General features: G+C 59.1%; 406 protein-coding genes, 5 tRNA genes, 8 pseudogenes and 2 riboswitches (2 of these 421 only partly in view). Of the genes and pseudogenes, 219 read left to right on the forward strand and 200 right to left on the reverse strand.

Features of this window, described 5'->3' with window-relative positions:
- Together LCH65_RS02985 and LCH65_RS02990 are read left to right on the forward strand one after the other, a co-directional pair.
- Positions 1 to 116, forward strand: partial view of a TPM domain-containing protein gene (locus LCH65_RS02985; RefSeq protein ID WP_060708216.1) — the 3' end only. Its footprint begins 577 nt before the window's first position; the window shows 116 of its 693 coding nt (coding positions 578–693); the start codon falls outside the window, past its left edge; it ends in the stop codon at positions 114 to 116.
- 26 nt (positions 117 to 142) lie between these two features.
- Positions 143 to 760 (forward strand): TPM domain-containing protein, encoded by a 618-nt coding sequence (locus tag LCH65_RS02990; RefSeq protein WP_226439129.1) that lies wholly within the window; start codon positions 143 to 145, stop codon positions 758 to 760.
- Positions 761 to 816: 56 nt separating this feature from the next.
- Here the strand turns inward: LCH65_RS02990 and LCH65_RS02995 are convergent, their stop codons facing one another.
- Entirely contained in the window at positions 817 to 1833 is a 1017-nt protein-coding gene (locus LCH65_RS02995; RefSeq protein WP_060708215.1) for an alpha-xenorhabdolysin family binary toxin subunit B, read from the reverse strand.
- Positions 1830 to 3053: an alpha-xenorhabdolysin family binary toxin subunit A gene (locus LCH65_RS03000; protein ID WP_226439130.1), complete on the reverse strand. Its 1224-nt coding sequence runs from the start codon at positions 3051 to 3053 to the stop codon at positions 1830 to 1832. The genes LCH65_RS02995 and LCH65_RS03000 overlap by 4 nt, the downstream gene beginning before the upstream one ends.
- 296 nt (positions 3054 to 3349) lie before the next feature.
- Here LCH65_RS03000 and LCH65_RS03005 point away from each other — a divergent pair, with 296 nt between their 5' ends.
- The 4 genes from LCH65_RS03005 (at position 3350) to LCH65_RS03020 (ending at position 7716) form a co-directional block, all read left to right on the forward strand.
- A complete protein-coding gene (locus LCH65_RS03005) occupies positions 3350 to 4570 on the forward strand; it encodes an SAM-dependent methyltransferase (protein ID WP_226439131.1) in 1221 nt (406 codons plus the stop codon).
- A gap of 141 nt (positions 4571 to 4711) precedes the next feature.
- Positions 4712 to 5860: an L-threonine dehydrogenase gene (gene yiaY / locus LCH65_RS03010; RefSeq protein ID WP_226439132.1), complete on the forward strand. Its 1149-nt coding sequence runs from the start codon at positions 4712 to 4714 to the stop codon at positions 5858 to 5860.
- Between the two features lie 23 nt (positions 5861 to 5883).
- Positions 5884 to 6345, forward strand: coding sequence for a GNAT family N-acetyltransferase (locus LCH65_RS03015; protein WP_003431350.1), 462 nt, complete (start codon positions 5884 to 5886; stop codon positions 6343 to 6345).
- Between the two features lie 105 nt (positions 6346 to 6450).
- Positions 6451 to 7716, forward strand: a complete 1266-nt coding sequence (locus LCH65_RS03020; protein WP_226439133.1) for a right-handed parallel beta-helix repeat-containing protein — start codon at positions 6451 to 6453, stop codon at positions 7714 to 7716.
- A gap of 267 nt (positions 7717 to 7983) precedes the next feature.
- Here the strand turns inward: LCH65_RS03020 and LCH65_RS03025 are convergent.
- Positions 7984 to 8100, reverse strand: a pseudogene (locus LCH65_RS03025) (drug/metabolite exporter YedA); the annotation flags it as partial.
- Between the two features lie 357 nt (positions 8101 to 8457).
- On the opposite strand from LCH65_RS03025, the gene LCH65_RS03030 reads away from it, so the two are divergent.
- Positions 8458 to 10812 (forward strand): DUF4214 domain-containing protein, encoded by a 2355-nt coding sequence (locus LCH65_RS03030; protein ID WP_096136528.1) that lies wholly within the window; start codon positions 8458 to 8460, stop codon positions 10810 to 10812.
- A gap of 360 nt (positions 10813 to 11172) precedes the next feature.
- Here the strand turns inward: LCH65_RS03030 and LCH65_RS03035 are convergent.
- The 12 genes from LCH65_RS03035 to LCH65_RS03090 form a co-directional block, all read right to left on the reverse strand.
- Positions 11173 to 11246: transfer RNA gene (locus tag LCH65_RS03035), tRNA-Gly, on the reverse strand.
- A 158-nt stretch (positions 11247 to 11404) separates the two neighbouring features.
- Entirely contained in the window at positions 11405 to 12286 is an 882-nt protein-coding gene (locus tag LCH65_RS03040) for an alpha/beta hydrolase (RefSeq protein WP_226439134.1), read from the reverse strand.
- 126 nt (positions 12287 to 12412) lie between these two features.
- Entirely contained in the window at positions 12413 to 13105 is a 693-nt protein-coding gene (locus tag LCH65_RS03045) for a pseudouridine synthase (protein ID WP_226439135.1), read from the reverse strand.
- 35 nt (positions 13106 to 13140) lie between these two features.
- The gene (locus LCH65_RS03050; protein ID WP_226439136.1) at positions 13141 to 13377 is read right to left on the reverse strand and encodes a cysteine-rich CWC family protein; all 237 of its coding nucleotides are present in this window, start codon (positions 13375 to 13377) and stop codon (positions 13141 to 13143) included.
- A 41-nt stretch (positions 13378 to 13418) separates the two neighbouring features.
- Entirely contained in the window at positions 13419 to 16754 is a 3336-nt protein-coding gene (locus LCH65_RS03055; protein ID WP_226439137.1) for a DUF6543 domain-containing protein, read from the reverse strand.
- 130 nt (positions 16755 to 16884) lie between these two features.
- A complete protein-coding gene (gene atzF / locus LCH65_RS03060; protein ID WP_226439138.1) occupies positions 16885 to 18702 on the reverse strand; it encodes an allophanate hydrolase in 1818 nt (605 codons plus the stop codon).
- 35 nt (positions 18703 to 18737) lie between these two features.
- A complete protein-coding gene (locus LCH65_RS03065; protein ID WP_226439139.1) occupies positions 18738 to 23087 on the reverse strand; it encodes a 5-oxoprolinase/urea amidolyase family protein in 4350 nt (1449 codons plus the stop codon).
- A 109-nt stretch (positions 23088 to 23196) separates the two neighbouring features.
- The gene (locus tag LCH65_RS03070; protein ID WP_002554928.1) at positions 23197 to 23814 is read right to left on the reverse strand and encodes an urea amidolyase associated protein UAAP2; all 618 of its coding nucleotides are present in this window, start codon (positions 23812 to 23814) and stop codon (positions 23197 to 23199) included.
- Between the two features lie 11 nt (positions 23815 to 23825).
- Positions 23826 to 24551: an urea amidolyase associated protein UAAP1 gene (locus tag LCH65_RS03075; protein WP_003363757.1), complete on the reverse strand. Its 726-nt coding sequence runs from the start codon at positions 24549 to 24551 to the stop codon at positions 23826 to 23828.
- Positions 24548 to 25330 carry an ABC transporter ATP-binding protein gene (locus tag LCH65_RS03080; RefSeq protein WP_003431337.1) on the reverse strand — a complete coding sequence of 261 codons (783 nt, stop codon included), beginning with the start codon at positions 25328 to 25330 and terminating at the stop codon, positions 24548 to 24550. The genes LCH65_RS03075 and LCH65_RS03080 overlap by 4 nt, the downstream gene beginning before the upstream one ends.
- Positions 25327 to 26142, reverse strand: a complete 816-nt coding sequence (locus LCH65_RS03085) for an ABC transporter permease (protein WP_003431335.1) — start codon at positions 26140 to 26142, stop codon at positions 25327 to 25329. Before LCH65_RS03085 ends, LCH65_RS03080 begins: the two co-directional genes overlap by 4 nt.
- Positions 26143 to 26169: 27 nt before the next feature.
- Entirely contained in the window at positions 26170 to 27237 is a 1068-nt protein-coding gene (locus tag LCH65_RS03090; protein ID WP_226439140.1) for a putative urea ABC transporter substrate-binding protein, read from the reverse strand.
- 63 nt (positions 27238 to 27300) lie between these two features.
- Positions 27301 to 27403, reverse strand: a riboswitch (guanidine-I (ykkC/yxkD leader).
- Positions 27404 to 27797: 394 nt separating this feature from the next.
- Between LCH65_RS03090 and LCH65_RS03095 the strand changes: the two genes are divergently transcribed.
- Positions 27798 to 28259: a hypothetical protein gene (locus tag LCH65_RS03095; protein WP_072366732.1), complete on the forward strand. Its 462-nt coding sequence runs from the start codon at positions 27798 to 27800 to the stop codon at positions 28257 to 28259.
- Between the two features lie 194 nt (positions 28260 to 28453).
- Positions 28454 to 29146, forward strand: a complete 693-nt coding sequence (gene ung / locus LCH65_RS03100; protein WP_003405314.1) for a uracil-DNA glycosylase — start codon at positions 28454 to 28456, stop codon at positions 29144 to 29146.
- Positions 29147 to 29170: 24 nt separating this feature from the next.
- On the opposite strand, the gene LCH65_RS03105 is transcribed toward ung, so the two are convergent.
- The 4 genes from LCH65_RS03105 to LCH65_RS03120 all read right to left on the reverse strand — a co-directional run bounded on the left by LCH65_RS03105 (position 29171) and on the right by LCH65_RS03120 (position 33218).
- Positions 29171 to 30205, reverse strand: coding sequence for an AbrB family transcriptional regulator (locus LCH65_RS03105; RefSeq protein WP_003363748.1), 1035 nt, complete (start codon positions 30203 to 30205; stop codon positions 29171 to 29173).
- Positions 30198 to 31712 carry a tripartite tricarboxylate transporter permease gene (locus LCH65_RS03110; RefSeq protein ID WP_003363746.1) on the reverse strand — a complete coding sequence of 505 codons (1515 nt, stop codon included), beginning with the start codon at positions 31710 to 31712 and terminating at the stop codon, positions 30198 to 30200. The genes LCH65_RS03105 and LCH65_RS03110 overlap by 8 nt, the downstream gene beginning before the upstream one ends.
- 1 nt (position 31713) lies before the next feature.
- Positions 31714 to 32172 carry a tripartite tricarboxylate transporter TctB family protein gene (locus LCH65_RS03115; RefSeq protein WP_122241360.1) on the reverse strand — a complete coding sequence of 153 codons (459 nt, stop codon included), beginning with the start codon at positions 32170 to 32172 and terminating at the stop codon, positions 31714 to 31716.
- 62 nt (positions 32173 to 32234) lie between these two features.
- The gene (locus LCH65_RS03120) at positions 32235 to 33218 is read right to left on the reverse strand and encodes a tripartite tricarboxylate transporter substrate binding protein (protein WP_170846027.1); all 984 of its coding nucleotides are present in this window, start codon (positions 33216 to 33218) and stop codon (positions 32235 to 32237) included.
- Between the two features lie 462 nt (positions 33219 to 33680).
- Here LCH65_RS03120 and LCH65_RS03125 point away from each other — a divergent pair, with 462 nt between their 5' ends.
- Together LCH65_RS03125 and LCH65_RS03130 are read left to right on the forward strand one after the other, a co-directional pair.
- The gene (locus LCH65_RS03125) at positions 33681 to 34352 is read left to right on the forward strand and encodes a response regulator (RefSeq protein ID WP_003363740.1); all 672 of its coding nucleotides are present in this window, start codon (positions 33681 to 33683) and stop codon (positions 34350 to 34352) included.
- Entirely contained in the window at positions 34345 to 35727 is a 1383-nt protein-coding gene (locus LCH65_RS03130) for a sensor histidine kinase (protein WP_003431327.1), read from the forward strand. The genes LCH65_RS03125 and LCH65_RS03130 overlap by 8 nt, the downstream gene beginning before the upstream one ends.
- Positions 35728 to 35881: 154 nt before the next feature.
- On the opposite strand, the gene LCH65_RS03135 is transcribed toward LCH65_RS03130, so the two are convergent.
- The gene (locus tag LCH65_RS03135) at positions 35882 to 36703 is read right to left on the reverse strand and encodes an HDOD domain-containing protein (protein ID WP_003431326.1); all 822 of its coding nucleotides are present in this window, start codon (positions 36701 to 36703) and stop codon (positions 35882 to 35884) included.
- Between the two features lie 110 nt (positions 36704 to 36813).
- A complete protein-coding gene (locus tag LCH65_RS03140) occupies positions 36814 to 37755 on the reverse strand; it encodes a folate-binding protein YgfZ (protein ID WP_032609198.1) in 942 nt (313 codons plus the stop codon).
- A gap of 152 nt (positions 37756 to 37907) precedes the next feature.
- Here LCH65_RS03140 and LCH65_RS03145 point away from each other — a divergent pair, with 152 nt between their 5' ends.
- A complete protein-coding gene (locus tag LCH65_RS03145) occupies positions 37908 to 38162 on the forward strand; it encodes a succinate dehydrogenase assembly factor 2 (RefSeq protein ID WP_226439141.1) in 255 nt (84 codons plus the stop codon).
- The gene (locus LCH65_RS03150) at positions 38146 to 38610 is read left to right on the forward strand and encodes a protein YgfX (RefSeq protein WP_072366741.1); all 465 of its coding nucleotides are present in this window, start codon (positions 38146 to 38148) and stop codon (positions 38608 to 38610) included. The genes LCH65_RS03145 and LCH65_RS03150 overlap by 17 nt, the downstream gene beginning before the upstream one ends.
- Here the strand turns inward: LCH65_RS03150 and nadB are convergent.
- On the reverse strand, positions 38579 to 40195 hold the full coding sequence (gene nadB / locus LCH65_RS03155; protein WP_226439142.1) for an L-aspartate oxidase: 1617 nt from the start codon (positions 40193 to 40195) through the stop codon (positions 38579 to 38581). The two genes, LCH65_RS03150 and nadB, sit on opposite strands and share 32 nt — an antisense overlap.
- Before the next feature lie 497 nt (positions 40196 to 40692).
- Here nadB and rpoE point away from each other — a divergent pair, with 497 nt between their 5' ends.
- From rpoE to pdxJ, 11 genes are all read left to right on the forward strand, one after another.
- Entirely contained in the window at positions 40693 to 41274 is a 582-nt protein-coding gene (gene rpoE / locus LCH65_RS03160) for an RNA polymerase sigma factor RpoE (RefSeq protein WP_002554912.1), read from the forward strand.
- Positions 41275 to 41307: 33 nt separating this feature from the next.
- The gene (locus tag LCH65_RS03165) at positions 41308 to 41898 is read left to right on the forward strand and encodes an anti sigma-E factor RseA C-terminal domain-containing protein (protein ID WP_003395810.1); all 591 of its coding nucleotides are present in this window, start codon (positions 41308 to 41310) and stop codon (positions 41896 to 41898) included.
- Positions 41899 to 41906: 8 nt separating this feature from the next.
- The gene (locus tag LCH65_RS03170; protein ID WP_226439143.1) at positions 41907 to 42866 is read left to right on the forward strand and encodes a MucB/RseB C-terminal domain-containing protein; all 960 of its coding nucleotides are present in this window, start codon (positions 41907 to 41909) and stop codon (positions 42864 to 42866) included.
- Positions 42867 to 43165: 299 nt separating this feature from the next.
- Positions 43166 to 44596 carry a DegQ family serine endoprotease gene (locus LCH65_RS03175; RefSeq protein ID WP_223272533.1) on the forward strand — a complete coding sequence of 477 codons (1431 nt, stop codon included), beginning with the start codon at positions 43166 to 43168 and terminating at the stop codon, positions 44594 to 44596.
- Positions 44597 to 44767: 171 nt separating this feature from the next.
- Positions 44768 to 46564 carry a translation elongation factor 4 gene (gene lepA / locus LCH65_RS03180; protein ID WP_024660706.1) on the forward strand — a complete coding sequence of 599 codons (1797 nt, stop codon included), beginning with the start codon at positions 44768 to 44770 and terminating at the stop codon, positions 46562 to 46564.
- A gap of 9 nt (positions 46565 to 46573) precedes the next feature.
- Positions 46574 to 47428 carry a signal peptidase I gene (gene lepB, locus LCH65_RS03185; protein WP_003363711.1) on the forward strand — a complete coding sequence of 285 codons (855 nt, stop codon included), beginning with the start codon at positions 46574 to 46576 and terminating at the stop codon, positions 47426 to 47428.
- A 114-nt stretch (positions 47429 to 47542) separates the two neighbouring features.
- Positions 47543 to 47920, forward strand: coding sequence for a DUF4845 domain-containing protein (locus tag LCH65_RS03190; RefSeq protein WP_003384196.1), 378 nt, complete (start codon positions 47543 to 47545; stop codon positions 47918 to 47920).
- A complete protein-coding gene (rnc, locus tag LCH65_RS03195) occupies positions 47917 to 48606 on the forward strand; it encodes a ribonuclease III (RefSeq protein WP_002554906.1) in 690 nt (229 codons plus the stop codon). The genes LCH65_RS03190 and rnc overlap by 4 nt, the downstream gene beginning before the upstream one ends.
- Complete coding sequence (gene era / locus LCH65_RS03200; protein ID WP_003363707.1) at positions 48599 to 49501, forward strand: GTPase Era; 903 nt, start codon at positions 48599 to 48601, stop codon at positions 49499 to 49501. The genes rnc and era overlap by 8 nt, the downstream gene beginning before the upstream one ends.
- 60 nt (positions 49502 to 49561) lie before the next feature.
- A complete protein-coding gene (recO, locus tag LCH65_RS03205; protein WP_226439144.1) occupies positions 49562 to 50245 on the forward strand; it encodes a DNA repair protein RecO in 684 nt (227 codons plus the stop codon).
- Positions 50246 to 50304: 59 nt separating this feature from the next.
- On the forward strand, positions 50305 to 51045 hold the full coding sequence (gene pdxJ, locus LCH65_RS03210) for a pyridoxine 5'-phosphate synthase (RefSeq protein WP_003431309.1): 741 nt from the start codon (positions 50305 to 50307) through the stop codon (positions 51043 to 51045).
- An 8-nt stretch (positions 51046 to 51053) separates the two neighbouring features.
- On the opposite strand, the gene cmoB is transcribed toward pdxJ, so the two are convergent.
- The 4 genes from cmoB to lon form a co-directional block, all read right to left on the reverse strand.
- On the reverse strand, positions 51054 to 52013 hold the full coding sequence (gene cmoB, locus LCH65_RS03215; RefSeq protein ID WP_054082104.1) for a tRNA 5-methoxyuridine(34)/uridine 5-oxyacetic acid(34) synthase CmoB: 960 nt from the start codon (positions 52011 to 52013) through the stop codon (positions 51054 to 51056).
- Positions 52010 to 52753, reverse strand: coding sequence for a carboxy-S-adenosyl-L-methionine synthase CmoA (gene cmoA, locus LCH65_RS03220; RefSeq protein WP_003363698.1), 744 nt, complete (start codon positions 52751 to 52753; stop codon positions 52010 to 52012). Before cmoA ends, cmoB begins: the two co-directional genes overlap by 4 nt.
- Before the next feature lie 100 nt (positions 52754 to 52853).
- Positions 52854 to 53246, reverse strand: a complete 393-nt coding sequence (locus LCH65_RS03225; RefSeq protein WP_003363696.1) for a protease inhibitor I42 family protein — start codon at positions 53244 to 53246, stop codon at positions 52854 to 52856.
- A gap of 198 nt (positions 53247 to 53444) precedes the next feature.
- A complete protein-coding gene (lon, locus tag LCH65_RS03230) occupies positions 53445 to 55862 on the reverse strand; it encodes an endopeptidase La (RefSeq protein WP_003363694.1) in 2418 nt (805 codons plus the stop codon).
- Positions 55863 to 56040: 178 nt separating this feature from the next.
- On the opposite strand from lon, the gene LCH65_RS03235 reads away from it, so the two are divergent.
- Genes LCH65_RS03235 through LCH65_RS03250 form a run of 4 tightly spaced genes read left to right on the forward strand, consistent with a single transcriptional unit; the run spans position 56041 to position 60373 of the window.
- Entirely contained in the window at positions 56041 to 56715 is a 675-nt protein-coding gene (locus LCH65_RS03235) for a methylamine utilization protein (protein WP_044308864.1), read from the forward strand.
- Positions 56712 to 59066 (forward strand): EAL domain-containing protein, encoded by a 2355-nt coding sequence (locus tag LCH65_RS03240; protein WP_044308863.1) that lies wholly within the window; start codon positions 56712 to 56714, stop codon positions 59064 to 59066. The genes LCH65_RS03235 and LCH65_RS03240 overlap by 4 nt, the downstream gene beginning before the upstream one ends.
- Before the next feature lie 3 nt (positions 59067 to 59069).
- Complete coding sequence (locus tag LCH65_RS03245; RefSeq protein WP_226439145.1) at positions 59070 to 59945, forward strand: DUF3034 family protein; 876 nt, start codon at positions 59070 to 59072, stop codon at positions 59943 to 59945.
- On the forward strand, positions 59945 to 60373 hold the full coding sequence (locus tag LCH65_RS03250; protein WP_003363688.1) for a group 1 truncated hemoglobin: 429 nt from the start codon (positions 59945 to 59947) through the stop codon (positions 60371 to 60373). The genes LCH65_RS03245 and LCH65_RS03250 overlap by 1 nt, the downstream gene beginning before the upstream one ends.
- A gap of 304 nt (positions 60374 to 60677) precedes the next feature.
- Here LCH65_RS03250 and LCH65_RS03255 read toward each other — a convergent pair whose 3' ends face one another.
- A complete protein-coding gene (locus tag LCH65_RS03255; RefSeq protein ID WP_003363686.1) occupies positions 60678 to 61679 on the reverse strand; it encodes a GntR family transcriptional regulator in 1002 nt (333 codons plus the stop codon).
- A gap of 338 nt (positions 61680 to 62017) precedes the next feature.
- On the opposite strand from LCH65_RS03255, the gene LCH65_RS03260 reads away from it, so the two are divergent.
- The 8 genes from LCH65_RS03260 to LCH65_RS03295 all read left to right on the forward strand — a co-directional run bounded on the left by LCH65_RS03260 (position 62018) and on the right by LCH65_RS03295 (position 69885).
- A complete protein-coding gene (locus tag LCH65_RS03260; protein WP_058416669.1) occupies positions 62018 to 63391 on the forward strand; it encodes an amidase in 1374 nt (457 codons plus the stop codon).
- A 76-nt stretch (positions 63392 to 63467) separates the two neighbouring features.
- On the forward strand, positions 63468 to 64349 hold the full coding sequence (locus tag LCH65_RS03265; RefSeq protein WP_002554892.1) for a polysaccharide deacetylase: 882 nt from the start codon (positions 63468 to 63470) through the stop codon (positions 64347 to 64349).
- Positions 64350 to 64376: 27 nt separating this feature from the next.
- Complete coding sequence (locus tag LCH65_RS03270; protein ID WP_003363677.1) at positions 64377 to 65717, forward strand: MFS transporter; 1341 nt, start codon at positions 64377 to 64379, stop codon at positions 65715 to 65717.
- A 10-nt stretch (positions 65718 to 65727) separates the two neighbouring features.
- Positions 65728 to 66489: an SDR family NAD(P)-dependent oxidoreductase gene (locus LCH65_RS03275; RefSeq protein WP_024662649.1), complete on the forward strand. Its 762-nt coding sequence runs from the start codon at positions 65728 to 65730 to the stop codon at positions 66487 to 66489.
- A 127-nt stretch (positions 66490 to 66616) separates the two neighbouring features.
- Positions 66617 to 67366, forward strand: a complete 750-nt coding sequence (locus LCH65_RS03280) for an SDR family NAD(P)-dependent oxidoreductase (protein ID WP_003363672.1) — start codon at positions 66617 to 66619, stop codon at positions 67364 to 67366.
- 22 nt (positions 67367 to 67388) lie between these two features.
- Positions 67389 to 67688, forward strand: a complete 300-nt coding sequence (locus LCH65_RS03285; RefSeq protein WP_003431302.1) for a hypothetical protein — start codon at positions 67389 to 67391, stop codon at positions 67686 to 67688.
- Positions 67685 to 68692, forward strand: a complete 1008-nt coding sequence (locus LCH65_RS03290; RefSeq protein ID WP_226439146.1) for a GTP-binding protein — start codon at positions 67685 to 67687, stop codon at positions 68690 to 68692. The genes LCH65_RS03285 and LCH65_RS03290 overlap by 4 nt, the downstream gene beginning before the upstream one ends.
- On the forward strand, positions 68689 to 69885 hold the full coding sequence (locus tag LCH65_RS03295; protein ID WP_046719058.1) for an extracellular solute-binding protein: 1197 nt from the start codon (positions 68689 to 68691) through the stop codon (positions 69883 to 69885). The genes LCH65_RS03290 and LCH65_RS03295 overlap by 4 nt, the downstream gene beginning before the upstream one ends.
- 196 nt (positions 69886 to 70081) lie before the next feature.
- Here the strand turns inward: LCH65_RS03295 and LCH65_RS03300 are convergent, their stop codons facing one another.
- Positions 70082 to 72505: a glucose/quinate/shikimate family membrane-bound PQQ-dependent dehydrogenase gene (locus tag LCH65_RS03300; protein WP_024662567.1), complete on the reverse strand. Its 2424-nt coding sequence runs from the start codon at positions 72503 to 72505 to the stop codon at positions 70082 to 70084.
- A gap of 443 nt (positions 72506 to 72948) precedes the next feature.
- Here LCH65_RS03300 and LCH65_RS03305 point away from each other — a divergent pair, with 443 nt between their 5' ends.
- On the forward strand, positions 72949 to 73176 hold the full coding sequence (locus LCH65_RS03305; protein ID WP_003363662.1) for a VF530 family protein: 228 nt from the start codon (positions 72949 to 72951) through the stop codon (positions 73174 to 73176).
- 52 nt (positions 73177 to 73228) lie between these two features.
- The gene (locus tag LCH65_RS03310; RefSeq protein WP_003363659.1) at positions 73229 to 73888 is read left to right on the forward strand and encodes a Pr6Pr family membrane protein; all 660 of its coding nucleotides are present in this window, start codon (positions 73229 to 73231) and stop codon (positions 73886 to 73888) included.
- Positions 73889 to 73903: 15 nt separating this feature from the next.
- Here LCH65_RS03310 and LCH65_RS03315 read toward each other — a convergent pair whose 3' ends face one another.
- From LCH65_RS03315 to LCH65_RS03330, 4 genes are all read right to left on the reverse strand, one after another.
- A complete protein-coding gene (locus tag LCH65_RS03315; RefSeq protein ID WP_096106707.1) occupies positions 73904 to 74671 on the reverse strand; it encodes a siderophore-interacting protein in 768 nt (255 codons plus the stop codon).
- Positions 74668 to 75258: a PadR family transcriptional regulator gene (locus LCH65_RS03320; protein ID WP_003431287.1), complete on the reverse strand. Its 591-nt coding sequence runs from the start codon at positions 75256 to 75258 to the stop codon at positions 74668 to 74670. The genes LCH65_RS03315 and LCH65_RS03320 overlap by 4 nt, the downstream gene beginning before the upstream one ends.
- An 87-nt stretch (positions 75259 to 75345) precedes the next feature.
- Positions 75346 to 78465 carry a transglycosylase domain-containing protein gene (locus LCH65_RS03325; protein WP_042930189.1) on the reverse strand — a complete coding sequence of 1040 codons (3120 nt, stop codon included), beginning with the start codon at positions 78463 to 78465 and terminating at the stop codon, positions 75346 to 75348.
- 172 nt (positions 78466 to 78637) lie between these two features.
- Positions 78638 to 79351: a hypothetical protein gene (locus tag LCH65_RS03330; RefSeq protein ID WP_072366757.1), complete on the reverse strand. Its 714-nt coding sequence runs from the start codon at positions 79349 to 79351 to the stop codon at positions 78638 to 78640.
- A gap of 403 nt (positions 79352 to 79754) precedes the next feature.
- Here LCH65_RS03330 and LCH65_RS03335 point away from each other — a divergent pair.
- Positions 79755 to 80504 (forward strand): annotated as a pseudogene (locus LCH65_RS03335) (hypothetical protein).
- 331 nt (positions 80505 to 80835) lie between these two features.
- Here LCH65_RS03335 and LCH65_RS03340 read toward each other — a convergent pair.
- Positions 80836 to 81966 (reverse strand): OpgC domain-containing protein, encoded by a 1131-nt coding sequence (locus LCH65_RS03340; protein ID WP_226439147.1) that lies wholly within the window; start codon positions 81964 to 81966, stop codon positions 80836 to 80838.
- 294 nt (positions 81967 to 82260) lie between these two features.
- Here LCH65_RS03340 and LCH65_RS03345 point away from each other — a divergent pair, with 294 nt between their 5' ends.
- The 3 genes from LCH65_RS03345 to LCH65_RS03355 all read left to right on the forward strand — a co-directional run bounded on the left by LCH65_RS03345 (position 82261) and on the right by LCH65_RS03355 (position 84192).
- Positions 82261 to 82542 (forward strand): type B 50S ribosomal protein L31, encoded by a 282-nt coding sequence (locus LCH65_RS03345; RefSeq protein ID WP_003363645.1) that lies wholly within the window; start codon positions 82261 to 82263, stop codon positions 82540 to 82542.
- A 151-nt stretch (positions 82543 to 82693) separates the two neighbouring features.
- Positions 82694 to 83785, forward strand: coding sequence for a D-alanine--D-alanine ligase (gene ddlA, locus LCH65_RS03350; protein ID WP_003431276.1), 1092 nt, complete (start codon positions 82694 to 82696; stop codon positions 83783 to 83785).
- A complete protein-coding gene (locus LCH65_RS03355) occupies positions 83782 to 84192 on the forward strand; it encodes an NUDIX domain-containing protein (RefSeq protein WP_003363642.1) in 411 nt (136 codons plus the stop codon). The genes ddlA and LCH65_RS03355 overlap by 4 nt, the downstream gene beginning before the upstream one ends.
- A gap of 70 nt (positions 84193 to 84262) precedes the next feature.
- On the opposite strand, the gene metR is transcribed toward LCH65_RS03355, so the two are convergent.
- Positions 84263 to 85180, reverse strand: coding sequence for a transcriptional regulator MetR (metR, locus tag LCH65_RS03360; protein ID WP_003431263.1), 918 nt, complete (start codon positions 85178 to 85180; stop codon positions 84263 to 84265).
- Positions 85181 to 85286: 106 nt separating this feature from the next.
- Between metR and LCH65_RS03365 the strand changes: the two genes are divergently transcribed.
- The 3 genes from LCH65_RS03365 (at position 85287) to LCH65_RS03375 (ending at position 87852) form a co-directional block, all read left to right on the forward strand.
- A complete protein-coding gene (locus LCH65_RS03365; protein WP_054082111.1) occupies positions 85287 to 86021 on the forward strand; it encodes a 5-methyltetrahydropteroyltriglutamate--homocysteine methyltransferase in 735 nt (244 codons plus the stop codon).
- 123 nt (positions 86022 to 86144) lie between these two features.
- The gene (locus LCH65_RS03370; RefSeq protein WP_054082112.1) at positions 86145 to 87137 is read left to right on the forward strand and encodes an alpha/beta hydrolase; all 993 of its coding nucleotides are present in this window, start codon (positions 86145 to 86147) and stop codon (positions 87135 to 87137) included.
- Positions 87138 to 87204: 67 nt separating this feature from the next.
- On the forward strand, positions 87205 to 87852 hold the full coding sequence (locus LCH65_RS03375; protein ID WP_072366761.1) for a DsbA family oxidoreductase: 648 nt from the start codon (positions 87205 to 87207) through the stop codon (positions 87850 to 87852).
- A gap of 179 nt (positions 87853 to 88031) precedes the next feature.
- Here the strand turns inward: LCH65_RS03375 and LCH65_RS03380 are convergent, their stop codons facing one another.
- From LCH65_RS03380 to LCH65_RS03425, 10 genes are all read right to left on the reverse strand, one after another.
- On the reverse strand, positions 88032 to 89360 hold the full coding sequence (locus tag LCH65_RS03380; RefSeq protein WP_058396671.1) for a sigma-54 dependent transcriptional regulator: 1329 nt from the start codon (positions 89358 to 89360) through the stop codon (positions 88032 to 88034).
- A 10-nt stretch (positions 89361 to 89370) separates the two neighbouring features.
- Positions 89371 to 91278 (reverse strand): ATP-binding protein, encoded by a 1908-nt coding sequence (locus LCH65_RS03385; protein WP_044308848.1) that lies wholly within the window; start codon positions 91276 to 91278, stop codon positions 89371 to 89373.
- A gap of 60 nt (positions 91279 to 91338) precedes the next feature.
- Positions 91339 to 92073, reverse strand: a complete 735-nt coding sequence (locus LCH65_RS03390; RefSeq protein ID WP_003363626.1) for an amino acid ABC transporter ATP-binding protein — start codon at positions 92071 to 92073, stop codon at positions 91339 to 91341.
- Positions 92070 to 92738: an ABC transporter permease subunit gene (locus tag LCH65_RS03395; protein ID WP_170947361.1), complete on the reverse strand. Its 669-nt coding sequence runs from the start codon at positions 92736 to 92738 to the stop codon at positions 92070 to 92072. The genes LCH65_RS03390 and LCH65_RS03395 overlap by 4 nt, the downstream gene beginning before the upstream one ends.
- Entirely contained in the window at positions 92735 to 93481 is a 747-nt protein-coding gene (locus tag LCH65_RS03400; RefSeq protein ID WP_003363624.1) for an amino acid ABC transporter permease, read from the reverse strand. Before LCH65_RS03400 ends, LCH65_RS03395 begins: the two co-directional genes overlap by 4 nt.
- 128 nt (positions 93482 to 93609) lie before the next feature.
- The gene (locus LCH65_RS03405; RefSeq protein ID WP_003363622.1) at positions 93610 to 94524 is read right to left on the reverse strand and encodes a glutamate/aspartate ABC transporter substrate-binding protein; all 915 of its coding nucleotides are present in this window, start codon (positions 94522 to 94524) and stop codon (positions 93610 to 93612) included.
- Between the two features lie 345 nt (positions 94525 to 94869).
- Positions 94870 to 96408: a glycerol-3-phosphate dehydrogenase gene (gene glpD / locus LCH65_RS03410; protein WP_054082114.1), complete on the reverse strand. Its 1539-nt coding sequence runs from the start codon at positions 96406 to 96408 to the stop codon at positions 94870 to 94872.
- A 520-nt stretch (positions 96409 to 96928) separates the two neighbouring features.
- Positions 96929 to 97684 (reverse strand): DeoR/GlpR family transcriptional regulator, encoded by a 756-nt coding sequence (locus LCH65_RS03415; protein WP_003363617.1) that lies wholly within the window; start codon positions 97682 to 97684, stop codon positions 96929 to 96931.
- 99 nt (positions 97685 to 97783) lie between these two features.
- A complete protein-coding gene (glpK, locus tag LCH65_RS03420; RefSeq protein ID WP_003363615.1) occupies positions 97784 to 99289 on the reverse strand; it encodes a glycerol kinase GlpK in 1506 nt (501 codons plus the stop codon).
- Positions 99290 to 99350: 61 nt separating this feature from the next.
- Complete coding sequence (locus tag LCH65_RS03425) at positions 99351 to 100208, reverse strand: MIP/aquaporin family protein (RefSeq protein ID WP_003363613.1); 858 nt, start codon at positions 100206 to 100208, stop codon at positions 99351 to 99353.
- Positions 100209 to 100560: 352 nt separating this feature from the next.
- Between LCH65_RS03425 and ybaK the strand changes: the two genes are divergently transcribed.
- Positions 100561 to 101031 (forward strand): Cys-tRNA(Pro) deacylase, encoded by a 471-nt coding sequence (gene ybaK, locus LCH65_RS03430; protein ID WP_003363610.1) that lies wholly within the window; start codon positions 100561 to 100563, stop codon positions 101029 to 101031.
- 8 nt (positions 101032 to 101039) lie between these two features.
- Here ybaK and LCH65_RS03435 read toward each other — a convergent pair whose 3' ends face one another.
- Together LCH65_RS03435 and argF are read right to left on the reverse strand one after the other, a co-directional pair.
- Positions 101040 to 102113, reverse strand: a complete 1074-nt coding sequence (locus LCH65_RS03435) for an ABC transporter ATP-binding protein (protein ID WP_058396667.1) — start codon at positions 102111 to 102113, stop codon at positions 101040 to 101042.
- Positions 102110 to 103030 carry an ornithine carbamoyltransferase gene (argF, locus tag LCH65_RS03440; RefSeq protein WP_003363607.1) on the reverse strand — a complete coding sequence of 307 codons (921 nt, stop codon included), beginning with the start codon at positions 103028 to 103030 and terminating at the stop codon, positions 102110 to 102112. The genes LCH65_RS03435 and argF overlap by 4 nt, the downstream gene beginning before the upstream one ends.
- Positions 103031 to 103483: 453 nt before the next feature.
- Between argF and LCH65_RS03445 the strand changes: the two genes are divergently transcribed.
- From LCH65_RS03445 to grxD, 3 genes are all read left to right on the forward strand, one after another.
- Positions 103484 to 103777, forward strand: coding sequence for a hypothetical protein (locus LCH65_RS03445; protein WP_032609138.1), 294 nt, complete (start codon positions 103484 to 103486; stop codon positions 103775 to 103777).
- 132 nt (positions 103778 to 103909) lie between these two features.
- Positions 103910 to 106018 carry a molybdopterin oxidoreductase family protein gene (locus LCH65_RS03450; RefSeq protein ID WP_226439148.1) on the forward strand — a complete coding sequence of 703 codons (2109 nt, stop codon included), beginning with the start codon at positions 103910 to 103912 and terminating at the stop codon, positions 106016 to 106018.
- Between the two features lie 88 nt (positions 106019 to 106106).
- Positions 106107 to 106433: a Grx4 family monothiol glutaredoxin gene (grxD, locus tag LCH65_RS03455; RefSeq protein WP_002554852.1), complete on the forward strand. Its 327-nt coding sequence runs from the start codon at positions 106107 to 106109 to the stop codon at positions 106431 to 106433.
- Between the two features lie 126 nt (positions 106434 to 106559).
- Here grxD and bfr read toward each other — a convergent pair whose 3' ends face one another.
- The 4 genes from bfr to pyrC form a co-directional block, all read right to left on the reverse strand.
- Complete coding sequence (gene bfr, locus LCH65_RS03460; RefSeq protein WP_002554851.1) at positions 106560 to 107030, reverse strand: bacterioferritin; 471 nt, start codon at positions 107028 to 107030, stop codon at positions 106560 to 106562.
- A 200-nt stretch (positions 107031 to 107230) separates the two neighbouring features.
- On the reverse strand, positions 107231 to 107449 hold the full coding sequence (locus LCH65_RS03465) for a bacterioferritin-associated ferredoxin (protein ID WP_003350768.1): 219 nt from the start codon (positions 107447 to 107449) through the stop codon (positions 107231 to 107233).
- Positions 107450 to 107657: 208 nt separating this feature from the next.
- Entirely contained in the window at positions 107658 to 108335 is a 678-nt protein-coding gene (gene rnt / locus LCH65_RS03470; RefSeq protein WP_003363600.1) for a ribonuclease T, read from the reverse strand.
- Positions 108332 to 109375 carry a dihydroorotase gene (gene pyrC / locus LCH65_RS03475; RefSeq protein WP_226439149.1) on the reverse strand — a complete coding sequence of 348 codons (1044 nt, stop codon included), beginning with the start codon at positions 109373 to 109375 and terminating at the stop codon, positions 108332 to 108334. Before pyrC ends, rnt begins: the two co-directional genes overlap by 4 nt.
- A gap of 149 nt (positions 109376 to 109524) precedes the next feature.
- Here pyrC and LCH65_RS03480 point away from each other — a divergent pair, with 149 nt between their 5' ends.
- The gene (locus LCH65_RS03480) at positions 109525 to 110427 is read left to right on the forward strand and encodes an OmpA family protein (protein WP_226439150.1); all 903 of its coding nucleotides are present in this window, start codon (positions 109525 to 109527) and stop codon (positions 110425 to 110427) included.
- A 120-nt stretch (positions 110428 to 110547) separates the two neighbouring features.
- A complete protein-coding gene (locus LCH65_RS03485; RefSeq protein ID WP_003363593.1) occupies positions 110548 to 111765 on the forward strand; it encodes an argininosuccinate synthase in 1218 nt (405 codons plus the stop codon).
- A gap of 355 nt (positions 111766 to 112120) precedes the next feature.
- Here the strand turns inward: LCH65_RS03485 and LCH65_RS03490 are convergent, their stop codons facing one another.
- Positions 112121 to 112648 (reverse strand): hypothetical protein, encoded by a 528-nt coding sequence (locus tag LCH65_RS03490; RefSeq protein ID WP_058397258.1) that lies wholly within the window; start codon positions 112646 to 112648, stop codon positions 112121 to 112123.
- A gap of 1277 nt (positions 112649 to 113925) precedes the next feature.
- On the opposite strand from LCH65_RS03490, the gene LCH65_RS03495 reads away from it, so the two are divergent.
- The gene (locus LCH65_RS03495) at positions 113926 to 114552 is read left to right on the forward strand and encodes a response regulator transcription factor (RefSeq protein WP_002554843.1); all 627 of its coding nucleotides are present in this window, start codon (positions 113926 to 113928) and stop codon (positions 114550 to 114552) included.
- Positions 114553 to 114707: 155 nt separating this feature from the next.
- Here the strand turns inward: LCH65_RS03495 and LCH65_RS03500 are convergent, their stop codons facing one another.
- The 4 genes from LCH65_RS03500 to metG form a co-directional block, all read right to left on the reverse strand.
- Positions 114708 to 114890, reverse strand: coding sequence for a hypothetical protein (locus tag LCH65_RS03500; protein WP_003363588.1), 183 nt, complete (start codon positions 114888 to 114890; stop codon positions 114708 to 114710).
- Positions 114891 to 114996: 106 nt separating this feature from the next.
- On the reverse strand, positions 114997 to 115635 hold the full coding sequence (nth, locus tag LCH65_RS03505) for an endonuclease III (RefSeq protein WP_226439151.1): 639 nt from the start codon (positions 115633 to 115635) through the stop codon (positions 114997 to 114999).
- A complete protein-coding gene (gene rsxB / locus LCH65_RS03510) occupies positions 115632 to 116507 on the reverse strand; it encodes an electron transport complex subunit RsxB (protein WP_226439152.1) in 876 nt (291 codons plus the stop codon). Before rsxB ends, nth begins: the two co-directional genes overlap by 4 nt.
- A 131-nt stretch (positions 116508 to 116638) precedes the next feature.
- Entirely contained in the window at positions 116639 to 118687 is a 2049-nt protein-coding gene (gene metG / locus LCH65_RS03515; RefSeq protein WP_003431226.1) for a methionine--tRNA ligase, read from the reverse strand.
- A gap of 185 nt (positions 118688 to 118872) precedes the next feature.
- On the opposite strand from metG, the gene apbC reads away from it, so the two are divergent.
- Positions 118873 to 119967, forward strand: coding sequence for an iron-sulfur cluster carrier protein ApbC (gene apbC, locus LCH65_RS03520; protein ID WP_003431222.1), 1095 nt, complete (start codon positions 118873 to 118875; stop codon positions 119965 to 119967).
- A gap of 148 nt (positions 119968 to 120115) precedes the next feature.
- On the opposite strand, the gene LCH65_RS03525 is transcribed toward apbC, so the two are convergent.
- Entirely contained in the window at positions 120116 to 120325 is a 210-nt protein-coding gene (locus LCH65_RS03525; RefSeq protein WP_002554837.1) for a cold-shock protein, read from the reverse strand.
- A gap of 319 nt (positions 120326 to 120644) precedes the next feature.
- On the opposite strand from LCH65_RS03525, the gene dcd reads away from it, so the two are divergent.
- Positions 120645 to 121211 (forward strand): dCTP deaminase, encoded by a 567-nt coding sequence (gene dcd / locus LCH65_RS03530; RefSeq protein ID WP_002554836.1) that lies wholly within the window; start codon positions 120645 to 120647, stop codon positions 121209 to 121211.
- A 113-nt stretch (positions 121212 to 121324) separates the two neighbouring features.
- Positions 121325 to 121543, forward strand: coding sequence for a hypothetical protein (locus tag LCH65_RS03535; RefSeq protein WP_003363577.1), 219 nt, complete (start codon positions 121325 to 121327; stop codon positions 121541 to 121543).
- Between the two features lie 65 nt (positions 121544 to 121608).
- Here LCH65_RS03535 and pdeM read toward each other — a convergent pair whose 3' ends face one another.
- The 11 genes from pdeM to LCH65_RS03590 form a co-directional block, all read right to left on the reverse strand.
- Positions 121609 to 122265: a ligase-associated DNA damage response endonuclease PdeM gene (pdeM, locus tag LCH65_RS03540; RefSeq protein WP_003363575.1), complete on the reverse strand. Its 657-nt coding sequence runs from the start codon at positions 122263 to 122265 to the stop codon at positions 121609 to 121611.
- Positions 122262 to 124754 carry a ligase-associated DNA damage response DEXH box helicase gene (locus LCH65_RS03545; RefSeq protein WP_042930180.1) on the reverse strand — a complete coding sequence of 831 codons (2493 nt, stop codon included), beginning with the start codon at positions 124752 to 124754 and terminating at the stop codon, positions 122262 to 122264. Before LCH65_RS03545 ends, pdeM begins: the two co-directional genes overlap by 4 nt.
- 241 nt (positions 124755 to 124995) lie before the next feature.
- Positions 124996 to 125760 carry an ATP-binding cassette domain-containing protein gene (locus LCH65_RS03550; RefSeq protein WP_003431202.1) on the reverse strand — a complete coding sequence of 255 codons (765 nt, stop codon included), beginning with the start codon at positions 125758 to 125760 and terminating at the stop codon, positions 124996 to 124998.
- A gap of 9 nt (positions 125761 to 125769) precedes the next feature.
- A complete protein-coding gene (locus LCH65_RS03555) occupies positions 125770 to 126888 on the reverse strand; it encodes a succinylglutamate desuccinylase/aspartoacylase family protein (protein WP_003431200.1) in 1119 nt (372 codons plus the stop codon).
- 12 nt (positions 126889 to 126900) lie between these two features.
- The gene (locus tag LCH65_RS03560) at positions 126901 to 127611 is read right to left on the reverse strand and encodes an ABC transporter permease (protein WP_003363569.1); all 711 of its coding nucleotides are present in this window, start codon (positions 127609 to 127611) and stop codon (positions 126901 to 126903) included.
- Positions 127608 to 128336 (reverse strand): ABC transporter permease, encoded by a 729-nt coding sequence (locus LCH65_RS03565; protein ID WP_003363567.1) that lies wholly within the window; start codon positions 128334 to 128336, stop codon positions 127608 to 127610. The genes LCH65_RS03560 and LCH65_RS03565 overlap by 4 nt, the downstream gene beginning before the upstream one ends.
- A gap of 77 nt (positions 128337 to 128413) precedes the next feature.
- Positions 128414 to 129196 (reverse strand): transporter substrate-binding domain-containing protein, encoded by a 783-nt coding sequence (locus LCH65_RS03570; protein ID WP_003363566.1) that lies wholly within the window; start codon positions 129194 to 129196, stop codon positions 128414 to 128416.
- A 343-nt stretch (positions 129197 to 129539) separates the two neighbouring features.
- Positions 129540 to 131243 carry an ATP-dependent DNA ligase gene (locus LCH65_RS03575; protein WP_226439153.1) on the reverse strand — a complete coding sequence of 568 codons (1704 nt, stop codon included), beginning with the start codon at positions 131241 to 131243 and terminating at the stop codon, positions 129540 to 129542.
- Positions 131240 to 132286, reverse strand: a complete 1047-nt coding sequence (locus tag LCH65_RS03580) for a ligase-associated DNA damage response exonuclease (RefSeq protein ID WP_010436866.1) — start codon at positions 132284 to 132286, stop codon at positions 131240 to 131242. The genes LCH65_RS03575 and LCH65_RS03580 overlap by 4 nt, the downstream gene beginning before the upstream one ends.
- Positions 132287 to 132702: 416 nt before the next feature.
- On the reverse strand, positions 132703 to 135177 hold the full coding sequence (locus tag LCH65_RS03585; protein WP_226439154.1) for a penicillin acylase family protein: 2475 nt from the start codon (positions 135175 to 135177) through the stop codon (positions 132703 to 132705).
- Positions 135178 to 135422: 245 nt separating this feature from the next.
- Positions 135423 to 135623, reverse strand: coding sequence for an SEC-C metal-binding domain-containing protein (locus LCH65_RS03590; RefSeq protein ID WP_003431196.1), 201 nt, complete (start codon positions 135621 to 135623; stop codon positions 135423 to 135425).
- Between the two features lie 158 nt (positions 135624 to 135781).
- On the opposite strand from LCH65_RS03590, the gene LCH65_RS03595 reads away from it, so the two are divergent.
- From LCH65_RS03595 to LCH65_RS03605, 3 genes are all read left to right on the forward strand, one after another.
- A complete protein-coding gene (locus tag LCH65_RS03595; protein ID WP_003431195.1) occupies positions 135782 to 136438 on the forward strand; it encodes an XRE family transcriptional regulator in 657 nt (218 codons plus the stop codon).
- A gap of 128 nt (positions 136439 to 136566) precedes the next feature.
- Positions 136567 to 136815, forward strand: coding sequence for a DUF1654 domain-containing protein (locus tag LCH65_RS03600; RefSeq protein ID WP_096105354.1), 249 nt, complete (start codon positions 136567 to 136569; stop codon positions 136813 to 136815).
- 189 nt (positions 136816 to 137004) lie between these two features.
- Positions 137005 to 137334: a hypothetical protein gene (locus LCH65_RS03605; RefSeq protein WP_003314406.1), complete on the forward strand. Its 330-nt coding sequence runs from the start codon at positions 137005 to 137007 to the stop codon at positions 137332 to 137334.
- Positions 137335 to 137343: 9 nt separating this feature from the next.
- Here LCH65_RS03605 and LCH65_RS03610 read toward each other — a convergent pair whose 3' ends face one another.
- Positions 137344 to 137835: an LEA type 2 family protein gene (locus LCH65_RS03610; protein ID WP_122266552.1), complete on the reverse strand. Its 492-nt coding sequence runs from the start codon at positions 137833 to 137835 to the stop codon at positions 137344 to 137346.
- Between the two features lie 117 nt (positions 137836 to 137952).
- Here LCH65_RS03610 and LCH65_RS03615 point away from each other — a divergent pair, with 117 nt between their 5' ends.
- The gene (locus LCH65_RS03615) at positions 137953 to 138504 is read left to right on the forward strand and encodes a hypothetical protein (protein WP_122266553.1); all 552 of its coding nucleotides are present in this window, start codon (positions 137953 to 137955) and stop codon (positions 138502 to 138504) included.
- A 111-nt stretch (positions 138505 to 138615) separates the two neighbouring features.
- Complete coding sequence (locus LCH65_RS03620; protein ID WP_226439155.1) at positions 138616 to 141051, forward strand: TonB-dependent receptor; 2436 nt, start codon at positions 138616 to 138618, stop codon at positions 141049 to 141051.
- A gap of 129 nt (positions 141052 to 141180) precedes the next feature.
- Here the strand turns inward: LCH65_RS03620 and LCH65_RS03625 are convergent, their stop codons facing one another.
- The 3 genes from LCH65_RS03625 to LCH65_RS03635 all read right to left on the reverse strand — a co-directional run bounded on the left by LCH65_RS03625 (position 141181) and on the right by LCH65_RS03635 (position 142749).
- Entirely contained in the window at positions 141181 to 141654 is a 474-nt protein-coding gene (locus LCH65_RS03625) for a YchJ family protein (RefSeq protein ID WP_003431189.1), read from the reverse strand.
- Between the two features lie 3 nt (positions 141655 to 141657).
- A complete protein-coding gene (locus LCH65_RS03630) occupies positions 141658 to 142155 on the reverse strand; it encodes a DUF6231 family protein (RefSeq protein ID WP_003363541.1) in 498 nt (165 codons plus the stop codon).
- A gap of 264 nt (positions 142156 to 142419) precedes the next feature.
- Complete coding sequence (locus LCH65_RS03635; protein ID WP_146050547.1) at positions 142420 to 142749, reverse strand: hypothetical protein; 330 nt, start codon at positions 142747 to 142749, stop codon at positions 142420 to 142422.
- A gap of 46 nt (positions 142750 to 142795) precedes the next feature.
- Here LCH65_RS03635 and LCH65_RS03640 point away from each other — a divergent pair, with 46 nt between their 5' ends.
- From LCH65_RS03640 to LCH65_RS03675, 8 genes are all read left to right on the forward strand, one after another.
- Positions 142796 to 143473 (forward strand): iron-containing redox enzyme family protein, encoded by a 678-nt coding sequence (locus LCH65_RS03640; RefSeq protein ID WP_003363540.1) that lies wholly within the window; start codon positions 142796 to 142798, stop codon positions 143471 to 143473.
- Positions 143474 to 143497: 24 nt separating this feature from the next.
- Positions 143498 to 144385, forward strand: coding sequence for a 2Fe-2S iron-sulfur cluster-binding protein (locus LCH65_RS03645; protein ID WP_226439156.1), 888 nt, complete (start codon positions 143498 to 143500; stop codon positions 144383 to 144385).
- Positions 144386 to 144399: 14 nt separating this feature from the next.
- Positions 144400 to 145611, forward strand: coding sequence for an ATP-grasp domain-containing protein (locus LCH65_RS03650; protein WP_058397245.1), 1212 nt, complete (start codon positions 144400 to 144402; stop codon positions 145609 to 145611).
- The gene (locus LCH65_RS03655; RefSeq protein WP_096136718.1) at positions 145608 to 146771 is read left to right on the forward strand and encodes an ATP-grasp domain-containing protein; all 1164 of its coding nucleotides are present in this window, start codon (positions 145608 to 145610) and stop codon (positions 146769 to 146771) included. The genes LCH65_RS03650 and LCH65_RS03655 overlap by 4 nt, the downstream gene beginning before the upstream one ends.
- A gap of 15 nt (positions 146772 to 146786) precedes the next feature.
- Positions 146787 to 147884, forward strand: coding sequence for an arginine deiminase family protein (locus LCH65_RS03660; protein ID WP_226439157.1), 1098 nt, complete (start codon positions 146787 to 146789; stop codon positions 147882 to 147884).
- Positions 147885 to 147899: 15 nt separating this feature from the next.
- The gene (locus tag LCH65_RS03665) at positions 147900 to 148847 is read left to right on the forward strand and encodes an EamA family transporter (protein WP_226439158.1); all 948 of its coding nucleotides are present in this window, start codon (positions 147900 to 147902) and stop codon (positions 148845 to 148847) included.
- 244 nt (positions 148848 to 149091) lie between these two features.
- Entirely contained in the window at positions 149092 to 149367 is a 276-nt protein-coding gene (locus LCH65_RS03670; protein WP_003363526.1) for a DUF1145 domain-containing protein, read from the forward strand.
- Positions 149360 to 150118 (forward strand): hypothetical protein, encoded by a 759-nt coding sequence (locus LCH65_RS03675; RefSeq protein ID WP_003363522.1) that lies wholly within the window; start codon positions 149360 to 149362, stop codon positions 150116 to 150118. The genes LCH65_RS03670 and LCH65_RS03675 overlap by 8 nt, the downstream gene beginning before the upstream one ends.
- A 69-nt stretch (positions 150119 to 150187) precedes the next feature.
- Here the strand turns inward: LCH65_RS03675 and LCH65_RS03680 are convergent, their stop codons facing one another.
- The 3 genes from LCH65_RS03680 to LCH65_RS03690 form a co-directional block, all read right to left on the reverse strand.
- Positions 150188 to 151219 carry a purine nucleoside permease gene (locus LCH65_RS03680; protein ID WP_096121166.1) on the reverse strand — a complete coding sequence of 344 codons (1032 nt, stop codon included), beginning with the start codon at positions 151217 to 151219 and terminating at the stop codon, positions 150188 to 150190.
- Positions 151220 to 151245: 26 nt separating this feature from the next.
- Complete coding sequence (locus LCH65_RS03685; protein ID WP_054082128.1) at positions 151246 to 152205, reverse strand: nucleoside-specific channel-forming protein Tsx; 960 nt, start codon at positions 152203 to 152205, stop codon at positions 151246 to 151248.
- A gap of 180 nt (positions 152206 to 152385) precedes the next feature.
- A complete protein-coding gene (locus tag LCH65_RS03690) occupies positions 152386 to 152850 on the reverse strand; it encodes a CopD family protein (RefSeq protein ID WP_003363517.1) in 465 nt (154 codons plus the stop codon).
- A 107-nt stretch (positions 152851 to 152957) separates the two neighbouring features.
- On the opposite strand from LCH65_RS03690, the gene dinG reads away from it, so the two are divergent.
- The 5 genes from dinG to LCH65_RS03715 all read left to right on the forward strand — a co-directional run bounded on the left by dinG (position 152958) and on the right by LCH65_RS03715 (position 159008).
- Positions 152958 to 155102, forward strand: coding sequence for an ATP-dependent DNA helicase DinG (gene dinG / locus LCH65_RS03695; protein WP_003402334.1), 2145 nt, complete (start codon positions 152958 to 152960; stop codon positions 155100 to 155102).
- Between the two features lie 109 nt (positions 155103 to 155211).
- Complete coding sequence (locus tag LCH65_RS03700) at positions 155212 to 156360, forward strand: serine hydrolase domain-containing protein (protein WP_096105349.1); 1149 nt, start codon at positions 155212 to 155214, stop codon at positions 156358 to 156360.
- A gap of 153 nt (positions 156361 to 156513) precedes the next feature.
- Complete coding sequence (locus LCH65_RS03705; RefSeq protein ID WP_226439159.1) at positions 156514 to 157674, forward strand: OmpA family protein; 1161 nt, start codon at positions 156514 to 156516, stop codon at positions 157672 to 157674.
- Positions 157675 to 157748: 74 nt separating this feature from the next.
- Positions 157749 to 158396: a pyridoxamine 5'-phosphate oxidase gene (pdxH, locus tag LCH65_RS03710; RefSeq protein ID WP_003363512.1), complete on the forward strand. Its 648-nt coding sequence runs from the start codon at positions 157749 to 157751 to the stop codon at positions 158394 to 158396.
- Between the two features lie 147 nt (positions 158397 to 158543).
- On the forward strand, positions 158544 to 159008 hold the full coding sequence (locus LCH65_RS03715; RefSeq protein ID WP_003363510.1) for a glycine zipper 2TM domain-containing protein: 465 nt from the start codon (positions 158544 to 158546) through the stop codon (positions 159006 to 159008).
- 128 nt (positions 159009 to 159136) lie between these two features.
- Here the strand turns inward: LCH65_RS03715 and LCH65_RS03720 are convergent, their stop codons facing one another.
- The 8 genes and pseudogenes from LCH65_RS03720 to LCH65_RS03755 all read right to left on the reverse strand — a co-directional run.
- Positions 159137 to 160750 (reverse strand): NAD(P)/FAD-dependent oxidoreductase, encoded by a 1614-nt coding sequence (locus tag LCH65_RS03720; RefSeq protein ID WP_226439160.1) that lies wholly within the window; start codon positions 160748 to 160750, stop codon positions 159137 to 159139.
- Between the two features lie 97 nt (positions 160751 to 160847).
- Positions 160848 to 161528: a membrane protein gene (locus LCH65_RS03725; protein ID WP_003363504.1), complete on the reverse strand. Its 681-nt coding sequence runs from the start codon at positions 161526 to 161528 to the stop codon at positions 160848 to 160850.
- 256 nt (positions 161529 to 161784) lie between these two features.
- Positions 161785 to 162486, reverse strand: coding sequence for an ABC transporter ATP-binding protein (locus LCH65_RS03730; RefSeq protein ID WP_002554807.1), 702 nt, complete (start codon positions 162484 to 162486; stop codon positions 161785 to 161787).
- Entirely contained in the window at positions 162487 to 163254 is a 768-nt protein-coding gene (livG, locus tag LCH65_RS03735) for a high-affinity branched-chain amino acid ABC transporter ATP-binding protein LivG (RefSeq protein WP_003314434.1), read from the reverse strand.
- Positions 163251 to 164516 (reverse strand): high-affinity branched-chain amino acid ABC transporter permease LivM, encoded by a 1266-nt coding sequence (locus LCH65_RS03740; RefSeq protein WP_003363501.1) that lies wholly within the window; start codon positions 164514 to 164516, stop codon positions 163251 to 163253. Before LCH65_RS03740 ends, livG begins: the two co-directional genes overlap by 4 nt.
- A complete protein-coding gene (gene livH, locus LCH65_RS03745; protein ID WP_003314436.1) occupies positions 164513 to 165436 on the reverse strand; it encodes a high-affinity branched-chain amino acid ABC transporter permease LivH in 924 nt (307 codons plus the stop codon). Before livH ends, LCH65_RS03740 begins: the two co-directional genes overlap by 4 nt.
- 227 nt (positions 165437 to 165663) lie before the next feature.
- Positions 165664 to 166788 carry a branched-chain amino acid ABC transporter substrate-binding protein gene (locus LCH65_RS03750; protein WP_003431160.1) on the reverse strand — a complete coding sequence of 375 codons (1125 nt, stop codon included), beginning with the start codon at positions 166786 to 166788 and terminating at the stop codon, positions 165664 to 165666.
- A 75-nt stretch (positions 166789 to 166863) separates the two neighbouring features.
- A pseudogene (locus tag LCH65_RS03755) lies at positions 166864 to 167115 on the reverse strand (hypothetical protein); the annotation flags it as partial.
- On the opposite strand from LCH65_RS03755, the gene LCH65_RS03760 reads away from it, so the two are divergent.
- Positions 167114 to 167419, forward strand: coding sequence for a DUF2288 domain-containing protein (locus LCH65_RS03760; RefSeq protein ID WP_096105347.1), 306 nt, complete (start codon positions 167114 to 167116; stop codon positions 167417 to 167419). The pseudogene LCH65_RS03755 and the gene LCH65_RS03760 sit on opposite strands and share 2 nt — an antisense overlap.
- A 150-nt stretch (positions 167420 to 167569) precedes the next feature.
- Here the strand turns inward: LCH65_RS03760 and LCH65_RS03765 are convergent, their stop codons facing one another.
- Complete coding sequence (locus LCH65_RS03765; protein ID WP_129485302.1) at positions 167570 to 169861, reverse strand: bifunctional diguanylate cyclase/phosphodiesterase; 2292 nt, start codon at positions 169859 to 169861, stop codon at positions 167570 to 167572.
- 361 nt (positions 169862 to 170222) lie between these two features.
- A complete protein-coding gene (gene rapA, locus LCH65_RS03770; protein WP_003363488.1) occupies positions 170223 to 173069 on the reverse strand; it encodes an RNA polymerase-associated protein RapA in 2847 nt (948 codons plus the stop codon).
- Positions 173070 to 173302: 233 nt separating this feature from the next.
- On the opposite strand from rapA, the gene LCH65_RS03775 reads away from it, so the two are divergent.
- Complete coding sequence (locus tag LCH65_RS03775; protein WP_003363486.1) at positions 173303 to 173644, forward strand: hypothetical protein; 342 nt, start codon at positions 173303 to 173305, stop codon at positions 173642 to 173644.
- Positions 173645 to 173744: 100 nt separating this feature from the next.
- Complete coding sequence (locus LCH65_RS03780; protein ID WP_002554798.1) at positions 173745 to 173900, forward strand: hypothetical protein; 156 nt, start codon at positions 173745 to 173747, stop codon at positions 173898 to 173900.
- A 218-nt stretch (positions 173901 to 174118) separates the two neighbouring features.
- On the opposite strand, the gene LCH65_RS03785 is transcribed toward LCH65_RS03780, so the two are convergent.
- Together LCH65_RS03785 and LCH65_RS03790 are read right to left on the reverse strand one after the other, a co-directional pair.
- Positions 174119 to 175693, reverse strand: a complete 1575-nt coding sequence (locus tag LCH65_RS03785; RefSeq protein ID WP_226439161.1) for a type III helper protein HopAK1 — start codon at positions 175691 to 175693, stop codon at positions 174119 to 174121.
- 167 nt (positions 175694 to 175860) lie between these two features.
- Positions 175861 to 176331 carry a MaoC family dehydratase gene (locus LCH65_RS03790; protein ID WP_003363482.1) on the reverse strand — a complete coding sequence of 157 codons (471 nt, stop codon included), beginning with the start codon at positions 176329 to 176331 and terminating at the stop codon, positions 175861 to 175863.
- Between the two features lie 368 nt (positions 176332 to 176699).
- Between LCH65_RS03790 and fadD2 the strand changes: the two genes are divergently transcribed.
- The 6 genes from fadD2 (at position 176700) to LCH65_RS03820 (ending at position 192393) form a co-directional block, all read left to right on the forward strand.
- Entirely contained in the window at positions 176700 to 178388 is a 1689-nt protein-coding gene (gene fadD2 / locus LCH65_RS03795) for a long-chain-fatty-acid--CoA ligase FadD2 (protein ID WP_226439162.1), read from the forward strand.
- Between the two features lie 353 nt (positions 178389 to 178741).
- A complete protein-coding gene (gene fadD1, locus LCH65_RS03800) occupies positions 178742 to 180433 on the forward strand; it encodes a long-chain-fatty-acid--CoA ligase FadD1 (protein ID WP_003431149.1) in 1692 nt (563 codons plus the stop codon).
- A 503-nt stretch (positions 180434 to 180936) separates the two neighbouring features.
- A complete protein-coding gene (gene hrpA / locus LCH65_RS03805) occupies positions 180937 to 184848 on the forward strand; it encodes an ATP-dependent RNA helicase HrpA (RefSeq protein WP_226439163.1) in 3912 nt (1303 codons plus the stop codon).
- A gap of 240 nt (positions 184849 to 185088) precedes the next feature.
- Entirely contained in the window at positions 185089 to 186210 is a 1122-nt protein-coding gene (locus LCH65_RS03810) for a beta-ketoacyl-ACP synthase III (RefSeq protein ID WP_226439164.1), read from the forward strand.
- 120 nt (positions 186211 to 186330) lie between these two features.
- A complete protein-coding gene (locus LCH65_RS03815) occupies positions 186331 to 191226 on the forward strand; it encodes an NEL-type E3 ubiquitin ligase domain-containing protein (RefSeq protein WP_226439165.1) in 4896 nt (1631 codons plus the stop codon).
- Positions 191227 to 191265: 39 nt separating this feature from the next.
- Positions 191266 to 192393 (forward strand): GNAT family N-acetyltransferase, encoded by a 1128-nt coding sequence (locus LCH65_RS03820; RefSeq protein WP_074804854.1) that lies wholly within the window; start codon positions 191266 to 191268, stop codon positions 192391 to 192393.
- Between the two features lie 262 nt (positions 192394 to 192655).
- Here LCH65_RS03820 and LCH65_RS03825 read toward each other — a convergent pair.
- The 4 genes and pseudogenes from LCH65_RS03825 to LCH65_RS03840 all read right to left on the reverse strand — a co-directional run.
- Positions 192656 to 192805, reverse strand: a pseudogene (locus LCH65_RS03825) (hypothetical protein); the annotation flags it as partial.
- Between the two features lie 104 nt (positions 192806 to 192909).
- A complete protein-coding gene (locus LCH65_RS03830; protein WP_226439166.1) occupies positions 192910 to 194742 on the reverse strand; it encodes an ABC transporter ATP-binding protein in 1833 nt (610 codons plus the stop codon).
- 102 nt (positions 194743 to 194844) lie between these two features.
- Complete coding sequence (locus LCH65_RS03835) at positions 194845 to 195408, reverse strand: peptidylprolyl isomerase A (protein WP_003363466.1); 564 nt, start codon at positions 195406 to 195408, stop codon at positions 194845 to 194847.
- 222 nt (positions 195409 to 195630) lie between these two features.
- Positions 195631 to 196554, reverse strand: coding sequence for a LysR family transcriptional regulator (locus LCH65_RS03840; RefSeq protein WP_003363464.1), 924 nt, complete (start codon positions 196552 to 196554; stop codon positions 195631 to 195633).
- A gap of 67 nt (positions 196555 to 196621) precedes the next feature.
- Between LCH65_RS03840 and LCH65_RS03845 the strand changes: the two genes are divergently transcribed.
- The gene (locus LCH65_RS03845) at positions 196622 to 196936 is read left to right on the forward strand and encodes a hypothetical protein (protein WP_003363462.1); all 315 of its coding nucleotides are present in this window, start codon (positions 196622 to 196624) and stop codon (positions 196934 to 196936) included.
- A gap of 186 nt (positions 196937 to 197122) precedes the next feature.
- Here LCH65_RS03845 and LCH65_RS26305 read toward each other — a convergent pair whose 3' ends face one another.
- The 3 genes and pseudogenes from LCH65_RS26305 to LCH65_RS26190 form a co-directional block, all read right to left on the reverse strand.
- Positions 197123 to 200695 carry a putative Ig domain-containing protein gene (locus LCH65_RS26305; RefSeq protein WP_308456416.1) on the reverse strand — a complete coding sequence of 1191 codons (3573 nt, stop codon included), beginning with the start codon at positions 200693 to 200695 and terminating at the stop codon, positions 197123 to 197125.
- 10 nt (positions 200696 to 200705) lie between these two features.
- A pseudogene (locus tag LCH65_RS26185) lies at positions 200706 to 200768 on the reverse strand (hypothetical protein); the annotation flags it as partial.
- Between the two features lie 137 nt (positions 200769 to 200905).
- A pseudogene (locus LCH65_RS26190) lies at positions 200906 to 201955 on the reverse strand (glycosyl hydrolase family 28-related protein); the annotation flags it as partial.
- 266 nt (positions 201956 to 202221) lie between these two features.
- On the opposite strand from LCH65_RS26190, the gene LCH65_RS03855 reads away from it, so the two are divergent.
- Complete coding sequence (locus tag LCH65_RS03855; RefSeq protein WP_024693215.1) at positions 202222 to 203100, forward strand: carboxylate/amino acid/amine transporter; 879 nt, start codon at positions 202222 to 202224, stop codon at positions 203098 to 203100.
- A 1-nt stretch (position 203101) separates the two neighbouring features.
- Here LCH65_RS03855 and LCH65_RS03860 read toward each other — a convergent pair whose 3' ends face one another.
- Both LCH65_RS03860 and LCH65_RS03865 read right to left on the reverse strand, forming a co-directional pair.
- Positions 203102 to 203836: an SDR family oxidoreductase gene (locus LCH65_RS03860; protein ID WP_003314465.1), complete on the reverse strand. Its 735-nt coding sequence runs from the start codon at positions 203834 to 203836 to the stop codon at positions 203102 to 203104.
- Positions 203837 to 203914: 78 nt separating this feature from the next.
- Complete coding sequence (locus tag LCH65_RS03865; protein WP_226439168.1) at positions 203915 to 204460, reverse strand: Bro-N domain-containing protein; 546 nt, start codon at positions 204458 to 204460, stop codon at positions 203915 to 203917.
- A gap of 532 nt (positions 204461 to 204992) precedes the next feature.
- Here LCH65_RS03865 and LCH65_RS03870 point away from each other — a divergent pair.
- From LCH65_RS03870 to LCH65_RS03885, 4 genes and pseudogenes are all read left to right on the forward strand, one after another.
- Complete coding sequence (locus tag LCH65_RS03870; RefSeq protein WP_226439169.1) at positions 204993 to 209189, forward strand: RHS repeat-associated core domain-containing protein; 4197 nt, start codon at positions 204993 to 204995, stop codon at positions 209187 to 209189.
- The gene (locus LCH65_RS03875) at positions 209182 to 209751 is read left to right on the forward strand and encodes a DUF1629 domain-containing protein (protein WP_057401714.1); all 570 of its coding nucleotides are present in this window, start codon (positions 209182 to 209184) and stop codon (positions 209749 to 209751) included. Before LCH65_RS03870 ends, LCH65_RS03875 begins: the two co-directional genes overlap by 8 nt.
- Positions 209752 to 209892: 141 nt before the next feature.
- A pseudogene (locus LCH65_RS03880) lies at positions 209893 to 210414 on the forward strand (sugar-binding protein); the annotation flags it as partial.
- Positions 210415 to 210653: 239 nt separating this feature from the next.
- On the forward strand, positions 210654 to 211229 hold the full coding sequence (locus LCH65_RS03885; RefSeq protein ID WP_226439170.1) for a DUF1349 domain-containing protein: 576 nt from the start codon (positions 210654 to 210656) through the stop codon (positions 211227 to 211229).
- Positions 211230 to 211285: 56 nt separating this feature from the next.
- On the opposite strand, the gene LCH65_RS03890 is transcribed toward LCH65_RS03885, so the two are convergent.
- The 10 genes from LCH65_RS03890 to LCH65_RS03930 form a co-directional block, all read right to left on the reverse strand.
- Positions 211286 to 211723 carry a DUF3757 domain-containing protein gene (locus LCH65_RS03890; RefSeq protein WP_226439171.1) on the reverse strand — a complete coding sequence of 146 codons (438 nt, stop codon included), beginning with the start codon at positions 211721 to 211723 and terminating at the stop codon, positions 211286 to 211288.
- A gap of 1114 nt (positions 211724 to 212837) precedes the next feature.
- Complete coding sequence (locus LCH65_RS03895) at positions 212838 to 213968, reverse strand: SEL1-like repeat protein (RefSeq protein ID WP_226439172.1); 1131 nt, start codon at positions 213966 to 213968, stop codon at positions 212838 to 212840.
- A gap of 374 nt (positions 213969 to 214342) precedes the next feature.
- Positions 214343 to 215737 carry a hypothetical protein gene (locus LCH65_RS03900; RefSeq protein ID WP_226439173.1) on the reverse strand — a complete coding sequence of 465 codons (1395 nt, stop codon included), beginning with the start codon at positions 215735 to 215737 and terminating at the stop codon, positions 214343 to 214345.
- Positions 215738 to 215739: 2 nt separating this feature from the next.
- A complete protein-coding gene (locus LCH65_RS03905; RefSeq protein ID WP_057436902.1) occupies positions 215740 to 216897 on the reverse strand; it encodes a UvrD-helicase domain-containing protein in 1158 nt (385 codons plus the stop codon).
- Positions 216887 to 218317, reverse strand: a complete 1431-nt coding sequence (locus LCH65_RS03910) for a protein kinase (RefSeq protein ID WP_226439174.1) — start codon at positions 218315 to 218317, stop codon at positions 216887 to 216889. The genes LCH65_RS03905 and LCH65_RS03910 overlap by 11 nt, the downstream gene beginning before the upstream one ends.
- A gap of 221 nt (positions 218318 to 218538) precedes the next feature.
- Positions 218539 to 218949, reverse strand: a complete 411-nt coding sequence (locus tag LCH65_RS03915; RefSeq protein WP_057436376.1) for a hypothetical protein — start codon at positions 218947 to 218949, stop codon at positions 218539 to 218541.
- 218 nt (positions 218950 to 219167) lie between these two features.
- Entirely contained in the window at positions 219168 to 219419 is a 252-nt protein-coding gene (locus LCH65_RS26310; protein ID WP_345945903.1) for a hypothetical protein, read from the reverse strand.
- Positions 219420 to 219457: 38 nt separating this feature from the next.
- Positions 219458 to 221578, reverse strand: a complete 2121-nt coding sequence (locus LCH65_RS03920; protein ID WP_226439175.1) for an alpha/beta hydrolase domain-containing protein — start codon at positions 221576 to 221578, stop codon at positions 219458 to 219460.
- 357 nt (positions 221579 to 221935) lie between these two features.
- Positions 221936 to 222733 carry a hypothetical protein gene (locus LCH65_RS03925; RefSeq protein ID WP_226439176.1) on the reverse strand — a complete coding sequence of 266 codons (798 nt, stop codon included), beginning with the start codon at positions 222731 to 222733 and terminating at the stop codon, positions 221936 to 221938.
- Positions 222734 to 223097: 364 nt separating this feature from the next.
- Positions 223098 to 224390, reverse strand: a complete 1293-nt coding sequence (locus LCH65_RS03930) for a mechanosensitive ion channel family protein (protein WP_096107281.1) — start codon at positions 224388 to 224390, stop codon at positions 223098 to 223100.
- 158 nt (positions 224391 to 224548) lie between these two features.
- Here LCH65_RS03930 and LCH65_RS03935 point away from each other — a divergent pair, with 158 nt between their 5' ends.
- Positions 224549 to 225661, forward strand: coding sequence for a hypothetical protein (locus LCH65_RS03935; RefSeq protein ID WP_226439177.1), 1113 nt, complete (start codon positions 224549 to 224551; stop codon positions 225659 to 225661).
- A gap of 15 nt (positions 225662 to 225676) precedes the next feature.
- Here the strand turns inward: LCH65_RS03935 and LCH65_RS03940 are convergent, their stop codons facing one another.
- Positions 225677 to 226570, reverse strand: a complete 894-nt coding sequence (locus LCH65_RS03940; RefSeq protein WP_003363413.1) for a LysR family transcriptional regulator — start codon at positions 226568 to 226570, stop codon at positions 225677 to 225679.
- Positions 226571 to 226676: 106 nt separating this feature from the next.
- Between LCH65_RS03940 and LCH65_RS03945 the strand changes: the two genes are divergently transcribed.
- Positions 226677 to 227939, forward strand: a complete 1263-nt coding sequence (locus LCH65_RS03945; RefSeq protein WP_122266569.1) for an MFS transporter — start codon at positions 226677 to 226679, stop codon at positions 227937 to 227939.
- Positions 227936 to 228964 carry an alpha/beta hydrolase gene (locus tag LCH65_RS03950; RefSeq protein WP_096121198.1) on the forward strand — a complete coding sequence of 343 codons (1029 nt, stop codon included), beginning with the start codon at positions 227936 to 227938 and terminating at the stop codon, positions 228962 to 228964. The genes LCH65_RS03945 and LCH65_RS03950 overlap by 4 nt, the downstream gene beginning before the upstream one ends.
- Before the next feature lie 82 nt (positions 228965 to 229046).
- Here the strand turns inward: LCH65_RS03950 and LCH65_RS03955 are convergent, their stop codons facing one another.
- A complete protein-coding gene (locus LCH65_RS03955; RefSeq protein WP_044309759.1) occupies positions 229047 to 229847 on the reverse strand; it encodes an NAD(P)H-dependent oxidoreductase in 801 nt (266 codons plus the stop codon).
- 88 nt (positions 229848 to 229935) lie between these two features.
- Between LCH65_RS03955 and LCH65_RS03960 the strand changes: the two genes are divergently transcribed.
- A complete protein-coding gene (locus tag LCH65_RS03960; protein WP_122266571.1) occupies positions 229936 to 230835 on the forward strand; it encodes a LysR family transcriptional regulator in 900 nt (299 codons plus the stop codon).
- 19 nt (positions 230836 to 230854) lie between these two features.
- Here the strand turns inward: LCH65_RS03960 and LCH65_RS03965 are convergent, their stop codons facing one another.
- Both LCH65_RS03965 and bamA read right to left on the reverse strand, forming a co-directional pair.
- Complete coding sequence (locus LCH65_RS03965; protein ID WP_003431083.1) at positions 230855 to 231268, reverse strand: hypothetical protein; 414 nt, start codon at positions 231266 to 231268, stop codon at positions 230855 to 230857.
- A 119-nt stretch (positions 231269 to 231387) separates the two neighbouring features.
- On the reverse strand, positions 231388 to 233760 hold the full coding sequence (gene bamA / locus LCH65_RS03970; RefSeq protein WP_226439178.1) for an outer membrane protein assembly factor BamA: 2373 nt from the start codon (positions 233758 to 233760) through the stop codon (positions 231388 to 231390).
- Positions 233761 to 233976: 216 nt separating this feature from the next.
- On the opposite strand from bamA, the gene LCH65_RS03975 reads away from it, so the two are divergent.
- Both LCH65_RS03975 and LCH65_RS03980 read left to right on the forward strand, forming a co-directional pair.
- Positions 233977 to 234666, forward strand: coding sequence for a response regulator transcription factor (locus LCH65_RS03975; RefSeq protein ID WP_003363397.1), 690 nt, complete (start codon positions 233977 to 233979; stop codon positions 234664 to 234666).
- A gap of 11 nt (positions 234667 to 234677) precedes the next feature.
- Entirely contained in the window at positions 234678 to 235913 is a 1236-nt protein-coding gene (locus LCH65_RS03980; protein ID WP_032609191.1) for an ATP-binding protein, read from the forward strand.
- A 39-nt stretch (positions 235914 to 235952) separates the two neighbouring features.
- On the opposite strand, the gene LCH65_RS03985 is transcribed toward LCH65_RS03980, so the two are convergent.
- From LCH65_RS03985 to LCH65_RS04015, 7 genes are read right to left on the reverse strand one after another with little or no spacing between them, the layout of a single operon-like run.
- Entirely contained in the window at positions 235953 to 237320 is a 1368-nt protein-coding gene (locus tag LCH65_RS03985) for an ATP-binding protein (RefSeq protein WP_003431077.1), read from the reverse strand.
- Positions 237317 to 237979: a response regulator gene (locus tag LCH65_RS03990; RefSeq protein WP_003393295.1), complete on the reverse strand. Its 663-nt coding sequence runs from the start codon at positions 237977 to 237979 to the stop codon at positions 237317 to 237319. Before LCH65_RS03990 ends, LCH65_RS03985 begins: the two co-directional genes overlap by 4 nt.
- Positions 237980 to 237989: 10 nt before the next feature.
- On the reverse strand, positions 237990 to 238631 hold the full coding sequence (locus LCH65_RS03995; RefSeq protein WP_054082148.1) for a tetratricopeptide repeat protein: 642 nt from the start codon (positions 238629 to 238631) through the stop codon (positions 237990 to 237992).
- Positions 238628 to 239437, reverse strand: a complete 810-nt coding sequence (locus LCH65_RS04000; protein WP_058416707.1) for an SDR family oxidoreductase — start codon at positions 239435 to 239437, stop codon at positions 238628 to 238630. Before LCH65_RS04000 ends, LCH65_RS03995 begins: the two co-directional genes overlap by 4 nt.
- Complete coding sequence (locus LCH65_RS04005) at positions 239424 to 240113, reverse strand: iron-containing redox enzyme family protein (RefSeq protein WP_044309765.1); 690 nt, start codon at positions 240111 to 240113, stop codon at positions 239424 to 239426. Before LCH65_RS04005 ends, LCH65_RS04000 begins: the two co-directional genes overlap by 14 nt.
- On the reverse strand, positions 240110 to 241591 hold the full coding sequence (locus tag LCH65_RS04010) for an AMP-binding protein (RefSeq protein WP_226439179.1): 1482 nt from the start codon (positions 241589 to 241591) through the stop codon (positions 240110 to 240112). Before LCH65_RS04010 ends, LCH65_RS04005 begins: the two co-directional genes overlap by 4 nt.
- Complete coding sequence (locus tag LCH65_RS04015; RefSeq protein ID WP_054082152.1) at positions 241581 to 242258, reverse strand: thermostable hemolysin; 678 nt, start codon at positions 242256 to 242258, stop codon at positions 241581 to 241583. The genes LCH65_RS04010 and LCH65_RS04015 overlap by 11 nt, the downstream gene beginning before the upstream one ends.
- Positions 242259 to 242546: 288 nt before the next feature.
- On the opposite strand from LCH65_RS04015, the gene LCH65_RS04020 reads away from it, so the two are divergent.
- Together LCH65_RS04020 and LCH65_RS04025 are read left to right on the forward strand one after the other, a co-directional pair.
- Positions 242547 to 243884, forward strand: coding sequence for a DEAD/DEAH box helicase (locus LCH65_RS04020; RefSeq protein ID WP_003431067.1), 1338 nt, complete (start codon positions 242547 to 242549; stop codon positions 243882 to 243884).
- Between the two features lie 184 nt (positions 243885 to 244068).
- On the forward strand, positions 244069 to 244371 hold the full coding sequence (locus LCH65_RS04025) for a hypothetical protein (RefSeq protein WP_003349651.1): 303 nt from the start codon (positions 244069 to 244071) through the stop codon (positions 244369 to 244371).
- A 254-nt stretch (positions 244372 to 244625) separates the two neighbouring features.
- Here LCH65_RS04025 and LCH65_RS04030 read toward each other — a convergent pair whose 3' ends face one another.
- The 4 genes from LCH65_RS04030 to LCH65_RS04045 all read right to left on the reverse strand — a co-directional run bounded on the left by LCH65_RS04030 (position 244626) and on the right by LCH65_RS04045 (position 247300).
- The gene (locus LCH65_RS04030) at positions 244626 to 245489 is read right to left on the reverse strand and encodes a DUF6279 family lipoprotein (RefSeq protein ID WP_003363382.1); all 864 of its coding nucleotides are present in this window, start codon (positions 245487 to 245489) and stop codon (positions 244626 to 244628) included.
- 69 nt (positions 245490 to 245558) lie between these two features.
- On the reverse strand, positions 245559 to 246287 hold the full coding sequence (locus tag LCH65_RS04035) for a TorF family putative porin (protein ID WP_003363380.1): 729 nt from the start codon (positions 246285 to 246287) through the stop codon (positions 245559 to 245561).
- Positions 246288 to 246431: 144 nt separating this feature from the next.
- Positions 246432 to 246944 carry a hypothetical protein gene (locus LCH65_RS04040; RefSeq protein ID WP_226439180.1) on the reverse strand — a complete coding sequence of 171 codons (513 nt, stop codon included), beginning with the start codon at positions 246942 to 246944 and terminating at the stop codon, positions 246432 to 246434.
- Between the two features lie 167 nt (positions 246945 to 247111).
- On the reverse strand, positions 247112 to 247300 hold the full coding sequence (locus LCH65_RS04045) for a hypothetical protein (RefSeq protein WP_002554403.1): 189 nt from the start codon (positions 247298 to 247300) through the stop codon (positions 247112 to 247114).
- 306 nt (positions 247301 to 247606) lie between these two features.
- On the opposite strand from LCH65_RS04045, the gene LCH65_RS04050 reads away from it, so the two are divergent.
- Positions 247607 to 248443, forward strand: coding sequence for a S1-like domain-containing RNA-binding protein (locus LCH65_RS04050; protein WP_226439181.1), 837 nt, complete (start codon positions 247607 to 247609; stop codon positions 248441 to 248443).
- Between the two features lie 69 nt (positions 248444 to 248512).
- On the opposite strand, the gene LCH65_RS04055 is transcribed toward LCH65_RS04050, so the two are convergent.
- The gene (locus LCH65_RS04055; protein ID WP_024663706.1) at positions 248513 to 249145 is read right to left on the reverse strand and encodes a DsbA family oxidoreductase; all 633 of its coding nucleotides are present in this window, start codon (positions 249143 to 249145) and stop codon (positions 248513 to 248515) included.
- A 144-nt stretch (positions 249146 to 249289) separates the two neighbouring features.
- On the opposite strand from LCH65_RS04055, the gene LCH65_RS04060 reads away from it, so the two are divergent.
- On the forward strand, positions 249290 to 249691 hold the full coding sequence (locus LCH65_RS04060) for a DUF2177 family protein (protein WP_003363373.1): 402 nt from the start codon (positions 249290 to 249292) through the stop codon (positions 249689 to 249691).
- A gap of 93 nt (positions 249692 to 249784) precedes the next feature.
- On the opposite strand, the gene LCH65_RS04065 is transcribed toward LCH65_RS04060, so the two are convergent.
- Positions 249785 to 250165, reverse strand: a complete 381-nt coding sequence (locus LCH65_RS04065; RefSeq protein WP_003363371.1) for a hypothetical protein — start codon at positions 250163 to 250165, stop codon at positions 249785 to 249787.
- Between the two features lie 220 nt (positions 250166 to 250385).
- On the opposite strand from LCH65_RS04065, the gene LCH65_RS04070 reads away from it, so the two are divergent.
- From LCH65_RS04070 to def, 3 genes are all read left to right on the forward strand, one after another.
- Entirely contained in the window at positions 250386 to 250577 is a 192-nt protein-coding gene (locus LCH65_RS04070) for a CsbD family protein (RefSeq protein ID WP_003363370.1), read from the forward strand.
- A 226-nt stretch (positions 250578 to 250803) separates the two neighbouring features.
- On the forward strand, positions 250804 to 251772 hold the full coding sequence (locus LCH65_RS04075) for a YihY/virulence factor BrkB family protein (RefSeq protein WP_003363368.1): 969 nt from the start codon (positions 250804 to 250806) through the stop codon (positions 251770 to 251772).
- A 50-nt stretch (positions 251773 to 251822) separates the two neighbouring features.
- Complete coding sequence (gene def, locus LCH65_RS04080) at positions 251823 to 252362, forward strand: peptide deformylase (protein WP_226439182.1); 540 nt, start codon at positions 251823 to 251825, stop codon at positions 252360 to 252362.
- 24 nt (positions 252363 to 252386) lie between these two features.
- Here def and LCH65_RS04085 read toward each other — a convergent pair whose 3' ends face one another.
- Positions 252387 to 252797 carry a GNAT family N-acetyltransferase gene (locus LCH65_RS04085; RefSeq protein ID WP_003363364.1) on the reverse strand — a complete coding sequence of 137 codons (411 nt, stop codon included), beginning with the start codon at positions 252795 to 252797 and terminating at the stop codon, positions 252387 to 252389.
- 120 nt (positions 252798 to 252917) lie between these two features.
- On the opposite strand from LCH65_RS04085, the gene LCH65_RS04090 reads away from it, so the two are divergent.
- From LCH65_RS04090 to LCH65_RS04125, 8 genes are all read left to right on the forward strand, one after another.
- A complete protein-coding gene (locus LCH65_RS04090; RefSeq protein ID WP_044309771.1) occupies positions 252918 to 253931 on the forward strand; it encodes an ABC transporter substrate-binding protein in 1014 nt (337 codons plus the stop codon).
- 133 nt (positions 253932 to 254064) lie between these two features.
- Complete coding sequence (locus LCH65_RS04095; RefSeq protein ID WP_003349900.1) at positions 254065 to 254565, forward strand: hypothetical protein; 501 nt, start codon at positions 254065 to 254067, stop codon at positions 254563 to 254565.
- A gap of 31 nt (positions 254566 to 254596) precedes the next feature.
- On the forward strand, positions 254597 to 255034 hold the full coding sequence (locus LCH65_RS04100) for a nucleoside deaminase (RefSeq protein ID WP_044309772.1): 438 nt from the start codon (positions 254597 to 254599) through the stop codon (positions 255032 to 255034).
- A gap of 289 nt (positions 255035 to 255323) precedes the next feature.
- Entirely contained in the window at positions 255324 to 256145 is an 822-nt protein-coding gene (locus LCH65_RS04105) for an alpha/beta hydrolase (protein WP_129484847.1), read from the forward strand.
- Positions 256135 to 257322, forward strand: coding sequence for a PAS domain-containing sensor histidine kinase (locus LCH65_RS04110; protein ID WP_003363358.1), 1188 nt, complete (start codon positions 256135 to 256137; stop codon positions 257320 to 257322). Before LCH65_RS04105 ends, LCH65_RS04110 begins: the two co-directional genes overlap by 11 nt.
- 113 nt (positions 257323 to 257435) lie before the next feature.
- Positions 257436 to 258620 (forward strand): ATP-binding protein, encoded by a 1185-nt coding sequence (locus tag LCH65_RS04115; protein WP_060708108.1) that lies wholly within the window; start codon positions 257436 to 257438, stop codon positions 258618 to 258620.
- A 230-nt stretch (positions 258621 to 258850) separates the two neighbouring features.
- Positions 258851 to 259171 carry a hypothetical protein gene (locus LCH65_RS04120; RefSeq protein ID WP_024663710.1) on the forward strand — a complete coding sequence of 107 codons (321 nt, stop codon included), beginning with the start codon at positions 258851 to 258853 and terminating at the stop codon, positions 259169 to 259171.
- 55 nt (positions 259172 to 259226) lie between these two features.
- Positions 259227 to 260390, forward strand: a complete 1164-nt coding sequence (locus LCH65_RS04125) for a PQQ-dependent sugar dehydrogenase (RefSeq protein ID WP_003431049.1) — start codon at positions 259227 to 259229, stop codon at positions 260388 to 260390.
- A 93-nt stretch (positions 260391 to 260483) separates the two neighbouring features.
- Here the strand turns inward: LCH65_RS04125 and LCH65_RS04130 are convergent, their stop codons facing one another.
- A complete protein-coding gene (locus LCH65_RS04130; RefSeq protein ID WP_003363351.1) occupies positions 260484 to 260792 on the reverse strand; it encodes a PepSY domain-containing protein in 309 nt (102 codons plus the stop codon).
- A 303-nt stretch (positions 260793 to 261095) separates the two neighbouring features.
- On the opposite strand from LCH65_RS04130, the gene LCH65_RS04135 reads away from it, so the two are divergent.
- The 5 genes from LCH65_RS04135 (at position 261096) to LCH65_RS04155 (ending at position 268774) form a co-directional block, all read left to right on the forward strand.
- Entirely contained in the window at positions 261096 to 263270 is a 2175-nt protein-coding gene (locus LCH65_RS04135; protein WP_226439183.1) for a TonB-dependent siderophore receptor, read from the forward strand.
- A gap of 952 nt (positions 263271 to 264222) precedes the next feature.
- A complete protein-coding gene (locus LCH65_RS04140; RefSeq protein WP_003363347.1) occupies positions 264223 to 265539 on the forward strand; it encodes an MFS transporter in 1317 nt (438 codons plus the stop codon).
- 487 nt (positions 265540 to 266026) lie between these two features.
- On the forward strand, positions 266027 to 266296 hold the full coding sequence (locus LCH65_RS04145) for a LuxR C-terminal-related transcriptional regulator (protein WP_003363345.1): 270 nt from the start codon (positions 266027 to 266029) through the stop codon (positions 266294 to 266296).
- Between the two features lie 182 nt (positions 266297 to 266478).
- Positions 266479 to 267210 carry a hypothetical protein gene (locus LCH65_RS04150; RefSeq protein WP_099266575.1) on the forward strand — a complete coding sequence of 244 codons (732 nt, stop codon included), beginning with the start codon at positions 266479 to 266481 and terminating at the stop codon, positions 267208 to 267210.
- 694 nt (positions 267211 to 267904) lie between these two features.
- Positions 267905 to 268774: a hypothetical protein gene (locus LCH65_RS04155; RefSeq protein ID WP_072366851.1), complete on the forward strand. Its 870-nt coding sequence runs from the start codon at positions 267905 to 267907 to the stop codon at positions 268772 to 268774.
- Positions 268775 to 268778: 4 nt separating this feature from the next.
- Here the strand turns inward: LCH65_RS04155 and LCH65_RS04160 are convergent, their stop codons facing one another.
- Together LCH65_RS04160 and LCH65_RS04165 are read right to left on the reverse strand one after the other, a co-directional pair.
- Positions 268779 to 269855: a diguanylate cyclase gene (locus tag LCH65_RS04160; protein ID WP_003434306.1), complete on the reverse strand. Its 1077-nt coding sequence runs from the start codon at positions 269853 to 269855 to the stop codon at positions 268779 to 268781.
- A gap of 297 nt (positions 269856 to 270152) precedes the next feature.
- Positions 270153 to 271355, reverse strand: a complete 1203-nt coding sequence (locus LCH65_RS04165) for an MFS transporter (protein ID WP_003363337.1) — start codon at positions 271353 to 271355, stop codon at positions 270153 to 270155.
- A gap of 110 nt (positions 271356 to 271465) precedes the next feature.
- Here LCH65_RS04165 and LCH65_RS04170 point away from each other — a divergent pair, with 110 nt between their 5' ends.
- A complete protein-coding gene (locus LCH65_RS04170; protein ID WP_003434308.1) occupies positions 271466 to 272374 on the forward strand; it encodes a LysR family transcriptional regulator in 909 nt (302 codons plus the stop codon).
- Positions 272375 to 272407: 33 nt separating this feature from the next.
- On the opposite strand, the gene LCH65_RS04175 is transcribed toward LCH65_RS04170, so the two are convergent.
- The 3 genes from LCH65_RS04175 to LCH65_RS04185 form a co-directional block, all read right to left on the reverse strand.
- On the reverse strand, positions 272408 to 272998 hold the full coding sequence (locus tag LCH65_RS04175) for a hypothetical protein (RefSeq protein ID WP_058397172.1): 591 nt from the start codon (positions 272996 to 272998) through the stop codon (positions 272408 to 272410).
- 135 nt (positions 272999 to 273133) lie between these two features.
- Entirely contained in the window at positions 273134 to 273946 is an 813-nt protein-coding gene (locus LCH65_RS04180) for a VacJ family lipoprotein (RefSeq protein ID WP_003363329.1), read from the reverse strand.
- A complete protein-coding gene (locus LCH65_RS04185) occupies positions 273939 to 275237 on the reverse strand; it encodes a hypothetical protein (RefSeq protein WP_003363327.1) in 1299 nt (432 codons plus the stop codon). The genes LCH65_RS04180 and LCH65_RS04185 overlap by 8 nt, the downstream gene beginning before the upstream one ends.
- Before the next feature lie 1180 nt (positions 275238 to 276417).
- Here LCH65_RS04185 and LCH65_RS04190 point away from each other — a divergent pair.
- The 3 genes from LCH65_RS04190 (at position 276418) to LCH65_RS04200 (ending at position 279473) form a co-directional block, all read left to right on the forward strand.
- Entirely contained in the window at positions 276418 to 277272 is an 855-nt protein-coding gene (locus LCH65_RS04190; RefSeq protein WP_003434310.1) for a glycine betaine ABC transporter substrate-binding protein, read from the forward strand.
- A 234-nt stretch (positions 277273 to 277506) separates the two neighbouring features.
- A complete protein-coding gene (locus LCH65_RS04195) occupies positions 277507 to 277818 on the forward strand; it encodes a DUF485 domain-containing protein (protein ID WP_003314526.1) in 312 nt (103 codons plus the stop codon).
- A complete protein-coding gene (locus LCH65_RS04200; RefSeq protein ID WP_003363323.1) occupies positions 277815 to 279473 on the forward strand; it encodes a cation acetate symporter in 1659 nt (552 codons plus the stop codon). The genes LCH65_RS04195 and LCH65_RS04200 overlap by 4 nt, the downstream gene beginning before the upstream one ends.
- A gap of 117 nt (positions 279474 to 279590) precedes the next feature.
- Here LCH65_RS04200 and LCH65_RS04205 read toward each other — a convergent pair whose 3' ends face one another.
- Positions 279591 to 279749 (reverse strand): DUF3309 family protein, encoded by a 159-nt coding sequence (locus LCH65_RS04205; RefSeq protein ID WP_002552554.1) that lies wholly within the window; start codon positions 279747 to 279749, stop codon positions 279591 to 279593.
- 316 nt (positions 279750 to 280065) lie between these two features.
- Here LCH65_RS04205 and LCH65_RS04210 point away from each other — a divergent pair, with 316 nt between their 5' ends.
- The 4 genes from LCH65_RS04210 (at position 280066) to csrA (ending at position 282365) form a co-directional block, all read left to right on the forward strand.
- Positions 280066 to 280443, forward strand: a complete 378-nt coding sequence (locus LCH65_RS04210) for a DUF2784 domain-containing protein (RefSeq protein ID WP_058397170.1) — start codon at positions 280066 to 280068, stop codon at positions 280441 to 280443.
- A gap of 103 nt (positions 280444 to 280546) precedes the next feature.
- Positions 280547 to 281362, forward strand: a complete 816-nt coding sequence (locus LCH65_RS04215; protein ID WP_003363320.1) for an SDR family oxidoreductase — start codon at positions 280547 to 280549, stop codon at positions 281360 to 281362.
- Positions 281363 to 281667: 305 nt separating this feature from the next.
- Positions 281668 to 282000, forward strand: a complete 333-nt coding sequence (locus LCH65_RS04220; protein ID WP_096104943.1) for a YnfA family protein — start codon at positions 281668 to 281670, stop codon at positions 281998 to 282000.
- Between the two features lie 170 nt (positions 282001 to 282170).
- Complete coding sequence (gene csrA, locus LCH65_RS04225; RefSeq protein ID WP_003363316.1) at positions 282171 to 282365, forward strand: carbon storage regulator CsrA; 195 nt, start codon at positions 282171 to 282173, stop codon at positions 282363 to 282365.
- A gap of 79 nt (positions 282366 to 282444) precedes the next feature.
- Here the strand turns inward: csrA and LCH65_RS04230 are convergent, their stop codons facing one another.
- The 4 genes from LCH65_RS04230 to LCH65_RS04245 all read right to left on the reverse strand — a co-directional run bounded on the left by LCH65_RS04230 (position 282445) and on the right by LCH65_RS04245 (position 287540).
- Positions 282445 to 282672, reverse strand: coding sequence for a YheU family protein (locus LCH65_RS04230; protein WP_003314533.1), 228 nt, complete (start codon positions 282670 to 282672; stop codon positions 282445 to 282447).
- A gap of 67 nt (positions 282673 to 282739) precedes the next feature.
- The gene (locus tag LCH65_RS04235; RefSeq protein WP_003412697.1) at positions 282740 to 283936 is read right to left on the reverse strand and encodes an osmoprotectant NAGGN system M42 family peptidase; all 1197 of its coding nucleotides are present in this window, start codon (positions 283934 to 283936) and stop codon (positions 282740 to 282742) included.
- 79 nt (positions 283937 to 284015) lie between these two features.
- The gene (gene ngg / locus LCH65_RS04240; RefSeq protein WP_054082162.1) at positions 284016 to 285764 is read right to left on the reverse strand and encodes an N-acetylglutaminylglutamine synthetase; all 1749 of its coding nucleotides are present in this window, start codon (positions 285762 to 285764) and stop codon (positions 284016 to 284018) included.
- Positions 285765 to 285767: 3 nt separating this feature from the next.
- Entirely contained in the window at positions 285768 to 287540 is a 1773-nt protein-coding gene (locus LCH65_RS04245) for an N-acetylglutaminylglutamine amidotransferase (RefSeq protein WP_024661722.1), read from the reverse strand.
- 284 nt (positions 287541 to 287824) lie between these two features.
- On the opposite strand from LCH65_RS04245, the gene LCH65_RS04250 reads away from it, so the two are divergent.
- Together LCH65_RS04250 and LCH65_RS04255 are read left to right on the forward strand one after the other, a co-directional pair.
- On the forward strand, positions 287825 to 288007 hold the full coding sequence (locus LCH65_RS04250; RefSeq protein ID WP_003434313.1) for a type II toxin-antitoxin system HicA family toxin: 183 nt from the start codon (positions 287825 to 287827) through the stop codon (positions 288005 to 288007).
- 35 nt (positions 288008 to 288042) lie between these two features.
- Entirely contained in the window at positions 288043 to 288447 is a 405-nt protein-coding gene (locus tag LCH65_RS04255) for a type II toxin-antitoxin system HicB family antitoxin (RefSeq protein WP_058397167.1), read from the forward strand.
- Positions 288448 to 288463: 16 nt separating this feature from the next.
- Here the strand turns inward: LCH65_RS04255 and LCH65_RS04260 are convergent.
- The 4 genes and pseudogenes from LCH65_RS04260 to mnmC form a co-directional block, all read right to left on the reverse strand.
- Positions 288464 to 289543: pseudogene (locus LCH65_RS04260) on the reverse strand (lipocalin-like domain-containing protein).
- Positions 289533 to 292013, reverse strand: a complete 2481-nt coding sequence (locus tag LCH65_RS04265) for an ABC transporter permease (protein ID WP_226439184.1) — start codon at positions 292011 to 292013, stop codon at positions 289533 to 289535. Before LCH65_RS04265 ends, LCH65_RS04260 begins: the two are co-directional and overlap by 11 nt.
- A complete protein-coding gene (locus LCH65_RS04270) occupies positions 292013 to 292681 on the reverse strand; it encodes an ABC transporter ATP-binding protein (protein WP_003363300.1) in 669 nt (222 codons plus the stop codon). Before LCH65_RS04270 ends, LCH65_RS04265 begins: the two co-directional genes overlap by 1 nt.
- Before the next feature lie 174 nt (positions 292682 to 292855).
- Positions 292856 to 294838, reverse strand: a complete 1983-nt coding sequence (gene mnmC / locus LCH65_RS04275; RefSeq protein ID WP_096137177.1) for a bifunctional tRNA (5-methylaminomethyl-2-thiouridine)(34)-methyltransferase MnmD/FAD-dependent 5-carboxymethylaminomethyl-2-thiouridine(34) oxidoreductase MnmC — start codon at positions 294836 to 294838, stop codon at positions 292856 to 292858.
- A gap of 148 nt (positions 294839 to 294986) precedes the next feature.
- On the opposite strand from mnmC, the gene pap reads away from it, so the two are divergent.
- Positions 294987 to 296483, forward strand: coding sequence for a polyphosphate:AMP phosphotransferase (gene pap, locus LCH65_RS04280; RefSeq protein ID WP_003434319.1), 1497 nt, complete (start codon positions 294987 to 294989; stop codon positions 296481 to 296483).
- 38 nt (positions 296484 to 296521) lie between these two features.
- On the opposite strand, the gene LCH65_RS04285 is transcribed toward pap, so the two are convergent.
- On the reverse strand, positions 296522 to 296935 hold the full coding sequence (locus LCH65_RS04285; RefSeq protein ID WP_060708097.1) for a YbaN family protein: 414 nt from the start codon (positions 296933 to 296935) through the stop codon (positions 296522 to 296524).
- 10 nt (positions 296936 to 296945) lie between these two features.
- The gene (locus LCH65_RS04290; protein ID WP_003314545.1) at positions 296946 to 297533 is read right to left on the reverse strand and encodes a YecA family protein; all 588 of its coding nucleotides are present in this window, start codon (positions 297531 to 297533) and stop codon (positions 296946 to 296948) included.
- A gap of 177 nt (positions 297534 to 297710) precedes the next feature.
- On the opposite strand from LCH65_RS04290, the gene recQ reads away from it, so the two are divergent.
- The 3 genes from recQ (at position 297711) to LCH65_RS04305 (ending at position 302674) form a co-directional block, all read left to right on the forward strand.
- On the forward strand, positions 297711 to 299840 hold the full coding sequence (recQ, locus tag LCH65_RS04295; protein WP_003363290.1) for a DNA helicase RecQ: 2130 nt from the start codon (positions 297711 to 297713) through the stop codon (positions 299838 to 299840).
- 93 nt (positions 299841 to 299933) lie between these two features.
- Positions 299934 to 300368, forward strand: a complete 435-nt coding sequence (locus LCH65_RS04300) for a MarR family transcriptional regulator (RefSeq protein WP_003363288.1) — start codon at positions 299934 to 299936, stop codon at positions 300366 to 300368.
- 95 nt (positions 300369 to 300463) lie between these two features.
- Positions 300464 to 302674, forward strand: coding sequence for a FimV/HubP family polar landmark protein (locus tag LCH65_RS04305; protein WP_226439185.1), 2211 nt, complete (start codon positions 300464 to 300466; stop codon positions 302672 to 302674).
- Between the two features lie 32 nt (positions 302675 to 302706).
- On the opposite strand, the gene LCH65_RS04310 is transcribed toward LCH65_RS04305, so the two are convergent.
- The gene (locus tag LCH65_RS04310) at positions 302707 to 303054 is read right to left on the reverse strand and encodes a topoisomerase DNA-binding C4 zinc finger domain-containing protein (RefSeq protein WP_003363282.1); all 348 of its coding nucleotides are present in this window, start codon (positions 303052 to 303054) and stop codon (positions 302707 to 302709) included.
- 243 nt (positions 303055 to 303297) lie between these two features.
- On the opposite strand from LCH65_RS04310, the gene LCH65_RS04315 reads away from it, so the two are divergent.
- The 4 genes from LCH65_RS04315 to LCH65_RS04330 all read left to right on the forward strand — a co-directional run bounded on the left by LCH65_RS04315 (position 303298) and on the right by LCH65_RS04330 (position 312387).
- Entirely contained in the window at positions 303298 to 304863 is a 1566-nt protein-coding gene (locus LCH65_RS04315) for a PAS domain-containing methyl-accepting chemotaxis protein (RefSeq protein WP_054082172.1), read from the forward strand.
- A gap of 647 nt (positions 304864 to 305510) precedes the next feature.
- Positions 305511 to 308516 carry an autotransporter serine protease gene (locus LCH65_RS04320; RefSeq protein WP_188056798.1) on the forward strand — a complete coding sequence of 1002 codons (3006 nt, stop codon included), beginning with the start codon at positions 305511 to 305513 and terminating at the stop codon, positions 308514 to 308516.
- Positions 308517 to 308606: 90 nt separating this feature from the next.
- Complete coding sequence (locus LCH65_RS04325; protein WP_226439186.1) at positions 308607 to 311723, forward strand: autotransporter serine protease; 3117 nt, start codon at positions 308607 to 308609, stop codon at positions 311721 to 311723.
- A gap of 373 nt (positions 311724 to 312096) precedes the next feature.
- Positions 312097 to 312387, forward strand: a complete 291-nt coding sequence (locus LCH65_RS04330) for a hypothetical protein (protein ID WP_057430714.1) — start codon at positions 312097 to 312099, stop codon at positions 312385 to 312387.
- Positions 312388 to 312427: 40 nt separating this feature from the next.
- On the opposite strand, the gene LCH65_RS04335 is transcribed toward LCH65_RS04330, so the two are convergent.
- The 3 genes from LCH65_RS04335 to LCH65_RS04345 form a co-directional block, all read right to left on the reverse strand.
- Positions 312428 to 312958, reverse strand: a complete 531-nt coding sequence (locus LCH65_RS04335) for a Bro-N domain-containing protein (RefSeq protein WP_226439187.1) — start codon at positions 312956 to 312958, stop codon at positions 312428 to 312430.
- Between the two features lie 343 nt (positions 312959 to 313301).
- Positions 313302 to 313742 (reverse strand): very short patch repair endonuclease, encoded by a 441-nt coding sequence (locus LCH65_RS04340; RefSeq protein ID WP_065350348.1) that lies wholly within the window; start codon positions 313740 to 313742, stop codon positions 313302 to 313304.
- A gap of 6 nt (positions 313743 to 313748) precedes the next feature.
- Positions 313749 to 314930, reverse strand: coding sequence for a restriction endonuclease (locus tag LCH65_RS04345; RefSeq protein WP_226439188.1), 1182 nt, complete (start codon positions 314928 to 314930; stop codon positions 313749 to 313751).
- 80 nt (positions 314931 to 315010) lie between these two features.
- Here LCH65_RS04345 and LCH65_RS04350 point away from each other — a divergent pair, with 80 nt between their 5' ends.
- From LCH65_RS04350 to LCH65_RS04360, 3 genes are read left to right on the forward strand one after another with little or no spacing between them, the layout of a single operon-like run.
- Positions 315011 to 315994: a DNA cytosine methyltransferase gene (locus LCH65_RS04350; RefSeq protein ID WP_260523791.1), complete on the forward strand. Its 984-nt coding sequence runs from the start codon at positions 315011 to 315013 to the stop codon at positions 315992 to 315994.
- A 51-nt stretch (positions 315995 to 316045) separates the two neighbouring features.
- A complete protein-coding gene (locus LCH65_RS04355; RefSeq protein WP_161429144.1) occupies positions 316046 to 318217 on the forward strand; it encodes an ATP-binding protein in 2172 nt (723 codons plus the stop codon).
- 2 nt (positions 318218 to 318219) lie between these two features.
- Positions 318220 to 319317: a response regulator gene (locus tag LCH65_RS04360; protein ID WP_161429143.1), complete on the forward strand. Its 1098-nt coding sequence runs from the start codon at positions 318220 to 318222 to the stop codon at positions 319315 to 319317.
- 738 nt (positions 319318 to 320055) lie between these two features.
- On the opposite strand, the gene LCH65_RS04370 is transcribed toward LCH65_RS04360, so the two are convergent.
- The 3 genes from LCH65_RS04370 to LCH65_RS04380 form a co-directional block, all read right to left on the reverse strand.
- A complete protein-coding gene (locus LCH65_RS04370) occupies positions 320056 to 321303 on the reverse strand; it encodes a ribonucleotide-diphosphate reductase subunit beta (protein ID WP_002554639.1) in 1248 nt (415 codons plus the stop codon).
- Positions 321304 to 322082: 779 nt separating this feature from the next.
- Positions 322083 to 322256 carry a YhfG family protein gene (locus tag LCH65_RS04375; protein ID WP_153000176.1) on the reverse strand — a complete coding sequence of 58 codons (174 nt, stop codon included), beginning with the start codon at positions 322254 to 322256 and terminating at the stop codon, positions 322083 to 322085.
- Between the two features lie 234 nt (positions 322257 to 322490).
- Positions 322491 to 325403, reverse strand: a complete 2913-nt coding sequence (locus tag LCH65_RS04380) for a ribonucleoside-diphosphate reductase subunit alpha (RefSeq protein ID WP_003363268.1) — start codon at positions 325401 to 325403, stop codon at positions 322491 to 322493.
- A 714-nt stretch (positions 325404 to 326117) separates the two neighbouring features.
- On the opposite strand from LCH65_RS04380, the gene LCH65_RS04385 reads away from it, so the two are divergent.
- From LCH65_RS04385 to fhuF, 3 genes are read left to right on the forward strand one after another with little or no spacing between them, the layout of a single operon-like run.
- Complete coding sequence (locus LCH65_RS04385) at positions 326118 to 326855, forward strand: response regulator (protein WP_003434350.1); 738 nt, start codon at positions 326118 to 326120, stop codon at positions 326853 to 326855.
- 4 nt (positions 326856 to 326859) lie between these two features.
- Positions 326860 to 328470 carry an ATP-binding protein gene (locus LCH65_RS04390; protein WP_122241499.1) on the forward strand — a complete coding sequence of 537 codons (1611 nt, stop codon included), beginning with the start codon at positions 326860 to 326862 and terminating at the stop codon, positions 328468 to 328470.
- Entirely contained in the window at positions 328428 to 329174 is a 747-nt protein-coding gene (gene fhuF, locus LCH65_RS04395) for a siderophore-iron reductase FhuF (protein ID WP_226439189.1), read from the forward strand. The genes LCH65_RS04390 and fhuF overlap by 43 nt, the downstream gene beginning before the upstream one ends.
- Here the strand turns inward: fhuF and LCH65_RS04400 are convergent, their stop codons facing one another.
- Entirely contained in the window at positions 329175 to 329900 is a 726-nt protein-coding gene (locus LCH65_RS04400) for a 4'-phosphopantetheinyl transferase superfamily protein (RefSeq protein ID WP_204912394.1), read from the reverse strand. It abuts the gene before it with no gap.
- A 727-nt stretch (positions 329901 to 330627) separates the two neighbouring features.
- Here LCH65_RS04400 and LCH65_RS04405 point away from each other — a divergent pair.
- A complete protein-coding gene (locus LCH65_RS04405) occupies positions 330628 to 331161 on the forward strand; it encodes a hypothetical protein (protein ID WP_058417403.1) in 534 nt (177 codons plus the stop codon).
- Between the two features lie 114 nt (positions 331162 to 331275).
- On the opposite strand, the gene LCH65_RS04410 is transcribed toward LCH65_RS04405, so the two are convergent.
- Entirely contained in the window at positions 331276 to 332064 is a 789-nt protein-coding gene (locus LCH65_RS04410) for a dienelactone hydrolase family protein (protein ID WP_003363262.1), read from the reverse strand.
- A gap of 173 nt (positions 332065 to 332237) precedes the next feature.
- Here LCH65_RS04410 and LCH65_RS04415 point away from each other — a divergent pair, with 173 nt between their 5' ends.
- Genes LCH65_RS04415 through LCH65_RS04425 form a run of 3 tightly spaced genes read left to right on the forward strand, consistent with a single transcriptional unit; the run spans position 332238 to position 334636 of the window.
- Positions 332238 to 332588: a hypothetical protein gene (locus tag LCH65_RS04415; RefSeq protein ID WP_058397147.1), complete on the forward strand. Its 351-nt coding sequence runs from the start codon at positions 332238 to 332240 to the stop codon at positions 332586 to 332588.
- A gap of 27 nt (positions 332589 to 332615) precedes the next feature.
- On the forward strand, positions 332616 to 333293 hold the full coding sequence (locus LCH65_RS04420) for a response regulator (protein ID WP_003407750.1): 678 nt from the start codon (positions 332616 to 332618) through the stop codon (positions 333291 to 333293).
- Positions 333290 to 334636: an ATP-binding protein gene (locus LCH65_RS04425; protein WP_003434355.1), complete on the forward strand. Its 1347-nt coding sequence runs from the start codon at positions 333290 to 333292 to the stop codon at positions 334634 to 334636. Before LCH65_RS04420 ends, LCH65_RS04425 begins: the two co-directional genes overlap by 4 nt.
- An 80-nt stretch (positions 334637 to 334716) precedes the next feature.
- Here the strand turns inward: LCH65_RS04425 and LCH65_RS26195 are convergent, their stop codons facing one another.
- Entirely contained in the window at positions 334717 to 334848 is a 132-nt protein-coding gene (locus LCH65_RS26195) for a hypothetical protein (RefSeq protein ID WP_256573027.1), read from the reverse strand.
- A gap of 249 nt (positions 334849 to 335097) precedes the next feature.
- On the opposite strand from LCH65_RS26195, the gene LCH65_RS04430 reads away from it, so the two are divergent.
- On the forward strand, positions 335098 to 336450 hold the full coding sequence (locus LCH65_RS04430) for a dicarboxylate/amino acid:cation symporter (RefSeq protein WP_003363255.1): 1353 nt from the start codon (positions 335098 to 335100) through the stop codon (positions 336448 to 336450).
- Positions 336451 to 336516: 66 nt separating this feature from the next.
- Here the strand turns inward: LCH65_RS04430 and LCH65_RS04435 are convergent, their stop codons facing one another.
- Positions 336517 to 337011, reverse strand: coding sequence for a SprT family zinc-dependent metalloprotease (locus LCH65_RS04435; protein ID WP_003434357.1), 495 nt, complete (start codon positions 337009 to 337011; stop codon positions 336517 to 336519).
- A gap of 194 nt (positions 337012 to 337205) precedes the next feature.
- Here LCH65_RS04435 and ttcA point away from each other — a divergent pair, with 194 nt between their 5' ends.
- Positions 337206 to 338030, forward strand: a complete 825-nt coding sequence (gene ttcA, locus LCH65_RS04440; RefSeq protein WP_003363253.1) for a tRNA 2-thiocytidine(32) synthetase TtcA — start codon at positions 337206 to 337208, stop codon at positions 338028 to 338030.
- Between the two features lie 6 nt (positions 338031 to 338036).
- Here the strand turns inward: ttcA and LCH65_RS04445 are convergent, their stop codons facing one another.
- From LCH65_RS04445 to arsC, 3 genes are all read right to left on the reverse strand, one after another.
- Positions 338037 to 338708, reverse strand: coding sequence for a DNA-3-methyladenine glycosylase I (locus LCH65_RS04445; protein WP_003363252.1), 672 nt, complete (start codon positions 338706 to 338708; stop codon positions 338037 to 338039).
- 99 nt (positions 338709 to 338807) lie between these two features.
- Complete coding sequence (gene wrbA / locus LCH65_RS04450) at positions 338808 to 339413, reverse strand: NAD(P)H:quinone oxidoreductase (protein WP_003363251.1); 606 nt, start codon at positions 339411 to 339413, stop codon at positions 338808 to 338810.
- On the reverse strand, positions 339410 to 339763 hold the full coding sequence (arsC, locus tag LCH65_RS04455; RefSeq protein WP_003314592.1) for an arsenate reductase (glutaredoxin): 354 nt from the start codon (positions 339761 to 339763) through the stop codon (positions 339410 to 339412). Before arsC ends, wrbA begins: the two co-directional genes overlap by 4 nt.
- 129 nt (positions 339764 to 339892) lie before the next feature.
- On the opposite strand from arsC, the gene LCH65_RS04460 reads away from it, so the two are divergent.
- Positions 339893 to 340360: a TlpA disulfide reductase family protein gene (locus LCH65_RS04460; protein WP_058397146.1), complete on the forward strand. Its 468-nt coding sequence runs from the start codon at positions 339893 to 339895 to the stop codon at positions 340358 to 340360.
- 168 nt (positions 340361 to 340528) lie between these two features.
- On the opposite strand, the gene LCH65_RS04465 is transcribed toward LCH65_RS04460, so the two are convergent.
- From LCH65_RS04465 to LCH65_RS04475, 3 genes are all read right to left on the reverse strand, one after another.
- A complete protein-coding gene (locus LCH65_RS04465; RefSeq protein ID WP_003363249.1) occupies positions 340529 to 340936 on the reverse strand; it encodes an META domain-containing protein in 408 nt (135 codons plus the stop codon).
- Positions 340933 to 341370 (reverse strand): hypothetical protein, encoded by a 438-nt coding sequence (locus LCH65_RS04470; RefSeq protein WP_003363248.1) that lies wholly within the window; start codon positions 341368 to 341370, stop codon positions 340933 to 340935. The genes LCH65_RS04465 and LCH65_RS04470 overlap by 4 nt, the downstream gene beginning before the upstream one ends.
- A gap of 80 nt (positions 341371 to 341450) precedes the next feature.
- The gene (locus LCH65_RS04475; RefSeq protein WP_226439190.1) at positions 341451 to 344204 is read right to left on the reverse strand and encodes a response regulator; all 2754 of its coding nucleotides are present in this window, start codon (positions 344202 to 344204) and stop codon (positions 341451 to 341453) included.
- 250 nt (positions 344205 to 344454) lie between these two features.
- Between LCH65_RS04475 and cysM the strand changes: the two genes are divergently transcribed.
- From cysM to LCH65_RS04500, 5 genes are all read left to right on the forward strand, one after another.
- On the forward strand, positions 344455 to 345357 hold the full coding sequence (gene cysM, locus LCH65_RS04480) for a cysteine synthase CysM (RefSeq protein WP_003434369.1): 903 nt from the start codon (positions 344455 to 344457) through the stop codon (positions 345355 to 345357).
- Positions 345357 to 346712, forward strand: coding sequence for a 23S rRNA (uracil(1939)-C(5))-methyltransferase RlmD (rlmD, locus tag LCH65_RS04485; protein ID WP_054080840.1), 1356 nt, complete (start codon positions 345357 to 345359; stop codon positions 346710 to 346712). The genes cysM and rlmD overlap by 1 nt, the downstream gene beginning before the upstream one ends.
- Before the next feature lie 156 nt (positions 346713 to 346868).
- Entirely contained in the window at positions 346869 to 349112 is a 2244-nt protein-coding gene (relA, locus tag LCH65_RS04490) for a GTP diphosphokinase (RefSeq protein WP_003434372.1), read from the forward strand.
- A gap of 27 nt (positions 349113 to 349139) precedes the next feature.
- Entirely contained in the window at positions 349140 to 349973 is an 834-nt protein-coding gene (gene mazG, locus LCH65_RS04495; RefSeq protein ID WP_128774967.1) for a nucleoside triphosphate pyrophosphohydrolase, read from the forward strand.
- Between the two features lie 30 nt (positions 349974 to 350003).
- A complete protein-coding gene (locus tag LCH65_RS04500; RefSeq protein ID WP_003349677.1) occupies positions 350004 to 350543 on the forward strand; it encodes a DUF2058 domain-containing protein in 540 nt (179 codons plus the stop codon).
- Positions 350544 to 350621: 78 nt separating this feature from the next.
- Here the strand turns inward: LCH65_RS04500 and LCH65_RS04505 are convergent, their stop codons facing one another.
- The 4 genes from LCH65_RS04505 to purM form a co-directional block, all read right to left on the reverse strand.
- The gene (locus tag LCH65_RS04505) at positions 350622 to 350801 is read right to left on the reverse strand and encodes a hypothetical protein (RefSeq protein WP_002554613.1); all 180 of its coding nucleotides are present in this window, start codon (positions 350799 to 350801) and stop codon (positions 350622 to 350624) included.
- Positions 350802 to 351851: 1050 nt separating this feature from the next.
- Positions 351852 to 352565: a DUF3108 domain-containing protein gene (locus LCH65_RS04510; RefSeq protein WP_003369623.1), complete on the reverse strand. Its 714-nt coding sequence runs from the start codon at positions 352563 to 352565 to the stop codon at positions 351852 to 351854.
- An 8-nt stretch (positions 352566 to 352573) separates the two neighbouring features.
- Positions 352574 to 353224 (reverse strand): phosphoribosylglycinamide formyltransferase, encoded by a 651-nt coding sequence (gene purN / locus LCH65_RS04515; RefSeq protein ID WP_226439191.1) that lies wholly within the window; start codon positions 353222 to 353224, stop codon positions 352574 to 352576.
- A complete protein-coding gene (gene purM / locus LCH65_RS04520; RefSeq protein WP_003344863.1) occupies positions 353224 to 354282 on the reverse strand; it encodes a phosphoribosylformylglycinamidine cyclo-ligase in 1059 nt (352 codons plus the stop codon). Before purM ends, purN begins: the two co-directional genes overlap by 1 nt.
- Positions 354283 to 354623: 341 nt before the next feature.
- Here purM and LCH65_RS04525 point away from each other — a divergent pair, with 341 nt between their 5' ends.
- The 6 genes from LCH65_RS04525 (at position 354624) to LCH65_RS04550 (ending at position 360129) form a co-directional block, all read left to right on the forward strand.
- Positions 354624 to 355727, forward strand: a complete 1104-nt coding sequence (locus LCH65_RS04525) for a DUF2066 domain-containing protein (protein ID WP_226439192.1) — start codon at positions 354624 to 354626, stop codon at positions 355725 to 355727.
- Between the two features lie 39 nt (positions 355728 to 355766).
- Positions 355767 to 356840, forward strand: a complete 1074-nt coding sequence (locus LCH65_RS04530; protein WP_003434374.1) for an AI-2E family transporter — start codon at positions 355767 to 355769, stop codon at positions 356838 to 356840.
- A gap of 387 nt (positions 356841 to 357227) precedes the next feature.
- Positions 357228 to 357932 carry a DnaA regulatory inactivator Hda gene (gene hda / locus LCH65_RS04535; RefSeq protein ID WP_003369632.1) on the forward strand — a complete coding sequence of 235 codons (705 nt, stop codon included), beginning with the start codon at positions 357228 to 357230 and terminating at the stop codon, positions 357930 to 357932.
- Positions 357926 to 358690, forward strand: a complete 765-nt coding sequence (locus LCH65_RS04540; RefSeq protein WP_226439193.1) for an NAD-dependent deacylase — start codon at positions 357926 to 357928, stop codon at positions 358688 to 358690. Before hda ends, LCH65_RS04540 begins: the two co-directional genes overlap by 7 nt.
- A 75-nt stretch (positions 358691 to 358765) precedes the next feature.
- Positions 358766 to 359494: a C40 family peptidase gene (locus tag LCH65_RS04545; RefSeq protein WP_003369635.1), complete on the forward strand. Its 729-nt coding sequence runs from the start codon at positions 358766 to 358768 to the stop codon at positions 359492 to 359494.
- Between the two features lie 89 nt (positions 359495 to 359583).
- Positions 359584 to 360129, forward strand: coding sequence for a C40 family peptidase (locus LCH65_RS04550; protein ID WP_065349360.1), 546 nt, complete (start codon positions 359584 to 359586; stop codon positions 360127 to 360129).
- A gap of 164 nt (positions 360130 to 360293) precedes the next feature.
- Here the strand turns inward: LCH65_RS04550 and LCH65_RS04555 are convergent, their stop codons facing one another.
- Positions 360294 to 361622 carry a sorbosone dehydrogenase family protein gene (locus tag LCH65_RS04555; protein WP_044309726.1) on the reverse strand — a complete coding sequence of 443 codons (1329 nt, stop codon included), beginning with the start codon at positions 361620 to 361622 and terminating at the stop codon, positions 360294 to 360296.
- Positions 361623 to 361741: 119 nt separating this feature from the next.
- Positions 361742 to 361956, forward strand: a riboswitch (cobalamin riboswitch).
- A gap of 90 nt (positions 361957 to 362046) precedes the next feature.
- On the opposite strand from LCH65_RS04555, the gene cobO reads away from it, so the two are divergent.
- The 13 genes from cobO to LCH65_RS04615 all read left to right on the forward strand — a co-directional run bounded on the left by cobO (position 362047) and on the right by LCH65_RS04615 (position 372897).
- Positions 362047 to 362658: a cob(I)yrinic acid a,c-diamide adenosyltransferase gene (gene cobO, locus LCH65_RS04560; RefSeq protein WP_003369640.1), complete on the forward strand. Its 612-nt coding sequence runs from the start codon at positions 362047 to 362049 to the stop codon at positions 362656 to 362658.
- A gap of 25 nt (positions 362659 to 362683) precedes the next feature.
- Positions 362684 to 363979 (forward strand): cobyrinate a,c-diamide synthase, encoded by a 1296-nt coding sequence (locus LCH65_RS04565; protein WP_226439194.1) that lies wholly within the window; start codon positions 362684 to 362686, stop codon positions 363977 to 363979.
- Complete coding sequence (bluB, locus tag LCH65_RS04570) at positions 363976 to 364626, forward strand: 5,6-dimethylbenzimidazole synthase (protein ID WP_058397285.1); 651 nt, start codon at positions 363976 to 363978, stop codon at positions 364624 to 364626. Before LCH65_RS04565 ends, bluB begins: the two co-directional genes overlap by 4 nt.
- Positions 364623 to 365531: an adenosylcobinamide-phosphate synthase CbiB gene (cbiB, locus tag LCH65_RS04575; protein ID WP_003369648.1), complete on the forward strand. Its 909-nt coding sequence runs from the start codon at positions 364623 to 364625 to the stop codon at positions 365529 to 365531. The genes bluB and cbiB overlap by 4 nt, the downstream gene beginning before the upstream one ends.
- Positions 365524 to 366528: a threonine-phosphate decarboxylase CobD gene (gene cobD, locus LCH65_RS04580; protein ID WP_058397284.1), complete on the forward strand. Its 1005-nt coding sequence runs from the start codon at positions 365524 to 365526 to the stop codon at positions 366526 to 366528. Before cbiB ends, cobD begins: the two co-directional genes overlap by 8 nt.
- Positions 366525 to 367985, forward strand: coding sequence for a cobyric acid synthase (locus LCH65_RS04585; protein ID WP_096128217.1), 1461 nt, complete (start codon positions 366525 to 366527; stop codon positions 367983 to 367985). The genes cobD and LCH65_RS04585 overlap by 4 nt, the downstream gene beginning before the upstream one ends.
- Positions 367986 to 368507 carry a bifunctional adenosylcobinamide kinase/adenosylcobinamide-phosphate guanylyltransferase gene (gene cobU, locus LCH65_RS04590; RefSeq protein WP_226439195.1) on the forward strand — a complete coding sequence of 174 codons (522 nt, stop codon included), beginning with the start codon at positions 367986 to 367988 and terminating at the stop codon, positions 368505 to 368507. It begins immediately after the preceding gene.
- Positions 368504 to 369556, forward strand: coding sequence for a nicotinate-nucleotide--dimethylbenzimidazole phosphoribosyltransferase (gene cobT, locus LCH65_RS04595; protein WP_058397281.1), 1053 nt, complete (start codon positions 368504 to 368506; stop codon positions 369554 to 369556). The genes cobU and cobT overlap by 4 nt, the downstream gene beginning before the upstream one ends.
- The gene (gene cobC, locus LCH65_RS04600; RefSeq protein ID WP_074808936.1) at positions 369553 to 370125 is read left to right on the forward strand and encodes an alpha-ribazole phosphatase family protein; all 573 of its coding nucleotides are present in this window, start codon (positions 369553 to 369555) and stop codon (positions 370123 to 370125) included. The genes cobT and cobC overlap by 4 nt, the downstream gene beginning before the upstream one ends.
- 1 nt (position 370126) lies before the next feature.
- Positions 370127 to 370858, forward strand: a complete 732-nt coding sequence (locus tag LCH65_RS04605; RefSeq protein ID WP_044309731.1) for an adenosylcobinamide-GDP ribazoletransferase — start codon at positions 370127 to 370129, stop codon at positions 370856 to 370858.
- A 107-nt stretch (positions 370859 to 370965) separates the two neighbouring features.
- Positions 370966 to 372165, forward strand: a complete 1200-nt coding sequence (locus LCH65_RS04610) for an MFS transporter (protein WP_161420714.1) — start codon at positions 370966 to 370968, stop codon at positions 372163 to 372165.
- A complete protein-coding gene (locus LCH65_RS26200; RefSeq protein ID WP_003369667.1) occupies positions 372162 to 372284 on the forward strand; it encodes a hypothetical protein in 123 nt (40 codons plus the stop codon). Before LCH65_RS04610 ends, LCH65_RS26200 begins: the two co-directional genes overlap by 4 nt.
- Positions 372285 to 372345: 61 nt before the next feature.
- Positions 372346 to 372897: a glutathione peroxidase gene (locus LCH65_RS04615; protein ID WP_003369669.1), complete on the forward strand. Its 552-nt coding sequence runs from the start codon at positions 372346 to 372348 to the stop codon at positions 372895 to 372897.
- A gap of 213 nt (positions 372898 to 373110) precedes the next feature.
- Here the strand turns inward: LCH65_RS04615 and LCH65_RS04620 are convergent, their stop codons facing one another.
- The 3 genes from LCH65_RS04620 to LCH65_RS04630 all read right to left on the reverse strand — a co-directional run bounded on the left by LCH65_RS04620 (position 373111) and on the right by LCH65_RS04630 (position 375641).
- Positions 373111 to 374385, reverse strand: a complete 1275-nt coding sequence (locus tag LCH65_RS04620) for an outer membrane protein transport protein (protein ID WP_164989759.1) — start codon at positions 374383 to 374385, stop codon at positions 373111 to 373113.
- 250 nt (positions 374386 to 374635) lie between these two features.
- On the reverse strand, positions 374636 to 374854 hold the full coding sequence (locus tag LCH65_RS04625) for a hypothetical protein (RefSeq protein ID WP_002554588.1): 219 nt from the start codon (positions 374852 to 374854) through the stop codon (positions 374636 to 374638).
- Positions 374855 to 375335: 481 nt separating this feature from the next.
- Entirely contained in the window at positions 375336 to 375641 is a 306-nt protein-coding gene (locus LCH65_RS04630; protein ID WP_003369674.1) for a hypothetical protein, read from the reverse strand.
- A gap of 752 nt (positions 375642 to 376393) precedes the next feature.
- On the opposite strand from LCH65_RS04630, the gene rmuC reads away from it, so the two are divergent.
- Positions 376394 to 377758 (forward strand): DNA recombination protein RmuC, encoded by a 1365-nt coding sequence (gene rmuC / locus LCH65_RS04635; RefSeq protein ID WP_161429162.1) that lies wholly within the window; start codon positions 376394 to 376396, stop codon positions 377756 to 377758.
- A gap of 199 nt (positions 377759 to 377957) precedes the next feature.
- Positions 377958 to 378080 carry a PA1414 family protein gene (locus LCH65_RS26205; protein WP_003418154.1) on the forward strand — a complete coding sequence of 41 codons (123 nt, stop codon included), beginning with the start codon at positions 377958 to 377960 and terminating at the stop codon, positions 378078 to 378080.
- Between the two features lie 85 nt (positions 378081 to 378165).
- Here the strand turns inward: LCH65_RS26205 and LCH65_RS04640 are convergent, their stop codons facing one another.
- Positions 378166 to 378465, reverse strand: a complete 300-nt coding sequence (locus LCH65_RS04640; RefSeq protein ID WP_003369678.1) for a hypothetical protein — start codon at positions 378463 to 378465, stop codon at positions 378166 to 378168.
- 225 nt (positions 378466 to 378690) lie between these two features.
- Between LCH65_RS04640 and LCH65_RS04645 the strand changes: the two genes are divergently transcribed.
- Both LCH65_RS04645 and LCH65_RS04650 read left to right on the forward strand, forming a co-directional pair.
- A complete protein-coding gene (locus LCH65_RS04645; protein ID WP_003369680.1) occupies positions 378691 to 379290 on the forward strand; it encodes a DTW domain-containing protein in 600 nt (199 codons plus the stop codon).
- A gap of 100 nt (positions 379291 to 379390) precedes the next feature.
- Positions 379391 to 380350, forward strand: a complete 960-nt coding sequence (locus LCH65_RS04650) for a DMT family transporter (RefSeq protein ID WP_003434388.1) — start codon at positions 379391 to 379393, stop codon at positions 380348 to 380350.
- Between the two features lie 20 nt (positions 380351 to 380370).
- Here LCH65_RS04650 and LCH65_RS04655 read toward each other — a convergent pair whose 3' ends face one another.
- Both LCH65_RS04655 and LCH65_RS04660 read right to left on the reverse strand, forming a co-directional pair.
- Positions 380371 to 380985: an NAD(P)H-dependent oxidoreductase gene (locus LCH65_RS04655; RefSeq protein WP_003369682.1), complete on the reverse strand. Its 615-nt coding sequence runs from the start codon at positions 380983 to 380985 to the stop codon at positions 380371 to 380373.
- Positions 380978 to 382372 carry a class II fumarate hydratase gene (locus LCH65_RS04660; protein WP_003434389.1) on the reverse strand — a complete coding sequence of 465 codons (1395 nt, stop codon included), beginning with the start codon at positions 382370 to 382372 and terminating at the stop codon, positions 380978 to 380980. Before LCH65_RS04660 ends, LCH65_RS04655 begins: the two co-directional genes overlap by 8 nt.
- 169 nt (positions 382373 to 382541) lie before the next feature.
- Between LCH65_RS04660 and LCH65_RS04665 the strand changes: the two genes are divergently transcribed.
- The 7 genes from LCH65_RS04665 to LCH65_RS04695 all read left to right on the forward strand — a co-directional run bounded on the left by LCH65_RS04665 (position 382542) and on the right by LCH65_RS04695 (position 390359).
- Positions 382542 to 383069 (forward strand): DUF2059 domain-containing protein, encoded by a 528-nt coding sequence (locus tag LCH65_RS04665; protein WP_003314637.1) that lies wholly within the window; start codon positions 382542 to 382544, stop codon positions 383067 to 383069.
- A gap of 15 nt (positions 383070 to 383084) precedes the next feature.
- Complete coding sequence (locus LCH65_RS04670) at positions 383085 to 383378, forward strand: BolA family protein (RefSeq protein WP_003369688.1); 294 nt, start codon at positions 383085 to 383087, stop codon at positions 383376 to 383378.
- A gap of 188 nt (positions 383379 to 383566) precedes the next feature.
- Positions 383567 to 384505, forward strand: coding sequence for a rhodanese-related sulfurtransferase (locus tag LCH65_RS04675; RefSeq protein WP_003434391.1), 939 nt, complete (start codon positions 383567 to 383569; stop codon positions 384503 to 384505).
- Between the two features lie 3 nt (positions 384506 to 384508).
- Complete coding sequence (locus LCH65_RS04680; RefSeq protein WP_003434392.1) at positions 384509 to 385141, forward strand: DsbA family protein; 633 nt, start codon at positions 384509 to 384511, stop codon at positions 385139 to 385141.
- Positions 385134 to 386960 (forward strand): ABC transporter ATP-binding protein, encoded by a 1827-nt coding sequence (locus tag LCH65_RS04685; RefSeq protein WP_003369696.1) that lies wholly within the window; start codon positions 385134 to 385136, stop codon positions 386958 to 386960. Before LCH65_RS04680 ends, LCH65_RS04685 begins: the two co-directional genes overlap by 8 nt.
- A gap of 123 nt (positions 386961 to 387083) precedes the next feature.
- Positions 387084 to 389546: an EAL domain-containing protein gene (locus tag LCH65_RS04690; protein WP_003369698.1), complete on the forward strand. Its 2463-nt coding sequence runs from the start codon at positions 387084 to 387086 to the stop codon at positions 389544 to 389546.
- 30 nt (positions 389547 to 389576) lie between these two features.
- Positions 389577 to 390359 carry an iron-containing redox enzyme family protein gene (locus LCH65_RS04695; RefSeq protein ID WP_003369700.1) on the forward strand — a complete coding sequence of 261 codons (783 nt, stop codon included), beginning with the start codon at positions 389577 to 389579 and terminating at the stop codon, positions 390357 to 390359.
- Positions 390360 to 390385: 26 nt separating this feature from the next.
- On the opposite strand, the gene LCH65_RS04700 is transcribed toward LCH65_RS04695, so the two are convergent.
- From LCH65_RS04700 to LCH65_RS04720, 5 genes are all read right to left on the reverse strand, one after another.
- Positions 390386 to 391312, reverse strand: coding sequence for a GGDEF domain-containing protein (locus LCH65_RS04700; RefSeq protein WP_003369702.1), 927 nt, complete (start codon positions 391310 to 391312; stop codon positions 390386 to 390388).
- Positions 391313 to 391519: 207 nt separating this feature from the next.
- Entirely contained in the window at positions 391520 to 392260 is a 741-nt protein-coding gene (locus tag LCH65_RS04705; RefSeq protein ID WP_226439196.1) for a YciK family oxidoreductase, read from the reverse strand.
- Positions 392261 to 392272: 12 nt separating this feature from the next.
- On the reverse strand, positions 392273 to 392944 hold the full coding sequence (gene mupP, locus LCH65_RS04710; protein ID WP_003434396.1) for an N-acetylmuramic acid 6-phosphate phosphatase MupP: 672 nt from the start codon (positions 392942 to 392944) through the stop codon (positions 392273 to 392275).
- Between the two features lie 3 nt (positions 392945 to 392947).
- Positions 392948 to 393646: a bifunctional 2-polyprenyl-6-hydroxyphenol methylase/3-demethylubiquinol 3-O-methyltransferase UbiG gene (gene ubiG, locus LCH65_RS04715; protein ID WP_003434397.1), complete on the reverse strand. Its 699-nt coding sequence runs from the start codon at positions 393644 to 393646 to the stop codon at positions 392948 to 392950.
- An 85-nt stretch (positions 393647 to 393731) separates the two neighbouring features.
- Complete coding sequence (locus tag LCH65_RS04720) at positions 393732 to 395063, reverse strand: TRZ/ATZ family hydrolase (RefSeq protein WP_003434399.1); 1332 nt, start codon at positions 395061 to 395063, stop codon at positions 393732 to 393734.
- A 120-nt stretch (positions 395064 to 395183) separates the two neighbouring features.
- On the opposite strand from LCH65_RS04720, the gene mtnA reads away from it, so the two are divergent.
- The 14 genes from mtnA (at position 395184) to LCH65_RS04790 (ending at position 413430) form a co-directional block, all read left to right on the forward strand.
- Positions 395184 to 396260, forward strand: a complete 1077-nt coding sequence (mtnA, locus tag LCH65_RS04725; protein ID WP_003434400.1) for an S-methyl-5-thioribose-1-phosphate isomerase — start codon at positions 395184 to 395186, stop codon at positions 396258 to 396260.
- A gap of 304 nt (positions 396261 to 396564) precedes the next feature.
- Entirely contained in the window at positions 396565 to 399351 is a 2787-nt protein-coding gene (gene gyrA, locus LCH65_RS04730; protein WP_058417419.1) for a DNA gyrase subunit A, read from the forward strand.
- Between the two features lie 204 nt (positions 399352 to 399555).
- Positions 399556 to 400641, forward strand: a complete 1086-nt coding sequence (serC, locus tag LCH65_RS04735) for a 3-phosphoserine/phosphohydroxythreonine transaminase (protein ID WP_003369720.1) — start codon at positions 399556 to 399558, stop codon at positions 400639 to 400641.
- Entirely contained in the window at positions 400641 to 401735 is a 1095-nt protein-coding gene (pheA, locus tag LCH65_RS04740) for a prephenate dehydratase (RefSeq protein ID WP_003369723.1), read from the forward strand. The genes serC and pheA overlap by 1 nt, the downstream gene beginning before the upstream one ends.
- 57 nt (positions 401736 to 401792) lie before the next feature.
- A complete protein-coding gene (locus LCH65_RS04745; protein ID WP_054080852.1) occupies positions 401793 to 403397 on the forward strand; it encodes a prephenate dehydrogenase/arogenate dehydrogenase family protein in 1605 nt (534 codons plus the stop codon).
- The gene (gene cmk / locus LCH65_RS04750; protein WP_002554563.1) at positions 403394 to 404083 is read left to right on the forward strand and encodes a (d)CMP kinase; all 690 of its coding nucleotides are present in this window, start codon (positions 403394 to 403396) and stop codon (positions 404081 to 404083) included. The genes LCH65_RS04745 and cmk overlap by 4 nt, the downstream gene beginning before the upstream one ends.
- A 121-nt stretch (positions 404084 to 404204) precedes the next feature.
- Entirely contained in the window at positions 404205 to 405896 is a 1692-nt protein-coding gene (gene rpsA / locus LCH65_RS04755) for a 30S ribosomal protein S1 (RefSeq protein ID WP_002554562.1), read from the forward strand.
- Between the two features lie 321 nt (positions 405897 to 406217).
- Positions 406218 to 406514 (forward strand): integration host factor subunit beta, encoded by a 297-nt coding sequence (gene ihfB, locus LCH65_RS04760; protein WP_003369729.1) that lies wholly within the window; start codon positions 406218 to 406220, stop codon positions 406512 to 406514.
- A gap of 24 nt (positions 406515 to 406538) precedes the next feature.
- Positions 406539 to 406781, forward strand: coding sequence for a lipopolysaccharide assembly protein LapA domain-containing protein (locus LCH65_RS04765; protein ID WP_003369732.1), 243 nt, complete (start codon positions 406539 to 406541; stop codon positions 406779 to 406781).
- 413 nt (positions 406782 to 407194) lie between these two features.
- On the forward strand, positions 407195 to 408628 hold the full coding sequence (locus tag LCH65_RS04770; protein WP_226439197.1) for an MBL fold metallo-hydrolase: 1434 nt from the start codon (positions 407195 to 407197) through the stop codon (positions 408626 to 408628).
- Positions 408629 to 408826: 198 nt separating this feature from the next.
- Positions 408827 to 409807, forward strand: coding sequence for an SDR family oxidoreductase (locus LCH65_RS04775; protein ID WP_226439198.1), 981 nt, complete (start codon positions 408827 to 408829; stop codon positions 409805 to 409807).
- Positions 409800 to 410810 (forward strand): glycosyltransferase family 4 protein, encoded by a 1011-nt coding sequence (locus LCH65_RS04780; RefSeq protein WP_003369738.1) that lies wholly within the window; start codon positions 409800 to 409802, stop codon positions 410808 to 410810. The genes LCH65_RS04775 and LCH65_RS04780 overlap by 8 nt, the downstream gene beginning before the upstream one ends.
- A 104-nt stretch (positions 410811 to 410914) precedes the next feature.
- Entirely contained in the window at positions 410915 to 412909 is a 1995-nt protein-coding gene (locus tag LCH65_RS04785) for a nucleoside-diphosphate sugar epimerase/dehydratase (RefSeq protein WP_003434424.1), read from the forward strand.
- A 158-nt stretch (positions 412910 to 413067) separates the two neighbouring features.
- Positions 413068 to 413430, forward strand: a complete 363-nt coding sequence (locus LCH65_RS04790; RefSeq protein WP_003369742.1) for a helix-hairpin-helix domain-containing protein — start codon at positions 413068 to 413070, stop codon at positions 413428 to 413430.
- Between the two features lie 102 nt (positions 413431 to 413532).
- Here the strand turns inward: LCH65_RS04790 and LCH65_RS04795 are convergent, their stop codons facing one another.
- Together LCH65_RS04795 and LCH65_RS04800 are read right to left on the reverse strand one after the other, a co-directional pair.
- The gene (locus LCH65_RS04795) at positions 413533 to 414102 is read right to left on the reverse strand and encodes a TetR/AcrR family transcriptional regulator (RefSeq protein ID WP_003369744.1); all 570 of its coding nucleotides are present in this window, start codon (positions 414100 to 414102) and stop codon (positions 413533 to 413535) included.
- Between the two features lie 120 nt (positions 414103 to 414222).
- Positions 414223 to 415011, reverse strand: a complete 789-nt coding sequence (locus LCH65_RS04800) for a TlpA disulfide reductase family protein (RefSeq protein WP_226439199.1) — start codon at positions 415009 to 415011, stop codon at positions 414223 to 414225.
- A gap of 415 nt (positions 415012 to 415426) precedes the next feature.
- On the opposite strand from LCH65_RS04800, the gene LCH65_RS04805 reads away from it, so the two are divergent.
- Complete coding sequence (locus LCH65_RS04805; protein ID WP_003369750.1) at positions 415427 to 416704, forward strand: aromatic amino acid transport family protein; 1278 nt, start codon at positions 415427 to 415429, stop codon at positions 416702 to 416704.
- Between the two features lie 72 nt (positions 416705 to 416776).
- Here the strand turns inward: LCH65_RS04805 and LCH65_RS04810 are convergent, their stop codons facing one another.
- From LCH65_RS04810 to LCH65_RS04820, 3 genes are all read right to left on the reverse strand, one after another.
- The gene (locus LCH65_RS04810) at positions 416777 to 416983 is read right to left on the reverse strand and encodes a hypothetical protein (RefSeq protein WP_002554553.1); all 207 of its coding nucleotides are present in this window, start codon (positions 416981 to 416983) and stop codon (positions 416777 to 416779) included.
- A 123-nt stretch (positions 416984 to 417106) separates the two neighbouring features.
- Entirely contained in the window at positions 417107 to 417589 is a 483-nt protein-coding gene (locus LCH65_RS04815; RefSeq protein ID WP_003369752.1) for a hypothetical protein, read from the reverse strand.
- A 3-nt stretch (positions 417590 to 417592) separates the two neighbouring features.
- Positions 417593 to 418003, reverse strand: a complete 411-nt coding sequence (locus tag LCH65_RS04820; RefSeq protein ID WP_072364839.1) for a hypothetical protein — start codon at positions 418001 to 418003, stop codon at positions 417593 to 417595.
- 159 nt (positions 418004 to 418162) lie between these two features.
- On the opposite strand from LCH65_RS04820, the gene earP reads away from it, so the two are divergent.
- A complete protein-coding gene (gene earP / locus LCH65_RS04825) occupies positions 418163 to 419299 on the forward strand; it encodes an elongation factor P maturation arginine rhamnosyltransferase EarP (RefSeq protein ID WP_054080858.1) in 1137 nt (378 codons plus the stop codon).
- A gap of 99 nt (positions 419300 to 419398) precedes the next feature.
- Positions 419399 to 419968: an elongation factor P gene (locus LCH65_RS04830; protein WP_002554550.1), complete on the forward strand. Its 570-nt coding sequence runs from the start codon at positions 419399 to 419401 to the stop codon at positions 419966 to 419968.
- 102 nt (positions 419969 to 420070) lie between these two features.
- Here the strand turns inward: LCH65_RS04830 and LCH65_RS04835 are convergent, their stop codons facing one another.
- A complete protein-coding gene (locus LCH65_RS04835; RefSeq protein WP_003434440.1) occupies positions 420071 to 420490 on the reverse strand; it encodes an organic hydroperoxide resistance protein in 420 nt (139 codons plus the stop codon).
- Positions 420491 to 420702: 212 nt separating this feature from the next.
- On the reverse strand, positions 420703 to 421176 hold the full coding sequence (locus LCH65_RS04840) for a MarR family transcriptional regulator (protein ID WP_003369762.1): 474 nt from the start codon (positions 421174 to 421176) through the stop codon (positions 420703 to 420705).
- Positions 421177 to 421364: 188 nt separating this feature from the next.
- Here LCH65_RS04840 and LCH65_RS04845 point away from each other — a divergent pair, with 188 nt between their 5' ends.
- Positions 421365 to 422111 (forward strand): sulfite exporter TauE/SafE family protein, encoded by a 747-nt coding sequence (locus LCH65_RS04845; RefSeq protein WP_032703082.1) that lies wholly within the window; start codon positions 421365 to 421367, stop codon positions 422109 to 422111.
- Here LCH65_RS04845 and LCH65_RS04850 read toward each other — a convergent pair.
- The 3 genes from LCH65_RS04850 to LCH65_RS04860 form a co-directional block, all read right to left on the reverse strand.
- Entirely contained in the window at positions 422101 to 422955 is an 855-nt protein-coding gene (locus LCH65_RS04850) for a LysR substrate-binding domain-containing protein (protein WP_003434445.1), read from the reverse strand. The genes LCH65_RS04845 and LCH65_RS04850 overlap by 11 nt on opposite strands.
- Positions 422956 to 423040: 85 nt before the next feature.
- Complete coding sequence (locus LCH65_RS04855; RefSeq protein ID WP_003369768.1) at positions 423041 to 424078, reverse strand: glycosyltransferase family 4 protein; 1038 nt, start codon at positions 424076 to 424078, stop codon at positions 423041 to 423043.
- A complete protein-coding gene (locus LCH65_RS04860; protein WP_003369770.1) occupies positions 424075 to 425205 on the reverse strand; it encodes a hypothetical protein in 1131 nt (376 codons plus the stop codon). The genes LCH65_RS04855 and LCH65_RS04860 overlap by 4 nt, the downstream gene beginning before the upstream one ends.
- Positions 425206 to 425665: 460 nt before the next feature.
- Between LCH65_RS04860 and LCH65_RS04865 the strand changes: the two genes are divergently transcribed.
- Positions 425666 to 425899: a DUF1127 domain-containing protein gene (locus LCH65_RS04865; protein WP_003369772.1), complete on the forward strand. Its 234-nt coding sequence runs from the start codon at positions 425666 to 425668 to the stop codon at positions 425897 to 425899.
- Between the two features lie 27 nt (positions 425900 to 425926).
- On the opposite strand, the gene LCH65_RS04870 is transcribed toward LCH65_RS04865, so the two are convergent.
- Positions 425927 to 427273, reverse strand: a complete 1347-nt coding sequence (locus LCH65_RS04870) for a 3-deoxy-7-phosphoheptulonate synthase class II (protein ID WP_003418074.1) — start codon at positions 427271 to 427273, stop codon at positions 425927 to 425929.
- Between the two features lie 169 nt (positions 427274 to 427442).
- On the opposite strand from LCH65_RS04870, the gene LCH65_RS04875 reads away from it, so the two are divergent.
- Positions 427443 to 428204: a spermidine synthase gene (locus LCH65_RS04875; protein ID WP_003369776.1), complete on the forward strand. Its 762-nt coding sequence runs from the start codon at positions 427443 to 427445 to the stop codon at positions 428202 to 428204.
- A 420-nt stretch (positions 428205 to 428624) separates the two neighbouring features.
- A complete protein-coding gene (locus tag LCH65_RS04880; RefSeq protein ID WP_170846046.1) occupies positions 428625 to 430331 on the forward strand; it encodes a DEAD/DEAH box helicase in 1707 nt (568 codons plus the stop codon).
- Between the two features lie 90 nt (positions 430332 to 430421).
- Here the strand turns inward: LCH65_RS04880 and LCH65_RS04885 are convergent, their stop codons facing one another.
- On the reverse strand, positions 430422 to 431189 hold the full coding sequence (locus tag LCH65_RS04885; protein ID WP_072364847.1) for a class III extradiol ring-cleavage dioxygenase: 768 nt from the start codon (positions 431187 to 431189) through the stop codon (positions 430422 to 430424).
- 101 nt (positions 431190 to 431290) lie between these two features.
- Here LCH65_RS04885 and LCH65_RS04890 point away from each other — a divergent pair, with 101 nt between their 5' ends.
- Positions 431291 to 431947 carry a thiopurine S-methyltransferase gene (locus LCH65_RS04890; RefSeq protein ID WP_226439200.1) on the forward strand — a complete coding sequence of 219 codons (657 nt, stop codon included), beginning with the start codon at positions 431291 to 431293 and terminating at the stop codon, positions 431945 to 431947.
- A gap of 430 nt (positions 431948 to 432377) precedes the next feature.
- Here the strand turns inward: LCH65_RS04890 and htpX are convergent, their stop codons facing one another.
- Positions 432378 to 433265 carry a protease HtpX gene (gene htpX, locus LCH65_RS04895; protein WP_003369784.1) on the reverse strand — a complete coding sequence of 296 codons (888 nt, stop codon included), beginning with the start codon at positions 433263 to 433265 and terminating at the stop codon, positions 432378 to 432380.
- Positions 433266 to 433530: 265 nt separating this feature from the next.
- A complete protein-coding gene (locus tag LCH65_RS04900; protein ID WP_003314686.1) occupies positions 433531 to 434742 on the reverse strand; it encodes a pyridoxal phosphate-dependent aminotransferase in 1212 nt (403 codons plus the stop codon).
- A 188-nt stretch (positions 434743 to 434930) separates the two neighbouring features.
- On the opposite strand from LCH65_RS04900, the gene msrB reads away from it, so the two are divergent.
- Positions 434931 to 435326, forward strand: coding sequence for a peptide-methionine (R)-S-oxide reductase MsrB (gene msrB / locus LCH65_RS04905; protein ID WP_003434456.1), 396 nt, complete (start codon positions 434931 to 434933; stop codon positions 435324 to 435326).
- 57 nt (positions 435327 to 435383) lie between these two features.
- Positions 435384 to 435869 (forward strand): glutathione peroxidase, encoded by a 486-nt coding sequence (locus LCH65_RS04910; RefSeq protein ID WP_003369788.1) that lies wholly within the window; start codon positions 435384 to 435386, stop codon positions 435867 to 435869.
- Positions 435870 to 435873: 4 nt separating this feature from the next.
- Here LCH65_RS04910 and LCH65_RS04915 read toward each other — a convergent pair whose 3' ends face one another.
- A complete protein-coding gene (locus LCH65_RS04915; RefSeq protein WP_003369790.1) occupies positions 435874 to 438225 on the reverse strand; it encodes an ATP-binding protein in 2352 nt (783 codons plus the stop codon).
- Positions 438226 to 438310: 85 nt separating this feature from the next.
- Between LCH65_RS04915 and LCH65_RS04920 the strand changes: the two genes are divergently transcribed.
- Positions 438311 to 439201 (forward strand): ATP-binding protein, encoded by an 891-nt coding sequence (locus LCH65_RS04920; protein ID WP_003418057.1) that lies wholly within the window; start codon positions 438311 to 438313, stop codon positions 439199 to 439201.
- Positions 439198 to 439680 carry a GAF domain-containing protein gene (locus LCH65_RS04925; RefSeq protein ID WP_003369796.1) on the forward strand — a complete coding sequence of 161 codons (483 nt, stop codon included), beginning with the start codon at positions 439198 to 439200 and terminating at the stop codon, positions 439678 to 439680. Before LCH65_RS04920 ends, LCH65_RS04925 begins: the two co-directional genes overlap by 4 nt.
- Before the next feature lie 55 nt (positions 439681 to 439735).
- On the opposite strand, the gene LCH65_RS04930 is transcribed toward LCH65_RS04925, so the two are convergent.
- Positions 439736 to 440494, reverse strand: a complete 759-nt coding sequence (locus LCH65_RS04930; protein WP_054081671.1) for a hypothetical protein — start codon at positions 440492 to 440494, stop codon at positions 439736 to 439738.
- 304 nt (positions 440495 to 440798) lie between these two features.
- Between LCH65_RS04930 and LCH65_RS04935 the strand changes: the two genes are divergently transcribed.
- The 4 genes from LCH65_RS04935 to LCH65_RS04950 all read left to right on the forward strand — a co-directional run bounded on the left by LCH65_RS04935 (position 440799) and on the right by LCH65_RS04950 (position 441208).
- Positions 440799 to 440874 (forward strand) — tRNA-Glu (locus LCH65_RS04935).
- 2 nt (positions 440875 to 440876) lie between these two features.
- Positions 440877 to 440952: transfer RNA gene (locus LCH65_RS04940), tRNA-Gly, on the forward strand.
- 100 nt (positions 440953 to 441052) lie between these two features.
- Positions 441053 to 441128: transfer RNA gene (locus tag LCH65_RS04945), tRNA-Glu, on the forward strand.
- A gap of 4 nt (positions 441129 to 441132) precedes the next feature.
- Positions 441133 to 441208 (forward strand) — tRNA-Gly (locus LCH65_RS04950).
- 110 nt (positions 441209 to 441318) lie between these two features.
- Here LCH65_RS04950 and LCH65_RS04955 read toward each other — a convergent pair.
- Positions 441319 to 442047 (reverse strand): pirin family protein, encoded by a 729-nt coding sequence (locus LCH65_RS04955; protein ID WP_003369800.1) that lies wholly within the window; start codon positions 442045 to 442047, stop codon positions 441319 to 441321.
- Positions 442048 to 442230: 183 nt separating this feature from the next.
- Here LCH65_RS04955 and LCH65_RS04960 point away from each other — a divergent pair, with 183 nt between their 5' ends.
- From LCH65_RS04960 to LCH65_RS04970, 3 genes are all read left to right on the forward strand, one after another.
- Positions 442231 to 443139 carry a LysR family transcriptional regulator gene (locus LCH65_RS04960; RefSeq protein ID WP_226439201.1) on the forward strand — a complete coding sequence of 303 codons (909 nt, stop codon included), beginning with the start codon at positions 442231 to 442233 and terminating at the stop codon, positions 443137 to 443139.
- Between the two features lie 117 nt (positions 443140 to 443256).
- The gene (locus LCH65_RS04965) at positions 443257 to 444249 is read left to right on the forward strand and encodes an ABC transporter substrate-binding protein (RefSeq protein ID WP_226439202.1); all 993 of its coding nucleotides are present in this window, start codon (positions 443257 to 443259) and stop codon (positions 444247 to 444249) included.
- Between the two features lie 39 nt (positions 444250 to 444288).
- The gene (locus LCH65_RS04970; RefSeq protein ID WP_226439203.1) at positions 444289 to 446559 is read left to right on the forward strand and encodes a molybdopterin guanine dinucleotide-containing S/N-oxide reductase; all 2271 of its coding nucleotides are present in this window, start codon (positions 444289 to 444291) and stop codon (positions 446557 to 446559) included.
- A gap of 7 nt (positions 446560 to 446566) precedes the next feature.
- Here the strand turns inward: LCH65_RS04970 and LCH65_RS04975 are convergent, their stop codons facing one another.
- The 4 genes from LCH65_RS04975 to LCH65_RS04990 all read right to left on the reverse strand — a co-directional run bounded on the left by LCH65_RS04975 (position 446567) and on the right by LCH65_RS04990 (position 451046).
- Positions 446567 to 447760, reverse strand: coding sequence for an acyl-CoA dehydrogenase family protein (locus tag LCH65_RS04975; protein WP_187599645.1), 1194 nt, complete (start codon positions 447758 to 447760; stop codon positions 446567 to 446569).
- Between the two features lie 21 nt (positions 447761 to 447781).
- The gene (locus LCH65_RS04980; protein ID WP_003434486.1) at positions 447782 to 448771 is read right to left on the reverse strand and encodes an ABC transporter substrate-binding protein; all 990 of its coding nucleotides are present in this window, start codon (positions 448769 to 448771) and stop codon (positions 447782 to 447784) included.
- An 86-nt stretch (positions 448772 to 448857) separates the two neighbouring features.
- Positions 448858 to 450441 (reverse strand): rhodanese homology domain-containing protein, encoded by a 1584-nt coding sequence (locus LCH65_RS04985; RefSeq protein WP_054080865.1) that lies wholly within the window; start codon positions 450439 to 450441, stop codon positions 448858 to 448860.
- The gene (locus LCH65_RS04990) at positions 450438 to 451046 is read right to left on the reverse strand and encodes a cysteine dioxygenase (RefSeq protein WP_187599647.1); all 609 of its coding nucleotides are present in this window, start codon (positions 451044 to 451046) and stop codon (positions 450438 to 450440) included. The genes LCH65_RS04985 and LCH65_RS04990 overlap by 4 nt, the downstream gene beginning before the upstream one ends.
- A gap of 207 nt (positions 451047 to 451253) precedes the next feature.
- Here LCH65_RS04990 and LCH65_RS04995 point away from each other — a divergent pair, with 207 nt between their 5' ends.
- Positions 451254 to 452159 (forward strand): LysR family transcriptional regulator, encoded by a 906-nt coding sequence (locus tag LCH65_RS04995; protein ID WP_044309947.1) that lies wholly within the window; start codon positions 451254 to 451256, stop codon positions 452157 to 452159.
- A gap of 65 nt (positions 452160 to 452224) precedes the next feature.
- On the opposite strand, the gene LCH65_RS05000 is transcribed toward LCH65_RS04995, so the two are convergent.
- Positions 452225 to 453313: an LLM class flavin-dependent oxidoreductase gene (locus LCH65_RS05000; RefSeq protein ID WP_003434496.1), complete on the reverse strand. Its 1089-nt coding sequence runs from the start codon at positions 453311 to 453313 to the stop codon at positions 452225 to 452227.
- 257 nt (positions 453314 to 453570) lie between these two features.
- Between LCH65_RS05000 and LCH65_RS05005 the strand changes: the two genes are divergently transcribed.
- The 4 genes from LCH65_RS05005 (at position 453571) to LCH65_RS05020 (ending at position 456525) form a co-directional block, all read left to right on the forward strand.
- Positions 453571 to 454428, forward strand: coding sequence for an ABC transporter permease subunit (locus tag LCH65_RS05005; RefSeq protein ID WP_046719155.1), 858 nt, complete (start codon positions 453571 to 453573; stop codon positions 454426 to 454428).
- Positions 454429 to 454432: 4 nt separating this feature from the next.
- Positions 454433 to 455257, forward strand: a complete 825-nt coding sequence (locus tag LCH65_RS05010; RefSeq protein WP_096128093.1) for an ABC transporter ATP-binding protein — start codon at positions 454433 to 454435, stop codon at positions 455255 to 455257.
- Positions 455258 to 455308: 51 nt separating this feature from the next.
- A complete protein-coding gene (locus LCH65_RS05015) occupies positions 455309 to 455611 on the forward strand; it encodes a SelT/SelW/SelH family protein (RefSeq protein WP_226439204.1) in 303 nt (100 codons plus the stop codon).
- Between the two features lie 92 nt (positions 455612 to 455703).
- Positions 455704 to 456525: a UDP-2,3-diacylglucosamine diphosphatase gene (locus LCH65_RS05020; protein ID WP_003342638.1), complete on the forward strand. Its 822-nt coding sequence runs from the start codon at positions 455704 to 455706 to the stop codon at positions 456523 to 456525.
- 10 nt (positions 456526 to 456535) lie between these two features.
- On the opposite strand, the gene LCH65_RS05025 is transcribed toward LCH65_RS05020, so the two are convergent.
- Together LCH65_RS05025 and LCH65_RS05030 are read right to left on the reverse strand one after the other, a co-directional pair.
- Positions 456536 to 456847, reverse strand: a complete 312-nt coding sequence (locus tag LCH65_RS05025) for a DUF962 domain-containing protein (protein ID WP_003393857.1) — start codon at positions 456845 to 456847, stop codon at positions 456536 to 456538.
- 191 nt (positions 456848 to 457038) lie between these two features.
- Positions 457039 to 458493 (reverse strand): TrkH family potassium uptake protein, encoded by a 1455-nt coding sequence (locus LCH65_RS05030; RefSeq protein ID WP_003369828.1) that lies wholly within the window; start codon positions 458491 to 458493, stop codon positions 457039 to 457041.
- Positions 458494 to 458666: 173 nt separating this feature from the next.
- Here LCH65_RS05030 and LCH65_RS05035 point away from each other — a divergent pair, with 173 nt between their 5' ends.
- On the forward strand, positions 458667 to 459227 hold the full coding sequence (locus tag LCH65_RS05035) for a nitroreductase family protein (RefSeq protein ID WP_003369830.1): 561 nt from the start codon (positions 458667 to 458669) through the stop codon (positions 459225 to 459227).
- Here LCH65_RS05035 and LCH65_RS05040 read toward each other — a convergent pair whose 3' ends face one another.
- The 3 genes from LCH65_RS05040 to LCH65_RS05050 all read right to left on the reverse strand — a co-directional run.
- Entirely contained in the window at positions 459228 to 460577 is a 1350-nt protein-coding gene (locus LCH65_RS05040; RefSeq protein ID WP_074808898.1) for a HAMP domain-containing sensor histidine kinase, read from the reverse strand.
- 86 nt (positions 460578 to 460663) lie between these two features.
- Positions 460664 to 461143 carry an LTXXQ domain-containing protein gene (locus tag LCH65_RS05045; RefSeq protein ID WP_074808896.1) on the reverse strand — a complete coding sequence of 160 codons (480 nt, stop codon included), beginning with the start codon at positions 461141 to 461143 and terminating at the stop codon, positions 460664 to 460666.
- A 186-nt stretch (positions 461144 to 461329) separates the two neighbouring features.
- Positions 461330 to 461373, reverse strand: partial view of a response regulator transcription factor gene (locus tag LCH65_RS05050; protein WP_003434516.1) — the 3' portion only. 634 nt of this gene lie beyond the right edge of the window; the window shows 44 of its 678 coding nt (coding positions 635–678); the start codon falls outside the window, past its right edge; it ends in the stop codon at positions 461330 to 461332.

Here is a 461373-nt window from a genome sequence, read left to right on the forward strand (position 1 = left end):
TGGGGATTGTAATCATCAGCGTCAGAAGGAGCGGCGTCACCCGCCCCTCACGTGAAAGAGCCGCTGATCGCAGTGGTGGACGTTTCGGCGGTGGCGGTGCTTCCGGTAACTGGTAGTTGATTGATTCGGGAATGAGGGAACCATGGCTTTACTGAACAAAGACGAGCAGCGGCAGGTTGCCGAAGCGATCGACCGCGTCGAACAGCGCACTGACGCCGAGCTGGTCACGGTGCTGGCCTCACGTGCCGACGACTACGCCTACATGCCGCTGATCTGGGCCGGGCTGATCGGCCTGCTGCTGCCGGGTACGGTCAATTACTGCTTTCAATGGCTGAGCGCTGACGAGTTGATGCTGGCGCAGATGAGCACGTTCATTATCGTGGCGCTGGCGTGCCGCACCCCGAAAGTATCCGCCTTGCTGGTGCCGGTCTCGGTCAGACGCTGGCGTGCCGGCAACCTCGCGCGTCGGCAGTTCCTCGAACAGAACCTGCACAAGACCCATGACGGCACCGGCATTCTGGTATTTGTCAGCGAGGCCGAGCGTTATGTCGAAATTCTGGTCGACCATGGCATCGCCAGTCGTCTGCACGACGACACCTGGAAGGCGATGGTTGATGTGTTTACTCAGCAGGTTCGGGACGGGCAGATTCTGCAGGGATTTCTGGGTTGTATTCACGCCTGTGGCGAGTTGCTTGCCGATCACGTTCCTGTGACTCATGGCAGGAATGAGCTGCCCAATCGGCTGGTGGTGCTGGGGTAAGGCCAAAAGGCAGGTGTCGAGTTTATCGACACCTGCCTTTCTTGAACCCGTGCGGGTCAGACGATACGCTTTACGTCGTAAAACGATTTTATGTAAGTCTGCAGTTGTTCGACCTGCTGGCTGATCAGCGTCGAAGTATCAACGGGCGACGTTATCTGATCCAGAAAATGGTAGAGCGATTGATAAACCTTTTTCGCCTCTTGTACCCAAAGCGCTTTGCTCTGCGCAACGCCTGCGAGCGCTGTCAACTCATCGAGTTTTTCTTTGATTGCCTTTGCTTCCCGGGTAGCCGTGCGGGAATCGTCGAGCAGAGCGTTATAGCGCGACCTCAGTCGGTCGCGTTCTTCAATGAGGTCAAGGTATTTCAAGGCGCTGCTGACCTTGTCGAGTAGTTTTCCGAGTCTGGCAATCCCGGCGTTGACCAACTCAAGTTCCGGCGATGTCATGTTGACCAGCTTGAGCTCCTCCGGAGTAGGCAGCATTTCCTTGAACACATCGGCAAGGTTGTATTTTTCAAATGTCGTGATCGTTGTATCAAGCAGGCGTCGGTCTGCAGCGATTAAAGCCATTGCGCTTTCCAGCGTGGCTGAGCGCTGGGTTATGCTGTCGATCTGTTGCTGGAGTGTTTCCAGCAAACGATTATTTTCCAGCGTCAGGTTGATCTGCGCCATATCATCGCTGTGTCCGGCAATCGCTTGAGCGCTGCGGCGCACCACGGCGGTGAGATTCGATACCTGCCGAATGCGCTGCCCGTTCAGCTGGCTGATCGCTTGTTGTTTCTGTTTGTCGCTGAGCCTTGTGTCGGCTTCAATCAGTTGTTGTTTCTGATCGATCGACTTCAGGTATACGTTATTCAGCTGTACGGTGACAGTGGCCAGTGCCTGGCTATAGACCTTGTCTGCACTTATCAAGGCGTCCTGAAGCGGCCGCATTTTTTCTTTCATGACCGGCAGAAAGTCCAGCTTCAGCGCGGTCACGTGCGCAAGAATATTCTGGCGGGCGGTTTTCATGACTTCAGTGTCAGGCGGGGTGAGGATCAACAGCTCACCCAGGGTTTCAGTGCTCATGATTATCGTCCTATTACAATGACGGGTTGCTGTTCGCGTTTAAACTGATCCAGCGCACTATTAAATATCTTCAATAGCTCAGTCGTTTTGCCTTTTATTTCCAGCCACGGCATGACAACGCCGTGAAACTGCATGGCGAAAATCAGCAGTGCCTGATCGTCTCTGATCGCCGCCAGTTCGTTTGCGGAACTGTCTATGTAGGCGGCCAACAGGGCCCAGAGGTCTTTCAGGTGAGTGGCGCCCTTATGAGCGTCCAACATGCGAATATACATATCATCAAACAGCAGTTGCAGGCTGCGCACGGCGGCTGCCAAGGGGATTTTTTCCTTGAGTATTTGAACTTTCTGGCTCTTGGACGCTACCATTCGATTTTTTTCCTTTCGGATTTTTTCCGCGTTGGCGCCAAAAATACCTCCGGTTATAGCGACCCCGATGGGGCCGCCGAAAACACCCCAGGCAATATTATTCAGTGTGTTTTTATACTCTTTGTTTTTCTGCTCGATTTCTCTCGTCAGCTGTTCGATATCTTGTTCCAGCTCCTTGATTTGCTGGTCCAGGTCCGAGCGCGTTGCCAGTTTTACCTTGTCATTGATGCCGGGAATGAGCTGGACGCTCAGGACGGTGCTGAACGTTTCGATGTGTTGCGCCAGCGTTTGCGCAGCGTGCTGATGGTTTTTTATTTGTGACGCGGTGTTCTTCAGAAATTCGGCCAGCGTGACACAGACCCTCTGATCAGTTTCACCCAGAGGTACCGGAGGCGTGTTGCGGACCTCTTCAATGGATAAATCGGCAACGGTCAGATCCAGCTGCCTGGCAAAATCCATCTTTTCAATGTAGTTGATGATCTGCTGACCCTGCCCCGAGAACTGTGCGGCAAACAGGTCAATGTTGGTTCCGGTGCGCTTGATGCCATTCTCGATCCCCGACCAGCTTTTGCCGTGACTGTTAATGGCCTTGTAGGTCTTCAGCATGTCTTTAGGCTCAAGCCCGGGAATGCCACTTTTGGTAAAACCCAATTGCTGTTCGACGCGAGCGAGTGACGTGGGGATATTAAGGGCGTGTCGTTCGTAACGCTTCAGGCTAAGAATGTCTTCCTTGGTTAGAACAAGGCCGGCGCTTCGGCCACCACTTTTTTCATCATCAAAGACAGCGTTCAGATACTCTAGGGGTTTCAAGGTAATCCGAGCGATGTTTTCGTTTTCCAACAGTGCTGCTTGACTCAACATAATGCACGTTCCTTGTGCGAGTTATTCCAGTAGAACAAAGGACTCTAGAAGTGTGTTCTGATTGTCTGTAATCAGCCAAGGCGACTATAAAGATGTTTGTATGCCGTGCAAGTAATGGCGCGTCGTTTTTGACAAGGATTACTTTACCATTTATGTGCGTTTCTTCAGGGCGTGTACGACCGCGCGAACAGTGTGTGTAGTCCCTGAAAAATAGGGGTGCCCATGACGCGCTGACGCGCCTAAAATGCCGGTCTGATTTTTCGAGTCCCGGACGGGACGCTTGAGGCACATTTTCAATGTCAGTCATTACCTCCACGTTACCCATCGCTGCGACTGATCATCGCGCGCAGTTCCTTGGCCTGCTGGAGACCAGTCTGTCGCAGAACTCGTTGATCAAGCTGGTCCTGGCCAAATACGTGGGCAGCGAGGCCGATCTGCAGCGCGTTATCATCAAGCCGCTGACCGTCAAGGAACAACCGTGCCTGAGCTTCGTGTATCGCTACAAGACTCGTGACATCACCAAGAATTTTTCGCTTGCTGAAGCAGTAGCTGTTATTGCCAGCCTGATCCCTGAATCGTTCAAGAACGCGCACCTGTTGTCGCTGACCGACGAGGTGCAGCTGGAATACAGCAAGAAGGGCAAGACCACGCTGTTCAAAAGCAAGGCGCAGCAGGAGCGTCAGGCCCCTTCAGCCGGGCATGACCGCGAGAAGAAGCGCTACCTGGAACTGACCCGGCCGTTCCTGACCGACTTGGGTGTGACCAATCGCCAGCATGAGCTGATTCCGGCCATGTCGCGCAAGTGGAAGCAGATCAACAAGTTCATCGAAGTGTTTTCCCATGCCTTGAGCTCATCGCCACTCAAGCTCGATCAGCCGATCAAGGTCGCGGACTTTGGCTCAGGCAAGGGCTATCTGACCTTCGCCATTCACGATTACCTGTGCAATACCTTGCAGGCGCAAGGGCAAGTGACCGGTGTCGAGTTACGTGAGGACATGGTTACCTTGTGCAACAACGCTGCGGCGGGCCTTGAACATCCCGGCCTGACGTTCCAGCACGGTGATGTGCGTACTGTCGCGCCCAGCGCGCTGGATGTGATGATCGCGCTGCACGCCTGTGACATCGCGACCGATTACGCCATTCATATGGGCATTCGTTCCGGTGCCTCGATCATCATGTGCTCGCCGTGCTGCCACAAACAGATTCGTCTGCAGATCCAGAGTCCTGCCTTGTTGAAACCGATGCTGCAATACGGTCTGCACATGGGCCAGCAGGCAGAGATGGTCACCGACAGCCTGCGCGCGCTGTTGCTGGAGGCATGCGGTTACGAAACCAAAGTGTTCGAGTTCATCTCGCTGGAGCACACCAACAAGAACAAGATGATCCTCGCGGTCAAGCGTGCCGAGCCAGTCGATCCGGCCCAGTTGCTGGCACGCATTCAGGAGCTCAAGACGTTCTATGGCATCAGCGAGCAGTGCCTTGAAACGCTCCTTGAGGCGGACGGTTTCATCGGCTGAAACAGCCACCCTGCGCCAGCAGACCGAAGAGTCTTCGACCAACGGTCTGCCAGTGGGCTGCTTCGTTGCTCCAGGTCAATGGTTGTACCTCGCGCAAGGCGGATGCTTGAGCTATCTCCAGGCATCCCACGAGGGTCCGTCATGATCAGCACTTTTTTCATCCCCGCTGTGAACATCATCGGCACTGGCTGCATTGATGAAGCCATGCTCGCCATACGCAACTACGGATTTCGCAAGGCCCTGATCGTCACGGATGTGGGCCTCGCCAAGGCAGGAGTGGCCAGTCAGATCGCCGGGCTGCTGGTGGAGCAGGGCATCGACTCGGTCGTGTACGACGGTGCCCGCCCCAACCCGACCATCGCCAATGTCGAGAACGGCCTTGCCTTGTTGCAGGAGCGCCAGTGCGATTTCGTCATCTCGCTGGGCGGCGGCTCGCCCCACGACTGCGCAAAAGGCATTGCCCTGTGCGCGAGCAATGGAGGGCATATCAGCGACTATGAAGGCGTCGACCGTTCGGCAAAACCGCAGTTGCCGCTGATTGCCATCAATACCACCGCCGGAACCGCAAGTGAAATGACCCGCTTCTGCATCATCACCGACGAAGCCCGGCACGTAAAAATGGCGATCATCGACCGCAACGTCACGCCGCTGCTGTCGGTGAATGACCCCGACATGATGGTCGCCATGCCCAAATCGCTGACCGCCGCCACCGGTATGGATGCTTTGACTCACGCAATCGAAGCCTATGTCTCCACGGCTGCCAACCCGATCACTGATGCCTGCGCGTTGCAGGCCATGGCGCTGATCGCCAACAATTTGCGCGACGCATTCAACAACGGGGCAAACATCACTGCTCGCGAGAACATGGCCTATGCCCAGTTCCTGGCCGGCATGGCGTTCAATAACGCCTCACTGGGTTACGTGCATGCCATGGCGCACCAGCTGGGCGGCTTTTATGATTTGCCTCACGGTGTGTGCAACGCGGTACTGCTGCCACATGTGCAGTGCTTCAACGCCAGCGTCAGCGCAGCACGCCTGACCGACGTTGCACACGCCATGGGCAGCAATATCCGTGGGCTCTCTCCGGAAGAAGGCGCCCAGGCGGCCATCGACGCCATTCGTGCATTGTCAGCTGCCGTGGAAATCCCGGCAGGCCTTGCTACGCTGGGCGTCAAGGAAGAAGACTTCCCGATGCTGGCCACCAATGCCCTGAAAGATGCCTGTGGCCTGACCAATCCGCGTCCTGCCGATCTTGAGCAGATTCAGGATATATTTCGCCAGGCACTTTAATTCTTTCTGCAAAAAGGCTCGCAATGGACATGCTTCGGCCCTACACCCTCGCAGATCGTGAGCGTTGTCTGGATATCTTCGACACCAACGTCCCACGCTACTTTGATCCAGTGGAGCGCAAGCAATTTGCCAGTTTTCTGATGGCTCCGCTGGGCCAGTACTTTGTCGCCGAGCGTGACGGCGAGGTTGTTGCCTGTGGTGGCTATCTGGTGTTATCAGACCCGGAAGTGGCAGAGCTGACCTGGGGCATGGTCATCAGCGATCGCCACGGCAGCGGCCTTGGCCGATTTCTGACCGAGGCCCGGCTGCAGCGCATGCGGTCTTTACCGGGCGTCACCCGAGCCTTTATCGATACCAGTCAGCATGTTCAGGGGTTCTACTCGAACCTGGGCTTTGCTGTTGTCTCGGTCGATGTCGACGGGCATGGGCGCGGGATTGACAGCGTCAGGATGGAGCGAGAGGTTTTCGTGAGCGAGGGTGCCTGAACGGCGGCTGACCAGCACCATGGAAGCGGAGCAGGCCAGGCCGAAGTCCGTTTAGCATTCAGATTGTCCTCGCGATTCCCGCGAGCATGACGGGAAGCTCAACCGATGACGCCCCTGCGTTCTCTTTTGCAAAGCGGCTATCTGAAGATCGCTGCCACTCTGGTTCTGCTCCTGTCAGGAGCGCAATGCTTGCGCGCAGCAGACATACCTGATGGCTTTGCCAAGGGCGTGACCGGCGGAGGCTCCGCTGCTGCCGTGCATCCCTCCACGCTGGATGAACTTCGATCAGCGCTCTGCTCGTCTCATGACTCACACGGGGTCTGCACCGATGACACACCGCGAGTGATTGTACTGGACCGCACGTTCGACTTCCGCACGAGCGTGATTGCCAACGGCAATACAACAACCACTGAGCCTGGCTGCGTCGTGAAACCTTGCCCGCAGGGGGGTGAGCAGCTTGCACTGAATGGTGCGAACAACTTCTGCCAATCAAGGCCGCCCGTTATGGTGACCTACGATAACGCGGGGCTGAAACCACTGAAAGTCGGCTCGAACAAGACATTGATCGGGCTTGGCGACAAGGCAGGCATTCAGGGCGCTGGGCTGTTCATTGGCGACGGCGCGCATAACGTGATCGTTCGCAACCTGACGCTTTCGGATATCAATCCACGTGTCGTATGGGGCGGCGATGCGCTGACCCTGAACAAGGCTGATGGCGTCTGGATCGATCACAATACCTTCGCGCGGATCGGTAGACAGATGATTGTTACGGGCTGGGGCTCTGCGTCACACATCACCCTTTCCAGCAATGAGTTCGACGGCCGAACGCCTTACTCGTCTACCTGCGATGGCCATCATTACTGGGTATGGCTGTTCCTCGGCAGTCAGGACACGCTGACGCTGTCGAGAAACTACGTACACGATACCTCCGGCAGAGCACCGCATTCAGGCGGTATGAACAATGCGCTGGTTCGTGCCCAACTGGTCAACAACGTCTTTCAGCGTATGACCTACCAAGGCGCAATCATGTCGCGGACCTCATCTTCACAGTTGCTGGTTGAAGGGAACGACTTCGAGAACGTAGCCCACCCACTGTTCAACGATACGGATCAGCCAGGTACGGCATTCGCCTTGTTCGATCCGATTTCAGCGGCTGCAAACAACGAGTGCATGAGCGTGATCGGCAGGCCTTGTGTGGCGAATCGGCAACAGGATAGCGGCGACGACTATCGCCCGCAGGACGCCTCTGCCTTGCAGGCGTTCCGCGAGTATCGGCAGTACTTGGTGGTGCCGGTTTCTGCGCAAGAAGCCAAGGCGCGGGTGCCGGGAGAGGCGGGGGTGGGTAAGGCCAGTGCCGGTCTACTGCAATGACTTCGATGTTTGAGTTGCATTGACGTGTTTCTGGGTTTTGCTATCTGAGAGTGGAGGCGGGGAGAGGGAATCGAACTCTTATCGGACAGAATTATTCGGATCTGTGTATGTGTGTAGGTATTGCTCCGAGGCAGTGCTGGGAAAAGCGTGTAGTTGTGTGTTCTGAGGTGGCTGCTTTGCTGGGGCTCGTCTCTACGGTAGTTGTCCCCCATGGTTGGCTAAAAGGGACAAGTTTCTATAGCGATTTCTCCTGCATCGTGAAAGGGCCTGCGGGTTCGAGCCCGTGTTGAGCAAGGAGGTGCCGACGAGGCTCAGCAAAATGCCAGCCCATTCCAGCCCGGTATTGCGATGGCCCCAGATCAGGCCGAACAACAACGTGAACAGCTGCGCCACAGCCTCATCCAGCCCAGCCAATTTTTGTACACAGCCAGCGATGCAGCCTAGCCAGAATGCTTCCTCCAGCCTCTTCCGGCTGTATTTCATCGACCTCAAGGAAAAACCGCCTTAAGTCGCAAGAAAGCATGCCGACAACCTCATCAGCAATAAGTTGACGGCCTTCGACCGCGTCCTGGCGTACCTTCTCGAAGAGCAACACGATCGTCAAGATCAAGGCGGAGCAAACGCGTGAAGGTCATGACGCCAGTTTTCAAAACCGGCTCGGCGGCTTGAACTTGTCACCGATCTATACCCGATTCTTGCGTCATTGACTTGGCCAGGCATGCCTTGCCCCGGAGTTTCTACATGTGTTCAATGTGTGACGCGCTCACCCAACTTTGGGCCGAAGGAGCGACCGGCCAGGGTGCGGCCAAACAGACAGTCACCAGCCAAGCGATGCTTGAGCACCTGACGCTTGACCAGCAAGCCAACTACCTTACTGATGGCTATTGGCACGACGCTTATGGCGATTCCCAGCACCATTTTGACGTGCACGCCGGAGGGTCGCTCACTGTCAACCTGGCAAGTTTGAGCGCAAGCGCTCAGGCTGTTGCTCGATATGCGCTGCAAACCTGGACTAATGCCAGCGGCCTAAACTTTGTGGAAACCACTGCTGCCGCTGCGATCAATTTCAGCGAACAAAAAAGCGGTGCGTACAGCAACTCCAATTATGCAGGCAGCATCATCTCGAACAGCAGCGTCAACATCGCTTCCGATTGGGTGAAATACGGTTTGTATTATCAGCAAACCTACATTCATGAAATCGGCCACGCGCTGGGGTTGGGCCATGCTGGCAATTACAACGGGAGCGCGACCTTCCCCAACAATGCCTTCTATCAAGAGGACAGCTGGAAATACTCGGTGATGTCCTACTTCAGTCAGGACGAGAATACGTATTCCAACGCCTCTTTCGGCTATGTCGCTACCCCCATGCTGGCAGACATCGTAGCCATCCAGTCACTGTACGGCACCGCCGTTACCCGCACAGGTGACAATACCTACAGTTTCAACAAGACTTCCATCAACACCGGAACCGACTTCGTGCCCGGCCTGGTGGCCACGATCTATGATTCGGGCGGCAACGACACGATCAACGTCAGCACCTATGTCGGTGCTCAGACAGTCGATCTGAGAAGTGAAGCTTTTTCCAGCCTATACGGCGGTCTATCGAATATTGCAATCGCGCGCGGTACGGTTATCGAGAACGCCATAACTGGTGCGGGCGCAGATACGCTGATAGGCAACGCCAGTGACAACTTTCTAAATGCAAACGCGGGCAATGACCAGTTGCAAGGCGGCGATGGCAATGATCGGCTGATGGGGGGGGCGGGTTCGGACGTGCTCAATGGTGGCAACGGCATCGACACCGCCTTGTATACCGAGGCAGGTGCTCGCTACTTTGCAACCTACGATGCTGCGCTGGTGAGGAATGCCACCCTCAGCGTTCATGATGCGCAAACGTCCGACGTGGACACACTTTCAAGCGTCGAAAAGCTGGCTTTCAGCGACCGCAATGCCAATCTTGACGAACTGCTCATGGCTTTTCGCAGCCGGTATGGCGCCTTCAACGCCGATAGTGACGCCACTGTTTCGTTGAGTTTTAGCATGGATATTCATCACATCGCGCTCACCGAGGACCAGGCTGACGTTGCCAGGCTCTACTCACTGTTCGGTCGGACGCCCGATTATCAGGGTTTGAATCACTGGCTGACGCAGCAGGCGATGGGCAGTTCGGATGTAGAGATTCGCGATGCCTTTCTGAATTCCACTGAAGCGATGCAGCACTACAGCGGGCTTGGTGATCGGGACTTTGTCCTTGATCTCTATCAGACCGTATTGCATCGCACAGGCGAAGAATCCGGTGTGTCGTTCTGGAGTACTCTGCTGCAGGCGGGTGGGAGTCGAGCAACGGTCGCTGATGGCTTCCTGAATTCGCGCGAGAGCCGTGACCTCTCGGAAGGCGAGACGGGGTTCATCAGGATCGTGGCTCATAACGCCTGGAACAATCTGGATGTGGTAGTGGGCAAGGGCGTGGCCACCGGCACGGCTGGTGATGATCAGATCAGTGAGCAGGAAGTCCGCCTTGACAGCAATGCGGTTTCGCATATGGCCGGCAAGGCCGGTATAGACACCTTTATTTTCAACGACGCTGCATCCTCCTACACGATCAGCGCGCTCGATACCGACACTCTATCAGTCAGTCGTTCCACGGGAGCTGCGGCGAAATTCGAACTGAGTGGCTTCAATGTGCTCGATTTCGCAGATCGCGAACTGTTCGTTCTCGACTCGGCGCAGGCAAGCATTGGTCGTCTGTATACCATTTTGGGTCGTGCTCCCGATATCGAAGGCCTGAAGTCCTGGCTGTCCCAGGGCGCCGCAGGCGAAACCGGTGCCCAGGTTGCGGGTGGTTTTGTGCAATCTGTCGAATTTTCCCAAAGCCTGCCCGACGCCAGCAATGCAGTCTTTGTCGAAAAGCTGTATCACAATGTCCTGGGCAGAGGCAGCGACGCTGGCGGCCTTGCCCATTGGGTCCACTCGCTGGACGTAGGCACAAGCCGTGGACAGGTCGCATTCAATATCGCCAACTCCGCGGAGTCTGCTGCACTAACTCAAGGCGATGCCGGCTTCATTCACTTGGTAGGGCATGCTGACTGGGTTTGACTTCGCGATGCCTGCAAACCTTCCGTACGCCGGGATTGCAGACCACTTGGGGATTTCTCTCTCCGCTTCTAAACGCGTCGGGCTGAGCGAGGCATTGGAGAAGGAGATTTCGTCGATTGAGTTGTACCCTGACGTTGTCCGGGCGATCGTTGAGCTTCAAAACTCAGACATCCTGGCAGGGGGGTATTGAGTGATCGAAGGGGACGCGCGGGTCAGACAGGACGCCGTCTCGAGGGAGTCGACGGTGCATCAAATTTTGGGGATTCCGGAAGAACTAATGGTGGGGCGGCGAGAAGGTATTGATTGCCTTAGGCGCTAGGGCGAAATTGCTTGGGATACCCGTAATCATTGGCTGAAAGGTGGAGCGGGTAGAGGGAATCGAACCCTCAACTAAAGCTTGGGAAGCTTTCGTTTTACCACTAAACTATACCCGCTCTGAGAGCTGCTCTGAGCGGCTGACTTTGTACCAGAACCCTGCCCTGATTTGAAGCGCTAATTTCACTGCGCAGCGCTTTGCCTCCTGATACTCACCCCGAAAACCAACCGCCAGATGATACTGCTGCGCAGCTGACGGTGGCTTCGTGTGCGGTTTTCAGAAGGTCAGGGACGGGTAGTCCTGAGCGCGGTTATGGGCGCTGCGTGGCGTCTGTGCCGGTTGCAGGAAGTTCATCAGCACCTGTTTCGAGTCACGGCAGGCGGCCTTGTGTTCCATGTCCAGAAAGTGGCCGGTAGCGTCGATGGTGCTGAAGCAGCAGTCGCGCAGGTATCTGGAGAAGTGGGCGGCGTCGTTTGCGCAGGTGTATTCGTCCAGGGCTCCGTTGATGAACAGCACGGGGACGGTGATGTTCTTGCCTGCGGTCAGGTAATTGTCCGGGTCGAGCTCCAGGACCTGGCTGAAGTGGTAATGCATCTGGTCATACTCGTGAGCATCCAGGCTGCTGATATGACGGAAATTGAAGCGCTTGAACAACGCAGGCAGATGCTTGCCGACGGTGTTGTTGATCAAGTGGCCCATGTCATAACGGCTATGCGCGCCCAGGTGCGTGATGCCGTGACACAGGTAGTCATGCATCTTCTCGTTGATCACTGGGGAGAACGAACTGATTACCGCGCTTTCGATGCGTTTTGGCCGATGCGCCAGGGCAACCAGCGTGGCCGCGCCGCCCCATGAGAACGACAGCACGTGCTCGGCGTTGAAGTGATCGATCAGTTCCAGCAACAACTGGCCTTCTTCTTCCCGGGTCAGTGGCGCGCCATGCAGGTTGTGCGGTTTGGATTTGCCTGAATAGGGCTGGTCGTAAAGCACCACGTTGAAGGTCGGGTAGAGGTTGCGGACGGTCTGGGTAAATGAAGCGGTGGTGGCCAATGAGCCGTTGACCAGAATGATGGTCTTGGCGGCGGTATCGGTGCGATAGAGTTCGGTATAAACCCGAAACTGTCCTTGTATGTCGAGCACTGCTTTTTCTGGCGACATAGGTGTCACTCCTGGCGTAGACAGGTATGCGTACCTATGACGTTGCACAAGTTTCGTGACAGACAGGCGATAGTCGATCAAAAGCCTGTGCCGATCCGACCAGCGTTTGTCAGGCGGCCATGACGTTCAAAACAGGTCGATTTCCCCGACGTTAAGCGCGCGGTAGCTGCCGGGGGGCAGGTCGTGGTCCAGCGCCAGCGCGCCGATGTTTTCCCGATGCAGGCGCAACACTTTGTTGTCGAAGTGGCCGAACATTCGTTTCACCTGATGATAGCGGCCTTCGACAATGCTCAGGCGCGCACTGCGCGGCCCCAACAAGGTCAATTGCGCCGGCTGTGTGGTGATGTTCTCGAATGCGAAATACAGGCCTTCGGCAAACTTCGCGGCGTAGCGCTCGTCGATCGGTTGCTCGGTCTCGACGTAATACACCTTGGGCATTTTGGTCTGTGGCTGAGTCAGTCGTCGCGACCATTGACCATCGTTGGTTATCAGCATCAGGCCGGTGGTGTTGAAGTCAAGCCGTCCGGCGATGTGCAGTTCGTGCTTGTCAGGCTCGTCCAGCAAGTCGAGCACGGTCGGATGCTGCGCATCGCTCGTCGCGCTGACACAGCCTTCGGGTTTGTGCAGCATGAAGTAGCGGGCAGCTTTGCCTGCCTGGAGGATTTCTTCTTCAAGCGCCACACAACTGAATTCGCGTACTTCGTGATGCGGGTCGCGGGTTGCCTGGCCGTCTACCTGCACTCGTCCGCTGGCCAGCGCTAGGCGCACTTGTTGACGATTGAAGCGTGGCAGGTTGCTGAGGAAACGATCAAGGCGCATGGCGATAACAGCGAGCGGAGTATGGGGTGCGCATCTTACTCTGTGGCCCGGCATGCCTGTGGACCTGGCGCTGCATCTTCGATCCCGGCGCAGCGCGGGCACAGACAGGCCTTGTCGCGAAGGTTATCCGGCAGCGCTGCCAGCAATGCAGGGTCGATGCTTTGCGAAAAGCACCAGCAGGGCTGGTCCACGGTGCGCGGATCGGCCAGGCTGCATTGGTTGCTGAAGCCGCACAAGGGGCACAGCGCGGTGTCAGGGGAGGCCGTTGTCATGTCGGAGGTAAGCGCCGTGCTGGATGATCGGGGTGTTTGGTTCAGGCCATATTAGCAATCACCGAGCTCGCTGTCGGGGCATGATAGACGGGTGAGCGGTTCATCAGCGCCGATATCGCCGCACACCGGCAGTGCACCAGCAATATTCTGTCGTAATGGATGCCTTGAATGGATAGGCTTTCGAACAGGTCGGCCAGCGATGGTGGGGGCATGCCAAAGCGATTGCGTACTGTCAGAACATCCATCGGCGTCGGCGGCAACCAGCCGCGCAAGGGCGACGCCCGCGAGTTGCCCACCACGCTTGCGATCTCGTCATAACTCTCGCTGGTCGTCGTCTGAAACTTGGACAGGCTGTAGTTCTTCAGTCTGCCGGGCAGCGAAGTGCCTGCTATCAGCTTGTTGGTGAGAAGCAGGGGTTCAAGCGGCGTGGGCTGCATCACGCTGTGCACTGCCGTGTTGGAACGTGCGAATGGCCGGGCATCCTTGTTGACGACCCGATGCAGTTTCGGGTCCACCAGTTCGTAGCCATGCGGCGCGTAGGTGCGAATCTCGGTGCCATTGGGGATCTTCACGGTTCGGGACCACGGCGTGTAGTACCCGTGGCTGCTGACCACCAGAGTGCGCGCCTGACCTCTGTCCGACGTCCATAAAAGGAACCTTCTTCCCAGCTTCCAGGCATGGACCTGCAACAGGTTTGACGAGACGGCAGTGCTGACAGTCCAGCGTTTGAGCAGGGCGTCGGTGTGAAAGAACTTCTCCAGCCGGGTCTGGCGCGGTGTGACAAACTGCCTGCGCAACGGTCGTGTGCCGAACGCCCGGTCGAGCGTAATCGCTACGGTTTGGGAACTGCTCACGGCAGGTTTTACGATTCGGCTCAGTGAGCGCAGCATTCTTGGCGTGTGCGGAGCCAGTTGCAGCAAGCCCAGCGTTAGCGTGGCCAGCAGCGCCTGGTTTTTCTCTGCGTAACGGCTGCCCGGCAGATGCGTTGCGGTAATAGCCAGCGAGGTGATGCCAATCTCTGTCGCCAGGGAGGCGACAAGCGCAGGTGTCAACAACAATGACATCGGCACCAGCAGCCGCTGTAATTGCTGAAGCCGGTCGGTCCAGTCCGCCAGTGTTACCTGCGCCGACGTGACGATCTGATCCTCTGCGTCATCCAGTGCGTTCTGCTTGAGCAGTTGGTGCAGAAAAGCGAATGGCGTGTCTTCCAGCCTTTTTTCACACAACGACTGGCTCATGGCCTGGCGCGTGTCAGGGTTGTAAAGCGCATCGGTCCAGGGGCGAAGGATGGAAACGGGCGGGTTGGGCGCCTGTGTCCCGGCCCATAATTTGAGCAGGTAGTCCAGGCGCTGGTGATGGCGGCGGGGAACATAGCGCATGACCGTCTCACGCCATTCTGGATTGGCTGCTGCCCGGTTCAGATGCAGCTTCAGCGTCGTGTCATCTGCAAACTCGATGAACGCATCGGCATGTCCTGCCTGATAAAGCACGTTCGGCAAGCCCGGCTGCTCAAGTACCAGCAGGCCGGTGTATTGCTCCTGCATGCCGTCGGTCAACGCGCCTTGAACGAAAAAACCGAGTGACCGCCATTGATCGGGCGCAGCCGGCGCAAGGGTTTCCACGAGCAGATCGAAGGTGCCGCGCGTGAGGCTGCCGCGCTTCAGGCTGATCAGCGCCTGGCTGATGAACGTGGTTCTGAACGCCTGTTCTATGGGGGCTCTCTGCTGATCCCAGAAGTCGTGGATGCGCTGAGTCATCCAGGTCAGAAAGTCGAAAGCTCTGATGTAGTCCTCGAGCGCCTGCGGGCTGATCTCCAGTACCTGACCCTGCTCACTGTCGCCCTGTCCGGTGGGGTCGAAAAAGACCACAGTACCGCCACCGTGATCGTTGTAGCCAGCAGGGTGATCGACTCGATAATTGCTCATCAGCGCCTCGCTCAGGCTGATCGGCCTCGGGTCGGGCGTGTGCACATACATAGGCGGCAACCGGGGGGTGCCTAAGGGGTTGCTCGAATAGCCAGGTTGATAAGCAATGAACACCTGCTCGGGGTTGAGCGTCAGCGCGTGGTTTTCCTGCAGATAGTTCGCCATGACCTGGCCGGCCATTTTCGACGCAACCGGGATCTGCTCCAAAATGCTCGGCTGTGTCTGCCACAGGTCGGCTGCACCTGCCAGCGCCAGGCCACGAGCGACTGGCCTGAGCAGGTCGAGCGTGCTGCGCGCGTGGCTGTCGGCAAGAAGCCCGGCGAACGAAGCCTGGGTCAGTGCGCTGAACAGGTCGCCTTCGATCAGTGGCGCCTCGACAACGATGCCGGCGTGCTGCTCAAGCGAAAGAAATACCTGGCCGTAGAGCCCTGAGGCGTTCATGGCCGTCAACAGCCGCTTGCTCATCTGGCGTGGATCATCGCTGATGTATTCGATGACGTTGCCCTTGGCACCCAGAATGTGAATGAAACAGTGCGACGTGGTTTTCGAGCTGATCTGAAATATCCCCGGCACCTGTTTGCCATTCAGCGTCAGGACCCGGACCTCGGATTTTTCACCTCGTCCGCTCATGCTGATCGTGTCGGTGTCGACGGGAGACCGGTCAAGTCCCATGGCGTCCCGCGCCAGCCAATAACCGTCCCGGCTGATGTGCCTGTGGTTGAGCTGCCGAGCCAGGTTGTCAAGGAACGCCAGCCGCGCCAAGGTGCGCCAGGTCGCTTCGTGGCGGGCTCTGAACGCCTCCAGTACGGCGTTGTAATTGCGTTTGAGCGGCAGCTCGCCGATCAGCTTGAACATTCGCGCCGTGGTCAGCGCTGGCGTGTCTTCGCACAGTGAAAAGTCGGCAAGGGTGCTACGAGACAGCGCCTGGAAATACGCAGGGTCGAAGCTGGCCAGCGCTACATCGGTCAGCGACAGGCTGACGCTGTAATGCTCGTGTCCATTGTCGTCCACAGCAGGTCGGTCATCATCGCTGAAGGTGATTTGCAGTACGTCCGGGTCGAGTGCCTTGCCGCTCTGCTGCCTGAGCAGCGTGGTCAGGTGCTGGCGAACGTAATCCTGTCGGGTCGGTGGAAAGTCCATGTCCAGTTGGCAGGCTTTCAGGAGCAATGTCGAGTCGGCAATCAGCCGGAAACCTGCGCTGCTACGCATGGCTCTGAGTTGACGTTCGATGTGTGGCGCGGCGTCTTCCGGCACGCTTTCTTCGGCTATCGCAGGCAACGGCGTCGGTTCGGGCGCTGAAAAGCCGTCTGGCAGGATAAACGGCGCCGACGCGTTCAACGTGTCGTGCCTGCTATTGCTGTGCTCGGGGCGCAGAATGCTGGTTTGTTCCAGCAGCAAAGAGGACGGGTGAAACAGTGTGTCCTGACGAAGCGGACTCCAGATGGGATTCATGACGTGCGGTCAAAATGAGTGAATGCCCATTATTTCGGGAAGCGCGATGTGGAAGGTCATAACTATGTAGTGCGACTGCTCATCGCGTTGAAAGAGCAAGGCGGCACGTCTGAGCATGCCGCCTTTATGCTTAATGCTGTTGCTGCACGTGCGCGCGCCAGCCACCGAGAGGGCTGATGTCGCGGGCACCCTCCAGACCATAGGCTTCGCAGATGAAACCGGTCTCCCAGCGACCGTCGGCCAATTGCACTTTGCCCAGCCCGAGCGGTGCTGGAATGCCGGTCAGAAACGACCCCAACTCGATACTTGGCAACTCCCAGACCTCCACGTCGATGGCTACGCCGTGTTCGGCCACCCGCACCATGCCAGGCCGGAAGGGCGGACCACCGGCCAGCGCATACAACCGATAGTCGGCCGAGCTTTGCGTGGTTTCCAGCAGGCGGGCCCCGCGTTGCCTGAGCTGCCAGTTCAAGGCCAGCCCGTCCAGATGGGCACCGCAGACCACCAGCCGCGCCATATCGTTGCGCGCAGTGGTCTGCGGCACAGTCAGCCGAGGTGATTCGCCGCCAATCAAGGGCAGGGCGGTTTGCCGCTGCAAGGCGTCGGCCAGACTGAGCAGGTACTGATCGGTGAATGCCCGTCCGAACAACGTCACGCCCCACGGCAGACCGTTGCCCATGAAAGCGCTGGGCACGGCGACGGCTGCGTAATCGAGCAGGTTGACGAAGTTCGTGTAGTAACCCAGCTCCGAATTGCGCAACACCGGCTCGGCCGCCAGCTCTGCCAATGTCACCGGGCGGCCGATGCTTGGCGTCACCACGCACTCCAGCCCTTCAAGTGCCCGATCGCACGCTGCCTTGAGCACTTGCAGGCGGTATTGCGCGCGAAACGTATCGACTCCACTGACCTGGGGAGCCTTGGCCAGCACGTCGCGGATCACCGGCAATACCGCGTCAGGGTGTTCTTCCATTAACTGCCCGGCGACGCTGTAGCGTTCGGCCACCCACGGCCCCTCGTACAACAACCGCGCCGCTTCGAGAAACGGTGACAGGTCCACCGTGACCGCTTCGCCACCCAGCGCGGTAAGGTGGTCGATGGCAGCCTTGAACAGCCTCGGCCCTTCGGTACAGCCGAAGAACTGCAGGTCCTCGGCGCGGGGTACTCCGAAGCGAAACGGGCGAGGTGCGCCAAAAGCCGAGGCGTCGTTCCACAGCGGGTTGCGACGACTGTACTCGTCGCGCGGATCAAATGTGGCGATCAGCGCCAATAGCTCGCTGGCTTCCCGTGCTGTGGCGGTGAAGGTCGAGACACAATCCTGCGTGCGGCATGCGGGCACCACGCCTGCCGTGGAAATCAGCCCCTTGCTGGCTTTCATCCCCACCAGGTTGTTCAGGGCCGCAGGCACCCGGCCCGAGCCCGCCGTATCGGTGCCCAGCGAGAAACTGCTGACGCCCAGCGCCACGGCCAGCGACGAGCCGGCGCTCGAGCCGCCGGACGGGTACTCGTTCAACACGCTGTTGGGGCAGGCGCCATAGGGCGAGCGGCTGCCGTTCAAGCCCGTGGCGAACTGGTCCAGATTGGTCTTGCCCATGGGCACTGCGCCCAGCGCGATCAGTTGCGTGACGACGCTTGCCGAGTGTTCGGGTGTGTAGGCGTAGTCCGGGCAGGCCGCGGTGGTTGGAATGGCCGCCAGATCAATATTGTCCTTGATCGCGAAGGGCACGCCGAACAGCGGCAGGTCTCTGGGATCACGATCGTCCAGCGCGGCCAGGTAAGGCTCGAGTTCAGCTGCGCTGAGCAGGTGGATGAACAGGTGATAATCGCTGTTCAGCCGTGCGGCCTTTTCGCGCAGCGCCAGGATCAGCTGGCGCGGTGATATCCGGCCGGACTGGTAGGCCGCGCGGACGGTGTCCAGGCGCAGGTCATTGAGCAGTGCTGTGTCGTTCATGACGGGATTCCCTCGAAAGTAAAAAGTCGGTCGATTCAGTCTGCGGCCAGCACCACGACCCGTTGCCCTGCGCGTATTGCCGAGCCGGGTTGCACCCTGACGTCCTGCACCACGCCGGCGATCGGGGCGAGCAGGGGGATTTCCATTTTCATCGACTCCAGAATCACCAGCACATCGCCCGCTTCCACGCGGTCGCCCGGTTGCACCTGGACTTGCCAGAGATTGCCGGCGATGTGGCTGTCGACGCCTTGCTGACCGGGTTGCAGAGGCTGTGCTTCAGTGTTCGGCGCCACGCCTTCATCGCTCTCAAAATCGGCCTGCCCGTTGGCGATCCAGCGTTCGCGCTCGGCGTTGAAGGCGGCGTTTTGCTGGGCGCGGAATGCCGTAATACCTTCGGCTTCGCGGCTCAGGAAGGCCTGGTAGTCAGTCAGATTCAGGGTGCTGTGTTCGATGTTCAGGGCGAAGCGACCCAGCGGGAAGTCGCGGCGGATACGCAACAGTTCGTCGGCGCTGACCGGGTAGAAACGGATCTGATCGAAGAAGCGCAACAGCCATGGTTTGCCCTCGAAGGCGGCGACGTCGCGATAGCGATTCCACATCTGCAGCGTGCGGCCGACGAACTGATAACCGCCGGGGCCTTCCATGCCGTACACGCACATGTAGGCGCCGCCGATGCCCACCGAATTCTCGGCGGTCCAGGTGCGTGCCGGGTTGTACTTGGTAGTGACCAGCCGGTGCCGCGGATCCAGTGGCGTGGCCACCGGTGCGCCGAGGTACACATCGCCCAGCCCCATGACCAGATAACTGGCGTCGAACACCGTGCGCTGTACTTCATCGAGGTTGGGCAGATCATTGATGCGGCGGATGAACTCCAGATTGCTCGGGCACCAGGGGGCGTCCTTGCGCACGGTGGTCATGTATTTTTCGATGGCCAGTTGGCAGGCCGGGTCATCCCAGGACAGTGGCAGATGGACGATGCGCGAGGCCACTTGCAGGTCTTTCGCGGCGCACACGGCATCCCATTCTCCGGCGACGATGTCGAGCAGTTGCCGAAGCGGCAGTTGTTCGGGGCGGTAATGGACTTGCAGTGAGCGAATGCCCGGCGTCAGATCGATCACCCCCGCCAGCGCCTTGGCCTCCAGCGCAAGCATCAAGGCATGGCCGCGCAGACGCAGCACCAGATCCAGCTCCGGCGCCCCGATTTCCAGGAGCAGATGGGTATCGCCGGACAGGCGCGCAACCAGGCGTTTATCGTCCTGACCGATGTCGAGAATGATCGGGGAGGGCAGATCCTCTATGCGGACAACTTCGCTCCCACAGGAGTTTGCGGTGCCTTGTGGGAGCGAGCTTGCTCGTGAAGAAGGCGTTGCAGTCGATGGATTTTCTGGGTCAGGAATATAGCCTTCGCGAACAAGTTCGCTCCTACGGGAGTTTGCGATGCCTTGTGGGAGCGAGCTTGCTCGCGAAGAGGGCGTTGCAGTCGATGGATTTACTGCGTCTGGAATATAGCCTTCGCGAACAAGTTCGCTCCTACGGGAGTTTGCGGTGCCTTGTGGGAGCGAGCTTACTCGCGAAGAGGTCGGTACAGCCGATGTATTTTCTGGGTCAGGAATATAGCCTTCGCGAACAAGTTCGCTCCTACGGGAGTTTGTGGTGCTCTGTGGGAGCGAGCTTGCTCGCGAAGAGGGCGTTGCAGTCGATGGATTTACTGCGTCTGGAATATAGCCTTCGCGAACAAGTTCGCTCCTACGGGAGTTTGCGGTGCCTTGTGGGAGCGAGCTTGCTCGCGAAGAGGGCGTTGCAGTCGATGGATTTACTGCGTCTGGAATATAGCCTTCGCGAACAAGCTCGCTCCTACGGGAGTTTGTGGTGCCTTGTGGGAGCGAGCTTGCTCGCGAAGAGGGCGGTACAGTCGATGGGTTTTCTGTGTGTGGAATATAGCCTTCGCGAACAAGCTCGCTTCTACGGGAGTTTGTGGTGCCTTGTGGGAGCGAGCTTGCTCGCGAAGAGGTCGGTACAGTCGATGGGTTTTCTGTGTATGGAATATAGCTTTCGCGAGCAAGCTCGCTCCCACGGGTGTTTTTCCAGTGAGATGTTGAGTTCATCGCTGCATGACACGCCTCGACACTCACCGGATGAAACCGGACCTTGTCGCCAGCCTTCAATTGCCCTAGCTGCCACAGGTCCGCTTCGATGATGGTCACCGGGCATACGAATCCGCCCAGGCTGGGTCCATCCGGGCCCAGGATTACCGGCATGTCGCCGGTGAAATCCACCGCGCCGATCGCATAGGGGTTGTCGTGAATGTTGGACGGGTGCAACCCCGCCTCGCCACCATCTGCACGCACCCATTCGGGTTTGGGGCCGATCAGACGTACGCCGGTGCGGCTGGAGTTGAAATGCACTTCCCAGTCGGTCGCAAAAAACCTCTCGATGTATGCTTCGGTGAAGTATTCCGGGGCCGCATGCGGGCCGTAAATGACCCTCATCCGGCGGATATCTGTCAGCGCTTCAAGGGCTTCATCGGCAATCTGCTGTCCCGCACTGCGTTCCACCAGAGGCGCGATGTGCAGCACATCGCCGGCCCTCAGCGCGCGGCCTCCGTGACCTCCGAACTGGCCGAGGGTAAAGGTACTTTTGCTGCCCAGATAATCCGGCACGTCGAGCCCACCGCGCACGCACAGATAGCTGCGTACACCGGCACCTGCGATGGTGCCCAGCGACAACGTCGACCCGGCGTGCACCAGAAGCGCGGTATTCATGGCACAGGATTGGCCATCGACGGTGATCGGGATATGCGCACCGGTCACTGCGACCACCGCATCGGTGTTGAAGCGCAGTAGCGGCCCACTCATGGTGATTTCCAGCGCAGCGCATCCTTCGGCATTGCCCAGCAGGCCATTGCCCTGGCGCAACGCGCGGCTGTCCATCGGACCGGATGGCGGTACGCCGACCGCCCAGTAGCCCAGTCGTCCCGGATAATCCTGAACGCTGGTCTGCGTACCGCCGCTCAACACCTCGAAGGTGTCAGCGTGATACACCAGATCTTCCAGGCAGCGGGTCCACGGCTGGCCACTGGCGAACGGCGCGTCGGCAATGATCTGGCGCAGATAGTCGCGATTGGTTTCCACACCGTACAGACGCGTTTCGTTCAGCGCATCGATCAGTCCGGCGCTGGCGTCCTCGCGGGTCGGTGCCCAACGGATCAGCTTGGCGATCATTGGGTCGAAGTACGGCGGTATCTCGCAGCCGGCCTCGACCCAAGTGTCGATACGTAGCGTCCGGCCATCGGCAGGCGGGAAATCAGCCGCAGTCAGCAAGCCAGGGCAGGGCTGAAAGTCACGCCCCGGATCTTCCGCGTACAGCCGCGCCTGAATCGCATGGCCAACCGGTTTCAGGCCGGCCTGCAACTGATCCAGCGGCGGTAGATCACCGGCAGCCAGTTGCACCATCCAGCTGACCAGATCCACGCCCCAGACCTGCTCGGTGACGCCGTGCTCGACCTGCAAGCGTGTGTTTACTTCCAGAAAATAGAAGCGCTGATCGTCACTGTCGAAGACGAACTCGACCGTCCCGGCGCTGCGATAATTGACTGCCCTGGCGAGTTTGACAGCCGCTGCGCAGAGTTCTTCGGCCATGCCGTGCGGCAGGTTCGGGGCCGGGGTTTCTTCCAGTACTTTCTGATTGCGCCGCTGTACCGAGCAGTCGCGAACCCCGAGCGCCAGCACCTCGCCCTGGCCGTCACCGAACACCTGTACTTCCAGATGGCGCGCGCGCTGGATGTATTTCTCGATGAACACACCCGCGTCGCTGAAATTGTTCTGGCCAAGGCGCTTCACCGCCTCGAACGAGTCGGCCAGTTCTTCAGCGCTGCGGCACACTCGCATGCCGATCCCGCCACCGCCTGCCGTGCTCTTGAGCATGACCGGATAGCCGATGGTACGGGCCGCCGCGATGGCTGATTCAAGGCTGTCGAGCAGTTCGGTGCCTTCGAGCATGGGCACGCCATGCTGTCTGGCCAGTGCGCGAGCAGTGTGCTTGAGGCCGAATACGCGCAGTTGCTCGGGCGTTGGCCCGACGAAGGCGATACCGGCGTCTTCGCAGGCTTGAGCGAACGCGGCGTTTTCGGAGAGGAACCCGTAGCCGGGATGAATGGCTTTGGCGCCGCTGGCTTTGGCAATGGCGAGGATCTTGTCCACCGCCAGATAGGTTCCGGCTGCGCCACCTTCGCCCAGGCTGTGGGCTTCGTCGGCCTGCATCAGGTGCAGGCTGGCAGCGTCGGCTTCGGAATACACCGCCACGCCCTTGACCTGCAAGGTACGCAGGGTCCGCAGGATGCGGCAGGCAATGGCGCCACGGTTGGCGATCAGCAGTTTGTCGAACATGGCATAACCCCGGAAACCCAGTCGCGCTCGGTTTCGTGATGGGAAGCGGGCCGTCCCGCTATTGATCAATCTACGCAACGGTCGTCCGTTGCTGAGGGCAGGTGCCGGGTCAGTCGCGAATCAACAGCTGCGCAGGCGTCGGGTTGTAGCCATTGCAGGGGTTGTTGAGCTGCGGACAGTTGGAAATCAGCACGATCACGTCCATTTCAGCGCGCAACTCGACGTATTTGCCGGGCGCGGAAATACCGTCTTCGAAGGTCAGGCCGCCTTCGGCTGTCACCGGTACGTTCATGAAAAAATTGATGTTCGGACCGATGTCGGCCTTGCTCAGGCGGCCGTCATGCACACAGGCGCGCAGGTAGTTGTCGCGGCAGCTGTGCATGTAGCGCTTTTCCAGGGCGTAGCGCACGGTGTTGCTCTCTTGCGCGCACGCGCCACCGAGTGTGTCGTGGCGACCGCAGGTGTCATCGACAATGGTCAGCATCGGCTGGCCGAGGTTGGAAAACAGCACGCTGCCGGTGGTCAGGTACACGCTGTTCTGGCGGCGCAGGGTGCGCTGCACATCGTAGCGCTCACGCGGGTTGCTCAGGCTGAAAAACAGCGTGTCGACGGCCTGGTTGCCTTGCAGATCGAGGATGCGCACGGTCTGCCCGGCCTTGACTTCGGCCAGGAACGGCTCGCCTGCCGGTATGGTTGCGTCGCAGCAAAGGTGAGTGTGTGAATTCATGACAGGGCTCCTCAGGCGAACAGGCGGTCGGTGTTGATGAAGCCGCGCTCGTTTTCCGGGCGCGATGTACGGCAGTGCTCGGCAACGCTGGCGTCGGCCTTCATCCAGCTGAGCTTGAGCGGTTGCGGGGCATATTCCGGGTTGGGGTCCATCGGGTGCTGCAGCGCGGTCAGTACCACCAGCGTGTCCATTGGTGCGTAGAGTTCGATGTAGTCACCGGCCTTGGAGTTGTTCGGCGCGAAATGCAGGGTTCCTGTCTCGTCGACATCGACACGGCTGAACAGGTTGAGGGTCATCAACAGGTCGGACAGCCCCAGCCCCCATTTGCCCAGCTCGACCAGCAGGTTGTCGACGCCGTTTCGAAAGAAGCCGTTGCGCAATTCCTGATAACGGCCCTGGCCGTATTTTTCAGCGACTTCCTGCGCATTGAGCACGCCGCCGATGCTGTCGCTCCAGCCGCAGGTGTCAGTGACGATGGCCGCCAGCACTCGGCCCATGTCCGAATACAGGCAATGACCGTTGCTCAGGCGAGCGGTGTGCTGGCATTTGAGGCTGTCGGGCAGGTTCAGCCGCTCGGTTTTTTCGTGGGCGTTGAGCAGGGTCAGGCTGACGTTGGCGTTGCCGTGCAGGTCGGTCAGGCGCAGCAATTCACCGCGCTTGAGGACGAACGAACGATGGCCGCCACCGGGCAGCAGTTCTTCGGCGAAAACCGGATAAAGCGTGGTTGAGTCAGTCATTGAACGGGCTCCTCTGAAACGTTGAGCAGCGAATCGATGGCGGCGCGCTCGGCGCGGCGTTCGCTGTTGAGGGGGATGTCGTAAGTGATGCGCGCGCCATAGGCTCCGGGCGCGTGCGGGTCGTGGCGCACCTTGTCGAATACCAGCAGGCGGGTGCCGAGGTTGAAGCCTTCGGACAGGTCGTGGGTGACCATGAACACGGTCAGTTTGGTTTCGCGCCACAGGTCCAGCAGCAGGTGATGCATGTCCTTGCGGATACCGGGGTCGAGCGCGCCGAACGGCTCGTCCAGCAGCAGGACGCGGGGTTTCATGATCAGCGCCTGGGCAATCGCCAGTCGCTGTTGCATGCCGCCGGACAATTGCGTCGGGTACTTGTCCAGCGCATGCCCCAGGCCGACCTTGCCGAGCAACTGTGCGGCGTGCTCGCGCGCCTCGTTTTTTGCCTGGCCGAACAGACGGCCGAGCCAGGGCGAGCGGGGCAGCTCCAGACCCAGTGCCACGTTGTCGAGCACCGACAGGTGCGGGAATACCGAATAGCGCTGAAACACCACGCCTCGGCTGGCATCCGGCTCATTGCGCAGCGCCGTCCCGTCCAGCGTGATCAGACCGCGACTGGGGGTTTCCTGACCCAGCAACAGGCGCAGAAAGGTCGATTTACCACAGCCCGACGCACCGACCAGCGTGCAGAACTCGCCTTCGGCCACGTCCAGGTTGAGGCCCTCGAGCACCACCTGGTCGGCGTATTGCTGCCAGACATTGCGCACACTGATAAAGCTCATGCCCGCGCTCCTTCGTACCAGGGAAAGGCACGTCGGGTCAGGGCCTTCAGACCCCAGTCCATCAGCCAGGCGAGCAGGGTGATCCACACCACATAGGGCAGAATCACGTCCATCGCCAGATAGCGCCGCACCAGGAAGATCCGGTAGCCCAGACCGTCAGTCGAGGCAATCGCCTCGGCGGCGATCAGGAACAGCCACGCCGAACCCAGCACCAGGCGCAAAGCGATCAACAGGCGTGGCAGCAATTGCGGCAGGATCACCCGCAGGATCAGTGTCCAGGTCGAGGCGCCGAGGGTTTGCGCCTTGATCAGCAGTTCGACCGGGATTTCACGGGCTCGCTGTTCCAGATCACGGGCCAGAATCGGTGTGATACCGATCACGATCAGCACCACCTTCGACAACTCGCCCAGACCGAACACGATGAACAGAATCGGCAGAATGGCCAGCGGCGGCACCATCGACAGTACCGTCAGCAAGGGCGACAGCGTTGCGCCGCACAACGGCAGGATGCCCGCTGCGATGCCCAGACACAGACCCAACAGCGCGCTGATCCCCAAGCCGATGGCCAGGCGTTGCAGGCTCGATGCGCTGTCCTGCCACAGCAGGTAGTCACCGCTGCGCGGGTCGGCAACGAACGCCATGCGCTTGACCGCATCGGCCATCTGTACCGCGCTGGGCAGCAGTTTGTCGCTGGGGTTTTCCGCAAGCCGGGTGGCCGAGCCCATGAAATAGGCGAACAGCAACAGGGCGAACGGCAGGATCACCAGTATCAGGCGACCGGCACGATCCGGATGGCGGTTTATCAAACGCATGGCAATGACCTTTCTACTGAACGTGATTTACAGCTTGCCGTCGACGGCCATCTGCACGTAGCTGGGGTCAAAGTGCAGCTTGAGATTGCCCTTGTCGCCGAGCATCACGCCATTGGCGAACGACATGCCGACCGCATCGGCATCGCGTGCGCCTTCGCCGAGCAAACCGTGGGCGAACGAGAAGTCAGCCACCTTGCGCTGGGTGTCCGGCAGCTGTTTGCTGGTCGCGAATTCAAGGGCTTCCTTGGGCGTGGCAAACAGCTTGGTGGTGTCCAGTTGCGCCTGGAAGCCGGCCAGATCGGTCCCCGATGCCTTGGCCATGTGTTCCAGCGCAGCCTTGCTCTGAGCGTTTTTGGCGTTCATCAGCGCGACCACTTCAAACCAGGCGCCAGTCAGGGCCTTGCCCAGAGCCGGGTTGTCTTTCAAGGTCTGAGTGTTGACGACCATCATGTCCATGATCTCGCCAGGAATCTGGCTGGAGTTGAACACTTCGGTGAAGCCGGGCCTGGCCTTGATGTCCGAAAGCATCGGGTTCCAGGTGGTGACCGCCTGTACATCGTCAATATTGAAGGCTGCCGAGATATCGGCATCCGAGGTATTGACCACCTTGAGGTCTTTTTCACTGAGCTTGACGCTGTCCAGCGCTCGGGCCAGCAGGTAGTGGGAGACCGACAGTTCGACCAGATTGACGTCCATGCCTTTCAGATCGGCGACTTTCTTGCCTTCGCCCTTGAGCACGATGCCGTCATTGCCATTGGAGAAGTCGCTGACGATCAGTGCCGTGCTTTCCACGCCACCTGCGGCCGGGATGGTCAGGGCGTCCATGTTGGTCATGGTGCAGCCATCGAACTGGCCGGCGGTATACTGATTGATGGATTCGACGTAGTCGTTGAGCTGGGTGACATCGATCTTGATGCCGTACTTTTTCGCCCACTTGTCGACGATGCCCTGGCTACCTGCGTATTCCCACGGCATCCAGCCTGCGTAGATGGTCCAGCAGACGTTGAAGTGATCTTTCTGGGCGGCATTCGCCGAGAGGCTCAACGCAGCAAGCAGGCCTGCCGTCAGCAGGCCGAAGAGACGAGACTTTTGCATGTTGAGAAATCTCCAGTAGTGAAAAAAGGCGGCCAGGAGCAACGTGACACCACTGGTGTCCCTGTCTCCCGGGCTTTTGTCCCGCCGTGTAACCTCTACTGGAGGTCGCCAACTCTCGGACCAGCCACTTGCCTGACGGCAAGCCGGAACCCTAGTCGGCTATTGCAAATTGTGGTGCCGCGAACCTGTGTTGACTCCTGCACACCCATCATCAAGCGAGAGTTGTGCCAACTTGTGCCGCGCCTTGTTTTTCAAGGGCCGGGCGAGTCGTCTTCGGTCATCTGTCGCAGGAGTCGCCTTGTGCTGGTGCGAGGGCGCACCGTGATGAGGCAATGGTGGGTGAAATGTTTTGTAGCATCTTTGTAGAACGTTGAAATACGCCTGCAGGCCTTGGTTGCAGAGCCTTTGCGAGACGGTGAAGGGCCATTCATAGCCAGGCCTCGGCGCTGCCCCAAGGCACTAGAGTGCCTTTTCGATGTCAGATAATTCGTCCGCCAACCGCTTTGACGGACGCCGACCAGCGTCGCTGGATTGGCCCAATCGCGGTCCAGGAGGCCGCCATGTATCGAAGACCCTTGCTTATCACGTTGCTGACCCTTTTCCTTTCCGGTTGCTACGCAGGTCCCGGTTACTACGAATCCGATGTGTACACGCAGCCGACTGTCGTTGGCGGCGCCTACGCGTATGACAATGGCTACCGCTCTACCTACTACCAGGAGCGACGCATCTATGTGGCGCCTCAACCGCGCTATTACACCCAGCCTCGTTACTACGCCCCGGCACCCCGCTATTACGCGCCACCGCCCCCGCCGCGCTACTACCAGCCGGGACGTCCACCGGGTTATGGCTGGAGAAACGATGGCTTTCGCGGCAATGGCGGTTTCGGCCGCAATGACGGCTTCGGACGCAACGACGGCTTCCGCGGCGACCGAGGCTGGGACGATCATGGTGGGCGTGGCGGACGAGATGGCCGTGATCATGGAAGAGGCGGGCGCGGCGATGGTCGTGGTGGGCATCGATAGCTGAAGTCTGCGCGCTCACTGCCATGCCAACGCAGCAAACTGACTGCTGTGAACTGACCAGCATGCCGATGCCGCGCGTCGGCACGCTCTTCTTTAGGCTCTGCGTCCGATCTTGAGGGCGTATGTCGCAACCGGCATTGACTTTGCGGCCCGGCTTTCCTAGTGTCCGCGCATTGTTTTTACCGGATGTAACCATGACTAGCGACGACCGCATCAAGCTTGAGCCCAGCTGGAAAAACGCCCTGCGTGACGAATTCGAACAACCCTACATGGCTCAATTGCGCGAGTTTCTGCGTCAGGAGCACGCGGCCGGCAAGGAAATCTATCCGCCCGGGCCACTGATTTTCAATGCGTTGAACTCCACGCCGCTGGATAACGTGAAAGTGGTCATCCTTGGCCAGGACCCGTATCACGGACCGAATCAGGCGCATGGCCTGTGCTTCTCGGTGCAGCCGGGTGTGCCGACGCCGCCATCGCTGGTCAACATCTACAAAGAGCTGAAACGCGACCTGAACATCGATATTCCGAACCACGGTTGCCTCCAATCCTGGGCTGATCAGGGCGTTTTGTTGCTGAATACCACCCTCACTGTCGAGCGCGCCAACGCGGCTTCCCATGCAGGAAAAGGCTGGCAGCACTTCACCGACCGGATCATTCAAGTGGTCAGCGAGCACCAGCCGCATCTGGTGTTCCTGCTGTGGGGCGCTCATGCGCAGAGCAAGCAGAAACTGGTCGATGCGACCAAGCATCTGGTGCTGACCTCCGTCCATCCGTCGCCGTTGTCAGCCTACAAAGGCTTCCTGGGCAATGGACACTTCGGACGGGCCAACAAGTACCTTGAGCAAAACGGCATCGCGCCGATCGACTGGCGCTTGCCTGCGCTTTGATTTGAGAGGATTCCAGCAACCTGTTCAGTCAGCGAGCCGTTTGCTCCAGCGCCGGTACAACGGCTCGGCAAGAAACAGCACGAACAGCAGGCGCATGACCTGCATGGCCGTGACCAGCGGCACCGACAGTTGCAGCACTTCGGCGGTCAGGCTCATCTCTGCGATGCCGCCGGGCATCATGCCCAGCGTCAGTGAACGCAGGTCCAGGTGGGTGAGGGCGCTCAGCGCCAGTGCCGCCAGCGCGGCGATCAGCATGGTCAGGGCAGTGCCCAGCAGCGTGCGTGCGAGGAACGATGGCGCACGCCGAAAGAACTCCCGATTGAAATGACAACCCAGCCCGCTGCCGATCAGTAACTGACCGAGCTGACTGGCACCGTTGGGTAGGCCGATCTTCAGATCCCAGACCACGCTCGCCATGGCACTGAGCAACAGCGGGCCGAACAGCCAGGGATTGGGCTGTTTGAGGCGTTGCCACAGCCAGGCCAGCGCAGCCCCAAGCGGCAGCAGAACGGCCAGCCAGCGCCAGTCCACGATGCTGGCATGCAAGGCGGGTGCGCCATCACCCAGCAGGTATTTGAAGATCGCCGGCACGCACAGTACTACGGCAAGTACCCGCAGACTTTGCGCGGCAGCGACACTGCTCAGCGTTGCACCGTTACGTGCGCCAAGGTTGACCATCTCCCCGGAACCGCCCGGCATGCTGGAGAAGAACGCGGTAGGGCGATCCTCTCCGGTACGCAGCATCAGCCACACGCCGACCAGGCACGACAGACTGGTGACCAGAGCTCCGATGAAAATCAGCCCGAAATGCGCCAGTACCTGTTCGATGACCACCGGCGTGAAGTGCAGGCCGATGCCGATACCGATGATCAACTGACCGAACTTGCGACCGCCGGGAATCTGCGCCAGTTGCCAGCGTGTCAGGCAGCGCACCAGGATGATTGCCAGCAACGAGCCCACCATCCACGGCAACGGCCAGCCGACCTGGCTGGCGAGGTAGCCGCCCAGCAGGCCGACCAGCGGCGTTGCCCACCATTGGCGCAGAGACGAATCAGCCATGCGCCGCAGCGGCCTGCTGTCTGGCGCGCTTGCGCCAGATGCGCAGCAGCGGGAACAGCAGCATGAACACGGTCACCACCCAGACCCCGAGAGTGATCGGGCTGGACCAGAGGATCCCCAGTTCGCCGTTGGAGATCGACAGGGCGCGACGCAGGTTCTGCTCCATCAGACCGCCAAGGATGAACCCGAGCAGGATCGGCGACAGCGGGAAGTCCAGCTTGCGCAGGATGTAGCCGAAGATACCGATACCGACCATCAGGAACAGGTCGAACGTGGTGGCGTGCACCGCATACACACCGATGCCGGTGATGATCGCAATTACCGGGACCAGCGCCCAGTTCGGTACGGCAAGGATGCGCGTGAAGAGGCGAATCATCGGGATGTTGAGGATCACCAGCATGATGTTGGCGATGAACAACGACGCGATAAGGCCCCAGACGATGTCCGGCTGCTGTTGAAACAGCATCGGGCCAGGCGTGATGTTGTACAGCGACAAGGCGCCGATCATTACCGCCGTGGTGCCTGAACCCGGCACGCCCAGCGTCAGCATCGGCACCAGGGCGCCGCAGGCCGTTGCGCCGATGGCCGTCTCGGGTGCGGCCAGGCCACGCATGTCGCCCTGGCCGAACTTGCCGCTGGCGCCGGCGATGCGTTTTTCCGTCATGTAAGCGACCGCGCTGGCCAGCGTCGCACCGGCGCCAGGCAATACGCCAAGGATGAACCCCAGCAGACCGCAGCGAATGTTCACCACGAACACGGCAGCGGCTTCCTTGACGTTGAACATCATTCGCCCGGTGGCCTTGACAGCCTCCTGACCGCGATGGGTCTTCTCCAGCAGCAAAAGGATTTCGCTGATCGAAAACAGGCCCAGCACCAGCACCACGAACTGAATGCCATCGGTGAGGTGAATATTGTCGCCCGTGAAACGGTATACCCCGCTGTTGGCATCGATACCTACTGCAGACAGGAACAGCCCGATCAGCGCGGCAATGAACGTCTTCAACGGCCGGTCACCGGCCATCCCGCCCAGACAGACGATCGCGAAGACCATCAGCACGAAGTATTCCGCCGGGCCGAAGGCAATCGCCCATTTGGCGAGCAGGGGCGCGAACAGCACCATGCCGCAGGTGGCGATGAACGCGCCGATGAACGAACTCCATGCCGACAGCGACAGTGCAACGCCAGCCAGGCCCTGGCGGGCCATCGGGTAACCGTCCAGGGTGGTCATCACGGTGGACGCTTCACCCGGGATGTTCAGCAGGATCGAGCTGATACGCCCGCCGTATTCGCAGCCCAGGTAGACGGCTGCCAGCAGAATCAGCGCCGATTCGGGCGGCAGGCCCAGTGCGAAAGCGATAGGGATCAGCAGCGCCACACCGTTGATCGGTCCAAGCCCCGGCAGCAGGCCGACGACAGTACCGATCAGTGTTCCGCACAGCGCTGTGATCAGGTTGTAAGGCGTCAGGGCGACACCGAAGCCCTGGCCCAGATAACCGAAAGTATCCATTTTAATTCTCCAGAACGCTGAGCAGGCCTAAAGGCAAGGGGACGTCCATGGCCTTGTCGAACAGCAGGTACAGGCCGACGCTCATCAGAGTCACCACCACCACGCTCGGCAGCCAGCGGCCGCCATACAGGCGCGCCATGGGAATGCCGATCAGAATGCTGCTGAGGATGAAGCCCAGCGGTTCGAACAGCCCCGCGAATATCAGCAGCAGGACGATGCACACGCCGATCTTGATCAGGGTCTCGCGATCCAGCTCCGGGTCTTCCTCGGTGTGCACGATGGGTGTGGGTCTGATCAGCAGGTACAGCAGGGCGACGCTCATCAGCCCGAGCATCAGCAGCGGGAAGGCGCGTGGTCCGACCGGTTCATAGGAAAAAGGTGCCTGATAAGGCCAGGCCATGAGGGCCAGGCCTGCGCATGCCAGTAACAGCAGGCCAGCGAAGATACGTTGTATGACCATGAGAAGCTCCTGAGTCGCGCCCCTGCAGCGGGTGCAACTGAATGTCAGTCAATTGAGTTCAATTACTGAATCAGGCCGAATTCCTTGGCCATCAACTTGTAGTCGGCGACCTGCTTCTTGACGTAGGTGTCCAGTTCCGCGCCGGTCATGGCAAACGGGAACAGCTCGCGCTGGTCGCGCAGTTTGGCGAAGTCCTCGGAAGCCAGGATCTTGTCGAACGAGGCTTTCCACCAGTTGTAGTCTTCGTCGCTGACCTTCGGCCCGAGGTAGAAGCCACGTACCACCGGCCAGACGATGTCGTAGCCCTGCTCCTTGGCGGTGGGGATGTCTTTCATTTCAGGTTCGTCGATACGCTTTTCGGCGAACACCGCTAGCAGGCGCATATCGCCGCTCAGAATGTGCGGCATGGAGTCGGAAATATCGGTACTGCCCACCTGGATGTGGCCGCCGAGCAACGCGGTGGCGATTTCACCGCCGCCTTCGAGTGCCACGTAGCGCAGTGCGCGCGGGTTGATGCCGGCGGCCTTGGCGATCAATGCGGTCTGCATCCAGTCCTGGCTGCCCACGGTGCCGCCTGAGCCGATAACGACTTTGCTCGGGTCGGCTTTCAGCGCCTGGACCAGATCGTCGAGATTCTTGTAGGGCGAGTCGCTCTTCACTGCGATGGCGCCATAGCTGGTGCCCACGGCGGCGAGCCAGCGCACTGCGTTCTCATCGAAACGACCGAATTTGCCCTGCGCCAGATTGAGCAGCGAACCGCTGGACCACGCGACCAGTGTGCCGGCATCGGCGGGGCGCTGCGCAACGACGGCGTTGTAGGCCACCGCGCCGACACCGCCTGGCATGTAGGTGACGCGCATCGGCGAGGTCAGAATCTTCTCGTTGATCAGCGCGCTCTGCACCAGTTTGCAGGTCAGGTCGAATCCGCCACCTGGCGAGGCAGGGGCAATGCATTCCGGACGTTTGGGTTCGGCAAGCAACTGGCTGGCAATCAGCATGCACCCAGCGGTAGCGGCTATGTGGCGCAGGGAAAATTTCATGTTCAGTCTCCAGGGATATTGTTGTTTTTGGCAGAGAGAAGCTGTTCACCATGCGCTTTTGTCACGCGCACGGGAAAACCTGTGTGCTGTGTCACAGGGGTGGGCGTTTGCGCTGAAGTGGTGTTTTGAAGCAGGTGGCGTGAGGAGCGCGCAGAGCAGTCCTCGACGGGAGGTGCTCCATGGGCTGGCAAGCCTGGACGGGCGTAGACATGACGTGACTCCGTTTAGCAATTTATTGTTTTTATTGTTCAGACGCATCCGGGCGCCTGTTTTTACGTACCCTTTTATCGGGTCGTCTCGCGATGCTAAACGACAAACCTTTCGTAAACCTTTCAGTTGCCTTTCACGTCTTGATTAGCGAGCCGCGAATCGTTTCTGCCCTTCACAGACGGCGGCCGGCCTGTAAACTCCACCGCCACGAGCCTCGATACCCAGATCGATAACAACAGTGACAATCAGGAGACGGCGATGCGTGTTCTTCTTGTGGAAGATCATCTGCAATTGGCTGAAAGTGTCGCGCAGGCGCTCAAAAGCGCGGGTTTGACCGTTGATGTGCTGCATGATGGCGTGGCTGCCGACCTGGCATTGAACAGCGAGGAGTACGCGGTCGCCATTCTCGATGTCGGGTTGCCGCGCATGGACGGCTTTGAAGTGCTGGCGCGTCTGCGAGCGCGCAGCAAAAACCTGCCGGTGCTGATGCTGACGGCGCGCAGTGACGTCAAGGACCGTGTCCACGGCCTGAATCTGGGTGCCGACGACTACCTGGCCAAGCCTTTCGAACTCTCCGAGCTGGAGGCCAGGGTCAAGGCTTTGCTGCGGCGCAGCGTGCTGGGTGGCGAGCGGCAACAGCGCTGCGGCGTGCTGGCCTACGATCTGGATACGCGACGTTTCACACTTGGCGAAGAGCTGCTGACCCTGACCTCTCGCGAACAGGCAGTGCTGGAAGCGCTTATCGCCCGGCCGGGTCGGGTGATGAGCAAGGAGCAACTGGCGGCGCAGGTGTTCGGGCTCGATGAAGAAGCCAGCCCCGACGCCATCGAGATCTATGTCCATCGTCTGCGCAAAAAGCTCGACGGGCATTCCGTGGCGATCGTGACCTTTCGCGGTCTGGGGTATCTGCTGGAAAGCCGCGATGATTAACGACAGCCTGCGCTGGCGGTTGTTGTGGAACCTGGCCCTGCTGCTGGTGGTGTTGATGCTGGCCAGCGGCATGAGCGCTTACTGGAATGGCCGCGAAGTGGCCGACACCGCCTATGACCGTACGTTGCTGGCTTCCGCGCGAACCATCGCTGCCGGCCTGACCCAGCGTGATGGCACGCTGAGCGCCGACATTCCCTACGTGGCGCTGGATACCTTCGCCTACGACAGCGAAGGGCGCATCTACTATCAGGTCAATGACATTCATCAGAAGCTGATTTCCGGTTATGAAAACCTGCCTTCGCCGCCGCCCGGTACCTTGCGTACCGACGATTACCCGGCCCTGGCGAAATTTTATAACGGGATCTATCAGGGCCAGGATGTGCGGGTTGTCAGTCTGCTCAAACCGGTGACCGACCCGGGCATGAACGGCACCGCTGAAATCCGCGTCGCCGAAACCCAGGAGGCGCGCAAGGGCATGGCGCGCAGCCTGATGGCCGACACATTGCTGCGCCTGGGCATGCTCGGAGGGGGCGCGCTGCTGCTGGTCTGGTTCACGGTCAGCGCGGCATTGCGACCGCTGGAGCGCCTGCGCACCGCCGTCGAGGAGCGTCAGCCGGATGATCTGCGCGCCTTGCCGATGGTTGAAGTGCAGCACGAGCTGCGTCCGTTGGTGGGGGCGCTGAACCACTTCACCGAACGATTGCGCGTGCAGTTCGAGCGCCAGGCGCAATTCATCGCCGATGCCGCCCACGAACTGCGCACGCCGCTGGCCGCCTTGAAGGCGCGGGTCGAGCTGGGGCTGCGCGAACACGACCCGGAGCATTGGCGCAGCACGCTGGAGTCGGCGGCGCTCGGCACCGATCGACTCACGCATCTGGCCAACCAGCTGCTGTCCCTGGCACGCATCGAAAACGGCGCCAGGGCCATCGCCGAGGGCGGGGCGCAACAGCTGGACCTCAGTCAATTGGCCAGAGAGCTGGGCATGGCCATGGCACCGTTGGCTCATTCCCGGGGCGTTGCGCTGGCGCTGGAGGCTGACGAGCCGGTCTGGCTGCGCGGCGAGCCGACCTTGCTGAACGAGTTGCTGAGCAATCTGATCGACAACGCGCTGGCCCATACCTCGCCGGGCGGCAACGTCGTGTTGCGCGTCTATGCGCCGGGCGTCCTGGAGGTCGAGGATGATGGTCCCGGCATTCCGCCCGATGAGCGTGAGCGAGTCTTCGAGCGTTTTTATCGCCGCAGCCAGCAGGGCAGTGGTGCCGGGCTCGGGCTGGCGATTGTGGGCGAAATCTGCCGGGCACATCTGGCCAGGATCACCTTGCACGAGGGGGCTGAGCGTGGCTTGAAGGTAAGGGTCAGTTTCAGCGCCACCTGATCCAGACTGTGTAAAAACTACTGCGCTTGGCAATACTGCGTTAAAAACAGGCGAAAAATGCTCATTTAGAACACCTAGACTCCGCTTTTTCGCCTGTTTTTGCCTTGTCTTGCCTTCGCTCGTGACGTTTTTACACACCCTGGACCAGCCGAGGCTAGTAGAGCATGCTCTTGGCTTCGTCCATCTGGGCGCTGAGCACGCCTTCGCCTCTGGCGAGCCTCAGCTGGCTGTAGGCAGGCAGGTCGACCATTTCGATGAGGCTGAAGGGATGGTCAGTATTCCTATGGATATGCACCGTGGCGATCTGTACCAGGTCGGTGTAGTCAGGGCTTTTCGAGACGCGCGCGAAGTTCTGGAACTGGCCCGGCACACAGGCCAGCGGCTCGGGGAAATCCCATGAGCGCAGCAGGCGCTCGCCGATGACCGGGTGGATGCTGTCGATTACGTGGTTGAGGCTGATCGGGTCGGACAGCAGCTCGTAATGGTCTTCGGCATAGGTCAGGATCGGCAGGATCCCGATCAGGTGGATCAGCCCGGCGAGCGTGGCCTGATCGGGTTTCAGACTGGTGTAGTGCTGACACAGGGTGTAGCTGATACCGGCCACCTGCAGGCTTTGCTTCCAGATATCGCGCATCTTCTGCTCGATGACCGGCGACTTGGCGTGGAACATCTGCTCGACCACCAGGCCGATGGCCAGGTTGCAGGTGTAGTTGACGCCCAGGCGTCGAATCGCGGTATTGACGTCGCTGACTTCAAAATTCGGGCGCAGCAGGGGGCTGTTCGCAACCTTGATAAGGCGCGCGGAAAGGGCTGTATCGCTACCGATGACCTTGCTCAGGGCCGAAATACTGATCTCGGTGTCCTCTGCAGCCAGGCGAATCCTCAGTGCCACTTCCGGCAGGGTGGGGAGAAACAAGGCATCTCTGTCGATGGCCTTGATCAAGTTTCTCTGCACCTCGTCAGCCATCTTGCTCATGTTGCATCTCGCAGCTGTTGGGGGTGTCCAGAGTTATCCGCGCGCTCTTCAGAGCGCCAGGCTGTACTGGATCGCTCTAAAGACACTAGGAAGCTGAATGTGTTCGTCTGCTAGCGCTGAGTTTCGAGTTTGCTGTCCAGTGTGTAGGGCAGTTCACTCATTTGCAGCGCCGCGCCTTCTGGCGAACCAAGATTGATACGACCGTCTTCTGCCGCATCACCCTGCAATACCGCGAGCAGCTCGATGTTCTGCCCATCCTGTGCCGCAATGACGACGTTGCCCACGGCGCTGGCATGCACCGGTGAGAACAGTGCCGTACCGGGCTGCGGGATCTCTTCGCCGCTCAGGGTCAGGCGGTAAAGCCTGCGCTTTAGTTTGCCAAGATATTGCATTCTGGCAACGATTTCCTGGCCGGTGTAGCAGCCTTTCTTGAAGCTGACGCCGCCAACCGCTTGCAGATTGATCATCTGCGGAATGAATTCTTCGCGGGTGTTGCCGAACACCTGGCCGATACCGACACGGATCTGGCCCAGCAGCCAGTCGTTCAGCGGGGCTTCGCTCAACTGCGATGCCAGACGCGCTTTGATGCTGTCTACCTGTGCGCTGCGCACCCAGAGCTCGGCCCGACCTGGCGAGACGCGGATCGCGATCAGATCATCGGCGCGCACCACGCTATCGGTTTCCTGTGGCAGATCCAGCCCCAGGCTGACCAGCGCAGCGTCCCCGTCCTGCAGACCGAAGCGCACCCAGTCTGCGCTTTCATCCGTGAGCTTCGATTTGGAGAACACTGCGTATTTGCGCAGGTCGAGCAATTGCGCCTCGATCAGTTCGCCAGCCATCGCCAACAGGCAACCGTCGCCCTCGAACACGATGCGAAAACTCGACTGCATCCGGCCTTTCTGCGTGCAACGGGCACCCAGGCTGGATTTGTCTTCATTCAGATAATTGAGGTTGCACGTCAGCTGACCCTGAAGAAACTTGCTGGCATCCACGCCGCGAACGGCGAGAACGCCCTCATGGGTTAGCGTGCAGAAAAAAGCTGTGTGGGCCATGGTCATCGCAGATTGGGAAAAAAGTCCGGGGGCACATCATAGTGCCGAGTCGAGGTTATGCATACGGGTACATGAAAACTGCTGCGACCATTGCGAGATTCGCGCGCCCGGCTCACGGCTGTATACTTGCCGCCTACTTTGAGGAGCGCTCCATGGTCGAAGACGTTGAACTCAACCGCCTTTACTGGCACAGCCGCCGCGGCATGCTTGAACTGGACGTGCTGCTGGTGCCGTTTGTCCGTGAGGTCTATCCACATCTGAATGACGTAGACCGCGATTTGTACCGCCGTCTGCTGACCTGTGAGGATCAGGATATGTTCGGCTGGATCATGCAGCGCGCCGAATCCGAAGACGCTGAATTGCAGCGTATGGTTCGCATGATTCTGGATCGTGTCCAGCCCCAGTGATCGCTTTGAATGTCACTGGCAGGCTTCGCGTCTGCTGGTGACGGCGTATCTTGCGGTTCAGTCGCTGGCACTGGTCGCGTTGTACTGGCTTGACATCGCCGCGTGGGCTGCGGCGCTGTGTGCGCTGATGTGCCTGGTGCACGCTGTCCGCGTGATTCCACGCTCCATCCTGCTGACGCATCCGGCGGCATTCACTGCACTCAAGCGCGATCATCAAGGCTGGCAGCTGTGGAATGCATGTGACGGCTGGCAGCCTGTGCAGTTATGCCCCGACAGCCTTGCCTTGCCGTGGGTGGTCATTCTGCGTTTTCGCCCGATTATCGCCGGTCGGCCAGCACGATCAATAAACAGTTGTTGTATCCCGCATGACGCATTGACGCCGGACATTCATCGACGTCTGCGTGTACGTTTGAAATTCAGTCGGCATAGGTGGGCGGCACCAGAATAGTGTCCAGCGCCTCCGGCAACATATCGGGATAGTCCAGCGTGTAATGCAGGCCGCGGCTTTCCTTGCGCTGCATGGCCGAGCGGATCATCAGTTCCGCGACCTGCGCCAGATTGCGCAACTCGATCAGGTCACGGCTGACCTTGTAGTTGCTGTAGAACTCGTCGATCTCATCCAGCAGCAGGCGTACGCGGTGTTGAGCGCGCTGCAGGCGTTTGTTGGTGCGCACAATGCCGACGTAGTCCCACATGAACCGCCTCAGCTCGTCCCAGTTGTGCGCGATGATCACGTCCTCGTCCGAGTCGGTGACCTGGCTGGCGTCCCAGGCAGGCAGGTCGGCGGGCATCTGCACGTCAGCCAATTGCTTTTCGATGTCTGCGGCGGCCGATCGGGCATAGACGAAGCACTCCAGCAGCGAGTTGCTGGCCATGCGGTTGGCGCCGTGCAGGCCCGTGAAGCTGGTCTCGCCGATGGCGTACAGGCCCGGCACATCGGTATGCCCCTTGCTGTCCACCATCACGCCGCCACAGGTGTAATGCGCGGCCGGAACCACCGGTATCGGCTCGCGTGTGATGTCGATGGAAAACTCCAGGCAGCGCTCGTAGACGGTTGGAAAGTGCGTCTTGATGAAGGCTTCCGGCTTGTGGCTGATGTCCAGATACACACAGTCGATGCCCAGTCGCTTCATTTCATGGTCTATCGCGCGGGCCACGATATCGCGCGGGGCCAGTTCTGCCCGCTCGTCGAAGCGCTGCATGAAGCGCTCGCCGTTGGGCAGTTTGAGGTAGGCCCCTTCGCCACGAAGTGCTTCGGTGACCAGAAAACTCTTGGCCTGCGGGTGATACAGGCAAGTGGGGTGAAACTGGTTGAACTCGAGGTTCGCCACCCGGCAGCCGGAACGCCAGGCCATGGCGATGCCGTCGCCACAGGCGCCGTCAGGGTTGCTGGTGTACAGATAGACCTTGGCGGCGCCACCCGACGCCAGGATTGTGAAGCGCGCGCTGTAAGTATCCACTTCGCCACTGTGGCGGTTGAGCACATAGGCACCGAGGCAGCGCTGGCCGTCCAGGCCGAGGCGGCGTTCAGTGATCAGGTCGATGGCAGCGCGCTGATCGAGCAGTTCAATGTTGGGTCGCTTGATCGCCTGTTCCAGCAGGGTGCGAAAAATCGCTGCGCCCGTGGCATCTGCAGCATGAATGATCCGCCGATGGCTATGGCCGCCTTCACGCGTCAGGTGAAATTCAAATCCGCTTTCGTCGGTGTCTGCGTCATCGCCACGGGTAAAAGGTACGCCTTGATCGATCAGCCATTGAATCGCCTCGCGGCTGTGCTCGACGGTGAAGCGCACAGCGTCTTCGTCGCAAAGGCCGCCGCCTGCGTTCAGCGTGTCCTCAACATGAGATTGCACGGTGTCGGTGTCATCCAGTACTGCCGCAACGCCGCCCTGTGCCCAGAAGGTCGAGCCATTGGCGAGATCGCCCTTGCTCAGGACTGCAATCCGCAGGTGGTCGGGAAGGGTCAGTGCCAGGCTCAACCCGGCCGCGCCGCTGCCGATTACCAGTACGTCATGCTGAAAATGTTGACTCATCTGCGAATTCTGCCCTTGGCGACCACTAGTATAAGTATTGGGGTAACGGCACAATAGCCTCGCCTACATGGCAATGTGAGACCACAGCGGGTCTGGATTGTGCTCCAGTCCCTGACGTCATGCCTATTGATTTCCTTTTGTTGAGTTGCTGGAAATGCTCCAGTGTATTGATTTAAGGGAGTTTTATGCAGTTTGCGGCTCACGCCAGCGGTTGTGCCAATGGAACTTTTCTTAAAGAACCATGCTCAATAGCAGGTTGCCTACACAGGAACAGCGTCGATTTCGCAGGGTTAGATAAGTGATCATCAACTGCGAAACCGGCGACAAGACTATTCGCGCAGCCGACCGTGTCGAGCTGCGTTTTTCGTGCAGGCTTTACGATGGCTTGCAGGAAACTTGCTTGAAGGGGGAGAACTTTTGCGAAAAGCCCGAGTCTATGTTTGCGAGCCTGAACAATATCAGTTGCAACACTCCTTCATGCTTAACGAGGAGTGTTCATGCTAACCCAGGAAGAGGATCAGCAGCTTGTCGAACGCGTACAGCGTGGCGATACGCGAGCATTTGATCTGTTGGTGCTGAAGTATCAGCACAAAATTCTAGGGTTGATCGTGCGATTCGTGCACGACACCCATGAGGCTCAAGACGTTGCACAGGAAGCCTTTATCAAGGCTTATCGTGCTCTCGGAAATTTTCGCGGCGACAGTGCTTTCTACACCTGGCTGTACCGCATCGCCATTAACACGGCGAAGAACTATCTGGTTTCGCGAGGTCGGCGGCCACCGGATAGCGATGTAAGGTCTGAAGACGCGGAGTTCTACGACGGCGACCACGGCCTCAAGGACATCGAGTCGCCGGAGCGTGCATTGTTGAGGGATGAGATCGAGGGCACCGTCCATCGGACCATCCAGCTTCTCCCGGAAGATTTACGTACGGCACTAACTTTACGTGAATTCGATGGTCTGAGTTATGAAGACATTGCGAGCGTCATGCAGTGTCCTGTTGGTACCGTGCGCTCTCGGATCTTCCGCGCTCGGGAAGCCATCGATAAAGCCCTGCAGCCGTTGTTGCAGGAATCCTGAGACAGCGGCGATAGCCCAAGAGAGGAACCCGCCATGAGTCGTGAAGCCCTGCAGGAATCGCTGTCCGCGGTACTTGATAATGAAGCGGACGAACTGGAATTACGTCGGGTATTGAATGCCATTGACGATGCCGATACTCGCGCCACCTGGTCGCGTTACCAAGTTGCTCGTGCAGCGATGCACAAAGAGCTGCTGATCCCTCATCTGGATATCTCGGCTGCTGTATCTGCCGCGATCGCCGATGAAGTCAGCCCGCTCAAGGCAGCTCGCGGTCCTTGGCGTACGCTGGGTCGCCTGGCCGTTGCAGCGTCGGTTACCGTAGCCGTTCTGGCTGGTGTCCGCCTGTACAATCAGGACGACATTGCCGGTGCGCAACTGGCACAGCAGACCCAACAGCCTGCAAACCTGACTGTTCCGCAAGTGAAAGGCCCGGCCGTACTGGCTGGCTACACTGAAAGCGCCGAGCAAGCGCCTGGTCCTATGGCCAATGGTGTATTGCAGGGCGGTGGTCAAGGTGACCAGCGTCTGCCGGGCTATCTGCGTCAGCATGCCCAGGAAGCAGCGTTGAAAGGCACTGAAAGCGCGTTGCCATACGCTCGTGCTGCGAGTCTGGAAAACCGTTAAGGAGGATCATGCGAGCCGTCCCTCTACTGCCGCTACTGCTTGGTGGATGGCTTGCCCTCCCGGTACAGGCTGATGATGCGCAAGACGCAATCAATCGTCTTGCCAAGGTTGATCAGCAGCAGAGCTATCAGGGTACTTTTGTATACGAGCGCAACGGTAGTTTTTCTACCCACCGAATCTGGCACCGCATAGCGGACGGTCATGTTCAGGAGCGCTTGCTGCAACTTGATGGTTCTGCTCAGGAAGTGTTGCGTGTTGACGGGCTTACCCAGTGCGTCAGCGGCACACTCGAAGCGGGTATGGCCAATCCGGCCGACTCATCTGCCCGCGCCTTCGATGTCAAAAGACTCTCCGCCTGGTACGACATAAAAGTTGTCGGCAAATCCAGAGTGGCCGGTCGCCAGGCAACCATCGTTGCGCTGTCCCCCAAGGACCAGCATCGATACGGCCTCGAACTTCACCTGGATAACGAAACCGGTCTTGTGCTCAAGTCGCTTCTATTGAGCGAGAAGGGGCAGTTGCTCGAACGTTTCCAGTTTACCGATCTCGACACCGCCGGTGTTCTGTCCGAGCAAGCGCTCAAGACCAGTGCCGATTGCAAACCCGTGTCTGTGGTGAAGACCAAGCCCGAAGCGTCCATAAGTCCTGTGGCCTGGCATTCGGACTGGCTGCCGCCGGGTTTCGAAGTCAGCAGCAGTGGCGTGCGCAAGGACGCCTCCACGCAATCCTCCGTTACCCATCTGATGTATGGTGACGGTCTGGCGCGTTTTTCGGTGTTCATCGAGTCGGTGAAAGGCGGATCTTCCTCGGATATTCGCACCCAGCTAGGCCCTACAGTGGCTGTTTCGCGCCGTCTCACCACGCCGCAGGGCGACATGATGGTAACGGTCGTCGGAGAAGTTCCGATGGGCACTGCGGAGCGCATAGCATTGTCGATGCGTAACGACGAACCTCCAGCCAATAAATAAACATTTGAAGTCACGGATCCCAGGATGTAAAAATTTTCATCCTGGGTTACAGAAGCCGCCAGGCCGCACTCAACCTGGCTCGGGCACAGGCGCTGAAATGTTTGGTGAGGTTTGCAGATTGCAAAAGCTCTGTTTTTTTTCTATAGGTCACAGCCTCGCAGCTCTGGCCTTTTGTCGTTTCCAGAGGCCATGTCGCTGATCCAGAGATGAGCATCGCTGCTTGAGGTCTTTGAGTCGGTTGCTTCGGACTGCTTAATTTTTTCCTCGTTACGAACGGGAGCCATATGTCGATACCACGCATGAAATCCTACTTTTCATTGATTGCCGCTGTGCTGATGCTCGGTCAGGTTGCTACGGCTCAAGCCGAAAACCTGCCGGACTTCACCGGGCTGGTCGAGCAGGCGTCGCCCGCAGTGGTGAATATCAGTACGCGCCAGAAGTTGCCGGACCGTGCCGTCGCCAATCAGCAAATGCCTGATCTGGAAGGCTTGCCGCCGATGCTTCGCGAGTTTCTCGAGCGCAGCATGCCGCCGGGTTCGCGTCCGCCAGGTTCGGGTGCTGGCAAGGGTGATCGCCAGCGTGAGGCCCAGTCCCTCGGCTCGGGTTTCATCATCTCTCCTGACGGCTACGTGCTGACCAATAATCACGTGATCGACGGCGCTGACGAAATTCTCGTACGCCTGTCCGACCGCAGCGAGTTGAAGGCCAAGCTGGTGGGTACCGATCCGCGTACCGACGTTGCCGTCCTGAAAATTGAAGGCAAGGACCTGCCAACTGCCAAGCTGGGTAATTCCAATACGCTCAAGGTCGGCGAATGGGTCCTGGCGATCGGCTCGCCGTTCGGTTTCGACCATTCTGTGACCAAGGGTATCGTCAGTGCCAAGGGGCGCAGCCTGCCTAACGATACCTATGTGCCGTTCATTCAGACCGACGTGGCCATCAATCCGGGTAACTCGGGTGGCCCGCTGTTCAACATGGCGGGCGAGGTCGTCGGGATCAACTCGCAGATCTTCACGCGCTCCGGTGGTTTCATGGGGCTGTCGTTCGCGATTCCGATCGACGTCGCCATGGATGTGGCCAATCAGCTCAAGGCCAATGGCAAAGTCAGCCGCGGCTGGCTGGGTGTGGTCATCCAGGAAGTGAACAAGGACCTCGCCGAGTCGTTTGGCCTGGACAAGCCTGCCGGCGCGCTGGTTGCGCAAGTGCTTGAAGACGGCCCGGCTGCCAAGGGTGGTGTGCAGGTGGGTGACGTGATTCTGAGCGCCAACGGTCAGCCAATCGTCATGTCGGCTGACCTGCCGCACCTGATCGGCAACCTCAAGGACGGCAGCAAGGCCGAACTTGAAGTGATTCGCGACGGCAAGCGTCAGAAGCTGACGGTCACCGTCGGTGCACTGCCTGATGAAGGTCAGGAAATGGGCGATGTTGGCGGTACGGGTGCCGAGCGCAGCAGTAATCGTCTGGGCGTATCGGTGATCGAGCTGACCGCCGAGCAGAAGAAATCCCTGGATCTCAAAGGTGGTGTGGCGATCAAGGAAGTCACAGGCGGCCCGGCTTCGCTGATCGGTCTGCAGGCGGGTGATGTGATCACTCACCTGAACAATCAGGCGATCACGTCCAGCAAGCAGTTCACCGAGGTGGCGAAAAGCCTGCCCAAGGATCGCTCTGTCTCGATGCGTGTTCTGCGTCAGGGCCGTGCGACCTTCATTACCTTCAAGCTGTCCGAGTAACCGGTCGGTTTAAGAGGAAAGGGTGGCCATGGCCACCCTTTTTTGTACCCGTTTGTTTACCGTGCGCCGATCCAGGTGCCTGTAAGCGTGACGCCTCTTGCTTAGTTCAGGTACAATTCCCGGCTATTTTTCGGCGGGCAATCTGCCTGCAACCTTTTTGAGTGTTGATCCGTGAGTGATTTGAGTCATATCCGCAATTTCTCCATCATCGCCCACATTGACCATGGCAAGTCGACGCTGGCCGACCGCTTCATTCAAATGTGCGGCGGCCTGACCGAGCGCGAAATGGAAGCGCAGGTGCTCGATTCCATGGATCTTGAGCGCGAGCGCGGGATCACCATCAAGGCCCATAGCGTTACCCTGTATTACAAGGCCAAAGACGGTATTACCTACCAGCTGAACTTCATCGACACCCCCGGGCACGTCGACTTCACCTACGAAGTCAGCCGTTCTCTGGCCGCGTGCGAAGGTGCGTTGCTGGTGGTCGATGCAGGGCAGGGCGTCGAGGCGCAATCGGTCGCCAACTGCTATACCGCCATCGAGCAGGGCCTTGAGGTCATGCCGGTACTGAACAAGATGGACTTGCCGCAGGCCGATCCGGACCGCGTCAAGGAAGAGATCGAGAAGATCATCGGCATCGACGCCACCGATGCCGTGGCGTGCAGCGCCAAGAGCGGCATGGGCGTGGATGAGGTCCTCGAGCGTCTGGTCGCAACCATTCCGGCACCGACCGGCAATATCGAAGATCCGCTGCAGGCGTTGATCATCGACTCCTGGTTCGACAACTACCTGGGCGTCGTGTCCCTGGTGCGTGTGCGCCACGGCCGCGTCAAGAAGGGCGACAAGATTCTCGTCAAGTCGACCGGCAAGCTGCATCTGGTCGACAGCGTGGGCGTGTTCAACCCCAAGCACACGGCAACCGTCGATCTGAAAGCGGGCGAGGTAGGCTTCATCATCGCCGGCATCAAGGACATTCACGGTGCGCCGGTCGGTGACACCCTGACCCTGAGCACCACGCCCGACGTCGACGTGCTGCCCGGCTTCAAGCGTATTCAGCCACAAGTCTATGCAGGCCTGTTCCCGGTCAGCTCGGACGACTTCGAAGACTTCCGTGAAGCGCTGCAGAAGCTGACCCTGAACGACTCTTCACTGCAATACCTGCCCGAGAGCTCCGATGCGCTGGGCTTCGGCTTCCGCTGTGGCTTCCTCGGCATGCTGCACATGGAGATCATCCAGGAACGCCTGGAGCGTGAATACAATCTCGACCTGATCACCACCGCGCCAACCGTAATCTTCGAGCTGTTGTTGAAGACCGGCGAAACGATTTACGTCGATAACCCATCCAAGCTGCCTGACCTCTCGGCCATCGAAGACATGCGCGAGCCCATCGTTCGCGCAAATATTCTTGTGCCGCAGGAGCACCTGGGCAACGTCATTACGTTGTGCATCGAAAAACGTGGCGTACAGCACGACATGCTGTTCCTCGGCACGCAGGTCCAGGTGAGCTACGATTTGCCGATGAACGAAGTGGTTCTGGATTTCTTTGATCGTCTCAAGTCTGTCAGCCGCGGTTATGCTTCGCTGGATTATCATTTTGATCGTTACCAGTCGGCCAACCTGGTCAAGCTCGACGTTCTGATCAACGCCGAGAAGGTCGACGCCCTGGCCCTGATCGTTCACCGCGACAACGCACACTACAAAGGGCGTGCGTTGACCGAGAAGATGAAAGAGCTGATCCCTCGACAGATGTTCGACGTGGCAATTCAGGCGGCTATCGGCGGTCAGATTGTGGCCCGGACAACCGTCAAGGCGCTTAGAAAGAACGTATTGGCCAAATGCTACGGCGGTGACGTCAGCCGCAAGCGTAAATTGCTGGAGAAGCAAAAGGCCGGTAAGAAACGCATGAAGCAGGTCGGCAACGTGGAAATTCCACAGGAAGCCTTCCTTGCAGTGCTCAGGTTGGAATAGTCAGGTCCTATGTCACTAAATTTCCCGCTGTTGTTGGTCATCGCTGTCTTCGTCTGTGGCGTGCTTGCACTGATTGATCTGGTCATCCTGGCGCCTCGCCGCCGTGCTGCCATTTCCAACTATCAGGGCAGCGTGGGCGAACCTGACATTGCTGTCGTGGAGCGCTTGAACAAGGAGCCTTTGCTGGTCGAGTACGGCAAATCGTTCTTCCCGGTGTTGTTCATCGTGCTGGTGCTTCGTTCGTTTCTGGTCGAGCCGTTCCAGATTCCTTCGGGCTCCATGAAGCCGACACTGGATGTGGGTGATTTCATTCTGGTCAACAAGTTCGCGTACGGCATTCGCCTGCCGGTACTGGACCAGAAGGTGATTCAGATCGGTGATCCGCAGCGTGGCGACGTGATGGTGTTCCGTTATCCGAGCGACCCAAGCGTCAATTACATCAAGCGTGTCGTCGGTCTGCCGGGTGATCGTATCCGCTACACCAGCGACAAGCGGCTGTTCATCAATGGCGAGCTGGTCGCCAAGAAGCTGATCGGCACCGAGCCCGGTACACTGGGCAGCGCGGAACTCTATGAAGAGCAGCTGGGCGAAGTCGAACATCAGATCCGTCAGGAAATGAGCCGCTACCGCGCGCCGCCTGACAGTGAGTGGACAGTGCCTGCCGCGCACTACTTCATGATGGGCGACAACCGTGACAACTCCAACGACAGCCGTTACTGGGATGATCCCAACATTCCCAAGGACGAGCTGGGCATGGTCCCGGACAAGAACATCGTAGGCAAGGCGTTCGCGGTGTGGATGAGCTGGCCCGAGCCGAAACTGAGCCACTTCCCCAATTTTGCGCGCGTAGGGCTGATCAAGTAATCGATGCGGCGCTGCCTGAGCAGCGCCGCATGTCATTTGGGCTGACTGGAAACGCCTCTGAAGCATGAGTCGACCCGGTCAGGAGGCGTTGCACTCTTGAGGTCGAAGTCGAACATGACGTTCTCTACTTCTCAAAAAGGCTTTTCTTTCGTGGGCTGGCTGTTGGTGCTGGCGCTGGTCGCGTTTGCGACGAGCACGGCCTTCAAGCTGGTTCCGCACTACCTCGACTACATGACGATGAAGAAAATCATCGAAGCGGTCGACACCAACAAGACCCTGGACATCACCACGGTCGACGATTTTTACGGTTATGTCGGTAAGAACATGCAGGTCAACAGCATTCGGGATATAGATTTGAACAAGGCGTTGAAAGTGACGGTGGAGAACAATGCGTTCCAGGCTCATTTGAACTATGAGCAGCGTGAACCGTGGTTCCAGAACATCGATCTGGTGTTGAAGTTCGACAAGCAATTCAGTGTGGGTAAACCGTGAGCGTATCCTTGAGCCGCCTTGAGCGTCAGCTCGGCTACACCTTCAAGGATCAGGAACTGATGGTCCTGGCCCTGACCCATCGCAGTTTTGCCGGTCGCAACAATGAGCGTCTGGAGTTTCTCGGTGATGCCATTCTCAACTTCGTGGCGGGCGAGGCGCTGTTCGAGCGTTTCCCCCAGGCTCGCGAAGGCCAGTTGTCCCGCTTGCGGGCGCGGCTGGTGAAGGGCGAGACCCTGGCGTTGCTGGCCCGTGGTTTCGATCTGGGCGAGTACCTGCGCCTTGGTTCGGGCGAGTTGAAAAGCGGTGGTTTCCGTCGTGAGTCGATTCTCGCCGACGCGCTCGAGGCGCTGATCGGGGCGATCTATCTGGATGCAGGCATGGAGGCGGCGCGCGAGCGCGTCCTGGCCTGGCTGACAACCGAGTTTGACAGCCTGACGCTGGTGGACACCAACAAGGACCCCAAGACCCGACTGCAGGAATTTCTCCAGTCGCGGGCCTGCGAACTGCCACGTTACGAGGTGGTGGATATCCAGGGCGAGCCGCATTGCCGGACGTTTTTCGTCGAATGCGAGATCAACCTATTGAATGAAAAAAGCCGAGGACAGGGTGTCAGCCGCCGGATCGCCGAACAGGTAGCCGCCGCAGCAGCACTCATCGCCCTGGGCGTGGAGAACGGTCATGAATGATACAACCGCAACACGCTGTGGCTATGTTGCCATTGTCGGCCGTCCCAACGTAGGCAAGTCCACGCTGCTCAACCACATTCTCGGTCAGAAGCTCGCGATCACCTCGCGCAAGCCGCAGACCACGCGCCACAACATGCTGGGCATCAAGACTGAAGGCGCCGTGCAGGCAATCTATGTCGATACTCCCGGCATGCACAAGAATGGCGAGAAAGCGCTCAACCGTTACATGAACAAGACCGCTTCGGCGGCGCTGAAGGACGTCGACGTGGTCATCTTCGTCGTCGATCGCACCCGCTGGACGGACGAAGACCAGATGGTTCTGGAGCGCGTTCAGTATGTCCAGGGGCCGGTCATCCTGGCGATCAACAAGACCGATCGCATCGAAGACAAAAGCGATCTGATGCCGCATCTGGAGTGGCTGCAGGGTCAGTTGCCGAATGCGTCCATCGTGCCGATCTCCGCGCAGCATGGTCACAACCTCGAAGCGCTGGAAAGCCTGATTGCCTCGCACCTGCCCGAGAATGACCACTTCTTCCCGGAAGACCAGATCACCGATCGCAGCAGCCGCTTTCTGGCTGCCGAACTGGTCCGCGAGAAAATCATGCGCCAGTTGGGTGCCGAGCTTCCGTACCAGATCACCGTCGAGATCGAAGAATTCAAGCAGCAGGGCCGCACCCTGCATATCCATGCGCTGATTCTTGTCGAGCGCGATGGACAGAAGAAGATCATCATTGGCGACAAGGGCGATCGCATCAAGCGCATCGGCAGTGATGCGCGTCGTGACATGGAACTGCTGTTCGACTCCAAGGTGATGCTCAACCTGTGGGTCAAGGTCAAAGGTGGCTGGTCCGATGACGAGCGCGCACTGCGTTCCCTTGGCTACGGCGACCTCTAAGCTGTCCTTTCGCCCGACCTTGCTATGGTCGGGCGAACACTTCCCTTTCGAGCCAGCCTGATGAGCACGCCTACCGGCCAACCTGCTTATGTGCTCCACAGCCGTGCGTATCGCGAAAACAGCGCGCTGGTCGACTTCCTCACGCCTAAGGGCCGTCTGCGTGCCGTGCTGCGCAGTGCCAAGGGCAAGGCGGGTTCGCTGGCACGCCCATTCGTGCCCCTCGAGGTCGAGTTTCGAGGGCGGGGCGAGCTGAAGAATGTCGGCCGCATGGAAAGCGCGGGCGTCGCTACCTGGATGACCGGCGAGGCGTTATTCAGCGGCATGTACCTCAACGAGCTGCTGATTCGCCTGTTGCCTGCCGAAGATCCTCATCCTGCCGTGTTCGAACATTACGCTGGCACGCTGCTGGCCCTTTCTCTGGGGCGTCCGCTGGAGCCGTTGCTGCGTTCGTTCGAATGGCGGTTGCTGGATGACCTGGGCTATGGCTTCGCGATGGACGCCGACATCAATGGCGAACCGCTGGCCATTGATGGCATGTATCGCTTGCAGGTCGATGCCGGGCTCGAGCGTGTCTACCTGCTTCAGCCCGGTCTGTTTCAGGGCGCGGAATTACTGGCCATGTCCGAAGCGGACTGGAGCGTCCCCGGTGCGTTGTCCGCTGCCAAGCGTCTGATGCGTCAGGCGCTGGCGGTACACTTGGGCGGTCGCCCGTTAGTCAGTCGTGAACTGTTTCGCAAGCCTTGATCAGGCTTTATTCTCTACAGCCTGCTTCGACCAGCTCGCCCATTTTTCTGGAGACCACCGTGACCCAAAGCACTCGCATCCTTCTCGGCGTAAACATCGACCACGTAGCCACCTTGCGTCAGGCTCGTGGCACGCGCTACCCGGACCCGGTCAAGGCTGCCCTGGACGCCGAAGAGGCAGGCGCCGACGGCATCACCGTTCACTTGCGCGAAGACCGCCGCCATATTCAGGAGCGCGATGTCCTGCTGCTCAAGGATGTCTTGCAGACCCGCATGAATTTCGAAATGGGCGTGACCGAAGAAATGCTCGCCTTCGCCGAACGCCTTCGCCCGGCGCACATCTGTCTGGTGCCTGAGACACGGCAGGAGCTGACCACCGAAGGCGGTCTGGACGTGGCAGGGCAGGAAGCGCGGATCAAGGCAGCGGTCGAGCGACTGGCGAAGATTGGCTGCGAGGTTTCACTGTTCATCGACGCCGACGAGCGTCAGATCGCCGCTTCAAAACGCGTCGGCGCCCCCGCCATCGAACTGCATACCGGTCGCTATGCCGATGCTCAGACCCCGACTGAAGTTGCCGAAGAACTGCAGCGGGTCGCCGACGGCGTCGCGTTTGGTCTCGCCCAAGGGCTGATCGTCAATGCCGGTCACGGCCTGCATTATCACAACGTCGAAGCCGTCGCCGCGATCAAGGGCATCAACGAACTGAACATCGGCCACGCGCTGGTGGCTCATGCTCTGTTCGTCGGCTTCAAGGCGGCAGTGGCCGAGATGAAAGCGTTGATCGTGGCGGCGGCCAGATAACTAATCCCTCAGGGTTTGCGCCCCACGATCACCGCACGCATGGGGGCAGGCAGGCCCTCGATAGTCTTGCTGTGATCGGTGGGGTCCAGATAGTCGCTCAGGGACTGGAAGCGCATCCACTCGGTGCTGCGCTGTTCGTCGACCGTTGTGTGGCTGACGTCGACGCAACGCACATCGGTGAAGCCGGCACGGCGCATCCACAACTCCAGCGCGGGGACTGAAGGCAGGAACCAGACGTTGCGCATCTGCGCATAACGATCTTCCGGGACCAGCACTTGATGGACATCGCCCGGCACTACCAGGGTTTCCATCACCAGCTCGCCGCCTTTTACCAGGCAGTCTTTCAAGGCCAGCAGGTGGTCGATGGGGGATTTGCGGTGATACAGCACGCCCATCGAGAACACTGTGTCGAAGCCTTCAAGATTGGCGGGCAAATCTTCCAGCGCGAACGGCAGGTGCCAGGCGGGCAGGTCAGGCAGATAGCGCTGCATGGCCTGAAACTGACAGAAAAACAGCCAGTTGGGGTCGACCCCGATCACGCTGTCGGCCCCGGCGCCAAGCATGCGCCATTGGTAATAACCGTTGCCGCAGCCGACATCCAGAACGCGTTTGCCCTTCAGGTCCAGGTGTGGCGAAACCCTCGACCACTTCCAGTCCGAGCGCCATTCAGTGTCGATGTGCACGCCGAACACATTGAACGGCCCCTTGCGCCACGGTGACAGGCCCAGCAATGCCTTGCGCAGGACGGTGCGGGTCTCGCCGTTGCACTCGGCTTCCAGGGTAAAACTGTCGAGCAGATCGATTCGCTCGGGCTGCAGGTCGGGCAAGGCATCCAGCGCACTTTGCCAGCGCTGCAGGTCACCGTGACCCTTGGCCATCTTGGTGTCGAGCTGGGCCTGCAGGCCATTGGCCCAATCGGCCAGAGGGGTTCCCGCCAGACGACGGACGAGGGGAGCGAGATCAATCATGGCAGGGCAATCAACGAGGTGAAGTTAAGGCATTGAAACCAGGGCACTACCTTGGAAAAACCTGCGGCAAGCAGGCGTTGGCGGTGTTCTTCGAGGCTGTCGGGTTTCATGACGTTTTCGATGGCGCTGCGCTTCTGGGCAATTTCCAGGTCGCTGTAGCCGTTGGCGCGTTTGAAGGCGATGTGCAGGTCGGTCAGCAGAGCCTGTTCCTGCTGGTCGTCGAAGCGCAGTTTTTCCGAGAGGATCAGCGCACCGCCGGGCACCAGCGCATCACGAATGCGGCCGAGCAATGCCAGACGCTGTTCGGGGGCAATGAATTGCAGGGTGAAGTTCAGCGCCACCACCGAGGCGGGTTTGAACGCCAGCGCGAGGATGTCGCCTTCGAGGACCTGCACCGGCAGCAACTCCTGAAACATGGAGTTCTGCGCGTTGAGGTATTCACGGCAACGCTCGACCATGGCACTGGAGTTGTCTATCGCAATGACTTCGCAGCCCTCACCGCGCACATGGCGGCGCAGGGCCTGGGTGACAGCGCCCAGAGAACTGCCCAGGTCATAGAGCACAGTATTTGGCTGCGCAAATTGCGCGGCCAGCACACCGAGGTTTTCGACAATCGTCGGATAACCGGGCACCGAGCGTTTGATCATGTCCGGGAATACCCGCACCACGTCCTCGTTGAAGGCGAAGTCAGGCACCTGGGCCAGCGGCTGGGCGAAAATGCGGTCGGTTTCTTTGCTCACGGCGGTTCCGGCGAAGGCTTTGAAAAGCCGGCATTCTAGCCAAGTTGCTGCCGGGATGCATGGTGCAGTACGTGCTGTCGGACAAGCCGTGCGCAAAGCCTCACTTCACGCTGATGGCGCACTCGAAGGTCTGCTCCGGGACGACTTCGGGTGCCCAGGGTTGCTGATAGACCATCATCAGCCGGCCGGTTCCGGCATCGGTGGCCTTGAAGCGCCAGACCGATTGCCCGCCGTCGCCGACCATCTCCTTGCTCTCGGCGCTGGCATACACCTCAGGCCCCAGGCTGCGCAGAATATTCTGGGCCGGGTTCTGGGTCAGCCAGCGAAAGCCGGTGGTGGGGTTGCTGGGCAGGGTCAGGATCAGCGTCTGCCCGGACGTGAGTGTCAGCGGGCAGTCGCTTTGCGTGTCGATGGAAACAATGTTTTTCGGCGTCTGAGCGCACGCCGTCAGCAGCGCAAGGCTCAGCGGGGCAATGAAACGGGCAGGGGTCATGGCAAGTTCCGGTATCGCGATACGAGGCGCAAGGATAACTGATCGGAGTTTTGTGAGGGAGTACGACCGGTGTCGCGCTCTGGATCGGACGCAGAGCGTCCAGAACTGCATTCCCATGCTGAAGCGTGCCGGAACGAGAGGTGCCCGATAGAACACCTCTCGTGCCCGTTCAGCGTAGGACCTGCGCAGTATCAATCTTTAGAACAACACCTTCACCACGTCCGCAAAGCGTTTGGCGAAGTGCACGGTAATGCCTTCCTTGAGGTAGTCCGGCAGTTCCTCGAAGTTGCCACGGTTAGGTTCCGGCAGGATCAGTTCGTGGATCTTCTGGCGTCGCGCGGCAATGACTTTTTCCCGCACGCCGCCGATCGGCAGCACATGCCCGGTCAGGGTCAGTTCGCCGGTCATGGCGACACCTTTTTTCGGCGGCTGGTTGCGGGCCAGGGACAGCAAGGCGCTGGCCATGGTCACACCCGCACTCGGACCGTCTTTCGGGGTGGCACCTTCGGGAACATGTACGTGCACGAACGCCTCATCGAAGAACTTCGCATCGCCACCAAACTTCGACAGATTGGCGCTGACGTAGCTGTAGGCAATTTCAGCCGACTCTTTCATCACGTCGCCCAATTGCCCGGTCAGCTTGAAGCCACGGTTGAGCGTATGAATGCGCGTCGCCTCGATGGGCAGGGTAGCGCCGCCCATGCTGGTCCACGCCAGGCCGGTGATCACGCCGGTGCCGGACAGTACTTGTTCGCTGCGGAATACGGGCATGCCCAGCGACGCTTCGAGGTCTTTTGGTCCGATCTTGATCACTGAATCGGGCTCGTCCAGCAGTTTGACCACTGCCTTGCGCACCAGCTTGCCAAGTTGCTTCTCCAGATGCCGCACACCGGCTTCGCGGGCGTAGCCCTCGATGACGGCGCGCAGGGCGCTGTCGCTGATGCTCAGCTTGCTTTTGGCAACGCCTGCTTTCTCCAGTTGTTTGGGCCACAAGTGGCGTTTGGCAATCGCCAGCTTCTCTTCAGTGATATAGCCGGACAGGCGAATCACTTCCATCCGGTCGAGCAGCGGGCCGGGGATCGAGTCCAGCGTGTTGGCCGTGCACACGAACAGAACCTTGGAGAGGTCCAGACGCAGGTCCAGGTAGTGATCGAGAAACTCGACGTTCTGTTCCGGGTCCAGGGTTTCCAGCAGCGCGGATGCAGGATCGCCCTGATAGCTCTGGCCCATCTTGTCGATTTCATCGAGCATGATGACCGGGTTCATGACTTCAACGTCTTTCAGCGCCTGCACCAGCTTGCCCGGTTGCGCACCGATATAGGTACGGCGGTGACCCTTGATTTCGGCCTCGTCGCGCATGCCGCCCACGCTCAGGCGATAGAACGGCCGCCCCAGCGACTCGGCAATCGAGCGCCCGACGCTGGTCTTGCCCACCCCTGGCGGGCCGACCAGCAGCACGATCGAGCCGCTGATTTCACCCTTGTAGGCACCGACGGCGAGGAATTCCAGAATCCGCGCCTTGATGTCGTCAAGCCCGGCATGGTGCTGATCGAGCACCTTGCGCGCGTGTTTGAGGTCCAGCTTGTCGGCACCATAGATGCCCCATGGCAGCGAGCTGGTCCAATCCAGGTAATTGCGCGTCACGGCGTATTCGGGCGAGCCGGTTTCCAGCACCTTGAGCTTGCCGATTTCTTCGTCGAACTTCTTGCGCGCCTGTGGCGGCAAGGTCTTGCCTTCGAGGCGCTGCTCAAACTGTTCAATGTCGGCGCTGCGATCATCCTTGCTCAGGCCCAGCTCCTGCTGAATGACCTTGAGCTGTTCCTTGAGGAAGAACTGCCGCTGATGCTCGCCGATCTTGCGGTTCACTTCGGCAGAGATTTCCTTCTGCAGGCGTGCAACCTCGACTTCCTTGCGCAGCATCGGCAGGACTTTCTCCATGCGCCTGAGCATCGGCACGCAGTCGAGCACCTCCTGCAGTTCGACGCCGGTGGCCGAGGTCAGCGCGGCGGCGAAGTCAGTGAGCGGCGAGGGGTCGTTGGGGCTGAAACGGTTGAGGTAATTCTTCAGCTCTTCGCTGTACAGCGGGTTGAGCGGCAGCAGTTCCTTGATCGCATTGATCAGGGCCATGCCGTAGGCCTTCACTTCATCGGTCGGCTCATTGGGCTGCTGCGGGTATTCGACTTCTACCAGGTACGGTGGGCGGTGGTGTTTGAGCCAGGTACGGATACGCACACGGCTCAACCCCTGCGCGACGAACTGTAAACGACCATTTTCGCGACTGGCGTGGTGAACCTTGACCAGAGTGCCATACTCGGGGAGTGCGTCGGTCTTGAAGTGGCGCGGATCTTCCTGCGGGGTGTCCATGAAGAACAGCGCCAGCGAATGATGCTCGGACTTGCTGACCAGCTCCAGCGTTTCGGCCCACGGCTCTTCATTGACGATGACAGGCAGGACCTGCGCCGGGAAGAACGGACGGTTGTGGATCGGGATGATGTAAACCTTGTCGGGCAGGTTCTGGCCGGGCAAGGCCAGCGAGGTGCTGTCGGAACTCAGAGACACGTCGTGCTCGTCTGCGTCGTTGGGCAAGTCTGGCGAGTCTGTCTGCTGGTCGCTCATGGGGCACCTGAGAAGTTGAACATGGTTCTTAGATGGGGCAGCGGCTCTCAGGTTTCAATAGTCTTGGTCGATAGTCTGTAAAGCGGTTGGAAAACCGTTATTTATTAGCGGGCCTGTCAGGGCTGACAAGGACGGGCTTACTTCATTTACGGCACTGCCGGTATGGGTTGAATCAGGCATGACCAACGTATTTATTTCTGCATTAGTGGCAGGACTGTGGATAGCATCGGCTGCAAACGCATCGGCTTCCAGCTTTACCGCCCAGGTAACGGACAAGGAAGGCAAGCCCCTTGCAGATGCGGTGGTAACGCTCAAAGGGCCGCCCGATCCTTCACCTGTTGTGTTGAAGGCGTCAATGGACCAGCGTGATCAGGAGTTTGCGCCACATGTACTGGCCATCCACGCCGGCACTCAGGTCAAGTTCCCCAACAGCGACAACATCCGCCATCAGGTCTACTCCTTTTCTCCGGCCAAGCGCTTCGAGTTGCGGCTTTACGAGGGCACACCCTCGGATCCGCTGTTGTTCGACAAGCCTGGCGTGGTCGTACTGGGCTGCAACATCCATGACTGGATGGTCGGTTACATCTACGTCACCGACGATTCATGGTTCGGCGTGACCGACAGCAACGGCCAGCTCAAGCTGGATCAGCTTCCGGCCGGGCATTATGCCGCGACCCTCTGGCATCCGCGTATCGCGGATATGCAGCCTGTGTCGGGCGGCGAGCTCGAGTTGCCGGCAGCAGGCCTCACTCAGCGTTTCAACCTCGCGGTCGAAGCGGAAGCCGATGACAAACCCGGCAAGCCCGCACCCGGCGGTTTCGGTGACGCCTTTCACAAGGCCGCACATGAATGAAATTTAGAGCCAGCTTTCAGGCGCGCATTGCCGGGGTTCTGATTGTCCTGTTGCTGATTGTCGTGAGTGCGGTCTATCTCGCCGTCAAGGTTGCAACAGGCGAGGCGGTGCGCACTCAGGCCCAGGCGCAGCTGGAGGTGGGTAGCCGCGTCTTCGAGCGTCTGATCGATCTGCGCGGCAAGCGTCTGCGTGACACCGTGCAACTGGTGGCAGCCGATTTCGGCTTTCGTGACGCGGTGGCCAGTTCCGACGCCTCGACCATTCGCTCGGTGTTGCTCAACCATGGCAAACGCATCAATGCCAGCGACATGTTTCTGCTGGGCATGGATGGCGTAGTGATTGCCAGCACCGTGCCGAAAGTCCCCGAAGGTTCCAGGTTTGTCTATGACCAAGCCCTGCGCAATGCCAAACGTGCCGGTCAGTCAGTGCTCATTGTGCCCGGCGGCGGAGACCCTCATTTGCTGGTGGAGAGCACCGTTCTCGCGCCATTGCCGATCGGCCGCGTGGTCATGGGCTTTACCATCGACAGCGGTATTGCCGAAGAACTGCGTTCGCTCAGCGGTCTGGAAGTGTCTTTTCTCACCGTAGAAGACGGTAAGAACGGTGAACTGATCAGTACCCAGCCAGAGGCCCTGCACGCGGGCCTGATTGAGCTGATGCGCAGCTCCTCGGAAGGCCAGATGCTGCTTACCGAGCAATCGAACCTTAACTTTCTCAGCCAGACCCTGATGCTCGCCAACACCAGTATTGGCGGCGACGGGCAGGTTATCGCGCTATTACAGAGCCCTCTGGACAAGGCCTATCAGGCATTCGCGCCGCTGAATGAGAAGATCTTCTGGATTTCCATGGCCGCTTTGGTGGCGTCGCTGATCGGCACACTGGCACTGGCGCGAAGCGTGTCGCTACCGGTACAGGCCCTGGCCACGGCGGCCAAACGTATTGGTGATGGCGACTATAAAACGCCGGTCACCCTGGTTCGCAGCGATGAGCTGGGCATGCTCGCCGAAGCGATCAACACCATGCAGCAGGGCATCGCGGTGCGCGAGGGGCAATTGGCGCACAACGCGCTGCACGACAATCTGACCGGGCTGCCCAACCGGGCGCTGGTTATGGAGCGTCTGGGTAGCTCGATTGCTGCAGAACGTGCGTTGGCTCTGTTGTCTCTGAGTATCGAAAACCTCGCCACGATCGGCGAAAGCGTGAGCGTTGAAGGCGTGGAGCAGTTGTTGCGCCATGTGGGCCAGCGCCTGCAAGGTAATCTGCGTGCCGGCGATACCGTGGCACGTCTGGGGACCAACGAGTTTCTGCTGTTGCTGGACAACACGTCCAGCGCGGGTGCAGTGGGCATGGCAGACGCCCTACAGCGTCTGCTCAGTGAGCCGCAGCGTATCGACAATCACGAGCTGGAGCTTGAGTGCTGCATTGGCATCACGGTGTATCCGGAACACGGTGATTCCGCCCAGGAATTGCTCAACCGTGCGGCAATTGCCCGCAAGGACGCCGCGTTCATTCCTGGTCGCCTGCAGATTTATCAGGATGGACGTGATCTGGCCCACCAGCGGCAGATCACGCTGATTCGTGACCTGCGCAAGGCCGCGCAAAATGGCGAATTCACGCTGCATTACCAGCCCAAGCTGGATATCCGTCAGGGCTATGTGCGTCAGGCCGAAGCGCTGTTGCGCTGGGCTCATCCGCAGTTCGGCAATGTCTCGCCTGCCGAATTCATCGTCCTCGCCGAGCGTACCGGGAGCATTTACCTGCTGACCAACTGGGTGATCGAAGAGGCGATTCGCCAACTGGCCGAATGGCGTCAGCGCGGTCTGGTCCTGCAGGTGTCGGTGAACATTTCCGCTGATGACCTGCTGGGTGATGATCTGGTCGGTTATGTCATGAAATTGCTCAAGCAATACGCTCTGCCTGCCGAACAACTGGTATTCGAGATCACCGAAAGCGCAGTCATGAGCGAACCGGAAAAAGCACTGATCGTCCTGCATCGCCTGCGTGATTGCGGCATCAGTCTGTCAGTCGACGATTTCGGTACTGGCTACTCGTCATTGGCTCACTTGAAACGTCTGCCCGTGCAGGAGCTGAAAATCGACCAGTCTTTCGTGCGCAATCTGGATGAAACCAGTGAAGACGCAGTAATCGTGCGGTCGACCATTGAAATGAGCCACAACCTCGGACTGAAGGTGGTGGCAGAAGGTGTCGAGTATCAACACAGCCTAGACCTGCTCCGGCGTTGGCACTGCGATACGGCCCAGGGTTACCTGATCAGTCGACCGCTGACCGCGTCGGCGTTCGAGGCATGGATTGCCACGTATCAGGCCTCACCCGGTCTTATGGTGAATTAATCCATGTTGCACAAAACATCGCTGCTGTTGGGGTCTTTGCTGGTGGGTATGGCGGGGGTTGCTTCGACGCCCGCCCTGGGCGACAACGGCCGGTTGATCGCCACGGGTGGCGCTACCAGCATTGAAGGCAGCGCCGGCGGCGGCATAACCCCGTGGGCGGTGATTACCGGCTACAGCGAGCAAGGCGAGTGGGGCGCTACCGCCTTCGCCACGCATGTGGATCTGCCGGACTACAACCTTGATGTGGCAGGCCTGGCGGTCGCCTATGGCAACCGCGTGGAGTTTTCCTACGCGCATCAGCGTTTCGATATCAGCAACCTGCAGCACGGGCTCAGCCTGCCGGACGATAACCTCAGTCAGGACGTGTTCGGCGTCAAGGTGCGGCTCTTCGGCGACCTGATCTACGAAAGCCTGCCGCAGGTTTCTCTGGGGGTGCAGTACAAGCATCAGAACGATTTCCTGATTCCCAGCCTGGTCGGCGCCCGACGTGACTCGGATGTCGAAGGCTACCTGACGGCCAGCCGCTTGTTCATGGGCGCGGCGTTTGGCTACAACGTTGTGGTCAACGGCGGCGTGCGTTACAGCCGCGCCAACGAAACCGGACTGTTGGGGTTCGGCGGCGATCGGCGCGACAGCCGCAGCCTGCTCAAGGAGAGCTCGGTAGCCGTGCTGTTCAATCCGCGCTGGGCACTCGGTGTCGAATATCGCGAGAAGCCAGACAACCTGTCGTTTGCGGGCGAAAGTGACTGGGCCGATGTGTTTCTCGGCTATTTCCCCAACAAGCACGTGTCCGTGGTCCTGGCTTACGCCCGTTTGGGCGAAATCGCCACGCTGGACAACCAGAACGGCACCTATCTGTCTGTGCAGGGGAGTTTCTGATGAGGCGTATGCTGATAGCCATGATGCTGACGCTACTGGCCGGTTGCGCGCAGCAGCAACAGCCACCCAAGGATGACAGCCTCTACCAGGACCTTGGCCAGCGTGCCGGTATCCAGCGCATCGTCGAAGGTATGCTGATAAACGTGGCCAGGGATGAGCGGATCGTCGAGCATTTCAAGAAAGTCGACATCGTGCGTCTGCGCGACAAACTGGTCGAGCAACTCTGCGTCGAGTCCGGCGGCCCGTGTCGCTATACCGGCGACAGCATGGCCGAGGCGCACAAGGGCCAGCACCTGACGCCCAGCGATTTCAACGCGCTGGTCGAAGACCTGATCGCCGCGATGGACACCGAAAAGGTCCCGGTCCCCGTACAAAACCGCCTCATCGCCCGGCTGGCACCGATGCGCGGCGAAGTGATCGGCAAGTGATGGGTAGCCCTGAAACACACACTGACTATCGTGCCAATGCTCCCCGTCCAAGATCGGACGCAGAGCGTCCAGAACAGCATTCCCACGCTGGAGCGTACGGAACGATAATCTTCAGGGAGGGCACTTGCGCGAGAACACTATCGTGCCAATGCTCCGCGTTGGCATGCCGTTCGTGACGCTCCGCGTCACAAATCGACGCCGCGCTGCGTGTTCAGGATCGGACACAGAGCGTCCAGAACTGCGTTGCCACGCTGGAGCGTGGTGACGATAGTCTCTGTCGCGTTAACTCCAACTTTGCCCCATCTCAACTCAACCGCGTCAGATACCCCGGCACTTCCTGCTCCGGCAATACCGACAACACTTTCAGGCGTTGCAGCATGCGCTGGCGGGCGCGTAACAGGTGTTCCTTGAGGTTCAGTGCGGCGGCGTCGAAGGCACCGTGCAGCAGCAATTCAATGATCAGCCGGTGTTCGGCGAGCATCGCTTCATCGGCGCCAATGCTCAGCAGGCGGTAGAAAATCCGGTTGATGATCATCGGGCTCTGCGCCTGGCTGATCAGCATGGCGATCTTGCGGTTTTGCAGACCGCCCAGGCATTGCTGATGCAGGTCGTCCTCAAGGCGCTCGATCTCCTCAAGGCTGCACTGTTCGGCGTTTTGCGCCTCGATGACCCTGGCCAGCATTGCCTCCAGGGTTTCGCGGCTCAGCTGCGGCGCCGTCTGGCGCAAGGCTTCGGGCTCGAGGCAGGCGCGCAATTCGTAGTCTTCGGTGATTTCCCGGGCCGTCAGCGGCCCCGCCAGCCATTGCGAGTAAGGCTCTTTTTCCACCAGGCCGCGATCCCGCAGACGCATCAGCGCCTCACGAACCACTGCGCGGCTCACTCCGTAATGCTGCGCGGCGCTTTGTTCATCCAGCCGGTAGTGACCAAAGGCGATACAGGCCGACAGTGCCGCACCGATCTCATCGTGAATACGTTCGCCGAGCGGGCGGGTATCGACCAGTTCTTCGCTGCTGTCCAGCCCGAACTGCTTGTGGCTCAGGCTCAGACGCAGCGGCTCGACTTCCTGCGCGTCAGGATTGACCAGATAACCGCGGCCGTCGAAGCGGCTGATCAAGCCTTCTTCATGCAGCAGGTTGAGCGCCTTGCGCACCGGCACCCGGCTGGTGCCGAACAGTTCTGCCAGCGGTGCTTCAAGCAGCACCAGTCCATTGGCGGCCGCGCCCGAGACGATGGCGTTACGCAACACCTCGCGGATCATGGCGTAGCGCGACGCGGTGCGCGGGTCCTCTTCTGACATCGGTTTCATACACTTCTGGCGGTTGACGGACGATTCTCGCACAGAAGCGCTGTTGTCACCTTGGCACACGTCCTTATGCTCGCTCATGGGGCCACCGTTACTTTTTTGCACTGAAATGTATCTTTTGTAAAAGATACATTATTTCTTTATGACGATCCTGTTCGCCTACGACGCCTTATCGCAACTGATTGATGCCTTTGCAAAAAGGTTTCTAGTACGGCGTTTCCAGCGCGAAAGGGTCGTCAGCTCGATCGGGTCAGGACGTCGCGACATGCAGATTGGCATGGAACCTGCCTTTGTTAAATGTACATTTTATTAATAAGTACATTTTTAAAGGTGTGATGTCGATGACCGATACCGGGAGTCACAGCGTTACCGGTGATGCCTGCGCACTGGCCGAGGATTTTGCCCAGGGGCGCAGTGACCCTGTGCAGGCTCTGGACAAGGCCCTGCAACAGGCGGCACGCGCCGATCATGTGTTCATTTCCATGAGTATCGAACGGGCACGCAGGGAAGCCGAAGCGTCTGCGGCCCGCTGGCAGCAAGGGCAGCCATTGAGCCCCTTCGACGGCGTGCCCATCGCCTGGAAGGATCTTTTCGACGTGGCAGGCAGCGTCACAACCGCCGGCGCCGCGGTGCGCAACAACCTGTCCCCCGCGCTGCTGGATGCGCCGAGTGTCGGGCTGCTGGCACGGTCCGGGATGGTCAGCCTGGGCAAGACCAATCTCAGTGAATTCGCTTATTCAGGGCTGGGCCTGAACCCGCATTTCGGTACGCCGATCAACCCCAACAGCGACGGCTCGCCACGCATTCCTGGCGGTTCGTCTTCGGGTTCGGCAGTCGCCGTCGCCAACGGAACCGTACCGATCGCCATGGGCACCGATACCGCCGGTTCTATTCGTGTGCCGGCAGCGCTCAACGGTCTGGTGGGGTTTCGCAGCACCAGCCGCCGCTATAGCCGCGACGGTGTTTTCCCGCTGGCGCTGACGCTGGACAGCGTCGGGCCACTGACCCGCAGTGTGCGCGACGCTCTGGTGATCGACGATCTGCTCTGTGCGCGCAGCAAACCTTCATCGTTGATACCACGCAGCCTGGCCGGTCAACGTTTCCTGCTCGATCAGGCGGTGCTGGAAGACGAACGCGTCACGCCGGCCGTTCGCGACAACCTGTTGCGTGCTGTTGAAGCCTTGCGTGCAAGCGGTGCGCTGATCGAGGTCAAGCCTTGCCAGGCATTTCAGGCCACGTTGCTGTTAACCCAGCAACACGGCTGGCTTGGTGCAGCCGAGGCGTTCGCGCTGCATCAGGCGTTGCTCGACAGCGACGCCGCCAGCCAGCTTGATCCCAGGGTTCGCAAGCGCCTGGAGGCAGCCCGTTCCATGCCGGCCAGCCTGCTGGTCAATCTGTACGCTGCGCGCGAGCGGCTGCAGGAGCAGTTGACCCTCGAACTGGACGGCGCGCTGCTGATTACTCCGACCGTGGCCCATGTGGCGCCGCCGCTCGCACCGCTGCTGAAGGACGACGACCTGTTCGTTCAAACCAACCTCGCCACGCTGCGCCTGACCATGCCCGGCAGCCTGCTGAACATGCCCGGCGTGTCACTGCCCAGCGGCCGCGATGCCTCGGGCTTGCCCACCGGGCTGTTGCTCAGCGCACCGGCAGGCGAAGACGCACGGCTGCTGCGTGCGGCGCTGACGGTGGAGTCATTGATCGCAGCCCCTTGAATACGTTTTGCAGTGCAAACCGGCCCGCGTGCCGTACAGCGCGAAGCCGATCTGATTAACCCGTGGGAGAACAACGATGGCCAAAGAAATTCTGTGTGCGTTTGGTGTGGATGTGGATGCCGTTGCTGGCTGGCTGGGCTCCTATGGCGGCGAGGATTCGCCGGACGACATTTCCCGCGGCCTGTTCGCCGGTGAAGTCGGCGCTCCGCGTCTGCTCAAGCTGTTCGAGCGTTACGGTCTGCGCACCACCTGGTTCATTCCGGGGCACTCCATGGAGACCTTCCCCGAGCAGATGAAAGCCGTGGCGGATGCCGGGCATGAAATCGGTGTGCATGGTTACAGCCATGAAAACCCGATTGCGATGACCCCGGAGCAAGAGGAGATCGTCCTCGACAAGTCCATCGACCTGATCACGCAAATGACCGGCAAACGCCCGACCGGCTATGTCGCGCCATGGTGGGAGTTCAGCAACGTCACCAACGAGCTGCTGCTCAAGAAAGGCATCAAGTACGACCACAGCCTGATGCACAACGACTTCCACCCTTACTACGTTCGGGTGGGCGACAAGTGGACCAAAATCGATTACAGCCAGCATCCGGATACCTGGATGAAGCCGCTGGTACGTGGCGAAGAAACCGATCTGGTGGAAATTCCGGCCAACTGGTACCTCGACGATCTGCCGCCAATGATGTTCATCAAGAAGGCACCGAACAGCCACGGTTTCGTCAACCCTCGGCACCTGGAAGAAATGTGGCGCGACCAGTTCGACTGGGTCTATCGCGAACACGAACACGCTGTATTCACCATGACCATTCACCCGGACGTGTCTGGTCGCCCGCAAGTGCTGCTGATGCTGGAGCGCTTGATCGAGCACATTCAGAGCCATGCTGGCGTCAAGTTCGTCACTTTCGACGAGATTGCCGACGATTTCGTGCGTCGCAATCCCCGTACCCGCTGATTCATTGCCCTGTCCGAGGCGTCACTCATGTCCATTTACAATAAGCTCGACCTGACCGGCTGGAAACCTGAGCAACTGACTCCGGAGCAAGTACGGTTCGCCACATGGATTGCGTTTTTCGCGTGGGTGTTTGCGGTATATGACTTCATTTTGTTTGGCACGCTGTTACCGGAAATCGGTCGGCATTTCAGCTGGAGTGAGGTCGAACAGGCCGAAATCGCGACCTGGGTCGCGGTCGGCACCGCGGTGGTGGCTCTGGCCATCGGCCCGCTGGTAGATCGCCTGGGACGGCGCGTGGGTATCATTTTCACCGTGAGTGGCTCGGCGATCTGCTCGGCGCTCACGGCCATCGGCGGAGCATGGGGCAAGTCGCCCCTGATCCTCATTCGTTCGCTGGGCGGTCTGGGTTATGCAGAGGAAACGGTCAACGCGACCTATCTGAGTGAGATCTACGCCGCATCCGACGACCCGCGACTCACCAAGCGCCGTGGCTTCATCTACAGCCTGGTGCAGGGCGGCTGGCCGGTCGGTGCGCTGATCGCGGCTGGTCTGACGGCGGTGCTGTTGCCGGTCATCGGCTGGCAGGGTTGCTTCGTGTTTGCGGCTATTCCGGCCATCGTCATCGCTATCCTGGCGCGCAAGCTCAAGGAAAGCCCGCAGTTTCAGATCCATCAACGCATCACCCAATTGCGCAAGAAGGGCGACCTCAGTCAGGCGCAGGCCGTGGCGCAGACCTACGGGGTGGATTACGAAGAGCACAGCAAGGCCGGTATCGGCGCGGCCTTTCGCGGTTCTTCGCGCCGCGCGACCCTGGTGATCGGTGCTGCGATCCTGCTCAACTGGGCGGCCATTCAGGTATTCAGTGTGCTGGGTACGACGGTGATCGTCAGTGTCCACCATATCTCGTTCGAGAACTCGCTGATCATTCTGGTGCTGTCCAACCTGGTGGGCTATTGCGGCTACCTGTGTCACGGCTGGATGGGTGACCGGATCGGTCGCCGCAATGTCATCGGCCTTGGCTGGATGCTCGGCGGCCTGGCGTTTGCCGGCATGCTTTACGGGCCAAGCAACATGGTGACGGTGGTCGGCTTGTACAGCCTGGGGCTGTTCTTCCTGATCGGCCCGTACTCGGCGGCCTTGTTCTTCATCAGCGAAAGCTTCCCGACCAGCATTCGTGCCACGGGTGGCGCAATCATCCATGCCATGGGCCCGCTCGGTGCTGTGGTCGCAGGCTTCGGCGCCACATCGGTACTGAGCGCAGGCGGCGACTGGCAGACCTCGGCGTTGTACTTCGGCGCAGTGCCTTGCTTCCTGTCGGGTGCACTGATGTTCGCCGCTAAACACGTGCGACCTGAAACGGTGAAATGAGGAGCAGCACATGACGCGTAAAGTTGCAGTGATAACCGGTGCCGCCAGCGGCATCGGTCAGGCGCTGGCAGTGGCGTTTGCCCGCCAGGGTGTGGCGGTGGCAGGCGGGTTCTATCCGGCTGACCCGCATGATCCGGACGAAACCCGCAGGCTGGTGGCGGAGGCGGGCGGCGAATGCCTGATGCTGCCGCTGGATGTGACCTTCACCGAATCGGTCGATGATCTGGCCGCGCAGGCAGTCAAGGCGTTTGGCCGCATCGACTACGCGGTCGCCAATGCCGGGCTGTTGCGCCGCGCGCCGTTGTTGGAAATGACCGACGAGCGCTGGAACGAGATGCTCGACGTGGACCTGACCGGCGTGATGCGTACCTTCCGCGCCGCCGTCCGGCACATGGGTGAGGGCGGGGCACTGGTGGCGATTTCCTCGATTGCCGGTGGTGTGTATGGCTGGCAGGACCATGCCCATTACGCAGCGGCCAAGGCCGGCGTGCCAGGGCTGTGCCGGTCACTGGCGGTGGAGCTCGCCCCGAAGGGCATCCGTTGCAACGCGGTGATTCCCGGCTTGATCGAGACGCCGCAATCGCTGGACAGCAAGAACTCGCTGGGGCCGGAAGGTCTGGCGCAGGCGGCCAAAGCCATCCCGCTGGGCCGTGTCGGTAGAGCGGATGAAGTCGCTGCGCTGGTGCGTTTTCTGTGCAGCGATGAAGCCAGTTACCTGACCGGGCAAAGCATCGTGATCGACGGTGGCCTGACCGTGCGCTGGCCCGAGTAGAGCGATTCGGATCGGCAGCGAGCCTGCTCGCGAAGCGTTCAGTACAGACGCTGGGAATGGCGTGTCAGTGACTGAGCGTTCGCGAGCAATACGCAGTGATCCCCAAACCAACCGAGGAACCCGACCCATGCAGCAACTCAAACAAAAGCGGGCAGTGATCACCGGAGCAGGCAGTGGCATCGGCGCAGCCATCGCTCGCGCCTATGCGGCTGAAGGCGCGCGTCTGGTGCTGGGCGATCGAGACGCCCACAGCCTGGCGAAGATCGCTGCAGAGTGCCGTCAGCTGGGCGCTCAGGTTCAGGAGTGCGTGGCCGATGTCGGCAGCACCGACGGCGCGCAAGCCAGCGTCGATGCCTGTGTCGAGCAGTTCGGAGGTATCGACATTCTGGTCAACAACGCGGGCATGCTGACCCAGGCGCGTTGCGTCGACCTGACCCTCGATATGTGGAACGACATGCTGCGCATCGACCTGACCAGCGTCTTTGTGGCCAGTCAGCGTGCATTGCCGCACATGATTGCCCAGCGCTGGGGGCGCATCATCAATGTTGCTTCGCAACTGGGCATCAAGGGCGGTGCCGAACTGACCCATTACGCCGCCGCCAAGGCCGGGGTGATCGGTTTCAGCAAATCCCTGGCGCTGGAAGTCGCCAAGGACAACGTGCTGGTCAACGCCATTGCACCCGGCCCTATCGAAACCCCACTGGTCGCCGGGATCAGCAGCGCCTGGAAAACCGCCAAGGCCGCCGAGTTGCCATTGGGCCGCTTCGGTCTGGCCGAGGAGGTCGCCCCGGTGGCGGTGCTGCTGGCCAGCGAGCCAGGTGGCAATCTGTTCGTCGGTCAGACCCTGGGCCCCAATTCCGGCGACGTCATGCCATGAGCAAACAGCTGGAGAACACCTGATGTGTGGATTGTGCGGGCTATTGGGTGAAGACGTGCACTGGAGCGATCCGCTGGCTGCAGAACTGCCCCGGCGGCGTGAGCGCTTGCGGCGTATTGCTGCAATCAACAAGGTGGTCGCGCCGTTTCGCCTGAAGGTCGAAGATTTTCAAGGCGTTTCCTATCTCCTGCTCGGGGCCACAGGCAAGCAGGAACTGGCGACCGGGCTGGAACAGCTCTGGCAGAAAGCCGAGTTGCTGATCGGCCGGCCGCTGGACCCGCTTGATTCACGTCTGCTCGATCATCTGCAGAGGTCATCATGAGTATTGCCCTGAACGTGATTACCGGCTTCCTCGGCAGCGGCAAGACCACGTTGCTCAAACGCCTGCTGGCCGATGAAAACATGGGTGACACCGCGCTGCTGATCAACGAATTCGGCGATGTGGGTATCGATCATCTGCTGGTTGAAGAGGTCGCACCGGATACCGTGCTGTTGCCCAGCGGCTGTGTCTGCTGCACCGTCCGCGGTGAATTGAAAGACGCGCTGCTCGGTCTGCTGGAGCGGCGTAATCGAGGTGAAATTCCTGCATTTCGCCGGGTGATTCTGGAGACCACCGGCCTGGCCGATCCGGCCCCGATTCTCACCACGCTGAGCAACGACCCGCAATTGCGCGGGCGTTTTCACATCGGTCTGATTGTCACGCTGGTGGACGCTTGTCACGCGACGCTGCAAGAGCGTCTGCATCCGGAATGGCTGGCGCAGGTCGCGGCGGCGGATCGTCTGCTGTTGAGCAAAACCGATCTGGTCGATGAGTCGGTACTGGATGGCCTGCGCGAGCATCTGCAAGCGCTGAATTTTTCTGCGCCATTGCTTGATACGGCGGAGGTCCACAGCGGCGATCAGTTGCTGCTGGGCGAGGGCATGCGCAGCGACGAACCGGCCGCTGAAGTGACCCGCTGGCAACTGCATCGGGTGCTGTCGACTTCCGCGCGGCATGGTGATGCGCAGGTCTGTTGCCTGACGTTCGAGCGCCCTCTGGACTGGGTCGGCTTCGGGGTGTGGCTGTCGATGCTGTTAAGATGCCACGGTGAACGAATCCTCCGCGTCAAAGGGCTGCTCAACGTGAACGACAATCAGGCTCCCATCGTGATTCATGGTGTGCAGCATTGCCTGCATGCGCCGGTGCATCTTGCCGCCTGGCCGGGCGAGGATCGCACCTCGCGGCTGGTGTTCATCCTGCGCGGTCTCGATCCCGATCTGCTGCGTCGTTCGTTCGAAGTCTTCTCTGGCAGTTTCGCGCCGCCGCTCAACGAGTCGGCAGCATGACCATCACCTTGCGCGTGCTGGGCACCTCCGTGACCCTGCTGGAGTCTTTGCGTGAGCGGGCCGAGCAGGAACTGGGGATCAAACTGATCTACCAGATTCATGACGTGCAAACCGCGCAACGTATCGCGGTCATGCAGCCAGACAGCTACGACCTCTACGATCAGTGGTTTCATAACGTTGATTTCGTCTGGCCAGCCCGGGCGATTCAACCCATCGACACGCGGCGCATCGCGCTGTGGCACGAAATCAACGACTTGCCCAAGCAGGGCCGTCTGCGGCCTACCGACCAGCCAGGCAGCGGCAGTGTGCCCAGCGAGCGTTTGTTCGTGCAGCACGACGGCAGTCTGGGCAGCGCGGTGACCGAGCGCATCAGCATGTTGCCGCTGACCCATAACGCCGACAGCTTCGCCTATCGCCCCGAGCGCTTGCCGGAGGGCTTGAGCTCTGCGGACGAAAGCTGGGGCTGGCTGCTCGACCCGGTGTGGGGCGGGCGCATCGCCTTGCAGAGTGACGCGGCCATCGGCGCATTGGATGCCGCGCTGGCGGTGCAGGGGGCGGGGCTGGCGAGCTTCAAGGACATCGGCAACATGAGCATCGAAGAAATCGATCGGCTCGCTGATGTGCTGGTGCGCAAACAGCAGCAAGGGCATTTTGGTGCGTTCTGGTCAGGCGACGAAGAAGCCGCCGAACTGATGCTCAGCCCGAACATCGATATTCAGAGCCTCTGGTCACCGACCCTGGTCAGGCTGCACCGTGCGGGGGTCAAGTACCGTGTGGCGGTGCCCAAAGAAGGTTATCGCGGCTGGTTTGGCGGGCTTTCCCTGTCACGCCACGCCAAGGGGCCGGTGCTGGATGCGGCGTACGCGTATCTCAACTGGTGGTTGTCGGGCTGGCCCGGCGCAGTGATGGCGCGGCAGGGCTACTACATCGGCAATCCGGCACGCAGCCGCGATCACCTCAGCGCTGCCGAATGGGATTACTGGTACGCCGGCCTGCCTGCGCGCGAACAACTGCTCGGCAGCGACGGCTTGCCGCTCATCGACGCCGGAGAAGTCCGCGACGGCGGGTCCTACGAAGAGCGCATGGGCCATATTGCCGTGTGGAATTCGGTCATGAACGAGCACAACTACCTGGTCCGCCGCTGGAGCGACATCCTGCGCGCCAGTGACAAAAGCAGCGCCAAGGCACGCTAGTCAGTCGCACTGGAGAGGACGCAGAGCGTCCAGAACGGCATTCCCACGCTGGAGCGTGAGGAGCGATAGTCGTCTGGTAGAGCTCACAGATCCGCAACCCTGCCCGGTAGCTGGATCAACCGGGATCCGGCTTCAGTGGCGACAAAAAAAAGCGGCTACCTCTCGGTAGCCGCCGTTCATTGACCTCAGCAACGCATCACTTCGGCAGTTTGAACGCCATCACGTAGTCACCCTGTTTGGTGCCCAGTGAGCCGTGACCGCCCGCAACGACCAGCACGTATTGCTGACCGTCCTTGCCGGTGTAGGTCATCGGCGTGGTTTGCGCACCTGCGGGCAGGCGGGCTTCCCACAACTGCTTGCCGTTACGCACGTCGTAAGCACGCAGGTACTGGTCAAGCGTAGCGCTCATGAACGCCAGGCCGCTGGCGGTGGTGAACGTACCACCCAGGCTTGGAACGCCCATGGTCAGCGGGAGCGGGATCGGCGAGCTGTCGCGCACGGTACCGTTCTTGTGCATCCAGATGGTCTTGTGGTTGGTCAGGTCGACCGCCGCCACGTATCCCCACGCGGGTGCCTGGCAAGGCAGGCCCATCGGCGACAGCAGTGCTTCCAGGATCACACCATAAGGCGCGCCCTTGTTCGGCTGTACGCCTTCGGTTTCGCTCTTGCGGCCCGGGCCGCCTTCAACTTCGGCAGACGGTACCAGCTTCGAACGGAAAGCCATGTAGTTAGGATTGACGAAGGCGATCTGACGCACCGGGTCGACGGAAATACCGCCCCAGTCGAACACGCCGAAGTTACCCGGATAAACGATCGAACCCTGCAACGACGGTGGCGTGAACGGACCATCGTAGCGCAGCGACTTGAAGTCGATCCGGCACATCATCTGGTCAAACGGCGTCACGCCCCACATGTCGCGCTCCTTGAGCGGCGGCGGCATGAAGTTCAGGTCGGACTTGGGCTGGGTCGGCGAGGTATGATCGCCCGCGACAGCGCCTTGCGGGACCGGCACTTCATTGATCGGCACGATCGGTTTGCCGGTGCTGCGATCCAGCACGTAGATGCTGCCCTGCTTGGTCGACGCCAGCACTGCGGGTTTGACGCCGTCAGCGGTTTTCATGTCCAGCAGCGTCGGCTGACCGCCCACGTCCATGTCCCACAGGTCATGGTGAGTGAACTGGTAGTCCCAGCGCACGCGGCCGGTAGCGATGTCCAGTGCAACCAGGCCCGCGCTGTACTTCTCGGACTCTGGCGTACGGTCGCCGCCCCACTGGTCAGGGGTCTGGTTACCCATCGGCAGGTAGATCATGCCGAGCTTTTCATCGACGCTGAACATGGACCACATGTTCGGCGAGTTGCGGGTGTAGATCTTGCCTTCGGCAATCGGTGCAGTTTCTTCCGGATTGCCGCTGTCCCAGTTCCACACCAGACGGCCGGTGTGCACGTCATAGGCGCGGATCACGCCGGACGGCTCGTCCATGGAGACGTTGTCGGTGACGTGGCCACCGATAATCACCAGGTCCTTGGTGACCGCGGGTGGCGACGTGGAGTAGTAGCCGCCCGGAGCGAAGGTGCCCATGTTGGCGGTCAGGTCAACCGAACCCTTGTTGCCGAAGTCTTCACACATCTTGCCAGTATCGGCGTTCAGCGCGATCAGACGGGTGTCGGCAGTCGGCAGGAAGATTCTGCGCGGGCAGGCAGCACTGGCAGTGGCCGTGCCGTCAGCAGCCGGGACCGTCGGGCTTTGCGCCGGGGCGCTGGCGGCGTAGGCAGCGTCGTCATGATAGGTGACGCCACGGCAGGTCATGTGCGCCCAGCCCTTGAAGTTGGCAGCGTTCTGAGTGCTGAGCTTCGGATCGAAGCGCCAGATTTCCTTGCCCGAATCCGGGTCAAGCGCGATCACCTGGCTGTGCGGCGTGCACACATAAAGCATGCCGTTGACCTTGAGTGGGGTGTTCTCGGCAGTCGTTTCCCCCGGATCGTTCGGCCCCGGAATGTCACCCGTGCGATAGGTCCAGGCCGGCTCCAGCTTGTTGACGTTTTCCGGCGTGATCTGCGCCAGCGGCGAGTAACGGTCACCGAAGGCGGTGCGGCCGTAGGACTGCCAGTCGCCGTCAGGCATGGCTGGGGCGGTGTTGGTCGTGCCAGCCGTCTCGCGGTCCAGCTGGCCTTCGATACGGCCCGGGTTGGTGAACTGGCTCGCCAGCGCGGTCAGGCCGGCCAGCACCACAGCGATGCTCAATGCACCGGTGCCCATGCGTGCCGGACCGTTGCGCAACAACGGTCTGCGGAACCATGGCAGCAGCAATACGATACCCAGTGCGAACCACAGCGCCAGGCGTGGCACCAGTTGCCACCAATCGAGGCCGACTTCCCACAACGACCATACAGTGCTCGCGAACAGCAGCAGTGCATAAAGGCCCAGCGCAGCCGCGCGACCCGTGATCAGCAACACGCCGGTCACGGCGAAGCCGATACCGGCCAACAGGTAATACAACGAGCCATCCAGTTGCAGCAGTCGGGCACCACCGACCAGCAAGGCCAGCCCCATCAACAGGATCACCAGCCCGAGCAGGGTCGGCAACAGGCGATTTCTATTTGAAGCACCGTCAGTGCTCATAATGCGAATCTCCGCGAGAAGTAAGTAATTGAAATCTTGTTTTTAAGCATCGCCTGCCCTGGCGCCATTCCTTGAAGCTGCTTGTTGAGACGAATCGCCGGCGGTGGAATTAAACCGTCAGGCAGAGCGCGGCTGCACGTTCGGCTGGCGCGGTCGTTGAGTCGTAGACCATTACCGCCCGAATTCGTGCATAGGCTTTTTGTCCGAAGGAACATCTGCAGAAGGGGGAATCTTCAATCCTTAACCCGGCAATGATAGGGCGCTAACGATTTTTCTAAAAGCGAAAAACCTGACATGGATCATTGCAACGCCGGCAACAGTGCTGCAGGTCGACGGTGTTTTATGAAAGCGCGGCGCTTACAATGGCAGACTTTCGGGAAGCACCTGCGTACTCCAGAGATCCGTTCAGGTTCGTCTCTTCTTATTTCGTTGCAAGGCTCATCATGACAACACCCAATTCCGACCCGTTGCACGGCGTCACGCTGGAGCAGATCCTCAGGGCGCTGGTCGAACATTACGAATGGTCCGGCCTCGCCGAACGCATCGATATTCGCTGCTTCAAGAGCGATCCGAGCATCAAGTCCAGCCTGACCTTCCTGCGCAAGACACCCTGGGCGCGGGAAAAGGTCGAAGCGCTGTATGTGAAATTGCATCGCAGCAAGGGCTGGTAACAGGCCCGCCAGACAGTCCGGCATGGACGCCGGCACGCAAGGATACCGATTGATGCTCAGTGAACATCCACAACCTGCGCAGGGACAGCGCTATTACGCCCTTGTGGCCGCTTGTCTCGGCTGGTCGGGATTGGTGATTCAGCTTTACCTGATCCTGATTGGCCGTTATGCCGATCACGCCAGTCTGCTGGGTGGGCTGGTGCGCTTTTCAAGTTTTTTCACCGTACTGACCAATACGCTGGTAGCGGTCGCCCTGAGTTGTGCGCTGACGACACGGCAGTCGGCAGGCCACCGGTTTTTCCGGCATCCGGTGGTGTGTGGTGGCATTGCGGTGAGTATTGCGCTGGTGGGCATCGCCTACAACATTCTGCTGCGCCACTTGTGGCACCCGGAAGGCTGGCAGTGGGTGGCCGACGAACTGCTGCACGACATAATGCCGCTGGCGTTTGTGCTCTATTGGTGGCTGTACGTGCCCAAGGGCACGCTGCGTCTGAGCCATGTAGTGCTCTGGGCGATCTATCCGATCGTCTACTTCGCCTATGTCCTGCTGCGTGGCCACATGTTCGGTGATTACCTGTACCCGTTCATCGATGTCGGCACGCTCGGTTTCCCGGCGGCATTCATCAACGCGCTGGGCGTGTTGCTCGGTTTCGTGCTGATCGCATTGGTGCTGCTGGCAGTTGATAAACGGGCGTCTCGTCGTACGCGGTGAGTCGCCCGGTCCTGCTCATTCTTCAGTGCTGTCCAGCTTCCAGTAACCGGCGGCCTTGACGAAGTCCTCTTCCAGGCCGAACTCGTCGAGCAGCACACGACGTAACTTGCGTGACAGCGCGGATTCGGTCGCGACCCACGCGTACAGCTTGCCCTCGGGCATCTCCAGACGACGCGTGACGTCCAGCAGACTCTGTTCGCCGCGTACGATCCAGATCACGTCGACCTGTGCGGCACTGTCGAACACCTGCTGTTCCTGCGGGGTGGCGACTTCGACCACCACCAGCGCAGCACGATTGGCGGGCAGCGATTCAAGGCGTCGGGCGATGGCCGGAATGGCTGTTTCGTCGCCGATCAGCAGGTAGCTGTCGAACATGTCCGGCACCACCATCGACCCCTTTGGCCCGGCGATGTGCAGAAATTGCCCGGGCGCTGCCTGCGCGGCCCAGGTGGCCGCCGGGCCTTCGCCATGCAGAACGAAATCGATATCCAGTTCCCCGGTTTCTTCGTCGTAGCGACGCGGTGTGTAATCGCGCATCGGCGGGCGCGGCGTGTCCTTGTCGCCGGCAGGGTTCAGGTTTTCCAGCGCGGCCTGCTCTTCTGCCGTTTGCGGGAAGAACAGTTTGACGTGGTCGTCGGTACCCAGGCTGATGAAACCCGCCAACTCCGGCCCCTGCAAGGTAATGCGGCGCATCAGGGGTGTCAGTTCCGTGACCCGCACCACCTGCAGCTTGCGACGCTTGATTTCATGCATGACGCGATGGATTGACTGGGGCGAATTCATGCCGACTCCTCCGAGGCAGGTTGAGGCCCATCGACGACAGCCTTGGCCGTGCTGTTGAGCAGTTCGCTGACGCGCAAAATCTCTTCCGGGCTCCAGCGGCCATGGTGCATCTGCAGCGCGTGGCGCAGGTTGTGCACCGCTTCGTGGATTTCCGGCGGACGATCGTGGCCGCGCAGTGAGCGCTTGCTGACATCGATGCGCATGCGCACACCTTCCAGCGCCACGGCCTGATCTTCCAGGGATTGGCGACCCGCATCGGTGATGGTGTAGAGCTTCTTGCCGGCCTGGGCATCGCCGACCACCATTTCGCTTTCTTCAAGAAACGTCAGGGTGGGGTAGATAACGCCGGGGCTGGGGCAGTACGCACCTTCGAACAGACCTTCGATCTTGCGGATCAGGTCATAGCCGTGGGCGGGCTGTTCGGCGATCAACGCCAACAGCAGTAATTTCAGATCGCCAGGGGCGAAAACCCGAGGGCCACGTCCACCGCGTTCACGGCCCGGGCGTTTTTCAAAGCCGTCGCGATCTTCACCTGGTTCACGAAGATGCGGCGGACGGTGGTGGGGAGGGTGTTTATCTTCACGCATGTTTTTGCTCTCTGGTTACAAGTTAGATATACCTTAAGATATATCTTATTGTAATCACAGAGCTGGCAGACGAGCGGTCATTGCCGGTCAGACACCCTTGGGCGGATCGGCAAGCGGGGCGTTGCACATCGCCTGTCCGTGGTTCTCCAGGTACGGCGTCAGGATCGGTGCCATGCCTTTGAGCACCTGCACCGGCAACGCCGAGGTGAAGCGAAAGCCCTCGGCAGCACGTCCCGGCACAAACGCCGTCAGCGCGCCAAAGTGGTTGTCGCCGATATAAAACACAAAAGTCGCCGTGCGGTTGATTGCCCTTGAGCTGAGAATACGCCCGCCCGCACCGACGCTTTCGATCCTGTTGTCGCCGGTGCCGGTCTTGCCACCCATCGCCAGCACACTGCCGTCCTGCATCTTGAACGTGCCTTGCACGCGTTTGGCCGTGCCGCCATCCACCACTTGCGACAAGGCCTCGCGCATTGCCGCTGCGACCTCCGATGGCAACACACGCTTGCCCAGTTCCGGGTTGATGCTCAGTTGGGTGTCGTAAGGCGTATCGGCAGCAAAGTGCAGACTGTCGATGCGCACCGCAGGCAGGCGGATACCATCGTTCTGGATGATGCCGATCAGCTCGGCAAGCGCCGCCGGACGGTCTCCCGAACTGCCGATAGCCGTCGCCAGCGAAGGCACCAGATGGTCGAACGGATAACCCACGCGCTGCCAGCGTTGCTCGATGTCCAGAAACGCTTCGACCTCCATCATGGTCCGCACACGGCTGTCGCGAGCGCCTTTGTGGCGACTCTTGAACAGCCAGCCATAGACTTCCTGACGCTCGAAACGACTGGCGGCCACTGCGTCCTTGAACTGCGCGTCCGGGTGTTTGAGCAGGTAGCCTACCAGCCACAGTTCCAGCGGATGGACGCGGGCGATGTAGCCTTGATCGGGCAGATCATAAGTGCCCGGTCCGTAACTCTTGTACAGCTCGGCAAGACGTTTGTCGGTGAGTTTCGAGCTCGCCCTGGGCTCGTCCAGGTGGGCGCGGATGAACGCGTTGAATGTGCCCTGATCAGCGCCCGGCAGCAGATAACGGTGCACCGCAGCCAGACGGATCGCCGTCGGGTGAATGCCGTCGAGGAAGGTGTCGAGTCGCTCCTGCGTGGTCTTTTCCTTGTAGCGTTTCCAGAAGCGCAGCAGGAATACCGTGCCTTCGCGGTCGGCAAACTGCGCCAGGTATTCCTGGCGGCGCGGGTTGTCATCATCCTTGAGCAGCTCGGCGCTGTTGTTGGGCGCCTGATAGGTGCTGTAGCGAACGACATCGCGCATCAGGCGGATGAACGGCAGGTTGATCGACTCACGCAGCGATTCGCGCAGGGTTGGAATCCGCTCGTTGTCTTCGCGCCGGAAATTATTGAAACGGTGCATGCCGCCACCGGTGAAGAACGCTTCTGCTGGGCTGGCCGAATAGGTGCGGTCGAGTGCGGCCGAGAGCATCTTCGCCAGGTCATGGTCCTTGTTCAGCAGCAGATAATCCACCGCCCAGCGGGTCAGCCGATCCGGTTCCTCGACAGGGACTTTGCGCAATTGCGCAGGGTTCAGGCCCGCATAGCGCCCATGCAGTTCGGCGATGATCTCCAGATACGTCGTCAGCACGCGCATCTTCGCCGTCGAGCCCAGCTCCAGCTTGCTGCCTTCGTTGATATCGAACGGCTGATCAGTGCTGTCGGTCTGGACCCTGACCCGCGAGCCGTCCACGCCGCGTTCAAACAGCGTGAAGCTGTAGCGCACCTGTGTTGTGCTGGCCGGAGTCAACAGGCGCTCGCCCATCAACCCGATCCTTGCGGCAAATTCAGGGTTGGCCAGGTCGCGCAGGTACTGGCTGACGCTGCGCTGCAATTCGCCATGCAGGGTGCTGGTGGCGGACAGGTCAAGACGGTCCAGATCGTAGAGCGGGCGATTGAGCAGATTCGACAGGCGAGTGCGCGCGACACTGATGCCCTTGTTGGTTTCGATGGGCTGCAGGGTCGGTTGCTGCGCCCAGTCGCGGTAGATGACCTGGGCTGCCAGCGCGGCATCGGCCAGCGGTCGGTCGATGACGTTAGCCTGGGCCAGCAACCGAATGTGGCTGTCGGTCAGCTCTGCCAATTCCTGGCGGCCCTTGGCTAGATAGTGCGACGGACGACGCTGGGCGATTACCAGTGAGAGCACTTCACGCAGCGCCAGCGCCTTGTCGGCCAGTGCCTGTTTATCGCCGGGATTAGAAGCCAGTATCTCGTTGGTTTTGCCGAAGTCTGCGCCGAACCACACCCGCAGTCCTTCAGCCAGACCATGCACTTCGCCATGCCCTGGCACCGCAGACAGCGGCACGCTGTTCAGGTAGTCACGCACCACCCGCTGGCGCACGGCGAGTGTCTCGGTCCCCGGCTGATAGGCGCGAACGCTGGCGGAAATCATCTGCCGCAGCTTTTCAGAACCCGACAGCGTCAGCCCGTCTGGGGAGTGACGGTATTTTTCCAGCTGAGTGGCCAGCGTGCTGCCCCCAGCCGACTGGCCGGGGAGGGCAAACATCTTCGCCAGTTGCGACCAGGCGGCTTTGACAAAACGTGGCCAGTCCACCGCAGGGTTGGCCATGGGCTGCTGCGGATCGAGCAGGTCACGGTTTTCGATGAACAGCAGGCTGTTCACCAGCAATGACGGAATGGCGGCAAAGGTCGGGTAAAACTGCTGTGGGTATCTGAATTCGTACAGCGGCTCGTTTCGGCAATCGGTGATCGACAGCCCGGCCTGGGTCTTTTCCTCGTAAGGCACGAAAAATCCATGCCGGACGTAACGCAACAGTTCCGGGGAAAAGCGGGTCTGGCGCGTGATCACGTAGTCGCGTTTGAGCAGGCGCGACAGGAATTCATCCATGGATGAATAGCCCAGGCGCCGGTCGAACGGCCCGTCACCGGGATACACCACGTCATGACTAGGTCCGGGCTGCATCGAGTAACCCAGGCTCGCGGCAAAGCGGCTGAATTCGCGCGCCTGAAGCCTGGAGGTTCTGCTCTCCACGGCCACCGCAACGCCCAATGCAACCCCGGCCAACACCACCACGACCCAGAACACCCGCCATCCGTATCGCTTGCGACGCGGATATTTGGGCGTACGAGGATCATCCTCACGATCAGCGGATAGCGTCTCTTGCTTGCTATCGGAATGCCGAAATGCGCCCATAGTCGATTGTCCGGTCATCCTGTCAAAGCACCTGACCCAAGCTTAGACGCTGGATGGGATTGTGGGAGGGAATTGTCTGGTGGTTTTCGAGGGAGGATGGCGCGCAGCGGGGATGAGCGTCATGAACTAATCCCACTGCAGCCACACATGAACTGCAGTGGCGCTGGCTTGATCAGACGTGAAGATCAACCAACGGTTTGCGCTCTTCTTCACGCTTCGGCGCATTGCGCTCGATCTGGTAAATGATCGTGTCCATGAAGTTGCCAATGTGGTTGCGGCTGAAGACCTGCCCGTAGTCGATAACCTTGCTGTAATTCTCAAGGTTGAGTGTGTGCTGGTTGCCGAATTTCTCCGTGTAGTGATCGAGTAACGTCATCACAATTTTTGCGTGCGCACGCAGATCCTCCTTCAGTTGTTGACGTTCGTTCAGCTTCTCGGTCAGGTACGCGAACTCTGCCGGGGTGAGCACATCGTCTGGGTCGGTCACTTGGATTTCCTGATTAAAACCCAGCGTGAAGCCGAAGTGCTTATTTGACAGCTCCGTATTAAGGTAAAAAAGCTGCTGCTTGAAATCGTGAAAATTGTCGTACATACGGCATAGGGTCTTGTCAAAATCTTTAGTTAAGTCACCCAGGTATGTACTTCGGAGTAGGTTCGATATCTCTTCAGACATACTTTCCAGCATAACCCGTCCTGCCGCCGACGTTTTGTAGTCGGATAACCAGGGTGTTTCCTCGGTGGTATAGAACTCAGCGTTCGGATCACGCACGTTATCACGCGCCTGAGGAATGTTGATTGGCGGAGCAGCAGGTGAGGTGAGGGAACTTGAGCCCGAGAGAGTGCGCTGTTGATTTTGTGATGCAGAAGCTAAAGGGTTGATATGCATGCTAAGCGCTCTTTGGTGTCAATGATAACTAGCTAGCGGCAGACCTTCGCAAAACTTTGCCTGATAAGTGTGTAGGATTTTTCCTAGACTGCAGTGGTGATTATTTTTTGTAGGAAGTTTCCTTGATTTTAATGTGAGGGTTGACCAGGTGCCTAACTTTCTATTGCGTTAATTTTGTCAGTGGCAACCTGCCTCTGCATAATCTGCGAGAATACCTATGAATACTTATGGAAGAAAATGTGTTGGTTTTTGCTTGTTGTCCATTTTCGTGATAATGGCATCGGCCTCCGACGCTCATGCCAATAAAGGTGCCGAGGACCCGGTCGGTGCATCAAGTCATGAAACCAACGAGGCCGTTGCGGCTGAAGCTGTGCAAGAAATTTCCGAGCCAAGATTTACCGTCATGCTGGATAAACTACACTCGGTGGCAGATGTGTTGACAGATAAACACCCCGTCCACTAATACGGCTTTGTCTCGCACCGTGGGCAAGATGTATTGCTCTATACACCTGTCGGTGATCCGGTCACTAACGAGTGGAAGACCGAGTATTACGAAAATGGTGAATGGGTTGCTCAGACACTTGAGACCAAGGTTTTTAAAGATCTGGCTCCTGGGGCTGAAGTGATCATCAGGGTCACGCCAAGAAACTCACTGGTAGGTGGCAGGCTTCCATACACTGTCAGATTTGGGTCCTATCCTGTTCTAAAAAGCTATGAGCTGCTCGACAAACCGGGAGTGATAAGAATTCCAAGTGGATATACTAACCCTGGTTGGTTGGCAACGCAGATTTATAAAGAAGCTCTGCTTGAGGTGAGGTTTAGCGATACTAAAGGTACGCCATTGGAAGGCGGTATGGCTATTTTGGATCTGAGCTTTGGTGAAAAAGACGCCTCGATCAGGCATATTCTGGTTAGCGGTGCTGATGGGTTCGCCTCTGAGCGCATTGAGTTCGGACGTTGCTATGGAGGTACGGAGGCCCAAGATTTTGTCCACACGCAAAGGGGGTTCAACACTTGGAGAAGTAACTATAGAGTGGCTCGCTACTTCGTAAGTAATTTCTCTTTAGGGCCCATCACGGCGACCCCTCATATTTTTTACATGGGACACATCTGCACACAAACCGTTGTGCGAACTGTTGCTCCTCGCGGTTAACGCCTAACTCAGCCTGGCGAATCATTTGTCTCGCCAGGCTGATGTCTCATACTGCCAGGGAAATAGACGAGGAATCTGGTTTTTCAGCATTGCTTCAGACTCGCTGTATCCATTCGTCATGCCTTTTGTACGATACTATTCATGAATTTGCTGTAGCCGATCATGTCATGAGAATTACTGATGTCCAGATTTATATTAGCCGACAAATATTTTATGAATTCGGTGTGGGTATCTTGTTGATCTCATACCGAATAGCGGCCAGTTCCTGAAAAACTTGGCCTGATAAACCAGTAGGACATTTCCGAGAGGGCGTGCAAATGTGACGTTGTTCTCAAGTAGTTAACAGGCGGGGCGATTTCCCCAGCCGCTTATTCAACTCCAGCCCATTGGCCATCAGCATCATTAACCCCAGGCCGACAATCGCGGTCGTCACTTGCATGGGCCATGTATCGCCTGCCAGTGCATTGGCCATGTCTGCCAGTGGCGCCAGCAATACGCCCAGACAGAAGACTTCCAGCGAATAGCGGCCCATGCGGCAAGTCTGGCGGGCGGGCCAGTTTTCGAGCCAGGTGTTTGAGGTTGGCAGCAGTCGGGCGACGACGTAGACCAGTGCAAGGAAGTGCAGCAGGCGCGCGGGTGCCAGGTCGGTTTTGCTGATGGGGTACAAGGCGTCGAGGTGCAGGGTCGAGACTAGCGCGCTGTGCAGGCCGGGCCATTTTTCACTGAAGGTCAACATTCCGGCAATCACCACGTAAACGGCGGCCACCATGAACAAGGGCTGTTTGCGTAACGGAGGGGGCTCAACAGTTTTGGCTGTTTCGCTGCGCAACGCGCACGCACCGCCGAGCACGAACAGCAGCTGCCAGGCGACCGGGTTGAAGTACCAGACACCGCCGCCTTCGTAGGCGCGCAGGTTCCAGCCGAATAACGGCACCATCAGGTACAGCGCAATCGACAGGCCGACGGCCACTTCGAGTTTGCGCAGCATCAATGGCAAGGTCAGCGGCAAGGTCAGCAACAGCACGATATACAGCGGCAACGGGTCGGTCAGGTTCGGCTTGAAGCGCAGCAGCAGTTCATCAGCCAATGCCTGTTGCGGGTTGCCGACGAAGTATTCAAGGCCCATCTGCTGGACCATGTCGCGCGTCTCGACATGATTGTTGGCGACGAAGACGATGCCCATCAGCAGGGTCAGCAGAAAGATATGCACCACATACAGCACCCAGGTCCGGCGCAGGATTCGCACACCAGCCACCAGCATGCCGTCACGTCGAGCGATCCGCCCGTAGGCCAGGATCGAGGCGTACCCGGCGAGGAAAACGAAGATTTCCGCTGCGTCGCTGAAGCCGAAGTTGCGTACGGTCAGTTGCGCCAGGGGATTATCCGGCACGTGATCCCAGAAGATGAAGATCAGCGCCAGGCCGCGAAAGAAGTCGATTCGATGATCGCGTCCGTTAGTCATAACGGTGGACTCTTGAAAGTGCTGATGAGTAAAGATAGGCCACAGAGGCTCAGGTTCCAGACCGGCGACCAGTGACGTTCGGCGGCGCGGCAGGGTGCCGCTAATCGAGGGCAATTGCAAAGGCGCGCTATTACAGAATGTCTCTGGCTCAGGCGTTCCGATGGCTTCACGCCGACCGCTGCACCGTGTGCGTGTTCGATCAACCTCACCAATGATGCCAATCAACAGCAATCATTCTCATCTTCCGTTATGTTACTGTATAACTATTGCAGTCAACTCACTGGAGAGATCACTATGAAACCCGATATCCATCCTCAATACCGCACCGTGCTGTTCCACGATACCGCTGCCGACGTTTACTTCCTGATCGGCTCCACCGTAGACACAGACCGCACGCAACAGCACACCGACGGCACTACCTATCCTTACGTTGCACTCGACGTTTCCAGCGCCTCGCACCCGATGTACACCGGGCAGCAGCGCAAGACCACCACCGAAGGCCGGATCGCGGGCTTCAACAAGCGTTTCGCCACCTTTGGCTCGACTGGCAAGAAAGAAACCGCAGCCGCTCAATGAGCGGTCTGACCTCCCGGTCGTGGGCATTTCGTATGGATTGCCCACGACCGGGATTTTTTTGTCTGAATTTCAGGCCTGCGACCAATCATCTACTGGACTAACAGCCGACATTGCTTTTATCTTCGCGGCCTGAAAAACAGGAGTAACCGCTTTGAAAAAGTCAGTCGCCATCGTTTTCGGTGGGCAATCCAGCGAGCATGAGGTTTCGTTGCAGTCGGCACGCAACGTGATCAATGCGATTGATCGTGAACGCTATGCGCTGACCCTGATCGGCGTCGACAAGCTGGGCCGCTGGCTGCATTTCGACGAAGCCGATTACCTGCTCAACGCCACTGATCCTGCACGGATCAAACTGAGCGCATCAGGCAAGCCGTTGTCCTTGCTGCCGGGCAGCATCGGCGGGCAGTTTGTCGACGTCGAGTCAGGTCAGCCACTGGCTGCCATTGATGTGGTATTCCCGCTGATCCACGGCGCGTTTGGCGAAGACGGTGCGTTGCAGGGTGTGCTGCGCATGCTGGCCGTGCCCTTTGTCGGCGCCGATGTGCTGTCCTCTGCGGCCTGCATGGACAAGGATGTGACCAAGCGTCTGCTGCGCGATGCGGGCATAGCCGTCGCGCCGTTCAGGGTCCTGTCGCGTGGAGAGAGCCTTTCTTTCACCGAAGCTGCCGACCAATTGGGGCTGCCAATGTTCGTCAAGCCGGCCAACCAGGGTTCATCGGTGGGCGTCAGCAAGGTGTCCGACGAGGCTGGTTTTGCGGCGGCACTGGCGCTGGGTTTCGAGTTCGATCATAAGCTGCTGATCGAGCAGGGCATCGTCGGCCGGGAAGTGGAGTGCGCCGTATTGGGTAACTTCGATGCGCAGGTCAGCGTCTGTGGAGAAGTGATTGCCAACGATGAATTCTATGCCTACGACACCAAGTACCTGAACGGCGATCAGGCGCGCATCGCTATCCCCGCCGAGCTGCCCGCCGATCTGAGTGATCAGGTGCGTGACGTCGCGTTGCAGGCTTACAAGGTGCTGGGCTGCGCAGGGCTCTCGCGGGTCGATTTTTTCGTCACCGAAGGGCGCGACATCATCATCAACGAGGTCAACACGCTGCCGGGCTTCACCTCGATCAGCATGTACCCCAAGCTCTGGCAGGCCAGCGGTCTGTCGTATGCCGAGCTGATCCATCGCCTGATCGTTCTGGCGCTGGAACGGGCTGATCAGGCGCGGCTGCTGAAAACGGAGATCTTCGCATGAAGATCATCCGCATCGCGGCGGCGCTGCTGATCGGCGCAGACGGCCGGACCCTGCTGGTGCGCAAGCGCGGTACCCGGGCCTTCATGCAGCCGGGCGGCAAGATCGAGCCCGGTGAACCGGCACCGCAGGCGCTGGCCAGAGAACTCGAAGAAGAGCTCGGGCTGATCGTCGATCCGGCGCAGGCAGTGTTTCTCGGTGAGTTCACGGCACCCGCCGCCAACGAGCCTGGTTTCGAGGTCAACTGTCAGTTGTATGAGGTCAGGACCGACGCCCAGGCAGTGCCTGCCGCCGAGATCGAAGAAGTGCTGTGGGTTGACGCGGACAGTCATGCGCGTTTGCAACTGGCTCCGTTGACCCGCGATCTGATCTTGCCGCTGTATCTTCAGCGGCAGGCTGCACGCAGCTGAACGGCGCAGTCGTCCTGCATCGCGGTGCAGGACGGCACTGTCAGCGAACCCTATTTCAGCGAATCAGGTGTCAGCGAACCACACTCACCCCGTCGAGCGTCGAAAACGAGGTGTCCTTGGCTGTCAGCAGGAAGTCACGCATGTACGGTGCGTCGAGCATGTCGGCGCGGATACCGGCGTAGAGCGTCGCGAACAGTCCTTTCTCGCCCAGCCGCTTGGCCTTCACATAGCCGCGTGAGCTGTATTCATGCAGCGCCCAGTGCGGCATGCCGCAGACCCCGCGCCCGCTGGCGACCAGTTGCATCATCATCACCGTCAGTTCTGATGTTCGTACCTGTGCCGGTTCGATGTCGGCGGGTTCCAGAAAGCGCGTGAAGATATCCAGCCGGTCGCGTTCCACCGGGTAAGTGATCAGCGTTTCAGTCAGCAAGTCTTCCGGGACGATGTAAGGCCTGCTTGCCAGCGCGTGTTGATTGGCCACCGCCAGCATCGCTTCATAGGTGAATAGCGGCACATAGGTGATGCCGGGCAATTCCAGCGGGTCGGAGGTCACCACCAGGTCCAGATCGCCACGCGCCAGGGCAGGCAAGGGTGCGAACGAGAAGCCGGAAGACAGGTCCAGTTCCACCTCGGGCCAGGCATCGCGGAACTGGTCGATGGTCGGCATCAGCCACTGAAAACAACTGTGGCACTCGATTGCCATGTGCAGCCGTCCCGCCGTACCACCCGCCAGTCGAGCGATGTCGCGCTCGGCACTGCGCAGTTGCGGCAGCATGGAGTCGGCCAGTTGCAGCAGGCGCAAACCGGCGCTGGTAAAGCGCACCGGTTTGGTCTTGCGCACGAACAGCGGCATGCCCATGCGCTCTTCCAGCTCTTTGAACTGATGGGACAGCGCCGACTGCGTCAAATGCAGGCGCTCGGCTGCTTCCACAAGGCTGTCGGCCTCGCGCAGGGCATGCAGGGTTTTGAGGTGGCGTATTTCAAGCACGTTCAGTGCTCCATGAGCAGTATTTGTGATCAACACGAAAAAAATGAGTTTGTCTCATGTTGTGTCAGCTGTCGACAATAGGCCCATCTTTTATGGAGGACGCATCGTGGCCCTGACTCAACACCCTGACTATTTTCACATTGGCGCAGACCGTGAATTGCAGCACGCTCTGCAGGCTTTCTGGAAACAGGATCAGGGTGTTGCGACAACTGATGCCGAACTGCGCAACTGGCTGATGGCGCGTTACCCGCAGCAGGTGCCACACCTGAAACGCGACCAGCGTTTTCAGCCCGCTTGGGCACCGCTGCTGGCGAGCGTCGCCGAAGCGTGCGAGCAAGGCCGCAAACCTGCGTTGATCGGTCCTCTGACACTGCTCTGGCTAAGTGACGTTCAGGGTGAAGAAGTGGATCGCCTCGACCTGCTGGAGCATCTGCTGCCGGTGTATGGCGAGATCTTCGGGCGTCTGGCGGCGCGCGGTGTCGAGTGGATTCAGATCGACGAACCGATCCTGGCGCTCGACCTGCCGCTGGCATGGAGCAACGCCTTCGAACGTGCCTATCACATTCTTCAGTATTCGCCGTTGAAGAAGCTTATTGGCCTCTATCACGGCGACCTGCGGCCCAACCTGGGTGTCGCGGCCTTGCTGCCGGTTGCAGGGTTGCATCTGGACAGCGTGACCGAACCGGAGCTGCTGGCCCCGGTGTTTGATCGTCTGCCGGTTTACAAGGTTCTGTCCCTGGGCGAGTGCGATACGCATTCGAACTGGCATCAGGAATCGCTCCTCGAAGCGCGCGCCCGTTTTGGGGAAAATCTGATGGTGGCGGACCAGGTCGCTGCGTAACGCAACACCCGATTAACGACCGCTCAGCGCCATTCATCAAACTGTCACGCAAGTGTGGCAGCGCGCTTGGGGAAACATCATCAGACTCGCGGCCTACTGGGGATCTGTTTTTTGGTGTTTTTCATGCGGGTTTTAATTTTTCTGGCCGCGCTTCTGTGCGGCTTGCCGTCTTTTGCGGCCGATCGTTGTGATACCGATGTTCCTGTACAGATGGCTGACCTCAAGGAAGTGCGGATTGCGTACCAGAGTATTGGTAGCGAGTCCGATCCTGCCTTGCTGTTGGTGATGGGGCTGGGCGGGCAGTTGATTCATTGGCCGGACGAGGTCGTGGTCGCGTTGTGTCAGCAGGGCTATCGGGTCATTCGCTACGACAATCGCGATGTGGGTCTGTCTTCTTGGGTACAACAGCCAGCGGATGCCAATCTGACGTTCGAAGTGCTGCGTTATAAACTTGGCCTGCCTGTCTCGGCACCCTATTCGTTGACTGATATGGCCGACGATGCGCTGGGGTTGATGGATGCATTGCAGATTCGTCAGTTTCACGTGTTGGGCGCGAGCATGGGCGGCATGATCGCTCAGCATCTGGCTGATCTGGCGCCGTCGCGGGTCGAAAGCCTGACACTGATCATGACCAGTTCCGGTGCGCAGGGTCTGCCCATGCCCAGTGCCGCGTTGATGCAACTGCTGGCGCGGCGCGGCGCGCCCAATCGGGAAGTGGCGATCGAGCAGCAGGCCGATTTGCTTGCGGCGCTGGGCAGCCCGCAGGTCAAGGATGATCGCCAGCAACTGCTGCATCAGGCGGCCGTTTCCTATGACCGGGCGTTCAATCCCGAGGGCGTGAAACGCCAGATCATGGCGATTCTGGCCGAGCCCAGTCGCGTGGAACTGCTGAACCGTCTGCGTCTGCCGGTACTGGTGGTTCATGGTACGGCTGACCCGCTGTTGCCGGTCATGCATGGCGTGCATGTGGCCGCGCACATTCAGGGCAGCCAACTGCGCCTGATTCCGGGTCTGGCACACCGTTTTCAGGAGGCCTTCAAGGCGCCGTTGCTTGGTGCAGTGCTGCCGTACCTGAAAGCCCAGCATGAAGACGGTCGCAACCTGGCTCAGTTGTAAGTCTGCCTGGTTGTCAGGCATGGGCAGAGGTGTATCGTGTGGCCTTTGCTTACCGAAAAGGGCCGACATGACAACTGCACTGAAGATCGACTTCATCTCCGATGTTTCCTGCCCCTGGTGCGTCATTGGTCTGCGCGCGCTGGATCAGGCGCTGGAGGCACTGGGGGATGAGGTGCAAGCGCACATTCACTTCCAGCCTTTCGAGCTGAACCCGAACATGCCTGCCGAAGGGCAGGACATCAAAGAGCACATTGCCGAAAAGTACGGCTCCACGCCGGAACAGATCGAAGGTATTCACCAGACCATCCGTGAACGCGGTGCTGAACTCGGCTTCACTTTTGCCAGCGGCGAGCGGCGTATCTACAACACGTTCGATGCCCATCGACTGTTGCACTGGGCCGAACAGCAAGGCAAGCAGCACGCGTTGAAGCAGGCGTTGTTCGAGGCCTATTTCAGTGACCTGAAAGACCCGTCCAGTCACCAGACTCTGGCGGATGTGGCGCAGAAGGTCGGCCTGGACCGTCTGCGTGCTCAAGCCATCCTGGACAGTGACGAGTACACCTCCGAGGTTCGCGAGGCCGAGCAGCTCTGGACGTCTCGCGGTATCACCTCCGTGCCGACCATGGTCTTCAACGACCAGTACGCCGTCTCGGGCGGTCAGCCGGTCGAGGTATTCGTCAGCGCAATCCGCCAGATTATCGGTGAATCGCAGTAACGTACTGCCCGTGCGGGATCGGACGCAGCGCGTCCGGAAGGCATGCCCACGCGGAGAATGGGCACGACAGGTGTCTTGAGGACGCCTATCGTTCCGCACGCTCCAGCGTGGTAATGAGTGGGTCACGCTCTGCGTCACAGATCTGCGCTACGCCGCACGTTCAGGATCGGGCGCAGTGCTCAAAGCCCGTATTTCTTGACCTTGTCAAACAGTGTGGTCTTGGCCATGCCCAGTTCCTGACTGGCCTGGCTGAGGTTGCCGCCGCTGCGTTGCAAGGCGTCGCCGAGCAACGAGCGCTCGAAGGCTTCGACCGCTTCGGCAAACCCCAGGCTCTGGTTTTCACTGACCGTGCCTGACTGCTTGAACGCTGGCAGGCCAAGGGCAAAGCGTTCAGCCACGTTGCGCAGTTCGCGTACATTGCCCGGCCAGTCGTGGCTCATCAGGTTCGAACTGGTCTGTTGATCCAGCACGGGCGGTTCGCGGTCGAAGCGTAACGACGACAACTGCAGGAAGTGTTCGAACAGCTGCAGAATGTCTTCGCGGCGCTCACGCAAGGGTGGCAGTTCAAGCGTGACGACGTTCAGGCGGTAATACAGGTCGCTGCGGAACTGATTGGTCTTGCCCAAGGCATTCAAGTCGGATTTGGTTGCCGCTATGACCCGGCAATCCACGGCAACGCTCTGGTTGGAACCCAGCCGCTCGAGGGTTCGCTCCTGCAGGACGCGCAACAGCTTGATCTGCAGATTGACCGGCATGCTTTCCACTTCATCGAGAAACAGCGTGCCGTTGTGCGCGTGTTCGATCTTGCCGATGCGCCGTTTGCCCGCGCCGGTGAAGGCGTTGGCTTCATGGCCGAATATTTCCGACTCGAACAGGCTTTCCGCCAGCCCGCCACAGTTGAGCGCCACGAACTGGCTGTCCTTGCGCCGACTGAAATCGTGCAGGCAGCGCGCGACCAGTTCCTTGCCCGTGCCGGTTTCGCCTTCGATCAGTACGTTGGCCGAGGTGTCGGCGACGTTGGCAATCAACGCACGCAGGTTTTGCATGGCCGGGGAGCGGCCGATGATCCGGCCCTCCAGCGAATCGCGCTCGGCCAGTTGCTTGCGCAACGCCCACACTTCACGGGCCAGGCCGCGTTGTTCCAGTGCGCGTCGGGTGACGTCCACCAGACGCTCTGGAGAAAAGGGTTTCTCCATGAAATCGTAAGCGCCATCGCGCATAGCGTTGACGGCCATGGTGATATCGCCATGGCCGGTGATCAGCACCACCGGCAGGCTGCTGTCACGTGCCTTGAGACGGCCCAGCAACGCCAGGCCGTCGATGCCCGGCAAGCGAATGTCGCTGATGACGATACCGGCGAAGTTGTCACCGATGCGCTTTAGCGCCTCTTCAGCGCTGGCAACGCCTTCGCTGGCGATGTCCTCCAGCGCCAGGGCCTGCTGGCAACCGAGCAATACATGCGGATCGTCTTCAACGATCAGGACAGTCAGGTCGCTGTTTATGCTCATGGGTGTCGTCTCATGTCGGGCTGTCCGGGTGGCGGGCATCGGGGATAAACGGCAGGCTCAGGACAAACGTCGTACCGCCGTCCTGCGGATGCTCTGCGCTCAGGCTGCCTCCGGCTGCGGCGGCAAGGCTCGCCGACAGCGTCAGGCCCAGCCCCAGGCCTTGTTCGCCCGGTTTGGTGGTGAAGAAAGGTTCAAACAGATGCTTGCGCGCCTCGGCGTCGACGCCGCGCCCGTTATCACGTACCCGCAGACGGTATCGGCCGTCGACAACCGATCCGCTGAGCCATAACTCCGGTTGCGGCAGGTCGAACATGGCATCCAGTGCGTTGCCGATCAGGTTGACCAGAATCTGTTCCAGGCGGGTCTGGTCGATGGTCAGGGTGGCGTCGACGAAGTCTCGATGCACTATCAGGCCGGACTGCTCCAGACGCACGCTCAGTAACTGCGCCGCCGCATCGACAGCCTTGCTCAGTTGCGCCTGGCCCTGATCGTCGCCGCGTCTGGCGAATGCGCGCAGGCTGGCGGTGATGCGGCCCATGCGGTCGACCAGGTCATTGATGGTACGCAGGTTGGTACTGGCGGTATCCAGCGCACCTCGTTCCAGAAAGCGCACGGTGTTGCCGGACAAGGTGCGCAGTGCGGCCAGAGGCTGGTTCAGCTCATGCGCAATGCTGGTCGACATCTGGCCGATGGCTGCCAGCTTGCCGGCCTGTACCAGCTCGTCCTGCGCCTTGCGCAAAGTGTCTTCGGCCTGCCTTCGTTCACGAATCTGCGCCTTGAGGCGTTCGTTGCTGGCCCGTAGGTGTTCGGTGCGCTCGGTGATCTTGCGTTCCAGCTCGTTGTTGGCCGCCTGCAGCGCTTCCCTGGCAGCAAGCCGGGTCGAGATCACTTTGCGCCGCTCGTTCCAGGCAATCAGCAGAAAGGTCACCAGCGCGCAGGCCACGGCGACCAGCATGCCCTGGTTGGCCGCTTCACGGCGCAGATCCTCCAGCGGAGTAAGCAGTGTCAGGTGCCAGGCGGTGTCATTCAGCGGGCGGCTCTGGGCCAGATAACTGACCTTTTTGTGTTCGCGGTCGACACTGATGTTGGCGGGGAAAACCAGTGTTTCGACGCCTTCAGACAAGGTTTCCCGTTCCAGTGGCACCAGTTCGTTGAGCGGCCACCAGTAATATTGCAGGCTGCGAGCCAGACGCTCCTTGATCTCGGCAGTGAGCGGACGTACTGATTTCAGACGCCGAGCCGGGTCGCTGGAGAGGATGATGATGCCATTCTCGTCGCTGACAAATGCCTCCAGGCGCGCCCGCTGCCAGCGTTCTTCAAGTGCTTCGAGGCGTACCTTGATCACCGCAACGCCGATGATGCGGCCTTTGTCTTCCAGCCCATGCGCCAAGTAATAGCCCGACTCACCGGTGGTGGTGCCGATGCCGTAAAAGCGCCCGGGCAGGCCGCGCACGGCATCCTGAAAGTAGGCACGGAAAGACAGGTCTTCGCCCTGATAACTGTCGGCGTCACGCCAGTTGCTGGTGGCCAGCACACGTCCGGTGGTGTCCATTACGTAAATGGCACGGCTGCGGCTGCGTCGATTCAGCCCTTCGAGGTAGCGGTTGACCTGCTGCTGAAGCTCGGGTCCCGGTTCGTTCAGCAACTGCGACACGCTGGATTCCAGTTCCAGCACGCTGGGCAGGTAGGTGTATTTGCTGATTTCGCTCTCGACCGTGCGGGCGTGCAGCTCCAGCTGGCGTTCGCCGGTTTCGCGCAGTCCCTTGATGGCGCTGTGTTCACTGACCAGATAGGCGATATAGCCCAGCCCGATCATTAGCATGAGGATCAGCGGCGGTAGGAACAGTTGGCGGATCAGACGGGGTTTCACGGCGAGTGATGGCGGGGCGGCGCGATAAAGAGTGGGGTCGCATTTCATCACAGTCGTCCTGGACCGAACAGCTGCCCGCGGATGAGCGGGCAGCCGTTAAAGTACTGCCTAGTGCTGCAGAATCTTGGCGAGGAATTGTTGGGCACGCTCCGAGCGTGCGCTGACGTCACCGAAAAATTCTTCCTTTGCACAGTCTTCGACAATCTGTCCCTTGTCCATGAAAATCACCCGGTTGGCGACTTTGCGCGCGAAGCCCATCTCGTGGGTCACGCACATCATGGTCATGCCTTCCTGAGCCAGTTGCACCATCACATCGAGCACTTCATTGACCATTTCCGGGTCGAGCGCGGACGTGGGTTCGTCGAACAGCATGACCACCGGGTCCATCGCCAGCGCGCGGGCGATGGCGACACGCTGTTGTTGCCCGCCGGAAAGCTGGCCGGGGTGCTTGTGCGCATGCTCGGAAAGGCCGACGCGCTCCAGCAGCTTCAGTCCCTTCTCGGTGGCTTCGGCCTTGCTGCGGCCCAGCACCTTGATCTGCGCGATGGTCAGGTTTTCGACAATGCTCAGGTGCGGAAACAGTTCGAAGTGCTGAAACACCATACCGACCCGCGAGCGCAGTTTCGGCAGGTTGGTCTTCGAATCGGAGATCGATGTGCCGTCGACAACGATATCGCCTTTCTGAAACGGTTCCAGCGCGTTGACACATTTGATCAGGGTCGATTTGCCGGAGCCGGACGGGCCGCACACCACAACCACTTCGCCCTTGCTGACCTCGGTGCTGCAATCGGTCAGTACCTGGAAGTCCCCATACCACTTGTTGACGTTTTTGATGGAAATCATACGGCAAACCTTTTTTGCAGGCGCTTCACCAGCAGCGAGGCGGCAAAGCTGATCGTGAAATACACCAGACCGGCAATGATCAGGAACTCGTTGGCGCGCCCGATGATGTCGCCACTGGAGCGCGATGCGTTGAGAAAGTCGACGAGGCCGACGGTGTACACCAGAGAGGTGTCCTGAAACAGAATGATGCTCTGTTGCAGCAGCAGCGGGGTCATTTTGCGAAAGGCCTGGGGCAGGATGATCAGTCGCATCATCTGCGAGTAATTCATGCCCAGCGCCTGAGCAGCGCCCATTTGCCCCTTGGAGATCGACTGCACGCCGGCACGGACGATTTCGCAGAAGTACGCGGCTTCGAACATCATGAAGGCCACGACGCAGGAGGCGAACGCACCGATGGGCGTGTCTTCACCGGTAATCCAGCGCAGCACGAACGGCACGGCCAGGTAGAACCAGGTGATCACCAGCAGCAGCGGGATCGAACGAAAGTAGTTCACGTAGGCGCCGGCCACATTGGCCAGCAGCTTGTTCGATGACAGGCGCATCAACGCCAGCAGCGTGCCAAGTACCAGGCCTCCGACGACACCCATTGCCATCAGCTTGAGGGTCATGACCATGCCGTTCCACAGGCCGGGAATGGCCGGAACGATTCCAGTGAAGTCCATTATTTGCCCCCCAGTGAGATGAGTCCCGGTACGGCGACTTTCTTCTCGATCACACGCATCAGCAGCATCAGGCTCATGTTCAGCGTGAAGTAGATGAGGGTCGCGAGGGTGAAGGCCTCGAACAGGTTGGCGGAGAATTCGGCGGTCTGTTTGGTCTGCGCAAGCAGCTCCATCAGGCCGATCAGCGACGCGACCGAAGAGTTCTTGAACACGTTCAGGAATTCGGAGGTGAGCGGCGGAATGATGATCCGGTAAGCCTGCGGCAACAGCACGTTCCAGTAGATCTGTGGCAGCTTGAAGCCCATGGCGCGTGCGGCCGATTCCTGGCCCTTCGGCAGTGCTTCAATGCCGGTACGCACCTGTTCGCAGACCCGGGCAGCGGTGAACAGGCCAAGGCAGACCACTACGCTGAGGAACGCGGAGGTGGTCGGGTTAAGGTCCTGCTTGTACCACTCCTGCAGGTTTTCCGGCAGCAGGTCGGGCACCAGGAAGTACCAGATGAACAGTTGCACCAGCAGTGGCACATTACGGAAGATTTCCACGTATACCGTGGCGATACCTGACACCAGACGGTTTGGCACGGTGCGCATGACGCCCAGCACCGAACCCAGTATCAGGGCAATGATCCAGGCAATGACAGCGATGGCGATGGTCCAGCCCAGGCCGGAGATGAACCAGTCCAGATAGGTCTCGCTGCCGACGCCGGTGGACTTGAAGAATACGCCCCAGTCCCAGTTGTAATTCATCAGGGTCTCCCCCTCTTTTTATTGCTATCGAAATGCACGCACTGTCGTCTGTCGAGAATGACGAGGCGATCCCGGACGAGCGCTGCCCGCCCGGGATGCCGTCAGTTCAGACTGGCTGAACCGGTCTCTCAGGCTTTCTTGTCGTCAGCTGGCTTATCGGTCGGGTTCTGAATCAGTTCCTTGAGCTTGTCGCTCATCGGGAAATTCAGGTTCAGACCTTTCGGAGGGACAGGGGACATGAACCACTTGCTGTAGATGGCGTTGATGTCGCCGGACTTGTAGGTAGCGACAATGGCGTCATCCACGGCCTTCTTGAACGGGGCATCGCCCTTGCGGACCATGCAGCCGTAGATCTCGTAGGATTGCGCTGTACCGGTCACTGCCCAGTCGTCCGGCTTCTTGGCCTTGGCCATTTCGCCTGCCAGCAGCGCGTCGTCCATCATGAAGGCGACTGCACGGCCGGACTCGAGCATCTGGAAGGATTCACCGTGGTCTTTGGCGGAGATCACGTTCATGCCCATCTGCTTGTCAGCGTTCATCGCCTTGAGGATGCGCTCGGACGTGGTGCCCGCCGTGGTGACGACGTTCTTGCCTTTCAGGTCGTCGAAATCCTTATAGCTGGAATCCTTTTTCGACAGCAGGCGCGTGCCGACTTCGAAGATGCCGATGGAGAAATCGACTTGCTGCTGGCGCTCGACATTGTTGGTTGTCGAGCCACATTCCACATCGACGGTGCCGTTCTGAACCAGCGGGATACGGGTCTGCGAAGTCACCAGGTTGTACTTGACCTTGAGGTCAGGCATGTCCAGGTCTTTTTTGATGGCTTCGACGATTTTCAGCTGGATGTCATGGGAGTAGCCCATCGGCACGCCAGAGGCATCAGCGATGTAGGAAAACGGGATGGAGGCGTCACGATGGCCCAGCGTAATGGTGCCGGATTCCTTGATCTTCTTCAGAGTGCCAGTGAGTTCGGCGGCGAAAACCGGCGTGCTGATCAGAGCGGCAGCGATGGCTGCGCCCAACAGGTGGGGAACGATGCGCATGGGTGAGTCCTTGATGTCATTTTTTATTGATGGGGCCGCAATCAGAGTCGGCCCGCTTGTTGGCGAATGCTTCAACGGCGTCCACATCCAGACACACGCTCTTGTCGAAACGCTCGGTTCAGAATGTAGAGCATGAGTCGTGCCAGACCGTTTGTAGAATTCAACGCGCTGAATTTAAAAGGGTTTTTTTAGATCGGCTCTGATGCTACGGACAAATGCGTCCGGGAAGCCGAATAAAGCGGGGGCGATTGTTCGGAAAACCGAATGGAAAGGGGGGCGGGAGGATGGCAGTAAGGAGGGAAACCTGTTCACCGCACGATGGGTGAACAGGTTGCAAGCAGATTATCAGGCGGCTTCGAAAGAGGTTTTGTTGCGCACGACGGTTTCCAGGTAGCTGCTCACGGCGGCCTGTTCCTCAGGCGTCATGAACAGGCCCAGCTTGGTGCGGCGCCACAGGATGTCTTCGATGCTGGTGGCCCATTCCTGATCGCACAGGTAATCGACCTCGCGGGTATACAGGCCTGCACCCAAATGCTGACCAAGGTCTTCCAGACTTTGCGCGCCCTCCAGCAAGCGCCAGCTGCGGCTGCCGTAAGTGATCGACCAGCGCTTGGCGATAGGCGCGGGCAGCCAGCTGAAGCGGCGGGTCATTTCTGTCGCCAGCGCTTCGGCGGTGGTCATGTCTTCGCCGCCAGGCAGGGCAGCGTTGGCCGTCCAGCTCGGTTTCATCTGTTTGAAGAACGGTGCCAACTGCGCCATCGCCGATTCTGCCAGTTTGCGGTAGGTGGTCAGCTTGCCGCCGAACACCGACAGAATTGGTGCCTCGTCCGCGCCGCCTGACAACGAAAGCGTGTAATCACGGGTAATGGCAGAAGGATTATCGGACTCGTCGTTGCACAGCGGGCGCACGCCAGAGAATGTGTGGAGCACGTCTGCGCGACTCAACTGTTTCTTGAAGTGGTCGTTGGCCACTTTCAGCACGTAATCCATCTCGCCTTCGGTGATGTCCACCTTGTTCGGATCGCCCTGATACTCACGGTCAGTGGTGCCGACGATGGTGAAGTGCTCCAGGTACGGAATCGTGAACACGATGCGCTTGTCTTCGTTCTGCAGAATAAACGCGTGCTCACCCTCGTAGAGTTTCGGCACGATCAGGTGGCTGCCTTGAATCAGGCGGATGCCGTAAGCCGAATCGAGCTTGAGGTCTTCACGGATGAACTTGGCTACCCACGGGCCTGCCGCATTGACCAACGCCTTGGCGTGGATCGAGAACAGGCTGCCGTCGCTGCGCTCAAGATGCAGATGCCACATGCCCTTGATACGGCGGGCGCTGACACAGCGGGTCTGAGTATGAATGTGCGCACCGTTTTCACGAGCGGACATGGCGTTGAGCACTACCAGGCGCGCGTCGTCGACCCAGCAGTCGGAATATTCGAAACCGCGGGTGATGCTCGAGTTGAGCGGGCTGTCCGCACCGAAATGAATGGTCCGCGATGCGGGGAGTTTTTCGCGCTTGCCAAGGTTGTCATAAAGGAACATCCCGGCACGAATCATCCAGGCCGGACGCAGGTGTGGGCGGTGAGGCAGCACGAAGCGCATTGGCTTTACGATGTGCGGCGCTTTAGCAAGGAGCACTTCACGTTCTGCCAGTGCTTCACGCACCAGGCGGAATTCGTAGTGCTCCAGATAGCGCAGGCCACCATGAATCAGCTTGCTGCTGGCCGAAGACGTATGGCTGGCCAGGTCGTCCTTTTCGCAGAGAAAAACCGAGAGGCCGCGACCGGAGGCATCCGCTGCGATACCGACACCGTTGATGCCACCGCCAATAACGGCAATGTCGTAGACCTCTGAGAGGGGCGGGGTTGGCACGTTGGTGTGGGGCATTGGTGGCCTCCTGGACAATTCGTGAGCAGTGCTCGAAAGGCGAATCTGAACATTAATGTTCATTTTCGAAAATCATAGCTCAATAAAATGACCCTTGCCAGCACGTATCGATTGAAAATACTGATGATGGTGTCAGGAAAAGAACAAATATGAACATTGTAGGGCGGGAATTGTTACCGGGAGGATCGGTGCACTGCCTGCACTGAATTGCTCTGGATCAACGATCTGCGCTGCATCGCTTGAACCGGGGAGGACGCAGAGCGTCCGGAACGGCATACCTACGCAGAGCATGGGTACGATAGTGTTCTTCAAGACACCTATCGTTCCTCACGCTCCGGCATGGGACTGCCTTGGGTGACGCTCTGCGTCACAGATGCGTGCTGCGCCATATGTACACAAGTCTTGTGGGAGCGAGCTTGCTCGCGAAGAGGCCGGTACAGACTCCAGAAAATAGGGCGCTCGACGCACCGTCTTCATGAGCAATGCGGACCGCCGCGCGAGCACCGCTCGCGCCTGACAATCACACCACTTCCAGACGAATCTTGTGCTGATTCAGCAACTGCTGCAGTGCGGGCACGGGTGGCTGGTCGGTGACCAGGCAATCGATGAGGGTGATCGGCCCCAGGCGGACCATGGCGTTGCGTCCGAACTTGCTGGAGTCAGCCGCCAGCAGCACTTTGCGTGCGTTGGCGATGATCGCCTGGGACACCCGTACTTCCTGATAATCGAAATCCAGCAGGCTGCCGTCTTCGTCGATGCCGCTGATGCCCACCAGGGCAAAGTCCACTTTGAACTGGGTGATGAAGTCGATGCTGCCCTGGCCCACCACGCCACCGTCACGTCGCACATTGCCGCCTGCTATCAACACCTCGAAATCATCCTTGGTGCTGAGGATCGACGCCACATGCAGGTTATTGGTGATGATCTTCAGGTTGTTGTGGTTGAGCAACGCACGGGCGATGGATTCGGTGGTGGTACCGATATTGATGAACAACGAGGCGTTGTCCGGGATCTGCGCGGCGATGGCCTCGGCGATCCGTTGTTTTTCATCGCGCATCTGGTCCGCACGCATGGCGTAGGCAGTATTTTCGATGCTGGAGTCATAGGCCGCGCCGCCGTGGTAGCGGCGCAACAGGTTCATTTCCGCCAATTGATTGATATCACGGCGAATGGTTTGTGGGGTCACGACGAACAGCGTCGCCATCTCCTCGATGCTGACATAACCACGGTCACGGACCAGTTCGAGGATCTGTTGTTGGCGGGGAGGCAGGTTCATTGTTTTTCCTTGGACGCCCTCTACAAATGGCGCCCATCATGCCGCAGGAAAGTGCAACCTGTCAGCCGGAATCCTGCTCCCCTCCTTACAACAGCGCTGTCACTCTTCGTTTTCGTGCGGTTCCCAGTCACGAGTACGCGCGACTGCTTTCTGCCAGCCAGCGTAAAGTTTTTCGCGATGCGCCTCTTCACACGATGGCTCGAACACACGCTCGATCACCGCCTTGTTACGCAACTCGTCCAGGCTGCTCCAGAAGCCAATCGCCAGACCGGCCAGGAAGGCTGCACCCAGTGCCGTGGTTTCACGCATTTGCGGACGCTCGACGTGGGTGCCGAGGATGTCTGCCTGGAACTGCATCAGGAAGTTGTTGGCCACGGCACCGCCGTCCACGCGCAGCGACTTGAGGCGTTCGCCGGAGTCCTGTTGCATGGCATCGAGCACGTCGCGGGTTTGATAGGCGATGGATTCCAGCGCTGCACGGATGATGTGATCGACTTTCACACCGCGGGTCAGGCCGAACAATGCGCCTCGTGCGTACGGGTCCCAGTAAGGTGCGCCCAGGCCCGTGAACGCCGGCACCAGGTACACGCCGTTGCTGTCCTTGACCTTGCCAGCGAAGTATTCGGTGTCCAGCGCGTCGTTGATGAGCTTGAGTTCGTCGCGCAGCCACTGCACGGTCGAGCCACCGTTGAAGACCGCGCCTTCCAGTGCATAGGCCACTTCACCACGCGGGCCGCAGCCGATGGTGGTCAGCATGCCGTGCGCCGACTTCACGGCTTTCTTGCCGGTGTTCATCAGCAGGAAGCAGCCGGTGCCGTAGGTATTCTTGGCCTGGCCGGGTTCGACACACATCTGGCCGAACAACGCCGCCTGTTGGTCGCCTGCGATACCGGCAATCGGGATGCCGCTTTTGCTGTGACCGTAGACCTCGGAGGAGGCTTTGACCTCTGGCAGTATCTCGCGCGGGATGTCCAGCACGTCGAGCATGCGCTGATCCCATTCCAGCGTATGGATATTGAACAGCATGGTCCGCGAGGCGTTGGTGTAGTCGGTGACGTGAACCTTGCCGCCGGTGAATTTCCAGATCAGCCAGGTATCGATGGTGCCGAACATCAGCTCGCCTTTGCGGGCGCGCTCGCGGCTGCCTTCGACGTTGTCCAGAATCCACTTGACCTTGGAGCCGGAGAAGTACGGGTCAATCACCAGACCTGTGGTGTCCTTGATGTACTCCTCAAGACCGTCGCGCTTGAGCTGCTGGCAGATCTCGGTGCTGCGGCGGCACTGCCAGACGATTGCGTTGTAGATCGGGCGGCCGGTGTCGCGCTCCCAGATGACCGTGGTTTCACGCTGGTTGGTGATACCGATGGCGGCGATCTGGTTGTGGTGCAGATCGGCCTGCGCCAGCGCCTTGGTCATGCAGGCCGTCTGGGTGGCGAAGATTTCCATCGGGTCGTGTTCGACCCAGCCTGCCTGCGGGTAATGCTGGACGAATTCGCTTTGGGCAGTGCTCACCACGTTGGCGTCGCGGTCGAAGATGATGGCGCGCGAGCTGGTGGTGCCCTGGTCAAGAGCAATGATGTAGTTCTTGTTCTGTGTGTCAGTCATGTCGATTGCCTTGCATTTATTGGGTGGGATTCAGTTGAGTGAGATTCAAATTGAGGGGTGCTCAAGATGAAGCCTGAACTTTGCCGCGAACCACAGGAGCCTCTTTTTCATTTTCAACAGGAGCGGCGCTGGGCAGATGACGCGCAATCAGCGCGCGGTAGCCAGCAGCACCAAGGCAGGCACCCAGAATGGGCGCAAAAATCGGAACCAGGAAGTAAGGAATGTCACGACCGCCGGTGAAGGCCATTTCACCCCAGCCAGCGAAGAACGTCATCAGCTTCGGACCGAAGTCGCGCGCCGGGTTCATGGCAAAACCGGTCAGTGGGCCCATCGAGCTGCCTATCACGGCTACCAGCAGGCCGATCAGCAAGGGCGCCAGCGGGCCGCGCGGCAAACCATTGCTGTCATCGCCCAGAGCCATGATCACACCCATCAGAATGGTGGTGATGACCACTTCGACCAGAAAGGCCTGACCGACCGAAATGGCCGGGTTTGGGTATGTCGAGAATACCGACGCCAGTTCAAGACTCTGCTCGCTGCCGCGAATGATGTGGTGAGCATGTTCGAAGTCGAAAAAAAGGCTGATGTACATCAGGTACACCAGACCCGCTCCGCAGAACGCGCCTGCGATTTGCGCCGAGATATAAAAGGGCAATTTACGTTTTTCAAAACCGGCGAACAGACTCAGCGCGATGCTGACGGCCGGGTTGAGGTGGGCACCTGAAATGCCGGCGCTGAGGTAGATCCCCATGCTGACAGCCATGCCCCAGATGATGCAGATTTCCCAAAGACCGAAAGTGGCTCCCGCGACCTTGAGCGCTGCAACGCATCCTGTGCCGAAAAAAATCATCAGGGCGGTGCCAAGAAATTCAGCCACACATTGCCCGGTGAGCGTCGGTTGTTTTAGTGCGATGGACATGGATACCTCATTTTTGTTTTTGTCTCGGCACCCTGAGACAGGCGTGGGTGCTCGTTATTCGTGCGTCTCAGAAAAAACCCCATTTCTGATCGCCGGTGCGAGTTATACCGAAAAACCGCTTTCGATAATATTCGTAAACGAAAAAATATAGACAAGAAACAACGCTGTCAAAGGTCGGAACCGAACGGTCAGTAAATCGCCAGGACCCCGCGAGGACCCGGCAAGACCGCTTTACACCGGGGAATTCAGGCTGTTGCCAAAAGGCCATCAGTGTCGCAGGTGGCGTGAATCAAGGCATGTTCACTTTACTTCGCTTAAAGTGATGGGCATTCGGAACCTTTTGGAGCGCTGCATGACACCCGCACTGGATTTGCTGAAAAAACATCGCGCCGAACATCGCATTCACAGTTATGAACATGATCCGAAAGCGCCTTCATATGGGCTGGAGGCGGCGGAAAAGCTGGGTCTGGAGCCTGCACAGGTGTTCAAGACGCTGCTCGCCAGTACCGAAAAAGGCGAATTGCTGGTCGCCGTCGTGCCGGTCGTCGGAACACTTGATCTAAAGGCTTTGGCGCAGGCTGCCGGGGCAAAAAAAACCGAAATGGCCGACCCTGCGGCGGCGCAACGCTCGACGGGTTACCTGTTGGGTGGCATCAGCCCTTTGGGCCAGAAGAAGCGTCTGCGCACCTTTATCGACGAAACTGCGCAGCGCTTTGACAGCATTTACGTCAGTGCCGGGAGGAGGGGACTTGAGGTCGAGCTTTCACCAGCGGTACTGGCTGAATATACCCAGGCCAGATTTGCCCCGATCGGCAGGGAATGATCTGCGTCTCAGTGGTTGAGCGTATGCACAGCCACGCTGCCGGGTGCCGGGAACAGCACCAGATGGTCTGCTGCCACACGAATGCCGACTTCCTCACCCTGGCCGTGATCGGCGTGGCTGGGGAAAATGGCTTCCAGCTGACTGCCGGTCGACAGTTGCAGGCGATACAGCGTCGAGGCGCCTTGAAAGGTTCGACCGATGACCCGTGCTTTCAGGTCGCTGTGCGGCGCGTAGACGATGTCGTCAGGGCGTAGCAAGACATCCACAGCGGCACCGCTTACGCCCGGGTATGCCCGGTTGCCGCGCAGAATGCCCAGTTCGGTATGCACCGATTCCGGATTCATCATCTGCCCGCGAATGAAATAGCCCTGGCCGATGAAGCTGGCAACGAACGGCGTGCGCGGTTCGTGGTAGAGATTGTAAGGTGTGTCCCACTGCTCCAGGCGCCCCTCCTTGAATACGCCTACGTGATCGCTCACGGCAAAAGCCTCTTCCTGGTCATGAGTCACCAGAATCGCGCTGGTGCCCCGTGCCTTGAGGATATCGCGCACCTCATGGCTCAGGCGCCGGCGCAACTCGCCGTCCAGGTTGGAGAAGGGCTCATCGAGCAGCAGGAGTTGCGGCTCGGGCGCCAGTGCTCTGGCCAGCGCCACTCGCTGTTGCTGGCCACCGGACAGCTCGTGTGGATAGCGCTTGCCCAGTGCGCCGAGGTTGACCAGTTCAAGCAAGTCGGCGATCACTTTATCCAGGCGCGGGTGGTTGCGAATGCCGAATGCGATGTTTTCGGCGACACTCAAGTGCGGGAACAGCGCGTAATCCTGAAACACCATGCCGATACGGCGTTTCTCCGGCGGCAGGGTCCAGCCCGGACGGGAGATCACTTCGCCCGCCAGAGTGATCTCACCCGCATGGATCGGTTCGAAGCCGGCAATGGCGCGCAGTGTCGTGGTCTTGCCGCAGCCCGACGAGCCGAGCAGGCAGCCTATGTCACCCGCGTTGAGGTGCAGGTTCAGATCCTGCACCACGCGCTGGTTCTGATAGCCGCAAGCGAGGTTGCGCAGGTTCAGCAGCAACGGGTTCATGCGGGTTTGCAGGCCGGCGCGACGAGAAACTCCAGCAGCGCTTTCTGCGCGTGCAAGCGATTTTCTGCCTGATCCCAGGCGACCGAGCGTGAATCATCCAGCAGGTCGACACTGATTTCTTCGCCACGATGGGCAGGCAGGCAATGCATGAACAGCACATCCTTGTCAGCCAGGTCGAGCAGGGCACGCGTGACCTGAAACGGCGCGAACAGCTTTTTGCGCCGCGCGGTTTCCTCTTCCTGGCCCATGGAGGTCCACACATCGGTGCTGACCAGATGTGCGCCGGCAACTGCGGCTTTCGGATCGCGGACCACGGTGACGCGCTCGCCAGCCAGTGCCAGGAACTCGGCGTTTGGCTCGTAGCCGGCAGGGCAGGCCACACGCAACTGGAAGTCGAATTGAATCGCCGCTTCTATATAGCTGTTGCACATGTTGTTGCCATCGCCGATCCAGGCAACGGTCTTGCCCTGGATCGAGCCGCGATGCTCCAGGAAGGTCTGCATGTCGGCGAGCAACTGGCACGGGTGCAGGTCATCGGACAGGCCGTTGATGACCGGCACACGGGAATTGGCGGCGAATTCGGTCAGATTGCTGTGCGCATAAGTACGGATCATGACCGCATCCAGCATGCGCGACATCACTTTCGCGCTGTCGGCAATCGGCTCGCCGCGGCCCAATTGGGTGTCTCGATGGGACAAAAAGATGGCCTGGCCACCGAGCTGAATCATCCCTGCTTCAAAAGAAAGACGGGTACGTGTCGATGATTTCTCGAAAATCATCCCCAATACCCGGTTCTTCAGCGGTTCAAAAAGTACACCGCGATTTCGCAGGTCTTTAAGCTCTACGCCACGACGGATCAAGCCCGAGAGTTCATCCGGGGTGTAATCCATCATCGAGAGAAAGTGCCTGGCGTTCATGATTAACTACCTTTTCTGCAACAGACCGCAGGTTATCAAAGCCGGTTTTTATCGATAAAACGGGCGAGACCTGCGGCGGAAGCCGCACGGGGCGACGAATAAGAAAGGCGCGATGGTATAAAAAAATGTCGCGTCTTACCAATAGCATGCGTTTTTCTGAAACATGGACACTACTGGCGTCCCGGATAGAAGGGACGCCGTTATTCTGTATTGACGGGGCAAAAACTGGCTACGCTGAGAAGGTTGGCAGCCATCTGCACTTTTTCAGAAGGCAGCATTTGTACACTGCTCAAATAGCGCTTGGCAATTAGTACCAATCCTGTAACAGTCCATGTTTGCGCGGGCGTTGCCTAATGGGATGCGCTTCACGGGCTTGAAACAAGGACCGTTTCTTTAATCCCGGACGTGGGTTATAAATCGTTGCCGATACATTACTGATCGAGGGGTGGGGGAATGGACTCAAAAGAGCATCAATTAACGGAGTTGCTCGGGCTCACCGCCCGCACGCTTACCCATCTGACAGCCTCGATGACCTCAATGTCTTTCGAACTGCTGCGCAGCGAGGACGAAGTCACGCGTACGGCGGGGCGGCGCATGATTGATCGCATGGCCACTATCAGCTCCGGTCTCGACGAGCATTGGCGCCTGATCGGTGATCTGACCGGCGTCCACCTGGCGCAGGAACAGATCGAAACCGTGGCCGAAATGCAGCAACAGCGCAAGGTCGTCACGCCTATCGGCGGTTGATTCGGCCACCTCATCCGCGCGCCTGATGCCCCTCGATTCACGGGCCGAACATCAGTGGCGCGGGGCATGGCAAGGCAGCATAGTGAGTGTTCGGCAATCAACCGGATTGCCATGACAAGATCTGAGGCTGTGATGACCCGGACTGAACACTACCGAGCCTGCCACCTGTGCGAGGCCATTTGCGGTCTTGTGATCGAGACCGTCGTGGAGGCGGATTCTGCGCCGCGCATTGCCTCGATCAAGGGCGACCCGCTGGACACGTTCAGCCGCGGTCATATCTGCCCCAAGGCGGTTGCGCTGCAGGACATCCAGAACGACCCTGATCGCTTGCGACAACCGATGCTGCGCACCGGTGATCAGTGGCAGCCGATTACCTGGCAGCAGGCGTTCGATCTGGTCGCGGAGCGGCTTTACGCCATTCAGCAGCGCCATGGGCAGAACGCGGTAGCGGTCTATCAGGGCAACCCCAGCGTGCATAACTACGGGTTGATGACCCACAGCAATTACTTTCTCGGTCTGCTCAAGACCCGCAATCGTTTTTCGGCGACGTCGGTTGATCAGTTGCCGCACCACCTCACCAGTTTCCTGATGTACGGCCACGGCATGCTGTTGCCGATTCCGGATATCGATCACACCGACTTCATGCTGATTCTCGGCGGTAATCCGTTGGCGTCCAATGGCAGCATCATGACGGTACCGGACGTTGAAAAGCGTCTGAAAGCAGTCCAGCAGCGCGGCGGTAAACTGGTGGTCATTGACCCGCGCCGCAGTGAGACGGCTGCCATCGCTGACCAGCATCTGTTCGTACGTCCGGGCGGTGATGCGGCGTTGCTGTTCGGGCTGCTCAATACGCTGTTCGAGGAGGGGCTGACCCGCGAGAGCCATTTGCCTGTCGACGGCCTGGAGCAGGTTCGCCACGCCATTGCCGGTTTCACCGCAGAGGCCATGAGCCCGCGCTGCGGTATTGCTGCCGAACAGATCCGGCAACTGGCGCGGGACTTCGCGGCCGCTGACAAGGCGGTGTGTTATGGGCGAATGGGCGTGTCGACTCAGACCTTCGGCACGCTGTGCCATTGGCTGGCACAACTGATCAATCTGGTGACTGGCAACCTGGACCGCGTGGGTGGCGCGCTGTGCACAGAGCCGGCCGTCGACCTCGTCAGCTCGACATCCGGTGGTCATTTCAATCTGTGGCAAAGCAGGGTGTCCGGCCTGCCGGAGTATGGCGGCGAGTTGCCGGTTTCGGCGCTGGCCGAGGAAATGCTCGTAGCGGGGGAGGGGCAGGTTCGCGCGCTGGTGACCGTTGCGGGTAACCCGGTTCTGTCGACGCCCAACGGCCGTCAGCTGGAGCAGGCGCTCGAAGGGCTTGAGTTCATGCTCAGCATCGATCTTTACATCAACGAGACCACTCGCCACGCCGACTTGATTCTGCCGTCCACCTCGACGCTGGAGAATGATCACTACGACACCACCTTCAACACCCTGGCCGTGCGTAACGTCACGCGCTTCAATCGGGCCATTTTCGACAAGCCCGAAGGTGCGCTGCACGACTGGGAGATCTTCGTCGGGCTGGCCAGCGCTTTTGCTGCCAAGGCCGAGCGAGCGCTGAAACCCACGTTGCCGCCTGCGCAGATGATTGATCGCGGGCTGCGTGCAGGTCTCTATGGCGATGCATCACCCCATAAGCTGTCACTGGAAACCCTGGACAGTCATCCGCACGGTCTTGATCTGGGGGCGTTGAAGGCCAATCTTGCAGAGCGCTTGAAGACCGCCAATGGGCGCATTCAGGCCGCGCCTGAGGTGATCATGGCCGACCTGGCGCGCTTTGCTGCCGAGCCTGCTCCCCAGACCGGCGAGTTGCTGCTGATTGGCCGCCGGCATGTGCGCAGTAACAATTCCTGGATGCACAACTACCATCGGCTGGTGAAGGGCAAACCCCGGCATCAGCTGTTGATGCATCCTGACGATCTCGCGTGCCGTGGTCTGAGCGACGGCCAGCAGGTTCGCGTCAGCTCCCGGGTCGGGATGATCGAGGTTCAGGTGCTGGGCAGTCTGGACATGATGCCCGGGGTGGTCAGCCTGCCGCACGGTTGGGGGCATTCACGTGCGGGAGTAAAGATGGCGATCGCACAGAGCCTGCCTGGCATCAGTGCCAATGACCTGACCGACGAACGGCAACTCGACGTGCTGTCCGGCAACGCGGCGTTGAACGGCGTACCGGTGCAGGTCGTGGCGTGTTAAGCCTCAAGACAGAGCGTCATGCTCGGGATTTCGTTACAATGCGCCACCGTGCCGACAACTGAGTCGGATATTTCAGCCGAGGTGCTCCATGGATATCATCGAAACGATCAAAGAGCAGATTGCCAACAACACCATTCTGCTTTACATGAAAGGCGCTCCGAACGCTCCGCAATGCGGCTTTTCGGCCAAGGCTTCCCAGGCATTGATGGCGTGTGGCGAAAAGTTTGCCTATGTCGACATTCTGCAAAACCCTGAAATCCGCGCCAACCTGCCAAAGTACGCCAACTGGCCGACTTTCCCGCAACTGTGGGTTGCCGGTGAGCTGGTCGGTGGTAGCGACATCATCACCGAGATGATGGCTGACGGTTCGTTGCAGACGTTGGTCAAGGAAGCATCCGCCGCCAAGGCCGAGTAAAGCCTCGCGCAGAGCGTCGCACGATAGTCGCGATTATCGCTTCGTACGCTCCAGCCTGGTTTTACGCACAAGAAAAAGCCCGCTCTCGATTGAGGCGGGCTTTTTCATTGCGGCGCTATGGGGGAATCAGTCACCCATCTGCGACTGCAGGTAGTTCTCGATACCGACTTTTACGATCAGACCCAGCTGAGTCTCCAGCCAGTCGATTTGCTCTTCCTTGGGCTCAAGGATGTCTTCCAGCAGCTCACGGCTGCCGAAGTCACCGACGGTCTCGAAGTGAGCGATCGCGGCTTTCAGATCGGCCAGACCTTTTTGCTCGATCTTCAGGTCGCACTCCAGCATTTCCTTGGTGTGCTCACCGATGAGGATCTTGCCCAGGTCCTGCAGGTTTGGCAGCCCTTCCAGAAACAGCGTGCGCTTGATCAGCTTGTCAGCGTACTTCATCGCATGGATGGACTCTTTATATTCGTGGCCACCCAGCTTTTTCAGACCCCAGTCTTCGTACATGCGCGCATGCAGGAAATACTGATTGATAGCGACCAGCTCGTTCCCGAGGATCTTGTTGAGATGCTGGATGACGGTAATGTCGCCTTTCATGTTCGAGGTCCTGCCGGTGGCTTGTGTATATAAGTGCCGAGTGTGAGCTGAGCTTAAACGCCTGTCAAACCTAAGTTGTTGAATAATAAGTGAAATTAAATAGGAATAAGAATGTTTGAGTTCCGCATCTTGACGCTAAGCGCTTGAATTACAGGCATAAAAAAACCGGACGCGGTGTCCGGTTCTTTAAAAGAGGGGATTCAGGCAGCTGAAAATTTTGCCGGATAGGCCAGCAAGGCATGGCTGGTTTGCAGCTCGGTCAGCGTATCACGCACCACTTCCTTTGCCAGGCAGGCGCATTTTCCACATTTACTCGCAACGCCCAGTGTTTCACGGACTTCACGATAACTGCAGCAGCCTTCCAGAATTGCATCCCGGATTTGACCGTCGGTGACACCTTGGCAGAGGCAAACATACATAAGCTATGGACCGTCGCTGGTTTATTGCTTGGTGCCGAGGAGCTTAATGTTAATGAGAATGCTTGTCAAAACTGTTTTGGGTTGTATTCAGGTCGAGCGATGAGCGGTTGTTTTCGCAGGAATCGCATTACCGATCGGCCTCGGGATGGTCGAGTTCCGGACATGAAAAAACCGGCACAAGGCCGGTCCATTCACAGACGTGACGACCTCAGTCGTCGAAATCTTCCCAGCCGCCCATTTCTTTCCAGCGATTGACGATGCCGCAGAACAGCTCGGCCGTCTTCTCGGTGTCGTAACGGGCCGAGTGCGCCTCGCGTCCGTCGAAGTCGATGCCGGCAGCCTGACAGGCCTTTGCCAGCACAGTCTGACCATAGGCCAGGCCGGCGAGGGTAGCGGTGTCGAAGCTGGAGAACGGGTGAAACGGGTTGCGCTTCATGTCCATCCGCGCGACCGCGGCATTGACGAAGCCGAGGTCGAAGCTGGCGTTGTGGCCTACCAGCACCGCACGTTTACAGCCATTTGCCTTGAGGGCCTTGCGCACGCCGCGGAAGATGTCGTTCATCGCGGTTTCTTCGCTGACGGCCATGCGCAGCGGGTGGTCGAGCTTGATGCCGGTGAATTCCAGCGCCGCCGCTTCGATGTTGGCACCCTCGAACGGTTCTACGCGGAAGAAATAGGTGTGTTCCGGGAATACGAAGCCTTTTTCATCCATGCCGATCGTCACCGCAGCGATTTCCAGCAAGGCATCGGTGGCTGAATTGAAACCGCCGGTTTCTACGTCGACGACCACGGGCAGGTAGCCGCGAAAGCGCGCCGCCATCGGGTGACGGGAACCGCCGCCACCGCCGTGGCCTTCGTGTTCGTCGTCAAAATGATCTTCACTCACGCGTGTTCCTCCAGACGCCAGCGCAGCTTTTCACCAGCGCGCAGCGGGATAACAGTCAACTCGCCAAACGGCAGGCTGGCAGGGGCGGTCCACTCGTCACGCACCAGCGTGATGGTGTCCTGATTGGCGGGCAAGCCGTAGAACGCCGGACCGTGGAGGCTGGCGAAGCCTTCCAGCTTGTCCAGAGCGTTACGCTGCTCGAAAGCTTCGGCATACAACTCGATGGCTGCGTAGGCGGTGTAGCACCCGGCGCAACCGCAGGCGTTTTCCTTGGCACGCTGGGCATGCGGCGCCGAGTCGGTGCCCAGGAAGAACTTGCCGCTGCCGCTGGTGGCCGCGTCGAGCAGGGCCGTCTGATGCGTATTGCGCTTGAGGATCGGCAGGCAATAGAAGTGCGGACGAATCCCGCCGACCAGCATGTGGTTGCGGTTGTACAGCAAGTGATGCGCGGTGATGGTCGCCGCGACATTGGCTGAAGCCTCATTGACGAACTGCACCGCTTCACCGGTGGTGATGTGTTCGAACACCACTTTGAGGTTCGGGAAGCGCTCGACTACACGACGCAGGTGCTCATCGATGAAGACCTTCTCGCGATCGAACACGTCGATTTCGCCACGCGTCACTTCCCCGTGCACCAGCAACAGCATGCCGACTTCGGCCATGGCTTCGAGAGCAGGAAAGATCTTGTCGATGCTGGTGACACCGGAATCGGAGTTGGTGGTCGCGCCAGCCGGATACAGCTTGGCCGCATACACGAAACCACTGGCCTTGGCGGTGCGGATGTCGTCGGGCGTGGTCTGGTCGGTGAGGTACAGCACCATCAACGGCTCGAAGCGGCTGCTGGCCGGGCGTGCAGCCAGAATGCGCTGGCGATAGGCATCGGCTTGCTGCGCATTGCGCACCGGAGGCACGAGGTTGGGCATGATGATTGCGCGGCCAAAAGTTCGCGCTACGTCAGCAACGGTATGAGGCAAGACAGCTCCGTCACGGAGGTGAATATGCCAGTCGTCGGGACGCAGGAGGGTCAGGCGGTCAGACATTGGGGATTCCAGGCGGGTCAAACTCGCTGGGAATGCTACCGGAAAAGACTCTCTCAGGCATCCGCTATCAAGTTTTGCATGAAGTTACCGATAGCTCCCTTGTCAGTCGGTAATTTTCTGTTTCGCGTTCATTTCCAGTGGAGCCTCCCGTGCGCCAGCGATATTTAGCCCTGCTCAGCCTGTTTGCCAGCCTCCCGGCGATGGCTATCAGTTTCCAGACGCGTCTGGAGAGCATCGAGTGGAAGGTCGAAGGCGATCAGTTCGAGTGCCGTCTGACTCAACCGATCACCGACTTCGGTGCCGGTGAGTTCGTGCGCCGCGCGGGCGAGCAGGCGACGTTTCGCCTCAAGGCTTCGTACAACATGCTCGGTAACGGCTCCGCGACATTGCTGGCCGCTGCGGCACCGTGGCAACCGGGTCGCGGCGATATCAACCTGGGATCGGTGCGCGTCAGCAATGGCGACATTCCCTTCAATACCTCCCAAGCCCAGGCCGGACGTCTGATCAGCGGTCTGATGGACGGTCGCAGTCCGCTCATTCGCCATTACACGCGAGACGGCGGCCAGATGGAAGTGCGTCTGCTGCCGGTCAAGTTCAGCAAGGCATTCAGCGATTACCAGGCATGCACTGCCAAGCTGTTGCCGATGAACTTCGATCAGATCAAACAGGCCGAAGTGGGTTTCCCGGGCGGCGGTATCGAGCTGGATGCGCGTGCCAAAGCGCGTCTGGACAACATGGTGGCTTATTTGAAGGCCGACCCGACCGTGAATCGTATCGAACTGGACGGCCATTCGGATAACAGTGGCAATCGCCTCACCAACCGTGACCTGTCCCGCCGTCGCGCGCTGGCGGTCATGGATTATTTCAAGGCTCAAGGCATACCCGAGCAGCAAATCACCCTGCGCTTTCATGGCGAGCGCTACCCGCTGGCGCCCAACACCAATGAAGCCAATCGTGCGCGCAACCGTCGGGTGAACGTGCACCTTGAGCGCCTCGCGCCCGATGAGCGCCCGGTGCCGGTTGCGTCTGCCAGCGCAGCACACACTTCTTAAGACCTGTAAAAGGTTCCTGCCAGACGTCGCCTTGTCGTCACAAGCTGTCGCGCCCCTGTAAATTTGCCGGTTTGAACGGTAGAATCAGCGGTTTTCCGTACAACCCGGTGGAGTGATGGCATGGCGGACGTAAACAAGGTAGTTCTCGCGTATTCCGGTGGCCTGGATACTTCGGTAATCCTCAAGTGGCTGCAAGATACGTACAACTGCGAAGTGGTGACCTTTACCGCTGACCTGGGTCAGGGTGAAGAAGTCGAGCCGGCACGCGCCAAGGCGCAGGCCATGGGCGTGAAAGAAATCTACATCGATGACCTGCGCGAAGAGTTCGTGCGTGATTTCGTCTTCCCGATGTTCCGTGCCAACACCGTCTATGAAGGCGAGTACCTGCTGGGTACCTCCATCGCCCGTCCGTTGATCGCCAAGCGTCTGATCGAGATCGCCAACGAAACCGGCGCTGACGCCATTTCCCACGGCGCGACCGGCAAGGGTAACGATCAGGTGCGTTTCGAGCTGGGTGCCTACGCGCTCAAGCCAGGCGTGAAGGTCATTGCTCCATGGCGCGAATGGGATCTGCTGTCGCGTGAAAAACTGATGGACTACGCCGAGAAGCACAACATTCCCATCGAGCGTCACGGCAAGAAGAAATCCCCTTACTCCATGGATGCCAACCTGCTGCACATTTCTTATGAAGGCGGCGTGCTGGAAGACACCTGGACCGAGCACGAAGAAGACATGTGGCGCTGGACCAAGTCCCCTGAGGACGCGCCAAACGTTGCGACCTACCTTGAGCTGACCTATCGCAATGGTGACATCGTTGCGCTGGATGGCGTCGAAATGACCCCGGCCACTGTGCTGGCGACCCTGAACCGCATCGGTGGCGAAAACGGTATCGGCCGTCTGGATATCGTTGAGAACCGTTATGTGGGCATGAAGTCCCGTGGCTGCTACGAGACGCCTGGTGGCACCATCATGCTGCGTGCTCACCGCGCCATCGAATCCATTACCCTGGACCGCGAAGTCGCCCACCTCAAGGACGAACTCATGGCCAAATACGCCAGCCTGATCTACACAGGCTACTGGTGGAGCCCTGAGCGTCTGATGCTGCAGCAGATGATCGACGCGTCTCAGGTTCACGTGAACGGCGTTGTGCGTCTGAAATTGTACAAGGGCAATGTGATCGTCACCGGTCGCAAGTCGGATGATTCGCTGTTCGACGCCAACATTGCCACGTTTGAAGATGACGCAGGCGCCTACGATCAGGCCGATGCAGCGGGCTTCATCAAGCTCAACGCACTGCGCATGCGGATTGCAGCCAACAAGGGCCGCAAGCTGTTCTGATGCCGCAAGTTGTTCGACACGTGCAGCCCGTACAGGGCTGCACTTCAAATACTATCGAAAGGGGCATTCCTTCCGGGCGTCATGTAAAAAGACGTTGAGCCAGTGAAACCGGTGGTTGATATACAGGGTACATGTACTATGCAAGATAGCAGCGTGTAGCCGACTGCAGAAATATCATGTGTCACGGGTATTCAGTCGTTGAATATCTTCTTACCGTTAGCGTCGAAAAAGTGCTTATTTGTTTTAGTGTTTTCCTACAACAGTTGTAGACGTTCAGGGCAGGGAATAACAGAGTTTTCCATCGGCTCCCTGAAAGGTATCGCACGCTGTCTCTTTTTTGCCTCGTTATTCAGCGTCAGTCGCTCTCCCGTCGCTGGCTGAACTCAAACCGGTACGCCTTGCCGATGCCGAGTACCTGGCGAAGGCTCAGATCGAGTATCCCGGCAATCTCGGACGCGGTGTAGCCCAATGCCGAGTAATGCATGGCGTGACCTGCAACGACGTCATCGATGTCCGTAACGTCATCAAGGGCCTCCCTGCGGGGGGTAAGCAAGGGCTGGCTGAGGTTAACGGTCACGCCATTTTCTGTCGCCAGGCGGCGCACATCCCTTTTACTCATTCGCAATGAATACTGTAACGCGGTAAAACCGGCACCCTTGGCCGCCAGGTATTTCAGTTGCTGCACTTTGCCCGCGTGTTCAAGTCCGTGTTCTACGGCAGGTTGTGTACGAGTGGATGAGGGGGCGGCTAATCCTGCGGCCTCTCCTTCGGGTATGACGGCTATGACGCCACCGCTGGCAACAAAGGCTTCCACTGCGGTGATGAGATCAGAGGCGGTGGGGGTGGAGGTGGGTGGCCGCGTACGAGCGTATTTAGTGTTCATGGTACATCCCTTTTTGAACATGGTTATACACAGGGCCCATTCAAAAGAGTTGCCAGGCGCCCCGAGAGTTTTCAGAAGGCAGCGATGCCGGATTGGTGATATACCCAGTGCCGGAATTAATCCGACCGCGCGATACATGGAGCCTGCTTAAACACATCGCATAGGCACGTGCGCAAGTACAGTGCGCAGCAACAGGGTTTCTTATAGTGGCGCGTGTTCAAGGGCAGTAAGTAATAAAGTTGCTGTTAAAAAAGTAACGACTGGTAATAAATTTTGCAAGGGAAAAATGGCAAGTTATAAGAATTGACCGAGCGGTTTTTATAATGTCTTACGAGTTGTAATGTCACGTCTGCTAATCGTGTAGTCCGTTTCCTATTCGAAAGAATACGTCTGGCTTTGAAATGAAAAATGGTATTTGCTACGTGTCGAAAGAGCTACTTATGGTCTTGAATGATGTAGGGTTATGCTAGGGTGTATGTAAGATTTTGCGACAGTAAGAGAATGGAGCTTGTTGAGTAGAGGCATGTCAATGAGCAGTTCATAGAGGTATGGCACGTTGATGCTATGTATTTGTTTGTAGGATTTTTCTTGCTGTTTTGTGAGGATTCTCCTTAAATAAATATTTGTACGAAATTTTGTAAATAATGTGTAATTTTTAAACCTTATTTACGTATTTAGTGTGTGGGGTGTGTCCAATGGTCTTCGATCATAGGTGTGCAGGTTAGGGCATCCGCATGCAGAAACTTTTCAGTCACCCTGCTAAGGGGCGTTATGGGCAGATGTCGCCTTCCACGCCGCAGATCGTTAGCAATAGGCTTTAACAGCAGATGTGCTCAATCGGGAACGCAGGGAACGACCTGTTTTTTAAATGATTCAGCTAAAGGGAATTGGTTTTAAATTGCTGGCGATAAGCCATGTGTCGGGTCGATTTGTGACGCTGATGCAGGAATGCTCTGGCGATACTGTTAACAGGTGCAACAGGGCCGCATTTTGAATGTAAGAGTTCGGCGATCGTCTGCTGTACGCATTTATCTACTGATGCTGCGATGCTTGTGCTGCAGCGATCAGCAACAAAATTCACCAGGTTCCGGAAAGGAAGGCTTTGTGAGAATTAATAAAAAATGTACGTTCCTGCCAAGTATTGTAGGAAGTTTCTGCTGTAATTGTAGGAATGGTCTTTGGCTGTCAGTCCACAAGGGTGAGCGCCATGCAAAGCAGTAAACGACTAAGTTATTGTGCTGGCTCTGAAAATTCGAATAGCGAAAAATGGACTGCCCATGAATAAAGTGCTGATCGTGGATGATCATCCCGTCATTCGCCTTGCTGTACGCATGCTGATGGAGCGTCATGGCTATGAGGTCATCGCGGAGACTGACAACGGTGTGGATGCGCTGCAACTGGCGCGTGAGCACCTCCCGGATATCGTCATTCTCGATATCGGTATCCCCAAGCTCGACGGGCTGGAGGTAATCGCCCGTCTGTCAGCCATGACGTTGCCATTCAAGGTTCTGATCCTCACCTCCCAGGCGCCGGGCCACTTCTCCATGCGCTGCATGCAGGCCGGGGCCGCCGGCTATGTCTGCAAGCAGCAGGATCTGACCGAGCTTCTCAGTGCCATCAAGGCGGTACTGTCAGGGTACAGCTACTTTCCCAACCAGGCGTTGCACACTGTTCGCTCCAGTATGGGCAACGCGAGTGAGTCGGATATGGTCGACCGGCTTTCCGGCAGGGAGATGATGGTTCTGCAGCAGTTGGCCCGAGGCAAGACCAACAAGGAAATTGCAGATGGCATGTTTTTGAGCAACAAGACCGTCAGTACCTACAAAACGCGTTTATTGCTCAAGCTCAACGCGCATTCGCTGGTCGATCTGATCGAGCTTGCGCAGCGTAACGGGCTTGTCTGAGTAAGGAATTGTCTAAAAGGAGCTGTGGCTGATGCCCGGTTGTGCAGGTCGGCTATCGAGCCTTCATCTTTCGTAGTGATCACGTATTGAAGCCTCTTCTGCGAGAGGCTTCAAATGCCTTGATCGAGCAAGTCAGTGCGAGGTTTCAGGGCTGTCTAGAAATCGAAGTCGTAATCAGCCAACTGCTTCTGCAAACGCCGTTCTTCAAGCAGGTTGTCGATGGTGCGTCGTTTGCTCAGGTTGGTCTTCGCCGGCTCGACAGTCACTGGTTCTGTGTCGTCCGTGTCGACGGAGACAAGGTCGTCGTCTACGTCCAGCTGTTCGTTATCAGTGCTCATGAAGTCGACTCCAGGGCTTGGGCTCTCTGGCGCTTCTTATATCGACAATCCACAGGTGGGTAAAAAAGATTTTTTCAATCGACAAGGCAGCAATGAGCTGTCTGGCTCAATCGTCGGACGTTTTTGCCTTGTAATCGCATAGATCCTCTATACGGCAACTGCCGCACCGCGGTTTACGGGCCTGGCAAACATAGCGCCCGTGCAGAATCAACCAGTGATGGGCGTCGAGCAGGTAGTTTTTCGGCACAAATTTCATCAGTTGCCTTTCCACTTCCACCACATTTTTCCCTGGCGCGATGCCTGTGCGGTTGCTGACGCGAAAGATATGCGTGTCTACCGCTATCGCGATCTGGCGGAAAGCGGTGTTGAGCACCACGTTAGCGGTTTTGCGCCCGACGCCCGGCAGCGCCTCGAGTGCTTCTCGGGTTTGCGGTACCTCACCGTTGTGCAGCTCCACCAGCATGCGGCAGGTTTCAATCACGTTTTTGGCTTTGCTGTTGTAGAGGCCGATTGTCTTGATGTATTCGGAAAGCCCCTCTACACCCAGTTCGTAGATGGCCTGTGGTGTATTGGCGACCGGGTAAAGCCTGGCAGTCGCCTTGTTGACGCTTACGTCGGTGGCCTGGGCGGAAAGGATGACGGCTATCAACAGTTCAAACGGCGTGGTGTAGGCCAATTCGGTTTTCGGGTCCGGATTGTCCTCATGCAGCCTGCGAAAGATTTCCTGGCGTTTTGCGGCATTCATGAGCGGAGCTTTTCCTCGGAATCAGCCTGTGCGGGGGGTGGCAGAAGTGCTGCAAGTGTTTGCTCGGCAGCTTCGTATTCGCGCTGCAATTCCACAAGCCTGGCAGCCTGCTCCGCAATGGGAGGGTGACCAAACGCCTTGAGCGACTTGTTGAGCTGCGCGCGGCTCATGGCCAGCGCAATTCGGGCTTTTTTCACCGCTTCATCCGGTCCGGCAGGCTTGTCGTTGCGGGCGAGAGCGACGGCGGATTGAGGCAGCACACTACGAGCGGATTCAATGCGCTGTGACCGCGCAAGGCGCTCTGCCAGCCGCTTTTGCTGTTCACGGTGCAGGCGCGCATTTCGTGCTTCGAAACGCATCCGGGCATGGCTACGCTTGCGCTGCCGCGCCTCCTGCAGCTCGGCGGTAGGGGCCAGACCACCCACGATGGGCGTGACCGTGGCCAGTGGCAGCGGATGCATTTCAATGCAATCCACCGGGCACGGCGCAACGCACAGGTCACAACCTGTGCATTCGTCGATAATCACGGTGTGCATCAGCTTGGATGCGCCAAGAATGGCATCCACGGGGCAGGCCTGAATGCATTTGGTACAACCGATGCACTCTGCTTCGCGAATGAAGGTAACCTGCGCAGGTGCAGTGCCGCGTTGCATATCCAGTGTCAGGACCGGAACAGACAGCAGTTCGGCCAGCTGGACTATCGTTTCGTCGCCGCCCGGTGGGCATTTGTTGATGGCTTCACCGCCAGCGATGCCTTCGGCGTAGGGCTTGCAGCCGGGATGGCCGCACTTGCCGCACTGAGTCTGCGGCAGAAGGGCGTCGATACTGCGGATGAGGTCCACGTCGGGAAGCAGGCGAATCAATTCAGTCATGGTCTTGCCAGGTGACCAACAGGTGTTCTGTCTATCGAGAGAGCAGCATTATCGGACAGATCAGGGAGCTTGCGAATGCGTAAAGGCCCGGTATCCGCCTGATGGCAGGATACCGGGCCCTGCGTCGTTTTTTACTTGATGCGCTGGCCTGGCTTGGCGCCACTGTCGGGGCTGAGCAGATAGATCTCCTCACCGCCGGGGCCTGCCGCCATCACCATGCCCTGCGAAATGCCGAAGCGCATTTTTCGCGGCTTGAGGTTGGCGATCATCATGGTCAGACGGCCTTCGAGTTCGGACGGGTTCGGGTAGGCGCTCTTGATGCCGGAAAAGACATTGCGCTGCTCGTCGCCGATGTCCAGGGTCAGGCGCAGCAACTTGTCGGCACCCTCCACGTGTTCGGCCTTGAGAATCAGTGCAACACGCAGATCGATGGCGGCAAAAGCGTCAAAGTCGATTTCCGCCGACAGTGGGTCTTTGGTGAGTTCGCCATTACCGGCAGGTGCGGTGTCCGCCGACGAGTCGGTAGCGGTCAGGTCTTCCTTGGAGGCAGTGGCCATGGCCTCGACCTTGACCGGGTCGATACGGGTCATCAGTGCCGAGAACGGGTTGAGCTGATGATTGGCCAGCAAGGTCTTGTGGTCTGCCCAGGTCAGAGGTTCGACATTGAGGAATTTTTCCGCATCGGCGGCCAGATTCGGCAGGACCGGCTTGAGGAAAATCACCAGCTGGCGGAACAGGTTGATGCCCAGCGCGCATACAGCCTGGACTTCATCCTGTTTGCCTTCCTGCTTGGCCAGCGCCCATGGCGCTTTTTCCGCGATGTAGGCATTGGCACGGTCCGCCAGGGCCATGGTCTCGCGCATGGCGCGGGCGAAGTCGCGGGCTTCGTAAGCGTCGGCAATGCTGGGTGCAGCCGCCATAAACGCGTCGGTCAGTTCGGGCGCCGCGTTGGCTTCGACCATCACGCCGGCGTTGCCCTTGTGAATGAACCCGGCGCAACGGCTGGCAATGTTGACGACCTTGCCGATCAGGTCGGAGTTGACCTTCTGCACGAAGTCTTCGAGGTTCAGGTCGAGGTCGTCAACGCCACGGCCCAGCTTCGACGCGTAGTAATAGCGCAGGTACTCGGGCGGCAGGTGGTCGAGGTAGGTGCGTGCCTTGATAAAAGTGCCGCGCGATTTCGACATCTTCTGACCATTGACGGTCAGGTAGCCGTGTACGTTGATGCCGGTCGGCGTGCGCAAGGCCGCACCTTCCAGCATGGCTGGCCAGAACAGCGCGTGGAAATTGACGATGTCCTTGCCGATGAAGTGATAGAGCTCGGTGGTCGCGCCCTTTCCCCAGTACGCATCGAAGTCCAGGTCCGGACGACGCGCACACAGGTTCTTGAAGCTGGCCATGTAACCGATCGGCGCATCGAGCCACACGTAGAAGTATTTACCTGGCTCGTCGGGAATTTCAAAGCCGAAATAGGGCGCATCGCGGGAGATGTCCCACTGCTGCAGGCCACTGTCCAGCCATTCGGCGATCTTGTTGGCAACGGCGTCCTGCAGGGTGCCGCTGCGTGTCCAGCTCTTGAGCATGGCGTCGAACGCAGGCAGGTCGAAGAAGAAGTGCTTCGAGTCCTTGAGCACCGGCGTGGCACCGGAAATCGCCGACTTGGGGTCTTTCAGGTCCGTCGGGGCGTAGGTGGCGCCGCACTTTTCACAGTTGTCGCCGTACTGGTCTTCGGCCGCACATTTCGGGCAGGTGCCCTTGATGAAACGGTCGGCCAGGAACATTTTCTTTTCCGGGTCGAAGTACTGGGTAACCGAGCGCGTCGCGATATGACCCGCATCGCGCAGACGCTTGTAGATCATGCTCGACAGCTCGCGGTTCTCGTCCGAGTGCGTCGAGTGGAAATTATCGAAATCCACCAGGAAGTCGGCAAAGTCGGCGCTGTGTTCGGCCTTGACGTTGGCGATCAGTTGCTCTGGCGTGATGCCTTCCTTTTCGGCGCGCAGCATGATCGCCGAGCCATGGGCGTCGTCCGCGCAGACATAAATGCATTGATTGCCGCGGTGCTTCTGAAAACGCACCCACATGTCGGTCTGGATGTACTCGAGCATGTGGCCAAGGTGGATGGAACCATTGGCATAGGGCAGGGCGCTGGTAACGAGAATCTTGCGTGGCTCGGACATGGGGCTCGGCTACTTGAAGTGAAACGGAGACCGGCCACTATAAAGGTCTGAACGATTTTTTTCACCCGTGCGGTTGTGGGAATGCTCCTGAAAGGTGGGCTGCGGTTCAGTGAAATCATGTGGGCTGTTGGCAGAACAGGTACGATAGTCGGCTGTTTCAGTCAGTCTTTTTACGGAGTAAGCCCATGAGCGCAGTCAATCGCGCAGCGGTGGAGACGATTCTTCGCCAGTACACCGACCCCTATATGAATCAGGATCCGGTCACTGCCGGTTGCGTCCGGTCCATCGATATTCAGGGGGCACAGGTCAGCGTGCAACTCGAATTGGGCTATGCCGCCGACCTGTTCAGGAACGGCTGGGCGCAAGTGTTGAAAACTGCCATCGAGAACCTGGAAGGCGTCAGTTCGGCCACGGTCGCCATCAGCAGCGTGATCAGCGCGCACAAGGCCCAGAGCCAGATCCCGGGGCTTGCCAATGTGAAAAACATTGTTGCCGTCGCGTCCGGCAAGGGCGGTGTCGGCAAGTCCACGACCGCCGCCAACCTGGCCTTGGCACTGTCTCGCGAGGGCGCACGTGTCGGCATTCTCGATGCCGATATCTATGGGCCTAGCCAAGGGGTGATGTTCGGTATTCCCGAAGGCACGCGGCCGAAGATCAAGGACCAGAAGTGGTTCGTGCCGGTCGAGGCGCATGGCATCGAGGTGATGTCGATGGCCTTTCTGACCGACGACAACACGCCGATGGTCTGGCGCGGACCGATGGTGTCGGGGGCGTTGCTGCAACTGGTCACGCAGACTGCCTGGAATGATCTGGATTATCTGGTTATCGACATGCCGCCCGGCACTGGTGATATCCAGTTGACGCTCGCGCAGAAAGTCCCGGTGGCGGGTGCCGTGATTGTTACCACGCCACAGGATCTGGCCCTGCTGGATGCGAAAAAGGGTGTCGAGATGTTCCGCAAGGTCAACATTCCGGTACTGGGCGTTGTGGAAAACATGGCGGTGCACATCTGCTCCAACTGCGGCCATGCCGAGCATCTGTTCGGTGAGGGTGGCGGCGAGAAGCTGGCGACGCAGTACGATGTCGAGCTGCTGGCGTCGCTGCCGCTGTCGATGCTGATTCGCGAGCAGGCAGATGGCGGCAAGCCTACGGCGATTGCCGAGCCGGAGAGTCAGATTGCGATGGTGTATCAGGAGCTGGCACGTCATGTCGGTGCACGGATCGTGTTGCAGGAAGCTGCAAGTCCAGCCATGCCGACCATTTCGGTAAGCGACGACTGATTGGATAGCGATGATCGGGCGGGGGAGGTGCTTTGCTTCTCTCGTCCCGGTCAGCTGTACAGCAGGTGCTCAGCCGGCGAGAGGTCAAAAGACGGGCAATAAAAAACCCCGCTTTTAAGGGCGGGGTTTTTAAGCGAATCAGTACAAGTTAGATAACTTGAACTTCTTCAGCTTGCATGCCTTTCTGACCGCGGGTAGCGATGAAAGAAACCTGTTGGCCTTCTTTCAGGCTTTTGAAGCCGTCGGATTGGATAGCTTTGAAGTGCACGAACAGGTCGTCACCGGATTGTGGAGTGATGAAGCCGAAGCCTTTTTCATCGTTGAACCACTTAACGGTACCAGTTTGGCGATTGGACATAGTATATCTCCTTGGACAAAGTTAACTGCGGCGTAGGAAGAGCCCTGGCCGAGACTGAGTGCAAAGAGCTGGAAAATTCATGGAGATGGTTGGATCGAAATTCAACATCGTGTAGAGATTCTCAGTGACACAAGCAACACAGTGACGCCACCTTAACCCTTTTTTCCGAACGTGCCAATGGTCTGTTGATGATTATTTCCATTCACGGCGAAACAGCCCGGCCAGTCACGCAAACTCGCGATCTGTTGCCTTTGAACCGTCGGCCTCAGCCCGGTAAGATGCCGGATATCTTTTTCACCTCGCTATTCAGGACACCGCCATGAGCATCAAATCGGACAAGTGGATTCGCCGCATGGCGCAGGAACACGGGATGATCGAGCCCTTCGTAGAGCGCCAGGTACGTGGCGAAGGCGCCGATCGGGTGATCTCTTTCGGGGTGTCCAGTTACGGCTACGACGTGCGTTGCGCCGACGAATTCAAGGTGTTCACCAACATCAATTCGGCCACGGTCGATCCGAAAAACTTCGATGAAAAAAGCTTCGTCGATATCAAGAGCGACGTGTGCATCATCCCTCCCAACTCGTTTGCGCTGGCGCGCACGGTGGAATATTTCCGTATTCCGCGTAACGTTCTGACGATCTGCCTGGGCAAGAGCACCTATGCGCGCTGCGGCATCATCGTCAATGTCACGCCGCTCGAGCCAGAGTGGGAAGGCCATGTAACGCTGGAGTTTTCCAACACCACGACACTGCCGGCCAAGATCTACGCCAACGAAGGCGTGGCGCAGATGCTGTTCCTGGAGTCCGATGAGGAGTGTGAAGTGTCCTACAAGGATCGGGGTGGCAAGTACCAGGGCCAGCGTGGCGTCACCCTGCCACGCACCTGATTTGCGCTTCAGGTGACTAGTGGAATTGAATTAATACTCTATTCCGCACTCTATCTGCTCACATGCTTTCGCATCATTCATTACGTGCGAAGGCCTTTGATCTGGAGTGCCCTATGAAGACTACTTTCAAAATCTCTGAACAGGTTCAATCTCCGCTTAACGAGATCGGGCTGCTCGCCTGGTCATTGATGGCTCATTCCGATCTCAGCCCGGAGCTGAACATGGTCGGTGGCGGGATCCCGGGCGATCCAGGCCCCGACACTCCGTTTCAGCCTACCGAGCCAGGCGGGCCTACTGTTCCGGACGAGCCGCCACCTGCACCTGTGGCCTGATTATCACAAGACTGCCTGCTGCTCTCGCGAGCAGTGGGCAGTTTTTTATAGGGCGACCGGCTACGTTATGCCACTCGCCACACCGCATCACCGCCGGTCACATAGACCGTGCTGTCCTGCGCGGGACGAATCTGAAAACCACCGGTGAATTCGCCGAAGGCTGGCAGCAGGCTGACTTGCCGGCCCAGGTAAAAACACGCCAGCCGCAAGCTTTGCCGACCGCGCCCGTGTAGCCGATACACCGGATGAACGTGCCCGGCCAGTACGTGCAGGTCAGGGTGCGGATCGGGCTCGTGCTGCAGTGCAAATGGCCCGAGTGCCAGGGGCTCGGGGACCACATCAATGCCCAGATAAGCGGGTGGATCGCCAGCCCGTTTGTCATGGTTGCCGCGGATCAGTGTGATGCGCAGTGTCGAGCGTTCTGCCCGCCAGTGTTCCAGCGCCGCCAGCGTGCCGACCGCGTGAGATTCCGGCGCGTGCAGGAAATCGCCCAGAAAGATCAGATGATCGCAGGGATAGGCCTTCAAAAGGCTGTCCAGGCGGCGCAGATTCTCCTGTGTAGTGCCGTGCGGCACCGGCTGGCCGAGCTTGCGATAGGCGGCCGCCTTGCCAAAGTGCGCATCGGCAATCAGCAAGGATCGTTCGGCGGGGTAGTAGATGGCCTTGTCGGCCAGCAACCACAGCTCTTCTCCTGCCAGCGTGACAGCCAGATACGGGTTCATTGTTCAGTCTCCGGGCCGGCGGCTTTCTCCAGGTCGCGGACCATTCGCGCGATGCGGTCGGCAAGTTTCTCCGAACTGAGGCTTTCGCGAAAGCGTTCGACCAGCAATGGAAAGGCCAGCGGAGTCGCGCGCTTTATTGCGTGCAGGTCCAGCGTGCGGCTGTTGATCTGGCGCAACGTCAGTTCCAGACGCTGCAGGTCCAGTTCCTGACGCAGGACTTCCTGTTCGGCCTGGGTCAGCAGCATGTTGTCCGCGTCGTACTGCTTGAACACCTCGAAGAACAGTCCGCTGGATGCCTGAAGCTGACGATTGCTCTTGGCCGCGCCAGGGTAGCCGGAAAACACCAGGCCAGAGATGCGCGCGATTTCCCGAAAGCGTCGCAGGGCCAGCTCGCCAGCGTTCAGGCTGGCGATAATATCGGCTAACAGATCCGTTTCGCTGAACAGGTCAGCCTGCAACGCTTGCGCCCAGTCGATCTCGCTGGCACTGAGCAACTCCAGCCCGTAGTCGTTGACGGCAATGGAAAAGGTCAGCGGCCGATGCCGGCTCAGGCGCCAGGCCAGCAGGCTGCCCAGTCCCAGGTGCACGTGTCGGCCGGCGAACGGGTAGAGGAACAGGTGCCAGCCTTCGCGGGATTTGAGTGTTTCGGCCAGCAATGTGTCGCGTCGTGGCAGCCCTGACCACTGCTGCTGCACTTCCAGCAGGGGTTTGATGGCACGCATTTCCGGGCTGTTGAATTCGCCTCGTGCAGCGGCATCGAACTTCTCCACCACGGCATCCGCCAGTTCGCTGGACAGCGGCATTCGACCGCCATTCCAGCGTGGCACGGCGGCTTTTTTGCCGGTCGCGCGCTTGACGTAGGCCGTCATGTTTTCCACTCGAACCAACTCCAGCAAGCGTCCGCCGAACAGAAAGCCGTCACCGGGTTTGAGTCTGGCGATGAAGCCTTCTTCGACGCTGCCCAGCGAGCCACCGCCGCCACCTTTTTTCCAGTATTTCAGGTTGACGGTGGCCTCACTGACGATGGTCCCCACGCTCATGCGGTGACGTCTGGCAAGACGCGCATCGGGGACGCGCCAGACGCCGTCCTCGTCAGGTTCGGCACGGCGATAATCAGGGTAGGCGGTCAGCGAGTGGCCACCGTTGCGGACAAACGCCAGCGCCCATTGCCATTGCTCGTCGCTGAGGTCCCGGTAAGCCCAGGCGCTGCGTACCTCGGCGAGCAGCTCATCAGGCAGGAAACCACCGCCCAGAGCGATGCTGACCAGGTGTTGGACCAGCACGTCCAACGGCTGGAGCGGTGATTCGCGGGGTTCGATCATCCGTGCTTCGACGGCGTCGTGAGCGGCAGCGGCTTCGACCAGCTCCAGGCTGTGGGTCGGCACCAGCGTCACGCGCGAGGGGCGACCCGGCGCGTGGCCTGAGCGCCCGGCGCGCTGCATCAGGCGCGCGACACCTTTGGGTGAGCCGATTTGCAACACGCGCTCCACCGGTAGAAAGTCCACGCCCAGGTCCAGACTGGAGGTGCACACCACAGCCTTGAGTGCGCCTTCTTTCAACGCGCGCTCGACCCAGTCTCGGACCTCTCGCGCCAGCGACCCGTGATGCAGGGCAATCAACCCGGCCCAGTCGGGGCGGGCTTCCAGCAGCGCCTGATACCAGATTTCCGATTGTGCCCGAGTGTTGGTGAACACCAGACAGCTCGCGCTGCTTTCCACCTCGGCGACGACCTGCGGCAACATGCGCAAGCCCATATGCCCGGCCCACGGGAAGCGTTCGATGGACGGCGGCAACAGCGTATCGACCTGTAAGTCCTTGACGATCTTGCCTTGCACGGTCACGCCGCCGTCGCCGATCAGCACCTGCTGCGCGTGTTGCTGATTGCCCAGCGTCGCGGAAATGCCCCACACGATCAGTTGCGGATTCCAGCGCCTCAGGCGCGCCAGGGCCAGTTGCAACTGCACGCCGCGCTTGTTGCCGATCAGCTCGTGCCATTCGTCCACCACCACCATCTTCAGTGTCGACAGGGCGACATGAGCGTCGGCACGGGTCAGCAGCAGCGTCAGGCTTTCAGGGGTGGTGATCAGGGCAGAGGGCAGCCGCCGGCTCTGCCGGGCCCGTTCGCTGCCGCTGGTATCGCCGGTGCGCAAGCCGACCGACCACGGGATATCCAGTTCAGCCAACGGGGCCTCAAGGGCTCTGGCGGTATCGGCGGCCAAGGCGCGCATGGGCGTGATCCACAGCACACTCAGCGGTTCAGCGGGCGGTTTGCGTTTGCGGGGTTTGTTGTCAGCGGTGAGCGTATTGGCTTTGGCGAAGCGGTTGAGCGCAGCGAACCACACGGCGTAGGTCTTGCCCGAGCCGGTGCTGGCATGCAGCAATCCGGACTCACCGTTTTTTACCGCTGCCCAAACTTCCTTCTGAAACGCAAAGGGCTTCCAGCCCCGGGCGAGAAACCATCGTCGAGCGAAATCGGTGGGTCTGCTCATCCGTTTGAGTGTGCTCTGAGTGGCGTTAAGTCAGAGACAGCAGAGAAAGGGTAATAGTTTTAAATGGTTATGTGGCTGATCGCTCCTGGATTACCCATCGTGCCGATGCTCCGCGTCGACATGCCGTTCTGGACGCTCTGCGTCCTGTTTATGACTCGCAGCGTCATGAAGGCCATTCCCACGCTGGAGCGTGGGAACGAGATTTGAGGGTGGTCCAAACGTGTGTACGCAGCAATCGGTGCTACTTCAGATTGCCGCTCAAGAACTGCTGCAAACGCTCGCTTTTCGGATTGTTGAGTACTTCGTCCGGGTGGCCGGACTCTTCGATCTGGCCCTGGTGCAGGAACACCACCTGGCTCGCCACCTTGCGTGCGAAACCCATTTCGTGGGTCACCAGAATCATCGTCCGGCCTTCTTCAGCCAGGCCTTGAATGACTTTCAGCACCTCACCGACCAGCTCCGGGTCCAGCGCGGAGGTAGGTTCGTCGAAGAGCATGATTTCCGGCTCCATCGCCAGCGCACGGGCAATGGCCACGCGCTGCTGCTGACCACCCGAAAGAAACGCGGGGTACTGATCGGCAACACGCTCCGGCAGACCGACCTTTTCCAGGTATTTGCGCGCGCGCGCCTCGGCTTCGGCCTTGGGCACGCCCAGGACCCGGCGCGGCGCCATGGTGATGTTTTCCAGCACGGTCATGTGCGCCCACAGGTTGAAGTGCTGAAACACCATCGCCAGCCGCGTGCGGATACGCTGCAGCTCATCCGGGTCGGCAACGCGCATGCCGTCCTTGTCGCTGACCATGCGCACTTGCTTGCCATCCAGGCTCATCGCCCCGTCACTGGGCTGTTCGAGAAAATTGATACAGCGCAAAAAAGTGCTCTTGCCGGAGCCGCTGGCCCCGATCAGGCAGATGACGTCACCGCTGCTGGCCTTGAGCGATACGCCTTTGAGCACGTGATTGTCGCCATAGCTTTTGTGCAGGCCATCGATGGTCAGTTTTTGCATGACAGGTCCTCAAGGAGAAAGTAGATAGCCGCTGCGATAGGCCTGGGTGCCGGCGATGTGCGCAATGACCATGCCGGCAGTCGCCATGCGGCGCAGCGAACGCGCATACAGCAGGCCTGCGTTGAGGGCATGGATGCAGGTCACGGTGTCGCTGATCGGGTCGATGACCTCGGCAATCAGCTGGCCGGCCTCGACGTGTTCGCCAGGCATCGCACAGAACACCAGCAGGCCGCCGACCGGCGTAGCCACCGGTTCGACCGCTGCTAGTGGCGTAGCGGGGTAGAGCAGTTCGGGCAGCGGCTGCAGATCGCCGTCGATGATGCCAGCGTCGATCAGGTAATGGATGATCGCCTGACAGTCGCGGCTGGCCAGCGCATGGTTCACATCGCCTTGTCCGCGCAGCTCCAGAGTCACTGAAAAGCTGCCCATGGGAATCGGAAAACGCTCGCCAAAGCGTTGCTGCAATTGCCACCAGACCAGCGTAAAGCACTCATCGAACGACTGCCCGCCTGAGTCGGTTGCCAGCAGGCTGGCTTGCGCGCCCAGGTAGCGTGATAGCGGTTCGACTTTTGGCCAGGCCTCGGGCGTGGTGTACAGGTGCTCGACCGACTCGAAATCACAATGCAGGTCCAGCACCATGTCGGCGTCGCAGGCCAGGCGCTGCAGGGTCAGGCGCAGCGATTGCAACTGGGTGGTCGCCGACAGGGCATTCAGCGCCGCCAGCAGGCTGTCCCTGACCAGTGCGCGGTTATGCTCTGCGTCGGCAGTCAGTCGGGCTGCAATGTCATCACCGACCTGAGTGCCGAGATCGCTGAACCAGCGATTGAAATTCTGGCCGCTTTCCAGCTCGTAGCGGCCCAGTGGGGTGTCCATCAGCACCTGTTCCAGACCGATCGGGTTGGCGACGGGCACCACAACGATTTCGCCCAGCAGGCGCCCGGCATTTTCCAGTTCGGCCAGACGCTGCTTCAGGTACCAGGCCACCAGCATTCCTGGCAGCTCATCGGCATGCAGCGACGCCTGGACATAGACTTTGCCGGTGCCGTTTTGCGGACCGTAATGGAAGCTGTGGATCTGCCGGCCAGTGCCGGGCACTGGCGACAGCAAGTCATGGGTGTGGTGGCGCATGTTCAGTCCTGATTAATGGGCCGGGCCGAGAAAGGCCAGCCAGCGGCGTTCGGCAAGGCGGAACAGCCCGACCAGAATGAACGTCACGGTCAGGTACATGACGGCGGCGATACCGAAGGACTGGAAGGTCATGAAAGTGGCAGAGTTGGCGTCCCGCGCCACTTTCAGGATGTCCGGCACCGTGGCGGTAAAGGCCACGGTGGTCGAGTGCAGCATCAGGATCACTTCGTTGCTGTAATACGGCAGCGAACGGCGCAGCACCGACGGCATGATCACGTAGGCGTAAAGCTTCCAGCCGGTCAGGCCGTAGGCCTTGGCCGCTTCGACTTCGCCGTGGGCCATGCTGCGGATCGCCCCGGCAAAGATCTCCGTGGTGTAGGCGCAGGTGTTCAGAGTGAAGGCCAGGATCGTGCAGTTCATCGCATCGCGAAAGAACGCATCAAGCATCGGCTGTTCACGCACCGCAGCAATGCTGTAAATGCCGGTGTAGCAGATCAGCAACTGTATATAGAGGGGCGTGCCGCGAAACAGGTAGGTGTAGAACTGCACCGGCCAGCGCACCCAGCGGTTTTTCGACACCCGCGCAATCGACAGCGGGATCGACACGCAGAAGCCGATGGCGATGGAGGCGCTGAGCAGCCACATGGTCATCGCCAGGCCGGTGACGTTGACGCCATCTGTATAAAGGAAGGGCTTCCAGTATTCCTGCAGCAATTCGATCATCGCTGTGCCTCCCGGCTGCCTGCGGCGTAATACCGCTCAGCCCAACGCAGGGCGAAGTTCGAGGCGCTGGTGATCAGCAGGTAGATCAATGCCGCCAGCACCAGAAAGTAGAACAGCTGATAGGTGCTCTTGCCCGCGTCCTGTGACGCCTTGACCAGATCGGCCAGGCCGATGATCGACACCAGCGCAGTCGCCTTGAGCAGCACCTGCCAGTTGTTGCCGATGCCCGGCAGCGCATAACGCATCATCTGCGGGAACACGACGTAACGAAAGCGCTGGCCGCGTTTCAGTCCATAGGCTGTCGCTGCTTCCACCTGACCGCGAGGTACGGACAGGATCGCGCCGCGAAACGTCTCAGTGAAATACGCACCATAGATGAAGCCCAGGGTGATGACGCCTGCGCCGAACGGGTTGATCTCGATGTATTCCCATTCCATCGCGTCGGTCAGCATGGTGAGCCAGGTTTGCAGGCTGTAGAAAATCAGCAGCATCAACACCAGGTCCGGAACACCACGGATCAGTGTCGTGTAAATTTGCGCCGGCACGCGCAGCAGCGCCGAGCTCGACAGTTTGGCGCTGGCCCCGATCAGTCCGAGCAGAATGCTCAGAGCAAGCGACAGCACAGCCAGTTTGACGGTCATCCAGGTGCCTTCCAGCAACAGCGGGCCAAAGCCCTTCAGGCTGAATGCCGAGAGTCCCAGGTTTTGCATGAGTGCATCGAGCATGGATAGGCCTTGTTACCAACAAAAACGCCCACCGATCGGGCGACGAATCATCGCCGAAATCGATGGGCGTCGGGGTGTTATTTACCGCTATAGAGATTCAGGTCGCCAAAGTGTTTTTTCTGGATTTCAGCGTAGGTGCCGTCGTCGTGCATCGCCTTGATGCCTTTATCCAGCAGCGCTTTGAGTTCCTTGTTGCCCTTGGCAATGCCGATGGCGGTTTTGGCCGGCAGCAGTTCGCTGTCGACAGGCTTGCTGACTTCGTAGTCGGCACCGGCTGGCGATTTGAGGAAGCCCAGTTCGGCCTGCAGCATGTCCTGGATAGAGGCGTCCAGACGGCCCGAAGTCAGGTCGGCGTAAACCTGGTCCTGGTTGGCATAGGCCTTGGTGGATACACCAGCCTTGTCCAGTACGGCCTTGGCGTAGGCTTCCTGGATGGTGCCTTGCTCATAGCCCACGGTCTTGCCTTTCAGGCTGGCCGGGTCGGCGGTCAGGCCTGCACCTTTCTTGAACACCAGCGAGGTCGGGCCGGAGAACAGTTCGTTGGAGAAGTCGATGACTTTTTCGCGAGCCGGGGTCACGGTCATCGAGGAAATGACGCCGTCGAATTTGCGTGCCTTGAGGCCAGGGATCATGCCGTCGAAGTCGCTTTCGACCCATTTGCAGGTGACTTTCAGCTCTTTGCAGATCGCGTTGCCCAGATCGATATCGAAACCGACCAGGCTGCCGTCGGCCGCTTTGGACTCGAACGGTGCGTAAGATGGATCGACGCCGAAGCGCAGTTCCTTGTATTCCTTGGCCATGGTGTTACCGGCGGCGATGCACAGAGCCAGTGCAGAAAGAGTCAGCCATGCTTTTTTCATTGTTCAGTCCTTAAAACCTTAAATGGGGCGTTGGGAATACGCGAAGCGTGCTACCGGCAAGTGCCAGACAGGCATTGGTTAGCAATTTCCGAACCAGAGGAACGAACGTGCGTTTGAAATATAAGGGGTTGTCGCTATTTCATATAAACGGCTGGCAATAGGCCGCCCATGCGCGCTTACAGGGCTGGTGTTCATCGTCCGGTCCGACACAAGATGCTTTTTCAGGTAAGAAAGAGCGGAAGATTGGTAACGAATCGGGAAGTTTCCTGCGTGGAGACGGGATGATTCGTTCGTCGGTGTTTCAAAAAGGTGCGCGGTATTTATCGTGCGCCTTTTTGGTGCTCTAGTTCAGCAGGTCCTGCAGCGTCGCCAGACTGTCGGCTTCGGCGACCGGCTTGTCCTGCCGCCAGCGCAGCATGCGCGGAAAACGCACCGCGATGCCGCTCTTGTGGCGCTTCGACAGCGCGATACCTTCAAAGCCGAGCTCGAACACCAGCGTCGGGGTGACGCTGCTGACCGGCCCGAATTTCTCCACCGTCGTCTTGCGAACGATGGCGTCGACCTTGCGCATTTCTTCATCGGTCAGCCCCGAGTAGGCTTTGGCGAACGGCACCAGGGTGCGTTCACTGGCGTCGGGCGGGCCGTCCCACACTGCAAAGGTGTAGTCGCTGTACAGGCTGGCGCGTCGTCCGTGACCGCGTTGCGCGTAAATCAGCACGGCGTCGACACTGAACGGATCGATTTTCCATTTCCACCACACCCCCATGTCTTTGGTGCGACCGACCCCATACAACGAGTCGCGAGCCTTGAGCATCATGCCCTCGACGCCCAGGCTGCGAGAGGCCTCGCGCTGGGTGGCCAGATCGAGCCAATCCTTCCCGCTGAGCACCGGGGAGGGCATCAGCACCTCGCTCTGGCAGGTTTCGATCAGCGCTTCCAGTTGCGCACGGCGCTCATGTTGCGGGCGACTGCGCCAGTCATCGCCTTGCCACTCCAGCAGGTCATAGGCGAGCACCACGACCGGAACGTCGGCAAGAATCTTTTTGCCGAGGGTCTTTCGGCCTATGCGCTGTTGCAGCAGGGCGAACGGTTGAACCGAGGGCGCAGCCGCAGGCGCATCGCTGTTCAAGGCAAACTCCGCATCGGCATCGGGGGTCGCATCGGGGGCTTTCCAGACCACGATTTCGCCATCGATCACCGTGCCGTCCGGCAGGCACTGCACCAGGCTGTGCAACTCTGGAAAACGGTCGGTCACCAGTTCCTCGCCGCGCGACCAGATCCACAAGCGCCCGTCACGTTTGACCAGTTGCGCGCGAATACCGTCCCACTTCCATTCCACCTGCCAGTTCTGCGCCGGACCGAGCAACTCCTCGAACTGATCGGCGGGCTGTTGCAGCGAGTGGGCGAGAAAAAACGGGTAGGGCTGCCCGCCGCGTTGCGCGTGCTCATCTTCGGATTCAGGCGCGATCAGCTTCAAATAGCGTGCGGCGCTGGGCCGGTGCGACAGGTCGGTGTAGCCCACCAGTCGTTGTGCGACACGCTTGCTGTCGATGTCTGCCAGCGCTGCCAGCGCACGGGTGACCAGCAGCTTGGACACGCCGACGCGGAAGCTGCCGGTGATCAGCTTGATACAGACCATCAGGCTGCTGCGGTCCAGCTGCGACCAGAACAGCGGCAACCGCTCGGCGAGTTCTTCAGGCGGCAGGCCGCGCAATGGCAACAGCTTGTCTTCCATCCAGGTGGCCAGACCTTCGTCATTACTGTGGTCGGCCTGGGGCAGTAACAGCGACAGGGTTTCCGCCAGGTCGCCGACCGCCTGATAGCTTTCTTCGAACAGCCATTCCGGCAGATTTGCCAGGGTCATTGCCTGCTCGCGCAGCACACGAGTAGGCACCAGTTGCCGTGGACGTCCGCCTGACAGAAAGTACACCGCCCAGGCGGCGTCCTCTGCAACCGCCTTTTCGAAGTAGTCGCGCATGGCGGCAAGTTTGGCGTTGCTTGACGTAGTCGCGTCCAGTTGTGCGTAGAGTTCAGCGAAAGCTTTCATGACTGAGCCTCACCCGTGCCTGCCGCCTCGGGTTCGCTGGTTGCCGGGTTGCTGTCTTCTTCATCGCCGTATTCGGTGCTGAAGCCTTGCGCATCCAGGCCCAGTTCACGCAGGTAGCGCACCAGTATGCCGACCGAACCGTGGGTCACCATGACGCGTTCGGCGCCGGTCTGTTCGACAGCCCATAGCAGGCCCGGCCAGTCGGCGTGATCGGACAGCACAAAACCACGATCCACACCGCGCCGGCGTCGTGTGCCGCGCAGCATCATCCAGCCGCTGGCAAACGCATCGCTGTATTCCCCGAAGCGCTTCATCCAGCTGCTGCCGCCTGCCGAAGGCGGGGCGAGAATCAACGCCTGGCGCAGTGCGGGATCGGTCTTTTTGAAATCGCCAGCGTATTGGGTTTCGGGGATGTAGATGCCGCCCTCGCGATACACACGGTTCAGCGGTTCAACGGCGCCGTGGACCAGAATCGGCCCGATCTGCGCATCGATGCCATGCAGAATGCGCTGGGCCTTGCCGAACGAATAGGCGAACAACACGCTGGCCTTGCCCTGGGCTGCATTGGCACGCCACCACTGGTTGATGCCTTCGAAGATCTGCGCCTGCGGTGCCCAGCGATAGATCGGCAGGCCGAAGGTCGATTCGGTGATAAAGGTATGACAGCGCACCGGTTCGAAGGCCGCACACGTGCCGTCCGGCTCGACTTTGTAATCGCCGGAAGCAACCCAGACCTCGCCTTGGTACTCCAGTCGCACTTGCGCCGACCCCAACACATGCCCGGCCGGATGCAGGCTGAGTTTCACGCCGTGATGGGTGATGGTTTCGCCGTATTCCAGGGTCTGCAGATTAATGTCCTGCCCGAGGCGCGAACGCAGAATGCCCTCGCCACTGGCCGCCGACAGGTAATGCTCGTTGCCGGTACGGGCGTGGTCGCCATGCGCGTGAGTGATGACTGCCCGTTCGACAGGACGCCATGGATCGATGTAGAAATCACCGGGTGGGCAGTACAAACCTTCGGGGCGTGCAACGACAAGATCCATGGGGCAACCGTATGGATGGGCTTGTTAGCTATGAGCCGGTAAGGATCTGGAAGTTCGGGGAGTTTGCGTGAGGGCTGCGGAGCGTGAGGTGCGATAAATGTCCAAAAGAACACTATCGTGCATAAAAGCGCTTTTTTGTCGCGATGGCACAGACGACGCCGAGTGCGACGTAAGTGACAGGGCGAAGGAACCCGACGAAGTCGGGCCGGAAACCGGAGCGAAAGGCGTAGGCTACTTTGGCCTCATCAAAGTAACTCGCCGAGGGGCGAAAAGGTGACTTGAGTCGAGCCTAAATCCACCTGACACCACAGAACCGCTGTGTGACGCGGAGCGTCACGAAAGGCATTACCACGCTGGAGCGTGGGAACGATAGGTGTCCTGGAGAACACCCTCGTGCCCATGCTCACTTTCGGCGCTTACTTGCCCGGCGTCAGCGTCAGGCGCTGTTTGCCGTAGCCCTTTTCGTAGTTCTGTTGTTGCACCGGAATCGACTGGTACTGGCCTTTCTGCCACGGCTCGATGCTGTTGGCGTAATACGGGCTGGCCGGGTTGCCGGATTGGCCGGTACTGATCAGGCCGGTCATCGGTTCGACCAGGCTGAAGTCGACAATCATGCGCAGACCGGGTGCCATGCGGGCGTCGAAGCCCTTGCCCCACTCGAAGCCGGACACGTTCAGCGTCGTGTGATCACCCCCCGCTGCTGTGGCGCCACGGTTGAACTCGCCGCCACCCAACTGTTTGGCCAGCGGGCTGGTCGAGGCCCAGTTGTCGCGGTGCAGTTTGCCCCATTGCCAGGCCTTGTGATCGCTGCCCAACAGGCTGTCGCCGCTGGTGATGGCGGCCGCCAGACTGCGCGCAAGGATGGTCGGTTTATCTTCCTTCTGCGCGGTTTTGACGTCATCCCAAAATGGACTGTCATCGCGACCCAGCAAGTGGTCGGCCTGTGGCGAGTAGGATGAACTGGCGTTGGCCACCAGTGCCTGCCAGGCAGAGCTGGTTTCCGGGCCCAACTCATCAAGGAAAATCTGCTTGGCACTTTCCTGCAGAAACAGCTCGTACAGCGCCGCATCAGCCGAAGTCGCACTGAGCTTGCCATCGAACGCCATCAGGCGCGTGAGCGCTTCGCGGGCCTTGTTGCGCTCAGCTTCGGGCAGAGCATCAATGGCCTGTTTGAGCGGCTTGCTCATGCCCGGCGCCTGGAACATGGTCTTGAGCTTGGCGGCGAACGTCGTGGTCTGGTCGTATTGCATGGCGATGGTGCTGCGCAGGTCCTGCTTGCCGCCGTTGGCGAGTTCGGCAATCCGCTCGGCGCGCTCCGGGTAGCCCCACGAGTTGGAGAGCTGCATGCCGTAGCCTTTCGGAATCGTGCGCTGGTTGGCCGCTGCAAGCCAGCCCTGGCGCGGATCCTGATCATAGGGGTGGAGCATCGAGTCGGCGAAGCCGTCCCAATCGTACTTGCCATCCCAACCCGGCGAAGGCAGCAGGCCCTGGCCTTCACGGCGGTTCGGGAAGCGGCCGGTGACCTGCCAGCCAATGTTCGAGGCGTCGGCAAAGATCATGTTCAGGGTGATCGCCCGGATCTCGCGGCTGGTATCGAAGGCTTTCTCGACGTTAGGCGCACGGGACAGGTCGAAGAACGCATCCAGGCTCTTGTCGTCCTTGAAGTTCGGAACCTGCAGCGCCAGGCTCAAACCGTTGCCGGGCGGGGTTGCAGAGGCGTTGAGCAGCGCGCCGTGGCGGGTTTCGTACACGGTTTCACGCAGCGGGCTGCCGCCCTTGACCAGAAAGGTTTCCTGATGAGCCGCCGCTGGCAGCCATTTGCCGTCAGCCATATAGGAGACGCGGTTGCCTTCGCGCTTGATCTTCTCCAGAAACAGGTCCTGGTTGTCGCCCTTGACGTTGCTCATGCTCCACGCCAGTTTGCCGTTGAAACCGCTGAGCACCAGCGGCATACCGGCGATGGTGACACCGGACACCTGGTATTTCGGTGCGCGGATCTGCACGAAGCTCCAGGCAGAATTGAGCCCGGCAGGCAGCTGCATGTCACTGGCCAGCAGGCTCTTGCCGTTTCGGCTGCGTTGTGGCGCGATGGCCCAGTTGCTGGAGGCCGCGACGCCGAGCATGTTCAGGTCCGAGAGCTGCAGGGCGATCCTGTTCAGATCGCTCAGGCCAGTGACCTGATTGTTCAGGTTCAGGCCCTTGAGCTTGTCGGCTTCGGCAAATGGCAATTCTTCGTCAGGGTAGGTTGGCAGCAGCCAGGCGAGCTTGTCCGCGCTGACTTTCTGCGCCAGAACCAGCGCCGACAGCTCTTCCTGCAGGTTGACCGACAGGCTGAAGTTGAGCAGGCTGAAGATCAGCGCCGAGTCTTCCGGCTTCCAGTATTCCGGCTTATAGCCCGAACTGGCGATATCGGCAGGCAGCTTGTCGCGATAACGGAACAGGTAGGCGTTCACGCCGCGCGCATAGACATCGAAGAAGCGTTTCAAGCGTGGCGATGCGGCGTTGTACAGGTCGCTGGCATTCTGCTTGAGGTTGACCGAGCGCATCAGGCGGTCGACGTCCAGCGCATCTGCGCCGGCCATTTCCGACAAACGGCCCTGCGCCAGCAGGCGCATGCCGAGCATCTGACCGATTCGATCACCGGCATGGACGTAGCCGAGCGTGAACAGCGCATCGTGGTAGCTGCTGCTTTCTATCAGCGGCATACCCATCGTGTTGCGGCGCACCGAAACGTTCTGCGCCAGCCCTTTGAGCGGGAACGTCCCGGAAACAGGCAGCACGGTCTCGGGATCGCCGCCGCCCAACTGGCAGCCGGCAAGGCTCAGGAAGCTCGCCGCAGCGGCGGCAGCGCCGAATCGGGGTAGAAAATGACGAAGGGCTGGCGAGGCCATGGGCAAGCTCCTGGAGGGGTAACGTACAAAAGCCGCTACGTTAGAGAGCAGGCAAGCCGCACGCAAGCGGCACTGACTAGTTTATTTCAGGATTTTGCATAGGCTGACCAGACGCCTTTAGTTCGCAACGCTCTGCGCTACATGGCAGCCAGTGGCTACATGCCTTAGGTCCCTAACTGAAGGCATGCAGCACACTCAAATGAAAACGGCCTGCAATGCAGGCCGTCGTCAGAATGCTCCGCGCCTTACGCGCCGTGGCATTTCTTGAATTTCTTGTCGCTGCCGCATGGGCAGGGATCGTTACGACCGACATCCTTGAGGGTATTGCGCACTGGCTCCTGATGGGCGTGACCGCAGTTCGGACCGTGTACATGGCCGTGCTGGTGGTCGTGGTGATCGTGATCATGGTCGCAATCGGGGCCATGCACATGGGCTTGCTGGTTCATCGGTTTTACTCCGCAATTAAAACTGGCGCGCATTATCCCGCAAATCATGGCAAAGCAGTATCGCCATATCAGGATTCGCATAGCATCGATTTTTAAGTATGCTTAGTTTTAGTCGAGCGTTTTTCAGCGTTCTTTATTCCATGTGCAGAGCCAACTCCATGACCCGACAGGAACGCATCGCCAGGGCAATCGCCGCCAGTGGCCTGAAGAAAGGTGAGATTGCCGCACTTTGCGGCGTGGCCAACTCTGCCGTCACCCAGTGGATCAGCGGAGAAAGCAAGAGCCTGAGGCCGGAAAACCTTTACGCACTGGCTCGTGCCACGGGCTTTCGTGCCGAGTGGCTGGCGATTGGCGAGGGGCCGGAAAAGGCGCCTGCCTTCGACGCCAACGTTGCGCTGATCGATCAGCCGAAAATGTCCTTCCGTTATCCGGTGATCAGCTGGGTCTCGGCAGGCTCGTGGGAAGAGGCGGTTCAGCCTTACCCCGACGGTTTTTCCGACCGCTATGAAATCTCCGACTACGACTCCAAGGGGCCGGCGTTCTGGCTGGAGGTCAAGGGCGATTCGATGACCGCACCCACCGGCGTCAGCGTGCCGGAAGGGATGCTGATTCTGGTGGACACGGAGGCCGACGTGCAGCCTGGCAGGCTGGTCATCGCCAAGCTGCCCGCCAGCAACGAGGCGACGTTCAAGAAGTTGGTCGAGGATGGTGGCACACGCTACCTGAAGCCCTTGAACCCGGCGTACAAAATGATCGAGTGCGGTGCCGACTGTCGCATTATCGGCGTGGCCGTGAGGATGACCGGCAGGCTGTAAGCCTTGCGTGGCAGGGCGTGCGGGCATTTTTGTCAAAGATGCTCGGCAGGACACGTCCTACGAAATGCTTGCGAGGTTCATGCAGCTGGAATACTGTATTTGTATACAGTTATGCCTCGGAGGCTATCATGGCTGGCAGTGATAATGGATCGACAGGCAGGTCTTCCTACGAACAGATCGGCAAGCGCATTCAACGGCTGGTCTCCGCGCCGAATGTTCAAAAGACCCAGTGGGTCATCGTCGTCCGTCGTGATGATGAGCCCTTGGACAGCTGGAACGTGGTGCTGCAGGAAATCGAAGAGACCGAAGGCATCGAGATTGACCGTCAGCCAGACGGTTCGATAAGGATCGGCTGGCAGCGCTACATCGACAATTGACCTCAAGCCTCTGATGCTCGCCCGGTAGCGCGGTGGGTTGATGGCATATGTTTGCCTGTTTTTTTAAGCATGCTTAATTTTCTGATTTTTGAACGGTGCCGACGCCGCAGCAATTCCCGGCAGGTCCCCCAATGTCTGAATTTTTCTGTGTTCGTGAACGGCTGTATTTCTTGAACGGAGTCAGAAGCGATGGATATCTTGAATGGTTTGGCAGACCGAGGCGAATGGCTGGTAGCCGGTCTGGTGGGTGCGATCATTTCTGGCTGGTGGCATAAGGCAGGTCTGCTTGACTGGCGTGCCTGGCTGGTTTTTCTGGTGACCGGTGTGGCTTGTGCTGTGTTTCTCACCGGCATTGCCAGTGATTACCTTGGCGTGGCAGACCCGCGCAACACCACGGGCGTGGGGTTTCTGCTGGGATCGTTCGGCGGTGCGCTGATCAGTGCCGTCAATCGGGCATTGTGGGCTGCGGACATCTGGAAGTTTCTTCTGGAACTGATCAAGGGCAAGCTGGGCGGATAGCCGGAATGATCATCGGCGCTGGATCAGGTCGTGCGGCAGCACATCGCCTGATGTGCCGATGCGGACGTTGTGCCTGAATACGATGCCGGTCTTGAGCTTGCCGTCCAGCCGATAATGGATCAGCTCATCAGGCTTTTTCAGCAGTTGAGCGATGTACCGTGCGTAGCGCCAGAGGTTGGTGCGAATCGGCACCACAAAGGTTTTGCGGCTATTACCGTCGACGACAAACCAGTCGCTGAACGTGTCATCGACGAGGACCACGTCATTGAGTGTGATCTTGTACTTCAGGCCACGCACCAGCAAGCTGTCTTCGTTGGGGTTTTCAACTTCGAAGTACAGCTTGAAATCCTGCTGTGTCAGCCTTGCCTTGACCACCTGGACCTTCAGCAAATGCACTTCCGGTTCCTGAGTGCGGTCAAAACTCAGGAGTGAGCATCCGCCGAGCCCGAACAGGATCAACGCAAGGCTTATGATTCTTGTAATGTGCGCCTGAAAAAACATGGATGTGCTCCCTTTGACGCCTGAGTCTACCAACTCGACGTTCAACGGCAACGCGCTTATTGCGCTGTATCACGCTACGCCATACTTTTACTGACGTGCATATCGGTGTCTTCTTCCATGAATCTCTACGAAATTGTCTTCAGCGCTGAACTCGTCGCCGGAGCACAACCCGAGAAGGTAAGGGCTAACCTTGGCAAGCTGTTCAATGCGGATGCTGAACGTCTGGACCTCCTGTTCTCGGGGCGCCGACTGGTTCTGAAAAACAATCTCGACGCCGCAACCGCGGAAAAATACCGCGCCACCCTGGAGCGCGCAGGTGCTCTGGTGCGTGTGCTGGAAATGAATACGCCACCGCCCATGGAAGAAGTCGAACTGGCGCCGCCGCCCGACGCACCGACCTGGTTGCGCAAGACCTCGGTCAGTCCGGGGCGTTTGCAGATCAAACCGCGCGACGCTTACATGGCGGCTTTTGTGGACGTCGATGCGCCGGACTACTCGGTTGCAGAAGCGGGCGTCGAGTTGCTGCCCGGCAAGCCTCAGCCTGTTGCGCCGCTGCTGGATCTCTCGCGTTTGAGCCTGGCCCCGGTGGGCAGCCACATGGGACAGGTGGAAAAGGCCGAGTCGCAGGAGGCGCCCGATACGTCGCATCTGAACATCATCCCGGAGTGATGCTGCGAGCCCGCTGAATCCTGAAACGGAATTATTTTCAATCAGCCCTGTTACTTTCGAGCGTTCGTCCGGCTAACAGGCATTGAGAAGTATTCCATCAGGAGTTGCCCGATGTCCCGTTCGTTAGACACCCTTCTGCGTCCCAGTCTGCTGGCCGTGGCGATCGCCCTGTGCACGCCTCTGACCAGCCCGCTGTCGATGGCGGCGCAGCAGGCCAGCGTGGTTGCCTATGATCTGCCCGCAGGCCCGATGGCGACCACGCTGAATCGGATCTCCAGCCAGGGTGGTCTGGCACTGAGTCTTGACCCGGCGTTGGTCGCCGGCAAAACCAGCTCGGCGGTGAAAGGCAATTTCGATGCGGCGACGGCCTTGCGCGAGGCCCTGCGTGGCAGCGGTCTGCAACTGGTGCAGAGCAGCGCTGGCACCTACACGCTGATGGTCATGGAACAGAACGCCTTGAACCTGTCGGACGTCAACATCAAAGCCAATAGCACGCCCCTCGAAGGTTCGGAAGCAGCGGGTTATCGCAGCGAGACCGTCAGCAGCGTCGGCGCGCTGGGTGGCATGAGGCTGCAGGACACGCCTTATTCCATCAGCGTCACGCCTCAGGCATTGCTGAAAAACATCCAGGCCACCTCGCTGGACGATGTCATCAAGCACAACCCGTTCACCCAGATGTACTCGCCGACCAGCGCCGGCTACGCCAGTGCCGTCAACATTCGCGGTTTCAGCAGCGCGGGCAGCCTGAACATCGCCAATGATGGGCTGCGTTTCACCAACGGTGCCGACGGCAGCAACTACATGGAAGAGATGGAACAGCTGGAAGTCATTACCGGGCTGACCGGCTTTCTGTATGGTCCGGCCTCGCCGGGCGGGCTGGTCAATTACGTGCTCAAGCGCCCGACCTATCAACGCTACAACAGCGTCACCCTGGGCAATGCCGGGGGTGAGAATTACTACCTGCACGGTGATTTCGGCGGGCCGATCGACAGCGAGGGCAAATTCGCCTATCGCCTCAATGTGCTGACCCAGGATGGCGAAACGGCCGTCGATCTGAACAAGCGGCGTCGCGAGATGATTTCCCTGGCGCTGGACTGGAACGTGTCCGACGACCTGCTGGTGCAGTTCGACGCCTCGCACAAGAAGACCGAGATTCGCGGCCTGACCAGCTACTGGTATTTCGGTGACCAGTCCCTGCGTCCCAGCGCGGCATCACTGGACAACGACAAGCTCTACAGCCAGAAGTGGTCGTTTTCCGATTATGAGTCCGACAAGGCCGGTGTTCGCGCCAAATGGCGCTTGAACGATACGTTCACCTTGCGCGCAGCCTTCGCTGCCCAGCAGTACACCTCGGAGAACACCTACACCGGGCCGACGGTCTACAGCGCGGGCCTTTACTCGCAGCCGCTGTATGCCTTCGCCCCGATTGAAACCGAAGAAAAGACCGGCTCGTTGTTTCTCGATGCGGCGTTCGATACCGGTTTCATCGGTCACAAGGTCACCGTGGGCTATCAAGGCAATACCTCGCGCCAGAAACAGTACGAGGATCACATCCCGTACACGCCCGATCAGCCAGGCCCGCAATACACCTCGCCGGTGGGCACAATACCGCTGGACCAGACGCCTCAGGTCGGTAAACCGTCGTACTCGATCGGGCATGGCGACCAGCGCCTGGCCAACAGTTCGGAAAGCAACAATGTCCTGATCGGTGACGTCATCACCTTCAACGAACAATGGTCAACGATCCTGGGGGTGACCAACACGCAGATCAAAACCTACGCCAACGAGTTCGTCTATGCCAAGGCGTTCGGCTCGGCGGAAACCGAGACGAAATACAATGAAAGCAAGACCTCGCCAAACATCTCACTGGTCTATAAACCACTGCCGTGGCTGACCACCTATGCGACGTATATAGAAGGCCTGCAATCGGGTGGCGTCGCGCCTAGCGGTACGCTCAATGCCGGCCAGGCGTTTGCGCCTGAAATCAGCGAGCAATACGAAATTGGTGCCAAGGCGACGCTGGGCGAAACCCTGCTGACCCTGGCGCTGTTCAACATCGAAAAGCCCAACGGCTACACCACGGGTGGCAACATTTACGTGGTTGACGGACGTCAGGAAAACAACGGCCTGGAATTCAGCGTCACCGGCAAGGTCATTCCGGAACTGACTGTGGTTGGCGGCTTCACCTTACTGGACCCGAAAATCAAGAAAACCGGCGTCGCCGCGGATGAAGGCAACGTGCCGACCAACGTCGCCAAACAACTGGCCAAGGTCTATGCCGAGTACGACATCAACCCGGTACCAGGCCTGGCCATGACAGGCGGGGCGTTCTACACCGGCAAGCAATACACCGACCAAAGCAACGAAAACGACCTGCCGTCCTTCACCACCTTCGACGCCGGAGCCCGCTACCGCCTGCGCCTCTCAGAAAACGACCTGACCCTGCGCGTCAACGTCAGCAACCTGACCAACAAGGAATACTGGCTCAACAGCAGCTACCTGGGCGACCCACGCACCGTCGCGTTCTCGGCGCAATTGGAGTTTTAAGGTGAGCCCAATCCACCTGATAAGGCAGACCGCTGTGTGACGTAGAGCGTCACGAACTGCATTCCCACGCGGAGCGTGGGAACGATGGTCAACCGCAGAGTTCTCGACGCTCAAGCAAAGAGACGCAACTCAGTCCACATAAGCCGAGCAGCACTTCTTGAACTTCTGCTCACTGCCACACGGACACGCATCATTACGCCCAGCCCTCAACGGCACGGTAGAGTCGATAAAATACCAGCGCCCCTGATTCTGCACGAACGACGAACGCTCCTTATGACTGTGCTCACCATTGCCGTCATGCCAGCGAGCGGTAAAGGTCACGAACGCATGCTCCGGCTTACCGCCGAACACCTCCGAGCTTTCCACCTCCAGCCCCAGCCAAGTGCTCTGCGCACTCCACTGCGCGATAGCCTCACGGTCCAGCCCGTCTTGCTGCACCGGCAAAGTGGTCTGTACCAGATAGTCGGTCAGCCCCAACACATAGGCGCTATAACGCGAGCGCATCAGCTTTTCCGCGCCGGGTGCAGGCTGACCTGCGTGATAGCGACCGCAGCAGGCCAGCAACAGATCGCCGCTGCCGCAAGGGCAAATGGCACTACTCATAGGTCACCACCAATACTTCCCAAAATTCTCCGGGTTGGCCCAGTACTTCGCGTTCAGCCAGTCGGGCACCTGTTTGTACTCACGCAAGTCGTACGTAAACAGGTTCAGTACCTGCTCGTTGCGGGCGAAGCGTTCGCTGGACTGCAGCGCCAGCGAGAAAAAATCCGTCTCCTGCCAGCCGCAGGCCTGCAAATCGGCGAGCACCGCGATGCGGCTGGCGTTGAGGTTGCGGATGCCACCCAACAGTTCCAGGCCGGTACGCTTGGGGATGTGCTCAAGGCAATCGACCACCAGCGCCAGATCGAAACGTTGCGCAGCCAGATGGGCAGGCAGCGCACCGGGTTCGGCCAGCGCGACCTCGGTCTGCGGATGGGCCTCCTGAAAGGCCTGCAACGCCGGGAACGCCTGAGCGCCGATCAACAGCAGGCGCTGCGGCGCATAGCGATCGAGCAAGGCAGCCAGCGCTTGTTGGGGCGTACGGTTCGAGTAGCCGACGGTCATTGAAAGTCCTCTGGTTGGCTGACAAGACTAGCCTGCCCGGCGAGGTCTGGAAAGCGTCGTTCACGGGCCTTCAGGTGCAGCGACTGGTTCATTAAGCCATTTGGCAGATACTTAGATTATAAAGTTACTTGCAAGCTGTTTTAAGAGGTATTAGGATCCCCGGCACAAATTGGATCCCAAGAGTGACTGCATGGACGCGACGCCTAAACACCCCCAATGTAACTCAATTGTATTTTCTGCGATGCCTTGATAAAGGCGTGGCACTCACTGTGTGTCCGGCGGGCATGCAGAATATTCTGACCACGGGCTATTAGGCGTGCGGCGTTCATTATGATGAACCGCTTTTCTGTGCGCGTTGAATACGCAAAGCAATGATATTGCCCGGGTCATTCGGGTGCGTGCCGGTGCAGCTATTAAAAACGCTGGTTGTTCAGCTGCCGCATCTGGCAATAGGCTGGGGCGCCTGTTTGACGTCATTTTTTGTTTTACGCAATCGCTGTTTGACCACTCGATCAGCTTTTGCTCTCGGTTCAGGCCGTCGGTCATTTGTTTTGTTGTGATACGGATAACACGGTTCAGCATGGCGCTGAACATTAAATGTCATTAAGCCATTAATGATTAACATGGAGAGAAGCAAACGATGATATCCACCGCTGAGATGCTAAAGACGCTTGAAAGCACCGTTGACGCCTGCCTGGAAGCAGAATTCAAAAAAGACACTGTCATGGGCGAGTTCCATAAAGGCGACTGGTTCAATGAGTCTTATTACAAGCGTCATATCCTGGAGTGCGTGATCCGCATTCACATGAACAACGAACTGGACGCACGGGCTGTACAGGTTGCGGCGGTCGATAACATTTCCGCGGCCAAACAATTGTCCTACTATTTGTATGATGAGTTCGGCCACGACGAAATGTTCGGTCAGGACCTCGCTACGTACGGCTATTCCCCTTCCGATATTCAGGCGCAGTTCGCCTTTCCGGAAACCTGGAAACTCATGGGTTACCTGAACTTCTGCGTCAGCAAGTTCGGGCCATTGTCCTCGATCACCTGGGACTGGTTCCTCGAATACTACGGCGACAAGTACAGCTCGTTCATCACTCAGAAGGCCAGCGCCAGCATGGGCCAGCCAGCGGTCAGCGGAGCGGCTTCGCACGTGGCTTTCGACGAAGCCGAGGACCACAGCGGCATGATGAACAACATGCTGGCGTCGGTTATCAAGGACGAGAAGGATCTGCAAAAGGCTGTCGTTCATATCAAGGCATTCGTGCCGATGGTCGGTGAGTACTTCCAGGCCCTGCGTGCAGCAACGCTTTAATACACCTTACTCAAGGTCGGTGTAATGGCAATCTACAGTGTTCGTATTGGAGACCAGACTTACACCGCCGAGAGTCAGCACCCCCTTACCGATGCCCTTTCTCATGAAGCGTTGGTAAGGGGGTGTCTCAAAGGGGTGTGCAGAGTGTGCAAGTGCACACTTGTTTCGGGTCGCGTTCTGGAACAGGGAAAAGTCGTTGCCTTGAATGAAGCCTTTTTGCCATGCGTCAGTCGTGCTGAAACGGATATTGATATCCGCGTTGCGATCAGCACTTTTCATAAGGCCAGGCTGAAAAGCAAACGGATTCTGTCCGGGCAAATCATGGAAGTCGTGCTTGAGGTCAAAAAGGTTTTTTATAACGCCAAGTCGGTCATCAGCTTGAAATACCCCGAGGGTTCAGCGGTACGAAGTTATTCCGTGGTCACCTTGGGTGGCAAGGATTACGACAGCCTGACCTGCCATGTGAAGTTGCGTGAGGGTGGCCTGTTCTCGGGCTTATTGGTGCAGTGGCCAATTGGCGAACCGTTGGAGTATTCAATTGCAAGTCCTGCCTTGCCGGTCTATGAACAGTCCCTGAGTCGTTTGAATGTCGTGAGCGGTGGAAGTGGAATGGGGGCGGCACTGAGCCGTGCGCAGGAACTGGTGGCGAAGTACGGAATTAGTGAAGTTGCCATTTACGCCGTCAATCGTGCAGGCCTAAGCGATTATCACGCGGGGTGTATAGAGGTCTTCCGCAAGACGGTTGGATGCGACGTTCAGGTCACCAACTTTCCATTTTCCGAATGGACCCACCCTGACTTCGCCATTGGCGAACACTTGATGAACGACACGCTCACCATCGGCGTCGGGTCGGATGGGGTGATCGGCAAGTTAAAGAACCTTCCCTTGTGTGAACTTGAAAGTTTTGGATAGTCGGAGACTGAGCCATGTCCATCGTTGTCATTGATCCTGTTTCATCCGGCATTAACTATATCAATGCGGCGCAGCAACTGGGCGTCGATGTCTATGTGTTTTCCTGTGACGGTGGCGAGCAGGAGCTCAACGCTGAGTTGCGGGCCAAGGTGCGTCAGGTCATCAAGATCGACACCGGTGATTTCGATGCACAGCTAGAGAAAATCAATGAGTTGGGAAACATCCGCGCCGTTCTTCCCGGTGTGGAGTACGCCGTGCCCATGGCCGCGCGCCTGGGGGCAGCGTCAGGCACAACGCATCTGCACGACAGTGCAGTACAGAAAGTGCGCAACAAATTCAATTTCCGCAGTCGGCTGACTGACGCGGGGCTGAGCACTATCGGCTTTTTCCTTCTGGATGCCCACGCCCCGGTATCGGTGCCGGAGGGCTTCAGCTTTCCGGCGGTGGTCAAGCCGATCGATATGGCGGGCAGCATCGGTGTGCGCAAGCTCTACAGCCATGAAGAGTTGATCGAAGCGGTGGAGACATTCCGTCAATCATTGCCCGACGACATCGGCTTTACTGCCAGTGGCCGGCTGATTGTCGAAGCGTACATTCCCGGCACGGAATACAGTGTCGAAGGCATCGTGCGCAGCGATGGCAGCGTCACCCTTGCGTCCATCACGGAAAAACTGCTCGGCTCGGAGCCGTACTTCGTCGAAGTCGGTCACATTGTGGGCCAGGGCTATGACGAAGGGTTTCGCAAGGTGCTGACCGAATACTCGCTGGCGGTGCTTGAGGCCATAAAGCTCAACGTCGGGCCGTTCCATCTGGAGTTGCGTGTAACGCCACAAGGCCAGCCGGTGGCGGTTGAACTGGCGGCCCGCCTTCCAGGCGACAATATCGTCGAGTTGATCAGGCGTGCCAGCGGCATTGACCTGGCCAAAGAGACGCTGTGTGAGTACCTGGACATCGACAGTCGCACCGTGCCATGTGCGAACGGCGTCAGTGCCATCGCCTTCATTCCGCGAGGCGAAAAGAGCGAATTTACCGAACTGCAGGGGCTCTCCGACATTTTCGACAGTCCGTATTACCTCTCGCATCAGGTGTATTACCGGGCCGGAGATGCTCTGGGCTCCGATCAGGACTGGACCTCAAGAATTGGCTACGTCATGTTCGGCGGCGCCGACGAGGCGCTTGTAAGAAGCCTCGTCGGGCGGGTACACACAGAGGTTGGAATCGTATGAAGCATGTCCTGATCATCAACCGCTATGACGACGAGCTTTCGGACTACCGCAACTACATCGATCACTCGCAGGTCGATGTCTCCTACATATCACTGGCAGGGCACTCGCGACTGATTGATCCGCAGGTCAGCGCCAATGTGGTCGAAGTCAGCGTACTGGACGCCGATCTGATACTTCATGAAGCGCGGGCCATTCATCGTCGTCAGCCCGTCGATTTCGTGATCGCCTTTTCGGAATACGATCTGGATGCCGCTGCGCTGGTGCGTACCGAATTCAACATACCCGGTGCCAAGGTCGCCGATAACCTGCTGTGCCGTAACAAGGCGAGCATGAAGGAAGCCTTGACCGGTTCTTCGGTTCGTTATCCTCAGTACCGGAATGTAGCGTCGCGCAGCGGCGTCGAAGCCTTCTGTCGCGAGCACGGCTTTCCGGTCATCCTGAAACCCCAGGTGGGCGCCGCCTCGGACGGCGTGGTGAAGATCGAACGCCTGGAAGACATACCCGACCTGCCGGATTTCAATGGCTACGAAGTCGAAGAATATATAGAAGGCGATATTTATCATGTCGACGCGATACTGGCGGCCGACAGCATGCCGTACTTCAAGGTGTCCAAGTACCTGAACACCTGCCTGGACTTTCGCAACGGCCTGCCGCTCGGCTCGGTCACAGTCGATGACCGGGCATTCATCGCGCGGGTTCGCGCGTTCACCGAAGAAGTCTGCCTGCGTCTCAACCTGCACAACCAGGCCATTCACCTGGAAATCATCGAGCGTCGTGGCGAGCTGGTGTTTCTGGAGATCGGCGGTCGCGTCGGTGGCGGCGAGATTCCGTTTGTCGCGTTGCGCAGCGAGGGGATCGACCTGTATGAGCTCTGGACCCGCGCCGCGCTCGAAGTGGCCATCGCTCCGCTAGACACCCGAATCACCGGTTTTCTGATGATGCCCAATCCGTTCCCCGGCGGGTTCACCTTCGATCCGCAGATGGAGCTCTCCCATCCGCTGCTGACGTATAGCAGCGTGCAGTCTCAGGGCGATTCAAGTGCGTTCAGCTACGAGGATATCCCCGCCAGACTGCACTTCGCCGCCGACAGCCAGGCTGCGATAGAGCAGGCCATTGTGCAGTGCATGAATATTTTGCAGACGTCGATTCGCGCAACCTGATTTCTGGAACCCTGGATGAAAGTGCTCCTGCAGCTTCCCTCTGTCGTGCAGCCTGTTTCCATGTCGGTATTCATGGAATCGCAGCAGCCGTATTCGCTTCGGCAGGCAGATGCCGATGTCATGGCTATGGCCAGTTCGTTCAATGCAGCGGGTTTCCCGACCGTCTTCCTGTCCGATGCGCTGTTCAGTGAGGACGGTCCGCATGTCGCCATCGAGGATATGCGGCGGTTGGCAAGGCATGCATTGCGCTTTGCCGACAACGTCGAACACGGGCGCCAGCAGCTTGCTCACCAGCAATTGTTCCGCTGCAGTCGGCAGGAGTTGGCCGAGATCATCATCAACCAGCCCGAGCTACGGCTGCATGACGATGACGAGTTGGGCCGGATCAGTCCGGACGCTACCTACGAGAGTTACCGGATTCAACCGCTGTACGGACTTCTGTTTCCGCGGGACCACTTCATGAACGTAGGTGGACAGCCGGTTTTCGGGCGTCTGAAGCGTCAGGACAGGGCGCGTGAGGTTGATGTGGTGAAGCAGGTGGTCGCTGCACATGGTCACGTTCCCGTCGAACTCGATCAGGTGCTCGAGGGCGGCGACTATCTGGAAAATGAACGCGTATCCGTGATCAACATCGGCTTTCGTACCGAGCTTCCAGTGCTGGAGTTCTTGCTGGCTTCAAACCTGCTCAAGGGTGAAGTTGTGCTGGCGGTGCAGGACGTATGGCGCAATCCGGAACAGTTTCACCTGGATCACTACGCCTGCCTGCTGCGCAGCGCCCTGCTGGTCGACGCGAAAAGAGCGGACGCAGCCGACCGATCCCTGGTCAACGTTTATCGGCGCGTGTCATCGGGCTGGCAACTGACTGACAAGGACCTGACGCTTCGCCAGGCAGCACAGGTCGCGGGTATCGGGCTGATACCGCTGGACGAAGAAATGATGGCTGCATGGTGCGCAAATGCATTGTCATTGGGCAACCATGTCTGGATCGATCAGAACGCACCGGTGCGCCTGCTTGATCAGTTGGCTGAGCATGACTGTCATGTTCATCTGATCGCCTGTACAGAGCATCAAAAGCAGTTCGGCGGCATTCATTGCGCCACTCAACTCCTATAACTTCGAGGGACCGTCATGAAGCTGGGTAATAAGGCGTTTCTGCCCGTTCTGGCACTGATCATAAGTACCATCGGTGTGGCCTCCGCCATTGCGTTCGTCAAACTCAGTGAAGTGGATGCCACGTCTACCCTGATGCTGCGAATGTTCATGGCGGGCGGTATGGCCTCTGCGCTGGCTGCCTGGCCAGCAGGTAAAAACACTGAGACCGGGACCGTCGGTACGGCGCGCAGCCGGCGGGCGATGCTCTGGTTGCTGGTGCTGTCGGGCGTGGTGTCGTGTGTGGATCTGCTGTCCAATCACTGGGCGGTCAAGCTGACCAGCATGGCCAACACGTCGGTCCTGATGAACCTGTCCCCGGTGTTCGTGGCGCTGCTGTCCTATCTGTTCATGAAGGAAAAAATCGGCGTCTATCAAGTGTTGGCGCTGGCCCTGAGTATCGGCGGGGCGTGTCTGCTGGTGTTTGACGGCAGTGCCAGCGTGGCATTTTCCAGTCAGAGCGTGACCGGCGACCTGCTGGCCCTCAACTCGGCGCTTTTCTATGCGATCTACCTGATCATGATCAAGTCGTTGCGCGACTGCTTCACGTCTCGCAAGATTATTATCTGGAACAGCTTTACCTGTGCAGTGCTGTTACTGCCCATCGCTTTGCTCACCAGTCCGAAGGTTCTGCCGGACACCGTGTACGGCTGGGTGGTCATTGCGTTGCTCGCGCTGATCAGCCAGCTTCTCGGCCATGGCCTGATGGCATATGCACTCAGGCACGTCGATGTGGTACTGGCCTCTGTTTCTGCACTGGCCCGTCCGGTGGTGGCGATTTTGATCGGTTTCTTCTTTTTCGATGAGCAGCTCACGTTCGTGCAATGGGTTGGCGTTGCTGCAGTATTGGCAGGTGTCTGGTGGTACAAGCGCCCGGTGCCGGTGGTACGTCCAGTCGTCCAGGCCAAGACTCCCAGCGAGGCCTGACAGGCTCGATACACATCAGAGGTCCTGCAAAAAGCCCTGCATCCTTTGTGACAGGGCTTTTTGGTGTCCGCTATCCTTGATTGCAGTATTGCCGAACACAAACATTGTTTTGCGTCGAGATCATTGCGGATCTTTTTCAACACACCGCTGGCATATTCGGCGTACAGCACGTCTACTGTGCGGCGACGAAAAGCATGCGAAGACTGCAATTTCGTAATGGATCATGACAAGGGGTGGGCAGGCAATGAAGGTGTTTTGGGGGCTGGGAAAGATATTGATGCTGGGCTTCTGGCTGGTGGTGCTGGTCAACGCGGCGATTGAGGCGCCCAGCCCGTTTGGCGTGATGATCGACATGGCAGGCGCGGTGCTGTTGTTGACTCATTTGCTGGAGCTGATTCTGTTCAACGGCAGCCTGCGCGGTCGCCGGCATCCGTGGCGCGACCGGGGCAAAATCATTCTTTTCGGCATCTTTCACGTTCAATCCATCGGCCGTTCGGTCAGGGGGCACACTCATGCGTAAGCTCGTTCTGCTGGCGGCACTGTTCAGCCCTCTGGCCATGGCCCAGGCAATTATCGTTGCGCCACACTCGCTGATGCGTCTGCCTGGCAACAGCAGCGTTCTGCAGGTCGAGCGCCTTGAAGTGGCCGACTACGGCACTCTGCTGATCCCGGCCGGGATCGATGATGTGAAGATTGGCGAGCTGGTGCTGGGGCACGAAGCGCGAATCGCCATCGTCCCTGGTGTGCAGGCGTTCAATATGGTCGTGCTGCACGGTGAGTTCGGCACCGGCAGCCAGATCACCGCACGGGGCGCGCCGGGTACTTTCGAGAAACCGGCACGGCCAGGGCGCAACCTGACCCTGCGCCTGCAGAGCCTGAATGCCGAAGAACTGTCGATTGACGCCCGTGGTGGCGCAGGCAGCCCAGGCTATGCCGGGCTGGACGGCGGCACGGGCGAAGACCCGGGCTGTACCTGGGGCCAGGCCGGGCGTGGTTACAACGGCGACAGCGGCGGTAATGGTCACGATGGCGCTGCGGGCGCACAGGTGCGTCTTGAACTGCCACAGAGCTATCCGGCCGAGCGCATCAAGGTGAATGTCGCGGGTGGTGCGGCGGGCAAGGGGGGCGAGGGCGGCAAGGCAGGCAAGGGCGGTGCGTCCAAAGGCTGTATCGTCTACCGCGCTGAAGGCGGCAAGGCTGGCAGACAGGGTGAGCCCGGTCTGCCAGGTGCTCCGGGACCGGCAGGCGCGTTGATCCTGCAACGTCTGTAATCTGCGAGAGCCTGTCCGGATCAGGTGCAAGGCCATGATCCGGACAGTCGCGACCCGCTTCACATCACATTATTGCGGTACGCCTTTCTCCCAATTCTTCCAGTCGCCGACAATCGCCTGCACCAGCGGGTTGCCGGTGCGGTAGAGGTTTTCCAGCGCCGGGACGAAGGCACCCTGATCGGCGTACTTGAGCAGGTTGTCCACCTCGCTGTAACCCGGATACGGACGATCGAAGTCGGAACCCGCGCGCACGACAGCCAGGCGATTGACATCGACCTTGCCGGCCTTGCTCGCTCGCAACAGAGCCTCGTAGGTGGAGTTATCCTCCTGCTGGGTGGTGCAATACACGCCCTTGCCGTCGGTCAGCAGCTTGGTCCAGACTTCCGCACGCTCGCTCAGACGCGTGCCGGAAAACCAGGTATTGCCTGCCAGCGTGTCGCACTGCGTGACCTGCGGCGGCTGGTTGGCAGGCGCATAAGGGTATTTGACGCGCCAGGCTGCTGATTCCTTGCTCTCGCTGAGGATCACTTTGTGCGACAGGGCAAACGCCTTGGCCTGCAGCTTGGGGTTGAGCTCGAAGACTTCGGTCTTGTAATCCAGTGGCGGCTTCTCGTTCGGACCCTTGGTGTTGATGCCCAGATAACCGGTCGGCCATTCCTTGGGCACATCGCGGGAGTCGATTTCCCACTGCGTGCCGAATTCCACCAGATAATGTGCCCAGGCCGTGGTGCCGAGTGTGCCGTGGTGCGGGTTGATGCCGGCAATGCCCGCGACGATGAAGTAAGTCTTGCGCAGGTCGAATTGCGGCGACAGGGCCAGGGCCAGAGTCGATGCTGCGGCATTGGTCTGACCCATGCCGGTGACCAGCAGGCAGACGTCCTGATCATTGCAGCGGATGGCCGGGTACTCGGCGGCAAGGCCGGGCACCTGGATCTCCTTGGTCAGATGCAGCCGGTCGATCCAGTTCTGTGCTTCGGGCGCAAACATGGCGACCAGCATGACCTTGGGCGTGACCGGTGCCACCGGCGCGGTAGCCGCCCAGACAGCCGGGCTAAGCAGTGCCAGCGTGGCGCAGAGGGTATTGCGAGTTGTGTGTTTCATGAAAACTCCTGTCGTCATAATCAGGTTCAGAACTGGTAACCCACGCCTGCGTAATAGCCCCAGCCGTCGGAGCGCGCGCGGAAGTTGCCATCGCCGAAGTTCAGCTCGCTGCCGTCCTGCCAGTTGCCGCCGTTGTGGAAGTAGCGGCCAACCAGGGTGAAGCGCAGATGCGTGAAGGCGTAAAGCAGCACATTGGTGGCGACCGTGGAGTTGCCGGTGCGTGCCGGATCGTTTTTGAGGTCCGAGCCGAAATCGAAGTTGGTGAAGCCGATATAGGTCAGCGAGGCGCCGTTGTCGAACGTGCTGATCGGTACGATGTATTTGAGCTGGGCGCGATAGCCGTCCCACGAATATTCGTTGCTGGCACCGTAGTTCTCCCACTGGTAGCGGCCATAGAAGTTGGCCGACAGATTGACCCGCGAGTGGGTATCGATGTCAGTGCCCAGGCCGCTGTACAGGGTGTTGGCCCGGTTCGCCGTATTGCTGCCGTGGTCATAGATCCAGTCGAAGGCGACGTACCATTCCTTGAACGGACCAATGGCCAGACTGCGCCCGGCGAGGTAGTCGATCGAGACGCGTGGCTCGTGCTCCATGAACAGCGGCGAGCCATGGTCCCAGACGCCTTTGTCATTATCATTGCCGATGCCGAGAATCTTCGGTACGTCGACATAGCCATACAGCTCGAACGGCCCTTTGCGGCCGAAGTATTCGTACTCCAGGTAGATGTCATCGTTAGGCTTGGGGCCGAAGCTGATGTCCTTGCTGCCGATCAGCGTCAGGTCCTGGTTGAACCAGTCTGAAAAATACGCGCCTTTACCTTCCTTGGGCGAGGCAGGTGGGCTGAGTGCTTCGCCCTGCGCCGAGTCTTCGGTAGCGGCGGGCTGTGCCAGCGCGCTGGTGCATGGCAGCGCCGCAGCGGCGGCGAACAGCAGAGGCATGAGAAGTCTTGAGGGCGTTGCGGGTCGAGTGAACGGCGGCTGTGGCATTGAAGCTCCTTTTCGTGGGCGCGTACTGCTGATCGCAAACGTTTGCACAGCCCATGCCAAACTGTTTCAAGATGTTGAATGCCTTGGATATCAGGCGCAGAAGATGACCGATCGGGCAGGAAAACGCCCGCAAGCTGTGCGCGGTGTCACCGCCAGTGCCCCGCGATGTTCCGTTTTACCTCAAAGGCCCGGACGAGCAGCGGCGAGCATGACCACGGCCAAACCGATAATCAGATTGATGCCGACCAGGCGGCGGATATGGCCCAATGCCGCGGCGCCCTCGGCCCACTGTTCGGCTTCCACGGCACGACGCAGCTCCGGCAGTTGCAATGACTGGATACGCAAAAACAGCGCAACCATGACCACGTACAGGCCCATCATGATCTGCACATAACGCGGCGCGGTTTCAAAGCCGGTGAAGTTGAGCTGAATCATGCCGATGCCGGTGATCGGCAGCAGCACCACCGCAGCCCAGACCCAGGCGAAGAAGCGCGGAAACACCTGGACCCACACTTTCAGGCGAGAAGGGCCTTCAAGTGCTGCAATGACTGCTGGGCGCAACACCATCCAGGCGAAAAACATCCCGCCAACCCACACCAGGGCAGCCAGCAGATGCAATGTATAGACAGTAGAAAAAGCGGTCATCGGACACTCCGTTCTGCGCGGATGGATTTAGCGCGCTATGATAGCGCCCACTCAGAACTACTGAAAATTTATCCAGCCTTTTTAGCCGTGCCCCCGAACCGAAGCCAATGATCAGTACCGAACTCAAAACCCAGATCCAGGGCGCTTACTCGCGTTTCCTCGAAGCCAAAAGCCTCAAGCCGCGCTATGGCCAGCGATTGATGATCGCTGAAGTCGCCAAGGTGCTGGGGGACATTGACACCGATGAAGAGGGCCGTCGTTCGGGCGATCCTGCGGTAGTGGCCGTCGAGGCCGGGACGGGTACCGGCAAGACCGTGGCCTATGCCATCGCCTCGATTCCCACTGCCAAGGCGGCAGGCAAGCGGCTGGTAATCGCCACCGCGACCGTCGCCCTGCAGGAACAGATCGTCTACAAGGACCTGCCGGACCTGATGCGCAACAGCGGTCTGAATTTTACCTTCGCCCTGGCCAAGGGGCGCGGGCGTTACATGTGCCTGTCCAAGCTCGACGCATTGCTGCAGGAAAGTGACGCGACCAACGCGACCGCGCAGCTGTTCGAGGAAGAAGGCTTCAAGATCGAGGTCGATGAGGCCAGTCAGAAGCTTTTCACCAGCATGTTGCAGAAGCTGGCGGGCAACAAGTGGGACGGCGATCGCGACAGCTGGCCGCAGGAACTCGCCGATCAGGACTGGGCGCGTCTGACCACCGATCACAGCCAGTGCACCAACCGGCACTGCCCCAACTTTCAGCAGTGCGCCTTCTACAAGGCGCGGGAAGGCATGGGCAAGGTCGATGTGATCGTCACCAACCACGACATGGTACTGGCTGACCTGGCACTCGGCGGCGGTGCAGTGCTGCCGGACCCGCGTGACACCTTGTATGTCTTCGACGAGGGTCATCACCTGCCGGACAAGGCCATCGGCCACTTTGCCCATTACACCCGTTTGAAATCGACCGCCGACTGGCTGGAACAGACCGCCAAGAACCTCGCCAAGCTGCTCGCCCAGCATCCGCTGCCCGGCGATCTGGGCAAGCTGATCGAGCAGGTGCCGGAGCTGGCCCGCGAGATCAAGGGCCATCAGCAGTTCATGTTCGGTGCCTGCGAGCAACTGGCGGATTTCCGCGCCGGTGAAGACATGCAGGGCCGCGAGCGTCCACGTCACCGCTTTGTCGGCGGCGTGATTCCCGAGCACATCCGCGAGATGGGCATCGAGCTCAAGAAGGGCTTTGCGCGCCTCGACGACCTGTTCACGCGCCTGACCGAGCTGCTCAAGGAAGGCATGGACGGTGAGGTCAACATCGGCATCGCCAGCCATCAGGCCGAAGAATGGTATCCGCTGTTCGGCAGCCTGCTGGCCCGCGCGCACGGCAACTGGGAATTATGGACAGCCTTCACCGCCGAAGACCCGGAAGACAGCCCGCCAATGGCGCGCTGGCTGACCCTGGCCGACAGCGGTGCAATGTTCGATATCGAGGTCAATGCCAGCCCGATCCTGGCGGCGGAAATGCTGCGTCGCAACTTGTGGAACATCGCCTACGGGGCGCTGGTTACCTCGGCGACCCTGACCGCGTTGGGCAAATTCGACCGCTATCGCATGCGTGCCGGCCTGCCCAAGGGGGCGGTGACCGCCGTGGTGCCAAGCCCGTTCCATCACGCCGATGCCGGTGTGCTGCGCGTGCCGGACCTCAAGGCCGACCCGCGTGACTCGGTGGCCCACACCGCAGCGATCATTCGCGACCTGCCGGGTCTGGTGGAAGGTTCGCGAGGCACGCTGGTGCTGTATTCGTCGCGCAAGCAAATGCAGGATGTCTTCGACGGCCTGGACCGTGACTGGCGCAAGCAGGTGTTCATTCAGGGCAATCTGTCCAAGCAGGAAACCCTCAACAAGCACAAGGCACGCGTCGACAGCGGCGAGTCCAGCGTACTGTTCGGGCTGGCCAGCTTTGCCGAGGGTGTGGATTTGCCCGGCGCCTACTGCGAACACGTGGTCATCGCCAAGATCCCGTTCGCGGTGCCGGATGACCCGGTCGAGGCCGCGCTGGCCGAGTGGATCGAAGCGCGTGGTGGCAACCCGTTCATGGAGATCGCCGTGCCGGATGCCTCGTTGCGTCTGGTACAGGCCTGTGGCCGCTTGCTGCGTACCGAAGAGGACCGCGGCACCATCACGCTGCTGGACCGACGCGTGGTCACCCAGCGCTATGGCAAGGCGATTCTCAATGCGCTGCCACCGTTCCGCCGGGAAATAACCTGAGCCAAAGATGAAGAGCGTTTCACATCTGTTCCCAAAGCGCTCGATCGCTGAAACAATACGCGCCATTTAGCCTGTCGCCAGGCTCATGTTGCCAGTCAGGAGTCAGCCGTTGCAGATCCAGGGTCATTACGAACTTCAATTCGAAGCAGTACGTGAAGCCTTTGCGGCGCTCTTTGACGACCCGCAGGAGCGTGGTGCTGCCTTGTGCATTCAGGTCGGCGGCCAGACCGTCATCGATCTGTGGGCGGGCACTGCCGACAAGGACGGTGCCGAGGCTTGGCACACCGACACCATTCTCAACCTGTTCTCCTGCACCAAGACCTTCACCAGCGTGGCGGTTCTGCAACTGGTCGAAGAGGGCAAGTTGAAGCTGGATGAACCCGTGGCCAGGCTCTGGCCCGAATTCGCCGCGGCGGGCAAGGCCTCCATCACCCTGCGCCAATTGCTCTGCCATCAGGCCGGCCTGCCCGCGTTGCGTGAGCCGTTGCCTGCCGAAGCGCTTTACCAGTGGGACATCATGACCGCCGCCCTGGCCGCCGAAGAACCCTGGTGGACACCGGGTCAGGGGCATGGTTATGCAGCGATCACCTATGGCTGGCTGGTGGGCGAGATGCTGCGCCGCGCCGATGGTCGAGGTCCCGGTGAATCCATTGCTGCGCGTATCGCCCGCCCGCTGGGGCTGGATTTTCATGTGGGCCTGGCGGATGACCAGTTTCATCGCGTGGCCCACATCGCGCGTGGCAAAGGCAATGCCGGTGACGACGCTGCCCAGCGCGTGCTTCAGGCGACGATGCGCGAACCGGCTTCGATCACAGCCAAGGCGTTCACCAACCCGCCGTCGATCATGACCAGCACCAACAAGCCGGAGTGGCGCCGCATGCAGCAGCCAGCGGCCAACGGTCACGGCAATGCGCGCAGTCTTGCCGGTTTCTATAACGGTCTGCTCGATGGCAGCCTGCTTGAAGCAGACATGCTCAATGAGCTGACCCGTGAACACAGCCTCGGTCAGGACAAGACATTACTGACCTCGACCCGTCTGGGACTGGGGTGCATGCTCGATCAGCCGGGCGTTGCCAACGCGACTTACGGCCTGGGGCCAAAGGCCTTTGGCCATCCGGGGGCGGGCGGCTCGGTGGGCTTCGCCGATCCTGATGGCGAGGTTGCCTTTGGCTTCGTTACCAACACCTTGGGGCCGTACATTCTGATGGACCCACGCGCTCAGAAACTGGTCGGGGTTCTGCGTGAGTGTTTGCAGTAAGTATCGGCCATAAGTGCTTGTTTCATACCGACTGTCAGTTAAATGGCTGTAACAGGAACCGTACGACGGTTTCTTTTTCCAACTGCATCTTTATGCATGTTATACCGGCGTAGTTACGTCCTTCTGTCTGATCAAAACCGTTGCGGGTTACCCATGTCGTCTAATAAAAGCCTCGTTCTCGCCCTGTGCATCGCCGTGACCGGCTGTGCGCAAACCCCACAATCCGACTCTGCTGCAACCGGAGGCCATTGGTGGCAGTTCGGTTCCGGCAGCGACTCCGCTGACGCAGGCACCGCTGCCAAGGCTCCGGCACCGAGCCCGGCGCCCGCTCCGGTTGCCAAGGCTGCTGCAACGCCGGCACCTGAGGCAGGTGCTGAAAACAGCGCGCGGTGGTACTGGCCGTTCGGCTCGAACGATAACGCGCAGGCCAAACCTGATGCCGTGGCCGACAAGCCGGCCGCCAAGCCTGCTGCACCGGCGATGGTTGCCAAGTCGGAGACCGACAGCAAGTGGTGGTGGCCGTTTGGCAATGACTCCGCCAAGGACGAGCCGAAAGCGCTGCCGATGCCTGATCCGAAAGTGACCCAGGCCTGGCTGGACGAATACGAGCCGCGCCTGCGCGCTGCAATCAAGGACAGCCCTTTCCAGCTGGAGCGTCGCGAAGACCTGCTGGCAATCACCGCGCCCGTCGACAGCTCGTTCAACCCCGACCGTCCGGCCATGCTGCTGCCCAACACGCTGGGTCCGATCACCCGTCTGGCCAAGGTGGTAGAAGGCGATCAGAAAACTGCCGTGCTGATTCTCGGTCATGCCGACACTTCGGGTCCTACCGAAGCCAACCAGAAGATCAGCCAGGAGCGTGCGCAGTCGGTTGCCGCGATTTTCCGTCTCAGTGGCCTGGAGCGTAATCGCCTGAGCCAGCGTGGCATGGGTGCTGTGATGCCGCGCGCCGCCAACGACAGCCTGCAAGGGCGTGCGCTCAACCGCCGGGTCGAGATCCTCATGACACCGCAGGACACCATGCGCGCGCTGATGAGCCGCTACGCACTGCCGCCAGTTGCGCCGACCATGGTCGCGACTCAGGACGTCAAGCCAGTCGCCCCGGCACCTGCCGCCGCACCTGCGAAGAAAGCCACTGCGAAGAAAGACACCGCCAAGAAAGCTGCACCGGCCAAAGCCAGCACCGCCAAGAAGGCCGCGCCAGCCAAGACCACCGCAGCGGCCAAGAAGCCGGCAGCGACCAAAACCACCGCCAAGGCCCCGGCCAAAACCGCAACGCCCGCCAAGAAGGATGACAGCCAGGCCAGTAACTAAGCCTGTCAGCACCCACGCGGATCGTCACTGACGCTTCGCGTGGGGTCGATCCGTGACCCCGCAGGAACCAGACCATGACCCAGACCCTGGCCGATATGCGCCGTGATTACACGCGCGACGGGTTGACCGAAGCGCAATCGCCGGACGAGCCCTTTGCACTCTTCCATGCATGGTTTGCCGACGCGGTGAACACCGAGCAGCCGCCGGTCGAGGCTAACGCCATGACATTGGCGACGGTTGATGAGCAAGGACGTCCCCATTGCCGCGTCCTGCTGCTCAAGGGCCTGGACACTCAGGGCTTTACGTTTTTCACCAACTACGAAAGCGCCAAGGGCCAGCAGATCGCTGCACGTCCATTTGCCGCGATGACCTTCTTCTGGCCGACACTGGAGCGCCAGGTGCGTATCGAGGGTCGGGTCGAGAAAGTCTCTGCGCAAGAATCCGACGCCTATTACCAGGTGCGCCCTCTGGGCAGCCGTCTGGGTGCATGGGCCTCGCCACAAAGTCGTGTGATCGCCGATCGCGACGAACTGGAAGGTCTGATCAGACAAACGGAACAACGCTTCGCAGACACCCAGCCACACTGCCCCGAGCATTGGGGTGGCTATCGTCTTTTGCCCGAGCGGATCGAGTTCTGGCAGGGTCGCTCCAGTCGACTTCACGACCGTTTGAACTATCGTTTGATAGACGACAGATGGACACGCGAGCGCCTTGCACCCTGATTGAATTATTCGTCTGGCCAATCGTCTGAGCGTTATACGGGCCGTGGCTGTATGAGGCCTGAATCAATTTAATTTGCGGGCTCGGGGCCGTGACAGCGCCTTTGTCGGGTAGTCTAATGGCCACTGATTCCTCTGGAGATTCCTTTTATGCGCAAGTCTGCTCTTCTGGTTGCTTCGTTCACTGCCATGGCACTGATGATGGGCGGCTGTACCTCGAATCTGACCGGTGATTCCTACTCCCGTGACGAGGCCAGGACCGTACAGACAGTTCGCATGGGAACGATCGAATCCCTGCGTCCGGTCAAGATCGAGGGCACCAAGACCCCGATCGGCGGCGCGGCAGGTGCAGTCGTTGGTGGTGTGGGCGGCAGCGCTATCGGTGGCGGTCGCGGCAGTATCGTGGCAGCGGTGATCGGCGCAGTGGCCGGCGGCCTGCTGGGTTCGGCGACCGAGGAAGGCCTGACCCGTACGCAAGGTGTTGAAATCACCGTGCGTGAGGATGACGGCAGCATGCGTGCCTACGTGCAGCAGGTTCAGGAAAACGAGATTTTCCGGGTCGGCGAGCGTGTGCGCATCATGAGCGTCAACGGCACCAGCCGCGTTACTCACTGATCCGTAACACCGCACAGCAAAACCCCGAGCCGCAATGCTCGGGGTTTTTTATTGCCAGGCGTAAATGGGCGTGAATATCATGCCCATTGCTCACGAAGACGATGTATCGAACGCCCTGTTTCCTGGGGTCAGCCCTCGATCCCCAGCATGTCGCGCACCAGCGCTTCAGCCACCCGAATGCCGTCCACGCCAGCCGAGAGAATCCCGCCCGCATAGCCAGCGCCTTCACCGGCCGGGTAAAGGCCTTTGGTGTTCAGGCTTTGCAGCGCCGGCCCGCGGGTAATGCGCAGCGGTGCCGAGGTACGGGTTTCGATGCCGGTCAGCACAGCGTCGTGCAGCGAGAAGCCTTTGATCTGCTTGTCGAACGCAGGCAGGGCTTCACGAATCGCTTCGATGGCAAAGGCGGGCAGGGCCTCGGCAAGGTCCACCAGCTTCACGCCCGGCTTGTAGGATGGTTCAACACTGCCCAGAGCGGTCGAGGCCCTGCCTGCAATGAAGTCGCCGACCAGTTGCGCCGGAGCCTCGTAGCTGCTGCCGCCGAGCAGATAGGCGTGGGATTCCAGACGCTCCTGCAACTCGATACCGGCCAGCGGGCTGCCAGGGTAGTCCTGTTCCGGCGAGATACCGACCACGATGCCCGAGTTGGCATTGCGCTCGTTGCGTGAGTATTGGCTCATGCCGTTGGTGACCACTCGGCCGGGCTCTGATGTGGCTGCCACGACCGTGCCGCCAGGGCACATGCAGAAGCTGTAGACCGAGCGGCCGTTGCTGGCGTGGTGCACCAGTTTGTAATCGGCTGCGCCGAGCTTCGGGTGACCGGCATATTTGCCCAGTCGCGCGCGGTCGATCAACGATTGCGGGTGTTCGATGCGGAAGCCCACCGAGAACGGCTTGGCTTCCATGAACACGCCACGGCCGTGCAGCATGCGGAAGGTGTCACGGGCACTGTGGCCCAGCGCCAGAATCACGTGCCGGGACTCGATCTGCTCGCCGCTGTCGAGCTGCACGCCCAGCAATTGGCCATCCTCGATCATCACGTCGGTCACGCGCTGCTGAAAGCGCACTTCGCCGCCCAGTGCTTCGATCTGATGGCGCATGTTCTCGACCACGCCCGTCAGGCGGAACGTGCCGATATGCGGCTTGCTGACATAGAGGATTTCTTCCGGCGCGCCAGCCTTCACGAACTCGTGCAGCACCTTGCGGCCGATGAATTTCGGGTCCTTGATCTGGCTGTAAAGCTTGCCGTCGGAAAAGGTCCCGGCACCGCCCTCGCCAAACTGCACGTTGGATTCGGGGTTGAGCACGTTTTTGCGCCACAGTGCCCAAGTGTCCTTGGTGCGCTGGCGAACTTCGGTGCCGCGCTCGAGGATGATCGGCTTGAAGCCCATCTGCGCCAGCAGCAGCCCGGCAAAAATGCCGCAGGGTCCGAAACCCACGACGATCGGACGCTCTGTCAGGCCCTCGGGAGCGTGACCGACGACTTTGTAGCTGACATCAGGTGCCGGGCCGACGTGGCGGTCATTGGCCAGCTTGCGCAACAGTGCCTCTTCATCCTTGACCTGGAAGTCGATGGTGTAGATGAAGCACAGATCGGAAGACTTTTTGCGCGCGTCGTAACTGCGTTTGAAGAGGGTAAAGTCCAGCAGTTCGCCGCTGTCGATACCCAGGTGCTTCAAGAGCGCAACGCGCAGGTCTTCTTCCGGATGATCGATCGGCAGCTTGAGTTCGGTGATTCGTAACATTAAGGGGTCCAGTTTTCGGGCCGCAGGTTCAGCCCGACAGCACTACAAGAACCGGCGATTATAAGCGCTGAACCCCTTTGGCGGCGAGCCTGGGCGATCAGTCGTCGCGCGAACCGCCGTAATAACCGCAGCCACGCTGGGCCTGGCCGTTGATGCGCAGCTCTGCGGTGAGGTGTTGCACCGAGCCGTCGACGCTGTCGACGCAGCGCTGTGGCGCGACCCAGATCTCGATGCGCTGGTTGTTGGCTTCACTGCTGATGCTGAAACTGCCGTCCGGCAGCTTCTCTTCCACGTAGGGCAACGCCAGTGGGGCAACGCCCTCGCGCTCCAGAACCATGCCCTTGCCGCTGACATTGACGTTCCAGGCGGGCTTGTTGCCATTGACGTGCAATGTCAGGCGTTTGAAATTGAGGTCTTCACAGGCCTGGCCGGGACGTTCGACGCGGTACAACTGATGCAGGTCCAGCTGTCCGTCACTGTTGGCCGCCTTGCTCGCAGCAAAACTGCCGCGCAGATCGGCAAACACCGTGCCCTTGCTGTCCGCCAGCGAGGCCGCTTCCTGCAGAATACCGGTGTTGCCGCGATCCTTGACCACGTAGCGACGCTGCTCGTTACAAGGCTTGAACAGCAGCTGGCCGTTTTCTCCGGTCAGGTCGCCCTGCATACGGAGCATGCCCGCCGTGGAAACCTTCGGTTCCTCGGCCTGTTTACCGAGCAACTGACACCCGGCAAACAGCGGTAAAAGAGCAAATACGAGGACGGAACGGGCAGCGAACATGATGTGGTCTCCAGACAAGTGCCGCCACGTTACTCAGACTGGAGGTGCATCACAAGGGTCGGGATGCTTATCGCGCGAGCAGTGGCTTTGACTATCGTTCAGGTTTGACGCTGACTGTAGGAGCGAACGTGTTCGCGAAAGGGCTGTTTTGTTCGACGAAAATACATCGTTTAAACGAACGCCTTCGCGAACAAGCGAAGCGTCACCCGATTCGCTCCTGCAAAACCGTTTCGGCCTATAGGGGCGTGGCGTGCGCTTACCCGCCCAGATACGCGTCCCGCACTTTCGGATCGACCAGCAGTTCTTCGCCTGTGCCTTGCATGACCACGCGGCCGTTTTCCAGTACGTAGGCGCGGTCGGCGACTTTCAGGGCCTGGTTGGCGTTCTGTTCGACCAGAAACACCGTCACGCCATCGCGACGCAGCTGTTCGACGATCTCGAAAATCTGCTGGATGATGATCGGCGCCAGACCCAGCGAAGGCTCGTCCAGCAACAACAGCTTGGGCTTGCTCATCAGTGCTCGACCGATGGCCAGCATCTGCTGCTCGCCACCGGACATGGTGCCGCCGCGCTGATTGAAGCGTTCCTTGAGGCGTGGAAAGAGCTGCAGGACCTTGTCCATCTGTTCCTGATAATCAGCCTTTTCCGTGAAGAAGCCGCCCATCGCCAGGTTCTCTTCAACGGTCAGGCGCGCAAACACCCGACGGCCTTCCGGCACCACGGCAATGCTCTTGCGCATGATGATCGACGACTCCAGCCCGACCAGTTCCTCGCCCATATAGCGAATACTGCCGCTGTGGGCGCGTGGTGAGCCGCACAGGGTCATCAACAGGGTGGACTTGCCGGCACCGTTGGCACCGATCAGGGTGACAATTTCACCCTGACGCACTTCCACGTTGACGCTGTGCAGCGCCTGGATCTTGCCGTAGAAGGTGGAAACGTTTTCGAATTGCAGCATTTACGCTTCCCCCAGGTAGGCTTTGATCACATCGGGATTGTCACGAATCTGTTCCGGTGTGCCATCGGCCAGAGGTGTGCCCTGATTGATCACCACGATGTGGTCGGAAATGCTCATTACCAGTTTCATGTCGTGCTCGATCAACAGGACCGTAGCGTTGTGCTCGCTGCGCAACACGCCGATCAGCGCTTTCAGATCATCGGTTTCTCTGGGGTTCAGACCCGCCGCCGGTTCGTCGAGCATCAGAATGCGCGGGCGCGTCATCATGCAGCGGGCGATTTCCAGGCGGCGTTGCTGACCGTAGGCCAGCGTCCCGGCAGGGCGGTTGGCGAACTCCCGGAGGTTGACCGCCTCAAGCCAGTGCTCGGCGTAGTCCATTGCTTCACGTTCGCTGCGGCGGAACGCGGGCGTCTTGAACAGGCCGGACAGGAAGTTGGTGTTCAAATGCCGGTGCTGGGCAACCAGCAGGTTTTCCACGGCAGTCATTTCCTTGAACAGGCGCACGTTCTGGAACGTACGCACCACGCCCTTGCGCGCGATCTGATGGCCAGCCAGGCCCTGGATCGGCTCACCGTCCAGCAGAATCGTGCCCGCGCTTGGCCGGTAGAAACCGGTCAGGCAATTGAAAACTGTCGTCTTGCCGGCGCCATTGGGGCCGATCATCGATACGACCTGCCCCTGATTGACGGTCAGGGCAACGCCATTGACCGCCAGCAGGCCGCCAAAACGCATGCTCAAGCCAGTGGCTTGCAGTAATGGGCGGCTCATTTCGACTGCTCCGCTTTCAATTTCATTTCGGGGCGCTGCATCGGCAGGAAGCCTTGTGGGCGCCAGATCATCATCAGCACCATCAGCGCGCCGAACATCAGCATGCGGTAGTCACTGAACTCACGCATCAGCTCGGGCAACAGGATCATCACGATGGCTGCCAGGATCACACCCAATTGCGAGCCCATGCCACCCAGCACGACGATGGCCAAGATGATTGCCGACTCGATGAAGGTGAACGATTCCGGGGTGATCAGGCCCTGACGCGCGGCAAAGAAGCTGCCTGCGAAACCTGCGAACGCAGCGCCAAGGGTGAACGCCGAGAGCTTGATCACGGTCGGGTTCAAACCCAGTGCACGGCAGGCGATTTCGTCTTCGCGCAAGGCTTCCCAGGCCCGGCCGATCGGCATGCGCAGCAGGCGATTGATGACGAACAACGCCGCCAGTGCCAGCAGCAGGGCGATCAGGTAGAGGAAGATGACCTTGTTGATCGAGTTGTACGGCAGGCCGAAGAACTCGTGGAAGGTCTGCATGCCCTCAGCGGCCTTGCGCTCGAAGGTCAGACCGAAGAGGGTCGGCTTTTCGATGTTGCTGATGCCGTTCGGGCCGCCGGTGATATCGGTCAGGTTACGCAGGAAGATACGGATAATCTCGCCGAAGCCCAGCGTCACGATAGCCAGATAGTCGCCGCGCAGACGCAACACCGGAAAGCCCAGCAGGAATCCGAACAGCGCCGCCATCAACCCCGCGATCGGCAGGCAGATCCAGAAACCGAGTCCGTAGTAGTGCGACAGCAGGGCATAGCTGTAGGCGCCGACCGCATAGAAACCGACATAGCCCAGGTCAAGCAGACCTGCCAGGCCGACTACGATGTTCAGGCCGAGGCCGAGCATCACGTAGATCAGGATCAGCGTGGCAATGTCCACCGCACCGCGTGACCCGAAAAATGGCCAGATGAACGCAAGCACGATGAGCGCCGCAAGGCCCCAGCGCTGGGTTTTCGGCTGGGTCAGGAAGTCGCTGGTCTTTTGCGGGATCAGCGGCTTGTCGGAGCCGCGACGCAGGCCGCTGATCTGCTCGGCAAACAACACGCGCAGAAACAGCAGGACCGAACACACGGCAATGATGGTCAGGGTCAGCGGGCTGGCGTTCTGCACTTGCAGGGTGACGCCGGAAAAGGCCAGTTTCAGACCGAACACCGGATAGGCCACGGCCCAGACCAGTGCGGCGCTGAACAGCGCCTGCTTGAAGGACTTGCTCATACTTTCTCAACCTCCGGACGACCCAGAATGCCGGTCGGTCGGAACAGCAGCACCAGGACCAGCAGGCCGAAAGCCACCACGTCCTTGTACTGATCACCAAAAATGTCGGCACCGAAGGCTTCGGCGACGCCCAGCACCAGGCCACCGAGCACGGCACCCGGGATCGAACCGATACCGCCCAGTACCGCAGCCGTGAAGGCTTTCAGGCCGACGAGGAAGCCGGCGTTGGGGTTGATCACGCCGTACTGCATGCTCAGCAGCATGGCGGCGACAGCGGCCAGTGCCGCACCGACCACGAAGGTCAGGGCGATGATGTTGTTGGTGTTGATGCCCAGCAGATTGGCCATCTTCATGTCCTCGGCGCAGGCGCGGCAGGCGCGGCCCATTCGCGAGCGGGAAATGAACAGGGTCAGGCCGGTCATGGCCACCAGGGTGACGACGAACACCACGATCTGCATGTAGGAAATCAGCACTTCCTCTGCGCCACCGGGCCCGAACGAGAGGCTGCCGGGTAGCAGGTTGGGGATGGCGAAGTTGCCCGAACCCTGGGAAAGCTGGACCGAGTTCTGCAGAAAGATCGACATGCCGATGGCAGAAATCAGTGGAATCAGACGGTTGCTGTTGCGCAACGGACGGTAGGCCACACGCTCGATGCTGTATCCATAGGCACTGGTCACGATGATCGCAGCGGCAAAACCGGCAATCATCAGCAACGGCAGGCTGTGAATCCCCAGCATCGCCAGGCCGGCGAGTGCCATGAAAGCTACATAGGAACCGATCATGTACACCTCGCCATGGGCGAAGTTGATCATTCCGATGATGCCGTACACCATCGTGTAACCGATGGCGATCAATGCATACGTACTGCCAATGGTCAGGCCATTGACCAGCTGCTGCATGTAGTGGAATAACTCGGGCATTTACCGCGCTCCTAAAAACCTGATCTGCATTTCTCTGACCTGCGCCGGGGTGGCATTCTGTGGATGCGTAGCCTGTTGCGCTGCCAGGGAACCGCTGTTGACGGTTTTAAGATTTTCAGGGGGCCTCGTGCACGCCGTTCGGGTCGCCGAAACGTGCGTACGGGCCTGGATTCGTAAAACAAAGCCCACTGCGCTGGCAGTGGGCTTTGAGGGTTGATGCAAGCAGCTTATTTGGCGGCTTCGGTCTTGGGTTTGCCGAAGTGCCACTCGTAGACCACGAACTGGAAGTTCTTCAGGTCACCTTTTTCGTCGTAGCTCAGCTCGCCCATTGGCGTCTTGAAGGTACCGGCATGGATGGCAGCGGCCACCTTGGCGGTGTCTTCGGACTTGGCGGCCGCGATGCCGTCAGCAATGACCTGCACGGCGGAGTAGGACGGGTACACGAACGGGCCGCTCGGATCCTGGCTCTTGGCCTTGAAGGCTTCGGTCAGCGCCTGGTTGGCCGGGTCCTGGTCGAAGGATTTTGGCAGGGTGACCAGCAGGCCTTCCGAAGCATCGCCCGCGATTTGCGAGATCGACTCGTTGCCGACGCCTTCAGGGCCCATGAATTTGGCGTTCAGGCCTTTTTCCTTGGACTGACGCAGGATCTGGCCCAGCTCAGGGTGGTAGCCGCCGTAGTAGACGAAGTCGACGTTGGCCTGCTTGAGCTTGGCGATCAGCGACGAGAAGTCCTTGTCGCCAGCGTTGATGCCTTCGAACAGTGCAACCTTGACGCCTTTTTTCTCCAGCGTCTGCTTGACGGCTGTCGCGATGCCTTCGCCGTACTGCTGCTTGTCGTGAATGACTGCAACGATTTTCGGCTTGGCGACGTCGGCAATGTAGTTGCCAGCGGCCGGACCCTGGGCGCTGTCGAGACCGATGGTGCGGAACACCAGTTTGTAGCCGCGCGCGGTGATTTCCGGGCTGGTGGCAGCCGGGGTCACCATGATGATGCCTTCATCTTCGTAAACGTCGGACGCTGGCTGAGCGGAGCTGGAGCAGAGGTGGCCGACCACGTATTTAACGCCGTCGTTGACCACTTTGTTGGCGACCGCAACGGCCTGTTTCGGATCGCAGGCATCATCGTATTCGACGGCTTCGAGCTTTTTGCCATCCACGCCGCCTTTGGCGTTGATCTGCTCGATGGCCATCTTGGCGCCATTGAACTGCATGGTGCCGTATTCGGCGACAGGGCCGGTCTTGGGGCCGGCAATGCCGATCTTGATGGTGTCAGCTGCGAACGAATGGCTGGCAACCCCCGCCATAACCAGTGCGGCAAACAGCCTTGAAAGCTTATTGGTACCCTTAGTCATGATGCTCCACTCTTGCGTTGTAGTTTTTATAATCCTGATGGCCAAGGCTCCAGGACCGATTCGATCACCGGTTGTCCCACGCCGCCAACTGTACCGGAACAGTTTAGAGCGCGGTTCGCTGGCTTGGAAAGCCGGGCGTCTGGGGACAAACCTGTGGGTGTCGCTTAATCGAAAGAAAGTTACAGAATCGAACCGCTTGAGTGTCTGAAATCACTTCAGATCCATAAGGTTATCTGCACTTCCCTGCGATAAATCGCCTGCTTCTGGGCTTGCCGGTGGGAAAGTCGGCGGTATGATTGCGCCGATTTTCTTTTTGGTGAAACCCATGACGCAAGAACCTAGCACCCTCTATGCCAAACTGCTTGGCGAAACGGCCTCAATCACCTGGACTGAATTGCAACCATTCTTTGCCAAGGGTGCCCTGTTGTGGGTCGAGTTGCCTCTGGATTTGATCGAAGTCGCCGAGGCAGTGGCCGAAAATGATGCAGCCAAGGTGTCTGCGTGGCTGGCGGAGGGGCGGGTTGGCAAGGTGTCTGAAACCAAGGCGCTTGAGCTGGTGGAGACAGATCCGCTGCTCTGGGCTGTGGTAGTGGCACCTTGGGTTTTGATTCAAAACAGGGCGCAGGATTGATTTGCGCACCAGTCAGGTGCCTTGCGGTTTTCCGGAGTGAGTGGGAAGGTAACTCTTCGGCAGCCCGCGTAGCGTAAAACCACACCGTTAAGGTGGCAGTTTCTGCGGGCTGCACTGTTTCTTTCGACGATGGAGCCTTGCGCTGCTCCTTCAGGTACGAACAGGTCTGGGACTGGCGAAGTCGTCATTTTCAGGCAGTTCGGCAAACACATCCGGAATGTCTGGTGTTTCGCTGTCTTGCCCCTGGCTGTGCTGTTGTGGCAGGGCAGACCAGCGGGTCGTGGGCTCGCGCTGGTTCATCTGTCTGGCAAGAGGCAGGATGCGCTCCAGCGGCTGGGGCCTGCTGAACAGATAACCCTGTACGTAATCACTGCCAAACTGCCTGAGAAACTCCAGTTGATCCTGGGTTTCGACGCCTTCGGTCACGACTTTCAAGCGCAGCGTATGCGCCATGACAAGGATTGCCTGAACGATTTCCATGTCCTGCGGGGACTGGGGGATGTCGATAATGAACGATCGGTCGATCTTCAACGTGTCCAGCGGCAGCCGCTTGAGATAGGCGAGCGACGAGTAACCGGTGCCGAAGTCGTCGATCGACAGGGAAACACCCAGGCTGCGAATGTGTTTGAGCATCAGGATAGTGTTGCTGATGTTGCCCATCAGGGCATTTTCGGTCACTTCCAGTTCCAGCCGTCCAGGCGCTGCGTCAGCATCGGCCAGCGCCCGCTCAACCTCTTCGACCAGTTCGTTGCGGCCCAGCGTCAGCGCTGAGCAGTTGACGGAGATGATCAGCTGTTCCAGCCCTTCCTGATGCAGAGTGCGCAAGTCGTGACAGGCGCGGCGCAGCACCCAGTTATCCAGTTCGGCAATCAGGCCGTTGGCCTCGGCGATGCCGATGAAGCGTGCGGGTACCAGCAAGCCGTGCTGCGGGTGATTCCAGCGCACCAGCGCCTCGAGCTTGGCAACGTGGCCGGTGCGCATGTCGACGATAGGTTGGTAATACACCTGCAGCCCCGTTCCCTCGCGCAGGGCGTTGCGCAGTTCTTCTTCCAGTTGCAGCTCCAGACTGGCCTTGGTCTTGAGGGCCGGATTGAAGAAGTTGACGCCGTTGCGCCCTTTGTCCTTTGACTGGTAAAGCGCGAGGTCTGCGTGCTTGAGCAACTCATCGCAGGTCTCACCGTCACGCGGGAATACGGCAATGCCGATACTAGTAGTCATGACCATGCGCCTTCCTGCCAGCGCGATGGTCTCCTTCATCTTTTGCATGACCCGATGAGCCAGATGGCGGGCCTCTTCGTAGTCCGGAATGCTCAGCAGGATGCAGAATTCATCGCCGCCGAAACGCGCCACCACGTCCTGGGTACGGGTAGCACTGCGGATACGCTCGGCGATCACCTTGAGCAGCTCGTCACCCGCATCATGGCCCAGGCTGTCGTTGATGCGCTTGAAGTGGTCGATGTCCAGAAACATCACCGCAAGCATGCGTTTGTTGAAGGTATGCTCCTGTAGCTTCTCGGCGAAGATCTGATTGAACCCGCGGCGGTTGATCAGGTTGGTCAGCGGGTCGTAATGCGCAACCTGCTGAAGTGAAACGCGTGCCTGATCCAGCTGGGTAAGCAGTGCATTGACCCGCTGCAGATCATGCTCCTTGCCTTGCAGTTTCTTGTCGGCCATTGCCGCGCTGATGCTGCCAGCGATGGTCAGCAGGGCGATGGCCGCGATGGTAAGCCCCAACTGCTGGCTGTTTTCAGTGCTGGGGACGTGTAGCTCAATGCCTTCGGGTATCACCAGCCGCAGCGCCTTCATGCCCATCAGGTGCATGGTCAGCAGGCCTGCGCCCAGCAGAAGGCTGACCGCATAACGGAACATCTGATGAAACATGCCGTGGTACTGGCGCAAGTGCCGGGACAGGGTCAGCAGCGCAATGCTGGAAAGAACCGCGACCAGGATCGACAGGGCGAACATCCGCGGCTCGTAGTACTGCGTAGCGGTAGAGCGCATGGCTGACATGCCGAGGTAATGCATGACGCTGATGCCGATCCCCATCACCACCGCGCTGGTCAGGCAGCGTCTCAGGGTCAGCTCCGGGATGGTCAGCGCCCGCATGGCCACCAGTGCGGTAACCAGTACGATCAGCAGGGAAATCAGCGTGATGGAAAGGTCATAAGTGATTTTGAGCGGCGCCTGGAACGCCAGCATGCTGATGAAGTGCATCGCCCACACGCCACCGGCCAGGCATAACGCGCCCAGCGCCTTCCAGAGGCGACGGCTTTTAAGGGCGTCGACCTGGATGACACGGTCCGCAATGTCCAGCGTGGCAAAGCACGCAGCACAGGCCACGCCGTAAGCCAGCGCGACCAGAAACAGGTTGTGACTGCAGTCGATCAATAATTGCACGTCCGCTGGTGGGCCAGCGAATACGTTCAAACCCAGCCAATCCATAGCTTGCCCTTATCTCACTGCAAGGCCGCCAAGGCCGAAAGCCTGGCGTTCAAAGCTGAGTATAGAAGCTGTTTACAACCTGCAAATGCACGAGGTGCCAATTTGGCATCAAAGTGATGGCTGGCGTGTTTGGTGCGTATCGTTTAGAGGACGCAGAGCGTCCGGAAAGGCATGCCTACGCGGAGCATGGGCACGATAGGGGGTGTTGCGGATATCGCGGAGCAGGGGCGTGGTTACGGGACACATCGTTCCTCACGCTCCAGCGTGGGAATGCCTTTCATGACGCTCTGCGTCATAGCGTGAGCAAGAGCGTCATGCCCATGCGGGGCATGGGCATGACCGGCGGGTGTGTGACCAGCCCTCAGCCTGCGACCAGTACCCGGATCGCTTCCAGACGCAGGGCCGCTTTTTCAAGCATGGCCAGACCCTGTTCACGTTGCGTGCGCAGAGCCACCAGTTCACTGTCGCGCACGGTTGGGTTGACCGCTTGCAATGCCGTCAGGCGGGCCAGTTCTTCTTCGGTGTCGGCTGCCAGGCGACGCTGAGCTTCGGCGACGCGCTCTGCGTGTTTCGGCGTGATTTTCTCTTCGCCCGCGTTGATCCTCGGGGTCAGTTGGTCGCGTTGTGCCTGGATGAACTTGTTGGCGCTGGCACGGGGCACGCTTTCGAGCTGATCGTTGAGCGTATTGAACGACACACGGCTGGCCAGATCGTTGCCATTGGGGTCAAGCAGGCAGCGCAGCGCAGCAGGCGGCAGATAACGCCCCAGTTGCAGCGAGCGAGGCGCAACCACTTCGCTGACGTAGATCAGTTCGAGCAGAACGGTGCCCGGCTTGAGCGCCTTGTTCTTGATCAGTGCCACGGCGGTGTTGCCCATCGAGCCTGACAGCACCAGATCCATGCCGCCTTGCACCATCGGGTGCTCCCAGGTGATGAACTGCATGTCCTCGCGGGACAGCGCCTGATTGCGGTCGTAAGTGATGGTCACGCCTTCGTCGTCGCCCAGCGGGAAGCTGGCGTCGAGCATCTTTTCACTCGGCTTGAGGATCAGGGCGTTTTCCGAGTGGTCCTCGCTGTCGATGCCAAAGGCGTCGAACAGGGTTTCCATGTAGATCGGCAGGCTGAACTGATCGTCCTGGTCGAGGATCGCTTCGACCAGCGCTTCGCCTTCGCCTGCGCCGCCGGAATTGAGTTCCAGCAAACGGTCGCGACCGGTATGCAGTTCGCTTTCCAGGCGCTCGCGTTCGCTGCGGGCTTCATCGATCAGGGTTTGCCACTCGTCGTCGTCACCGCTTTCCAGCAACGGCAGCAGGCGCGGGCCGAACTGATGCTGCAGGGCGTTGCCGGTCGGGCAAGTGTTGAGGAATGCATTGAGCGCTTCGTGATACCACTGGAACAGGCGGGCCTGCGGACTGGTTTCCAAGAACGGGACATGCAGCTCGATGGTGTGCTTCTGGCCGATCCGGTCCAGACGCCCGATACGCTGCTCCAGCAAGTCCGGGTGCGACGGCAGATCGAACAGGACCAGATGGTGGGAGAACTGGAAGTTGCGGCCTTCGCTGCCGATTTCCGAACAGATCAGCACCTGGGCGCCGAACTCTTCGTCTGCAAAGTAGGCCGCGGCTCGGTCGCGCTCGAGGATGTTCATGCCTTCGTGGAAAACCGTGGCGGGGATACCGGAACGCACACGCAGCGCGTCTTCCAGGTCCATGGCGGTTTCGGCATGGGCACAGATGACCAGCACCTTGACGCGCTTGAGCATTTTCAGGGTATCGATCAGCCAGTCGACGCGTGGATCAAAGCGCCACCAGCGCTCTTCCTCGCTGACTTCCGACTGCGACTGGAAGCTGACTTCAGGGTAAAGATCGGCGTGCTCGCCGACCGGCAGTTCGAGGTATTCGACAGGGCAGGGCAGCGGGTATTGATGCAGCTTGCGCTCCGGGAAGCCCTGCACGGCGGCACGGGTGTTGCGGAACAGCACGCGGCCGGTGCCATGACGGTCCAGCAGTTCGCGAATCAGACGCGATTTGGCTTCTTCGTCGCCGGTATTCACCGAGGCCAGCAGCGAATCGCCTTCGGCACCCAGGAAGCCGTGAATGGTTTCCTGCGCCTCGGCAGACAGCTTGCCCTTGTCGAGCAGCTCCTGAACGGCCTGAGCCACCGGGCGATAGTTCTCGCTCTCGGCGCGGAAGGCCTTGAGGTCGTGGAAACGGTTCGGGTCCAGCAGGCGCAGACGGGCAAAGTGGCTGTCCTGGCCCAGTTGTTCCGGCGTCGCGGTCAAGAGCAGTACGCCGGCAATGACTTCGGCCAGTTGTTCGACCAGCGAATATTCGCGGCTGGCCTTGTCTTCGTGCCAGACCAGGTGGTGCGCTTCGTCAACCACCATCAGGTCCCAGCCTGCCGCAAACAGGGCGTCCTGGGCCTTTTCGTCTTCGACCAGCCATTCCAGGGCGACCAGTGCGAGCTGGGTGTCTTCGAACGGGTTGCCGGCATCGCTTTCCATGAAGCGCTCGGCGTCGAACAGCGCGACCTGCAGGTTGAAGCGGCGACGCATTTCCACCAGCCACTGGTGCTGGAGGTTTTCCGGGACCAGAATCAGCACGCGGCTGGCGCGGCCCGACAGCAGTTGGCGATGGATCACCAGACCGGCTTCGATGGTTTTGCCCAGACCCACTTCGTCGGCCAGCAGAACGCGCGGCGCGATACGGTCCGCGACTTCGCGAGCGATGTGCAACTGGTGGGCGATAGGCTGTGCCCGCACGCCACCCAGGCCCCACAGGGAGGACTGCAATTGGCGGCTGGTGTGTTCGAGCGTGTTGTAGCGCAGCGAGAACCATGACAACTGGTCGATCTGGCCGGCAAACAGACGGTCGGTCGCCAGGCGGAACTGGATAAAGTTCGACAGCTGGGTTTCCGGCAGCGTGACCAGTTCGTTCTGCGCGTTCAGGCCGTGGTAGACCAGCAGACCATCGACATCGTCGACTTCGCGAACGGTCATTTTCCAGTTTTCGAAGTGCGTGATCACGTCGCCAGGGGAGAAGCGCACGCGGGTCAGCGGCGCATTACGCAGTGCGTACTGACGTGTTTCGCCAGTGGCCGGATAGAGCACGGTCAACAAGCGGCCGTCCTGTGCCAGAACGGTGCCCAAACCCAGCTCGGCTTCGCTGTCACTAATCCAGCGTTGCCCCGGTTGATACTGCTGCGCCATGCTGCCTGTCTCCCGCTTGAAAAAGCTGAGTATGTTAACGGAACACGCCCCGAAGGCCAAAGGCAGCGTGAAAAAACTCATGGTCAGCGCCGCAACCTATCGAATTTTTGGTTCCATGACACTTATTTCACTGAGAGGGGTCAAAAAAGATCTTATAAACCACCACTGGCTCTTTCAGCCCGGTTCAAGTTGCCTCGTGCACGGCCGAAACCCCGGTAAGAGGAGATAAAACCATGCTGCAACCTATGCTTCCGTTAAGTGTGGTGCCTGTGACATCACAGCTGGATCCGGCCAAACGCATGCCGGACATTCCACCTGTAGCGCCGGTGCAGGAGAGCTCCAGCGAGACCTCCATCGACCTGCGCAATGAAGATACTGAACGCAGCGCGTTGCTGTTGCGTGAAGAGCAACAGCGCCAGCAGCAACAGCAGCAGGCTCATGGCGGCGGAGAAGCCGAGGAATACGTCGGGCTGGTGGTCCCGGGTGATTCGCTGAACGCCGACAACACCGTACCCGTTGTACCGCTTATCGACGACGAGCCGCGCCAGGGGCTTTGGGTGGATATTCAGATCTGATCGCTGCACCGCCCAGGGCTGTACTGGTCACGGGACTGGTCAGGGCTGCTGCGATTGAGCATTATTGGCCCTGATTTCCCGTGTTCGAGAACCGCAAGCCATGAGCGACGATGCACAACTGATCGACCTGGGTGCCGAGCGCGCCAAGCGTATCCACGATCTGAATGACAAGCGCCTCAATGAAGTGCGAAACGCCTTCGAACAGGCGATGCCATTGAGCAGCAAAAAACCGAAGAAAAAGCCCAAAAAACGCTGATCCAGCCGCCACACCCTTGATCTGATCAGTCTGGTTCAGCAACAGCTGATCTGGATCAACTCGCCGTTATGTTCGCTGCCTTAATCTTGTTCCATCGAATGCGTTGTGGGCGGACACGCGCCTGCATGCATTCAATGAGCACGCAAGGCACTTGGGGCGACTTCGGTCGCCCTTTTTTTCGTCTGCATGCCACGCCCTGCATCGAACGCCGGGCGCTATCAGCTCACGGTTTTGGCGCCGGCATTGGCCAGGTCATAGGCTCTGGCGGCTTCGGCGGTCTTGATGTCGCGCTGATAGCTGGGCGTCCAAGCGGTCACCGGTGACTTCTGGGTGAAGCTGACATTGCTGCCGATGTCCTTGAAGTGCGCATCGCCATAGTCATCCAGCACGCCGGAGTTGCTGGCCTTGTTGGAAACATCCACGCCTTTTGCGAAATAGTTGGCCTGCGAGAGGATGGTCGCATCCCCCGTCGCGGTGAAGCCAAGATGGAAGTTGTCGATCGAGTTGTTGTAAACGTCAAAGTCGCCATGCCGCATCAGGCCGGGTGCCCGAACATCCAGGTTGCTGAACACATTGTTGGCGATGGTCATGCGCGGGTAACCCTTGTACTCGGCCTTGGCTTGAGCGGAGTCGTCCGGCTGACCGAGAATCACGCCATATTCGTTGTTCTGGAATTTCGAGTTGGTCAGACTGACGTTGTCTGCCGTCCCGCCGACATAAAGCAGTTTGTCCAGGCCTTTGGCGTTCTGATCCTTGGTGCCTGAATAGGTGTTGTGATCGATCCAGTATTTCTGACCGCTGCTGATGAACATCTGCATGTCACCGTTTTCGCGATAACGGCTGTCGTGGTCGAAGTTCAGATTCTGGAAGATGTCATTGCTGGCGGTCTTGCCGCTGGCCAGGTAGATGTTGTGCAGGCTGTTGCCCTTGTCGGTACCCAGCAGTGTCTTGTTGGCGCCAAAGTTGATGGTCACCTTGCTGTCGGCAGACAGGTTGGCCCCCAGTTTGACAGTACGGGCCTTGTCGTCCTCCATGTACTTCTTGAGGTCCGCTACGGTATTGACCGTGACGACTTCGCCACCATTACCGCCGGTGGTATTCGCCTGTTTGGCGAAGCCGACCATTCCGGACATGTCGGCCCCAGGACCGTTGCCCGCTCGGTGCGCGGGTTGCGCCACTTTTTCTGTGGTCTCAGATCTGTCTGTGGCGGTTGGCAACGTTTTGGCGGGCGCAGGCTGATTGGCGGCTGGCGTATTGCCTTGGGCTGACGCCGAAGTGCGCGTCGTATCAGACGGCGCTGCTGTGGCGTTCTTTTGCAGCGAGACCGGTTTGTCGGTCGGATAATCGTTTTTCACCACGAACGGCTTTTCTGTGTTGCCGGACGATGACGGCGACCCTGAAGAGGGGGCTGATGAAGACTGAAGGGAGGTCGGCGCCTGTTCCCGTTCAGACGGCGCAGGTGCCGGTGTCGAGCCGTCCTGCTGATGCCCTTGTGATCTGGAAAACAGATCCTTGAGGATGGTGCGAATGGCTTCCACCAGCTTGTTCAGCAACAACTCGACGGGGTTTTCAGTTGCACCCGAGGCTGCGTTTGTAGCGGGCGTTTGCGCCCTGGAGCCAAGGCCATTGAACGACGACTGCAACCCTGTTGCCTGCTGCGGCGGGGCGAAGTCGACCAGTTTGCTGCCATTGCCGGACGTTATCTGAGGTGGCGGACTGTTATCGGCTTGCGGGTTTATGCCCTGGGTTGGTTGCCCGGAGACGGGATAATAATTTCGGGTGATCATATTCATGGGTGATTGCCCCGCCTGCAGGAATGAACGATTCGTGATCCGGATAAGGTAGCGCTGGTTTCCTGAGTGGAAAGCGCAGCCAAAACAGTTCCGAGGGCATCATGAATTTGTGTTCAGGTCAGCAGTGGAGCCCGGGCGCGGCCGCAGGCGCGCGCCGGTTCCGGGTATCAGCCGAAAGTGATCTCGGGCAATACGGTCAGGTCGACGGTCTGCTGCTTGCGCGGGGCGAGAATCTCGGCTTCGCCGTCTACAACCAACTCATCGTTCTGATTGAAAACACGGGTGGCGATGCGCACGCGGAATTTCGGCAGTTTTTCCAGGATTTCCAAGCGCACAGTCAGGGTATCGCCCAGTTTCACCGGCTTCTGGAAGGTCATCTGCTGACCGATATAGATGGTGCCGGGGCCAGGCAACTCGCATGCAACCGCCGCACTGATGAGTGCGCCGCTGAACATGCCGTGGGCAATACGCTCCTTGAACATGGTCTTGGAGGCGTATTCGGCGTCCAGGTGGACCGGGTTGTGGTCTCCGGACATGGCGGCGAACAGTTGAATGTCACGCTCTTCCACTGTCTTGCTGTAGCTGGCGGTCTGACCGACTTCAAGAGCTTCGTAAGGCGTGTTGGTGACTTGAGTCATGTGGCTGTCCTGACAATAAAAATGAATTGAAGCGTGCCGGTTCGTGCAATCCGACCTGGCCTTGATTTGTAACACTTGATGACCTGTCGCCGCCAATGCGCAGACAAGATCATTCAGACGCTTGCTGGCGCTTCCCGGATCACATTCAAGGCAAATAATAAGCAAACGCCATGTGAATAAGGCTACTGAGCGATCGGGCAAGTATCTTTACCAGCCCGATTGCCGTGAGCAGTGTATCGCCGACGACAGATTTCAGTCTGAACAGAGACAAGATTCATGCTGCTGATGAGGCCCGGACGATCATTTGCCTGAGACACTTTAACTGCTAACGTCCGCCCAGACCCATGCAGGGAAAAAGGATAAAAATAATGCAAGCTGACTTCTGGGATGACAAGCGTCCGGCGGGTGTCGACGCCGAGGTGGATCTGCAAACCTACCAATCGGTCGTCGAGGTGTTCGAGCGCTGCTGCAGGAAATTCGCCGACCGACCTGCGTTCAGCAACATGGGCGTGACGCTGACCTACGCGGAACTCGAGCGTCACTCCGCCGCCTTCGCCGCGTATCTACAGCAGCATACGCAACTGGTGCCGGGTGATCGCATTGCCGTACAGATGCCCAATATCCTGCAATATCCGATCGCCGTATTCGGTGCGATGCGCGCCGGTCTGACGGTGGTCAACACCAACCCGTTGTACACCGCACGCGAGATGCGCCATCAATTCAAGGACTCTGGTGCCAGAGCGCTGGTTTACCTCAACCTGTTCGGCAAGCTGGTGCAGGAAGTGCTGCCGGACACGGCCATCGAATACCTGATCGAAGTAAAAATGGGCGACATGCAGTCGGCGGCCAAGGGCTGGCTGGTCAATACCATTGTCGACAAGGTCAAGAAGATGGTCCCCGAATTCCATCTGCCTCAGGCCGTCGGCTTCAAGCGCGCTCTGCGCCTGGGGCGCGAGAGGCGCATGCAGGTCGTACCGCGAGGTCTGCAGGATGTTGCCGTTCTGCAATACACCGGTGGCACCACGGGGCTGGCCAAAGGCGCGATGCTCACCCATGGCAATCTGGTCGCCAACATGCAGCAAGTCTATGCCTGCATGCGCCAGCAAGGACCGCAAGGCGGATCGCTGTTTGAAGAGGGCAAGGAGGTGATGATTGCGCCGTTGCCGCTCTATCACATCTATGCGTTCACGGCGAACTGCATGTGCATGATGATCAGCGGCAATCACAACATCCTGATCACCAACCCTCGCGATATCGGCGGCTTCATCAAGGAGCTGGGCAAGTGGCGCTTCACTGCCATGATCGGCCTCAACACGCTGTTCGTGGCGCTCATGAACCACCCGGAATTCAAGAATCTGGATTTCTCGGCGCTGAAAAGCACCAACTCCGGTGGCACTGCACTGGTCAAGGCCACGGCCGAGCGCTGGGCGCAGATCACCGGCTGCACGATCGTCGAAGGTTACGGCCTGACCGAGACGTCGCCTGTCGCCAGCGCCAATCCCTATGGCGCCCTGGCACGCCTGGGAACCGTGGGCATTCCCGTGCCCGGCACCGCGATGAAAGTCATTGATGACGATGGCATCGAGTTGCCTTTCGGCGAGCGTGGCGAGCTGTGTATCAAGGGGCCGCAGGTCATGAAAGGCTACTGGAACCAGCCTGATGCCACGGCCGAATGCCTGGACGCCGAAGGCTGGTTCAAGACCGGTGACATTGCCGTGATTGGCGCTGACGGGTTCGTCAGTATTGTCGACCGCAAGAAAGACTTGATCATCGTGTCCGGCTTCAACGTCTACCCCAATGAAATCGAAGACGTGGTCATGGCCCATCCGAAAGTCGCCAACTGCGCCTGTATCGGCGTGCCGGACGAGCGCTCGGGGGAGGCCGTGAAGCTGTTCGTGGTGGCGCGAGACCCGCAGCTGAGCATTGAAGAGCTCAAGGCCTTCTGCAAAGAGAATTTCACCGGCTACAAGGTGCCCAGACAGATCGTTCTGCGTGATTCATTGCCGATGACTCCGGTGGGCAAGATTCTGCGACGCGAGCTTCGGGACATTGCCTGACCCTTTAATCGTCTCCATGTGTGTACCTGGCCCCGTTTGCAGAACGCTGTAAACGGGGTCAGTTTTTTTCGGAAACAGGCGATTATATTGATTGGCCGCTCTGTTCCGGTACTTTCGACGTAATGATGAAAATTTATTAAATGAATTTAAAGTGACTGTTTGTTAGTTTCTGGTCGTATTCGTGACTGTGTGGCCTGCTTCTGCCTCTAGTCGGCCTTTGGCAAAGCTGCTACTCTCGGCGCGCTTTTTGATCAGTCATAAAGCGAAAAAGCGTCTACTGCATAATTCCAAGCACAAGAAAATCATCGCTTCAGGCGATGTGAAGAATTCGCTATCGCTACGGAGCCGACTGAATGATTGATAACTTCTGGAAGGACAAGTACCCGTCCGGTATCCCTGCCGATATCAACCCCGACGAGTACCCTAACGTCCAGGCGGTCCTGAAGCAGTCCTGCCAGCGCTTCGCCGACAAGCCGGCGTTCAGCAACCTGGGCAAGACCATCACCTACGGCGAACTGTATGAGCTGTCCGGCGCGTTTGCCGCCTGGATTCAGCAACATACCGACCTGCAGCCGGGTGACCGTATCGCCGTGCAGCTACCCAACGTATTGCAGTACCCGATTGCCGTCTTTGGTGCGATTCGCGCCGGGCTGATCGTGGTCAACACCAACCCGCTGTACACCGCGCGGGAAATGGAACACCAGTTCAACGACTCCGGTGCCAAGGCGCTGGTGTGTCTGGCAAACATGGCCCATCTGGCCGAGAAGGTCGTACCCAAGACGCAGATCAGGCAGGTGATTGTCACCGAAGTGGCCGACATGCTGTCGCCGTTCAAGCGCTTGCTGATCAATAGCGTCATCAAGTACGTGAAGAAGATGGTCCCGGCCTATCACTTGCCCAAGGCCATCAAATTCAACGATGTGCTTGGCAAGGGCCGTGGTCAGCCAGTGACCGACGTGTCGCCCGGCAGCGCCGATGTTGCCGTGCTGCAGTACACCGGCGGCACCACCGGGGTGGCCAAGGGGGCAATGCTGACGCACCGCAACCTGATCGCCAACATGCTGCAATGCCGCGCGCTGATGGCGTCAAATCTGGGCGAAGGCTGTGAAATCATCATCACGCCGCTGCCGCTGTATCACATCTATGCCTTCACCTTTCATTGCATGGCGATGATGCTGCTTGGCAATCACAACATCCTGATCAGCAACCCGCGTGACCTGCCGGCCATGGTCAAGGAGCTTTCGAAATGGAAGTTCAGCGGCTTTGTCGGCCTTAACACGCTGTTCGTGGCCCTGTGCAATAACGAAGGCTTCCGCAACCTCGATTTCTCGGCGTTGAAAGTCACCTTGTCCGGTGGCATGGCCCTGCAGCAGGCCGCCGCCGAGCGCTGGAAGCAGGTGACGGGCTGCCAGGTCTGCGAAGGCTATGGCATGACCGAGACCAGCCCGGTGGCCACGGTCAATCCCGCTCAGGACGTGCAGATGGGCAGCATCGGCATTCCCGTCCCGTCGACCCTGTGCAAGGTCATCGACGATGCGGGCAACGAACTGGCGTTCGGTGAAACCGGCGAGCTGTGCATCAAGGGGCCGCAGGTCATGAAGGGCTACTGGCAGCGCCAGGAAGCGACCGATGAAATGATCGACAGCGAAGGCTGGCTGAAGACCGGTGACATCGCGATCATCCAGCCTGATGGCTACATCCGGATTGTCGATCGCAAGAAAGACATGATCCTGATCTCCGGTTTCAACGTGTACCCCAACGAACTGGAAGACGTGCTGGCGACACTTCCCGGCGTGCTTCAATGCGCGGCCATCGGCGTACCGGACGAAAAATCGGGCGAAACCATCAAGGTTTTCGTGGTGGCCAAACCGGGCGTGACCCTGACCAAGGATAAGGTCATGGAGCACATGCGCGCCAACCTGACCGGCTACAAAGTGCCACGCAGCGTCGAATTTCGCGACGTGCTGCCAACCACCAACGTCGGCAAGATCCTGCGTCGTGAGCTGCGTGACGAGGAATTGAAGAAGCTGGGTGTGAAGAAGTAGGGTGGAGCGTCCAGAACGGCGTGCGACGCGGAGCGCCGCACGATAGTTGCGATTATCGTTCCCTACGCTCCAGCGTGGGAATGCAGGTCTCGACGCTCTGCGTCGCAAGAGGACGCAGAGCGTCCGGAACGGCATGCGACGCGGAGCGCCGCACGATAGTTGCGATTATCGTTCCTACGCTCCAGCGTGGGAATGCAGTTCTCGACGCTCTGCGTCGCAAGAGGACGCAGAGCGTCCGGAACGGCATGCGACGCGGAGCGCCGCACGATAGTTGCGATTATCGTTCCCTACGCTCCAGCGTGGGAATGCAGGTCTCGACGCTCTGCGTCGCAAAAAGGGCGCGAAGCGTCAGGAATGGAGTACCTCATACTTTATTGTGATTGAGCACTGCTGCCGCAAACCATGACCGCAATGGATAGCCTGACACTCAGGCCATTCGTCACGACCCGCCACAATCTGCGACAATCCGCACCTGCCATTTGAAAAAAGACCCTGCGCGCCTGATGACCGACGAATCGCCCTCTATCGACCAACTTCTGAAAAACCTCGACCAAGCGATGATCAGCGAACGTCATCGTCTGCGCCGTCAGTTGCACGACCTGCGCAAAAAGCCCGACGAGGCGAAGCTGGCGCAGTGGGTAGCGCGGGTGCAGGCGTCCTGTGCGCAGGTCACGGCGCGGCGTGAAAGTGTGCCGGCGATTCGTTATGACGATAACCTGCCCATCGCGGCCAAGCGTGACGAGATCAAGGAGGCGCTGCTCAAGCACCAGGTGCTGATCATTGCCGGCGAGACTGGCTCCGGGAAGACCACCCAGTTGCCGAAGATCTGCCTGGAAATCGGTCGCGGTCAGCACGGTCTGATCGGTCATACCCAGCCACGTCGGATCGCCGCTCGCAGCGTGGCCAGCCGGGTTGCCGAGGAGATCGGCACACCGTTGGGCGCACTGGTCGGCTATCAGGTGCGTTTCGAGGATCAGAGCGACAGCAATACCCTGATCAAGCTGATGACCGACGGTATTCTGCTGGCCGAAACCCAGCATGATCGCTTTCTTGAGCGCTACGACACGATCATCGTCGACGAAGCCCACGAACGCAGCCTGAACATCGATTTCCTGCTGGGTTACCTGAAAACCCTGCTGCCGCGTCGTCCGGACCTGAAAGTCATCATCACCTCCGCGACCATCGACCTGCAGCGCTTTTCCGAGCATTTCAACGATGCGCCGGTGATCGAAGTGTCCGGGCGTACCTTCCCCGTGGACGTCTGGTATCGCCCGCTGACCAGCGAGCAGGACGAAGACGGCAACAGCGTTGAAGAGGACCTGACCGTCGATCAGGCGATTCTGGCCACGCTGGACGAACTGGCGGCCTTCGAGCGCAGCGAGCGCAAGAGCCCAGGCGATGTGCTGGTGTTCCTGCCCGGCGAGCGCGAGATCCGCGATGCCGCCGAAGTGCTGCGCAAGGCGCAGCTCAGGCATACCGAGATTCTGCCGCTTTACGCGCGCCTCTCGCCGGCCGAGCAGCAGCGTATCTTTCAGTCGCACCCCGGTCGTCGCGTCGTACTGGCCACCAACGTCGCTGAAACCTCGCTGACCGTGCCAGGCATCCGTTACGTGATCGACACCGGTACGGCGCGCATCAGTCGCTACAGCTATCGCGCCAAGGTCCAGCGCCTGCCGATCGAGGCGGTGTCGCAGGCCAGCGCCAACCAGCGCAAAGGCCGTTGTGGACGGGTCGAACCCGGCCTGTGCGTGCGTCTGTACAGCGAAGAGGATTTCAACGGTCGGCCGGAATTCACCGACCCCGAGATCCTGCGCACCAACCTGGCTGCGGTCATCCTGCAGATGCTGCACCTGCGCCTGGGCGAGATCACCGACTTCCCGTTCATCGAACCGCCGGACGGCAAGGCGATCAGCGACGGTTTCAACCTGTTGCAGGAGCTCTCGGCGGTCAACCGTGAGAATCAGCTGACCCCGCTGGGCCGTCAACTGGCGCGTCTGCCGGTGGACCCGCGTATGGGCCGCATGCTGCTGGAAGCAGCGAAGCAGGGCAGCCTGCAGGAAGTGCTGATCGTCGCCAGCGCCATGTCGGTACAGGACGTGCGCGAGCGCCCGCCCGAGCGTCAGCAGGCCGCGGATCAGGCCCACGCGCAATGGAAGGACGCCGACTCGGACTTCGCCGGGATGGTCAATCTATGGCGCGGCTTCGAAGAGCAGCGCCAGACCCTGACCGCCAGCCCGCTGCGTAACTGGTGCCGGCGCAATTTCCTGAATTACCTGCGCCTGCGGGAATGGCGCGATTCCCATCGGCAATTGAGTCTGATCTGTCGCGACCTGCAACTGACGGTCAACAAGGAGCCGGCCGATTACCCGAAATTCCACAAGGCCATTCTTTCCGGTCTGCTGAGTCAGATCGGGCAAAAGACCGACGAGGGCGATTACCTCGGCGCACGGCAGCGGCGCTTCTGGATTCATCCGTCCTCCGGATTGGGCAAGAAGCGTCCACAGTGGCTGATGACCGCCGAACTGGTGGAAACCACCAAGCTGTACGCGCGCATGGTCGCCAAGATCGACTCGGACTGGATCGAGCCGCTGGCCGGCCACCTGATCAAGACAAATCATTTCGAGCCGCATTGGGAGAAGAAGCGCGGGCAGGTTGTGGCGTTCGAACAGATCACGCTGTTCGGCCTGATCGTGGTGGGCCGTCGCCCTGTGCATTTCGGCCCCATCGACCCGGTGGTTTCGCGCGAGCTGTTCATTCGTGAAGGCCTGGTGCGTGGCGATATCCTGTCGCGGGCCAAGTGCCTGAGCGCCAATACCCGCTTGCTGGAGCAGCTCGACGAGCTGGAAGCCAAGGCTCGACGCCGCGATATTCTGGCTGACGAAGACACCTTGTACAGCTTCTATGAAGCACGCATCCCGGCCGAGATTCATCAGACGGCCACCTTCGACAGCTGGTACAAGACCGAAAGCCAGAAGAATCCGCAGCTGCTGATCATGCGCGAAGAGGACGTGCTGGCTCGCGAGGCCAGCGAAGTCACCGCCGCGCAATACCCGGATACCTTGCGTCTGGGCGACCTGAGCCTGTCGCTGAGCTACCACTTCGAACCCAACCACCCGCGTGACGGCGTGACCTTGCGCGTTCCCGCGCCATTGTTGCTGTCGCTGCCTGCCGAGCGTCTCGAGTGGCTGGTGCCGGGGTTGCTCGAGACCAAATGCATCGCGCTGGTCCGCAACCTGCCCAAGGCGGTACGCAAGAATTTCGTGCCGGTCCCGGATTTCATCAAGGCGGCGTTGCAGCGCATTACTTTCGGCGAGGGCTCGTTGCCTCAGGCGCTGGGTCGTGAACTGCTGCGCATGACCGGCGTACGGGTCAGCGACGAAGCCTGGACCGAGGCGGCACAGCAGCTTGAAGGCCACCTGAAGATGAACCTGGAAATCGTCGATGGCAGCGGCAAGTTTCTTGGTGAGGGACGTGATCTGGCCGAGCTGACGGCGCGCTTTGCCGAGGCGAGCCAGGCCGCGCTGGCCGTGCCGCAAACCGCAAAAAGCCAGCAGCCGGTGCAGGCCAAGGCCTTCGCAGCGGTGGCGCAGAAAACCCAGCAGAATATCGCCGGGCTGTCGATGACGGTCTATCCGGCGCTGGTCGAAGAGGGCGGCGCGGTCAAGGAAGGCCGGTTCTCGACTCAGGCCGAGGCCGAATACCAGCATCGCCGCGCCTTGCAGCGTTTACTGTTGCAGCAGTTGGCCGAACCCGCCAAGTTTCTGCGCAACAAATTGCCGGGGCAGACCGAGCTGGCCTTGCTGCATCGCGAACTGGGGCGCATCGATGCGTTGATCGAAGACATTCTGCTGGCCAGCCTCGACAGTTGCGTGCTGGAAGGTGAAACCGAGTTACCGCGCGACGGTGCCGGCCTGCTGTCACTGGCTGAGCGCAAGCGCGCCGACTGGACCGAGCATGCCGAGCGGCTCGCGAAGCTGACGCTGGAAATCCTCAAGCTGTGGCACGGTCTGCAAAAGCGCTTCAAAGGCAAGATCGACCTGTCCCAAGCGGTGGCGCTCAACGATATCAAGGCGCAACTGAGCAAGCTGGTGTACCCCGGATTCGTCCGCGAGACCCCGGCGGTATGGCTCAAGGAGCTGCCGCGTTACCTGAAGGCTATCGAGATGCGCCTGGAAAAACTCCCGGCTCAGGTGCAGAAGGACAGGGTATGGAGCATCGAGCTGGCAGGTCTGTGGACGCAATATCAGACACGCGCCGACAAGCATGCTCAAGAGGGCAAGCGCGACCCGGAGCTGGCGCTGTACCGCTGGTGGATGGAGGAATACCGCGTCTCGCTGTTCGCCCAGCAACTGGGCACCAAAATGCCGGTGTCGGACAAACGGTTGAGCAAGCAGTGGAGTCAGGTGGAGAGCTGATCCACTGCTTCCTGTCACCCAGTAAAAGGCGTCTATCGTGCCTATATTCATTGGCCCGATAGCGCCAAAACCGGGCTCTGTGGCACACTCCGCGCCTGTCTTCACCGTGTCATGAAATGCTGCTCCCTGTTACGGGCAGCTTTTACAGTCGCACTGGTACGTTGGTCCCAAAAACAGTGGGCCTTCAATTGCCGTGCCTGAGCAGGTCATTACCTGCAACTCAATAAGAGAGGAACGACCGTGCACAACGTCGTCATCAGCGGCACAGGCCTGTTTACCCCGGCCAACAGCATCTCCAACGAAGAGCTGGTGCAGTCTTTCAATGCCTATGTTGCACAGTTCAACAACGATAACGCCGCCGCTATCGAACGTGGCGACGTGCAGGCGCTGAGTGAATCCAGCGCCGCTTTCATCGAAAAGGCTTCGGGTATCAAAAGCCGTTTCGTCATGGACAAGGAAGGCATTCTCGATCCGCAGCGCATGAAGCCCAACCTGCCGGAGCGCAGCAATGACGAATGGTCGATCCTCTGTGAGATGGGTGTAGCTGCCGCCAGACAGGCGCTGCAACGCGCGGGCAAAACCGCTGCCGATATCGACGGTGTAATCGTTGCCTGCTCCAACCTGCAGCGGGCCTACCCGGCGATCTCCATCGAGATTCAACAAGCGCTGGGTGTCGCCGGTTACGGCTTCGACATGAACGTGGCCTGTTCCTCGGCCACCTTCGGCATTCAGGCAGCCTGCAACAGTGTGCAACTCGGTCAGGCCCGCGCCTTGCTGGTGATCAGCCCGGAAATCTGCACCGCACACCTTAATTTCCGTGACCGTGATAGCCACTTCATCTTTGGTGACGGCGCCACTGCCGTGGTGGTCGAGCGCGCCGACCTGGCAACCTCGCCTTACCAGTTCGATATCGTCAGCACCCGCCTGCTGACCCAGTTCTCCAACAACATCCGCAACAATTTCGGTTTCCTCAACCGTACCTCGGAGGAGGGTCAGAATGCGCCGGACAAGCTGTTCGTGCAGGAAGGCCGCAAGGTGTTTCGCGAGGTGTGCCCAATGGTCGCCGAGCTGGTCGCTGCGCATTTGCAGGATAACGGCATCAACATCACTGACGTCAAACGCTTCTGGCTGCATCAGGCCAACCTGAGCATGAACCATCTGATCGTCAAGAAGCTGCTGGGCCGCGACGCTACGGTCGAAGAGGCGCCGGTGATTCTCGACACCTACGGCAATACCAGCTCGGCGGGTTCGGTGATTGCGTTTCACACCTATCAGGATGACTTGCCGCAAGGCGCGCTGGCGGTACTCAGCTCGTTTGGCGCCGGTTATTCGATCGGCAGCGTGATTCTGCGCAAGCGCTGATCGCGTTCGACGGGTAGCGCTCCGGAGGCGGGCGTTACCTGTCATATCCCGTTATGTCATGTGCAGGCCCTTGGGTCTTTATCGTATTGGCTATTCACAAAGCCATTAGCGGTATCGACCATGTTCACCCTCCGTTACAACCCCTTTGAAACCATAGAAGCGTCCATTGCGCACGCCTCTGTAACGCCTCGAGCGCAGGACGCGGCGCCGTTCGAAGCGGAGCACGCCAACACCGAATTCATCAGGCTCAAATTGCCAGACTGGTATGTGGGTGCGTCCACGGCACTGCGCCAGGCACTGCACGCCAGCCAGCAAAGTGCACGGCGTTACGCGCAGGCGCTGGAGCCGGTGCGCAACCGCCTGTTATCGCCACAGCAATTTGCAGCGCCCTTGCTGTCGAAAGCGTTTGTCGAACGTTTCCAGCTCGACCTGGACGTTGAAGCCTTTCAACTGATGACCTGGCGCTACGACAGCGCCTGGAACCCCGCCCCGCTCGAGCAGACCTTGCTCCAGGCGGCCCTGCAGAACTTCGCTCCGAGCAACAGAAGCCGCTTCAATCCCTACTCGGCAATCCTGCGGACAGGTGGCCTGCGCTACTGGCTGATCGACAGCGCCCAGCGCCGCTACAAGGTGGAATACCGGGACCGTCAGGCGATCGATCTTGAGCAGTTCGCTGATTTTTGCCATGAGCTGGATCTGGGCCGTCAGTATCAGACTCACCTAGACAGCGTGTTCAAGCCGCCAGGCCCGGCTGCGCGAGCGGTTGCCAGCGCGTTCATGGACAGCGAGCGTGCCGCCGTCGAGGTGCTTGCGCATATTGCCGTGATGAAAGGCGATATCACTGAAGCGGCGTACCAGACCCTGCTGGATATGGTGAAGTCCGTTGACCAGCCCCGCTGGGATGGCAAGGGCGTGCGCTATTGCCAGTTGCACGTGCTCGACACCTACACGTTTTCAGGCTCGCTGTTACAGGGTGCCTTGCTGATACAACAGGACGGCGCCAGGCCCGATGACAGTCCTTGTCTGGTCTACCTGCCTTCCGAGCCCTCGCATCCGATCAGGCAGTTCGAGTCATTGCGGGCCTTCAACGCCTGGCTGGTGACGGCGTTGGGCAGCGAACACTATCGACGCTACTTCAGCCGGTTCGTCAGCCTTGGCCAGGCTCCGGCATTTTTTACCAAACTGGACGCACGGCTGTATCCCGCCGGGGACCACAAGCTGGACCCCGACGCCGACCTGGTCGTGCAGGCACAGCCGTTTTCGAAACCGCCATTCGAACTGCTGTACGACCATTTGCTGGCCAAAACCTATGATGACTCAAAGGCTATCGCGGTGCCTTCCGCGCAAGTGGACCAGCAGGCTCATGATTCACTGATCGAAAGCCTTGAAAACAATGGCATGAACCTGCTCAACGTGGCCGGGTTCTTTGTGCCGGTGCTGGGTGAAATCATGTCAGTGGTCGCCCTCTATCAGCTCGCCAGCGAAGCGTTCGTGGCTTACGAGGACTGGCAGCACGATGAAGTCGAAGACGCCATGCAGCATGTCTACAACATCGGCGAAAACGTTGCACAGATGTTGCTGGTAGGCGGCGTGGTGGGCGCGGTGAACGGGTTGCAACCCTCGATGTTCATCGAAAGCCTGGTGCAACGACGTGTCGACGGGGCCGTACGTCTCGGCAAGCCGAGCATCGACGCCTATGCGCATACGGTTTCGTTGCCCGACAACCTGAGCAGCAACGCCCTTGGACTTTATGAGCACGATGGCAGGACCTGGCTGCCACTGGACGGCAAGCTGTATCGCGTCGAGTCCGATGCCTCCGGCGCCAACTGGCGCATCAGGCATCCGCTGAATGAGCGTTCTTACGCGCCGAAGCTCAAGCACAATGGGGACGGTGCCTGGCGCCATGAATGGGAAAACCCTATGGGTTGGGACGAGGTAACGGCTTTCAGACGCCTCAACCCGACCTGTCATGCACTCCCGGAAGAGGACATTCAGAAAGTCCTGCGCATTACCGGCACCCACGAGGCGTTGCTGCGCCAGATACATGTCGAGAACCTCCAGCCTCCGGCCTTGCTGAAGGACGCCATTCAGCGCGTTGAAACAGAACGGCAACTGCACGTCTGCATCGGCGCTCTTCAGGCCGCCGATGTGTCTGAGGTCCATGTTTCTCATCTTGAGCCGTGGCTGAAACTGCTGGTGTCGTCACCGCGCTGGCATGAGCCCCGCGGCCTGTTGCTCATCGACGCCCAAGGGGCGCTGCTGGAATCCTGGAACGTGGGATCGCAGATGACGCTGTCGTCCCATGTCACAGGGCCGACCGGGCACCTCAGTCAAGTGCTCGGCCAGTTGCTGGAAGGTCTGCCCGCCGATGAAGTCACTCGTTTGACCGGGAGCGACAGTGCCGACAAGGCCGTTCAACTGCGCGGTTTCAAACGCTATCTGGCCGATTGCGCCCAGACGCACGTGGGGCGCCTGCTGGATGACGTGCAGGCGCTCAAAGGTCGCAGCGACGACCCGCATGTTCAACTGATACAGCGCGACTTCGGCAGCTTGCCGAGCAGCGTGGCGCTCGAACTCATCGGCATGGCCAGCGACGCGGACAAAGCGCGGATGACCATGGAAGAACGCATTCCTCTGACACTTGCCGAGCATGCCCGCGAGTATCAGCAGCAACTGCGGATAAACCGCGCCAACGAAGGCTTCTATCGGGCAGTAACCGACAATCTGGACACCCAGGCGGCGGGGATGGGCATGCTGCAGTACGTGCCAGGCTGGCGAGGTGATGTTTCCATCGATCTGCTGAAAGATTCGCTGGAGGGCGACGAAATCGCCAGTCTCGACAGCGATCAGGCCTCAGTGCACCGGCTGCTGGTCAGCACCGAAGCGGGCGTTCAGTGCTTCGATCCTTCAGGTGAGCCGCTCGGTGAAGTCGATCAGCAATTTTTCAGGGCGTTGTTGCTGGCGCTTCCCGAACAGATACGCCTCGACATTCAGCTGCCTGCTGGCGCGGATGAGCAGCAACTGCGCAGTCTGTTGCGCAATACGGCAGTCGAACGGCGTGAGCGCATGGCTGCCATTTTGCAATTGCAGCCGATCAAACCGGGTATCAAGTGGCCGCAACGCTTGCCTCATGGCCGTATTGGCTACCCCCTGAGTGGACGCTTGCGGGGTTTCTTTCGTCGCTTGGGCATTGGCGCGTCCAGGCACTCGCCGGAGCTTGCGGTAAGAAGTCTGTACCCGGGTTTTTCCGATGCAGAAGTGTCCGACTTCCTGAGCACGCTGCGCGCCGAACACACCGGACCGGCGAGGGAGTTGTCGACTTTCGTCCGGCAAAGACTGAGCAGCCTCGCCGATGAATTGCGAACGCTTCAAGTTACCCTGGACAACTGGGTCGCGGAAACGCCCTTTTCTTCGTTGCGCAGACCGAGGGAGGTCGCCGCGACGCGCATTCGCGACTGCTGGAAACGCTTGAGCTTTCAGTGCCGAAACTTTCAGGGTGACTTTTTAGGGTATGCGCTCGATCTGGATAACTTGCGTATCGGAGAACTCCCGGATATCACGGCTAACTTCGACCATGTGGCGGTGCTGAAAGCCCGCACCATGCAGCTTACCGATCCACAAGCGAATGCATTACTGAAAAACTTCAACAGACTGCGTTCGCTGAGCCTGGACTTCAATGATCTGCGATCCTTGCCGACCTCGATAGGGCAAATGCCTCAGCTTGCAGAGCTGTCCATCAGCCACAACCCGCTGATCTGGACAGAGTCCGCCAACGCGGCGTTGCAGAACCTGAACCGGTTGGAGATTCTGGACCTCAACTTTTGCTCGCTCGGCGAGGACGTCCCCATCCACGCATTGAACTCATTGCGCCTACTGTTTTTGCGTGGCACGGGCATTCGAACATTGCCGGCATGGAACTGGGTGCGGTCCGAGCTGATTCGGATTGATGTGCGTGACAATCGCATCTCGGAAATATCCATCGATGAACTCGATAACATCGAGCGCTCCCTCAGTTCCTCGCGCCTGCACCTGCATCTGAGCGGCAATCCGTTGAATTCACCCACGCTGGAACGCATCAGGCTGTTTCGCGAGGGCAGGCTGCGCCCGCGGTGGGGTGTCAGCCAGAGTCACAATCCGGTCGAGGCCGGACCTGGCAGTGCGCCGTGGCTTGCAGGTCTGAATCGTGAGCAGGTGAATACCCGCATAAGGCTGTGGCAAGACCTGCGCGCCTGTGCCGGATCCACGGATTTTTTTCAGATGCTGAGCGATCTGACGCAATCGGCCGACTTCTCAAGTAACCGCGATGAGCTGATTGCGCGAGTCTGGTCGATGATCGAATCGGCGTCGGTCAACGCCGAGCTGCGTGCCCAGCTCTTCGATGTTGCCGCGCACCCGCAGACGTGTGGTGATGGACTGGCAATGGTGTTTGGCGATATGGAAGTGCGCGTCCAGATATTCTCGATCATGTCATCCACGACGGCGGCCGCGCAGCCACGCAAGCTGTTCAGGATGACCCGCAGTCTGGACCGTCTGGACCAGGTGGAGAAAATTGCCCTGCGCGATATAGCGTTTCGTCAGGCGAGCGGCGAAACGGTCGATGAGGCCGAAGTACGCCTGGCCTACCGCGTCGGTCTGCAGGCGCGGCTTGAGCTGCCGGGCCAGCCGCGAAACATGTGGTTCCGCGCTATTGCCAAGGTGAGCGAAGCGGATTTGCAGGCGGCTTACAACGAAATCATCGATCGCGAAGCCACCCCTGAGTTTTTCCAGTCGATGATTGCCCGGGAATTCTGGATGAGTTATCTGGAAATTCGTTACGCCCCCGAGTTCGAGCCGGTCAAGCAGCCTTTCAATCAGCGCCTGGTGGCCCTGGATGAGTTGCCGCCTGATCAGCGATCCGATCAGCAGTACCTCGAGCAGATTGGCCTGATCTCTCGTCAGCGTGAGCAGGCGATCAACGAGTTCGCGATCACTCTTTCCAGGCAGATTGCCCAGGCGGTGAACATGACGGCTCAATAAGGGATATTCTTCACCCTGTCTGCCTATCGGGGAACCTGCATGCCTGTTCACGTAATCGACAGCCTCGGCACCGTCGCGCCTGCCCAGTGGGATGCGCTGGTGCCTGGCAATCAGCCATTCCTGCGGCATGCGTTTCTCAGCTCGCTGGAGGACAGCGGCAGCCTCGGGCCACGATCGGGCTGGCGTGCCGAGCACGTGCTGCACTACGAAAACGATCAGTTGGTGGCGGCGTTGCCGGCTTACCGAAAGTGGCATTCGTATGGCGAGTACGTGTTCGATCACGCCTGGGCAGACGCCTGCCGTCGCGCCGGCATCGCCTATTACCCCAAGCTGCTGATCGCCGTGCCTTTCAGCCCGGTCGGCGGTTCGCGGATTTTGTCGGCGACGCCTCAGGGCGGTATCGAGTTGCTCAGCGAGCTGCCTGCCTATCTGCAGAGTGAAGGGTTGTCGAGCGCCCACGTGAACTTCACCGATCCGGCGGCCGATGCCTTGCTTGAAACGCAACCGGGCTGGCTGGAGCGCTTTGGCTGCCAGTTTCACTGGCACAATCGCGGCTACCGGGACTTTCAGGACTTCCTTGATGCATTGAGTTCGCGCAAGCGCAAACAGATGCGCAAGGAACGTGAGCAGGTGGCCGGGCAGGGCATCGAGTTTGAATGGCTCGAAGGCGCGCAGATGAGCGAAGTGCTGTGGGACTTCGTGTATGCGTGCTACTCCAATACCTACGAGGTGCGCGGGCAGGCGCCTTACCTGACGCGTGAGTTCTTCAGCCTGCTGGCTGAGCGCATGCCTGAATCGATCCGTGTGGTCATCGCGCTGCAGGGCTCACGGCCGGTGGCGATGGCCTTCAGCCTGATCGGCGACGACAGTTTCTATGGGCGCTACTGGGGCTGTCTGGCCGAGTTTGACCGGCTGCATTTCGAAACCTGTTTCTATCAGGGTATGGACTACGCCATCGCGCACGACCTGCAACGCTTCGACGCCGGCGCGCAGGGCGAACACAAACTGATCCGCGGCTTCGAACCGCAGATCACCCGTTCGTGGCACTACCTGATGCACCCAGGCCTGAAAGACGCGGTCAGCGAGTTTCTGGAGCAGGAGCGAGTCGGCGTACTGGCCTATGCCGAGGAAGCGCGCAGCGCGCTGCCGTATCGGCAGGTGGAGTAACCGGCCAGAAGACATTCAGCGACTGCACTGGCCCCTTCGCGAGCAAGCTCGCTCCCACAGGTGCGGCGCACACATGACCACAGCAGACGTTCAGCGACTGCACTGGCCCCTTCGCGAGCAAGCTCGCTCCCACAAGTGCGGCGTACACATGACCGACTGGTGGATCCTACAAGTGCTGCGTCGCTGCCGCTGAAGATGTTGTGGCCTCTGAAGATCCTGTGGGAGCGAGCTTGCTCGCGAAGAGGCCAGCAAACTCCCCCTATCAATCCACGCCTACAAACCCACCCGTTTGATGCTGCCACAACCGCGCATACAGCCCGCCATGCGCCAGCAGTTCGCTGTGCGTGCCTGTTTCAGCGATCTGGCCTTTCTCCAGAACCACTAGGCGATCCATGCGTACGATCGTGAGCAAGCTTGCTCCCACAAGTGCTGCGTCGCTGCCGCTGAAGATGTTGTGGCCTCTGAAGATCCTGTGGGAGCGAGCTTGCTCGCGAAGAGGCCAGCAGCCTCCCCCTATCAATCCACGCCTACAAACCCACCCGTTTGATGCTGCCACAACCGCGCATACAGCCCGCCATGCGCCAGCAGTTCGCTGTGCGTGCCGGTTTCGGCGATCTGGCCTTTCTCCAGAACCACCAGGCGATCCATGCGTGCGATCGTCGACAGGCGGTGCGCGATGGCGATCACCGTTTTGCCCTGCATCAACGTCTCCAGGCTTTCCTGAATCGCTGCTTCGACTTCCGAGTCGAGTGCCGAGGTGGCTTCGTCCATGATCAGGATCGGTGCGTCCTTGAGCAGCACGCGGGTGATCGCGATACGCTGGCGTTGACCGCCGGACAGCTTGACGCCGCGTTCACCGACATGAGCATCGAAGCCGGTACGACCTTCGGAGTCCGACAGCAGCGGGATAAACTCGTCAGCACGAGCCTTGCGGATCGACTCCCAGAGCTGTTCGCCGGTTGCGTGCGGATTGCCATACAACAGGTTCTCGCGAATCGAGCGGTGCAGCAGCGAGGTGTCCTGGGTAATCATGCCGATCTGCGCCCGCAGGCTTTCCTGGGTGATTTCGGAAATATCCTGGCCGTCGATAAGGATTCTCCCGCCTTGCACGTCGTACATGCGCAGAAGCAGGTTCACCAGCGTCGACTTGCCCGCGCCGGAAGGCCCAATCAGACCGATCTTCTCACCCGGTTTGATGTCCAGGTTGAGGTTGTGAATGATCCCGTTGCCATTGCCGTAATGGAAATCGACGCCGTCGAACCTGACACCGCCGTTTTCGATCTTCAGCGGCAGGGCGCCGGGTTTGTCATTGACCGTGACGGGCTGCGAGATACTTTCCAGGCCGTCCTGCACGGTGCCGATGTTCTCGAAGATGCCGTTGACCACCCACATGATCCAGCCGGACATGTTGACGATGCGGATGACCAGACCGGTGGCCAGTGCAATCGCCCCCACCGAGATCATCGACTGAGTCCACAACCACAGGGCCAGGCCGGTCGTCGTGACGATCAGTATGCCGTTCATGGTGGTGATGGTGGTGTCCATCGACGTGACCACTCGGCCAGCCAGCTGACTTTTTTCGGTGTGATCGCGCATCGCTTCGCGAGCGTACTGCTGCTCGTGGTTGGTGTGGGCGAACAGCTTGAGCGTGGTGATGTTGGTATAGCCGTCGACGATGCGGCCCATCAGTCGTGAGCGCGCATCGGACGAATCCACCGAGCGCTGCTTGACCCTCGGCACGAAGTACATCAGCGAGAGGATGAACGCCGCGATCCAGGTACCCAGCGGGATCATCAGGCGCCAGTCGGCCTCAGCGAACAGCACCATCGCGCTGATCGCGTAGATCAGCACATGCCACAGCGCATCCACCGACTGTACGGCCGAGTCGCGCAATGAGTTGCCGGTCTGCATGATGCGCTGAGCGATACGCCCGGCGAAGTCGTTCTGGAAGAAGTTGACGCTCTGCTTGAGCACGTAACTGTGGTTCTGCCAGCGAATCAGGTTGGTCATGCCGGGGCTGATCGTCTGGTGTACCAGCAGGTCATGCAGGCCGACGAAAATCGGCCGCAGCAGCAGGGCCACGACGACCATCCAGATCAGCTCGGAACCATGAATGCTGAAGAAGTTCTCCGGCGGCGTGGTTTGCGCCAGATCGATGATGCGGCTCAGGTAACTGAACAGCGACACTTCGATCAGCGCACCGATCAGCCCGACCACCAGCAGCGCGGTAAACGTCGGCCACACCTGACGCAGGTAGTAGAGATAAAACGCGAAGACAGTATTGGGCGGGGCAGCGGTAGGAGCGTCTTTGAAGATATCGATCAGTTTTTCGAAACGACGATAAAGCATTGGCTATCACACCCACGCGACGTGGGTTCTCCTTGATAAGTGGAGGCTCTCCCGTCCGGACCGCACGAAGCCCGAAGGCTCCATGCGGTGCAGGTTTCCCGATCAGTTGACGCGTTTGGCGGACTTGATCAGGATCGGGTCGATTGGCACGTTTTGCATGCCTTTCTGAGTAGTGGTGCGGGCGTTGACGATGTTGTCGACGACGTCCATACCTTTGACGACTTTACCGAACACCGCGTAACCGAAGTCGCGCGCGCCGTTGTCGAGCATGGCATTGTCGTTGGTGTTGATGAAGAATTGACTGGTGGCCGAGTTCACGTCCGAAGTACGCGCCATGGCAATGGTGCCGCGGACGTTATGCAAACCGTTCTGGGCTTCGTTCTTGATCGGATCCTTGGTCTGCTTCTGAACCAGTTGCTGGGTGAAGCCACCGCCCTGCACCATGAAACCCGGAATCACCCGGTGAAAGATGGTGTTGGTGTAGAAGCCGCTGTCGACATAGCCCAGAAAGTTCTGGGTGCTGATCGGCGCCTTGGTGTCTGCAAGTTCGATTTCAATCTGGCCGAAGCTGGTGTCGAGTACCACGTGCGTGGCTTTATCCGGAGCAGCCATCAGGTTGGCGGCGAACAGCACGGAGCAGGCGGCGAGAGCGATTTTTTTCAGCATGTGGCAACACGTCCTTCATTAAGAGATATCGACTGTGACCGGCAAGGTAACCACGTTTGGCTTTTTTTGCCCAGCGTATTGGCGGGTTTGCAGCACTTCAGACGATCAGGCTGCACGTCCATGGACCGCACAGGATTTTCAGACTGCGTTGCTGGCGATGAATTCCAGCCGCGTGCGATTGACGTGCTGCATACAGTGAAGAGCGCCAAGTGCCTGCGCCGGTCAGGCATTTTGCGGCGTGCCGAGTGCAGCGGTGAGCGGGGTCGTGTCAAAGCTGCGGATCAGATCGATCAGAATCTGCGTGGCCGGGCCCAGCGGTCGGTCCTTGCTGGAGTAAAGATAGAAGGTCGGGTTGCGGCTGCCACCCTTGTCCAGGCGCAGGGGCTTGAGCAGGCCTTCGCGCAGTTCACGCTCGATCATGTGCCGAGGCAGCCAGGCGAAGCCCAGGCCGTTGCTGACGAAGGTCGCAGCGGTGCCCAGGCTGCCGACGGTCCAGCGCTGTTCCGCGCCCAGCCAGCCGAAGTCCCTGGGTTGCTGCCTGCCGGAATCACGGATGACGACCTGCAACTGGCTTTCCAGGTCCTGAAAGGTCAGCTCGCGATTGGCCTGATGCAGGGCGTGGTCCGGGTGAGCGACGGCGACGAACTCGACCGAGCTCATCTCGGTGCCCAGATGCCCGGCAATGCTGTAGCCGCTGATGGCCAGGTCCGCGACGCCTTCGAGCAAGACCTCCTCGACGCCGGAGAGCACTTCCTCACGCAGTCGCACCCGGCAGCCACGGCTCTGCGGCATGAACGCAGTCAGCGCCCTGACCAGACGCGCCGAAGGGTACGCCGCGTCGATCACCAGGCGCACTTCCGCTTCCCAGCCCTGCTCCATATGGTGGGCGAGGTCTTCCAGTTGGCTGGCCTGTTTGACCAGTTGCCGCGAGCGGCGCAGCAGTACGCCGCCGGCTTCGGTCAGCACCGCCTTGCGCCCGTCGATACGCAACAACGGCACGCCGAGCTGTTCCTGCATGCGCGCCACGGTGTAACTCACCGATGATTGCGAGCGATGCAACGCTTCGGCGGCCTGAGCAAAACCACCGTGATCGACCACGGCCTGCAATGTGCGCCACTGGTCGAGAGTCACGCGGGGCGCTTTCATGCTGTAATTCCTCTTAAAGTACGGGCTTATTGTTCTACTCTGACAATCCCGACTCGGAGATTGCCGAATGAATCGACTGTGTTGTGCGCTGCTGGTCATGTTGCCGTTGACAGCCCTGGCGTACCCCATCGAGGTGGAAAAACAGTACCAGGGCGTGAAGATCGATTATGTTGCCCACGACGTCTATCACGATACCGGGTCAATCACCGTCAACAACTACGGTGAAGTAGACGCCAAATGTTCGGTGGTGTTCATCAACGGGCCGGAGGCACCGCGCACCCGACATGTGCAGGTCGGCGCAGGCAAGAGTCTCGACGTTTCATCCCGATTCAATCGCAGCATCATAAAGTTGCGAATCAGGCTCAGCTGTCAGCCCGCCTGAGAGTAGAGCGCTCTTATGGATAAGACAAATTTATGGGGGGAGCACAGAGGCTTCGCGTTTTTGTGCAACGCGTTGGTGTAGGACCGGGGTTGCGGGGGATGGTACTCACCCCGGTCGCTCTTGCTGATGTTCTGAGGGTGAAGCCCCGTTTCCAGGGCTTTTTATGAGTTATATGCTTTGGGACGATCAGACAATGATGTCGGCGGCCTGCAGCGTTTGCACGCCGGTGAGCTGGATTTCGAAGTCCGCGCCGACGTTGTCATCGATATTGCCGTACAGCACACCGTCGGCAAAACGCAGTTCACCGCTGTTGTTGGCGCTGAACGCCGCGTTGCCGATGAATACGAACGCATCGTGGCCATCGGTCAGCGGTCGGGCATCGAAGCCGGAGAAGTCCAGCTTGTCGCCTTCGACTGTCTTGAAGCCATTGATGATGTCGCGCAGTCCGCCCAGGCCCGTATCGGTAATGCTGTTGAACACGTAGTGGTCCGCGCCGGTGCCGCCGATCAGCGTATCAGCGCCTGACCCGCCGATCAGCACGTCATCACCCGCACCGCCGGACAAGGTGTCATTGCCATCGCCGCCGCTCAGGGTGTTGGCGTTCTTGTTGCCGGTCAGCGTGTCGGCAAACTGGCTGCCGATCAGGTTTTCAGTGAATTTCAGTGTGTCCAGGCCCGAACCCCCGGTGGCTTGCTGGGCGCTGGTGTTCAACGCAACGGTGACGCCGGCGGTGGCGAACAGATACGACACGGTGTCATTGCCGTCGCGGCCGTCCATGACGTTGTCGCCAGCGCCCGCGTAAATCAGGTTGTCCAGGGCATTGCCGGTGGCGTTGGCGGCCCCGGTACTGTTGATGACGATGTTTTCCACATTGGCCCCCAGCGTGTAGCTGGCCAGCGAGCTGTACACCGTATCCACGCCACCCACCTGTGCATCGGCATTGGTTTCGACCACCCTGTCGGCGGCATCGTCGACGTAATAACTGTCCGATCCATCGCCGCCGGTCAGCATGTCGGCACCTGCAGCACCGTCAAGAATGTTGTTGCTGGCATTGCCGATGATGACGTTCTTCACGGCGTTGCCGGTGCCGTTGATGGCAGACACGCCGGTAAGCACCAGGTTTTCCAGGTTGGCGCCCAGCGTCCAGCTGACAGACGACACCACGGTGTCGACCTGCGAGGGCGAGTCGTTGCTTTCGGTGACGGTATCGAAAGCGTTGTCGACGACATAGATGTCGTTGCCATCGCCGCCGCTCATGTCATCCGCGCCCTGGTCGCCGTCCAGCACGTCATTGCCGGAACTGCCGACCAGTGTGTCGTCGTCACTGGTGCCGAAGATGTGGCCACCTTCGTTCTGGCCACTCTCGAAAATGGCCGCCGGGTCGTTGTTGTCAGCGGCGTTGCCGTGGAAACCCAGGTCATCGGCGATGAAATCGGCCAGGCGCTGGCCGACGATCTCGGCGGACTCTTCATGCAAGTGCCAGACGTCATCGGGGTAAACCAGCGGGTTGACCTCGTAACGCAGCGGCAGGTCGGTGTAGTCAACCGCCAGCTTGACGTCGGCGCGCTCAGTGGCAATGGCTTCCTGAACGCTTCTGACGTACCCGGTACCCTCGACAATGGCGTTGATCTTTTCATCGGTGTAGCCGCGGGCCTTTGCCGCGTCGGTCTGGTAGTGCCCGGTTTCGGCGATGTATACGGTGAAATCGCCGATCTGCGCATGCAAGTAGTCGAACACTTTCAGGGTCGAGGCCTTGTACAGCTCGGCTGCCGCCTGCTTGTCAGTGGCGCGGGCGATTTCCTGAGCGGCTTCTTCACCCTGACCCCAGATGATCCCGGTGGTCACTTTGTCGATGGCGGTCAGCGACGCCAGTTGCGACTTGAGCAACTCGGTGGCGCGCAACAGCGCAGGGCCCGGCTCATCGGTGTCGACCAGCCACCAGGAAACACGCTGTTCTTCCTGAGTGCCGGTCGAGTAGCCGACCACGGTGCTGCCGCCCACGGCGAGGTCGATGCCATCGCCGTTGGCGTCGGTGAACTGGCTGCGCACGTCGTAATCGGTGTAGCGGGTCAGGTCCTTGACCATTTCCGAGGTGCCGGACTGGTTATCGTCTTCGGTCATGCGCAGCAGGCGCGCATTGGACTGGCCCAGCGTCGGCAGATAGAGAATCTCCTGCGCCTCACGCTGGCCGAACACGAAGTCCGCATCGGTCAGGGTGTTAATCAGGTTGCCGCTCAGGGCGATTTCGAAGCGATTGCCGTCGGCATCCGCCGTAGCGGACTTGATGTAAGTCTTGTCGCCCGTTTCGTTGAGGGTCATGTACAGCGTGTGATCTTCGCCGTTGCCCAGCCCCAGAAAGCCGAGGGCGGAGACGTCTATCTTGTCCTGACCGGGGGTGAAGTCATAGATCGTGTCGGTGGCGGTCAGCCCGCCAGCGTCGTAATCGCGGTAGCTGTCGGTCAGGGCGCTGTAGACGAACGTGTCGGCATCGGCTCCTCCGTACAGGGCGTCACGTCCTGCGCCACCGTTGATGATGTCGGCGCCGGTATCGCCGCGCAGCGTGTCGTCACCGCCCAGGCCCAGAATCGTGTCGTTGCCTTCGGTGCCATACAGCGCCTCGGCGTTCTCGGTGCCGGTGAGGGTCCCCGGCGTGACGTTGCCCACATTGATGGCAAAACTGTCGGCCACCGACGCGCCGGTGGCGTCGCTTGCGGTCAGCAACACCGAGTAAAGCCCCGATGCCGTGCCACCCGGCGTGCCGCTGAAGGTCAGGGTCTTGCTGTCGAACTTCAACCAGTCGGGCAGGGCGCTGTTATCGGCCAGGGTCGCGCTGTAGGTCAGCGTGTTGCTGTCCGGGTCGCTGAAGCTACCGGGTTGCACAGCGTAGGAGAACGCCTTCAGCTCGGTGATGTTCTGGTCCATCAGCGGCGTATTGAGCACTGGTGCCTGATTGGCGGCTGCTGCGGTGGAGAAGATGAAGTTGGACGCGCTCAGTTTGTCGGCCAGATTGCCTTGCAAGGCGATCTCGAAGCGATTGCCTGTGCTGTCGACCGCATCGGTCTTGATGTAGGTCTTGCTGCCGTCGGCATTGACGGACAGGTAAATGGTGTTGGCGCTGCCATCGCCCAGGCCGCGCAGGCCGATGCTGGACAGGTCGATGCGGTCTTCGGCCGGGTTGAAGTCGGTGATCGTGTCGCTCTGCTTGGTGCCGCTGGCGGTGTAATTGCGATAGCTGTCCAGACGCGAGTTGTAGATGAACAGGTCCGCGCCCGCGCCACCGGTCAGGGTGTCGGCATCGGCTCCGCCAGTGATCGTGTCGGCGCCCGCGCCGCCATCGATACGGTCCGTACCGGCGTTGCCGTTGATCACGTCATTGCCGTCGGTGCCGGTCAGGGTATCGCCGCCCGCCGTGCCTTCCACCACATGCTGGAAGATGAAATGACTGGCATTGAGCGTGTCTTTCAGGTTGCCGCTCAGGCCCAGTTCGAAGCGGTTACCGCTGGCATCGGCGTCGAGTGATTTGACGTAGGTGCGGTCCAGCGTGGCGTTGTAGCTGATGTTCAGCGTACCGCCCTTGCCGCTGCCCAGCCCGGTGAAGCCCAGGTTGCTCAGGTCGATGCGGTCCTGGCTGATATCGAAGTCGGTGACCAGATCGGTGGAACTGGTGGTGGCCGTGCGGTAGCTGTCGGTCAACTGATCGAAGCGAAAGGTGTCGGCACCCGCGCCACCGGTGAGCTTGTCGGCTCCGGCACCACCAATCAGGATGTCGTCACCCGCACCGCCGTTCAAGGTGTCCTTGCCCGCCAGACCGAAGATCTGCTCGTGGGCCGCGCCACCGGTGATGACGTCGTTGGCCTCGGTGCCATTGACGGTCACCAGCGGGAACGCATCACCTGCGAAGCTGCCGTCGCCATACACCAGGGTCAGCCCCTTGCTGGTGTGGCTGATGGTGTTGCCGACGATGCTGTTGCGGTCGGTGCCGTCTTCGTTGCGTTCGGCGACGCCGTAGGTGGAGTTGTCACTGCCGGTGATCGTGTTGCCACGGATCAGGTTGTCGCTGCCGCTGAAGAACTTGCCGGACACGCCCGTGGTGTCGTCGTAGGACTGAATGATGATTTCCGGAACCGCTGAACCCAGCGCGTTGTTGCTCAGGGTGTTATCGAAGATATCCACCCCGGAACTGCCGTAAATGCGTACGCCAGCGTTGCCGTTGTCGTGGATGTCCACGCCGCTGACCGAGACCTGGCTGGACAGCTTGATCAGTACGCCTTCTGCTGCGTTGCCATACACCGCGCCGCCGGTGATGGTGATGTTGGCGGGCGAGGGGATGTTCTCGCTGCCGCGCTGCACCACGATGCCGGTGCTGCCATTGCCATAGGCAACGTTGTTGCTCAGGGTGAAGTCGTGGGTGCTGGTGACCACGTTGAAGCCGTGACGATCGTTGTCGTACGCAACGTTGTTTTCAAACACGCTGTCGCTCAGGTAATCGGCCACGAAGCCGTCCAGGCCGTTGCCATGCGACACGCTGTTCTTGATCACCATGTTGACGGTCTGCTCGTGCGGGTCGAAGCCGTAGCCCGAGCAATCCTTGATCTCGACGCTGTCGAGAGTGACGTTCGAATCCTTGCCGTCAGAGCCTGGAATGTAACCGTTGAACCAGCCGTCCACCTTGCCGGTGGTGGCGTCCCGGTTACCGTCCAGCGTCAGGTTCTTCATGCCGAAGTCGTGGGTTTCTTCGCCATAGGCCGAGCGCACGATGCCGGTGATCTTGGTGTCCGAGCCATCCGCAAGCTTGATGACCGTCTCGCCCATGCCTGCACCCGACAGGGTGACGTTGCTCTTGAGCATCAGGCAGCCATCAGAAGGCTCTTCGCCACCGGACACGATGTATGTGCCGGCCCCCATGACCACTTCCCCGCCGCCTGCAGCCGCCGCCGCATCGATTGCGGCCTGAATGGCAGCTGTATCGTCAGTGATGCCGTCGCCCACTGCTCCGAAGTCTTTTGTGTTGAATATCATGGTGTTACTCCAGGCGACGACGAATGTGGATGAAATGAGTCAATATTGCAGCGTCGAGATGATAAGACCTTTTTCTGTGGAAAAGTTGCCGATATAGGCTATATTTTCGTCGAAACCGACGACATGTACGTCAATAATGCGACTGTCATATTTGTGACGGGTAACGCGGAGCGCGGCGACGGGTTGGCGTCAAAAATTGGCGGCCGTCGAGTGGACAGTGAGTGACGCAACCGCTATGGTCGCGCCCTTCAAAAATGGGGGCGGGCATGGGTTATCTACTTTTCGTCACACTGATTCAGGCGTTTTCATTCAGCCTGATCGGTGTCTATCTGGCCGGGCACGTCGACAGTTATTTCGCGGTGCTGGTCCGCGTGGTGCTGGCGGGTCTGGTATTCATTCCGCTGACCCGCTGGCGCCAGGTCGAACCCCGCTTCATGCGCAGCATGCTGCTGATCGGCGCGCTGCAATTCGGCGTGACCTATGTCTGCCTGTACCTGAGTTTCAGGGTGCTGACGGTGCCGGAAGTGCTGCTGTTTACCATCCTCACGCCGCTGCACGTGACGTTGATCGAAGATGCTCTGAACCGGCGCTTCAACCCTTGGGCATTGCTGGCGGCGGTGGTCGCGGTGCTGGGCGCTGGCGTGATTCGTTACGATGGCTTGGACGGCGACTTCCTTGGCGGCTTCCTGCTGCTGCAACTGGCCAACTTCACCTACGCCGCCGGGCAGGTGCTGTACAAGCATCTGGTGGCGCGCTACCCGAGCGACCTGCCGCATTACCGACGCTTCGGCTACTTCTACCTCGGCGCACTGGCCGTGGTCCTGCCTGCGTTCCTGATATTCGGTAACCCGCAACACCTGCCCGAAGCGCCGACCCAATGGATCGTGCTGCTATTTCTCGGCCTGTGTTCGACGGCGCTGGGCATGTATTGGTGGAATAAAGGTGCGTGCATGGTCAACGGCGGCACCCTGGCGGTGATGAATAACCTGCATGTGCCGCTGGGGCTGTTGATCAATCTGCTGATCTGGAACCAGCATGAGGACTTCACCCGCCTGCTGATCGGCGGCGGAGTGATCGTGGCGTCGGTGTGGATCAGTCGCCTGGGCGTGCGGCGCGTGCCGGAGAGCGTTTCCGGCACACGTTGAGTCAGACGTGCTGGCCGCCGTTGACGTGAATCTCCGCACCGTTCACGTAGGACGCGCCAGCCGTGCACAGGAAGTAGATCAGCGAAGCGACTTCCTCGGGCTTGCCCAGCCGGTGCATCGGCACCAGCCGCTCGACAATCTCGGCGGTGCCGGGTGACAGAATCGACGTATCGATTTCACCCGGCGCAATGGCATTGACCCGTATCCCGTGCGGGCCGAAATCGAAGGCCATTTCCCGGGTCAGCGCCGACAGTGCCGCCTTGGACGTGGCGTAGGCGACGCCTGCAAACGGGTGGACCTTCGAGCCGGCGATCGAGGTGACATTGATGATGCTGCCCTTGGCTGCCTTCAACTCGTCAAACAAACCCCGACCCAGCAGCGCGGTAGAGAACAGATTGACGTTGAACACCTTGATCCAGGTGCTGTAATCCGACTCCAGCACACCCATGCGCCCGCCGTCTTCGGTCTTCGGTGAAACGCCGGCATTATTGACCAGCGCATCGAGCCGCCCGCCGAGCTTGTCCTTGATCGCCGCCATGCTCTCGCTGACGCTGTCGATGTTTTCCAGGTCCAGGTGAATGTGATTGAGCAGACCTTCAGCCCACGGGCAGTCAGCGACCCAGTTCTGCCGCGACGCGGTAAACACCTCCCAGCCAGCGGCATTGAAATGCTTGACCGTGGCATGACCGATACCCCGGCTTGCGCCAGTCAGCAAAAGCTTTTTCTTGTCGCTCATGAGTGCGTTCCGGTTTTTAGGGTGGATGCATCATGTTTTTTGGTGGGAAGGGTGTCAACGGGGTTCAGGCAGTACCGGTCAGGCGGCAGTGCGCATTGTGTTGATGTGCTTCAACACCCTGCGCCATAACGGCCGCTTCGGACGAGGAGCTGCCTCGGCCACCACATTCGGCATGTCGCGCAAGCGAACCCAGGTTTCGCTGCGCCAGTGCAGCACGCTCAGCGACGTGCCGGGCCATTGCAGTTGGCTCATTCTGGGGTTATCCAGCGTGACGTTCTGTTGATCATGCAAGGTCGTCAGCACCTCATGCGTCAGCCACTGACGCAGCGCGCGGTTCTCCGGCACGTAATGATGAACCAGCAACGCCAGCACGCCGGATTCACTGATCATCAGCTGCCGCTGGCATTCGCCATTGGCCTGCAACCAGACCTCGCGACGCTGATCGGCATCAAGCTTGAGCGTGGCACGCTCGTCCAGCGCCTTGCCCATCAGACGGGCGAGGTCTGCGAGGCAAAACCATGCTTGCGCGTCGGTAAAAATGGCGCGCAGCATGCGGCTGTGACGGAGGAAGAGGGTGGCTTCGAAATGGGGTGTTCGTGGCGTACAGGGGGTTACGTTGAACATGGGTGCAGCTCCTGGATATGAGACTGCCACAAGACGTCGTCAAACGAATGGGTGGCAGCTGTGCGAAGGTTGACGAACCGGTATCCAGGAAACCGGCAGACCCGAAGGTCTCCGACGCACAGCCGCCATAGCACGTGCCTCAAGTCTGGCTCGAAGCAGTGGGTGGGGCGCTGACACGCCTGGATAGAACGGATCGTCAAATCCGGCCGCTGATTTGGCAGCGAACGGCGGGGAGGTTAGCGTGGTGAGGGTAGGGTGGCAAGGGTGTGGGGTTGAAGCGTAGGAAACGGCATTTTTTTGAGTAGGCACGATGCGATTGTTGTATCTTTTTCGAACGGTGTCGCAGAAATCCAGTGGGTCAGTCGCGTAAAGTATGTCGCAATAGATGAAGTTGGCCTGACGCTGACCGACCGTAGACCAATAGAGTTCAAGGACAGACAACGTACATGGACTATCAAATGCCGCAATACATCATCAGCCCATCGGGTTGCCTCATTGTTTCTTCTGCTACGGTCTGGCGGGAGTAGGCGCGATGTTTGAAGCAGCACGCTTCGGTGACGAAATATCACACTCCAGCGCCCTGGGAGGCTTCCTGATCGGAGCTGTGCTCGGTATTGCGCTCATCGCGACGGTGGCGATCGCGACCTTCACGTGCGGGTTCGGCGTGGCTCTTCTGGCAGGACTTGCAGCAGGCGTCGGAGGTAGCCTGCTCACCGCCGCAGGAGAGGCGATAGGGAGTATGTTTTCCTCCCCTTCCGGCACGATCATCACGGCCTCACCCAATGTGTACATCAACAACCGCAAGGCAGCGCATGTTGAAAAAAGCATTGGTGCCTGTGACAAGCATCCGGGGCCGATCAGGATTGCCGAAGGCTCGACCAACGTCTTCATCAACAGCGTGGCGGCGGCGCGCAAGGGTGACAAACTCACCTGCGGCGCGACCATCTCCAGCGGCTCCAACAACGTGTTCATCGGCGGTGGCAGATACCGTTACCTGCCGGTAGACGATGAAATTCCTGGCTGGCTGCGCACCACCGTCGATGTGCTGATGGCGGTGGCCGGCGCGGCGGGCGGTATTGCCCAGCTGATCAAAGCCGGTACGCAGGCGGGCATGAAAGCCGTGCTGCCCTGCGCATTGAAATTCACCGCAGGCTTTGTGGGCGGCGAAGTCGCCAGCCGCTATGTGGTCGAACCGGTCGTGCGCAGTGCCATCGGCGGCCTGAGCGGCAACCCGGTCGACACCACCACTGGGCGCAAACTGATTCCCGATGAAATCGACTTCAGCCTGCCCGGCCTGATGCCTATCGAGTGGTCGCGCTTTTACGCCAGCAACCTGGACGTCGACAGCGTACTTGGCAAAGGCTGGGTGCTGCCGTGGGAACAAAGCCTGCGCAAGCACGGCAGCTTCGTGTACCTCACAGACAACCAGGGCCGTACGGTTCCGTTCGTGGACATCGCGCCGGGCCAGCGTATCTACAACCCTCACGAACAGGTGTATCTGGTCTGCACACAAGGCGGTCACTACCTGCTGCAGACGCTGGACAACATCTTCTTCTACTTCGGCGAAGTGCCCGGCGACAACAAGCCGGTCCCGCTGGACCGTATCGAAAACGCACTGGGCCAGTTCCTGCATTTCACCCGCACCGAACAAGGCACGTTGACCGACATCAGCGCCACGGGCGGCGTGCGCGTGCACCTGCATTACGACGAAGTGACTACACGCCTCGACTCGGTCAAGCGCATCGTCAACCACGAGGCCGTCGAAACACTGGTGCAGTACCGCTACGACAGCAACGGCCAGTTGAGTGAAGTGTTCAACCGCAACGGCGATTCCGTGCGCCGCTTCAGCTACACCGACGGCGTCATGACCCGCCACAGCAACGCACTGGGCCTGACCTGCGAGTACCGTTGGGAAACCATCGACGGCCAGCCACGTGTCGTAGAACACCAGACCAGCGACGGCGAGCACTTCCTCTTCCGCTACGACCGCGAGGCCCGTACTACGTGGGTCACCGATGTATTGGGACGCGAGCTGGAGATTCACTACAACAAGGACCACCGCGTCACCTCGAGCCGCGACTACAGCGGCGATCACTACGCCATCGAGCTGGACGACACCGGCAACATGACCGGCCTGACGCTGCCCGACGGCAACCAGCTGACCTTCGAATACGACGAGTTCGCCCGGCTGCTCAAGGAAACCGATCCGCTGGGCCGCAGCATTCGTTACCAGTACCACCACCTGACCACGCTGATCACTCAGGTCGATTACCCCGACGGCAGTACCTGGAAAGCCCGCTACGACGCCAAAGGCAACCTCGTCGCCGAGATCGACGCACTGGGCCACAAGACCGAATACCTCAACGGTGAGGACGGCCTGCCGCACACCATCGTCGACCCGACGCTCAAGTCCAAATACCTGTGGTGGAACACCCTGGCCCAGGTCCAGCGCTTTCAGGACTGCTCGGGCAAAAGCACGCACTACCGTTACGACGAGCGCCTTCATCTGGTGGCCGTCACCGATGCACTGAACAACACCACCACGCTGGAACGCAAACCCGACGGCGAAGTGCTGCGCATTAACCATCCGGATGGCACCCACGAGACCTTCACCTACAACGAACTGGGCCAGGTCCTGACCCACACCGATGGCAAGGGCCAGACTACCCAGCTGCTGCGCAACGGCCGTGGCCTGCCCAAATGGCGACAGGATGCCAAAGGGCAAACCATCACCTACGAATACGACAAGGCCATTCGCCTCGTCGCCCTGACCAACGAAAACGACGCCACTTACCGCTTTGACTACGACAACGCAGACCGTCTGATCGAAGAAAAGCGCATCGACAACCTGACCCGTCGTTTCAGCTACAACCTCGGCGGGCACCTGACACAGGTTGAGGAAATCGGCTACGGCGAGAAAGGCGAACAGCCACGGCGCAGCACCCATCTGGAGCGCGACCCGATAGGCCGTTTACTGGCCAAACTCAACGACGATGCGCGTCAGGACTACGCCTACGACGACGGCGACCGACTGCTGTCAATCGAGCGCAAACCGACGGACACCGGCAGAAAACTGGGCGTCACCGCCGAGAAACTGGAATTTGCTTACGACCTGCTGGGGCGACTGACCACAGAGACCACACCCCAAGGCACACTGGCCTACGACTACGATCCACTCAGCAACCTGACCACGCTGACGCTTCCTACCGGTCAGCACCTGAACCACTTGTATTACGGCAGCGGTCACCTGCACCAGTTGAACCTCGATGGCCAGTTGATCAGCGATATGGAGCGCGACGATCTCCATCGCGAGATCTACCGCACCCAAGGCAAGCTGACCAGCTGCTTCGGCTACGACAGCATGGGCCGCAAGGCCTGGCAGTACGCCACAACCCTGCCTGCAGAAAAACTGTCGCAGATTCAGAACCCGCTCATAAAGCCAGAGCGTTATGTCGAACACGCCTACAACCCGGTCCACCGCCGTTACGAATACGACCCGGCCGGCGAACTGAGCCGCACCCTCGACAAACTGCGCGGCGAAACCCAGTACGAATACGAAGCCAACGGCCAATTGCTGGCGCGCAACACCGGCCGAGTAGTCGACGGCGAAGAATTCCGCTACGACGCCGCGGCCAACCGCCTCAACTTCAACACCAGCCGCTTCGATCACGTCAAAGACAACCGCCTCAAACAGTGGGCGAACCACGAGTACAAATACGACGCCTGGGGCAACCTGATCGAAAAAGTCGTCGGCATCGTGCGCTGGCAGACCTTCACGTACGACTGCGAAAACCGCCTGGTCAAAACCGAAACCATGGCCGACACGCAGGTGGAAAGCACCAGTAGCTATCAGTACGACAGCCTGGGCCGAAGAGTCGCCAAACAGTCCGAAATCAAAGGCCACACCGACCACAAACGCTTCCTCTGGCAAGGCTTGCGCATGCTGCGCGAAGAAAGCCCGGGACAGAGCAGCCTGTATATCTACGAGCCCGGCAGCTATGCGCCGCTGGCGCGCGTGGATGAAAAAGAAGGCGAGGTAGAGAACAAGGTTTACTATTTCCACACCGACCAGATCGGCACACCGCTGGAGATGACCGACGCCGAAGGGCAAATCGTCTGGCAGGCCAAATACCGGGCGTGGGGTGCGGTGGAAAAGCTGGTCGTGAACGAGGTTGAGCAGAACCTGCGGTTTCAGGGGCAGTATTTTGATGCCGAGACGGGGCTGCATTACAACACGTTTCGGTATTATGACCCGGAGATTGGGCGGTTTATTACGCAGGATCCTATTGGGTTGTTGGGTGGGTTTAATCTTTATCAGTATGCGCCCAGTCCTATCGGTTGGATTGATCCGTTAGGGTGGGTTACCTATAACACTATGCAAGCTCTTTCGGGCTTTCAAAAGCACCATATAATTCCTCAGCAATTAGCAGGTCACGATGCTATTAAGGCAGCAGGAATGAACATTCACAAAGTCTCAAATATTATCTACTTACCTAAATATGCTGAAAGTCATCCTATCAGAACGATTCATCGAGGCTCTCACGCAGACTATACTACTTCTGTTGAACAACAGCTTGATTCAGTTCATAAGTATGGAGTGGAAAACGGTTGGACCAAGGGTGATTATGACAAAGCAGTAAATCAGATTATCGCTGCTGAGCGTAAAGGACTGCGTTCTGGCACTACGATGTTAAATTCTGCGTCTGTAAGAGGTGTTGCTTGTGGCTAAAATCTTTATTCTGAAAATATCTGAATCTTATCCAGAAAGCTATTGGTTTAAGAGCAAGATTTTGACAGGTCAAGACTCAATTCTCCTAAAGACTGGGGTGGAGGTAAATGAGGAGTTGTTAATTGAGTTTACGCTGACTTCAAGAGCTAGTATTGACAAGGTTCTTAAGTATGATTTTTTTTTCAGCGACGGACCTAATTTTATTAGCCCCAGGCTTCATCAGTTATTACTGGATGCCAAGATTATGGGTGTTCAATTTCTTGATGCAGACATCTATATGGGTGGAAAGAAATATGACGGCTATAAAGTTTTCAATATAACTTCAAAGCTCAGCGTATTTGATAAAGAGAAATCTAAAAGTGAGCCAATTTTGAGCTATCTGCCAGATGGCCCCCAAAAGTATACTGAGATTTTTCTGAGGGATGATATTGATATGTTGGTAGATGTTTTTAGAGCGGATGAAGATTTTACAACTATGTTGGCTTCCGCTCGCTTTAAGGAAATATGCGAGCTTAATGAAGTGCGTGGTTTAGAATTCAAAAAGAGTCTTTCCAAGGCCTGACGTCTATGGATCAGTCTCGTTTTGCTGTTTTGCTGACGTCAGAATCTAGTGCTCTTTAATAAAAAATAATCAACGTTAGTGGCTGCCAACCTTGCCTCAGCCACTAGCTTTCTTGCTTCATTAGGTAGTTAATTCAAAAATCAATACCATCATCTTATCCCTCAGGTCGATTACCCCGACGGCAGTACCTGGAAAGCCCGCTACGACGCCAAAGGCAACCTCGTCGCCGAGATCGACGCACTGGGCCACAAAACCGAATACCTCAACGGCGAGGACGGCTTGCCGCACACCATCGTCGAACCGACGCTCAAGTCCAAATACCTGTGGTGGAACACCCTGGCCCAGGTCCAGCGCTTTCAGGACTGTTCGGGCAAAAGCACTTATTACCGCTATGACGAGCGCCACCACCTGATGGCCGTCACCGATGCCCTGAACAACACCACCACGCTGGAACGCAAGCCCGACGGCGAAGTGCTGCGCATCAACCACCCGGATGGCACCAGCGAGACCTTTACCTACAACGAACTGGGCCAGGTCCTGACCCACACCGATGGCAAAGGCCAGACCACCCAGCTGCTGCGCAACGGCCGTGGCCTGCCCAAATGGCGACAGGATGCCAAAGGGCAGACCATCACCTACGAATACGACAAGGCTATTCGCCTAGAACCGTCGCGGAGTATAAGGACAGCATGCGTTATCAGGGTGCGGGCTATATGGCCTTGCCAATGGCCATAAAACCGACCAAGGCAAACCCGCATGCCCCAACGGGAGAGCTCAGGGCAGGCCTTGATGATCAGCCACTGAGTAATGTTGCCCTGTAGAATTTCTGTATGGTACGAAAATAGCTACTGACGATCTGGTTAGTAATCTGTCCTCGGCATGCAGTTCACACAGGAGGCAACATGTTCGACAAAGGCATCTGGCTGAACGAGCCCCGGCACTGGAACGTGGCGGAAGAGCGCCTGACTGTCACCACAGACCCGCAAACCGATTTCTGGCAGCAGACGCACTACGGTTTCTGCCGCGACACCGGTCATTTTCTGGGTGTTTCGGTGACCGGTGATTTCACTGCGCAAGTGCATGTGCAGGGGGATTTCAAGACGCTTTACGATCAGGCGGGCTTGATGGTCCGCATTGACGAGCGCAACTGGGTCAAAACCGGCGTTGAAGTCAGCGACGGAGCCCTGATGCTGGGCAGCGTTCTGACCTGCGGGCAATCGGATTGGGCGACTGGTGCGTTTGATGAGTCGTCATCCGGCCTCTGGCTGCGAGTCACGGTCGCCAAGGGCGTTATGCGTATTCAGCACTCCAGCGACGGGCTGCGCTGGCCGCTGCTGCGCCTGGCACCATTTCCCGTGAGTGAGTCTTATGCCGTAGGGCCGATGTGTTGCAGTCCGGAACGGGGAGGGCTGGAGGTGGTGTTCTCTCATTTCGAGGTCATGCCTGCACTGGGCAAGGATTTGCATGATCTGACGTGAGTGACTCTTCAGCCGGCCATTGCAGGCCCGCTGAAGAGCGACATGCTCACCTTGTTTTACTTAACAACGGTGAACTTGCAGTTTTCAGGTGATGTTTTTTCACATACGTTATAGACGAGACCCAAAAAACCATTTTCTTTTTTCCAGGTACTGCCTGCAGTTTTTACAGTGAAATCCTTATTGTTTTTAGCAGTGAAGCGCATGTCCAGCATCTCGCGCCCACCGATGTTGTAGGTACAGTATTGCAGCATCTGAGGCGCGTCTGCGCTCTCTTGAATAGCGATGGCCAGTTCAAAGGACTGCACAGGCATTTTCTTTTTTACAACGCCTTGCAGCACGCCGGTCCACTCGCCGTCATTACCGCTCGCCCGGTATACACCGGGTGAGACCTGCTCGATCTTCGCGACAGCAGGGCAGTTTTCTGCCGCTTGAGAGGTCAGGGACATGCCCAGCAGGCACGTAGCAATTGCGGCGCTGATTAATACTTTTTTCATGATATTCCTTTAATTGAGAATTTAATTCTTGATGTGTTTATATGAGCGTTAGTGCGGATATTTGACGCAGTTGCACAGCGCGTGCTTGTTGTCAGGTACGCCAGTTGGTTGCAAGTTTCTGTTTGGTGTGTGGCAGTGGTTTTGTTGCTTATTGTTTCGTTGTTAAAGGTGTGCGTATTTTAGTAAATATTTGATCGTATCCAGTGTGGATGAATTTATCTTAGGCGCTAGAGTGTTTATTGTCTGCACCTTCAGGCCTTAATTGTTTGTAGGAAATGGCGTTGGTTTGTGTGGGGATAGTGGGCTGGCCGATTACTCCTGAAGCCCTGTCCACATAGGCATGGCAAGGGCTGCGCGCGGGATGACGACTCGAAACGCCAAGCCGGGGGCTTCACCAAGGCTTGGTTCGTGAAAGCTACTCCCCACAGGCGTACGCACCAATAATACCTTTGCGGTATCCGCATAGGGGAACCGAATTCTTTGGCTAACAGGATGGCAGTTATTGCCCACTAGATCTAACGCCGAAGCGCTCAGAAATCCTGATCCTTCTTGAAACTCCATTCACGTATGTGCGCCTCGACCAAGCCAGCGCCATAACTTCATCTTGGCTAACCAGAGGCCATCCTGTGTACCCAGTATTCTAGGATTTCTCTTTCGATATTCAGGGTCATGGGAAAATATCGATTCTGATGGGTAGCGGCGACTAGGCTAGGAAGGTCTGACCTTCGAACTCTCTTTTGGTCAGGCCTGCTTTTAATGAACGCTTTGGGTCGATAGTAGCCCCTCCCCGACGATCCCTCCCAATCACTGCTGGCCTTCAGGTGCCTAAAGAAATCGTTTTCGTAAACTTGGGAGACGACATACCAGAAGCGGACCTTGGGCATCCTGCATATAATCAGCTAAAGAGAACTGATTACACGCTGAGTAAAAAATGAATCGTTATAAAAATCAGCTAGTAAAAGCTCAAACCAAAGAGACCAGCGTTGAACTGGAACCCGCAGCAACGAAAAATGCCCATTAGAAGGCTGACTGGCTAAAGCTGGCTGCTGAGTCTGTTGAAAGAGGCTTTTGTGTCCTCTGAGAGCTTTCCAAGTGTTTCAAGCATCAGCGGCATTCACGAGTTGGGTTGAGTAGTAACATCCGTGACATCACCTTCTAGTTCGCTTAAACCCTTAGGGCTCGAATAAAGGGCTTCCCAGACAGATACGTCAGCCAGTTGCTGCGCCGAAAGCGCTTTTTCTTCCTCTTTAAGCTGCACGCGGAGGTCGTCTGCCATATTGTTTGGTAGCTCGTGTTTCAGCGCCACACGCAATAGCCCGCACGCCTTGACCTTGTTACGTTCGAAACCCTGCCCATTATCGAGATGAAAGGCGAGTGCGACAATCGCGGGCGCGCTTCCTTGTTTTGCGGCCTTTAAAAACCAATGGTTCGCCAGTGAGTAATTGAACGCGACATCACCGCCACTGCTGTATAGGTAGCCAAGGACGAATTGAGCGTTAACCCTGCCTTCCTCGGCAGCACGGGTATACCATTGCAATGCTGCGGAAGGATTTTTGGGAACACCAGTGCCATGTAGAGTGGACGCTCCCAACATTTCGTATGCAAGGCTGTTCCCGGAGTTGGCCGCTTCGGTGAGCAGTTTCACTGCGTGTTGAGGATCTACCTGAGTACCTTTGCCATAGAAATACAGTGTAGCCAGAAGTAGTTTGGCCTCCGCATCGCCTTGAGCACTTGCCCTGCTGGCCCATTTGAAAGCTTCCTGATCGTCTTTTTCAACGCCGCCGCCGTTGAAATAAAGGGAAGCGAGCTTTTGTTGAGCTTTAACATGACCTTGCTCTGCGGCCTTGCTGAACCACCTCGCCGCTTGGCCAAAATCTGTCTCAGTCGCTACCCCCGCAGTGATTGCGGTGCCCATAAAATACTCGGCATCAGCGTTCCCTCGTTCGGCCGACTCAGTTACCCACTGAAGGCCTTTGGCTCGATCAATATCAACACCACGTCCATAGAAATGAATGAGGCCGAGCTTATACTGAGCAACAGGATCGCCATTTTCTGCGGCGCGTGAATACCAAATCATGGCTTTGCCAGGATTTTTGCCAACGACGAGCCCATCTTCATAGGCTGAGGCGATCAACACAGTGAGGCTATATGGGCTACGCCAGAAAGTAATGCTGAGGGTGACAAAAAGAAATGCAGCAATGCAAAGGTATAGAGCAACTAAAAACCGGCGCAATTTCAAATCCATCCTTGAAACGTAGACGTGGAGTTTATCGAAGCTTATGAGCGCTTTCTATAAACGTCCGCTCTTGGCCGATTGCTGCCAGTCACGACAGGCAGCAATCGGCCACAAGCGGAAAGTTCTGTTGGGTCTCGTAAATTCAGACCTTAACGTCGTTCGTTCCATTCACTAACCAATAGGCTTCTGACTCAAAGCGACCGGCGATGGTGTGCCAGTGCTTGAAGGTCTTAAGTACGTGAGCAGCCTCAAGATCATTGGCGTCTAACGGTCGCCATCCGAGCCCTCGTCGAAATCCCCCCGCAAGCCGAACTACGCCAGCTACGGCGGGGCCCCTCCCAGAAGGGGATAAGGTCCGCCGTGCTATATGGCCTACTATTTCACTATTTCACTATTTTGCTTGTTGTACGTTTATTTCTTTTAGAGGGCGTTAAAGTTTCAGAACTGACGACATCCTGACCCAAAACTGCGCCAAGATCCAACTTGGTCTTGTCCGACAACCTGATAAACTCCTTTACGAATGCATAAACTAGATCAGATTGCGGAAATGATGCGCTGTCAGCGACCCGCTCAGACGAAGCCACCCGATCTTTTTGAACTGGATTGGATGCCTTTAGCCGAAGCTGGCATGTCGCTCCTGGGAAAATTTCTATGATTAAAACTTTAGGCAGCTGCTTAGGTATCTCAGCAATGAGTTTTTCATTATCTGTTGATGTTACCCACGAGTATTCTGGCCATGAAATATCGCACGAAGGAGGTTCGGCCCAAGAGAAATGCGCACTAAGGGTCTTTTCTATTCCTTTTGCCGTCCTTGCCCATGCCACGTCCCAACAAACCGGTCCGGTAAGTCCTGCAAAGAGCCCGAACCAGACATAAACAGAAGGGTACTTACGTGCCATATCCTTAAGTAAAAAGACATGAGATGTGCCCCTGCCGACTAAGAATGCCGCCAAAGCTATTTCAAAAGCATCGGCGAAGGGCTCCGTTTGATGGCGCTCTACAGAAGTTTGAACATTCACGAAACTTCTAAAAGCAAGCACTCTCTGCTCTACCGAATCACTCAACAGCTCTTCAAATACTTTATTACGTGCAGCGGCATACGGAGGCTCGAACAGATCCTTGGACTGCGATACTTGTATTAGACTCAGGAGTTGTGGAAGTCCTGCGGATTCATCCCATCCAGTGCCAACCCTTTCCCAAATTGGAATGATATCTGTTAACGATAGCGATCTATCTAAGAACCGCTTATCCTCCGAAAGAACTCGAAGCCGACGTATGCACTCTTCTGAAACCAAATCACTGCGATGGGCAACCGCCGATTTGGCGACTGCAAAACTGAAGGTAGCATTCGCTCTCGACAACGGCAGGGATGAAACAACCGGATCAGAGTCACTCTGCGCTAGGATTTCACCTAAAATAACCGACGACCAGCGATCAGGTCGCTTCCAAAACACATTACTAGAGTCTTTAACCCTCTCCACTGACCGGAAGTCATCAATGCTCACAACTCTGCCAAATTGGCTCAGGGGATAGGTCTCGGCCGCATAGGTCTTGAGCCAAGAAAAAAGCTCAGAGGTCTTGCCCTCTGGCAGAATAACCAGCGCTGGAGAAGCATAACCAAGCTCCAAGCTTTTGCTTGAAAAACCGAGCACCGCTCCTCGCCCGCCCTCTGAAAATAGCTCGTATGAGCTTTCGGTCTTAAAACTCGCCCCCAGCATCGAAAACAATGCATCCGGGAGATCATCCCTAGACGAAAATAAGTATCTAAGATCTGTCATTTTCAGTCATCCGGAAATAAGTTATCAAGACCAAACAGGGTAGGTTTGGCGAAAGCGCTTTCCATCTTGGGTGTTGTGTCGCCAGTTTTATAAACGTTTAACGCTGTTTTAGCCCGTGTGACGCCTGTATAGCTTAACGTAGTCCGTCGCAAGGGAAATTTACGCAACCCTTCTGCACCATAGATGTGAACACCTCTAAACTCCGTTCCCTTCGAAGCATGAAGGGTCATGATGTGTATTAATGCATCACCGGCAAAAGTCGCACCTTGGTCTACTCCATGCGTGCAAACGCGATCAGCGAGATCAGTGCTCAAAAAATAGTTTCTGACCTCCAGCCTATCTTCTTGCGTCGGACAGAATATGCCTATCGCCTCGCCGGGAAAAGCATCCAGCTGGACTGCTATGATTTTATGCATTTCCTCAAGCTGCTCCTGCCGTGTGGCGAAAGTATGCAGCACCGCACTCGAAGCACCTTGAAGCGTCGGATCATAATTACAAGTGGACTCTAGTGACGCACCTCCTTTAGGAGGAGGCATGAGTCTGTCTGCAACCTTAGCGATTTCCTGTCCTATCCGGAAATGCTTCGTCAGCGTGTGGGACTCCAGTCCAATCTTATCGGCTATATCCATACCGTCTTGATGATAAATTCCTTGCCTATTATCGCCGCAAACACAAACCTTGTCAGAAAGTTCAAGTAATGCCTTTAACTCACCGATAGAAAGATCTTGTGCCTCGTCCACAAAAATGGCGCTGTACATCTTCTCTGACTGTCTAGAAGCATTGGCAGCAACCAGCTGCTCAAGAGCTGCGGCCCTGGCATCATCATCAAAGTCGCCTTCGGCCCAACCTAAACTTTGGCGAAGATTTAGTTTTACGTACTCTGCCGCCCAAGAGTGAAAAGTTCTGATTTGTTCCGGCTTAACAAAACCTTTATTAACGGCCCCGCTACGGATGAAATCTGCCAGCGAGCGAGTGTAAGTAATAAACAGAATGTCCTTCTCACCACTGCCCACCATCACTTCGGCTCGCAGTAGCAGCAAATTTGTCTTCCCGGAGCCCGGAGGCCCAGAAAGCAGATACCGCCCCTCAACAGGCAGACCAATAAAATTCTTCTGGGCTTGGTCCATCTCTTTTTTGCTGCGCCACCAATTATTGTTCATCCGCAACGTCCCTTATACTTAAATCCCTATTCATAAGATCTTTTACATCGCCGCCAACCGCATTAAAACTATCAAACAGAGTCAAGCCTTCGCTCACAACAATCGAAATATCCTCGACAATAGCGGCTGCATTGGTCCCTCCACCGGGTTCGATTGTTGTCGTACCAACGACCTTAAACTTATATGAGTCAAGATTGGAATCCATACCCGCGCTTATGATCCGCCCCGCTAAAAGCACATTCGCCGTGGTAGCGTACAGCTCTTCCTGCCAATGCACCATCATGTGCACAGCAACTTTAATAGTTTTGGAACAATCAAATTGGAAAGATGCTACCCAATGGCCATCAAAATACGAGATGCCGCACTCAAGAGGCAAATCAGTGCCGCAAGCTGAAATCAGTAGCAGCCTTACCTTCTCGTTCAAGGCAGTTTGATGTGCTTCACGCTGGAATTTAATTTTCTTTTCATGTTCAGGCTGCGACGCGGGTCTTGCTCTTACCCGCTGCTTCAACGCAGCCAATCCCGATGCGGCTTCAGAAGCGTTGAAATCATCCCAGTTAACTAGGGAGAGGCGGACTGACAAGTCTTTGACTAGACATTTTGCCGCTAGCCCTTTGAGGTAAGCCAAGCGTATCGAATCTGCATCCTTGAAGCTCGGTGGTTGTAGCAGAACGGCTTTAGCTACAAGCCATCTATTTCCCGTTTCCATTTCTGCTCGGAATACAGGCTCTTTCATGATCAGGTCATGCAACACCGCGCCAACCTGATATAGATTCAGGCCTTGCCATAACGCGACGGATGGTTCATCAAGCCTGAATAGGTACTCGGGGGAGCTGTACTGAGCCGTTGCGAGGAACGGTCTCAGGTTACCTTGGTCAGTCTCAGCAGCATCAGGCCCAGGATCAAATTCCCTCACAACACCTAAATCAAGCAGCTTTAATTTAGCGAAGTCTTCGGATACATGTATGTTCTCCGGTTTGATATCCCTATGGACAATTCCATAATCTTCGAGAAATCGTACAGCACTAATTAGCTGGATAATTAGAGACTCGACGCAGGCATCTGGAATATCCTTAAGAACATCCTTGAGTTGAGGCCACTCCACGAATTCCATTTCCACGATCGCAGTATCTTCATGGTACTGAATATCGTACGTTTGAACCAAATTCTCGCAGTTTTGATTTATTAGCCTTTTCTGCAAATCGAGACGTTCCCTCTCCTTCGACCCCTCTTCGGCATTGATGAACCTAGGATCGAACACCTTAAACGCTCGCATTCCTTCGGGCGCCACAGCCTTGAAAACTGCTGCTGAGCCGCCTGCTGCAAGAAATGTGGCTTTACCAGCTATTCCACGACCAGTTAAATACGATTCAAGCTTCGTCTGTAACTCGGCTATTTTTTCTTGAGACAAATCTGGCATACCTAACTCCTTTAGGTGCCGGTGGTCACGCCTGCCAGTCGGGCGACTGGTTTCGTCGCGAGCCAGATTGCCATCATCGCCAGGTGAACGCTACGTCTTTACGCTCTCTTTTTCGCTCGTGACCGGCACGAGTCTACCCAATGGGGACACCAGTTGCCGGAAGAAATCGGCGAAAAGCGGCTTCCGATCAACAATGGAATCTCAGCTTCTGTGATTCACACCTACAAGCCGCATAGGAGTTCGCGCCTCACCTGAAGAGCAATTGCTGCGAAGCCCTTTCCAGTACCGCGCTTGTGGGGCGCGTAGTCCTGATTAGCAGAAACATCCTCCCATTGACTCACCGATTCCACGTACCTATGAGTGTCATCGGTATCAATTTCAAACTCTATGAACCGCTCTGCGTGAGTGAGCAAAAGACCATAAAGGCTGGGCATACCGGGAAAGTCGACTTCAAGATCCAGTACTACGGTTTCTGACCATCTAATGCCTTTCGACTCGCCATAGTTTTTTAAGGCTAGGGGAATCCCTCTGGCCAACCAAGCTTTGGCGGTTACCATGAGTCTGTGGGCCACAAGAGCATTTTGCTCTTGCACGTTCAGTTGCCGCTTTTTTAACAGACGGTCAATGTCCACTTTAATCTCCTAAAAAATCGTCGCTTCCAGAATGACGATGACCTATCAAACGCGCAACGACTCAGGAAATTCCCATCTCCACGCTGCTACCCGGTCCGCGCGGGGCCTAGCGACGTTCCGATGTCTTTACCGAAAGACGTCTTTCGACCCAATGCGGCCGGTCAGCAGGAGTAGAATCGAGGGTGCCCATGGTGCGGTGATAGCCAAGTTCCTGTGTGTTAAACACATTTGTGGGTGAAAGGGGGAGGCAAAGGTGTTCCATCCTCATAGGAGCTTAATGTTTTCCGTGCACGTAACACTAGCTCCTCAACCTGCACATACGGCAAATCCTCGGTGAACAACGAGATGGTTAAAGTGTTGTTAGCATCACATCGGAACACCTCTGCACACACCTGCCCATTTGCGTCGATGAGTTCAATCCCGAGACCATCCCTGATCACATCAGAAGCAATCTGAAACCGAAAGTCCATGTATTCCTCCTTTGTAGTGGTCAATTGGTCACCTCTGCTCAAGGCCCTACACGCACACCTTTTTCCTGAGCTTCCTCTACCAGCCGCTCACGGTCCGCAGGAAGTAGCATCCGCGCTTCAACCAGCGTGTCGGCAGCTTTACTCACTGCAGACACATAAGCCTCCTTCGTGGGGTAGCGTTCCTCGAGGGAAAGGCGGGGATCTCCGGCCACGATTCGCTCGTTCTTCGTCGCGGCAAACGGGAGGAAGCTGCCTTGAAAGTTACAAAAGCCACCATCAAAAAACTCGGGGCGGAAGGTATTCCAACCCGTGTAAGTTCCGATGGGAGCGCCCAAATACACATCCCGAACGCCACCCACATCAATTCCGTCTGCATCCACTTGAGGTACCAGGAGGCCGTAACTGCCAACACCCGATTTCGGCGGCTCGTTTGTGAGAATGCCAGAGCTGTCTTCGGGACGAAAACCAGGTCCAAAATCAAGCACTTGCAGGCTATTGACGGCACCGGTATAGCGGGGCGCGGGGCGCGTGACGCCGCCATAATTGGTCGCGGGGATGAGCGGGAAACTGACCCTGTCCGCCGGCACGAGGGTGCCGTCCGCCACAGAAGGCTTTATCGAAGCGGGGGGTGTTGTCTCGTCACGAACCCAGCCAACGAGGTTGATGAACGCTGCGCGCATTGTCCAGGTGTGTGGATTTGGATTTGATTGGACCTGGCAAAGCCCAAAGGGTGGATTAGCCGGGAGTGGCAAAGACGGCGGTGCATGCTGAGTACTTGCCATAATAAAAGTGCGGACGTTTTCCGGTTCAGGTGTATCGCGCAAGCCGAGTGGATCGGTAAGGCCAAGCGACTGACGTCCCTCCCAAAGTTCAAGGGCCGTTGCCATGTGGAATATCAGAGGGCAGGTGTTGTTATCGTTGCAGCGATCCAGCAAACCCTGCGAGCGTCCGGTAATCGGATCGGTTTCCCGGCCATAGGTAAACGGAAAATCGTAAGCAGGGTAGTCATGATCGACCTGCTGGCCCCACGCCCGGCCAGGCTGAGCAAACCGGATGTTGAGCGGCATCAGGCCGCCACCGATATGCGGCATCGCACCATCATAGACCCGATGACCTTCCTCGCTACGGTTGAACCCCAGCGCGATCATGCTGCGAATGAATCGCCCTGATTGTGATGAGCCAGTGATAATCGACTTGACCTTAGGCCCATGCACTACAGGGTTGGGCACACCGGCATCGTCATGCTCAGCCTGCTGGAAAAACGCACCAACATCCCGTGCAATAGCAAAACCTATGCCCATTACCGCCGGCTCCTTGGCCCGGTAAATCAGCTCGTAAAGCTTACCGGGCTGAAAACCAGCGGGTAGGCATATCTGGGTTTCGCTTGGCGTATTGCAATCGCCAAACCTCCAGTCATCCACTGGAATTTCCTGTCTGGGCGCATTTGCCCGCGAACGCACTGTCGACGTCGGACGAAAGCCATCTGCGAGCACTTTGGTATTGTCGGTTTCAACCGATTTGTAGCTCGTATGAGGCGGCGTGGAGGTGAACCAACCTGCGGACAGGTTAAGGCTGACGGTCGGTGAAAGCGTGGTCAACTCACTGCGCACCACACCTGTTACCGGCGACCCATCAGCATTTATGGCCGTCGGCAGTTGCACCATCATGCGGTTGTCACCCGGCGCAACGTCACCCTGCCAGGCAAACGCGATCAGCGTCGTACCCTGGCGCTGTAGAAAACCGTCCCCAGCGACTTCGAAGTTGTTGAACGCTGCTGGACTACCCCGCATATCAGCGTTGAACAATAACATCGCGCGCTTGGAGCCTCGATTTGGCACATCAAATAGAAGGATGTCATTCGATTTGGCCACGTCAGCGGGACGCAGGATTGCAACATCAGTCGTGTATTCAACCATCCCACGACCGTTACGGGGCGCAAGTTCGATGTCTTGAATAATCTTGTTTCCAGAAGCTCCTGGGTCTAACTCACCATGAGCGCGCGCAAAGACGCGTTCGTAAGTACCTGTATTCCCCAAGCTTTCGCCTCCGAAAGCGGGCTCGGTCCGCAGGATCTCCAATTGTGTAATTCGGGCTTGGGCGGGTGCTGCAACGATCATCATGGAGCTTGCCAACGCTGCAGCATGAAATAGGCGATTCATCTTTACCCTCGATTTTTCATTTTTTTATAGATGGCTTTTGATGCTCTGATAGCAATGCTTGTACAGATCGAAGGGCTTCAAGCATAGCCCGTAGCTAGCTCGGTTATGATGAATTCGTCAGTGTTCCGAGAGCATTGCTTGCCAACTCCAGCATTTAGGTGGTCAGTGGCTATGTGAGGAATGTAGCCATGGCGTATTTCAGAGTTGCGCGCTGGAGCTGATGTAATTCGTATTTGGTGAGGAGCCAGACATGGGCCGCAGACACGTTGACGATCAACATCTCAGGGCGCTCAATAAAAACTTATCATTGGGCTTGCAAACCTAAAGATGTCGACTGCACAAAACCTGCAAAGACAGTTAGGCATGCTCCAGGCTTCTCAGTCCATCACAGGGTACAAAAATCCAACCTTCAGACTGATCTATGGCTGGCGTTGGATGCACGAGTAAGTCTGGTTGACTCTCAAATGACCAACCAACCAGCGCACATGTCAGCGCGTCCTCCAGATCCACGTGATAAAACTCACGACGGGCCTTGAGCTTTTCAATTGGGACACTGCCATCAGAATTTTCGTAGAAAGGCCGGCGCATGTCGCTAATGCAGGCTGATCGTTTGCATGCGGAAGGGTAGGCCTCAATTGCCTGAATGTAACGGCCATCTGTCCAGAGTCCGCAACTCGCGAGATCTGGTGCAAAACGGGCCAGGAAATGAATTCCCTTTGTGGCCTGACTTCCAATCATGTCCTTTATGGGAGACAACGGCGACAGCCCTCGTTCAAAAAGAAACCGCTCTGTTTCTCTGTGTAGGTAGGGGTTCGCTGATGAGGAAAGAATTTGGCCGGCAGCAACCCTGGAAACAATCAGGTCAGTAAATGCCTTGGAGAATCCAAGTGGCGTATCAATCGCGAATAGCAACCTGAACGAATTTTCGAGATCAATTTTCACTTGGCACAATTCAAGGATCTTGATGGCCAGAATTTTGGAGCTGGTTGCCTCATTAAGGGTGTTGCGCAAATTCCCCCTCCAAGGAACACCGACCAACTCTCTGGCTGAGTCAAGAATCACCAATGCATCCCGGCTTGCTGGATTCCTGTCGCAATTACAGCCCCCGACATCCCATCCGACATAGAACTTTTGGCTGTCTTTCAAAATGTGCACTCACATTGAAGCTCTTTGGGCTGCCCTCGCTGAGTCGCCATTTAGGTCTAATGATTCTGGATATCCTTCAGGCGAGAGTGTTACCAGATTCAGGTGTTTGATGGACACGCAAAGCCGTACCTCAAACTCAAGAGCGCGGTAGGCTTTTAAAGTGTACCCACTGACCGAATGCACAGTTGGTTACCCGAGCGAACCACAGGCCTCAATATTGCCACAGAATCGATCAAGCCTTCGGCCCGCCGCCTTGCAATTGAAATCACCAGAAGAAGTGCGACATCTATCAGTACCTAGCGATTTTCTCACCGGAGTTGATTTCCGGCTTCATTTACCATGACCCCATTCCAGACACCTTAAAATCCCAGCCTCAACGCTCCCGCACCCAGTCAGCTGTGACTTGACTCACAGTCTCCCCCCTCAACCCCACCCGCATATCCGCTCCACTCGGCTGCTGATACAAACTCAACCCGAACTCCGGCATCACCGTAATCAGATAATCGAAAATATCCCCCTGTATCCGCTCGTACTCCACCCACACCGTCGTGCGCGTGAAGCAGTAGATTTCCAGCGGGATGCCCTGGGAGGTGGGTTCGAGCTGGCGAACCATGCAGGTCATGTTCGGGTTGATGTCGACGTGGCTCTTCAGATACGCCAGGGCGTAGGCGCGGAAGGTGCCGATGTTGGTCATGCGCCGGCGGTTGGCGGACATTTGTGCGACGTTGCCTTGTGCCTGGTTCCAGGCGAGCAGTTCGGCCTGTTTGCGACCGATGTAGTCGGTGAGCAGGTGGATTTGCATGAGTTGCTGTTCTTCATCGTCGCGCACGAAGCGCACGCCGCTGGCGTCGATGAACAGGCTGCGTTTGATGCGCCGTCCGCCTGATTGCTGCATGCCGCGCCAGTTGCGGAACGACTCGGACATCAGACGCCAGGTCGGGATGGAGACGATGGTTTTGTCGAAGTTCTGCACCTTGACGGTGTGCAGGGTGATGTCCACCACGTCGCCGTCCGCGCCGACCTGCGGCATTTCGATCCAGTCGCCGACGCGCAGCATGTCGTTGCTGGTCAGTTGCACACTGGCGACGAAGGAGAGCAGGGTGTCCTTGTAGACCAACAGGATGACCGCCGACATGGCGCCGAGGCCGGACAGCAGTAGCAGGGGCGAACGGTCGATCAGGGTGGCGACGATGATGATCCCGGCGAAGACGTAGAGGATCATCTTCGACAGTTGCACGTAACCCTTGATGGAGCGCGTGCGGGCGTGTTCGGTGCGCGCGTAGATGTCCAGCAGGGCATTGAGCAGGGTGCCGATGGCTAATGTCATGAACAGGATGGTGAACGCCATGGCGATGTTGCCGATCACGTTGCGGCCCGCAGTGCTCAGGCCCGGGACCAGCGTGAGGCCGAACTGAATGACCAGTGACGGCACCATCTGCGCCAGTCGGTGAAAGACCTTGTTGTGGCGGAAGTCGTTGACCCAGTGCAGGGACGGCTGACGGCCGAGCATCCTGACGGCGTACAACACCAGAAAGCGCGCCACGCGGCCAAGCACCAGTGCGGCGGTCAGCAACAGGATCAGCGCCAGCCCGGTGCGTACCCACGGATGCTGATCGAGCATGTCCCAGATTTCCTGGGTCTTGAGCCAAAGCGAGTGAATATCCATAAAAGCATCGGGCCCGTTAAGCGAAGAGGGGGCGTGATTAGAACATTTACCGGGTCGGACAGGGCGGCCCGTGAGCACGAAGTGTACGTTGGGCAATGATTTCAAATTGTATCGATCGCTGAAGTAGACTCGTCGCTCATTATCAAAGGAGTTGCGTCTTGCACCTATCCATCGTTCAACGCTGTGCGTCACGTCTCTGGTTGCAGGCCTTGTGGGTACTGGTCGGCCTGGCCTCTTCGACACTGGTCAGTGCCGCCGGCGCGTTACCGACCTACGGTGAAATGGACGCTGCAGGGTTCGCGGGCTCCCCCAGGGAGAACTACGCCCTGCAGGACTTTTCCGATAAATACCGTGCGACGCTGGATATTTCCGCCAAGGACGATGTGTTTCGTCCCGGCGTGATCAACGTGTACGACAAGGCCAGCGGTGCGGCTTTGATCCGCGTGCAGTCCGATGAGCTGGTGCTTGGCACTGACCCGAAAACCGGCAAGGTCAAAACCAACGTGCACGAGTTGCCCTATGGCGAACAGAGCGTACTGATCTATCAGGATTTCAACTTCGATGGCATCAAGGACCTGGCCTTGATGGACGGGCAGAACAGTTGCTATCACGGCCCCTCTTATCAGGTCTTTCTCGGCACGGCCGATGGTTTCCGGCACAGCGATTCGTTTACCCAACTGGCGCAAAACAACTGCGGCCTGTTCAGCGTGGATGACAAAACCCGCAAGATCGAGACCATGACCAAGGACGGTTGCTGCTGGCACCAGATGTCTACGTACAGCATCCGTAATGGCGAGCCGGTTCTGGAAACGCAGACGGTCCTTGACCATACCGGCGGGTCGGGACTGCCGACTGAAACAGTCAGTCGCAATCAGAATGGCAAGATGACGCACACCACCAGCATCGTCTGGGAGGAAGACCAGCAGCGTGAGATTCTCCTGTCGTTCAGGCTTGCGCCGTCCGGCAAGCGCATTGTGTTGTTCCGTTCAGGGGACGCAAGCCCGGTCTTCTACGCAGCCGTGGACAGCAAGAATCAGGTCGGGCTGCTGTTTCCCCAGGCTGAAGGTGAGCAACTGAAGTACGACGCTGCCAGTCATGTATTGAGCTTCGTGCGCGGCGACACCGCTTACCGGATCGTGGGTGACGCAAAGGGTGCGCCCACCGCCATGCAAGTGGTGGTGCGTGGCAAAACCACCGAGCTGAAACTGCTTGCCGAGCCTGCTCAAGGTTCGCTGAACAAGGTCGCGGATGCGTTGAAAGCCGCGCAGTAATCAGGCGGCGGGGTGCTAGCCCCGATACCTCACCGCCTCGACAAACGCGCTGAACGCCGGCGACGCCTGTCGCCGGTTCGGGTAGTACAAGTGAAAGCCTTCGAAGTAAGGGCTCCAGTCGACCAGCACTTCTTTCAGGCGGCCGCTGGCGATGTGCGGTTCGGCCATGGAGTCCGGCACGTAGGCCAGGCCCACGCCGTCCAGTGCGGCGTTGAGCACATGGATCATGCTGTTCGACGTGAATTGCCCGTTGACTCGAAGGTTGAGCTTGCGGCTGTCCTTCTCGAACTCCCAGGCGTAGCAACTGCCGTTTGGCGAGTGGCGGATGTTGATGCAGGTGTGTTGAGTCAGGTCCTGAGGCTGCAGCGGGACGGGATGTCGCTCGAAGTAGGCCGGCGAGCCGACCACTGACAAGCGCCAGTCAGGCCCCAGGCGCACGGCAATCATGTCCTTACTGATGGACTCCCCCAGACGGATGCCCGCATCGAAACGTTCGCTGACAATATTGGTGAAGCCGTAGTCGATGCAGATCTCGATCTGAATATCCGGGTACTGCGCCAGAAACCCTGCAAGCATCGGGCGGATGATGCCTTCTGCGGCGTCATCGGAGCAGGTAATGCGAATGGTGCCGGCGGGTTTGTCGCGCAGTTCGCCCAGCACTTCGACTTCTGCGGCAATCTGATCCAGCAGCGGCCCGATCGAGCGCATCAGCCGTTCGCCAGCCTCGGTCGGGGCCACGTTGCGGGTGGTTCTCGCCAGCAGGCGCAGGCCCATGCGCTCTTCAAGGCCCCTCATGGTGTGGCTCAGGGCTGAAGGCGTAACGCCCAGTCTGGTCGCGGCCTTGGTAAAGCTCTGATCGCGTGCCACCTGCAGGAAGGCTTGCAGATCATTGAGTTTGGGTGTGCTCATTACTGAATCCTTCTCACAAGCGCGTATAAATTGTGGTGTCTAATCATCCTAATACCTTTGCCCTAACCTGTGCCGACTCATTTTTAACGTCGCCAGGTCAGGACGCATGCAAGCATTTGATTCAACTCTGAAGCAGTCCGAAATAACCACTCATCCGCCAGCCTGGGGCGCCGTGTTCTCGATGGCGCTGTGTGTGGTGGTGCTGATTGCGTCAGAGTTCATGCCGGTCAGCCTGCTGACACCCATCGCGCAGGACCTCGGTATCAGCCAGGGGCAGGCAGGGCAGGCGATTTCGATCTCCGGCTTTTTTGCCGTGCTGACCAGTCTGCTGAACACGCCGCTGACCGGACATCTGGATCGCAAGCCTGTCCTGCTGGGCTTCAGCCTGTTGCTGCTGGTGTCTGGCGTGATCGTCACGCTGGCCTCCAACGGCTGGTTGTTCATGACAGGCCGTGCATTGCTCGGGATTGCCATTGGCGGTTTCTGGTCGATGTCGACCGCTACCGTGATGAAGTTGGTGCCGAAGCAATCGGTCGCCAAGGGCCTGGCACTGATCAACGGCGGCAATGCGCTGGCGGCGACGGTCGCCGCGCCATTGGGCAGCTTCATGGGCCAGTACATCGGCTGGCGCGGCGCGTTTTTCCTGGTCATCCCGCTCGCGGCGCTGGCGTTTGCCTGGCAGTGGCTGAGCCTGCCGGCCATGCGCAGCCAGCCGAACAACCGGGCACGCAATCCTTTTCGCCTGCTGCGCAACCCGCAAGTGGCCGTCGGCATGAGCGCGATCCTGTTGCTGTTCATGGGCCAGTTCGCCGTCTTCACCTACCTGCGCCCGTTTCTGGAAGAGATCACCGGGGTCAGCGTCAACACGTTGTCCCTGATGCTTTTGGCGCTGGGGGCCAGCGGGCTGGTCGGCACCTACCTGATCGGCAGGCTGCTGCACACAGGCCTGTATGCCTGCCTGATCGCCATTCCGTTGCTGATGGCGGTGCTGGCCGTGGCGCTGACCGGCCTGGGCCATTCACCTCAGTCCGTCGCCATTGTGCTTGCCGTCTGGGGGCTGATTGCCACACCTGCGCCGGTCGCCTGGGGCCTGTGGTTGAGCCGCACGCTACCCGACGATGCCGAGGCGGGCGGCGGCCTGATGGTGGCGACCATTCAATTGGCGATCACCGCCGGGGCCGGTATCGGCGGCGCGCTGTTCGACAGCCTCGGTTGGTGGAGCCCGTTCGCATTCGGTGGCGTGTTACTGGCGTGTTCGGCCGCGCTGGCCTGGACGGCACGCGACAACGCGTCTCTGCAGGAAAGCAACACCGGTCAGAGCCGGGCAGATAAACGCGGGTCAATTTCTCAACGAGGTAACACGCCATGAAAAAGATTCTTTTGATGCTTGGGCTTTTAATCAGCTCATACGCTGCGACAGGAGCAGACATGTCTCACGGTGCCGATAATTTCTACACAAGCGACAAGGTCGTTGCGCAAAAAGTGCTGTTCAACAACCAGTACAAGATGAAAGTCGCGGGCAACCTGTTTATACCCAAAGGCTCGAACCCGAACGTTAAAGCTCCGGCAATCATCGTCGGCCATCCGATGGGGGCGGTGAAGGAGCAAAGCGCCAATCTCTACGCGCAGAAACTGGCCGAGCAGGGGTTTGTCACCTTGTCGCTGGACCTGTCGTTCTGGGGCGAGAGCGAAGGCCTGCCGCGTAACGCCGTTTCACCGGATATCTACGCCGAAGACTTCAGCGCCGCAGTGGACTTCCTGAGCACGCAGACCTTCGTGGACAAAAAACGAATCGGCGTGCTGGGGATTTGCGGCAGCGGCAGCTTTGTCATCAGTGCCGCGAAGATCGACCCGCGCATGAAAGCCATCGCCACGGTGAGCATGTATGACATGGGCGCCGCCAATCGCAACGGCCTGAAACATTCGCAGACGCTGGCGCAGCGCAAGAAGATCATCGAGCAGGCGGCACTGCAGCGCGACGTGGAATACAGCGGCGGTGATACGGCGTACACCAGCGGCACCGTACACAAACTGACTGACACATCCGGCCCGATCGAACGCGAGTTCTATGATTTCTATCGCACGCCACGGGGCGAGTTCACGCCTGAAGGCCAGTCCGCCGAACTGACCACTCACCCGACGCTGACCAGCAACATCAAGTTCATGAACTTCTATCCGTTCAACGACATCGCGACCATCTCGCCACGCCCGATGTTGTTCATCGCCGGTTCAAAGGCGCACTCGCTGGAGTTCAGCGAGGAAGCGTACAAACTGGCCGGCCAGCCCAAGCAATTGATCATCGTGCCAGAGGCCGGGCATGTGGATCTTTACGATCGGGTCGATCTGATCCCGTTCGACAAGCTGGGCGAGTTTTTCAAGAACAACCTGAAGTAATCCGCCTGAAAGCGCTACGCATGAAAAGGCCCTGCACAAGCAGGGCTTTTTTGTTATCGGTCACTGGTGGTTTCAAATCTGTCTAAAGATCCGCAGGCTCATCCTCATCACGAAGGTGAATGTCCAGCCCCTGCCGACCCGCTGCAAGATGAGGACGCAATGTCAGCGCCGGGATCTCGTAGTCACCGTCGTTCTGCCTGCGAAACGGCAAGGGCTCAAGGGTGAACAGGGTATCCAGGCGGTTGCCGTAATCGGCGCAAATGCGGGCAAATGTTGCGCTGTCCACTTTGCCTGCCCGGTACACGGGGAAGGGCGCGAGCACCTCGAAGCCTGGATAGAACAGGATGCCGTGCTGGATAGGAAAGAGCACGTCGTTCAGCGCTCCGTTTACGCCACGCTCGCTGTAGTGGGACTCCCAGCCGCCCATGGTCACCGTCAGCATGGCGCGCTTGCCTGCCAGCGTTCCCTCACCGTATCGATCACCCCAGTGCTGGTCGCTGTGCTCGCCCACGCCGTAGGCGAAGCCACAGGCGTACACCCGCTCTATCCAGCCTTTCATGATTGCCGGCATCGAAAACCACCAGAGCGGAAACTGAAATATGACGGCGTCTGCCCAGAGCAATCTGGCCTGTTCGGCCTCGATGTCCGGCGGTTGAATACCGGCGGCAAATACGCGTTGCGACTCAAGGGCAGGGTCAAAGCGGCTGCTGCTCTCAAGGCCAGGTGCATCGTTGGCGTCGATTGTCGCCTTCCAGCCCATCTGGTAAAGGTCGGACACCTGCACCTGATGGCCTTTGCTCTGCAGATGATCGACTGCGAAGTCTTTCAACGACCCATTCAGCGAGCGCGGTTCGGGGTGGGCGTAGACAATAAGTACGTTCATGAGGGGCTCCGGTTTGTCTGTCATGAGGCAACGCTACAGACTCGATCGGGTATGCTGGAAATCAATCTCCCAAACACTGGGTATGTGCATGAACAATACCTTGCGGCGTATCGACCTCAATTTGCTGATCACGCTGGATGCATTGCTCTCGGAGCAGAACGTGACCCGCGCGGCGCATCGGCTGAACCTGACTCAGCCGACGGTCAGCCTGCAATTGGGCAGGCTGAGGCAGGTACTGGATGATCCATTGCTGTTGCCGGGGCCGCGGGGCATGACCCCGACTGCGCGGGCTGAACAACTGCGCGAACCGCTCAGGCAGGCGCTTGCAGCGCTGGAGTCCGCTTTGCTGCCCGGCCGGGATTTCGATCCGGCAAAGGCCGATCACACCTGGCGCGTGGCCGCCAGCGACTACGCGACCATCGCGTTGATATGGCCGTCGCTCGGCAGGTTGCGCAGCAGTGCTCCGGGTACGCGTCTGGCCCTGTTGAACAAGCACCCGGTCAGCCTTGCCGCGGATCTCGAAAGCGGTCGACTGGATCTGGCGTTGCACACCCGCGATGAGGCGCCGCCCAAGCTGCGTCAGCGGTCGTTGATCCATGAACGTTATGTGCTTGCTGCCCGGCATGATCATCCGGATTTTGCGCAGCCCGTATCGCTGACACGTTTCTGTGAGCTGGAGCATGCGGTCATGTCTCCCAACGGCGGCGGGTTCGCCGGAAGCACCGATCAGGCCCTGGCGGCGCAGGGGTTAAGCAGACGGGTCGTGTTGTCGGCGCCGCATTTCGGCTCGCTGGTGTCTGCACTGACCAGCAGCGACCTGGTTGCAGTGGTGCCCGAACGGCTGGTGCGCGCCCAGCTGACGCTCGTGGTTCAGGAACCGCCGCTTTCGATTCCCGGGTTTGAAATGCTCATGCTGTGGCCTGAGCGTTTGCACCGTGATCCGGCTCATATGTGGTTACGAGAACTGATCGCTTCGGCCATTGATTGAGCCGTGCGGCGCTCATGATTCAAGCCCGCAACCTGCGTTCGCGTAACGCACTCAAACACTCGCGCCCCGCAGCCTCGGCGGTTTGCATGACTGTCTGGCTGTTGTCCTCGGTGATCCAGGTCAGCAGCCGGACCTGCCCCGTCGCCTGGCTGCCGCCGTGCATGCGAGACAGGGTTTCGCGGTGCTTGAGCATGGCTTTCATGCGGGTGGCGAGCATGAAGATATCGTCGATGAAACCGTCTTCGACGTTGTCGTGATGCTCGATGCCCAGCCCCGTGGCGTCGTGGTCGATACGCAGGTGGTAGTGCATGGCCCCGGTTGCATCCTCGCTGCCGAACAGCGCGATGACGAAGCCTTTGCCCAGCAGCGAGCGCAAGGCGTGCTGGATGATTTCCTGCACATCGGGGGTGATCTGTCTGACTTCGCGGCTCATGTAACGACTCCTGACCTGATGAGTAGTGCAGGCAGTATTCAACGACGGGATGTAAAGCGCGGTCCGGGCCAGGTAATGCTGGGTAAAGACCGCCTTGTTCATGCTGTAAAAGGTCCGCCTCAAAAGGTCTGGCCCAGCGAGAACTGGAACACTTGGGTCTCGGCGTCTTCGGGCTTTTTGATCGGCACGGCGAGGTCGAAGCTCAGGGGGCCGAGCGGCGAGTACCAGGTCACGCCGACGCCGACCGAACTGGCCATCTGGTCGATATTGATGTTGCCGCAGTTCTGCGTGGTGGTCAGGTAGCACTTGTCCGCGTAAACCGTGCCGAAGTCCCAGAACAGCGAGGTGCGCAGGGATTTCTGGTCTTTGACGAAGGGCATCGGGAACAGGTATTCCATGCCGCCGGTGATCAGGATGTTGCCGCCCAGGGCTTCGGTGTCGCGGTCGGAATAGTAGATCTGCCCCTGACTGGCGTAGGTGCCGGTGGCGGGGGTATTGCGTGGCCCCAGCGTGCCGTCCTTGAAGCCACGCACGGTGGCCTGGCCGCCCGCCGTATAGTTTTCGTAGAACGGCAGGCCGTCGGTGTCGCCGTAACCGTTGCCGTAGCCGAGTTTGGTATGCAGGCGCAGCGAGGTGGTGTCGCTGAGCGGCAGGAAGGTCTGGCCGTTGTAGTCGAGTTTGTAGAACTGCAGGTCACTGCCCGGCACGGTGCTGGTCAGGGTCAGGCTTTGCGAGTGACCGCGGGTGGCCAGTACGCCTTTGTTGAGGGTCGATTCCGACCAGCCGACGCTGGCCTTGAGGTTGGTGAACGCATCACCTTCGCGCTCGATGAAGTCGTAGATCTCGTCAGCGCTGTAGCTGCCGGCGTCGAGGGTGTCACGCTGGATCGACAACCCGTAGGTCAGGCGCGATGTTTCGCTGATTGGATAGCCGAGGTTGACCCCGGCGCCCACGCTGTTGAGCGAATAGTAGGAGACCTCGTCGTCATCGTCGTAGTACTTGCTGTAGTCGGTCGCGTTGTAGAAAACGTTGTAGCCCAGGCTCACCCCGTCAGGCGTGAAGTACGGGTTGGTGAACGCGAAGTTGTACTTGGTCTGGTACTCGGAGCGGGTCATGCCAAGGCTGGCGAAGTTGCCGGTGCCGAGGATGTTGTTCTGCGAGATGGAGCCACCCAGTATCAGCCCGGCGCTTTGCGAAAAGCCCACGCTGGCGGTGATGTTGCCCGAGGCCTGTTCTTCGACGGCGTAGTTGATGTCCACCTGATCGTCGGTGCCGGGGACTGCTGGTGTTTCGACGTTCACTTCCTTGAAGAAACCGAGACGCTCCAGGCGCACCTTCGACTGGTCGATCAGGTAGGTCGAGGCCCAGCCGCCTTCCATCTGACGCATTTCACGGCGCAGCACCTCATCGGCGGTCTTGGTGTTGCCGCGAAAGTTGATGCGGTTGGCGTAGGCGCGCTTGCCGGGGTCGACCACGAAACTGATATCGACGGTGTGATTGGCCTCGTTGGCTTTCGGCACGCCATTGACGTTGGCGAATGTGTAGCCATCGTTGCCCAGACGACGAGTGATCAGGTTGGTGGTGTCAGTCATGACCTTGCGTGAAAACACCTGACCCGGTTTGACCAGAATCAGTTGTTCGAGCTGGTCCTTCGGCACTTTCAGGTCGCCGCCCAGTTTGACGCTGCCCACGGTATACCGGTCGCCTTCGGTGATGTTGACGGTAATGAACACGCCTTTCTTGTCAGGTGTCAGCGATACCTGCGTCGAGTTGATATCCATGTTGATGTAGCCGCGGTCCAGGTACCAGGAGCGCAGTCGTTCCAGGTCGCCGGAAAGTTTTTCGCGGGCGTACTTGTCATCGTTCTTGAAAAACGACAGCCAGTTGCTGGTCTTGAGCTGAAACTGATCAGCCAGTTGTTCATCGGAGAACACGGTGTTGCCGACCACGTTAATGTGCTGGATCGACGCCACCGTCCCTTCGTCGATGGTGATTTTCAGGGCAATGCGGTTGCGTGGTGCAGGCAGCGCCTGAGTATCGACCGAGGCACTGTAGCGGCCCTGGGAGACATACTGGCATTGCAGTTCATTGCGCACGCCTTCAAGCGTGGCGCGCTGGAATATCTCGCCCTCACTGAGCCCCGACTGCTTGAGCCCCTTCATCAGGTCGTCGGTGCTGATGACCTTGTTGCCGACAATCTCGATACTGGCGATAGAAGGGCGTTCGACTACATTGATCACCAGCACATTGCCATCGCGTGCAACGTTGATGTCTTGAAAGAAACCGGTCTTGAACAGTGAGCGCGACGCGTCGGCCAGACGCTGCTCATCGGCCTGATCACCGACATTGAGCGGCAGCGCAGCGAATACGCTGCCGGCAGATACGCGTTGCAGGCCGTTGACGCGGATGTCCGAGATGGCAAAAGTATCGGCGTGTACCAGCGGGACGCTGAATAACAGGCAGAACGATAGAAGCAGACGCGAAGAAATCATCAAACCCTTTCCAGAAAGCTGCGACAAAGGCATTTGAGCGCTGCCGATGACACGCCAGAAAGGGCCGGTCCGGCGGGCGCTGTTGGCTGCGCAGCATAGGGGGAGGGCATGTTGGGGACGGTTAACGCCGTGTAAGGTTAGGTAAAGATCAACGAGCCCGGCTGACACGCCGCAGCAGTGCCGGGATAATCGGCAACCACCAATCAAGGGCCTGCCATGACTTCCGTATTGCTTGTCGATGATGATCGGGAACTGACGGAAATGCTCAGCCAGTACCTGACCCGTGAAAGCTTCGACGTGACCTGCACCAACAGCGCTGAAGAGGGCGAGGTTGAAGCCTTGTCCGGGCGTCACGACATCGTCGTGCTGGACATCATGATGCCGCGCATCTCCGGCATTGAGGTGCTGCGGCGGATCCGTGCGCAAAGCCAGGTGCCGGTGATTCTGCTGACCGCCCGCGGCGACAATATCGACCGTATTTCCGGTCTGGAATTGGGCGCCGACGATTACGTGCCCAAGCCCAGCTCTCCGGGTGAGCTGGTGGCGCGTCTGCGGGCGATCATGCGCCGGGTGCGTGCGGTGCCGGTGATCGAGACGGTCCGGGAGGTGATTCAGGCCGGAGAGCTGATGCTCTGGCCAGGCAAGCGTGAAGCGCGCTGGCAGGGCGTGACGCTTGAACTGACCGGCAACGAGTTCTGCCTGCTCGAAGAGCTGGCGCGGCATGCCGGGCAACTGGTCAGCAAACAGAACCTGTCGATGAACGCGCTGGGACGGCCGCTGGCCCGCTACGATCGCAGTATCGACGTGCACATCAGCAGCATTCGCCACAAGCTCGGCCCGCGCAACGATAACCAGAGCTGGATACAGAGCGTGCGCAATCTGGGCTATATGTTGATCACGCCATGAGGCCGAGCCGGTTGTTCTGGAAACTGTTCCTGGCGTTCTGGCTGGCGACCAGCCTGACCTTCATGGTCGGTGCCGGCCTGTTCATGTTCACCCAGTCGGGGCGTGGCGATCCTTCGTTCAGCACGGTGCTCGACAACGAAGTGCGCATTTTGCAGCGCTCGGGCATTGCCGCAGGGCAGGCGTTGCTCGATGCCTGGCAGCCGGAGGGTCACAGCAAGGTCGGTCTGTACGACAGCCAGGGGATGCTGCTGGCGGGCGATTCGCTGGAAAACCCTCGCTTCGAACTCGCCGTGCGCACACGCGAAGGCGCACTTGTGCATATCCGCTCTACCCAGCGCCCCAACCATGACGATCAACCCTCTCACCTCAATCCGCTGATCACCGGCACGGTCATGAGTGCGCTGTTCAGCTGGTTTCTCAGCAGCTATCTGGTGGCACCGCTGATTAAATTGCGCGAGGCGATGGGCAAGGTCGCCAGAGGCCGATTCGACACACGGGTGAAACCTGATATGGGCCGCCGGCGCGATGAAATCGTCGACCTTGCCGAGGATTGCGACCGCATGGCCAATCAGCTCAAGGTCATGGCCGACTCCCAGCAACAACTGCTGCATGACATTTCCCATGAGCTGCGTTCGCCGCTGACGCGCATGAGTGCCGCCATCGGCCTGCTGCGCCAGGAGCCGACCCAACTGGACATGCTCGAACGCATCGAGCGCGAATCGGAGCGAATGGACTCGCTGATCGAAGAATTGCTGACCTTGGCGCGCATGCAGAGCGATGTCGAAAGCCTGACCCGCGACCAGGTCGATGTCATCAGCCTGCTGGCAGCCATCGTCGAAGATGCCGAATTCGAGGCCGGACTGAAGCAGTGTCGGGTCAGGCTGCAGGCTCCCGGATCTTTCGTCGCACAGGTCGACAGCGAATTACTTTATCGGGCCTTCGAAAACGTGATCCGCAATGCCGTTCGCCACACGGCGGTCGGCACGGATGTGGTGGTGGTCGCCAACGTTCAGGCCCAGCCGCTGTGCCTGATGGTCAATGTCATCGATCAGGGGCCAGGTGTGGACGAGGCGTGTCTGCAACGGATTTTCCAGCCCTTCGAGCGCGGTCCGGAGAATGCCGCGCAGGGCTTTGGTCTGGGCCTGGCCATCGCTCTGCGGGCTATCGAAATGCACGGCGGGCAGATCGCCGCACGCAATCGGCCGGGCGGCGGTCTGGTGGTCGATGTATTGCTGCCGGTGTCGTGACTGCGCTCGATGACCGTCCCTCGGCGCGTTGCTTAATGTTCAGCGCAGCGGCGCCTGCAGACTGGCCCTGAGCCCACCCTGCGGACGATTGTCGAGGCTCACGTTGCCACCCATCAATAGCGCGACTTTCTGCACGATGGCCAGTCCCAGACCCACGCCTTGATCGTTGCCACGGCTGTAGAACGGCTCGAACAAGCGCTCGCGCTCCTGCTCGTCGATACCGGGGCCCTGATCGTCGACGTTGAGCCGGAAGCAATGCTCACTGAACGTCAGCCCCACCGTGACCTGGCCACCTTCGGGTGAGAAGTTGACGGCATTGGTGATCAGGTTGTGCAAGGCAATGTCCAGCGCGGGGAAGTCGACCATGACTTCGCGGCTGGCTTCAGTGCATTCAAAGGACAGCTCCAGATGCTTGCTCAGCACCCACGGTGTCAGCTGCACCAGACTGTCGCGCACGGCGCTGACCAGATCCACCGCTACCTTGCCCGCTGGCGAAGGGCCGGGCTCCAGACGCGCAATGGTCAGTAACTGGTTGACCAGCCGCGTCGTACGGTCCACGCCGATGATCAGGTAGCCCAGCGACTGTTGCCGCTGCTCTTCGTTGTGCGCTTCCAGGACGTTTTGCGCGTGCACCCGCAGGACCGCCAGAGGCGTGCGCATTTCGTGGGCCGCATCGGCAATGAAGCGTCGCTCTCGTTTGAGCAGGTCCTGAATCTGCCCCAGCAGGCGGTTCAGGGCGGCCTGCATGGGCTCCAGCTCAGCGGGCAGGGCGTTGAGTTGCAGAGGGTGCAGAGAACCGGCGTTACGGCCGCGCAGGGTATTGGCGAAATCGGCCAGTGGCCTCAGCCCCCAGCGGATCGCCAGCCAGATGGCGATCATCAGCACCAGACTGCCGATCAGGTTCGGCAAGACCGTGTGACGCACAATGCGGTTGACCAGATCCGAGCGCACGTCATCGCGTTCACCGACCCAGACCAGCAGCCCGTGCTGTTGGTCCCTGAGCACGAAGGCTCGCCATTGATGGCCGGTCATGTCATTGAAATCACTGAACCCGGTGCTCTGTGGCGGATGAGTGAAGGTCGGGGCGCTGGCGGTGTGTACCAGCGAATTGTTGTCCTTGTCCCAGACCTGAAAGGCGATCTTGCCCTCGTAAGGGTGGCCGTCCACACGCGGTTCGGCCTGGGCGAGCGCCTGATTGAAGGCCTGATAGAGCTGCGCGTGTTCCTTGCGCTCCATGGGCATGCGCATCACGCCTTCCAGCAGCCTCGCGTTCTGCGCCAGCTGGGCATCGTAGATTTCTGCGATTTCGTGATTGCTGTCATGCACGTTGAACAGCGTCAGGACCAGAAGACCACACAGCAGCAGGCCGATGATCAGTGTCAGTGTGCGGCGGCGTATCGACTTCAAGAACGCTCCTCCACCAGGTAACCCACGCCTCGAATGGTACGGATCAGGGTGCTGGAAAACTTTTTGCGCAAATGGTGAATGTGCACTTCGAGGGTGTTGCTTTCGGCCTCTTCGTTCCAGCCATAGAGCAGCTGCATCAGCCGTTCGCGGGTCATGACCCTGCCTGGTGGCGAGAGTAATTCATACAGCAATTGGTATTCCTTGGGCGTCAGCGCAACTGCAGCATCGTGATAGCTGACCTGTTGCGTGCTGGGGTCCAGACGGATGCCGTTGTGTTCGATCAGCACCTTGGCGCGTCCGGCACTCCGGCGTAGCAGGGCCCGCAAGCGGGCTTTCAGCTCGGACACATCGAAGGGTTTGACCAGATAATCGTCAGCGCCACTGTCCAGGCCGATAATCCGGTCTTCGGTGGCGTCGCGTGCGGTCAGGATCATGACCGGCAGCGTCGAGCCGCTGTGACGCAGTCGACGCAACACTTCAAAACCACTCAGCGTCGGCAGGCCGACGTCGAGAATGGCCAGATCGAAGCTCTCGCTGAGCAGGGCATGCAGGGCGCTGCTGCCGTCCTTTATCCAGTCAACCGTGTAGCCTTCCCGGCTGAGTGCCTGCTGAATGCCTTCGCCCAGTGCAACGTCGTCTTCGATAAGCAGCAGACGCATGGTCTCTCCGTCAGTTGAGCTTCTTGTTCACGCTGGCGAGCAGCGACTGAATGTCTTTCCTGCGCCCGGCGTCGGCCTCTTCACGGCCCGGACGGGGGGTTGCCTGCAACGCCTTGTTCAGGGCTTGCTGTGCTTGAGCATAGTTGCCTTGATCGAACTGATGTTGCGCCGAGAAAAATAGCGTATCTATGCCGTTCGGGTTGATTTTCAACGCCTGCTCCAGCAATTGCCCGGCCTTGGCCGAGTCGCCGAAGCCTATCGGCCAGCCGGGGACTTTGTCATACAGCGCTGCCAGGCTGGTGTAGGCCGAGCCTTGCAAGGCATTGGCGTCGAGGGTCATGGCCTTTTCCAGGTCGGCCTTTGCCTGTTTGGCTTTGCCCAGCGCGCCAAGGCCGCCTTGTGCCCCGGCCCAACTGCTGGTGACGATACCCGACCAGATCCACGCTTCTGCTGCGTCGGGACGATCCTGAGTGAAGGCCGTGGTTTGCGTGGCCAGCTTCTCGAATGCGTCGACACGCTGCTTCTCGGGCAGGCCGTACTGAATATGCGCCCATTCTTTCTGGATACCGGCCAGACGTTGCTGGTCGGGTGCATCGAGTGCCCAGAGCGGCAGGCTGATCAGGCTCATGACGACGAAAGCGATTCTTTTCATGGTATGTGCTTCTCTTGCGCAATGGGTGAACTGTGGTGGCGGATCAACGGGAGATGCTTGCGCAGGCCGCGGTCCACGAGGGTCGGCAACAGGCTGTTGAGCCTGACGAAAAAACGCTCCGGCCACCCCAGGTAAAGCTCTCTGCGGTTACCTGCAATGGCTTGGAGCACCGCTTGGGCGACGTCTTGCGGGTCGTCGACTGCCGAGCTCAGCGCGTCGTTCAGTGCCTGTGCTGCGGCGCTGTTCATGTTGGTCCTGGTGGCACGCGGGGCGACGTACAGTACGCCCACCCGGGTGTCGGCCAGCTCGCGACGCAGCGCTTCGGAAAACCCTCGCAACGCAAACTTGCTGGCGCAGTAGGTGGCATACCCGGCATGGCCGATGGAGCCGTAGGTAGAACCGACGTTGACCACCATGGCTTCGCTGGCCTGCTTGAGCACCGGCAGCATCAGGCTGGTCAACTGGATCGGTGCATGCACGTTGAGGGTCAGCATGGAATCGATTTCGCTGGCTGACAGCTGCTCGAGCATCGCGAAATGGTTGGTGCCCGCCGCATTGATCAGCAGGTTGACGCCAGGCACGGCGCCAACCGCACGGACTACTTGCTGACGACCCTGTGCCGTGCACAGGTCCGCCTCGACCCAGTGCAGGTTGGCCGGGTAGAACTCGAGCAACTGACGCAGCGGATGCACGTGCCGCGACACTGCCAGCACCTTGGCGCCCTGGCTGCACAGTGCCTCGGCGATTGCCAGACCGATGCCGCCGCTGGCACCGGTGAGAACGACGTGCGCGTCAGGCAGCCGCATGATCGGACCCCTTGTGCACGGTCAGCGCAGCGCCCGGCAACTCGCGAAACATCTCGGTGTACAGGCGGTAAACCATGCGCGATGCATGAATCACGGCCTGTTGATCGTCCGGATCATCGACCTTGTCCATCAGTTTTCGGAAGGTTTCCATGTGGCCGATGTCCAGGCTGCCGTGAGAGCTCAGGTAACTGAACGCTTCTGGCCCAAGGCCGAGCCCTTTGCGCATGCTGTCTGCTGCGTGCGTAGCCAGGGCAATGCTGGTGCCTTCCAGCACATTGACCATGCCGAACAGGCCCACCGGGTTGCCACGTGCGATCAGGTCGTAAAGGTAGGCGACCATCAGTTCGACAGGCGCGCCGGGTTGGCCGTTTTCCACGGCGTCAGCCTGACCGCCGCAGGCACGCAGGTCGTTGAGTACCCACTTTTCATGCCCGTATTCGTCCTCGATGTACTCACAGACGGCCGCGCGCAGCCATTCCATGCGCGACGGCAGCCTCGCGCCGCAAGCCATCATCAACGGCACGGTATGGCGCACGTGGTAGTAGGCCTGAGTCAGAAACGCCCGGTAACTTTCCAGGCTGACCTGGCCGGCCATTGCCTGGCGGATGATCGGCAGATTGAACAGGGTTTCGCGTTGTTCCTGGGTCGCATCCTGCAGGGTCTGAAAAAAGCTCATGACAAGGCACCTTGGGTCAGGTTGGAGGGCGTGAAAAGGGTTTGGTAGCGTTCAAGAATGGCCTCGCGGCGAGGCCGGCCATTCGCGGTGGACAAGCCGTTTGCCGGGCTGAAAGGCTCGTCGAGACGGGTCCAGCTCGTGACGCGGGCGTAGTCGGGCAGCGCCTGATTGGCCCGGTTGACGGCTTCGTCGATCTGCAGGTCAGTGGTGCCGGGGCGCGATGGCCAGAGCAGGGCGTGGTTGGACGGCAGAGCCTCGCCATACACGAACGCCTGGGCAATGCAGAGGCTCTGGGTCAGTTCGGCTTCGATCCATTCCGGATTGACGTTGCGTCCGAAGCTGGTCACGAACTGATGTTTCTTGCGGCCTTTCAAGTACAGGTAGCCGTCAGCATCGAGCTCACCCAGATCGCCGGTAGGCCACCAGGCCGGTGCGGGTGTCGTGTCGCCCAGATAACCGAGCATCGGACTGCCGGCCACCAGCACTTCGCCGTCAGCGGCCAGGCGTAGCCAGATGTGTGGCAGTGGGCGACCGACGCTGCCGGCACGCTGGGCGTCCGGTTGATTGAGGGTGATGACCGAGGCGCACTCCGACAGGCCATAGCCCTCGAAGACCGGCAGGCCTGCCGCTTGAGCGCGCGACAGCAGCTCCAGGCTGACGCGTGCGCCACCGACTGCGGCGAAGCTCAGCATCGACGCATCGAACGCGCTCGCTTCGCAGGCCGTCACCAGCAGCAACAACAATTGCGGAACCAGAATCATGCTGTCCGGGCGGCGCTGCTGTAAAAACATCAGCAGACGCGACGCATCGACGCCACTGGCACCCTGGATACCCAGGTCCTGCTGGCTCGGCAGGCTGATGCGTGCGCCGGCATACAAGGCCGCGTAGCAGCCAATGTTTTCCAGCAGGATCGCCAGCGGCAACAGGCTCAGATGATGTACGGGGTGTACCGACTGACTGGCTTCATGAAGCCCTCGAGCTACCCTGAGGATGCTGTCGGCGCTCAGGCACACGCCCTTGGGGGTGCCCGTAGTGCCCGACGTGAAGGTCAGTTTGGCGGTGCCCGCCGGCATGTACGGTTGCTCGGCAGCGCGGCGTTGCCAGAGTGCGCCGTGTTGCCTGTAATCAGAGGCCTGCAGCTCTTGGGCGAAGATCGATCCGGTAATCACCGTGTCCGCCTGGCTTCGTTCCAGGCAGTGTTGTCGTTGAGCGGCGCTGAAGAACGGCGGCAGCGCCACGCAGCTCAGGCCTTCGAACAGCACGGCCAGGTCCCAGAGCAGGGCGTCGGGGCTGTTGTCCAGCAGCAGCGCCACGATCCGCGCATTGGCGACGCGCAATTGTTCGCGGCGCTGCGTAACCTCTTCGATCAGTGCGGTGTAATCCAGCGTCCGGTCTTCGCCTTGCAGGGCGATGGCCCGGGGCTGCTCATCGGCCAGCGTCTGCAGTTTTTGCCAAAAGGCTTCACGTTCATGCGACATGGCTATCAGGCTCCAGTGTCTGTGGCAGTCCAAAGCGCTCGAAGATGCCCATGCTGCTCAGGTGCAGAAAACCGGCACGGATGTCGCCGACATGCACGCTGGGCCGTGAGTCGTAATACGAGCCCCAGGTGTGACGTTCTTCACCCAGGCGTGCCGGATCGGCAGTGCACAGCGTGACCGGATTGAGGCCCAGACGATTGAAGCTGTTGACCAGCGCCGCATTGCCGGTAAAGGCGACCCATTCGAAACCGCCCATCGCCAGCAACCAGGTCACTGTGATGATGCTCAGCCGGGCGCTGCCCAGACTGCTGGCCGCCAGGTTGCCGACTTCGACAATGCCCTGGCGCTCGATCAGTCGCCCTGCTGCAGCGTTGACCTGTTGTTCGATGGGCGCATCCAGATAGTTCTCCAGAAACAATGTGCCGGCGCTGGCGTGACGAATGCCGGCAACCGCACACAGCGCGCCGCTGCCGTCCTGAAGCCCGAAAAGCTCCGGCATGAATTGCCTGACGTCGGCGTTGTGGGCCTTGCGAAATTGTTGCTGAACGAACCGTTCCAGAGGCTCACGCGGCTGTTCATGCGCCAAGGCGCGGAAGAGGGTCAGGGTGGGGGCCCCGGCATTGCCAAAACTCAGCGGTAGACGAATGTTCGAATCGATATCAGGCATTGGCGAGGCTCCTCCCCCGGTCAGCGAGTAGGGTGGAGTATCGAAGCGCTTTCTTAACCGAATCTGAAGGTAGAAAAAGAAATCACGACCTTCGGTTTTTTGCGCGCAAGAGGGGGGGAAGAGAGGCACGAGGCGCGGGTTTGCGGCGTTGCCCGGCAAACTTGCGAATGGCCTTTATGCGCCCGTTGGTAAACAAAATCGGCCTTTGTTGGTAAAGAAACTCGGCCCCGGCGCTCGAAACCGTTACGCTATGCGGCTGTATTTTTGTTTTTCGTCGAGGTAGCACCCGTGTTTTCCGAATTCGCCCTGCACGAACGCCTGCTCAAAGCTGTGGCCGAGCTTAAATTTGTCGAGCCTACGCCCGTGCAGGCGGCCGCCATTCCGCTCGCACTGCAAGGGCGCGACCTGCGGGTGACTGCGCAAACCGGTAGCGGCAAGACCGCCGCATTTGTGCTGCCGATCCTCAACCGTCTGATCGGTCCGGCCAAGGTTCGCGTCGACATCCGTGCGGTGATCCTGCTGCCTACCCGTGAGCTGGCTCAGCAGACGCTCAAGGAAGTCGAGCGCTTCTCGCAGTTCACATTCGTCAAGGCCGGTTTGATCACCGGTGGCGAGGACTTCAAGGTTCAGGCCGCGATGCTGCGCAAGGTGCCGGACATTCTGATCGGCACGCCGGGCCGTTTGCTGGAGCAGTTGAACGCAGGCAATCTGGACCTCAAGCACGTTGAAGTGCTGGTACTGGACGAAGCCGACCGCATGCTGGACATGGGCTTCTCCGAAGACGTCGAGCGTCTTGCCGGCGAATGTGCCGGTCGTGAGCAGACCATGCTGTTCTCGGCGACCACCGGCGGCGCTGGCCTGCGGGAAATGATCGGCAAGGTGCTCAAGGATCCACAGCACCTGCAAGTGAACAGCGTCAGCGAACTGGCTTCCGGCACACGCCACCAGATCATCACTGCCGACCACAATGTGCACAAAGAGCAGGTCCTCAACTGGCTGCTGGCCAACGAGACTTACCAGAAAGCCATTATCTTCACCAATACCAAGGCTATGGCCGACCGTCTGTATGGCCGTCTGGTGGCGCTGGAATACAAGGCGTTCGTGCTGCACGGCGACAAGGACCAGAAGGACCGCAAGGCGGCCATCGACCGTCTCAAGCAAGGCGGCGCGAAAGTCATGGTCGCCACCGATGTGGCGGCTCGCGGCCTTGATGTCGAAGGTCTGGACATGGTGATCAACTTCGACATGCCACGCAGCGGCGATGACTACGTCCACCGCGTCGGGCGTACCGGTCGCGCAGGCAGCGACGGTCTGGCGATCTCGTTGATCTGTCATGGCGACTGGAACCTGATGTCGAGCGTGGAGCGCTACCTCAAGCAGAGCTTCGAGCGTCGCGTCATCAAGGAAGTCAAAGGCACCTACGGCGGGCCGAAGAAGGTCAAGGCCTCCGGCAAGGCAGTAGGCGTCAAGAAGAAAAAGACCGACGCGAAGGGCGACAAGAAGAAGGTCGCGGCCAAAGGGCCGACCAAACGCAAGACGGTCAACCGTCCCAAGTCCGACCTGGTCAGCCAGGACGGCATGGCCCCGCTGAAAAAACGCAGCACCCCGGCTCCGGCTGCCGAGTGATTGCCGTGATCGCTCCCGAGCATTCGGGAGCGATCGACCTCTTTGCAGTACTGACAACGCCTCGTTACACCGTCCGCCAGCTTCTCTGAACCGTCACACACCTCGCGGGTCACACCCTTTGAGTCGCATGCCCGTGGCTGGAGGTCATGGGTGATCATTCCATGCTGGACGGAGGTTTAGAAAAATGACTTATAACTGGGACCTTATCGAGCGTTTGTTGCACGATGTGCAGAACAATGGCACCCCATCGACATCCACTGAATTCGAGACACTGCTGAATCGCAGCTACATCGAGCCGCGTCCTCGCGAGGAAGGCGGAGATGGCTCGACGTACATGCTGACAAAGCGCGGCGCAAGTCTGCTGGCTTTGATCGACAGCAGCATTCCGGGGAATGATCACCCCCGTCAGGTGCTCAATGAGCAGGCCGGCGACCCCCTTGACCCCGCGCTCTTCGACACCATCGCCAAAAAGCCGCAGATCGCCTGAAACCGCTGACACTGCACATGCCGATTCTGAGGACGCAGAGCGTCCGGAACGGCATACCCACGCGGAGCATGGGTACGATAGTCATCGTTGTGCTGAAATGACCATCGTTCCTCACGCTCCAGCGTGGGAATGCATTGGGTGACGCTCTGCGTCACGATCCTGCGCCGCGCACTCAAGGCAGAACGCAGAGCGTCCGGAACGGCATGCCCACTTCAGAGCATGGGCACGATAGTCATGGTGATAGGGCTAGCGGACTACTTCTGCGACTTCAGGCAATCCAGGTCGGTGAAGTCCTTGCGCATGTCGGCGATGCGGCTCAGCAGTTTGGCGCGCTGTTCCGGGGTGCTCAGGGCGGTGATGTCGACGATCAGCGATATCGCAGCCTTCTCGGTCTGGTCGTAGGCCTTGCGGTATTCAGGGGTCCAGAACGTCTCGCGGTCCTGCAGCAGCGCGGCGATGCGCTGCGGGAAGTCACTGGCCTGACGCTGCTGGACCGTGGCCAGGAACAGGTTCTGCCAGCGCGTACGGTTTTCAATCCACGCCTTGTTTTGCTCGCCCAGTGATGCAGACCACACCTGAATGCGATCCTTCTGCGCCTGATTGAGCTTGCCGACCCATGGCGTCACGCGTTTCTCCATCCGGTCGGCACGCTCTGCAATCTGGCGCTCCAGTGGCTGGTCGAGGTACTTGTTTTCGCGCTTGCGCTGGTCCTTGGCGAACGACTCCTGCATCTCCTGCACTTGCTTGTCGTCAAAGCGCGACAGCAACTCCACGGCAGACGGGGTGATTTCCTTCGAGATCTTGGCGATCGCCTCTTTGGCTTCGCTGGTACGGGCTTGCAGCCCTTCGTAAGTCACCTGGTCGGTCTTGACCATGTCTTCAAGCTTGTCCAGCCAGGTCAGGTATTCCGGCAACTGGGTGCTGCAATGCCAGCTCAAATGCTGTTTGAGGCGCACGTCCAGCCAGCTTTTCTGTTCCGAATTCATGTCCAGGTAGTCGCTGAGCGTCCACGGAATGATCACGTCGAGGTTGCGATACGCCAGTCCTACCTGATTGCATCCTGCGAGCAGTGCAACGGTCATCAACAGCGTGACGAATGCTTTGAATAAAGACTGCATGACATCTCCTTGGCGTACTGACGTGCAGTAGAGGAGTGTAGCGTCTGGCAGTTCAACCGGTTTGGGCCTTTAAAAGAATGAACGCACCGCTTTGAGCGTGAACGTCCCTTCACAGCGCGCGTTGTGGCCGCTGTAGACGCTGCAATCGCCGCCGCTCAGGCTTGAGCCGCTGTAGATGAGGTTCATGTCGATGCCCAGCCAGGGGCGTGACAGGTTCAGCGACCAGTCGTTGAAGCCGTTGATCAATCCGCCGTCGGCTGAGGACTGCGGGGTATCGAACTGGTGATTGGCGTACTGCATGCGCACTCCGACCCCCAGTTGCTCGATGGCACCCAGATCGACGAATACCGTGCTGTCGCGGCTGCCGACATCGTTGCTGAAGGCCGCGCCGATGCGGCTGTTGAGCATGCGCAGACCGGCGTAGAACTCGTGGCTGTCGATCTGGCTGGTGTCGGGGTAACTGTAACGAATCATCCCCAGCTCGTAGCCAAGGGTGTTATCGAACGGCTTCTTGAAGCCCATGTAGGAATCAAGCTCCATCCCGGTATCGGAGGTCAGGCCCATGTCGGGTGCCCATTGTCCGAAATAGAAACCGCTCTCGTGGGTCAGGTCCAGGCCGCCATGAAAGGAGCCGGAACCGCCGGTGGGCGTCACCAGACCCTGGGCCATGCTGCGCGTAGGCGTGGTGGCGAGTTTCAGGTCGAAATCGCCCAGATCCCGCTCCAGAACCTGGGCAGAGACGGACTGACAAACAAGCATGGCGCTGAAAGACAGCACATGTAAGCGATGGCTGAGCATGGCTCACTCCTTGATCTGCGAGGAGTGTGGTCAGGGATGGCGTATCGAAAATGGCTCAGGAGCCGACACAAGCCGCGAGCTAGAGCCTCGCAAGCATACCGTCGAAATCAGCTGAGGGCGGACCGTTCGTCGATCCGTTGTGTGTCAGTTGGCCGCAGTGGTGCGTGCAGACGGAATGATCAGCCCGCGAATCACCAACAGCGCCTGCTCGAACGACGGGTAGCCGCTCTTGGCGACGTCCAGTTGGGCGTATTCGGCCTGGTAACGTTCAGCAAGTTTTGGGTCGCTGACACTCAGTTGCTGGGAGAGCAGGGCAATGGCCAACGGATGCTTGTGTTTCGCAGCGGTTTGCAGCAAATCGATGATCTGCTTTTGGTCGGCCTGCTGGCGAATCAGCAACACGGCCTGATAGAACTCGGCTTCGCCCGACGCGTCGTCAAGTGCGGCACGACGCAGCATGGCTTCGGCCAGCTCATAGTTTTCGCGGTTGTCTTCGCTGATCAGCAGTTTGGCCTGCAGCATGTCGTTCTGATAGAGCAGGTGCTCCGCCCGGCAAGGGCTGTCGGTGAGCTGACTGTCGTTGGGGCCGTTTTCGCAGTGGTGCGACGCGCAGCCGCCAAGGTAGACAAGTGCACCGAAAAGCATCCAGTTCTTCATTCGAGCATTCCACAAAGAAGATAACGTCCAGAGCGTGATCCAGCTCGTGGTCATAGTGATATCAGAGGAGAGAGTAGCAGCGTGACCGGAAGAATATCCAGCGAAGGATGGTCAATCTAGCGCCTTGAGCGTCAAGGCGCATAGAGATCGACAGGCAGAGCGCGGTTTTACTTTTTACCGAGATTGATCTGCTTGGACGGTGCGAAGGTCTGGCCACTCACGCCTTTGGCAATTTGCTGGATTTCACCGCCGGACTTCAGGAAAGCTGCAATCTGCGCGTTGATCGAGTCGCTCGTTTCAACGGCTGGGGCGGGTTTGGCTTTCGAGTGGGATGCTTTGATACGCATGGCTGCCATTTACCTTCATAAACGTAATACGGCCAGCCAGAGTACAGGAAACGCTTGATTATTGCTTGGTGAATGTGGCAATCGCCCGAGCCGAGCCTGTATTTGTCGGCTTGGTGGATTTGTCTGACACAGCGCTAACCGTCTGTTTTCAGATATAAAATTTCGATGAGAGGCTGCGCCGCTGCGCATCAGGGCAGGCCGCTGAGCACCCGAGAAACTGACGAGTGGAGGCTGTGCCGACACCTTCTGCCACGCAACGCGAACCCGGACTCAAAGTCGGGTAGAATGCCGCCCACGTAATGAGGGTATCTGGAAATGGCTTTAGTCGGGCGCTACAACAGCTTGCAAATCGTCAAGCACACGAACTTCGGTCTGTATCTGGACGGCGCGCAGGACGGTGAAATCCTTCTGCCCAATCGGTACATCCCCAAGGACGTTCCTACGGAAGATGAAGACTGGCTCAATGTGTTCGTCTATCTGGACAGCGAAGACAAGCTGCTCGCCACCACTGAAAAACCCAAGGTGCAGGTCGGTGAGTTCGCCAGCCTGAAGGTGGTTGAAGTCAACAGCATCGGTGTGTTCCTCGACTGGGGCCTGCCCAAGGACCTGTTGCTGCCGTACTCCGAAGAGAAGCGCACCTTGCAGGCCGGTGATTACTGCGTGGTTCACGTCTACCTCGACAAGCACACACGGCGTATTACCGCCACTGCGCGTCTGGACCGCTACCTGGACAAGACCCCCGCCAACTACAGCGTGGGGCAGGAAGTCGATCTGCTGGTGGCTGAAGCGACCGACATGGGCTTCAAGGCCATCATCAACAACAAGCACTGGGGCCTGATTCACAAGAACGAAGTGTTCAAGTTCATGCGCGCCGGCAAGCAGGAAAAGGGCTACATCAAGGAAATCCGCAGCGACGGCAATATCAGCCTGAGCCTGCAGCCCGTCGGTGCAGAGGCTGCCAGCAGCCTGAATTCGAAGATTCTTGCCAAGCTGCGCGAGAACGACGGCACGCTGCCGGTCAGCGATAAAAGTGATCCGCAGGTCATCAGCGGTCTGTTTGGCGTCAGCAAGGGCAACTTCAAAAAGGCCATTGGTGCGTTGTACAAGCAGGGCCAGATCGTTATTCACGCCGACCGTATCGAGCTGGTCTGATACGGCATCGCAGCCTGGGTGCACGTGAGGTCATCGATGTGAGCTGCAATCGACGCAGCTCGCGGCACCTCAGGCCCAGGTGGCGAGCGCGTCTATTTCCTGGCTCAAGCGATCGAACGGCAAGGTGCCGTTGAATACCCGGGCGTCTTCCAGCGCCTCGTCACTGCGTCGCAGCAGGACGACTGGCACAGCCCTCAGCCCAAGCTTCTGCGCCAATTGCTGGTCGTCCATCACGTCCTTTTCGAAGTGGCCGGCGTTAAGTGCCTGCTCCATCGCTTGCCGATCCAGCCCGGTGGAGGTGGCGAGGTCGAGCAGCGTGTGCGTCTCGCCGATATCCAGCCCCTTTTCGAAGAACGCCCGGTAAGCCTCTTTGTGAAACGCCTCAAAACCTCCTGCATTCCTGGCAAACGCCGCGGCTTCCAGAACCTTGCGGCTGCGCGGCTGAACGCTGGGCATCTTCATCATCACCTGACGCCTGTCGGCCATCGGCAGTACTGACCGAGACCAGGTTTCACGCAGGTAATCGGCACTCGGGTCGAGCAGTGCCAGCGGGTCAGGACGCAGTTCAAAGGCATGCCAATTGAATTCGAGCCGTTCACCGTAGGTTTGCTGAAGCTGTTCCAGGACGGCCAGTTGCAGGTAGCAGAACGGGCAGACGTAGTCGCTCCAGACATCTATTTTCAGGGGACCAACAGTGTTCATGTGCTTGAAACTCCATAACGCTAGTTAACACTGACTCCCTTAACCTTTTAAAAGTCCTGAAGGTGGATGGATCAATGTCTACCTTTGGTCGGTCATACCCTCAAGCGGGCTTTCCCGGCCCTGGAACTTCATCAAGGACGCGCCATGAAAAAAATACTGATCGCTTACTTCGGCACATTACTGGCGTTTCTGATCCTCGACGGAGTGTGGCTGGGCGTTTTGATGGGGCCGACCTACCGTGAATGGCTTGGACCGATGATGCTCGATACGCCGGTCTTGGGACCTGCCATCGCGTTTTATCTGCTGTACGGAGCGGGGGTGGTGTTTTTCGGCGTCATGCCTGCGCTCAGAGCGCAACGACTGAGCCACGCGACATTGTGCAGCGGTCTGCTGGGGCTGATTGCCTACGGCACCTATGACCTGACCAACTGGGCCACCTTGCAGGGCTGGCCTGCGCAGCTGGCGCTGGTCGATCATGCGTGGGGCACGGTGGTGTCAGCGCTGGCCGGTACGGCGGGCTATCTGGCGGTACGTCGATTCGCCTGAAGCGGCGGTGTGCCGGAATGAGCGTTGCCGGCGCGCGACGTTCACCCGGTGCAGTGCGGGAACGCAGCAGTTGTTTTGCTGCTGCGTTGACAGCTACTTCTGCAGGAAGCCGGCAAAACTCAGGTTGCTGCCCTTGGGGCGCATGTCCTTGAGGAAAGAGTCCTTGTCGGCGCTCAGTTCCAGGCTGACGGTCGGTTTGCGCTTGTCGGCATTGCGCACTTCAAGGCCTTCCATGTGGTCGCGCATGAATACCGTGGTCACTTTCAAATGCAATAACTGGTCGGTTTCAGGGGTGTGCAGCAACAGGTGCAGCCACTCGTACTGACCTACTTGCAGGCGCGGGACAGGCAGGTCGAACCACCAGATGTTTCGTTTGTGGTCCAGCACGGCGAAATGCGTGTTGTTGACGCCCAGCACTGCGCCACCCAGATCCTGGTTTCTGCGTGCAATGGCCAGCTTTTTATCGAGTTTCATAACGTTCCTGTGAATCGGTGTGTTCAGCGTGTCGGCCCTGCCGGACAACGGTGGCGCGCATTCTCGCACAAACTCTGCTGCAAACCTGCCCCAATGCACGGCAGATGAATGGCAACAGCGGCCCGGAAAATAGTTGAAACTCTTCGCCACCGGCACAGGTCAATCCTTTGTCGAGTACGACATCCGATCCAGTGCGGTCTTCAGACCCAGGAGATTTCCGATGAGCAGCACCAGCGATAAAGCCAAAGGTATGGCCAACGAAGCAGTTGGTAACGTCAAGCAGGCTGTTGGCAAGGCTACCGACAACGACAAACTGCGGGCTGAAGGCAAGGTACAAGAGCTGAAAGGCGAAGGCCAGCAGGCGAAAGGCGAAGTCAAGGACGCGATCAAGAAGGGCGTGGACAAGGCTTGAGTCGATCGTTTCCGGCGCCCTGGCGCCGGGAGCAGGCATTACCGATAACGGCCATCCACGGATGGCCGTTATGCTTTCTGCTCTGCGGGACTGAAACCTTTCATGGCCTGTCCAGTCAATGTGCCATCGATATTCGCGTATCGGCTCCGTCAGCGCGATATGTCATGTATGACATGCCGGTTTTCAGGATGTAGGGTTTTCCAGTAAGGGAGCGAGAGGAAGCGCCATGATTTTCCCCCATTTGCGTAAATTGAAAGTCGGCAAGGTGCTGGTGAGAACCGTCAACGAATTCCTCGATGACGAGATGTCCACCTATGCATCGGCACTGGCTTACCAGATGCTGTTTTCTCTGTTTCCGTTCCTGCTGTTTCTGATCGCGCTGATCGGCTTTCTGCACCTGCCGGACTTTTTCTCCTGGTTGCGACTGCAATCGGAGTTCCTCTTGCCGCCGCAGGCCCTCGAGCAGGTCAACCCGGTCATCGACCAGTTGCAGCAGTCCAAGGGTGGCTTGCTGTCGATCGGTATCGTCATCGCGCTGTGGACCGCGTCAGCAGGTGTACGCCTGATGATGAGCGCCATGAACGCTGCGTACGACGTCGTCGAAGGACGCCCTATCTGGAAGCGTTTGCCGCTGTCGATTCTCTACACTGTAGGCATTGCCGGCATGTTGCTGGCAGCAGCAGCCTTCATGGTGCTGGGGCCGCAGGTCATGAACTGGATTGCCGCGCAGATCGGCATGGAAGACTTCATCGTGACGCTGTGGACCATCCTGCGCTGGCCCGCGATCATTATCCTGCTGATGGTCGCTGTGGCGTTGATCTATTACGTGATGCCCGACGTCAAACAGGAGTTTCGCTTTATCACCCCAGGCTCGGTGCTGGCCGTGGTGGTGTGGATCGTCGCTTCCCTGGCCTTCGGTTTTTACGTCAAGACCTTTGCCGACTACAACGCCATGTACGGCAGCATCGGCGCGATCATCGTGCTGTTGCTGTACTTCTATATTTCGGCGGCGGTGCTGTTGCTGGGTGCGGAAATGAATGCGGTGATCGAGCACATGTCCGCTGAAGGCAAGGACGCAGGCGAGAAGGAAGCCGGCGACGGCCTTGGCGAGGAAAGCAGCGAGACAGGCAAGCAGCATGTCTCCGGTCTGGGCCGCGACCATTCGGTGCCGCTGCAGAAGGCGGACGAAGCCTGATCGCTTTCTGTGGCAAGATCGCCTTTTAAGTCGGCAAGGGACAGGCAGTCATGATCCATAACATCCTGAAGATGGGCGATGAGCGCCTGTTGCGTATCGCCCCTCCGGTGCCCGCAGACATGTTCGGCAGCAGAGAGCTCGATACGCTGATCGCCGACATGTTCGAAACCATGCACAGCGTCGGCGGTGTGGGCCTGGCGGCACCGCAGATCGGCATCGATCTGCAGCTGGTGATTTTCGGCTTCGAGCGCAACGAGCGCTATCCCCAGGCCGAGGCGGTTCCGCAGACGATTCTCATCAACCCGCTGATTACCCCGCTGAGCCCGACGCTGGAAGAGGGCTGGGAAGGGTGTCTGTCAGTGCCCGGATTGCGCGGCATGGTGGACCGTTATCAGAGCATTCGTTACGAAGGCTTCGATCCTCAAGGCCAGCCCATCGTGCGCGTTGCCCACGGTTTTCACGCGCGGGTCGTCCAGCATGAATGTGACCACCTGATCGGTCGGCTTTACCCGTCGCGCATCACCGATTTCAGCAAATTCGGCTTCATGGACGTGATGTTTCCGGACATGGACCCCAACGCCGACGAGTGATGGTGGCGTTTCGTCGCGAAGCCGTCAGGCTTCGCGGCACAGTGCGACCAGCGGCTTGCTGCGGCTGTAACGCATGAATCGTTCGCCCAGTGCCTGTGGCAGACGCTGTGCCGTCTCGAACCCCGAGCGTTGGTAAAAGCCCAACAGATCCGGATGGCAGAACAGCCACACCGGCCCGTTCAGCGGTTGCAATGCCGCTTCGATCAGGCCCTGCGCCACGGCTTGTCCGCGCAGCGCCGGCGCCACGAACAGCCCGGTCAGCCAATGCCCCTCTGCGACAGGTGTCAGGCACAACGCACCGATGATTTCTGCCCGCCTTGCAACCCACGCCTGGCCCTTGCTGGCAGCGCGCATTGACGACTGGTGCTGACGGTAGAACTTGCCCAGTAACGGGCGACATTCATCAGGTAGCGGGTAGAACTGGATTTCGGACATCGCGGCGGCGCTTTAAACAGGGGCCTCGCATCATACAGAGGCTCAAGCCGTGACAACTAATCGGCGCTGGCTGGTGTCGATACTTTCAGACCCGTTTCTTCCGCGCCATTTGAGGTGAGCATGAAATCAATAACACGACTACTGGGCTGTTCACTTCTGGCGCTGGGCCTGCTTGGGCAGACCGCGACAGCGGCTGAAAAGACCAAGCCTATCCAGTTCGGCGCGCTGACCTGGGAAAGTGGCAGCCTGATTACTGAAGTCCTGCGTACCATCGTCGAGAAGGGCTATGGCTACCCGACCGATACACTGCCCGGCAGTACCGTCAGCCTGGAAACCGCGTTGGCGAAAAATGACATTCAGGTGATCGCCGAAGAGTGGACCGGACGCAGCCCGGTGTGGGTCAAGGCTGAAGAGGAAGGCAAGGTGCTCGGCCTGGGCAACATCGTCAAAGGCGCGACCGAAGGCTGGTGGGTGCCTGAGTACGTGATCAAGGGCGACGCCGCCAAAGGCATCAAGCCGCTGGCGCCGGACCTGAAGTCTGTCGCGGATCTGGCACGCTACAAGGATGTCTTCAAAGACCCGGAGTCGCCGGACAAGGGCCGATTCCTCAACAGCCCGAGCGGCTGGACTTCGGAAATCGTCAACACCCAGAAGCTCAAGGCTTATGGCCTGGCTGACAGTTTCGTCAACTTCCGCACCGGCTCGGGCGCAGCACTGGACGCCGAGGTCGCATCGGCTATCCGGCGCGGCAAGCCTGTGTTGTTTTATTACTGGTCACCTACGCCGTTGCTGGGCAAGTACAAGCTGATCAAACTGGACGAGCCAGCCTTTGATGCCGAAGCCTGGAAAACCCTGACCGACGCCAGCAACCCCAATCCGCGCGGCACGTCTTCGCTGGCGGCAACCCTGTCGATCGGCGTGTCGGCAGAATTCAGCAAGCAATACCCTGAGCTGGTGAGTGTCTTCAAAGGCGTGGATTTCCCGATTGACCTGCTGAACAAGACCCTGGGTGAAATGAGTGACAAGCATGAGGATGCCAAGGTCGTGGCTGCACGCTTTCTCAAGCAGCATCCCGACGTCTGGAAAGCCTGGTTGCCTGCCGATGTAGCCGAGCGGGTCAGCAGCAGTCTTTGACTAACGCCCTGCTGAATGACACGAGGCGCATAGCTGATAACGGCATCGATGACCGGTATGCGACGCGCCGAGTGGTAAAGCGTCACCGAGCTGATAAGTTCATGTCTGGGTCGATCGATGCTCGGGAGGCGTCATGACTGGTCACGTTCGGGGCTCGCGCGGCACGTGGCAGACTTGCTTGGCATTGTTGGCCTGTCTGTCGCTGGACGCGATGCAGCCGGCCAGTGCCGAAGAGGCCGACGACATGGCGCTGGCGCTGGTGGAACAACGAAACCTGGGCGAAGGCCTCGCCTGGCTGGGGTATCAGGTCGCCTCGCGCACTGCGACGTTTGCCGGTATCGTGCAGGCGGTTGGCAAGACTGAAGCCCAGGAACTGGTGCAGAAGGAACTGCAGCGCCTGAAACCGGAATATCAGGCGCAGTGGGACCGCAATCTGGCAGCCGCATATGCTCATTCCTTTACCGCCGAGGAGTTGCGTTCGCTCAATCAGGGGGCGGATTCGCCTTCATTGGGGAACAGATTCAGGGCCAGAAACACCCAGGTCAGCACCGATATGAAAGCCCGATCATCGGAACTGCTGGGACAATTTGTCAGCCGTGCGCTGGGCAACGCCGAGGCCGCACTGCAACACTGACAGCTATTTTGACGATACGAGGCAAAAAAACATGGACGCATTCATGCAGGCAGCATTCGATGAGGCGCAACTCGGGCTGAAGGAGGGCGGAATCCCTATCGGCTCGGTCATCGTCCACGGCGGCAAAATCATCGGTCGAGGCCACAACCGTCGTGTACAAGAGGGCAGTGCGACGAAGCATGGCGAGATGGATGCACTGGAAAATGCCGGTCGCCAGCCGGCCAGTGTCTACCGTGACTCGGTTCTCTACACCACACTGTCGCCCTGTGCGATGTGCAGCGGTGCGATTCTGCTCTACGGCATTCGCAAAGTGATCATCGGCGAGAATGAGTCGTTCATGGGCGAGGAAGACCTGCTGCGCTCGCGTGGCGTGCAGATCGACGTGCTGGATAACCATGATTGCAAGCACATGATGCAGGGCTTCATCGCCAGCAAGCCCGAGCTGTGGAACGAAGACATCGGCGAGTGAATCCCGCGTCTTATCAGCCCCACGCTCCGCGCTCATCGTAAATCTAACTGCTTATCGTGCCAATGCTCGCGTTGGCATGCAGTTCGTGACGCTCTTCGTCGCCTGACACCTCCCTGATACCCTCAACGTTCAGACTTGCTTCAGAATACTGCCCGTCATTAATCTTCTTCGGCTCCTGCCTTAAAGTGCGGTTTGTGCCACTAATGTGCCTTTAACGGTGATAACCTCCTCCCATCTTTATCACGGTATGCATACCCAGCCGTTTACCAGGCCATTTTCGGAGCCCGATATGTCGGTCCAGCAGCGTAACAACGTCAACATTGTGGGCGACGGACCGATCACTCTGATTTTTGCTCATGGATTCGGCTGCGATCAGAACATGTGGCGTTTTATGGCGCCGCACTTTGCAGAGCGCTTCAAGGTCGTGCTGTTCGATCTGGTGGGCAACGGCAATTCGGATGTGTCGGCCTGGTATCCGCACAAGTATTCGTCGCTCAAGGGTTATGCAACCGACTTGCTGGAGGTGGTCAACGAGTTCGCCGCACAGGGGCCGGTTGTGCATGTCGGCCACTCGGTCAGTTGCATGATTGCCGTGCTTGCCGAGCTTCAGTCACCCGGTCGTTTCGACGGCCACATCATGATCGGCCCATCCCCGCATTACCTCAACGAGGCAGATTACGTGGGGGGATTCACTCGCGCCGATGTCGATTCGTTGCTTGAAACACTGGAAAGCAATTATCTGGGATGGTCCAGCACCATCGCGCCGACGCTCATGGGCGCCTCGGACCAGCCTGAGCTGAGCGAAGAGCTCGCCAACAGTTTCTGTCGCACCAATGCCGAGATCGCCAGACAGTTTGCCCGCGTGACGTTTTTATCCGACCATCGTGCCGATGTCATGCAACTCAAGAGCAGAACACTCATTCTGCAAAGCAGCGACGATATGGTGGTGCCGGTCGAGGTGGGTGAGTACCTGCACCGTGTCATCGCCGACAGTACCCTGCACATGATCGACAACGTAGGGCATTACCCGCACATGAGCGCAGCACAGGAATGCATTACTGCCATGAATCAGTTTCTGGCCTCTTACGAGAGCGCCGCACATGACCGTTGAACAGGTAAGCCTGCCCGCCACCGAAGAGCTCTATGAACAGGCGCCCTGTGGTTTGTTGATCACGCTGCCCAACGGCACCATCGAGCGCGCCAATCTGACGTTTTGCCGATGGCTGGGTCTGGAGCGCGACGCCGTGGTGGGCCGCCGCTTTCAGGATCTGCTGAGCCTGGCAGGCAAGGCCTTTCTGCAGACTCACTGGGCGCCTACGCTGCAGTCGCAAGGTTCAATTGCCGAGGTCAAGGTCGAGCTGATTCATGCCGATGGCCGCCCCATTCCGATGATGCTCAATGCCGTACGCCGCGAGTACCCGTCGGGGTATCTGCATGAAGTGGCCGTGTTCCTGGCCGAAGAGCGCAACAAGTACGAGCGCGAACTGCTGGCGGCCCGCAAGATCGCCGAAGAGCTCCTGCAACAGCAGATGACCGTGCAGAGCGAGCTGACTTCGGCGCGCAATCGCTTGCGTCTGGCGCATGCCGAGGCGGAGATCCGGGCTATTTTTGCCGAACAGATGATTGGCATCGTCAGCCACGACCTGCGCAACCCGCTGGCCGCGATCAAGATGGCTGCCGGACTGCTGGAGCGCACATCGCTTGAGTCGCGCCAGGAGCGGATTCTGGGACACATCAATCATTCCACCGACCGTGCCGATCGCATGATTGTCGATCTGCTGGATTTCACTCACGCCCGCGTGGGCAGCGGCATTACCGTCGTTCCTCAGCCTGTCGATTTTCACGCAGTGGTCGCCCGCGGCGTCGAAGAGCTGCGCCAGGTTTTCCCGGATCGGGTGCTGACCCATCGCAGCGAAGGGCAGGGCGCATGTTCGGCTGATCCTGACCGCCTGCTGCAGATGCTCGGCAATCTGGTCAGCAATGCCATCAATTACGGCACCGACGACGGTGAGGTTTTGATTACGTCGTCGTTCGACACCTGGATGATCAAACTGTCGGTGCACAACGTCGGTGAGCCGATACCGATGGAAAAAGTAGACGACCTCTACGAGCCCGTCGTACGCGTGGTCAGCGACAGTGACGAGACCCGTACAGTCGGGCTCGGCCTGTTTATCGTGCGCGAGATCGTTCGAGCCCATCTGGGCGATGTGACGGTTCGTTCTTCGGCTGAAGAGGGCACGACGTTCACGGTGGCGTTTCCGCGTCCCCCGGCGAAATCCGAGGTTTGATCAGGTTTCATGCAGATTGCCGATCAACCCGTGTTATTCACGGGTGCAGAAAAATCGTTACAGTCCTAAACTAGCGTGCTGCGTCATCACATCAAGGCTCATACAGGTTCTACATGCGGCGATCCATTTCAAATGATGTGGCCACGATCAGTCGGATCAGTGCGGTGCCGGCCATCCTGCAGGTCATTGCCGAATCCACAGGGCTGGGGTTCGCCGCCGTGGCGCGTGTAACCGAAAATACCTGGACGGCCTGTGCGGTTCTGGACACGCTCGATTTCGGTTTGAAACCTGGCGGCGAACTGGACGTAAGCAGCACCATCTGCCATGAGATTCGCAACTCCCACAAGGCTGTGGTGATTGATCATGTCGCTGAGGATCCGCTGTTCTGTACGCATGACACTCCACGTCTGTACAACTTTCAGAGCTATATCTCGGTGCCGATCTTTCTCTCCGACGGCTCTTTTTTCGGCACCATCTGCGCGCTGGATCCCAAGCCTGCAAAGCTGACCGGTACGCCCATCGAGGCAATGATGGTGTCGTTCGCACGTCTTCTGGCGCTGCAGATCGAGGCCGAGGAAAACCTGCAACAGGCGCGTGAAGACCTGCTCGCCGAACGTGAGGTGGCTGAGCTGCGCGAGCAGTTTATCGCCGTGCTGGGGCACGACCTGCGCAACCCGCTGTTTGCCATCAATGCCAGTGCCGAATTGCTGTTGCGTCGTCCGCTGGATGAAAAGGCCCTGCAGGTTGTGCAACACATCCTGACCTCTGGCCAGCGTGCTTCGCAGTTGGTCGATGACGTGCTCGATTTTGCCCGAGGCCGCATGGGCCACGGCATTCCTCTCAGTATCCATGAGGCGCACGGCCTGGATAAAACTCTGGAGCATGTGATTTCCGAGGTGCAGCGTGTTCATCCGTCGCGGCCGATTCATTCGGACATAGGCGTGCTGGAGCGTATCCGCTGCGATCACGAGCGGATCGCGCAATTGCTCTCCAATCTGGTGTCCAACGCGATCAGTCATGGCGATGCCGAGAGCCCGGTCGAAGTGACGGCAGGTGTGCATGACGAGCTGTTTGTACTCAGCGTTACCAATCAGGGGGAGCCGATACCTGAATCGGTTCGTGCGCAACTGTTCCTGCCGTACTCAAGACCCATCACCGATGAGCCGCAAGCCGGGCTCGGACTGGGTCTGTACATCGCCAGTGAGATCGCCATTGCTCATGGAGGTACGCTAGAGGTGTGCTCCACGCGTGAGCAGGGCACGGTCTTTACCTTCAGCATGCCGTTAAAGTCTGCGTAAGCATTCTGCGTCAGCCAACGCCTGAGCGCAGGCTGCCCGCCTCCGGAAAACCTCGCGCTGCAGGCCGTCGCGTCGTTCGGTTGCGACAGCCCTGACCATCCTTGTTACAAACTCGTCCATCGCTTTGCTTGCTCATCGGCAGTGTCGCGTCGAACCTGAGGCTCGGGTTGCCATCAAAGGCCTGAGCCTTCACGGTTACTCCGAAGTTTTCACCTTGCCCAGAGGTAGTGATGAACAGTTTTGTGCGCAATCTTGTCGGGGGCGTGCTTGTTGCGTCATGCAGCATCGGCGCAGCCCAGGCGCAGACGCTGCCCAACAGCACCCTCAACAACGGTGCCAGCAGCAACCCGTATAACAGCCCGATCCACCGTGCCAACCCCAACAGTCGCCAGGGCACCGAGTCCAGCGTGCCCCCGTCTCGTGGCCCCAACATCACGCCGCCGGTGCGCAAGCCTACCCTGGAAAACGGTGGCATCGGCAACGGCTACCCCACGCGCCAGAACACGCCACGTCCTTCTACACCGACAATCGACCCCAAGCGCAGCAACTGAATTTTCAACCCGGCGAACCCGTGTGGACGTCGACTCAATGCATAAGGAAACGCTCATGCTTAGAAAAACCCTGATCGCGACATTGTGTACTGCAGCCATTCTGAGCCTGCCATTGACGGCCAGCGCCGCTACGGAAACCTACAAAAGCGAACTGGGCACCGTCACGGTGACGCCTGTTGTCGAAGGTCTGGATCATCCGTGGGCGCTGGCCTTTCTGCCTGACAGGCAAGGCATGCTGGTGACAGAGCGTTCCGGCAACCTGCGCGTGGTGTCGGCGGATGGCAAATTGTCTGCGCCGCTTTCCGGGGTGCCGCAAGTCTGGGCGCAGAAGCAGGGCGGTCTGCTTGATGTCGTGCTGTCACCGGATTTCGCCAAGGACCGCATGGTGTATCTGACCTATTCCGAGGGCAGCGGCAAGACCGCCGCCGAGGGTGATACCGCCGGCACTGCCGCAGGGCGTGGTCGCCTGTCCAAAGACATGACCCGCTTGGAAGACTTCGAAGTCATCTTCCGCCAGGAACCGAAACTGTCAGTGGGCAACCACTTCGGCGCGCGGATGGTCTTCGATCGCGACGGTTACCTGTTCATTGCGCTGGGCGAGAACAATCAGCGCCCCACTGCGCAGGATCTGGACAAGCTGCAGGGCAAGATTGTGCGCATCTATCCGGACGGCAGCGTACCGAAAGACAATCCGTTCGTGGGCCAGAAGGGCGTACGCCCCGAGATATGGTCCTATGGCCATCGTAATCAGCAGGGGGCCGCGCTGGATCCCTGGACCGGGACGTTGTGGACCAACGAGCATGGTCCCAAGGGCGGTGATGAGTTGAATATCATCGAACGTGGCGCGAATTACGGCTGGCCGATCGCGACCCACGGTATCGACTACTCGGGTCAGCCGATTTCGGAGTCCAAGGGCAAGGTTGTCGAAGGAACCAAAATTCCGTTCCAGGTCTGGGAAGTGTCGCCGGGCTTGAGTGGCATGGCGTTCTATGACCACAGCCTTTTCAAGGCATGGGATCACAGTGTATTCATCGGTGCGCTGGCCACTGAGGAGTTGATCAGGCTGCAGTTCGAGAATGACAAGATCGTTCATGAGGAGCGTCTGTTGAAAGACATGAAACAGCGCATACGTGATGTGCGTCAGGGGCCGGACGGTTACTTGTATCTGTTGACCGACGACGATAAGGGAAGCCTGCTGAAAGTCGGCTTGGCTCAGTAATAAACTATTAATCGTTTGAAAAAGAAAATTCCCACAATGTTGTGGGAATTTTCTTATGAGTTGCTTGCGGTGGTAACCGTTAAAGCCGTCGGATCAATTATCCTTTGCGTCACGTACCACTTCGCCTGTCTTGGCATCGACGTCGTAGTTCCACTCTACACCCTTGGCGTCTTTCAGTTCGATCTGGTAGATCAGGCGGCCGGTGCGGTCTTTTTCCAGCTCGGTATCGCTGACCGTAAAGCCCTGGTGCTTGGCAACAGCGTTCTTGTTGAACTGTTCAAAGTCACCCAGCGCCTGAGACTTGTACAGGCGGATCACTTCATCGGGACCAACGTCAGCCTGGGCGGCACCTGCAACAGCAGTGAGGGCAACAGCGGCGAAAACGGCAGGCATAAGTTTCATGGGGTATTTCCTTTCTGATTGATCTGTCTTGATGGATTCATCACAGGCTGATTGGTTCAGCGGTTTTGTTGAACTCAGATTATCCGCGCTTACTTAATTCACGCTTAATTATTCAAGTGTGCGAAACGTTATGAAGCCGGTCTCGCTCTGCCGATTCGCAAGTAAAGTTTTCCCCTGCACTTCGTTTACAGGCAGAGCGTCACGTAAAGGTTGAAAAAAACCGGCAGTGAACGTAAAAGGTTGGCCCCCTGCCGGAAGGTGCGTCGCGTCTGTCCAGGCATCTGTCCTTTCGGAGTCTGCTCGATGAGAACGCCTTACCGACCTGCCATGCGCCACGCCTGGCGATTGTTACCGTTGGGTATGGCGGTTGCCTCGCCGTTGCTGGCCGCAGAAGTGGTCAGCCTGGATGCGGTCAATGTCACTGGGTTCAGCGAGCCGGAAAGCACCGGCGACTATAAAGCAGAGCGGGCGTCGATCTTCGGCTTGGATCAGGCCTCTCTGCTGGACACGCCGGCCTCGGTGTCGGTGTTCAGCGCTGCGCTGATCGAGGACCGTCAGGCAAAGCTGCTGAGTGAAGTGCTGCGCAACGATGCGTCGGTCGGCGACGGCTATGCACCAGTGGGCTATTACGAAAACTTTGTGGTGCGCGGGTTTTCGTTGAACGCCGCCAACAGTTATCGCATCAACGGCCGCAGCATTGCCGGTGAGCAGAACGTAGCGCTGGAGAACAAGCAGCAGGTCGAGTTGCTCAAAGGGCTCTCCGGCCTGCAGAGCGGTGTGGCCGAGCCCGGTGGCGTCATCAACTATCAGACCAAGCGGGCGCAGGACGTCCGGTCGGTCACGGTCTCGACCAACGAGCACGGTGAACGTTACATCGCCACCGACGTCGGTGGCTGGTTCGGCAGCGAGCAACAGTTTGGCCTGCGCGCCAACCTTGCCCACGAAGACATTCGCTCGTATGTCGAACACGCCGATGGCCAGCGCGATTTCGCCTCGCTGGCGTTCGACTGGAACATCAGCGAGCGCGCGCTGCTGCAACTCGACGTCGAGTACCAGACCAAAGAGCAGCGCTCGGTGCCCGGTTATCAGCTTCTGGGCGGTACTGCGCTGCCTCACGATGCCTCACCACGTAAACTGCTGGGCTACCAGAACTGGTCCAATCCGGTCGGTATCGACTCGCTGAACATGAATGGACGTTTCGAATATCGATTCGATGACAGTTGGAAGGGCAGTCTCAGCGCTTCACGCAGTCGTGTGGTCATCGATGACTACAGTGCCTTTGCGTGGGGTTGCTACGGCTCGGCCAGTTGCGCAGGGCAAGCGGTGCCCAACCACTTCAGTGCCGAGGGTGGTTATGACATCTATGATTTCCGCAGCCCGGACGACACGCGTCGCAACGATGAAGTCGAAGCGGCCATGTCCGGCACATTCACTACCGGATCGCTGGGGCACGAACTGACCTTCGGCAGCAGTGCCTACCGCCGAACGGTCGATACGCGCGGGACCTTCAACGAATTCGTCGGCTCGGGCAATATCAATGAGGCGCCCGAGCAAGCGGCCCCCTCGACTCTGGCGCTTGCGCACACAGAGCGTCGTCTGGACAGCCGCCAGTACGGGCTGTTTGCCACCGACCGAATCAGTTTCAACGAGCACTGGCAAACCGTGCTGGGCGGACGCGGGGTGCGGCTCGACGAACAGGCGTTCAACGAGGACGGCAGCGATGCGCGACACACCGAGCGCTATGTGTTTCTGCCTCAGGCGGCGCTGATCTACAAGCCGGTGGACAACGTTTCGCTCTACACCAGCTACAGCAAGGGCCTGTCGCTGGGCGGGACAGCGGCGTGGTTCACCACCAATGCCAGTGAAATTCTTGCGCCGACCGTATCCCGACAGCTGGAAGCCGGTATCAAGTATGACTGGCAGCGCATGAGCCTGACCGCCGCAGTGTTTCAGGCCCGCCAGGCGTATCAGTACTCCAGGCCCAACGATGACGGCACGTTTACCTATGTGCAGCAAGGCGAGCAGAAAAACACCGGGCTTGAACTGGGGGCGAGTGGCTGGGTGACCGACCGCCTGCAGATATCCGCCAGTGCGGCGGCCATCCGGGCGCGCGTTGAAGACAGCGGCACCGAGGCCTATGACGATCATCAGGCCCTCAATGTGCCCAGATACCGTGGCAGCCTGCAAGCTGACTACAGCCTGCCGGTGCCCGGGCTCGCCTTACTCGGCGGGATGCAGTACAGCGCCAGCAAGTACGCTGACCGTGAAGGCTCCGTGCAGGTCAATGACTACACACTGTTCAATATCGGCAGCCGTTACAGCACCCGAATCAGCGGCTACGACACGGTCCTGCGCCTGACCGTCGACAACCTCTTCGACAAACGCTACTGGCGTGATGCCGGGGAGTATCTGGGTGACGACTACCTGTTCATGGGCGCACCCAGAACGGCGAGATTGTCGGCCACTGTCAACTTTTAGTGGACGGGCTCTACTGCAAGGAGCGTTGGCACGATCGTCGGGATTCTCGTTCCAAACGCTCCAGCGTGGGAATGCAGTTCTCGACGCTCTGCGTCGTCAAGAGGACGCGGAGCGTCCGGAACGGCATGCGACGCGGAGCGCCGCACGATAGTTGAAGTGATCGTTCCTCACGCTCCAGCGTGGGAATGCAGTTCTCGACGCTCTGCGTCGTCAAGAGGATGCGGAGCGTCCGGCACGGCATGCGACGCAGAGCGTCGCACGATAGCTGAAGTGCTCGTTCCTCACGCTCCAGCGTGGGAATGCAGGTCTCGACGCTCTGCGTCGTCAAGAGGACGCGGAGCGTCCGGAACGGCATGCGACGCGGAGTGCCGCACGATAGTTGCGATGATCGTTCCGCACGCTCCAGCGTGGGAATGCAGTTCTCGACGCTCTGCGTCGTCAAGAGGATGCGGAGCGTCCGGAAAGGCATGCGACGCGGAGCGCCGCACGATAGTTGAAGTGATCGTTCCTCACGCTCCAGCGTGGGAGTGCAGTTCTCGACGCTCTGCGTCGTCAAGAGGATGCGGAGCGTCCGGAACGGCATGCGACGCGGAGCGCCGCACGATAGTTGAAGTGATCGTTCCTCACGCTCCAGCGTGGGAATGCAGTTCTCGACGCTCTGCGTCGTCAAGAGGACGCGGAGCGTCCGGCACGGCATGCGACGCGGAGCGCCGCACGATAGTTGAAGTGATCGTTCCTCACGCTCCAGCGTGGGAGTGCAGTTCTCGACGCTCTGCGTCGTCAAGAGGATGCGGAGCGTCCGGAACGGCATGCGACGCAGAGCGTCGCACGATAGTTGCGATCATCGTTCCCGCTACAGGCCTCAGCTTCGTATCAGTGCGCCCGCAAGCTTTGCTATTCTTCGCGCCCTGTGAGCGCCAGGCGCTTTTTTCAGCCATGTTTCGGGGGCGTCATGACGGCCATCGTTCAATCCACTCCGCAACCTTTTACCAAAGGCGACTACAAGACCCTGAGTCTTGCGGCGCTGGGTGGGGCGCTGGAAATCTACGACTTCATCATTTTCGTATTCTTTGCACTGACCCTCAGCCAGCTGTTTTTCCCACCCGACATGCCCGAGTGGCTGCGTCTGCTGCAAAGCTTCGGGATCTTCGTGACCGGCTATCTGGCGCGCCCGCTGGGCGGGATTCTCATGGCGCACTTCGCCGACCGGCTGGGCCGCAAGCGCGTGTTCAGCCTGAGCATTCTGATGATGGCCCTGCCTTGTCTGCTGATCGGCATCATGCCCACCTACGCACAGATCGGTTACTGGGCGCCGCTGGTGCTGCTGGCGCTGCGCATCCTGCAAGGGGCCGCTGTGGGCGGCGAAGTGCCAAGCGCCTGGGTATTCGTGGCAGAACACGCGCCCAAGGGGCACCGCGGCTATGCACTGGGTGTACTGCAAGCCGGCCTGACGTTCGGGTACCTGCTGGGTGCACTGACCGCGACATGGCTGGCACGGGTCTTCAGCCCTGGCGAAATCCTCGACTGGGCATGGCGTATTCCGTTCCTGCTCGGTGGAGTATTCGGCGTGGTGGGCGTCTGGTTGCGCCGCTGGTTGAACGAAACCCCGGTATTTATCGCGATGCATGCCCAGCGTGAACATCTGACAACGCTGCCACTTGGCCAGGTCCTGCGTGAGCACCGCAAATCCTTGCTGCCTGCTGCGCTGCTGACCTTTGTGCTGACCTCCGCAGTGGTGGTATTGGTGGTGATCACCCCGACCGTCATGCAGCAGCGCTTCGGTATCAGCGCCAGCGATACCTTTGCCCTGAGCGCCGTCGGCATCGTGTTTCTCAATATAGGCTGTGTGTTGGCAGGCATGCTGGTCGACCGCATCGGCGCCTGGCGCGGCATCATGTTCTACAGCCTGCTGATGCCGATGGGCATTGGCGTGCTTTACACCAGCCTCATCGAGCAATGGATGCCACTGGGCATCGCCTACGCGATTGCCGGGCTGGCGTGCGGGATTGTCGGTGTGGTGCCGTCGGTGATGGTCGGACTTTTCCCGGCGAACATCCGGGTGTCAGGCATCTCGTTCACTTACAACATCGCCTACGCCTTCTGGGCCAGCACCACGCCATTGATGCTGATTGCTCTGATGCCCTGGAATATCTGGGTGTGCGTGCTGTATAGCCTGATCATGGGCGCCACAGGCCTGATGACCGCTGCGGTATTCGGTGTGCGCCGGGGCGTGGTGGTGGATGACCTGGCAAGCGGTAAAGCCGGATAACACCAGGCCGGTTGACACGGCGAATGCCGTTCTCGCAGAGACCGGCGACATCCGCTGCTCACCTCTGCTGTGGGGTGAGTAGCCGTTCAAATATGAGCGAAAAGTTCCTGGCACCCGACGCTTTCAATTGTAACAAGTGATTGTAATTCCGTTTCCTCAAGTCTATCTTGCGCCTCTCTATACTGTTTACGTTATTTATCTAATGTGCTCTTGGGTCGTGCCTGTGGGAAATGTTTCTTCAGGTGGATCATTCGCAGTGTCGATACGTTGGTAGGCGTAATTATTCCGCGTTTCATGTAGGAGCTTTCCTCAATATTTTATTATTGAAGATTTTTCTTACAGCTTTCGGCTGTATTGCAGGACTTTGAAGGTGTATCTCGTGTTTATGCAAAACAAGACTAAATAAAATGATTTCTGTGCCGATTGACTGTTTGGGTCATGGAAGACGAATGTAAGAAACATCCTACAAATTTGCCTATTAGGCAAAATGATGGCAAGGGGAAGTATCATGTGGGTGACAATGAGAGAGCAGGAGGTTCTTGGCCTGTTGTTGCAGGGATGTACGAACAAGGAAATTGCCAGGCAGCTCAGTATCAGTGACTACACCGTTCGCGATCACGTATCTTCGCTGCTAAGAAAGAATCAGGTAAGGACGCGTGCCGAGCTCATGGCCAGGTGCGTATCTCTATTGCTTCCGGGGAACACTGCCCGACCCCCTACATCTGTCGGATTGCGTAGCGAGCCAGCACATACATAATGTGTCTTGTCGCAACCTGTAACGTGTTAATGCAATGAGCACTGCTGACGTTTTGCGGTGCAATCAATAATACCGTGCTGCTCTGTGACTGCTGTCGGCCACTGTTTCCCGGCTGTCTGCAGAAAGGAATATCCGAAACCTGCTCGCACGACGAACTGTAAACAATAAAAAAGGAGCCACTCATGACTGTTTGTTTTGTTCGGGGCGAGTCAGGTGCCGACACGGCGTTGCGGCTGGATCCGCAGCGGCCTGATTTTAATATGACAACGGACTTCCAGCATCTGGCAACCCGGCAGTCCGCGCTTTCGGTGACGCAACTTGCCGAGCAACAGGCAAAGCTGTCCGGCCCTGTTGGCCTGTTTGCCAAACTCTGTCGGCAGCTTCGTTCGCAGGGGCGTCAGGCACCGTTACTCGAAGAGGTTACCCGACTTGAGGGCCGTAAGCGTCAATGGCTGGCCGAGCGCGCCGTACAATTCGCACTGGGCCTGCACGGCCGTCGGTCAGAAGCCGAGAACCCGTTCAAGGGCCTGGTGCGCGAAGACCTGTGCTGCATCGTATTCGATGAGCCATCGCCGCACACGCTGGTCGAGCGTTATGCCGCCAGCGAAGCGCTGCGAGCTCAGGACAGTGAGTACTTCGTCAAACTCATTGCTACCACGCGCAATACCGTCGAACGGCGAATCGTCTTTCATGGTCTGCTCGAACACTTCGACCGGCTGTTGCCCATCGAGAAGAGCATCTATCCGCTCAACTATCGCGCTGTTCAGCAAGCACACCTCGATCATGAAGAAGCCCTCTATGGCGCACTGATAAAGCAGCAGCCCATCGGCACATTGCTTGAGAGGCATACGCCTGAGTGGCTGTTGGATAACCTGTCCTCATTTGAACTTTCCATCGATCAAGCGTGTGGCTAATCAGGTCTCGGACGTGGGTATTTATACCAGTCGGTTGATGAGGTTTTACAAGCGCTTCAGGTCTTTTCTAAAAAAACATGTTTAATCAGAGTGCGCGTTAGCGCGCTCGGTGAATGATAAAAAATAACGGTTCGTGCAGATGCGTTCAAGCCTGCGGCTTTCGCACAGTCGATGAATTTGATTTATAAATATTGGAGTAATATCCATGAAAAAAATAGCACCCTTGCTTGTGTTGTTAGTGTCGGCTGCCAGCCAGGCGGGCGATTATTCTGTTACGACTACCCGAACGCCGACGTTTATCAATGGGCCTGGTCACAGTGCGTTTTCTCGACACCAATTGAGATTGGCTGACTACCCCCGCGGCGCGGCGAATAACTCTCGGTTGCAAAAGATTTCCTGGACCGCGACTACTTTTCCGGAAAGCGTGAACGAACGCGCAAATCTTTGTTTTAGGAGAGGCGGTGTACATGATTCTGATTGTATCTCTATAACGCCAGGCGTGCCTGGCAGTACTGAGAGGTTCAACAGTCTTGGTTTTAGCTATGCCTCCGACGTCATGATTAGGCACAGCGCTGAAAGTGGACCTTGGCAAAGCAAGCCTGCCGGGCCAGAAACAGTCACCTTTCATTTAACGTATTGATTGTTAATCCCTGGCGAGAACCGCCAGGGATCTTTCGGGGCAGGAGCCAACGTCATGCGAGTCATAAGTTCCGGAGCAGATGCACTGATAGCCGCGCAACAACTTGACGATAAAAGAGCGGCAAAAAACATGCCCTCAATTGCCAATTCCCCCCTCCGATCAACCTCTCCAGACTCTGCGGTGACCATCAGCGGCCAGGCCCTCCTGAAACACAGGGTATTTGGGGGCGCGGACTCTGCTGGTTCTGCGCCCATGCTGGGAAAAGCCGAATGTGGAATGTCCATGCCCGAGGCGTTTTTTTTAACCCGGGATGATCGCAGGCTGCTGGGTGATGTTTACGAGTGGGCGAGCGCTCAGGGAGCTGATCTAGGCTATGTTGATGATCTGGCTTTTGGACTGGCCTCGTACAGAGAGAAAGATGATGGAAGAATATGGGGCCGCCAGAACCAGGGCAAAACATATGACATGGAAGGCCACAAGGTGTTCTACAGTTTTACCGAGTCGCACGCGGCCACCGCCAAGCGTATTACCGAAAGCGATGGGTTAAAAACAACGCGGCTGGATCAGGGGTTTGTTCGCTTCATCACCGACAAGGACTACGGGTCTATAGGCCACAATAATTTTGAGTTCATGGAAAAAGTCATCAACAGGTTTTCAACGGCGGGGGAAAGAGACGAGCAACTGGGCGCAGATTTCGCGACCTATAAAAGCCAGAAGAGCGACTACATAAGGACGCTGTCCAAGGAGAAATACACGCCCGGCGAAGGAGACACCCAAGAAACGACCGCCGTGAAAAAATCCACCAAACCCAAGGAAATCACTCTGGAAAGCCTGCGTGCCGATATGCGCGAGGCGTTCTTCAAGGCGATGGGGGTCAAGAGTTTCTCATCCCTGTTCGACATGCTGTTCAAGCACAAGCGTTGACGGATCAGGCCTGTGCGCCAAGCGACTGGTGGTCTGACGGCGCATCCTGAGGGCTGACTACGCGGTTGCGACCGGTGCTTTTAGCCAGATACAGGGCTTTGTCTGCTTCATGCAGCCACGAGGAGGCATCCGGCATTTCAGGGGAGTAGGCGGCAATGCCGATACTGAGGCTGACCTTGAGATCGCAATGCAGGGTATAGGTCATTTCATCTATCGCCAGGCGCAGGCGCTCAAGGATTTCCTTTGCCTGAAACAAGCTGGTATCGGGCAGAATGACGCAGAATTCATCGCCGCCACAACGCCCGATCAAGTCGGAGTCGCGCAGGTTTTCTATCAGTGCTTCGCTGATACTCTGCAGCACCGTGTCGCCCATCAGGTGGCCATAAGTGTCGTTGATGACCTTGAAGTGATCGATATCGATCAGCGCGATGACGCACTCCTGATACGCGCCTTGGTTACTGGCGTACTTCAGGTCAAGCAGGTCCTTCCATGCGCCATGATTGAGCAGGCCGGTGAGGCTGTCTGTGCGGCTTACCTTGCGCAGGATGTTGCGGTGTTCCCACAGCTTGAGGGTGACCTGATGGCTCAGCCAGCCAATGAAAATGGGGTAGATCACCAGTACAGGAAGACAGGCATAGATCTGCGCCATGTTGCCGTGCAGATTGATCACAGGGTTGAGCGCGGCCAGTGAAATCAGCACGCCCAGTGCCTGTGCGCATAAGCCCTGGAGCATCAGGCGTGGCCCGGCGGCGGCCATGTTATGCATGGCCATCATGGCAAGGACGGTGACCCCGGGAACCGCACTGAAACCCATCGCACCCACCCAGAAACCGCCCAACAGCGAATCGAAAAGCAAATTGCGCCATTCGGCTTCATAGGGCTCGCGCGACTTTCTTGCAATCTGGTAGGCAACGTGCGGCCATACCAGAGCGTTGAACAGCGCCAACAACCACAGCCAGTGTGCAGCATTCACGTAATATAAAGACACAGCAACCGTCACAAAACCAACGCTTACACCGAGTGATCTCGGGGCGTAGATCCGCTTGGCGAATGCCATCCCTTTGCGGTGATAGGTGCTCATAGGTGCTTACCGGACATTACTTTTGAATCGGTCAGAAACCGCCACCACCTGACCGAAAGGCTGGAGTTTGAGCGTTCGCTAGTGGCAAGGGAAGTGTATTTTGCCTGGAGGTGTCAAATAGCTACATGGTGAGGAAAGATCACTGTTTAAAAGTCAATTAAATGACAGAAACAGTGCTAAAGCCTGTTCAAAAATATGACGATATATAATTCAACACACGTTAAATAACCGGGGCAGGGTGTCTGGGTGTTTGCAGACACACTGCCCGGCGAGTTCAATAAAGCGACAGTCAGGCGGTTATAACGGTGCCTTGTTTTTCTGAATGCTGGTCATCCATGCGACGGCAATGGACAGCAGCGCAACAACAGCGGCGACATACCCTACGGCACCCAGGCCCAGGTGCTCGATGGTAAGGCCTCCGATGATCGAGCCCAGGCCGATGCCGGCATTGGCGGCCGAGACATTCAGGGTCCCTGCCAGTGCCTGGGCCTGAGGCGCTGCTTTCATCACCCTGATCTGGCAGATTGGAAACAGCGCCGTATGCGCGATGCCCCAAATCACCAGCACCACGGCCAGCAGCGGCATGGAGCCTGCGGCGGGTACGCTTGCGGTCATGCCCAGTGCGAGCAGCAGCGCAAAGGCCATGGTCGAGCCGAGGGGGCTGCGGTCCACATAACGTCCCCCCAGTGCATTACCGATCAGGCCGACCGCGCCGAAGCCCATCAACCACCATCCCACTTGAGCCGATTCGATGCCTGCGATGCGTTCCAGCGTGTCAGCCAGGTAGGTATAGGCACCGAACATGGCCGTGAACAGCAGGATGGACAGCAGCAGGTTGGAGAGGAAAAACGGATCCCGGAGAATTTTTGCCTGCTCGGCGAGGCCGACCTTTGCAGTAGGTTCGATACGGGGCATCGACAGTGCCAGCAACAGGGCCATCAACGCTGATAGCAGCGTCAGCGCCCAGAATGCGCCGCGCCAGCCCACGGCATCGGCAAATACTGTACCCAGCGGAATACCGAACAGCATGGCAGCCGAGATGCCGAGGTACACCTGCGCAACGGCCTTGCCGGCGCGCTTGGGTCCGGCCAGCAGACTTGCCGTTTCACTGGCCGTGCCCCAGAACACCGGCAAGGCCAATGCCGGAATGAACCGCGCCAGCGCCAGCACCCAGATGTTGCTCGACACCGCCGCCAGTGCGTTGGAGGCGGCGAAGATCAGCAGAATGACGATGAACGTGCGCTTGCGGTCCAGGTGCGAGAGCATGGCCGTCAGCGGTGGGCCAAAGAGCATCACCGTGAAGGCGAACAGCGTCACCAGCAAACCGGCAGTTGATATGGAAATTCCCAGATCGCGGGCCATTGAAGGCAGCAGACCGATAATGAGAAATTCTGTGGTGACGATCACGAAGCCGGCCAGGGCCAGAATCGCGATGGACAAACCGGCACCGGTCGAGCTTTCGCTGCGGGTGCCGGCAGCAGTGGTTTCCAGAGAAGGCATGGTACAGACCCCGTAAAAAATAAGTCCGCCAGCTTATTGCAGAAAAGAATTCCTATCTTTGGTAAATTTTCCCTGCATTATGGATTGAATTTCACTAATCGAGGTTTCATGTGCTGTCGACTGACCGCCTCAAAGGTATCGAAACGTTCGTTGCCGTTGCCAACGCGGGAAGCTTTACCGCAGCCGCTGAACGCTTGAACCTGACCAATTCTGCGGTCAGTAAAAGTGTGGCGCGCCTGGAAAGCCGTCTCGGCATGCGCCTGTTCGAGCGGACTACTCGCAGTCTGGCGCTGACGGAGGAGGGCGCGGCCTATCACACCGTGTGCGTGCGGATGCTTGCCGACCTGGAGGCTGCTGAAACTGCGCTGGCGGCTCAACGCACAGAGCCCGCCGGACAATTGCGCATCGATCTGCCTGCGACCTTCGGCCGTTTGCATGCGCTGCCGTTGATTCTTGCCTTCACCGGGCAGCATCACAAGTTGCGCCCGCGAATAACCTTCACCGACCGTTTCGTCGATATCCTTGAAGAGGGCATCGACCTGGCCGTGCGTATCGGTGGTCCACGGGTCTGGCCCGCAGGCGTCGCGCACCGGTATCTGGGCACCGAGCGGGTGATCTTCTGCGCTGCACCGGCGTATCTGCAGCGTCACGGCACCCCGCATACGTTCGAGGACCTGGCCAGTCATGCCTGCATTCTGTTTGGCCGTGGCGATGGCAGTACCAGCCCCTGGCTGTTTGTCGATGAGCAGGGGCAGCGGGAGGCACGCGCTGTAGAAGCACGACTGGTTATCGGCAACGCAGAGGCCCAGGTGGCAGCGGTGACGTCGGCATGGGGAATTGCCCAGCTGGCAACCTGGTTGATCAGGGAGCAGCTGCAGCGCGGCGAATTGGTGGAGATCCTCCCGCAACTGGCCACCGATGGCCTGGCCTTGCACCTGGCCTGGCCGCGTAACCGCGAGTCCCTGCCCAAGGTGCAGGTGCTGGTCGAGCGGTTGTCAGAGGCGTTGCGGGTGGACTGAGTCGTATCGGACCGGCTGACCGGTCCGCGCAGATCACTGGCCGATGACAGTCTTCACCAGCGCAGCATGCTCTTTCGGATTCTTTGCATTGGAGACCACGTTCAGCACCGCTGCGCGGGTACCCGATGCAGCGACGATCGATGTGCTCAGCACCTGGGCGTCGCTCATGGTCGCTGAGGTGTCCAGCTGGCGCACACCAAGACCGTTCTTCTTGACGATCTTCTTGTCACCCAGTTTTTTGAAGTCTTTGTAGCCGGTACTCTGCTGGGCAAGGATGCCGGTGACCAGTCCATCAAGTACTACACCGTCGTTATCGCTGGCCTGCACGCCCATTGGCATCGGCGTTTCGGTAACGATCAACACGCGCTTTTCAGCCGCATTGGTGTACAGCGACCCCGTCACACCCTGGGCCTTGGCTTTTGCGTCAATCTCGGGCATCTCGCCCTGTACGTAGCCCGCAGGAATGGTGAAGGTCAGTTTGCCGCCCAGCAGTGAAGCGTTTTGCACCGCAGCAGCGGTGGGCGCAGCAGCCTGCGGCTTGGTGGCAGCCTGAACGCTGACCATGCTCTGACATGCTGTCAGTGCGACACACACAGCGATTGCCTTGAAACCGAAAGAACGCATGGAAATTCCTTTTTTGTCTGTTAATGACACAGGCGTTTGCGCCTGAGGCATGTGAGTGACCGGGCAGGTAAAAGTGCCCATAAAAAAACGACCAGTCCGATCACTCAGGCTGGCCGTCGTTTTGCTGCGTTACGCTTATTCGGCGATTTGCAGTTTGCGCGACTCGGTGTAGACGTAACGCACTTTTTCATACTCGAACGGCGAGTTGAGCTGGCCGTAACGGAAGCTGGTGACGTAACGGCGATCAATGGCGCGCAACACGGTGATTTCCGGATGGTCGTTGCTGACTTCGGCCACGTTCAGGAAGTTGATCTGGTTTTCAGCCGTGTAGTCGAACAGCATGCCACCGGTGTCACGCAGGTTCGATGGACCGAACAATGGCAACACCAGATAAGGCCCTGCAGGCACACCGTAGAAGCCCAGCGTCTGGCCGAAGTCTTCGCTCTGACGCGGCAGGCCCATCATGGTCGCCGGGTCCCACAGACCGGCGATGCCGATGGTGGTGTTGAGCAGCAGACGGCCAGTGGTGTCCAGCGAGCGCTCGCCCTTGAACTGCAGCAGGCTGTTCAGCAGGTTGGAGACATCGCCCAGGTTGCTGAAAAAGTTGCTCACACCGCTGCGCACGAAGCCAGGGGTGATGTAGCGGTAGCCGTCCACGACCGGCAGGAATACCCATTCATCGAAACGGTAGTTGAAGTGGTAAACCCGGCGGTTCCAGGATTCCAGCGGATCATAGACTTCCAGTGCGTTGATGGAGGCGCGCTCGAACTCACGCTGATCCAGCCCCGGGTTGAATTGCAGCGACTTCAGCGGCTGGGTGAAACCGTCAGCATCGGTCTGACGGGCCACAGTGGCCGGGTGCTGAGCCTTGTTGCTGGTATCCGCGTCAGCGGCCTGGACTGTGCCGGCACAGAGCAGAGCGGCAAGAAGTAAAAGACGTTTAGCCACGGAAAAACTCCAGCATGGCGTCGGTGTTGACGCGGTAATTAAGGTTGCCGCAATGCCCGCCGTACGGGTAAACGGTCAGGCGATCGCCAAAGGTCTTGCGCAGGAAGCCGAGGTCACCCGAGCCCAGAATCACGTCGTCGGCGTTGTGCATGACGGCAATCTTGGTGTTGCTGTGCAGGTAATCTTTTAGGGCGTAGAGGCTGACCTGGTCGACCAGTTGCAGAAGGCTACCGCCGTCGGTGCGTGCGCGCCACATCGGGATGACCTGTTCGGTCAGGTAGCAATCGAAGTCGCACTGCAGGGCACGCTTGAGGAATGGCGTCAGACTGGTGCCTTCGGTGATCGGGAATTTCGGTGGCGTGATCAGACCGCGACGGTTGATCAGGTCGGAGGTGAACGCGATATCCGCCGACGAGAAGCGGAACGAGGTACCGATCAGCATCGCCATCTGTTCATTGGTCAGGTGCTGCTTGGACTGCTGGAAGTCGAACAGCAGTGCATCGTTGAGGTCGATGTAGCCCTTCTGGCGGAAGTAGCGAGTCAGCTTGGCCAGCACCAGTTCATAGAACGTAGTGGTGTTGTTGATGCCCTTGACGTTGGTTTGCACCAGTTTGTCGAGGTTGCTGATCGAGGTGTAGAGATTGACCGGCGGGTTGAGCAGCAGGACTTTCTTGAAGTTGAAGCTGCGACGGGTTTCGTCCAGCTTGCTGACGAATGCAGCATTCAGTGCGCCGAGGCTGTAACCGGTCAGGTAATAGTCGGTTACCGGCAGTTGCGCCTGCTGAGCCCGAATGGCCTGCATGACGCGATAAATGTCTTCTGCGTCGTCGGTGGAGACGCCGGGAGTCGCAAAGCGCGAGGCCGAGCTCATGAAGTCATAGCTGGTGGGCGAAGACAGCTGCACGACGTGGTAGCCCGCGCCGTAATAGAGCTTTTTCAGGAATTCATTGATGGTGCTGTTATACGGCGCGCCGGTGCCGGCGATCAGGAAGATCAGCGGTGCAGCGTGGTCCTGTTTGGCCAGGCGATAGTGCAACTTTTTCACTGCCCAGAAGTTGTCGGGCAGGGTGAACTCGCGCTCGGGATGCAGGTTCAGGGTGTAGACATCCTGATCGATATCTTCATCGTCAGGCAGGTCGGGGCGCAGATCGGGCGGTGTGGTCGCAATGGTCGCTTCAAACGGATTAGTCAGCGGGTAGCCATAGGTGGCGGAGTCGACATTGGTTGCCAGAGCGGACGCACTTAAACACAAGCCACCTATAACGGTGGCGAGGCGCAGAAAACGGAGCATGACTAAATCCCTTGGGAAAGAAGTGCTGATGAGATACGCAGGCTATGACCAAGGTGTAGTGCCAAAGTGCCCCATCCACCGGTTAACCCTGTAAATATGACGGAACAATACACGTTCTTTGGATTTTGCAATGCAGATATGCGGTTTATTTTTGCATGGCTAGTGTATTTGCTGCCCCGGCGCGACGTTTGCACGGGCTGGGAAAGGTAGGCAGGCCCTGGCCTGGCGGCGAATTTTCCGGCTTGCGGAAAGCACAAAGGAGAGCCGTAGCTCTCCTCCAATGTGGTTCACGTGCTCTTTTTATTGTTATAGGGCGGCCTGTTATTGTTGTTGGCGGCCAGTCCCTTTACAGCGTTGTTGTGCGACCCCCATCCGGGGTCAAGAGCAAACGTATTTTTTTGAGCGCTGATTCGCTTTAATCACCTGTCTGCACAACGGGTTGATCCCACCGGTTCTGGAGCTACCTGACGGTAGTTTTATTGTTCTCGGTCCGGTCGCGAGGCCTTCCATTGAAAGGTCCCTGTAAAGCGGGTCCACTCCAAAAAAATCTGTTAGCTGCGCCTCTGTCCGTTTTGTTCTTGTTGTGTCAGAGCCGTTACGTCTTATTTTTATTGGTTTGCTGCATCATTTCTTGTTTTTGTTGTACCAGAGATATAGCAGGACCCGTGCCAGTTTTTGAAAATCCTTTTAAATCAGCTATTTATGAATTCTGATGATTGTCGGTTAGTCAGAGAGCCGGAAAAAATGTTTCCGTGTTACCCGTTCACGGTGGTGATCGTAAACCTGCGGTAACACATCGTGTTTCCTTCGCAGTATGAGCCGGAATGGTGCGCCGCAAGTCTCTGTCGTCTATACGACGATGGTATGGGGTTCGGCGCTCGCCATTGGACACAACGGTGCGTCTCCTGCCGTTGATGGCTGGATCGAGGCGTTTTTCGCTGTGCGTTGTCGTTGATGGCTCGATGTTGTCGTTTCCCATTGCCCCGGTGTCGCAGACAGAGCATGCCCGCCTGGCCGGCAGGTCGATGATCAGTGTGGCGTTGTAGTGCGTTTGATTGCGCGCGGCAGCGATAAAAACGTGCAAGGCGCCGCGTGCCCCAAGGTCGGGCGCGGGGCGGTCTGGAGAACAACGTTAACCATGCCCCGACACCCGTCGGTGCAGACTTCCGGGGAAGCGACAATGATGATGCGAAAAATACTGGGGGCGGGTGCCGCTCTGGTACTTGCGGTCAGCTCCACGCTGGCGGTTGCTGAAACCAAGACCCTGACCATCGGCTATGTGGAAGGCTGGTCCGACAGTGTCGCCACCACCTTCGTGGCCTCCGAAGTGATCAAGCAAAAGCTTGGTTATGACGTCAAGTTGCAGTCTGTCGCTGCAGGGATCATGTGGCAGGCGGTGGCCACCGACAAGCTCGACCTGATGCTGTCTGCGTGGCTTCCAGGCACGCATGGCGAGTACTACGCCAAGTACAAGGACCAGGTCGTCAACTATGGCCCCAACTTCAAGGACGCCAAGATTGGCCTGATCGTGCCTGAATACGTGAAGGCCAAAACCATCGAAGACCTGAAGACCGATGCTTCCTTCAATAAGAAGATCACCGGGATCGATGCGGGCTCGGGCGTGATGCTCAAGACCGATCAGGCTATCAAGGACTATGGTCTGGACGGCTATAAACTGCAGGCAAGCTCCGGCGCAGGCATGATTGCCGAGCTGACCCGCGCCGAGAAGGCGAAGAAATCCATCGTCGTCACCGGCTGGGTGCCGCACTGGATGTTCGCCAAATGGAAGCTGCGTTTCCTCGACGACCCGAAAGGTGTCTACGGTGAGGCTGAAACCGTAGACAACGTTGGCAGCCTGGGCCTGGAGAAAAAAGCCCCTGAGGTCGTGGCCTTCCTGAAAAAATTCCAGTGGGCATCCAAGGATGAAATCGGTGAGGTGATGCTGGCGATTCAGGACGGTGCCAAACCTGAAGCTGCAGCCAAGGACTGGGTAGCCAAGCACCCGGACCGTGTTGCTGCATGGACTGCCAAATAGTCTCAAAGTGTCTGAACAGCCGTTCTCGAGGCCGTCTGGTGTTATCGCCAGACGGCCTTTTGTTTTCCTGCCCCGGAGTGTTTTCGGTGCGACCGACTGCCGGCGGGTCCAGGCCGTGCGAGAAGAGCTATCTGCAGCTAATGTCGTTCTAATACTAAGGTCGTCTGGAGTGCGCGCCGGACCCGACTAAAGTGCATTACGTGACATCTCATCTGTGCTGCGAGGACAAAAACAATGAACGACAGCATTTACCTCTCGATTCAAAACAGCCCGCGTTTCAAGGAGCTGGTATCCAAAAGAGAGCGGTTCGCCTGGATTCTCTCGGCGATCATGCTTGGCCTGTATGCGGCCTTTATTCTTTTGATTGCTTACGGACCCCATATTCTGGGGGCCAAACTGAGTCCCACTTCGACCATTACCTGGGGAATGCCGATAGGCGTAGGGCTGATCCTTTCCGCGTTTATATTGACCGCCATCTATGTTCGTCGTGCCAACGGTGAATTCGATGACCTGAATAACGCGATCCTGAAGGAGGCTCAGCAATGATCCGGCGCCTATCAGCAGCACTTGGCCTGGCCGCCTTCGCGCCGACCCTCTGGGCGGCAGACGCGTTGACGGGTGCAGTGCAGAAGCAACCCCTGAACGTCGCCGCGATCGTCATGTTCGTGGTCTTCGTAGCCTTCACGCTGTACATCACCTACTGGGCGTCGAAAAAGAACAAGACCGCGTCGGACTATTACTCCGCAGGTGGCAAGATCACCGGTTTCCAGAACGGGCTGGCGATTGCCGGTGACTACATGTCGGCAGCCTCCTTTCTGGGGATTTCCGCACTGGTCTACACCTCCGGCTACGATGGCCTGATCTACTCGATCGGCTTCCTGGTGGGCTGGCCGATCATCCTGTTCCTGATCGCCGAACGCCTGCGTAACCTGGGTAAATACACCTTTGCCGACGTGGCCTCGTACCGCCTCAAGCAAAAGGAAATTCGTACCCTGTCTGCCTGCGGCTCGCTGGTGGTGGTGGCGTTTTACCTGATTGCGCAAATGGTCGGTGCCGGCAAGCTGATCCAGCTGCTGTTCGGTCTGGACTACGCCGTTGCGGTGGTGTTGGTCGGGATCCTGATGTGCCTCTATGTGCTGTTCGGCGGCATGCTCGCCACGACCTGGGTGCAGATCATCAAGGCGGTGATGTTGCTGTCCGGTGCGTCGTTCATGGCGCTGATGGTCATGAAGCACGTCAACTTCGACTTCAACATGCTGTTCTCCGAAGCGATCAAGGTTCACCCCAAAGGTGAGGCGATCATGAGCCCTGGCGGGCTGGTGAAAGACCCGATCTCGGCGTTCTCGCTGGGTCTGGCCCTGATGTTCGGTACCGCAGGCCTGCCACACATCCTGATGCGCTTCTTCACCGTGAGCGATGCCAAGGAAGCCCGCAAGTCAGTGCTCTACGCAACCGGCTTTATCGGCTACTTCTACATCCTGACCTTCATCATCGGTTTTGGCGCGATCCTGCTGGTCAGCACCAATCCGGCGTTCAAGGATGCAGCGGGCGCCTTGCTGGGCGGTAACAACATGGCAGCGGTTCACCTGGCCGATGCGGTCGGTGGCAGTCTGTTCCTGGGCTTCATCTCGGCAGTAGCCTTCGCCACCATTCTGGCAGTGGTTGCCGGTCTGACTCTGGCGGGTGCTTCGGCGGTTTCCCACGACCTGTATGCCAGCGTCATCAAGGCAGGCAAAGCCAACGAGAAGGACGAGATCCGTATCTCGAAAATTACCACCATCGCCTTGGCGGTCGTGGCGATCTTTCTGGGTATTGCCTTTGAAAGCCAGAACATCGCCTTCATGGTGGGCCTGGCGTTCTCGGTCGCGGCAAGCTGCAACTTCCCGATCCTGTTGCTTTCCATGTACTGGAAAAACCTGACCACCCGTGGCGCCATGATCGGCGGCTGGATGGGCCTGATCAGTGCAGTGGTGCTGATGGTGCTGGGTCCGACCATCTGGGTGCAGATCCTGCATCACGAGAAAGCCATTTTCCCTTACGAATACCCGGCGCTGTTCTCCATCGCCATCGCCTTCGTAGGTATCTGGTTTTTCTCCATCACCGACAAGTCGAAAGCGGCAGAGGGCGAACGCGCGCTGTTCTTCCCGCAATTCGTCCGCTCGCAGACGGGGCTGGGTGCCAGTGGTGCGGTTTCGCACTAAGGTCAGGTTGTTGTGAACGAAGCAGCCTTCGGGCTGCTTTTTCATGGCCGATAAAAAACCCCGCTTGAAAAAGCGGGGTTTTTATTGGCTACATGCGCTGCTGCGTGGAGCAGCAGGTCATATCTTGCCGAGCAACACCAGAATCAGCAGGATCACCAGGATCGTACCGATGATGCCCGACGGACCGTAGCCCCAGCTGCGCGAGTGCGGGAATACTGGCAAACCGCCAACTAGCAGCAGAATCAGAACGATGATAAGAATAGTGCCGATGCCCATGGTGAGTTCCCTCTTTACATTAGTGTTAATTAACAGATGCAGTTGAAACGTCATGCCGGACGGTATGAAGTTGCCTGCTTGACTCATCGGACTCTGGGCGTCGGAGAAAGGTTCGATCTATTTTTAATAATTTATTACATATTTGAAAATCATTGAAAATCAGGGGTTTGTCGCATTTTTGTCTGACAATAACTCGGTCTTTTTTTGACCTGATGCGTTTGATTCAGTCTTGAAAATAATTGAACTAAACACCCTGGAAAGTCTCCGCGCGGCGTGAACTTTCTACCTGAGGCATGGCCCACAAGAGGACACCGTGATGATTTATCGAGTGGCGGCGGATGCCGTGGTCGTGTTTCATCTACTGTTCATTGTGTTCGTCCTGTTCGGCGGACTGCTGGTATTGAGAAGGCCCTGGCTGGCACTGCTGCACGTTCCTGCTGTGGCCTGGGGGACAGCGGTCGAGTTTCTGCACCTGTATTGCCCGCTGACACCGCTGGAAAACACCCTGCGCAGCAACGCTGGAGGGCAGGGCTACACCGGGGGCTTCGTGGAGCATTATCTGATCCCGCTGATTTACCCGGCCGGGCTTACGCCGGGCATACAGCTTTGGCTGGGCGGCATTGTCGTGCTGCTCAATGTGTCGGTGTATGGCCTGTTGCTGGTGCGGTATGTGACACGAGCGAGGCGTTCATAGGGCTGCGGTTTGCACCAGGCATTCAGCGTCTTGATGGTGGGGTTGTGGCGCTTCCACTGTGATTACACTCAGGCAACTCCTGCACATCACAAGGCTCTCGGCTATGCAAAACCGCATCATGATTACTGGCGCCGGCTCAGGTCTGGGCCGTGAAATTGCACTGCGCTGGGCGCGCGAAGGGTGGCGGCTGGCACTGTCGGACGTCAACGATGCAGGCCTGCAGGAGACCCTTGCGCTGGTACGCGAGGTGGGTGGTGACGGTTTTGTGCAGCGTTGCGACGTTCGCGACTACAGCCAGCTCACCGCGTTTGCCCAAGCGTGCGAACAGCGCTTTGGCGGTATCGACATCATCGTCAACAACGCGGGTGTCGCGTCCGGTGGCTTCTTCAACGAATTGTCGCTGGAGGACTGGGACTGGCAGATTGCAATCAATCTGATGGGCGTGGTCAAAGGCTGCAAGGCGTTCCTGCCAATGCTGCTGGCCAGCAAGGGCCGGATCATCAACATCGCCTCGATGGCAGCGCTGATGCAGGCCCCGGCGATGAGCAATTACAACGTCGCCAAGGCCGGGGTCGTCGCGCTTTCCGAGAGCCTGCTGGTCGAACTGCATGACCAGGGGGTTGGTGTTCATGTGGTCTGCCCATCGTTCTTTCAAACCAACCTGCTGGATTCCTTCCGTGGCCCTACGCCCGCGATGAAGGCGCAGATCGGCAGGTTGCTGGAGAAGTCGCCGATCACCGCCGCAGATATCGCCGACTACATCTTCAGGCAGGTGGGCGAAGGCGAATTCATGATCCTGCCCCACGAAGAGGGCCGTATGGCCTGGGACCTGAAGCGCAAACAGCCACAGGCGATGTATGACGAAATGACCGTCATGTGCGCCAAGATGCGCGCCAAGGCGCAAAAGGGGCATGCCTGACTAGCCCGGACGCTCCGCGTCCTCTTGCGACGCAGAGCATCGCGATCTGAATTCCCACGCTGGAGCGTAGGGAACGATCACCTCAACTATCGTGCGACGCTCCGCGTCGCGATCTGCATTCCCACGCTGGAGCGTAGGGAACGATAACCGCAACTATCGTGCGACGCTCCGCGTCGCATGCCTTTCCGGACGCTCCGCGTCCTCTTGAGGTTACGGCGTTGCCTGTTCAAGGTTATCAAGGTCATGACCGCACGGTTTTCTGGTAGGGTTGCGCGCATCTTTCAGCCCTGTCCTGAGAACCTTTCATGCTCAATTATCTGTGGTTCTTCCTCGCCGCCCTGTTCGAGATATTCGGCTGCTATGCCTTCTGGCTATGGCTGCGCCAGGGCAAGAGCGCGCTGTGGGTGATCCCTGCGCTGGCCAGCCTGACGCTGTTTGCACTGTTGCTGACACGTGTGGAGGCGGCTTACGCGGGGCGTGCCTATGCGGCGTATGGCGGGATCTATATTATTGCGTCGATCGCCTGGTTGGGGCTGGTCGAGCGGGTCAGGCCGCTGGGCACGGACTGGCTGGGTCTGGCGTTCTGCGTCCTCGGTGCGACCATCATTCTGCTGGGGCCACGTTGGGCTGCCTCCTGAGTAACCACCGCCGCGAACGAAATTTCCCACGGATTTGGCCGGAAAGTAAGACGTTTCCTTCAGTCTTTTCCGGTGCTGTCGCAGGACGTTACTGATTTGCCATCAGCGCATTGAAGCGCCACGTTTCGCCATGCACCCTGCCTCTTTTGCGCAACGCAAGGGTGGAAAAAATGCTGGTACTGATGCGGGAAATTGGCGAAACGTTTTCCATCGGTGATGACATCACCGTGCAGATTCTGGGGATCAACGGCAATCAGGTCAGGCTCGGGATCAATGCCCCGAAAGACGTCAAGGTGCACCGCGCCGAGGTCTACAAGCGCATTGCCAGGACGCTTTCGCAACAGGCAACAACGCCGCTTCAGTGAGCGGCGTTGTCAGCAAGCAATCTTATGGGCAGATGACCTGACTCGGCCTGTCGAAAACCCGACTAAGGCACCGTAGGCGTTATTCAAAAAACTCCTTGGGTACGTCGTGCTTGAGCATCAGCTGACACTGCTGGCTCTCCAGGTCGAAAAAAATCACCGCCTGGCCTTTGGTCAACGCATGACGCACGCGCAGTACCCGGGTTTGCAGCGGTGTTTCATCGCCATTATCGGTGCCCTCACGGGTGACGAAATCCTCGATCAGGCGAGTGAGGGTGTCAGGTTCCAGTTGGTCGTAGGGGATCAGCATGGCGGTTCTCGTGTCGATGAGCGGCGATGATAGAACTGCGGTGCCATGCACCGCAATTCACAGGGCCTCAACTCTCTTCGCGATTCTGCCCGATCAGGCTGTCGACCGGTGGCACGCGGGTATCGGATTCCATCTGCGCATCGTGCTCGATCTGATGGCTGAAGCGCTCCAGCGAGCTCTGCGCAGGCTTGGCATCGCTGGCGAATACCGGTGGGCTGAGCATGTAGGCACCGAGCAACTTGCTCAGCGCTGCCAGACTGTCGATATGCGTGCGCTCGTAGCCATGCGTCGCGTCACAGCCGAAGGCCAGCAGGGCGGTGCGGATGTCATGCCCCGAGGTCACCGCCGAGTGCGCATCACTGTAGTAATAGCGGAACAGGTCACGACGCACCGGCAGCTCGTTGTCCACGCCCAGCCGTAGCAGATGACGAGACAGGTGGTAGTCGTAAGGACCGCCCGAGTCCTGCATCGCCACGCTGACGGCGTGCTCGCTGGAGTGTTGCCCCGGCGCAACCGGTGCAATGTCGATGCCGACGAATTCGCTCACATCCCAAGGCAGCACACCGGCTGCGCCGGTACCGGTTTCTTCGGTGATGGTGAACAGCGGGTGGCAATCGATCAACGGCTCGGCACCGCTGTCGACAATGGATTTCAGCGCGGCGAGCAGTGCCGCCACACCGGCCTTGTCATCCAGGTGACGGGCACTGATGTGTCCGCTCTCGGTGAACTCCGGCAGCGGGTCGAAAGCCACGAAGTCACCGATGCCGATGCCCAGTGATTCGCAGTCGGCGCGGGTGGTGCAATAGGCATCCAGGCGCAGCTCGACGTGGTCCCAACTGATCGGCATTTCGTCCACGGCGGTGTTGAACGCATGTCCGGAAGCCATCAGCGGCAGAACGCTGCCACGGATTACGCCGGTGTCGGTGAACACGCTGACCCGGCTGCCTTCGGCAAAGCGGCTCGACCAGCAGCCGACTGCAGCCAGCGCCAGGCGGCCGTTGTCTTTGACTTCCCGAACACTGGCACCAATGGTGTCCAGGTGCGCCGATACGGCCCGGTCGGGGCTGTTCTGCTTGCCCTTCAGCGTGGCGCGAATCGTGCCGCGGCGGGTCAGTTCGAACGGGATGCCGAGTTCTTCGAGGCGCTCGGCCACGTAACGCACAATAGTGTCGGTAAAGCCGGTAGGGCTTGGGATCGCGAGCATTTCCAACAGAACTTTCTGCAGGTATTTCAGATCCGGATCGGGGATATTTGCAGGGGTCATGGATGCTCCTCATGGAACAGTTGCAAGCCACGTGCTGCAAAGGCTGATGCGCCATTTGCAGCCGTGCCCGCAGCTGCGATCAGATATGCACAGGCAGGCTGTGCGGAAACAACAGATCGACGAAACGTTCGGCGGTGGGTTGTGGTTCGTGATTGGCAAGGCCTACGCGTTCATTGGCTTCGATGAACACATATTCAGGCTGATCGGCGGCCGGCACCATCAGGTCCAGACCGACGACCGGGATATCCAGCGCCCGTGCAGCACGTACTGCTGCGTCGCTGAGCACCGGGTGCAGAATGGCCGTGACATCTTCCAGGCAGCCGCCGGTGTGCAGATTGGCGGCACGGCGCACGGCCAGGCGCTGATCCATCGGCAGAATATCGGCGTAGTCAAAACCGGCCTCGCGCACCGTGCGCTCGGTTTCCTGATCCATCGGAATGCGGCTTTCGCCATCCGTTGCCGCGGCGCGGCGTCGGCTCTGGGCTTCGATCAACTGTTTGATGGTGTGGCGACCATCACCAATGATTTCAGCCGGACGGCGTATCGCCGCAGCCACGACCTGAAAGCCGATCACCACGATGCGCAAGTCCAGGCCTTCGTGAAAGCTTTCCAGGATCACGCGAGTATCGAACTGACGAGCCTGTTCGATGGCGGCTTGCACGTCTTCGATAGTGCGCAGATCAACCGCCACGCCCTGGCCTTGTTCACCGTCCAGCGGCTTGACCACGATTTGCCCGTGCGCTTCGAGAAACGCCAGATTATCGTCTGCGTTGCCCGCCCTTTGCTGTTCGGGCAAGCGCAGGCCGGCGGCCTTCAGGGCACGATGTGTCAGGCTCTTGTCCTGACACAGGGTCATGCTCACTGCGCTGGTCAGATCACTCAACGACTCGCGGCAGCGGATGCGACGACCGCCGTAGCTGAGAGTGAACAGCCCGGCATCCGCATCATCCACCTGCACGTCAATGCCGCGCCGGTGGGCTTCCTCGACAATGATCCGCGCGTACGGATTGAAGTCCGCCTGCGGGCCAGGGCCGAGAAACAATGACTCGTTAATGCCGTTTTTGCGCTTGATGGCGAAGGTCGGCAGGTTGCGGAAATTCAATTTGGCGTACAGCGCCTTGGCCTGATCGTTGTCATGCAGCACCGACAGGTCGAGGTAGCTGAGGCCGCGACTCATGAAATGCTCGATCAGGTGCCGGACCAGTACTTCGCCCACGCCCGGACGCGTGCATTGCGGGTCGACGGCCAGGCACCAGAGGCTGCTGCCTTTTTCCGGGTCATTGAAGGCCTTTTGATGATTGAGGCCCATGACGCTGCCGATGATCGTTTTGCTGCCCTCATCCTCGGCCACCCAATACACCGGGCCACCTTCGTGGCGTGGGGTCAGCAGCTCGGGGTCGATGGGCAGCATGCCGCGCGCCAGATACAGGTTGTTGATGGCCTGCCAGTCACTTTCATTGTGCGCACGACGTATGCGGTAGCCGCGAAACACACGGTGCGCCGGGCGGTAATCGCTGAACCACAGGCGCAACGTGTCCGACGGGTCGAGAAACAACTGCTGCGGAGACTGCGCCAACACCTGTTGCGGCGCTGCCACGTACAGGGCGATGTCGCGCTCGCCGGGTTTTTCGTTGAGCAGGTCCTGAGCCAGCGCGGCCGGATCAGGGTAGGTATGACCGATCAGCAAGCGTCCCCAGCCACAATGCAGCGCCAGAGGGTCTGCATCTATCTGGCTGCCGTCTTCAGCGAGTCGTGCCTGCAGACGTTCGTACGAGGGCGACTGGCCGCGCAACAGGCGCTGGCTATAAGTCGTCGCGTTCTGTTTCATCGATCACAGTCCCTGTTCGCTGAGCCACAGGTTCAGCGCTGCCAGTTGCCACAGCTTGGAGCCGCGCAATGGCGTGAGCTGGCCCTCGGGGTTGGTCAGCAGCTTGTCGACCATGGCAGGGTTGAACAGGCCGCGGTCCTGACTGGAGTCGGTCAGCAACTCGCGTACCCAGCTAAGCGTGTCGCCCTGCAAGTGTTTGAGGCCAGGCACCGGGAAGTAGCCTTTTTTGCGGTCGATCACTTCCGAAGGAATGACCATGCGCGCAGCTTCTTTCAGCACCTGTTTGCCACCGTCGGGCAACTTGAATTTGCCGGGGATGCGAGCCGACAGTTCGACCAGACGATAGTCAAGGAACGGCGTGCGCGCTTCCAGGCCCCAGGCCATGGTCATGTTGTCGACACGTTTGACCGGGTCATCGACCAGCATCACCGTGCTGTCCAGGCGCAAGGCCTTGTCGACGGCGGCGCTGGCGCCTGGCTGGGCAAAGTGATCGCGAACGAAATCACCGGCGGCGTCATTGGCAGTGCGCCACTTCGGCTGCACAGTCTCGGCGTATTCCGCGTAGCTGCGGTCGACGAATGCGTCGCGGTAGGCCGCCACCGGATCGCTCGCGCCGTCGACTTGCGGGTACCAGTGGTAACCGGCGAACAGTTCATCAGCGCCCTGACCGCTCTGTACCACCTTGCAGTGTTTCGACACTTCACGCGACAGCAGATAGAAGGCGATGCAGTCGTGGCTGACCATCGGTTCGCTCATGGCGCGGAACGCCGCAGGCAACTGCTCGATGATCTCACGTTCCTGGATACGCAACTGGTGATGGCGCGTGCCGTAGTGCTTGGCGATCAGGTCGGAATACTGAAATTCGTCGCCACGCTCGCCGCCGGCATCCTGGAAACCGATAGAGAAGGTCGAAAGGTCCTCGACACCCACTTCGCGCAGCAGACCTACCAGCATGCTCGAGTCGACGCCGCCGGACAGCAGAACACCGACGTCCACGGCAGCACGCTGACGGATCGCTACCGCTTCACGCGTACTGTCCAGTACGCGGTCGCGCCAGTCTTCGAGGGTGAGATTTTTCTCGTCTTCGTGCGGGCCGTAGGGCAGGGTCCACCAGACTTTCTGTTCGACCTTGCCGCTGGCGTCGATACGCATCCAGCTGGCTGGCGGAAGTTTTTCGACGCCGGCCAGCAAGGTGCGCGGCGCAGGCACCACCGCGTGGAAGTTGAGGTAATGGTTGAGCGCCACCGGATCAAGCATCCCGCTGATGTCACCACCCTTGAGCAGGGCAGGCAGCGAGGACGCGAAGCGCAGGCGCTTGTCGGTTTTCGACAGATACAAAGGCTTGACGCCGAGGCGGTCACGGGCGATGAACAGATTCTTGCTGTCACGTTCCCAGATAGCAAAGGCGAACATGCCATTGAGCTTGGGCAGCATGTCTGCGCCCCAGGCGTGATAGCCCTTGAGCAACACTTCGGTGTCACCGCCGGAATGGAACTGATAGCCAAGGCTTTCCAACTCGGCACGCAATTCAGGGAAGTTGTAGATCGCGCCGTTGAAGGCCATGGACAGGCCCAGATTGCTGTCGATCATCGGCTGCGCCGAGCCATCCGACAGGTCCATGATTTTCAGGCGACGATGACCAAGGGCAACTGGCCCCTGACTATGAAACCCCCACGCATCCGGGCCGCGAGGCGCCAGCTCATGGGTAATGCGTTCAACAGCGGCTAGGTCCGCTGGTTGATGGTCGAAACGTAATTCACCTGCTAATCCGCACATAAGTCCTTACCGGGTTTCCGTTGGGGAGGTGACTGAGAAAGTGCAGTCACCCAGAAACTGACCCAGTGAGGGCATGGTAGTTTTAGATCAAAAAGTTATAAGCGTTTGTTTTCAGCTGGTTTGGCTGCATTGGCTGGCTCCCTCGTCGAGCCAGGCAAGCGCAGGCTAGTCTTCGCGAAATAAGTTGTGAAGGAATAAAAAAGATAACTCCGGGTGCCTTTTTTGTATTGTCTTAACATGCGCCCAGGGTTATATTTTTTTAAGTCGAATGACTGGAGGTGGGGGTGCAGAGCAGGCAATTGATAAAGGAGCTTGAAGCAGATGGATGGATTCTGGATCGTGTTTCAGGCAGTCACCATATGTTCAAGCATCCTGAAAAACTTCAGACAGTCCCCGTGCCACATCCCAAGAAAGACTTGCCATTCGGGACGGTGCGGGCCATCAAAAAGCTTGCCGGGCTGGTTTAGTCCAGTTTTGCCCTGATACCCTTTTGGAGAAAAAAATGAAATATCCAATGTGCATAGAATGGGGAAGCGAAACCACGGCGTTTGGTATCCAGATTCCCGATATCCCAGGTGCCGTAACCGCAGGCGATACGTTCGAGGAAGCCCACGCCGCGGCGGTGGAGATTGCTCATATCATGCTTCAGGAAATAGCAGCTGGTGGTGGAACCATACCCAAGGCCGGCACTGTTGCCGAGCACGCCAGGAATACCGATTTCGCCGGAATGGGCTGGGGCATGATCGAGATTGACGTAACGCCTTATCTTGGTAAGACGGAGAAGGTCAACGTCACACTGCCTGGTTTCGTGATCAAGCAGATCGATCGCTATGTACGGGATCACAGCATCAAGAGTCGTTCCACCTTCCTGGCCGACGCGGCGCTGGAAAAACTGGGCCGGGCATGACGGCTAATCGGAGCGCTCAATACCCGGTCATCTCCAGATACCCCACGCCTTCCTGACTCCCGCTGAACCTCACCGGCCCCTCCCAGTAGGGAATACTCACGCCCATCCAGGCGGCCGGATTCAGCGCATCGGTGGTGATGTCCAGGTTTCGGTCCGGGACCCTGACTCTCCAGCGGGTGGGCACTTTATGCTCGCCGATCACGGTTTCCTTTAATGGCTCCAGGCTGATCTCGTTGGCGTGCAGCATCCGGGTAGTGCCGTCGGCGCTTATCCAGTTACCGGTCAGGTAGGGGGCACCGTTCTTGTGGCGGATGCGATAGAGCATCAGGCGATCGCCATCTGCAAGTTGCAGCGAAAATCAGTCCCAGCCGCTCTGGTTGGCGGTCAGTGGCTGGCTGCTCCATTCCCGGTCCAGCCAGGCGTGGCCGGTGACCTGATAGGACTTGCCTTGTATTTCCACGCCGCCTTTGGCGTCGAAGAACGGCTGGCTGTAGTAGTACGACGCCTGGCCCGCCTCCGATTTCTGGCTGTAGCCCTGTTCACCCTGCAGCACCAGCGGTTTGCTGGATGTCAGGTTCAGGTCGTAGCGAAAGTCCTTGCCGCTGGCCTTCAGTTGCATGGCAGTCAGCGGATCACCGCTGCGGACATTGCTGGTAAAGGCCCAGTCATCGATCCACGCCGAGAACGGGGCCAGTGTCACGTCGGCCTGACCGATACCGCCGCGCGCATAACGCTCCGCCACATGATGGCCGCTGCTTGAAGTCGCCGCCGCATGGCCCAGCCAGATCGTGCCGTCATTCCAGCCGCTGCCGGTCTGTTGGCCAGGGCGCAGGGCATTGCGAAACAACGTCCACTGCACGCCGAACTGCTGGCCCGCGTCATCCTTGAGGGTGGCGGTGATGTACCACCACTCGATACGAAAGCCAGGGTGCTGGCCGTGGTCCTGTGGGAATGAAAAGACCTTGCCGGGTGTCACCTGCGCATAGCTGTCGGCCGTATTGCCCAGACCGGCGAAACCGCTTTCAGGCTGCGGTTTGTCGTCGCAAGCGGTGAGTAGCGCTGCGATGACCAGCGGCACCAGCCATTTACTGTTCATTGGCGAATGTCCTGATTAGATCCGCTGGACGACTACGGTACAGCCTCAGCAACGGCCAGGCCGAGGCCAGCAAAGTCGCCAGCATCGCCAGCGCCATCAATTGCAGCAGTTGCAGCGGGAACACCTGCAGCGGCAGGCGCCAGCCAAAGGCGCGAACGTTGATCACCGCATCCAGGCACCAGGCCAGCAGCAGCCCCAGTGGCAGCGCGAGCACCAGTGTCAGGACCGCCAGCAGCCAGGTCTGCCCCAGGTTGAGCAGCATCAGTTGCCGTCGCGTGACGCCCAGCGCCCACAACGGGGCGAGCTGCCCGAGGCGGCTCTGGCTCTGGGTCAGCAGGCTGATGAACAGCGCCACGCCAGCCACGCCCAGTGTCAGGCTGTTGAGTGCGGCAGTGGCGGCAAACGTACGTTCAAAGACCTGGCTCGACCAGCCCTTGAGCTGGCTTTGATCGATGATGTGATTGTCGTCCAGCTTGAAACGCGCTTGCAGCCGGGTGACCAGCGACGGGATTGTCGTCTGATCGACCCTCAGGTTGAAACGCACCGGCATCGATTGCGGCCAGTGGGCGAGCAGGTGCCGGGCATTGACCAGCAGATGGCCCTTGGGGTTGCCATAGTCGGCATAGATCCCGACGATGCGTGGGGTCCACTTGCCAGTGGGCACCGGGACATTCAGCGTATCTTCCAGCCCCAGTTGAAGGCGGCGGGCCAATTGTTCGCTGAGCATGACTGTGTCTTCATCGCGCAACAGATTCCACGGATCACCGGCGACGGATTCCAGCAACGCCCAGTGCTGGCGATAGGTGTCATGATCGATCACGCCAAACAGGTCCGCTGGCCAGCCCTGGACTTGCACCGGCACTTGCCAGTTGGGCAGCACGGCGCGGATATCCTGTTGCTTGCTCAGCCAGGTGTTCAGCGGCTCGGCCTGCTCCGGATTCTGCGGGCTGACATACAGTTCGGCGGTCAGGCGTTGCTCCAGCCAACTGTTGAACGTCTGACGAAAACCCGACGTCATGCTGCCTGCGCCGATGTTCGCGGCCATCGCCAGCAACAGGGCCATCAGCGCCAGACTCAGGGCGGGCAACTGTTGACGGCAATCCGCCAGAAACCATTGCCCAAGCACCGAGCGACTGCGCTTCAACAGACCGCCAAGCATGGCGTCCAGTAAAACCGGCAGGGCCAGTGCGGCACTGAGCAGCAGGGCGGACATCATCACAAACCCCAGCATCAGACTGGTGCCGAACGACAGCGCGCTCACGCCAACCACAACGCCCAGCACCGCCACCCACGCCTGACGCCGCAACCAGCGTGCATGGGCTTGCTGCCATGCCTGTGCATCGGCCAGCGCCAGCAACGGCAGGCGCGCAGCCCGCAACAGACTGTTGGCACCGGCCAGCAACGCGCCAAGCAGACTCAGGCCGATACCGCTCAGCCACCACCACAGACTGAGGTTCAACTGGCCGGCGACCTCCGCGCCGTACAAGCCGCGCAGGCTGGCCGCGACATCCGGCAATAACAGGCTGGCCAGCAAGTAGCCACTGACCACGCCAAAAATACCGCCCAACAGGGCCAGCGCACCTAGCTCCACGCCCAGCGCAGCTATCAACAGGCGTGCGCTGACGCCACAGGCACGCAAGTTACGCAACAGCCCACGGCGCTGTTCAAGGGCCAGGCCAATGGCCGCGTGGACAATGAACAGGCCGACGATGAAGGACAGCACCCCGAGCGCATTCAGATTCAGGTGGAAGCTTTCGGTGAGACGCTCCAGATTGTTTTCTTCGCCGCTTTTCTTGATCACCAGCAGGTCATTCAGGGCTGCCGGCAGCGCAGGGTTCTGCCGGGCAAAATCCTTGGCCAGCAGCATTCCGGACAATTGCCCCGGCTGGCCCAGCAACGGTTGCGCAAAGCCTATGTCCGTCAGCAAAACGCCGGGCGCCATGTCGGGTTTGGCGTGCAAGGGGGGCAGCGGAACACCGGTTTCGGTCAACGGCTGCTGGCCTTCTTCGAGCCCCAGCGCTTGCAGGGTCTGCGGTGCGATCCAGGTCATGCCCGGCGGCGTGAGGAAGTCCACGACCTGTTCGGCGTTCAGCGTCTGCCCGGCCAGTGCCGAGCCGGTCGGCAAGGTTACCGGCTCGATACCCATCAGTTGCAGGCGACGGTCTTCGCGCCCTTGAAGCACGATACGGCCTTGCAGCATGGGCGATACGGGCCAGCCTTCGCGGCGCAACTCGATAAACAATGCCTGCGGGAACAGCCCGCCGCTGCTGGCGGCGATACGGGTCTGCGGCTCGCCGCCAATCAGCTGGCTGGCGCGCTGGTAGCTTTCCCGCGCCTGGCTATTGAGCGCCTGCACACCGGTAAGCAGCGCGGTGGCCAGCCACAAGCCGGTCAGCACACTGAAAAACTGCACCGGATGACGGCGCCAATGGCTCAGCAGGGCGCGCAGCGTCCAATAGAAAACCCGCATCAGCGTTCGCCTTCGTCAGCCAGACGCCCCATATGCAGTACCACTTTACGCGACAGGCGCTGCGCGACGCGCGGGCTGTGGGTGACCATCAGCAGGCTGGTGGGGCTGTCGGCGAGAATATCCAGCAGCAGTTGCAGCACCTCGTCGCTGGTGGCTTCGTCGAGATTGCCGGTGGGTTCGTCAGCCAGCAGCAGGCCGGGTCGAGAGGCGAGGGCGCGGCCTATCGCCACTCGTTGCTGCTGTCCGCCGGAGAGTTGTTCGGGATAGCGATCCAGCAGTGCAGCCAGACCCAGGCGCTCGATCAAATGCGCCAGCCAAGCTGCATCTACGCGCCCGGCCAGTCGTGCCTGAAACGCCAGGTTGTCGGCTATCTTCAGGCTGCCGATCAGGTTGAACTGCTGAAACACCAGACCGATCTCGGTACGCCGCCAGTTGGCCAGCTGGCTTTCGTTCATCAGGTCCAGACGCTGGCCTGCAACCTCGATGCTGCCATCGTCGACCTGATCCAGGCCCGCCACCAAATGCAGCAAGGTGCTCTTGCCACTGCCGGACTCACCCATCAACGCCAGGCTTTCGCCCTGTGCCAGATGCAGATCGACACCACGCAAGACATCCAGCGGCCCCTGCGCCGTGGTGTAGCGCTTGAATACGTTTCGCACTTGCAGCATGAGCGGCTCTATATGCTTGACTGAGTTCAAAGAGTAGCGCCTGAGCGCAAGCGCGTCGCGACCAGATATCAGCTATCGTGCGACGCTCCGCGTCGTCATGCCGTTCAGGACGCTCTGCGTCCTCTTTGCTACGCAGAGCGTCGCGACAAGCATTCCCGAACGACAATCATAAAGCTACTTCCCGCCGCCGCGAATCAGCCCGCGCAAGGCAAAGCGGTTGGGGTGACAGGCCTCGGCCACGCTGCGTGGCAGGGGCAGTGGTTCGTTATCGAGCCAGGCGGCGATCAGTTCGCCACACAGCGGCGCGGTGATCAGCCCGCGCGAACCGTGGCCGCTGTTGACGTACAGGCCGTCCAGCCACGGGCAGGCGATGTCCGGCACCTGACGTGCGTCCTTGCCCAGCGCGGCATAGGTCTGCATGAACGCCTTGCGGTCGGCCAGTGGGCCGACGATGGGCAGGTAATCCGGGCTGGTGCAGCGAAACGCCGCGCGCCCCTGCAATTGCTCGTGCGCCAAATCGGCGGCCCCAAGGCGCGTAGTGAGGTCTTCCGAGATCTCCCGCAACAGCCCCAGATTGTCCAGATGATCGGCCAGGTTCGGCGTCAGATCGGTGCTGTTGAAATCGAAACTGGCCCCCAGCGTATGTTCGCCCAGACGCGCCGGAGCCACATAACCCTCGGCGCACACCACGCTGCGCAATGCCGTGCTGGCCTGAGTCTGCGGCAAACGGGTGATCTGCCCGCGGATGCGTTTGAGCGGTAAGTCGGCGCTCTGCGAAAACTGCTGGATATCAGCTGCCCCGGTCAGCACCACGACCGGAGCACTGTCGATCAACTGTTCGTCACTCCAGACCTGCCACTGATCATCGACGCGTCTCAGCTCCAATGCCTGCTGATGAGCGATCAGGCGGATATTGGCATGCGCGGCCTGTGCGTGACACAGCGCAGGCGGATGAACCCAGCCGCCTTCGGGGTAAAACAGCCCGCCACTGTTCAGCGCAACGCCGCTCTGCGCTTCGGCCGCAGGCTGGTCCAGCAGGTGCAGGAGTGATTCGGGGAAGGCATCGGCCAGCTGTTTCTGGCGCAGCGCTTCCTTGTCGTCGAAGGTCAATTGCAGCACCCCGCAAGCGTCCCAGTCGACGCCGCGCTGCAAGCGTTCAAGCAGCCTTCGTGTATGACCGAAACCACTGAGGATCAACTGTGACAGCGCTGTACCGTGCGCCGACAGTTTCAGGTACAGCACGCCCTGCGGGTTGCCGGATGCTTCCTGTGCCGGTGCGGCGTGGCGCTCCAGCAGGCTGACCTGCCAACCGCGTTGCGCCAGACTCTGCGCGGTGGCGCAGCCGGCCAGCCCCGCGCCAATCACCAGCGCTTTGCGCTCGCCGCCAATCGGCGCGGGGCGGGCGAACCAGGGCTTGGCGGCAGGCGGGTGCGCCACGTCCTCTGGCCAGGCGATAAAAGTGCCGCGCAGCACTTCCCATTTATGGCCGATGCCCGGCACGCGCTTCATCTTGAAACCTGCCGCATTCAGCGAGCGGCGCACCCAGCCGGTGCTGGTGAAGGTGCCAATTGTGGTGCTCGATGTGGACAGGCGCGCCAGTTCGGCAAACAGCTCGGGGGTCCACATTTCCGGGTTTTTCGCTGGCGCAAAACCGTCGAGAAACCAGGCGTCGATCTGCCCGTCCAGTTGCGGCAACATCTGCAGCGCATCGCCAATCAGCAGCGTCAGGGTTACACGGCCGCCAGCGAACACCAGACGCTGAAAGCCTTCATGCACAGCCACATATTGATCGAGCAATTGACCCGCGAACGGCGACAGCTCTGGCCATAACGCCAGGGCACGCTGCAGGTCGGCGCGGCTCAGCGGGTATTTCTCGACGCTGACGAACTGCAGGCGCGCATTGGCGGGCGCGCACTCGTCGAACAACTGCCAGGCACAGAGGAAATTCAGCCCGGTGCCGAAGCCGGTTTCACCAATGATCAGCCTGCCGTCGTCCGGCAATTCGGTGAAGCGTCGGCGCAGGTCGTTCTGCACCAGAAACACGTGGCGCGTCTCGTCCAGACCGGACTCGGTGGAAAAGTACACGTCGGAAAATTCGCGGGAACGCGGGTTGCCGTGTTCGTCCCAGTCGATCTGGGCGTGGCGGGTAATGGTCATGTCGGGCTCGGCAGAGGCAGTGGCGGCATTTTAGCCGTCTGCGCAGAGAAAAGTGCTATCAAGGGCGTGCGGATTGACCGATGCCTGCAATCAATGGTCACAATCTCCATCAGGCGTTCTCTGAGCCAACATCAATCAGGAGCTGTGCATGTTTGAATCCGCTGAAATCGGTCATGCCATTGACGATGAGACGTACGAGGCAGCGTTGCCGCAACTGCGTGAAGCGTTGCTGGAAGCGCAGATAGACCTGCACGAGCAGGCCGGTCGACAGATCATCGTATTGATCAACGGCATAGAGGGCGCAGGCAAGGGCGAGACCGTCAAACTGCTCAGCGAATGGATGGACCCGCGCCTGATCGAGGTGCGCACCTTCGATCAGCAGACCGACGAAGAACTCGCTCACCCGCCCGTCTGGCGTTACTGGCGGCAATTGCCGGCCAAGGGCCGCATGGGTATTTTCTTCGGCAACTGGTACAGCCAGATGCTCCAGGACCGGGTTCACGGTCGCTTCAAGGACGCGGTACTCGATCAGGCCATCAGCGGTGCCGAGCGATTGGAAAAGATGCTCTGCGATGAAGGCGCGCTGATCTTCAAGTTCTGGTTTCACCTGTCCAAAAAACAGATGAAGCTGCGCCTCAAGACCCTCAAGGATGATCCGCTGCACAGCTGGCGCATCAGCCCGCTGGACTGGCAGCAGTCCAAGACCTACGACAAGTTCGTGCGCTTCGGCGAACGGGTCCTGCGTCGCACCAGCCGCGAATACGCCCCTTGGCATGTGATCGAGGGTGTGGACGCCAACTACCGTAGCCTGACCGTCGGCCGCCTGTTGCTGGAAGGCATGCAGGCCGCGCTGAACAAGGCCGAGCCCGAGACCGCTGCGCTGACGGTCGGGCCGCTGGCGATTCACAGTAACGAGCTGACGCTGCTCGACAGCCTCGACCTGAGCCTGAACCTGAGCAAGGACGACTATCAGCAGCAGTTGATTGCCGAGCAGGCGCGGCTGTCCGGCAACATGCGCGACAAGCGCATGAAAAGCCACGCGCTGCTGGCAGTGTTCGAAGGCAACGATGCGGCAGGCAAGGGCGGTGCGATCCGTCGCGTTGCGGCGGCACTGGACCCGCGCCAATACGCCATCGTACCGATCGCCGCGCCGACCCAGGACGAGCGCGCGCAACCGTATCTGTGGCGTTTCTGGCGGCAGATACCGGCGCGCGGCAAATTCACTATTTTTGACCGTTCATGGTACGGCCGTGTGCTGGTCGAGCGCGTCGAGGGCTTTTGCAGCGAGTCGGACTGGAAGCGCGCCTACTCGGAAATCAATGACTTCGAAGAGCAGCTCACCGACGCAGGCGTTGTGGTGGTCAAGTTCTGGTTGGCCATCGATCAGCAGACCCAGCTGGAACGCTTCAAGGAGCGCGAAAAGATCCCTTTCAAGCGCTACAAGATCACCGAGGACGACTGGCGCAACCGCAAGAAATGGCCTGACTACCGCCAGGCGGTCGGCGACATGGTGGATCGCACCAGCACCGAAATCGCGCCGTGGACATTGATTGAGGCCAACGACAAGCGCTGGGCCAGGGTCAAGGTGTTGCGCACCCTCAACGAAGCGCTGGAAGCGGCCTTCGACAAGGACAAGAAGAAGTGATGGTCTGAGTGTTGCGGTGGCGTCGGCGTTGCTCGGCGCTACCTCTTGCAACTGCCCGGTGCTCGCGTCTTCTGCCTGAGGATATAGATCGTCACCAGCACTGCGCTGGTCAGCATGAAGACTCGTGCCCAGGGTGATGGAACCAGGTAGCAGGACAGGCTGATGCTGAGCCACATCAGGCCGATGGCGTACACCTTGCCCTTGAGCGGGATGCCGTTGCCTTCGAGGTAATCACGAATCCACGGGCCGAGCTTCGGGTGGTTGACCAGCCAGTCGTAGAAGCGCGGAGAGCTGCGCGCGAAGCAGGCAGCGGCCAGCAGCAGAAAGGGCGTGGTGGGCAGCACCGGCAGGAAAATACCGACGACGCCCAGTACCACGCTCAGCCAGCCTACCGCTACAAGTAGATAGCGCACCGCTCTGTGACGGCTGGTGCGCGGTGAGCCTTGCGCCATAGGCGCCGACTCAGTGATGGCGGGGCTTGAGGATCGCCGGCTTTTCGTCGGGTGCCTGGCAGAGCAGGTACAGGGCGGTCAGCGCTTCGGGGATCTGCACGATCATGTCGTCCATCAGGTTGGCGTCCTGGGCGATGTCGGCGAACTCCGGCTGCTCGTCGAACAGACCCGAACCGACCATGATCGGCAGGAGCATTTCACTGACTTCTTCCTCAGCACTTTCGAACCATGCGTTTTCACGCAGGAACACGCCTTCCATGAAGCCGATGCACCAGCCGCGCAGATCGGAATCATCCGGGTCGTCGCCCAGGTCCAGATCGCACGGCAGCTCGAACTCTTCGTCCGAGGCCAATTGGCGGGCAATGTGAGCCTTGAGGGCAATCAGCGTCGCTTCGACTTCTGTCTGTTGCGCTTCGCTGGAGTACTGCGGCGGCTCGGAGAACAGTGCGTCGATCCACTCGCGCTCCGGCACCTCTTCAGCGCAGATGGACAAGGCGGTCAGGTAGCCATGCGCGGCCACGTAGTCCAGTGCTTCTTCGTGCAGTTCATCTGCATCGAGGAAGACTTGCAGGCGGGTTAATTGCTCAGCGAAGGACATGGAAGCGCTACCTTGAAAATAAACGATGCTGGATTCTAGGCCCTGAGCGTCCGTGGCGCCAGCGCGCAGGCCAATTGCAGTTAATTTCGACCGCTCATGTCCCAGTCATCCATTGCTCCCGAGCGCTCGGGTATACTCCTCCGTTTTGCAGTGCAGCAGGATATTCCGGGGTTTTTTATGCTTGAGCAGGCACAACGCGTACTTAAAGACATCTTCGGTTACGACAGCTTTCGTGGTCGCCAGGGTGCCATTATTGAGCGTGTAGCCAGCGGTGGTGATGCGCTGGTGCTGATGCCCACCGGTGGCGGCAAGTCCCTGTGTTTTCAGGTGCCGGGGCTGTTGCGTGACGGGCTGTGTGTGGTTGTGTCGCCGCTCATCGCGCTGATGGACGACCAGGTTGCGACGCTGGATGAACTGGGCGTGTCGGCCGCTGCACTCAACTCGACCCTCAGCGCCGAGCAGCAGCGTGACCTGGCCAATCGCATTCGTCTGGGCGAAGTCAAAATGCTGTACCTCGCCCCGGAGCGTCTGGTCCAGCCACGCATGCTGTCATTCCTGCAAAACCTCAAGATCGCCCTGTTTGCCATCGACGAAGCGCACTGCGTGTCGCAATGGGGCCATGACTTCCGCCCTGAGTACCTGCAACTGGGGCAACTGGCCGAGCTGTTTCCGGATGTACCGCGCATCGCGCTGACCGCCACCGCCGACAAGCGCACCCGGGAGGAAATCGTCACGCGTCTGCACCTGCAGAACGCCGAGCGCTTTCTGTCCAGCTTCGACCGGCCCAACATCTTCTATCGCATCGTGCCCAAGGAACAGCCGCGCAAACAGTTGCTGGCCTTCCTTTCCGAGCGCCGCAGCGATGCCGGTATCGTCTATTGCCTGTCGCGCAAGAAAGTCGATGAGGTCGCCGTCTTCCTCAGTGAAAACGGCTACCCTGCTTTGCCTTATCACGCTGGTCTGCCGTCCGAAACCCGAGCGGCCAACCAGAAGCGCTTTCTCAACGAGGAAGGGCTGATCATGGTCGCCACCATCGCGTTCGGCATGGGCATCGACAAGCCCAACGTGCGCTTCGTGGCGCACATGGACCTGCCCAAATCGCTTGAGGCTTATTACCAGGAAACCGGCCGGGCAGGGCGTGACGGTCTGCCCGCCGATGCCTGGATGGCCTACGGTCTGCAAGACGTGCTGATGCTCAAGCAGATGCTGCAGAACTCCGAAGGCGACGAACGTCACAAGCGGCTGGAGCAGCACAAGCTCGATGCCATGCTGGCCCTGTGCGAAGAAACCCGTTGCCGTCGACAGACCCTGCTGGCCTATTTCGACGAAGACATGCCCAACCCGTGCGGCCATTGCGACAACTGCGTCGATGGCGTGCAGACCTGGGATGCCACCGAACCTGCGCGTCAGGCGCTGTCGGCCATCTACCGAACCGGCCAGCGCTATGGCGTCGGTCATCTGGTCGACGTGCTGCTCGGCAAGTCCAACGACAAGGTAGAGAGCTTCGGCCATCAGCACCTGTCGGTATTCGGGGTGGGCAAGGCGCGCACCGAGGCCGAGTGGCGCTCGCTGTTCCGCCAGCTGGTTGCGCGTGGTCTGGCGGACATCGACCTTGAAGGCTATGGCGGCCTGCGCCTCAGCGAGACGTGCCGCCCTCTGCTGCGTGGCGAAGTTTCTCTGGAACTGCGCAAGGACCTCAAACCACAAACCACGTCTCGAAGCAGCTCCGGCAGCCCCGCCAGTCAACTGGTGCGTGGCGAAGAGCGCGAGCAGTGGGAAGCCCTGCGTGCCTTGCGCCGCAAGCTGGCTGAAGAGCACGGCGTCCCGCCTTACGTTATTTTCCCGGACTCGACCCTGCTGGAAATGCTGCGCAGCAAGCCCGGATCAATGGCCGAGATGGCCAAGGTCAGCGGCGTCGGTGCGCGCAAGCTGGAGCGTTATGGCGAGGCCTTTCTTGAAGTGCTCAGTGGCAAGGCCGAGGCTCCACGCGTGGTCGCCGATGTGCGTCACGAACTGATCAGCCTGGCGCGCGCGGGCATGACCCCGACGCAGATCGCCGGTCAGTTGCAGTGCTCGGAAAAGAATGTCTACACCCTGCTGGCCGAGGCCATCGGCAAGCAGCAGTTATCCATCGAGCAGGCGCTGGACTTGCCGGAGGACCTGCTGGGTGAGGTGCAGGACGCTTTTCTCGATGGCGAAGGAGAACTGCCGCCGGTGTCGGCGATTGCCGAGCAGTTCGCCGGGCGGGTGCCTGAGGGCGTGCTGTATTGCGTGCGTGCAGCGCTGCAATCGGAGTTTGAGGTATAACAGCGTGCGGCGGAGCGTCACCGTCCCGTGCTTGCTTGAACATAAGGACCATGCTTAGCTCGCTAATAATTAGTTTGAATCACGAGTTTCCTTATGCCAATGACTGATGAACATCGTTTCGGGATGCAACTCGGACACCTCACGCGAGGCTGGCGTGCCGAGCTGGATCGCAGGCTGGCCGATCTTGGCCTGTCTCAGGCTCGCTGGCTGGTCCTGCTGCACCTCGCGCGCTTCACCGAGCCGCCCACCCAGCGCGAGCTGGCGCAAAGCGTAGGCGTAGAAGGCCCCACCCTGGCGCGTTTGCTCGACAGTCTTGAAAAGCAGGGCCTGGTTCAGCGTCAGGCGGTGCTCGAGGATCGACGTGCGAAGAAGATCCTGCTCAGTGACACGGCATTGCCCCTGATCGAAAAAATTGAAAACATCGCCAATGTCTTGCGCATCGAGCTGTTCGAGGGCGTGAGCGAAGAGGATTTGCGCGTCAGCATGCGCGTGCATTCGCAGATTCTCGCCAATCTGGAAAGATCCTGAGACGAAGCTGCGTATTCTCAACCATAATCGTTCAACGGATACTGACGTCCATCTGATTACGTGAGAAGCCTGCCGTGGTTTCCATAAGGGTTCGCATGCTGAAGAGTTCACTGGCTGCTGTCGAAGGTGCAGGTCGCAGGGCGCGCATGGCGTTGGGCAAGGGCGTGCTGGCGGTCTCGTTGCTGACCTGCTCTACGCTGGCGTCTGCGTTGGGCCTGGGTGAAATCACCTTGCACTCGGCGCTCAACCAGCCATTGAATGCCGAGATCCAGTTGCTGGAAACCGGCGGTCTGAGCAATGAAGACGTGATCGCCCGGCTCGCATCGCCTGAAGCGTTCGCCAAGGCGGGTATAGAACGTGTGTTCTTTCTCAATGACCTGCGCTTCACGCCGGTACTGCGCGGTGACCGCGGTGTGATCCGGGTGGTTTCCAGCAAGCCGGTTACCGAACCCTACTTGAGTTTTCTCGTCCAGTTGGCGCGGCCGAATGGCGATTTGCTGCACGAATATACGGTGTTGCTTGATCCTGCCACTTCGGCACAAGGTCTGGCCGCCACGCGCAGTCGCAACCAGCAGCGCTCGGCCACCTCCGCTTCGGAAAGCCGCATGCCGGTCGCGCCACCGGCGGCCGTGCAGGGCAAACACTATACGGTCGCCAGTGGCGACACGCTCAATGGTATCGCCAGCCGCTTGCAGGGGCCGGGCAATAAGGTGTCGGCAAGCCAGCTGGCCGACGGTATTCGTTCGCTCAACCCACAGGTATTTGCCGCAGGCGCCGGTTCTGCGCTTAAAGTCGGCCAGGACCTGTTGCTGCCGGACGCAGCCGTATTGCCAACCGCCGCAGCGCCTGCCGCAAGCGCTGCTGCGCCGTCGCCAAAACCTGCTGAATTGCAGCGTACCGCCGAGCAGTTGTCGGCTGCGGCCATCGAAAACCAGCAATTGGCTCAGTCGCTGGAGGCGCTCAAGGCTCAGACTCAGGAACTGCAAGAGCAGATGAGCGGCAAGGACAAACAGATCATCGCCTTGCGCAGCGATCTGGCCGCCGCGCAATCCGCTGCCACGCCATCTGCACCTGCAACAGCCACGCCTGCACCTGCAACACCTGCGGCTGCGCCGGCCACTCCTGCTCAGCCTGTTGCTGCATCGGGTGACGACTCATTCCTGAGCCTGCCGATACTGCTCGCTGCCGTATTGATCGTGCTTCTGCTGGTGGCGTTTGCTTATTCGAAACGACGTCAGCAGCGCAAGGACTCAGCAGCGCCCGCCGTTACCCCGGACGACCCATTGATCAAGCCCGCGCAGGCCGCCATGCTTCCTGTGTTCGAAGTTCCTGCGGTGGCGCCGCAACCCGTGGTGCAGACCCCGTCACCGGCACCGGCCAAACCGTCGCCAGCGCAACGCTCGCCAGGCTCTGCTCCGGATGCGCTGGATGGCGTGAGCATTTACATCGCCTACGGACGCTTCACCGAGGCGATGGGCATTCTGCGCAGCGCCCTGGAAACCCAGCCCGAGCGTGATGACATTCGCATCCGCCTGCTGGAGTTGCTGGCGGAGCAGGGCGATGGCAGCGGTTTCGTTCGCGAAGAACAGGCCGCGCTGGAGCATGGTGTCGACCCGCAGACCATTCAGGATATTCGTGATCGCTTCCCACAGCTCAAGGCTGCCGAGGTCGCTCCCGTGGCGGCGGTCGTCCCGGCTGTCACAGTGGCGGCCAGCACATTGTCGTTCGACAAATCCGAACCCGAGCCTGCGCTCTACCTGCAGCCCGAGCCTGAGCCAAAACCCGCCGCGCAGCTGGATGAAAGCGCTGCTGCGGCGCTGAATCCACAGCATACCGACGAGTTTCAGTTGAACCTGGATGACCTGTCGATGGACGCCGACTGGGATCTGGTCGACCCGTTCGACAGCCCGCCGCCGCGTGCCAAGCCTGCCGCTGCGCCAGCGCCCGCTGAAGTCGACCCCGGTTTTTCATCGGACCTGACCCAGCTGCCGGAAGTCTTCGAACTCTCGGACGAACAGTTCCTCAGTGATTTTTCCGAGCCCGAAATCGTGGAGCCTGTCGAGGTCATTGCGCCTTCTGCCGCCGACGGCCTGAGCGACGATTTCCTCGACAGCTTCATGAACGATGACGCCGATTTTGACCTGCTGGATCTGGAAGAACCGCCCCTCAGCCAGATCAATCAGGCGCAGGTGCTGATTGAGGACGGCGATCTCGAATCGGCCCGTGAAATCCTCCAGCAAGTCATTGACGAGTCCGACGAAGAGCATCAGCGCATGGCGCGCGAGCTGCTGGCCAGCATTACCTGAGCGACGCTGTCGAGGCGCGACCGGTCTGGCGTTTAGCGAAAGATCGGTCGGATCCCCCGACATTTCGGATAGGCCACACAACCCCAGAATTCTCCGGCGTTCTTGCCGGTGCGGGCCACCTTGATCACCATGGTTTTCCGGCAATGCGGACACGCAGGCGCCGCCGGCTTTGCCGTGGGTATTGGCAGCGCAGGTGTGCGGGGCTGTTTGCCGGGTTTGGCACGGCGGGTTTTGACAGGCACTTGCGGTTCAGGCGGGAGCGCTTCAGGCGCAGCGGGCTCCGGGTGCTGTCGCTGCGGCGTGCCTCCTGCAACCCGGCTCAATAACTCGCGCAGGGTCTTGATCAGTGCGTTCAGCGCAGAGGCTGCGTTGCGTGCCATTGGAGTGCCTTGGGTCGGGTCGCGATCAGGGCAGCATGGTGCAGGCATCCTCGTCGTGGCGCAAACACTTGATTTCGCCACCATGCCTGACGTTTCTTGAACAGCGTATTCCCGCTAGCTGTTAAATCCCTGAGTCGTGTGGGCGATAACAGTGCATCATGACGATCGGTTGTCACTTTGAAAGGCAGTGCTACACCTTCAACAGCTGCCCGGAGTATCAGCATCATCACGGAGCGATTATCAATGCGCGTCAACATGCCTATCACGCAGACTGAACGGACTTTCCCTGCCTCTGAACGCCTCATTTCCACCACCGACCTCAACAGCCACATTACTTATTGCAACGACGCCTTCGTCACGCTGAGCGGCTTCACTCGCGAAGAGCTGGTCGGGCAGCCGCATAACCTCGTGCGCCACCCGGACATGCCAGCCTCGGTGTTTGCGCATATGTGGGAAACCATCAAGCAGGGCAAGCCGTGGATGGGTGTGGTCAAGAACCGCTCCAAGCAGGGCGATTACTACTGGGTCAGCGCTTATGTGACGGCGGTGTACGAAAACGGCCGGATCATCGGGTACGAGTCGGTGCGCTCGCTGCCGACCCGCGATCAGGTGCGGCGCGCCGAAGCGCTGTATGCGCGCTTGCGGGCGGGCAAGTCGGCAGTTTCCGCCAGCAGCTCAGCGACCTATCACCTGATTCGTCAGTTACCGATGATCCTCTGCGCGCTTGCGCTGGCTGTGGGTGTCTACCTGCTCGACGATTTGCCGTCGATCATCATGATCCCGATTGTGATGGTTGTGCTGGGCGTTTTTCTTGAAGTGCGCCAGCGCAGCAGCATCCGCAAAACCCTTGAAGAACACCCCAAGGCCTTCACCAGTGCACTGATTGCGCTGACCTACAGCGACAATCGCGGCCCGCAGGCGCAGCTCGACCTGGCCATGCTCAGCGAAGAGGCGCGCCTGCAAACGGCCCTGACGCGTCTGGCGGATACCGGGGAAAGCGTGCGCCAGCATGCCGGGCGGTCAGCGCAATTGTCCCTGCGCCAGGCCGAGTCGCTGGATCAGCAGCGCAGTGAGGCCGATCAGTCAGCCACGGCCATCAACCAGATGGCGGCGACCATTCAGGAAGTCACCCACAACGTGCAGAACACTGCCCATGCTGCCGAAGAAGCCGACAAGCTGGCACAGCAAGGGCGTGGTCTGGCCGATGAAAGCCTGTTGGCGATTCGACACATGGCCACCTCGGTGACCGACATTGGCAACGCTGTGGGGGAACTGGCTGACGCGACCCAATCGATCGGCAGTGTGGTCGATGTGATCACCTCGATCGCTCAGCAAACCAATTTACTGGCGCTCAACGCGGCCATCGAAGCGGCGCGTGCCGGTGAACAGGGACGCGGTTTTGCAGTGGTGGCTGATGAGGTGCGCTCACTGGCGTCTCGCACGCAGTCGTCGACCGAGCAGATCCAGCAAATCATCACCTCGCTGCGCGATGGCGCCGATCGAGCGGTACAGACCGCCAGCAAGGGCGAGCAGATCTCTCAGGAGAGTGTCGCCAGTGTTGAAGCCGTGCAGAAGGCGCTGGATGGCATCAGCCAGTCGGTGACCCGCATTACCGGCATGAGCCAGCAGATGGCGTCGGCGTCTGAAGAACAGAGCCACGTTGCGGAAACCATCAGCCAGCAAATCACCCGCATCGCGCAACTCTGCGATGAAAGTGCCAGCCAGGCGCAGCAAGGCTCGCAGATCAGCAGCGAGCTGGAAGAAATGGCGCATTACCTGCACAGCCTGGCCGAGCGGTTCAGTCGCTAAGCATGCGCAGAGGACGCAGAGCGTCCGGAACGGCATTACCACGCGGAGCGTGGTAACGATGATCTGCGTTGGATTTGGCCATGTACGCTGATCGCAGACCCCGGAATCTTGCGCTGTTCCGCACTCTCTGGATTGGACACAGAGCGTCCTGAGCGGCATTACCACGCGCAGCCTGGTAACGAGAGTCGGGGGTATTGCGGCTGCGTGCGTTTACGCAAAACCCAACCCCACCACCTATCGTGCCCATCGCTCCGCGTGGGCATGCAGTTCATGACGCTCCGCGTCATCTGTTTGCCGTAAAGCAGACTCCATTTGGGTGATTATCAATTATTGTCGGACAATTATTGGTATATCCGAATAAATAAGGCGCTTAACTGAAGTTGTTGAAGATATTGGCTGGAAAACTAGAAAAAGTGGAGGGCGTGCAATTAAATTGCCACTACTCAATTCAATTATCTCCATATCAAGAAAACAAAAAAACTCAATACATTCAAACGGATATCACTGAACTATATATCCAGTAATGCATTATCCTTATGTACTTAAACTTGTATCAGAATTGAAATAAATCTGTTGCCAAGTGCATAACTGCAGACTATGTTCTGGAATCGCTCAATCAAGAGCCAACCAGTATCAGGTGTGCAGGGATGCAAAAGTCGAAGTGCGTGGGTGTTGTCCGTTATTCGTTCAAGCCTGTAGCAACAGGCGCGCTTTGTGCGCTGTCTTTTACGTTTGGCTGCTCGGCTTATGCTGACTATGTCGAACAGGGCAAGCCGGGTGACGCGGCCAGTTGGCGGTCGGCAGAATTCCAGAGCGATTGGGGGCTGGGCCGTATCCAGGCTGATCAGGCTTACGCCGCTGGCATCACCGGGGCCGGCGTCAAGATCGGTGCGCTGGACTCGGGTTTCGACCCGTCCCACCCGGAAGCCACGCCATCCCGCTACCACGCAGTCACCGCTACCGGTACTTACGTTGACGGCTCGCCGTTCAGCATCACCGGTGCCATCAACCCGAACAACGACACCCACGGCACGCACGTCACCGGCACCATGGGCGCGGCGCGCGATGGCGTCGGCATGCACGGCGTGGCGTATAACGCTCAGATCTACGTCGGCAACACCAACCAGAATGACAGCTTCCTGTTCGGCCCCAACCCCGACCCGCAGTATTTCAAGGCGGTGTACGGCGCCTTGGCGGATGCCGGCGTGCGCGCCATCAACAACAGCTGGGGAAGCCAGCCGGCCGACGTGACCTACGCCACCGAAGCAGGCGTGCGCGCTGCCTACGCACAACACTACAACCGCGGCACCTGGCTGGACGAAGCGGCGAATGTCTCGCGCAAGGGTGTGATCAACGTGTTCAGCGCCGGCAACAGCGGTTACGCCAATGCCAGCGTGCGGGCGTCGCTGCCGTTTTTCGAGCCGGACCTCGAAGGCCACTGGCTGGCCGTGTCGGGCCTCGACAGCAGCAACGGTCAACGCTACAACCAGTGCGGCCTGTCCAAATACTGGTGCATCACCATGCCCGGTCGGCTGGTCAACAGCACCGTGCCGGGCGGTGGCTACGGCATTAAATCCGGCACTTCCATGTCCGCGCCGCATGCCACTGGCGCGCTGGCGCTGGTGATGGAGCGCTTCCCGTACATGAACAACGAGCAGGCGCTGCAAGTGCTGCTGACCACCGCCACCCAGCTCGACGGTTCGATCACCCAGGCACCGACCAATAGCGTCGGCTGGGGTGTGGCAAATCTGGAACGGGCGATGCGCGGCCCCGGCCAATTGCTCGGCACCTTCGATGCCAATCTGGGCGCAGGTTTGACTGATGTGTGGAGCAACGATATTTCCGATCAGGCGCTGATCCAGCGTCAGGCCGAGGACAGCGCCGAGCAGGCCACCTGGCAGCAAACCCTGATCAGCAGAGGCTGGCAGAACGGCGTTGCCGGCACCGCCAGCCAGCAGGATCAGACCGATTACGCCACCGGCACCGCTCGCGCCGCTGCTGCTGCGCAACGCCAGTATCAGGGCAGCCTGATCAAATCCGGCGCAGGCCGCCTGATTCTCGACGGCGCCAACACCTATCGCGGTGACACGCTGGTCAATGGCGGCGTGCTGTCGGTCAATGGGTCGCTGGTGTCAGCCGTGCAGGTCAATGCCGGCGGCACACTGGGCGGCAATGGCCAGATCGGCGGGCTGACAGCGCGCAACGGCGGTATCGTCGCGCCGGGCAATTCCATCGGTACATTGCAGGTCAATGGTGATGTGACCCTCGAGCCGGGTTCGACCTACGCCGTGGAGCTTTCACCGACCGCCAGTGACCGCATCGTCGCCACTGGCAGCGCTACCGTGTCAGGCGCGAACATGACGCTGGCTCTGGAGAATACAACGCCAGTGGCCTTGAGTTCTGCACCGATCCAAAGCGTGGTAGGTCGCCAGTACAGCGTGCTGCAAGCCGCCAACGGTATCAACGGCCAGTTTGGCAGCGTCTCTTCCAACTACGCCTTCCTCGGTGGCCGACTCGACTACGCAGCCACCGGCGTGGCACTGAACGTTGAGCAAACCGCCGCTTTCAACAGCGTGGCGCGAACTCCTAATCAGGCTGCCGTGGCGACGGCCGCCGAACAACTCGGCGCCGGTAACGCGGTGTACGAAAACCTGCTGCTTACCCAGAGCGCGGCCTCCGCACGCGACAGCTTCCAGCAATTGTCCGGCGAAATTTACCCGGCCATCGGCAGCATGCTGATCAACGACAGCCGCCAGGTCCGCGATGCGGTGGGTGAGCGCCTGGGCGCCAGCGTGTTTGGCACCGATGGCAACACTGCCGCACAAGACAACGTCTGGCTCAAAGCCCTGGGCGCATGGGGCAAGACCGACTCGCGCGACGACACCGCCGGTTACACCTCCTCGATAGGCGGGCTGCTGGCCGGTGTCGATGGCAACCTTGCCGATGACACCCGTCTGGGCGCTGTCGCAGGTTACAGCGACAGCTCGTTGAACATGGGCTCCGGCACGCATTCCCGGGCTTCGGTGGACAGCTACCATCTGGGCGCTTACCTCGGCCATGAAATCGGCGCACTGCGCCTGACCCTCGGCGCCGCACACAGCTGGCATCGCATCGATGCGCAACGCGACGTGCAGGTCGGCGGCGCAGCGGGCAAGGAGAAAACCAAACACGATGCACAGAGCACCCAAGTGTTCACCGAGGCGGCGTATCGCATTCATCTGCAACCTGCGACGCTTGAGCCGTTCGCCAATCTGGCCTATGTCCACCTGAACACCGATGGCTTCACCGAGAAGGGCGACGCTGCAGCGCTGTCTGCCGGTAGCGACAACCGTGATGCGGTACTCAGTACCCTGGGCCTGCGTGCCCTGAAGAGCATCGCGATCAGCGACCGCCAGAAGGTCGACCTGTCCGGCAGCCTCGGCTGGCAGCACAACCTGAGCAACACCGATTCCGAGCAGCATCTGGCGTTTGCCTCCGGTGGCAGCAGCTTCGCTATCGAAAGCTCGCCACTGGTGCGTGACGCTGCGCTGGTGGGTGCTCATGCCAGCCTGGCGTTGAGCAAAGAGGCGAGGATCAGCCTCGATTACAGCGGCCAACTGGCCAGTCGTGAGAAAAGTCACGGTGTGGGCCTGAGTCTGAACTGGCAGTTCTAAGCAGTACGCAACCCTAAAACCAAAAGAACGACGCGCATGCAGATGCATGCGCGCGGAGATTCGTGCGCGTTAACTAAGGACGGTAGCTTGATGAAAGATGCATTCAACACCCGACACACCTCTGTCAAACCCCTGGGCCACGCCATTCGGGCGATCAATCGCGCCTCCTGCGGCGCGCTCGCCTGCTACCTGGCGACACTGGGCGTGGCGCATGCCGCACCGTATGTGGAAGCAGGGCAGGCGGGCAATGCGGCCAGCTGGCGCAGTGCCGAATTCAATGCCGACTGGGGCCTGGGCGCGATCAATGCTGATCAGGCCTACGCTGCAGGCTACTCGGGCAAGGACATCAAACTGGGCATCTTCGACCAGCCGGTCTATGCCCCGCATCCGGAATTCGACAGCCCCAACAAGGTGGTCAATCTGGTCACCAGCGGCATCCGCGAATACACCGACCCGTATATCCCGGTGCAGGCGGGCGACGCTTTCCGCTACGACGGCGCACCGAGCCTGGACTCCGGCGGCAAACTCGGTAACCACGGCACCCACGTGGGCGGCATCGCCGGTGGCAATCGCGATGGCGGTCCGATGCACGGCGTGGCTTACAATGCGCAAATCATCAGCGCCGACAACGGCGACCCGGGCCCGGAAGACGGCATCGTGCTGGGCAACGACGGCGCGGTGTATCAGGCCGGCTGGAACGCGCTGGTCAACAGCGGCGCGCGGGTCATCAACAACAGCTGGGGCATCGGCATTACCGACCGTTTCAGCAAGGGCGGTCGCGATCCGGCGTTCCCGCACTTCACCGTGCAGGACGCACAAGTGCAGTTCGACCAGATCCGCCAGATCCTCGGCACGCGTCCGGGTGGCGCGTATCAGGGGGCCATCGACGCGGCACGCAGCGGCGTGGTGACCATCTTCGCAGCAGGCAACGACTACAACCTCAACAACCCCGACGCAATGGCCGGGCTCGGCTATTTCGTACCGGAGATCGCCCCCAACTGGCTGACCGTCGCCGCCCTGCAACAAAACCCGGATGCCGCAGCGGCCGCCACCACGCCCTACACGCTGAGCACCTTCTCGTCGCGCTGCGGCTACACCGCCAGCTTCTGCGTCTCGGCGCCGGGCACGCGCATCTACAGCTCGGTGCTCAACGGCACCAGCCTTGCAGACCTGACCGTCGGCTGGGCCAACAAGAACGGCACCTCAATGGCCGCGCCACACGTGGCAGGCAGCATGGCCGTGCTGATGGAGCGCTTCCCGTACATGACCGGCGCGCAGGTCGCCGACGTCCTGAAAACCACCGCCACCGACCTTGGCGCACCGGGCGTCGACGCGCTATACGGCTGGGGCATGATCAACCTCGGCAAGGCTATCAACGGCCCGAGCATGTTCGTGACCGAGGAAGATATTCCTGCCGAATTCCGTATCGACGGCGCCTACGGCGACAGCCAGTTCGTGGCTGACCTGCCTGGCGTCGGTGCGATTGTCGACGCCGGCAAAGCGACCCAACGCACCTGCACCGGGCCGCAATGCGGGCTGGACGTGTGGGGCAATAACATCTCCGGCCATGGCGGCCTGACCAAACAAGGCATCGGCACCCTGGTGTTGAGCGGGGCCAACAGCTACAGCGGCCCAACGCTGGTCAATCAAGGACGCCTGGCCATCAACGGCTCGCTGGCCTCTGCCGTCACCGTCAACAATGGCGGCATTCTGGGTGGCAACGGTAGCGTCGCGTCGCTGACCGCCAACCGTGGCGGCACAATTGCACCGGGCAACTCCATCGGCACCCTGCAAGTGGCGGGCAACCTCAACCTGACACCGGGCTCGACCTACGCGGTTGAATTCTCGCCCACCGCCAGCGACCGCATCGTGGTCGGCGGCACCGCGACCGTCAGCGGCGCCAACATGGCCCTGTCCCTGGAAAACGACAACGCAGCACTGCTCAGCAGCAACCAGACCCGCAGCGTTCTGGGTCAGCAGTTCAACGTGCTGCAGGCGGCTGGCGGCATTCAGGGTCAGTTTGGCTCGGTGACGGATAACTACGCATTCCTCGACGGCAGCCTGAATTACACCGGCACTGGCGTAACCCTGGCCTTGGAGCGCAATGGCGACAGCTTCGCCAGCGCGGCGCAAACGTCCAATCAACGCAGCGTGGCCCAGGCCATTGAGCAACTGAGTGCGGGCAACTCCGTCTATGAGAGCATCATCCTCAGCCAGGACACTGCCAGCGCCCGCCGCGCATTCACCCAACTGTCCGGCGAAGTGCACCCGGCCATCGCCACGCAATTGATCAACGACAGCCGCCAACTGCGCGACGCCGTGGGTGATCGCCTGCGCGTCGAAGGGCTGTACGACCAGCCAGCAGCGGGCACTGAAGATAACTCGGTGTGGGTCAAAGCGCTGGGTGCCTGGGGCAAAAACAGCGGCAGCAGTGACAGCGCCAGCTCGACCTCATCGCTGGGCGGCCTGCTGGCAGGCGTTGACGGCCTGATCAGCGAGCACACCCGCTTGGGCGCGATGGCAGGTTACAGCGACACCTCGCTGAGCCTGGGCGACGACACTCACTCGCGGGCCTCGGCAGACAGCTACCACCTGGGCGCCTACATCGGCCACGAACAGGGCGCACTGCGCCTCACCGCAGGCGCGTCGCACAGCTGGCACCGCATCGACGTGAAACGCGATCTGCAATTCGGCGCGTTCGCCGATCGTCAGAAGGTCAAGCGCGACGCCCAGTCGAGCCAGGTCTTCACCGAAGCCGCCTACCGCCTGAACCTGCAACCGCTGGCACTGGAGCCATTCGCCAACCTGGCTTACGTCCACTTCGACAGCGACAGCTTCACCGAAAAAGGCGGCGCCACGGCCCTCAAAGGCAGCGACGACACCCGCGACACCGTGCTCTCGACCCTGGGCATGCGCGCCGGAAACCGCTTCAACCTCAACGACACACAAAAACTCGACGTCTCCGCCACCCTCGGCTGGCAGCACAACCTGAGCGACACCTCGTCGGAACAACACCTGGCCTTCGCCAGCACCGGCAACAGCTTCAACGTGCAAAGCGTCTCAATGGACCGCGACGCCGCCGTAGTCGGCGCCCGCGCCAGCCTGGCCTTGGGCAGGGACGCACGCATCAACCTGGACTACAACGGCTTGCTCGGTGCGCGGGATAAAACCCACGGCGTGGGCTTGTCGCTGGATTGGCAGTTCTGATGGAGGATGCCTGCGGGGTGCAGTAGCCCCGCAGGCACTCGGTAATACCTATCGTGCCAATGCTCCGCGTTGGCACGCATTTCGTGACACTCCGCGTCATATCCAACCATCACGCGAATGCTGGATCACTCATAAGTCCAGACTTCTGCCCGCAGGGCGTGGGAGCAACCGGGGCGGCGATCCGCATTGCTCGCGATCTGCCGGGAACCGGCAGAAAAACCTGTGCATGCGGTACATCCTCTGCGAACCAAATTTCAGGCTTGGCCTATCCATGCCTCCACCAGATCACCTCAATAAACAAAATTTGATGGCCTAATAGCATCATGGTAAAACCTTGCAACAGACACTCGTCTGCACTCGCTAAGGAATAGCCATGAAAAAGACAGGGACAGGCTTCGTCGCCATACTCGCATTCCTCTGTGCCTTCTCCGCAAACGCCAGAGAAGCCCAAGTAACAGACGCCTCAATCGTCAAAGCCATCATCCAGGAATCCATCGACAGCTACCCCGGCAACTGCCCGTGCCCCTACAACTCTGCCCGTAATGGCAGCCAATGTGGCAAACGCAGCGCGTACAGCCGCAAAGGCGGCTACGCACCCATCTGCTACAAGGATGACGTCACCAAAGAAATGATCAACGACTACCGACGCCGCCTGAAAGACTGATCCCACGAGACACAATGGCCGTCACCCACATGGCACGGCCTCAACCCAGCCGAGACGCAGGCAGCACCGCCCGCCACCAAGGCCTGCCTAAACTACGTGGCCGCGCTTCAACCTGCATCTGCGGATGCGCCAACAGCATCGGCATATCCCGCAACCGTATCCACGGCTCGCTGTGCCAGTGCAACATACTCACCGACAACCCCGGCCACTGCAGCATGCTCTGGTGCGGCGTGCAGTCGTCAAACGGCACCTGCCCATCCCGCAACGCAGGCACCACCTCATTGGTAATCCACTGCCGCAACCCACGATTCTCCGCATGGTAGTGATGCACCATCATCGCGTACGCCCCTGACTCACTGACCATCAGCTCTGGCTGCGCTTCGCCATGCAAGTCGAGCGTGATCATCCGGTGCTGGTCAGCGTCCAGCTTGCGCAGCGTCCGCTCGTTCAACGGCCAGCCGATCATGCGACCGAGATCTCGGGCGCTGAACCAGGGTTGGTTTTCGAGGAGGAGGGCGAGGAGTTGGCGGTTGTGGCGGTGGAAGGGGGTTGGGGTGTGGGGCTTAGTCATCTGCCACCTCCGAAACGGAATGCGGACGAGAGACGGATTTATAGCGCGAACTGGTCATGATGAACCTCTGGATGCTTTCTTAGGGCAGGGATTTAGGTGCCGGGAGCTAAGAAACCCACCAGAGACGGGCCGGACATATTCCCCTTTCGGGTCTTGTATTCGTCCACTCCCGGCATAAAACGTGACCTTTCCTGCAGGCGTAGGGAAACCGCTGGCGCAAAAAAGCCGCATGGCTGTCGGGTGCGGAGGACCGCTCTGGATTTTGAGTTTCTTAGGCTCAGGTTGAGGAGGTTAAGGGCTGTGATTGGAAGGGTCAACATGTCAAAGGTGTAAAGGACAAGTCCTACAGAATTTTGGGAGCCTTTTCGGACCGCTGCTCAATTATCTCTTTGATGACTGACTCAATTTCATCGATTTTTTTTGTCTGGCATTCCCAGATTACTGCGACATTCCAACCCAGTGCTTCAAGGGAGGCTTTAGCATTTTCGTCGCGAATAACATTTTTCTGCAGTTTAGGTATCCAAAACTCAGGGCGAGACTTTGGCAGGTAAGCATACTTGCAGCCTGAATGTTGGTGCCAAAAACATCCATGAACGAAAAGGCACAGCTTGCGCTTTATGAAAACCAAATCAGGTTTTCCGGGAAGATCAACCCTGTGTAAGCGAAAACGGAGGCCCATCCGATGGCACGTCGAGCGCACGATCATCTCAGGCTTGGTGTTTTTGCCTTTAATTTTTGCCATGACTTTGGAGCGCTGTTCGGGCGTAAATACGTCTGCACACATTGATGGTCAACCTAGTGGGAAGCTCAGCTTCAGCCAGTGCGTTATGGAGCTGCTGTCCTTCATGCCCGCTTGCTTGATCAAATCGACTACGTCCTTTCCAGAGATAATCATCACGGGGTGTCCATCTTCAACAATCTCTTTGTAAGCTTGGTCGTGGAGCCAAGAGGTGGTGATGAGGACTCCAAATTGTCTATGTCGAAGACGCGATATCAGCCTTGAGACCTCGCGTACGCCTACCGAATTCGAGGTGGCGTAGCATTTAGCCTCAATGGCAAAATCAACAAGAACTGCCGATGCCGCTCGTCCTATCCGAAGCTTGCCTATTCCATCTCTGCCTCCATCGCGATAGCGCCGTGTAAGGTCGAGCTCGACAGTGTCTGGGAGACATATCCTGACCAAATGTGCTGCACAAGCTTCAAAGGCGTAAGGATCTGCTTTGAAATACTCGTGGATAGTGGAGAGCATTTTCGACTCTTCTTTCGTGGCAGGGAGCTGCTCTGCTCTGGAGCGAATAGGTTGCGAACGTTTTGCTATCAGTGGTGTGTAGTGTGCTGTTTTCACCCATTTTAGCCATTCATCAGGGGCATGCTTGCTCTCAGTAGCAATCCCTTTTGTAATGATGTCTGTAAGCCATCTCCTGGATACCTGAGGTATGTCTAAAATAGTGAACGTAGCTTTATAGTTTTGAAAACGTTGGCCCTGGCTGGCGTGCCAAACCGCGACCAAATCGTCGTTTTGAGTACTGCCTATTTGACCTGGCACCGCTAAGCCGCGGAAAATCACGTCTCTATAAGCCCCCGCCTTGGTGAAAATCAGGATTGGAGGGACTAGATAACGTTCTCCCGAGTGATGCCTCTTGAAGATCAATTCCAGAAGATTGTTCCCGTAGCGATTAGTTTCGTCCAGCTTTCGTCCAGGTTTTTTGTTGTCCCCGTAGTAGATAAACGTCCCAGTGGAGAGGTCGATTTCGTCGGGCCAGTCCAGATCCTCCATGCTGGAAAGCAAAACTATGATTCGTGGATCATTGCGTTTTCCCCGAATTCGGAAGCCACCCTGATTGCTGACGCTCAAAAGCTTGGTGAGTGGATCATCACTGGAATTTCCATTGCGGCTTCCTGCATAGTGCGCGTCAATTATGAGATCGCATGCGGAAAGCTCGTCCACAGAGAACAGCCGGTTGGGGGGCATAGCAGTATCCTTGTGCCATCATGCTTGAATGGTGCCTGGAACCTGCTAACCTGGCTAGAGAATTAATTTAAGGTTTTAAAATGGATCCAATACGCGTTTTTGACATGTTCTGTGGTGCAGGAGGCAGTAGCCTAGGAGCACGTGAGGGAGGGGCTCGAATCGTTGGTGGTGTCGATATTTGGACTCCGGCTGTGCAGTCATTCAAACTTAATTTTCCTGATGCTCATGTCTTCCAGCAGGATCTAAGAATTTTAACCCCAGAAAAAGTTTTGAAAGAGATAGGGCCAATAGATTTGATAATTTCGTCTCCCGAATGTACACATCATACGTGTGCTAGGGGCAGTAAGCCCAGATCTGAAGAAAGTAAGGATACGGCATTTCAAGTTATAAGATATGCCGAAGTAATGAAGCCTCGTTGGATTACGCTAGAGAATGTTGTGCACATGAAGCCTTGGGGGCGATACAAGGAACTCATGGCAGAGTTGACACGCTTGAATTATAAAGTGCGCGAGCAGGTAATAGACGCATCTGCGTTTGGTGTTGCACAGCGTAGACGTAGGCTTTTTATGATCGCCGATTTGTTAGAAATGCCAGATGAAGTAGTCTCGATTAGTACTGATTTTGGAAGTGTGTGGGATATCTTAAATGAAGCTAACAATTTTAAAATGACTCCTTTGAGGCGGCCTAACAGAGCGAAAGAAACTCTCGCGCGCGCAGATCGCGCAATTGCCGAACTGGGGCCTTATAAAGATTTTCTCATAGTGTATTACGGCACAGACGGGAGTGGGGGTTGGCAGCGAATGGATGCGCCTTTAAGAACCATAACTACAGTCGATCGTTTTGCATATGTAAAATCAACAGGCGATGGACATATGATGCGTATGCTTCAACCTGATGAATTGCGAAAGGCGATGGGGTTTCCTGATGATTATAAGTTTCCCGATGTGACTAGGCGCGATAAGGTAAAGCTAATGGGGAACGCGGTATGCTCTCCTGTTATGGAGTCGATTGTTACGAGTCTGCTCGCAGGAGATAGTAACTCTGAAAAGCTTAACGCTGCGTAGTTAAAATCGGCTTCACAGAATTTGAAACGCTTGATTAACAAGGAGTTGTTTATGAGTGGTTCGATATTTAGACCTAGAGCAAGAATTATGAAGACTCTAGGTGAAGAACTCATTAGTAGTGATAGTGTTGCGTTGATTGAGTTGGTTAAAAACTCATACGATGCTGACGCAAGTGAAGTTCTCATAAAGTTCACAGCCCCATTAGTAGAAGGGGATGGAGTTATTCAAGTAATTGATAATGGGCGTGGAATGTCCTTGTCGACAATAAGAAATTCATGGATGCAGCCTGCTACCGATTCAAAACTCAACAAAAAGGAGACTATTCTAGGGCGCAGAGTTCTAGGCGAAAAAGGGATCGGCAGATTTGCAGCAGCGCGTCTCACCTCTTTTCTAGAGTTAGTAAGTAAACGTGCGAGTGAGAAAGTTGAAACGTATGCGACTTTTGATTGGACACAGTTCGATGATGAGAATAAGTTTCTTGATGAGGTTGAAGTTTTAATCAATAGTAGGCGTTCTCTAAATTTATTTAATGGCAGTTTTTTTAGAGTAAAAAATAAGGCTGATGGTTGTCAGGGAACAATTCTAACCATGAGTAAGTTGAAGCGAAGTTGGAATTCTTCTAACTTCGACGAAGTGCAGCGTGGCTTGTCTCGACTGGTTTCTCCGTTCGCAGAGCTCTCGGGTTTTAAAATAAGTATCGAAGCTCCTGTTGGTTTTGAAAAATACACAGCTGAAATCGGACCGCCTGAAATTGTTAAATATCCTCACTATACTATTGAGGGGGAAGTTCATGGTGATGGACGGTTTTCAATATCTTACAAGATTGTCGCAGTAGATAAAACAGAAGTTGTCGAGGGGGGATTTTTTCGTCACCCTAAGTCGGGCTGGATGATGAGAGATGGGGCGCGTAATATATCCGAGGTTTTCGTTTCTCCAGAGTGTGGGCCTCTAAAGATCCAGCTGCGAGTTTGGGATAGAGATGAACTGGGAAATATTGTCCAGATGTTGGGTGGGACGATATCCAGCGTGAGAAAAGATTTGGATGTGTTTGCTGGTGTAAGCATATATAGAGATGGATTTCGCGTTATGCCATATGGTGAACCAAACAATGATTGGCTGCGATTGGATTTGCGGCGTGTGCAAAAGCCGTCACATAGGTTATCTAACAATCAGATCGTAGGATATCTTTCTATATCCGCTGATGATAACCCTGGCTTAAAAGACCAGTCTAACCGAGAAGGTTTGCGAGAAAGTCAAGCATACTCGGATCTAGAGGAAATAATGTTGTGTATTTTGTCCCGCCTGGAGGAGATGAGGCACGAGTACAGAAAAAAGCAAAAAGCCAGCGCCTCAGGAAAGCCTCAAAATCAAGGTGGGCTGTTTGATTCTTTAGATCTGACCAAAATCCGTCAACATTTCTCTACTCGACATCCTGATGATGCTTTGGCCAAAGCGCTTATCGATGATATTGAAATCGACTTTGCATCTCGTATAAATAATATTAAAAGTGTCGTAGCGAGGTACAGCGGCTTAGCTACGTTAGGGAAGCTAGTAGATGCAGTTTTACATGAAGGTAGGCAACCTTTGGCTAGCATTTCTGGGCAGGCAGCTTTAGGGGTCGAAGATCTTGAGGATTCTGAATGTCTCGGTGAGCCTAAGGTTGACAGTGCTTTCAAGAGATTCGATAAAATAAAAAGTCAATCAAAAGTTCTTAGTCTTATTTTTAAGCGTATAGAACCTTTTGGAGGGCGTAAAGTTGGAAGGCCACCTCAGCTTTATATTGAAAAAATAATCCAAGATTCATTTGATATTTTTGAAAAGCAGCTGAAGGATGAATCTGTTACTTACATTATATCTTCTACTCAAACATTGGTGCGAGTAGATCCTAACGAAATTCAACAAATATTTGTCAATTTGATCGATAATAGTATTTACTGGTTACAGTTAGTTCCGGCTAGTCAAAGAAGAATTTTAGTAAATATTGACAGAACTCCAGAAGGTTTCGTAGATATTGTCTTTTCGGACAGCGGCCCCGGAGTTCCTGTAGAAAGTCGTGCTTCAATTTTTGAGGCTTATTATTCGAATAGGAAAGACGGTGCGGGTTTAGGCTTGTCTATTGTTGGCGAAATGGTAACTAACTATTATGGTGGGACTTTCGAGTTACTGGACAATGGCACTCTACCAGGTGCTACGTTTCGTGTTCGCTTGTGTAAGAGAGTTTAAATATGAAATGGAATTTTTTGGTTGTAGATGATGACTCGAAAATAGCCGAACAAACATGTGAGGTTTTACAGAGTAAACGAACTATGGACGGCGAGCAAATCTCCTGTGAGGTGTGCTCTGACTTTGAAAGTGCCAAGAGTAAAGTTTTAAGTACTAGATATGATCTGATAATTTTAGATTTGCAAGACGATGTAAGTAAAGTTGAAATGAAGGGCAAAGAGATTTTAGATGTGTTGAGAGAAGCGCATTTTGTTCCCGTTATTTTCTACAGCGGGCATGCTGGTAAAGTCTCAGTGCTCCAAACCCCTTTTGTAAGAGTTGTGTCAAAAGGGGATGATGATATAGACAATCTACGTAACGCTGTAAGAGAAGTTTTTTCTACAGGTTTACCGAAGCTTATTAGATTTATTCAAGATCAGCAAAAAAGTTATCTTTGGCAACATGTTGATGAGTTTTGGCAGAATAGTGGTCCGATTTGTGATGTCAGAGATCTAGCTTGTCTTCTTTCTAAAAGGCTGAGCAATGCCTTGAAAGGTGAATCAGTCCGAAGGCATTTTGATGGTGTCGAGGATTCTATTGCGCATCCTATCGAAATGTATGTTTGGCCTTCTCTTGGTAACGAGATTCAGACAGGTGATTTATTAGAGATGGAAGACAAGCTATATGTTGTGCTCAATCCAGCATGCGACTTTTCTCAAGGGAAAGTAAATAATATTGTCGCTGCAGAGTGCGTACGTTTAAACTCTTGTCAAGAATATCTAGAGTTGGCTAGTCAGAAAAGTTTGGGATCTGATTATACTAAAGCACAATTAAGTGCTCTAAGGTCCTTGATTGGAGATAATCGGCAAGGTAAGAAGGTTCAGCCGGATAGATTTAAATACTTGCCAGCCACAGTTTTCATGGAGGCCGCGGTAGTGGATTTTCAATTGCTTATATCATTTCCTTTTGATAAGGCTGCCTGTCCTAAAAGGATAGCGACATTAGATACTCCATTCGTTGAATCCCTGTTAAGTAAGTTTTCGCGATATTATGGTCGTATTGGCACCCCAAACTTGGATGCCGAAAGTTTGCTGGGTGATATAGTTTCAAATATCCCTTAGCTCATAGGTTAATAATGTAGAATTTAAAGGGCGCCCTGTTTTTAGGGCTTCCTTCAGGGAGTTGTCATGCTGTTGTATGAGTTGATTTTTACATTCTATTACGGTTTTAAGAGTTGGCGATTGATATAGAGCATAATTTGAGCTTGCATATAAGGCGGCTAGCTAACGCCTGTCAAAATGGCAGGTCTCACAAGTGGTGTTTGCAGTTGTGGAGTCGGTATATAAAAGAACGTGATTTTTTTACATGTGTAGTCTGTGGTTCTAAAGATAGACCTCAGGCTCATCACATTATTCGTCGTTCATTATATGTGCTAGGCGCTTTTCAGCCGGGTAACGGTATTACATTGTGTATTGATTGCCACAGGTTGAGCCATTCCAGGTTTAATGGTTCAGCTGATCTTAGTCTCCCGATAGATGCGCAGGGCGGAGATGATCTTGATGAGGCTACATATTTTTTTAAATGTTTATGTGAAGACTCGGTGAAATATGAGCGACAGGATGGCTTGTTCTATTATATAGATGACTACATGATTGTTTTTTTTGCTGAGATGCACGGGTATAATTTTCACGCTGATTTAGATAAGATTTCTCGTATACAGATGGTGTATGAGATATTTAGTACTTCTGATGGTGGTGTGCTAAATAGGTTGTTTTCTTTGAATTTGTAGTTTCAGATACTTTAGATCTTATAAAAAAACCGCCGAGTGGCGGTTTTTTTTGCGCATATAAAATAGTATATCAATCCCAGCTCAACGCCCCACCAGTCTGATACTCAATAACCCGAGTCTCAAAGAAGTTCTTCTCTTTCTTCAGGTCCATGATCTCGCTCATCCAAGGGAACGGATTCGTCGTCCCCGGATACTCTTCCTTCAGTCCAATCTGACTCAAACGACGGTTAGCGATAAACTTCAGATAGTCTTCCATCATCGCCGCGTTCATGCCGAGTACGCCGCGGGGCATGGTGTCGCGGGCGTATTCGATTTCCAGCTGGGTGCCTTGCAGGATCATCTGCGTGGCTTCTTCTTTCATCTCGGCATCCCACAGGTGTGGGTTTTCGATTTTGATCTGGTTGATCACGTCGATGCCGAAGTTCAGGTGCATGGACTCGTCGCGCAGGATGTACTGGAACTGCTCGGCGACGCCGGTCATCTTGTTGCGGCGGCCCATGGAGAGGATCTGGGTGAAGCCGCAATAGAAGAAGATGCCTTCCAGTACGCAGTAGTAAGCGATCAGGTTGCGCAGCAGCTCTTTGTCGGTTTCGACGGTGCCGGTTTCGAACTTCGGATCGGAGATCGAACGGGTGTACTTCAGGCCCCAGGCCGCTTTTTTAGCGACCGATGGGATCTCGTGGTACATGTTGAAGATCTCGCCTTCATCCATGGCCAGCGATTCGATGCAGTACTGGTAGGCGTGGGTGTGGATCGCCTCTTCGAAGGCCTGGCGCAGGATGTATTGGCGGCACTCCGGGTTAGTGATCAGGCGGTACACGGCCAGCACCAGGTTGTTGGCAACCAGCGAGTCGGCAGTGGAGAAGAAGCCCAGGTTGCGCATGACGATGCGGCGCTCGTCGTCAGTCAGGCCTTCCGGGTTTTTCCAGAGGGCGATGTCGGCGGTCATGTTGACTTCTTGCGGCATCCAGTGGTTTGCGCAACCGTCCAGGTACTTCTGCCAGGCCCAGTCGTACTTGAAAGGTACGAGCTGGTTGAGGTCGGCGCGGCAGTTGATCATCATTTTTTCGTCAACGGCGACGCGGGCGCTGGCGCCTTCGAGCTCGGCCAGGCCTTCAGCGACGTCCAGTGCGTCCAGCGCTTTCTTGGCGCGGATCAGGGCAGCGGAGTCGGCGGCCGTAACGGCGCGTGCTTCTTGTGCAGCTAGGCCACCGGCGCTGTCGAGGCGGTCCATGTTGGCTTCGTTGGCGTGACCGGCGTTGGTCGCTTTGGCGACTACTTCGCCGTCTTCCTTATCGAATTCGTCCCAGCTCAGCATGGTGATGAGGCTCCTGCTTAGGGGTCGCCTTGGCGCCCGTGATTAGATTTCAAGATGTGGTGCGCCGACGTCACGTGGAAGACGAAGGCACTGGAGTATGGGAATTACCTGATTACTGATGCTGCGATTGACCGGCTATTGGGTGGTCGGTCGTTCGCTCGATTTGCTGCCGTGGCAACGCCCGACAGGCGAGCAAAGCGAATGATCTGGATTGCTTTGAGGTGAGCCAGCTTTGCGTGTGCAAATGGTCATTTGAGTACCCTGAAGCGAGCGCGGGATTATACAGATTTTGCCCGGCACTTGGTTATCCATGAGTAATTTTCGGCGAGAGCTTCACGCTTTTTCTTACCCGTTTCAACATCGGATCGGATCAGGCTAAAACACAGGGAGAAATTCAGGCGAATCCCTTATCTAGTGTTTTTTACATTTCGAAACGCAGGATATAGTGCTGGTGGCTTTTGGGCAACCGGATCATTTGCCGCACCTTGGTGCGGTTTTTTTGACCTTTTTTGACTTCATTTTTTTCAGTAGTGCCTTCAAGCTGCGGCAACCGGGCGCTTCCGAGTGGATGACTTTTTGAAGGGTGCGATTTGCAGTCTGTCTTCGCTGAATTTCAGGCTGCTTAAAAGAGTTTGATTCGACGAGCGGTTTAGGTTTCCGGGAAGGTTTGGGCAATGAAGCCGCATTCTGAATGCATCTGCGGCGGCATCGCGTTTGGCTTTATCTGGTTGCGCGACTGAGTAGTGATCGAACTTTGAGCAGCGTCTATCGGACGAGCATCAGACCTCTTTTTTATTGCGATAGATTTTCAGCAGTTCTTCGCGGGTTGGAAGAGGGCGTTCGGCGTCGAGTGGCGTGCTGTCAAAACCTGCCAAGCGTAGGCTGGCTGCATAGTTGGATCTACGCACCTTGGCGTAATACTCTTTTTTGGTCTGAAGCGAGGGTGGAGGCATGCGGCACCTCTGACGTTGTGAATTATTCACCAATGTAGCAAAAACACAGTGAGCTGATCGGTTCGACAGGTGCGTTATGGCGAAGATGTGACGCAGAGCGTCACGAAAGGCATTCCTACGCGGAGCGTTGGAACGATAATTACCGTTGTCTGAACAGCGCTTTCCTCCGCGCAGCAAAAAGCCCCTTTTCAGGGGCTTTTTGCATACTGCAGTCAGGTGTTTGAATTCTAACCCTTACTGGCAAGCCTCACAATCCGGCTCGTCGATTGCGCAAGCCTTTGGCACTGGGGCCGGGCCGGCCGGTGCCGCTTCGGTTGGGCGCGGGGCGGTGATCGCCGAGTCGTCCGGGCCGTGGCCGCCGCTCGATACTGCGTTGAGCTTGCCGGTGTTGACGGTGGACTTCTCGGTGCTGGTCGCGGCCAGGGCACGGAGGTAGTAAGTGGTTTTCAGACCACGGTACCAGGCCATGCGGTAGGTCACGTCCAGCTTCTTGCCCGAAGCGCCAGCGATGTACAGGTTCAGCGACTGAGCCTGGTCGATCCACTTCTGACGACGGCTTGCCGCGTCGACGATCCACTTGGTGTCCACTTCGAAAGCAGTCGCGTAAAGCTCCTTGAGCTCCTGCGGGATGCGCTCGATCTGTTGTACCGAACCGTCGTAGTACTTCAGGTCGTTGATCATGACCGAGTCCCACAGGTCGCGGGCCTTGAGGTCGCGTACCAGGTACGGGTTGATCACGGTGAATTCGCCGGACAGGTTCGATTTCACGTAGAGGTTCTGATAGGTCGGTTCGATCGACTGCGACACGCCAGTGATGTTGGCGATGGTGGCGGTCGGTGCGATGGCCATGATGTTCGAGTTACGGATACCTTTCTGCACACGGGCACGAACCGGCGCCCAGTCCAGGGTTTCCTTCAGGTCGACATCGATGTACTTCTCGCCACGCTGCTCGATCAGGATCTGTTGCGAATCCAGCGGCAGGATGCCTTTGGACCACAGCGAACCCTGGAACGTCTCGTAGGCACCGCGCTCGTCGGCCAGGTCGCAGGACGCCTGGATGGCGTAGTAGCTGACCGCTTCCATGGACGTGTCGGCGAACTGCACGGCAGCATCGGAACCGTACGGGATGTGCTGCAGGTACAGCGCATCCTGGAAGCCCATGATACCGAGGCCGACCGGACGGTGGCGCAGGTTGGAGTTCTTGGCCTGCGGTACCGAGTAGTAGTTGATGTCGATCACGTTATCGAGCATGCGTACTGCTACATCGACGGTGCGCTTGAGCTTGTCGGTGTCCAGCTTGCCGTTGACGATGTGGTTCGGCAGGTTGATCGAGCCCAGGTTGCAGACCGCGATCTCGTCCTTGTTGGTGTTCAGGGTGATCTCGGTGCACAGGTTCGAGCTGTGAACCACGCCCACGTGCTGCTGCGGGCTGCGCAGGTTGCACGGGTCCTTGAAGGTCAGCCAAGGGTGGCCGGTTTCGAACAGCATCGAGAGCATCTTGCGCCACAGATCCTTGGCCTGGATGGTCTTGAACAGTTTGATCTTGCCTGGGTATTCGGTCAGCGCTTCGTAGTACTCGTAACGCTCCTGGAAGGCCTTGCCGGTCAGGTCGTGCAGGTCCGGTACTTCGGATGGCGAGAACAGGGTCCACGGGCCGTCGTCGAAGACGCGCTTCATGAACAGGTCAGGGATCCAGTTGGCGGTGTTCATGTCGTGGGTACGACGACGGTCATCACCGGTGTTCTTGCGCAGCTCGATGAACTCTTCGATGTCCATGTGCCAGGTTTCCAGGTAGGCACAGACAGCGCCCTTGCGCTTGCCGCCCTGGTTGACCGCAACGGCGGTGTCGTTGACCACTTTCAGGAACGGCACGACGCCTTGCGATTTGCCGTTGGTGCCCTTGATGTACGAGCCCAGCGCACGAACCGGTGTCCAGTCGTTGCCCAGGCCGCCTGCGAATTTGGACAGCATGGCGTTGTCGTGGATCGCGTGGTAGATGCCCGACAGGTCATCCGGCACGGTGGTCAGGTAGCAGCTGGACAGCTGTGGGCGCAGGGTGCCGGCGTTGAACAGCGTCGGGGTCGACGACATGTAGTCGAACGACGACAGCAGGTTGTAGAACTCGATGGCGCGGTCTTCACGGGCTTTCTCTTCGATTGCCAGGCCCATGGCCACGCGCATGAAGAAGATCTGCGGCAGTTCGAAACGCACGCCATCCTTGTGGATGAAGTAACGGTCGTACAGGGTTTGCAGGCCCAGGTAGGTGAACTGCTGATCACGCTCGTGGTTGATCGCCTTGCCGAGTTTTTCGAGGTCGAATTCGGCCAGCACAGGGTTGAGCAGTTCGAACTTGATACCGGTGGCGACGTAGGCAGGCAGCGCCTTGGCGTACAGGTCGGCCATTTCGTGGTGAGTGGCGCTGTCGGCGACACCGAGGAAACCCAGGCCTTCGGCACGCAGGGTGTCCATCAGCAGGCGGGCGGTGACGAACGAGTAGTTCGGCTCGCGCTCGACCAGGGTACGGGCGGTCATCACCAGCGCGGTGTTGACGTCTTTCAGCGCCACGCCGTCGTACAGGTTTTTCAGGGTTTCGGTCTGGATCAGGTCGGCGTCGACTTCAGCCAGGCCTTCGCACGCTTCGGTGACGATGGTGTTCAGGCGGCCCATGTCCAGCGGCGCAAAGCTGCCGTCGGCGCGGGTGATGCGGATCGACGGGTGAGCCTGGACCTGCTCTTCGGGGGCGCGAACGGCACGCTCCTTGGCGCGCGAGTCACGGTAGATGACGTAGTCGCGAGCCACTTTCTGCTCGCCGGCACGCATCAGTGCCAGTTCGACCTGATCCTGGATTTCTTCGATGTGGATGGTGCCGCCCGAAGGCATGCGACGCTTGAACGTGGCGCTGACCTGTTCGGTCAGGCGTGCAACGGTGTCATGGATGCGCGACGAGGCAGCAGCATTGCCGCCTTCAACTGCAAGAAACGCCTTGGTGATGGCAACGGTGATCTTGTCGTCCGTGTAGGGAACGACAGTACCGTTACGCTTGATCACGCGCAGTTGACCGGGGGCAGTGGCAGACAGATCCTGCTGGGTCTGGCTTGCCTGCGGCGCGCCGGTCGGCGAGTTCTCGCGAGTTGTGTCTGTTTGCATGTGTGACTCCACGTTCTTTAAGTTTGTTCGGGCATTGCTGCCCACCATTTCGTTTAGAGCAGTCAGTCGCAAAAGGCGACCAAAGGGCTCCAAAACGAAGGTGAAAGCGAGGTGCTGTCGCCGCTTCCAGGTTTTGAAGCCAAAAAGGACCGGGCTATGCCCGATCCTTCGAAAATCAGATCAAGAGTGCGTGTTCGATGTTGCAAAACGTGTACGGGATGGCTCTGGTTCACGCGCGAGCGTCTTGGTGCCTAAACTGGCTTGAAGTTCAACCCCTCAGACGCAACAAAAATGCTTGAATTTCCCATTTGAGTTGTGCTGGCGTTTTTATTCAAAACCCCACATGTAGGGTGTGTCTCGTCGCCGGGCTACAAGATAATGCGTTTTGGACATGAATTGCAACGCACCGCTTGTGGATAAAGTGTGTGTAGTTTGTGTATGAATCGCACACCTTGCGTGTAGGCCGCATAACTACTGGATCGTGACCGTTTGTCACCGTTTTCTGTAGGCACTGGTGAGGCACTGCTGATTTTTAAGGGCGCGAACCCTATCACAAAAAAACACAGCTGAAAGGCCGTTCTGGCATGTCATGTGCTATGCCGCGTGCGGTGTCGTGTGATCCGCGCAAGGGTTGCTACACTCGCCTGCGACGTGGTGCCGCAACCCCTGCATTTCAAAAACAAAAAGCGCTCGATAACGACAAGGAAGATTGCTGTGGAGCCACATACCTGGCACGTGCTGATCGTCGAGGATGACCAGCGACTGGCCGAACTGACCAGCGATTACCTGCAGAGCCACGGTCTGCGCGTGAGCATCGAAGGCGACGGCGCGCTGGCGGCGGCGCGGATCATCGCCGAGCAGCCGGATCTGGTGATCCTCGACCTGATGCTGCCCGGCGAGGACGGTTTCAGCATCTGCCGCAGCGTACGTGACCGCTACGACGGGCCGATTCTGATGCTCACCGCGCGCACCGATGATACCGACCATATAGAAGGGCTCGACACCGGCGCCGACGATTTCGTCTGCAAACCGGTGCATCCGCGCGTGTTGTTGGCGCGTATCAAAGCCCTGCTGCGCCGCAGTGAAGCGCCGCAGGTGCCGGCTGCCGAGCTGCGCCGTCTGGTGTTCGGTCCGTTGGTGGTGGACAACGCACTGCGTGAGGCCTGGCTGCGCGAGCAGAGCATCGAACTGACCGGTGCCGAGTTCGACCTGCTGTGGCTGCTGGTGGCCAACGCCGGGCGCACGCTGTCCCGCGAAGAGATATTCACCGCGTTGCGCGGTGTGGGGTACGACGGGCAGGATCGCTCCATCGATGTGCGTATCTCACGTATCCGCCCGAAAATCGGCGACGATCCCATTCATCCGCGTCTGATCAAGACCGTGCGCAGCAAGGGCTATCTGTTTGTGCCCGAAGCGGCGCAGGACATGAGCGGCCACGTGTTCAGCGGATGACCTGATGAATTCGATCTTTCTGCGCATCTACGGTGGTGTGCTTGGCGTGTTGGTGCTGGTCGCGCTGCTTGGCGTGCTGGCCCTGCATGTGCTCAATCAGTCGCGCGGCGAGCAGTATCGCGAGCGCTTGGCTCACGGCACCTTTACGATCATGGCCGACAATCTGGTGCCGCTCGATGGCATCGAACGGCGCCGCGCCCTGGCGATCTGGGAGCGCCTGCTGGGGATTCCCCTGAGCCTGCAAAGTCTTGAGCAGGCTCACCTCGACAGCAGCGCACTGGGCCAACTGGCGCGCGGCAAGGTGGTGGTCGAACAGATCGGGCCGCACGCTGCCAGGGTTTATCGTCAGTTGAGCGACAAGGAGCCGCTGTTGCTGACCGGCGAAGTGCAGCAGATCACCGAACAATTGGCGAGAGCCACTATCTACCTGCTGATCGATGAACTGGTGCGCTTTCCGGTCGACGAGCAACCGGCGCGGCTGCAGGCCCTGCGCAGCGACAAGGGATTCGGTTTCGACCTGCACCTGCTGGCGCTGGATCAGGCGGATCTGGACGATGACCAGCGCCGCCGCGTCTATGAGGGCGATACGGTCATGGCGCTGGGCAAGGGCGGCGATTCGATCCGCGTGCTGGCCGGGATCGTCGACACCAACTGGGTGCTGGAAATCGGTCCGCTGTACCAGATGAACCCTTATCCGCTGCATTGGCTGTTGCTGATCGCCTTGATGGGCCTGTGTCTGATCGGTCTGGTGGTGTACTTGCTGGTGCGGCGTCTGGAGCGACGGGTGCTGGAGCTGGAGGCGGCCGCCACGCAGATTGCCCAAGGCAGCCTGCACACCCGCGTGCCGACCGAGGGCTCCGACTCGGTGGGGCGTGTGGCGGCGGCGTTCAACAGCATGGCCGAACACCTGCAACGCTCATTGATGATCCAGCGCGAACTGGTGCGCGCGGTGTCTCACGAACTGCGCACGCCGGTGGCGCGGCTGCGTTTCGGTCTGGAGATGGTCAGCGACGCCGCCACTCCCGAGGCGCGGCGCAAATACATGCGCGGCATGGACAGCGATATCCAGGACCTCGACAAGCTGGTCGATGAGATGCTCACCTACGCGCGTCTTGAGCAGGGCGCGCCGATCCTGAATTTCCAGCGTGTCGATCTGGATGCGCTGATTGATCAGGTGATCGCCGAACTGGCGCCATTGCGCGCCGACGTACGGGTTTCGCGCGGCGAATGCCTGAGGGCCGAAGAGGGAGAGGCTGCCTGGGTCGAGGGCGAGCCGCGCTACCTGCACCGCGCGGTGCAGAACCTGGTGAGCAATGCGCTGCGCCATGCCGAGAGCGAGGTGCGCATCAGCTATCGGCTGGAGGCGCAGCAGTGCCGTATCGACGTGGACGACGATGGTCCTGGCGTTCCGGAACAGGCGTGGGAACAGATTTTCACACCGTTCATGCGCATCGATGACAGCCGCACCCGAGCCTCGGGCGGGCATGGGCTGGGCTTGTCGATCGTGCGGCGGATCATCCATTGGCATGAAGGTCGTGCGCTGATCGGGCATAGCGTCAGCCTGGGCGGGGCGTGCTTCAGCCTGTCCTGGCCGCGCACGCAGGTGCCGCGTTGAGATTGCCGTTGTTTGTCGGGCCATTTGCGCAGTTCGGGCGGACGTTGCTGACGGCGGATGATGCGCGCCCGGTAGTGACGTTGCCTGATCTGCTGCAACCCGAGCGTCTTGATCAGATGCTGCTGACTGTTTACGGGCCGCAACTGATGCCCGGTCAATTGCCGGTGCTGGTGTCGCAGTGGGCCAAGTTTTACTTCATGCAACTGATTCCGCCGGTGCTGGTGGCCGGCCTGGTGCATGACTGGCATTGGCCGTTGCAGCTTGAGCAGGTAGCGCTGGCGCTGGATGAGCGCGGCGTGCCGAACGGCGTCAGGCTGGCGGAGGAGGGACGCGTCTGGCGGGGTATGTCGGTTGATCCGTTTCAGCGCTTTGCCGGATTGCTCGATGACAATCTTCAGCCCTTCATTGCATCGCTGAGCGCTTATGGCGGACTGCCTGCCGCGGTGTTATGGAGCAGCGCCGGGGATTATCTGGAGGGCTGCCTTGCTCAACTGGCCACGTGCAGTGATGTGTCGCTGGCTGCGGGGCTGGCGCTGTTAAGCGAGAAGAAAAGGCCGGACGGGCGCGCCAATCCTCTGTTTCAGGCAGTGCGTTATCTGCCGCAGGCGCAGGGCGGCGAACCACGCAGGCAACGGCGTGTGTGCTGTTTGAGTCATCGGGTCGAGTGGGTTGGGCGTTGCGAACATTGTCCGCTGCCCGGCTGATCAACCTTCGACGGCAACCAGGCTCAACAGGTGATCGTCCTGCACACTGAACTGACCGTCCAGCTCCTTGCCCGCATGCCACTCGCTGGACAGGTCGATCAGCAGCTGTAGCCGTGCTCGGCCGTCGGCGGACCATTCCAGCAGTTGCGCGTCTTCGAAGTAGAAGCGCTTGTGCACGATGGGGTAGAGCGCCTTGAACAGCGCTTCCTTGATCGAAAAGGTCAGGGTCACGCGCAGTGCGATCTGATCTTCCGGACCCGCCGCCATCTCTGCCAGCTCGGCCGCCGTCAGAATCTCCCCGGCCAGGCGTGAGGCGCGGTCGTGGCTCAGCAGGTTTTCCGTGTCCAGCCCCAACCCGCGCCACTGCTGCTTGTGCGCCACCACGGCGGCAGCCCAGCCGGTGCTGTGAGTGATCGAACCACAGATATCAGCGGGCCAGATTGGCGCGCGGTCTTCCCCCACCACCGGAACATGTAAGCGGCCATCCAGCTGACGCATGGCTTCACGGGCGCAGAGACGACCGGCGAGGAATTCAGTCTGACGCTTGGCCACCGAACGCTGAATGCTGGCCGGCATTTGCAGCTCACAACGCTGAAAGTCGCCGTCGACCAGCTTGAGCGGATCAAAATGTCCACTCACCAGCACTGCTCCCGGCAAGGCTTGTGGCAACGGCCAATGCCGGATCAGTTCCGGGCAGCAGATGGGGAGGTCGGATAGTCGAGTCATGGGCGGCATTTTGCCGGGGGAATGGGTTGGAGGGAAGGGCACTGGTAACATCTGCGTCCTCTTGACGACGCAGAGCGTCGAGACCTGCATTCCCACGCTGGAGCGTGAGGAACGATCATCGCAACTATCGTGCGGCGCTCCGCGTCGCATGCCTTTCCGGACGCTCTGCGTCCTCTTGGCGACGCAGAGCGTCGAGAACGGCATTCCCACGCAGGAGCGTGAGGAACGATCACCACAACTATCGTGCGTCGCTCCGCGTCGCATGCCTTTCCGGACGCTCTGCGTCCTCTTGCGACGCAGAGCGTCGAGAACTGCATTCCCACGCTGGAGCGTGAGGAACGATCATCGCAACTATCGTGCGGCACTCCGCGCCGCATGCCTTTCCGGACGCTCCGCGTCCTCTCGGCGACGCAGAGCGTCGAGAACGGCATTCCCACGCTGGAGCGTGAAGAACGATCATCGCAACTACCGTGCGGCACTCCGCGTCGCATGCCTTTCCGGACGCTCTGCGTCCTCTTGCGACGCAGAGCGTCGAGAACTGCATTCCCACGCTGGAGCGTGAGGAACGATCATCGCAACTATCGTGCGACGCTCTGCGTCGCATGCCTTTCCGGGCGCTCTGCGTCCTCTTGGCGGTGCATAGCAAAAAACTGGTCACACTTTCATTATTTCCACGTACTCGGTCGGAAGGTACTTTTCACGGCTCTGATGATTCAAGGATGAACACATGGGCCGGAGTAGATACACCATCACCGAACCTGAGAAGCCTCATTTCCTGACGTGCACGGTGGTGGAGTGGTTACCGCTTTTTACCCGGCCTGTTCTGGTAGACATTCTGTTCAACGCCTGGCGCTACCAACAGGCTCATCAAGGACTGCAGCTCTTCGGGTATGTCGTACTGGAAAACCATTTGCACTTCGTGGCCCAAGCGCCCGCCTTGGACAAATGTGTGAGTAGTTTCAAGTCATTTACGGCTCGACAGATAATCGAAGCACTTAAGAACGCCAACGCCGAGAGCACGCTGGAGCGTCTGCGATTCGTCAAGCGTCTGCACAAGAGTGACAGGGTGTATCAGGTCTGGCAGGAAGGGGCTCATGCGGAGCTGGTGTGGAATGAAGCGGTTATGCGGCAGAAGCTCGATTACATTCACCACAACCCGGTAAAGAGAGGCTATGTGGACATCGGTGAGCACTGGAGGTACTCCAGCGCTCGCGATTATGAGGGGCAGCGCGGTTTGATCGATATTCAGCGCTGGTATTGACGCATAGCGTGCGGAGCGATGACCTCAACTATCGTGCGTCGCTCCGCGTCGCATGCCTTTCTGGACGCTCCGCGTCCTCCCCGTTTCGGGCGGACGCGGAGTTTCAGTTATCGCTCAACCAAATATCTTTTTGAAAAACACTTTCATGTCCGCCCAGGAGCTCTCATCGGCAGCCTTGTCGTAGCCGATGTCCGGGCCGCCGTGCTCGCCGTGGCTGAGGCGGTCGGCGTCGGGGTTGGTGAAGCCGTGTTTGGCGCCGTCGATGCTGACGAATTTGTAGTCGGCCTTGGCGTCGTCCATTTCCTTCTTGAACGCGGTGACGTTTTCAGGGGTGACCATGCTGTCCTTGGCGCCGTGTTCGACCAGCATTGGCACCTTGATACCCGGTTTCGCCGGGGTGTTGGTGACCAGTGCGCCGTGGAAACTCACCACGCCCAGCAGCGGCTCATCGCGGCGTGCCGCGTCGAGCACGATCTTGCCGCCGAAGCAGTAACCGATCGCGGCGATCTTTTTCGGATCGGTCTGAGGCTGCTGCTTCAATTGCTCCAGCCCGGCGTCAAAACGCTTGTCTGCGGCATCGCTGTCCTTCAACGCGGCCTGCATGAAGGCCATCGCGTCCTTCGGGTGCTCGGTGTTCTTGCCTTCGCCGTACATATCGATGGCCATTGCGCTGTAACCCAGTGCAGCCAGATCGCGAGCGCGGCGCTTGGCGTAGTCGTTCAGGCCCCACCATTCATGAACCACCAGAACGCCAGGGCGCGGGCCTTTTACCGCGTCGTCGTAAGCGTAATAGCCCACCAGCTTGGTGCCGTCGGCACTTTTATAATCGATCTGCTCGGTCTTGATCGCCGCCTGGGCGAGGCCGGTCAGGCCCATCATGATCATTGCAATCCACACACGCATGGTCAGCTCCTTGTTGATGTTTTGAAGTGGCAAACAACGATAGCCGATTCTGCTGCACAGGGTGCGGATGACTGTTCAGCGCCGGTTCATGCAGTGTTCAGTTGGGGTTCAGCCCGGCGCGATTACTGTTGGCCCATACCTTGACAGCGTCCCCGAGCGCAAAAGGAGTCGATATGTTGAATCTCAACAAGTTTTTCCTGGCCCTGGCTTTCCTGGGCGGCAGTGCTGCGGTGCAGGCGGGTGATGGTCGGCTTGACGTGGCCCGTATCGAGTTCAGCAAGACCAGCGAAAGGCTTGACGATACCAACAGCTGGGGACACGCGCTCGGGGAGCAGGCGTATTCCAACGTCTCGGCGGGGACGCTTTATTCGCCACCGGTTTACGGCAGCCTGACGGGCACTCACAATGGTGCGCCTGTCAGCCGCGAAATCCTGCTGGGCAGCTATGATGTGACACAGCACGTGCCCGTCAGCGCCCGCCTGTTGAGTACTGATGCGACGATGTCGTTTCATTCTTTGTCTTGAGGCTGCGATTGTGCCTGGGAGAGCTGCATGAAGTTGTTGGTAGTTGAGGATGAAGCGCTGCTGCGCCACCACCTGCGAACCCGTCTGACCGAAGCCGGGCATGTGGTGGAAGCGGTGGCCAACGCTGAAGAGGCGTTGTATCAGGTCGCGCAATTCAATCACGACCTGGCGGTGATCGACCTGGGCCTGCCGGGCATCGGCGGCCTGGACCTGATTCGCCAGCTGCGCACATTGGGCAAGGCGTTTCCGATTCTGATTCTGACCGCGCGTGGCAACTGGCAGGACAAGGTCGAAGGCCTGGCTGCCGGTGCTGACGACTACGTGGTCAAACCCTTCCAGTTCGAAGAGCTGGAGGCACGGCTGAATGCCTTGTTACGGCGTTCCAGCGGCTTCATCCAGTCAACCATCACGGCTGGCCCGCTGTTGCTGGACCTCAATCGCAAGCACGCCGCCCTGGCCGAGCAGCCCTTGGCGCTGACGGCCTACGAATACCGTATTCTCGAGTACCTGATGCTCCATCATCAGCAAGTGGTGCCCAAGGAGCGCCTGATGGAGCAGCTGTACCCCGATGACGACGAGCGCGACCCGAACGTGATCGAAGTGTTGGTCGGTCGTCTGCGTCGCAAACTGGACAGCAGCGTGGCCTTCAAACCTATCGAAACCGTGCGCGGCATGGGCTATCTGTTCAATGAGCGCTGTACGTGATTCGTTCGCTTCGCCTGCGCCTGATGCTGGGTGCCGCCACGCTGGCGGTGATCTTCATGCTGCTGATGCTGCCTGCACTGCAGGGGGCGTTCAGCCTGGCGCTGCGCGGAGCGATCGAGCAACGCCTGGCTTCTGATGTAACGACCATGATTTCGGCGGCTCGCGTCGAAAACGACCATCTGTTGATGCCCTCAGTGTTGCCGGGCGAACAATTCAATCTGCCCGGCAGCCGACTGCTGGGTTACATCTATAACCGCCAGGGGCAGATGGTCTGGCGCTCGTTGTCGACCGAAGGCGAAAACATCGACTACCGCCCGCAATACGACGGGCAGGGCAGCGAGTTCACCAAGATCAAGGAAATCAATGGCGATGAGTATTTCGTCTATGACGTCGAGATCCGGCTGCTCGGCGGGCGCAATGCCGCGTTCAGTATCGTTGCCGTGCAGCCGTTGCGCGGCTATCAGGAAACCATCGACGGTTTGCGTCGCAAGCTCTATCTGGGCTTTGGCGCAGCACTGGCGGTGCTGCTCGGGTTGCTGTGGATGGGCCTGACCTGGGGGCTGCGGGCCTTGCGCGGCTTGAGCCAGGAACTGGATCAAGTGGAAGCCGGTGCGCGCGACAGCCTCAGCGAAGAACACCCCAGCGAACTGCTGCGCCTGACCGATTCGCTCAACCGCCTGTTGCGCAGCGAGCGGGAGCAACGGATACGTTACCGCGATTCTCTGGATGACCTGGCGCATAGCCTGAAAACCCCACTGGCGGTCTTGCAGGGCGTAAGCGAGAACATCGCCAAGCGTCCCGAGGATGTCGAGCAGGCGTGGGTGCTGCAATCGCAGATCGAACGCATGAGCCAGCAGATCGGCTATCAACTGCAGCGGGCCAGCCTGCGCAAAAGCGGTCTGGTGCGCCATCACGTGATGTTGCGGCCTGTGGTCGAAAGCCTGTGCAACACGCTGGACAAGGTGTATCGCGACAAACAGGTCAAGGCCACGCTGGACCTCCCCGAGCACTGCCAGGTGCACATGGAGGAGGGCGCGCTGCTGGAAATGCTCGGCAACCTGCTGGAAAACGCCTATCGGCTGTGCCTGAGCGAAGTGCGCGTCAGCTTTACCCGCTCAGCGGACGGCGATGAACTGTGCGTCGAAGACGACGGCCCCGGCGTCCCGCAGAGTCAGCGTGCCCGCATTCTCGAACGCGGCGAACGGCTGGACCGCCAGAACCCCGGGCAAGGCATCGGCCTGGCGGTGGTCAAGGACATCATCGAAAGCTACGGCGCGCAACTGACGCTGGGCGATTCCCCATTGGGTGGCGCGGCGTTCAGGATTCATTTTCTGGCGCAGTGAGGGTGTGTTCGCCCCAGTTTCAAGAGCGGACGCAGAGCGTCCATAACGGCGTGCCAACGCGGAGCATTGGCACGATAGTGTTAACACACCTGTCGCTCCTCATGCTCCAGCGTGGCAATGCCGTTGATGACGCTCTGCGTCACACCTTTGCGCGTCACCGAGCACTCCAGTCGCCACAGAAAAAAGGCGGATACCCGCCACTGTGTGCGCATTTTTCCCACCATACGGCGGAAAACCGCCACCTCTCTTGTGGAATCCCTACTTCCGTTACCAGTGTGCGCCTTGTATTGCGGGGTTTTGATATCAAAATGATTCTATGGCACGCGTATTGCTACCTACATGGCAGAGGCCTGCCTTGCGCAGCTCGACAAAACAAATCCCTCCAGTGCAGGAGGGTTAGCGCTTTATAGGCTCGCGTGCATCAGGTGAAGATGCCGACGACGCCCTTGAGGAAAACTGCAATGACGACTCGTCAGCCCATCTACAAATCCCTCTATTTTCAGGTAATCGTAGCGATTGTCATCGGTATCCTGATCGGTCACTTCTATCCGGACACCGGCAAGGCGTTAAAACCGCTGGGTGACGGGTTCATCAAACTGATCAAGATGGTCATTGCCCCGATCATCTTCTGTACCGTTGTCAGCGGCATCGCCGGCATGCAGAGCATGAAGTCGGTCGGCAAGACCGGCGGCTACGCGCTGCTGTACTTCGAGATCGTTTCGACCATCGCCCTGCTGATCGGTCTGATCGTGGTCAACGTGGTTCAGCCGGGTGTCGGTATGAACATCGACGTCAGCACGCTCGACGCTTCGAAGATCGCCGCCTACGTCACTGCCGGTCAGGATCAGAGCATCGTCGGCTTTATCCTTAACGTGATTCCGAACACCATCGTCGGCGCGTTTGCCAACGGCGATATCCTGCAAGTGCTGATGTTCTCGGTGATCTTCGGCTTCGCGCTGCATCGCCTGGGTGCCTACGGCAAGCCGGTTCTGGACTTCATCGATCGCTTCGCCCACGTGATGTTCAACATCATCAACATGATCATGAAACTGGCCCCGCTGGGTGCGTTCGGTGCCATGGCCTTCACCATTGGTGCCTATGGCGTCAGCTCGCTGGTGCAGCTGGGTCAGTTGATGATCTGCTTCTACATCACCTGCGTTCTGTTCATCGTGTTTGTACTGGGCGCGATCGCCCGCGCTCACGGCTTCAGCATCTTCAAGCTGATTCGCTACATCCGTGAAGAGCTGTTGATCGTACTGGGTACTTCTTCTTCGGAATCGGCCCTGCCGCGCATGCTGATCAAGATGGAGCGCCTGGGTGCCAAGAAGTCTGTGGTTGGTCTGGTTATCCCGACGGGCTACTCGTTCAACCTGGACGGTACGTCGATCTACCTGACCATGGCTGCCGTGTTCATCGCTCAGGCGACCAACACGCACATGGACATCACGCACCAGATCACCCTGTTGCTGGTGTTGCTGCTGTCGTCCAAAGGTGCTGCCGGCGTAACCGGTAGCGGCTTCATCGTACTGGCTGCGACCCTGTCGGCTGTAGGCCACCTGCCGGTTGCCGGTCTGGCGCTGATTCTGGGTATCGACCGCTTCATGTCCGAAGCCCGCGCCCTGACCAACCTGGTCGGTAACGCTGTTGCTACCGTTGTGGTTGCCAAGTGGGTCGGCGAGCTGGACACCGACAAGCTGCAGTCCGAGCTGGCTTCCGGTGGCTCTGCCATTCTGGAAACCCGTCCTGAAGACGACCTCGGCGTTGCCGAAGGCCCGACCCCAGCGGCTGCGGTGAACACCACCAAGACCGTCTGATAACCTTCAGGCCATAAAAAACCCATCTTCGGATGGGTTTTTTTATGCCTGCAGTTTGCCGGAGGATTATTCCGTGCGCGTCTCGCCGCTGAACACCAGAGGCTCGCGGCAGCGACGGCACAGGTAGCGCCGTCCCTTGCGGACCATGCCGTGACGCTGCGCGGTGAACGGAAAGTCGCTGTCGGGGCACGGGCAGCGGTAGATGTAACGGATCACACTGCGCCGTTTGATCGCATAGGTATGGCAGCGATTGGGCGGCAGCTCATAGACGCCGCGCATGATCAATTGCCATTCTTCGCCGTGTGGCTGAATGCTGCCACCGAACAACTGGTGGGCAATCAGGTGCGCAACCTCGTGGGGCACGGTCTGGCGCAGGAAGTCTTCGGCGTTTTCCTTGTAGAGCTGCGGGTTGAAGCGCAACAGGTTTTCATGCAGATGAGCGACACCGGCCTTCTGACCGCGCAACTGGAAACTGACCACCGGGCGTTTGAAGGTGCGCTTGAAGAAGGCTTCGGCTTGTTGGTAACAGGTCTCGACGCGTGAATTGAGTTGTTCGGGCATGCTGTGGGGTTCTCCAGTGCGCCAAGTATGCCGCAATGTGGCTAAGCTCTGAACACGCCAGCCGCCCGGTGGTCATTTTTGATCCAGTGTGGTCGCCTGTCTGAACAGTAAGAGCGCAGCATATTTAACCAATGGTCGGTTACGGGTAAAATGTCCGGCTTTTCTCAAGCTACCGTCAGCGGATATTTCCATACATGGGCACCCTTTCAGTCAATCAGAACAAACTGCAGAAACGTCTGCGTCGGCTGGCCGGCGAAGCGGTTGCCGACTTCAACATGATCGAAGAGGGTGACAAGGTCATGGTCTGCCTGTCCGGCGGCAAGGACAGTTACACCATGCTCGATGTGCTGATGCACTTGCAGAAGGTCGCGCCGATCAAGTTCGACATCGTGGCGGTCAACATGGACCAGAAGCAGCCCGGCTTCCCTGAGCACGTGCTGCCTGCCTACCTGAAAGAACTGGGTATCGAGTACCACATCGTCGAGAAAGACACGTATTCAGTGGTCAAGGAATTGATCCCCGAAGGCAAGACCACCTGCTCGCTGTGTTCACGGCTGCGTCGCGGCACGCTTTACACTTTCGCGGACGAGATCGGTGCCACCAAGATGGCGCTCGGGCACCATCGCGACGACATCGTCGAGACATTCTTTCTCAATATGTTCTTCAATGGCTCATTGAAGGCCATGCCGCCCAAGCTGCGGGCCGATGACGGCCGCAACGTGGTGATTCGTCCGTTGGCGTACTGCCATGAAAAGGACATTCAGGCCTATTCGGATTTCAAACAGTTTCCGATCATCCCGTGCAACCTGTGCGGCTCGCAGGAGAACCTGCAGCGTCAGGTGGTCAAGGAGATGCTGCAGGACTGGGAGCGCAAGACGCCAGGCCGGACGGAGAGCATCTTCCGCGCCCTGCAGAACGTGCAGCCCTCGCAGTTGGCCGACCGCAACCTGTTCGATTTCAGCAACCTGCGCATCGACGAAACCGCTGCGTCGCGGTTCGTCAATGTGGTCAATCTCTGACGGCACTCAGTGGTTGACGGTGAACGCCAGCATGGCTGACAGCTGGCACATCGGCCGACCGCTTTCTGCGTGCCACTGGTTGAAGACGTCCTGCACGATCGCCTGATCGCGTTTGCTGCTTGGTACACGGTCGACGATATCCTGCGCGTTCAGGGCGGCAACCACATCCCAGGTCGGAATGAAGGTGTCCTTGCCGATCATGCGCAGAAAGCGCGGCGCTGACAGGCCGCCCATCTGGTTACCGTGTTTGGCGATGTACTGCCACAGGCCTGTGATGTTATCGACTGGCCACTCAGCGATGAACTTGCCGAAACTGCCATGCTCCTGCTCGATGTCCAGAATCAGTTGTGCATTGCGCGGCACGCTCTTGAGCTTGCCCAGATGACGAATGATGCGCGCGTCCTGCATCAGCCGTTCCAGGTGATCGGCGCCCATCAGCACGACTTTCTCCGGGTCGAAGCGAAAGAACACTTCTTCGAACGCTGGCCACTTGGCGTCCACCAGGCTGTGTTTCAGGCCTGCGCGGAAAACCCGCAGGGCCATGGTCGACAGATAGCGGTCGGCGCTGATGGCTTGCAGTTGTTTGGGTGTTTTGGGGGAGGGCAGATGAGCTTCCAGAGCTTTGGCGGAGCCGAATCGATTCAGGCAATACTCGTTCAGCCATTTGTAGTCGTGCATCGGTTCTCCAAAGAAATTCAACAGGCAGGACAAGGGTTCAGACCGACCCTTGCCCTGCAAGTTTACGATTTAACTGAAAGCATCCGGCGCTCTGCCGATTCAGCTGCGCGGCGCGTCCAGTTGCACTGCGGTCTTGGCCAGACGCTGGCCCAGCGCGCGGCACAGGTCGGTTTCATGACGGTCCAGCGCGCGCTTGCCATCGGCACCGGCGTGATGGCTGGGACCGTAGGGCGTGCCACCCCCGGTGGTTTCCAGCAGCGCCGATTCGCTGTAGGGCAGGCCCATGATCAGCATGCCGTGGTGCAGCAGCGGCAGCAGCATCGACATCAACGTGGTTTCCTGACCACCGTGCAGGCTGGCGGTGGAGGTAAAGACGCCAGCGGGTTTGCCGACCAGTGCGCCGGTCAGCCACAGGTTGCTGGTGCCGTCGAGGAAGTATTTCAGCGGCGCGGCCATGTTGCCGAAGCGTGTCGGGCTGCCCAGCGCCAAGCCGGAGCAGTTTTTCAGGTCGTCGAGGGTCGCGTACAGCGCACCGCTTTCCGGAATCTCGGGGGCGGTCGCTTCGCAGTCGGCGGAAACGGCAGGTACGGTGCGCAGCCGTGCTTCCATGCCGCCCAGTTCGATGCCGCGGGCAACCTGCCGGGCCATTTCGCTGGTGGAGCCGTTGCGGCTGTAATAAAGGACCAGAATGTAGGGTGTGCTCACGGCAGCAGCTCCAGAATGTTCTCGGGTGGGCGGCCAATGACAGCCTTGTCGCCAGCGACCAGAATCGGTCGTTCGATCAGTTTGGGGTGAGCGGCCATGGCGGCGATCAGTTGCTCGTCGCTCAGGCTCGGGTCGGCCAGATTGAGCTGCTTGTAATCGTCCTCGCCGGTACGCAGCAGTTGCCGGGCACCGATGCCCAGCTTGCCGAGCAGGTCGCGCACACGGTCGGCGTCGGGCGGGGTTTCCAGGTACAGGACGATGTCCGGCGTCAGGCCGCGGGCCTGAAGCAGTTCCAGCGCGCCGCGGGACTTGCTGCAGCGCGGGTTGTGATACAGCGTCAGATCGGTCATTTGCACGTCGCATCTTGTGTGGGGTGGCGTATTCTAACCAGCGATGGCACTGTCCGACATATCAGATGGTCAATAGTCGTGGCTTGGGTATAAGTAATTGCAGGTTGAACGGGGCGAGGAAACAGGCAAATGGTAAGGCGATTAACAGCAGCGGTAATACTTTTCGGCAGTTTGCTGCTCAGCGGATGTGGCGTGGACCTGGGCACAGATCAGAATGGCCAGAAGGTCGCCAGCGAACGCATCAAAGGGCACTGGCTGGTGGTCAACTACTGGGCCGAATGGTGTGGCCCTTGCCGTACCGAGGTTCCTGAGTTCAATGCATTGTCCGAGCAGCTCAAGGACAAGAAGGTCACCGTGCTGGGGGTCAACTTCGACAACCTGCAGGGCGACGAGCTGAAAAGCGCTGCCAATGCACTGGGCATCAAATTCACCGTGCTCGCCCAGGACCCGGCCGAGCAATACAGCCTGCCGCCCTCCGAGGCACTGCCGGTGACCTATATCATCGACGACAAGGGCAAAATGCGCGAGCAACTGCTCGGCGAGCAGTCAGCCGCCACCGTGATCCAGAAGCTCAAGACGTTGCGCGGTGAGGGGTGATCAGATCGGTTCTGGGCGCTCTGCGTCGAAAGAGGACGCGGAGCGTCCAGAACGGCATGCGACGCGGAGCGTCGCACGATAGTGATCGTTCCCTGCGCTCCAGCGTGGGAATGCAGTTCTGGACGCTACGCGTCGCAAGTTACGCGGAGCTTCGGCACGATAGTTACATCAGCTGTCTTCCAGCCAGAAACGCAATGGCTTGCCCTGCGTTGGCCACAGACGCAACTGCTCGATGGGCGAGATATCCCAGCGCTGCACACTGCTGATCGCCTTGATAAAGCGCTGTTCCTGCTCCATCAACGCCGGCGCGCACATCTTGCGCGTCTTGCCCACCGGACCGAAACTGATGCTGTGATCGTTCAGCGTATAGGGCGCAAACCAGTGGTTGCAGCCCGCATTGCCATACGCACGGCCATCGGCACCCAGCGTCATGGTCAAGCGACTGTTATCGATCAGCGGACGTTCGCCTATCCACTCTGTTACATAACTGTGATCCTGCTGGATCGGCAGCGTGTCAGCGGTACAACCGGCCAGCAGCGCGCCGCCGATCAGGCTCAGGAGCGCAAACTGTTTCATGCCGCTTTCTCCTGGCACTTCTTGCAGAAATGCTTCTCGCCCTCGGTTTTCCAGCCCAGCTCCGCGATGCGCGCGGTAGCGGCCGGTTTCTGCGCCTTGACGCCCAGCTTGCTCTCTACCATGAACTCGAAGTTCAGTTCGGCGGTGCAGCTGTCGCAATTCACTTTCCACTGATGAATCGCCAACTCGTCGAATACCGGGCCTTTGGCCACCGCAATCCACTGGCCGGGCGGGTTGATCAGGTGCCGGACTTTTTCGACGGTAAGGCGCATGTGCAGGCTTTTGCTGCCTTTGATGGTCACTAATAACTGGTCGTTATCGTGAATCGAGCCGCCGTTGCCGGTGACCTGGTAGCGACCGGGTGCCAGCGTGCGGCATTCGGTCAGCGTGTGCTGGGGGTTGAGCATGCTGTAGCGAAAATCGTGTTCGACCATGGGTCCTCCAAAATTGCGCGCATCCTAACATGCTCTGTCCACGCTGGAGTGTCAGGCACGACAGGCGTCCCGTCGCGCGCTCACGCCATGACCCGCGCCTCGGCTTCCAGGCGAATGATGGCCTTGTCCAGATCGTCCAGAGCCGCTTCGGTGTGCGGCGCATTTTGCTTGAGCAGGGTTTCGGCGCGCTGGCAGGCACTGCGCAACTGCGGAACGCCGCAATAACGTGTTGCGCCGTGCAGACGGTGGATGCGCTCGATCAAGGCGTGTACATCCTGACTGGCGCGCGCCACACGAATGGCTTCGCGGTCGGCGTCCAGTGAAGCCAGCAGCATGGCCAGCATGTCGGCGGCGAGATCCGCCTTGCCCGCGGCCAGGCGCAACCCCTCCTCATGATCCAGCACCAGCGGCCCTACGTGGACCTCAGGCGCTTCATTCTGGCGCTCCGGCGCAGGGTTGCGCAGCGCCAGCCCTGTCCACTTGAGCACCACCTGCGCCAGTTGCCGTTCGCTGATCGGCTTGGTCAGGTAGTCGTCCATACCGCTTTGCAGCAGTGAGCGTTTTTCGTTGGCCATCGCATGGGCGGTGAGGGCTACGATTGGCAGTGAGCTCTGGTTGCGTTCGGCCTCCCAGGTGCGGATCGCCTCGGTGGCCTGACGACCGTCCATGCCGGGCATTTGCACGTCCATCAACACCAGGTCGAACGCTTCTTGCTGTACGGCGTTGACCGCTGCGTAACCACCCTCGACAGCGACCACTTCAGCGCCCATGTCTTCGAGCAGGGTCTGTACCAGCAGCAGGTTGGCCGGGTTGTCATCCACGCACAGCACTCGCGGCGCGCGGCTCGACAATGGTGGGCCGATGTCGGCACGCACCGCTCGCGGCGCGATCAGCTCGGACAGGGCTTTTTGCAGTTTGCGGGTGCAGGCGGGCTTGGCCTGCAGTTGCGTGTAGACATCGTGGACTGCCAGCTGGAACAGCGCGTGCTCGGTGGTCGGGCACAGCACCATGACCTTGCAGTTGAGGTTCTCCAGATCCCAGATGTGCTGGCGCAGCCGTTCCGGAGAGATTTCCAGCGCCGTCACGCCAAGTACCGCCAGATCGATGGCCGCTGGCGTCTCGTGCGCTGCGGTCACGCCGTTGAGCAGGTTTTCCAGATTATTGAACACGATGGTCTGCAGGCCGCAGTCTTCCAGCTGATGCTCCAGCGCCTGGCGCGCCAGGTCATGATGTTCAAGCACTGCGGCGCGCAGGCCTCCGAGCGGAATATTGAGGGATTCTTCCTTGTCTTCGCGGGCCTTGGGCAGTTTCAGGCTGATCCAGAATTCCGAACCTTCGCCCGGTGTGCTGTCGACACCGATTTCGCCGCCCATCTGTTCGATCAGGCGTTTGGAGATCACCAGACCCAGTCCGGTACCGCCCGGTTGGCGCGAGAGCGAGTTGTCGGCCTGGCTGAAGGCCTGGAACAGTGCCCGCACATTCTGACTGGACAGGCCGATCCCGGTGTCCTGCACGCTGATGCGCAGTTGCGCGTGCTCTTCGGTTTCATCCTCGAGCATGGCGCGCGCGACGATCGTGCCTTCGCGGGTGAACTTGATCGCGTTGCTGACCAGATTGGTCAGAATCTGCCGCAGACGCAGCGGGTCGCCGGACAGCGCCAATGGCGTATCGCGGTACACCAGACTGACCAGCTCCAGCTGTTTGGCGTGCGCCGCCGGGGCGAGGATGGTCAAGGTGTCCTGCAACAGGTCGCGCAGGTTGAACGGGATGTTATCGAGCACCAGCTTGCCGGCCTCGATTTTCGAGAAGTCGAGAATCTCGTTGATGATGCTCAGCAGGTTGTCGGCGGACTTCTCGATGGTGCCCAGGTAGTCGAACTGGCGCGGGGTCAGCTCGCTTTTCTGCAATAAATGGGTGAAGCCCAGAATGCCATTGAGCGGCGTGCGGATTTCATGGCTCATGTTGGCCAGGAATTCGGACTTGATCCGGCTTGCTTCAAGCGCTTCCTTGCGTGCCAGGTCGAGTTCGATATTCTGGATTTCGATGGTCTCCAGATTCTGCCGGACATCCTCGGTTGCCTGATCGATGCTCAGTTGCAGTTCTTCCTGTGCGTTCTGCAGCGTTGCCGCCATGCGGTTGATGCCCGACGCCAGCTCATCCAGCTCCCGGCTGCCCAGCGGTGGCAGACGGGTTTCCAGATTGCCGTCCTTGAGTTGTGACACGGCCTGCTTGATCTGGCTCATCGGCCCGTTGATGGTGCGGCTCATGCGTACCGCGAGGGTCGCGGTAAACGCCAGTCCGGTGAGGATCAGCAGCAGGCTGGCAAACAGGCTTCGGTAACCGCGCAGCAGCGTGCCGTTATGGGAGATTTCAAGCTCGACCCAGCCCAGCAGGGTGTCGGCTTCGGCAGGAATGATCGGACTGGTCAGATGCCGTTGACTGCCGAAGACCGGCAGCAGGTAGCGCGTGGCGTCGGTGCCGGTCGAGCTGAGCAATTGCGAGCCGCTGCCAATCGGCGACGGGCTGATCATGGTCGGCCCGGCGTGGGCCAACTCCGTGCGATCGGTGTCGAGAAACGACACGGCGCGCACGTCGGTCTGCTCCAGCGTCTGGGTGGCAATGCGACTGAGCAGCACTTTGTCCTTGCGCCCCAGTGCATTGGCGGCAAGCGGCGCAAGGTCCTGGGCAATCATTTCGCCGCGTTGCAGCAACTGGCTTTGCAGTTCGCTCAACTGCATCCAGGTGAAATAACCACCGAGCATCGCCGCCATCAGGCTGGCAGGCAGAATAGTCAGTAGCAGCACACGGCCTTTTATACCCAGCTTGGTCAGCACGCTCTTCCTCCGGCAACACGTATCAGTCCGTCGATATCAGGCATCGGCTGCCTTGCTGTATCGGCACAAGGGGATGAGTTTAGCCATTTACCGTCGGCATGGGCACCTAACTCTCTGTGCTGAGCAGGGCGGCAGTGGAAAAATCAGCGCTTATTCTTTTTGGGAATAAGCAGTGCACTTTGCGTGATATGGGCTTTGGCCGTTTGCCGTTATGATAGGCACCCCCCGCAGTCTGGATTGCGAAGACGCCATGACCCTGCAGTATCAAACCATTGCCGATTGCGTCGGCAACACCCCGCTGGTGCGTCTGCAACGCATGGCGGGCAACACCAGCAATACCCTCCTGTTGAAACTCGAAGGTAACAACCCCGCTGGCTCGGTAAAAGACCGCCCGGCCTTGTCGATGATCACCCGCGCCGAGTTGCGCGGTCAGATCCATCCAGGCGACACGCTGATCGAAGCCACCTCCGGCAATACCGGAATCGCGCTGGCCATGGCCGCGGCGATCAAGGGCTACCGGATGATTCTGATCATGCCGGACAACTCCAGTGCCGAACGCAAGGCCGCCATGACTGCCTATGGCGCCGAGCTGATTTCGGTCAGCAAGGACCAAGGCATGGAAGGCGCCCGTGATCTGGCCGAGCGCATGCAGGCCGAAGGCCGCGGCAAAGTGCTCGATCAGTTCGCCAATGGCGACAATCCCGAGGCGCATTACACGTCCACCGGTCCGGAAATCTGGCGGCAGACGGGCGGTACCGTGACCCATTTCGTCAGCTCGATGGGCACCACCGGCACCATCATGGGCACCTCGCGCTACCTCAAGGAGCAGAATCCGGACGTGCAGATCGTCGGTCTGCAACCGATGGAGGGCGCTTCGATCCCCGGTATTCGCCGCTGGCCGCATGAATACCTGCCGAAAATCTATCAGTCGGACCGTGTCGACCGCATCATCGACATGGGCCAGACCGAAGCCGAAGACACCATGCGCCGACTGGCGCGCGAAGAAGGCATCTTCTGTGGCGTGTCGTCCGGTGGCTCGGTCGCCGGGGCGTTGCGTATTTCCCAGGAAGTCGAAAACGCCGTGATTGTGGCGATCATCTGTGACCGAGGCGACCGTTACCTGTCGACCGGCGTCTATGATTCGCCCAACTGATGGCCAAGCACGAAAGAGGTTTGCGCTTTCAGCCTGCGGGCGGCGTTAAAACCGTACAGATTCCTGCCGGTAAAAAGCAGCGGTTGACCATCGAGCGGCTGTCCGACGACGGTCGCGGTATCGCTTTTCTTGAGGGTAAAACCTGGTTTGTCGCGGGCAGTCTGGCCGGCGAAGAGGTCGAGGCGCGCGTGCTCAATGCGCGCGGCAAGGTCGTCGAGGCACGCACCGAGCGGGTCTTCACCGCCAGCACCATGCGTCGCGCTCCGGCCTGTGAGTATTTCGGTCGCTGTGGCGGCTGCAGTGTTCAGCATGTGCCCCACGAAGAACAGCTTGCCCTGAAACAGCGCATGCTCGCCGAGCAATTGTTGCGCGTGGCGAATGCTGTGCCGGATGAATGGGCGGCACCTTTGAGCGGTGCCGAGCTGGCCTATCGCCGACGCGCGCGGGTCGCGGTTCGCTGGGATGCCAAGGCCAAAAGGCTGGACGTGGGGTTCCGCGCAGCCGCCAGTCAGGACATCGTCAGCATCGAACACTGTCCGGTGCTGGTACAGGCCTTGCAACCCATCATGAATGAGTTGCCTGGCATGCTGAAAAACTTCAGCAAACCGCAGGCGCTGGGGCACGTCGAGTTGTTCAGTGGGGTTGCGACTGCCGTGTTGTTGCGCCACACCGCGCCGCTTGCCGAGGTCGACCTGGCGCTGTTGCAGGCGTTTTGCTCCAAGCACGGCGCGCAGCTGTGGCTGCACGGTGAGGGCGAGCCCCAACCGGCCAGCCCCGGCGATACGCTGGGCTACCGGCTGGAGCCGTGGAACCTGCAACTGGCCTGGCGACCGGGAGATTTCATTCAGGTCAATGCGGCGGTCAACACCGCGATGATCGAGCAGGCCCTGCAATGGCTGGCGCCTGCAAAAGACGAACGTGTCATGGACCTGTTCTGTGGTCTGGGCAATTTCGCCTTGCCGCTGGCGGGTCTGGCCAGGGAAGTGGTGGCGGTCGAAGGCGTTGCGACCATGGTCGAGCGTGCAGCCGTCAACGCAATGAGTAATGATCTGCACAATGTGCAGTTTTTTCAGGCGGATCTTTCCCAGCCGCTGACACATGCCGACTGGGCGGCAGAAGGGTTTTCTGCGGTACTCTTGGACCCACCGCGTGACGGGGCCTTTGAAGTGGTCCGCCAGATCAGAAAGACGGGGGCCCGGCGACTGCTTTATGTTTCATGTAATCCGGCAACTTTGGCTCGTGACACGGTCGAACTGATCAGTCAGGGCTACCGATTAAAACGTGCCGGAATCCTCGATATGTTTCCTCAGACGGCGCATGTCGAGGCGATGGCTTTATTTGAAATGAGTAAGTGAGCGGCGTTCACTGGAACGAGTTCGTTGCTGACAGGGAATCTCATTTAATCCGACTGGCCCGCGAATGCCGGTCCTTGCTTGCCCGGCAAGTGGCATTCGCTCAGAAGGCTGGCGACTGATGGCGCTTTTCATCGCGCCTTAGGGAAGGTAAGCAGCATGGTACAGGTGAGAGCGAACCAGCCGATAAACACAGACGGCAGTATCAATCTCGACGCGTGGCTCGATCATATTGTCAGCGTCGACCTGGTCCTGGACCGGGAAGTCATGAAAAAGGCCTGTGAGTTTGCCCGGGAAGCCGAGCAGACCGACAAGGCCCACAAGAATCATTGGGCAGAGGGCACCTCCAGTTTCCAGACCGGTCTGGAGATCGCGGAGATTCTGGCTGACCTCAAGCTGGATCAGGACTCACTGGTCGCTGCGGTCATTTACCGTGGTGTGCGTGAAGGTCTCGTTGCGCTGCCGGACGTCGAGCAGCGCTTTGGCGCAACGGTCGCCAAACTCATCGACGGCGTGCTGCGCATGGCCGCGATCAGCGCCAGCCTCAGCCCTCGTCAGTCTCTGGTACTCGGCAGTCAGGCGCAGGTCGAAAACCTGCGCAAGATGCTGGTGGCGATGGTCGACGACGTTCGTGTTGCGCTGATCAAACTGGCCGAACGTACCTGCGCGATTCGTGCGGTGAAGAACGCCGACGACGAAAAACGCAACCGTGTGGCTCGCGAAGTCTTCGACATCTATGCACCGCTGGCCCACCGCCTGGGTATCGGGCACATCAAGTGGGAGCTGGAAGACCTGTCCTTCCGCTACCTGGAGCCCGATCAGTACAAGCAGATCGCCAAGCTGTTGCATGAGCGCAGGCTGGACCGCGAGCGCTTCATCAGCGACGTCATGTCCCAGCTCGACAACGAGCTGCAGGCTACTGGCGTGACCGCTGACATCAGCGGCCGTGCCAAGCATATCTACTCCATCTGGCGCAAAATGCAGCGCAAGGGCTTGGCGTTCAGCCAGATCTATGACGTCCGTGCGCTGCGTGTGCTGGTCCCGGAAATGCGCGATTGCTACACCGCGCTGGGTATCGTGCACACGTTGTGGCGGCATATTCCCAAAGAGTTCGACGATTACATCGCCAACCCCAAGGAAAACGGCTATCGCTCGCTGCACACCGCCGTTATCGGGCCGGAAGGCAAGGTGCTGGAAGTGCAGATCCGCACCCACGCCATGCATGAAGAGGCCGAGTTGGGCGTTTGTGCGCACTGGCGCTATAAAGGCACCGACGTCAAATCCGGCTCCAATCATTACGAAGAGAAGATTTCCTGGCTGCGTCAGGTGCTCGAATGGCATGAAGAGCTGGGCGATATCGGCGGTCTGGCAGACCAACTGCGAGTCGATATCGAGCCTGACCGCGTCTACGTCTTCACCCCTGACGGCCACGCCATCGACCTGCCCAAGGGCGCGACACCACTGGACTTCGCCTATCGGGTGCACACCGAAATCGGCCATAACTGCCGGGGTGCGAAGATCAATGGCCGCATCGTCCCGCTCAACTACAGCCTGCAGACCGGCGAGCAGGTCGAGATCATCACCAGCAAGCACGGTACGCCGAGCCGCGACTGGCTGAACTCGAACCTGGGGTACATCACCACCTCGCGCGCGCGGGCCAAGATCGTTCACTGGTTCAAGTTGCAGGCCCGCGATCAGAACGTCGCCGCCGGCAGAACCCTGATCGAACGCGAACTGGCGCGCCTGGCGTTGCCGCAGGTCGATTTCGACAAGCTGGCGGAAAAGGCCAATCACAAGACCGCCGACGACATGTTCGCGGCTTTGGGCGCAGGCGACCTGCGTCTGGCGCAACTGGTCAATCTGGCCCAGCAGCAGGTCGAGCCTGATCGTGTCAATGAACAGCTGGAACTGATCCCGCGCAAGGCCACCGGCTACAAGCCCGGCAAGCGGGGGGATATTCAGATTCAGGGCGTTGGCAACCTGATGACGCAGATGGCCGGCTGCTGCCAGCCGCTGCCGGGCGATGCCATCGTCGGTTATATCACCCAGGGTCGTGGCGTCAGCATTCACCGTCAGGATTGCGCTTCGGTGCTGCAACTGGGTGGTCGCGAGCCTGAACGGATCATTCAGGTCAGCTGGGGACCGGTGCCGGTGCTCACCTATCCGGTGGACATCATCATTCGCGCCTACGACCGTTCCGGTTTGCTGCGGGATGTCACTCAGGTGCTGCTCAACGAGCGGATCAACGTGCTGGCGGTCAACACCCGTTCGAACAAGGAAGACAACACTGCGCTTATGTCCCTGACCATCGAGATTCCAGGTCTGGACGCGCTGGGGCGGTTGCTGGGGCGTATTTCCCAGTTGCCGAACATCATTGAAACGCGCAGGAACAGGACGCCATAAGCGTCGCCTGCGCTCACAGGGAGCCCCATGCATACAGTTCAAGACCTGCTGAACCTCATGGCCCGGCTGCGTGATCCGCAGTTCGGCTGCCCGTGGGACCTGAAGCAGACCTACGCCAGCATCGTGCCGCACACGCTGGAAGAAGCCTATGAAGTGGCCGACGCCATCGAACAGGGCGACCTCGACCATCTGAAGGGTGAGTTGGGTGACCTGCTGTTTCAGGTGGTCTTCTATGCGCAGTTGGCCAAAGAGGAAGGCCGGTTTGAATTCGACGACGTCATCGACGGCATTACCCGCAAGTTGCTGCGTCGCCATCCGCACGTGTTTCCGACTGGCGAGCTGTACGCGCCGGCAGAAACGCCACGCCTGACCGACGAGCAGGTCAATCTTCGTTGGGACGAAATCAAGGCCGAGGAGCGTGCCGAGAAGGCCGGTGTGCCCGAGCAGTTGTCGCTGCTCGACGACGTGCCCCGGGCCTTGCCCGCGTTGAATCGGGCAGCCAAACTGCAGAAGCGTGCGGCGCAGGTGGGTTTCGACTGGCCTGCGGCATTGCCGGTGGTCGACAAGGTGCGTGAAGAACTCGATGAAATTCTCGAGGCCATGGTCGACAATGACGCCGAGGGCATTGCCGAGGAAGTCGGCGACCTGCTGTTCAGCGTCGTCAACCTGGCCCGACACCTCAAGGTCGACCCGGAAACTGCGCTACGCTCGGCCAATAGCAAGTTCGACAGACGCTTCCGATTCATTGAACAGGCTTTGCGCCACCTGCAGCGTCCTATCGAAGCGTGCTCGCTCGAAGAAATGGATGCGTTGTGGGGCGAAGCCAAACGTCAGGAAAAGAGCACACCCGGCTGCGGCTGAGTGTGCGGTAACGGTATAAGTGAGTAGACAATGAGCCTTTCCCTTCGCGATCAGTTGCTCAAGGCAGGTCTGGTCAACCAAAAGCAGGCCAAGCAGGTCGGCAAAGAAAAGCAGAAAGAGCAGCGTCTGGTGCACAAGGGTCAGGCGCAGGCCGATGACTCGCAAAAGCGTGCGGCCCAGGAGGCCATGGCCGAGAAGGCCAAACGTGATCAGGAGCTGAACCGTCAGCAGCAGGAGAAGGTCGAGCAGAAGGCCCGCGCCGCTCAGGTCAAGCAACTGATCGAAGTGTCGCGCCTGCCCAAGCTGATCACCGAGGATTACTACAACTTCGTTGACGACAAGAAGGTAAAACGCATCCCGGTCAACGCCATGGTGCGCAACAAGCTCAGCAGCGGTTCATTGGCCATCGTTCACCACGGCGGCGGTTACGAGATCATTCCGCGGGAGGCTGCGCTGAAGATCCAGGAGCGTGACCCGCGTCGTATCGTGCTGCTCAACACCCCGACCGAAGCGCCGGATGCAGACGACCCGTATGCGGCGTATCAGGTGCCTGACGATCTGATGTGGTAAGCCCACAGCGCTGTCATTGAGGTGTCAAGACAAAACCCGCATTCAGCGGGTTTTGTCTTTTCCTGTTCTTGGATTTGTTCAGTGGTTGCCCTGGCTTTCCAGCGCTTCCAGCTCTTCCTTATAGCGAAGGGCATCGGACTCAACGTGGAACATGCCTACCAGTTGGTCCTGTTGGTGCACGTCCCAGATCTGGATGCCGTCGGCAACGGCTTCGTGAGAGAGGTGGGCGTCGTCGCGTTCAGTAACTCTGACAGTCATAGTAGTAAGCTCCTGACTTTGATGGCCTGAATGGTTAGGCCTCTGGATACTGCGGCGATGTGTCGCAGGACTCTTTTATAGGATTTGTTAGCTGCCTAAGTAAATAGCCTGTTCAGGTTCCCCGGTGGTCATAAACTCATCGATCCTCTGCAGCCCTTACATGACGTGGCTTACAGCGCAGTGGTGGCAAAATGAAGGATGTTTCATGTGCTTCTAGCCTGTCCGAACGCGCGTGTAAACGCCGTTCCAGACGCTCCGCGTCCTCTTGACGACGCAGAGCGTCGAGAACTGCATTCCCACGCTGGAGCGTGAGGAACGATAACCTCAACTATCGTGCCCGGATGCTCTGCGCTTCTGCCCGAAGGGCGTGGGAGTGAGCTTGCTCACGAAGGGCAGGTGCAGGCGCGACTATCGTGCGGCGCTCTGCGTCGCATGCCTTTCTGGACGCTCCGCGTCCTCTTTACGACGCAGAGCGTCGAGAACTGCATTCCCACGCTGGAGCGTGAGGAACGATCATCTCAACTATCGTGCCCGATGCTCCGCGCTTCTGCCCGAAGGGCGTGGGAGTGAGCTTGCTCACGAAGGGCAGGTGCAGGCGCGACTATCGTGCGGCGCTCCGCGTCCTCTTGACGACGCAGAGCGTCGAGAACTGCATTCCCACGCTGGAGCGTGAGGAACGATAACCTCAACTATCGTGCCCGATGCTCCGCGCTTCTGCCCGTAGGGCGTGGGAGTGAGCTTGCTCACGAAGGGGCAAGTGCAGGCGCGACTACCGTGCGGCGCTCTGCGTCGCATGCCTTTCTGGACGCTCTGCGTCCTCTTGACGACGCAGAGCGTCGAGAACTGCATTCCTACGCTGGAGGGTGAGGAACGATCATCGCAACATCGTGCCGATGCTCCGCGCTTCTGCCCGAAGGGCGTGGGAGTGAGCTTGCTCACGAAGGGGGCGGTGCAGGCGCGACTATCGTGCGGCGCTCTGCGTCGCATGCCTTCAGCCAATAAAAAGCCCCGCTAAAAAGCGGGGCTCTGTGGTGCGTGCTGCCAGGGCGATCAGCTGCCTTTGACGGCCTTGCCGTTGACGGTGCCGTCCAGCAAGACGATGTTGTATTCCTTGCCGTCGGTTTCGACCTGTTGCAGGCGGACCAGCAGGTAATCCCAGTCCTTGGCGAACCACAGCACAGTGGTGCGCTTGCTTTGCGTCGGGTCGCGCACGCGCTCGACCTTGATCGCATCGACCTGGCCGGTCTTGGTGGTGACTTTTTCCGAACCCAGCACGCGGAAGTCGTAGGTGTCTACTTCATCACCGTCGACAACCTGATAGCTCATGCTCTTCTTGCCCTCAGCGATGTCGTGTTGCAACGCCAGCTGATAGGTGGACTTGTCGAGGATGCCACGGTTGAGCGGCAGCTTGATCGCATCGCCACGGTCGGTGCCGGTGACGAACTTGGTGTTCCAGTCGAACGCCAGATCGACCTTCTTGGATTTACCCAGGCCACTGCGCTCGAAGTTGTAGGTCTGCGGCAGCAGGGTGTCCTTGTCGACCTTCAGGGTGCTGACTTCAGTCAGGCTAGCGATCATCATCGAGGCCTTGAAGCTCAGGGTCCAGGTGCCATTGGCGCCGGCTTCCAGGCTGCGTTCGGCCGTGCCGCTCATGGGCAGCTGTTTCCAGTCGGCGGTGTAGCTGGCGGAGAAGGGTTGAAGGTCTGCGGCCTGTACGGCAGGCAAGGCGAGCAGAGCGAAAGCGAAGAGCAGAGCGCGACGCATAGTATCTCCTAATGTCGAATCAGATGGCCGCTGGCCGGGAGTAACTGGCTATCGAGTAACGCACCTTGTTCACCAAGGCTCAGTCGGCCTTCGGCAAACCAGCGAATGGCCAGTGGGTAAATACGGTGCTCTTGAGCATGGACCCGTTGCGCGAGCGTTGCGGGCGTGTCGTGCAACTGTACCGAAATAACAGCCTGTACGACCAGTGGGCCGCCATCGAGTTCCTCGGTAACGAAATGCACGCTGCAGCCATGCTCGGTGTCGCCGGCCTCCAGCGCACGCTTGTGCGTGTGCAAGCCTTTGTAACGCGGCAGCAGGGAAGGGTGAATATTCAGCAGGCGGCCATGGTAGTGGCGAACGAATCCTGCGCTGAGAATGCGCATGAACCCGGCCAATACGACCAACTGTGGCTGGAAGGCGTCGATCCGTTCGATCAGCGCTGCATCGAAGGCTTCACGGCCCTCGTATGCGGTGTGATCCAGTACGCAGGTTTCGATGCCTGCGTCCCTTGCACGTTGAAGGCCGAATGCATCTGCGCGGTTGGAAATCACCGCGCGGATGCGGACGGGGCTGGCCCCGTCCTTGAAGCTGTCGATCATCGCTTGCAGGTTGCCGCCGGTGCCGGACAACAGCACCACGACTTCGCAGATGGCTGGCATCAATGCGCCTTGAGGTTTTTCAGCTCGACCTGTGCTGCGCCTTCGGCAGCGGTGGCGATCTGGCCGATCACCCAAGGCTGCTCGCCAGCTTCACGCAGCACCTTCAGTGCTGCTTCGACGTGCTCCTGAGCGACGCAGATCACCATGCCCACGCCGCAGTTCAGCACGCGGTGCATCTCGTTTTCCGCAACGTTGCCTTGCTGCTGCAGCCAGTCGAACACGGCCGGACGCTGCCAGCTGGCGACGTCGACCACGGCCTGAGCGCCTTCCGGCAGTACGCGTGGAATGTTGTCGAGCAGGCCGCCACCGGTGATGTGGGCCATGGCCTTGACTGCGCCGGTTTCCTTGATCAGCTTGAGCAGCGGCTTCACGTAGATGCGGGTCGGCGCCATCAGCAGTTCGGTCAGTGGCTTGCCGTCCAGCTGGATGTTTTCGATATCGGCACCTGCCACTTCGATGATCTTGCGGATCAGCGAGTAGCCGTTGGAGTGCGGGCCGGACGATGGCAGGGCGAGCAGGGCGTCACCGGCAGCGACTTTCGAGCCGTCGATGATCTCGGCCTTTTCCACGACGCCGACGCAGAAGCCTGCCAGGTCGTAGTCTTCGCCTTCGTACATGCCCGGCATTTCAGCGGTTTCGCCGCCGACCAGCGAGCAGCCAGCCAGTTCGCAGCCGGCGCCGATGCCGGTGACGACCTGAGCGGCGGTGTCGACGTTCAGCTTGCCGGTGGCGTAGTAATCGAGGAAGAACAGTGGCTCTGCGCCGCAGACCACCAGGTCATTGACGCACATGGCGACCAGGTCGATGCCGATGGTGTCGTGCTTGTTCAGGTTCAGCGCCAGACGCAGCTTGGTGCCCACGCCGTCGGTGCCGGAAACCAGAACCGGTTGCTTGTAGCCGGCCGGGATTTCGCAGAGGGCGCCGAAGCCTCCCAGGCCGCCCATGACTTCCGGACGCTTGGTGCGCTTGGCGACGCTCTTGATGCGTTCGACCAATGCTTCACCGGCGTCGATGTCTACACCGGCGTCTTTATAGCTCAGGGAGGGTTGCTTGCTCATAGAAAATCCAGGCCTTTAGGGGGGATTCGGAGGTATCGACCGCTGCGTTAGGGCCCGTTCAGCACCGCGCTGTCATGCGGTGGTAATGTTGGGGCCATGGCGATTGCCGGTCTGCGAAGGCGCGCGATTTTATCAGGCTTGCTCATCAGGGGCCATCCTTGCGCCGACAACAGGGCGGTGTTGCACCAAATTAACCTCGAGCAGGTGGCCTGTCAGTGCGACCCTGGACGTTTAGGGTGTACTTTATGCGCGAACTGAATGATAGGTGGTTCATGTCTGTCCCAGACTGGTACACCTGCTGAAACCGCTTCTTTTTACTTTTTTCCGTTCGGGAACTGTCCATGCGTTTTTCCAGAATTCTTCTAGTCGGCTGTCTGTCCCTGATCAGCCTTCCCAGCCTTGCCGAAACGGTCAGCAACCTTTATCAGGTTCGCGAGCCGGTCAATGGCCAGTCGCCCGATGAGCGCACGCGGGCCACGCAGGCCGCCGTCGAAACCCTGGTGCTGCGCCTGACCGGCGACGCCAAGGCCGTGCAGGGCTCGGCCATCGCCGCACTGCGCAAGGACCCGCAGCAGATCATCAGCCAGTACGGCTACGAGGCCGGCCCGCCGGAAACCCTGCTGGTCGACTTCGATCCGGCCACCACCGACCGTGCCTTGCACGATGCGGGGTTGCCGATCTGGGGCAGCAATCGCCCGTCGATTCTCGGCTGGTGGCTGAATGACTCGGTGGAAGGCTCGAATCTGGTCGGCGACGGTCAGGCCGCTGCCGAACCCTTGCGCCAGGCCGCTCAGCACCGCGGACTGCCGCTGCGTCTGCCGCTGGCTGATTTGAGCGAGCAGGGTATCGGTAATGCGAAAACCCTGGAGGGCGCTGACCCTGCGCCGCTCAAGGAAGCCTCCGAGCGCTATGGCGCTGACGCGATACTGGCCGTGCACGCCCGGGAAGATGGCGGTCAGTGGCAGGGCAAATGGCGCTTGTGGCTGGGTGATCAGCGCGAACAGGGCACCGCAACCGGTGCCACGTCCGAGGCCTTGGCCGATGCGGTGCTGCTGTCGGTCAGCGAGCGTCTGGCTCCGCGCTTCGTCGCCAAGCCCGGTGCGTCGACCGGCATGCTGATCCAGGTCCAAGGCATGACACTCGAGCGCTATGCGCAACTGCTTCAGTTACTCGAACCGTTCGGCGTGCGTCTGAGTTCTGTCGAGGGCGATAAAGTGGTGTTTGAGGTCAGTGGCAGCACCGATCAGCTACGCTCGCAGTTGTCGCTGGCCAAATTGCAGGAAGTGCCCGCAGCCGAAGCAGCCGCTACCGCAACGTCGCCTGCTGCGCCTGTCGATGCGACTGCGCCGGTTGCGCCAGCCAATGGAGCTGCTGCTGTTCCGGCACCTGCGCCCGCACCGATGATTGTTCCGGCGTCTGCGCCACAGCTCTATTTCCGCTGGTAACCCGGCAAGAACGCTTTTCCACTGGCTTGAGGGATGTTGATGACTGATACGCGGCGTTGGTTCTGGATCGGCGGCCTGGCCTTGCTGGTTGCATTCGTGGTGCTGTTGCACACGATCCTCACTCCTTTTCTGGTGGCGTTACTGCTGGCCTACATGGGTGATCCGCTGGTGGACCGTCTGGAGCGCGCCGGACTGTCCAGAACCCTGAGCGTTGTGGTCGTGTTCGGGTTGTTCACGCTGGTGCTGATGGCGTTGCTGCTGGTTCTGGTGCCGATGCTCGCCAAGCAGTTGTTCCGTCTTTACGAGCTGGCGCCGCAGATTCTTGACTGGCTGCAGCACTCGGCGTTGCCGTGGGTCCAGGCCAAGTTCGGGCTGGCAGACGGGTTCTGGAAGTTCGACAAGATCAAGGCAGCCATCTCCGAGCATATGGGCCAGGCCGGGGACATCGTCTCTATCGTGCTGTCCCAGGCTACGGCGTCCAGCCTGGCGCTGATCGGCTGGCTGACCAATCTGGTGCTGATCCCAGTGGTGTGTTTCTACCTGCTGCGTGACTGGGACATCATGACCGGCAAGATCCGTGGCCTGCTGCCGCGTCAGCGTGAAGGGCAAATCGTCAAGCTGGCGGGCGAGTGCCACGAAGTGCTGGGCGCGTTCATACGCGGTCAGTTGCTGGTGATGGTCGGCCTTGGCGTGATCTATGCGGCCGGTCTGATGCTGGTCGGGCTGGAGCTGGGCCTGCTGATCGGCGTGATTGCCGGTCTGGCGGCCATCGTGCCTTATATGGGGTTCGTGATCGGTATCGGTTCGGCGCTGGTGGCCGGGCTGTTCCAGTTTGGCGGTGACCTGTACCCGATGATGGGGATTGTGGCGGTGTTCATGATCGGTCAGGCCCTCGAGGGGATGGTGCTGACGCCGTTGCTGGTCGGTGATCGCATCGGCCTGCACCCGGTCGCCGTCATCTTCGCGATTCTGGCGGGTGGCGAGCTGTTCGGCTTCACCGGCATTCTGCTGGCCCTGCCGGTGGCGGCGGTGATCATGGTGCTGGTGCGCCACATGCATGATCTGTACAAGGACTCGGAAATCTACGCAGGCGCGGAAGATCCGGAGCTGTAATATCGATGCAAGCCTCTTCGCCGCCCGGTGAAGAGGCTCATGCCTTGAGTGCATGCCCCCTGCAAACGCCCTGTCCTGGGCTCTGTACGAAAAGTGGCTGCGCTCGGTGATGCTTCGTTAAAAACAGGCTCGGATGCGAGTCCAATCGGAATGCTCATTTACAACACGTAGAGTCGAGCGCGACCCCGGCCGTTCCTCGCCTGTTTTTGCCTTGCCTGACCTTCGCTCGCCGACTTTTCGTACAGCGCCTGGACGGCGCTTTACTCACCCTGACGCAAACCTTTGATTTTGCTTGAGGTCTGTCGCATTGTGCGACCAGCGTCACGGGTATAAACTTTGCGCTCTTTACACAGAGGCCTTGACGGTTTGCATGAGCCGTTAGTCAGCATGAAACCGATTCAGCTGCCCCTGAGTGTGCGTCTGCGTGATGACGCCACTTTCGTCAATTACTATCCAGGCGCCAACGCCGCTGCACTCGGCTATGTCGAGCGGCTGTGCGAAGCCGACGCTGGCTGGACCGAAAGCCTCATCTATCTGTGGGGTAAGGACGGAGTAGGGCGCACGCACCTGCTGCAGGCTGCCTGCCTGCGTTTCGAGCAGTTGGGCGAGCCTGCAGTGTATCTGCCGCTGGCCGAAGTCATAGATGAAGGCATCGAGCTGTTCGATCATCTGGAGCAGTACGAGCTGGTGTGTCTGGACGATCTGCAGGCGATCGTCGGCAAGCCCGACTGGGAAGAAGCGCTGTTTCATCTGTTCAATCGTCTGCGTGACAGCGGGCGTCGTCTGCTGATTGCCGCGTCCAAATCGCCCCGCGAATTGCCGGTAAAGCTTCCCGACCTGAAATCGCGCCTGACCATGGCATTGGTGTTCCAGATGCGCGGTCTGTCCGACGAGGACAAGCTGCGCGCCTTGCAACTGCGTGCTTCACGGCGCGGCCTGCACCTGACCGACGATGTCGGGCATTTCATCCTGACGCGTGGTACACGCAGCATGAGCGCGTTGTTCGAATTGCTCGAGCGCCTCGATCAGGCGTCACTCCAGGAAAAGCGCAAGCTGACCATTCCCTTCCTTAAAGAGACCCTCGGGTGGTAGATCAGGCGCTGTTGATGCAGACGGCGGCTGCCTTGCGCCATGCACAACGGATTCTGGTGATCACCGGGGCGGGTTTGTCTGCCGATTCGGGGTTGCCGACCTACCGTGGTGTGGGCGGGCTTTACAATGGCAAGACCGATGATGGCCTGCCTATCGAAATGGCCCTGTCCGGGCCCATGCTGCGTCGTGACCCGGAGCTGTGCTGGAAGTACATCGCTGAACTGGGTAGGGCGTGTCTGGGTGGCGAGCCGAATGTCGCGCATTACGCCATCGCCCAGTTGCAACGCATCAAACCCGAGTGCTGGGTGCTGACCCAGAACGTCGACGGTTATCACCGTGCGGCGGGCAGTCCGCCGGAGCGCCTGATCGAAATTCACGGGCAACTCTTGCCACTGTTTTGCCAATCCTGCGGTGCTGAGGATTCGCAATTGAGTGAGCACTTGCAGCGCCCTTTGCCCCCCTTATGCCCGGCATGTAGTGGCATTTTGCGACCGTCCGTCGTTCTTTTTCAGGAAATGCTTCCCGAAAAAGCCCTGGAAACACTGTATGAACAGCTGGCTAAAGGCTATGACGCGGTGCTGAGTATCGGCACCACCGCAAGCTTCCCCTACATTCACGAACCGGTCATTCGCACCAGGGTTTCCGGGGGTTTTACCGCAGAAATCAATCCGCAGCCGACGGATCACAGCGCGCAGATGGACGTCTTTTTGCCGTACCGTGCGGCACATGTCATGGCCGAACTCATAAGTCACATCTAGTTCGATTGAATTTGCAAATCACCTTCATAAAAGGCATAGTCTCGCCATCTTAACTAGTCAGCCACGGTTGTGCCCATGCAAGTTGTTCGCTTCGCACCCCTCGTGCCTCTCGCACTCGTTACATTTCTCTTCGGTTGCTCGGCCAATATGCCGGTCGCACAGCAGGAACAGGCCCAGCCAGTTCCACGCTATCAGAGCGCGATCAATGCCAATGCCCAGTCCGCAGCCCGTCGCGCCGACGCGGCAGTCCTGCAGGACGAGCTCGCTACCGAAGACGAACTGGCCCAGTTCGCTGATAACAAGTCTTACCAACTGCCGGCCCTGGCCGACAGCATCCTGGAGCGTGGCAAGTCGCTGATCGGCACACGCTACAAGTTCGGCGGCACGTCGACTTCTTCGGGTTTCGATTGCAGCGGCTTCATCGGTTATCTGTTTCGCGAAGAGGCCGGCATGAGCCTGCCACGTTCCACGCGTGAAATGATCAACGTCAACGCACCTCTGGTGGCGCGCAACAAGCTTCAGCCGGGCGATGTGCTGTTCTTCAGTACTCGCGGTCGCGGTCAGGTCAGCCACGCAGCGATCTACGCCGGTAATCGGCAGTTCATCCACTCCAGCAGTCGCCGCAGCGGCGGTGTGCGCATCGACAGCCTCGATGACGCCTACTGGAGCAAGACCTTCATCGAGGCCAAGCGGCCCCTGGCGATGGCCCCGGGTACTGTTGCAGTAAAATCGACACCTGAAGTAACGCAGACAACGGCGATGACTTCGACTACAGTCAAGACCGCGCCCAAGCGGCGTAAATAAATAGAACGCGCAGTACAAGACCTTCGGGTCTTTCTGCGTTTTTGAGCTTCTCGGCAGCGTAAGCCGCATCCGGATAGGTTGTTGTGGTTATGTCGATTGCGTTGCGCCTGTTAGTCATTTCTATTGCTGCGTTGCTCGGTGCCTGCGCCAGCGCGCCGCCCCCGCCCAAAGCGCCCCGGATCGTTCAGCGTCCGGTGGTCACTGCTCCTCCCCAGATTCTTTCTCCAGCTGCCGAAGACGTGCTGTTTCGTGCGTTGGGGCTGGTTGGTACGCCTTATCGCTGGGGCGGCAACACGCCTGACTCCGGTTTCGATTGCAGCGGTCTTATAGGTTATGTCTATCGTGATGCGGCCGGCATTTCCCTGCCACGTTCCACACGCGAGATGATCGTGATGGGCGCACCGAATATTCGCCGCGAGCAACTGCAGTCAGGTGATCTGGTGTTCTTTGCCACGTCAGGTGGTTCGCAGGTGTCGCATGCGGGGATTTACGTGGGCGAAGGCCGCTTCGTGCATGCGCCGGCCACCGGTGGCACGGTGAAGCTCGACAGCCTCGACAAGCCTTACTGGCAGAGAGCCTACCTCAACGCCAAGCGCGTGATTCAGCCGTCCAGTCTGGCGCAGAATCGGCCTTAGGCAGGAACCGCTGATCAGCGGCTTCCCCCAGCTCCAGCCTCAGGATCGGACGCAGAGCGTTCAGAAAGGCGTGTCCACGCTGGAGCGTGGCACGCTGGGGATCGCCGCAGCTGTGCCGGCCTCTTCGCGAGCAAGCTCGCTCCCACAGGAATAACCGCTCGGCGTTACTGAGCAGCCTTGGCTGATGTCACGCGCCAGATCTTGTTGCCGACATCGTCCGCCACCAGCAAACCGCCGCGCTGGTCATTGACCACGCCAACCGGACGGCCCATGGCTTTTTCATCCTTGTTGAGGAAGCCGGTCAACACATCGACCGGTGTGCCGTTGGGTTTGCCGCCACTGAATGGAATGAACACCACCTTATAGCCGCTGTGCGGTTTGCGGTTCCATGAGCCGTGCTGGCCAATGAACAGGCCTTCGTTGAACGGTGCAGCCAGTGTCTTGCCGTCGGCGAACACCAGGCCCAGCGAAGCGGTGTGCGGACCTACTGCGTAATCCGGGGCAATCGCCTTGGCGACCAGTGCCGGATTCTGCGGCTTGACGCGCTCGTCGACATGCTGGCCGTAGTAGCTGTAAGGCCAGCCGTAGAATGCGCCGTCCTGCACCGAGGTGACGTAGTCAGGCACCAGATCGCTGCCGATCTCGTCGCGCTCGTTGACCGCCGTCCACAGTTTGCCGGTCTTCGGCTCCCAATCCATGCCGTTGGGGTTGCGCAGGCCGGACGCGAAGATCCGGTGGTTGCCGGTGGCCGCGTCCACTTCCCAGATCGCCGCACGACCCTCTTCCTTGTCCATGCCGTTTTCGGCCACGTTGCTGTTGGAGCCCACGGTCACGTACAGCTTGCTGCCATCCTTGCTGGCGATGACATTCTTGGTCCAGTGGTGATTGAGCGTGCCGCCCGGCAGGTCGACCACCTTGGTCGCCTGCGCGCTGATCGAGGTCTGCCCGGATTCATACGGGAAGCTGATCAGGCGATCGGTATCGGCGACATACAGCTTGTTGCCCACCAGGGTCATGCCGAACGGCGAATTGAGGTTTTGCAGGAAAACCGTGCGCGTCTCTGCCACACCGTCCTTGTCCACATCGCGTAGCAAGGTAATGCGGTTGGCGCTGGGCACGCCGGCACCGGCGCGGCCCATGACTTTTTCCATCACCCAGCCGCGAATGCCTTTGGAGTCATCCGGTTTGGCGGGCGAATTGGTTTCTGCGACCAGCACGTCACCGTTGGGCAACACATACAGCCAGCGCGGGTGGTCGAGGTTTTCGGCGAACGCAGCCACTTGTGTGCCCGGCGCGGCGACCGGCTTGGCGCCTTTTTCCCAGCCTACGGCAGGGGCGATGTTGACGGTCGGGATCAGCGTCTTGTTGGGCTCCGGCAGCTTGGGCGAGGGGCCTGTTCCATCCGAGACTTGCAGTCTCGAAGACTCGCCGCAGGCAGCGAGGCCGCCGGCGACCAGAAGCAACACTGCGTAGTGGGGTCTGAGTTTGAACATTGTCGATCTCCATTAACAAGGGCATGGTCCAGTAACTGATAGAGGCACCGCCAACCCGCTAGGTTCAATCACGTTCCGCGGCGACGGTGTCGATTGACGCTCCCGGTCCAACCCTCTACCCTTCGCGGTTTGTTTCAGGTGCTCTGCAATCCCCGATTGGCAGAGTGAAACAGGGAAGCCGGTGTGGGTCGACAGATCCGATCCCGGCGCTGCCCCCGCAACGGTAAATGAGTCAAGGCTGTGCCTGACGCCACTGTGTTTCGACATGGGAAGGCGCGCAGCCGGGGTGACCCGCTCATGAGCCCGGAGACCGGCCTGAATCACTCAATGACATCACGGAGGGTGATGTTCTGTGCAGGGCGTTGCCGTGCTGTCCAGTGCTGTCCTTCCGTCTGTTGTCGCCTGCCCCGAGCGGAGAACCCAGATGAACGAATCCCCCGAACGCGACGAACGCCATCTGGCGCGCATGCAGCGCAAGAAAGCCGTCATGGACGAGCGTATCGCCAGCTCGCCCAACGAGTGCGGCCTGCTGCTGGTATTGACCGGCAATGGCAAGGGCAAGAGCAGCTCGGCATTCGGCATGCTCGCCCGCGCCATGGGCCACGACATGCAGTGTGGTGTGGTGCAGTTCATCAAGGGCCGCAACAGCACGGGCGAAGAAATGTTTTTCCGCCGTTTCCCCGAGCAGGTGCGCTATCACGTAATGGGTGAGGGCTTCACCTGGGAAACCCAGGATCGCCAGCGCGACATCGCCGCCGCCGAAGCCGCCTGGGCCGTGTCTCAGGAAATGCTTCGCGATCCGGCCATTGGTCTGGTGGTACTCGACGAACTGAACATCGCCCTCAAACATGGCTACCTTGACCTTGAACAGGTGCTCAGCGACCTGCAGGCACGTCCGCCGATGCAGCATGTATTGGTGACTGGCCGCGGTGCCAAAGCCGAATTGATCGACCTGGCCGATACCGTTTCCGAGATCGGCGTGGTCAAGCACGCGTTTCAGGCCGGTATTCGTGCGCAGAAAGGTATCGAGCTGTGAACCCTTCATCATTGAGCGCATTGCAATGAGAGCCCCGCGTGATTGTCCGGCGGTATTGATCGCTGCGCCTGCCTCCGGGCAAGGCAAAACCACGGTGACCGCTGCACTGGCACGCTTGCACCGCAACCAGGGGCGCAAGGTCCGGGTGTTCAAGTGCGGCCCGGACTTTCTTGACCCGATGATTCTCGAGCGGGCCAGTGGTGCGCCGGTCTATCAACTGGACATGTGGATGGTCGGTGCCGATGAAAGCCGTCGCCTGTTGTGGGAGGCGGCTGACGAGGCGGACCTGATTCTGATCGAAGGGGTCATGGGGCTGTTCGACGGCACGCCGTCGAGCGCCGACCTGGCCCGGCATTTTGGCGTGCCGGTACTCGGTGTGATCGACGGCACGGCCATGGCGCAGACGTTTGGCGCACTGGCGCTGGGCCTGGCGCGCTATCAGCCTGATCTGCCGTTCGCCGGCGTGCTGGCCAATCGCGTCGGCACGGTACGCCATGCGCAGTTGCTGGAGAACAGCCTGACCGAAGGCCTGCGCTGGTACGGCGCACTGTCCCGGGAAGTCGGCTTCGAATTGCCCAGCCGTCATCTGGGGTTGGTCCAGGCCAGTGAGCTCAATGATCTGGACGTGCGTCTGGACATGGCTGCTGCGGCGCTGGCCAGCACCTGTGAAGTGGCTTTGCCGCCGGCCGTGACCTTTACGGCGCCCGACCCGGTTCATGTCGAACCGCTGCTGCGCGGCGTACGCATTGCCATCGCACGCGATGAAGCCTTTGCCTTTCTGTATGGCGCGAGCCTGGAACTGCTGAGAAACATGGGCGCCGAGCTGAGTTTCTTCTCGCCAATCCATGATCGCGAGCTTCCCGAGGCCGACAGCCTGTACCTGCCCGGTGGCTACCCGGAGCTGCACCACGTGGCGTTGGCCGCCAATGGCACAATGCAGGCTTCGATCAGGGCTCACCATATTGCCGGCAAGCCGATTCTTGCCGAGTGCGGCGGCATGCTCTATTTGCTCGAAGCCCTGACCGATGTCGAGGGCGTGCGCGCCGAACTGGTCGGCTTGCTGTCCGGTGAAGCGGTCATGCAGAAGCGTCTGGCGGCGCTGGCCTTGCAGGCCGTCGAGCTGCCCGAGGGCACGCTGCACGGTCATACCTATCACCACTCGCTGACCAGCACCGAGCTGCAGCCGATTGCGCGTGGCGTCAGCCCCAATGGCGGGCGCGGCGCAGAAGCGGTCTATCGTTTGGGTCGTCTGACCGCGTCCTACGTGCATTTCTATTTTCCTTCCTGCCTCCGGGCGATTGCGGCGCTGTTCAAACCATGACCGAGCAAGCGTTCAGCCCCGAAGAGCGGGCTGCGGTGTACCGCGCTATCGCCGAACGTCGCGACATGCGCCACTTCATCGGTGGTACGGTCGCGCCCGAGCTATTGGCGCGCGTGCTCGAAGCCGCGCATCAGGCTCCCAGCGTCGGGCTGATGCAACCGTGGCGCTTCATCCGCATCAGCGACCCGCTATTGCGCGCCAGGATGCGGGCGCAGGTGGAGGAGGAGCGTATTCGTACCGCCGAGGCGCTGGGGGAGCGAACCGACGAGTTCATGAAGCTCAAGGTCGAAGGCATCAACGACTGCGCAGAAGTGCTGGTCGCCGCGCTGATGGAAGGGCGTGAGCAACACATTTTCGGGCGTCGCACCTTGCCCGAAATGGACATGGCATCGCTGTCCTGCGCGATCCAGAACCTGTGGCTGGCATCGCGTGCAGAAGGCCTGGGCATGGGCTGGGTGTCGCTGTTCGACCCCGAGGCATTGGCCGAACTGCTGGGCATGCCTGACGGCGCGAAGCCGCTGGCGATCATTTGCCTGGGACCGGTCAAGGAATTCTATCCTGCGCCAATGCTGGTGATGGAAGGCTGGGCGCAGGCGCGTCCGCTGCACGAGCTGCTGTACGAGAATCAATGGGGAGTGAATCAATGAGTGTGGCGCTGTTGAGCGTCGCCGGGGTCGCGCTGGATGCGCTGCTCGGTGAGCCAAAACGATGGCATCCGCTGGTGGCGTTCGGCAACTTCGCCAATCGGGTCGAGCAGCGTTTCAACAGTGGCGGCCGTGGCTGGCGCAGTCACGGCGTTACCGCCTGGGTCATCACCGTTGTGCCGCTGACGCTGCTGGCCACGCTGCTGAGCTGGTTGCCTGGCGTGGGCTGGCTGTTCGAGATTCTGGCGCTGTATGGCGCGCTGGGCATGCGCAGTCTGGGCGAGCACGTTCAGCCAGTGGCGCAAGCGCTGCGCAGTGATGATCTGGTTGAAGCACGTCAGCGGGTCGGTTATCTGGTCAGTCGCCAGACCACTGAGCTGGACGCTACCGAAGTCGCCCGCGCAGCCACCGAGTCGGTGCTGGAGAACGGCAGCGATGCGGTGTTCGCGGCGTTGTTCTGGTTTGTCGTGGCCGGTGCGCCCGGCGTGGTGCTGTACCGGCTGAGCAATACGCTGGACGCCATGTGGGGCTATCGTAACGAGCGCTTTGAGCGTTTTGGCTGGGCTGCGGCGAAGATCGACGATCTGCTCAACTATATTCCCGCACGTCTTGTGGCACTGACTTACGCCTTGTTGGGCAAGACCCGACTGGCGCTGCGTTGCTGGCGCACACAGGCTCCGGCCTGGGACAGTCCGAATGCCGGTCCGGTGATGGCCGCTGGCGCAGGCGCGCTGGGTGTCGAACTGGGTGGCGCGGCGATCTACCACGGCGAGTTGCATCAGCGTCCGCAACTGGGTGAGGGTGCGCCTGCCGACGCGGACTCGATCGATCGCGGCTGGCAACTGGTGCAGCGCGGCGTCTGGTTATGGCTGCTGGTCATCTGCGTGGCGGCTGAATTTTATGCTTGAGCACGGCGGGCGGTTGCGAGCGGCGGCGCAGCATTACGGTATTCAGCTAGCCGACTGGCTGGACCTGTCCACCGGGATCGCGCCCTGGTCGTGGCCCATCCCGGAGATTCCGACGCGTGCCTGGGCGCGGTTGCCCGAGACCGACGATGGTCTGGAAGCGGCGGCCTGCAGGTATTACGGTGTGTCCCGGTTATTGCCGGTGTCTGGTTCGCAGGCCGCGATTCAGGCACTGCCGCGGGTGCGCAGCGGAGGGCGAGTTGGCGTTCTGTCGCCCTGCTACGCAGAGCACGCGCATGCCTGGCGCAAGAACGGTTTCGTGGTCCGTGAGGTGGGTGAGCAGGAGGTCGACTACTTCCTCGACAGCCTGGACATACTGGTAGTGGTCAACCCCAACAACCCGACCGGTCTGCACCTGAGCGCCGAGCGCTTGCTGGAGTGGCATGCACGACTGGCCGAGCGCGGTGGCTGGCTGGTCGTCGATGAAGCGTTCATGGATAACACGCCGGGCATGAGCCTGGCGGCCGAAACGGGGCGCAGCGGGCTGATCGTCCTGCGTTCGTTTGGCAAGTTTTTCGGCCTGGCTGGCGTGAGGCTCGGTTTTGTCATGGCCGAGCCGGTGCTGTTGAGGATGCTGGCGCAGGAAATCGGCCCTTGGTCGGTCAGTGGGCCAACCCGGATCATCGGTCAGGTGTGCCTCAGTGATCAGCAGGGGCAGGCGCGTCAACGTGAGCGCTGTGACCAGGCCCGCGACCGGCTGGTGGCGTTGCTCGACCGCTACGCCCTGACCCCGCAAGGCGGCTGTGCGCTGTTCCAATGGCTGGTGACCCCTGAGGCGCAGACGCTCTATGAGTTTTGTGCGCGGCGCGGCGTGCTGCTGCGTCTGTTCAAGGGTGACACCTCCGAGTCGTCCAGTCTGCGTTTCGGTCTGCCCCGCGACGAGGCCGACTGGCTGCGGCTGCACGATGTTCTGCTTGAATACCGCAAGGAATACCCATGAGCACGCTGATGGTACAAGGCACCACCTCCGATGCCGGCAAAAGCACTCTGGTGACGGCCCTGTGCCGCTGGCTGACTCGTCAGGGCGTCAAGGTCGTGCCGTTCAAGCCGCAGAACATGGCGCTCAACAGCGCGGTGACTGCAGACGGCGGCGAGATCGGCCGCGCGCAGGCCGTGCAGGCGCAGGCGTGCTACCTCGAACCGCACACCGACATGAACCCAGTGCTGCTCAAGCCCAACAGTGACACGGGCGCGCAGGTGATCATTCACGGCCGTGCAGTGACCACCATGAACGCGGTGGCTTATCACGGCTACAAAGAGATCGCCATGCAGGCGGTGTTGGAATCGCATCGGCGCCTGGGTGAAAGCTACCCGGTGATCGTGGTCGAGGGCGCGGGTTCTCCGGCCGAGATCAACCTGCGCGCCAACGATATCGCCAACATGGGCTTTGCCGAGGCGGTCGACTGCCCGGTGCTGCTGATTGCCGATATCAATCGTGGCGGGGTGTTTGCCCATCTGGTCGGCACCCTCGAGCTGCTGTCGCCCAGTGAGCAGGCGCGGGTCAAGGGTTTCATCATCAACCGTTTTCGCGGTGACATCGCCTTGTTGCAGCCGGGCCTGGACTGGCTGGAAGCACGCACCGGCAAGCCGGTGGTTGGCGTGCTGCCCTACGTGATGGACCTGCACCTGGAAGCCGAAGACGGCCTGGACCAGCGCCAGACCGACAAGGTCGAGCATGTGCTGAACGTGGTGGTCCCGGTGCTGCCTCGCATCAGTAATCACACTGATTTCGACCCGCTGCGCCTGCACCCTCAGGTCAATCTGCAGTTCATCGGTCCCGGCCAGGCGATTCCTCCTGCGGACCTGATCATTCTGCCCGGCTCGAAAAGCGTGCGCAGCGATCTGAACTACCTGCGCAACAATGGCTGGGACACCGCCATCGAGCGGCATTTGCGTTATGGCGGCAAGCTGATGGGGATCTGCGGCGGCCTGCAAATGCTCGGTGAGCAGGTGCACGATCCTCTCGGGCTGGAAGGCGCAGCCGGGTCCAGCGCCGGGTTTGGCCTACTGGCAATGAGCACGGTGCTGGAAGCGGAAAAGCAACTGCGCAATGTGCGCGGTCGTCTGACCCTGGAAGACGCCGAGGTCAGCGGCTACGAAATTCATGCCGGGGTAACGACAGGGCCGGCGCTGGAGCAGGCTGCCGTGCAACTGGACGACGGGCGTTGCGATGGCGCGCAGAGTGTCGACGGGCAGGTGCTCGGGACTTACCTGCACGGCCTGTTCGAATCACCTGCGGCCTGTAGCGCGTTACTGCGCTGGGCGGGGTTGGCGAACGTGCAGTCCGTCGACTATCACGCCCTGCGCGAGCGCGACATCGAACGTCTGGCGGACTTGGTGGAAAAACACTTGGACGGCCCATTGCTTCGCGAACTGTGTGGCCTGGAGGCGAACTGAATGCTGCAATTGATCCTCGGCGGCGCGCGTTCCGGCAAGAGTCGCCTGGCGGAAAAACTGGCCGTCGACAGCACGCTGAAGGTGACCTACATCGCCACCAGTCAGCCTCTGGACGGCGAAATGAATCAGCGTGTTGCCAGTCATCGCGCACGCCGTCCCGAGCACTGGGGGTTGGTCGAAGAGCCGATCGAGCTGGCGCGGGTGCTGCGCGAAAATGCGGCGCCCGATTGCTGCCTGCTAGTCGATTGCCTGACCCTCTGGCTGACCAATCTGTTGATGCTCGACAACCCCGAGCGCCTGCTTCAAGAACGTGAATCCCTGCTCGACAGCCTTGCCGGGCTGCCGGGTGAAATCATTTTTGTCAGCAACGAAACCGGGCTTGGCGTCGTGCCGCTCGGCGAAATGACCCGTCGCTATGTCGATGAAGCCGGCCTGTTGCATCAGGCGCTGGCCGAGCGTTGCCAGCGTGTCGTGTTGACCGTTGCCGGCTTGCCCCTGACGTTGAAAGGAACCGCGCTATGAGTAATTCCTGGTGGCTCAAGCCTGCACAGGCCATTGATGTACCGATGCGCGAGGCGGCACTGGCCCGTCAGCAGCAACTGACCAAACCCGCCGGTTCGCTGGCGCAACTGGAGCGCCTGGCGGTACAGCTGGCCGGTTTGCAAGGGCGTGAGCGTCCGGCCGCCGATCAACTGTGGATCGCGATTTTTGCCGCTGATCATGGTGTCGTCGCTGAAGGTGTGTCGGCGTATCCACAGGAAGTCACCGGGCAGATGCTGCACAACTTCGTCAACGGCGGCGCCGCGATCAGCGTGCTGGCGCGTCAGCTCTCCGCGCAACTGGACGTGGTCGATCTGGGCACTGTGTCGCCAATGGATTTGCCCGGGGTGCGCCATCTGCGCATTGGCGCGGGCACCGCCAATTTTGCCTACGGGCCGGCCATGAGTGTCGAGCAGGGGCTCGCTGCCCTGCAGGCCGGGCGTGACAGCGTATTGCGCGCCAAGGCTGTCGGCACTGAACTGTTCATCGGCGGCGAGATGGGCATCGGCAACACCACAGCCGCCAGCGCAGTCGCCTGCTCGTTGCTGGAGTGCGCTGCGCCGTTGCTGGTCGGACCCGGTACCGGGCTGAACGCCGAGGGCATTCAGCACAAGACTCATGTCATCGAGCGCGCACTGGCATTGCACGCCGATCAGGCGGGAGACCCGTTGAACAGCCTGTTCTGCCTGGGCGGCTTCGAAATCGCCGCGCTGACCGGTGCGTACCTGGCCTGCGCGCAGGAAGGTATTGCGGTACTGGTCGACGGTTTCATTTGCAGCGCGGCCGCGCTGGTAGCGGTGCGCCTGAATCCTTCCTGCCGCAACTGGCTGTTGTTCGGTCATCGGGGCGCCGAACCGGGCCATCGGCATCTGCTGGAAACGCTGCAGGCCGAACCGCTGCTGGACCTCGGTTTGCGTCTGGGCGAGGGCAGCGGTGCCGCACTGGCTGTGCCGCTGGTACGCCTGGCGTGCGAGCTGCACAGCGGCATGGCGACGTTTGCCGAAGCGGCTGTGGCGGATCGCCCCGCATGACCTTACACCTGGACCTGTTGCGGCACGGCGAAACCGAACTGGGCGGCGGCCTGCGCGGCAGTCTCGACGACGCGCTGACCGAGTCTGGCTGGCAGCAGATGCGTGCGGCGGTGGTCGATGGCGGCCCTTGGACGCGGATTGTCAGCTCGCCGCTGCAACGTTGCGCACGTTTCTCCGAAGAGCTGGCGCAGCGCTTGTCGTTGCCTCTGCACCTGGAGCCAGGTTTGCAGGAGCTGCATTTCGGCGACTGGGAAGGGCACAGCCCTGCGCAACTCATGGAAACCGATGCGCAGGGCCTGGGTCTGTTCTGGGCGGACCCCTACGCGTTCACACCCCCCAACGGCGAGCCGGTGCTGGATTTCTCGAACCGGGTATTGAGTGCCATTGAGCGTCTGCATCAGGCTTACGCCGGTGAGCGCGTGTTGCTGGTCAGTCATGGCGGTGTCATGCGCTTGCTGGTGGCGCAGGCGCGTGGTTTGCCGCGTGAGCAACTGTTGCAGGTGGTGGTCGGGCATGGCGCGCTGTTGTCGATTCAGGTCGCTGCTGATCGCGTACTCACGGAGATCTGAGATGCTGCCGTTCTGGATCGCCCTGCAATTTCTCGGCAGCCTGCCGATCAGACTGCCGGGCATGCCGCGCCCTGAAGAGCTAGGACGCTCCTTGCTGTACTACCCGTTGGTCGGGGCGGTGTTCGGCACGCTGCTGCTGGGCTTCAACACCTTGCTCAGTGGTACGCCGCTCATGCTGCACGCCGCGCTGGTACTCAGTGCCTGGGTATTGCTCAGCGGCGGCCTGCATCTGGACGGTCTGGCCGACAGTGCTGACGCCTGGCTGGGCGGCTTCGGTGACCGTGAACGCACCTTGAAGATCATGAAGGACCCACGCAGCGGGCCTATCGCCGTGGTCACGCTGGTCCTGGTGCTGCTGCTCAAGTTTGCTGCGATTCTGGCGCTGATCGAGAGCCATGCCAGTGTCTGGCTGCTGTTGGCGCCGGTGATCGGGCGCGCGGCCATGCTTGGGCTGTTTCTGGGAACGCCGTATGTACGTTCCGGGGGATTGGGGCAGGCGCTCGCCGATCACCTGCCGCGTGGCCCTGGACGCAAGGTTTTGGCCGCCACTGCCATTGCGTGCGTGCTGCTCGCCGGCTGGTCAGGGGTAGCTGTATTGCTGGTCTGCGCCGTTTGTTTCTTCTGGCTGCGACAGTTGATGATGCGCCGTCTGGGCGGCTGCACCGGCGATACGGCCGGGGCATTGCTCGAGCTGCTGGAATTGGCGGTGCTGCTGACGCTGGCGCTGCTTTGAGACCCTGCACAACGCTTTGTTGACAGCTTTTACCGGCAGCGCGTAGCTTCGCGAATCGCGGGTCAAACCATGTAACACAAAGCGCAGGGAGCTTAACCATGACATCGATCTGGCGTACCAGTGGCTGGGTTCTGCTGGGCAGTGCGTTGATTCTTGCGCTTTCGCTGGGTACGCGGCACGGCTTCGGTCTGTTTCTGGCACCCATGAGTGCCGAGTTTGGCTGGGGGCGTGAAGTCTTTGCCTTTGCCATCGCCCTGCAGAATCTGATGTGGGGCCTGGCGCAGCCCTTCGCCGGGGCGCTGGCAGATCGATTCGGGGCGGCGAAAGTCGTCTTCGTCGGCGGTGTGCTGTATGCAGCAGGTCTGCTGTGTATGAGTACCGCCGATTCTTCCCTCAGCCTTTCATTGAGCGCCGGTCTGCTGATCGGTATCGGTCTGTCCGGCACATCGTTTTCGGTCATCCTGGGTGTTGTGGGGCGTGCGCTGCCTGCGGAAAAACGCAGTATGGGCATGGGGATCGCCAGCGCCGCCGGCTCATTCGGTCAGTTCGCCATGCTGCCCGGTACATTGGGTTTGATCAGCTGGCTGGGCTGGTCCGGCGCCTTGCTGGTGCTGGGTGTGATGGTGGCGTTGATCCTGCCTCTGGTGGGCATGCTCAAGGATACGCCGAGTGTATCCACCGGCGTCGAACTGACCCTCGGCGAGGCGCTGCGCGAGGCGTGCTCGCATTCGGGGTTCTGGCTGTTGGCGCTGGGGTTCTTTGTCTGCGGTTTTCAAGTGGTCTTCATTGGCGTGCACTTACCGGCCTACCTGGTGGATCAGCACTTGCCCGCCAAGGTTGGCACTACAGTGCTGGCCCTGATTGGCCTGTTCAATATCTTCGGCACCTATACCGCAGGCTGGCTGGGCGGGCGCATGTCCAAACCCCGGCTGCTGACTGTGCTTTACCTGTTGCGCGCGGTGGTGATCGTGCTGTTTCTCTGGATACCCTTGAGTCAGACCACGGCGTATCTGTTCGGCGTGGCGATGGGCTTGCTGTGGCTGTCGACCGTGCCGCTGACCAACGGTACGGTTGCGACACTGTTCGGTGTGCGTAACCTGTCGATGCTGGGCGGCATCGTCTTTCTGTTTCACCAGTTGGGCGCCTTCCTCGGTGGCTGGCTGGGCGGGCTGGTGTATGACCGCACCGGCAGCTACGACCTGATCTGGCAAGTCTCGATCCTGCTGAGTCTGCTCGCGGCGGCGCTCAATTGGCCGGTGCGCGAGCGCCCGGTGGCGCGCTTGCAGGCGCAGGGCAGTCTGGCATGAGTCGGCGATGGCCTTTGCTGATGGCACTGCTGGTGGGCGCGGTGGTGCTGGGATTGCTCTGGTGGGCCTGGCAGCATGTCGGGCTGGCCGCTCTGCAATTGGGAATGGGCGCTTGCTAGGCAGACGCTCCGGCATGGGGTAGCGTGTCGGCAGACGACAACAATATTCAGGGCCGCCATGATGAACATTCGCTTTCTTTCGATCCCTCTTTTGTTGCTGGCCGTGAGCGGTGCAGCGATGGCTGCCGACTGCCCGCCATTGCTGCAAGGCGAATTGCCCAAGCTGCGCGCCAAGGAAAACATCGACCTGTGCAAACGCTTCGCCGGCAAGCCGCTGGTGGTGGTCAATACTGCCAGCTTCTGCGGCTTCGCCCCGCAGTTCAAAGGTCTTGAAGAGCTGAGTCAGCGCTACAAGGGGCAGGGGCTCGAGGTGTTGGGCGTGCCGTCCAATGATTTCAAACAGGAAGCCAAGGATGGTGAGGAGACCGCCAAGGTCTGCTACGTCAACTATGGCGTGACCTTCACCATGACCGAGCCGCAGGCGGTACGCGGTGACGATGCGACCCACTTGTTCAAGGTGCTGGCCGAGCAGAGCAGTGCGCCGCGCTGGAACTTTTACAAATACGTGGTTGATCGCCAGGGCAAGGTCATCGCCAACTTCTCCAGCATGACCAAGCCGGATGATCCGGAGCTGATCGCAGCCATTGAGAAGGCGATTGCGTCGAAGCCTTAGGGGCAAAAAAGGGCGGTTTGAGTCTTGTTTGAATCGACCACCCTTGTGTGACGCGGAGTGCCACAAAGAGGACGCAGAGCGTCCAGAACTGCATGCCGACGTGGAGCATCGGCACGCTAGTCAATCAATGCAGGTCTGAGCGCTCCAGGTACGCAATAAAAAAGCCCGCAACCATCACTGGTTGCGGGCTTTTTTTCAGCCTGGCAGTTGCTATCAGAAGCGATAGGTAACCGAAGTGCCCAGGCCGTGAGCGGTGTTGCGGTAGTCGGCGCTGTACGAGCCTTTAGACGGGCTGCTGTCGCGGATCTTGGTTTCGTCTTCACGCAGGTACGAGTACGCCACGTCGATGGTCAGGTCGTCGGTCGGGCTCCAGCCTGCACCGAAGCTGATGATCTTGCGATCGCCGGTCGGGATGCGTGGGGAGCGGTTGACGTTGTTGGTCGGCGACTGATCAACGGAGAAGCCGGTGCGCAGCGTCCACTCTTTATTGACCTTATACGACGCACCGATGGCGTGTGCCCAGGTGTCGTGCCAGTTCTGTTCTTCGGTGATGGTGCCGATTGGGCCTGCGGAACCGCCCAGCAGGGCAGGGACGCCATCGTTGTTGACGGTGATGTCTTGCAGGCGGCTCCAGCGAGTCCAGGTACTGCCGGCGTAGACCGTCCAGTTCTCGTCGATCTGCTGGGTGATGGAGAAGTCCACGGACTCAGGCGTGGAGATGTCCAGCGAAGCGTCATACTTCTGACCGCCGAACGGACCAAAGCCCGAACCTTCGATCTTGGTCTTGCCCTTGAGCTTGTAATCGACCTTGGAGTGGTAAGTCAGGCCCAGGCGGGTGGTGTCGGTAGCCTGGACCAGAATGCCGGCATTGAAGCCGACTGCGGTGTCATCGCCTTCGATCTTCACCTTGCCGTCGTTACGGCCAAGCGAGCCAGTATTCAGGGTCGCAGAGGTCAGCTCGCCGTCGATACGGTTGATCGTCGGGCCGAAACCGATGGAGACCTTGTCGTTGAATGCATAGCTGACGGTCGGCTGGAAGGTCACGACCTGGACGTGACTCTTGTCGCCAAAATAGCGGCCAGCGAAGCCTTTTTCGTAATCAGTGACCAGGCCGAACGGTACGTACACGCCCAGACCAAATGCCCAGTGATCATCGATTGGTTTGACGTAGTAGCCCATGGGTACGCCGACCACCGGAACCATATCGCCGTCGTTGCTGCCGCCAAATGTGCCACGACCGTTGTCGATGTCGGTCTTGGCGATCACGGCAGCTGCGCCGACGCTGATTTGTTCGCGTTTGATGCGGGACATACCGGCAGGGTTGCCGAATACGGTGCTTGCGTCATCGGCTGACGAGGAGCGACCTGCAAAGCCGGTGCCCATGCCGCTGATGCTTTGTTCGTTGAGGGCAAAGCCGGCAGCGAGCAGTTGAGAAGAGGCCAGACCCAGTGCGAGTCCAAGCGTTGTCCGGTTCAGTGCTTTTGTCATTATTTTCATTATTAGAACTCCTTGTTGTTCACCGGTCGAAAATTACCAACATTTTCGACGGCGCGCTATAGGCTGAGGAGCCCGATTTAGAGCTATTCTTGTAGGACAATCCCATCAAGGGAGTAGGAATTGCAATTTAGAGCAAGTTCCAGTGCTGCAGGCATTGTGTGATGCAGACGATACAAAGCGCGCATAAAAAAAGCCCCGCCTTTGCAGTGCGGGGCTTTCGGCTTGCGGTGCAGCGTTTTCGTCAGGCGATGAGGGCCTGACGGGTACGCTCGATCACGGCCTGCAGCGGCTCGGCGCTGGCGTACTGATCGGGGTACAGGCGTTCGCTGTGGCGGGCGATGCCGTGTTCATTGACGATGGTGAAGCTGAAGCAGCCTTTGCGAGCGGCCATGATCAGGCAGTTCATCGGGGCAAAAGCATTGGTCAATGTGTGAATTGCATGTTGAGTCTGAGTATTCATATTCAAGGTGTTTCCTGAAGCAACACGGAACAATACCGTGCAAAAATAAAGATTCCAGTAAACGCGGGCCGACATTTGATACAAAAGCCTGGCTGGGCGGAGAACCTGACTGGAACAAAGACAGGCAGTTGAAGCGCGCTTTATCGTATGGCGCTCTGGCTGACCGGTAGGTACTTAGGAGGGCAGGCAACACAACAGGAGCAAAGGTTCTACGCTCCGGGTGAAGATCCTGATCAATTGCAGGCTGGTTGAAGCAGACCATGAGAGCCATAACTGCACTGTCACCCCAAATGGTGCATCAGCGCGAGAGGTTCATGTCTGGAAACCATCGAGGTGGTCGATCCCTTGTTGCCAACATTCTCGTCGCATGGAGGAGTGTCTGTCGGGGGACTTGTCGACCGGAATTGATTTTCAGCTTGGTACTAACGGCGGCGATATTACCCGCCTCATCGAAACATTGCAAGTGGCAGTGAATGAATCTTCACCAGTGCCCGACCAGTCGATAGATCAGTACAGTAACCGATGCAACCATCGAGCAGCCCAGCAGGTAGGCGGCTACGGTCAGCCGTAGTGACCTGCGGCTTTCGATGGCGCGCATGATATCGCCTGTCGCGTTGATACGCCCGTTGCTCAGATCGCTGCAGATGATCAGCATCAGGGCAATCGCCGACAGCAGCACGCTGTAGGCGAACACGCCGCCGTCCGGGGGTGGCAGTACGATACTGACTGCCAGGGCGACGAGGCAGACGGCCAACAACAGCAGGAAGAACCTGGCGATCTCCTTCATGGATTCCTTCACTGAATCGTTGGTGAATTAGGGTGAGGTGCATTTTTGCCAGTGCTTGGACCGCGGGTTGTGCAATTTGTCGCCTGCGTCGCTTTCATCGCCCCGAATAATGCTCGAAATGCGTCGTCAGCCCTGTCGATCCAGCACCTGAAAACCTGCTGAAAGCCTTGTATTCATTGAGAATACGTTGCAATTGAGCAAACATTACATGACGCGTGAAATGATGAAAAAGGGGCATGCTCATGAGTTGTGCACATTAGCGGCACAAGCTGCCACATCACTGTCACAACCGAAGCTAAGGGTTTGATTTATGATGGTGAATTATTAAGTCAATGAAAAACATCGTTTTTTTTAGCTGGTGAAAAAATCGTCAGTTTGAGCGCAGGCCCCATGCTGCTTGCGTTTGCGGAAGTTAAAGGGGGGTTGTCCACTGAGTTATCCACAGCTTCTGTGGATTGTCCCGCGCAAAATGTCCCCCTAATAGGGGCTGTGTGCCGCGCTGAAAACGCGTACAATCCGTTCCCCCGATTTACCCCCGCCTGTTGATCCCGTCTCACCCGAGACGATGTTTCTGCTGCACTATCACGCTCTACCCAAACTGCCGCTGGCCCTTATTATTCAGCCCGCATGGAGTCTTTATGGCACTGGACCTGAACAGCCTGTTACTGGGGCTTGGCGCAGCAGCATTGCCCTTGCTGGGCCTGCTCTGGCATTTGCAGCGCCGTCTGGCCGCTCGCCAGGCTGAGAGCGCCCTGCTCGACGAGCGTCTGAGCATGGCGCAAATGGCGCAGGAGGGTCTCAATGCCCAGCTGGATGCGTGCCGTGACGAGGTCAGCGACCTCAGTCAGGCCAATGCGGCCAAGCAGGCTGACCTTGCGGCATTGCGCCGCGAGGTCGAGTTGCTGCGCCAGGAAAGCGATAACGCGCGCGAAACGGCGCAGGACTGGAATCATGAACGTGCCGCCAGAGAGGCGGAGTTGCGCCGTCTTGATGCGCAGTGTGCCGCGCTTAACGCTGAGTTGCGCGAACAGCAGGATGGCCATCAGCAGCGCCTGAACGATTTGCAGGGTTCCCGGGATGAACTGCGCGCGCAGTTCGCCGAACTGGCGGGCAAGATTTTCGATGAGCGCGAGCAGCGCTTCGCCGAGACCAGCCAGCAGCAGTTGGGCCAATTGCTCACGCCGCTCAAGGAACGTATCCAGTCGTTCGAAAAGCGTGTCGAGGAAAGTTACCAGAACGAAGCGCGCGAACGCTTCTCCCTGGCCAAGGAGCTGGAACGTCTGCAGCAGTTGAATCAGCGTTTGAGTGATGAGGCGACCAACCTGACACGCGCCTTGAAGGGGCAGAAGACCCAGGGCAACTGGGGCGAGTTGATCCTGGAACGCGTGCTGGAGCATGCCGGGCTTGAAAAGGGCCGTGAGTACCAGACGCAAATCAGCCTCAAGGGGCCGGACGGTGAGCGCTTTCAGCCTGACGTGCTGATCATGTTGCCGGGCGACAAGCAGGTGGTGGTCGACGCCAAGGTCAGCCTGACGGCCTACCAGCAATATGTGTCTGCCGATGACGAGGTGATTGGACAGGCTGCGCTGAAGCAGCACGTACTGTCGTTGCGTAACCATGTCAAAGGCTTGTCGGGCAAGGATTACAAGCGTCTAGAAGGGCTTCACAGTCTGGATTTCGTTCTGCTTTTCGTGCCGATCGAAGCGGCTTTTTCTGCCGCCTTGCAGGCCGAGCCGAATCTGTTTCAGGAAGCCTTCGACCGCAACATCGTGATTGTCAGCCCCACGACCCTGCTGGCCACGTTGCGGGTGATTGACAGCTTGTGGAAGCAGGAGCGTCAGAGCCAGAACGCCCGTGAGATCGCCGAGCGGGCAGGCTGGCTATACGACAAGTTCGTATTGTTCATTCAGGATCTGGATGAGGTAGGCAACCGCCTGCAACAGCTGGATAAGGCCTATTCGGCAGCGCGCAACAAGCTCACCGAAGGGCGCGGTAACCTGATCAGCCGCAGCGAACAACTCAAACTGCTCGGTGCGCGGGCCAGCAAGAGTCTGCCCGCCGATTTACTGGAGCGGGCGATGACCGATAATGATGGCCTGATCAGCCCGCCGGACTGAGCTGCTCGAATCGTCGGCGTAATGTTCAGTAACAGGCCGTCCGTCGCAAAGACTAGAAGCGATCCTGCACAAATGTCACATTGGCTCCATCGGGAAAATTGTTTCTCGTTGCACTCGGCTAACAGTTCATTTGCTTCTATGATCTCTAGTGAGTGATGAGTACGGATTGACTGCCGGGTATTTCCCTCAAGGGGGCTCTATGAATAGCAAACTGCAAGAATGGCTCCACGATGTAGGCGTTGCACTGGGTCTGATAGAACGCCCAAAACTGCAACCCATTCCGGTTCGTGCCGATGACGATCGTCGCCGTCAACGCCGGTAAGCTTCTCGCCTGATCCTGGCCACAGGGTAGTGCGCATGTTGAGTTTCGTCGGGGCGCACAGGGCGTCCCGATACAAGAGCCGGCGCTAATGCTGATGCCCGGGCTCGTTCTTCGGCTCTATCGAGCCCTTTTCCGTCTCCTGCAATAAAATCAGTCCTATGATCCTGTGCAACGCAAACTGTCCGGGGCTGGCGATCACCGCTGTCCTGATGGTTTCCGTGAGTGTGAAGCCGAGGGCTTCCTTCAGTTCGAGGAAAAACAGCTCGATATCATCGTCATCAAGGGCCAGATCGGCGAGCGTGGCGTCATCCTGAATCGCGCTCTTGTCCACTAGAATGATGCCTAGAGCGTTGAATACCTTTTGCCTGATCTCTTCGCGATTCATGAAAGCCCCTGATGTGGATCTTGTCAGATACAACAGGCGTACTTCATTTATCCAGCCCAGATCCATGAGGCTAGCTCAAATCGCCGTTGCGGCTGTGGATTGCCCCGCCGTTATGGTGCCGATTTGTTTAAAATGCAGGGCTGTTCGACAGGCGGTTGGTGGCAACGCTGATTCGTTGTGCTGTGCAGCACCTTTAACCTTGTGAGATTGACCGAGTACTGATCCATGTCCCGCGCCCGTTGTGAGCGTTGTCTGCGTCCTGCCACGCATTGTCTGTGCGCCCTGATTCCGCAGCTGGACAGCCGCACGCGAGTGTTGATCCTGCAGCATCCCGATGAAGTCGGCCATGCCTTGAACACCGCCCGACTGGCCGCGCTCGGTCTGGTCAATGCGCAGTTGTTGGTGGGCGAAGTGTTCGACGATCTGCAGCAGATTCTGAATCCGCCCGGCTATCAGCCTCGATTGCTGTTTCCGGGTGAGGCTGCGCAGGCGCTGACGCCTTATGCGCAGGATTCACTGCCCATGCTGCTGGTCGTGCCGGATGGCACGTGGCGCAAGGCGCGCAAACTGCTGCACCTCAACCCCTTGCTCGCCGAGCTGCCAAGGGTGACGCCGGGCGACGTGCCTGTTTCGCGTTATCGCTTGCGCAAGGCGCCCGGCCCTGAGGCCTTGTCGACACTTGAGGCCATCGTGCATACCTTGCAGATGCTGGAAGCACCCACCTCGTTCGAGGCGTTGCTCAAGCCGTTCGATGCGTTGATCGAAGGTCAGATTCAGGCCATGGGCAGTGAGACCTACCAGCGCAATCACGGCGGCCAGCGGTAAGGAACACAATTTGCGCCGTTAACTGCACCCAGCTGTAACTGTTGCTTTGCCGATCAGCGCCTAGAATGGGGGTTCTGTTCTGTCTCATGCGGAAGTTGCAATGCACATCTCGTCTGGTCGCTGGGTCTATGGCCTCTGTCTGTCACTGTTGACCGCGCTGCTGTGGGGGATTTTGCCGATCAAGCTCAAGCAGGTGCTGCAGGTGATGGATCCGGTGACCGTGACCTGGTTCCGTCTGGCTGTGTCCGGGGCGCTGTTGTTCATCTGGCTGGCGTCGGTCAAACGCCTGCCCAGTTTCAAGGTGCTGGGACGCAAGGGCAGGGTGCTGGTCGGGCTGGCCGTGTTCGGTCTGGTCGGCAACTATGTGCTCTATCTCATTGGCTTGCGGTTGCTGAGCCCGGGTACCACGCAATTGCTGGTTCAGGTCGGTCCGATTTTTCTGTTGATCAGCAGCATCTTTCTGTTCAAGGAGCGTTTCAGTCTGGGGCAGGGCATCGGTCTGGCGGTGCTGCTGGTGGGCTTCGGGTTCTTTTTCAATCAGCGGCTGGTGGAGCTTTTCACCTCGTTGGGCGATTACACCCTGGGCGTACTGGTGGTGCTCCTGGCCTCGACCATCTGGACGTTCTACGGGTTGAGTCAGAAGCAGCTTCTGACGGTATGGAATTCGCTGCAGGTGATGATGGTGATCTACCTGTTTTGCGCCCTGTTGCTCACGCCGTGGGCGCACCCTGCCGAGGCGTTGTTGTTAAGCCCGTTGCAGGGCTGGCTGCTGCTGGCCTGCTGTCTGAATACGCTGGTGGCTTACGGTGCCTTCGCTGAAGCGCTGGCGCACTGGGAGGCCTCGCGGGTCAGTGCGACGCTCGCGCTGACGCCCTTGGTCACGCTGACCGCCGTGGCGGTTGCCGCCTGGCTGTGGCCGGACTACGTGCAGGCTGAAGAGTTGAACATGCTGGGTTATGGCGGTGCGCTGCTGGTGGTGGCAGGGTCGGCGCTGACGGCGCTTGGCCCCTCGCTGGTCGCCGGGCTAAGGGCACGCAAGGCGCGGCTGGCGCAGGCCTGACGTGCGGGTGGTGGGGCAGATCAGCGTCTGCCCAGCCCCTGCGCCTGAATAATCCACTCCTGACGCTGCTGTTCGCTGGCGCTGTGTACCGGGGCAAACTCGGTCAGACGTTTGGTCTTTATCCCGCAAAAGCCGAGTATGGTCCGCACCATCTGCCGGTGAGCCGGCGCGCCGTATATCCAGTGAAAGTAGCGTGGCGGCGTGTCCATGGCGACCATCAGCTCCGCCGTCCGGCCTCGGAGCAGCTCATTGGATGAATGCTTGCGACCATGCACCTTGAACGCAAAACCGGGTGTCAGCACCCGGTCGAAAAAGCCCGTCAGTAATGCCGGCAAACCGCCCCACCAGACCGGATAGACGAAGACCAGATGCTCGGCCCAGTGGATCTGGCGCTGGGCTTCGAGCAGGTCGGGCTCAAGTGTCTGAGTCTGATCGTAGCCGTTGTGCAGAATCGGATCGAAGTCCAGTTCGCCGAGCTTGATAACCCGCACTACATGCCCTTCGCCCCGTGCCGTCTGCGCATACGCGTCACCCAGCGCGTGGCAGAAACTGATGGCCTTCGGCGTGCCGTAGACCATCAGGATTCGTTTGCCATTGCCCTCCAGAGGCGTTGCGCCGCTTCTGGCATCAGCCATTACTGCCTGCCTCGAGCATTTTGTCCGGCCGCACCCAAGCGTCGAACTCTTCATCGGTCAGGTAGCCGAGGGCCAATGCCGCTTCGCGCAGGGTCAGCCCCTCGGTGTAGGCTTTCTTGGCAATCTGCGCCGACTTGTCATAGCCGATATGCGGATTGAGTGCGGTGACCAGCATCAGGCCGCGCTCCAGGTGTTCAGCCATTTTTTCGCCATCCGGCTCCATGCCCGCGATGCAGTGCTCGTTGAAATTGCTGCAGCCATCGGCCAGCAGGCGAATCGACTGCAGAATGTTATGAATGATCACCGGTTTGTACACGTTGAGTTGCAGGTGACCCTGACTGGCGGCGAAACCGATGGTCACGTCGTTGCCCATGACCTGGCAGGCCAGCATCGACAAAGCCTCGCACTGGGTCGGGTTGACCTTGCCGGGCATGATCGAACTGCCGGGCTCGTTGGCGGGCAGTCTGACTTCTGCCAGCCCTGCACGCGGGCCTGAGCCCAGCAGGCGCAGGTCGTTGGCAATCTTCATCAACGTACCGGCCAGCGTCTTCAGTGCGCCGGACAGCGCTGCGAGCGGCTCATGACCGGCCAGCGCGGCGAACTTGTTGGGCGCCGTGACGAACGGCAGACCGGAGAGGGCGGCGAGTTCTGCAGCAATGGCCTCGGCAAAGCCCTTGGGCGCATTGAGTCCGGTGCCGACTGCTGTCCCGCCCTGAGCTAGCTCGTAAACGGCGGGCAGGGCGGCGCGAATGGCTTTTTCCGCGTAATCGAGTTGCGCGACAAACCCGGACAGCTCCTGACCGAAGGTGATCGGCGTTGCGTCCATCATGTGCGTGCGCCCGGTCTTGACCAGCTTCATGTGCCGCGCGGCCTGTTCGGCCAGCCCGCTGGACAATTCGGCGATGGCGGGCAGCAGCTGCGCCTTGACCGCCTGAGCAGTGGCGATGTGCATGGCCGTCGGGAAGCAGTCATTGGAGCTTTGCGAGCGATTGACATGATCGTTGGGGTGGACCGGCGACTTGCCGCCACGACCCTGACCAGCCAGTTCGTTGGCGCGGCCTGCAATCACCTCGTTGACGTTCATGTTGCTCTGCGTGCCACTGCCGGTCTGCCAGACCACCAGCGGAAATTGCGCGTCATGCTGACCATCGAGCACTTCATCGGCGGCCTGTTCGATCAGGCGGGCGATGTCGGCAGGCAAGTCGCCATTTCGATCATTGACACGTGCAGCAGCTTTCTTGATCAGGGTCAGCGCGTGCAGGACGGGCAACGGCATTCGCTGGTCGCCAATCGCAAAATTGATCAGTGAGCGTTGGGTCTGCGCGCCCCAGTAGGCATCTTCGGGGACTTCGATCGGGCCAATGCTATCGGTTTCGGTGCGGCTCACTGGTCTTACTCCTTTAAGTGCGTTGCAGGGTTAGGTGTCCATATGCCCACAGGGTTCCCGCGCAGTGCTTTTTAACCGCTGGGTGAACCGGGGGTTGAGCCAAAAGCCCAGATAAGCGCAGAATGGTCGGCCCTGGGGTAATGCCTCGTTTGCTAGATAAGGAAACTCGATGACCCGTCTTCGTGCCATTTGTACCGCGGTAGCCCTGGTCTGTGCCAGCGGCCAGGTCTTCGCCGACACCGCCAGTCACAACGCGAGCGCCGAAACGTTCCTGAAGCTTGCCAACGCCGATCGCCTGGGCGCTCCGGTCTACGCTCAGGTTCAGCAGATGTTCGCTCAGCGTTTTGCTGAAACCAAGGCACCTGCATCGAAAAAAGCCCTGCTTGAAACCTATCAGGCCAAGGCCAACACCGCTCTGGACCAAGCCATTGGCTGGAACAAGCTCAAGCCCGAGATGGTCAAGCTGTACACCGCCAACTTCACCGAAAGCGAGCTGAAGGATCTGGTTGCGTTCTACCAGTCGCCACTGGGCAAGAAAGTGATGACCAAGATGCCTGAGCTGGCTCAGCAGTCGGCCCAGCTGACCCAGAGCAAGCTGGAAAGCGCTGTTCCGGTCGTCAACAAGCTGCTGGCTGACATGACTGCCGAACTGGAACCTGCCAAGGCAGCTGCTCCGGCTCCGGCCAAAAAGCCCTGACAGGCGATTTCCATCATGACCATGCAACAACGAATCGAGTCGGCGCTTGCGCTGCTGCAACCGCATCATCTGCAAGTGCTCGACGAGAGTCATATGCACAGTCGTGGCCAGCAGACCCATTACAAGGCTGTTCTGGTCAGTGATCAGTTTCAGGGCTTGAACTCGGTCAAGCGGCATCAGAAGGTCTACGCCACGCTGGGCCCGCTCATGGGCGAGTTTCATGCGCTGGCGTTGCACACTTACACGCCTGAAGAATGGTCGAAGGTCGGTGCAGCGCCTGCTTCGCCGACCTGCGCCGGCGGGCACTGATCAGGGCTTTTTACTGATCCGACCCCCTTGCCGGGGGCGATTGCCCCGCCGAGCTGTCTGCTGTACTCCGGTTTTTGCTAGAATCCGCACCGCGCCGCCTGGCCGGTGCGTTTTTTTGGTCCGCAATTTTTTACCCGGTAGGCCCTTTGCGAGGGTCGCCACTGGAGAGATACATGACTCAAGAGCCGATGACTCAGCCGATCGTCGTGGCCGCGCTGTACAAGTTCGTCACCCTCAGCGATTACGTGCAGCTGCGCGAGCCGCTGTTGCAGGCGATGGTCGACAATGGCATCAAGGGCACGTTGTTGATCGCCGACGAGGGCATCAACGGCACCGTGTCCGGCAGCCGCGAAGGCATCGATGGTTTGATGGCGTGGTTGAAGAACGACCCGCGTCTGATCGACATCGATCACAAGGAATCCTACTGCGACGAGCAGCCGTTCTATCGCACCAAGGTCAAACTCAAGAAAGAGATCGTGACCCTTGGTGTCGAAGGCGTCGACCCGAACAAGAGCGTCGGTACTTACGTCGAGCCCAAGGACTGGAACGACCTGATCAGCGATCCCGAAGTGCTGCTGATCGATACTCGCAACGATTACGAAGTCTCGATCGGCACCTTTGAGGGCGCCATCGATCCGAAGACCACGTCGTTTCGAGAGTTCCCGGAATACATCAAGGCGCATTTCGACCCGGCAGTACACAAGAAGGTCGCTATGTTCTGTACCGGCGGCATCCGTTGCGAAAAAGCCTCGAGTTACATGCTTGGCGAGGGCTTCGAAGAGGTCTATCACCTCAAGGGCGGCATTCTCAAGTACCTGGAAGAGGTCCCCGAGCAGGAAAGTCAGTGGCGCGGCGAGTGTTTCGTGTTCGACAATCGGGTCACGGTGCGTCATGACCTGACCGAAGGCGATTATGATCAGTGCCACGCGTGTCGCACGCCCATCAGTGCCGAGGACCGCGCCAGCGAGCATTACTCGCCTGGCGTCAGTTGCCCGCATTGCTGGGATTCGCTGAGCGAGAAGACGCGACGTAGCGCCATCGACCGGCAAAAGCAGATCGAACTGGCCAAGGCACGTAACCAGCCTCATCCGATCGGTCGCAACTATCGTTTACCCTCCGAGGCCTGAGCCATGTCTGCCCGCCTGATCTATGTCATGGACCCGATGTGCTCCTGGTGCTGGGGTTTCGCCCCGGTTGCCGACGCGTTGGTGCAACAGGCTCGGGCGGCGGGTGTGCCGCTGCATCTGGTCATGGGCGGTCTGCGCTCCGAAGGTGCTGCGCTGGAGCCGGCCAAGCGTCGTTACATTCTTGAGCACTGGCAGGCGGTCGAAGAGGCCACCGGCCAGCCGTTTCTTCGTGAAGGTGCGCTGCCGGAAGGGTTTGTCTATGACACCACACCCGCTTGTCTGGCCGTCACTGCAGCAAGGCAGCTGGACCCTGACCGCGCCTGGGCACTGGTCGGGCTCATTCAGCGTGCGTTCTACAGCGAGGCCCGGGACGTGACGCGTCCGTCAGTGCTGGCCGAACTCGCCGAGCAGACGGGGCTGTCGCGTCAGGCATTTGCCGATGAGTTCGAAAGTCCGCAGCGGCAGGCGGCCACCGCCGCCGATTTCGCCTGGGCACAGGATCTGGGCATCGCCGGCTTCCCCACCCTGCTGGCCGAGCGCAACGGTCAGTTGGCGCTGCTGACCAACGGTTATCAGCCACTGAGCAGCCTTTCGCCCTTGCTGGGTCGATGGCTGGAGCGTGCAGCCAGTGCATGATGAAGTGCCTGAGGCTGCCCGACAGTCGCACACCACGCGCAGCGATGCGCTGAGCTGGGCCGAGATCCGTCGTCTCGCCCTGCGGCATAAAAAAGCCCTGTGGCTGGCCAATGGTGTCGCAGTGCTGGCCACGCTGTGCAGCGTGCCTATCCCGTTGCTGCTGCCGTTGCTGGTCGACGAGGTGTTGCTGGGCCGTGGCGATGCTGCGCTCAAGGTCATGGATCACTTGCTGCCTGGCAACTGGCAAAAGGCGGCGGGCTACATTGGTCTGATGCTGTCGTTGACACTGGTGCTGCGGGTCGGGGCGCTGGTGTTCAACGTGCTGCAGGCGCGGCTGTTCGCCGGGCTGGCCAAGGACATCGTCTATCGTATCCGGCTGCGGCTGATCGAACGGCTCAAGCGTATTTCCCTGCGTGAATACGAAAGCCTGGGCAGTGGCACGGTGACCACACACCTGGTCACCGATCTGGATACGCTGGACAAGTTCGTCGGTGAAACCCTCAGTCGTCTTCTGGTGGCCACGCTGACGCTGGCAGGCACTGCAGGCATTCTGATGTGGATGCACTGGAAGCTGGCGCTGCTGATCATGCTGTTCAACCCGCTGGTCATCCTGCTCACGGTGAAACTGGGCAAGCGTGTCAAGCACCTCAAGAAGCTGGAGAACGACAGTACGTCGCGGTTCACCCAGGCACTGAGCGAGACGCTGGATGCGATTCAGGAAGTTCGGGCGGGTAACAGACAAGGCTTCTTTCTGGGACGCCTGGGCGTACGTGCGCAGGAAGTGCGTGATTACGCGATCAATTCACAATGGAAAAGCGACGCCTCGGGCCGTGCCAGCGGGCTGCTGTTCCAGTTCGGTATCGATATCTTCCGCGCCGCAGCAATGCTTACCGTGCTGTTCTCGGACCTGTCCATCGGGCAGATGCTCGCGGTGTTCAGCTACCTGTGGTTCATGATGACGCCAGTCGAGCAATTGCTGAACCTGCAATACGCCTACTATGCGGCAGGCGCTGCCCTGACACGCGTCAATGAGTTACTGGCGCGCGCCGACGAGCCGCAATATGCCGGCGGTACTGATCCGTTCGAGGGTAAGGAAACCGTCGGGGTCGAAGTGCGTGGCCTGACTTTCGGTTATGGCGAAGACCTGGTCCTGGACCAGTTGAACCTGAACATCGCGCCGGGAGAAAAGGTCGCCATTGTCGGTGCCAGTGGTGGCGGCAAGAGCACGTTGGTGCAGTTGCTGCTGGGGCTCTATACAGCGCGCACCGGGGTGATCCGTTTTGGCGGTGTCAGCCAGCAGGATATCGGCCTGGAAACCGTGCGCGAGAACGTCGCCGTGGTACTGCAGCATCCGGCGCTGTTCAATGACACCGTGCGCGCCAACCTGACCATGGGCCGCGACTGCAGCGATGAAGCCTGCTGGCGTGCGCTGGAAGTTGCGCAACTCGATTCTGCGATCCGCGATCTGCCACAAGGTCTGGACAGCGTGGTCGGACGCTCCGGGGTCAGAATGTCGGGTGGCCAGCGCCAGCGCATGGCTATCGCGCGCATGGTGCTGTCCGACCCCAAAGTAGTGATCCTCGATGAGGCCACCTCGGCGCTGGACGCTGCCACCGAATACAACCTGCATCAGGCGCTCGCACGTTTTCTGCGCAGTCGCACGACGCTGATCATTGCCCACCGCCTCTCGGCCGTGAAGCAGGCCGACCGGGTACTGGTGTTCGATGGCGGGCGTATTGTGGAAGATGGTGACCATCAGCAGTTGATTGCCGATGGAGGTCTGTACGCCAAACTGTACGGACATTTGCAACAAATCTGATGCGCGAAGCCTCTATCAGCGCACAGGTTGGCTCGATTGCGGGAGAATCACCTGCCATCATGGGCGAATTTAGCCTAGTCTCTGCGCTAGACGTTTATTCAGGCATGTGGTGACGTGAAACCCATGAAGCAACCATGGATCTTCTCCAAGCCCCGTCTGTTGGGCATCGTATGGCCTTTCATTGCCGTCGCGCTGTTTCAGGCGTTGCTGGGATGCGTCAGTCTCTACACCATGTCTGCCGTGCGCAGCTATGTGGCGGGGGAGAGTCTCTGGTCCAAGGGGCAGAAGGACGCCATCCACTACTTGAGCCTGTACGCCAACCGGCATGATGAGCGTGACTACCTCAAGTATCAAAAAGCCTTTTCCGTCCCCCAGGGCGGCCATGCGCTGCGCAAGGCGCTCGATCAGCCCAATCCGTCCCTGGCCGAGGCCAGAAGTGGAATCATTCAGGGCGGCAATCACCCGGATGACGTAAACGGCATCATCTGGATGTACCTGAATTTCCACAACTTCAGTTTCATGAAGCAGGTCATTCATTTCTGGGAAGTGGGTGACGGCTACCTCATGCAGCTCGACGAACTGGCCCGGCGCATCCATGAGCGGGTCGGGCAGGGCGCTGTGAGCGCCGCCGAAGTCGATCAATGGCGCGAGCAGATCAATGTCATCAATGAAGGCGTAACGCCTGCTGCGCGAGCGTTCAGTGATGCGCTGGGCGAAGGCTCCAGGCTGATTCTCAACCTGTTGATAGCGGTCAACCTGGTCACCGCTGTGGTATTGATTCTTCTGGCGCTGCTGCGTGTGCGTCGTCTGATCGTCCAGCGACGTGTGTTTGCCGATGCCCTGCAACTCGAAAAGGAGCGCGCGCAGATCACGCTGGAGTCCATCGGCGACGGCGTGATCACTATCGATGTGGCCGGCGCCATCGTCTACATGAACCCTGCCGCCGAGGGCCTCACCCACTGGAAAAGCACTCAGGCCAGCGGGCTTCCGCTGGCTGCGCTGTTCAATCTGCTGGATGAAAACGATCAGAAGGACCAGTCAACGCTGGTCGAGCAGATCATCACCGGCAAGCTCAAGGGCGGCAGCGCCAACAGCAAGCTGATCCAGCGGCTTGACGGCAGCACGGTGCCGGTCGCGCTGGTCGGCACGCCGATCTACACCGAAGGCGTGATCAGTGGCGCGGTGCTGGTGTTGCATGACATGACCCAGGAGCAGCAGTACATCGCCGATCTGTCGTGGCAGGCTGCCCATGATCCGCTGACGGGCCTGGTCAACCGCAGTGAATTCGAACGCCGCTTGCAGCGAGTGCTCGACGAAGACTGCGGTCAGGGCCGCAGCCACTGCCTGATGTTTCTCGATCTGGATCAGTTCAAGCTGGTCAATGATACCGGTGGCCATGCGGCGGGTGATGAACTGCTGCGTCAGCTGTGCCGGGCCTTGCCGCAGGGCTTGCGTGACGGGGATACGCTGGCCCGGCTGGGAGGTGACGAGTTCGGTGTTTTGCTGGTCGATTGTCCCGCCGAAACAGCGCTGGATATTGCCGAGGCGTTGCGCGAGGTGGTGCAGCATCTGCATTTCATGTGGAAAGGTCGGCCATTCATGACTACCGTCAGTATTGGCCTGGTGCACCTCGGCGACACGCCTGCTTCTCTGGAGGGGTCATTGTCTGCCGCTGACATGGCCTGTTATATGGCCAAGGAAAGGGGGCGCAATCGGGTTCAGGCCTACAGTGTGGATGATCTCACGCTGTCGATGCGTTTCGGCGAAATGGCTTGGATACAGCGGCTGCACATGGCAATGGACGAGAATCGCTTTTGTCTTTACGCGCAGGAAATCGCGTCGATAAAGGGCGAAGTGGGCGAGGTGAGGCACATTGAAATCCTCCTGCGTCTGCGCGATGAGTCTGGGCGAATGGTCGTACCGGACAATTTCATTCCGGCCGCCGAGCGCTACGGACTCATGACCACGCTGGATCGCTGGGTGGTACACAATGTGTTCAAAGTCATAGCCCAGTGCCAGAGTGATGATCGGCATCAGGTACCGCAGGCACTATGTGCTATAAATTTGTCTGGATCGAGTATCGGTGATGATACGTTCCTCGAATATTTGAAACAGCAATTCAGCACGTTTGCCGTGTCGCCCGGGATGATCTGCTTCGAGATCACCGAGACCAGTGCGATTGCCGACCTGCAAAGTGCGATCAGATTCATCAACGAGTTGAAGGGATTGGGGTGTCAGTTTTCCCTTGATGATTTCTGCTCGGGTATGTCGTCTTTTGCCTATCTCAAGCACCTGCCGGTGGATTTCCTGAAGATTGATGGCAGTTTTGTAAAGGACATGCTCGATAACCCGATCAACAAGGCGATGGTCGAGGTGATCAATAACATCGGCCATGTCATGGGCAAACGCACCATTGCAGAGTACGTTGAAACGCCGCAGATCGAATCTGCATTGCAGGAAATGGGCGTGGATTTTGCACAGGGCTATCTGATTTCCCGCCCTGAATTGTTCACTTGCGAGAGTCTTTATATTCAGCCCGTACGGCCTGACCCCCTGATGTTCGGCGCGCCAGGAACGCTACGTTAATCAGTTGAAACCCTCATAAGGAGATACCCAGTGATCGACGCTTTCGATAGAACCGGTCCGCTCATGGAAGCCAGCAGTTATCCGGCCTGGGCGCAGCAGTTGATCAAGGATTGCAGCGCTGCAAAGGCACGCGTGGTCGAGCACGAGTTGTACCAGCAGATGCGTGACGCGAAGTTGAGTCCGCAGATCATGCGCCACTACCTGATCGGCGGCTGGCCAGTGGTCGAGCAATTCGCGGTGTACATGGCCAAGAACCTCACCAAGACCCGCTTCGGTCGTCACCCTGGTGAAGACATGGCGCGCCGCTGGCTGATGCGCAATATCCGCGTCGAACTCAATCACGCCGACTACTGGGTCAACTGGTGTGCGGCCCATGGCGTGACGCTTGAGGACTTGCATGATCAGCGGGTAGCGCCCGAGTTGCATGCGCTGAGCCATTGGTGCTGGCAGACCAGCTCGTCGGATTCGCTGGCCGTGGCGATGGCGGCTACCAACTATGCCATTGAAGGGGCGACCGGCGAATGGTCGGCCGTGGTCTGCTCCAGCGGTGTATACGCCGAAGCGTTTCCTGAAGAGACCCGCAAGAAAGCCATGAAGTGGCTCAAGATGCATGCACAGTATGACGATGCGCACCCTTGGGAGGCGCTCGAGATCATTTGTACGTTGGTGGGTAACAAGCCGAGTGTGCAATTGCAGGCCGAGCTGCGTCAGGCCGTTACCAAAAGCTACGACTACATGTACCTGTTTCTTGAGCGTTGCATGCAGCTGGACAGGGTCAAGCCGCGAGGACGTGTTGCCGCGCTGGAAGCGTAGGGGCGGGCGAGAAGGCAGGAAGAGTGCTAGCTGGCCATGGCGATACGATTGCGGCCTTCGCGTTTGGCGACGTACAGGGCATTATCGGCACGGCGCAGCAGGCTGTCGGCTGTTTCAGTCGGCAGCAGTGTCGAGCAACCCAGGCTGACGGTCATGGTCAAGGCCGGGCTGAGCTCGCGAAACTCGAGGTTTCGCACGGCCTGGCACAGCCGCTGACCAATCAGTTCAGCGGACTCTGCGCCAGTGTTGGACAGAATCACCACGAACTCTTCACCGCCATAGCGGAATACCCGATCAATATTGCGCAGTTGCGCCTTCAGGCTCTGCGCGACGGTCTTTAGCACATCGTCGCCGGTGTGATGACCGTACTCATCATTCACTTTCTTGAAGTGGTCGATATCCAGCATCAGCAAGGACAGGGGCTGTTTGTGGCGACGTGAAATCTCGATTTCACGGGCCAGGCCCTGATCCATGGCGATGCGGTTGCCGGTGCTGGTCAGTGGGTCACGCAGGGCAGTCTGTGTGGCAATGCGGTAAAGCAGCGCATTCAGCAGCGGGTACACCAGGCAGACCAGCAGCGACTCAAGGTCGCTCAGTTGTCGGGTGTCGAATGGCCTGGCGCCCTGAAACTCCAGTTCGCCGATGCACTTGCCTTCATGACGCAGATGAAAACTGGCGCTGTCGGATGACATCTCGCCCAGACGCAGATGCAAGTCGCTCTCGATATGCCGATACATCAAGCCGCTCAATGGCAGGAAGCGTTGTACGCCCTGAAAAAACAGGGTCAGTATCCGCTCGGCTTCCAGACTGGTCTGCAGTTGTCGCCCAAGCTGATAGACCAGCTCGGGCAGTGACGGGGGTGGAAGTACTGCGTCAGGTCGATTTCTAAAACCGAGGCGTTGCAGTTCAGCCGTATCGAAGTCGATTGCATGGGTCTGGGTAGGAAAATTCATCTCTTCGCTCCTCAGCACATATTGCTGGCTTGGCTGGGTTAGAGGGGACGTGGTGCCATTCGGTTCATTTTTGGCCAGACTTATTAAAATCAGTGGTTTAGCTGACGCCATCTCTCTGACAGTGGCGCCGGATCGGCAATTCCTTGACTTGGAAAGCCGCTCGAAACAGCCTTTTTGACGGTTTTCCGTCACAACGGCCTTCTCCCTTCACTGGGCATTCAACGCCTGTCCGTTGATGCCTTTGCTGTCCGGTCCCATCACGTACAGATACACCGGCATGATAGCTTCTGGCGTCGGATTATTCTGCGGATTTTCATCCGGGTAGGCCTGTGCGCGCATGCCGGTGCGGGTTGCGCCGGGGTTGATGCTGTTGGCGCGGACCGTACTGACGCCTTCCAGCTCGTCAGCGAGGGTTTGCATCAAGCCTTCGGTGGCAAACTTCGACACCCCGTAAGCTCCCCACTGTGCGCGTCCCTTGCGGCCCACGCTGCTGGAGGTGAAGGCTATCGATGCATCCGTCGAACGCTGCAGCAGGGGCAGCAGTGCCTGGGTGAGCATGAAGGTAGCATTGACGTTGACGTGCATGACCTGCATGAAGTCTTCGCCTGGCAGGTGTTCCACTGAAGTGCGCGGTCCGATGATCGAGGCGTTGTGCAGCAGTCCGTCCAGATGGCCGACCGTGCGCTCGATCATGGTCGCCAAGTCGTGATACTGCGCTGGGTCGGCGCTTTCCAGATCGAAGGGTATGACCAGTGGCTGCAGGTGACCTGCTGCCTTTATCTCGTCATGGACCTGAGCCAGGCTGGCCTCGGTCCTGCCCAGCAGCAGGACAGTGGCGCCATGCGCTGCGTAGGTTTTGGCGGCTGCGGCACCGATGCCGCGAGCGGCGCCAGTGACCAGAATGACCCGGCCCTCGAGGAGTTCCGGGTGCGCGGAGTAATCAAACATGTAAAGCCTCGTTCAGCAGCTGCACAGTGCGTTATCCAGCACTTTGCGCAATTCCAGCGGATGATCGACCACCACGTCGGCACCCCAATGATCGGGGTTGTCGTCGGGGTGAATATAGCCGTAGCGCACGGCGGCGGTTTTTGTGCCGGCGTCGCGTCCGGACTCGATGTCGCGCAGGTCGTCGCCTACGAACAGAACGCTGGCCGGGTCGAGGTCAAGCATCCGGCAGGCCAGAATCATCGGCTCCGGGTGTGGCTTGCTGTGCGTGACATGGTCAGGGCAGATCAGCAGCGCCGAGCGTTCCGCCAGACCGAGCCGCTCCATGATGGGCTGGGCGAATCGCACCGGCTTGTTGGTGACCACGCCCCAGATCAGACCCGCCTTCTCGATGTCGGTCAGCAGTTCGTCCATGCCGTCGAACAGTTTGCTGTGAACGGCGCAGTCACGCTGATAGCGCTCCAGAAACTCCAGGCGCAATGCCTCGAATTGTGGATCTTCAGGGGGCATTGCAAAGGTGGCCGCCACCATGGCTCTGGCACCGCCGGAAACTTCGTCACGGATCAGTTTGTCCGGTACCGCAGGCAGGTTGCGGTCGGCAAGCATTGCCTGGGCAATGGCGATGAAGTCCGGTGCGGTGTCGAGCAGGGTGCCGTCCATGTCGAATAAAACCGCTCTCAGGCGCATCTGTCATGCCTCCCGCAGGGTCTGGATCATGTAGTTGACGCCGACGTCGGAGGTCAGCTTGTAATGCTTGGTCAGCGGATTGTAGGTCAGGCCAATAACGTCCTTGACTTGCAGACCGGCGTCACGGCTCCAGGCGCCCAACTCGGAAGGGCGGATGAATTTCTTGAAGTCGTGGGTGCCGCGCGGCAGCAGATTGAGGACGTATTCGGCGCCGACCACGGCGAACAGGTACGCTTTCGGGTTGCGGTTGATGGTCGAGAAGAACACCTGGCCGCCTGGCTTGACCATGCGGTAGCAGGCGCGGATCACCGAGGAGGGGTCCGGCACGTGCTCGAGCATTTCCAGGCAGGTCACCACATCGTACTGCTCGGGCATTTCTTCGGCCATGTCCTCGGCGGTGATCTGCCGATACTCGACGCTGACACCCGATTCGAGCTGATGCAGTTGTGCGACGGCCAGCGGCGCTTCGCCCATGTCGATGCCGGTCACCGTTGCGCCGCGCAGGGCCATCGCCTCGCTGAGAATGCCGCCGCCGCAGCCGACGTCGAGCACCTTCTTGCCTGCCAGGCCGACACGCTCGTCGATCCAGTTGACGCGCAGCGGGTTGATGTCATGCAGCGGCTTGAATTCGCTTTCGCGGTCCCACCAGCGATGGGCCAGGGCCTCGAATTTAGCGATTTCTGCGCGGTCGACGTTGCTCATGGGTGTCCCTCTTGAACTCAAAATTCTTTTTCATCGGTCAGGCTTATAGATAAGCCTGACTGGCATGTGTTCGGTTCGAATCGAATTATTCGGCTTTACCGGAAATACGCTGGCCCCACGCAATCGCGGTGTCGCGCAGTGCGGGTTCATCCATGCGAGTCAGCCGGCGAGCGTCGAGCAATTGCTTGCCGGCCACCCAGACATGGCTCACGCAATCGCGGCCAGTGGCATATATAAGCTGCGATACCGGGTCGTAGATCGGTTGCTGGGCCAGACCCGACAGGTCGAACGCGACCATGTCCGCCGCCTTGCCGATCTCCAGCGAGCCGGTCTCGGCCTGAATACCCAGGGCGCGAGCGCCGTTCAGCGTCGCCATGCGCAGCGCGCGGTGTGCGTCCAGCGCCGTGGCCGAGCCGGCAACAGCCTTGGCCAGCAAGGCGGCGGTGCGGGTTTCGCCGAGCAGGTCCAGGTCATTGTTGCTGGCGGCACCGTCGGTGCCTACCGCAACGTTCACACCGGCCTGCCACAATCGTTCGACCGGGCAGAAACCGCTGGCCAGCTTGAGATTGGATTCGGGGCAATGAATGACGTTGGTATTGCTTTCCACCAGCAGGGCCAGATCGTCGTCGCTGATCTGCGTCATGTGCACGGCCTGGAAGCGCGGCCCGAGCATACCCAGCCGGTTGAGGCGGGCGAGGGGGCGTTCCTGGCGCTGTTCGACAGCCTGCTCGACTTCAAATGCGGTCTCGTGGACGTGCATCTGGATCATGGCGTCCAGCTCGTCGGCGATCACCCGGACCTTCTCCAGGTTTTCGTCGCCCACGGTGTAGGGCGCATGCGGGCCAAAGGCGATCTTGATGCGTGGATGATGAGCGAGGTCGTTGAACAGTTCGATGCCGTTGTGCAGGGCTTCAGCCGTAGTGTGGGCACCTGGAATCGGAAAATCCAGTACCGGGACGGTGATCTGCGCGCGCATGCCGCTGGCGTGGACACGTTCGGCGGCCACCTTGGGGTAGAAATACATGTCGGAGAAACAGGTGATGCCGCCCTTGAGCTGCTCGGCGATGGCCAGGTCTGTACCGTCACGCACGAAGTCTTCATCGACCCACTTGCCTTCGGCGGGCCAGATGTGGTCCTGCAGCCAGGTCATCAGTGGCAGGTCGTCGGCCAGCCCGCGAAACAGCGTCATCGCCGCATGGCCGTGGGCGTTGATCAGGCCGGGGCTGAGCAGCATGCCGGGCAGTTCCTGCACCTGCACGGCGTTTTGCCGCAGCGCCTCGGCGCGTGGACCGATATAGACGATACAGCCATCGCGGATGCCGATGCCGTGGTCCTTGAGCACGACGCCTGCGGGCTCGACCGGCACCAGCCAGGCGGGCAGGAGCAAAAGGTCGAGCGGTGCTGTAGCGTTCGGCATGAGAAGGTTTCCATCGTTTATTACGTTGATGACGAAGTATACCCGAGCGTCTTCGCAGGCGGCTCGCTATAATCAGCGGCTTTTGATGCTGGGTTTCGGATGTTCAAGATGGAGTTGGCGATGCGCGATCGACTGTTGGCTGCGGAGAAGGTTAAGGCCATCGATTGGCGGGACGACGCTCTGTACCTGCTGGACCAGCGGGTACTGCCGTTCGAGGAAGTCTGGCACCGCTATACCACCGCCGAGGGAGTCGCCGAAGCGATTCGCACGATGGTCGTGCGCGGGGCTCCGGCTATCGGCATCAGTGCCGCCTATGGTGCGGTGCTGGGCGCACGTGCGCGTATTGCGCAAGGTGGAGACTGGTATCCGGCGCTGGAAGAGGACATGCAGTTGCTGGCCGATTCGCGCCCGACTGCAGTGAACCTGTTCTGGGCGCTGAACCGGATGCGTGATCGTCTGATGCGCGTGAAGGACGGCGATGACCCGCTGGCGGCCCTCGAGGCCGAAGCCGTGGCGATTCACCTGAGCGACCGCGAGGCCAATCTGACCATGGCGCAGCTGGGCGCCGACCTGATCCGCAAGCACCAGGGCAATCTGCAGACGGTGCTCACCCACTGCAATACCGGGGCGCTGGCCACGGGCGGCTTCGGCACGGCGCTGGGCGTGATTCGTGCGGCGCATCTGGAAGGCATGATCGAACGGGTCTACGCCGACGAAACCCGGCCCTGGCTGCAGGGCTCGCGGCTTACCGCATGGGAGCTGGCCAACGAGGGCATCCCGGTGACGCTGAACGCAGATTCCGCCGCCGCGCACCTGATGCGCACCAAGGGCATCACCTGGGTCATCGTCGGCGCCGACCGCATCACGGCCAACGGCGACGTGGCGAACAAGATCGGCACCTATCAGCTCGCCGTTGCCGCCATGCATCACGGGGTGCGCTTCATGGTGGTCGCGCCGAGTTCGACCATCGACATGGAAATGGCCAGTGGCGACGACATCATCATTGAAGAGCGCGACGGCCGCGAATTGCTCGAAGTGGGCGGCCAGCGGGTCGGCGCCGAGGTCGAGGCTTTCAATCCGGTATTCGATGTGACGCCGGCAGACCTGATCGACGCCATCGTGACCGAAAAGGGTATTGTCGAGCGTCCCGATACCGCGCGCATGGCTCAATTGATGAGCCGCAAACACCTTCACTGAGGCCGGCAGGCCCACCCCGTCGCCGCTGTGCAATGCGGCTGGACGGGCCTGTAAGCCTTTCTCAGGCGTGTTATGCGTGTGCGGCTCGCTTTCAGCGCCTGCAAAGGATGTGAGCGCCTCGGCGATTGTGGTAATATCCGGCGGTTATCGGGGACACTGATTGTGGTCGCCCATGCTGCGTAGATTCATGGCATAACTCGTTGATTTGTCGTAAGTCGCTGCCCTGCACATGCTGGCAGCGGCGAGCTTCGTATACCCCGAATGGGTTTGCGAGGTTTCACCAGAAAAAGGAATCAGGCTTCTCATGGGCGAACTGGCCAAAGAAATCCTCCCGGTCAATATCGAAGACGAGCTGAAGCAGTCCTACCTCGACTACGCAATGAGCGTAATCGTCGGTCGCGCACTGCCCGATGCACGCGATGGCTTGAAGCCCGTGCACCGGCGCGTGTTGTTCGCAATGAGCGAGCTGGGTAACGACTGGAACAAGCCGTACAAGAAATCCGCCCGTGTGGTTGGTGACGTGATCGGTAAGTATCACCCGCACGGCGACACGGCGGTGTACGACACCATCGTTCGTATGGCTCAGCCATTCTCGCTGCGCTACCTGCTGGTAGACGGTCAGGGCAACTTCGGTTCGGTCGACGGCGACAACGCCGCCGCCATGCGATACACCGAAGTGCGCATGACCAAGCTGGCGCACGAGCTGCTGGCCGACCTGCACAAGGAAACCGTGGACTGGGTGCCGAACTACGACGGCACCGAGATGATCCCGGCGGTCATGCCGACCCGTATTCCCAACCTGCTGGTCAACGGTTCCAGCGGTATCGCCGTGGGCATGGCGACCAACATTCCGCCGCACAACCTCGGTGAAGTCATCGACGGCTGCCTGGCGCTGATCGACAACCCCGAGTTGACGGTCGACGAGTTGATGCAATACATCCCCGGCCCGGATTTCCCGACGGCGGCGATCATCAACGGTCGCGCTGGCATCATCGAGGCCTATCGCACAGGCCGCGGACGCATTTACATGCGTGCCCGCTCCATCGTCGAAGACATCGACAAGGTTGGCGGTCGCCAGCAGATCGTCATCACCGAGCTGCCTTACCAGCTGAACAAGGCGCGTCTGATCGAGAAGATCGCCGAGCTGGTCAAGGAAAAGAAACTCGAAGGCATCACCGAACTGCGCGACGAGTCCGACAAGGACGGTATGCGCGTGGTCATCGAGCTGCGTCGTGGCGAAGTGCCTGAGGTTATCCTCAACAACCTGTATGCCCAGACCCAGCTGCAAAGCGTTTTCGGCATCAACATCGTTGCCCTGATCGACGGTCGCCCGCGCATCCTGAACCTCAAGGACCTGCTGGAAGCCTTTGTTCGTCACCGCCGCGAAGTGGTGACCCGTCGTACCGTGTTCGAACTGCGCAAGGCGCGCGAACGTGGCCACATCCTTGAAGGTCAGGCGGTTGCGCTGTCCAACATCGACCCGGTCATCGCCCTCATCAAGGCATCACCGACACCTGCCGAAGCCAAGGAAGCGCTGATCAAGACGCCTTGGGAGTCGAGCGCAGTGGTCGAGATGGTCGAGCGTGCCGGTGCCGATTCGTGCCGCCCCGAGAACCTCGATCCGCAATACGGTCTGCGTGAAGGCAAGTACTTCCTGTCGCCGGAACAGGCTCAGGCCATTCTGGAACTGCGTCTGCACCGCCTGACCGGTCTGGAACACGAGAAGCTGCTGGGCGAGTACCAGGAAATCCTCAATCAGATCGGCGAGCTGATCCGCATCCTCAACAGCGCGACGCGCCTGATGGAAGTGATCCGCGAAGAGCTGGAACTGATCCGCTCCGAATACGGCGATGCCCGTCGCACCGAAATTCTCGATGCGCGTCTGGACCTGACGCTGGGTGACCTGATCACCGAAGAAGAGCGCGTGGTCACCATTTCCCACGGCGGTTATGCCAAGACTCAGCCACTGGCGGTCTATCAGGCTCAGCGTCGTGGCGGCAAGGGCAAGTCGGCCACCGGCATCAAGGATGAGGACTACATCGCTCACCTGCTGGTCGCCAACAGCCACACCACGCTGCTGATGTTCTCCAGCAAGGGCAAGGTCTACTGGCTCAAGACCTACGAGATTCCGGAAGCGTCGCGCGCTGCCCGTGGTCGTCCGCTGGTCAACCTGTTGCCGTTGAGCGACGGCGAATACATCACCACCATGCTGCCGGTCGATCTCGAAGCCATGCGCAAGCGTGCCGATGAAGAAGGCGAGGCCCTGGAAGGCGAGCTGGACGACGCGGAAAACAGCAGCGAGACCGAAGAGGAGCGCAAGGCTCGTATCAAGGCTGCCGACAAGAAGAAGGCTCCGTTCATCTTCATGTCCACCGCCAACGGTACTGTCAAGAAGACCCCACTGGTTGCATTCAGCCGTCAGCGCAGCTCGGGCCTCATCGCCCTTGAGCTGGACGAGGGCGACATCCTGATCTCTGCGGCCATTACCGATGGCGAGCAGGAAATCATGCTGTTCTCCGACGGTGGCAAGGTGACCCGCTTCAAGGAATCCGACGTGCGCGCCATGGGCCGTACCGCTCGCGGTGTTCGTGGCATGCGTCTGCCAGAAGGGCAAAAGCTGATTTCGATGCTGATCCCGGAAGAGGGCAGCCAGATTCTGACCGCTTCCGAGCGCGGCTACGGCAAGCGTACGGCCATCTCCGAGTTCCCCGAGTACAAGCGTGGTGGTCAGGGCGTCATCGCCATGGTCAGCAACGAGCGTAACGGCCGTCTGGTCGGTGCGGTTCAAGTGCTCGACGGCGAAGAAATCATGCTGATTTCCGACCAGGGCACACTGGTTCGTACCCGCGTCGGCGAAGTCTCCAGTCTGGGTCGTAACACCCAGGGCGTTACCCTGATCAAGCTGGCCAGCGACGAGAAGCTGGTCGGTCTGGAGCGTGTTCAGGAGCCGTCGGAAGTCGAAGGCGAAGAGCTTGAAGGCGAAGAAGTTATCGATGGCGTGATCGTCGATGGCGCTGAAGCTGAAGTGGACGATGCCGGTGAAGACCTGCAGGCAGATGCTGCGTCAGACGAAGACGAACCACAGAACTAAGCGGTAACGTAAATCAGGTAAGGGCTGGCTCGTCTGTGCATGCATCTGCATTCCAGGCAAGTCCAGCCCTTGCGGTATTCGGCCAGCCCTGCGGCCGGAGCAAGATTCCCGCAAGGAGCTGCCAGTCGCTGCGGCGTCTGTCTGCTCGTGGCAAGCAACCAGAAACAAGCGCGTACAGACCCAACGTATTTGACGAGAGTGGATATGAGCAAGCGAGCCTTTAACTTCTGCGCAGGTCCTGCTGCGCTTCCTGAAGCTGTTCTGCTGCGTGCCCAGGCGGAACTCCTCGACTGGCACGGCAAAGGCCTTTCCGTCATGGAAATGAGCCACCGCAGTGATGAGTTCGTCTCCATTGCCACCAAGGCCGAGCAGGATCTGCGTGACCTGCTGTCCATTCCTTCGAATTACAAGGTGTTGTTCCTGCAAGGCGGTGCCAGCCAGCAGTTCGCCCAGATTGCGCTGAACCTGCTGCCTGAAAACGGCAAGGCCGATTACATCGACACCGGCATCTGGTCGCAGAAGGCTATCGACGAGGCGTCACGCTACGGCGCAATCAACGTCGCGGCCAGCGCCAAGGCCTACGATTACTTTGCCATTCCCGGCCAGAACGAGTGGAAGCTGTCCAAGGACGCGGCTTACGTCCACTACGCGCCGAACGAAACCATTGGCGGTCTGGAATTCAACTGGATTCCGGACACCGGCGACGTTCCGCTGGTTGCCGACATGTCTTCGGACATCCTCTCGCGTCCAGTGGACATCTCGCGTTTCGGCATGATCTACGCTGGCGCCCAGAAGAACATCGGCCCCAGCGGCATCGTGGTGGTGATCATTCGCGAAGACCTGCTGGGCCGCGCGCGCTCGCTGTGCCCGACCATGCTCGACTACAAGGTCGCTGCCGACAATGGCTCGATGTACAACACGCCGCCGACCCTGGCCTGGTACCTGTCCGGGCTGGTCTTCGAATGGCTGAAAGAGCAGGGCGGTGTCGAAGCGATCGGCAAGCGCAACGAAATCAAACAGCGCGCGCTGTATGACTTCATCGACGCCAGCGAGCTGTACAGCAACCCGATCAACAAGCCTGATCGTTCGTGGATGAACGTACCGTTCCGTCTGGCTGACGATCGTCTCGACAAGCCGTTCCTGGCCGGTGCCGATGCAAACGGCCTGCTCAACCTCAAGGGCCATCGCTCGGTAGGCGGCATGCGTGCATCCATCTACAACGCGATCGATATCAACGCCATCAACGCGCTGGTGGCCTACATGAAAGACTTCGAGAAGGAGCACGGCTGATGTCCGAGCAAGAACTCAAGGCGCTTCGCGTCCGTATCGACAGCCTCGATGAAAAGGTTCTGGAACTGATCAGCGAGCGTGCCCGCTGTGCCCAGGAAGTGGCCAGGGTCAAGATGTCCTCGCTGGCGGAAGGCGAAGTGCCTGTGTTCTACCGTCCGGAGCGCGAAGCTGCGGTGCTGAGGCGAGTCATGGACCGCAATCGTGGTCCGTTGAGCAACGAAGAGATGGCGCGTCTGTTCCGCGAAATCATGTCTTCCTGCCTCGCATTGGAGCAGCCGCTCAAGGTCGCCTATCTCGGGCCTGAGGGGACGTTCACCCAGGCCGCGGCGATGAAGCATTTCGGTCACGCTGTCATCAGTCTGCCGATGGCTGCAATTGACGAAGTGTTCCGCGAAGTGGTCGCTGGTGCCGTGAATTTCGGTGTGGTTCCGGTGGAAAACTCCACCGAAGGCGCGGTCAATCACACCCTCGACAGCTTTCTCGAACACGACATGGTGATCTGCGGCGAAGTCGAACTGCGCATTCACCACCATCTGCTGGTGGGCGAAAGCACCAAGACGGAAAGCATCACGCGCATTTATTCCCATGCCCAGTCACTGGCCCAGTGCCGTAAATGGCTGGATGCCCATTACCCGAATGTCGAGCGCGTCGCCGTTGCCAGCAACGCCGAAGCCGCCAAGCGGGTCAAGGGCGAGTGGAACTCGGCGGCCATCGCTGGCGATATGGCGGCAGGTCTGTATGGCCTGACCCGTCTGGCGGAAAAGATCGAAGATCGTCCGGACAACTCCACACGCTTTCTCATTATCGGCAATCAGGAAGTCCCGCCGACCGGCGATGACAAGACCTCGATCATTGTGTCGATGAGCAACAAGCCGGGCGCGCTGCACGAGTTGCTGGTGCCGTTCCACGAGAATGGCCTGGACCTGACGCGTATCGAGACCCGTCCTTCGCGCAGTGGCAAGTGGACCTACGTGTTCTTCATCGACTTCGTCGGCCATCACAAGGATCCGCTGGTCAAGGCCGTGCTGGAGCAAATCAGCAGCGAAGCCGTGGCCTTGAAGGTGTTGGGTTCCTACCCGAAGGCGGTTCTCTGAAGGTGCGGTCCATGATTCGTTTGTTTTTTACCTTGGCAGGCTGTCAGGTGTGTTCGCGTGGTTGATGTGATTGCAGAACAGTCGGTACGGCCGGTGATCGGTCGTCTGGTGGTTGTCGGGCTCGGGCTGATCGGCGGTTCCTTTGCCAAGGGTGTGCGCGAAAGCGGCCTGTGCCGCGAGGTCGTCGGCGTCGACCTTGATCCACATTCGCGACACCTGGCGGTCGAGCTGGGGGTTGTGGACCGTTGCGAGGCAGACCTTGCCACTGCTTGCCGTGGCGCTGATGTGATTCAGCTGGCGGTGCCGATACTGGCAATGGAAAAGCTGCTTGCCCTGCTGGCACCGATCGATCTGGGTCATGCCATTCTGACCGATGTCGGCAGCGCCAAAGGCAATGTGGTGAGGGCTGCGCGTCAGGCGTTCGGGCACATGCCGTCGCGCTTCGTGCCCGGCCATCCGATTGCCGGTTCCGAGCAGAGCGGCGTCGAGGCCTCCAATGCGGCGCTGTTTCGTCGCCATAAGGTCATTCTCACGCCGCTGGCTGAAACCGATCCTCACGCGGTGGCGATTGTCGACCAGTTGTGGTCAGCCCTGGGGGCCGATGTCGAGCACATGCAGGTCGAGCGTCACGACGAGGTGCTGGCTGCCACCAGCCATCTGCCGCACCTGCTGGCATTCGGTCTGGTCGATTCGCTGGCCAAGCGCAATGAAAACCTGGACATATTCAGGTATGCAGCAGGCGGGTTTCGTGACTTCACGCGCATCGCAGGCAGCGATCCGACCATGTGGCATGACATTTTCATGGCCAATCGTGATGCCGTACTGCGCACTCTGGACAGCTTTCGCACCGATCTCGACGCCTTGCGCGACGCTGTGGATGCTGGCGACGGCGCGCAGTTGATGGACGTATTTACCCGTGCGCGCGCAGCGAGGGAGCACTTCGGCAGAATCCTCGCCAGCCGTGCCCGTGTCGACACCGCACCCGGCGAGCCTCGTGCCATTCACGGCGGGTCTGCGGAGGGTGTCAGTCATCGCATCAAGGGGCCGGTGGATGTGACGTCTGCGGTGCTGTTCATGGTCGCGACGTCGATCAGTGAAGGCTGCGACCTGTTGCTGGAGGACGTTCCCGTCAGTTCATCGTGCGAGGGTGCGATCGATATTTTGCGCCTGATGGGCGGCGATATCGTGCTGCAGAACGTCCGCAAACTGGCGGGTGAAACGGTCGCCGACCTGCACGTTCGCTCGACCCGGCTCAAAGGCGCTGACATCCCCGAAGCGCTGGTGCCGCTGGCACTGAATGCATTTCCGGTGCTTCTGGTTGCCGCAGCCTGCGCAGAAGGGCGTACCATTCTGCGCGGCGCGCAGGCCCTGCAAGCCGATGAGTCGGAGTGCGTCAGGCTGATGGCTGACGGTTTGCTGGCTCTCGGCATCGAGGCCGAGCCCGTGCTGGATGGCATCATTATCGAAGGCGGTGTGCCGGGTGGCGGCGAGGTTGATGCTCGCGGTGATCAGCGTATCGTCATGGCGTTTCGCGTTGCATCGTTGAGGGCTTCGGCGCCCATCCGTATTCAGGCGTGCGCGGATGCCGCCGCATTGTTTCCCCATTTTCTGGCGCTGTGCGCTCAAGTTGGCATGCGTGTAGCGCAAGAGGACAAAAAGTGAAAATCAAAGCTCCTGTTATTACCATCGACGGACCCAGCGGTTCCGGAAAGGGCACGGTCGCCGGATTGCTGGCCAGGAAACTCGGTTGGTGCCTGCTCGACTCCGGTGCGCTGTATCGCCTGCTGGCTTTCGCGGCGCGCAATCACGGTGTCGACCTGACCAATGAAGAAGCGCTCAAGCTCCTGGCCGCTCATCTGGATGTTCAGTTCGAGGCGACTGCGGCAGGGCAGGGGCAGCGCATCATTCTTGAAGGCGAGGACGTCACTCACGCCATTCGCAACGAGCAGGTCGGCAGCGGCGCATCGCAGGTGGCCTCGCTGCCGGCGGTGCGCGATGCGTTGCTGTTGCGCCAGCGCGCGTTTCAGGAAGAGCCGGGTCTGGTCGCGGACGGTCGCGACATGGGCACCGTGGTCTTCCCGGATGCACCGCTGAAGATATTCCTTACCGCCAGTGCCGAGGAACGTGCGCGTCGACGTTACTTGCAGTTGAAGGCCAAGGGCGATGATGTTAGTCTGTCGAGTCTGCTAGATGAGATATGTGCACGCGACGAGCGTGACACCCAGCGAGCGGTAGCCCCGCTGAAGCCGGCGCATGACGCCATACAGCTGGATTCCACTGAATTGTCCATCGAACAGGTGCTGGAACGCATTCTGAGTGAAATCGCGCTTCGCGGTATTGCCGGATGACGAAGAAGCGTGTGGGAGACCAGTCATAGTCCCGCAGGCTTTCTTTTACTTGAACGAAACCCACGTTGTCTGGAGCGTGGCAGATGGGCGTATCCTTCGCCCTTGATCAACAGGAATTAAAATGAGCGAAAGCTTTGCAGAACTTTTTGAAGAAAGCCTAAAGACCCTCAACCTTCAGGCCGGTTCGATCATCACCGCGATCATCGTTGATATCGATTACCAGGCAGGTTGGGTTACGGTTCACGCCGGTCTGAAATCTGAAGGCCTCATCCCGCTGGAACAGTTCCACAACGACGCTGGCGAGCTGACCATCAAGATCGGTGATGAAGTTCACGTTGCGCTGGACGCGGTCGAAGATGGCTTTGGCGAAACCAAGCTGTCCCGCGAAAAAGCCAAGCGTGCCGAGTGCTGGATCGTTCTGGAAGCGGCTTTCGCAGCTGAAGAAGTGGTCAAGGGCGTTATCAACGGTAAGGTTAAAGGCGGCTTCACTGTCGACGTTAACGGCATCCGTGCGTTCCTGCCTGGTTCTCTGGTTGACGTCCGCCCTGTGCGTGACACGACTCACCTGGAAGGCAAAGAGCTCGAGTTCAAGGTCATCAAGCTGGACCAGAAGCGCAACAACGTTGTCGTTTCCCGTCGCAGTGTCCTGGAAGCCGAGAACAGTGCCGAGCGCGAAGCTCTGCTCGAGTCCCTGCAGGAAGGTCAGCAAGTCAAGGGTATCGTCAAGAACCTCACCGATTACGGCGCATTCGTCGATCTGGGTGGCGTCGATGGCCTGCTGCACATCACCGACATGGCCTGGAAGCGTATCAAGCATCCATCGGAAATCGTCAACGTTGGCGACGAGATCGATGTCAAGGTCCTGAAGTACGATCGCGAGCGCAATCGTGTTTCCCTGGGTCTGAAGCAACTGGGTGAAGACCCATGGGTTGCTATCAAGGCTCGCTACCCGGAAAGCACCCGCGTTACCGCGCGTGTTACCAACCTGACCGACTACGGCTGCTTCGCAGAGCTGGAAGAAGGCGTGGAAGGCCTGGTACACGTTTCCGAAATGGACTGGACCAACAAGAACATCCACCCTTCGAAAGTCGTTCAGGTTGGCGACGAAGTGGAAGTCATGGTTCTGGACATTGACGAAGAGCGTCGTCGTATCTCCCTCGGCATCAAGCAGTGCAAATCCAACCCATGGGAAGATTTCTCTGGCCAGTTCAACAAGGGCGATAAAATCTCCGGCACCATCAAGTCGATCACCGATTTCGGTATCTTCATTGGTCTGGACGGCGGCATCGACGGTCTGGTTCACCTGTCCGACATCTCCTGGAACGAAGTGGGCGAAGAAGCCGTACGTCGCTTCAAGAAGGGCGACGAGCTCGACACTGTGATCCTGTCGGTTGATCCTGAGCGTGAGCGTATCTCGCTGGGTATCAAGCAGCTGGAAAGCGATCCGTTCTCCGAGTACGTCACTGTCAATGACAAGGGCGCGATCGTTCGCGGTATCGTTAAGGAAGTTGACGCCAAAGGCGCCATCATCACTCTGGCCGACGACATCGAAGCGACCCTCAAGGCTTCCGAAATCAGCCGTGACCGCGTTGAAGACGCGCGTAACGTTCTGAAGGAAGGCGAAGAGATCGAAGCCAAGATCATCAGCGTTGACCGCAAGAGCCGCGTAATCAGCTTGTCCATCAAGTCGAAAGACGTTGAAGACGAGAAAGAAGCGATCCAGAGCCTGCGTAGCAAGCCTGAAGTCGCTGAAAGCACTGGTCCTACCACTATTGGTGACTTGCTGCGCGCGCAAATGGAAAAACAGAACTAAGTTCTGCTTGACCAAAAAAAGGACGACTTCGGTCGTCCTTTTTCGTTTCTGCCGTTCAGGCCCTACAGGTTCGGATGCGCCTGGATTGCTCTCACGCACAGTGTGAGTCGCTAAACGTCTCCAGTAGCCTCTCAGGCCGTCTCGTTTCGCCTATTGCTCAAGCTCCCTTCCCGTATCTGTCTCCTGTCATGTCGCTGTAATCTGTTCATGCCTGGTTAGACGGTATTGAACATAAGTCAATAGATGGGCTGTTCAAATTCATCCGGTCATGCTAAAACCTTCCAAGCGCTGATCTAGCTGCTTGAAAAAGAAGGGAAAAATATGACGAAGTCGGAGTTGATCGAACGAATTGTCACCCATCAAGGGCTGCTCTCATCCAAGGATGTCGAGCTGGCTATCAAGACCATGCTTGAACAAATGTCCCAGTGCCTGGCAACCGGTGACCGAATCGAGATTCGGGGCTTTGGCAGCTTTTCGCTGCATTACCGTGCACCACGGGTAGGGCGCAACCCGAAGACCGGACAATCGGTCAGTCTCGATGGCAAGTTTGTTCCGCATTTCAAGCCGGGCAAGGAGCTGCGGGATCGGGTCAACGAGGATGAAGAAGAGGGCCTTTAAAGCCATCCACCACAGGATTACCAGATGCGTATCTTCAAACGAGTCATTCTGATCGTCGCCGTGTTGCTCGCTGTTTTGGCAACAACCGTGTTTGTGCTTGAGAACCGGCAGTCTGTTGCCGTGACGTTTTTCGGTTGGTCGGCGCCTCAGCTCCCTCTGGCATTGCCTGTTGTCCTTGCGTTGCTCTTGGGCATGGTCATCGGCCCGATACTGGCATGGATAGCCAGTCTTCGTAAAAAGCGCACACCTTCCCCTCGCTCTGTCTGAGCAGCGTCGATCATGCGTCGTCGGAGATTGATCTGGCGACACGATAGCGCGCGTTTTTTACCCCTTTCTGTTCAATAAAGCCGCATGCGATGCTTCGGGGCTGGCGTGCTTCGTTGTGCCTTCGCGCGTTTTTATCGAAAAAAGAGCCTTATAGTTTTGTCAGTTTATTCTTCGCTTATATAGAGAATAGTTGCTCAGGCGTGTAGGAATATTCGCTTTTTTAATTCGTGTACCCATTTTAAAGGGGGTGCGGGTTATATTCATTTTCAGTGTTGATTACTGCTGCCCTGACTGCCTTGTGTCAAGGCTTGAAAATGAATCGTTCAAGTGCAGAATGCGCCGAAACTTAATGTTCAGACCTGCTGCCGGATGTACCGCGTATTCAGAGCAGGCTGGCAAGAAAAGGTGACTGCATGTCTTATCCGCAAATCATTCATCACGGCGCTGTCGATACAGTCACGGGTTCGTGTCATCAATTGCACATGGATGCATCGAGCAGCCTGCTGATTGACTGCGGGTCGGTGCAGGAGCGCGGCAGGCAGTCCGGGACCGCTTCATTCGGATTCGACCCGGAGGCTGTCAGAGCGTTATTGATCAGCCATGTGCACAATGACCATGTCGGGCGTATTCCCGAGTTGCTGGCATCCGGTTACAAGGGGCCGATACTGTGCAGTGAGCCCAGTGCCCACCTGTTGCCACTGGTCATGGAAGATCTTCTGAAAATCGAATTTGCACACGACCCCGGGCAAGTCGGACGCTACCTGGATGTCATCAACAAGAGAATCATCGCTCTGCCATTCGATGAATGGTTCAGCCTGGTCGACAACGAATCCCTGCATTGCCGGGTCCGTTTGCAGCGTGCCGGGCACATACTGGGATCTGCCTATATAGAATGCGATCTTCAATACCCTGCACAAACGCGTTCTGTGCGCGTGGTGTTTTCCGGTGACCTGGGGGCGAGTCATACGCCGTTTCTGCCTGCGCCGAAACCGCCCGAGCGCGCGGATGTGCTGGTGCTGGAAAGCACCTATGGCAATCGTGTTCACGAAGATCGCAGCACTCGTCAGCAAGGGCTTGAGCGCATCATAGACAAGGCGCTGGAGGATAACGGCACCGTCCTGATACCGGCATTCAGCATCGGCCGAACCCAGGAATTGCTCTACGAGCTGGAAGACATACTGCGACGCAAGATGCCATCGAATCATGCCGTCGAAAACGGTAGGCAGCCGGGTGACGGTGATCCGGACTGGTCGAGGTTGCCGATCATCCTTGATTCGCCTCTGGCGAGTCGCTTTACCAAGGTCTATCAGTCGTTTGAAGACTACTGGGATGAGGGCGCGCGGTTAAGGCTCGACGTCGGCAGAAAGCCGTTGGGTTTCGAACAACTGGTTACCGTCGACACCCATGAGGAACATCTGCGCACTGTCAATTACCTGGCCAGTACGGCGCGTCCGGCCATCGTGATTGCCGGTAACGGTATGTGTGCCGGAGGCAGGATCGTCAATTACCTGAAAGCCATGCTCGGTGACACACGGCATAACGTGGTATTTGTCGGCTATCAGGGCAAGGGAACGCCGGGCGAGGCCATTCAGTTGCACGGCCCGTCGGGCGGCTATGTAGAGCTGGACCGCGAGCGCTTCGATATAAATGCCGGGGTCCACACCGCAAAAGGCTATTCTGCCCACGCTGATCAGGTCGAACTGGTCGAGTTCGTGACGGGGATGAAAGAGTGGCCGACGCAGATCAGGCTGGTGCATGGCGAGGCGGCCGCGAAAAAGGTTCTGGGCAATATTCTGAGTCGCAAGTACTCGCTCAAGAAACGCCCGTTGGAAATGTTTATCCCTTGAAGGCGCGATGAGCACGTTAGTTGTCGGCTGATGCGGTAATCGAATTCTTGCAAGTGAGTGCCAATGCATGATTATCGTGCATTGTCCCTGGGGTACGTTGAGCGTCATCGTGAAAGTTATAAAATGGCTTGAACATATTTCAGTTGTCAAAACGGGTTACTTAAGCAATATTTGGCCGATTTGGAAGGGCGTGTTTGCATGAGCGGTGATGTTGCATTGGTTGCAATAACAGGTGCGACAGGTTTCGTGGGCAGTGCTGTGGTTCGCCGACTGATCGAACGCACAGGCTGCTCTGTGCGGGTTGCGGTCCGGGGCGCCTATGCTGCTTCCGACTCGCGCATCGATGTTGTCAGTGCGCAATCATTGGCGCCGGACAATCAATGGGCAAGTTTTGTAACCGGCGCGGACGTGGTGATTCATTGTGCTGCCCGGGTGCATGTACTCAACGAGACCGCTGACGCACCGGACCAGGAATACTTCCGCGCCAATGTCACCGCAACGCTGAATCTGGCCGAGCAGGCCGCAGCGGCAGGCGTCAGACGCTTTATCTTTATCAGTTCCATCAAGGCCAATGGCGAGTCTACGCTTCCGGGCGCGCCATTCAGTGCGAGCGACCCGTGCAATCCGCTGGATGCCTATGGCGTGTCAAAGCACAGGGCCGAAGAGGGCTTGCGCGAGTTATCTGCCCGCACCGGTATGCAGGTGGTGATCATTCGACCGGTATTGGTCTATGGTCCGGGGGTCAAGGCGAACTTCAGAAGCATGATGCGCTGGCTGGACAAAGGGCTGCCGTTGCCGCTCGGGGCCATCGATAATCGTAGAAGCCTGGTGGCGGTGGATAACCTGGCAGACCTGGTGACCGTCTGTGTCGATCATCCTGCTGCGTCTGACCAGACGTTTCTGGTCAGTGACGGTGATGATCTGTCTACGGCCAGGCTGCTGCGCGAAATGGGCAAGGCCTTGGGCAAACCTGCCCGGCTGCTGCCGGTGCCGACCGTGCTGTTGAACGCGGCTGCAGCACTGTTGGGCAAGAAGGCTTTTTCACAACGGCTGTGCAACTCGCTGCAGGTCGATATCAGTAAAACCTGTACGATGCTGGATTGGCTTCCACCTGTGAGTATTGAACACGCCATGCAGGACACCGCTCGATATTATCTGGAACACGACAAGCATGATTGAGTGGCTGTCGGTCATCGCTATTGCCTTTCTGTCTCTGATTCTAACGGCGTTGTTGCGCAAGTATGCGCTCGCCAAAAGTCTGATCGACATTCCAAACGCTCGAAGTTCGCATTCCATACCCACGCCCAGAGGTGGCGGCGTTGCCATCGTCATCACTTTCGTCATGGCGATGGCTTTGCTGGGGTGGGCCGGCTATCTGCCTTGCTCTGCGCTTGTTGCCATCGTCGGTTCGGGCGGCTTGGTGGCGGTGATCGGTTTCATGGACGATCACGGGCATATCGCCGCACGATGGCGCCTGCTGGGGCATTTTGCTGCGGCTGCATGGGCCTTGTTCTGGCTGGACGGTCTTGCCCCGCTTGACGTCATGGGCTGGACGGTCGACCTGGGGCCATTCTGGCAAGTACTCGCGGCGTTCTATCTGGTGTGGATGCTGAACCTTTACAACTTCATGGACGGAATAGACGGTATCGCCGGTATCGAGGCGGTCACTGTATGCCTGGGCATGAGCATCATCTATGCCTTGGATGGCCACGCCGGACTGTCCTGGGAAGTGCTCATGCTGGGCGCTGCCGCAGCAGGTTTCCTCTACTGGAACTTCCCGCCGGCGAAGATATTCATGGGCGACGCGGGCAGCGGCTTCCTCGGGATAGTGCTCGGTGTGCTATCCATTCAGGGTTCCTGGGCCTCACCTCAGTTATTCTGGTCCTGGTTGATTCTGCTGGGAGTGTTTATCGTCGACGCGACCGTGACCCTCGTGCGACGCCTGTTACGCAAGGAAAAGCTCTACGAGGCACATCGCAGCCACGCGTATCAGTTTGCGTCGCGTCATTACGGCCGGCATGTGCCGGTTACGCTTGCAGTGGGGCTGATCAATCTTGTCTGGTTGCTGCCGATTGCACTATGGGTTGCGCTGGGCGATGGAGAAGGGCTTATATGGGCGGTAGTTGCTTACTGCCCGCTGATTCTACTGGCGCTGAGGTTCCGCGCCGGCAAGGCAGAATAAGGTAACGAAGTGTTTTTCTGGTTGTCTCAGACACGTAGCTGTTTCACAGGTACCGATTTCAGATCATGTTGCAACCGGTAGCATAACGGAGCATTAAAAAATTGATGAGCAGGTTGCGGACCAGATTACTGGCTCTACCACGCCGCAAAAAACGAATAATTCAGGTGGCTGCCGACGTCCTGTTGGTTTGGCTGGCTCTATGGATGGCGTTTGTCGTACGACTGGGTATCGATGAGCTGATCAATCCGCTCGAGAAGCACACGTGGCTGTTCATCAGTGCGCCCGTTGCGGCTATCCCGCTGTTCATCCGGTTCGGCATGTATCGCGCAGTGATGCGCTATTTCGGCAATGATGCGCTGATTGCCATCATCAAGGCCGTGACGATGTCGTCGCTGATCCTTGGGTGCATGGTCTACGTTTACAGTAACCACCAGCAATTGGTCCCGCGTTCGGTGATCTTCAATTACTGGTGGCTGAGCATGGTCATGATCGGCGGTCTGCGACTGGCCATGCGGCAGTATTTTCTCGGCGACTGGTTCGCTGCGGCGCAGCACGTACCTTTCGCCAAGAGCGACAACGGTTTGCAGAAGGTTGCCATCTACGGCGCTGGCGCTGCGGGAAACCAGTTGGTCGCCGCATTGCGCATGGGCCGTCTGATGCATCCGGTGGCGTTCATCGATGATGATGAATCGATTTCCAACCGGGTTATTTCCGGTCTTCAGGTCTACAAACCGCGAAACATCCAGCGAATGATCGATTCCACGGGGGCTCAGGAAATCCTCCTGGCAATCCCTTCATCGTCGCGTGGACGTCGTCGGGAAATCCTCGGTTTTCTGGAAGGCTTTCCGCTGCACGTACGAAGCGTTCCGGGCTTCATGGATCTGGCCGCTGGCAGGGTCAAGGTCGATGACCTTCAGGAAGTCGACATTGCAGACCTTCTGGGGCGCGATGCAGTCCCGGCCCGCGATAACCTGCTTGAGCACTGCATCAAGGGCAAAACGGTGCTGGTGACCGGCGCTGGCGGCTCCATCGGCTCCGAGCTGTGCCGACAGATATTGCTGCTGCAGCCTACCCAGTTACTGTTGCTGGACCACAGCGAGTTCAATCTCTACAGCATTCTTTCCGAGCTTGAACAGCGCTCGGCCCGTGAGTCACTTTCGGTGAAATTGCTGCCCATACTCGGTTCGGTGCGCAACCACCCCAAATTGCTGTCGATCATGAAAACCTGGAAGGTCGACACGGTCTATCACGCTGCGGCCTACAAGCATGTGCCCATGGTCGAGCACAATATCGCCGAAGGCGTCATCAACAACGTTGTGGGCACGCTCAATACCGCCCAGGCGGCGTTGCAGGCAGGCGTGTCCAACTTTGTCCTGATCTCTACCGACAAGGCGGTCCGCCCGACCAATGTAATGGGCAGTACCAAGCGTCTCGCCGAATTGATATTGCAGGCACTGAGCCGCGAAACCGCACCAGTGATCTTCGGCGACAAGGCCAATGTCTATCAGGTCAACAAGACCCGCTTTACCATGGTTCGCTTTGGCAATGTGCTTGGCTCGTCCGGTTCGGTGATCCCGCTGTTCCACAAGCAGATCCAGTCAGGCGGGCCGCTGACGGTGACGCATCCCAAAATCACCCGCTACTTCATGACCATCCCCGAAGCCGCTCAGTTGGTCATTCAGGCGGGCTCCATGGGGCATGGCGGCGACGTTTTCGTTCTCGATATGGGTGAGCCGGTCAAGATTGTCGAACTGGCCGAGAAGATGATCCACCTGTCCGGTCTGGCCATTCGCTCGGAGAAAAATCCGCACGGTGATATCTCCATTGAGTTCACCGGGCTGCGTCCTGGCGAAAAACTCTATGAAGAGCTGTTGATCGGCGACAACGTGGTTGCCACCGAGCACCCGATGATCATGAGTGCAAACGAAGATTGCCTGCCGTGGGATGTGTTGAAAGGCCGCCTGACAAAACTGCTGGACGCGGTCGACCGCGACGATTACACCAGTGTGCGTCAGTTGCTGCGCGAAACGGTAAACGGTTATACGCCAGAGGGCGAAATCGTTGACTGGATGTATCAGGAACGCAGCGGCGAAACGTGATTTCATCAGCACCGCCGGGGCTCTGGGCAGAGGCGGAAATACGTTGAACGATCCGGCAACAGGCAGCAACGCTCGAGTGCTTTTCCAGGAGGGGACGCTGGTCTAAGTTTCAGGCACAGCATGTGGATGCTGCCTTGAACTGCTATGGAGCTTTATCTATGCGAACCCCTATTTTCAGTGCCCTGATCTTTGCCTTGCTCACCAGTGCCTCGGTTGCGGTCAATGCCGCCCCTGTGTCTCAGCCCGCCACATCGGCGCCCTCGGTATCCCATTTGCCGATGATGGAGGACACCGCGCCCACTGCGGCGCATGAGCAACGCAAGGACAGGGTCAATCTCAATACTGCCGATGCGCAAACACTGCAGAAAGAACTGGCGGGTATCGGGAAGAACAAGGCCGATGCCATTGTGGCTTACCGGGAAGCCAACGGTGAGTTCACGTCGATTGATGAGTTGATAGAGGTCAAGGGGATCGGCAAGGCCATTCTGGAGAGGAATCGCGAAAAACTTGCGATCGACTGAACAGCGTTTCAGCCAGTAAAAACACAGGCCGATCAATGATTGGCCTGTGTTTTTATAAACTCTCGCTGAGACGCTCCCCGCGAAAGTGTCTGTACCAGAGGGTCAGTTGGTGCTCTTTTTTATCTCCTGTTTGAGATAGTCGCGGGTCGTGTCCAGAATGCGCTGTGACAGCTCCTCGTCAAAAGCGCTGCGGGCGAGTGCCAGACCACCCACCAGTGCGGACAGCACCGGCAGGCTTTTGGACTCCATTCCATTCTCCGCGAGGGGCTTGTCGAACTGCTCCAGCAGGTGAAGGATGATTTTATCCGTCGTCATGCTGGGCTGATCGCGCTGGCCCAGTTCCAGGCACATGGTCGGTAACGGGCACCCCCCGTCCTCCGCATCGCGGCTGGCTATCGATAGGTAGAGATCAATGAATTCACTGAGCGAGTCCTGTCTGGCGAAAACGTCGCTGGTGATTCCTTTTACATTGTCGAGGGCGTGACTCAATGCCTGTTCAACAAGATCATCCTTGGATTTGAAATGCGCGTAGAACCCGCCATGGGTCAAGCCAAGTGCCTTCATCAAAGGTTGCAAGCCCGTAGCACCAATGCCGTCACGACGGAAGCGCATGGACGCTTCCTTGACAATGCGTTGGTGCGTTTGGGCCTTATGATCGAGCGCGTAACGCATGCGCTGAGTCTCCAGAGAGGGCCAATGTGTCAGCGCATTTATACATGGATAGGTGAAACGTTGCAGCAGGCTTTCGCTCGCAATGAGAACTTCAGCTCAATCAGTCAGGTGAATACCTGACTATTTATCCAGATAATGAGTGAGGCTGGCTCTGGACAATTCGCCCAGATGGCTACCGATCAGGCGTCCGTCCGGCGAATAGAAGAGAGTGGTGGGCAGCGCCGCCGAACCGACCTGGCGGGCGAACTCGCCTTCCGGATCCAGAAAACTGTTGCTCAGCACCAGTTGCTGTTTGGACAGATAGTCGCTGACTGTCCCGGCGCTTTCGGCCTGATTGACGAACAGAAACGTAATGTCCTTGCGTTCCCGTTGCATATCGCGCAGCACCGGCATTTCGCGGAGACACGGAGGGCACCAGGTGGCCCACAGGTTGATGACCACCGATTTGCCCCGGTAGTCGGACGCCCTGACCGGCTCGCCAGTCAGCGTCCGAAGTGTTGTATCAGGCAGTGAAATACGCTTTTGATAATGATCCAGAATCAAGCCGCCCGATACCCAGATCACCAGTCCGATGCCCATCCCGAACGTCAGGGCGCGACGCTGTTCGGGACGGCGCCAGCCGATGATCAAGGCGCCCAGCAGGGCGCAGATAACCCCGGGCCAGACCAGAAAGCCGCCATCACGGATGTCCAGTGCCTTCCAGGGAGTGTCGCTGTACTGTGCGAAATAGGTCAGGACGAACGCGATACGTGCGCTGGCGACACCCAGAATGAAGAGTCCGAACACGGCGGTCTTTCTGGACAGGGTATGCCGGACAAGCTGCGCCTCTATCCAGGTGGCCGTCATCAAGGCGCCCAACAACAGGTGGGGTATGGCGAGGGCGAACGGCCCGGCGTTGATGCTCAACATCGTTTTGGGGCCTTGAAGGGGTTTTTGCCGGGATCACATTCAGCTGCCGGTGCGCTTATCTGCCTGACGACCATCCATTGCGCACTGCACAGGCGCGGCATGGTATCGCTGTCGGCCCCTCCAGGAAAACGCAGAACTGTTCCCGGATGTTAGGCCGCGTGGGCGGCTTGATTGAGCCTGTAAGCTGTTGAAACACTAATTCCTCGACAAGAGGTCGACCGTCCTCCAGCCCTTTGTACAAAAGGCGTGCGCTCGAATGCCGACTTGTTGTGGAAGAAACTATTGTCCTACAAGCCTTTGACTTCTGGCGTCAATCCCGGAGAATCTCGCCCGCTGTTTTCGAGGGGGGCGCTGAACTGCCGGTTTTTTCGATGCGTTTCCCTTTTTGATAAACCGGCCACGGAGAGTCGACCGGATGAATGATCAGGCTAATGGCGTCGTAGAACGTCTGGATGTAGCTCCCGAGAGCATCGCGTCGTGGAATCGTAATGACACGACCTGGATGCTCGGATTGTTCGGTACCGCCATCGGTGCGGGTACCCTGTTTTTGCCAATCAACGCAGGTATCGGCGGTTTCTGGCCATTGATGGCGCTGGCGCTGCTGGCGTTTCCCATGACCTTCTACGCCCACCGCGGGTTGACGCGCTTTGTGCTGTCAGGGCGTGAAGGTGCCGACATCACCGATGTGGTCGAACAGCATTTCGGCAAGAGTGCCGGTGCGATGATCACCTTGTTGTACTTCTTCGCAATCTTCCCGATCCTGCTGATCTACAGCGTGGCCCTCACCAACACCGTTGGCAGTTTTCTTGAGCATCAGTTGCACATCACGCCACCGCCACGCGCCGCACTGGCGTTCGTGCTGATCATGGGCCTGCTGGCCGTGGTGCGTTGCGGCGAGCGGTTCATCGTCAAGGCCATGAGCCTGATGGTTTACCCGTTCATCGTCGCTCTGTTGTTTCTCGCGGTATTCCTCATCCCGCACTGGACCGGGGGCATTCTGAGTACCGCTACGACGTTCCCCGAGCTATCGGCGTTCATACCTACGCTGTGGCTGGCCATCCCGGTGATGGTGTTCTCTTTCAACCACACACCGATCATCTCGGCCTTTGCCGTTGATCAGAAGCGCCAGTATGGTGAAAACGCAGAGGTACGCAGCTCGCAGATTCTGGCCCGCGCCCACGGTCTGATGGTGGTGATGGTGCTTTTCTTCGTGTTCAGTTGCGTGTTGACACTGTCACCTGCTCAACTGGCCGAGGCCAAGGCGCAGAACATTTCAATCCTGTCCTACCTGGCCAACCACTTCAATAACCCGACCATCGCCTTTGTCGCACCGCTGATTGCGTTCGTGGCTATTTCCAAGTCGTTTCTGGGTCATTACATCGGTGCAAGCGAGGGCTTGAAAGGCCTGGTTCTGAAAGCGGGTCGTCGTCCTGCACCCAAGGCGCTGGACCGTATGACCGCGGCGTTCATGCTGGTGGTGTGCTGGCTGGTGGCAACGCTTAACCCAAGCATTCTGGGCATGATCGAAACCCTGGGCGGGCCGGTGATTTCGGCTCTGCTGTTCCTGATGCCGATGTACGCTATCCACAAAGTCCCGGCCATGCGCAAATACGCTGGCGCATGGTCCAACTACTTTGTGGTTGCCGCCGGTGTGGTGGCGATTTCAGCACTGATCTTCTCGCTGGCCCGCTGAATCCGGCAAGCGAAACCTCCTGGTCTGCGCCGATTCAACGGCGCAGACTTTGATCAGGTTATGCGATCGTGATCAATCTACTGGCTCGGGATACAGCGGCCTGGACAAGTGCATGATGCTCGCATAGTCGTAAACGTACTGCCGTCCCGCATGGCTGGTCGAACGCAGTTGGTCGATCAGTTGTCGTTCTTTCTTGTTCAAGTATCTCAACGCCGGATCTTGGCTGGACTTCAGGCGATCACGTTCATGGGCGTCAGGGAATGCGATGACGTTCGTCATGAAAAATCTCCTTGGGTTTTAGTCCTTGTTTGCTTTGATGTTGCCCCGGTTGCGGTGGTGATGGCGACGGTTCACCTTACCCACAAAAACTTGATGCGATCAACCCTGTAGATGCCGGGTGTGTCACAACGTTTGTGTGATCTCGTAGGATTGTCGGCTGCCGTTGATGACAATCTGTACAGCATCGTCTTCGAATTTGCCCAGCAGGTTCTGCCCGAGGGGGGCTCTGGCAGTAATGACGGTGACCAGTTGATCGCCTGCGCTGACCTTCAGCCCGGCAGCATCGGGGCCGAGGAACAGATAGTGTGTCTGCCCGCCCGCATCCTCGACAACTATCAGATCACCGGTCTGAATACCGCGCGATTCATCGAATGGCTTGAGCGACCATTTTCGATAAAGCGCCAGCGACTGACGAATTTCCTCGACGCGGCGTGCCTGTCCGGCTGCCAGATAAGAGGCCTCCAGCCCTAGCGTGTCGTACTTGTTCTCGGCGATGTTCTCTTCGTGGGTTGCCGTTTCGTAGGCGGTCTGCGCCGCTCGTTCGGCGATGTCCAGATCGATGTTCAGTTTATCGATGATCAGTTGCAGTACATCCCGTTTATTCATGGTTCATCCGCAGTACTGATCGATGCTGGCACGGCTTTTCTCGCTTGGTGCGGTGCGATCCTGCTGTATCCAGAAATCACACTTCGAACGGTTGAAGGTACGCTGTTGTTGCTCCTGAGCCTGTTCACGCGCCTGGCGGGCCTCGCTTTCACGCAGGCTTTGCTCATATTTGCGAAACATCTCGGTCTCCGGCGCAGACGGGGAGGCGGCCTTTTGTGCGGGCGGTGCAGTCAACTGCGCGGCGGCATTGTCCAGCGCCTGGGCCTGGGCCTGGGCCTGGGTCGGTGGCAGGCTTTTGTAGTAGAGCAGGGCGGTCAGAAACACCGCCAGGGCGCCCAGCCAGATGCCCAGCGCAATGCACACGATCAATTTCAACGACACGTACAGGTCGCGACGGCGGGTGGGAAATGACATGGCTGAACTCCTTGCAGGCCAACAGATGTGATTGTGCCATGCCTGATGCCCAGGCATGAAAACTGTGCAGCATGTTTGCCTGGCAGCACCAGGCTGGTGACAACGTGCCGTTCTGAACGACAATCAGCGTTTTTTGCCATCCAGCCTCAGGGAGTCAGGATGAAAGCCTCGTGGGATATTTTTTGCAGCGTAGTCGACAACTACGGTGATGCGGGCGTGACCTGGCGGCTGGCGCGCCAGCTGGCTGCCGAGCACGGCCTGCAGGTGCGTTTATGGATCGATGATCTGTCGGCTTTCGTTCGCTTGTGCCCCGGTGCAGATCCACAGGCCCGGCAACAGTGGCAAGAGGGCGTGAGCGTCTGCCAGTGGCCGACCGACTGGGTGAGCACCGATATTCCTGACGTGGTCATCGAAGCCTTCGCCTGCCGCTTGCCGACGCGCTATACCGAATCGATGCTGCAGCGTTCGCCAAGGCCGCTGTGGCTGAATCTCGATTACCTCAGCGCCGAAGACTGGGTGTCCGGCTGCCACGGCCTGCCTTCGCCACAGTCGAACGGTTTGAAGAAGTTCTTTTTCTTCCCGGGCTTTTCCGAGGCCACGGGTGGGTTGCTCCGCGAAGCAAACCTGATCGAGCAGCGTCAGGTATTTCAGCGAGACATGGCCGCGAAACAAGGCTTTCTGAAGGGATTGGGTATCGAAGCGTTGGCCGAGGCACGGTTGATCTCGGTATTTGCCTATGAAAACCCCGCGCTCGGCAGTTGGCTCGACGTCCTGGCCAGCGACAGCCGGCCGACGCATCTTCTGGTGCCGGAGGGACGCATTCTCGGCGACCTGCAGCGCTGGCTGGGTATCGACGATCCGCTGTACGCCGGGTTCATTCAGGTCCGCGGGGGGCTGACGGTTCAGGTCCTGCCGTTCATCCGTCAGGAGCTTTACGACCAACTGCTCTGGAGCTGTGATTTCAACATTGTGCGCGGCGAGGACTCGTTCGTGCGTGCGCAGTGGGCGGGGCGGCCGATGCTCTGGCACATCTATCAGCAGGAAGAAGACGCGCATCTGCCCAAGCTCGATGCGTTTTTAACGCTCTACCTCGCGGGTCTTTCCCCGGCGGCCGCTCAAGCGGTGAATCAGTTCTGGCAGCGCTGGAATGTCGGCGGCGACCTTGGCGAGTGTTGGACGGCGCTGGCAGAACACTGGCCGCAGATCGAGCGACATGCCGAACGCTGGTGCCAGCAACAAGCCGCACAGACTGATCTTGCCACGGCGCTGGTGCAGTTTTATGTAAATTCGCTATGATACGCGGCCTTGATACAAGGCTCTGTACGAAAAAGGCCTGCGCAGGTTGTTTCTCGTACAGAGCCTTTGGTTAATTCCATCCAAATTCGGATATATGCAATGAAAACTGGTAAAGAGCTGAAACCCGGTACCGTGATCCGTCTCGAAAACGATCCTTGGCTGGTTCAGAAAGCTGAATTCACCAAATCCGGTCGTAACAGCGCGATCATGAAGACCAAGCTGAAAAACCTGCTGACCGGTTACAAGACCGAGATCGTTTACAGCGCCGACGACAAGCTGGACGACGTGATCCTGGATCGCAAGGAAGCCACCCTGTCGTTCATCAGCGGTGACACCTACACGTTCATGGACACCACTGACTACACCATGTACGAGCTGAACGCCGAAGACATCGAAAGCGTTCTGCCTTTCGTCGAAGAAGGCATGACCGACGTCTGCGAAGCCGTGTTCTTCGAAGACCGTCTGGTTTCCGTAGAACTGCCGACCACTATCGTGCGTCAGGTCGACTACACCGAAGGCTCCGCTCGTGGCGACACGTCGGGCAAGGTCATGAAGCCTGCCAAACTGAAAAACGGCACCGAGCTGAGCGTTGCTGACTTCATCGAAATCGGCGACATGATCGAGATCGATACCCGTGAAGGCGGTTCCTACAAAGGCCGTGCGAAGTAAGCATGGTTTTGTAACCCCGTTACGCAAAAAACCCGCATCGCTGCGGGTTTTTTTGTGCCTGGGATTCTTGCCGGACAGCGGTCACTCAGGCGTCCGACAGGATCAGACCGTTACATGCAGGCGCACATCGACGTTACCGCGAGTGGCGTTGGAGTAAGGGCAGACCACGTGAGCGGCATCGACCAGTTGCTGAGCGTCGGCTTGTTCCAGACCTGGCAGGCTGACATGCAGATCGATGTCCAGACCGAAACCGCCCGGGATCTGGCCGATGCCTACATGGGCGGTGATCGAGGTGTCTGCCGGAATGCTGCGTTTGCTCTGGCCGGCCACGAACTTCAATGCACCGATGAAACAGGCCGAATAACCGGCAGCAAACAGCTGCTCAGGGTTGGTGGCTGCGCCGCCAGCACCGCCGAGCTCTTTCGGGGTCGCCAGCTTGACGTCGAGAATCTTGTCGTTGGAGACAGCACGACCATCACGGCCGCCGGTGGCGGTTGCAACTGCGGTGTAAAGAGTGTCCATGATCTTTCCTCGTTCGATGAAGGTTTGATTGCGCTAAATGCTTGCGCGCTAACTAATCGCAGGACAAGGGTAGTCCAGGGATAGTTTGCGCGCAAGCTAATTTTGCAAAAAAGTTCGAGGCTGGTCGTTGGCGGGCGAGGCAACAGGCTTGAAGGGCCTGCCAGACCTCACGCGTAGTGGCCGGGCATGACGAGAGCCGGGTAACGCTTTTTCTAGAGACTATGGTGCAGGTGCTCGCGCAGCTCCAGCAACTGGGCCTGCAGGTCGCGAAGCTTTTCCATGGTCAGCCCGCTCGACGAGAGAATGCAACCAGGTACGCTCAAGGCCTTTTGTTGCAATTCGCGTCCCTGTGCGGTGAGGTGAAGCAACACCACCCGCTCGTCTTCCTTGCTGCGCGTACGGCTGATGAAGCCTTCGCCTTCGAGGCGTTTGAGCAGCGGCGTCAATGAGCCCGGATCGGTAAGCAGACGCGTGCTGACGTCCCCTACAGTAAGCCCGTCCTTTTCCCACAGCACCATCATCGCCAGATACTGTGGATAGGTCAGCCCGAGCGCCTGCAGCAGCGGCTTGTAAACCTTGGTCATCATCAACGAGGTGGAATACAGGGCAAAACACAATTGGTTATCCAGCAGCAGCGAATCGCAATCGGCAGGTGCGGAGCGGGTCGGGCTTTCGTCGGCACTCATATCAGGTCCTCAAACTCAGTCGAATGAGTTTAACTTAGTGTTGCACTCTTTAATGCGCCAGATAATTTCGCTCGTGCATGCTCGAAGCGCCGGCATTGTGCGTGACGCGTGAAAAAAACGGCGTCATCGGGTGTCGGTCCAGAGCAGGACTGCGTAGCATTTGGTCATTGACCGGGTGGGGACGCAGTGTGATTGAAATTGTGATGTTTGTATTGCTGGGTGCAGCGATGGGCACCCTGGGAGGGTTGTTCGGCATCGGTGGTGGTCTTGTGGCAATTCCCGCGCTCGGGGTGCTGTTCGGTCTGGATCAGCAACTCGCTCAAGGCACCGCCTTGTTGATGGTCCTGCCCAATGTGTTGCTTGCCTTGTGGCGTTACAACCAGCGCAACCGGATTCTGCTGCGTAATGCGCTGATGTTGATCATCCCCAGTTTCATTTTTGCCTGGCTGACCTCACTGCTGGCGGTCCGCGTCGACCCGCAGGGCATGCGCCTGGGCTTCGTCGGTTTTCTGGTGGTGCTGACCGTGTTCAACGTTGCGCAGATGTATTGGCGCAGCAAGCAGGCCGCTGGCGGGTTGCGTCATGAGAAGTGGTTATGGCTGCTGGGCGTCGGGTCCGGCGTGACCGGTGGCCTGTTTGGCGTTGGCGGCGGGGTAGTGGCGACGCCGATCCTTACCAGTGTCTTCGGCACGACCCAGGTCGTGGCCCAGGGGCTGGCGCTGTCCCTGGCGGCGCCGAGCACCGGCATCACGCTGGTCACCTACGCGCTGCACGATCACGTCAACTGGTCGATGGGCATTCCGCTGGCCATCGGCGGCCTGGCCAGCATCAGTTGGGGCGTGAAACTGGCGCATTCGTTACCCGAGCGAACCCTGCGCCTGATGTTCTGCGTGTTTCTGGTGCTCTGTGCGGTCATTCTCGCGCTCAAGGTTTGAAACCGGCGATGATGTAATCGGCCATGCATTCGGTGATGGGCGAGGGATTTTCAGGGTTGCGCAGCAGGACGATGCTGGCGGTCGGCAACTGTGGCAATTGTTCCGCCTCGCCGAGGATACGCAAATCCGCTGTGGCCAGGCTCTGGAACTGTGCGGTGACTGCCAGGCCCGCGCTGACCACTGCGGTGATCGCTGCCATGCTCGAGCTGCTGTAGGCGATGCGGTAATCGCGCCCCGCGCCGTCCAGCGCATTGCAGGCCCAGTCACGACAGAAGCAGTGGGTGTTGAACATCGCCAGCGGAATGGGCGTTTGCTCATGTGGGGCAAAGCCGATGGCTTCCATCCACATCAGACGCTCCTGACGCAGCAGTGTGCCGATCTCAGTGCCGGGCTTGCGCGTGACGATGGTCAGATCAAGGTCGCGGCGTTGCAGCAGAAGGTCCGATGGCTCGCAATGCACTTCCACCTGAACCAGCGGATAGGCCTGGGCGAACTGCGCCAGAATGCCGGGCAGGAAGCGCATCACGTAATCGTCCGGCGAGCCGATTTTTACCACGCCGATCATGTGCGGCTCGCGCAAGGTGTTGAACACCTCGCTGTGCAGCTTGAGGATCCGTCGCGCGTAACCGAGCAGTACCTGGCCCTCGGCAGTCAGGTTCAGAACCCGACCTTCACGCTGAAACAGCGGGCGCTGCACGACGTCTTCCTCAAGACGCTTCATCTGCATGCTGACCGCCGACTGCGTGCGATTGACGGCTTCGCCTGCACGGGTAAAACCGCCGTGATCGGCAATCGCCACGAAGGTGCGCAACAGTTCGGTATCAATGCTCGGGTAGGTGGCCAAACCATCAATCTCCCAGAGGGACTGCATAAGAAACATTCTTCAAGCTGATCTTATGCATCAGCTCTGTTTTTTACGATGACTACTTTTAACAGGGTGAGGACCGGTCAATGAGTGACTGATAGGCATGGACATAGTTTTCGGCCATTTGACGCGCTGAAAAACGCTTTTGAAACTGCTCGCGTATTCGCATGGCAGATAGCTGGCCCACCTTATGGACGGCGGCTATCGCTTCTGCTTCGTTGCGGACAACGAAGCCTGTGACTCCGTCTTCTATGACTTCTGGGACTGAGCCGGAGGGAAATGCGATCACTGGAGTACCGCAGGCCATTGCCTCGATCATGACCAGACCGAAAGGCTCTGGCCATTCAATAGGAAACAAAAGTGCCAAGGCGCCTGACAGGAAAGTGGTTTTTTCCTGCTCATTGATCTCACCTATGTATTCGACCAGCGGAGAATCCAATAGCGGACGTATGTCTCGTTCAAAGTAAGCGCTGTCAACGGCGTCTATCTTGGCAGCAATCTTGATGGGGATATCGCATTGTTGGGCGATGCGAATGGCCGCATCGACTTGCTTCACAGGCGTGATTCGTCCCAGAAAAGCAAGGTATGTCCTTTTCACTTGCCGGGGTGTATGGAGTTGTAGCGGCAAGCCGTGATACACCGTGCCCACCCAGTTGGCGGCTGGCAGATCATTGCGTTGAGCGTTGGAAATCGAAATAAGCGGCATGTCTGCAAAGGTGTTGAACACCGGTTTGAGTGCGGGCAGATCGACTCGACCATGCAAGGTGGTAACAAACGGTGTGGGCTGGCGGCTGAACAGGGAGAAGGGGTAGAAGTCCATGTGGAAGTGAATAATGTCGAACTCCTGCGCACGACGCCTCACGCGTTCCATCATGACCAGGTGCGGGCTGATGACGTCGAAGCTTCCGTAATCGAGCCTCAGAGCGGCGGGCCAGACTGCATCAAGCTCTGCAGACGTCAATGAGTCGCCGCTGGCGAACAACGTCACTTGGTGGCCTAGTTCAACAAGTGCCTCAGTGAGGTAGGACACCACTCGCTCCGTACCTCCGTAGCGTTGAGGCGGGACCGCCTCGAACAAAGGGGCAACCTGGGCAATTTTCATAAGCGATCTCCGTTTTCGGGTACGTTTATCCATTCCCTGATTTTTTGAGCGGCCACTGCGTCACCTCCGCTGCCGAAGCGTTCGATCAGCCGAGAAGTCTTGCCGCCTGTGCACTGGCGCATGCGGGCAACTGCAACTGCCATTTTTTCATTGAGAATGGCACTTCGCTCAATGTCTCCCAGTGTTGAAATCGCCTCGTCGATGCTAGCCAGACAGGTTTGTGTGGATGTTGTGTAATCAATGTTGACGCCCAGCGTTTCCCAGCCTAGCTCCGCGTCGACCATACCGGCGTTGCGCAGATGAGCCAGCTGAAGGCCTTGCGTATTGTTGACGGGCGGCAGCCATATGACCGGTGTTTGCATAACAGCCGATTCGTAGATGTTGCCCAAGCCAGGTGTACAAACTGCAAATTGGCAGTCATGCATCATCCGGGCGACCTCCGTAAGGGGGTAAGTGGTGGCATCGTCTGATTCCAGTGCTTCTGCGATTGTTTGGCTGGTGGCGATGTGAAGCTTCACCCCCTGATCGAGTGCTGCGCGCAAGGCGAGCGTAATCGCGCGGGCAAAGTCGATAAGCATCGCCTCATCGGTATAAGGGTTCTTAAGTCCGCCCAGATTAAGCAGGACAACGTTGGACTCGCTATTTCGAGGTGCGTACCTGGCCCGGGATGTGATGGGCGGGACGACAAAGTGATTGTTTGATTTTATGCCCGCGAGGCGTTCAACGACGCCTATAAAGTTCTGGGCAATATAAAGTAAGCGAGGGCGGTGAATAAGTTCTTCGATGCGGGGCCAGCGTGTTTCTGCTTGCCAGCACCAGGTCAAGGCATCATAAAAAACAACGCGTTTACCTAAGGACAGTGATCGAGTTGCTATGTCGAGATCCATGGCTGTTACAACGATATCGACATCAGAGATTATAGTATCCCAGTCGCTCGGGCTGCTTCCGGTCATGTCATGGATTTTTCGATAGGGGAGGTGCTTTTGCAGATCCAGTGAGTGCCCTTCACCCGCGTAGGCATGGCAGCCGCTGCCTATAAAGTAAGGTGCAATGGCGGCAATTGCCGCAGAGGGACCGAATCCAAACGGTTCGGCGTTGAATAAAATGCGATTGGCTTCCATGCCCATGTGTTTCTCCAGAACGCTACCTAATTACCGATGCACGTCTTCTCGTTTCGGGGGCGCCTCTCCGCACCCTCAGCGGTTAGCTATTATCTTCAATGGACGGGTGTCAGCCGTTTTTATAATCGGTATTGGTATAATGATTTTTACAGTAGTTACTCAAGATGCTGTTTTCAGAATTCTAGAACGTTCACGGGGCCTGTCAATCGAAACGCTAGTCTATTCTGTAATAACGAAAGCGTTTGGCTTGCTGTAAGGTTGCTGCATGTCTCGCTTGGGTTTTATATATTGGTTATATGTCTGTCGGGGCAAGTGGGCAATTAAATAGTTATCGACTGGCGGTGTGAGCGGCAGCACATTTGGGTTGATCAACGCATCAATTTTAAGGATGTATTGCATAAGAAACATTCGTTGGATTGATCTTATGTCAGGCGCGAGACTTTAGTCATCTCACACGGAGGGCAAGATGATGAATGGTCAAAAAGAGTGTGTATTGATCGCAAGACCTGCCGGGCATGCTCAGCCTGGCAAGGCGTTGGTGTGGTTGAAGCATCACTTGCAGCGCTGGCTGGAGCTGCACCTTCAGCGCCGCTATCTGGCGCAGATGAGTGATGACACGCTGAAGGATCTGGGTCTGAGTCGGGCCGACATTCAACAAGAAGCCGAGCGTCCTTTCTGGGACGACCCGCTCAAGCATTGAGCGGGCCGTTGCACTGGGGTTTTTTGTTTAGCGCCTGACCTGCTTGAGGGTCTCGGCAATCAGGAAGGCCAGTTCCAGTGACTGATCGGCGTTCATGCGTGGGTCACAATGCGTGTGATAGCGATCCGAAAGGCCGTCTTCAGTGATCGGACGGGCGCCACCGATGCATTCGGTGACGTTCTGTCCGGTCATTTCGATGTGGATGCCTCCGGCGTAAGTGCCCTCGGCCTGATGCACCTGAAAGAACTGCTTCACTTCGCCAAGGATCTGCGCAAAGTCACGGGTCTTGTAGCCACTGCTGGCCTTGATCGTGTTGCCGTGCATCGGGTCCGAGCTCCACAGCACCTTGCGGCCTTCGCGCTCGACGGCGCGGATCAGCTGCGGCAAGTGATCACCCACCTTGTTGGCACCCATGCGCGCGATCAGGTTCAGGCGGCCCGGGTCGTTGTCCGGGTTGAGGATGTCGATCAGGCGAATCAGGTCGTCGGTGTTCATGCTCGGGCCGACCTTGACGCCGATCGGGTTGTTGACCCCACGCAGGAACTCGACATGCGCGCCGTCCAGTTGGCGGGTACGGTCGCCTATCCACAGCATGTGCGCCGAGCAATCGTAGTAATCGTTAGTCAGGCTGTCGCGTCGCACGAAGGCTTCTTCGTAATTGAGCAGCAGCGCCTCGTGAGCGGTGAAGAAGCTGGTTTCGCGCAGTTGCGGCGAGCTGTCCATGCCGCAGGCGCGCATGAACGCCAGGGTTTCATCGATACGCCCCGCCAGTTGGCTGTATTTCTCGGCCAGCGCCGAGTTGGCGATGAAGTCCAGGTTCCATTTATGGACCTGATGCAAGTCGGCGAAACCGCCCTGAGCGAAGGCGCGCAGCAGGTTCAGGGTGGCGGTGGACTGGTTATAGGCCTGCAGCAGGCGCTCCGGGTCCGGTACACGGCTCTTTTCGTCGAACCCGATACCGTTGACGATATCGCCGCGGTACGCCGGGAGCGTCACGCCGTCGATGATTTCGTCGTTGGCCGAGCGTGGCTTGGCAAATTGCCCGGCCATGCGTCCGACTTTCACCACCGGGCAGCCGGCGGCAAACGTCATCACGATTGCCATCTGCAGCAGAACCTTGAACGTATCGCGAATCTTGGCGGCGGAAAACTCCATGAAGCTTTCCGCGCAGTCGCCGCCCTGCAGCAAGAACGCACGCCCCTGGGTTACTTCGGCAAACTGACGGCGCAACTCCCGGGCCTCGCCGGCGAATACCAGCGGCGGATAACTGGCCAGCGTCTGTTCGACCCTGTGCAGGTGCTCGGCATCAGGGTAGTGAGGTTGCTGCTGAATCGGCAGTGCCCGCCAGCTGTCGGGGCTCCAGGGTTGGCTCATTATTGGCTCTAGGGTTGTGCAATCGGATCGGCATGTTAGCAGTTCGTCGTTGCTCTGCCAGTCTGGGGCGGACCATTGGAGCGGCGCCGCACGCCACAACGTGTGACAAAGCCGCGCGCTTGCCCGACAATTCGTATTTTGCGCTCAGCGCAGACAACCAGGAACGGTGATGACGGAAGAGCGTGAGCGCGTAGAGCGGATCCTGGCCGAGGTCCACGACGACTTCGGCATGATTCGCGTGCTGGAAGTGGAGGACTACCGCTTTCTGGAGTTTGGCGATGCCATCGAGCAAAGCTGCACCTTTACAGCCGATCCGAGCTGGCTGGAGTACGACTACACCCGGGCGATGCTGATCGGCGCGCTGTGCCACGATGCGCCGGAAAGCGCGCTGTTTCTGGGGTTGGGTGCCGGCACGCTGACCCAGGCCTGCATGAAGTTCCTGCCGCTTGAAGACGTGGAGGTCATCGAGCTGCGCCCGGATGTGCCACGTCTGGCCATGGAGTTCATGGGGCTCGACGACGATCCGCGTCTGTATATCCGCATCGGCGATGCGTTGGACCTGCTGGACAGTACAGAGCCTGCCGACCTGATCTTTGTCGACCTGTACACCGATGTCGGGCCGGGGGTCGGGCACCTGGCCTGGAATTTCCTGCAGAGCTGTCAGCAGCGGCTGAATCCGGGCGGCTGGCTGATCATCAATCAGTGGGCCACCGACGACGGCAAGCCGCTCGGAGCTGCCCTGCTGCGCGGCTTGTACCACCGTCACTACTGGGAGCTGCCGGTGAAGGAGGGCAACGTCATTCTGCTCGTGCCGGCCGATCTGGATCAGACGCTGGATATCGACGCGTTGAGCGGGCGAGCCGAGGCACTTGCGGCGCATCTGGGTTACTCGCTGGCGTCGTTGATCGGGGCGATTCGTTCCGCGACCTGAGCAGGCAAAAAGTGAGGCGATTGTGCCGAAAACGGGGTGGGACAATTCGCCACACCTCGAAGGCCGGGATGCTGGCGATGCGCAGGAATAGGTTAAACGTTTAAGCAGTAATGCCCGCAATCTCGGGCCCGCGCCCCGATCAGGCGGCCTTCTGCCTGGACTCAGGGCCTGCCGCCGCTCAAGAATGGCGCAACGTTTCGTAAAAAAAGACTCACTAAGGTGCGTATTTCCGGTATAGTGCGCGCCGGCCTTAACACGGCCCTCGTCAAGGTATTGCAGTTCCCCGAAGCCAGCTTCGGTTGCTTGTTCGCACAACGGACTAGCCTGGACGATCCATTCATCAAACGTTTTCGCAAATCCCCGCCGACAAAGCAGCCAGGGTGACCTCAAGGTCGTACACGGCACGCGCAGCTTTGAAGCATGGGTCTTTGCGGATGCACTAGAGGCAGACCCATGACCCAGGAAATCGGCGGCTTCGCCGCTCTCGAACTTCATCCCAATATCGTTGCAGCAGTCGTCGCCACTGGCTACGAAGAGCCTTCGGCCATTCAGCAGCAATCGATCCCGATTATTCTCGCCGGTCACGACATGATTGGTCAGGCGCAAACCGGTACGGGTAAAACCGCCGCGTTCGCACTGCCTATCCTGCATCGTATCGACCCGAGCAAGCGCGAGCCGCAAGCACTGATCCTGGCCCCGACCCGCGAACTGGCACTTCAGGTTGCCACCGCGTTCGAGACCTACGCAAAACAAATGCCGGGCGTGACCGTTGTAGCGGTCTACGGCGGCGCGCCGATGGGCCCTCAGCTCAAGGCTATCCGCAACGGCGCACAAATCGTCGTCGCTACCCCGGGCCGTCTCTGCGACCACCTGCGTCGTGACGAGAAAGTCCTGGCGACCGTGAACCATCTGGTTCTCGACGAAGCGGACGAAATGCTCAAACTGGGCTTCATGGACGACCTCGAAGTCATCTTCAAGGCCATGCCTGAGTCCCGTCAGACCGTACTGTTCTCGGCCACGCTGCCACAGTCGATCCGTGCCATCGCCGAACGCCATCTGCGCGATCCGAAGCACGTCAAGATCCAGACCAAGACCCAGACCGTTACCGCGATCGAGCAGGCTCACCTGCTGGTTCACGCTGACCAGAAGACCTCGGCCGTACTGAGCCTGCTGGAAGTCGAAGACTTCGACGCCCTGATCATGTTCGTCCGCACCAAGCAGGCGACCCTGGATCTGGCCAGCGCCCTTGAAGCCAAAGGCTACAAGGCTGCCGCACTGAACGGCGACATCGCCCAGAACCAGCGCGAGCGCGTTATCGAATCCCTCAAGGATGGCCGTCTGGACATCGTTGTGGCGACCGACGTTGCTGCCCGTGGCCTTGACGTTCCGCGTATTACCCACGTGTTCAACGTGGACATGCCGTACGATCCAGAGTCCTACGTTCACCGTATCGGCCGTACCGGTCGTGCCGGTCGCGAAGGTCGCGCACTGCTGCTGGTGACGCCTCGTGAGCGCCGCATGCTGCAAGTGATCGAGCGTGTTACCGGTCAGAAGGTTGCGGAAGTCCGCCTGCCGGATGCCCAGGCCGTTCTGGATGCACGCATCAAGAAACTGACCAACAGCCTGTCGCCACTGGTCGCTGATGCCGAATCGACTCACGGTGATCTGCTCGATCGTCTGACTGCCGACATCGGCTGCAGCCCTCGTGCCCTTGCCGCTGCACTGCTGCGCAAGGCTACCAACGGTCAGGCACTGACCCTGGCAGCCATCGAGCGCGAGCGTCCACTGGTTCCGAACAACGCCCCGCGCGGTGATCGTCCAGAGCGCAGCAGCGACCGTGGTGATCGTCCTGAGCGTGAGCGTCGTGCGCCGGTTCCATTGGCCGAAGGCCGTGCTCGTTGCCGTACCGCGCTGGGTGCGCGTGATGGTATCGCTGCCAAGAACCTGCTGGGTGCCATTCTCAACGAAGGCGGCCTGGCCCGCGAAGCGATCGGCCGTATCCAGGTTCGTGACAGCTTCAGCCTGGTCGAACTGCCGGAAGATGGTCTTGAGCGTCTGCTGACCAAACTCAAGGACACCCGCGTTGCTGGCAAGCAGCTCAAGCTGCGTCGCTATCGCGAAGACTGATCGGCTCTTGAGCTGATCGGCCAATAAAAAATCCCCGACTGGTTCGGGGATTTTTTTGCTTCGAATTCGGGCGGTCGGATGCTTTCGGGATCAATCGAAGCGGTAGATATCCATCCCTAGCGCGCCCATGGTAAAGCCCTGATAGGCAATGCCGAAGGCACCGCCAGCGCCGCGTGCGAAATACAGCGGTAGCAGGTGTTCGTCACTGGGGTGCGCTCTGGCCGCATGAGGAGCCAGGCTGCGGTAGTCGTGCAGTGCGGCTTCATCGTCGTCTTGCAACTTGTCGATCATCCAGTCACGAAAGGTTGCAGCCCAGGGCTCGATACTTTCGGGGCCGGCGTTCCAGTCAAGGTCGCGGAGGTTATGCGTGATGCTGCCTGAACCGATGATCAGCACACCCTGTTCACGCAGGCTGGCCAGTGCCCGGCCTACGCGGGTCTGCAATTGCGGCCCCTGGCGGCTGGGTAGCGAAACCTGCACCACCGGAATATCGGCGTCCGGGTACATAAGCGACAACGGCACCCAGACGCCGTGGTCGAAGGGACGTCTGCTGTCGATGCGTGCAGGCAGGTCACTGGCGGCAAGCAGTTCAACCACCTCGCGCGTCAGCTCCGGCAGCCCTTGCGCCGGGTACTGAACTGCAAACAATTCGGGCGGAAAGCCACCGAAGTCATGCCATGTCTCGGGTTGTGGATTGCCGTTGACGATCAGTTCATGACTTTCCCAGTGGGCAGACACCATCACGATGGCGCGAGGCCGCGGCAGGCTGGCAGCCAGTCGCTTCAGGGCCGGGCCGCTTTCGCCGGGTTCCAGCGCCAGCATGGGGGAGCCATGGGAAATAAACAGGCTGGGGAACATTTAAAGCTCCAGAATAGAGGGATCACTCATAGTCGGTCATTTTTATGATCTAAATCTAATATAAGTTCTGGCGCTTTTTTATCGAATTTTCAGGAGGTTTCATGCAGGCGGATTTTTGGCTGCAGCGCTGGGGTGCCGGGCAGATCGGCTTTCACCAGTCAGAGGTCAATAAGGACCTGCAACAATATTGGTCCTCGTTGAATGTTGCGCCAGGAGCGCGGGTTCTGGTGCCGTTATGTGGCAAGAGCCAGGACATGAGCTGGCTGAGGGGGCAGGGGTATCACGTGGTGGGCGCAGAGCTGTCCGAGGCGGCGGTAGAGAGCTATTTCACTGAGCGTAGTGAGCGGCCGCACATTACGTCACATGGCGACTTCAAGGTCTACGCTGCGCCGGGTATCGAAATCTGGTGCGGTGATTTCTTCGCGCTGACTGTGCTCGATATCGGTCATTGCGCGGCGTTTTACGACCGCGCCGCGATGATCGCCTTGCCAGCGGACATGCGTGAACGCTATGTGCGGCAGCTTGAAGCGCTGATGTCGCAGACGTGCAGTGGTTTGCTGATCACCCTGGAGTACGATCAGACCCTGCTCGAAGGCCCGCCCTTCTCCGTGCCGCACACATGGCTGCACAGGGTCATGTCAGGGAACTGGGAGGTCACCAAGGTTGGTGGGCAGGATACGCTGCACAGCAGTGCCAAGGGGGTGAGGGCCGGATTGGAGCGTATGGATGAGCATGTTTATGTGTTGGAGCGTCTGTAACTCTGAGAGCGCAGGCCTCCCGACTCTCACTTCCGTTGCTGTGCGTTGAGTCAATTCTTGGAGGCAGCACAACGTCATGCCTTGTCCATAGTCACTGCACACAAAAGCGCTTTTTTATCGCGATCGCACTGACGACGCAAATTGCGACGTTAGTGACGGCTGAGTCCTGGCGCTGATCCGGGGGTAACTCGGCAGGACGCCGAGTTAGCCGCACCGGGCCATGGATGGCCCGTTGCGGCGACCCCCGGATCAGTGACAGGGCGAAGGAACCCGACGAAGTCGGGCCGGAAACAGGAGCGAGGGGATTTGCCTACTTTGGCCCCATCAAAGTAGGTCGCCGAGGGGCGAAAAGGTGACCTGAGTCGAACCTCATTTCCCCTGACAAAGAAAAACCAGCGTCTCACGCGGAGCGTGGGTGCGACCATCTGATTCAACCGCGGCGGCGCAGGGCCTCGATGCGTTGCTCCAGCGGCGGGTGGCTCATGAACAGGCCGGCAAGGCCTTTCTTGAGGCCGGCGTTGATACCGAAGGCAGTCAGGCTGTCGGGCATGTTCACCGGTACGCCCTGTTCGGAGCGCAGGCGTTGCAGCGCACCGATCATGGCACCCGTACCCGCCAGTCGCGCACCGGCATCGTCAGCGCGGAATTCGCGTTTGCGCGAGAACCACATGACGATGGCGCTGGCCAGAAAGCCCAGTACCAGCTCGGCGAAGATCGTCGTGATGTAGTAAGCGATGCCCTGACCGTTTTCAGTCTTGAAGATCACCTTGTCGACGAAATTACCGATGATGCGGGCGAAGAACATCACGAAGGTGTTCACCACACCCTGCACCAGCGCCAGCGTCACCATGTCGCCGTTGGCAACATGGCCGATTTCGTGTGCCAGTACGGCTTTCACCTCATCCGGCGAAAAGCGCTCGAGCAGGCCCTGGCTGACCGCGACCAGTGCATCGTTCTTGTTCCAGCCCGTGGCGAACGCATTGGCTTCGTACGCCGGGAAAATACCGACTTCCGGCATCTTGATGCCCGCGTCGCGGGACAGTTGTTCCACGGTCTGCAGCAACCATTGCTCATGGCGGGTGCGAGGCTGGCTGATGATCTGAGTACCGGTGCTCATCTTCGCCATCCACTTGGAGATGAACAGCGAGAACAGCGAGCCCGCGAAACCGAACACAGCGCAGAAAACCAGCAGCTGATTGAGGTTCAGATCAACCCCGTTGGCCGCCATGAACCCATTGAAGCCAAAAAGGCTCAGGGTGATGCTGGCAATCAGCACGACCGCAAGGTTAGTGGCCAAAAACAGCAAAATGCGCATCATGGTCGAAACGTTCTCCTCAGGTAAATATGTAACTCGATGCCGGGTATATAAGGTGATGCTTGCTGCTATTCAACAGAGGGACTATTTCAAACTGTGTCCTCTGGTCGCAATCAATGCTAATCCCGCAAGGCTGAACGGCGCCTGAGCCAGAGTGGTCGATGCCTGAAGCGTTTACGACAGGAGGTTCATACTGTTTCGGGCAGACAGAAATAAACTGCCCCGAGCGGGTCGGGGCAGAGAGGTCAGGCGAGAGGGCTCTGGCTGTTTACTGCCGATAACCCTTCAGGAAATTGCCGATGCGACCAATGGCCTGCTCCAGCTCATCGACGCGGGGCAGGGTCACGACGCGGAAGTGGTCAGGGTACGGCCAATTGAACGCAGTACCCTGAACCACCAGCAGCTTCTCGGAAAGCAGCAGGTCGAGGACGAACTTCTCGTCGTTGAGGATCGGGCAGACCTTCGGGTCAATGCGCGGGAACGCATACAGCGCGCCCATCGGCTTCACGCAGCTGACACCGGGGATGTCGTTGAGCAGTTCCCAGGTGCGGTTGCGCTGTTCCAGCAGGCGGCCAGGAGGAAGAATCAGGTCGTTGATACTCTGATAGCCGCCCAGTGCAGTCTGAATGGCGTGCTGGCTCGGTACGTTGGCACACAGGCGCATGTTGGCCAGAATGTCGATGCCTTCGATGTAGCTCTGCGCGTTGTGTTTCGGCCCGGAGATGGCGATCCAGCCGGAACGGAAGCCCGCAACCCGATACGACTTGGACAGACCGTTGAAGGTCAGGCACAGCAGGTCCGGTGCCAGCGAGGCGGTGCAGATGTGCACTGCGTCGTCATAGAGAATCTTGTCGTAGATTTCGTCGGAGAACACCACCAGATTATGCTGGCGAGCCAGCTCCAGCATGCCCAGCAGTACTTCGCGCGAGTACACCGCACCTGTCGGGTTGTTCGGGTTGATGATGACCATCGCCTTGGTGTTCGGGGTGATCTTGGCCTTGATGTCTTCAAGATCCGGCCACCAGTTGGCCTGCTCGTCGCACAGATAATGCACCGGGCTGCCACCGGACAAGGCGACAGCAGCGGTCCACAGCGGATAGTCGGGGGCCGGAACCAGCACTTCGTCGCCATTGTTGAGCAGCGCCTGCATCGACATCACGATCAGCTCGGACACGCCGTTGCCCAGGTAGATGTCTTCGATGCCGACGCCTTCGACCTGCTTCTGCTGGTAATACTGCATCACCGCCTTGCGGGCGCTGAACAGGCCCTTGGAGTCGCTGTAGCCCTGCGCAGTCGGCAAGTTGCGGATCACGTCCTGCAGGATTTCGTCCGGCGCCTCGAAACCAAACGGTGCCGGGTTGCCGATGTTCAGCTTGAGGATGCGATGGCCTTCCTCTTCCAGGCGTTTGGCGTGCTTGAGCACCGGCCCGCGAATGTCATAGCAGACGTTTGCGAGCTTGTTCGATTTGTTGAACTGCATGGTGATAATCCCGAAAATGGACGAGCTGTCGCCGGCTTGCAATGAAGGTCGCTACATTCGCCATGAAAATGGGTTTGTGTACGACAAACGCGGGTGCCAGACTGACGTCTGACCTGGCGCAATGATACGTGCCACCTGATCTGCGGAAAAGGTACAGATCAGGGTTTTTCGAATTCGGAGGTGTACCTGTGGAAAAGTTGCAGAAAACGCTGGAAGAGTGGAAACAGATGCTCGACCCGGAGCAGTACAACGTCTGCCGTCTGAAAGGCACCGAGCGACCGTTCTCCGGCAAGTACAACGAGACAAAGACCGACGGCATCTATCACTGCATCTGCTGCAATGAGCCGCTGTTTGATTCCACCACCAAGTTCGATTCAGGCTGCGGCTGGCCCAGCTTCTATGCGCCGCTCGAGGGCAGTGCGGTGGTAGAGGTTCGCGATATGAGCCACGGCATGATTCGTACCGAAGTGGTCTGCGCCAAATGTGATGCGCACCTGGGCCACGTGTTTCCGGATGGACCGCCACCCACCGGCCTGCGTTATTGCATCAATTCGGTATGCCTGGATCTGGTGCCACGCACCTAGACGCCTTGCAGATTCAGTCACCGCCCTGTTCCAATTTCAGTATCGAGGCCTCCTTTGATGAGTGAAAACCTGCTGAGCATCCCGGTCACGACGATCAAGGGCGAACAGAAAACCCTCGCTGATTTTTCCGGCAAGGCGTTGCTGGTGGTCAATACCGCCAGTAAATGTGGCTTTACCCCTCAATACAAGGGGCTGGAGAAGCTCTGGCAGGACTATCGGGATCAGGGGCTGGTGGTGCTGGGCTTTCCCTGCAACCAGTTCGGCAAGCAGGAGCCAGGCGACGAGGGAGCGATTTCCGGCTTTTGCGAGCTGAACTACGGCGTCAGCTTCCCGCTGTTCAAGAAGATTGATGTGAACGGCGAGCAGGCCCATCCATTGTTCGTGCAGCTCAAGCAGCAGGCTCCCGGTTTGCTGGGTACGGAGCGCATCAAGTGGAATTTCACCAAGTTCCTGATTGGCCAGGATGGCCGGCTGGTCAAACGTTTTGCGCCACTGACCAAGCCCGAGGAACTGACGGGAGACATCGAGGCGCTGTTGCGTTGAGCCTTCAGTCGATGCCGGTAATGGGTATCCACTGATCCAGAATGCTGACCAGTTCGGCACGCCGGAACGGCTTGGCCAGATAGTCATTCATGCCCGCCGCCTTGCAGCGCTCGCGTTCATCGGGCATGGCATTGGCGGTAAGGGCGACGATCGGCAGGTTCGGCCAGCGGCCACTGCTGCGGATCTGGCGGCTGGCTTCATAGCCGTCCATGACCGGCATGTTGCAGTCCATCAATACCAGGTCGAAATGGCCCTGCTCCAGCTGTTCCAGGGCTTCGCCGCCATGGCTGCTGATGATCACTTCGCAACCCAGCTTGCCGAGGATGCCCTTGGCGACCAGTTGATTGACCGGGTTGTCCTCCACCAGTAACACCCGCGCCAGACGTGGCGCAGTGTGTTCGAGCGCCTGTGTGTCCTTGAGGCCCGTTTCTTCCTGGCCCAGGATGCGCCGCAGTGTGTGGTAAAGCGCGTTGCGCGCCAATGGCCGGGCCTGCTGTTGCAGCGGGGCCAGGGCGGCGACCTGTTCGCCAGGCATGAAGTTGCCATAGGCGGTTACCAGCAGGATCGGCACGGGCGTGGTGGGGCGAATCGCGAACAGGCACTCGGGGCAGTCGGTAATCACCAGGTCCGGGCTGCTGTCGAGATCCACGGCTTCCGGGCGATCATCGATGCTGCGTCGCTTGAGGTCGACGCCCCAGAACGGCAGCAGACTGCCAAGCAGCTCCACCAGGCCGCTGCCTGCCGAACTGACCACGGTCACCCGGCCTTTGAGCGGGGTCTGAGTGACCGCGGCCACGTGCACCGGCAGCGGCAGTTCGGCGCAGAACTGGCTGCCGAAGCCGGACTGTGACTGGATGCTCAGCGTGCCATTCATGGCCTCGCAGAGGTTATTGGTCAGCGCCAGGCCGAGTCCGGTGCCGCCGTACTGGCGGGTGATGGCGGTTTCAGCCTGGGTGAACGGCTGGAAGATTCGGGTCTGCGCGTCCTGCGCAATGCCGATGCCGGTGTCGCGGACTTCGATGCGCACCCGGTTTTCACCGGAGCTGGCGTCCCGATGGTGAGTCAGACGCACATCCACACGCCCGAAACGGGTGAATTTGAGGGCATTGGACAGCAGGTTGCTGACGATTTGTCGCACCCTGGTCGGATCGCCGGTGACCATAGCCGGGAAGTCCGGGGCGATCAGGCAGGTCAGTTCCACGCTGGGCGCTGCGTTCTGCGACAGCAGGTTGGCGGTGTCCTCGATCAACATCCCCAGGTCGAAAGGAATGCGTTCGATCTCCAGGTGACCGGCATCGAACTTTGACATGTCGAGAATATCGTTGAGCAGCTCGACCAGCACCTTGCCGGAGTCGTGGGCGATCATCAGTTGCTGGCGCTGTTCGGCACTCAGCGGACTGTCCAGCGACAGTGCCAGCATGCCCAGCAGGCCGTTGAGCGGGGTGCGAATCTCATGGCTCATGTGCGCCAGAAACGCAGAGCGCGCGTGAGCCATGTCCAGTGCGGTACTGCGCGCTATCTGCAGTTCTTCATTGGACTCGCGCAGGCGCAGGTTGCTGGCCTTGAGCTCGTTGGTGCGCGCCGAGACGATGTTTTCCAGTTCGTTGAGGTGGTCGGTCAGCCGGTCCTCGGCCGCGCGTCGCCTGGAAAACTCGCTGCTCATGGTTTCAAACTGGCGGTTGAACGTCTCGACCAGCACGCCGATTTCATCCTGGGCATGGTAGGGCGGGCAGGTTATTTTCCCCTGGTCAGGGTTGCGCGGATCGCGACTGCTCAATTCGCGGATCACCCTCACCAGTGGCTTGGTCAGGGTCGCGTAAAACAGAATGGTCAGAATCCCGGCCAGCGCCAGGCTGCGGACAAAGCCATTGAGCAGGGTGATTTCAGCGCGTTGCAGAAAATGGCTGCCGAACGCGAAGGTGTCCACGGTCAGGTACAGTGTGCCGATGGTTTCATTGGGCAGGTGATTGAGGTGCAGCTTTTCCTGAAACTGCCGGCTTTCGCCGAACAGCCAGTCGCTGAACACCCGATAACGCCCGGTGGCCATCGGACGCTCGACGCTGGAGAGCACGGCGTCGTTGTTATCGGTAAGCCTGGCGCTGACCACGGCAGGGGAGCGCAGCAGGCCGAGTGTGAGTTCCTGGGCCAGCTCGGAGTCGATGTTGTAGGCGATGCGCGACGCCGGGTTCTGGATGATTTCCAGCAGTGACTTGATTTCACGATTGATGGAAGCGTCTTCGCTGGCATAATCGATTGCAATCTGAAACAGGCTCAGCAAGGTCCCCAGCACGAAGCCGATCGATACAGCCAGGCGCGCCTGCTTGAACGACAGCCTGTTTTTGAGCGATATATCCATGAGTACTGCCACTTCTGGTGCCCGGTGCCGGCCAAGCATAGCTGATCGGCACCGCTGACTAATCAGTTAAATATAAGGAGATCCCGTGGATTCTCGGTTGGATGCTTTTCTGCAGCGCGCCGACGCCGTGCTGGCCCGACTGGAACCCTTGCTGCCAGCGCTGCGCGAGCCGGTCGACTGGTCGCAGGCACTGGCCGCGCGCTGGGTGCGAGAAGGCCGCAGCGGTTACCTGATGCCTTTGCAGGTGAGCCTGGATACACGCCTGACCGATCTGATCGGCGTCGACCTGCAACGTGATCAGCTGGGGCGCAATACCCGTCAGTTTATCGATGGGCTGCCTGCCAACCATGCCTTGCTGTGGGGGTCGCGCGGTACCGGCAAGTCGTCCTTGATCCGCGCGCTGCTGGCCGAGTACGCCCCGGCCGGCCTGCGTCTGATCGAGATCGAGCGTGATCATCTGGGCGACTTACCGCGTGTGGTCGAACAACTGCACAAGCTGCCGCAGCGCTTTGTACTGTTCTGCGATGACCTGTCGTTCGAGTCGGGCGAGGGCGATTATCGCGTACTGAAAAGTGTGCTCGACGGCTCGCTGGAGCAGGCACCGGACAACGTGCTGCTGTACGCGACCTCCAACCGTCGTCACCTGGTGCCCGAGAAGGAAAGTGACAACGTTGACTGGAAGCACGTTGACGGCGAACTGCACCCCAGTGAGGCCGTCGAAGACAAGATCGCCTTGTCTGACCGGTTCGGGCTGTGGCTGTCGTTTTATCCGTTCACTCAGGAACATTATCTGAACGTGGTCGAACACTGGATCACGCAATTGGCGCAAAAAGCCGGATTGCAGTGGCAGCGTGACGAAAACCTGGAAAAAGCCGCGATTCGCTGGGCAACCGCGCGCGGCAATCGCAACGGCCGCTGCGCCTATCAATTTGCACGTTACTGGGTAGGACTTGAATTGTTGGAGCAACACACATGATTGATTTGCAAAACACCGGTGCGGGCCTGGACGGCTACGGTCTGTTGGCCGCCCAGCTCGAAGCCCTGCTGGCCGACGAGCGCGATTTCATCGCCAATGCGGCGCAGTTCTCGGCGTTTCTCTATACCCAGCTCGACGATCTGAACTGGGCGGGCTTTTACCTCAATCGCAATGAAGAGCTGGTACTGGGGCCGTTTCAGGGGCAGATCGCCTGCGTGCGCATTCCTTTCGGTCGGGGCGTTTGCGGGGCGGCCGCGCAGAGTCGGCAAACCCAGCGCGTTGAGGACGTTCACGAGTTTCCCGGACACATTGCCTGCGACAGCGCATCGAACAGCGAGTTGGTGGTGCCATTGATCAAGGACGGGCGTCTGATCGGCGTTCTGGACCTGGACAGTCCAAGCGTGGGGCGTTTCAAGGAGGGGGATCAGGCAGGGATCGAGCGTCTCGCGGCTATCTTTCTGGCATCGACCGACTGCTGAGCCAGTCGGCCTGCCGCTGCCGGAGCACAGTTCCGGCAGCGGCGCGGGTCAGTCATCAATCGTAGATGACTTTCTTCTTCCATTCCGACTCGGTGTCGTCCTGCTTCAGGCCTTCGGTCAGTGCGTTGTCGTCGTCTTCGGTCGGTGCGGTGTTGGTCAGCACTACCGAGTTGGCACGGGCCAGTTGTTTTTCCATCGCCAGCAGCTGCTGTTGATAAGTAACCGGGTCCGGCTGGTTGCGCAAATACTGTACGCCGCGCTCGAACGCCAGACGTGCCTGGCCTGGCTGATCCTGAGAAAGTGCGGTCTGGCCAAGGTTGTTGAAGAACTCGATGTGCAGATTGACCAGAATCGTGCGGATTTCACGGATCCAGTGTTTCGCTTCGCTGGTCTGCAGGAAACCGTCATGTGCAGCGCGCGTCACCTGACCATGCAGGGCTTCCAGCAGAAAACGCACGTCCTTGGCCTTGGCTTCGGTCTGGATCGGTGTGACCGGGTTGGGTATGTCGATGCCTTCGCCCTTGGCAATCTGCTGTTCCAGTTCGCCGATGCGGTGCTTGAGCTGAGCGTTGCCTTTCTCCATGTTCAGCATGCGCTGTACAACGTTCAGCTCCAGCCGCGTCAGCAACAGCTTCAAGGCGGGTGACATCAGCTGACCCGGGAACACTTCGGTGATCTCGCTGCAGCGACGCAGGCGATCCCCGAGTTCGACCTTGGTGCGAGCCTTCTCCAGTTTGCCGTTTTCAGCGACGTGATTCAGGTAGCCGATCGCGATGAGCAGTGCGATACCTGCTACTACCATCAGCGTGATCATGAGTGGAGTCACTGTGCAAACCTCATTCGTTCAATTAGTTTTAGTGCGAGTGTAGTGGCTAAGCACTACTGCGCATAGATGTCCCTCTCGGAGTTTGTCGGCATCTCTTCTATATAGATTAGGGGAGATTGATCAGCCGGGCGCCTGGCGACAGCCGGTCAGCGTCAGAACGGCATCGAAGTTATTGATTTCAATAAATTTTCACATGGGGGTTGACGACCCCTCAATCCATCCATAGAATGCGCGCCACTTACAGCGTAAAGCACACAGCGTAGCGCAAATAAGTAGTGAATGTTGTACGTGTGTCCCCTTCGTCTAGTGGCCTAGGACACCGCCCTTTCACGGCGGTAACAGGGGTTCGAGTCCCCTAGGGGACGCCATTGCGGGAATAGCTCAGTTGGTAGAGCACGACCTTGCCAAGGTCGGGGTCGCGAGTTCGAGTCTCGTTTCCCGCTCCAATTTTAAGCAGCTTTGCCTTAGGGCAGGGTTGAGTGAAACCAGAACACGTCTTCGGATGATGTCTGGAACTGAAACACACACCATTGTGTTTCAGGCAGTGTCCCCTTCGTCTAGTGGCCTAGGACACCGCCCTTTCACGGCGGTAACAGGGGTTCGAGTCCCCTAGGGGACGCCATATTGCGGGAATAGCTCAGTTGGTAGAGCACGACCTTGCCAAGGTCGGGGTCGCGAGTTCGAGTCTCGTTTCCCGCTCCAAATTCACAAAAACGCCGCTCAACAGAGCGGCGTTTTTGTTTGTGCGTTTTAAGCCAGATGTTTTAACGTTATATAAAGGAACGCCACTCTAAGAGCGGCGTTTTTTCATTTCAGGCTCGAGGCATCTGCGGTAATTCGTTTGCTCGCATGTCGAACACCAACACCTCTGCGTCAACCCCTGCGCTCAGGCTCAGAATCTGTTCGTCGCGTACACGCACGCCATCCCCTTCACCCAGTTGCTCGCCGTTGAGCACCACACTGCCACGGGCAACGTGTACGTAGGCATAGCGGTTGGCTGCCAGCTTCAGGGTCGCGCTTTCATCGCCATCGAACAGACCGGCATACACTCGAGCGTCCTGGCGCACCTTGAGCGCACCGTTCTCGCCTTCGGGCGAAATGATCAGCTGCAAGCGGCCGCGTTTCTGCTCCGGGCTGAAATGCCTCTCCTGATAGTCGGGCGCCGCGCCTGCAACATTCGGCACGATCCAGATCTGCAGAAAATGCACGCCCTCGGTCTGCGAATGGTTGAACTCGCTGTGTGCCACACCCGTGCCGGCGCTCATCAACTGCACGTCGCCAGGGCGAATCACCGAGCCAGTGCCCAGTGTATCCTTGTGTTCCAGCGCGCCTTCCAGCACATAGGAAAAGATCTCCATGTCCCGGTGAGGATGCTGACCGAAGCCTTTACCTGCACTGACACGGTCGTCATTGATCACCAGCAGGTCGGAAAAACCCTGTTCCTGCGGATTGCGATAGCCGGCAAAGGAAAAGGTGTGAAAGGATTTCAACCAGCCGTGGTCGGCTGCACCACGATCAGAGGCTTTGCGAAGAGTCAGCATGATTCTTTCTCCATCTATCGACGCTGCACATTCAGCAATCGATCACGTAGGAGCAAGAGTACGGCTTATCGACTGTCGCAATAAGTAGCTGAAATATGAATAACTGTCTCGCTGAGGTTGACAGTACTCAGCGCTGCGTTACGCTCTGCCGAACGCCATTAGCGCTTGATCAGGTCGCAACATATGAACCCTTTCGAAGACATGCGGATGTTCTGCCAGGTGATGGAGTCAGGCAGCCTGACCGCCGCGTCCGACAAGCTGGGCCTGTCCAAGCAGTTTGTCAGCCGGCGCCTGATGCAACTGGAGGAGCGGCTGGGCGTACGCCTGCTCAACCGTTCGACGCGACGTCTGGATGTCACGCCGTTGGGGCAGAGTTACTACGAATCCGCCCTGCGCCTGCTGGCCGAGCTGGAACAGGTGGAGCAGGGCATCGCCGGGCAGAACAACGAACCGCGTGGCACCTTGCGCGTGAGTGCGCCGCTGTCGTTTGCCGTTACGCACCTGGCGTGCCTGCTACCGCTGTTTTTGCAGCGCTATCGCGAGGTGGCGGTGGAAGTGGACCTGAGTGATCGTCCGGTGGATGTGATCAGCGAAGGCTACGACGTGGTGCTGCGTATCGGGGTGCTGGAAGATTCCAGCCTGATCGCCCGGCGCATTGCCTCGATCGACCGGGTGTATTGCGCCAGTCCGGCGTACCTGGCCGAGCGCGGCACACCACAAAGGCCCGAAGACCTGCACACCCATGATTGCCTGCCCTATGGCCACAGCCGTCAGGCGCAATGGCGTTTTCAGGGGCACGACAAGCCTTTGACCCTCAATGTCAGCGGGCGCATGCGTGCCAATAATGGCGAGTTGCTGAGGGAATCGGCGATTGCCGGGCTGGGCATCACCTATTTGCCGACCTTCATTGTTGGCGCGGCGTTGCGCGACGGCAGCCTGGTGCGGGTGCTGGACGAGCTGCGCCCCGAGCCCTTGACGCTGTCAGCGGTTTACCCGCAACACCGTCAGGCGTCGCGACCGGTGCAGGCATTCATCGAGTTCCTGCGCGAGCGTCTGGAGTCAGGCATTGAGCTGAATGATCGGCAAGCTTGAAGCAGGCTGGCGGCCGATCTGTTGATGATTAACTTGCATCTTAGGCTAGAACAAAAATGAATTTAGCTAATTTTTGTTCGGGTGTTAGGGTCGTTGCCGATCATTTCGATTTGCCCAATGCCTGTGGAGAACGTACCTGTGCCAACGACCCTCGTCCTTTGGAGCCAACGCTTGCTGAAGGGGCTGGCGTTGGGCCTTGTGGCCTCGCTCAATACCCAGGCGGCCAATCTGATCGTCGGCGATCAGAGCTACAGCGCGCGTACCGTGATGGAAGCCGCCGGGGTGCTTGAGAATTTGCCTTACGAACTGGAATGGAAGCAGTTCACCGCAGGCTCGCCGGTCGCCGAGGCCTTGAACGTCGGCAGCCTGGACATCGGCTTGCTGGGTGATTCGCCTGCGCTGTTCATGGGCGCGCTGGGCGCTCCGATCAAGGTGATCGGAGTGTCACGGCAGAACCTCGACGGCGTTGCCATCGTTGTGCGCAAGGACTCGCCGATCAAGACCGTGGCGGATCTGGCGGGCAAGAAAGTCGCCATCTGGAAAGGTTCGTTCAGCCAGCAACTGATGCTCACTGCACTGGACAAGGCAGGTGTCGCCCGCGATGCCGTTGAATATCGCTACCTCAGCGCACTGGATTCCTCCCACGCGCTGGATGGCGGCTCGGTGGATGCGATTGCCACTTGGGAACCCTATGTGACTCAACAGGAGCGGCAGGGCGCGCGGATTATCGCCACTGCCGAGGGCTTGATTCCTGCGCAAAGCTTCATCGTCGCCAACGATCAGGCGATCAATGACAAGCGTGCGCAGATCAGCGATTTCCTGCAGCGCCTGCAGGCCGCCCGCGCCTGGTCGGTCAGCGATCCGCAGCACAATGAACGCTATGCCAACGCCTGGGCCGCGCTGACCAAGGCCGATGCCGAGGTGGCTCGGCGCTGGTTTTCCCGTGCTCAGGTGGTGGTCGTGCCGATCACTGCACAAGTAGTTGCCGGTGCGCAGCAGACCATCGATTTTTTCAACAACGCGGGGCTCACCAAGCGTTATCCTGCTGCCAGCGTGTTTGACGAGTCGTTCAGTACAGCGCTGGCCGATCAGGCGCAGGCAGCGCGCTGACCGAGCGCCTGCCACTGCGCTTATCCGGGGGCCTTCACCATGAGTTTCACATCACTGCATTGGGGCGCTTATCGTCCACAAGTCGAGGACGGCAAGTTGGCCGGGCTGCTGCCCGCAGAATGGGACAAGGACCCTTCTCCGATAGGCGATTCGGTTGCCGACGCCATTACCTCACCGACCCGCATCAGGCGCCCGGCGATACGCCGCAGTTTTCTTCAGCAGGCCGGTGGACGACCCGATCTGCGTGGTCAGGAGCCGTTTGTCGAGGTCTCCTGGGACGTCGCGCTGGATCTGGTCGCCAGCGAGTTGCAGCGAGTCAGGCACGAACACGGCAATCAGGCTATTTTTGGCGGCAGCTACGGCTGGGGCAGCGCGGGGCGCTTTCATCACGCACAAAGCCAGTTGCATCGCTTCCTCAACTGCATCGGCGGTTATGTGTTCAGCGCCGACAGCTACAGCCTGGGTGCCGGGCGGGTGCTGATGCCGCACATCGTCGGCAACATGGACTGGCTGCTGGCGGCGCATACCTCCTGGAAGAACCTGGCCGAGCATTGTGAGCTGTTCGTCGCGTTCGGTGGCTTGCCCGCCAAGAATGCGCAGACCAGCCCCGGCGGTGCCAGCGACCATCTGTTGGGCGACGCGCTGCGACGCATGTCCGACGCGGGCGTGCAGTTCGTCAATGTCAGCCCGCTGCGTGACGATCTGGTTGGCCCGACGCATAACCAGTGGCTTGCGGTACGTCCCGGCAGCGACACGGCGTTGATGATGGCGCTGTCCTGGGTGTTGATCAGCGAAGGGCTGCACAACGAGGATTTCGTCCAGCGCTATACCGTGGGCTATGAGCGTTTTCGCGATTATCTGCTGGGCCACACCGATGGCCAGCCGAAAGACCCGCGCTGGGCCGAGGCGCTGACCGATATTCCTGCGCAGCAGATTGTCGAGCTGGCACGACGCATGGCCAGCAAGCGCACCATGATCAACGTCGCCTATTCATTGCAGCGCTCGATACACGGCGAGCAACCCTTCTGGATGACGGTAACCCTGGCCGCGCTGTTGGGGCAGATCGGTTTGCCCGGTGCCGGTTTCGGCCTGGGGTATGGTTGCATGAACAACACCGGCAGTGGCCGCAAGGCGTTCTCGGGGCCGCGCTTTTCCCAAGGCAGCAACCCGGTCACGGACTTCATTCCGGTCGCGCGGGTGACGGATATGCTGCTCAATCCCGGCACACCCTTCGATTACAACGGACAGCAGCGCACGTACCCGGACATTCGCCTGGTGTACTGGGCGGGTGGCAATATCTTTCACCACCATCAGGACCTCAATCGGCTGCTGGAGGCGTGGCAGCGGCCGCAAACCATCATCGTTCACGAACAGTTCTGGACCGCCCAGGCGCGCTATGCCGACATCGTATTGCCGGCCACCACGGCTCTGGAGCGCAATGACATCGGCAGTTCGGCCTCCGACCGCTTCATGATCGCCATGCAGCAGGCGATCGAGCCAGTGGGCGAATCGCGTGACGACTACTCGATCCTGGCCGCGCTGTCCGAGCGACTGGGGGTGGCACAGGCGTTTACCGAAGGCCGGGATGCCCAGGAATGGCTGCACTTTATCTATGACGAGTCTCGGCAACGGGCCGAAACGTTTGGCATCACCCTGCCGGAGTTCGAGCAGTTCTGGCGTGACGGTGTACTGGAAATAGACTACCCGCACACCGACAACATACTGCTCGAATCCTTTCGCCAAGACCCAGACGCGCATCCGTTGCCGACACCGTCCGGGCGCATCGAAATTTTCTCCGAGCGCATCGCAGGCTTTGGCTATGCCGATTGCCCCGGTCACCCGGTGTGGCTGGAGAAGCCTCGGCCAGCCCACGCGCTGCACTTGCTGTCCAACCAACCGAAAACCCGTCTGCACAGCCAGTACGACCACGGCAGCTACAGTCGCTCCTCGAAAATTCAGGCGCGCGAGCCGCTGACCCTTAATCCGCTGGATGCTCGCGCACGCGGACTGGTCGATGGCGATGTGGTCAAGGTGTTCAACGAGCGGGGCGCGTTTCTGGCCGGGGTGATCGTCTCGGACGGCATTCGCCCCGGCGTAGTGCAGATTGCCACCGGGGCCTGGTTCGACCCGCTGGTGCACGGCGGACGGGGCAGCCTGGAAAAACACGGCAACCCGAATGTGATCACCGAAGATGTAGGCGCCTCCAGCCTGTCACAGGGTTGTGCAGCGCAGACGGCATCGGTGGACATCGTCAAATGGGACCAGGATCTGCCGCCGGTGACGGCGTTCGAACCGCCGTCACTGCTCTGACAGGGGGTTAATGGTCTTTGCTGCGCGCCGCAAAGGCCGCCTTGCCCACGCCCGTCAGTACTGCGTCGTTCTGGGGGGTGTGCACCCGACCGCACAAGACGTTGCGGTAGTGGCGCTGCAACGGGTTGCTGCGTGACAGTCCCGGATTCCCCGAAGCCTCGATGGCCAGCTCTACCGCGCGGATGGCGTTGCCGGTTACCAGGTATTTGATCTGCCCGGCGTGCTGGGCAGGTGTGTGCCCGTGGGCAGCCGATTGCAACAGGCTGCGATTGGCGAACAGCAGGGTATCGATCTGCCCGACGGTTTCCTGAAAGCGCGGCAAGGTCGACAGCGACGCGCCGAGGTTGGAGGGCGTGCGCTGTTCCAGCCAGTGCACCAGCCAGTCGCGGGCGGATTGAGCGATGCCGTCGTAGACCGACGACAGCAGCACCGACATCCACAGCAGGCCCGATCCATCCAGTTCGGATTGTGGGGCGCTCCACGGGCTGACGCTGACGGCGTGATCAAGTGGCACCAGCACGTTGTCGAATCTGACTTCGTGGCTGCTGGTGGCGCGCATGCCCAGATGATCCCAGTCCTCAATGATGGTGATGCCCGGCGTGTCCTTGTGGACCAGCCAGCTGCCCACCAGCGGGTCATCGTCATCGCTGCGCGCCCACACGGCAAACCAGGTCAGACCGTGGCTGCCGGTGGAGTAGATCTTGCTGCCGCTGATGCGCCAGCCTTGAGCGGTGCGGCGCGCGATGGTGCCTGGCAGGCCACCCCGCGCGGGCGTTCCCAGATCGGGCTCGACGCGCAGAGCGTTGATCAACGCGCCCTCGCGCACGGCTTGTTCGGCCACTTGCACGCGCAGATGGCTTGGCCAGTTGCGGTTCTCCTGCAGCCTTGAATGCTGCAGGTATTGCATGACCAGAATCAGCGCCGTCGACGGCTCTCCCCTGGCCACCGCACTGATCACCTGTTGAGCACGGGGCAAGTCGGCACCGCCGCCGCCCAGTTCGGTCGGAACGGTCAGGCCAAGCAGGCCGTGAGCGTGCAGCAACTGGAAGTTGGCATGGGGAAATTGCGCGCTGATGTCGTATTGCTCGGCGGTTTCGGCCAGTGCTGCGGTCAGTTCCGCCAGCCGTTTGCTGAAGTCCTCGTCGGACTCGGGCGCGTTATGCAACTGGCGCGGGATAGGGCGCAGGGGCGAGAGTGTCATGCGGTGTCCTTGTCGCAGCGTTTATGGGGCGGTGGCCTGCGCGATCTGCGCGCGCGATGCGTTGAAGCTTTTGTCGAAGCCTGTCGAAACGTCGATCCGTTTGCTCAGGATGCCTTCAGCCAGGTAAGTGTCGGCCGTGTTTTGCAGGCCCTGGACAATCTGATCGTCAATCGGCGTACGTTGCATTTTCGTCGCCTTGGCTACCGCCAGATGCACCGCCAGGGGCAGGCCGGTGACTTTCGCCTGGGCCGCTGCGTACTCCTCGGGATGGGCGTTGGACCAATTGAAGGCGCGTTCCACACGCGCAACGAAATCGTCCAGTTGCGCGCGCTTGCCTTCGATGGCCTTGCTGGTTGCGGCAAGGTAGAGGTGGTTGCTCAGCAGTTCGCTGCCGCTGACCAGCACCCGCGCGTCGCTTTGCGTGATGGAGATCGTGGTGTACGGGTCCCAGGTCGCCCAGGCGTCCGCATCGCCACTGTCCAGCAGCAGACGCGATTCACTGGGTAGCAGATTGATGAAAGTGACGTCACTGGTTTTCAGCCCGGCTTCATGCAGGGCGCGGATCGCCAGAAAATGGCCGATGGAACCGCGTCCTGTAACGATACGCTTGCCCTTGAGGTCGGCAACGGTCTTGATCGGCGAGTCCTTGGGCACCAGCACAGCGGTGGTGAAGCGGCCCTGAGCATGGGTGATGCTGACCACTTTCAAGGGTGCACCCGCGCCCAGAGCGAATACATAAGGCGCATCACCCAGCGCACCGATATCCACCGCGCCCGCATTCAGTGCCTCTCCCAGCGGGGCTGCCGAGGGGAATTCGGAAAACTGGATCTCGTAAGGCACGTCTTTGAGCTCTCCGGAGACCTGCAGCAGGATTTTCAGCAGCGACTTTTGATTGGCGACCAGCAGCGGCGCCTGCTCGGCAGCCAGCACCTGCTGACCTGCCAGCAGGCTGAGCAGTGCGCCCAGCAGCAGGCTTTTAAAGGGGCGGGCGGATTTGAAAAAAGGCAGCATCGAGGTGTTTCTCCATTGAGTTGACTGGTCGTCCAGACACCCATCGTTCCTCACGCAGAGCATTGGCACGATGGTCGTTTATCCGCTCAAATCACATAAAACCCGTGTGTGCCGTCACGTCCCAGTTGCTCCACCAGGCCGAATTCCCAGTCCAGATACGCCTGCATGGCTTCGCGCGGTGCGTCGGTGCCTTCGTACGGGCGGCGGTAGCGATCGATGCGTGGCGAGGCCAGTCGGCTTTCGCCGTGTTCCAGCGGCAGACCGGCCTTGATCCAGCTTGCGGTGCCGCCTTCGAGCAGAAACACCGGCTTGTCGGTCAACGCTTCGAGGTCGGCTACGGCAAAGCGCGCCAGACGGCTGCTGCCGCAGGTCAGAACATAACGGTCAGCGGGTGGCAGCTTGCCCAGCGCCTGTTTGAGGTCGGCGCGCAAGGTCCACCAGGCACCGGGAATGTGCTGTTTGACATAGTTGGCGCTGGCGGTGAAATCCAGCACCGCCACGTTGACCTGTGTCTGCCAGTGGGCGAGGGTCTCGACGCTGATCGCCTCCACCTGCGGTGGCGTCGGGAAGGGCGCGTCCCAGTCGCCCTGTTCGCTGAAGTCTGCTGCATCCAGGTCATCGAGCACCGACACGTCCCAACCCAATTGCGCCAGCCAGGACGCCGACATGTTGGCGCGTACGCCGTCGTCGTCCAGCAGAGCGATTCGCGCACCGCGTACGCTGGCGAAATGATCGGTTTCCTGCACCAGTTGCCCGCCCGGTGTAGAGCGCGCGCCGGGCAGATGGCCTTTGGCAAACTCTTCCGGGGTGCGGACATCGAACAGGTAAGTGGTGCGTGACGCATCGGCTTGCCAGTTTTGCAGATCAGCACGGCTGGCACGTTTGACGCTGGCGCGATCGGCCACCTTGCGGGCATCGGCACTGGCGGTTTCGCGGGTCTCTTCACTGACTGCCGCAAAGCGCCGGTTCTGGCCATGGTCCAGCGTCTGGCCGGCCAGCAGCCAGCCGATAGTGCCATTGCGCAGTGCGTTGATCGGGTTGGGCAGGCCCGCGTTGACCAGTGACTGGGTGCCGATGATGCTGCGCGTGCGACCGGCACAATTGACGATGATTCGAGTAGTGGGATCCGGTGCCAGCTCACGTGCCCGCAGCACCAGTTCGGCACCCGGTACGCTGATGCCGCCAGGAATGCTCATGGTCTGGTATTCGTCATAGCGCCGGGCATCGAGCACCACCACGTCGGCATTGCTGTCGAGCAGGCGCTTGACCTCTTCTGCGGCCAGCGACGGGGTGGCGCGGTGATGCTCCACCAGCTCGCCAAACGCCTTGCTCGGCACATTCACGTCGATGAACAGTTCGCCGCCAGCCGTGCGCCAGCCCTGCAGGCCGCCGTCGAGCAGCTTCACGTTGCTGTAGCCCAGTGTCTGCAGGCGTTGCAGGGCGACCTGCGCCAAGCCTTCGCCATCGTCGTACAGGGTCACGGCAGTGTCGCGTCGCGGAATGCGGGAGAAAACCTCCAGCTCCAGCTTCGACAGCGGGATGTTCACGGCAAACAGTGGATGAGCCTGGGCAAAGGGGGCCTCTTCGCGGACATCTACCAAGGCCAGCTCCTGGCGGTCCAGCAAGGCCTGGCGAATATCGGCGAATGATCGGGTGGCAGATGTGGTCATGGGGTCGGGCTCCCTGTTGGCTGATCCTGATGGGCAGTGGCTGCGGCGTTCGAATAGCCGGAAATGAACAGTTTTTCAGTGCCGTCGAGGTCATAGACCGCACGCTTCACGGTGCCGATATCGGCGCCGTAAACGTGGATGCTGATCGACACCTGATCGCTGAAGGCGTTGCTGACTTGATGAACATCGTTGCTGTGCGGTGACAGCGCCTCGACCTGGCCGGGTTGCAGGCGAATCGCCGGGCCGCTGGTTTCCAGGCGTCCTTGCGCGTTGCGAAGGTAACCCTGGGAATCTTCCGCGCCGCGCAACATGCCGATCAGCCCCCACACGCGATGGTCGTGAATCGGTGTGCGTTGCCCTGGCCCCCAGACGAAACTGACTACCGAAAAGCGCTGCTGTGGATCGACATGCAGCAAAAATTGCTGGTAGCGATTGACATCGGGTACGGCGAACTCTTCTGCCAGCCAGTCATCGTGGCTGACCAGTTGCGCCAGCAGCTTGCCGCCGCGGCGCAACAGATCGCCTTCGTGCGGTTCGCTGCCAAACAGTTCGGTGAGTGCATCGATAAAGGCCCCGAGTCGTTCCGGGTGTCGGTTCTGAGTCATGTCCATTTCCAGATCAAGGTCGGGCAATGGTTTGATATAAGCATAATATGGATATTTAATATGCTATTTTTTAATGATTAGGTTATAACGAAAACGTCTTTTACTTCTTTGTTGTAATCCGCGAAATCTACGCTCGGGCTATCCATGAGCGCCTGCTGGTACTATGCTTTTTGCCTATGTTTAATCTCTTCTTTATGTGCGGTCCGAATGAAAATTGATGATATCGATGCGTTCGTTGCAGTCATCCGCTGCCAGTCGATCAGCCACGCCGCTGAATCGCTGGACCTGACCCAGCCCGCCATCACGCGCCGGGTGCAGAATTTCGAGCAAGCCCTCGGGGTCGAGCTGTTCGACCGCAATACCAAGCCGCTCAAGCCGACCCCGATGGGTCTTCAGGTGTACCAGAAGTGCCTGGCGATCCTGCGCGAGATGGATTCGTTGCGCGAGCTGGTGGCCAGTGACACGCCGCCCAGCGGTCTGCTGCGTCTGGGCGTGCCACAAACCATCGGTGACGTGGTGCTGCTCGATGCGCTCAGGCAGTTGCGTGGGGAATTTCCCGACCTGCGTGCTCAGGTCAGCACCGGTTGGGGCAGCCACCTGATCGGCAAGATCGAAAACGGCGAGCTGGATGCGGCGGCTGCGCTGTTTCCGGCGGGCAAGATATTTCCGGACAACATCATTGGTCAGTCGATTGGCAAGATGGAGCTGGTGGTGGTCTGCGCCAAGGGCCTGGTGCCGAAAAAGCCCGGTAAGCTGGCAGACTGTTATGAGCAGGGCTGGGTGCTGAATCCGGATGGTTGCGGCTTTCGTGCAGGCTTGCAGCGCACGCTGACCGATCAGGGCCTGAGCATGAAGGTCAATCTGGAAACCTTCGGCACCGAGCTGCAACTGGGGCTGGTGGCCGATGGCATGGGGCTTGGCCTGGTGCCCAGGCCGTTGCTGGAACGCAGCGCGCACCGCGAGCAGTTGGTGGCGTTGCCGCTCAAGGACTTCAAGCCGGTGATGGACTTGTGGCTGTTCTACCCGCGCTTCCTGGGTAACCTGCAAGCGCCGGTCGAAGCCTTTGGCGCACTGGTGGCCCGCTCGCTCAAGCCGGTCTCGGCCGCCGCCTGAACACCGCATCGCGGGCAGGCGGTCTGGCGCTGGGCGTTAGACCGGCCCGCAGGATATAGGTTGAATCAGGCGACCTGTTCACGAGCCTGCTGTTCACGTTGCGCCACCAATGCGCGAGTCAGCGGGATCAGCTTCTTGCCGTAGTCGATGGCATCTTCCAATGGATCGAAGCCGCGAATCAGGAAAGTGGTAATCCCCAGGTCGTAGTAATCCAGCAGCGCTTCAGCGACCTGTTCCGGGGTACCGACCAGCGAGGTCGAATTGCCCTGGGCGCCGAGCAGGCCGGCAATGCCTGTCCACAGGCGCTTGTCCAGGCGCGATCCTTGTGCTGCGGCGGCCAGCAGACGGCGTGATCCTTCATTCGGTGGTTCGCGACGTACGAAGCCGTTGCGGTCTGCCAGGGCCTTGGCCTTTTCCAGAATGCTGTCGGCGCGTGCCCAGGCCTGTTCCTCGGTCTCGGCCAGAATCGGACGCAATGACAGGCTGAAACGAATGGTCCGCCCATGTCTGGCGGCTTCGGCGCGGACCTGTTTCACCACGTCACGCACCTGTTCGTATGTCTCGCCCCACAATGCATAAACATCGGCGTGTTTACCGGCCACAGCAATTGCCGCTGCCGAGGAACCGCCGAAGTACAGAGGGATATGTGGCTGCTGCGGGGATTTGACCAGTGAGTGCGCACCCTCGAACTGATAGTAGGTGCCGTTATGATCGAACGGCTTGTCGCTGGTCCATTCCTGACGCACCACGCTGAGGTACTCGTCGCTGCGTGCGTAGCGTTCGTCCTTGCCGATGTGGCTGCCGTCGGCACGCAGTTCCTTGTCGTCACCGCCGGTGATGATATGCACGGCAGTGCGGCCGCCATTGAAAACGTCCAGCGTCGCGAACTGCCGTGCCGCCACTGTAGGGGCGATGAAGCCCGGGCGATGGGCGACCAGGAACTTCAGTCTGGTGGTGACGCTGGCGGCATGCGCTGCGACCAGCGTGCTGTCCGGGCTGTTGGAGTGGTAGGCGATCAGTGCGCGATCAAAACCGGCATCTTCATGAGCCTTGGCCACGGTCTTCACGTAGTCGGGCTGGATGGTCGCGCCGCTGCGCGGGTGGATTTCAGAACCGGGTTGCGTGGCGATATAGCCAATGAATTCGATGCTCATGAAAACTCCTGCCAATGGTTGAGGTCCGTTCGACCTTGTCGAGAGGCACCATAAAGGCAAGGAGCAGACGCTGTGAAATTCGATTTCGGTCTAAGTTAATTATAAAAAATATGCATTATCGTAGAGGTTAGTGATCAAATATTTTAACTATTAGCTTAGTTCTAAATCGAATTTCACGTGACGTTCTTATGCTCATAACATGGCCTTCATAATGCATCGGGTGCACCTTGCCCGATTTGTCCAGGAAGGATGTACCCATGTCTGACACAACACTCATCCCCGCGGAACCCGGTTTTCTGGTGGTCAATAAACCCGCACAGGGCCGCGCCTCGCAACCGGGTCGCCCGCGCTGGCAAGTGCCGGGCTCTGTCTTGCGCCTACTCAGCCCGCTGGCGCTGTTGCTGCTCTGGGAACTGGCCTCACACACCGGGCTGCTGCCAGTCCGCGTGATTGCCGCGCCGTCGCAGATCGGCGGTACGCTCTGGTCGATGATCGTCTCGGGTGAACTGGCTCAGCACTTGTGGGTTTCATTGCAACGGGCGCTGTTGGGCTTGAGCATCGGCGTCAGTATTGGCGTGGTGGCTGCGCTGGTGACCGGGCTTTCCCGACGCGGCGAAATCGTTCTCGACTCGCCCATGCAGATGATGCGCACCATTCCCTCGCTGGCACTGGTGCCACTGTTCATCCTCTGGTTCGGCATTGGCGAGTTCACCAAAGTGGCGCTGATCGTCATGGGCACCACCTTTCCGGTGTACCTGAACCTGTTCTCCGGCATCCGCAATATCGACCCGAAACTGATTGAGGCTGCCAACACGCTCGGGCTGAGCCGCCGCGAGCTGATCTGGCACGTCATCCTGCCCGGCTCGTTGCCTGCGTTTTTTGTCGGGCTGCGTTATTCACTGGGGATTTCGTGGCTGGCCCTGGTCTTTGTCGAGCAAATCAACACCACCGCTGGCATCGGTTATCTGGCCAGCGATGCGCGGGACTTCATGCGCACTGATGTAATCGTTATCTGCCTGTTGATCTACAGCGTCCTTGGCCTGGTGATCGACGGCATCATTCGTACGCTGGAGCGCTATGCGCTGGCCTGGCGGCCGACCTTCGTGAGGCATTGAAAACATGGCGACTCTCGATTTGCGCAACACTTCAACTGTCGCGCCCGAGGCAGGGCAGGCACCTGTGCAACTGCGCAACGTGGTGCGTCAGTTTGGCCGGCAACGGGTCATCGACGGGCTGAATCTGGACATTGCTCCAGGTGAATTTGTCGCCTTGCTCGGCGCCAGTGGCTCTGGCAAGACCACCTTGCTGCGCACCCTGGCCGGGCTGGACGAGATCGACAGTGGCGAACTGCGTGTGCCGGTGGCGCGGGCGGCGGTGTTTCAGGAGCCGCGCCTGATGCCGTGGAAAAGCGCATGGAAAAACGTGGTTCTCGGCCTGCGCATCAACGATGCCAAGGCTCGGGCCGAAGCGGCCTTGACCGAAGTTGGCCTGGCGCATCGGCTGAATGCCTTTCCGGCCACCTTGTCCGGTGGCGAAGCGCAGCGTGTGGCGCTGGCGCGGGGGCTGGTCCGTGAGCCAAAACTGTTGCTGCTCGACGAGCCTTTCGCTGCACTCGATGCCCTGACGCGCATTCGCATGCATCAGCTGATCATCGACCTGTGGCGCAAGCACACCCCGGCGGTGCTGTTGGTGACGCACGATGTCGATGAGGCGATCCTGCTCGCGGACCGGGTTATCGTGCTGGCCGATGGCAGGATTGCCGATGACATTCGCGTCGACCTGCCGCGCCAGCGTGACAGCGGGCAGGCCGGGTTCCAACTGATTCGCAGCCGCTTGCTGGGCTTGCTGGGCGTCAAGGTGCACGCGGCTGCCGATACTGCTCCGCAAGCGCCGGAACAGGACGTGACCCTCAGTGCACTGCGTCGCTTCGCCAACGCTCGTTGATTCGGCGCACGCTGCGTATCATGGTCGTCTGAATTTCCGAAGGGGACGCCCATGTCTGCCGAAAAACCTGAAGTCATCATCACTTATTGCATTCAATGCCAGTGGCTATTGCGCGCTGCCTGGCTGGCCCAGGAACTGCTGAGCACGTTCAGCGACGATCTGGGTAAAGTCTCGCTGCAGCCAGGCACCGGCGGCGTGTTCCACATTACCTGCGACGGCGCACAACTCTGGGAACGCAAGGCCGATGGCGGCTTTCCCGAAGCCAAAGTGCTCAAGCAGCGGCTGCGTGACCAGATCGACCCGGCCCGCGATCTGGGCCACAACGACCGCCATACTCCGGAAAGTGCTCAGTAATACAGGCGACTGTCACGACATCGCCACGCACGTGTCACATTCGGTTAACCGGCATGCTCCACTCTTTTGGAAACCCTGCCGGAGGTCGTCACATGACCAGTGCTCAGCTCGCCACACCCAGCCGCAAACAACGCGTGCGCACCTTGTGGATTTCCGACGTTCACCTGGGCACGCGCGATTGCCAGGCCGAGCACCTCTCCGCGTTTCTCAAGCGCTATCAGGCTGACAAGGTTTATCTGGTCGGCGACATCATCGATGGCTGGAAACTGCGCGGCGGCATGTACTGGCCACAAGCACACACCAACGTGATTCGCCGCTTGCTGACCATGAGCAAGCGCGGCACTGAAGTCATTTACGTCACCGGCAATCACGATGAATTCCTGCGCCGCTACTCCAAGCTGGTGCTGGGCAACATCCAGCTGGTCGACGAAGTCGAACACGTGACGGCCGATGGACGTCGCTTTCTGGTCATTCACGGCGACCAGTTCGACGTGATCACCCGCTACCATCGCTGGCTGGCCTTTCTGGGCGACTCGGCCTATGAATTCACCCTGACCCTCAACCGCTGGCTCAACCACTGGCGCGCCAAGTACGGCTATGGCTACTGGTCGCTGTCGGCGTACCTCAAGCACAAGGTCAAGAGTGCGGTGAATTTCATCAGCGATTTCGAGGAAGCCATCGCCCATGAATGCGTGAAGCGCGGGCTGGACGGGGTGGTCTGCGGGCACATCCACCATGCGGAAATCCGTCAGGTGGGCGGCGTGGAATACCTCAACTGCGGCGACTGGGTCGAATCCTGTACCGCCCTGATCGAACACCTGGACGGCAACATCGAACTGTTCCGTCTGGCGGATGCGCATTTGAAGGCGCAACAGGTTGCTGTCGAGGAACCCGCCAGCGAAACGCTTGCCTGAAGCAAGCGGCCTAGAACGGCACCTTGCCCAGGAGCATGTCGCGGTACATCACGAAGTCGCCGAGCAGACTGTAAAACGGATGCTTGAACGTGGCCGGACGATTCTTCTCGAAAAAGAAATGCCCGGCCCAGGCAAAGCCGTAACCCGCGACCGGCAACAGCCACAACAACCCCCAGCGGCCGCTGCCCACACCAAACGCCAGCAGGAAAATCACCAGCGATGTACCGACAAAATGCAGACGCCGACTGGTAGCGCTGCTGTGCTCGGCAAGATAGAAAGGATAGAACTCGGCAAAGCTCGAAAAACGCCTGATGGTATCCACGGTGCCTGTCCTCGTGTGGGTTCTTATTGTTATACACAAATTTAGCCGGCTGTCGTGCCGATGTGGAGTATTCGAGTCCTGCTCATGTTTACGACTATCGTGCCAATGCTCCGCGTGGTAACGATAAACCAAATGCCGTGTTCGCGAATAAGCGAAGCGTCGCTCGGTCCGCTCCGACGCCCAGCCAGACCTCAATGCCGCCAGAATGCCGGTACACAGAGCACCAGCACAGTAATGATTTCCAGACGGCCAAGCAGCATGCCGCCGGACAGAATCCATTTGGCCGCATCCGGCAGGGTAGAGAAATTGCCCGCTGGCCCGATGACCTCACCCAGCCCTGGCCCTACACCCGATACCGTACTGGCCGCGCCGGTCAGCGCCGTCATCCAGTCCAGCCCGAGCAGCGACAGCATCAGCGCGATCAGACAGATAGTGATCGTAAAGAAAAACGAAAAGGTCAGGATCGAGCGCACGATCTCATCGTCCAGTCGATGGCCATTGTATTTCTGCTTCATCACCGCGCGCGGATGGATCAGTTGATTGAGGTTGGTCTTGAGCAGAATGTAGGCCACCTGAAAACGGAAGATCTTCACGCCGCCCGCTGTCGAGCCGGAACAGCCGCCGATAAAGCCCAGATAAAAGAACAGCATCAGCGAGAAATTGCCCCACAGGCTGTAGTCACCCAGTGCAAAACCCGTCGTCGTCACCACCGAGGTCACGTTCAGCGCGACATGGCGCAGCGCCTCGGTCCACGGCAGGTCCGTGGTGTTGGCGTACCAGACCGTCATGACCAGCCAGGTGATCAACAGCAGCCCGATCAGCCCCTGAACCTGCTCGTCCTTGATCAACGCCTTGCGATTGCCGCGCAGGGTGGCGACATACAGGGTAAAGGGCAGACTGCCGAGGATCATCACCACGATCGCCACCCAGTGCACCGCCGGTTGCGGCCATTTGGCCAGCGACTGGTCGGACGTGGAGAAGCCGCCGGTGGAAATCGCCGACATCGCATGGTTGATCGCGTCGAACAGACTCATGCCCGCCGCCCAGAAGGCCAGGCTGCCCAGCGCGGTAAAGCCGACATAGGCGAGCACGATGAACTTGGCCACCATGTGCGAGCGGGGCATGACCTTTTCCGAGCGATCCGAGGACTCGGTCTGAAACAGACGCATGCCGCCGATGCGCAGCAAGGGCAGAATCGCCACGGCCATACCGATGAAGCCGATGCCGCCCAGCCAGTGCAGCATCGAACGCCAGATCAGAATGCCCGGTGACATGCTGTCCAGGTTGCTGAGTACTGTCGAACCGGTGGCCGTGATGCCGGACATGCTCTCGAAGAACGAGTCGGTGTAACTGATGTGCTGGGTCAGCAGAAAGGGCAGGGCGGCGAAAATGCACACCACGATCCAGCTGGAGACGGTCAGCATGTACATGTCCCGCGGGCGCAACTGAACGTTGTCGGGACGTCCGGGCACCACCAGCGCCAGGCCGGCGATAAAGGTAATGGCGCTGGCCCACAGGAACTCGCGCAGGTCCTCGAAACGGTCGTAGATGACCAGCGTGGCCATGGGCACGATCATGGCGACAGCCAGGGTGATCAGGAAGATGCCGATAATGAAACCGATGATACGCAAGGTCGGCAACGACATGACAGGCTCTGGCTGGTGTGAGGAAAGGCGCCATTCTACCTGCGCTTGAGGGCATGTAAACCGGCGCCGCCGAGGACCGGCTGCGAGCGCAGAGGTAACGAATTGTCCGTCGCACTCGTTATTGACGCTAAACAGGCTCTAGAATGCTCGATCACTTTTCAAGGAGACAGTCCATGCAGGCGCTCGACGTTTTGCTCAATCGTGTATCGGTTCCACGACTGGTCGACCCGGCCCCGGACGCTGCGCAGCGGGAAATCCTGTTCGGTGCTGCATTGCGCGCGCCGGACCATGGACAGCTCAAGCCGTATCGTTTTCTGACGGTCGAAGGCGCGGCCCGTGACCGCATGGGCGAGATGCTGGCGCAGGCGCTGCAGGAGAGTGGCGCTGAAGTTACCCCGCAGGCGCTGGAAAAGGCCCGTCTTGGCCCATTGCGTGCACCCTTGGTGGTGGTCGTGATCGCGCGCTTGCAGGACCACTTCAAAGTCCCGCACTCGGAACAGCGGATCACCGCCGGATGCGCCGCACATGGCGTGTTGCTGGCAGCGTATGCACTGGGTATCGGTGCGGTCTGGAGGACTGGCGAGCTGTCCTATGCGCCGCAGGTGGCCAAGGGCTTCGGCCTTGAAGCCGGCGAAGAAGTGCTCGGCTTTCTGTACCTGGGCACCCCGCTGAACCCGCCGCGCGAAGCGCCAAAAGTCGATGTGGGCGGGTTTGTCAGCGAGTGGCAGGGCTGATCAGACAGACGATAAACTCAGCGGCTCTCTGGGCAGATCCAGCGCGGCGATAAACCCGCCTTCCGGGTGATTGCCCAGCATCAGGGTGCCGCCATGTCGCTCCGCTGCGCGTTTGGCGATCGCCAGCCCCAGGCCGTGACCGGGCGTGGTCTGGCCGGGGGCGCGGTAAAACGGCTCGCCCAGTTGTGCCAGATGTTCGTCGGCAACCCCCGGACCATGATCGCGGACGCTCAGACGGACGTGATCGCCGACCTGAGTTGCCTGCAGATCGATGCGCTGACCGGAGGGGTTGAAGCGCAGCGCGTTGCGCAGCAGGTTGTCCAGCGCACGTTCGATCATGTCCGGCCAGCCTTTGAACTGCAGGTTGTCCTGCACCTCGACGCGAATGTTCTGGTCGATACCGTCCAGTTGGGTGTCGTTCTTCAGGCGCTGCAGCAGCGCTTCGAGGTCGACAGGCTCAGGGCCGCGAAGCTCGGCGTCGAGGCGCGCCAGGGCCAGGATCTCGCTGATCAGCGCCTCCAGCCGGTCACACTCACGGCCCAACCGTGGCCAGAGCTTTTCACGCTCGGCAGGCTCCGCACGTTCAGCCAGCGCCAGGGCGATGCGCAATCGGGCCAGCGGTGAGCGCAATTCATGAGACACATCGCGCAGCAACTGGCGCTGACTGCCTATCAGGCTTTGCAGGCGCGCGCCCATGCGGTTGAAGTCCTTGGCCAGCACGCCGAACTCGTCACGCCGGTTGGCCAGCTGTCCGAGGCTGTGCTGTTGATAGCTGGTTTGCCCCAGGTCGTGCACTGCACCGCGCAGGCGACTCAGCGGTCGGGTAATCGACAGCGTCACGAACAGGCTGAACAGGGTCAGCACCACCAGCGCAATGCCCAGCGCGCTCAGCGGCCACATCAGACTCTGACGGTGCCATTCGTCGAGCTCCGGGTGCGGAACGCGGTAGATGAACAGGTAGGTTTCGCCGGTCTTCGGGCTGCTGTACTCGGTGGCCAGACGGCGCCAGGGCAGTTTGCGCCCCTGATCGTCGTCTTCCCGCTGCCGCGCTTCCAGAGCTGCGGCGCGCGGCGGGAAGGTGCCACGCACCATCGGCTCGCCGCTGTCGCTGAGCACTTGTGTGTCGATACGATTGCGACGTTTGATGTCCTGAAGAAATTCCTGAGCGTTATCCGCGCCCTTGTCCTCGAAGCGTTGCGTCCACTGCTCGGGCAACGAGTTGAGCACCGGGTGACGACTGAGGATCCACGCATCCTGATTGAGCATGTGCCCCATGAGCACCGACAGGCCGCCTACCAGAGCGATGGCCAGCCAGAAGCTGGCCAGGATTCGCCAGAACAATGAACGCACGGGATTTCCTCGGTCTCAGTAAAAAAGCCCGGCATGCGCGTGCATGCCGGGTTGTGTTCAGCTCATCGGGCCGCGAGGCCTGATGGTTACAGCGCTTTTGCTGCTTTTGCCGCTTTCCAGGCCTTGAATTCGGCCCATTCGGCGCGACGCTCATCTTCTTTCTTCTTGATCTCGTCAAACAGCTTCTGCTGGTCAGGCCTCAGCAGTGCACGAACTTCGCTGTCGGTCTTGGAGCGTTTGGCTTCGATTTCGTCGTGCATTGCTTTCTGGTCGGCAGCAGGCATTTTTTCCAGGTAGCTTTGAGTGATTTCGCGACGCTCGTGCCGTTGCTCGCGCATCAAGCGTTCGATCTGCTGACGCTGTTCACGTGTCAGGTCCAGCTCGGCCATCGGTCCCATCGGGCCAGGGCCGCGATCCATACGTGGGCCAGGGCCGCGGTCATCGCGATCCATGTGCATGGCAGGTGCGTCAGCATCCGGGCCACCGGCAGGTGGCGCTGGTGGTGCGGCCATAGCAATGGTCGGCAGGGCAGTGGCAAACATCAAAGCGATCAGGGTCTTGCGCATTGTGTATCTCCTTGTCTCTAGTGCGGCTCGATGCCGATGAGCCCAGTTTAGGGAGATCAAGGTCAAGCGCAGTCAGCGCTTGGTAAAGCTTGTGTAAGGAGACCGTTGCAAGTTGTCAGCTTAAGGCTACACGCCAGAAGCGCCGGGCTTTCAGCTTGCTGCGTCAGGCTTGCCACGTGAAGCGACTCAAAGCGCGTAGTAATAGCCGCGGCTGCGCAGCGCGACGATGC

This window comes from Pseudomonas sp. MWU16-30316, from assembly GCF_020515645.1.
Lineage (GTDB): Bacteria > Pseudomonadota > Gammaproteobacteria > Pseudomonadales > Pseudomonadaceae > Aquipseudomonas > Aquipseudomonas cerasi.

Coding starts and splice junctions, on each gene's coding strand:
- LCH65_RS04285 (WP_060708097.1), bottom strand. CDS start 296,935: ATGGCGCAAGGCTCACCGCGCACCAGCCGTCACAGAGCGGTGCGCTAT.
- LCH65_RS03090 (WP_226439140.1), bottom strand. CDS start 27,237: ATGCAAAAGTCTCGTCTCTTCGGCCTGCTGACGGCAGGCCTGCTTGCT.
- LCH65_RS03550 (WP_003431202.1), bottom strand. CDS start 125,760: ATGCAAAAACTGACCATCGATGGCCTGCACAAAAGCTATGGCGACAAT.
- LCH65_RS04585 (WP_096128217.1), top strand. CDS start 366,525: ATGAGCACGCTGATGGTACAAGGCACCACCTCCGATGCCGGCAAAAGC.
- LCH65_RS04530 (WP_003434374.1), top strand. CDS start 355,767: ATGACTGATACGCGGCGTTGGTTCTGGATCGGCGGCCTGGCCTTGCTG.
- LCH65_RS04650 (WP_003434388.1), top strand. CDS start 379,391: ATGCACATCTCGTCTGGTCGCTGGGTCTATGGCCTCTGTCTGTCACTG.
- gyrA (WP_058417419.1), top strand. CDS start 396,565: ATGGGCGAACTGGCCAAAGAAATCCTCCCGGTCAATATCGAAGACGAG.
- LCH65_RS03170 (WP_226439143.1), top strand. CDS start 41,907: ATGCGAGCCGTCCCTCTACTGCCGCTACTGCTTGGTGGATGGCTTGCC.
- atzF (WP_226439138.1), bottom strand. CDS start 18,702: ATGAACGACACAGCACTGCTCAATGACCTGCGCCTGGACACCGTCCGC.
- cysM (WP_003434369.1), top strand. CDS start 344,455: ATGACCCTGCAGTATCAAACCATTGCCGATTGCGTCGGCAACACCCCG.
- cbiB (WP_003369648.1), top strand. CDS start 364,623: ATGAGTGTGGCGCTGTTGAGCGTCGCCGGGGTCGCGCTGGATGCGCTG.
- LCH65_RS03485 (WP_003363593.1), top strand. CDS start 110,548: ATGGCGGACGTAAACAAGGTAGTTCTCGCGTATTCCGGTGGCCTGGAT.
- nth (WP_226439151.1), bottom strand. CDS start 115,635: ATGAATGCCGCAAAACGCCAGGAAATCTTTCGCAGGCTGCATGAGGAC.
- hrpA (WP_226439163.1), top strand. CDS start 180,937: ATGACCGACGAATCGCCCTCTATCGACCAACTTCTGAAAAACCTCGAC.
- LCH65_RS04220 (WP_096104943.1), top strand. CDS start 281,668: ATGCTCAATTATCTGTGGTTCTTCCTCGCCGCCCTGTTCGAGATATTC.
- ybaK (WP_003363610.1), top strand. CDS start 100,561: ATGACACCCGCACTGGATTTGCTGAAAAAACATCGCGCCGAACATCGC.
- LCH65_RS05015 (WP_226439204.1), top strand. CDS start 455,309: ATGTCTGCCGAAAAACCTGAAGTCATCATCACTTATTGCATTCAATGC.
- lepB (WP_003363711.1), top strand. CDS start 46,574: ATGTCACTAAATTTCCCGCTGTTGTTGGTCATCGCTGTCTTCGTCTGT.
- LCH65_RS03320 (WP_003431287.1), bottom strand. CDS start 75,258: ATGCGTGAAGATAAACACCCTCCCCACCACCGTCCGCCGCATCTTCGT.
- LCH65_RS04885 (WP_072364847.1), bottom strand. CDS start 431,189: ATGTTCCCCAGCCTGTTTATTTCCCATGGCTCCCCCATGCTGGCGCTG.
- LCH65_RS03525 (WP_002554837.1), bottom strand. CDS start 120,325: ATGTCCAATCGCCAAACTGGTACCGTTAAGTGGTTCAACGATGAAAAA.
- LCH65_RS03030 (WP_096136528.1), top strand. CDS start 8,458: ATGTGTTCAATGTGTGACGCGCTCACCCAACTTTGGGCCGAAGGAGCG.
- LCH65_RS03790 (WP_003363482.1), bottom strand. CDS start 176,331: ATGACTCAAGTCACCAACACGCCTTACGAAGCTCTTGAAGTCGGTCAG.
- LCH65_RS04625 (WP_002554588.1), bottom strand. CDS start 374,854: ATGAATACTCAGACTCAACATGCAATTCACACATTGACCAATGCTTTT.
- LCH65_RS03535 (WP_003363577.1), top strand. CDS start 121,325: ATGAAGACTACTTTCAAAATCTCTGAACAGGTTCAATCTCCGCTTAAC.
- LCH65_RS03305 (WP_003363662.1), top strand. CDS start 72,949: ATGACAACACCCAATTCCGACCCGTTGCACGGCGTCACGCTGGAGCAG.
- LCH65_RS03255 (WP_003363686.1), bottom strand. CDS start 61,679: ATGAAACCGATGTCAGAAGAGGACCCGCGCACCGCGTCGCGCTACGCC.
- LCH65_RS03545 (WP_042930180.1), bottom strand. CDS start 124,754: ATGAGCAGACCCACCGATTTCGCTCGACGATGGTTTCTCGCCCGGGGC.
- era (WP_003363707.1), top strand. CDS start 48,599: ATGAATGATACAACCGCAACACGCTGTGGCTATGTTGCCATTGTCGGC.
- LCH65_RS04070 (WP_003363370.1), top strand. CDS start 250,386: ATGAGCAGCACCAGCGATAAAGCCAAAGGTATGGCCAACGAAGCAGTT.
- LCH65_RS04615 (WP_003369669.1), top strand. CDS start 372,346: ATGAACATTCGCTTTCTTTCGATCCCTCTTTTGTTGCTGGCCGTGAGC.
- LCH65_RS03625 (WP_003431189.1), bottom strand. CDS start 141,654: ATGAGTAGTGCCATTTGCCCTTGCGGCAGCGGCGATCTGTTGCTGGCC.
- mazG (WP_128774967.1), top strand. CDS start 349,140: ATGCATACAGTTCAAGACCTGCTGAACCTCATGGCCCGGCTGCGTGAT.
- LCH65_RS03015 (WP_003431350.1), top strand. CDS start 5,884: ATGGACATGCTTCGGCCCTACACCCTCGCAGATCGTGAGCGTTGTCTG.
- LCH65_RS03275 (WP_024662649.1), top strand. CDS start 65,728: ATGACGCGTAAAGTTGCAGTGATAACCGGTGCCGCCAGCGGCATCGGT.
- LCH65_RS04985 (WP_054080865.1), bottom strand. CDS start 450,441: ATGACCACATCTGCCACCCGATCATTCGCCGATATTCGCCAGGCCTTG.
- LCH65_RS03685 (WP_054082128.1), bottom strand. CDS start 152,205: ATGCCACAGCCGCCGTTCACTCGACCCGCAACGCCCTCAAGACTTCTC.
- LCH65_RS04405 (WP_058417403.1), top strand. CDS start 330,628: ATGGGCCGGAGTAGATACACCATCACCGAACCTGAGAAGCCTCATTTC.
- ung (WP_003405314.1), top strand. CDS start 28,454: ATGACTAGCGACGACCGCATCAAGCTTGAGCCCAGCTGGAAAAACGCC.
- LCH65_RS03590 (WP_003431196.1), bottom strand. CDS start 135,623: ATGAACCAGCAAGCCCATGTGCATGGCCCCGATTGCGACCATGATCAC.
- LCH65_RS03345 (WP_003363645.1), top strand. CDS start 82,261: ATGAAACCCGATATCCATCCTCAATACCGCACCGTGCTGTTCCACGAT.
- LCH65_RS03905 (WP_057436902.1), bottom strand. CDS start 216,897: ATGAACAATAATTGGTGGCGCAGCAAAAAAGAGATGGACCAAGCCCAG.
- LCH65_RS04780 (WP_003369738.1), top strand. CDS start 409,800: ATGATTGAGTGGCTGTCGGTCATCGCTATTGCCTTTCTGTCTCTGATT.
- LCH65_RS04190 (WP_003434310.1), top strand. CDS start 276,418: ATGATGATGCGAAAAATACTGGGGGCGGGTGCCGCTCTGGTACTTGCG.
- LCH65_RS03705 (WP_226439159.1), top strand. CDS start 156,514: ATGTCGTCTAATAAAAGCCTCGTTCTCGCCCTGTGCATCGCCGTGACC.
- LCH65_RS04150 (WP_099266575.1), top strand. CDS start 266,479: ATGACTGTTTGTTTTGTTCGGGGCGAGTCAGGTGCCGACACGGCGTTG.
- LCH65_RS03775 (WP_003363486.1), top strand. CDS start 173,303: ATGCTGCAACCTATGCTTCCGTTAAGTGTGGTGCCTGTGACATCACAG.
- LCH65_RS03135 (WP_003431326.1), bottom strand. CDS start 36,703: ATGAGCAAGATGGCTGACGAGGTGCAGAGAAACTTGATCAAGGCCATC.
- LCH65_RS03070 (WP_002554928.1), bottom strand. CDS start 23,814: ATGAATTCACACACTCACCTTTGCTGCGACGCAACCATACCGGCAGGC.
- LCH65_RS04900 (WP_003314686.1), bottom strand. CDS start 434,742: ATGCAGTTCAACAAATCGAACAAGCTCGCAAACGTCTGCTATGACATT.
- LCH65_RS04050 (WP_226439181.1), top strand. CDS start 247,607: ATGGCTTTAGTCGGGCGCTACAACAGCTTGCAAATCGTCAAGCACACG.
- LCH65_RS03815 (WP_226439165.1), top strand. CDS start 186,331: ATGTTCACCCTCCGTTACAACCCCTTTGAAACCATAGAAGCGTCCATT.
- LCH65_RS03785 (WP_226439161.1), bottom strand. CDS start 175,693: ATGAATATGATCACCCGAAATTATTATCCCGTCTCCGGGCAACCAACC.
- LCH65_RS03615 (WP_122266553.1), top strand. CDS start 137,953: ATGAATCTCTACGAAATTGTCTTCAGCGCTGAACTCGTCGCCGGAGCA.
- LCH65_RS03645 (WP_226439156.1), top strand. CDS start 143,498: ATGGCAATCTACAGTGTTCGTATTGGAGACCAGACTTACACCGCCGAG.
- LCH65_RS04805 (WP_003369750.1), top strand. CDS start 415,427: ATGAATGATCAGGCTAATGGCGTCGTAGAACGTCTGGATGTAGCTCCC.
- LCH65_RS04465 (WP_003363249.1), bottom strand. CDS start 340,936: ATGAAACAGTTTGCGCTCCTGAGCCTGATCGGCGGCGCGCTGCTGGCC.
- LCH65_RS04410 (WP_003363262.1), bottom strand. CDS start 332,064: ATGCGTGTGTGGATTGCAATGATCATGATGGGCCTGACCGGCCTCGCC.
- cobC (WP_074808936.1), top strand. CDS start 369,553: ATGACCTTACACCTGGACCTGTTGCGGCACGGCGAAACCGAACTGGGC.
- LCH65_RS04810 (WP_002554553.1), bottom strand. CDS start 416,983: ATGACGAACGTCATCGCATTCCCTGACGCCCATGAACGTGATCGCCTG.
- LCH65_RS04720 (WP_003434399.1), bottom strand. CDS start 395,063: ATGCCGAACGCTACAGCACCGCTCGACCTTTTGCTCCTGCCCGCCTGG.
- LCH65_RS04910 (WP_003369788.1), top strand. CDS start 435,384: ATGAGTGAAAACCTGCTGAGCATCCCGGTCACGACGATCAAGGGCGAA.
- LCH65_RS04045 (WP_002554403.1), bottom strand. CDS start 247,300: ATGGCAGCCATGCGTATCAAAGCATCCCACTCGAAAGCCAAACCCGCC.
- pdxH (WP_003363512.1), top strand. CDS start 157,749: ATGACCCAGACCCTGGCCGATATGCGCCGTGATTACACGCGCGACGGG.
- LCH65_RS04110 (WP_003363358.1), top strand. CDS start 256,135: ATGACCGTTGAACAGGTAAGCCTGCCCGCCACCGAAGAGCTCTATGAA.
- LCH65_RS04435 (WP_003434357.1), bottom strand. CDS start 337,011: ATGCCCGAACAACTCAATTCACGCGTCGAGACCTGTTACCAACAAGCC.
- LCH65_RS04245 (WP_024661722.1), bottom strand. CDS start 287,540: ATGTGCGGATTAGCAGGTGAATTACGTTTCGACCATCAACCAGCGGAC.
- LCH65_RS03095 (WP_072366732.1), top strand. CDS start 27,798: ATGTATCGAAGACCCTTGCTTATCACGTTGCTGACCCTTTTCCTTTCC.
- LCH65_RS04355 (WP_161429144.1), top strand. CDS start 316,046: ATGAGTGGTTCGATATTTAGACCTAGAGCAAGAATTATGAAGACTCTA.
- LCH65_RS03920 (WP_226439175.1), bottom strand. CDS start 221,578: ATGAATCGCCTATTTCATGCTGCAGCGTTGGCAAGCTCCATGATGATC.
- LCH65_RS03960 (WP_122266571.1), top strand. CDS start 229,936: ATGAACAATACCTTGCGGCGTATCGACCTCAATTTGCTGATCACGCTG.
- LCH65_RS04030 (WP_003363382.1), bottom strand. CDS start 245,489: ATGCAGTCTTTATTCAAAGCATTCGTCACGCTGTTGATGACCGTTGCA.
- LCH65_RS03575 (WP_226439153.1), bottom strand. CDS start 131,243: ATGAAAGCTTTCGCTGAACTCTACGCACAACTGGACGCGACTACGTCA.
- LCH65_RS04415 (WP_058397147.1), top strand. CDS start 332,238: ATGTTGAATCTCAACAAGTTTTTCCTGGCCCTGGCTTTCCTGGGCGGC.
- LCH65_RS04870 (WP_003418074.1), bottom strand. CDS start 427,273: ATGAGCCAACCCTGGAGCCCCGACAGCTGGCGGGCACTGCCGATTCAG.
- LCH65_RS04545 (WP_003369635.1), top strand. CDS start 358,766: ATGCAAGTTGTTCGCTTCGCACCCCTCGTGCCTCTCGCACTCGTTACA.
- LCH65_RS03065 (WP_226439139.1), bottom strand. CDS start 23,087: ATGTTCGACAAACTGCTGATCGCCAACCGTGGCGCCATTGCCTGCCGC.
- LCH65_RS04790 (WP_003369742.1), top strand. CDS start 413,068: ATGCGAACCCCTATTTTCAGTGCCCTGATCTTTGCCTTGCTCACCAGT.
- LCH65_RS05035 (WP_003369830.1), top strand. CDS start 458,667: ATGCAGGCGCTCGACGTTTTGCTCAATCGTGTATCGGTTCCACGACTG.
- LCH65_RS04765 (WP_003369732.1), top strand. CDS start 406,539: ATGCGTATCTTCAAACGAGTCATTCTGATCGTCGCCGTGTTGCTCGCT.
- fadD1 (WP_003431149.1), top strand. CDS start 178,742: ATGATTGATAACTTCTGGAAGGACAAGTACCCGTCCGGTATCCCTGCC.
- LCH65_RS03930 (WP_096107281.1), bottom strand. CDS start 224,390: ATGGATATTCACTCGCTTTGGCTCAAGACCCAGGAAATCTGGGACATG.
- LCH65_RS03055 (WP_226439137.1), bottom strand. CDS start 16,754: ATGAATCCCATCTGGAGTCCGCTTCGTCAGGACACACTGTTTCACCCG.
- ihfB (WP_003369729.1), top strand. CDS start 406,218: ATGACGAAGTCGGAGTTGATCGAACGAATTGTCACCCATCAAGGGCTG.
- LCH65_RS04690 (WP_003369698.1), top strand. CDS start 387,084: ATGAAGCAACCATGGATCTTCTCCAAGCCCCGTCTGTTGGGCATCGTA.
- LCH65_RS04445 (WP_003363252.1), bottom strand. CDS start 338,708: ATGCACGACTACAAATGGCTGAACGAGTATTGCCTGAATCGATTCGGC.
- csrA (WP_003363316.1), top strand. CDS start 282,171: ATGCTGGTACTGATGCGGGAAATTGGCGAAACGTTTTCCATCGGTGAT.
- mupP (WP_003434396.1), bottom strand. CDS start 392,944: ATGCGCCTGAGAGCGGTTTTATTCGACATGGACGGCACCCTGCTCGAC.
- LCH65_RS04035 (WP_003363380.1), bottom strand. CDS start 246,287: ATGCTCAGCCATCGCTTACATGTGCTGTCTTTCAGCGCCATGCTTGTT.
- LCH65_RS04055 (WP_024663706.1), bottom strand. CDS start 249,145: ATGAACACTGTTGGTCCCCTGAAAATAGATGTCTGGAGCGACTACGTC.
- LCH65_RS03075 (WP_003363757.1), bottom strand. CDS start 24,551: ATGACTGACTCAACCACGCTTTATCCGGTTTTCGCCGAAGAACTGCTG.
- LCH65_RS03140 (WP_032609198.1), bottom strand. CDS start 37,755: ATGGCCCACACAGCTTTTTTCTGCACGCTAACCCATGAGGGCGTTCTC.
- LCH65_RS03495 (WP_002554843.1), top strand. CDS start 113,926: ATGAATAAAGTGCTGATCGTGGATGATCATCCCGTCATTCGCCTTGCT.
- LCH65_RS04360 (WP_161429143.1), top strand. CDS start 318,220: ATGAAATGGAATTTTTTGGTTGTAGATGATGACTCGAAAATAGCCGAA.
- LCH65_RS04770 (WP_226439197.1), top strand. CDS start 407,195: ATGTCTTATCCGCAAATCATTCATCACGGCGCTGTCGATACAGTCACG.
- LCH65_RS03405 (WP_003363622.1), bottom strand. CDS start 94,524: ATGCGCATCGTTCCCCACCTGTTGGGCGCAGCCATCGCTGCCGCTCTG.
- cobD (WP_058397284.1), top strand. CDS start 365,524: ATGCTTGAGCACGGCGGGCGGTTGCGAGCGGCGGCGCAGCATTACGGT.
- LCH65_RS26310 (WP_345945903.1), bottom strand. CDS start 219,419: ATGGACTTTCGGTTTCAGATTGCTTCTGATGTGATCAGGGATGGTCTC.
- rpsA (WP_002554562.1), top strand. CDS start 404,205: ATGAGCGAAAGCTTTGCAGAACTTTTTGAAGAAAGCCTAAAGACCCTC.
- LCH65_RS04335 (WP_226439187.1), bottom strand. CDS start 312,958: ATGACTAAGCCCCACACCCCAACCCCCTTCCACCGCCACAACCGCCAA.
- cmoB (WP_054082104.1), bottom strand. CDS start 52,013: ATGATTGATCTCGCTCCCCTCGTCCGTCGTCTGGCGGGAACCCCTCTG.
- purM (WP_003344863.1), bottom strand. CDS start 354,282: ATGAGCAAGCAACCCTCCCTGAGCTATAAAGACGCCGGTGTAGACATC.
- LCH65_RS03425 (WP_003363613.1), bottom strand. CDS start 100,208: ATGTCCATCGCACTAAAACAACCGACGCTCACCGGGCAATGTGTGGCT.
- LCH65_RS04200 (WP_003363323.1), top strand. CDS start 277,815: ATGATCCGGCGCCTATCAGCAGCACTTGGCCTGGCCGCCTTCGCGCCG.
- LCH65_RS03835 (WP_003363466.1), bottom strand. CDS start 195,408: ATGCTGAAAAAAATCGCTCTCGCCGCCTGCTCCGTGCTGTTCGCCGCC.
- cobU (WP_226439195.1), top strand. CDS start 367,986: ATGCTGCAATTGATCCTCGGCGGCGCGCGTTCCGGCAAGAGTCGCCTG.
- LCH65_RS04060 (WP_003363373.1), top strand. CDS start 249,290: ATGAAAAAAATACTGATCGCTTACTTCGGCACATTACTGGCGTTTCTG.
- LCH65_RS03115 (WP_122241360.1), bottom strand. CDS start 32,172: ATGGTCATACAACGTATCTTCGCTGGCCTGCTGTTACTGGCATGCGCA.
- LCH65_RS03870 (WP_226439169.1), top strand. CDS start 204,993: ATGTTTGAAGCAGCACGCTTCGGTGACGAAATATCACACTCCAGCGCC.
- LCH65_RS04300 (WP_003363288.1), top strand. CDS start 299,934: ATGCCAATGACTGATGAACATCGTTTCGGGATGCAACTCGGACACCTC.
- LCH65_RS04500 (WP_003349677.1), top strand. CDS start 350,004: ATGAGCCTTTCCCTTCGCGATCAGTTGCTCAAGGCAGGTCTGGTCAAC.
- LCH65_RS04350 (WP_260523791.1), top strand. CDS start 315,011: ATGGATCCAATACGCGTTTTTGACATGTTCTGTGGTGCAGGAGGCAGT.
- LCH65_RS03355 (WP_003363642.1), top strand. CDS start 83,782: ATGAAGATCATCCGCATCGCGGCGGCGCTGCTGATCGGCGCAGACGGC.
- LCH65_RS03125 (WP_003363740.1), top strand. CDS start 33,681: ATGCGTGTTCTTCTTGTGGAAGATCATCTGCAATTGGCTGAAAGTGTC.
- argF (WP_003363607.1), bottom strand. CDS start 103,030: ATGAACGCCAGGCACTTTCTCTCGATGATGGATTACACCCCGGATGAA.
- LCH65_RS03650 (WP_058397245.1), top strand. CDS start 144,400: ATGTCCATCGTTGTCATTGATCCTGTTTCATCCGGCATTAACTATATC.
- LCH65_RS05010 (WP_096128093.1), top strand. CDS start 454,433: ATGGCGACTCTCGATTTGCGCAACACTTCAACTGTCGCGCCCGAGGCA.
- LCH65_RS03750 (WP_003431160.1), bottom strand. CDS start 166,788: ATGACTAAGGGTACCAATAAGCTTTCAAGGCTGTTTGCCGCACTGGTT.
- purN (WP_226439191.1), bottom strand. CDS start 353,224: ATGCCAGCCATCTGCGAAGTCGTGGTGCTGTTGTCCGGCACCGGCGGC.
- dinG (WP_003402334.1), top strand. CDS start 152,958: ATGATCAGTACCGAACTCAAAACCCAGATCCAGGGCGCTTACTCGCGT.
- LCH65_RS04955 (WP_003369800.1), bottom strand. CDS start 442,047: ATGCTGACTCTTCGCAAAGCCTCTGATCGTGGTGCAGCCGACCACGGC.
- LCH65_RS04670 (WP_003369688.1), top strand. CDS start 383,085: ATGACCATGCAACAACGAATCGAGTCGGCGCTTGCGCTGCTGCAACCG.
- htpX (WP_003369784.1), bottom strand. CDS start 433,265: ATGATGCGCATTTTGCTGTTTTTGGCCACTAACCTTGCGGTCGTGCTG.
- LCH65_RS04620 (WP_164989759.1), bottom strand. CDS start 374,385: ATGACAAAAGCACTGAACCGGACAACGCTTGGACTCGCACTGGGTCTG.
- LCH65_RS03630 (WP_003363541.1), bottom strand. CDS start 142,155: ATGACCGTCGGCTACTCGAACCGTACGCCCCAACAAGCGCTGGCTGCC.
- earP (WP_054080858.1), top strand. CDS start 418,163: ATGAAAGCCTCGTGGGATATTTTTTGCAGCGTAGTCGACAACTACGGT.
- ubiG (WP_003434397.1), bottom strand. CDS start 393,646: ATGAGCAACGTCGACCGCGCAGAAATCGCTAAATTCGAGGCCCTGGCC.
- LCH65_RS04400 (WP_204912394.1), bottom strand. CDS start 329,900: ATGACTCGACTATCCGACCTCCCCATCTGCTGCCCGGAACTGATCCGG.
- LCH65_RS04390 (WP_122241499.1), top strand. CDS start 326,860: ATGAATTCGATCTTTCTGCGCATCTACGGTGGTGTGCTTGGCGTGTTG.
- LCH65_RS04640 (WP_003369678.1), bottom strand. CDS start 378,465: ATGAATCGCGAAGAGATCAGGCAAAAGGTATTCAACGCTCTAGGCATC.
- LCH65_RS03720 (WP_226439160.1), bottom strand. CDS start 160,750: ATGTTACGAATCACCGAACTCAAGCTGCCGATCGATCATCCGGAAGAA.
- LCH65_RS03005 (WP_226439131.1), top strand. CDS start 3,350: ATGTCAGTCATTACCTCCACGTTACCCATCGCTGCGACTGATCATCGC.
- LCH65_RS03240 (WP_044308863.1), top strand. CDS start 56,712: ATGAAATTTAGAGCCAGCTTTCAGGCGCGCATTGCCGGGGTTCTGATT.
- LCH65_RS04130 (WP_003363351.1), bottom strand. CDS start 260,792: ATGAAACTTATGCCTGCCGTTTTCGCCGCTGTTGCCCTCACTGCTGTT.
- LCH65_RS03330 (WP_072366757.1), bottom strand. CDS start 79,351: ATGCATATCAACCCTTTAGCTTCTGCATCACAAAATCAACAGCGCACT.
- LCH65_RS04675 (WP_003434391.1), top strand. CDS start 383,567: ATGACTCAGCCGATCGTCGTGGCCGCGCTGTACAAGTTCGTCACCCTC.
- LCH65_RS05030 (WP_003369828.1), bottom strand. CDS start 458,493: ATGTCGTTGCCGACCTTGCGTATCATCGGTTTCATTATCGGCATCTTC.
- LCH65_RS04230 (WP_003314533.1), bottom strand. CDS start 282,672: ATGCTGATCCCCTACGACCAACTGGAACCTGACACCCTCACTCGCCTG.
- LCH65_RS02990 (WP_226439129.1), top strand. CDS start 143: ATGGCTTTACTGAACAAAGACGAGCAGCGGCAGGTTGCCGAAGCGATC.
- LCH65_RS03020 (WP_226439133.1), top strand. CDS start 6,451: ATGACGCCCCTGCGTTCTCTTTTGCAAAGCGGCTATCTGAAGATCGCT.
- LCH65_RS03490 (WP_058397258.1), bottom strand. CDS start 112,648: ATGAACACTAAATACGCTCGTACGCGGCCACCCACCTCCACCCCCACC.
- LCH65_RS04930 (WP_054081671.1), bottom strand. CDS start 440,494: ATGATCACGCTGATGGTAGTAGCAGGTATCGCACTGCTCATCGCGATC.
- bfr (WP_002554851.1), bottom strand. CDS start 107,030: ATGAAAGGCGACATTACCGTCATCCAGCATCTCAACAAGATCCTCGGG.
- LCH65_RS03725 (WP_003363504.1), bottom strand. CDS start 161,528: ATGTTCGCTGCCCGTTCCGTCCTCGTATTTGCTCTTTTACCGCTGTTT.
- LCH65_RS03605 (WP_003314406.1), top strand. CDS start 137,005: ATGGATATCTTGAATGGTTTGGCAGACCGAGGCGAATGGCTGGTAGCC.
- livG (WP_003314434.1), bottom strand. CDS start 163,254: ATGAGCCGCCCATTACTGCAAGCCACTGGCTTGAGCATGCGTTTTGGC.
- rsxB (WP_226439152.1), bottom strand. CDS start 116,507: ATGACTGAATTGATTCGCCTGCTTCCCGACGTGGACCTCATCCGCAGT.
- LCH65_RS04120 (WP_024663710.1), top strand. CDS start 258,851: ATGAACAGTTTTGTGCGCAATCTTGTCGGGGGCGTGCTTGTTGCGTCA.
- LCH65_RS03950 (WP_096121198.1), top strand. CDS start 227,936: ATGAAAAAGATTCTTTTGATGCTTGGGCTTTTAATCAGCTCATACGCT.
- LCH65_RS03620 (WP_226439155.1), top strand. CDS start 138,616: ATGTCCCGTTCGTTAGACACCCTTCTGCGTCCCAGTCTGCTGGCCGTG.
- LCH65_RS26205 (WP_003418154.1), top strand. CDS start 377,958: ATGAATAGCAAACTGCAAGAATGGCTCCACGATGTAGGCGTTGCACTG.
- ngg (WP_054082162.1), bottom strand. CDS start 285,764: ATGAAACAGAACGCGACGACTTATAGCCAGCGCCTGTTGCGCGGCCAG.
- LCH65_RS03500 (WP_003363588.1), bottom strand. CDS start 114,890: ATGAGCACTGATAACGAACAGCTGGACGTAGACGACGACCTTGTCTCC.
- bluB (WP_058397285.1), top strand. CDS start 363,976: ATGACCGAGCAAGCGTTCAGCCCCGAAGAGCGGGCTGCGGTGTACCGC.
- LCH65_RS04090 (WP_044309771.1), top strand. CDS start 252,918: ATGAAATCAATAACACGACTACTGGGCTGTTCACTTCTGGCGCTGGGC.
- LCH65_RS03890 (WP_226439171.1), bottom strand. CDS start 211,723: ATGAAAAAAGTATTAATCAGCGCCGCAATTGCTACGTGCCTGCTGGGC.
- def (WP_226439182.1), top strand. CDS start 251,823: ATGATCCATAACATCCTGAAGATGGGCGATGAGCGCCTGTTGCGTATC.
- LCH65_RS04290 (WP_003314545.1), bottom strand. CDS start 297,533: ATGTCCTTCGCTGAGCAATTAACCCGCCTGCAAGTCTTCCTCGATGCA.
- LCH65_RS03975 (WP_003363397.1), top strand. CDS start 233,977: ATGACTTCCGTATTGCTTGTCGATGATGATCGGGAACTGACGGAAATG.
- LCH65_RS03340 (WP_226439147.1), bottom strand. CDS start 81,966: ATGACTAACGGACGCGATCATCGAATCGACTTCTTTCGCGGCCTGGCG.
- LCH65_RS04270 (WP_003363300.1), bottom strand. CDS start 292,681: ATGCTGCAAGTGCGAAACGTATTCAAGCGCTACACCACGGCGCAGGGG.
- LCH65_RS03310 (WP_003363659.1), top strand. CDS start 73,229: ATGCTCAGTGAACATCCACAACCTGCGCAGGGACAGCGCTATTACGCC.
- LCH65_RS04315 (WP_054082172.1), top strand. CDS start 303,298: ATGCGCGTCAACATGCCTATCACGCAGACTGAACGGACTTTCCCTGCC.
- LCH65_RS04795 (WP_003369744.1), bottom strand. CDS start 414,102: ATGCGTTACGCGCTCGATCATAAGGCCCAAACGCACCAACGCATTGTC.
- LCH65_RS04550 (WP_065349360.1), top strand. CDS start 359,584: ATGTCGATTGCGTTGCGCCTGTTAGTCATTTCTATTGCTGCGTTGCTC.
- LCH65_RS03965 (WP_003431083.1), bottom strand. CDS start 231,268: ATGAGCCGCGAAGTCAGACAGATCACCCCCGATGTGCAGGAAATCATC.
- LCH65_RS03945 (WP_122266569.1), top strand. CDS start 226,677: ATGCAAGCATTTGATTCAACTCTGAAGCAGTCCGAAATAACCACTCAT.
- LCH65_RS03670 (WP_003363526.1), top strand. CDS start 149,092: ATGAAGGTGTTTTGGGGGCTGGGAAAGATATTGATGCTGGGCTTCTGG.
- LCH65_RS03385 (WP_044308848.1), bottom strand. CDS start 91,278: ATGAAATGCGACCCCACTCTTTATCGCGCCGCCCCGCCATCACTCGCC.
- bamA (WP_226439178.1), bottom strand. CDS start 233,760: ATGATTTCTTCGCGTCTGCTTCTATCGTTCTGCCTGTTATTCAGCGTC.
- LCH65_RS03895 (WP_226439172.1), bottom strand. CDS start 213,968: ATGGATTTGAAATTGCGCCGGTTTTTAGTTGCTCTATACCTTTGCATT.
- LCH65_RS03260 (WP_058416669.1), top strand. CDS start 62,018: ATGACCGATACCGGGAGTCACAGCGTTACCGGTGATGCCTGCGCACTG.
- LCH65_RS03840 (WP_003363464.1), bottom strand. CDS start 196,554: ATGAAAGCGCCCCGCGTGACTCTCGACCAGTGGCGCACATTGCAGGCC.
- LCH65_RS04320 (WP_188056798.1), top strand. CDS start 305,511: ATGCAAAAGTCGAAGTGCGTGGGTGTTGTCCGTTATTCGTTCAAGCCT.
- LCH65_RS04970 (WP_226439203.1), top strand. CDS start 444,289: ATGAGTTTCACATCACTGCATTGGGGCGCTTATCGTCCACAAGTCGAG.
- LCH65_RS04565 (WP_226439194.1), top strand. CDS start 362,684: ATGAGAGCCCCGCGTGATTGTCCGGCGGTATTGATCGCTGCGCCTGCC.
- LCH65_RS03175 (WP_223272533.1), top strand. CDS start 43,166: ATGAAATCCTACTTTTCATTGATTGCCGCTGTGCTGATGCTCGGTCAG.
- LCH65_RS04140 (WP_003363347.1), top strand. CDS start 264,223: ATGACGGCCATCGTTCAATCCACTCCGCAACCTTTTACCAAAGGCGAC.
- LCH65_RS03600 (WP_096105354.1), top strand. CDS start 136,567: ATGGCTGGCAGTGATAATGGATCGACAGGCAGGTCTTCCTACGAACAG.
- LCH65_RS03050 (WP_226439136.1), bottom strand. CDS start 13,377: ATGACAACGGCCTCCCCTGACACCGCGCTGTGCCCCTTGTGCGGCTTC.
- LCH65_RS04235 (WP_003412697.1), bottom strand. CDS start 283,936: ATGACCCCTGCAAATATCCCCGATCCGGATCTGAAATACCTGCAGAAA.
- LCH65_RS04115 (WP_060708108.1), top strand. CDS start 257,436: ATGCGGCGATCCATTTCAAATGATGTGGCCACGATCAGTCGGATCAGT.
- LCH65_RS03780 (WP_002554798.1), top strand. CDS start 173,745: ATGAGCGACGATGCACAACTGATCGACCTGGGTGCCGAGCGCGCCAAG.
- LCH65_RS03280 (WP_003363672.1), top strand. CDS start 66,617: ATGCAGCAACTCAAACAAAAGCGGGCAGTGATCACCGGAGCAGGCAGT.
- LCH65_RS04105 (WP_129484847.1), top strand. CDS start 255,324: ATGTCGGTCCAGCAGCGTAACAACGTCAACATTGTGGGCGACGGACCG.
- LCH65_RS04420 (WP_003407750.1), top strand. CDS start 332,616: ATGAAGTTGTTGGTAGTTGAGGATGAAGCGCTGCTGCGCCACCACCTG.
- LCH65_RS04265 (WP_226439184.1), bottom strand. CDS start 292,013: ATGCGGGTTTTCTATTGGACGCTGCGCGCCCTGCTGAGCCATTGGCGC.
- pyrC (WP_226439149.1), bottom strand. CDS start 109,375: ATGTCTGACCGCCTGACCCTCCTGCGTCCCGACGACTGGCATATTCAC.
- LCH65_RS03270 (WP_003363677.1), top strand. CDS start 64,377: ATGTCCATTTACAATAAGCTCGACCTGACCGGCTGGAAACCTGAGCAA.
- recQ (WP_003363290.1), top strand. CDS start 297,711: ATGCTTGAGCAGGCACAACGCGTACTTAAAGACATCTTCGGTTACGAC.
- LCH65_RS04100 (WP_044309772.1), top strand. CDS start 254,597: ATGGACGCATTCATGCAGGCAGCATTCGATGAGGCGCAACTCGGGCTG.
- LCH65_RS04095 (WP_003349900.1), top strand. CDS start 254,065: ATGACTGGTCACGTTCGGGGCTCGCGCGGCACGTGGCAGACTTGCTTG.
- LCH65_RS03565 (WP_003363567.1), bottom strand. CDS start 128,336: ATGCTCGATGCACTCATGCAAAACCTGGGACTCTCGGCATTCAGCCTG.
- LCH65_RS04005 (WP_044309765.1), bottom strand. CDS start 240,113: ATGAGCTTTTTTCAGACCCTGCAGGATGCGACCCAGGAACAACGCGAA.
- LCH65_RS03730 (WP_002554807.1), bottom strand. CDS start 162,486: ATGCTGCAATTCGAAAACGTTTCCACCTTCTACGGCAAGATCCAGGCG.
- LCH65_RS03820 (WP_074804854.1), top strand. CDS start 191,266: ATGCCTGTTCACGTAATCGACAGCCTCGGCACCGTCGCGCCTGCCCAG.
- cobO (WP_003369640.1), top strand. CDS start 362,047: ATGAACGAATCCCCCGAACGCGACGAACGCCATCTGGCGCGCATGCAG.
- glpD (WP_054082114.1), bottom strand. CDS start 96,408: ATGCCCCACACCAACGTGCCAACCCCGCCCCTCTCAGAGGTCTACGAC.
- LCH65_RS04915 (WP_003369790.1), bottom strand. CDS start 438,225: ATGGATATATCGCTCAAAAACAGGCTGTCGTTCAAGCAGGCGCGCCTG.
- LCH65_RS04705 (WP_226439196.1), bottom strand. CDS start 392,260: ATGTTTGATTACTCCGCGCACCCGGAACTCCTCGAGGGCCGGGTCATT.
- LCH65_RS03635 (WP_146050547.1), bottom strand. CDS start 142,749: ATGTTCAGCGCCATGCTGAACCGTGTTATCCGTATCACAACAAAACAA.
- LCH65_RS04175 (WP_058397172.1), bottom strand. CDS start 272,998: ATGCGTTCTTTCGGTTTCAAGGCAATCGCTGTGTGTGTCGCACTGACA.
- LCH65_RS04665 (WP_003314637.1), top strand. CDS start 382,542: ATGACCCGTCTTCGTGCCATTTGTACCGCGGTAGCCCTGGTCTGTGCC.
- LCH65_RS03860 (WP_003314465.1), bottom strand. CDS start 203,836: ATGAGCGACAAGAAAAAGCTTTTGCTGACTGGCGCAAGCCGGGGTATC.
- LCH65_RS04310 (WP_003363282.1), bottom strand. CDS start 303,054: ATGGCACGCAACGCAGCCTCTGCGCTGAACGCACTGATCAAGACCCTG.
- LCH65_RS04040 (WP_226439180.1), bottom strand. CDS start 246,944: ATGAAGAACTGGATGCTTTTCGGTGCACTTGTCTACCTTGGCGGCTGC.
- recO (WP_226439144.1), top strand. CDS start 49,562: ATGAGCACGCCTACCGGCCAACCTGCTTATGTGCTCCACAGCCGTGCG.
- LCH65_RS03080 (WP_003431337.1), bottom strand. CDS start 25,330: ATGAGCTTTATCAGTGTGCGCAATGTCTGGCAGCAATACGCCGACCAG.
- LCH65_RS04460 (WP_058397146.1), top strand. CDS start 339,893: ATGGTAAGGCGATTAACAGCAGCGGTAATACTTTTCGGCAGTTTGCTG.
- LCH65_RS03390 (WP_003363626.1), bottom strand. CDS start 92,073: ATGATTTCCATCAAAAACGTCAACAAGTGGTATGGGGACTTCCAGGTA.
- LCH65_RS03865 (WP_226439168.1), bottom strand. CDS start 204,460: ATGTTCAACGTAACCCCCTGTACGCCACGAACACCCCATTTCGAAGCC.
- LCH65_RS04075 (WP_003363368.1), top strand. CDS start 250,804: ATGATTTTCCCCCATTTGCGTAAATTGAAAGTCGGCAAGGTGCTGGTG.
- LCH65_RS03085 (WP_003431335.1), bottom strand. CDS start 26,142: ATGCGTTTGATAAACCGCCATCCGGATCGTGCCGGTCGCCTGATACTG.
- LCH65_RS04125 (WP_003431049.1), top strand. CDS start 259,227: ATGCTTAGAAAAACCCTGATCGCGACATTGTGTACTGCAGCCATTCTG.
- LCH65_RS04865 (WP_003369772.1), top strand. CDS start 425,666: ATGATGAATGGTCAAAAAGAGTGTGTATTGATCGCAAGACCTGCCGGG.
- pheA (WP_003369723.1), top strand. CDS start 400,641: ATGTCCGAGCAAGAACTCAAGGCGCTTCGCGTCCGTATCGACAGCCTC.
- arsC (WP_003314592.1), bottom strand. CDS start 339,763: ATGACCGATCTGACGCTGTATCACAACCCGCGCTGCAGCAAGTCCCGC.
- LCH65_RS04210 (WP_058397170.1), top strand. CDS start 280,066: ATGATTTATCGAGTGGCGGCGGATGCCGTGGTCGTGTTTCATCTACTG.
- LCH65_RS04160 (WP_003434306.1), bottom strand. CDS start 269,855: ATGAGCACCTATCACCGCAAAGGGATGGCATTCGCCAAGCGGATCTAC.
- LCH65_RS03450 (WP_226439148.1), top strand. CDS start 103,910: ATGACCCGGACTGAACACTACCGAGCCTGCCACCTGTGCGAGGCCATT.
- LCH65_RS04370 (WP_002554639.1), bottom strand. CDS start 321,303: ATGCTGAGCTGGGACGAATTCGATAAGGAAGACGGCGAAGTAGTCGCC.
- grxD (WP_002554852.1), top strand. CDS start 106,107: ATGGATATCATCGAAACGATCAAAGAGCAGATTGCCAACAACACCATT.
- LCH65_RS03885 (WP_226439170.1), top strand. CDS start 210,654: ATGTTCGACAAAGGCATCTGGCTGAACGAGCCCCGGCACTGGAACGTG.
- LCH65_RS03595 (WP_003431195.1), top strand. CDS start 135,782: ATGACCCGACAGGAACGCATCGCCAGGGCAATCGCCGCCAGTGGCCTG.
- LCH65_RS04860 (WP_003369770.1), bottom strand. CDS start 425,205: ATGGGCATGGAAGCCAATCGCATTTTATTCAACGCCGAACCGTTTGGA.
- LCH65_RS04990 (WP_187599647.1), bottom strand. CDS start 451,046: ATGACTCAGAACCGACACCCGGAACGACTCGGGGCCTTTATCGATGCA.
- LCH65_RS04505 (WP_002554613.1), bottom strand. CDS start 350,801: ATGACTGTCAGAGTTACTGAACGCGACGACGCCCACCTCTCTCACGAA.
- LCH65_RS04015 (WP_054082152.1), bottom strand. CDS start 242,258: ATGCCTGATATCGATTCGAACATTCGTCTACCGCTGAGTTTTGGCAAT.
- LCH65_RS04890 (WP_226439200.1), top strand. CDS start 431,291: ATGCAGGCGGATTTTTGGCTGCAGCGCTGGGGTGCCGGGCAGATCGGC.
- LCH65_RS04840 (WP_003369762.1), bottom strand. CDS start 421,176: ATGAGTGCCGACGAAAGCCCGACCCGCTCCGCACCTGCCGATTGCGAT.
- LCH65_RS03285 (WP_003431302.1), top strand. CDS start 67,389: ATGTGTGGATTGTGCGGGCTATTGGGTGAAGACGTGCACTGGAGCGAT.
- LCH65_RS04255 (WP_058397167.1), top strand. CDS start 288,043: ATGAAATATCCAATGTGCATAGAATGGGGAAGCGAAACCACGGCGTTT.
- LCH65_RS04010 (WP_226439179.1), bottom strand. CDS start 241,591: ATGTCGCATGAACGTGAAGCCTTTTGGCAAAAACTGCAGACGCTGGCC.
- LCH65_RS03130 (WP_003431327.1), top strand. CDS start 34,345: ATGATTAACGACAGCCTGCGCTGGCGGTTGTTGTGGAACCTGGCCCTG.
- LCH65_RS04800 (WP_226439199.1), bottom strand. CDS start 415,011: ATGTTGAGCATCAACGCCGGGCCGTTCGCCCTCGCCATACCCCACCTG.
- LCH65_RS04510 (WP_003369623.1), bottom strand. CDS start 352,565: ATGCGTCGCGCTCTGCTCTTCGCTTTCGCTCTGCTCGCCTTGCCTGCC.
- LCH65_RS04525 (WP_226439192.1), top strand. CDS start 354,624: ATGCGTTTTTCCAGAATTCTTCTAGTCGGCTGTCTGTCCCTGATCAGC.
- LCH65_RS03415 (WP_003363617.1), bottom strand. CDS start 97,684: ATGAACCTGCCTCCCCGCCAACAACAGATCCTCGAACTGGTCCGTGAC.
- LCH65_RS03370 (WP_054082112.1), top strand. CDS start 86,145: ATGCGGGTTTTAATTTTTCTGGCCGCGCTTCTGTGCGGCTTGCCGTCT.
- serC (WP_003369720.1), top strand. CDS start 399,556: ATGAGCAAGCGAGCCTTTAACTTCTGCGCAGGTCCTGCTGCGCTTCCT.
- yiaY (WP_226439132.1), top strand. CDS start 4,712: ATGATCAGCACTTTTTTCATCCCCGCTGTGAACATCATCGGCACTGGC.
- LCH65_RS04470 (WP_003363248.1), bottom strand. CDS start 341,370: ATGGTCGAACACGATTTTCGCTACAGCATGCTCAACCCCCAGCACACG.
- LCH65_RS03165 (WP_003395810.1), top strand. CDS start 41,308: ATGAGTCGTGAAGCCCTGCAGGAATCGCTGTCCGCGGTACTTGATAAT.
- LCH65_RS03680 (WP_096121166.1), bottom strand. CDS start 151,219: ATGAAACACACAACTCGCAATACCCTCTGCGCCACGCTGGCACTGCTT.
- LCH65_RS05000 (WP_003434496.1), bottom strand. CDS start 453,313: ATGAGCATCGAATTCATTGGCTATATCGCCACGCAACCCGGTTCTGAA.
- LCH65_RS03000 (WP_226439130.1), bottom strand. CDS start 3,053: ATGTTGAGTCAAGCAGCACTGTTGGAAAACGAAAACATCGCTCGGATT.
- LCH65_RS04430 (WP_003363255.1), top strand. CDS start 335,098: ATGACGACTCGTCAGCCCATCTACAAATCCCTCTATTTTCAGGTAATC.
- LCH65_RS03105 (WP_003363748.1), bottom strand. CDS start 30,205: ATGGCTGATTCGTCTCTGCGCCAATGGTGGGCAACGCCGCTGGTCGGC.
- LCH65_RS04645 (WP_003369680.1), top strand. CDS start 378,691: ATGTCCCGCGCCCGTTGTGAGCGTTGTCTGCGTCCTGCCACGCATTGT.
- LCH65_RS03585 (WP_226439154.1), bottom strand. CDS start 135,177: ATGGCCTCGCCAGCCCTTCGTCATTTTCTACCCCGATTCGGCGCTGCC.
- LCH65_RS04830 (WP_002554550.1), top strand. CDS start 419,399: ATGAAAACTGGTAAAGAGCTGAAACCCGGTACCGTGATCCGTCTCGAA.
- LCH65_RS04185 (WP_003363327.1), bottom strand. CDS start 275,237: ATGCTCCGTTTTCTGCGCCTCGCCACCGTTATAGGTGGCTTGTGTTTA.
- LCH65_RS03325 (WP_042930189.1), bottom strand. CDS start 78,465: ATGGGCGCATTTCGGCATTCCGATAGCAAGCAAGAGACGCTATCCGCT.
- LCH65_RS04325 (WP_226439186.1), top strand. CDS start 308,607: ATGAAAGATGCATTCAACACCCGACACACCTCTGTCAAACCCCTGGGC.
- LCH65_RS04975 (WP_187599645.1), bottom strand. CDS start 447,760: ATGACACTCTCGCCCCTGCGCCCTATCCCGCGCCAGTTGCATAACGCG.
- LCH65_RS04965 (WP_226439202.1), top strand. CDS start 443,257: ATGCCTGTGGAGAACGTACCTGTGCCAACGACCCTCGTCCTTTGGAGC.
- LCH65_RS03610 (WP_122266552.1), bottom strand. CDS start 137,835: ATGTTTTTTCAGGCGCACATTACAAGAATCATAAGCCTTGCGTTGATC.
- livH (WP_003314436.1), bottom strand. CDS start 165,436: ATGCCCGAGTTATTCCACTACATGCAGCAGCTGGTCAATGGCCTGACC.
- LCH65_RS03910 (WP_226439174.1), bottom strand. CDS start 218,317: ATGCCAGATTTGTCTCAAGAAAAAATAGCCGAGTTACAGACGAAGCTT.
- LCH65_RS03760 (WP_096105347.1), top strand. CDS start 167,114: ATGACGCAAGAACCTAGCACCCTCTATGCCAAACTGCTTGGCGAAACG.
- mnmC (WP_096137177.1), bottom strand. CDS start 294,838: ATGACCATTACCCGCCACGCCCAGATCGACTGGGACGAACACGGCAAC.
- relA (WP_003434372.1), top strand. CDS start 346,869: ATGGTACAGGTGAGAGCGAACCAGCCGATAAACACAGACGGCAGTATC.
- LCH65_RS04785 (WP_003434424.1), top strand. CDS start 410,915: ATGAGCAGGTTGCGGACCAGATTACTGGCTCTACCACGCCGCAAAAAA.
- LCH65_RS03655 (WP_096136718.1), top strand. CDS start 145,608: ATGAAGCATGTCCTGATCATCAACCGCTATGACGACGAGCTTTCGGAC.
- LCH65_RS03445 (WP_032609138.1), top strand. CDS start 103,484: ATGGACTCAAAAGAGCATCAATTAACGGAGTTGCTCGGGCTCACCGCC.
- LCH65_RS03900 (WP_226439173.1), bottom strand. CDS start 215,737: ATGACAGATCTTAGATACTTATTTTCGTCTAGGGATGATCTCCCGGAT.
- LCH65_RS03375 (WP_072366761.1), top strand. CDS start 87,205: ATGACAACTGCACTGAAGATCGACTTCATCTCCGATGTTTCCTGCCCC.
- LCH65_RS04815 (WP_003369752.1), bottom strand. CDS start 417,589: ATGAATAAACGGGATGTACTGCAACTGATCATCGATAAACTGAACATC.
- apbC (WP_003431222.1), top strand. CDS start 118,873: ATGAGCGCAGTCAATCGCGCAGCGGTGGAGACGATTCTTCGCCAGTAC.
- LCH65_RS04835 (WP_003434440.1), bottom strand. CDS start 420,490: ATGGACACTCTTTACACCGCAGTTGCAACCGCCACCGGCGGCCGTGAT.
- LCH65_RS03560 (WP_003363569.1), bottom strand. CDS start 127,611: ATGATCGAATTGCTGCAGGAATACTGGAAGCCCTTCCTTTATACAGAT.
- LCH65_RS04000 (WP_058416707.1), bottom strand. CDS start 239,437: ATGCGGCTGCCTGACGCGCACGTCGTTCTCACCGGTGCCAGCGGCGGC.
- LCH65_RS03040 (WP_226439134.1), bottom strand. CDS start 12,286: ATGTCGCCAGAAAAAGCAGTGCTCGACATACAAGGACAGTTTCGGGTT.
- LCH65_RS03245 (WP_226439145.1), top strand. CDS start 59,070: ATGTTGCACAAAACATCGCTGCTGTTGGGGTCTTTGCTGGTGGGTATG.
- LCH65_RS03640 (WP_003363540.1), top strand. CDS start 142,796: ATGATATCCACCGCTGAGATGCTAAAGACGCTTGAAAGCACCGTTGAC.
- LCH65_RS04700 (WP_003369702.1), bottom strand. CDS start 391,312: ATGAATTTTCCTACCCAGACCCATGCAATCGACTTCGATACGGCTGAA.
- hda (WP_003369632.1), top strand. CDS start 357,228: ATGAAACCGATTCAGCTGCCCCTGAGTGTGCGTCTGCGTGATGACGCC.
- LCH65_RS03265 (WP_002554892.1), top strand. CDS start 63,468: ATGGCCAAAGAAATTCTGTGTGCGTTTGGTGTGGATGTGGATGCCGTT.
- LCH65_RS26200 (WP_003369667.1), top strand. CDS start 372,162: ATGAGTCGGCGATGGCCTTTGCTGATGGCACTGCTGGTGGGCGCGGTG.
- glpK (WP_003363615.1), bottom strand. CDS start 99,289: ATGACTGACACACAGAACAAGAACTACATCATTGCTCTTGACCAGGGC.
- dcd (WP_002554836.1), top strand. CDS start 120,645: ATGAGCATCAAATCGGACAAGTGGATTCGCCGCATGGCGCAGGAACAC.
- metG (WP_003431226.1), bottom strand. CDS start 118,687: ATGTCCGAGCCACGCAAGATTCTCGTTACCAGCGCCCTGCCCTATGCC.
- LCH65_RS26195 (WP_256573027.1), bottom strand. CDS start 334,848: ATGCGCACACAGTGGCGGGTATCCGCCTTTTTTCTGTGGCGACTGGAG.
- LCH65_RS04025 (WP_003349651.1), top strand. CDS start 244,069: ATGACTTATAACTGGGACCTTATCGAGCGTTTGTTGCACGATGTGCAG.
- ttcA (WP_003363253.1), top strand. CDS start 337,206: ATGGGCACCCTTTCAGTCAATCAGAACAAACTGCAGAAACGTCTGCGT.
- LCH65_RS04995 (WP_044309947.1), top strand. CDS start 451,254: ATGAAAATTGATGATATCGATGCGTTCGTTGCAGTCATCCGCTGCCAG.
- rpoE (WP_002554912.1), top strand. CDS start 40,693: ATGCTAACCCAGGAAGAGGATCAGCAGCTTGTCGAACGCGTACAGCGT.
- rapA (WP_003363488.1), bottom strand. CDS start 173,069: ATGGCGCAGCAGTATCAACCGGGGCAACGCTGGATTAGTGACAGCGAA.
- LCH65_RS03190 (WP_003384196.1), top strand. CDS start 47,543: ATGACGTTCTCTACTTCTCAAAAAGGCTTTTCTTTCGTGGGCTGGCTG.
- LCH65_RS04375 (WP_153000176.1), bottom strand. CDS start 322,256: ATGCCTCCACCCTCGCTTCAGACCAAAAAAGAGTATTACGCCAAGGTG.
- LCH65_RS03990 (WP_003393295.1), bottom strand. CDS start 237,979: ATGCGTCTGCTGCTTATCGAAGACGACGTTGCACTGGGCGAAGGCATT.
- LCH65_RS03995 (WP_054082148.1), bottom strand. CDS start 238,631: ATGAAAAGAATCGCTTTCGTCGTCATGAGCCTGATCAGCCTGCCGCTC.
- LCH65_RS03855 (WP_024693215.1), top strand. CDS start 202,222: ATGGGTTATCTACTTTTCGTCACACTGATTCAGGCGTTTTCATTCAGC.
- LCH65_RS04875 (WP_003369776.1), top strand. CDS start 427,443: ATGACGGAAGAGCGTGAGCGCGTAGAGCGGATCCTGGCCGAGGTCCAC.
- LCH65_RS04380 (WP_003363268.1), bottom strand. CDS start 325,403: ATGCAAACAGACACAACTCGCGAGAACTCGCCGACCGGCGCGCCGCAG.
- LCH65_RS04165 (WP_003363337.1), bottom strand. CDS start 271,355: ATGCCTTCTCTGGAAACCACTGCTGCCGGCACCCGCAGCGAAAGCTCG.
- nadB (WP_226439142.1), bottom strand. CDS start 40,195: ATGAGTCAACATTTTCAGCATGACGTACTGGTAATCGGCAGCGGCGCG.
- LCH65_RS05005 (WP_046719155.1), top strand. CDS start 453,571: ATGTCTGACACAACACTCATCCCCGCGGAACCCGGTTTTCTGGTGGTC.
- LCH65_RS04305 (WP_226439185.1), top strand. CDS start 300,464: ATGCTGAAGAGTTCACTGGCTGCTGTCGAAGGTGCAGGTCGCAGGGCG.
- LCH65_RS04925 (WP_003369796.1), top strand. CDS start 439,198: ATGATTGATTTGCAAAACACCGGTGCGGGCCTGGACGGCTACGGTCTG.
- LCH65_RS03690 (WP_003363517.1), bottom strand. CDS start 152,850: ATGACCGCTTTTTCTACTGTCTATACATTGCATCTGCTGGCTGCCCTG.
- LCH65_RS04340 (WP_065350348.1), bottom strand. CDS start 313,742: ATGTGTGCAGACGTATTTACGCCCGAACAGCGCTCCAAAGTCATGGCA.
- lon (WP_003363694.1), bottom strand. CDS start 55,862: ATGAGCGACCAGCAGACAGACTCGCCAGACTTGCCCAACGACGCAGAC.
- LCH65_RS03400 (WP_003363624.1), bottom strand. CDS start 93,481: ATGAATTACAACTGGGACTGGGGCGTATTCTTCAAGTCCACCGGCGTC.
- LCH65_RS03845 (WP_003363462.1), top strand. CDS start 196,622: ATGAATCGACTGTGTTGTGCGCTGCTGGTCATGTTGCCGTTGACAGCC.
- LCH65_RS03765 (WP_129485302.1), bottom strand. CDS start 169,861: ATGGATTGGCTGGGTTTGAACGTATTCGCTGGCCCACCAGCGGACGTG.
- LCH65_RS03555 (WP_003431200.1), bottom strand. CDS start 126,888: ATGCGCCACCACACCCATGACTTGCTGTCGCCAGTGCCCGGCACTGGC.
- LCH65_RS03225 (WP_003363696.1), bottom strand. CDS start 53,246: ATGACCCCTGCCCGTTTCATTGCCCCGCTGAGCCTTGCGCTGCTGACG.
- LCH65_RS03740 (WP_003363501.1), bottom strand. CDS start 164,516: ATGAGCAAGTCCTTCAAGCAGGCGCTGTTCAGCGCCGCACTGGTCTGG.
- LCH65_RS05020 (WP_003342638.1), top strand. CDS start 455,704: ATGACCAGTGCTCAGCTCGCCACACCCAGCCGCAAACAACGCGTGCGC.
- LCH65_RS04820 (WP_072364839.1), bottom strand. CDS start 418,003: ATGTCATTTCCCACCCGCCGTCGCGACCTGTACGTGTCGTTGAAATTG.
- LCH65_RS04135 (WP_226439183.1), top strand. CDS start 261,096: ATGAGAACGCCTTACCGACCTGCCATGCGCCACGCCTGGCGATTGTTA.
- LCH65_RS04555 (WP_044309726.1), bottom strand. CDS start 361,622: ATGTTCAAACTCAGACCCCACTACGCAGTGTTGCTTCTGGTCGCCGGC.
- pdeM (WP_003363575.1), bottom strand. CDS start 122,265: ATGAACCCGTATCTGGCTGTCACGCTGGCAGGAGAAGAGCTGTGGTTG.
- LCH65_RS04680 (WP_003434392.1), top strand. CDS start 384,509: ATGTCTGCCCGCCTGATCTATGTCATGGACCCGATGTGCTCCTGGTGC.
- LCH65_RS03955 (WP_044309759.1), bottom strand. CDS start 229,847: ATGAACGTACTTATTGTCTACGCCCACCCCGAACCGCGCTCGCTGAAT.
- LCH65_RS04655 (WP_003369682.1), bottom strand. CDS start 380,985: ATGGCTGATGCCAGAAGCGGCGCAACGCCTCTGGAGGGCAATGGCAAA.
- LCH65_RS04855 (WP_003369768.1), bottom strand. CDS start 424,078: ATGAAAATTGCCCAGGTTGCCCCTTTGTTCGAGGCGGTCCCGCCTCAA.
- mtnA (WP_003434400.1), top strand. CDS start 395,184: ATGCGCGATCGACTGTTGGCTGCGGAGAAGGTTAAGGCCATCGATTGG.
- LCH65_RS03570 (WP_003363566.1), bottom strand. CDS start 129,196: ATGAAAAAAGCATGGCTGACTCTTTCTGCACTGGCTCTGTGCATCGCC.
- LCH65_RS03315 (WP_096106707.1), bottom strand. CDS start 74,671: ATGAATTCGCCCCAGTCAATCCATCGCGTCATGCATGAAATCAAGCGT.
- LCH65_RS03295 (WP_046719058.1), top strand. CDS start 68,689: ATGACCATCACCTTGCGCGTGCTGGGCACCTCCGTGACCCTGCTGGAG.
- LCH65_RS03300 (WP_024662567.1), bottom strand. CDS start 72,505: ATGAGCACTGACGGTGCTTCAAATAGAAATCGCCTGTTGCCGACCCTG.
- LCH65_RS03660 (WP_226439157.1), top strand. CDS start 146,787: ATGAAAGTGCTCCTGCAGCTTCCCTCTGTCGTGCAGCCTGTTTCCATG.
- LCH65_RS04215 (WP_003363320.1), top strand. CDS start 280,547: ATGCAAAACCGCATCATGATTACTGGCGCCGGCTCAGGTCTGGGCCGT.
- LCH65_RS04085 (WP_003363364.1), bottom strand. CDS start 252,797: ATGTCCGAAATCCAGTTCTACCCGCTACCTGATGAATGTCGCCCGTTA.
- LCH65_RS04605 (WP_044309731.1), top strand. CDS start 370,127: ATGCTGCCGTTCTGGATCGCCCTGCAATTTCTCGGCAGCCTGCCGATC.
- LCH65_RS03250 (WP_003363688.1), top strand. CDS start 59,945: ATGAGGCGTATGCTGATAGCCATGATGCTGACGCTACTGGCCGGTTGC.
- LCH65_RS03380 (WP_058396671.1), bottom strand. CDS start 89,360: ATGAGCATAAACAGCGACCTGACTGTCCTGATCGTTGAAGACGATCCG.
- LCH65_RS03675 (WP_003363522.1), top strand. CDS start 149,360: ATGCGTAAGCTCGTTCTGCTGGCGGCACTGTTCAGCCCTCTGGCCATG.
- LCH65_RS03290 (WP_226439146.1), top strand. CDS start 67,685: ATGAGTATTGCCCTGAACGTGATTACCGGCTTCCTCGGCAGCGGCAAG.
- LCH65_RS03580 (WP_010436866.1), bottom strand. CDS start 132,286: ATGGATCTTGTCGTTGCACGCCCCGAAGGTTTGTACTGCCCACCCGGT.
- LCH65_RS04775 (WP_226439198.1), top strand. CDS start 408,827: ATGAGCGGTGATGTTGCATTGGTTGCAATAACAGGTGCGACAGGTTTC.
- LCH65_RS04065 (WP_003363371.1), bottom strand. CDS start 250,165: ATGAAACTCGATAAAAAGCTGGCCATTGCACGCAGAAACCAGGATCTG.
- LCH65_RS03235 (WP_044308864.1), top strand. CDS start 56,041: ATGACCAACGTATTTATTTCTGCATTAGTGGCAGGACTGTGGATAGCA.
- LCH65_RS04345 (WP_226439188.1), bottom strand. CDS start 314,930: ATGCCCCCCAACCGGCTGTTCTCTGTGGACGAGCTTTCCGCATGCGAT.
- LCH65_RS03435 (WP_058396667.1), bottom strand. CDS start 102,113: ATGAACCCGTTGCTGCTGAACCTGCGCAACCTCGCTTGCGGCTATCAG.
- LCH65_RS04960 (WP_226439201.1), top strand. CDS start 442,231: ATGAACCCTTTCGAAGACATGCGGATGTTCTGCCAGGTGATGGAGTCA.
- LCH65_RS03145 (WP_226439141.1), top strand. CDS start 37,908: ATGGTCGAAGACGTTGAACTCAACCGCCTTTACTGGCACAGCCGCCGC.
- LCH65_RS04155 (WP_072366851.1), top strand. CDS start 267,905: ATGCGAGTCATAAGTTCCGGAGCAGATGCACTGATAGCCGCGCAACAA.
- LCH65_RS03665 (WP_226439158.1), top strand. CDS start 147,900: ATGAAGCTGGGTAATAAGGCGTTTCTGCCCGTTCTGGCACTGATCATA.
- pap (WP_003434319.1), top strand. CDS start 294,987: ATGTTTGAATCCGCTGAAATCGGTCATGCCATTGACGATGAGACGTAC.
- LCH65_RS03830 (WP_226439166.1), bottom strand. CDS start 194,742: ATGCTTTATCGTCGTTTCGAAAAACTGATCGATATCTTCAAAGACGCT.
- LCH65_RS04980 (WP_003434486.1), bottom strand. CDS start 448,771: ATGCTGCCTTTTTTCAAATCCGCCCGCCCCTTTAAAAGCCTGCTGCTG.
- rlmD (WP_054080840.1), top strand. CDS start 345,357: ATGGCCAAGCACGAAAGAGGTTTGCGCTTTCAGCCTGCGGGCGGCGTT.
- LCH65_RS04330 (WP_057430714.1), top strand. CDS start 312,097: ATGAAAAAGACAGGGACAGGCTTCGTCGCCATACTCGCATTCCTCTGT.
- LCH65_RS04630 (WP_003369674.1), bottom strand. CDS start 375,641: ATGAAGGAGATCGCCAGGTTCTTCCTGCTGTTGTTGGCCGTCTGCCTC.
- LCH65_RS03045 (WP_226439135.1), bottom strand. CDS start 13,105: ATGCGCCTTGATCGTTTCCTCAGCAACCTGCCACGCTTCAATCGTCAA.
- LCH65_RS03940 (WP_003363413.1), bottom strand. CDS start 226,570: ATGAGCACACCCAAACTCAATGATCTGCAAGCCTTCCTGCAGGTGGCA.
- LCH65_RS04145 (WP_003363345.1), top strand. CDS start 266,027: ATGATGGCAAGGGGAAGTATCATGTGGGTGACAATGAGAGAGCAGGAG.
- LCH65_RS03715 (WP_003363510.1), top strand. CDS start 158,544: ATGCGCAAGTCTGCTCTTCTGGTTGCTTCGTTCACTGCCATGGCACTG.
- LCH65_RS03110 (WP_003363746.1), bottom strand. CDS start 31,712: ATGGATACTTTCGGTTATCTGGGCCAGGGCTTCGGTGTCGCCCTGACG.
- fadD2 (WP_226439162.1), top strand. CDS start 176,700: ATGCAAGCTGACTTCTGGGATGACAAGCGTCCGGCGGGTGTCGACGCC.
- LCH65_RS03465 (WP_003350768.1), bottom strand. CDS start 107,449: ATGTATGTTTGCCTCTGCCAAGGTGTCACCGACGGTCAAATCCGGGAT.
- LCH65_RS04205 (WP_002552554.1), bottom strand. CDS start 279,749: ATGGGCATCGGCACTATTCTTATCATCGTTCTGATTCTGCTGCTAGTT.
- LCH65_RS05045 (WP_074808896.1), bottom strand. CDS start 461,143: ATGCGCAAGACCCTGATCGCTTTGATGTTTGCCACTGCCCTGCCGACC.
- cobT (WP_058397281.1), top strand. CDS start 368,504: ATGAGTAATTCCTGGTGGCTCAAGCCTGCACAGGCCATTGATGTACCG.
- LCH65_RS04195 (WP_003314526.1), top strand. CDS start 277,507: ATGAACGACAGCATTTACCTCTCGATTCAAAACAGCCCGCGTTTCAAG.
- LCH65_RS04880 (WP_170846046.1), top strand. CDS start 428,625: ATGGGTCTTTGCGGATGCACTAGAGGCAGACCCATGACCCAGGAAATC.